The 402,683-nt window shown below is 70.2% G+C and carries 370 protein-coding genes, 5 tRNA genes, 2 other RNA genes and 5 pseudogenes; 191 read left to right on the plus strand and 191 right to left on the minus strand.

Features of this window, described 5'->3' with window-relative positions:
* Positions 1–240 precede the first annotated feature (240 nt).
* Positions 241–672 carry a PIN domain-containing protein gene (locus JMV16_RS16025; protein ID WP_201495310.1) on the minus strand — a complete coding sequence of 144 codons (432 nt, stop codon included), beginning with the start codon at positions 670–672 and terminating at the stop codon, positions 241–243.
* Positions 669–869: a type II toxin-antitoxin system VapB family antitoxin gene (locus tag JMV16_RS16030; protein ID WP_201495311.1), complete on the minus strand. Its 201-nt coding sequence runs from the start codon at positions 867–869 to the stop codon at positions 669–671. Before JMV16_RS16030 ends, JMV16_RS16025 begins: the two co-directional genes overlap by 4 nt.
* A gap of 170 nt (positions 870–1,039) precedes the next feature.
* Between JMV16_RS16030 and JMV16_RS16035 the strand changes: the two genes are divergently transcribed.
* The 3 genes and pseudogenes from JMV16_RS16035 to JMV16_RS16045 all read left to right on the plus strand — a co-directional run bounded on the left by JMV16_RS16035 (position 1,040) and on the right by JMV16_RS16045 (position 6,867).
* The gene (locus JMV16_RS16035; RefSeq protein WP_201495643.1) at positions 1,040–2,056 is read left to right on the plus strand and encodes an IS5 family transposase; all 1,017 of its coding nucleotides are present in this window, start codon (positions 1,040–1,042) and stop codon (positions 2,054–2,056) included.
* 345 nt (positions 2,057–2,401) lie between these two features.
* Positions 2,402–3,400, plus strand: a pseudogene (locus JMV16_RS16040) (integron integrase); the annotation flags it as partial.
* 173 nt (positions 3,401–3,573) lie between these two features.
* Positions 3,574–6,867, plus strand: coding sequence for an error-prone DNA polymerase (locus JMV16_RS16045; RefSeq protein WP_236580549.1), 3,294 nt, complete (start codon positions 3,574–3,576; stop codon positions 6,865–6,867).
* 25 nt (positions 6,868–6,892) lie between these two features.
* On the opposite strand, the gene JMV16_RS16050 is transcribed toward JMV16_RS16045, so the two are convergent.
* Positions 6,893–7,126 (minus strand): ribbon-helix-helix protein, CopG family, encoded by a 234-nt coding sequence (locus JMV16_RS16050; protein WP_201495313.1) that lies wholly within the window; start codon positions 7,124–7,126, stop codon positions 6,893–6,895.
* 92 nt (positions 7,127–7,218) lie between these two features.
* Here JMV16_RS16050 and ypfH point away from each other — a divergent pair, with 92 nt between their 5' ends.
* The 3 genes from ypfH to JMV16_RS16065 all read left to right on the plus strand — a co-directional run bounded on the left by ypfH (position 7,219) and on the right by JMV16_RS16065 (position 9,665).
* On the plus strand, positions 7,219–7,941 hold the full coding sequence (gene ypfH, locus JMV16_RS16055) for an esterase (protein ID WP_201495314.1): 723 nt from the start codon (positions 7,219–7,221) through the stop codon (positions 7,939–7,941).
* Between the two features lie 15 nt (positions 7,942–7,956).
* Positions 7,957–8,745, plus strand: a complete 789-nt coding sequence (yaaA, locus tag JMV16_RS16060; protein ID WP_201495315.1) for a peroxide stress protein YaaA — start codon at positions 7,957–7,959, stop codon at positions 8,743–8,745.
* Between the two features lie 62 nt (positions 8,746–8,807).
* Positions 8,808–9,665 carry a 2OG-Fe(II) oxygenase gene (locus tag JMV16_RS16065; RefSeq protein ID WP_201495316.1) on the plus strand — a complete coding sequence of 286 codons (858 nt, stop codon included), beginning with the start codon at positions 8,808–8,810 and terminating at the stop codon, positions 9,663–9,665.
* On the opposite strand, the gene JMV16_RS16070 is transcribed toward JMV16_RS16065, so the two are convergent.
* The 15 genes and pseudogenes from JMV16_RS16070 to fliF form a co-directional block, all read right to left on the minus strand.
* On the minus strand, positions 9,658–10,932 hold the full coding sequence (locus tag JMV16_RS16070) for a DUF4010 domain-containing protein (RefSeq protein WP_201495317.1): 1,275 nt from the start codon (positions 10,930–10,932) through the stop codon (positions 9,658–9,660). The genes JMV16_RS16065 and JMV16_RS16070 overlap by 8 nt on opposite strands.
* A gap of 7 nt (positions 10,933–10,939) precedes the next feature.
* Positions 10,940–12,301 carry an MBL fold metallo-hydrolase RNA specificity domain-containing protein gene (locus JMV16_RS16075; RefSeq protein ID WP_201495318.1) on the minus strand — a complete coding sequence of 454 codons (1,362 nt, stop codon included), beginning with the start codon at positions 12,299–12,301 and terminating at the stop codon, positions 10,940–10,942.
* 203 nt (positions 12,302–12,504) lie between these two features.
* Positions 12,505–13,266, minus strand: a complete 762-nt coding sequence (gene fliR, locus JMV16_RS16080) for a flagellar biosynthetic protein FliR (RefSeq protein ID WP_201495319.1) — start codon at positions 13,264–13,266, stop codon at positions 12,505–12,507.
* 2 nt (positions 13,267–13,268) lie between these two features.
* Positions 13,269–13,538, minus strand: coding sequence for a flagellar biosynthesis protein FliQ (gene fliQ, locus JMV16_RS16085; RefSeq protein WP_201495320.1), 270 nt, complete (start codon positions 13,536–13,538; stop codon positions 13,269–13,271).
* Between the two features lie 13 nt (positions 13,539–13,551).
* Entirely contained in the window at positions 13,552–14,295 is a 744-nt protein-coding gene (fliP, locus tag JMV16_RS16090) for a flagellar type III secretion system pore protein FliP (protein ID WP_201495321.1), read from the minus strand.
* Positions 14,285–14,641, minus strand: coding sequence for a FliO/MopB family protein (locus JMV16_RS16095; RefSeq protein ID WP_201495322.1), 357 nt, complete (start codon positions 14,639–14,641; stop codon positions 14,285–14,287). Before JMV16_RS16095 ends, fliP begins: the two co-directional genes overlap by 11 nt.
* A gap of 5 nt (positions 14,642–14,646) precedes the next feature.
* Positions 14,647–15,078 (minus strand): flagellar motor switch protein FliN, encoded by a 432-nt coding sequence (fliN, locus tag JMV16_RS16100; protein ID WP_201495323.1) that lies wholly within the window; start codon positions 15,076–15,078, stop codon positions 14,647–14,649.
* A 13-nt stretch (positions 15,079–15,091) separates the two neighbouring features.
* Positions 15,092–16,099 carry a flagellar motor switch protein FliM gene (gene fliM / locus JMV16_RS16105; RefSeq protein WP_201495324.1) on the minus strand — a complete coding sequence of 336 codons (1,008 nt, stop codon included), beginning with the start codon at positions 16,097–16,099 and terminating at the stop codon, positions 15,092–15,094.
* Between the two features lie 13 nt (positions 16,100–16,112).
* Positions 16,113–16,736 carry a flagellar basal body-associated protein FliL gene (gene fliL, locus JMV16_RS16110; RefSeq protein ID WP_201495325.1) on the minus strand — a complete coding sequence of 208 codons (624 nt, stop codon included), beginning with the start codon at positions 16,734–16,736 and terminating at the stop codon, positions 16,113–16,115.
* Positions 16,737–16,868: 132 nt separating this feature from the next.
* The gene (locus tag JMV16_RS16115) at positions 16,869–18,716 is read right to left on the minus strand and encodes a flagellar hook-length control protein FliK (protein WP_201495326.1); all 1,848 of its coding nucleotides are present in this window, start codon (positions 18,714–18,716) and stop codon (positions 16,869–16,871) included.
* 11 nt (positions 18,717–18,727) lie between these two features.
* Positions 18,728–19,186, minus strand: a complete 459-nt coding sequence (gene fliJ / locus JMV16_RS16120) for a flagellar export protein FliJ (RefSeq protein ID WP_201495327.1) — start codon at positions 19,184–19,186, stop codon at positions 18,728–18,730.
* 13 nt (positions 19,187–19,199) lie between these two features.
* Positions 19,200–20,630: pseudogene (gene fliI / locus JMV16_RS16125) on the minus strand (flagellar protein export ATPase FliI).
* A 7-nt stretch (positions 20,631–20,637) separates the two neighbouring features.
* The gene (locus tag JMV16_RS16130) at positions 20,638–21,372 is read right to left on the minus strand and encodes a flagellar assembly protein FliH (RefSeq protein ID WP_201495328.1); all 735 of its coding nucleotides are present in this window, start codon (positions 21,370–21,372) and stop codon (positions 20,638–20,640) included.
* A complete protein-coding gene (fliG, locus tag JMV16_RS16135; protein ID WP_201495329.1) occupies positions 21,356–22,363 on the minus strand; it encodes a flagellar motor switch protein FliG in 1,008 nt (335 codons plus the stop codon). Before fliG ends, JMV16_RS16130 begins: the two co-directional genes overlap by 17 nt.
* A gap of 30 nt (positions 22,364–22,393) precedes the next feature.
* On the minus strand, positions 22,394–24,058 hold the full coding sequence (gene fliF, locus JMV16_RS16140; protein WP_201495330.1) for a flagellar basal-body MS-ring/collar protein FliF: 1,665 nt from the start codon (positions 24,056–24,058) through the stop codon (positions 22,394–22,396).
* A gap of 173 nt (positions 24,059–24,231) precedes the next feature.
* Here fliF and fliE point away from each other — a divergent pair, with 173 nt between their 5' ends.
* A complete protein-coding gene (gene fliE / locus JMV16_RS16145; protein WP_201495331.1) occupies positions 24,232–24,561 on the plus strand; it encodes a flagellar hook-basal body complex protein FliE in 330 nt (109 codons plus the stop codon).
* 47 nt (positions 24,562–24,608) lie between these two features.
* Here the strand turns inward: fliE and JMV16_RS16150 are convergent, their stop codons facing one another.
* The 8 genes from JMV16_RS16150 to JMV16_RS16185 form a co-directional block, all read right to left on the minus strand.
* Positions 24,609–25,112: a GspH/FimT family protein gene (locus JMV16_RS16150; protein ID WP_201495332.1), complete on the minus strand. Its 504-nt coding sequence runs from the start codon at positions 25,110–25,112 to the stop codon at positions 24,609–24,611.
* A complete protein-coding gene (locus JMV16_RS16155) occupies positions 25,109–25,522 on the minus strand; it encodes a type IV pilin protein (RefSeq protein ID WP_236580550.1) in 414 nt (137 codons plus the stop codon). Before JMV16_RS16155 ends, JMV16_RS16150 begins: the two co-directional genes overlap by 4 nt.
* The gene (locus tag JMV16_RS16160; protein WP_201495333.1) at positions 25,519–26,286 is read right to left on the minus strand and encodes a flagellar brake protein; all 768 of its coding nucleotides are present in this window, start codon (positions 26,284–26,286) and stop codon (positions 25,519–25,521) included. The genes JMV16_RS16155 and JMV16_RS16160 overlap by 4 nt, the downstream gene beginning before the upstream one ends.
* Positions 26,287–26,303: 17 nt before the next feature.
* On the minus strand, positions 26,304–26,642 hold the full coding sequence (locus JMV16_RS16165; RefSeq protein WP_201495334.1) for a flagellar protein FliT: 339 nt from the start codon (positions 26,640–26,642) through the stop codon (positions 26,304–26,306).
* 41 nt (positions 26,643–26,683) lie between these two features.
* The gene (gene fliS / locus JMV16_RS16170) at positions 26,684–27,109 is read right to left on the minus strand and encodes a flagellar export chaperone FliS (protein WP_201495335.1); all 426 of its coding nucleotides are present in this window, start codon (positions 27,107–27,109) and stop codon (positions 26,684–26,686) included.
* Positions 27,110–27,204: 95 nt separating this feature from the next.
* Positions 27,205–28,659: a flagellar filament capping protein FliD gene (fliD, locus tag JMV16_RS16175; protein ID WP_201495336.1), complete on the minus strand. Its 1,455-nt coding sequence runs from the start codon at positions 28,657–28,659 to the stop codon at positions 27,205–27,207.
* 165 nt (positions 28,660–28,824) lie between these two features.
* Entirely contained in the window at positions 28,825–29,739 is a 915-nt protein-coding gene (locus tag JMV16_RS16180) for a flagellin (RefSeq protein ID WP_201495337.1), read from the minus strand.
* Positions 29,740–30,040: 301 nt separating this feature from the next.
* The gene (locus JMV16_RS16185) at positions 30,041–30,952 is read right to left on the minus strand and encodes a flagellin (protein ID WP_201495338.1); all 912 of its coding nucleotides are present in this window, start codon (positions 30,950–30,952) and stop codon (positions 30,041–30,043) included.
* 477 nt (positions 30,953–31,429) lie between these two features.
* On the opposite strand from JMV16_RS16185, the gene JMV16_RS16190 reads away from it, so the two are divergent.
* Both JMV16_RS16190 and JMV16_RS16195 read left to right on the plus strand, forming a co-directional pair.
* Positions 31,430–33,370 carry a hypothetical protein gene (locus JMV16_RS16190; RefSeq protein WP_201495339.1) on the plus strand — a complete coding sequence of 647 codons (1,941 nt, stop codon included), beginning with the start codon at positions 31,430–31,432 and terminating at the stop codon, positions 33,368–33,370.
* A gap of 55 nt (positions 33,371–33,425) precedes the next feature.
* The gene (locus tag JMV16_RS16195; RefSeq protein ID WP_201495340.1) at positions 33,426–35,777 is read left to right on the plus strand and encodes an FkbM family methyltransferase; all 2,352 of its coding nucleotides are present in this window, start codon (positions 33,426–33,428) and stop codon (positions 35,775–35,777) included.
* 12 nt (positions 35,778–35,789) lie between these two features.
* On the opposite strand, the gene JMV16_RS16200 is transcribed toward JMV16_RS16195, so the two are convergent.
* From JMV16_RS16200 to JMV16_RS16225, 6 genes are all read right to left on the minus strand, one after another.
* Positions 35,790–37,013, minus strand: a complete 1,224-nt coding sequence (locus JMV16_RS16200) for a hypothetical protein (protein WP_201495341.1) — start codon at positions 37,011–37,013, stop codon at positions 35,790–35,792.
* A 15-nt stretch (positions 37,014–37,028) separates the two neighbouring features.
* Positions 37,029–37,475 (minus strand): hypothetical protein, encoded by a 447-nt coding sequence (locus tag JMV16_RS16205; protein WP_201495342.1) that lies wholly within the window; start codon positions 37,473–37,475, stop codon positions 37,029–37,031.
* Positions 37,476–37,752: 277 nt separating this feature from the next.
* On the minus strand, positions 37,753–38,133 hold the full coding sequence (locus JMV16_RS16210) for a DUF4150 domain-containing protein (RefSeq protein ID WP_201495343.1): 381 nt from the start codon (positions 38,131–38,133) through the stop codon (positions 37,753–37,755).
* Positions 38,134–38,159: 26 nt separating this feature from the next.
* Positions 38,160–39,251: a beta-ketoacyl synthase N-terminal-like domain-containing protein gene (locus JMV16_RS16215; protein WP_201495344.1), complete on the minus strand. Its 1,092-nt coding sequence runs from the start codon at positions 39,249–39,251 to the stop codon at positions 38,160–38,162.
* A 4-nt stretch (positions 39,252–39,255) separates the two neighbouring features.
* On the minus strand, positions 39,256–40,314 hold the full coding sequence (locus JMV16_RS16220; protein ID WP_201495345.1) for a DUF2169 domain-containing protein: 1,059 nt from the start codon (positions 40,312–40,314) through the stop codon (positions 39,256–39,258).
* A gap of 4 nt (positions 40,315–40,318) precedes the next feature.
* Complete coding sequence (locus JMV16_RS16225) at positions 40,319–42,418, minus strand: type VI secretion system Vgr family protein (RefSeq protein WP_236580551.1); 2,100 nt, start codon at positions 42,416–42,418, stop codon at positions 40,319–40,321.
* Positions 42,419–42,536: 118 nt separating this feature from the next.
* Between JMV16_RS16225 and egtD the strand changes: the two genes are divergently transcribed.
* Entirely contained in the window at positions 42,537–43,499 is a 963-nt protein-coding gene (gene egtD / locus JMV16_RS16230) for an L-histidine N(alpha)-methyltransferase (RefSeq protein WP_201495346.1), read from the plus strand.
* 1 nt (position 43,500) lies between these two features.
* On the opposite strand, the gene senA is transcribed toward egtD, so the two are convergent.
* Entirely contained in the window at positions 43,501–44,709 is a 1,209-nt protein-coding gene (gene senA / locus JMV16_RS16235) for a selenoneine synthase SenA (protein WP_201495347.1), read from the minus strand.
* An 18-nt stretch (positions 44,710–44,727) separates the two neighbouring features.
* On the opposite strand from senA, the gene senB reads away from it, so the two are divergent.
* Positions 44,728–45,726, plus strand: a complete 999-nt coding sequence (senB, locus tag JMV16_RS16240) for a selenoneine biosynthesis selenosugar synthase SenB (RefSeq protein ID WP_201495348.1) — start codon at positions 44,728–44,730, stop codon at positions 45,724–45,726.
* Positions 45,723–46,787, plus strand: a complete 1,065-nt coding sequence (selD, locus tag JMV16_RS16245; protein ID WP_201495349.1) for a selenide, water dikinase SelD — start codon at positions 45,723–45,725, stop codon at positions 46,785–46,787. Before senB ends, selD begins: the two co-directional genes overlap by 4 nt.
* Here the strand turns inward: selD and JMV16_RS16250 are convergent.
* Entirely contained in the window at positions 46,750–47,733 is a 984-nt protein-coding gene (locus JMV16_RS16250) for an alpha/beta fold hydrolase (protein WP_201495350.1), read from the minus strand. The genes selD and JMV16_RS16250 overlap by 38 nt on opposite strands.
* 35 nt (positions 47,734–47,768) lie before the next feature.
* Here JMV16_RS16250 and dnaE point away from each other — a divergent pair, with 35 nt between their 5' ends.
* The 3 genes from dnaE to JMV16_RS16265 all read left to right on the plus strand — a co-directional run bounded on the left by dnaE (position 47,769) and on the right by JMV16_RS16265 (position 53,127).
* Positions 47,769–51,332 (plus strand): DNA polymerase III subunit alpha, encoded by a 3,564-nt coding sequence (gene dnaE, locus JMV16_RS16255; RefSeq protein ID WP_201495351.1) that lies wholly within the window; start codon positions 47,769–47,771, stop codon positions 51,330–51,332.
* Between the two features lie 74 nt (positions 51,333–51,406).
* Positions 51,407–51,877 carry a hypothetical protein gene (locus tag JMV16_RS16260; protein WP_236580552.1) on the plus strand — a complete coding sequence of 157 codons (471 nt, stop codon included), beginning with the start codon at positions 51,407–51,409 and terminating at the stop codon, positions 51,875–51,877.
* Positions 51,878–51,909: 32 nt separating this feature from the next.
* Entirely contained in the window at positions 51,910–53,127 is a 1,218-nt protein-coding gene (locus JMV16_RS16265) for a patatin-like phospholipase family protein (RefSeq protein WP_201495352.1), read from the plus strand.
* A 19-nt stretch (positions 53,128–53,146) separates the two neighbouring features.
* Here the strand turns inward: JMV16_RS16265 and JMV16_RS16270 are convergent, their stop codons facing one another.
* The 6 genes from JMV16_RS16270 to JMV16_RS16295 all read right to left on the minus strand — a co-directional run bounded on the left by JMV16_RS16270 (position 53,147) and on the right by JMV16_RS16295 (position 57,253).
* Positions 53,147–53,521: a ComEA family DNA-binding protein gene (locus JMV16_RS16270; protein ID WP_201495353.1), complete on the minus strand. Its 375-nt coding sequence runs from the start codon at positions 53,519–53,521 to the stop codon at positions 53,147–53,149.
* 148 nt (positions 53,522–53,669) lie between these two features.
* The gene (locus tag JMV16_RS16275; RefSeq protein WP_201495354.1) at positions 53,670–54,671 is read right to left on the minus strand and encodes a glycosyltransferase family 9 protein; all 1,002 of its coding nucleotides are present in this window, start codon (positions 54,669–54,671) and stop codon (positions 53,670–53,672) included.
* A complete protein-coding gene (locus tag JMV16_RS16280) occupies positions 54,668–55,234 on the minus strand; it encodes a D-glycero-alpha-D-manno-heptose-1,7-bisphosphate 7-phosphatase (RefSeq protein WP_236580553.1) in 567 nt (188 codons plus the stop codon). The genes JMV16_RS16275 and JMV16_RS16280 overlap by 4 nt, the downstream gene beginning before the upstream one ends.
* Positions 55,231–55,737: an adenylyltransferase/cytidyltransferase family protein gene (locus JMV16_RS16285; protein ID WP_201495355.1), complete on the minus strand. Its 507-nt coding sequence runs from the start codon at positions 55,735–55,737 to the stop codon at positions 55,231–55,233. Before JMV16_RS16285 ends, JMV16_RS16280 begins: the two co-directional genes overlap by 4 nt.
* Complete coding sequence (gene rfaE1 / locus JMV16_RS16290) at positions 55,737–56,678, minus strand: D-glycero-beta-D-manno-heptose-7-phosphate kinase (protein WP_201495356.1); 942 nt, start codon at positions 56,676–56,678, stop codon at positions 55,737–55,739. The genes JMV16_RS16285 and rfaE1 overlap by 1 nt, the downstream gene beginning before the upstream one ends.
* Positions 56,675–57,253, minus strand: a complete 579-nt coding sequence (locus tag JMV16_RS16295; protein WP_201495357.1) for an SIS domain-containing protein — start codon at positions 57,251–57,253, stop codon at positions 56,675–56,677. Before JMV16_RS16295 ends, rfaE1 begins: the two co-directional genes overlap by 4 nt.
* Positions 57,254–57,347: 94 nt before the next feature.
* On the opposite strand from JMV16_RS16295, the gene JMV16_RS16300 reads away from it, so the two are divergent.
* Positions 57,348–57,998 (plus strand): DUF4254 domain-containing protein, encoded by a 651-nt coding sequence (locus tag JMV16_RS16300; protein ID WP_201495358.1) that lies wholly within the window; start codon positions 57,348–57,350, stop codon positions 57,996–57,998.
* Complete coding sequence (gene waaC, locus JMV16_RS16305; protein ID WP_201495359.1) at positions 57,998–58,969, plus strand: lipopolysaccharide heptosyltransferase I; 972 nt, start codon at positions 57,998–58,000, stop codon at positions 58,967–58,969. The genes JMV16_RS16300 and waaC overlap by 1 nt, the downstream gene beginning before the upstream one ends.
* Before the next feature lie 7 nt (positions 58,970–58,976).
* Here the strand turns inward: waaC and lapB are convergent, their stop codons facing one another.
* The 9 genes from lapB to gyrA all read right to left on the minus strand — a co-directional run bounded on the left by lapB (position 58,977) and on the right by gyrA (position 70,137).
* On the minus strand, positions 58,977–60,149 hold the full coding sequence (gene lapB, locus JMV16_RS16310; protein WP_201495360.1) for a lipopolysaccharide assembly protein LapB: 1,173 nt from the start codon (positions 60,147–60,149) through the stop codon (positions 58,977–58,979).
* Positions 60,150–60,467: a lipopolysaccharide assembly LapA domain-containing protein gene (locus tag JMV16_RS16315; RefSeq protein ID WP_201495361.1), complete on the minus strand. Its 318-nt coding sequence runs from the start codon at positions 60,465–60,467 to the stop codon at positions 60,150–60,152.
* A 34-nt stretch (positions 60,468–60,501) separates the two neighbouring features.
* Positions 60,502–60,798, minus strand: a complete 297-nt coding sequence (locus tag JMV16_RS16320; RefSeq protein WP_201495362.1) for an integration host factor subunit beta — start codon at positions 60,796–60,798, stop codon at positions 60,502–60,504.
* A 102-nt stretch (positions 60,799–60,900) separates the two neighbouring features.
* Positions 60,901–62,619, minus strand: coding sequence for a 30S ribosomal protein S1 (rpsA, locus tag JMV16_RS16325; RefSeq protein WP_411565039.1), 1,719 nt, complete (start codon positions 62,617–62,619; stop codon positions 60,901–60,903).
* Between the two features lie 195 nt (positions 62,620–62,814).
* Complete coding sequence (locus tag JMV16_RS16330) at positions 62,815–64,848, minus strand: bifunctional 3-phosphoshikimate 1-carboxyvinyltransferase/cytidylate kinase (RefSeq protein WP_201495363.1); 2,034 nt, start codon at positions 64,846–64,848, stop codon at positions 62,815–62,817.
* A 43-nt stretch (positions 64,849–64,891) separates the two neighbouring features.
* A complete protein-coding gene (locus JMV16_RS16335) occupies positions 64,892–65,788 on the minus strand; it encodes a prephenate dehydrogenase (protein WP_201495364.1) in 897 nt (298 codons plus the stop codon).
* 15 nt (positions 65,789–65,803) lie between these two features.
* Complete coding sequence (pheA, locus tag JMV16_RS16340; protein WP_201495365.1) at positions 65,804–66,910, minus strand: prephenate dehydratase; 1,107 nt, start codon at positions 66,908–66,910, stop codon at positions 65,804–65,806.
* A 24-nt stretch (positions 66,911–66,934) separates the two neighbouring features.
* Positions 66,935–67,504: a hypothetical protein gene (locus JMV16_RS16345; RefSeq protein ID WP_201495366.1), complete on the minus strand. Its 570-nt coding sequence runs from the start codon at positions 67,502–67,504 to the stop codon at positions 66,935–66,937.
* An 8-nt stretch (positions 67,505–67,512) separates the two neighbouring features.
* A complete protein-coding gene (gene gyrA / locus JMV16_RS16350; protein WP_201495367.1) occupies positions 67,513–70,137 on the minus strand; it encodes a DNA gyrase subunit A in 2,625 nt (874 codons plus the stop codon).
* Positions 70,138–70,413: 276 nt separating this feature from the next.
* Between gyrA and ompA the strand changes: the two genes are divergently transcribed.
* From ompA to ssrA, 4 genes are all read left to right on the plus strand, one after another.
* Positions 70,414–71,133 (plus strand): outer membrane protein OmpA, encoded by a 720-nt coding sequence (ompA, locus tag JMV16_RS16355; RefSeq protein ID WP_201495368.1) that lies wholly within the window; start codon positions 70,414–70,416, stop codon positions 71,131–71,133.
* 141 nt (positions 71,134–71,274) lie between these two features.
* A complete protein-coding gene (gene ubiG, locus JMV16_RS16360; RefSeq protein ID WP_201495369.1) occupies positions 71,275–71,976 on the plus strand; it encodes a bifunctional 2-polyprenyl-6-hydroxyphenol methylase/3-demethylubiquinol 3-O-methyltransferase UbiG in 702 nt (233 codons plus the stop codon).
* On the plus strand, positions 71,976–72,638 hold the full coding sequence (locus JMV16_RS16365; protein ID WP_201495370.1) for an HAD-IA family hydrolase: 663 nt from the start codon (positions 71,976–71,978) through the stop codon (positions 72,636–72,638). Before ubiG ends, JMV16_RS16365 begins: the two co-directional genes overlap by 1 nt.
* Positions 72,639–72,650: 12 nt before the next feature.
* Positions 72,651–73,024, plus strand: a transfer-messenger RNA (tmRNA) gene (gene ssrA / locus JMV16_RS16370).
* 95 nt (positions 73,025–73,119) lie between these two features.
* On the opposite strand, the gene JMV16_RS16375 is transcribed toward ssrA, so the two are convergent.
* Positions 73,120–74,736, minus strand: a complete 1,617-nt coding sequence (locus JMV16_RS16375) for a transglycosylase SLT domain-containing protein (protein WP_201495371.1) — start codon at positions 74,734–74,736, stop codon at positions 73,120–73,122.
* Positions 74,733–75,503: a hydroxyacylglutathione hydrolase gene (gene gloB / locus JMV16_RS16380; protein WP_201495372.1), complete on the minus strand. Its 771-nt coding sequence runs from the start codon at positions 75,501–75,503 to the stop codon at positions 74,733–74,735. Before gloB ends, JMV16_RS16375 begins: the two co-directional genes overlap by 4 nt.
* Between gloB and JMV16_RS16385 the strand changes: the two genes are divergently transcribed.
* From JMV16_RS16385 to JMV16_RS16400, 4 genes are all read left to right on the plus strand, one after another.
* A complete protein-coding gene (locus JMV16_RS16385; protein WP_201495373.1) occupies positions 75,502–76,344 on the plus strand; it encodes a class I SAM-dependent methyltransferase in 843 nt (280 codons plus the stop codon). The genes gloB and JMV16_RS16385 overlap by 2 nt on opposite strands.
* The gene (rnhA, locus tag JMV16_RS16390; RefSeq protein ID WP_201495374.1) at positions 76,344–76,784 is read left to right on the plus strand and encodes a ribonuclease HI; all 441 of its coding nucleotides are present in this window, start codon (positions 76,344–76,346) and stop codon (positions 76,782–76,784) included. Before JMV16_RS16385 ends, rnhA begins: the two co-directional genes overlap by 1 nt.
* A gap of 65 nt (positions 76,785–76,849) precedes the next feature.
* The gene (locus JMV16_RS16395) at positions 76,850–78,061 is read left to right on the plus strand and encodes an efflux RND transporter periplasmic adaptor subunit (protein WP_236580555.1); all 1,212 of its coding nucleotides are present in this window, start codon (positions 76,850–76,852) and stop codon (positions 78,059–78,061) included.
* A 22-nt stretch (positions 78,062–78,083) separates the two neighbouring features.
* Positions 78,084–81,179 carry an efflux RND transporter permease subunit gene (locus JMV16_RS16400; protein ID WP_201495375.1) on the plus strand — a complete coding sequence of 1,032 codons (3,096 nt, stop codon included), beginning with the start codon at positions 78,084–78,086 and terminating at the stop codon, positions 81,177–81,179.
* Between the two features lie 18 nt (positions 81,180–81,197).
* Here JMV16_RS16400 and JMV16_RS16405 read toward each other — a convergent pair whose 3' ends face one another.
* The 7 genes from JMV16_RS16405 to JMV16_RS16435 all read right to left on the minus strand — a co-directional run bounded on the left by JMV16_RS16405 (position 81,198) and on the right by JMV16_RS16435 (position 88,700).
* Entirely contained in the window at positions 81,198–82,205 is a 1,008-nt protein-coding gene (locus JMV16_RS16405) for a 2-dehydropantoate 2-reductase (RefSeq protein WP_201495376.1), read from the minus strand.
* Positions 82,202–83,722 (minus strand): tripartite tricarboxylate transporter permease, encoded by a 1,521-nt coding sequence (locus JMV16_RS16410; RefSeq protein ID WP_201495377.1) that lies wholly within the window; start codon positions 83,720–83,722, stop codon positions 82,202–82,204. Before JMV16_RS16410 ends, JMV16_RS16405 begins: the two co-directional genes overlap by 4 nt.
* A gap of 4 nt (positions 83,723–83,726) precedes the next feature.
* On the minus strand, positions 83,727–84,236 hold the full coding sequence (locus JMV16_RS16415) for a tripartite tricarboxylate transporter TctB family protein (protein ID WP_201495378.1): 510 nt from the start codon (positions 84,234–84,236) through the stop codon (positions 83,727–83,729).
* Between the two features lie 9 nt (positions 84,237–84,245).
* Positions 84,246–85,247, minus strand: coding sequence for a Bug family tripartite tricarboxylate transporter substrate binding protein (locus JMV16_RS16420; RefSeq protein ID WP_201495379.1), 1,002 nt, complete (start codon positions 85,245–85,247; stop codon positions 84,246–84,248).
* Positions 85,248–85,353: 106 nt separating this feature from the next.
* Positions 85,354–86,868, minus strand: coding sequence for an acyl--CoA ligase (locus JMV16_RS16425; protein ID WP_201495380.1), 1,515 nt, complete (start codon positions 86,866–86,868; stop codon positions 85,354–85,356).
* Positions 86,869–86,897: 29 nt separating this feature from the next.
* Positions 86,898–88,040: a GTP 3',8-cyclase MoaA gene (gene moaA / locus JMV16_RS16430; RefSeq protein ID WP_201495381.1), complete on the minus strand. Its 1,143-nt coding sequence runs from the start codon at positions 88,038–88,040 to the stop codon at positions 86,898–86,900.
* A gap of 33 nt (positions 88,041–88,073) precedes the next feature.
* Positions 88,074–88,700, minus strand: a complete 627-nt coding sequence (locus JMV16_RS16435; RefSeq protein WP_201495382.1) for a C40 family peptidase — start codon at positions 88,698–88,700, stop codon at positions 88,074–88,076.
* An 87-nt stretch (positions 88,701–88,787) separates the two neighbouring features.
* Here JMV16_RS16435 and JMV16_RS16440 point away from each other — a divergent pair, with 87 nt between their 5' ends.
* From JMV16_RS16440 to JMV16_RS16470, 8 genes and pseudogenes are all read left to right on the plus strand, one after another.
* Complete coding sequence (locus JMV16_RS16440; RefSeq protein WP_201495383.1) at positions 88,788–89,765, plus strand: MDR family oxidoreductase; 978 nt, start codon at positions 88,788–88,790, stop codon at positions 89,763–89,765.
* A 163-nt stretch (positions 89,766–89,928) separates the two neighbouring features.
* The gene (locus tag JMV16_RS16445) at positions 89,929–90,369 is read left to right on the plus strand and encodes a group I truncated hemoglobin (RefSeq protein WP_201495384.1); all 441 of its coding nucleotides are present in this window, start codon (positions 89,929–89,931) and stop codon (positions 90,367–90,369) included.
* Positions 90,370–90,519: 150 nt separating this feature from the next.
* Positions 90,520–92,418 (plus strand): propionate--CoA ligase, encoded by a 1,899-nt coding sequence (locus tag JMV16_RS16450; protein WP_201495385.1) that lies wholly within the window; start codon positions 90,520–90,522, stop codon positions 92,416–92,418.
* A gap of 186 nt (positions 92,419–92,604) precedes the next feature.
* Positions 92,605–93,420, plus strand: a pseudogene (locus JMV16_RS24285) (NF038132 family protein); the annotation flags it as partial.
* A gap of 27 nt (positions 93,421–93,447) precedes the next feature.
* Positions 93,448–93,561: pseudogene (locus tag JMV16_RS24615) on the plus strand (PEP-CTERM sorting domain-containing protein); the annotation flags it as partial.
* 43 nt (positions 93,562–93,604) lie between these two features.
* Entirely contained in the window at positions 93,605–93,874 is a 270-nt protein-coding gene (locus JMV16_RS16460) for an acyl carrier protein (RefSeq protein WP_201495386.1), read from the plus strand.
* A 19-nt stretch (positions 93,875–93,893) separates the two neighbouring features.
* Positions 93,894–95,105: a beta-ketoacyl-[acyl-carrier-protein] synthase family protein gene (locus JMV16_RS16465; protein WP_201495387.1), complete on the plus strand. Its 1,212-nt coding sequence runs from the start codon at positions 93,894–93,896 to the stop codon at positions 95,103–95,105.
* 122 nt (positions 95,106–95,227) lie between these two features.
* Positions 95,228–96,094: a DNA ligase gene (locus tag JMV16_RS16470; RefSeq protein WP_201495388.1), complete on the plus strand. Its 867-nt coding sequence runs from the start codon at positions 95,228–95,230 to the stop codon at positions 96,092–96,094.
* 22 nt (positions 96,095–96,116) lie between these two features.
* On the opposite strand, the gene JMV16_RS16475 is transcribed toward JMV16_RS16470, so the two are convergent.
* From JMV16_RS16475 to JMV16_RS16490, 4 genes are all read right to left on the minus strand, one after another.
* Positions 96,117–96,605: a hypothetical protein gene (locus tag JMV16_RS16475; protein ID WP_201495389.1), complete on the minus strand. Its 489-nt coding sequence runs from the start codon at positions 96,603–96,605 to the stop codon at positions 96,117–96,119.
* Between the two features lie 12 nt (positions 96,606–96,617).
* The gene (locus tag JMV16_RS16480; protein ID WP_201495390.1) at positions 96,618–98,351 is read right to left on the minus strand and encodes a PhoH family protein; all 1,734 of its coding nucleotides are present in this window, start codon (positions 98,349–98,351) and stop codon (positions 96,618–96,620) included.
* A 108-nt stretch (positions 98,352–98,459) separates the two neighbouring features.
* Complete coding sequence (locus tag JMV16_RS16485) at positions 98,460–98,936, minus strand: peroxiredoxin (protein WP_201495391.1); 477 nt, start codon at positions 98,934–98,936, stop codon at positions 98,460–98,462.
* 78 nt (positions 98,937–99,014) lie between these two features.
* Positions 99,015–99,404, minus strand: a complete 390-nt coding sequence (locus JMV16_RS16490; protein ID WP_201495392.1) for an Mth938-like domain-containing protein — start codon at positions 99,402–99,404, stop codon at positions 99,015–99,017.
* Positions 99,405–99,442: 38 nt separating this feature from the next.
* Here JMV16_RS16490 and JMV16_RS16495 point away from each other — a divergent pair, with 38 nt between their 5' ends.
* The 9 genes from JMV16_RS16495 (at position 99,443) to JMV16_RS16535 (ending at position 109,351) form a co-directional block, all read left to right on the plus strand.
* Positions 99,443–100,681, plus strand: coding sequence for a pyridoxal phosphate-dependent aminotransferase (locus JMV16_RS16495; RefSeq protein WP_201495393.1), 1,239 nt, complete (start codon positions 99,443–99,445; stop codon positions 100,679–100,681).
* A complete protein-coding gene (locus JMV16_RS16500) occupies positions 100,678–101,991 on the plus strand; it encodes a homoserine dehydrogenase (protein WP_201495394.1) in 1,314 nt (437 codons plus the stop codon). Before JMV16_RS16495 ends, JMV16_RS16500 begins: the two co-directional genes overlap by 4 nt.
* Positions 101,988–103,397, plus strand: a complete 1,410-nt coding sequence (thrC, locus tag JMV16_RS16505; protein ID WP_201495395.1) for a threonine synthase — start codon at positions 101,988–101,990, stop codon at positions 103,395–103,397. Before JMV16_RS16500 ends, thrC begins: the two co-directional genes overlap by 4 nt.
* Positions 103,398–103,408: 11 nt before the next feature.
* The gene (gene glp, locus JMV16_RS16510; RefSeq protein ID WP_201495396.1) at positions 103,409–104,638 is read left to right on the plus strand and encodes a gephyrin-like molybdotransferase Glp; all 1,230 of its coding nucleotides are present in this window, start codon (positions 103,409–103,411) and stop codon (positions 104,636–104,638) included.
* A complete protein-coding gene (locus tag JMV16_RS16515) occupies positions 104,635–104,886 on the plus strand; it encodes a MoaD/ThiS family protein (protein WP_201495652.1) in 252 nt (83 codons plus the stop codon). The genes glp (JMV16_RS16510) and JMV16_RS16515 overlap by 4 nt, the downstream gene beginning before the upstream one ends.
* A gap of 5 nt (positions 104,887–104,891) precedes the next feature.
* Entirely contained in the window at positions 104,892–105,401 is a 510-nt protein-coding gene (locus tag JMV16_RS16520) for a molybdenum cofactor biosynthesis protein MoaE (protein ID WP_201495397.1), read from the plus strand.
* Entirely contained in the window at positions 105,401–105,877 is a 477-nt protein-coding gene (locus JMV16_RS16525; protein WP_201495398.1) for a flavin reductase family protein, read from the plus strand. Before JMV16_RS16520 ends, JMV16_RS16525 begins: the two co-directional genes overlap by 1 nt.
* 100 nt (positions 105,878–105,977) lie before the next feature.
* Entirely contained in the window at positions 105,978–108,578 is a 2,601-nt protein-coding gene (clpB, locus tag JMV16_RS16530) for an ATP-dependent chaperone ClpB (protein WP_201495399.1), read from the plus strand.
* 119 nt (positions 108,579–108,697) lie between these two features.
* Complete coding sequence (locus JMV16_RS16535) at positions 108,698–109,351, plus strand: hypothetical protein (RefSeq protein ID WP_201495400.1); 654 nt, start codon at positions 108,698–108,700, stop codon at positions 109,349–109,351.
* A 118-nt stretch (positions 109,352–109,469) separates the two neighbouring features.
* Here the strand turns inward: JMV16_RS16535 and JMV16_RS16540 are convergent, their stop codons facing one another.
* Positions 109,470–110,744 (minus strand): hypothetical protein, encoded by a 1,275-nt coding sequence (locus JMV16_RS16540; RefSeq protein WP_201495401.1) that lies wholly within the window; start codon positions 110,742–110,744, stop codon positions 109,470–109,472.
* Positions 110,745–110,899: 155 nt separating this feature from the next.
* On the opposite strand from JMV16_RS16540, the gene nadB reads away from it, so the two are divergent.
* A complete protein-coding gene (nadB, locus tag JMV16_RS16545; protein ID WP_201495402.1) occupies positions 110,900–112,525 on the plus strand; it encodes an L-aspartate oxidase in 1,626 nt (541 codons plus the stop codon).
* A gap of 3 nt (positions 112,526–112,528) precedes the next feature.
* Here the strand turns inward: nadB and JMV16_RS16550 are convergent, their stop codons facing one another.
* From JMV16_RS16550 to JMV16_RS16565, 4 genes are all read right to left on the minus strand, one after another.
* Positions 112,529–114,319, minus strand: coding sequence for a sensor domain-containing diguanylate cyclase (locus tag JMV16_RS16550; protein ID WP_201495403.1), 1,791 nt, complete (start codon positions 114,317–114,319; stop codon positions 112,529–112,531).
* Entirely contained in the window at positions 114,312–114,602 is a 291-nt protein-coding gene (locus tag JMV16_RS16555; RefSeq protein WP_201495404.1) for a late competence development ComFB family protein, read from the minus strand. The genes JMV16_RS16550 and JMV16_RS16555 overlap by 8 nt, the downstream gene beginning before the upstream one ends.
* A gap of 76 nt (positions 114,603–114,678) precedes the next feature.
* A complete protein-coding gene (gene nadA, locus JMV16_RS16560) occupies positions 114,679–115,791 on the minus strand; it encodes a quinolinate synthase NadA (protein WP_201495405.1) in 1,113 nt (370 codons plus the stop codon).
* A gap of 23 nt (positions 115,792–115,814) precedes the next feature.
* Positions 115,815–116,699, minus strand: a complete 885-nt coding sequence (locus JMV16_RS16565) for an AraC family transcriptional regulator (protein WP_201495406.1) — start codon at positions 116,697–116,699, stop codon at positions 115,815–115,817.
* 65 nt (positions 116,700–116,764) lie between these two features.
* Between JMV16_RS16565 and JMV16_RS16570 the strand changes: the two genes are divergently transcribed.
* Both JMV16_RS16570 and JMV16_RS16575 read left to right on the plus strand, forming a co-directional pair.
* Positions 116,765–118,006: an MFS transporter gene (locus JMV16_RS16570; RefSeq protein ID WP_201495407.1), complete on the plus strand. Its 1,242-nt coding sequence runs from the start codon at positions 116,765–116,767 to the stop codon at positions 118,004–118,006.
* Positions 118,007–118,011: 5 nt separating this feature from the next.
* On the plus strand, positions 118,012–119,721 hold the full coding sequence (locus JMV16_RS16575) for a thiamine pyrophosphate-binding protein (RefSeq protein ID WP_201495408.1): 1,710 nt from the start codon (positions 118,012–118,014) through the stop codon (positions 119,719–119,721).
* Here JMV16_RS16575 and JMV16_RS16580 read toward each other — a convergent pair.
* Positions 119,718–120,638, minus strand: coding sequence for an EamA family transporter (locus JMV16_RS16580; RefSeq protein ID WP_201495409.1), 921 nt, complete (start codon positions 120,636–120,638; stop codon positions 119,718–119,720). The two genes, JMV16_RS16575 and JMV16_RS16580, sit on opposite strands and share 4 nt — an antisense overlap.
* A gap of 105 nt (positions 120,639–120,743) precedes the next feature.
* Between JMV16_RS16580 and JMV16_RS16585 the strand changes: the two genes are divergently transcribed.
* The 5 genes from JMV16_RS16585 (at position 120,744) to JMV16_RS16605 (ending at position 123,518) form a co-directional block, all read left to right on the plus strand.
* Positions 120,744–121,208 carry an Lrp/AsnC family transcriptional regulator gene (locus tag JMV16_RS16585; protein ID WP_201495410.1) on the plus strand — a complete coding sequence of 155 codons (465 nt, stop codon included), beginning with the start codon at positions 120,744–120,746 and terminating at the stop codon, positions 121,206–121,208.
* A complete protein-coding gene (locus tag JMV16_RS16590; protein ID WP_236580557.1) occupies positions 121,205–121,729 on the plus strand; it encodes a hypothetical protein in 525 nt (174 codons plus the stop codon). The genes JMV16_RS16585 and JMV16_RS16590 overlap by 4 nt, the downstream gene beginning before the upstream one ends.
* Positions 121,730–121,762: 33 nt before the next feature.
* Positions 121,763–121,839: transfer RNA gene (locus JMV16_RS16595), tRNA-Pro, on the plus strand.
* A 57-nt stretch (positions 121,840–121,896) separates the two neighbouring features.
* Positions 121,897–122,199: a c-type cytochrome gene (locus JMV16_RS16600; protein WP_201495411.1), complete on the plus strand. Its 303-nt coding sequence runs from the start codon at positions 121,897–121,899 to the stop codon at positions 122,197–122,199.
* Between the two features lie 8 nt (positions 122,200–122,207).
* A complete protein-coding gene (locus JMV16_RS16605; protein WP_201495412.1) occupies positions 122,208–123,518 on the plus strand; it encodes an NAD(P)/FAD-dependent oxidoreductase in 1,311 nt (436 codons plus the stop codon).
* A gap of 92 nt (positions 123,519–123,610) precedes the next feature.
* On the opposite strand, the gene JMV16_RS16610 is transcribed toward JMV16_RS16605, so the two are convergent.
* Genes JMV16_RS16610 through JMV16_RS16635 form a run of 6 tightly spaced genes read right to left on the minus strand, consistent with a single transcriptional unit; the run spans position 123,611 to position 128,839 of the window.
* Positions 123,611–124,237: a Rieske 2Fe-2S domain-containing protein gene (locus JMV16_RS16610; RefSeq protein WP_201495413.1), complete on the minus strand. Its 627-nt coding sequence runs from the start codon at positions 124,235–124,237 to the stop codon at positions 123,611–123,613.
* Entirely contained in the window at positions 124,234–125,073 is an 840-nt protein-coding gene (locus tag JMV16_RS16615; protein WP_201495414.1) for a universal stress protein, read from the minus strand. Before JMV16_RS16615 ends, JMV16_RS16610 begins: the two co-directional genes overlap by 4 nt.
* Before the next feature lie 10 nt (positions 125,074–125,083).
* Positions 125,084–125,512, minus strand: a complete 429-nt coding sequence (locus tag JMV16_RS16620) for a hypothetical protein (protein WP_201495415.1) — start codon at positions 125,510–125,512, stop codon at positions 125,084–125,086.
* Complete coding sequence (locus JMV16_RS16625; RefSeq protein ID WP_201495416.1) at positions 125,503–126,444, minus strand: TSUP family transporter; 942 nt, start codon at positions 126,442–126,444, stop codon at positions 125,503–125,505. Before JMV16_RS16625 ends, JMV16_RS16620 begins: the two co-directional genes overlap by 10 nt.
* Entirely contained in the window at positions 126,441–127,640 is a 1,200-nt protein-coding gene (locus JMV16_RS16630) for an MFS transporter (protein WP_236580558.1), read from the minus strand. Before JMV16_RS16630 ends, JMV16_RS16625 begins: the two co-directional genes overlap by 4 nt.
* Before the next feature lie 17 nt (positions 127,641–127,657).
* The gene (locus JMV16_RS16635; RefSeq protein ID WP_201495417.1) at positions 127,658–128,839 is read right to left on the minus strand and encodes an acyl-CoA dehydrogenase; all 1,182 of its coding nucleotides are present in this window, start codon (positions 128,837–128,839) and stop codon (positions 127,658–127,660) included.
* Between the two features lie 84 nt (positions 128,840–128,923).
* On the opposite strand from JMV16_RS16635, the gene JMV16_RS16640 reads away from it, so the two are divergent.
* Complete coding sequence (locus JMV16_RS16640; RefSeq protein WP_201495418.1) at positions 128,924–129,601, plus strand: DUF4197 domain-containing protein; 678 nt, start codon at positions 128,924–128,926, stop codon at positions 129,599–129,601.
* Between the two features lie 6 nt (positions 129,602–129,607).
* Here the strand turns inward: JMV16_RS16640 and JMV16_RS16645 are convergent, their stop codons facing one another.
* A complete protein-coding gene (locus tag JMV16_RS16645; RefSeq protein WP_236580559.1) occupies positions 129,608–129,859 on the minus strand; it encodes a hypothetical protein in 252 nt (83 codons plus the stop codon).
* Between the two features lie 57 nt (positions 129,860–129,916).
* Between JMV16_RS16645 and JMV16_RS16650 the strand changes: the two genes are divergently transcribed.
* Genes JMV16_RS16650 through JMV16_RS16670 form a run of 5 tightly spaced genes read left to right on the plus strand, consistent with a single transcriptional unit; the run spans position 129,917 to position 135,985 of the window.
* A complete protein-coding gene (locus tag JMV16_RS16650; protein WP_201495419.1) occupies positions 129,917–130,939 on the plus strand; it encodes an SPFH domain-containing protein in 1,023 nt (340 codons plus the stop codon).
* A 10-nt stretch (positions 130,940–130,949) separates the two neighbouring features.
* A complete protein-coding gene (locus JMV16_RS16655) occupies positions 130,950–132,542 on the plus strand; it encodes a DUF4178 domain-containing protein (RefSeq protein WP_201495420.1) in 1,593 nt (530 codons plus the stop codon).
* A 40-nt stretch (positions 132,543–132,582) separates the two neighbouring features.
* The gene (locus JMV16_RS16660; protein ID WP_201495421.1) at positions 132,583–132,804 is read left to right on the plus strand and encodes a DUF350 domain-containing protein; all 222 of its coding nucleotides are present in this window, start codon (positions 132,583–132,585) and stop codon (positions 132,802–132,804) included.
* Positions 132,801–134,378: a polyamine aminopropyltransferase gene (locus tag JMV16_RS16665; protein ID WP_201495422.1), complete on the plus strand. Its 1,578-nt coding sequence runs from the start codon at positions 132,801–132,803 to the stop codon at positions 134,376–134,378. The genes JMV16_RS16660 and JMV16_RS16665 overlap by 4 nt, the downstream gene beginning before the upstream one ends.
* Positions 134,375–135,985, plus strand: coding sequence for an FAD-dependent oxidoreductase (locus JMV16_RS16670; protein ID WP_236580560.1), 1,611 nt, complete (start codon positions 134,375–134,377; stop codon positions 135,983–135,985). Before JMV16_RS16665 ends, JMV16_RS16670 begins: the two co-directional genes overlap by 4 nt.
* A 5-nt stretch (positions 135,986–135,990) precedes the next feature.
* Here the strand turns inward: JMV16_RS16670 and speD are convergent, their stop codons facing one another.
* Both speD and JMV16_RS16680 read right to left on the minus strand, forming a co-directional pair.
* Positions 135,991–136,374, minus strand: coding sequence for an adenosylmethionine decarboxylase (gene speD, locus JMV16_RS16675; protein WP_201495424.1), 384 nt, complete (start codon positions 136,372–136,374; stop codon positions 135,991–135,993).
* Between the two features lie 17 nt (positions 136,375–136,391).
* A complete protein-coding gene (locus tag JMV16_RS16680) occupies positions 136,392–137,405 on the minus strand; it encodes an XdhC family protein (protein WP_201495425.1) in 1,014 nt (337 codons plus the stop codon).
* 744 nt (positions 137,406–138,149) lie between these two features.
* Between JMV16_RS16680 and JMV16_RS16685 the strand changes: the two genes are divergently transcribed.
* Genes JMV16_RS16685 through JMV16_RS16695 form a run of 3 tightly spaced genes read left to right on the plus strand, consistent with a single transcriptional unit; the run spans position 138,150 to position 141,092 of the window.
* A complete protein-coding gene (locus JMV16_RS16685; protein WP_201495426.1) occupies positions 138,150–139,124 on the plus strand; it encodes an alpha/beta fold hydrolase in 975 nt (324 codons plus the stop codon).
* Between the two features lie 18 nt (positions 139,125–139,142).
* A complete protein-coding gene (locus tag JMV16_RS16690; RefSeq protein WP_201495427.1) occupies positions 139,143–140,153 on the plus strand; it encodes a hypothetical protein in 1,011 nt (336 codons plus the stop codon).
* A gap of 12 nt (positions 140,154–140,165) precedes the next feature.
* Positions 140,166–141,092 (plus strand): alpha/beta hydrolase, encoded by a 927-nt coding sequence (locus tag JMV16_RS16695; RefSeq protein WP_201495428.1) that lies wholly within the window; start codon positions 140,166–140,168, stop codon positions 141,090–141,092.
* 83 nt (positions 141,093–141,175) lie between these two features.
* Here the strand turns inward: JMV16_RS16695 and JMV16_RS16700 are convergent.
* Together JMV16_RS16700 and JMV16_RS16705 are read right to left on the minus strand one after the other, a co-directional pair.
* Positions 141,176–141,252 (minus strand) — tRNA-Arg (locus JMV16_RS16700).
* Between the two features lie 34 nt (positions 141,253–141,286).
* Entirely contained in the window at positions 141,287–141,979 is a 693-nt protein-coding gene (locus tag JMV16_RS16705; RefSeq protein ID WP_201495429.1) for a glutathione S-transferase N-terminal domain-containing protein, read from the minus strand.
* 56 nt (positions 141,980–142,035) lie between these two features.
* On the opposite strand from JMV16_RS16705, the gene JMV16_RS16710 reads away from it, so the two are divergent.
* The gene (locus tag JMV16_RS16710) at positions 142,036–142,773 is read left to right on the plus strand and encodes a hypothetical protein (RefSeq protein ID WP_201495430.1); all 738 of its coding nucleotides are present in this window, start codon (positions 142,036–142,038) and stop codon (positions 142,771–142,773) included.
* A 91-nt stretch (positions 142,774–142,864) separates the two neighbouring features.
* Here JMV16_RS16710 and JMV16_RS16715 read toward each other — a convergent pair whose 3' ends face one another.
* From JMV16_RS16715 to JMV16_RS16725, 3 genes are read right to left on the minus strand one after another with little or no spacing between them, the layout of a single operon-like run.
* Positions 142,865–144,076, minus strand: a complete 1,212-nt coding sequence (locus tag JMV16_RS16715) for an acyl-CoA dehydrogenase family protein (protein WP_201495431.1) — start codon at positions 144,074–144,076, stop codon at positions 142,865–142,867.
* Between the two features lie 37 nt (positions 144,077–144,113).
* Complete coding sequence (locus tag JMV16_RS16720; protein WP_201495432.1) at positions 144,114–145,202, minus strand: phosphotransferase; 1,089 nt, start codon at positions 145,200–145,202, stop codon at positions 144,114–144,116.
* Positions 145,203–145,218: 16 nt separating this feature from the next.
* A complete protein-coding gene (locus tag JMV16_RS16725; protein ID WP_201495433.1) occupies positions 145,219–145,923 on the minus strand; it encodes a Crp/Fnr family transcriptional regulator in 705 nt (234 codons plus the stop codon).
* Positions 145,924–146,082: 159 nt separating this feature from the next.
* On the opposite strand from JMV16_RS16725, the gene JMV16_RS16730 reads away from it, so the two are divergent.
* Positions 146,083–148,110 (plus strand): hypothetical protein, encoded by a 2,028-nt coding sequence (locus tag JMV16_RS16730; protein WP_201495434.1) that lies wholly within the window; start codon positions 146,083–146,085, stop codon positions 148,108–148,110.
* Between the two features lie 18 nt (positions 148,111–148,128).
* Here JMV16_RS16730 and JMV16_RS16735 read toward each other — a convergent pair whose 3' ends face one another.
* The 5 genes from JMV16_RS16735 to lptF are packed head-to-tail and all read right to left on the minus strand — an operon-like array spanning position 148,129 to position 152,846.
* On the minus strand, positions 148,129–149,283 hold the full coding sequence (locus JMV16_RS16735; protein ID WP_201495435.1) for a pyridoxal phosphate-dependent aminotransferase: 1,155 nt from the start codon (positions 149,281–149,283) through the stop codon (positions 148,129–148,131).
* A 12-nt stretch (positions 149,284–149,295) separates the two neighbouring features.
* Complete coding sequence (locus JMV16_RS16740; RefSeq protein ID WP_201495436.1) at positions 149,296–150,240, minus strand: CysB family HTH-type transcriptional regulator; 945 nt, start codon at positions 150,238–150,240, stop codon at positions 149,296–149,298.
* Entirely contained in the window at positions 150,237–150,641 is a 405-nt protein-coding gene (locus JMV16_RS16745) for a sirohydrochlorin chelatase (RefSeq protein WP_201495437.1), read from the minus strand. The genes JMV16_RS16740 and JMV16_RS16745 overlap by 4 nt, the downstream gene beginning before the upstream one ends.
* A 4-nt stretch (positions 150,642–150,645) precedes the next feature.
* A complete protein-coding gene (lptG, locus tag JMV16_RS16750; protein WP_201495438.1) occupies positions 150,646–151,758 on the minus strand; it encodes an LPS export ABC transporter permease LptG in 1,113 nt (370 codons plus the stop codon).
* Complete coding sequence (gene lptF, locus JMV16_RS16755) at positions 151,755–152,846, minus strand: LPS export ABC transporter permease LptF (RefSeq protein ID WP_201495439.1); 1,092 nt, start codon at positions 152,844–152,846, stop codon at positions 151,755–151,757. Before lptF ends, lptG begins: the two co-directional genes overlap by 4 nt.
* A gap of 28 nt (positions 152,847–152,874) precedes the next feature.
* On the opposite strand from lptF, the gene JMV16_RS16760 reads away from it, so the two are divergent.
* The 4 genes and pseudogenes from JMV16_RS16760 to JMV16_RS16775 all read left to right on the plus strand — a co-directional run bounded on the left by JMV16_RS16760 (position 152,875) and on the right by JMV16_RS16775 (position 156,581).
* Positions 152,875–154,338, plus strand: coding sequence for a leucyl aminopeptidase (locus JMV16_RS16760; protein ID WP_201495440.1), 1,464 nt, complete (start codon positions 152,875–152,877; stop codon positions 154,336–154,338).
* Between the two features lie 40 nt (positions 154,339–154,378).
* On the plus strand, positions 154,379–154,831 hold the full coding sequence (locus tag JMV16_RS16765; RefSeq protein WP_236580561.1) for a DNA polymerase III subunit chi: 453 nt from the start codon (positions 154,379–154,381) through the stop codon (positions 154,829–154,831).
* Positions 154,809–155,294, plus strand: coding sequence for a hypothetical protein (locus JMV16_RS16770; protein ID WP_201495441.1), 486 nt, complete (start codon positions 154,809–154,811; stop codon positions 155,292–155,294). The genes JMV16_RS16765 and JMV16_RS16770 overlap by 23 nt, the downstream gene beginning before the upstream one ends.
* A gap of 145 nt (positions 155,295–155,439) precedes the next feature.
* Positions 155,440–156,581, plus strand: a pseudogene (locus JMV16_RS16775) (branched-chain amino acid ABC transporter substrate-binding protein).
* 137 nt (positions 156,582–156,718) lie between these two features.
* On the opposite strand, the gene rpmG reads toward JMV16_RS16775, so the two are convergent.
* The 3 genes from rpmG to trxB form a co-directional block, all read right to left on the minus strand.
* Positions 156,719–156,889: a 50S ribosomal protein L33 gene (gene rpmG / locus JMV16_RS16780; RefSeq protein WP_201495442.1), complete on the minus strand. Its 171-nt coding sequence runs from the start codon at positions 156,887–156,889 to the stop codon at positions 156,719–156,721.
* Between the two features lie 17 nt (positions 156,890–156,906).
* Complete coding sequence (gene rpmB, locus JMV16_RS16785; protein WP_201495443.1) at positions 156,907–157,140, minus strand: 50S ribosomal protein L28; 234 nt, start codon at positions 157,138–157,140, stop codon at positions 156,907–156,909.
* A gap of 138 nt (positions 157,141–157,278) precedes the next feature.
* Positions 157,279–158,238, minus strand: a complete 960-nt coding sequence (trxB, locus tag JMV16_RS16790; RefSeq protein ID WP_201495444.1) for a thioredoxin-disulfide reductase — start codon at positions 158,236–158,238, stop codon at positions 157,279–157,281.
* A 170-nt stretch (positions 158,239–158,408) separates the two neighbouring features.
* Here trxB and JMV16_RS16795 point away from each other — a divergent pair, with 170 nt between their 5' ends.
* The 3 genes from JMV16_RS16795 to lolA all read left to right on the plus strand — a co-directional run bounded on the left by JMV16_RS16795 (position 158,409) and on the right by lolA (position 162,083).
* A complete protein-coding gene (locus tag JMV16_RS16795; RefSeq protein ID WP_201495445.1) occupies positions 158,409–159,077 on the plus strand; it encodes a Crp/Fnr family transcriptional regulator in 669 nt (222 codons plus the stop codon).
* A gap of 67 nt (positions 159,078–159,144) precedes the next feature.
* Positions 159,145–161,466: a DNA translocase FtsK gene (locus JMV16_RS16800; RefSeq protein ID WP_201495446.1), complete on the plus strand. Its 2,322-nt coding sequence runs from the start codon at positions 159,145–159,147 to the stop codon at positions 161,464–161,466.
* The gene (lolA, locus tag JMV16_RS16805; RefSeq protein ID WP_201495447.1) at positions 161,466–162,083 is read left to right on the plus strand and encodes an outer membrane lipoprotein chaperone LolA; all 618 of its coding nucleotides are present in this window, start codon (positions 161,466–161,468) and stop codon (positions 162,081–162,083) included. Before JMV16_RS16800 ends, lolA begins: the two co-directional genes overlap by 1 nt.
* Before the next feature lie 34 nt (positions 162,084–162,117).
* On the opposite strand, the gene JMV16_RS16810 is transcribed toward lolA, so the two are convergent.
* Entirely contained in the window at positions 162,118–162,810 is a 693-nt protein-coding gene (locus tag JMV16_RS16810; RefSeq protein ID WP_201495448.1) for a hypothetical protein, read from the minus strand.
* A 160-nt stretch (positions 162,811–162,970) separates the two neighbouring features.
* Here JMV16_RS16810 and JMV16_RS16815 point away from each other — a divergent pair, with 160 nt between their 5' ends.
* The 5 genes from JMV16_RS16815 (at position 162,971) to JMV16_RS16835 (ending at position 168,043) form a co-directional block, all read left to right on the plus strand.
* On the plus strand, positions 162,971–164,320 hold the full coding sequence (locus tag JMV16_RS16815; RefSeq protein WP_201495449.1) for a replication-associated recombination protein A: 1,350 nt from the start codon (positions 162,971–162,973) through the stop codon (positions 164,318–164,320).
* A gap of 184 nt (positions 164,321–164,504) precedes the next feature.
* A complete protein-coding gene (locus tag JMV16_RS16820) occupies positions 164,505–165,428 on the plus strand; it encodes a branched-chain amino acid ABC transporter permease (RefSeq protein ID WP_201495450.1) in 924 nt (307 codons plus the stop codon).
* A 15-nt stretch (positions 165,429–165,443) separates the two neighbouring features.
* Positions 165,444–166,532, plus strand: coding sequence for a branched-chain amino acid ABC transporter permease (locus tag JMV16_RS16825; protein WP_201495451.1), 1,089 nt, complete (start codon positions 165,444–165,446; stop codon positions 166,530–166,532).
* A gap of 10 nt (positions 166,533–166,542) precedes the next feature.
* Positions 166,543–167,313 carry an ABC transporter ATP-binding protein gene (locus tag JMV16_RS16830; RefSeq protein WP_201495452.1) on the plus strand — a complete coding sequence of 257 codons (771 nt, stop codon included), beginning with the start codon at positions 166,543–166,545 and terminating at the stop codon, positions 167,311–167,313.
* Positions 167,314–167,338: 25 nt separating this feature from the next.
* Entirely contained in the window at positions 167,339–168,043 is a 705-nt protein-coding gene (locus JMV16_RS16835; RefSeq protein WP_201495453.1) for an ABC transporter ATP-binding protein, read from the plus strand.
* Positions 168,044–168,072: 29 nt separating this feature from the next.
* On the opposite strand, the gene JMV16_RS16840 is transcribed toward JMV16_RS16835, so the two are convergent.
* Positions 168,073–169,074, minus strand: coding sequence for a Bug family tripartite tricarboxylate transporter substrate binding protein (locus tag JMV16_RS16840; protein ID WP_201495454.1), 1,002 nt, complete (start codon positions 169,072–169,074; stop codon positions 168,073–168,075).
* A complete protein-coding gene (locus JMV16_RS24290; protein ID WP_236580562.1) occupies positions 169,061–170,101 on the minus strand; it encodes a CDP-6-deoxy-delta-3,4-glucoseen reductase in 1,041 nt (346 codons plus the stop codon). Before JMV16_RS24290 ends, JMV16_RS16840 begins: the two co-directional genes overlap by 14 nt.
* Positions 170,102–170,182: 81 nt before the next feature.
* Between JMV16_RS24290 and JMV16_RS24295 the strand changes: the two genes are divergently transcribed.
* The gene (locus JMV16_RS24295; protein WP_236580563.1) at positions 170,183–171,073 is read left to right on the plus strand and encodes an SDR family oxidoreductase; all 891 of its coding nucleotides are present in this window, start codon (positions 170,183–170,185) and stop codon (positions 171,071–171,073) included.
* A gap of 10 nt (positions 171,074–171,083) precedes the next feature.
* Here the strand turns inward: JMV16_RS24295 and JMV16_RS16855 are convergent, their stop codons facing one another.
* Together JMV16_RS16855 and JMV16_RS16860 are read right to left on the minus strand one after the other, a co-directional pair.
* Positions 171,084–171,680, minus strand: a complete 597-nt coding sequence (locus JMV16_RS16855; RefSeq protein WP_201495457.1) for a rhomboid family intramembrane serine protease — start codon at positions 171,678–171,680, stop codon at positions 171,084–171,086.
* A 42-nt stretch (positions 171,681–171,722) separates the two neighbouring features.
* Positions 171,723–171,807: transfer RNA gene (locus JMV16_RS16860), tRNA-Leu, on the minus strand.
* A gap of 119 nt (positions 171,808–171,926) precedes the next feature.
* On the opposite strand from JMV16_RS16860, the gene cysM reads away from it, so the two are divergent.
* Genes cysM through JMV16_RS16875 form a run of 3 tightly spaced genes read left to right on the plus strand, consistent with a single transcriptional unit; the run spans position 171,927 to position 173,618 of the window.
* Positions 171,927–172,841 (plus strand): cysteine synthase CysM, encoded by a 915-nt coding sequence (cysM, locus tag JMV16_RS16865; RefSeq protein ID WP_201495458.1) that lies wholly within the window; start codon positions 171,927–171,929, stop codon positions 172,839–172,841.
* The gene (locus JMV16_RS16870) at positions 172,838–173,377 is read left to right on the plus strand and encodes an NUDIX hydrolase (protein ID WP_201495459.1); all 540 of its coding nucleotides are present in this window, start codon (positions 172,838–172,840) and stop codon (positions 173,375–173,377) included. The genes cysM and JMV16_RS16870 overlap by 4 nt, the downstream gene beginning before the upstream one ends.
* Before the next feature lie 10 nt (positions 173,378–173,387).
* Positions 173,388–173,618, plus strand: a complete 231-nt coding sequence (locus JMV16_RS16875) for a sulfurtransferase TusA family protein (RefSeq protein ID WP_201495460.1) — start codon at positions 173,388–173,390, stop codon at positions 173,616–173,618.
* Between the two features lie 34 nt (positions 173,619–173,652).
* Here the strand turns inward: JMV16_RS16875 and galU are convergent, their stop codons facing one another.
* Entirely contained in the window at positions 173,653–174,519 is an 867-nt protein-coding gene (gene galU / locus JMV16_RS16880) for a UTP--glucose-1-phosphate uridylyltransferase GalU (RefSeq protein ID WP_201495461.1), read from the minus strand.
* Between the two features lie 84 nt (positions 174,520–174,603).
* Here galU and JMV16_RS16885 point away from each other — a divergent pair, with 84 nt between their 5' ends.
* On the plus strand, positions 174,604–175,575 hold the full coding sequence (locus JMV16_RS16885; RefSeq protein ID WP_201495462.1) for an NAD(P)-dependent oxidoreductase: 972 nt from the start codon (positions 174,604–174,606) through the stop codon (positions 175,573–175,575).
* Here JMV16_RS16885 and JMV16_RS16890 read toward each other — a convergent pair.
* On the minus strand, positions 175,517–178,366 hold the full coding sequence (locus JMV16_RS16890; RefSeq protein WP_201495463.1) for a valine--tRNA ligase: 2,850 nt from the start codon (positions 178,364–178,366) through the stop codon (positions 175,517–175,519). The genes JMV16_RS16885 and JMV16_RS16890 overlap by 59 nt on opposite strands.
* Positions 178,367–178,544: 178 nt before the next feature.
* Between JMV16_RS16890 and JMV16_RS16895 the strand changes: the two genes are divergently transcribed.
* On the plus strand, positions 178,545–179,912 hold the full coding sequence (locus JMV16_RS16895) for a S41 family peptidase (RefSeq protein WP_201495464.1): 1,368 nt from the start codon (positions 178,545–178,547) through the stop codon (positions 179,910–179,912).
* A gap of 21 nt (positions 179,913–179,933) precedes the next feature.
* Here the strand turns inward: JMV16_RS16895 and JMV16_RS16900 are convergent, their stop codons facing one another.
* Positions 179,934–180,911: a GMP reductase gene (locus JMV16_RS16900; RefSeq protein ID WP_201495465.1), complete on the minus strand. Its 978-nt coding sequence runs from the start codon at positions 180,909–180,911 to the stop codon at positions 179,934–179,936.
* Positions 180,912–181,003: 92 nt separating this feature from the next.
* Between JMV16_RS16900 and JMV16_RS16905 the strand changes: the two genes are divergently transcribed.
* Complete coding sequence (locus JMV16_RS16905; RefSeq protein WP_201495466.1) at positions 181,004–183,352, plus strand: UvrD-helicase domain-containing protein; 2,349 nt, start codon at positions 181,004–181,006, stop codon at positions 183,350–183,352.
* On the opposite strand, the gene JMV16_RS16910 is transcribed toward JMV16_RS16905, so the two are convergent.
* From JMV16_RS16910 to JMV16_RS16920, 3 genes are read right to left on the minus strand one after another with little or no spacing between them, the layout of a single operon-like run.
* On the minus strand, positions 183,336–184,160 hold the full coding sequence (locus JMV16_RS16910) for a BPSS1780 family membrane protein (protein ID WP_201495467.1): 825 nt from the start codon (positions 184,158–184,160) through the stop codon (positions 183,336–183,338). The two genes, JMV16_RS16905 and JMV16_RS16910, sit on opposite strands and share 17 nt — an antisense overlap.
* Before the next feature lies 1 nt (position 184,161).
* A complete protein-coding gene (locus JMV16_RS16915; RefSeq protein ID WP_201495468.1) occupies positions 184,162–185,130 on the minus strand; it encodes a homoserine kinase in 969 nt (322 codons plus the stop codon).
* Between the two features lie 8 nt (positions 185,131–185,138).
* Complete coding sequence (locus JMV16_RS16920) at positions 185,139–185,456, minus strand: hypothetical protein (protein WP_201495469.1); 318 nt, start codon at positions 185,454–185,456, stop codon at positions 185,139–185,141.
* 53 nt (positions 185,457–185,509) lie between these two features.
* Between JMV16_RS16920 and polA the strand changes: the two genes are divergently transcribed.
* Positions 185,510–188,272, plus strand: coding sequence for a DNA polymerase I (gene polA, locus JMV16_RS16925; protein WP_201495470.1), 2,763 nt, complete (start codon positions 185,510–185,512; stop codon positions 188,270–188,272).
* A gap of 24 nt (positions 188,273–188,296) precedes the next feature.
* On the opposite strand, the gene JMV16_RS24545 is transcribed toward polA, so the two are convergent.
* Positions 188,297–188,980, minus strand: coding sequence for a glycine zipper 2TM domain-containing protein (locus JMV16_RS24545; RefSeq protein ID WP_310737106.1), 684 nt, complete (start codon positions 188,978–188,980; stop codon positions 188,297–188,299).
* 239 nt (positions 188,981–189,219) lie between these two features.
* Here JMV16_RS24545 and JMV16_RS16935 point away from each other — a divergent pair, with 239 nt between their 5' ends.
* From JMV16_RS16935 to JMV16_RS16950, 4 genes are all read left to right on the plus strand, one after another.
* Positions 189,220–189,789, plus strand: coding sequence for a hypothetical protein (locus tag JMV16_RS16935; protein ID WP_201495472.1), 570 nt, complete (start codon positions 189,220–189,222; stop codon positions 189,787–189,789).
* Positions 189,790–189,939: 150 nt separating this feature from the next.
* Positions 189,940–192,561 carry a C25 family cysteine peptidase gene (locus tag JMV16_RS16940; RefSeq protein WP_201495473.1) on the plus strand — a complete coding sequence of 874 codons (2,622 nt, stop codon included), beginning with the start codon at positions 189,940–189,942 and terminating at the stop codon, positions 192,559–192,561.
* 47 nt (positions 192,562–192,608) lie between these two features.
* Positions 192,609–193,169: a PEP-CTERM sorting domain-containing protein gene (locus JMV16_RS16945; RefSeq protein ID WP_201495474.1), complete on the plus strand. Its 561-nt coding sequence runs from the start codon at positions 192,609–192,611 to the stop codon at positions 193,167–193,169.
* A gap of 63 nt (positions 193,170–193,232) precedes the next feature.
* On the plus strand, positions 193,233–193,613 hold the full coding sequence (locus tag JMV16_RS16950) for a hypothetical protein (RefSeq protein ID WP_236580564.1): 381 nt from the start codon (positions 193,233–193,235) through the stop codon (positions 193,611–193,613).
* 22 nt (positions 193,614–193,635) lie between these two features.
* Here JMV16_RS16950 and JMV16_RS16955 read toward each other — a convergent pair whose 3' ends face one another.
* From JMV16_RS16955 to JMV16_RS16965, 3 genes are all read right to left on the minus strand, one after another.
* Entirely contained in the window at positions 193,636–194,640 is a 1,005-nt protein-coding gene (locus JMV16_RS16955; protein WP_201495657.1) for a recombination-associated protein RdgC, read from the minus strand.
* A gap of 67 nt (positions 194,641–194,707) precedes the next feature.
* Entirely contained in the window at positions 194,708–195,538 is an 831-nt protein-coding gene (locus tag JMV16_RS16960) for a segregation and condensation protein A (protein ID WP_411565042.1), read from the minus strand.
* A 23-nt stretch (positions 195,539–195,561) separates the two neighbouring features.
* The gene (locus tag JMV16_RS16965) at positions 195,562–195,768 is read right to left on the minus strand and encodes a DUF3460 family protein (protein ID WP_201495475.1); all 207 of its coding nucleotides are present in this window, start codon (positions 195,766–195,768) and stop codon (positions 195,562–195,564) included.
* Between the two features lie 130 nt (positions 195,769–195,898).
* Here JMV16_RS16965 and JMV16_RS16970 point away from each other — a divergent pair, with 130 nt between their 5' ends.
* A complete protein-coding gene (locus JMV16_RS16970; protein WP_201495476.1) occupies positions 195,899–197,383 on the plus strand; it encodes a CHAD domain-containing protein in 1,485 nt (494 codons plus the stop codon).
* Positions 197,384–197,432: 49 nt separating this feature from the next.
* On the opposite strand, the gene JMV16_RS16975 is transcribed toward JMV16_RS16970, so the two are convergent.
* Together JMV16_RS16975 and metG are read right to left on the minus strand one after the other, a co-directional pair.
* Positions 197,433–199,127 carry a SulP family inorganic anion transporter gene (locus JMV16_RS16975; protein ID WP_201495477.1) on the minus strand — a complete coding sequence of 565 codons (1,695 nt, stop codon included), beginning with the start codon at positions 199,125–199,127 and terminating at the stop codon, positions 197,433–197,435.
* Positions 199,128–199,133: 6 nt separating this feature from the next.
* On the minus strand, positions 199,134–201,185 hold the full coding sequence (metG, locus tag JMV16_RS16980; protein WP_201495478.1) for a methionine--tRNA ligase: 2,052 nt from the start codon (positions 201,183–201,185) through the stop codon (positions 199,134–199,136).
* Between the two features lie 141 nt (positions 201,186–201,326).
* Here metG and apbC point away from each other — a divergent pair, with 141 nt between their 5' ends.
* From apbC to JMV16_RS17015, 7 genes are all read left to right on the plus strand, one after another.
* Positions 201,327–202,424 carry an iron-sulfur cluster carrier protein ApbC gene (gene apbC, locus JMV16_RS16985; protein ID WP_201495479.1) on the plus strand — a complete coding sequence of 366 codons (1,098 nt, stop codon included), beginning with the start codon at positions 201,327–201,329 and terminating at the stop codon, positions 202,422–202,424.
* Positions 202,425–202,526: 102 nt separating this feature from the next.
* Positions 202,527–204,230: an NADH-ubiquinone oxidoreductase-F iron-sulfur binding region domain-containing protein gene (locus JMV16_RS16990; protein WP_201495480.1), complete on the plus strand. Its 1,704-nt coding sequence runs from the start codon at positions 202,527–202,529 to the stop codon at positions 204,228–204,230.
* A complete protein-coding gene (gene fdhF / locus JMV16_RS16995) occupies positions 204,227–207,076 on the plus strand; it encodes a formate dehydrogenase subunit alpha (RefSeq protein ID WP_201495481.1) in 2,850 nt (949 codons plus the stop codon). Before JMV16_RS16990 ends, fdhF begins: the two co-directional genes overlap by 4 nt.
* Before the next feature lie 71 nt (positions 207,077–207,147).
* Positions 207,148–208,089 (plus strand): hypothetical protein, encoded by a 942-nt coding sequence (locus JMV16_RS17000; RefSeq protein ID WP_201495482.1) that lies wholly within the window; start codon positions 207,148–207,150, stop codon positions 208,087–208,089.
* Between the two features lie 164 nt (positions 208,090–208,253).
* Entirely contained in the window at positions 208,254–209,705 is a 1,452-nt protein-coding gene (gene selA, locus JMV16_RS17005; protein ID WP_201495659.1) for an L-seryl-tRNA(Sec) selenium transferase, read from the plus strand.
* Positions 209,702–210,250 (plus strand): TlpA family protein disulfide reductase, encoded by a 549-nt coding sequence (locus JMV16_RS17010; protein ID WP_201495483.1) that lies wholly within the window; start codon positions 209,702–209,704, stop codon positions 210,248–210,250. The genes selA and JMV16_RS17010 overlap by 4 nt, the downstream gene beginning before the upstream one ends.
* Before the next feature lie 35 nt (positions 210,251–210,285).
* Positions 210,286–211,398, plus strand: coding sequence for a transglutaminase-like domain-containing protein (locus JMV16_RS17015; RefSeq protein WP_201495484.1), 1,113 nt, complete (start codon positions 210,286–210,288; stop codon positions 211,396–211,398).
* A 21-nt stretch (positions 211,399–211,419) separates the two neighbouring features.
* On the opposite strand, the gene mobA is transcribed toward JMV16_RS17015, so the two are convergent.
* From mobA to JMV16_RS17030, 3 genes are read right to left on the minus strand one after another with little or no spacing between them, the layout of a single operon-like run.
* On the minus strand, positions 211,420–212,025 hold the full coding sequence (gene mobA, locus JMV16_RS17020) for a molybdenum cofactor guanylyltransferase MobA (RefSeq protein ID WP_201495485.1): 606 nt from the start codon (positions 212,023–212,025) through the stop codon (positions 211,420–211,422).
* Positions 212,022–212,645: a molecular chaperone gene (locus JMV16_RS17025; RefSeq protein WP_201495486.1), complete on the minus strand. Its 624-nt coding sequence runs from the start codon at positions 212,643–212,645 to the stop codon at positions 212,022–212,024. The genes mobA and JMV16_RS17025 overlap by 4 nt, the downstream gene beginning before the upstream one ends.
* A complete protein-coding gene (locus tag JMV16_RS17030; protein ID WP_201495487.1) occupies positions 212,642–214,834 on the minus strand; it encodes a 4Fe-4S binding protein in 2,193 nt (730 codons plus the stop codon). Before JMV16_RS17030 ends, JMV16_RS17025 begins: the two co-directional genes overlap by 4 nt.
* Before the next feature lie 115 nt (positions 214,835–214,949).
* On the opposite strand from JMV16_RS17030, the gene JMV16_RS17035 reads away from it, so the two are divergent.
* Both JMV16_RS17035 and JMV16_RS17040 read left to right on the plus strand, forming a co-directional pair.
* Positions 214,950–215,504 (plus strand): DUF3305 domain-containing protein, encoded by a 555-nt coding sequence (locus JMV16_RS17035; RefSeq protein ID WP_201495488.1) that lies wholly within the window; start codon positions 214,950–214,952, stop codon positions 215,502–215,504.
* Positions 215,501–216,184, plus strand: coding sequence for a DUF3306 domain-containing protein (locus JMV16_RS17040; protein ID WP_201495489.1), 684 nt, complete (start codon positions 215,501–215,503; stop codon positions 216,182–216,184). The genes JMV16_RS17035 and JMV16_RS17040 overlap by 4 nt, the downstream gene beginning before the upstream one ends.
* A 36-nt stretch (positions 216,185–216,220) precedes the next feature.
* Here the strand turns inward: JMV16_RS17040 and JMV16_RS17045 are convergent.
* Together JMV16_RS17045 and selB are read right to left on the minus strand one after the other, a co-directional pair.
* Positions 216,221–216,317, minus strand: a tRNA-OTHER gene (locus JMV16_RS17045).
* Positions 216,318–216,324: 7 nt separating this feature from the next.
* Complete coding sequence (selB, locus tag JMV16_RS17050; RefSeq protein ID WP_201495490.1) at positions 216,325–218,265, minus strand: selenocysteine-specific translation elongation factor; 1,941 nt, start codon at positions 218,263–218,265, stop codon at positions 216,325–216,327.
* A gap of 521 nt (positions 218,266–218,786) precedes the next feature.
* Here selB and JMV16_RS17060 point away from each other — a divergent pair.
* The 6 genes from JMV16_RS17060 to JMV16_RS17085 are packed head-to-tail and all read left to right on the plus strand — an operon-like array spanning position 218,787 to position 225,111.
* Positions 218,787–221,741: a formate dehydrogenase subunit alpha gene (locus tag JMV16_RS17060; RefSeq protein ID WP_201495492.1), complete on the plus strand. Its 2,955-nt coding sequence runs from the start codon at positions 218,787–218,789 to the stop codon at positions 221,739–221,741.
* A gap of 10 nt (positions 221,742–221,751) precedes the next feature.
* Positions 221,752–222,384, plus strand: a complete 633-nt coding sequence (gene fdh3B / locus JMV16_RS17065) for a formate dehydrogenase FDH3 subunit beta (protein WP_201495493.1) — start codon at positions 221,752–221,754, stop codon at positions 222,382–222,384.
* Positions 222,381–222,614, plus strand: a complete 234-nt coding sequence (locus JMV16_RS17070) for a hypothetical protein (protein ID WP_201495494.1) — start codon at positions 222,381–222,383, stop codon at positions 222,612–222,614. The genes fdh3B and JMV16_RS17070 overlap by 4 nt, the downstream gene beginning before the upstream one ends.
* A 32-nt stretch (positions 222,615–222,646) precedes the next feature.
* Positions 222,647–223,801: a formate dehydrogenase subunit gamma gene (locus JMV16_RS17075; protein WP_201495495.1), complete on the plus strand. Its 1,155-nt coding sequence runs from the start codon at positions 222,647–222,649 to the stop codon at positions 223,799–223,801.
* A gap of 21 nt (positions 223,802–223,822) precedes the next feature.
* Positions 223,823–224,185 carry a hypothetical protein gene (locus JMV16_RS17080; RefSeq protein ID WP_201495496.1) on the plus strand — a complete coding sequence of 121 codons (363 nt, stop codon included), beginning with the start codon at positions 223,823–223,825 and terminating at the stop codon, positions 224,183–224,185.
* A 17-nt stretch (positions 224,186–224,202) separates the two neighbouring features.
* Positions 224,203–225,111 (plus strand): formate dehydrogenase accessory sulfurtransferase FdhD, encoded by a 909-nt coding sequence (locus JMV16_RS17085; protein ID WP_201495497.1) that lies wholly within the window; start codon positions 224,203–224,205, stop codon positions 225,109–225,111.
* A gap of 22 nt (positions 225,112–225,133) precedes the next feature.
* Here the strand turns inward: JMV16_RS17085 and glp (JMV16_RS17090) are convergent, their stop codons facing one another.
* Complete coding sequence (glp, locus tag JMV16_RS17090; protein WP_201495498.1) at positions 225,134–226,408, minus strand: gephyrin-like molybdotransferase Glp; 1,275 nt, start codon at positions 226,406–226,408, stop codon at positions 225,134–225,136.
* Positions 226,409–226,535: 127 nt separating this feature from the next.
* Here glp (JMV16_RS17090) and JMV16_RS17095 point away from each other — a divergent pair, with 127 nt between their 5' ends.
* The gene (locus JMV16_RS17095) at positions 226,536–227,567 is read left to right on the plus strand and encodes a threonine aldolase family protein (RefSeq protein ID WP_201495499.1); all 1,032 of its coding nucleotides are present in this window, start codon (positions 226,536–226,538) and stop codon (positions 227,565–227,567) included.
* A 9-nt stretch (positions 227,568–227,576) separates the two neighbouring features.
* On the opposite strand, the gene JMV16_RS17100 is transcribed toward JMV16_RS17095, so the two are convergent.
* A complete protein-coding gene (locus JMV16_RS17100) occupies positions 227,577–228,131 on the minus strand; it encodes a DUF962 domain-containing protein (protein WP_201495500.1) in 555 nt (184 codons plus the stop codon).
* A 69-nt stretch (positions 228,132–228,200) separates the two neighbouring features.
* Between JMV16_RS17100 and dcd the strand changes: the two genes are divergently transcribed.
* From dcd to JMV16_RS17120, 4 genes are all read left to right on the plus strand, one after another.
* The gene (gene dcd / locus JMV16_RS17105) at positions 228,201–228,770 is read left to right on the plus strand and encodes a dCTP deaminase (RefSeq protein ID WP_201495501.1); all 570 of its coding nucleotides are present in this window, start codon (positions 228,201–228,203) and stop codon (positions 228,768–228,770) included.
* A gap of 13 nt (positions 228,771–228,783) precedes the next feature.
* Entirely contained in the window at positions 228,784–229,671 is an 888-nt protein-coding gene (locus JMV16_RS17110) for a neutral zinc metallopeptidase (protein ID WP_201495502.1), read from the plus strand.
* A gap of 113 nt (positions 229,672–229,784) precedes the next feature.
* The gene (locus JMV16_RS17115; RefSeq protein WP_201495503.1) at positions 229,785–231,155 is read left to right on the plus strand and encodes a toll/interleukin-1 receptor domain-containing protein; all 1,371 of its coding nucleotides are present in this window, start codon (positions 229,785–229,787) and stop codon (positions 231,153–231,155) included.
* Positions 231,155–234,670 (plus strand): PD40 domain-containing protein, encoded by a 3,516-nt coding sequence (locus JMV16_RS17120; protein ID WP_201495504.1) that lies wholly within the window; start codon positions 231,155–231,157, stop codon positions 234,668–234,670. Before JMV16_RS17115 ends, JMV16_RS17120 begins: the two co-directional genes overlap by 1 nt.
* 39 nt (positions 234,671–234,709) lie before the next feature.
* On the opposite strand, the gene JMV16_RS17125 is transcribed toward JMV16_RS17120, so the two are convergent.
* The 4 genes from JMV16_RS17125 to JMV16_RS17140 all read right to left on the minus strand — a co-directional run bounded on the left by JMV16_RS17125 (position 234,710) and on the right by JMV16_RS17140 (position 239,688).
* Positions 234,710–235,861: a porin gene (locus JMV16_RS17125; protein ID WP_201495505.1), complete on the minus strand. Its 1,152-nt coding sequence runs from the start codon at positions 235,859–235,861 to the stop codon at positions 234,710–234,712.
* Positions 235,862–236,255: 394 nt separating this feature from the next.
* Entirely contained in the window at positions 236,256–237,119 is an 864-nt protein-coding gene (locus tag JMV16_RS17130; protein WP_201495506.1) for a fumarylacetoacetate hydrolase family protein, read from the minus strand.
* 39 nt (positions 237,120–237,158) lie between these two features.
* Entirely contained in the window at positions 237,159–237,920 is a 762-nt protein-coding gene (locus JMV16_RS17135; protein WP_201495507.1) for an SDR family oxidoreductase, read from the minus strand.
* A 31-nt stretch (positions 237,921–237,951) separates the two neighbouring features.
* On the minus strand, positions 237,952–239,688 hold the full coding sequence (locus tag JMV16_RS17140) for an IlvD/Edd family dehydratase (protein ID WP_201495508.1): 1,737 nt from the start codon (positions 239,686–239,688) through the stop codon (positions 237,952–237,954).
* Positions 239,689–239,842: 154 nt separating this feature from the next.
* Here JMV16_RS17140 and JMV16_RS17145 point away from each other — a divergent pair, with 154 nt between their 5' ends.
* From JMV16_RS17145 to JMV16_RS17155, 3 genes are read left to right on the plus strand one after another with little or no spacing between them, the layout of a single operon-like run.
* Positions 239,843–240,325 (plus strand): shikimate kinase, encoded by a 483-nt coding sequence (locus JMV16_RS17145; protein ID WP_201495509.1) that lies wholly within the window; start codon positions 239,843–239,845, stop codon positions 240,323–240,325.
* Positions 240,326–240,362: 37 nt separating this feature from the next.
* Positions 240,363–240,743, plus strand: coding sequence for a hypothetical protein (locus JMV16_RS17150; RefSeq protein ID WP_201495510.1), 381 nt, complete (start codon positions 240,363–240,365; stop codon positions 240,741–240,743).
* Positions 240,740–241,513: a FadR/GntR family transcriptional regulator gene (locus tag JMV16_RS17155; RefSeq protein ID WP_201495511.1), complete on the plus strand. Its 774-nt coding sequence runs from the start codon at positions 240,740–240,742 to the stop codon at positions 241,511–241,513. Before JMV16_RS17150 ends, JMV16_RS17155 begins: the two co-directional genes overlap by 4 nt.
* Here JMV16_RS17155 and JMV16_RS17160 read toward each other — a convergent pair.
* From JMV16_RS17160 to JMV16_RS17195, 8 genes are all read right to left on the minus strand, one after another.
* Positions 241,488–241,994, minus strand: coding sequence for a hypothetical protein (locus tag JMV16_RS17160; protein ID WP_201495512.1), 507 nt, complete (start codon positions 241,992–241,994; stop codon positions 241,488–241,490). The two genes, JMV16_RS17155 and JMV16_RS17160, sit on opposite strands and share 26 nt — an antisense overlap.
* Positions 241,975–243,243 carry a sialidase family protein gene (locus JMV16_RS17165; RefSeq protein WP_236580566.1) on the minus strand — a complete coding sequence of 423 codons (1,269 nt, stop codon included), beginning with the start codon at positions 243,241–243,243 and terminating at the stop codon, positions 241,975–241,977. The genes JMV16_RS17160 and JMV16_RS17165 overlap by 20 nt, the downstream gene beginning before the upstream one ends.
* 14 nt (positions 243,244–243,257) lie before the next feature.
* Positions 243,258–245,651 (minus strand): TonB-dependent receptor, encoded by a 2,394-nt coding sequence (locus tag JMV16_RS17170; protein ID WP_201495513.1) that lies wholly within the window; start codon positions 245,649–245,651, stop codon positions 243,258–243,260.
* A 121-nt stretch (positions 245,652–245,772) separates the two neighbouring features.
* On the minus strand, positions 245,773–246,153 hold the full coding sequence (locus JMV16_RS17175) for a DUF2946 domain-containing protein (RefSeq protein WP_201495514.1): 381 nt from the start codon (positions 246,151–246,153) through the stop codon (positions 245,773–245,775).
* 106 nt (positions 246,154–246,259) lie between these two features.
* Positions 246,260–247,144, minus strand: a complete 885-nt coding sequence (locus JMV16_RS17180) for a carbohydrate ABC transporter permease (RefSeq protein WP_236580567.1) — start codon at positions 247,142–247,144, stop codon at positions 246,260–246,262.
* Positions 247,141–248,043, minus strand: a complete 903-nt coding sequence (locus tag JMV16_RS17185; RefSeq protein WP_201495515.1) for a carbohydrate ABC transporter permease — start codon at positions 248,041–248,043, stop codon at positions 247,141–247,143. Before JMV16_RS17185 ends, JMV16_RS17180 begins: the two co-directional genes overlap by 4 nt.
* A 71-nt stretch (positions 248,044–248,114) precedes the next feature.
* Positions 248,115–249,443 carry an ABC transporter substrate-binding protein gene (locus tag JMV16_RS17190; protein ID WP_201495516.1) on the minus strand — a complete coding sequence of 443 codons (1,329 nt, stop codon included), beginning with the start codon at positions 249,441–249,443 and terminating at the stop codon, positions 248,115–248,117.
* Between the two features lie 29 nt (positions 249,444–249,472).
* A complete protein-coding gene (locus JMV16_RS17195; protein ID WP_201495517.1) occupies positions 249,473–250,546 on the minus strand; it encodes an ABC transporter ATP-binding protein in 1,074 nt (357 codons plus the stop codon).
* A 117-nt stretch (positions 250,547–250,663) separates the two neighbouring features.
* Between JMV16_RS17195 and JMV16_RS17200 the strand changes: the two genes are divergently transcribed.
* The 3 genes from JMV16_RS17200 to JMV16_RS17210 are packed head-to-tail and all read left to right on the plus strand — an operon-like array spanning position 250,664 to position 253,252.
* Positions 250,664–251,431: a FadR/GntR family transcriptional regulator gene (locus JMV16_RS17200; protein WP_201495518.1), complete on the plus strand. Its 768-nt coding sequence runs from the start codon at positions 250,664–250,666 to the stop codon at positions 251,429–251,431.
* 37 nt (positions 251,432–251,468) lie between these two features.
* Complete coding sequence (denD, locus tag JMV16_RS17205; RefSeq protein ID WP_201495519.1) at positions 251,469–252,503, plus strand: D-erythronate dehydrogenase; 1,035 nt, start codon at positions 251,469–251,471, stop codon at positions 252,501–252,503.
* The gene (locus JMV16_RS17210; RefSeq protein ID WP_201495520.1) at positions 252,500–253,252 is read left to right on the plus strand and encodes an SDR family oxidoreductase; all 753 of its coding nucleotides are present in this window, start codon (positions 252,500–252,502) and stop codon (positions 253,250–253,252) included. Before denD ends, JMV16_RS17210 begins: the two co-directional genes overlap by 4 nt.
* An 18-nt stretch (positions 253,253–253,270) precedes the next feature.
* On the opposite strand, the gene JMV16_RS17215 is transcribed toward JMV16_RS17210, so the two are convergent.
* The 3 genes from JMV16_RS17215 to JMV16_RS17225 all read right to left on the minus strand — a co-directional run bounded on the left by JMV16_RS17215 (position 253,271) and on the right by JMV16_RS17225 (position 256,209).
* Positions 253,271–253,957 carry an SDR family oxidoreductase gene (locus tag JMV16_RS17215; protein ID WP_201495521.1) on the minus strand — a complete coding sequence of 229 codons (687 nt, stop codon included), beginning with the start codon at positions 253,955–253,957 and terminating at the stop codon, positions 253,271–253,273.
* Between the two features lie 114 nt (positions 253,958–254,071).
* Positions 254,072–255,034, minus strand: coding sequence for an ornithine carbamoyltransferase (argF, locus tag JMV16_RS17220; protein ID WP_201495522.1), 963 nt, complete (start codon positions 255,032–255,034; stop codon positions 254,072–254,074).
* The gene (locus tag JMV16_RS17225) at positions 255,031–256,209 is read right to left on the minus strand and encodes an aspartate aminotransferase family protein (protein WP_201495662.1); all 1,179 of its coding nucleotides are present in this window, start codon (positions 256,207–256,209) and stop codon (positions 255,031–255,033) included. Before JMV16_RS17225 ends, argF begins: the two co-directional genes overlap by 4 nt.
* 317 nt (positions 256,210–256,526) lie before the next feature.
* On the opposite strand from JMV16_RS17225, the gene JMV16_RS17230 reads away from it, so the two are divergent.
* On the plus strand, positions 256,527–256,847 hold the full coding sequence (locus JMV16_RS17230) for a DUF3579 domain-containing protein (RefSeq protein ID WP_201495523.1): 321 nt from the start codon (positions 256,527–256,529) through the stop codon (positions 256,845–256,847).
* Positions 256,848–256,917: 70 nt separating this feature from the next.
* On the opposite strand, the gene rpsT is transcribed toward JMV16_RS17230, so the two are convergent.
* On the minus strand, positions 256,918–257,220 hold the full coding sequence (rpsT, locus tag JMV16_RS17235) for a 30S ribosomal protein S20 (RefSeq protein ID WP_201495524.1): 303 nt from the start codon (positions 257,218–257,220) through the stop codon (positions 256,918–256,920).
* Positions 257,221–257,376: 156 nt separating this feature from the next.
* On the opposite strand from rpsT, the gene murJ reads away from it, so the two are divergent.
* The 9 genes from murJ (at position 257,377) to JMV16_RS17280 (ending at position 265,505) form a co-directional block, all read left to right on the plus strand.
* Complete coding sequence (gene murJ / locus JMV16_RS17240) at positions 257,377–258,933, plus strand: murein biosynthesis integral membrane protein MurJ (RefSeq protein ID WP_201495525.1); 1,557 nt, start codon at positions 257,377–257,379, stop codon at positions 258,931–258,933.
* Between the two features lie 15 nt (positions 258,934–258,948).
* The gene (locus JMV16_RS17245; protein WP_201495526.1) at positions 258,949–259,803 is read left to right on the plus strand and encodes a SirB1 family protein; all 855 of its coding nucleotides are present in this window, start codon (positions 258,949–258,951) and stop codon (positions 259,801–259,803) included.
* A gap of 26 nt (positions 259,804–259,829) precedes the next feature.
* Complete coding sequence (gene hda, locus JMV16_RS17250) at positions 259,830–260,516, plus strand: DnaA regulatory inactivator Hda (RefSeq protein ID WP_201495527.1); 687 nt, start codon at positions 259,830–259,832, stop codon at positions 260,514–260,516.
* 5 nt (positions 260,517–260,521) lie between these two features.
* Positions 260,522–261,193, plus strand: coding sequence for an HAD family hydrolase (locus tag JMV16_RS17255; protein ID WP_201495528.1), 672 nt, complete (start codon positions 260,522–260,524; stop codon positions 261,191–261,193).
* On the plus strand, positions 261,190–262,794 hold the full coding sequence (gene pcnB, locus JMV16_RS17260; RefSeq protein ID WP_201495529.1) for a polynucleotide adenylyltransferase PcnB: 1,605 nt from the start codon (positions 261,190–261,192) through the stop codon (positions 262,792–262,794). Before JMV16_RS17255 ends, pcnB begins: the two co-directional genes overlap by 4 nt.
* Entirely contained in the window at positions 262,794–263,267 is a 474-nt protein-coding gene (gene folK, locus JMV16_RS17265) for a 2-amino-4-hydroxy-6-hydroxymethyldihydropteridine diphosphokinase (RefSeq protein WP_201495530.1), read from the plus strand. Before pcnB ends, folK begins: the two co-directional genes overlap by 1 nt.
* Positions 263,264–263,623, plus strand: coding sequence for a DMT family protein (locus JMV16_RS17270; protein ID WP_201495531.1), 360 nt, complete (start codon positions 263,264–263,266; stop codon positions 263,621–263,623). Before folK ends, JMV16_RS17270 begins: the two co-directional genes overlap by 4 nt.
* A 66-nt stretch (positions 263,624–263,689) precedes the next feature.
* Positions 263,690–264,337 carry a DUF47 domain-containing protein gene (locus JMV16_RS17275; RefSeq protein WP_201495532.1) on the plus strand — a complete coding sequence of 216 codons (648 nt, stop codon included), beginning with the start codon at positions 263,690–263,692 and terminating at the stop codon, positions 264,335–264,337.
* Between the two features lie 193 nt (positions 264,338–264,530).
* Positions 264,531–265,505, plus strand: a complete 975-nt coding sequence (locus tag JMV16_RS17280) for an anion permease (RefSeq protein WP_411565043.1) — start codon at positions 264,531–264,533, stop codon at positions 265,503–265,505.
* Between the two features lie 6 nt (positions 265,506–265,511).
* Here the strand turns inward: JMV16_RS17280 and JMV16_RS17285 are convergent, their stop codons facing one another.
* The gene (locus JMV16_RS17285; RefSeq protein ID WP_201495534.1) at positions 265,512–265,988 is read right to left on the minus strand and encodes an NINE protein; all 477 of its coding nucleotides are present in this window, start codon (positions 265,986–265,988) and stop codon (positions 265,512–265,514) included.
* A gap of 214 nt (positions 265,989–266,202) precedes the next feature.
* Here JMV16_RS17285 and rpsP point away from each other — a divergent pair, with 214 nt between their 5' ends.
* The 6 genes from rpsP to JMV16_RS17315 all read left to right on the plus strand — a co-directional run bounded on the left by rpsP (position 266,203) and on the right by JMV16_RS17315 (position 270,258).
* Positions 266,203–266,451: a 30S ribosomal protein S16 gene (gene rpsP, locus JMV16_RS17290; RefSeq protein WP_201495535.1), complete on the plus strand. Its 249-nt coding sequence runs from the start codon at positions 266,203–266,205 to the stop codon at positions 266,449–266,451.
* 19 nt (positions 266,452–266,470) lie between these two features.
* Positions 266,471–267,061, plus strand: coding sequence for a ribosome maturation factor RimM (rimM, locus tag JMV16_RS17295; RefSeq protein ID WP_411565044.1), 591 nt, complete (start codon positions 266,471–266,473; stop codon positions 267,059–267,061).
* A gap of 14 nt (positions 267,062–267,075) precedes the next feature.
* Positions 267,076–267,843 (plus strand): tRNA (guanosine(37)-N1)-methyltransferase TrmD, encoded by a 768-nt coding sequence (gene trmD / locus JMV16_RS17300; RefSeq protein ID WP_201495536.1) that lies wholly within the window; start codon positions 267,076–267,078, stop codon positions 267,841–267,843.
* Positions 267,844–267,946: 103 nt separating this feature from the next.
* Positions 267,947–268,300 (plus strand): 50S ribosomal protein L19, encoded by a 354-nt coding sequence (gene rplS / locus JMV16_RS17305; protein ID WP_201495537.1) that lies wholly within the window; start codon positions 267,947–267,949, stop codon positions 268,298–268,300.
* Between the two features lie 191 nt (positions 268,301–268,491).
* Positions 268,492–269,187 carry a CoA pyrophosphatase gene (locus JMV16_RS17310; RefSeq protein ID WP_201495538.1) on the plus strand — a complete coding sequence of 232 codons (696 nt, stop codon included), beginning with the start codon at positions 268,492–268,494 and terminating at the stop codon, positions 269,185–269,187.
* A gap of 81 nt (positions 269,188–269,268) precedes the next feature.
* A complete protein-coding gene (locus JMV16_RS17315; protein WP_201495539.1) occupies positions 269,269–270,258 on the plus strand; it encodes a CobD/CbiB family protein in 990 nt (329 codons plus the stop codon).
* A gap of 18 nt (positions 270,259–270,276) precedes the next feature.
* Here the strand turns inward: JMV16_RS17315 and rsgA are convergent, their stop codons facing one another.
* Together rsgA and JMV16_RS17325 are read right to left on the minus strand one after the other, a co-directional pair.
* Positions 270,277–271,227, minus strand: a complete 951-nt coding sequence (gene rsgA, locus JMV16_RS17320) for a ribosome small subunit-dependent GTPase A (RefSeq protein ID WP_411565040.1) — start codon at positions 271,225–271,227, stop codon at positions 270,277–270,279.
* Complete coding sequence (locus JMV16_RS17325) at positions 271,224–272,510, minus strand: M48 family metallopeptidase (RefSeq protein WP_201495540.1); 1,287 nt, start codon at positions 272,508–272,510, stop codon at positions 271,224–271,226. The genes rsgA and JMV16_RS17325 overlap by 4 nt, the downstream gene beginning before the upstream one ends.
* Positions 272,511–272,576: 66 nt before the next feature.
* Between JMV16_RS17325 and orn the strand changes: the two genes are divergently transcribed.
* From orn to sixA, 3 genes are all read left to right on the plus strand, one after another.
* Positions 272,577–273,137, plus strand: a complete 561-nt coding sequence (gene orn / locus JMV16_RS17330) for an oligoribonuclease (RefSeq protein ID WP_201495541.1) — start codon at positions 272,577–272,579, stop codon at positions 273,135–273,137.
* Positions 273,138–273,191: 54 nt separating this feature from the next.
* Positions 273,192–275,276: a polyphosphate kinase 1 gene (gene ppk1, locus JMV16_RS17335; RefSeq protein WP_201495542.1), complete on the plus strand. Its 2,085-nt coding sequence runs from the start codon at positions 273,192–273,194 to the stop codon at positions 275,274–275,276.
* A 78-nt stretch (positions 275,277–275,354) separates the two neighbouring features.
* A complete protein-coding gene (sixA, locus tag JMV16_RS17340) occupies positions 275,355–275,816 on the plus strand; it encodes a phosphohistidine phosphatase SixA (RefSeq protein WP_201495543.1) in 462 nt (153 codons plus the stop codon).
* Positions 275,817–275,843: 27 nt separating this feature from the next.
* Here the strand turns inward: sixA and ppx are convergent, their stop codons facing one another.
* Positions 275,844–277,352, minus strand: coding sequence for an exopolyphosphatase (gene ppx, locus JMV16_RS17345; RefSeq protein ID WP_201495544.1), 1,509 nt, complete (start codon positions 277,350–277,352; stop codon positions 275,844–275,846).
* Positions 277,353–277,451: 99 nt separating this feature from the next.
* On the opposite strand from ppx, the gene JMV16_RS17350 reads away from it, so the two are divergent.
* Complete coding sequence (locus JMV16_RS17350; RefSeq protein ID WP_201495545.1) at positions 277,452–278,237, plus strand: ZIP family metal transporter; 786 nt, start codon at positions 277,452–277,454, stop codon at positions 278,235–278,237.
* Between the two features lie 108 nt (positions 278,238–278,345).
* Here the strand turns inward: JMV16_RS17350 and JMV16_RS17355 are convergent, their stop codons facing one another.
* The 4 genes from JMV16_RS17355 to JMV16_RS17370 all read right to left on the minus strand — a co-directional run bounded on the left by JMV16_RS17355 (position 278,346) and on the right by JMV16_RS17370 (position 281,825).
* Positions 278,346–278,780 (minus strand): universal stress protein, encoded by a 435-nt coding sequence (locus tag JMV16_RS17355; protein WP_201495546.1) that lies wholly within the window; start codon positions 278,778–278,780, stop codon positions 278,346–278,348.
* A 146-nt stretch (positions 278,781–278,926) separates the two neighbouring features.
* Positions 278,927–279,766: a sulfurtransferase gene (locus tag JMV16_RS17360; protein WP_201495547.1), complete on the minus strand. Its 840-nt coding sequence runs from the start codon at positions 279,764–279,766 to the stop codon at positions 278,927–278,929.
* Positions 279,767–279,779: 13 nt separating this feature from the next.
* The gene (locus tag JMV16_RS17365; protein WP_236580569.1) at positions 279,780–280,688 is read right to left on the minus strand and encodes a DMT family transporter; all 909 of its coding nucleotides are present in this window, start codon (positions 280,686–280,688) and stop codon (positions 279,780–279,782) included.
* Between the two features lie 15 nt (positions 280,689–280,703).
* The gene (locus tag JMV16_RS17370) at positions 280,704–281,825 is read right to left on the minus strand and encodes an aromatic ring-hydroxylating oxygenase subunit alpha (protein WP_201495548.1); all 1,122 of its coding nucleotides are present in this window, start codon (positions 281,823–281,825) and stop codon (positions 280,704–280,706) included.
* A 255-nt stretch (positions 281,826–282,080) separates the two neighbouring features.
* Here JMV16_RS17370 and xseB point away from each other — a divergent pair, with 255 nt between their 5' ends.
* The 7 genes from xseB to JMV16_RS17405 all read left to right on the plus strand — a co-directional run bounded on the left by xseB (position 282,081) and on the right by JMV16_RS17405 (position 287,824).
* A complete protein-coding gene (gene xseB, locus JMV16_RS17375) occupies positions 282,081–282,317 on the plus strand; it encodes an exodeoxyribonuclease VII small subunit (RefSeq protein WP_201495666.1) in 237 nt (78 codons plus the stop codon).
* On the plus strand, positions 282,317–283,210 hold the full coding sequence (locus JMV16_RS17380; RefSeq protein WP_201495549.1) for a polyprenyl synthetase family protein: 894 nt from the start codon (positions 282,317–282,319) through the stop codon (positions 283,208–283,210). The genes xseB and JMV16_RS17380 overlap by 1 nt, the downstream gene beginning before the upstream one ends.
* 4 nt (positions 283,211–283,214) lie before the next feature.
* Complete coding sequence (gene dxs / locus JMV16_RS17385) at positions 283,215–285,095, plus strand: 1-deoxy-D-xylulose-5-phosphate synthase (RefSeq protein WP_201495550.1); 1,881 nt, start codon at positions 283,215–283,217, stop codon at positions 285,093–285,095.
* Between the two features lie 119 nt (positions 285,096–285,214).
* Positions 285,215–286,006, plus strand: coding sequence for a GTP cyclohydrolase FolE2 (gene folE2 / locus JMV16_RS17390; protein WP_201495551.1), 792 nt, complete (start codon positions 285,215–285,217; stop codon positions 286,004–286,006).
* Positions 286,007–286,261: 255 nt separating this feature from the next.
* Positions 286,262–286,585 carry a flagellar transcriptional regulator FlhD gene (gene flhD / locus JMV16_RS17395; protein WP_201495552.1) on the plus strand — a complete coding sequence of 108 codons (324 nt, stop codon included), beginning with the start codon at positions 286,262–286,264 and terminating at the stop codon, positions 286,583–286,585.
* Between the two features lie 40 nt (positions 286,586–286,625).
* Entirely contained in the window at positions 286,626–287,219 is a 594-nt protein-coding gene (flhC, locus tag JMV16_RS17400) for a flagellar transcriptional regulator FlhC (RefSeq protein ID WP_236580570.1), read from the plus strand.
* 179 nt (positions 287,220–287,398) lie between these two features.
* Complete coding sequence (locus JMV16_RS17405) at positions 287,399–287,824, plus strand: hypothetical protein (protein WP_201495553.1); 426 nt, start codon at positions 287,399–287,401, stop codon at positions 287,822–287,824.
* Here JMV16_RS17405 and JMV16_RS17410 read toward each other — a convergent pair.
* Genes JMV16_RS17410 through JMV16_RS17470 form a run of 13 tightly spaced genes read right to left on the minus strand, consistent with a single transcriptional unit; the run spans position 287,788 to position 299,669 of the window.
* Entirely contained in the window at positions 287,788–288,666 is an 879-nt protein-coding gene (locus JMV16_RS17410; protein WP_201495554.1) for a Rossmann-like domain-containing protein, read from the minus strand. The genes JMV16_RS17405 and JMV16_RS17410 overlap by 37 nt on opposite strands.
* Positions 288,663–290,156 (minus strand): vWA domain-containing protein, encoded by a 1,494-nt coding sequence (locus JMV16_RS17415; protein ID WP_201495555.1) that lies wholly within the window; start codon positions 290,154–290,156, stop codon positions 288,663–288,665. Before JMV16_RS17415 ends, JMV16_RS17410 begins: the two co-directional genes overlap by 4 nt.
* Positions 290,157–290,170: 14 nt before the next feature.
* On the minus strand, positions 290,171–291,568 hold the full coding sequence (locus JMV16_RS17420; RefSeq protein WP_201495556.1) for an AAA family ATPase: 1,398 nt from the start codon (positions 291,566–291,568) through the stop codon (positions 290,171–290,173).
* Between the two features lie 19 nt (positions 291,569–291,587).
* Positions 291,588–292,604, minus strand: a complete 1,017-nt coding sequence (locus JMV16_RS17425; RefSeq protein ID WP_236580571.1) for a tripartite tricarboxylate transporter substrate binding protein — start codon at positions 292,602–292,604, stop codon at positions 291,588–291,590.
* On the minus strand, positions 292,595–293,302 hold the full coding sequence (locus JMV16_RS17430; RefSeq protein ID WP_236580572.1) for a hypothetical protein: 708 nt from the start codon (positions 293,300–293,302) through the stop codon (positions 292,595–292,597). Before JMV16_RS17430 ends, JMV16_RS17425 begins: the two co-directional genes overlap by 10 nt.
* 4 nt (positions 293,303–293,306) lie before the next feature.
* Positions 293,307–293,801, minus strand: a complete 495-nt coding sequence (locus JMV16_RS17435) for a hypothetical protein (protein ID WP_201495557.1) — start codon at positions 293,799–293,801, stop codon at positions 293,307–293,309.
* A complete protein-coding gene (locus tag JMV16_RS17440) occupies positions 293,798–294,403 on the minus strand; it encodes a hypothetical protein (RefSeq protein ID WP_201495558.1) in 606 nt (201 codons plus the stop codon). Before JMV16_RS17440 ends, JMV16_RS17435 begins: the two co-directional genes overlap by 4 nt.
* 6 nt (positions 294,404–294,409) lie before the next feature.
* Positions 294,410–295,078 carry a MotA/TolQ/ExbB proton channel family protein gene (locus JMV16_RS17445; protein ID WP_201495559.1) on the minus strand — a complete coding sequence of 223 codons (669 nt, stop codon included), beginning with the start codon at positions 295,076–295,078 and terminating at the stop codon, positions 294,410–294,412.
* Positions 295,078–295,932 (minus strand): ABC transporter permease, encoded by an 855-nt coding sequence (locus tag JMV16_RS17450; protein ID WP_236580573.1) that lies wholly within the window; start codon positions 295,930–295,932, stop codon positions 295,078–295,080. The genes JMV16_RS17445 and JMV16_RS17450 overlap by 1 nt, the downstream gene beginning before the upstream one ends.
* Complete coding sequence (locus JMV16_RS17455; protein ID WP_236580574.1) at positions 295,929–297,110, minus strand: branched-chain amino acid ABC transporter substrate-binding protein; 1,182 nt, start codon at positions 297,108–297,110, stop codon at positions 295,929–295,931. Before JMV16_RS17455 ends, JMV16_RS17450 begins: the two co-directional genes overlap by 4 nt.
* Position 297,111: 1 nt before the next feature.
* Complete coding sequence (locus JMV16_RS17460) at positions 297,112–298,107, minus strand: PQQ-dependent catabolism-associated beta-propeller protein (RefSeq protein WP_201495560.1); 996 nt, start codon at positions 298,105–298,107, stop codon at positions 297,112–297,114.
* Positions 298,108–298,131: 24 nt separating this feature from the next.
* Entirely contained in the window at positions 298,132–298,878 is a 747-nt protein-coding gene (locus JMV16_RS17465) for an ABC transporter ATP-binding protein (protein WP_411565045.1), read from the minus strand.
* A gap of 2 nt (positions 298,879–298,880) precedes the next feature.
* A complete protein-coding gene (locus JMV16_RS17470; RefSeq protein ID WP_201495562.1) occupies positions 298,881–299,669 on the minus strand; it encodes an MBL fold metallo-hydrolase in 789 nt (262 codons plus the stop codon).
* 308 nt (positions 299,670–299,977) lie between these two features.
* Between JMV16_RS17470 and JMV16_RS17475 the strand changes: the two genes are divergently transcribed.
* Positions 299,978–300,880 (plus strand): hypothetical protein, encoded by a 903-nt coding sequence (locus JMV16_RS17475; RefSeq protein WP_201495563.1) that lies wholly within the window; start codon positions 299,978–299,980, stop codon positions 300,878–300,880.
* An 18-nt stretch (positions 300,881–300,898) separates the two neighbouring features.
* Here JMV16_RS17475 and JMV16_RS17480 read toward each other — a convergent pair whose 3' ends face one another.
* Positions 300,899–302,992 carry a sigma-54-dependent Fis family transcriptional regulator gene (locus JMV16_RS17480; protein WP_236580576.1) on the minus strand — a complete coding sequence of 698 codons (2,094 nt, stop codon included), beginning with the start codon at positions 302,990–302,992 and terminating at the stop codon, positions 300,899–300,901.
* A gap of 310 nt (positions 302,993–303,302) precedes the next feature.
* Between JMV16_RS17480 and pedF the strand changes: the two genes are divergently transcribed.
* Together pedF and JMV16_RS17490 are read left to right on the plus strand one after the other, a co-directional pair.
* A complete protein-coding gene (gene pedF, locus JMV16_RS17485; RefSeq protein WP_201495564.1) occupies positions 303,303–303,782 on the plus strand; it encodes a cytochrome c-550 PedF in 480 nt (159 codons plus the stop codon).
* Positions 303,779–304,627, plus strand: coding sequence for a substrate-binding periplasmic protein (locus JMV16_RS17490; protein WP_236580577.1), 849 nt, complete (start codon positions 303,779–303,781; stop codon positions 304,625–304,627). Before pedF ends, JMV16_RS17490 begins: the two co-directional genes overlap by 4 nt.
* Positions 304,628–304,636: 9 nt before the next feature.
* On the opposite strand, the gene JMV16_RS17495 is transcribed toward JMV16_RS17490, so the two are convergent.
* The 3 genes from JMV16_RS17495 to JMV16_RS17505 form a co-directional block, all read right to left on the minus strand.
* Entirely contained in the window at positions 304,637–305,563 is a 927-nt protein-coding gene (locus JMV16_RS17495) for a tRNA dihydrouridine synthase (protein WP_201495566.1), read from the minus strand.
* 271 nt (positions 305,564–305,834) lie between these two features.
* Entirely contained in the window at positions 305,835–306,845 is a 1,011-nt protein-coding gene (locus JMV16_RS17500) for a hypothetical protein (RefSeq protein ID WP_201495567.1), read from the minus strand.
* A gap of 84 nt (positions 306,846–306,929) precedes the next feature.
* A complete protein-coding gene (locus JMV16_RS17505; RefSeq protein ID WP_236580578.1) occupies positions 306,930–307,310 on the minus strand; it encodes a VanZ family protein in 381 nt (126 codons plus the stop codon).
* Between the two features lie 84 nt (positions 307,311–307,394).
* Here JMV16_RS17505 and JMV16_RS17510 point away from each other — a divergent pair.
* The 5 genes from JMV16_RS17510 to JMV16_RS17530 all read left to right on the plus strand — a co-directional run bounded on the left by JMV16_RS17510 (position 307,395) and on the right by JMV16_RS17530 (position 312,304).
* A tRNA-Thr gene (locus JMV16_RS17510) sits at positions 307,395–307,470 on the plus strand.
* A gap of 208 nt (positions 307,471–307,678) precedes the next feature.
* The gene (locus JMV16_RS17515; protein WP_201495568.1) at positions 307,679–309,058 is read left to right on the plus strand and encodes a rhodanese-like domain-containing protein; all 1,380 of its coding nucleotides are present in this window, start codon (positions 307,679–307,681) and stop codon (positions 309,056–309,058) included.
* Positions 309,059–309,137: 79 nt separating this feature from the next.
* Positions 309,138–310,283: an efflux RND transporter periplasmic adaptor subunit gene (locus tag JMV16_RS17520; RefSeq protein WP_201495569.1), complete on the plus strand. Its 1,146-nt coding sequence runs from the start codon at positions 309,138–309,140 to the stop codon at positions 310,281–310,283.
* 27 nt (positions 310,284–310,310) lie between these two features.
* Positions 310,311–311,504 carry an ABC transporter permease gene (locus JMV16_RS17525; RefSeq protein WP_201495570.1) on the plus strand — a complete coding sequence of 398 codons (1,194 nt, stop codon included), beginning with the start codon at positions 310,311–310,313 and terminating at the stop codon, positions 311,502–311,504.
* 80 nt (positions 311,505–311,584) lie between these two features.
* Positions 311,585–312,304, plus strand: a complete 720-nt coding sequence (locus tag JMV16_RS17530) for an ABC transporter ATP-binding protein (RefSeq protein WP_236580579.1) — start codon at positions 311,585–311,587, stop codon at positions 312,302–312,304.
* On the opposite strand, the gene JMV16_RS17535 is transcribed toward JMV16_RS17530, so the two are convergent.
* Positions 312,279–312,875 carry a DUF6691 family protein gene (locus JMV16_RS17535; protein ID WP_201495571.1) on the minus strand — a complete coding sequence of 199 codons (597 nt, stop codon included), beginning with the start codon at positions 312,873–312,875 and terminating at the stop codon, positions 312,279–312,281. The genes JMV16_RS17530 and JMV16_RS17535 overlap by 26 nt on opposite strands.
* The gene (locus JMV16_RS17540) at positions 312,875–313,423 is read right to left on the minus strand and encodes a YeeE/YedE thiosulfate transporter family protein (protein ID WP_201495572.1); all 549 of its coding nucleotides are present in this window, start codon (positions 313,421–313,423) and stop codon (positions 312,875–312,877) included. Before JMV16_RS17540 ends, JMV16_RS17535 begins: the two co-directional genes overlap by 1 nt.
* A 96-nt stretch (positions 313,424–313,519) precedes the next feature.
* Between JMV16_RS17540 and JMV16_RS17545 the strand changes: the two genes are divergently transcribed.
* Positions 313,520–313,693, plus strand: a complete 174-nt coding sequence (locus tag JMV16_RS17545; RefSeq protein WP_201495573.1) for a hypothetical protein — start codon at positions 313,520–313,522, stop codon at positions 313,691–313,693.
* A gap of 25 nt (positions 313,694–313,718) precedes the next feature.
* Here JMV16_RS17545 and nrfD read toward each other — a convergent pair whose 3' ends face one another.
* The 6 genes from nrfD to JMV16_RS17575 form a co-directional block, all read right to left on the minus strand.
* Positions 313,719–314,771, minus strand: a complete 1,053-nt coding sequence (gene nrfD / locus JMV16_RS17550; protein ID WP_201495574.1) for an NrfD/PsrC family molybdoenzyme membrane anchor subunit — start codon at positions 314,769–314,771, stop codon at positions 313,719–313,721.
* An 11-nt stretch (positions 314,772–314,782) separates the two neighbouring features.
* Entirely contained in the window at positions 314,783–315,322 is a 540-nt protein-coding gene (locus tag JMV16_RS17555; RefSeq protein WP_201495575.1) for a 4Fe-4S dicluster domain-containing protein, read from the minus strand.
* 1 nt (position 315,323) lies between these two features.
* Positions 315,324–317,531 (minus strand): molybdopterin-dependent oxidoreductase, encoded by a 2,208-nt coding sequence (locus tag JMV16_RS17560; RefSeq protein WP_201495576.1) that lies wholly within the window; start codon positions 317,529–317,531, stop codon positions 315,324–315,326.
* Between the two features lie 149 nt (positions 317,532–317,680).
* Positions 317,681–319,384: a hypothetical protein gene (locus JMV16_RS17565; RefSeq protein WP_201495577.1), complete on the minus strand. Its 1,704-nt coding sequence runs from the start codon at positions 319,382–319,384 to the stop codon at positions 317,681–317,683.
* A 67-nt stretch (positions 319,385–319,451) separates the two neighbouring features.
* On the minus strand, positions 319,452–319,784 hold the full coding sequence (locus tag JMV16_RS17570) for a methyltransferase family protein (protein ID WP_236580580.1): 333 nt from the start codon (positions 319,782–319,784) through the stop codon (positions 319,452–319,454).
* 186 nt (positions 319,785–319,970) lie between these two features.
* Positions 319,971–320,681: a class I SAM-dependent methyltransferase gene (locus JMV16_RS17575; RefSeq protein WP_201495579.1), complete on the minus strand. Its 711-nt coding sequence runs from the start codon at positions 320,679–320,681 to the stop codon at positions 319,971–319,973.
* A gap of 296 nt (positions 320,682–320,977) precedes the next feature.
* Here JMV16_RS17575 and JMV16_RS17580 point away from each other — a divergent pair, with 296 nt between their 5' ends.
* From JMV16_RS17580 to JMV16_RS17640, 13 genes are all read left to right on the plus strand, one after another.
* Positions 320,978–321,469 (plus strand): cytochrome P460 family protein, encoded by a 492-nt coding sequence (locus tag JMV16_RS17580; protein WP_236580581.1) that lies wholly within the window; start codon positions 320,978–320,980, stop codon positions 321,467–321,469.
* A gap of 381 nt (positions 321,470–321,850) precedes the next feature.
* Positions 321,851–323,218 (plus strand): glycosyltransferase family protein, encoded by a 1,368-nt coding sequence (locus JMV16_RS17585; RefSeq protein ID WP_201495580.1) that lies wholly within the window; start codon positions 321,851–321,853, stop codon positions 323,216–323,218.
* Complete coding sequence (locus JMV16_RS17590; RefSeq protein ID WP_201495581.1) at positions 323,179–324,468, plus strand: glycosyltransferase; 1,290 nt, start codon at positions 323,179–323,181, stop codon at positions 324,466–324,468. The genes JMV16_RS17585 and JMV16_RS17590 overlap by 40 nt, the downstream gene beginning before the upstream one ends.
* Positions 324,465–325,847: a glycosyltransferase family 4 protein gene (locus JMV16_RS17595; RefSeq protein ID WP_201495582.1), complete on the plus strand. Its 1,383-nt coding sequence runs from the start codon at positions 324,465–324,467 to the stop codon at positions 325,845–325,847. The genes JMV16_RS17590 and JMV16_RS17595 overlap by 4 nt, the downstream gene beginning before the upstream one ends.
* Positions 325,844–327,886, plus strand: coding sequence for an alginate lyase family protein (locus JMV16_RS17600; RefSeq protein ID WP_201495583.1), 2,043 nt, complete (start codon positions 325,844–325,846; stop codon positions 327,884–327,886). Before JMV16_RS17595 ends, JMV16_RS17600 begins: the two co-directional genes overlap by 4 nt.
* Positions 327,883–329,286, plus strand: coding sequence for an aminoglycoside phosphotransferase family protein (locus JMV16_RS17605; RefSeq protein WP_201495584.1), 1,404 nt, complete (start codon positions 327,883–327,885; stop codon positions 329,284–329,286). Before JMV16_RS17600 ends, JMV16_RS17605 begins: the two co-directional genes overlap by 4 nt.
* Positions 329,283–330,653, plus strand: coding sequence for an aminoglycoside phosphotransferase family protein (locus JMV16_RS17610; protein ID WP_201495585.1), 1,371 nt, complete (start codon positions 329,283–329,285; stop codon positions 330,651–330,653). Before JMV16_RS17605 ends, JMV16_RS17610 begins: the two co-directional genes overlap by 4 nt.
* Positions 330,650–332,437, plus strand: coding sequence for an ABC transporter ATP-binding protein (locus JMV16_RS17615; protein WP_201495586.1), 1,788 nt, complete (start codon positions 330,650–330,652; stop codon positions 332,435–332,437). Before JMV16_RS17610 ends, JMV16_RS17615 begins: the two co-directional genes overlap by 4 nt.
* On the plus strand, positions 332,427–333,590 hold the full coding sequence (locus tag JMV16_RS17620; protein ID WP_201495587.1) for a glycosyltransferase family protein: 1,164 nt from the start codon (positions 332,427–332,429) through the stop codon (positions 333,588–333,590). The genes JMV16_RS17615 and JMV16_RS17620 overlap by 11 nt, the downstream gene beginning before the upstream one ends.
* On the plus strand, positions 333,587–334,375 hold the full coding sequence (locus tag JMV16_RS17625; RefSeq protein ID WP_201495588.1) for a hypothetical protein: 789 nt from the start codon (positions 333,587–333,589) through the stop codon (positions 334,373–334,375). The genes JMV16_RS17620 and JMV16_RS17625 overlap by 4 nt, the downstream gene beginning before the upstream one ends.
* Positions 334,375–335,826 carry an alginate export family protein gene (locus JMV16_RS17630; RefSeq protein WP_201495589.1) on the plus strand — a complete coding sequence of 484 codons (1,452 nt, stop codon included), beginning with the start codon at positions 334,375–334,377 and terminating at the stop codon, positions 335,824–335,826. The genes JMV16_RS17625 and JMV16_RS17630 overlap by 1 nt, the downstream gene beginning before the upstream one ends.
* A gap of 199 nt (positions 335,827–336,025) precedes the next feature.
* Positions 336,026–337,213, plus strand: a complete 1,188-nt coding sequence (locus JMV16_RS17635; protein ID WP_201495590.1) for a glycosyltransferase family protein — start codon at positions 336,026–336,028, stop codon at positions 337,211–337,213.
* Entirely contained in the window at positions 337,213–338,667 is a 1,455-nt protein-coding gene (locus JMV16_RS17640; RefSeq protein WP_201495591.1) for a N,N-dimethylformamidase beta subunit family domain-containing protein, read from the plus strand. Before JMV16_RS17635 ends, JMV16_RS17640 begins: the two co-directional genes overlap by 1 nt.
* On the opposite strand, the gene JMV16_RS17645 is transcribed toward JMV16_RS17640, so the two are convergent.
* The gene (locus JMV16_RS17645; RefSeq protein WP_201495592.1) at positions 338,660–339,310 is read right to left on the minus strand and encodes a histidine phosphatase family protein; all 651 of its coding nucleotides are present in this window, start codon (positions 339,308–339,310) and stop codon (positions 338,660–338,662) included. The two genes, JMV16_RS17640 and JMV16_RS17645, sit on opposite strands and share 8 nt — an antisense overlap.
* Positions 339,311–339,444: 134 nt before the next feature.
* Here JMV16_RS17645 and surE point away from each other — a divergent pair, with 134 nt between their 5' ends.
* Genes surE through rlmD form a run of 5 tightly spaced genes read left to right on the plus strand, consistent with a single transcriptional unit; the run spans position 339,445 to position 344,432 of the window.
* The gene (surE, locus tag JMV16_RS17650) at positions 339,445–340,215 is read left to right on the plus strand and encodes a 5'/3'-nucleotidase SurE (RefSeq protein WP_201495593.1); all 771 of its coding nucleotides are present in this window, start codon (positions 339,445–339,447) and stop codon (positions 340,213–340,215) included.
* Complete coding sequence (gene pcm / locus JMV16_RS17655) at positions 340,212–341,039, plus strand: protein-L-isoaspartate O-methyltransferase (protein ID WP_201495594.1); 828 nt, start codon at positions 340,212–340,214, stop codon at positions 341,037–341,039. Before surE ends, pcm begins: the two co-directional genes overlap by 4 nt.
* Positions 341,036–342,001 (plus strand): peptidoglycan DD-metalloendopeptidase family protein, encoded by a 966-nt coding sequence (locus JMV16_RS17660; protein ID WP_236580582.1) that lies wholly within the window; start codon positions 341,036–341,038, stop codon positions 341,999–342,001. The genes pcm and JMV16_RS17660 overlap by 4 nt, the downstream gene beginning before the upstream one ends.
* An 11-nt stretch (positions 342,002–342,012) precedes the next feature.
* Complete coding sequence (gene rpoS, locus JMV16_RS17665) at positions 342,013–342,996, plus strand: RNA polymerase sigma factor RpoS (protein WP_411565041.1); 984 nt, start codon at positions 342,013–342,015, stop codon at positions 342,994–342,996.
* 41 nt (positions 342,997–343,037) lie between these two features.
* Positions 343,038–344,432, plus strand: coding sequence for a 23S rRNA (uracil(1939)-C(5))-methyltransferase RlmD (gene rlmD, locus JMV16_RS17670; RefSeq protein ID WP_201495595.1), 1,395 nt, complete (start codon positions 343,038–343,040; stop codon positions 344,430–344,432).
* Here the strand turns inward: rlmD and JMV16_RS17675 are convergent, their stop codons facing one another.
* The 3 genes from JMV16_RS17675 to JMV16_RS17685 form a co-directional block, all read right to left on the minus strand.
* Positions 344,433–347,096 carry an ATP-binding protein gene (locus JMV16_RS17675; protein WP_201495596.1) on the minus strand — a complete coding sequence of 888 codons (2,664 nt, stop codon included), beginning with the start codon at positions 347,094–347,096 and terminating at the stop codon, positions 344,433–344,435. It lies immediately after the preceding gene.
* Positions 347,096–348,277 (minus strand): ABC transporter substrate-binding protein, encoded by a 1,182-nt coding sequence (locus JMV16_RS17680; protein WP_201495597.1) that lies wholly within the window; start codon positions 348,275–348,277, stop codon positions 347,096–347,098. Before JMV16_RS17680 ends, JMV16_RS17675 begins: the two co-directional genes overlap by 1 nt.
* A gap of 95 nt (positions 348,278–348,372) precedes the next feature.
* Positions 348,373–349,068 (minus strand): Bax inhibitor-1/YccA family protein, encoded by a 696-nt coding sequence (locus tag JMV16_RS17685; protein ID WP_201495598.1) that lies wholly within the window; start codon positions 349,066–349,068, stop codon positions 348,373–348,375.
* Between the two features lie 123 nt (positions 349,069–349,191).
* On the opposite strand from JMV16_RS17685, the gene JMV16_RS17690 reads away from it, so the two are divergent.
* From JMV16_RS17690 to JMV16_RS17710, 5 genes are all read left to right on the plus strand, one after another.
* Positions 349,192–349,599 (plus strand): GlcG/HbpS family heme-binding protein, encoded by a 408-nt coding sequence (locus tag JMV16_RS17690; protein ID WP_201495599.1) that lies wholly within the window; start codon positions 349,192–349,194, stop codon positions 349,597–349,599.
* Between the two features lie 142 nt (positions 349,600–349,741).
* On the plus strand, positions 349,742–350,893 hold the full coding sequence (gene carA, locus JMV16_RS17695; RefSeq protein ID WP_201495600.1) for a glutamine-hydrolyzing carbamoyl-phosphate synthase small subunit: 1,152 nt from the start codon (positions 349,742–349,744) through the stop codon (positions 350,891–350,893).
* Positions 350,894–354,166: a carbamoyl-phosphate synthase large subunit gene (gene carB / locus JMV16_RS17700; RefSeq protein ID WP_201495601.1), complete on the plus strand. Its 3,273-nt coding sequence runs from the start codon at positions 350,894–350,896 to the stop codon at positions 354,164–354,166.
* A 72-nt stretch (positions 354,167–354,238) separates the two neighbouring features.
* Entirely contained in the window at positions 354,239–354,715 is a 477-nt protein-coding gene (gene greA, locus JMV16_RS17705; protein WP_201495602.1) for a transcription elongation factor GreA, read from the plus strand.
* Positions 354,715–355,182, plus strand: a complete 468-nt coding sequence (locus JMV16_RS17710; RefSeq protein WP_201495603.1) for a DUF4149 domain-containing protein — start codon at positions 354,715–354,717, stop codon at positions 355,180–355,182. Before greA ends, JMV16_RS17710 begins: the two co-directional genes overlap by 1 nt.
* On the opposite strand, the gene JMV16_RS17715 is transcribed toward JMV16_RS17710, so the two are convergent.
* The gene (locus JMV16_RS17715; RefSeq protein WP_201495604.1) at positions 355,160–355,636 is read right to left on the minus strand and encodes a YhbY family RNA-binding protein; all 477 of its coding nucleotides are present in this window, start codon (positions 355,634–355,636) and stop codon (positions 355,160–355,162) included. The genes JMV16_RS17710 and JMV16_RS17715 overlap by 23 nt on opposite strands.
* Positions 355,637–355,656: 20 nt before the next feature.
* On the opposite strand from JMV16_RS17715, the gene JMV16_RS17720 reads away from it, so the two are divergent.
* The 4 genes from JMV16_RS17720 to glmM all read left to right on the plus strand — a co-directional run bounded on the left by JMV16_RS17720 (position 355,657) and on the right by glmM (position 360,829).
* Entirely contained in the window at positions 355,657–356,337 is a 681-nt protein-coding gene (locus JMV16_RS17720) for an RlmE family RNA methyltransferase (protein WP_201495605.1), read from the plus strand.
* Positions 356,338–356,520: 183 nt separating this feature from the next.
* Positions 356,521–358,425: an ATP-dependent zinc metalloprotease FtsH gene (gene ftsH, locus JMV16_RS17725; RefSeq protein WP_201495606.1), complete on the plus strand. Its 1,905-nt coding sequence runs from the start codon at positions 356,521–356,523 to the stop codon at positions 358,423–358,425.
* Between the two features lie 126 nt (positions 358,426–358,551).
* Positions 358,552–359,394 carry a dihydropteroate synthase gene (gene folP / locus JMV16_RS17730; protein ID WP_201495607.1) on the plus strand — a complete coding sequence of 281 codons (843 nt, stop codon included), beginning with the start codon at positions 358,552–358,554 and terminating at the stop codon, positions 359,392–359,394.
* A gap of 100 nt (positions 359,395–359,494) precedes the next feature.
* A complete protein-coding gene (gene glmM, locus JMV16_RS17735; protein ID WP_201495608.1) occupies positions 359,495–360,829 on the plus strand; it encodes a phosphoglucosamine mutase in 1,335 nt (444 codons plus the stop codon).
* 34 nt (positions 360,830–360,863) lie between these two features.
* Here glmM and JMV16_RS17740 read toward each other — a convergent pair whose 3' ends face one another.
* Positions 360,864–361,364, minus strand: a complete 501-nt coding sequence (locus JMV16_RS17740) for a fasciclin domain-containing protein (RefSeq protein WP_201495609.1) — start codon at positions 361,362–361,364, stop codon at positions 360,864–360,866.
* Between the two features lie 178 nt (positions 361,365–361,542).
* On the opposite strand from JMV16_RS17740, the gene pstS reads away from it, so the two are divergent.
* The 7 genes from pstS (at position 361,543) to phoR (ending at position 368,161) form a co-directional block, all read left to right on the plus strand.
* Complete coding sequence (gene pstS / locus JMV16_RS17745) at positions 361,543–362,577, plus strand: phosphate ABC transporter substrate-binding protein PstS (RefSeq protein ID WP_201495610.1); 1,035 nt, start codon at positions 361,543–361,545, stop codon at positions 362,575–362,577.
* A gap of 127 nt (positions 362,578–362,704) precedes the next feature.
* A complete protein-coding gene (gene pstC / locus JMV16_RS17750; RefSeq protein ID WP_201495677.1) occupies positions 362,705–363,682 on the plus strand; it encodes a phosphate ABC transporter permease PstC in 978 nt (325 codons plus the stop codon).
* Positions 363,679–364,545: a phosphate ABC transporter permease PstA gene (gene pstA, locus JMV16_RS17755; protein WP_201495611.1), complete on the plus strand. Its 867-nt coding sequence runs from the start codon at positions 363,679–363,681 to the stop codon at positions 364,543–364,545. The genes pstC and pstA overlap by 4 nt, the downstream gene beginning before the upstream one ends.
* Before the next feature lie 16 nt (positions 364,546–364,561).
* The gene (pstB, locus tag JMV16_RS17760) at positions 364,562–365,347 is read left to right on the plus strand and encodes a phosphate ABC transporter ATP-binding protein PstB (RefSeq protein ID WP_201495612.1); all 786 of its coding nucleotides are present in this window, start codon (positions 364,562–364,564) and stop codon (positions 365,345–365,347) included.
* Between the two features lie 19 nt (positions 365,348–365,366).
* Entirely contained in the window at positions 365,367–366,074 is a 708-nt protein-coding gene (gene phoU, locus JMV16_RS17765) for a phosphate signaling complex protein PhoU (RefSeq protein WP_201495613.1), read from the plus strand.
* 16 nt (positions 366,075–366,090) lie between these two features.
* Positions 366,091–366,804, plus strand: coding sequence for a phosphate regulon transcriptional regulator PhoB (phoB, locus tag JMV16_RS17770; protein WP_201495614.1), 714 nt, complete (start codon positions 366,091–366,093; stop codon positions 366,802–366,804).
* A gap of 13 nt (positions 366,805–366,817) precedes the next feature.
* Positions 366,818–368,161, plus strand: a complete 1,344-nt coding sequence (gene phoR, locus JMV16_RS17775) for a phosphate regulon sensor histidine kinase PhoR (protein WP_201495615.1) — start codon at positions 366,818–366,820, stop codon at positions 368,159–368,161.
* Here phoR and JMV16_RS17780 read toward each other — a convergent pair.
* From JMV16_RS17780 to trxA, 4 genes are all read right to left on the minus strand, one after another.
* Complete coding sequence (locus JMV16_RS17780) at positions 368,158–369,837, minus strand: hypothetical protein (RefSeq protein ID WP_201495616.1); 1,680 nt, start codon at positions 369,835–369,837, stop codon at positions 368,158–368,160. The genes phoR and JMV16_RS17780 overlap by 4 nt on opposite strands.
* 78 nt (positions 369,838–369,915) lie before the next feature.
* Positions 369,916–370,176 carry a type B 50S ribosomal protein L31 gene (locus JMV16_RS17785; RefSeq protein WP_201495617.1) on the minus strand — a complete coding sequence of 87 codons (261 nt, stop codon included), beginning with the start codon at positions 370,174–370,176 and terminating at the stop codon, positions 369,916–369,918.
* A 98-nt stretch (positions 370,177–370,274) separates the two neighbouring features.
* Positions 370,275–371,537, minus strand: a complete 1,263-nt coding sequence (rho, locus tag JMV16_RS17790) for a transcription termination factor Rho (RefSeq protein WP_201495618.1) — start codon at positions 371,535–371,537, stop codon at positions 370,275–370,277.
* A gap of 204 nt (positions 371,538–371,741) precedes the next feature.
* A complete protein-coding gene (trxA, locus tag JMV16_RS17795; RefSeq protein WP_201495619.1) occupies positions 371,742–372,071 on the minus strand; it encodes a thioredoxin TrxA in 330 nt (109 codons plus the stop codon).
* Positions 372,072–372,287: 216 nt separating this feature from the next.
* Here trxA and JMV16_RS17800 point away from each other — a divergent pair, with 216 nt between their 5' ends.
* Positions 372,288–374,108, plus strand: a complete 1,821-nt coding sequence (locus JMV16_RS17800) for an HDOD domain-containing protein (protein WP_236580583.1) — start codon at positions 372,288–372,290, stop codon at positions 374,106–374,108.
* Between the two features lie 2 nt (positions 374,109–374,110).
* On the plus strand, positions 374,111–376,450 hold the full coding sequence (locus tag JMV16_RS17805; protein WP_201495679.1) for a protein kinase domain-containing protein: 2,340 nt from the start codon (positions 374,111–374,113) through the stop codon (positions 376,448–376,450).
* 54 nt (positions 376,451–376,504) lie between these two features.
* Here JMV16_RS17805 and ffs read toward each other — a convergent pair.
* Both ffs and JMV16_RS17815 read right to left on the minus strand, forming a co-directional pair.
* Positions 376,505–376,602, minus strand: an RNA gene (gene ffs, locus JMV16_RS17810) — signal recognition particle sRNA small type.
* A 35-nt stretch (positions 376,603–376,637) separates the two neighbouring features.
* Entirely contained in the window at positions 376,638–377,765 is a 1,128-nt protein-coding gene (locus JMV16_RS17815) for an AIR synthase related protein (protein ID WP_201495620.1), read from the minus strand.
* Positions 377,766–377,802: 37 nt separating this feature from the next.
* On the opposite strand from JMV16_RS17815, the gene dnaX reads away from it, so the two are divergent.
* The 3 genes from dnaX to recR are packed head-to-tail and all read left to right on the plus strand — an operon-like array spanning position 377,803 to position 380,547.
* Positions 377,803–379,602: a DNA polymerase III subunit gamma/tau gene (gene dnaX, locus JMV16_RS17820; protein WP_201495621.1), complete on the plus strand. Its 1,800-nt coding sequence runs from the start codon at positions 377,803–377,805 to the stop codon at positions 379,600–379,602.
* A 17-nt stretch (positions 379,603–379,619) separates the two neighbouring features.
* A complete protein-coding gene (locus JMV16_RS17825; protein WP_201495622.1) occupies positions 379,620–379,946 on the plus strand; it encodes a YbaB/EbfC family nucleoid-associated protein in 327 nt (108 codons plus the stop codon).
* 13 nt (positions 379,947–379,959) lie between these two features.
* Positions 379,960–380,547 (plus strand): recombination mediator RecR, encoded by a 588-nt coding sequence (gene recR, locus JMV16_RS17830; RefSeq protein ID WP_201495623.1) that lies wholly within the window; start codon positions 379,960–379,962, stop codon positions 380,545–380,547.
* A 7-nt stretch (positions 380,548–380,554) separates the two neighbouring features.
* Here recR and JMV16_RS17835 read toward each other — a convergent pair whose 3' ends face one another.
* The 5 genes from JMV16_RS17835 to JMV16_RS17855 all read right to left on the minus strand — a co-directional run bounded on the left by JMV16_RS17835 (position 380,555) and on the right by JMV16_RS17855 (position 387,207).
* Positions 380,555–381,328, minus strand: a complete 774-nt coding sequence (locus JMV16_RS17835) for a DUF2189 domain-containing protein (RefSeq protein ID WP_201495624.1) — start codon at positions 381,326–381,328, stop codon at positions 380,555–380,557.
* Between the two features lie 14 nt (positions 381,329–381,342).
* Positions 381,343–381,873 carry a signal peptidase II gene (gene lspA, locus JMV16_RS17840; protein ID WP_236580593.1) on the minus strand — a complete coding sequence of 177 codons (531 nt, stop codon included), beginning with the start codon at positions 381,871–381,873 and terminating at the stop codon, positions 381,343–381,345.
* A complete protein-coding gene (gene ileS / locus JMV16_RS17845) occupies positions 381,870–384,731 on the minus strand; it encodes an isoleucine--tRNA ligase (RefSeq protein WP_201495625.1) in 2,862 nt (953 codons plus the stop codon). Before ileS ends, lspA begins: the two co-directional genes overlap by 4 nt.
* Positions 384,732–384,974: 243 nt before the next feature.
* A complete protein-coding gene (locus JMV16_RS17850; RefSeq protein WP_201495626.1) occupies positions 384,975–385,940 on the minus strand; it encodes a bifunctional riboflavin kinase/FAD synthetase in 966 nt (321 codons plus the stop codon).
* A 7-nt stretch (positions 385,941–385,947) separates the two neighbouring features.
* On the minus strand, positions 385,948–387,207 hold the full coding sequence (locus JMV16_RS17855; RefSeq protein WP_201495627.1) for a glycosyltransferase family 4 protein: 1,260 nt from the start codon (positions 387,205–387,207) through the stop codon (positions 385,948–385,950).
* A 50-nt stretch (positions 387,208–387,257) separates the two neighbouring features.
* Here JMV16_RS17855 and JMV16_RS17860 point away from each other — a divergent pair, with 50 nt between their 5' ends.
* Positions 387,258–388,079 (plus strand): methyltransferase domain-containing protein, encoded by an 822-nt coding sequence (locus JMV16_RS17860; protein ID WP_201495628.1) that lies wholly within the window; start codon positions 387,258–387,260, stop codon positions 388,077–388,079.
* Here JMV16_RS17860 and JMV16_RS17865 read toward each other — a convergent pair.
* The 4 genes from JMV16_RS17865 to JMV16_RS17880 are packed head-to-tail and all read right to left on the minus strand — an operon-like array spanning position 388,015 to position 392,284.
* Positions 388,015–389,013: a GDP-mannose 4,6-dehydratase gene (locus JMV16_RS17865; protein ID WP_201495629.1), complete on the minus strand. Its 999-nt coding sequence runs from the start codon at positions 389,011–389,013 to the stop codon at positions 388,015–388,017. The two genes, JMV16_RS17860 and JMV16_RS17865, sit on opposite strands and share 65 nt — an antisense overlap.
* Positions 389,006–390,112, minus strand: a complete 1,107-nt coding sequence (locus JMV16_RS17870) for a glycosyltransferase family 4 protein (protein ID WP_201495630.1) — start codon at positions 390,110–390,112, stop codon at positions 389,006–389,008. The genes JMV16_RS17865 and JMV16_RS17870 overlap by 8 nt, the downstream gene beginning before the upstream one ends.
* A gap of 59 nt (positions 390,113–390,171) precedes the next feature.
* The gene (locus tag JMV16_RS17875; RefSeq protein ID WP_201495631.1) at positions 390,172–391,176 is read right to left on the minus strand and encodes a glycosyltransferase; all 1,005 of its coding nucleotides are present in this window, start codon (positions 391,174–391,176) and stop codon (positions 390,172–390,174) included.
* Complete coding sequence (locus JMV16_RS17880) at positions 391,166–392,284, minus strand: glycosyltransferase (RefSeq protein WP_201495632.1); 1,119 nt, start codon at positions 392,282–392,284, stop codon at positions 391,166–391,168. Before JMV16_RS17880 ends, JMV16_RS17875 begins: the two co-directional genes overlap by 11 nt.
* Before the next feature lie 52 nt (positions 392,285–392,336).
* On the opposite strand from JMV16_RS17880, the gene JMV16_RS17885 reads away from it, so the two are divergent.
* The gene (locus JMV16_RS17885; protein ID WP_201495633.1) at positions 392,337–393,176 is read left to right on the plus strand and encodes a DUF5672 family protein; all 840 of its coding nucleotides are present in this window, start codon (positions 392,337–392,339) and stop codon (positions 393,174–393,176) included.
* A gap of 35 nt (positions 393,177–393,211) precedes the next feature.
* On the opposite strand, the gene JMV16_RS17890 is transcribed toward JMV16_RS17885, so the two are convergent.
* The 7 genes from JMV16_RS17890 to JMV16_RS17920 form a co-directional block, all read right to left on the minus strand.
* Positions 393,212–394,273, minus strand: a complete 1,062-nt coding sequence (locus tag JMV16_RS17890; RefSeq protein WP_201495634.1) for a sulfate/molybdate ABC transporter ATP-binding protein — start codon at positions 394,271–394,273, stop codon at positions 393,212–393,214.
* Positions 394,274–394,291: 18 nt separating this feature from the next.
* Complete coding sequence (cysW, locus tag JMV16_RS17895) at positions 394,292–395,197, minus strand: sulfate ABC transporter permease subunit CysW (RefSeq protein WP_201495635.1); 906 nt, start codon at positions 395,195–395,197, stop codon at positions 394,292–394,294.
* Positions 395,194–396,033, minus strand: coding sequence for a sulfate ABC transporter permease subunit CysT (cysT, locus tag JMV16_RS17900; protein ID WP_201495636.1), 840 nt, complete (start codon positions 396,031–396,033; stop codon positions 395,194–395,196). Before cysT ends, cysW begins: the two co-directional genes overlap by 4 nt.
* An 11-nt stretch (positions 396,034–396,044) precedes the next feature.
* Entirely contained in the window at positions 396,045–397,067 is a 1,023-nt protein-coding gene (locus JMV16_RS17905) for a sulfate ABC transporter substrate-binding protein (RefSeq protein ID WP_236580584.1), read from the minus strand.
* Between the two features lie 158 nt (positions 397,068–397,225).
* A complete protein-coding gene (locus JMV16_RS17910; RefSeq protein ID WP_201495638.1) occupies positions 397,226–398,278 on the minus strand; it encodes a sulfate ABC transporter substrate-binding protein in 1,053 nt (350 codons plus the stop codon).
* 114 nt (positions 398,279–398,392) lie between these two features.
* On the minus strand, positions 398,393–400,012 hold the full coding sequence (gene garD, locus JMV16_RS17915) for a galactarate dehydratase (protein ID WP_201495639.1): 1,620 nt from the start codon (positions 400,010–400,012) through the stop codon (positions 398,393–398,395).
* 100 nt (positions 400,013–400,112) lie between these two features.
* The gene (locus JMV16_RS17920; RefSeq protein ID WP_201495640.1) at positions 400,113–400,829 is read right to left on the minus strand and encodes a FadR/GntR family transcriptional regulator; all 717 of its coding nucleotides are present in this window, start codon (positions 400,827–400,829) and stop codon (positions 400,113–400,115) included.
* 226 nt (positions 400,830–401,055) lie between these two features.
* On the opposite strand from JMV16_RS17920, the gene JMV16_RS17925 reads away from it, so the two are divergent.
* Positions 401,056–402,039 (plus strand): TRAP transporter substrate-binding protein, encoded by a 984-nt coding sequence (locus tag JMV16_RS17925; RefSeq protein ID WP_201495641.1) that lies wholly within the window; start codon positions 401,056–401,058, stop codon positions 402,037–402,039.
* A gap of 166 nt (positions 402,040–402,205) precedes the next feature.
* Positions 402,206–402,655 (plus strand): TRAP transporter small permease, encoded by a 450-nt coding sequence (locus JMV16_RS17930; RefSeq protein ID WP_236580594.1) that lies wholly within the window; start codon positions 402,206–402,208, stop codon positions 402,653–402,655.
* Positions 402,656–402,683 lie beyond the last annotated feature (28 nt).

Consider the following 402,683-nt stretch of genomic DNA (forward strand, 5'->3'; position numbering starts at 1 on the left):
CGCACATCCATTACGGGTGGCAACCTCAGGCTCCGTCGCGTTCCCCGTCCGGCAACGGGAATCATGAGATCTGCAATTGCAGAGGGCTGACTTTTGCCTCTTGACAGAAAGAAGCCATATCAACGTTCGAGCTAAGCGGCCTGCGGAGGCAAGCGCCGTAAGCCCGGGCTGAGATGATGCATCATGTGCCTCAGCCCGGGCTTACGGCGCTTGCCGGAGCGGGTCCGGTTGAGCGAGTGGTTAGGCGTCGCCGCGCCGCCGCGGGGCTGGGACCGACCAAAGTTTGAGCTTCGTGTGCTTGGCCGCGTGCGCAAAGTCTTGGTCTGTAGTCAGTAGCGTGAGGCCATGGCGGATGCATAGCTGGGCGATCAGTGCGTCTACTGTGCCAACTTGGACGCCAGACCGACGACAGGTGTTTCGGAGTTCAGCTGCGCCGATGTGGTCGTCCCGGTCGGGTTGAATGAGTGCCAGAGCTGCAAAGGTGCCGACGATCTGATCTCTAGCCTTTGCGCCGTTGAAGCCTTGGAGCAGTTCCTGAAGCACCAGCCCAGTCGTGACCACGACATCAGTACCGGAAAGTGCGTCCTTCAGTGCCCCAACTTCAGGATCTGAGGAGGTTGTATCGCGGCGCAGAGCGAGCGACCAAACGCTCGTATCGACAAGGAGCGTCATTTTCGCGTCCGCTCAGCCTTGTAGTCGTACGACTGATCCCACTCGAGCTTGCCCATCAGTTCGAGGACCTTTCGCTGCTGACGCCTGGCGATGAACTCCTGCAAGGCCATGGTCACTGCAGCCTTCTTGGTCTTCTCTCCGCTGACTTCAAGTGCGCGGTCAAGCAGATCCGGATCGATTGCGAGATTGGTTGCCATGTGCGACTCCTTACACAGAAGTCTACACCAGCGATGACCGTTGCGGTTTCTACACGCCGTGAGCCGCAGCCGAGAGTGTGACTGCGGCCTAACGTTCGAGCTAAGGAACCACTGATTTGTCCGGGCAGTCCTCGATGGCAGCCGAGGCCGCAGCCTGCGACGCTGGTGCCATGAAGCAGACAAGCTTTGCCAGTGCTGAGTACGCCGGCAAGAAGCGCCAGACGCGGCGGGAGCGGTTTCTTGCCGAGATGAACACGGTGGTGCCGTGGTCGCGGCTGGAGGCGCTGATCGAGCCGCACTACCCCAAGAGCGGCAAGGTGGGTCGGCCGCCCATCGGTGTGCCGCGCATGCTGCGCATGTACTTTCTGCAACAGTGGTACACGCTGGCTGACGAGGCACTGGAGGATGCGCTGTACGACAGCCAGGCCATGCGCGAGTTCATCGGCATCGACCTGGGACAGGAGAGCGTTCCCGACGCCACCACGCTGCTGAAGTTCCGCCGGTTGCTCGAGCAACACGACTTGACGGCCGCGATCCTGGCGGAGGTCAACGCGCACCTGAGCGAGCGCGGGTTGCTGATGCGACAAGGCACGGTGGTGGACGCCACCATCATCGCTGCCCCCAGTTCGACGAAGAACGAGGACGGCATGCGCGACCCCGAGATGCACCAGACCAAGAAGGGCCAGCAATGGCACTTCGGTATGAAGATGCACTCGGGAGTGGACGCCGAGTCGGGTCTGATCCACAGCGTTGTCTGCACGGCGGCGCATGAGGCCGACGTGGTGCACGTGCACGAACTGCGCCACGGCGGCCAGGAGAGCCAGGTCCACGGCGACAGCGGCTACACCGGGCTGGACAAGCGCGAGGAGGTCACGGCTGCGCAGGCCGAAGGCCGGCTGCGCAAGGACATCGACTCGCACATCGCCATGAAGCGAGGCCAGATCCAGGCCATGCCCGAAAGTCCGGCCAAGGCCTTGTTCGAGTGGTTCGAGCGGCGCAAGGCGCAGGTCCGGGCCATCGTCGAGCACCCGTTCCTCACCATTAAGAACCTGTTCGGCTACCGCAAGGTGAGCTACCGCGGCATTGCCAAGAACGAGGTCCGGGCCAAGGCGCAAGCGGCACTGGTAAACCTGTACATCGCCAGGCGGCGATTGATGGCCCAAGGGGTCAGTGCGCGCGCAGCATGAACAAGGGTCGCAAAGCCTCCTCCAATGCCTGCGAAACAGCCTCCCAGGTGCTTCGCCCGTGTTCACACCACAGCATCAGCGCTAACCGCCAGCCATGCGGCGCCCGCAAGGCGCGTAAATCAGCGCTTCCCTAGCCGCAGTTGCGGCGACCGGCAACGAAGTGCCACGATGGCAGCGCCAGATGCCATGGACTGCAGATGCAGCCGCCGCCAATTGAACAGCAACTCAGATAGCTTTTCTTGCAATCCAGCCTGGACTGGTTTCCCGTCATTTGGGGGTGGCAAAGGGTGCCGAATGCTGATACTGTACAAATATACAGTATCCTGACAAGCAGAGATCGCCACCATGCCGGATCCAGTCCCCGCTACGCCGCTGCTCGATCTCGTTCGGCAGCACGCCCGCTTGCGGCACTACAGCTTGCGCACCGAGGAGGCCTATGTGCGCTGGGTGCGTTCATTCGTCCAGTTTCACCGCATGCGGCATCCGGCGGAAATGTCTCGGCCCGAGGTGGAGGCCTTTCTCACCTGGCTGGCGGTCGAGCGTGAAGTTGCGCCAGCCACGCACCGGCAGGCCCTGTCGGCGTTGCTGTTTCTCTATCAGAAGGTGCTGGGGCAGTCACTGCCTTGGATGACCGAGATTGGCCGTCCGCGGGGCGAGCGTCGCTTGCCCGTCGTTTTCAGTCTTGCCGAAGTGCAGGCCGTGCTGGTCGAACTCGATGCCCGGCCTCAGGGCCTGGCGCACGCGCCGCTTGGCCTCATTGGCCGCCTTCTCTACGGCACCGGCATGCGCCTGCTCGAAGGTTTGCGCCTGCGTGTCAAGGACGTCGACTTCGATCGTCGCGCCCTGGTCGTGCGCGAAGGCAAGGGGTTCAAGGATCGCGTCGTCATGCTGCCCGCCGTGCTCGAGCAAGCGCTGCACGAGCAATTGGCGCGGGCGCACGCCGTCTGGCTCGATGACCGCGCCGCCGGGCTGGCCGGCGTACACCTGCCTGCGGCCTTGGCACGCAAGTACCCGCGTGCCGCCCAATCCTGGGCCTGGCACTGGGTATTCCCGCACGCCGAGCCTGCCGAAGACCCGCGACTGGCGGGCACATGGCGGCGTCATCATGTGCTCGACTCCAGCTTCCAGCGCGGCTTCAAAGTCGCGCTCGAGGCTTCGGGCGTCGCCAAGGCCGCCAGCCCGCACACGCTGCGCCATTCCTTCGCCACCCACCTGCTGCAGTCCGGTTACGACATCCGCACCGTGCAGGAACTGCTGGGCCATGCCGACGTGAGCACGACCATGATCTACACCCATGTGCTGCGCCTGGGTGGTGGGGCCGTGCGCAGCCCGCTGGACAATCTGGCCGCTGCGCCACCTGCTGCCGCCCCTTCTTCATCACCCTTCGGTTCATCCTCTTCTTCGCCTTCGTCACCGCCTTCTCCGCCAGTCGCCACGGCCTTCCTCCCACCCTCGCGCCATCCCCGTCCGCCCCGCGCCCGCGAGCCCCTGCCGGCCTATCGCTCGTCCCTGCTGCCGTGCGCCGCTCCGCCGTCCTGCCGCTTCCCGGCTACGCCGAACTGCACTGCCGCAGCAATTTCAGCTTCCTGAGCGGGGCCTCCCACCCCGAGGAACTGGTGGCGCGTGCGCAGGCTCTGGGCTATGCGGCGCTGGCCCTGGCCGACGAGTGTTCGCTCTCGGGCGTGGTGCGTGCCCACGCCGAGGCCGAACGGCTGCGCTTCCGCCTCATCGTCGGTGCCGAGATGCGGCTTTCGCCGCCGCCGGCGATGGCCGCTGCTGCGGCGCCCTCGGCGCGAGCGGCTGTCCCAGCCGCGCCCACCGAGCCCCGCCTCGTGCTGCTGGCCCAGTCGCGCCGCGGCTACGGCAATCTGTCGCAGTGGATCACGGTGGCGCGGCGGCGTGCGGCCAAGGGCAGCTACCTCGCCTGGCGCAGCGATCTCGAGGGCCGCGTGCCCACCGCCCCCACACTCACCGGGCTGCCGGGCTGCCTGGCGCTGCTGGTGGCCGATGCGGCGCAGTCCTTCGAGACGGTGTTCGGACATGCGATGTGGCTCAAGACCTGGTTCGGCGCCGAGCGTGCCGCCCTTGGCGTCGTGCTGCAGCACCGCGCGCTCGATGCCCTGCTGGTCGATACGCTGGAACGGGTCGCCGCCGTCACCGGCCTGCGTCTGGTGGCCCTGGGCGGCGTGCGCATGCATGCGCGCTCGCGCAAGCCCCTGCTCGACGTGCTGATGGCCACCCAGGCGCGCTGCACGGTGGCCGAAGCCGGCCATGCGCTGCAGACCAATGCCGAGGCCCATCTGCGCTCGCGCCTGCGCCTGGCCACGCTTTACCGGCCCGAATGGCTGGCCGCCACGCTTGATCTCGCCGGCAGCTGCGCCTTTTCGCTGGCCGAGCTGAAGTACGAATACCCGCGCGAGATCGTGCCCGCAGGACACACGCCGGCCAGCTGGTTGCGCCAGCTCACCGAAGACGGCGTGCGTACGCGTTTTCCGGGCGGCGAGCCGACCCCGGTGCGCGCCATGATCGAGCACGAGCTGGCCCTCATCGCCCAGCTGCGCTACGAGCCCTATTTCCTCACCGTCGCCGATCTCGTGCATTGGGCCCGCAGCCAGGGCATCCTGTGCCAGGGCCGCGGCAGCGCCGCCAATTCGGCCGTCTGCTACTGCCTGGGCGTGACCGCGGTCGACCCGGCCAAGACCACGCTGCTGTTCGAGCGCTTCATCAGCGCCGAACGCAACGAGCCGCCCGACATCGACATCGATTTCGAACACCAGCGCCGCGAAGAGGTCATCCAGTACGTCTACCGCAAATACGGCCGCCACCGCGCCGCGCTCACCGGGGTGATGATCTGCTACCGGCCACGTTCGGCGCTGCGCGATGTCGGGCGGGCGTTGGGCATAGACCTCGAACGCATCACTGCCGTGGCCAAGGGCCAGCAAGGGTGGTGGGATGACGACCCCCAGGCTCCTTCGTCGCCACCCCCCGAGGGGGCTGCGCCCGCCTTGGGGCGGCCCGGCGGCGGGCGCGGCCGCACCGCCCAGGCCGCGCACCTGCGCGAGCACGGCTTCGACCCCGAAGCGCCGCTGTGCCGGCTGTGGATGGAGCTGACGGCCACGCTGATCAGCTTTCCGCGCCATTTGTCGCAGCACCCGGGGGGCTTCGTCATCGCCCGCGACGATCTGGCCCAGCTGGTGCCGGTGGAAAACGCCGCGATGGAGGGGCGCAGCGTGATCCAGTGGGACAAGGACGATCTCGACGCCCTGGGCCTGCTCAAGGTCGATCTGCTCGCCCTGGGCATGCTCAGCGCGATACGCCGCGCGCTTGATTTCGTCGGCGCCAAGCTCGGCCGCCGGCTTGAGATGCACGAGCTGCCGCACGAGGATGCCGCCAGCTACGAGATGCTGTGTCGGGGCGACTGCGTGGGCACTTTCCAAGTCGAGAGCCGGGCCCAGATGAGCATGCTGCCGCGGCTGCAGCCGCGCCGGTTTTACGACCTCGTGATCGAGGTTGCCATCGTGCGCCCCGGGCCCATACAAGGTGGCATGGTCCACCCCTACCTGCGCCGGCGCAGCGGCGAGGAGCCAGCTGACTACCCCAGCGACGAGGTGCGGCGCGCGCTCGAGCGCACCCTGGGCGTGCCCATCTTCCAGGAGCAGGTGATGCAGCTCGCCATCCTGGCCGCCGACTTCACGCCCGGCGAGGCCGACCAGCTGCGCCGCGCGATGGCGGCCTGGAAGCGCAAGGGCGGCCTCGGGCCCTTTCACGAGCGTTTGGTCGGCCGCATGGTGGCCAAGGGTTACGCGCTGGACTATGCCGAGCGCATCTTCAAGCAGATCCAGGGCTTCGGCGAATACGGCTTCCCCGAGAGCCATGCCGCCAGCTTTGCGCTGCTGGTCTATGTCAGCGCCTGGCTCAAATGCCACCATCCCGATGCCTTTCTGGCCGCCCTGCTCAACAGCCAGCCCATGGGCTTCTACGCGCCGGCCCAGCTGGTGCGCGATGCGCGCGAGCACGGCGTGCGCGTGCTGCCGGTGGAGGTCAACCTCAGCGTCTGGGACAGTGAACTCGAAGGCGCGGGCTCACCGCTGCGTGACGTGCGCCTGGGCTTCAGCCGCATCACCGGCCTGCCGCGGGATGCCGCCGAGCGCATCGTCGCGGCGCGCGCCCAGGCGCCCTTCGAAAGTGCAGAAGACCTGACCCGCCGCGCCCGGCTCGATGCCCACGCGCTGCAGCTGCTGGCCCGCGCCGATGCGCTGCGGCCACTCAGTGGCCACCGCCACCAGGCCGCCTGGGCCGTGGCCGGCGTTGACACCCGTGCCACGGCCCTGTTGCGCAGCACGCGCACGCACGAGGCCATCGCCGCGCTGGCAGCGCCCGGCGCCGCCGCCACCGTGCTGGCCGACTACCGCGCCACCGGGCTCAGCCTGGGCCAGCACCCGCTGGCGCTGCTGCGCAGCCAGCTGGCCGCCTTCAAGGTGCAGCCGGCGGCGGTGCTGCGCCACTACCCCGACGGCCGCCTGGCGCGCGCCAGCGGCCTTGTCACCCACCGCCAGCGCCCGCAGACGGCCAAGGGCGTGGTCTTCGTGACGCTGGAAGACGAGACCGGCGCCGTCAACGTCATCATCTGGCCCGCGGTGGCCGCGGCGCAGCGCCGCGCCCTGCTGGCCAGCACCCTGCTCACGGTCTATGGCATCTGGCAGCGCCAGGGCGAAGGCGAGCACAGCGTGCGCCATCTGGTGGCGCGCCAGCTGGTCGACCACAGCGCGCTGCTGCAGGGCTTGGCCACGCACAGCCGCGATTTCCGCTGAAGTGGGATGAGCTTGGGCCGTCCGTTCAGGCGTCGCTGGTTTCCGGCGCCGCAAAGCGCCGCGTGATGTCGGCCTCGAACAGCGTCAGCGTCGCCATCTCCTCGAACAGGCTGTCCAGGCTCACGCCGCGCTGTTGCGCCACTTCCGCGAGCCGGCGCACCGTGTCCTCGGGCAGGCTCAGCGTCAGCCGGGCTTGGCCAGCCGCTGCGGCCCGCGGGGCGCGCTTCGGTGTCGATGACGGCAGGGGCTTGACGGCCATGCCTCAGTTTCGGCTGCGGCGGCCATCTTGGCGATATGAAGCGGTTTGCATACAGGGCCAACACCGTGCCGGCCGCGCCACAATGCGCGCCCATGCAAGCACCCCTCGAATGGCTGCCCGCGGCCGGCGCTCCTGAACAGCTGATCCTGCTGCTGCACGGCTGGGGCGAAGACGGCCGCGCGATGGCGCCGCTGGCCCAAGCCCTGCGCGCCCAGTTTCCCCAAGCCGCCGTGCTGGCGCCCGATGCGCCCGAGCCCTGCAGCGGCGATGGCGGCGGCATCCAGACGGAAGGCCGCCAGTGGTATGCCACGGACGACCTCACCCCCGCGCTGTGGGCCGAGCGCGTGGCCGCCGCCCTGCCGGCGCTGGAGGCCTGGATCAAGGCCGGGCAGCAGCGCCTGGGCGTGGGGCCTGCAGCCACGGCGCTGGGCGGTTTCTCGCAGGGCGCCGTGCTGGCGCTCGCGCTGGCGGTGGGGCACGACGGCCTGGCCGGCCGCGTGCTGGCCTTCGGCGGTTGCTTCGTCAGCCCGCCAGCCGCGGCGCCGCGCCTCACCACGGTGCATCTCTTCCACGGCGCCGACGACGCCGTGATCCCGGCCGACGGCTCGCGCCAGGCCCTGCAATGGCTGGCCGACCTGAACGGCGACGCCACGCTGGACATCGCCCGCGGCGTCGGCCACGCGCTGCACCCGGCGCTGGTCGAGTGCTGCCTGCACCGCCTTACCCACCACATTCCGCAGCGCACCTGGCAGGCCGCGCTGGGCGCGGTGCCGGCGCGGCAGGAAGGCGCTGACCCTTCCGCCCCCGACGACTGACGACGAGCCAAACCCATGCTGCTGCTGCTGTCCCCCGCCAAGACGCTGGACTACGAGAGCCCGTTGCCAGCGCCCGTGTTCGCCGCGGCCACCGAGCCGCTGTTTGCTGACCAGGCGTCGGCGCTGATTGCCGTGCTGCGCCGCAAGTCGGTGCGCCAGGTGGCGGCGCTGATGGACTTGTCGCCGGCACTGGCCGAACTCAATGTCGCGCGCTATGCCGCCTGGCAGTTGCAGGCCGATGCCACGAACAGCCGCCCGGCGCTGCTGGCCTTTGCCGGCGATGTCTACGACGGCCTCCAGGCCGCCACCCTGGGCGCCGACGACCTGGCCTGGGCGCAGCAGCACCTGGTCATGCTGTCCGGCCTCTACGGCGCGCTGCGCCCGCTGGACCTTTTGCAGCCCTACCGCCTGGAAATGGGCACGGCGCTGAAGACGCGGCGCGGCAAGGATCTCTACGCCTGGTGGGGCGACCGCATCGCCGCCCACCTGAACGAGCGCCAGGCGAAAGAGGTGTCGCCGGTGGTTCTCAACCTGGCCTCCATCGAATACGCCCGCGCGGCCCGCCGCAAGGCCTTGCGCGCCCGCGTTGTCGACTGCGTGTTCGAGGAGGTGCGGCCCGATGGCAGCGCCAGGATCATCAGCTTCTTCGCCAAGAAGGCGCGCGGCATGATGGCCCGCCACGCCATTGCGCGCCGCGCCACCCGGCCCGAGGACGTGCTGGACTTTGCGGCTGCCGGCTACGCCTTCGACGCCGCTGCCTCGGCACCCGAACGACTCGTCTTCCGCCGCCGCGCCGAGACTTAGTCGGGCCTGATTTGCAGCGGCGGCCCGCGCCGGCCTGCCAGAATGCGCCCATGGTGGCGACGATGACGACCCAGGCGATCACGCCGGAGCTCCGGCAATGGATACTCGACCAAGCCCTGGCCGGCTGCCAGCCCGCCGATGTGCTGGCGGCCATGCGCAACAGCGGTTGGGACGAGGACACGGCGGTGGCGGCGATGGAGCAGACGCTGCGCGAGCGCCTGCAGCAGGTCGGCCACACGGTCACCGCGGCGCCGGCCTCCGGCGCGCCCGTGCCCGAGCCGGCGCTGGAGGCCGCGCCGACGCGCCTCAGCGCCGAGGGCCATGAGGTGCGCGTGCTGACCACCTTGAAGCGGCCGCGCGTGGTGGTCTTCGGCGGCCTGCTCAGCGACGAGGAATGCACGGCCCTGATGGCGCTGGCGGGGCCGCGCCTGCTGCGTTCGGAGACGGTGGACAACGCCACCGGCGGCAGCGAGGTCAACGCCGCGCGCACCAGCGACGGCATGTTTTTCTCGCGTGGCGAGACGCCGCTGATCGACGGCATCGAGCGCCGCATTGCCGCGCTGCTGTGCTGGCCGCTGGAAAACGGCGAGGGCCTGCAGGTGCTGCGCTACCGGCCTGGCGCCGAATACCGCCCCCACCACGATTACTTCGACCCCGCCCAGGCCGGCACGGCGCGCATCCTGCAGCGCGGCGGCCAGCGCGTCGGCACCTTGGTGATGTACCTCAACACGCCCGAGGGCGGCGGCGCCACCACCTTCCCCGATGTCGGCCTGGAGGTCGCGCCGGTGCGCGGCAATGCGGTCTTCTTCAGCTACGACCGGCCCGACCCCTCCACGCGCACGCTGCACGGCGGCGCGCCAGTGACGGCGGGCGAGAAGTGGGTGGCCACCAAGTGGTTGCGCGAGGGCGTCTTCATCTGAAGACCAGCATCGCGCCCAGCGCGCCCGCGGTCGACAGCAGCAGCGAACCCGCCACGCGCAGGCCGTAGCCGCGCCCGCCCGCCACCCAGGCGGTGATGCTGCGTGTCACGGCGTTGGTGGCCACCGCCACCAGCGCGGCGTCGCGCACCAGGCCCGGCTCGACCAGGCCGGCGGCGGCGCGTGCGCCGAGCGCCGCCACCGGCGCATGGGCATCGGCCAGCGCCGCCAATGCGCTGCCGGCCAGCACGCCACCGACGCCGAAGTGCGTCTGCGCCCAGGCCACGCCCAGCGCCACCACGGCCAGCAGCAGGGCCACCAGCACGGCCTCGCGGGGGCGCAGCGGGCCCTGGCCGGGCGCTGCCACCGCCTCCGGCGGCAGCGCGGGCGCGGCGCGCAGGCGCAACAAGCCGCTGGTCAGGGCCAGGGTGGCGCCGGCCGCCGCCGCCGGCAGCAGGGCCAGCGCCGAGGGCGGCGACAGTGCCGCCAGCATCAGCAGGGCCAGCAGCCAGGTGGCGGCCGTCGACATCATGGCGCCGGCCTCGCAGGCGGCGGCGGCAGCCGGGGTGGCGCGGCTGCGCGCCCCCATCGCGGCGATGGTGGCCGTGCTGGACACCAGGCCCGACATCAGCCCGGCCAGCGCCAGCCCGGCGCGCGGCCCGAACAGGCGCAGCGCGACATGGCCGGCGGCCTGCAGCGCCAGGATCAGCAGCGTCAGCATCAGCAGGGTGCGCGGCGCCAGCCCGCCCAGCCAGGCCAGGGGCTGGGCCGGCGCCAGCGGCAACAGCACCAGGGCCAGGGCGGCGAGCAGCAGGGCGTCGTGCAGCTCGGCCTCGCTCAGCATCTGGGTCGCGAAGCGGTGCAGGCGCTCGCGCGCCGCCAGCAGGCCGGCGACGATGGCCGCAGCGGCTGCGCCCAGGGCCGGCTGCTGCACCGCGAGCACGCCCACCAGGTAGGTGACGAAGAGGGCCAGCTCGGTGGTGAGGCCGGGGTCGGCATCGGGCGTCTTGTGCTGCTGGCTGCGCCAGTAGGCGGCGCTGGCCAGCAGGGCCACGGCCAGCGCGCCCAGGGCCACCAGCAGCGGCTGCCGCGTCAGCTGGGCCAGGCCGCCGCAGAAGCCGGCCAGCGCGAAGCTGCGGATGCCGGCCGCCTTGCGCTCGGGGCCGCGGCGCTTGCGGCGCTCGCGCTCCAGGCCGATCAGCAGCGCCCCGCCCAGGGCCGCGGCCAGGCCCAGCAGATCGCCGCCGGCGAGGGTCGGGCCCGCGTCCATGGGGGCGCTAGACCTCTGCCGCCTCGCCGTGCTGGGGCACGCGCACGGCCCAGCCCAGTTGCTGCTGGATGGCCCCGCGCAGCGCATCGGCGGCGTCGGGCTCGCCATGGACGACGAAGGTCGCACGCGGCGCCGGGTGCAGCGCGCCCAGCCAGGCCAGCAGCTCGCCGCGGTCGGCGTGGCCCGAGAGGCCTTCGAGCCGGCTCACTTCGGCGCGCACCGGCACCATCTCGCCGTGGATGCGCAGCTCGCGCTCGCCGGCCAGCAGGCGGGCGCCGCGGCTGCCGCCGACCTGGAAGCCGGCCAGCACGATGCTGTGGCGGTGCTCGGGCGCCATCGCCTTGAGGTGGTGCAGCACGCGCCCGCCGGTGGCCATGCCGCTGGCCGAGATGATGATGGCCGGGAAGCGCGCCGCCGCCAGCCGCATCGACTGCTGCGCCGTCTCGACCATGCGCACGCCGTCGCACAGGCCGCGCAGCTCGCGCGCCGGCACGCGCAGCAGCCGGCCCTGGCCGCGGTAGAGCGCGGTGGCGGCCTGGGCCATGGGGCTGTCGAGGAAGATCGGGATCTCGGCCGCGATGGCGCCGCTGCGGCGCAGGCGCTGCAACAGCAGCAGCAGGGCCTGGGCGCGGCCCACGGCAAAGGCCGGCAGCAGCACCGAGCCGCCGCGCTGCACCGTGCGCTTGACGATGTCGGCCAGCAACGGCGCCGGGTCGGCCTCGGGGTGGAGGCGGTTGCCATAGGTCGATTCGACGATCATCACGTCGGCCGCCGGCGCCGGCTGCGGCGGCGGCATCAGCAGGTCGTGCTGGCGCCCGAGATCGCCCGAAAACACCAGGCGCAGGCCTTCGCGGCCGGGCTCGCTGAGGCTCACGCTGCAGGCGCCCAGCAGATGGCCGGCGCGGCTGAGCGCCAGCTTGTGGCGGCCGAGCAAGATTTCGCGCCCGGGCGGCAGCGGCTTCATCAGCGCCAATGCCCGTTCGGCATCGGCGCGCGTGTACAGCGGCAGCGCCTTGGCATGGCGGCTGTAGCCGTGGCGGTTGGCGCGGCGCGCGTCTTCTTCCTGCAGGTGGGCGCTGTCGAGCAGCAGCACGCGCGCCAGCGCACAGGTGGCGGGGCTGGCGTAGACCGGGCCCTTGTAGCCGTGGCGCACCAGGGCCGGCAGCCAGCCGCTGTGGTCGAGGTGGGCGTGGCTGATGACCACCGCGTCCAGCTCGCGCAGCGCCTCGGGCAGGGACCAGTTGCGCTCGCGGTGCAGCTTCCAGCCCTGGAACATGCCGCAGTCGAGCAGGATGCGCGAACCCGCTGATTCGACGAGGTGGCGCGAGCCGGTCACGCCGTCGGCGGCACCGAGGAAGTGGATCTTCATGGCCGCTCGCTCCTGGCGCTAGTGTCCTGAGTTGGAGGTTCGTTGATGAAGCGTGGACGAAGCATCAAGCGCTGGCGCATCCTGTCGAAAACGGCCGCAGCCTGGGCGCGGCGCGCAGCCGGGGTAGACCCCCGGCGAGCACCGCAACGACGGATGCGGTCGTTTCTCGGCAGGATGCTTCAATGAACTTCCAACTCAGGACACTAACCGAACTGCTCCAGCAGGCGCATCAAGGTCATCGTGAAGGGCTGTTCCAGCATCGGCAGGGTCAGCATCAGGCCCAGCAGGCCCACCCCCAGTGTGACCGGGAAACCGATGGCGAAGATGTTGATCTGCGGCGCCACGCGCGAGATGGCGCCCAGCACCAGGTTGACGAAGAGCAGCATGGTCACCAGCGGCAGCGCGATCCACAGCCCGGTGGCAAAGATTTCAGCGCCCCAGCGCTGCGGCTGGGCGTCGCGCAGAAAGGCAAAGGGTTCGGGGGCTATGGGGAATGCGACGAAGCTCTGCGCCAGCGCCGCAATCACCAGCAGGTGACCGTTGACGACGATGAACAGCCACGACACGGTGGTGCCGAAAAAGCGGCTGCTGGCGGTGGCGGTAGACGCCGAGATGGGGTCGAAGAAGCCGGCGAAGTTCAGGCCCATCTGCAGGCCGACGATCTCGCCCGCGTATTCCACCGCGGCAAACACCAGCCGCACCGAGAAGCCCAGCGCCAGGCCGATGACCGCCTGCTGCGCCACCAGCAGCAGGGCCGGCGGCGAAGCCAGCGCCACCGGCGCGAAGGCCGGCAGATTGCCTTGCAGCGCCAGCGCGATGAAGGCGGCGAGGCCGATGCGAACGCGCGCCGGCACCATGCGCGTGCCCAGCACCGGCAGCGCCGCGAACAGCGCCAGCGCGCGCAAGAAGGGCCACAGCAGCGGCGTGACCCAATCCAGGATCTGCGCCTCGCTGAGCGTGATCATGGCTAGCCGACGGCGGCCGGTATGGCCTGCAGCGTGCGCTGCAGGTATTCGACCAACGTCGCCAGCATCCAGGGCCCGGCCACGGCCAGCACGACGGCGGCGCCGACGATCTTGGGCACGAAGCTCAGCGTGGCCTCGTTGATCTGCGTGGCGGCCTGGAAGATGCTGACCACCAGGCCCACCACCAGCACCACCAGCAGCACCGGGGCGGCCACCATCAGCAGCACAAGCAGGCCTTGCTGGCCGGCGCTGAGAACTTGTTGCGCTTCCATGATTGCAGGCCTTCTAGGTGACGAAGCTGGCCGCGAGTGAGCCCAGCAGCAGGTTCCAGCCATCGGCCAGCACGAAGAGCATGAGCTTGAAGGGCAGGGCCACCAGCACCGGGCTCAGCATCATCATGCCCAAGCTCATCAGCACGCTGGCGACGATCATGTCGATGACGAGGAAGGGGATGAAGATCATGAAGCCGATCTGGAAGGCGCTCTTCAATTCGCTCGTCACGAAGGCCGGCACCAGCACCTTCAGCGGCACCTCCTCGCCCTTCACTTCGGGCGGCAGCTTGGCCAGGCGCGCGAACAACTGCACGTCGCTCTGGCGCGTCTGCTTGAGCATGAACTCGCGCAGCGGCTTGATGCCGGCGTCCAGCGCCTGCTCGGCGGCCAGGGTGCCGGCGGCATAGGGCGCATAGGCCTGCTCGTAGACCTTGTCGAAGGTGGTCGACATGACGAAGAAGGTGAGGAAGAGCGAGAGCCCGACGATGACCTGGTTGGGCGGCGCCGCCTGCGTGCCCATGGCCTGGCGCAGCAGGCTCAGCACGATGACGATGCGCGTGAAGGCCGTCATCAGCAGCAGCACCGCGGGCAGGAAGCTCAGGGCGGTGAAGAAGAGCAGGGTCTGGATGGGCACCGAATAGCTGGTGCCGCCCGGCCCCTGGGCGGTGAGCAGCGGCAGGGTGCCGGCCTGCTGGGCCCAGGCGCTGCCGGCTGCCAGTGCGGCGGCGGCCAGGACGGCGAGGCTTCTAGCCCGCATTGCGGTCACCGGCGCGGGTGGCGTTCAGGCGTGACATCAGCTGCGCAAAGGGCGCGGCCGGCTCGGGCGGCGGCTCGAAGCCGGCCTCGGGCTTCATCGTGTGCAGCAGGTGGATGGCCTGGGGCGAGACGCCCAGCACCAGCCAGCGGCGTTCGTCACCCTGGCCCACTTCCACCGTCACCAGGCGCTGCTGCGCCGCCAGCGGCAGCACGGCCAGTGCCCGCGGCGTGCCGGCCGGGCCGCTGCCGCCGCCGGCCAGCGGCGAGCGCTTGAGCAGCCACAGCGCCAGCGGGATGAGGGCGATGATGGCCAGGAACCACAGCAGCGACGTGAGCGGCGCGGGCATGGCCATCAGGTCCGGCTGAGCCTCTTCATGCGCTCGCTGGGCGTCACGATGTCGGTGAGGCGAACGCCGAACTTGTCGTTCACCACCACCACCTCGCCCTGGGCGATGAGATAGCCGTTGACGAGCACGTCCATCGGTTCGCCGGCCACGTTCTCGAGCTCGATCACCGAGCCCTGGGCCATCTGCAGGATGTCCCTGAGGGGTTTGCGCGAGCGTCCGAGTTCCACCGTCAACTGGACCGGGATGTCCAGGATCTGGTTCAGGTCGTGGCCCGCGGCATTGACCGGCGTGGCAGCGTTGGAGAAGTTGGTGAAAGCTGCCGGCGCCACCGATTCGGCGGCCGTGGTCACTTCACTGGCGACTTCGTTGCCGCTGGCGGGCTGGCTTTCGGCCAGCGCAGCCGCCCATTCGGCGGCCATCTTGTCTTCTTCGGACATGGGGGTGTCGTTCTCAGCGGCCATTCGATGCCTCTCCGATCCAGCTCAGGTTGGCGCTGGTGATGAGTTTGTCGACCTTGATCGAGTATTTGTTGTTGGACGTGCCGTAGTGGCAGTCGAAGACCGGCACGCCGTCGACCTTGGCCTGGATCATGGGCTTGAGGTCGAGCTCGATGAAGTCGCCCGGCTTGAACGACAGCAACTGCTCGACGGTGGCGCGTGCTTGCGCCAGTTCGGCCACCAGTTCGACCTCGGCCGCCGTGATTTGCTGCTTGAGCAGGTTGACCCAGCGCCGGTCGGGCTCGGCCGAATCGCCCTGGATGGTGGAGTACAGCACGTCGCGAATGGGCTCGAGCGTGCTGTAGGGGATGCAGAAGTGAATCGAGCCGGTGGTCTCGCCGATCTCCAGCGTGAAGTTGGTCGCCACCACGATCTCGCTGGGCGTGGCGATGCTGGCGAACTGCGGCTGCATCTCGCTGCGCTGGTATTCCAGGTCTATCGGGTAGACGCCGATCCAGGCCTTGCGGTACTCGTTGGTGATGGTCTCGACCAGGCGGGTGATCACGCGCTGCTCGGTGGGCGAGAAATCGCGCCCCTCGATGCGGGTGTGGAACTTGCCCATGCCGCCGAAGAGGGCGTCGATGACGGCGAACACCACGCTGGGGTCGCACACGATGAGGCCATTGCCGCGCAGCGGCTTGACGCTCACGATGTTGAAGTTGGTCGGCACCACGATGTCGCGCAGGAAGGCGCTGAACTTCTGCACCTTGATGCCGCCGATGCTCACCTCGGGGCTCTTGCGGATGAAGTTGAAGATGCCGAGGCGGATGTTGCGCGCGAAGCGCTCGTTGATGACCTCCATCGTCGGCATGCGGCCGCGGACGATGCGTTCCTGGCTTGCGATGTCGTAGTTGCGCAGCCCCCCCTGGGGCTTTTCTTCTTCCTCGAGCTTCTGGCTCTCGCCGGTGATGCCCTGCAGCAGTGCATCGACTTCGTCTTGCGAGAGGATTTGCTGGCTCATGGCGCGCCCGGGTTCACTGGATGATGAAGTTGGAGAAATGCACCGCCTTCACCGGCAGCGCCGCTGCGCGCTTCTTGGCCTTGCGCGCCGGCTTGGTGGCGGCCTCGGCCTCTTCGGCGGCGATGGTCTCTTCGTCCTCAACGTCGGCACCCAGCGCACGCGAGGTCTCGCGGCGCACGCGCTCGGCCAGCTTGGACTTGCCCTCGCGGCCCATCAGCTCGCCCGCCGTGCGGTCGGCGATGGCGAGCAGGATGTTGTTGCGGATGGCGGGCATCATGGTCTTGATCTGGTCGCTCAGGTGGGCGTCTTCGATCTCCAGCGTGATGCCGATCTGCGCATAGCGCTCGGCGTCGCGGTCGGCCAGGTTGACCGTGAAGGGGTCCAGCGGCACGAAGACCGGTGCGCTCTTGGGGTCGTGCTTGGCGGCCGCCTTGGCCGGCGCATGGGCCGCGGCCTCGCCGCCTTCGCTCTCGGCGGCAGCGGCCGCGGCGTCGGCCGCGTTCTTCTTCATCATGAAGACCGCCGCGCCACCGCCGCCCAGCAGCAGCACCGCCACCGCGGCGATGATGATGATGAGCTTTTTCTTGCTCTTGGGCGGCGCTGCGGCAGCTTGTGCGGGGGCAGGGGCGGTGGCCATCGGGTCTCCTGGGGGCGGGCGCCTGTCGACGCCTTTGGACCATTATTGAGACCGACCCGGCGGGCGGATGCCCCGAAAAGCGCGGCGAAAGCCGGGCATCAACGGGGCGGCAAGGCCGCCCCGGCCTGGCGTTCAGGCGACGAGATCGACGACGCCGCGGCGGCGTGCCGGCAGGGCCGCGGCCGGCATGGCGGCCAGTGTGGCCGCGTCGCTGTCGCGGCCGTTTCGTGACGGCGAGCCCGCACTGCCGCCCTCGCTGCCCGGCGCCTCGCGGCCCTGGCGCGGCTGTTCGAAGACGCCGCCGCCGCTGAGCGTGAGCCCGGCCTCGCGCAACTGGCTGGCCAGCTGCGGCATCGCCTGCTCGAGCGCCTGTCGCGTGGGTGCCTGTTCGGCCGAGAGGTGGATCTGGGCATGGCTGCCCTCGAGCTGGATCTGCACCGTCACCGGGCCCAGCTCGGCCGGGTTGAGGCTGAGCCGCGCGTGCTCGACGCCGTTGCGCACGAAGTGCGTGAGCTGGGCGCCCAGCTCGGGTGCGAAGGCCGCGCTCTGCGGATGGGCGGCCAGCGCCGCCTGGGCCTCGGCGGGCGCCGATGGCAATGCTGCAGCAGCGCCGGCAACGGCGTTGGCCGGCAGCATCTCGGCCCAGCGCGGGGCCGCGGCCAGGGCCTGCGGGGCCTCGGCGCGCCTTTCCTGATCGGGCCGGCTGGCCTCGGCACGGGGCGGGATGGCCTGTGATGGAGGCTGCGGCGTGACGGGCGCGGGCGCCGCGGCGGCGGGCTGGGCCTGGCTGGTGGAGTTGGCGCTGGCTGCCGATGGGGCCGGCTCGCGCGCACGCGGGGCGGCGCCGGTTGCTGCGGCATGCAGGGCTTCACCCCGGGCAGGGACGGTCGTTGTGGTGGCCGGCGTCTGCGGCGCGGCAGGGGCAGGCGCTGCCGGCGCACTGGCGCCTTCGACGGCGGCCCGGCCCTCGGCGGCCGGCCGGGTGGCCATGCCGTCGGCATTCGGCCCCCGGCTCGCCCGCAGCTCGCTGCGAACCGTGGGCAGGGCTGCGTCGGCGCTGGCCGGGTCCGCGGCACCCGTGGCCGGTGCAGGCACGGCCTTGGCCGCTTCGTCTTCGGCTTGCCGGGCTGCGGCCCGGCCGGCGGTCGGTGAACGCGGGGCTGCCGGGTCTCCGGTCTCGGCGGCAGGGGCTCGAGCCTGGATTCGGGCCTCGGCCTGCGGGCCGGGGCGCGCAGCCGTGGGCAGTGTCGCGGCGGCGCCCAGGGCGGAAGTCGTCCGCGGCGCCGTGGACGGCTTGTCGCCTGCGGCGGGGCCCGGGGCTGGCGTGGCGGACAGTGCCGGCAGCAGGGCTCCGCTCGCCGCGGCCGCGGCATCGGCGCTGTTGAGCGAGCCATTGGCGAGGGCCTCGGGCGCGGGCACGGCAGTGCCGATGTCACTGGCAGCCGTGGCCTGCAGGCGCGGGTCTTCGGCCTGGGCCTGGACCGCGGCGAGGGCGGCCTCGAGCTCAGGCCGGCCGGGCAGCGATACGCCGGGGTCGGCCTGGGGCGGATCGGTTGCCCTGCCCTGGGCAGCGGCCTCGGACTGGGCGCGTGCCAGGGCTGCAGCGGCGGCCTTGGCCGTCACCAACGTGGCGCGGCTGCCCGCGGGCGTTGCCGCATCCATCCCAGCGGCCTGATCGGTGTGCGGGGCGCTCTGGTCCTGCCGGCCCTGGCCCCAGCGCGCGGCCCGCGCGGCGGCCGCCCGGGCTGCCTTCCCGGCCTGCGCCGCATCGGCGGGCCCTGCCGATGCTGCCTTGGCGGCTGGCTCTGCGGCGGGTTCGGCTGCCTGCCTGTCGCCGGCCTCGCCCAGCAGGCGGGCAAAGCGGTTCGGCTCCATCGCCTCGGTGTCGCTGGCGGTGCCGATGCCGTTGGCATGGGCGCCCGCATCGGCCGCGCCGAAGGTGACACGCGGGCTGCCGGTCTGGGGCAGGAAGTTGATCATGGCGGCACTCCTCAGCCGGCGAGCGGCAGGGCCTGGGCGCTCAGCCGCCAGGCGCGCTGCTGACTGGCCTCGTCGGCGTGGCGTTGGTCGCGGCGGTCGTCCTGGGCCTGGCGAGCCTCGCTGCGGCGCTCGATCAGCTTGCGCACCGAGGCCACGCGCGTCTCGCGCTCGATCAAGGCCTGGCGCAGCATCACGGCCCGTCCTTCGGCGGCCTCGGCCTGCTGCTGCTGCTGGGCCAGCGCCTGCTCGAGCCGCTGCATGAAATCGATGTGGCAGCGCAGCAGCGCGATGGGCGCGCTGCGGCCACCGCGCGCCGGGCTGCGTGCCGCGTACTCGCCGCGGTAGGTGCGCAACTGCTCGGTCTGGGCCAGCATGCGCCGCGCCAGATCCTCGGCCTGCATCAGCACGAGCTGGGCCTCGTCGCGCTGGCGCTGGGCGTGTTCGAGCAGGGTGGCAAGGGCCTGGGTCATGGCGTGTGCCTTTCTAGGTCTGGTTCATCAGGTGGACAAGCTGGGCGCGGCTGGTGTCCAGCGCTGCGGCGTCGTGCATGTCCTGCTGCAGCAGGGCGTTCATCTGCGGCTGCATGCGCACCGCGACATCGAGCTCGGCGTCGTGGCCGGGCTGGTAGGCGCCGATCTGGATCAGGTCGCGCGCCTTGTTCACCTTGGCCAGCAGCTGGCGCATGCGCCGCGCCGCCACCAGGTGTTCACGCGCAGCCACTGCCGTCATCACGCGCGAGACCGAGCGTTCGACGTCGATGGCCGGATAGTGGCCGCCCTCGGCCAGCTCGCGGCTGAGCACGATGTGGCCGTCGAGGATGCCGCGCGCCGCGTCGGCTATCGGGTCCTGCGGGTCGTCGCCCTCGCTCAGCACGGTGTAGAAGGCGGTGATGGAGCCGACGCCGTTGAGGCCGTTGCCGCTGCGTTCCACCAGCTGCGGCAGCTTGGCAAAGCAGCTCGGCGGATAGCCCTTGGTGGCCGGCGGCTCGCCGATCGCCAGCGCGATCTCGCGCTGCGCCATCGCGTAGCGCGTCAGGCTGTCCATCAGCAGCAGCACATGCAGGCCGCGGTCGCGGAAGTGCTCGGCGATGGCGGTGGCATAGGTGGCGCCCTGCATGCGCATCAGCGGTGGCGCGTCGGCCGGCGCGGCGACGACGACGCTGCGTGCCCGGCCTTCCTCGCCCAGGATGTCCTCGATGAATTCCTTGACCTCGCGGCCGCGCTCGCCGATGAGGCCGACCACGATGACGTCGGCCCGCGTGTAGCGCGCCATCATGCCCAGCAGCACGCTCTTGCCCACGCCGGTGCCGGCGAACAGGCCCAGGCGCTGGCCGCGTCCCACCGTGAGCAGGGCGTTGATGGCGCGCACGCCGGTGTCCAGCGGCGTGCGTATGGGGTCGCGATCCATCGCGTTGATGGGGCGGCGCACCATGGGTTCTTCGCGCGTGTGCTGCAGCGGGCCCAGGCGGTCCAGCGGCTGGCCGTGCGAATCGATGACGCGGCCGAGCAGGCCGTCGCCCATGGGCAGGTGCAGGCCGCGGTCTTCGCTGCGCCGCCAGGGGTGGTTCTCGACGCCCCAGCGCGGCGGCAGCAGCGGCGCCGGGCGCGGCACCACGCGGGCGCCGCTCGAGAGGCCGTGCAGCTCGCCGGTGGGCATGAGGAAGGCGCGGTCGCCATTGAAGCCCACCACCTCGGCCAGCACCGGGCTCTAGCCCGAAGACAGCACCTCGCACACCGAGCCCACCGGCACGCGGATGCCGGCCGCCTCGAGCACGAGGCCGGTGACGCGCAGCAGCGTGCCCACCGATTCCAGCGGCTGGGGCAGGGCGGCATAGGCCGAGAGATCGCCCAGCCAGCGCTGCCAGCGCTGGCTGCGCGCCTGCAGGCGGTCTTCGAGGCGGCTGTAGACCCTCATGCGGCCCTCATGCCGACGGTTCTTCGCCGTCGTCGTCCAGCGGCAGCCTGGAGCCCAGCGCGGCCGCGGCCTGGGCCCAGCGCGCGGCGATGCGGGCGTCGATGGCGCCGACATCGCTTTGCACCATCACGCCGCCACGCGCCACCGTGGGGTCGGCCTGCAGGCGCGCGCCGCGCGCCGTCAGCACCTCTTCGGCGCCCTCGGCCACCAGCGGCAGGTCCAGCGGATGCACATGCACATTGATGTGGCGCGCGCTCATCATCACCGCCTGCACGGCCTCGCCGGCGATGGTGGCCACGAGTTCGGGTCGCTGTTCCAACTCGGTGCGCAGCACCTGGCGCGCCAGCTGCACGGCGCATTGCGCCAGCGCCTGGGCGGCGATGCCGTCGAGATCCTCGAACTGGCGGTCGAAGGATTCAAGCAGGGCGCCGATCTGCGAGGTGGCCTGCTGGGCGAAGCTCTGCTTGAAGCCTTCAAGCGCGGCCATGCCGTCGCGGTAGCCTTCCTGGTAGCCCGACTGGCGCGCGCCGTGGACGCGCTCGCGCCATTCCTCGGACGTGGGTTCGCTGGGCGCGGGCGGGGCGGCGGGCGTGGGCTTGGCGCCGGCGAAGCTGCCCGGCTTCCAGCTCGCGAAGTCGCCCAGCTCCTCGCGCGGGATGAAGCGGGTGTAGGCGCTGCCGGCCTTGGAGCCCGGCGGCGGCGGCACGTTGCGGAAACCCGTGGGCTTAGACGAACTCGTCATCGCCGCCACTCGTCAGCATGATCTGCCCCTCGTCCACCAGGCGGCGGATGATCTTCAGCATTTCCTTCTGCTCGGCCTCGACCTCGGACAGCCGCACCGGGCCGCGCGATTCGAGGTCTTCGCGCAGCGTCTCGGCGGCGCGCGACGACATGTTCTTGAAGACCTTCTCGCGCAGGGCCGGCGTGGCGCCCTTGAGCGCGATCACCAGCGACTCGCTCTGCACTTCCTTCATCAAGGCCTGGATGCCCTTGTCGTCGATCTTCTCGACGTCGTCGAAGGTGAACATGTTGTCCATGATCTTCTGCGCGAGGTCGTTGTCGGTCTCGCGCACGAAGTCCAGCACCGAGGTCTCGATGGCATTGCCCAGCATGTTGAGGATCTCGGCCGCGGCCTTGACGCCGCCCAGCGAGCTCTTCTTGGTGCGGTCGCCGCCGGCCAGCACCTTGCTCATCACCTCGTTGAGATCGCGCAACGCGGTCGGCTGGATGCCGTCCAGCGTGGCAATGCGCACCATCACCTCGTTGCGCTGGCGCTCGGTGAAGTGCTTGAGCACCTCGCTGGCCTGGTCGAACTCAAGGTGTACCAGGATGGCAGCGGCAATCTGCGGATGCTCGTTGCGCAGCAGCTCGGCCACGCTCTGCGCGTCCATCCACTTCAGGCTCTCGATGCCGGTGACGTCGCTGCCCTGCAGGATGCGGTCGATCAGCAGGTTGGCCTTGTCCTCGCCCAGGGCCTTGCGCAGCACGGCCTTGACGTATTCGTTGCTGTCGGACACCAGCAGGCTCTCGCTGGACGACAGTCGTTCGAAGTCGTCGAACACGGCCTCGACGCGCTCGCGCGAAACCGCCTTCATGCGCGCGATGGTCTCGCCCAGGCGCTGCACTTCCTTGGGGCTCAGGTGCTTGAAGACCTCGGCCGCCTCGTGCTCGCCCAGCGACATCAGCAGGATGGCGGCGTTCTCCAGGCCTTCTTCTTCGGTGGCGGCGGGCACGGTCTCGGTCTCCTCGTCGTGCGTCTGCGGCTAGGCGGTTTCGCCGTTCACCCAGCCGCGAACGATGTTTGCCACGGCGGCCGGGTTGTCCAGGGCCAGCTGGCGGGCCGCCGCGAGCTTCTCGGTATGGCGGGGTGCTGCCAGCGCGGGCGGATGGGGCGGGGCCTCGAGCAAGTCGTCGCCCACCACTTCATCGACCTGGCTGCCGGCCTCGGGCTCGGGCTTGGCCAGCATGGCCAGCAGGGCCGGGCGGATGAGCTTGAGGATGATGACCAGCGCCACCAGCGCCAATGCCAACGGGGCTGCCGCGCTCTTGAGCAGGTCCAGCAGCCAGGGCTGCTTCCACAGCGGCAGTTCCTCGGCCGCCGGGCCGGCGTCGACGCGGAAGGGTGCGTTGACGACCTTGACCTGATCGCCGCGCTCGGCGTTGAAGCCGATGCCCTGCTGCACGAGGGCGGTGAGCTGCTCGATTTCCTTGTCGGTGAGCGGCACGCTGCTGGCCTTGCCGCGCGGGTCGGTGCTGGCGCGATGGTTGACGACCACGGCGGCACTGAGCCGGCGCACGCTGCCCACGGCATTGCGGGTCACGGTGGTGGTCTTGTCGACCTCGAAGCGCGTGGCGGCCTCGCGCCGCGACGATCCGGCGCTGTTGCCCCCGGTGGCCTGCAGCGGCGCCGGGGCGCCATTGATGGGCGCGGTGGCCGGCACCGGCGGCTGGTTGCTGGTGGCGCCGGGCACGCCGGCCGGTGTGGCACTGCCGGCCTGGCTGGATTCTTCGCTGCGCAGCTCGCGCACCGCCGGCTTGCCGTCGGCACCCTGGTTGGGGCGGTAGCTCTCGGCCGTCTGCATGACCTGCGAGAAGTCGATCTCGGCGCTCACGCTGGCACGCACGTTGTCGCGCCCGACCACCGGCTCGAGCAGGGCGATCACGCGCTTCAGGTGGCTGGCCTCGACCTCGCGGCGAAACTGCAGCTGCTGGCTGTCCAGGCCCTGGGCGCTGTCGTCGTCGGAGCCCGACAACAGGGTGCCGGTGCTGTCGACCACGCTCACCGCCTTGGCCGTCAGTTCGGGCACGCTGCCCGAGACCACGCGCACGATGCCGGCGATCTGGCTGCGCTCCAGCGTGCGGCCGGGGTGCAGGGTCAACACCACTGAGGCCGAGGGCTTCTGCTGCTCGCGGAAGAAGCCGTTCTGGTTGGGCAGGGCGAGGTGGACGCGCGCTGACTTCACCGATTCGAGCGACTGGATGGTGGTGGTCAGCTCGCCCTCGATGGCGCGCTGGATGCGCATGCGCTCCTGGCCCTGGGTCTGGCCGAAGCTGTTCTTGTCCATCAGCTCGTAGCCGGCGCTGGCGGCGCTGGGCAGGCCGGCAGCGGCCAGCTTCATGCGCAACTCGGGCACACGAGCGGCCGGCACCATGATGGTTCCGCCCTCGGTGAACTTGTAGGGCACGTTGAGCTGGACCAGGCGGTCGATGACCTGTCCGCCGTCCTTCTCGGACAGGTTGGGGAAGAGGATTCGGTAGTCGGAGTCCCGCGCGCCGATCCACATGAAGACCAGCACCGCCAGCAGCGCCGCGACGCCAATCACGGCCAGCGCCTGGGTGCGGCCGGGCAGGGCCTGCCAGCGTTCGCCCACGCTGGGGGTGGCGGGCACCAGGGGGGTGGCAGGAGCAGGCTGGATGGCGTTGGCCATGGCGGGTGGGGGCAGGGGTCGGCAGGTTGAAGGCCATTGTTCGACGCTGGGGCCGCTGGCGGTGGTGCGAGAAGCCCGGCAAAGACGCGCCTGATCGCGCCTTGCCGGCCCGGGCTGCTGCCTACAGTGGCAACCATGTCATGGGCGGGTTTGCGCCCGCCGCGGAAGCCGCCATGAACGATCTGCGCATCAAGCCCTTCGATTTCCAGGCCGCGGTGGCGCGCGCCGGCCTGCGCCCCGACGGCATGCCCATCGGGACTGCCGTGGGCGGCGCCGAGGCTGGCGGCTTTCGCAGCGCCATGGCCGACGCGCTTCAGTCGGTAAGCCAGACCCAGAACGAGGCGACGAGGTTGCAGCGCGAGCTGACGCTGGGCAACCCCCGCGTGAGCCTCGAGGAAACCATGATGGCGATGCAGAAGGCGCAGATCGGCTTCCAGGCCACGCTGCAGGTGAGAAACCGGCTCGCCCAGGCCTATACCGACGTCATGAACATGCAGGTCTGAAGGCGCCGCGGCGCTGGCGCTGCGCTCGCCTTCGGGGGCGCTGCGGCTCAGCAATGCGGATAGCGCGTGTCGCTGCCTGCAAGCGTGCAGATGCGCACGCGACCCAAGGCCTGGAGGTCGACGCGCAGGCGCTCGCCGTGGCGCGATTCGAAGACGGCGCTGGCCTGCGTCTCGGCCGTGCCATCGGGATCCAGGCGCACCGCGTGCGGCTCGATCAGCTTGATGCCCTTGTAGCTGCTGGATTGCACGGCGCGCAGCTGGCAGGGTTGGGCCTGGTCGCAGGTGCAGCCGCTTTGCGTGCTGACGGCCCAGCACCAGGCGCCGCCCTGCTCGGCGGGTTCGACGTAGGCGGCCTGGCCGCGGCGCACGGCCTCGAAGCGGGCCTCGGCCAGATCGGTGGCCAGGGCCTCGGCTGCGGCGGCCAGGCGCTGGCGGTCCAGCCGTGCCTGGAAGGCGGGCAGGGCCAGGGTGGCCAGCAGCACCAGCACGGCGATGGCGATCACCATCTCGATCAGCGTGACGCCGCGCGCCGGAGGGTGAGCCTGCTTCATCGCCGCCAGCACTCGGGCGCCGGGCCCTCGGTGGGAAAGCCCTGGCGCACGCTCAGCGTGAGCTCGCGGCAGGCGGTGTCGGCGGCCTGGGCGCCGCGGGCCGTGGCGCGGGCGAGATAGGCCTCGGGGCCGGTGAGTTCGAGGCTCACCCCGTACTGCCCCTGCAGACTGGCCGTCGACACGCCCCGCAGGGCCGACAGATCGCTGGCATACAGGCCGTGCAGCGAGCGGTGCTGCTCCTGCGCCGCCTGCAGCTTCATCAGCGCCTGCACGCCGTCGAGACGGCCGCTGCGCAAATGGCTCGACTGCCAGGACGGCAGCGCTACGGCGCCCAGCACCACCGCGATGGCCGCCACCACCATCAGCTCGATGAGGGAGAAGCCGCGGGCGTCCATGGGGGCAGGGCTCAACGCAGGGACAGCAGGCGGCGGCGCTTTTGCGCCTGGTCGATCCAGCGCTGCAGCACGCGCTCGGCCTGGCCGGCCAGCGGGCTCCATTGGCAGCCCATGCGCATGCCGCGCTCGGGGTGGTTCTCGCCCGGCGAGGCGGCGTGCTGCAGCACGGCGGCGGCGCTGAAGCGGGTGTCGGCGTCGAGGTCTACACGCACCTCGCCCAGGCGCGTGCCGGGCTGCAGCGGGGGTACATCGGCCGGCAGCCAGAGTGCGCAGCCGCCGATGCTGAGGTCGAGCACGCGCAGCGTGAGCTGCATCTCGGGGATGGCCGGATGGCGCAGCCGCGCCACCGGCTCGCCGCGGCCGGCGGTGCGCACGCGGTAGGCGCCGCGGCGCTGGAAGCGGTAGATCTCCTGCGGCATCCGGCACTGCAGCACGCTGGCGTGGGCGGTGCGCAGCAGCACCAGGCCCTGGAGGTCGAACTGGAGCTTGACGCTTTCGAGATAGGCCACGGCCACGGCCTCGTTGGCGTCGACCATGCTGGCCAGCGCCGGCGCCAGCGCGTCGGCATTGAACGACAGCCGGCCCTGGGCGTCGTCGATGGCCCACAGTGTGGTGCTGAAGCTGGCGCCGCCAGGCCCGTTAAGGATGACGGGCACGCCGCCGTCGCGCAGTTCGCGCAACAGGCGCAGGCGTTCCTGCGGATGATCGACGCGGAACTCGGCCCAGGGATTGGGGCCGCCATCGGCGTCCAGCGGGGCCGGCCGGGTGTCCTGGAACATCTTGACTCCCGTTGCCTTCAGTGCAGGGTCTTGCGGCGTCCGGAAAGGGTGTCGTCCAGATCCTGCAGCCAGGGCTCGGCCAGATGCCGTATCTCGGCGTCGTTGACGAGGATGCGCTGCATGATGCGTGACTTGGCGCGCGCCGCATTGAAGGCCTGGGTATCGACACCGGCGTGGGCCGTGGTGCAGGCCTCGCGCGGCCTTTCCTGGGCGGCGTTCTTGAGCTGACTGATGAGCAGCACGCAGGCGCCCTCGAGCTTGACGACTTCGTCCCAGTTGCCGGCCCGCGCGGCGGCGAGCATGTCGGCGCTGGCGCGTTCTATGGCCTCGTAGTAGTTCAGCAATTGGGCGTCCATCGGGGATCTCGGTTGGCTCAGCCGGCGGGGCTTGCCGGTGCTCAGCGCGGCGCCTTGTCGGCGATCGACAGCCAGGCCTCGCGCAGCGGCTCGATCAGGCGCTGGCATTCCTCGAGCGCCTTTTCGTCGTTGCGCAGATTGGCCATCGTCAGGCGCATCGAGAGATAGCCGTAGAGGTCGTGCAGGTCGCGCGCCAGGCTGCCGCCGGCGCGCAGGTCGAGGCCGGCGCGCAGGCCTTCCTCGATGATGCGCACGGCGCGGCCGATGGCTGCGCCCTTGATCTCGGGCCGGCCGGCGCGGATGCCGCCGCGGGCCTGGTGGATGCAGTCGACGAAGCCGTCGAAGAGCATGGCCACCAACTGGTGCGGCGTGGCGCCCGACAGCCGGGTCTCGACCCCGACCTGCTGGTACAGGTCGCTGGACATCTGGCGCACGGGGCTTCGGCTGGGGTAGGTGCTGGCAAACATCGGTGGGCGGCGCGGTTGGTGTGGGGGATGTTCCATTTATCGGCCGGGCACCCGTTCACTTGAGCCGGCCGCTCCGGCGGGTCGGCTCACCTGGCTCAACTGCTGCTGCCGGTGCTGCTCTTGGCCAGCATGGCCAGCTGTTGCGTGACGAGGTTGGTGAGCGCGTTGAGCTTGGACATGTTGGCGTCCATGGCCGTGTACTGCGCCACCAGGCGCTGCTGGTAGAGCGCGATGTGGTCGCTGTACCGCGACTGCGCTTCGCTGTTCTGGGTCAGGCGCTGCTGCAGGCCTTCGGTGCGCGTGGTCATGCTGCCGTCCACGCCCAGCACCTGGCGCGCGAGCGTGGCGTAGCGCTGCGCGAAGCCGTCGTTGGCCGGAGTGGCGGCGTCGGTGTTGGCAAAGGCCTTCCTCAGCTCGGCCAGGTCGGCCGTGGCGGTGTCGAGCTTGACGGCGTCGATGGTCAGCGTGCCGTCGCGTTGCGCCTGCAGGCCGAGGTTGGACAGGCGCGGAAAGCTGGCCGATGCCCCCGAGGGCGTGTTGAGCACGGCGCGCAGCTGGCGCTGCAGGCCGACCGCGGCGCTGTCACCTTGCAGCGGCCCCCCGGTCTTGGTGGCTGGGTCGTACTTGGTCTGATCGCCGATCTGCGTCGCGAGCGCGTTGTAGGCGTCGACGAAGGCCTTGATGGCGGTCTTCACCGCGTCGCGGTCGCTGGCCACGGAGACGTCGATGGTGGTCGCGCTGGCCTTGCGCAGTTGCAGCGTGAGGCCCTCGACGACGCCGCTGAGCTCGTTGGAGGCAGAGCTGACGGCAATGCCGTTGACGGTGGCCAAGGCATTGGAGGCCGCCTGCTTGCGCTCCATCGAGGCCGTGCCAGCGGGCGGATCGAAGGCAAATCGCGACAGCCCCGTGGCATCGGTGTCGCGGGCATCGTCGTCGAGGGTGGTGATGCGAAAGCCGTTCTCGGCGCCCGAGGCGCTGGAGCGCAGCGACAGGCGCACGCCGCTGGTGTCGGTCACCAGCGAGGCGGTCACGCCCATGCCCAGGCTGTTGATCTTGTCGCGCAGCGTCTGCAAGGTGTCGGTGGCGGCGATGGTCAGGGTTGCGGGCGTGCTGCCGTCCTTGGGCGTGAAGCCCGTCTGGCCCGCGTTCCAGGCGCCCACCTCCAGCGTCATGATGCCGCTGCCCACGAGGTCGGTGGCAGCCGCCAGCGGCGTGGCCGAGGCCAGGGTCTGGCTGGCGGCCAGCGATTGCACGGTGACGGCGTAGTTGCCCGTCGCGGCGCCGCTGCCGCCGACCACGCCGACGGCCGCGGTGTCGCTGCTGCTCACGGTGGATTGCGACCACAGGCTGCGGCCATTGAGCTTGCCGGCCGCGGTCTGCAGCGTGGCCAGCAGGCTGCTGATCTTGCCGTAGGACGAGACCTGGGTCTTCAGTTCGTCGGCGGCGGTCTTCATCTGCGACAGCGGCCGGCTTTCGACCGCCACCAGCTGCGAGACGATGCTGTTGATGTCCAGCCCGCTGCCGACGCCCAGGGATGTGATCGTGGCCATTCGGCTCTCCTGCCGCGCGCCTGGCGAGCGGCCCTGCAAAAACGAAGGGCTCCGGCGGCGATGCCGGCCTGTCTGCCGGCGTCGCCCTCCTGAGCCCCATATCGGCCGCGACCGGCCGCACTTGAGCGTGTGGCGCGGGCGCGGTGCCCGCCTTGCCCCGCGCCGTCAACCCTTGAGCAGCTGCAGCACCTGCTGCGGCAGTTGGTTGGCCTGGGCCACCATCGCGTTGCCGGCCTGCTGCAGGATCTGGGCGCGCGACAGGTTGGCCGTCTCGGCCGCGTAGTCGGCGTCCATGATGCGGCTGCGCGCCGCGTTCTGGTTCTCGCTCGACACCTGCAGCGTGGCGACCACGTTCTCGAAGCGGTTCTGCACCGCACCGAAGGTGGCGCGCTGGGAATTGATCGCGTTCATCGCGTTGTCGATGAACGAGATCGCGGTCAGCGCATCGGCGGTCGCGGTGATCAGTGCTGTCGGCGCGTCGGTGCCAGTGGTAAAGGTGCTGGTGGCGCTGTCGTAGGAGCCGATCAACGTGCCGGCCAGCACTGCGGTGCCGAGCACATCCGAGATGCCACCGGTGGCCGTCCAGGCAAAGGCCGAGACCTTGATCTGATCCAGCGTGGTGTTGTTGTTGGCACCGATCTGGAACGCCGAATCGGCGGTGGTCGCCAGGATGTTGATGCCGTTGAACTTGGTGCCGCCCAGCGTGCGCGAGGCTTCCTGCGCCAGCTGCACGTATTCCTGGTTCAGGCTCACGCGGTCTTCGGCGCTGTTGGTGCCGTTGGCCGACTGCACGGCCAGTTCGCGCATGCGCTGGAACAGTTCACTCACCTTGCCCAGCGCACCCTCGCCGACCTGCGCCAGCGAGATCGCGTCGTTGGCATTGCGCATCGCGACGTTCATGCCGCGCACCTGGGCGTTCATGCGCTCGGCAATGGACAGGCCGGCGGCGTCGTCCTTGGCGCTGTTGACGCGCAGGCCCGAGGACAGACGCTGCATCGAGGTGGTCAGCGAGATCTGGCTGGAACTCAGGTTGCGCTGCGCGTTCAGCGAAACGAGGTTGGTATTGATGGTTGCGGGCACGGCGGTTCTCCTGGGTGAGTCGGCAGTCGGTTCGTCTTGCGTTTCGAACCGACGAGGGTGCCGAAGCGCTGTGACATAGATTACGGCTGGGGCTGCGGAACCTTAGACCCGAAAAGCGGCGTGAAAGTGGTGTATTCACGGCCACCGCGAGAAGCGCCCGAAAGGGCGAGCCCGCACGCGAAAAGGCCCGCCAGGGCGGGCCTTGAAGGGGACAGGCCCGCGGGGCGGGCCTTGAAGCGGACAGGCTCGCGGGGCGGGCCTGGTGCCAGCGTGGCGGCCGTCGTGACGGCCGCGCCAGCTTTCAGCGCAGCAGCGCAAGCACTTGCTGCGGCAGCTGGTTGGCCTGGGCCACCATCGCATTGCCGGCCTGTTGCAGGATATTGGCGCGCGAGAGGTTGGAGGTCTCCACTGCGTAGTCGGCATCCATGATGCGGCTGCGTGCCGCGCTCTGGTTCTCGGCCGCGACCTGCAGGGTGGCCACCACGTTCTCGAAGCGGTTCTGCACCGCGCCGAAGGTGGCGCGCTGCGCGTTGATGGAGTTGATCGCGGCGTCGATATTGGTGACTGTGGTAAGGGCATCGGCTGCCGTCGTGATCAACTGGGTCGGCGCGTCGGTGCCGGTGGTGAAGGTGCTGGTGGCGCTGTCGTAAGAGCCGACCAACGTGCCGGCCAGCACGGCGGTGCCGAGTACGCTGGCGACCCCGGCGTCGGCCGTCCAGGCGAAGGCGGCGACCTTGATCTGGTCCAGCGTGGTGTTGTTGTTGGCACCGATCTGGAAGGCCGAGTCGGCGGTGGTGGCCAGGATGTTGGCGCCGTTGAACTTGGTGCCGCCCAGCGTGCGGGTGGCTTCCTGCGCGAGCTGGACGTACTCCTGGTTCAGGCTCACGCGGTCGTCGGCGCTGTTGGTGCCGTTGGCCGACTGCACGGCCAGTTCGCGCATGCGCTGGAACAGGTCACCGACCTTGGCCAGAGCGCCTTCGCCGGTCTGCGCCATCGAGATCGCGTCGTTGGCATTGCGCATCGCCACCGTCATGCCGCGCACCTGGGCGTTCATGCGTTCGGCGATGGACAGGCCGGCGGCGTCGTCCTTGGCGCTGTTGACGCGCAGACCCGAGGACAGGCGCTGCATCGCGGTGTTGAGGGAAGACTGGCTCGAGCTCAGATTGCGCTGCGCATTCAGCGAGACCAGGTTGGTGTTGATGGATTGCGACATTTAATTCTCCAGTCGATAAAAGACCACAGGCATATGCCCAGCAGGTGCCGCACTCGTGCCTTTCCTGAACACGGCGCCTGCCTGCAACTCCGCTTGCCGCAGCCCCTTTTCGGAGCCTAGGTTCGCGAAACTCGCCCGGGCCGCGTTCCGCCGGTACACCCCAGTTTTGCCTGTGGTGACCGGACGACCCGTGTGGTCCGGACCCCGCACCCATCTTGATGAGAGCGTTGAGCCCTTTTTCGACCAGTGGCTGGAAAGCTTTAGGCCACTGCGTGTTCACGACCGCGCTGTCAAACGGAACAGAGGGGCTCTCGCCACCCATTTCCTGTCCTTGATAGGGGGTGTCCCGGAGCAAGATTCCCGGGCCAGCCTCATGCTCGGGAGGCCGGTCTGTGCCAGAGCGAGCGACGGAGACGAGGCCATGCCCAGCAGGACGCGCAGCCAGGTGCCGGGGGCCGGCACGGCCGGGAGCCCGCGATGAATGCGGCCAGCCCTCGCGAGCAGCGCGCGCTGCATGGGGCCGACACCGCCGCCGCCGCCGCCCGGCTGTGGCGGGCCGGGCTGAAGCAGGGCGAGGCCGGCCGCTGGCGCGAGGCCGCGCTGGCCTTTGCGCGGGCGGCGCGCCTGGCTCCGGGCGACGCGCTGTACTGGACCAACCTGGCCCATGCCCAGCGCCACCGCGGTGCGCTGACCCGCGCGGTGGCTTCGGCGCGGCGCGCGCTGGCCATCGATGCCGTCGACCCCACGGCGCTGCGCATCGCCGGCGACTGCCTGCAGCGCCTGCGCCGGTATGAAGCCGCCGCGGCCTGCTTCGGCGCGCTCGAGGCCGCGGGCATCCAGGACGCCGAGATGATGGTGCAGCACGGTGCCGTGCTGCTGTCGCTGCTGCGGCCGGGCGAGGCTGCCGAGGTGCTGCTGCGCGCGCTGCCGCTCAAGCCCGATGCGCCCATGGGCCATGCGCTGCTGTCCGATGCCTGCCGCGACCAGGGCCGCAAGCGCGAGGCCGTCGAATGCATGCGCACCGTGCTGGCGCTGCGCCCCGGTGACCTGCAGACGCTGGCGCGCATGTCCTTCGAGAAGCGCAACCTGCTCGACTGGCAGGAGCTGGACGCCGACCTGGCGCAGCTGCGCGAGCTGCTGCGCGGGCCCCAGCCCGAGCCGGGCCGCATCGGCGCCGTCTTCGCGATGCTGTCGCTGCCGCTCGAGCCCGAGCTGCTGCTGACGGCCGCGCGCAGCGAGGCGCGCTTCATGGGCAGCGGCAGCCAGCCTTTGCCGGCCGTGCCGGTGCCGGTGCCGCCGCCGCAGCGCCGCACGCGCCTGGGCTGGCTGTCGTATGACTTCCGCGACCACGCGGTGTCGCAGTTGCTGGTGGAGGTGCTGGAGCACATCGACCGAGAGCGCTTCGAGCTCTTCCTCTATTCCACCGGCCCCGACGACGGCAGCACGCTGCGCGCACGGCTGGAGGCCTGCGAGCACTTCGTCGACCTGCGCGGCACCTCGGACGAGCAGGCCGCGGCCCGCATCCGCGCCGACGGCGTCGACGTCCTCGTCGACCTGATGGGCCACACGCGCGGCAACCGCATGGCCATCCTGGCCCAGCGCCCGGCGCCGGTGCAGGTGGGTTTTCTCGGCTACCCCGGCAGCAGCGGGGCCGACTACATCGACTACTTCATCGGTGACCCGCTGACCACGCCCCTCGAGCTGGCGCCGCATTTCAGCGAGAAGCTGGCGCAGATGCCGCTGTGCTTCCAGCCCAATGGCCGCTGGCGCCCGCTGCCGCAGCCCATGAGCCGGGCCGCGGCCGGCTTGCCCGAAGACGCCTTCGTGATGTGCGCCTTCAACCACACCTACAAGATCTTGCCGCCGGCCTTCGACATCTGGTGCGCGGTGATGCGCGAAGTGCCGCGGGCCGTGCTGTGGCTCAAGGAGACCAACGACCAGCTGCGTGACACCGTGCTGGCCGCGGCCCGGGCGCGCGGCGTGGAGCCGGCGCGCATCGTCTTCGCGCGCAATGTGCGCTACGACGAGCACTTCTCGCGCCTGGCCCAGGCCGATGTTTTCGTCGACACCTGGCCCTACAACGCCCACACCACGGCCGCCGATGCACTGTGGGCCGGCGTGCCGGTGATCACCGTCTATGGCAACGGCTTTGCCTCGCGCGTGGCCGCCAGCGCGCTGAACGCCGTGGGTCTGGCCGAGCTGGCCTTTGCCGACCCCGAGGACTACCACCGCGCCATCCTGGCGCTGGCGCTTGAGCCCGCACTGCTGGCCGCCTACCGCCAGCACCTGGACGGCCAGCGCATGGCGCTGCCGCTGTTCGACCCTGCCCGCCATGCAGGCGATCTGCAGGCGCTGCTGCAGCGCATGGTCGAGCGCTGGCGCGCCGGCCAGGAACCCGACCATCTGCTGGCCGATTGATCCGGCCAGGCCCTGCGAGCGCTACCACCCCAGACCTACCCCAAAGAAGGCCGCGATGACCCCCTCCACCGAAGCAAGACCCCTGGACGCCTGGCTGCTGCACACCCGCGCCGACCAGTTCATCTATGTCCCGGGCCGCGTCTCCAGCCTCACCACCTATGTGCTGCTGGAGCAGGAGCAATGGTTCGAAACCGAGATCGGCTTTGTCGGCCGCCTGCTCGAGCCGGGCTGCGATGCGCTGGACATCGGTGCCAACCACGGCGTCTACACGCTGGCCCTGGCCCAGGGCAGCGGCAGCGGCCATGTCTGGTCCTTCGAGCCCACGGCCGACCCGCGCGCCCGTCTGCGGGCAACGGTACAGGCCAATGGCCTGGAAGACCGCGTCACCGTCGTGCCCTGTGCGCTGTCCGACCACGCCGGCCGCGCCACGTTCCACACCTCGGGCCAGAGCGAGCTCAATTCGCTTTATGCCAATGGCGGCGAGGGCAGCGAGGAGGTCGAGCTCGAGACGCTGGATGCCTATGCCGCGCGCCATCTGCAGCAGCGCCGGGTCGGCTTCGTCAAGATCGACGCCGAGGGCGAGGAACTGCGCGTGCTCGCCGGCGGGCGCGAGTGGTTCGCCGGCAGCGAAGCCATCGTGATGTTCGAGTTGATGCACGGCCGCGCCGTCCACCTGGAACTGCTGCAGGCCTTCCGCGCCATGGGCTATGGCGTCTTCCGCCACCTGCCGGGGCTGGACCTGCTGGTCGAGTTCACGCCCGGCAGTGCCGAGGAGAACGCCTGGGTGCTCAACCTCTTCGCCATCAAGCCGGCCCAGCAACAGCGGCTGGCGGGCCTGGGCCTGCTGGTGGGTGCCGCCGATCTGCAGGCCGCCACCGCGCCGCTGCTCCCCCATGAAGCGGCGTTGATGCGCCTGGCCGCCAGCCCGCCGATGCGCGGCCTGGCCCTGCCGCTGGGCGACGACGAAAGCCCCGCCTACGCCGTGGCGCTGGCCCATGCGGCGACGGCCCAGCTCGGGCTGGCGGCCGATGCCGGCAGCCGCCTGCGCCACCTGATGGCGGCGCGCGCCGGCGTCGAGCAGGCTCTGGGCAGCGGGCAGGTCGGCCACATTGCCGCCTGGACCCTGCTTGTCCATTGCCTCTATGCGCTGGGCGAACGCGCCGCCGCGCTGGGCGTGGCGCGCGAGCTGATGCAGCACTGGCCGGGGGAGGCGCTGCAGGGCACGGCCTTCATGCCGGCGCTGGCGGCCGATCTGCAGCGCCCGCGCGGCAGCGATGCCGCGAGCTGGATGCAGCAGACCCTGGCCGAGTTCATCGAGCTGCGCAGCCGCCACTCGTCGTTCTTCGCCCAGGATGCCGCCGGCGGCCGCCTGGCGCCCATGCTGGCCCATCCCGACCACAGCCTGGAGATCGAGCGCCGCTACTTCCTGGACGAAGTGCGCCACAACCGCGTGCCCGAGCCTGACCATGTGCGCCTGCTCGCCGACGGCGCTTCCACGCGCAACACCGCGATCTGGAAGGCCTGGCTCGAGCAGATGCGCAGCGAGCTGACTGCCAGCGAGGCGCCGCTGGAGGTGCTGCTGCCCCTGCTCGACCGGCCGCTGGCCATCGTCGACGTCGGTGCCAGCACCCACGGCAGCGGCAGCGAGCCCTATGCCAACCTGCTGGCGACCGGCCACGCCCATGTCACCGGCTTCGAGCCCGATGCCAAGGCGCTGGACGAACTCAAGCGCACCTACCCCGAGGACGGCAGCCACCGCTTCCTGCCGCACTTCGTGGGCGACGGCGGAGCGGCCAACTTCCACAGCACGACCTGGTTCATGACCGGCTCGCTGCTGGCGCCCGACCCGCGCGTGATGGAGGCCTACCAGAACCTGGGCGAGATCACGCGCGAGACCGGCCGCAGCCCGGTGCAGACGGTGCGGCTGGACGATGTCATCGCCCCCGGCGGCATGGACCTGCTGAAGATCGACGTCCAGGGCGCCGAGGCCATGGTCTTCGACGGCGCCGCCGCGCGCCTGCGCGACTGCCTGGCGGTGTGGACCGAAGTCGAGTTCGTGCCCCTGTACAAGGACCAGCCGCTGTTCGGCGACATCGACCGGCGCCTCGCGGCCCACGGCCTGCGCTTCTTCTGCTTTGTCGGCTTCGGTGCGCGCCAGCTGGCGAGCTGGCAGGCCACGGCGCCGCGGCCGGGCCAGCGCCTGCAGCAGCTGTGGGCCGATGCGCTCTACCTGCCCACGCCCGAGCGCATGGCGCGCATGGACCGCGGCAGCCTGGCCCGTCTGGCCCTGCTGTGCCACGAGGTGCTGGGCGCGCCCGATGTCTGCCACGCGGCGCTCAACCTGCTGGCGGCGCGCACCGGCACCGATGCCGCCGAGCGTTACGCCCGCGCCATGCAGGCCGGCTGAGCCCGCTGTCCTCTAGAGCACGCGCGGCGGCGGAGCGAAGGGCTGGCGCGCCAGCGCAGCGCGTGCGGCGGCGTCCCAGCGCGCGGGCAGGTCGATGCGCGCCAGCACTGCGGCGCCGGGCAGGCCGTCGAGCGCGCAGCCGCGGTTGTGGCGCGCACCGGCCCGCAAGGCTTGGCCATGCTGGTCGAGATGGGCCTGGACGCGCACCAGATCGGGCAGCCAGACCGACGGCGCCATCTCGCGCTCGAAGTCGTCGGCGTCGGCCTTGGGCGACGGTGTCACGCGGTCGCCGCGGAAGTCTTCACCGCTGATGCGCGTGAAGGCGTCGCGCGCCGCGGCGGCCAGGGCGGCGTCGCTGCCGCGCATCCAGCCCGCCAGCAAGTTCACCGCTGGCGCGCCGGCCCAGCGGCCGGCCAACGCGGCCTGCTGCAGCGGCGGCAGCACGGCGGGCAGGGCCTGGGCGATGAGGGCGTCGTCCTCGGGCGTGCCGACGGCGGCCAGCCAGCCCAGTGCAGCCGCATCGCCTTCCTGCACCAGGAAGCGCAGCCCGCGCAGGACGCCGGCCTGGCCGCTCCAGATTGCGCAGCCCAGCACCGCCTCGCGCAACGCCGGGCGTGCCAGCGCCGCCTGGTAGGGGCGCGTCGGGGCGCCCTCGGGCGTGGCGGCAAGACGGCCATCGACCAGGGTGGCGACGCGCCACGCCGCGTCGGCCACCGCGTCATCGTCGTCCAGCAGCAAGGCGGCCAGGCGGCTGTCCTGGGGCGCCAGCTGGCCTTGGTGGGCCAGCACGGCGGCCGCGGCCACGGCGCGCGCCGGCTCAGCCCGGGCCAGCAAGGCCTGCACCGACGCGGCCGCGGCGCTGTTCAGCGGCGACATCCCCAGCGCGTCGCGCATGCCCGTGAGCTGCGGACCCTGGGCGGTGGCAAACAGCCCCACCACGCGCGCCGTGATGGCCGGGTTGGAAAGGCGGAGCAGGCCGTAGGCGGCGGCAAAGGCTTCGTCGCGGTCGGCCGCGGCCATCAGGCGCTTGCCGAGCAGGCCCGGCAAGGCATCGGGCACGACCAGCAGGCCGCCGACGTGGGCCTCGACACGCTCGTTCAGTTCGAGAAAGGATGCCAGTGTGTAGCGCGCATCGACGACCGCGGCACGGCGCTGCCCCCACAGATAGGCCAGCTCGTCGGCGTGGGTCTCGAGCAGCTCGGGAATGTGGTGCAGGCGCGGCGCCGGCGCGTTCATGCGGGCGGCGGGGCTTCAGTTGATGGCGACGTTACCGGCGCGAATGCGCTGCGTGCCCTTGGCGCGCAGCAGTACGTCCTCGCCCTTGACCATGGCACGGCCGTCGGCGCGGAGTTCGACGCTGGCTTCGCCACACTTGAGCGTGAGGGATTCGGTGGCTTCGAGGTTGAGGGTGGGCGTGCTGGCCTCGGCGATGTAGGCCCTGACGCGGCCCAGCACGATGCCCGGCCTGTCTGTATCGGGCCGCAAGGTCAGCACCTGGTCGCCGGGCTGCAAGGGACGGGTCTGCAATCCAAGTCCGTCCAGCCAGAGGCAGGCGAACTGGCAACTGTCCGCGGTGCGGACGACCAGCCAGCCGTCGGGTCGAACCTCGACCAGGCTTGCAAGGCAACTGCCTGTGAGCGGACCCGCCGCAACCGGGTCGGACAAGCGTGCGAGCTTTTCGATAGGCTGGATTTCCATGAATTTTCCCGTTGTGGATTCAATGTGACCGTGGGTCGAGGGGCATGAAGTGCAGCGTGTGCCGTCCAGCAGCCTGACAGTCGCGCCTGACCGACTCGGACCCGACCACGGGCCACAGGTGCTCGGCCAAGCGGAACCTCGTCGAGCCCGCGGGCAGGCGTTCTGACGCGATCAGAGGCTCCATCAGACCGGCCCCGCGGAGAGGGTCGGCGAAGGCGTCTGCATCATTGCCATGGAACGGCCGCGGAACCGGCGGGTGCATGTTTCGGTCATCACTTCAGCCCATGATGTTCTTGCTGTTGTGCCACAGCGGATCGCCCATCCGGCACACGTTCTTGCCTTCCAGCATCACGTCGAACGAGTACATCATGTACTCGCAGACATCCTGCACCGTGTTGCTGATGACGCCCTTCATCTGCCCGGGTTCGTCGCAGGTGCTGCGCGAATACTTGGCGCCCTTGACCATCACCATCGCGCCGTCGGCCTCGACCGTGGTCGTGCCCTGCGAGGTGTCGGACGACTTGCCCAGGTTGGGGTAGGGGATGGGGATGGGCCCCGCGGGCGGGCCGCCGGTCTTGCAGACATCGGGGAAGACCAGGCTCATGCCGCCGCTCTTCTTGTGCGCGAAGCCGCGGATGTTGTGGACGGTGCAGGCCATGTCGAGGGTGCTCCTGGTCTCAGAGTTCAGGCCGCCTGCTGCGTGATCAGCGCGGCGGCGCGGTCGGCGTGGTCGCTGGAGGCGAACACCAGGCAGGGTGAGCGGCGGTAGCCGGCAGCCACGCCCTGGGCGGCCAGGGCCAGCAGCACGGCGCCGTGGGCCGCGCCCAGGTCGCCAAAGCATTCGGCCGGGTGCTCGACCGCGTGCTCGGGGTCGAATGCAGCGGCGTTGCGCAGCCGGGCCACGCCGTACTCGCGCGCCCAGTAGCGTTCGCCATTGAAGCTGGCGTAGACGCAGCCTATGGGCGCTTTGGGGGGCGCCTCGGCCAACAGGGCGGCGAAGGCGCCGGCCAGGCCTTCGCCGAGGTATTCGTCTTCGGCATACAGGTGCCCGGCCTCCTGGCCGGCCGCGGCGCCCTGCAGCCAGGCCAGAGGCTGCAGGCCGCGCTGCTGCGCTGTCTGCGCCGTACACAGCAGCACGAAGCCTGCGCCCTCGCCCGGGCTCAGGCCGTCGCTGTTGGCTTCGTTGCGAACGCGGCCTTCCCGGTCCAGCGTGCCCAGTACATAGAGATCGACCAGGCTGTCGACGCCGCCCACCAGCACATAGGGGCAGTCGCCGCGCTGCAGCCGCGCGCTGGCGGTGCGCAGGGCCATCAGGGCCGCGGCGCGGCCGCGTGGCGCCGCGGTGCTCTGGCGCAGTTCGAGCGGCAGATTGGCCTGCAGCGCCAGCCGCTGGAGGAAACGCGCCGCGTCGATGGGTTGCGTGGTGTGGTGCTCGGGCAGGCCCAGCAGCAGGGGCAGCGGGTGCTCGGCGTCCACGCCCAGGGCGGCGCGCTCTTCCGGCGTACCCAGCGTGTCCTCGATGGCCAGCTGGGCCAGGCGCAGCATGCGGGCTTCGCGGTAGCTCAGGGCGCGCGCCTGCAGCGCCTCGGCCAGCGGCGGCAGGCCGTCTTCGGGCACGCTGCCGACAATGAAGGGCTCGAAGCGGCGGTCGCGCCATTCGATCTCTCGCAGCCTCACCAGGCGGGCACGCGCCGAGGCCGCGGTCTCGGCCAGCGACAGGCCAACGGCGGTGACGGCACCGGCGGCGGCGATGGCGATCGGCGAGCTCTCGCTCATGGACTCAGGCAACCCTGCGCATCTGCGTGCCCAGGTACTCGTCGCGCGGGTACTCGTCGCAGTCGACGCGCACCTCGGCCAGCTTGAGCAGATGCTTGTCGACCGCGAAGCCGGCACGCCAGATCATCTGCACGCGCATCGCGTCGGGCTCGAGGATGACGCTGTCCAGCCGTGGTTCGACCTCGTGCTCGCCGCCGCGGAAACGGAACAGCGCGCCCAACGTGCAGCGCGGCAGCTCGAAGGCGAGGGTCCGGCCGGCGGGCTGGCAGCCGAGCAACTGCACCGGCTCGCCGCCTTGCAGCGGGGAAGGGGACACCAGGGCAGGGGGGGCGGTCTGCAGGTGGCGCGGGTCGAAATCCTTGGGCAGGAAGGGCGAGCGCGTCTTCTGCCAGGCCTCGTCATAGGTGCCGGCGTAGTGGCGGCGCGGTGCCCAGGCCGGTGCGATGGGCGCCCAGCCCACCGGCGCGCAGCGCTGGCCCGGGTCTTCGAGGAGGTCTTCGGGGTGTTCGATCTGGGGCAGGGGGCGGTCTTCGAAGCCACTTTCGCGGCGGCCGATGAAGCCGCGGCCGACCGGATTGCGCACCTCGAATTCCTTGGCTTCGCCGCCCTCGGGCACGCGCTCGAAGCCGCCGAAGGCAAGCTCCCATCGCAGCGGCACGCGCTCGAAGGGCTCGGGTTCCGAGGGCTTCCATTGGCCGAGGCCGCGGCGCTGCCAGCGGCGCAGGCCCCAGACCCGCAGCGTGCTTGCCACCGGGCCCAGGCGCAGGCTGGCCTGCATGGCGCGCTGCCCGGCCTGGGGCGCAATGGCGTGGCCCAGCACCACGATGTCGGTGGAGGGCTTGCACAACGTCAGCTCGCCGGCGGCGCGCAGGCCGGTGGTGGCAGGGTCGCCCCAGTAAACGTCGCCGGGCAGCAGCGGCACCGGGCGCGCGGTCGGGCGCAGGCCCTCGGGGGCGATGTCGAAGGCGGCCTTGACGGCCAGATAGGCGGTCTCGACGCCGCGCGGATCGGCGAACACCGCCAGCGCGGCCTTGAAGGGGGTGCGGTTGTCGACCTGCAGCATGGGATCAGTTTTCGGCGATCTTGCTGCCCTTGATCACCACGTCGCTGCTGGCCTTGATGCCGATCTTTCCGCTACCGCTGATGGTGATGTCCTTGCCCTTGATCTGGATCGTGCCGTCCTTTTTCATCGTGATGCTGGCGCTGCCGGTGACGAAGGAGATCTCGTCGCCGGCCTGCACCACCCACTTCTTGCCGACCTGCAGCTTGTCGTCCTTGCCCACCTGGGTGCTGCGGTTGTCGCCCACCGTGAGCTTCTCTTCCTTGCCGATGCTGTGCTCTCGGTTCTTGCCGACATTGACGTTCTCGTTGTCGCCCACGGTCTCGTCGCGGTTCTTGCCGATGCTGATGCTCTCGTTCTTGCCGACGCTCTCGCTGCGGTTGTCGCCAATGGTGATGTCTTCGTTCTTGGCCACGCTTTCGGTGCGGTTGGCGCCGATGGTGATGGACTCGTTGTTGTCCACGGTCTCGGTGCGGTCGTGCTTGACGTGGGTGGTCTCGTCGTGATCCACCGTCTTGCTGCGGTCATGGCCGACCCAGTGGGTCTCGTCGTTCTCGACCTCGATGTCCTGGTTCTTCTCGGCGTGCAACCAGACCTGCTCGGCGCCCTTCTTGTCCTCGAAGCGCAACGCGTTGGACTGGGCATAGCTGCCGCCCTTGGACGAGCGCGTCAGCAGGCCTGATTGCGTCATGTTGGCCGGCAGTTCCCAGGGCGGCATGTGGGTGGCGTTGTAGACGCTGCCGGTGATGAGCGGTCGGTCGGGGTCGCCCTCGATGAAGTCGACGATGACCTCGTCGCCGATGCGCGGCACCGAAACCCAGCCGCGGTTGGCGCCGGCCCAGGGCGAGGCCACGCGCACGAAGCAGGAGCTGTTCTGGTCGGCCTTGCCCAGGCGGTCCCAGGTGAAGTGAACCTTTACGCGGCCGTACTTGTCGGTGTAGATCTCCTCGCCGGCGGGCCCGACCACGCGCGCCGTCTGCGGGCCCGGAACGCGCGTGCGCGCCGCCGTGCGCTCGCTGCGCCAGGGCTGCTTGGAGGGGATGGCGGTGAAGCGGCATTCGACCCGGGTGTCGCCGTCGGCTGCGGCATAGCCACCCAGCGTCATCGTGTACTGCGTGCCGGTGATGAGGTACTCACCGTTCTCGGCCGGCTGCGGGTGCTCGGCCAGCGTGAAGCGGTGGCCCACGGCCAGCGAACGCAGCTCGCCGCCGCCGCCCACCTGGCGGCCTCGTGCGCCTTGTTCCTGCAGGCGCAGGCCGGCATAGCGCTCTCCTTCGCCGGCCTCGGTGTAGTGGAAGGGCTGGTCGTAGACCTCGAGCGAGCCCGGGCGATCCTTGCCGTCGGCCTTGGCCGATTTCAGCAGCGAGGTCGTGGGCTTGACCCAGTCGTAGTCGGTCAGCGTGACCTGGCCGGTTTCGATGCGCCGGCGTGCCTTCCATTGCGTGATGGTGTCCAGCGTGTCCTGGCGCGCCAAGGTCTCGGTGTAGCGGTACTTGGCCTGCCCCGGGCACACGGAATGGCTGCCGGCGGCGTCGACCAGCACCATCACATGGCGGTTCTTCTCGTGCCGGAAGAAGTAGTAGATGCCTTCGTCTTCCATCAACCGGCTGGCAAAGTTGAAGTCGCTCTCGCGGTACTGCACGCAGTATTCGCGCGGCGCATAACTGCCCTGGAGCTTGAAGTCGACCTCGAGGTGAAAGGGCTCGAAGACCTGCTTGAGGATATCGGGCACCGCGAGCGACTGGAAGATGCGCGTATCGGCGCGCCGCGTCAGCAGCCACAGTGCCGGGCGCAGCACCAGGCGATAGCGGAACCACTGCTCGGTGGCCGCGCCTTCGGGGCCCATCTCGCTGACGATGCCGTGGAACTGGCGCTGGCTGCCGTCGCCCTGCAGCAGTGCCACGCTGGCTGGCGTGCCCAGCAGGTCGAGCGCGTCCAGTCCGTTGGAGGTGGACAGGGCGTCGACCTCGAACTCGTAGAGGCGGCCCAGTTCCTCGGTCGCGCGCATGGCGGCGAACAGCAGCTTGGGTCCGAGCTGGGTCGAGAGCGCAATCTCTTTGCGGGCCTGCGGGATCATGCGGTCTCCAAAGGCGGTGATTCTGAACATGTTGCCAGTGCGGTGCAGCGGCGGCCATCCTCAAATGGGATGGGTCGGCCCATCCCTGGCTTCAGGATGTGCCGGGCTGCTACATTGCCGGCCCCACCCGATAGACAGGCAGGCCTGCATGCGCGAGCCGCGTTTGATCCGTTTGCACCAGCATGATGCCGCATCGCTGGGGGACGAGGCCAAAGCCGGCCTGCTGCAGGTGCCGGCAAGGGTCTCGCCCAAGTTCTTCTACGACGCGCTGGGCTCGTGCCTGTTCGACGCCATCACCGAACTCGACGAGTACTACCCCACGCGCACCGAGGCTGCCATCCTGGCCCACCATGGCGCGGCCATTGCCGCCGCGGCGCGCTCGCGGCTGGGCAGCGGGGCCACGCTGGTGGACCTGGGCGCCGGCGATGGCGCCAAGGCGGCGCGCCTGTTTCCGCTGCTGCAGCCGGCGCGCTACCTCGCCGTCGACATCTCGGCCGCCTTCCTGGGCGCGGCGTTGCAGGCGCTGCAGCTGCGCCATCCGGCGCTCGAGATCATCGGCGTCGGCCTCGATTTCTCGGCCCGCCTGGCCCTGCCCGAGGGCCTGCTGGACGGCCCGGCGCTGGTCTTCTACCCCGGTTCGAGCATCGGCAACTTCGCCCCCGCCGAGGCCCTGCGCCTGCTGCGCGAGGCCCGTGCCCTGGCCAGCGGCGGTGCGCTGCTGATCGGTGTGGACCTGCTCAAGCCAGTGGCGGTGCTGGAAGCCGCCTACGACGACGCCCTGGGCGTCACCGCGGCCTTCAACCTCAACCTGCTGCGCCACTTGAACCGCCTGCTGGGTGCCGACTTCGCGCTGCGGCAATGGCGCCATCGTGCGTTCTTCAACGTCCAACGCGCGTGCATCGAGATGCATCTGCATGCGCGTGAAGCGCTCACGGTGAGCTGGCCCGGGGGCCGCCGTGACTTCGCCGCCGGCGAGGCCGTCCATACCGAGGACTCGTTCAAGTGGGCGCGGGCCGACTTTGAGGCCCTGCTGCGCGAGGCCGGCTTTGCCCGCGTCCACAGCTGGACCGACGAGCGCGACTGGTTTGCCGTCATGCTGGCCGAAGCCTGAACTAGCGCGCGCAGCTGCGAAAGCCGGCGTAGATGTCGTTGCGCTCGGGCGGAAAGAAGTTGCGGTAACAGGCGTGGCGCAGGCGCGGCTGGGTGGCGAAGCTGGCGCCGCGCAGCACGCGGCGGCTGCCGAACCAGGGCGCCGAATAGTCGGCGTAGGGATGGGGGCGGAAGCCTGGGTAGGGCGCAAAGGGGCTGGCCGTCCATTCCCAGACGGCGCCCCAGGCGAAGGCGGCGCCGCCCTGCGCGGCGGCGCGCTCCCATTCGGCCTCGGTCGGCAGGCGGCGCCCGGCCCAGCTACACCAGGCCTCGGCCTCGAAGGCCGTCAGGTGGCAGGCCGGCGCCGCCGGGTCCAGTGCCTGCCAGCGGCTGCCGCGCCGCTGCTGCCAGGCGCCGCCTTCACGGCGCAGATGGCGCGGTGAGCCCGCAGCCTGGGCCGCGCGCCAGCGGCCGGCCGCGCCGGGCCACCAGCGCGCATCGGCATAGCCGCCGGCCTCGACGAAGGGCAGGAACTCGCCCCAGCAGACGGCGCGGCTGTCGATGCGGCAGGCCGGCAAGGCCACCTCGTGCGCGCCGAGCTCGTTGTCGAAGGCGAAGCCGGGTTCGCGGCTGCCCAGCCACCCGGGGCCGGCGTCGAAGTGGAGTTCGCGCTGCGCCTGGGCCTGCGGCGGCGGGCCGGCGGCGGCCAGCGGGTGGTCGATGGCCAGGGTCTGCGCCATGTAGACCGCGGCCTCGCCGTGCATGTCCTCGTGGAACAGCGCCAGGCGGTGGAAGTAGAGGCCGCTGTCGCTGTCGTCCTCGGCCTCGTCCAGGAGGTCCAGCGTCTCGTCCAGGCCGCTGGACAGGTCGGCGCGGGTGGCGTCGGCATCCGGCAGGGGCAGCTGCCAGCGGCTGCCGTGGGGCACGAGGCTGGAGTTGTAGAGATCGTCGGCCCCGGCACGCGCCGCAGGCCTGCGCGCGGCCTGGGCTTCGGCTGCAGGGCCGCGCTCGCGCTGGCTGTTGCGGGCCACGAACCAGCTCTGGAACCAGCCGACATGGCCCAGCTCCCACAGCGGTGGGTTCAGCTCGGGCGTACACGCCACGGTCAGGCCGGCGTGCAGGGCCTGCTCGAAGACGGCAAAGGCGGCCAGCGTGTCGCGGCGGCTGTCGCGCAGCGCCTGGGCCAGCGCCTGGCGGCCGGCACCGCGCATCATGCGGCCCTCTGCGTTCATAGGCCTTACCCTTTCGTGATGTCGCGCCCACGCCTGGTCATCGTCACTCCCGCCCTGCGCGGCGCCAACAATGGCAACTGGCAGACGGCGCAGCGCTGGGCGCGCATGCTGGCGGCCGATTATCGGGTGGCACTCACCGAGCACTGGGAGGGCGGCGACGAGGCGCTGATGATCGCGCTGCATGCGCGGCGCTCGGCGGCGTCAATGCGGGCCTGGCGAGAGGCCGATCCGGCCCATGCGGCGCGTCCGCTGCTGCTGGTGCTGACCGGCACCGATCTGTACCAGGACATCCTGGTCGACGACCAGGCGCGGCAGTCGCTGGCGCTGGCCGACCGCCTGGTGCTGCTCAACGAATGCGCGCCGCAGGCCCTGCCCGAGGCGCTGCGCGCCAAGGCCCGCGTCTGCCTGCAGTCGGCGCCGGCCCTGGCGGCGGGGCCCAGACCCAAGACCGGGCGCCATCTGCGCGCGTTGATGGTCGGCCACCTGCGCGCGGTGAAGTCGCCCGCCACCTATTTCGAGGCCGCCCGCCTGCTGGCCGACCGTCCCGACATCCGCCTCGACCACATCGGCGGCGCGCTTGAAGGCGAGTGGGCGCTTCAGGCCCAGGCGCTGATGGCCGCGCAGCCCGGCTACCGCTGGCTTGGCGCCTTGACCCATGCCGCCACGCGCCGTCGCATCCGGGCCGCCCACCTGCTGGTCCACCCCAGCCTGCTCGAGGGCGGCGCCCATGTCGTGATCGAGGCGGTGCGCAGCGGCACGCCGGTGCTGGCCTCGCGCATAGACGGTAATCTGGGCCTGCTGGGGGCCGGCTACCCCGGCGTCTTCGAACCTGGCGACGCTGCCGAGCTGGCGGCCCTGCTGCGTCGCGCCCGCGACGATGCGACTATGCTGCCGGCCCTGCAGCGGCATTGCGCCCGGCGCGCGCCGCTGTTCGCGCCCGAGCGCGAGCGGCAGGTGCTGCGCGGCCTGGTGGCCGAACTGCTGCATCCCGATTTCCCAGCTGGAGACCCCCGATGAATGCGCCCGCCTGCCCCGCTGTCGAACCCCGATTGACCTCGCTGTCCCACGGTGGCGGCTGCGGCTGCAAGATCGCCCCCGGCGTGCTGAGCGAAATTCTCAAGGGCACGGTGGCGCTGCCGGTGCCGGCCGAGTTGCTGGTCGGCATCGAGACCAGCGACGATGCCGCCGTCTACCGCCTCAACGACGAACAGGCGTTGATTGCAACCACCGATTTCTTCATGCCCATCGTCGATGACCCGCATGATTTCGGCCGCATCGCCGCCACCAATGCCATCAGCGATGTCTATGCCATGGGCGGGCGGCCCATCCTGGCGCTGGCGCTGGTGGGCATGCCCATCAACGTGCTGTCCACCGCCACCATTGGCCGCATCCTCGAAGGCGGCGCCTCGGTCTGCCGCGCCGCCGGCATTCCCATCGCCGGCGGCCACACCATCGATTCGGTGGAGCCCATCTACGGCCTCGTCGCGCTGGGCCTGGTTCACCCCAGCCGCGTCAAGCGCAATGCCGATGCGCGTGCCGGCGATGTGCTGGTGCTGGGCAAGCCGCTGGGCGTGGGCGTGATGTCGGCGGCGCTCAAGAAGGGCCGGCTCGACGCCGCAGGCTACGACTTGATGATCGCCAGCACGACCCAGCTCAACACGGCCGGCCCCGACCTGGCCGAACTGCCCGGCGTGCATGCGCTCACCGATGTCACCGGCTTCGGCCTCGCCGGCCACGCGCTGGAACTGGCGCGCGGCTCGCGCCACGAGGTGGTGATCGACTGGGCGAGCGTGCCGCTGCACGAGGGCGTGCGCGATCTGGCCGCCCAAGGACTGGTCACCGGCGCCTCGGGCCGCAACTGGGCCGGCTACCACGCCGACGTGGTGTTGCCCGAAGGCTTTGCCGATGTCGATACCGCGCTGCTGTGCGACCCCCAGACCAGCGGCGGCCTGCTCGTCTCCTGCGCGCCGCAGAGCCTGGGCGCGGTGATGGACATCTTCCAGCGCCACGGCTTTGCACGCGCTGCGGTGGTGGGCGAGGTCAGGGCGGCGCCGACGCCGCGGCTGCGGGTGCGATAGCCGCGGCGGCCAGGAAGTCCTGCAGCGGCTTCACGCTGGCGGCTGGGTCTTCCTGCTGCGGCAGGTGGCCGAGGCCGTCGAGCACGACCAGGTGGCTGCCAGCGATGCGTTCCTGGAATTGCCGCCCCACGGCGGGTGGGATCAGGCGGTCACGCTCGCCCCAGAGGATGAGGGTGGGCTGCTTCAGCGTCGGCAGGCGTTCGGCGTCGGCGCCCGGCGCGGCGGCGCGCAGGCGCCGGATCAGGGCGCCGCGGTTGCCGTCGCGCAGCGTCAGCTGGAAATAGCGCTCCACCAATTCCGGTGTCACCTTGGCCGGGTCGCCATAGGCCTCGGCCAGGCTGGCCTCGACCAGGCCGCGAGGCAGTATCCATTCGAGCGCATGGCCCAGCACCGGCAGGCGCGCCAGCTTCAGGCCCGCGGGTTCATGATCGCCGGCCAGGCCGGAGGCGTCGACCAGCACCAGGGCGGCCACGCGTTGCGGCGCGAAAAGAGCGGTGCGCCAGGCAACCTCGCCGCCCAGCGAATGGCCCACCAGCACCGCGCGCTGGATGTTCAGTGCGTCAAGCAGGTTGACCAGAAAGCGCGCATAGGCGTCGCCGCTGTAGTCTCCCGCGGCGTACTGGCCGGTGTAGGGCCCGGTGAGGCCGAAGCCGGGCAGGTCCAGGCGGATGACGCGGCGCCGGCCCTTGAGTGCGCGCACCCAGCCTTCCCAGGTGTGCAGGCTGTCGGCCGTGCCGTGCAGCAGCACCAGGGGCAACGGGTCTTCGCGCGGGCCTTCGTCGCGCAGGTGGACGAGTTGGCCGCGCAGATCGATGAAGTCCGACGGCGGCAGGCCCCAGCGTGTGACGAGGCCGTGTACAGGCAGATCGGGTGCCTGCGAAAGCGCCAGCATCGCGGCGCCCACCATCATCAACACGCCCACCAGGCGCAGCAGGCGTTCACCCATGCAAGGCATTGTAGGCAGCGCTCGATAATGGAACGATGAGCTTTGTCCACCTGCGTACCCACACCGAATACTCCGTCGTCGACGGCTCCCTGCGCATCGATGACGCCGTGAAGGCGGCGCGTGCCGACGGCCAGCCGGCGCTGGCCATCAGCGATCTCAACAACCTCTTCGGCGCCGTCAAGTTCTACAAGGCCTGCCGCGGCGCCGGTGTCAAGCCACTGATCGCGGTCGACCTGCTGATGGAGCCCGCGGCCGGTGCTGCCGGCGCCGAGCGCCAGGCCAGCCGCCTGCTGGTGCTGGTGCAGAGCAGCCAGGGCTATCTCAACCTCAACGAGCTGCTGGCGCGGGCCTGGGTGGGCAATGCCCAGCGCGCCCAGGCCTGGGTCAAGTGGGAGTGGCTGGACGAGCTGGGCGGCGGCCTCATCGCGCTCTCGGGTGCTGACCTGGGCGCGGTGGGGATGGCCCTGCTGGCTGGCGACGCCGAGCGCGCGCAGGCCCAGGCGCAGCGGCTGGCGGCGCTGTTTCCGGGCCGCTTCTACCTGGAGCTGCAGCGCGCCGGCCAGCCCGGCAACGAGGCCCATGTGCGTGCCGCTGTGGCGTTGGCTGCCAGGTTGGGCCTGCCGGTGGTGGCGACGCATCCCGTCCAGTTTCTCGAGCGCGACGATTTCGAGGCCCACGAGGCGCGCGTCTGCATCGCCGAGGGCGAGACCCTGGCCAACCCGCGGCGCAGCAAGAAGTTCACGCCCGAACAGCACTTCAAGACCCAGGCTCAGATGGCGGCGCTGTTCGCCGATGTGCCCTCGGCGCTGGCCAATGCGGTGGAGATCGCGCGCCGCTGCAATCTGCGCCTGGTGCTGGGCAAGCCGCAGCTGCCGGACTTCCCGACGCCGCTTGTCGACGGGGTCCGCATTCCCATCGACGCCTATTTTCGCCAGGCCTCGCACGAGGGGCTGGAGCGTCGCCTGGCCGCGCTCTTCCCCGATGCGGCCAAGCGCGAGGCCGAGCGCCCGCGCTATGTCGAGCGGCTGGAGTTCGAGCTGAACACCATCGTCAAGATGGGCTTCCCGGGCTACTTCCTCATCGTCTCGGACTTCATCGTCTGGGCCAAGGAAAACGGCTGCCCGGTGGGGCCGGGCCGGGGCTCGGGCGCGGGCTCGCTGGTGGCCTATGCGCTCTTCATCACCGACCTCGACCCGCTGTACTACAAGCTGCTGTTCGAGCGCTTCCTCAACCCCGAGCGGGTGTCGATGCCCGACTTCGACATCGACTTCTGCCAGGGCAACCGCGACCGCGTCATCGAGTACGTCAAGGACAAGTACGGCCGCGAGGCGGTGAGCCAGATCGCCACCTTCGGCACCATGGCCAGCAAGGCGGCGCTGCGTGACGTGGGCCGCGTGCTGGGCATGGGCTATGGCCATGTCGACAGCGTCGCCAAGCTGGTGCCCGGCCTGCCCGGCAAGACCTACACGCTGGCCAAGGTGCCGGAAGATCCGGATCCGGGCCTGATCTACGTGCGCAAGGAAGTGCCCGAGCTCGAGCAGCGCGAGGCCGCCGAGGAAGAGGTGGCCGAACTGCTGACGCTGGCGATGCGGCTCGAGGGCCTGGTGCGCAACGTCGGCATGCATGCCGGCGGCGTGCTCATCGCGCCGGGCAAGATCACCGACTTCTGCCCGCTCTACCAGCAGCCCGGCAGCGACAGCGCGGTGAGCCAGTACGACAAGGACGATGTCGAGGCCATAGGCCTGGTCAAGTTCGACTTCCTGGGCCTGGCCACGCTGACCATCCTGGAACTGGCCAAGGACTACATCCGCGCCCGCCGCCCGGGGCGCGAGAACTTCGCCTACGAGAACCTGCCGCTCGACGACGCCCGCGTCTACAAGCTCTTCAGCGATGGCCGCACCGAGGCCGTGTTCCAGTTTGAAAGCCGCGGCATGCAGGGCATGCTGCGCGAGGCGCGGCCGACGCGGCTGGAAGACCTGATCGCGCTCAACGCCATGTTCCGGCCGGGGCCGATGGAGAACATCCCCAGCTTCTGCGCGCGCAAGAACGGCAAGGAAGACATCGTCTACCCGCACCCGCTGCTGGCGCCGGTGCTGGAAGAGACCTATGGCATCTTCGTCTACCAGGAGCAGGTGATGCAGTCGGCCCAGGTGCTGGGCGGCTACAGCCTGGGCGGCGCCGACCTGCTGCGCCGCGCCATGGGCAAGAAGAAGGCCGAGGAGATGGCGCAGCAGCGCGCCATCTTCCGCGAGGGCGCGGCGGCCAAGGGCATCGCGGCCGAGAAGGCCGACGAGGTCTTCGACCTGATGGAGAAGTTCGCCGGCTACGGCTTCAACAAGAGCCATGCCGCCGCCTATTCGCTGCTGGCCTACCACACGGCCTGGATCAAGGTGCACTGCACGGCGGAGTTCTTTGCCGCCAACATGACGATTGAAGCCGACAACACCGACAAGCTCAAGGTGCTGCTGGCTGACGCCAAGACCTTCGGCATCGCCTTCCTGCCGCCCGACATCAACCACGGCACCCACCGCTTCGAGCCCATCGATGGCAAGACTGTTCGCTATGGCCTGGGCGCCGTGAAGGGCACGGGCCAGAGCGCCATCGAGGCCATCGTCGCGGCGCGCGAGGGCCGCGGCAGTCACGAGGGCGAGGGCGGCGGGCCCTTCCGCAGCCTGTTCGACTTCTGTGCCCGCGTCGACCGCAAGGCCGTCAACAAGCGCGCCGTCGAGGCCCTGGTCAAGGCCGGCGCCTTCGACACCCTGCATCCCGACCGCGCCGCCTTGCTGGCCAGCGTGGGCCTGGCCTTCGACTGGGCCGAGACCCAGCAGGCCAATGCGCTGCAGGTGGGGCTGTTCGATTTCGGCCAGGGCGATGATGGCGGTGGCGATGCCCACGGCAGCAGCAGCCAGGAACCGGCCCTGGTGCATGTGCCGCCCTGGGACGTGCGCGAGCGCCTGGTGCAGGAGAAGACGGCGCTGGGCTTCTACCTCTCGGGCCATCTGTTCGATGCCTGGCGCGACGAGGTGCGGCGCATCGCGCGCCAGCCGCTGGCCGACCTGGTGGACAGCCGCGAGCCGCAACTGCTGGCCGGCATCGTGACCGGCGCGCGCACCGTCAGCGGCCAGCGCGGCCGCGTCGTCATCTTCCAGATCGACGACGGCAGCGAAGCCATCGAGGCGGTGGCCAACGAGGACATCTTCGAGAGCCAGCGCGAGCTGATGCAGGAGGACGCCCTCGTCTTCGCCCAGGGCCGGCTGCAGCCCGACCGCTTCAGCGGCGGCCTGCGCCTGAACGTGGCCCAGATCTGGGATCTGGCGGCGGCGCGCGCCCGCTTCGGCAGATACCTGGCAGTGGACCACAGCCATGGCGCCACGCCGCCGGTGGCCGATGTGCTCAAGCTGTGGCCGGCACGCCGCGTCGAGAGCGAGGAGGGCGAACTGGTGCAGGGCCTGCCAGTGCGCCTGCGCCTGCGCCGGCCCGGCGCCACCGCCGAGCTGGAACTGGGCGACGAGGCCCGCTTCTGGCCCTGCGACGAGGCGCTGGGTCGCTGGCGCAGCATCGCAGGCCCCGGCGGGGTTGCGCAAATCATCTACGAATGAAAGTCTTTGTTGCCTGTGCCATCCTGGGCTCGCTTTCGCGCGTTCAATCGAGGATGAAGAAGAACGGAGCCTCCATGAAGCACACCCTGAAGAATCTCGGCGCCGCCGTCCTGCTGGCCGCTGCCGCCATGCCCGCCCTGGCCGCCGAAGTCGGCGTCTCGGTGCAGATCAACCAGCCCGGCGTCTACGGCCGCATCGACATCGGCCAGTTCCCGCAGCCGCAGGTGGTGGTGGCCCAGCCGGTGATCATCCAGCGCCCGGCGGTGGTGCGGCACCAGGAGCCGGTCTACCTGTACGTGCCGCAGGGCCACCGCAAGAACTGGGGCCGCCATTGCCGCGATTACGACGCCTGCGGCGTGCCGGTGTACTTTGTGCAGCACCAGTGGTACGACCGCCATGTGCATCGCCGCGATGACCGCCGCGACTACCGTGACGATCGCAGGGATGACCGCCGCGATGACCGCCGCGATGACCGCCGCGATGACCGCCGCGATGACCGCGACGACCGCCGCGGCCACGGCAAGGGCCACGGTAAACACGACTGACCCCGCCGCCGCCCCGGCCTTAGAGTCGGGGCATGCACGAGACGCCTCTCACCGCCCTGGTGCTCAGCGGCGGTGGTGCGCGCGCCGCCTACCAGGTGGGCGTGCTGCGCGCGCTGGCCCATCTGCGGCGTGAGGCGCTGGGGCCGCGGGCGCGGCTGCGCAACCCCTTCGGCATCATCGTCGGCACTTCGGCCGGCGCCATCAACGCGCTGGCCCTGGCCGCCAATGCCGACCGCTTCGAAGCCACGGTCGAGCTCATCGCCAAGGTCTGGCAGAACTTCAGCGCCGAGCAGGTCTACCGCGCCGATTCGCTGGGTGTGATCCGCTCAGGCGCGCGCTGGCTCACCATGCTCTCGGTGGGCTGGGCCATCGCGCGCTGGCGCCGCGCCCGGCCGCAATCGCTGCTCGACAACGCGCCGTTGGCGCGGCTGTTGCAACGCCTGGTGCCGGTGGAGCGCCTGCCGCTGATGCTGGCCCAGGGCCATCTGCACGCGGTGGCCGTGACGGCCTCGAGCTACACCAGCGGCGAGCACTACACCTTCTACGACAGCGGCCCGGCGCTCGAACCCTGGCAGCGCTCGCAGCGCCGCGCCGTGCGCACGCGGCTGACGCAGGCGCACCTGCTGGCTTCGTCGGCCATCCCCTTCGTGTTTCCGGCCCGGCTGATGGACGCCGGCGGCCACTCGGCCTGGTTCGGCGACGGCTCGATGCGCCAGACCGCGCCGCTGTCGCCGGCCGTACACCTGGGCGCCGAGCGCCTGCTCATCATCGGCGCCGGCCGCATGCAGGAGCCGGGAGGTCGCGCCGTGGCCACGCACGGCCATCCCAGCCTGGCCCAGATCGCCGGCCACGCGATGTCGAGCATCTTCCTCGATGCGCTGGCGGTGGACATCGAGCGCATGCGGCGCATCAACCGCACGCTGGCGCTGCTGCCCGAGCCGGTGATCGCCGAATCGGAATGGCGTCCGCTCGAGGCCCTGGTGATCGCGCCCACGCAGCGCCTGGACGACATCGCCGCCCGCCACCTGGGCGACCTGCCGGCGCCGGTGCGTGCACTGCTGCGCGGCGTGGGCGTCGGCGGCCAGGGCGAGCAGGCCAGCGGTGCCGCGCTGGCCAGCTACCTGCTGTTCGAGGCGCCGTTCACGCGCGCCCTCGTCGCGCTGGGCGAGGCCGACACACGGGCGCGGCGCGACGAGGTGCTGCAGTTCTTCGGCTGGGACCGCGCCGCGCCCGACATCCAGCTTCCTTGATGGGCGCCCACGCGGTGGCTCAGGCGTCGGGCTTCTTCGCCGCAGGCTTGGCGCCCGCCTTTTCGGACTTGCCCGTCTTGGCGGCGCCCTCGGCCGCCGCCTTGCCGTCGTAGGGCGCACCCGCGACGGTGAGGCCGGCCTGCGAAAACTTGGCGGCGTTGCCGGGGCCGATGCCGCCGACGCGCTCGACCAGATCGGCCCAGTTCTTGAACGCGCCGGTCTTGCGCGCCTCGATGATCTTGGCCGACAGGCCCGGGCCTATGCCCTTGACCGTTTCCAGTTCGGCGCGCGTGGCCTGGTTGGCATCGGCGGCGGCCTGGGCGGCGAGGGCGCCGAAGGCCAGCAGGGCGGCGACGAGGCCGCGGCGGAAGATGGTGAAGAAGGAAGTGCTCATGGTGCGGGTCTCCAGAAGGTTGCGGTAGGGCCCTTTCGCCGACGGTGCCGGCTTGATCGGGCTGGGCAAATTCTGGGCAGAGCGGCGGCGCGGCACACTCCCTCCGCGGGGCGGCTCGAGGAGGGCCCCCGGGCGGGGGGTGGGCCGCTCAGCCGTTGCGGCCGAGCAGGCTTTGCGCCAGCGCCAGGCCTTCGTCGGCGCTGGGCCAGGCCACCGGCGTGCCGGGGCTCTGCGGCCTTTGCAGCACCGTTACGCCGGATCCCCAGGGTGCCCATCGCGCCGCCTCGGTGGGGCCGAGCACGCTGATCACTTTGCGGCCCAGCGCCGCGGCCATGTGGGCCGGGCCGGTGTCGTTGGCCACCACCAGCGCGGCGCGCTGCAGCAGGGCCAGGTAGACCGCGAGGTCGGAGCCCTCGATCATGCGCGCCGTCGGGTACAGCTCGCGTGCCGCGGCGTGTTCGCCTGGGCCGGGGTAGACCACCAGCGGCAATTCCATCTGCGCTGCCGCCAGGCGCACGAAGTCGGCAAAGGCGGGCCATTTCTTCTCGGCCTTGTCGGCGGTGGCGGCACGGCCGGCGGCAAAGGGGCAGATCATCACGAAGCCGCCGGCTATGCCGTGGGCCGCCAGCAAGCCGGCCGCGGCAGCGGCGCGGTCGGGCGCCACCTGCATCGCGATGTCGGCCGGAGGCGCCTGCTGCAGGCGCAGAAAGCGGCAGGCCACGTCCCAGTAGCGCTCGAGCTCGTGGCCTTCGCGCGCCCAGGGCAGGGCGCGCGCCAGCAGCGGCGAGCGGCCTTCCTTGGCCACACCCACGGTGCGCAGGCCGGCCAGGCGCGTCTCAAGCGCGCTCGACAGCGAGACCGGCAGCAGCAGCGCGTTCTCGCGGCGCTCGAAGCCGGGGTCCAAGCTGCGGCAGTGTCGGCGCAGCTCGCGCAGCTGGGCGATCTTGGCGGCCGCCTTGGCCGGCTGCACATGCACCGGCCAGGGGTAGCCGGCCAGCAGCGCCGGCGCCCATTTGCCGCGGGCGACGATCTGCGGCGCGTAGCCATGGGTCTCGAGCAGGCGCAGCGCCGGCAGGCCCAGCACGACATCGCCGACCCAGTTGCGGATGCGAACGATCAGCGGGCGTGCGCTGGCTGGCTGCTTGTTCACGGGTGCGCCACTTCCAGCAGTGCCACCACCGCTTCGTCCAGGCTGGCGCGCACACCGTCGGCGCCCGCATCCGCGGCCTCGGATTCGGCAATCAGCCAGCAGCGGGCTACGCCGGCGGCGCGGCCGGCGGCGATGTCGCTGGTCTTGTCCCCGAAGAGGCAGGAGGCGGCGAGGTCGATCCCGAGTTCGGCCGCGGCGCGCAGGATCAGGCCCGGCCGCGGCTTGCGGCAGTCGCACTCGCGCGCATAGGCCGCCACCACGGCCTGCGGCAGGTGGGGGCAGGCGTAGACGCCGTCCAGCAGCACGCCCTCGCGTGCCAGTTCGGCACGCATGTGCGCCGTGAGGTCGTCGAAATCAGCCTCGGTGTAGAAGCCGCGCGCAATGCCCGACTGATTGGTGACGACCACCAGCGCCAGGCCGGCCTGCTGCAGTCGCCGCAGCGCCGCCACGGCGCCGGGCAACCAGTGGAAATCGGCGGCGCGGCTCACGTAGCCCAGGTCCCGGTTGAGCACACCGTCGCGGTCGATGAAGGCGCCCGGGCGCAGGCCGTTCGTCCGCCTCACCGTCCGGCCTCTGCGGTCTGCAGCGCACGGATGCGCGTCACCATCGCCGTCGTGGAATAGCCGCTGACGAAGGGCAGGGCGAGCGCGCGCCCGCCCCAGCTGCGCACCAGGGTGGTCTCGGCCAGGGTCTCGATGTCGTAGTCGCCGCCCTTGACGTAGAGGTCGGGGCGCAACTCGGCGATCAGGGCCACCGGCGTCGGCTCGTTGAAGAGCACCAGCGCGTCGACCGCCTCCAGCGCGCCCAGCACGGCGGCGCGGTCGAGTTCGCCATTGAGCGGCCGGCCTGCGCCCTTGCCCAGGCCGCGCGCCGAGGCATCGCTGTTCAGGCCCAGCACCAGGCTGGCGCCCAGCGCGCGCGCCGCCACCAGGTAGCTGACATGGCCGCGGTGCAGGATGTCAAAGACGCCGTTGGTGAAGACCAGCGGACGCGGCAGCCGCGCCAGCGCCGCGCCATCGTCGCGCCGCAGCAGCTTGCGCAGCAGATCGCCGGTATCGGCTTGCATCAGGCTGAAAGTTCGGCCAGGGTGACGGCCGCGGTGCCGAAGCGCGAGACCACGATGCCGGCGGCGCGGTTGGCCTGGGCCGCGGCGTCGCGCAGGCTCATGCCGCAGGCCATCAGCGCTGCCAACACGCCGATCACGGTGTCGCCGGCGCCGGTGACGTCGAAGACCTCGCGCGCCTGGGTCGGCAGGCGCAGATGGCCCGCGCCATCGAAGAGGCTGATGCCTTCCTCGCTGCGCGTGAGCAGCAGGCCTTGCAGGTCCAGGCGCTGGCGCAGGGCCTGGGCGCGCTGCACCAGGTCGGCCTCGCCGGCCCAGGCGCCGGCCACCAGGGCCAGTTCGGCGCGGTTGGGGGTGATGGCGGTGGCGCCGGCATAGCGGCTGAAATCGCTGCCCTTGGGGTCGACCAACACCGGCAGCCCGGCGGCGCGGGCGAGCTCGATCATCTGGCCGACATGGGTCAGGCCGCCCTTGCCGTAGTCCGACAGCAGCACCAGATCGTGCGCCGGCAGCAGGCGCTGGTAGTCGGCCAGCATGGCCTGCAGCACCTCGTGGTCGGGCGCGTTCTCGAAGTCGATGCGCAGCAGTTGCTGCGAGCGCCCGATGACGCGCAGCTTGACCACCGTCTGCAACTGACCATCGGTGCCCAGCACGGCGGTGACGCCCTGGTTTTCGAGCAGCTCGCGCAGGCGCCGCCCGGGGGCGTCGTCGCCGACCACGGTGAGCAGGGTGCAGGCGGCGCCCAGCACCTTGACGTTCATCGCCACGTTGGCGGCGCCGCCCAGGCGTTCTTCCTCGCGCGTGACGCGCACCACCGGCACCGGGGCCTCGGGCGAGATGCGCTCGACGCTGCCGAACCAGTAGCGGTCCAGCATGGCGTCGCCGACCACCAGTACGCGCTTCCCAGCCAGGGCTGCGGCGTTGGGCAGCGGGGCAGCCGTCATGCCGGCGCCAGGCCCAGCGCGCGCTCGGCCAGCGCGCACCAGCAGTGGCCGATGAAGATGTGCGCCTCCTGGATGCGCGCCGTGGTGTTGCTGGGCACGACGACGGCGTCGTCGCACAACGCCAGCAGGAGGCCGCCGTCGCGCCCCAACAGGCCGAGGGTGGCGATGCCGAGTTCGCGCGCCGCGGTGGCCGCGCGCAACAGATTGGCTGAGTTGCCCGAGGTCGAGATCAGCACCAGGCTGTCGCCGGCGCGGCCCAGCGCGCGCACCTGACGCTCGAAGATGGCGTCGAAGCCGTAGTCGTTGCCGATGCAGGTGAGTGCCGAGCTGTCGGTGGACAGCGCCAGGCCGGCCAGCGGGCGCCGGTCGTCGACCAGGCGCCCGGTAAGCTCGGCGGCCAGGTGCTGGCTGTCGGCGGCCGAGCCGCCATTGCCGCAGAACATCAGCTTGCCGCCGCCGGCCAGCGTCTGTGCAAGGCGCGCAGCGATGCGCTCGACGTCGGGCTGCAATTTGTGCAGGCCTTCGAACAGGCTGCGATGCTCTTCGATCGCGCTGTGAAATAGGCCTTTATTCATCGACAAGGGCAGACCCGGATATGGCGAATAATGCGGACTATTCTGCCATCGCTCCCCGCCCGCCCCGGGCACCCTGGAGCTGCCCCATCTGCCCATGTCCGCTGCCCTTGCGCTGTCTGCGAGCGAGATCGTCGCCTTCCATGATGCCCTGATCGCCGCGCCCGGCTGGCCGCGGCAGGTGCCGCCACCGCGCGACGCTGCACTGTGGCTGTGGCTGCAGACCAACCACGTCAACAACAGCCTGCTGTGGGCCGAGGAAGACCTGGCGCGCCGCACCACCGTGGCCGACGCCGAGATCGCCGCCAACAAGCGCGCCATCGACGGCTACAACCAGGCCCGCAACGATGCCACCGAGCGCGTCGATGAACTGCTGCTGATTGCGCTGGGCCTGGTCGACGAGGCCTCGGCGCGCACCGACACGCCGCGCTCGCGCGTGCCGGCCGGCGCACGGCTCAACAGCGAGACCGCCGGCAGCATGATCGACCGCCTGTCGATCATGGCCTTGAAGATCCACGCCATGCGCCTGCAGGCCGGGCGCAGCGACGTCGACGAGGCTCACCGCGCTGCCAGTGCCGGACGGCTCGAACGCCTGCAGCAGCAGCGCCAGGATCTGGCCGGCTGCCTGGACGACTTGCTGGCCGACGCCGCGGCAGGCCGCGCTTACTTCAAGGTCTACCGCCAGTTCAAGATGTACAACGACCCGCGCTTCAACCCGGCCCTGGTGGCTGAAGCCAGGAAGGCCTGATGCCGGTGCGCCTGCTGATCGTCAAGACCTCGTCGATGGGCGACGTCGTACACGCGATGCCGGTGGTCAACGACATCCTGCGCCAACGCGCTGACGTGGCCATAGACTGGCTGGTCGAGGCGCCATTTGCCGCGATCCCGCAGATGCACGCCGGCATACGCCAGGTGCTGCCGATGTCCTGGCGCAAGTGGCGCGGGCAATTGCTCAAGGCCGAGACCTGGGCCCAGATGCGGACGCTGCGCACGCGCCTGCGCGAGGGCCGCTACGACCTCGTGCTCGACCTGCAAGGCCTGCTCAAGAGCGTGCTGTGGGCGCGTGCGGCGCGTGCGCCAGTGGCCGGCTACGACCAGGCCAGCATCCGCGAACCCCTGGCGGCGCGCTTCTACCAGCACACCCAGGCCGTGCCGCGCGAACTGCACGCTGTGCAGCGCTGCCGCCAGCTGGTGGCGCAGCAGCTGGGCTATGCGTTGCCGGCGAGCGCGCCCGATTTCGGCCTCGCGCCGCCCAAGCCGGTGTGGAAGCCGCGCAGCCGCTACGCGGTCATCATCCCCAACGCCAGCCGGGCCGAGAAGCTCTGGCCCGAGCGCCATTGGGTGGCCGTGGGCCGGCGCATGCTCGAGCTGGGCTGGCTGCCGGTGGTGCTGTGGGGACGCGATTCAGAACAAACCCTGGCCGAGCGCATCGCCGCCGGTTGCGAGGGCGATGTACCGCCCTACCTGAAGGTGGGCGAGATGGCCTCGGTGCTGGCCGGTGCCCAGCACATCGTCGGCCTCGACACCGGCTTCACCCACCTGGCCGCCGCCTTCGGGCGGCCAACCCTGGGCATCTACTGCGACCACGAGCCGGGCCTGGCCGGCATCACCGGGCCCGGGCCGGTGGCCAGCATCGGTGGCCGTGGCCAGGTGCCGAGCCGCCAGGACGTGCTGGCGCTGTTCGAGCGCCAGACCGCGGCACTGCGCGTGGCGGTCTAGCCGCCGGCTACAGCGCGTCGACGCGCTGGGTCGGGTAGCTGTCCCAGCTCAGGCAGCCCGGGCACTGCCAGAAATAGTGCTGGGCCTCGAAGCCGCAGGCGGCGCAGCGGTAGCGCTGCAGCGGCCGCGCCGCCTGGGCCACGGCATCGCGAAGGGCACTGCTGGCGGCCTCGGATGCGTACCAGTGCGGCAGCGCCAGCAACATCTGCACGGCACTCAGCGAGGGCTGCTGGCCCAGCAAGGCCAGCAGGCGCTGCAAGCGTTCCTCGCCGTGGCCCTCCGCGGTGCTTTCGTCGCGCGCTTCGAGTTCGTCCAGCGCTTGCACCAGTTCCACGGCCGGCAGCGTGGCCAGTGCCTCGAGGAGGGCGGCGCGCGCCGACGCCACCTGGCCGGCGTCGCAGGCCGCGCGTGCGTACTCGGCGGCAGCCAGCAAAAAGGCAGTGGGCTGGATGCGCCGCAGGCGGTCCCAGGCTGCCATCGCCTCGGCCGGCCTGCCCTGGCGGCGAGCGCGCCAGCCGGCCAGCAGATGCGGCCTTGCAGCCTGGGGCGCGGCCTGCAAGGCGCGCGCCAGCGCAGCCTCGGCATCTTCCGGGCGCTGCTGCGCGTCGGCAGCCTCGGCCAGCTCGCATTCATAGTGGGCGATGCGGGCGGCGAACGAGGCGCCGCCGGCCTGCTCGAGCCGGCGCGCCACTTCGGCGGCGCGCCCCCACTCGCGCGAGCGCTCGAACAGCGAGAGCAGGGCCAGCTGGGCCTGGCCGTCGTAGGGCGTGCCGGCCAGCGCACGCCAGGCGGCCTCGGCGCGGTCGAAGAGGCCGGCCTTCATGAAGTCCTGCGCCAGCGCCAGCTGGGCCCGATGGCGGCCGTCGGGGCCGAGATCGGAGCGGCCCAGCAGATGCTCGTGTACGCGCACGGCGCGCTCGAACTCGCCGCGGCGGCGGAACAGGTTGCCAAGCGCGAAATGCAGCTCGGTGGTGTCGGGGTCGTGCTGTACCGCCTCGATGAAGGCGTCGATGGCCTTGTCCTGCTGTTCGTTGAGCAGCAGGTTCAGGCCTTCGAAGTAGGCGCGCGGCGCGTCGTTGCGGGCGTGGCGCAGTTGGCGCAGATCGATGCGCGAGGCCATCCAGCCGAGGGCAAAGGCCACCGGCAGGCCGATCAGCAGCCACTGGAAATCGAATTCCATCTAGACGCCGATGCGCGGCGGATGCTCGCTGGCGAACTCCGAGGGCGGGGCGGTCTGCGGCGCCGCGGCCGGTGCCGCCGGGGCGGCCTCGCGCCGCGCCTGGCGCGTGGAGCGCCAGTGGCGCCACCAGTTGGGCAGCATCGCCGCCACGCCCAGGGCGCAGCCGGCGGCAAAGGCCACCAGCACGATGATGACCATGGGCGCATGCCATTCGACGCCGAAGAACCAGCGCACGGTGGCCGCCTGCTGGTTGTTCAGCGCGAAGGCGAAGAGCGTGAAGAAGATGAAGGCCCGAAGCGGCCAGACGATGAAGCGCATGCCGCCGCCATTCTAGGGCGGCGCGGGCCGGCTTTCAGGGCTCGACCGGCACCTGCTCGTCGACGGCTTCGCGCAGCGCCTTGCCGGGCTTGAAGTGGGGCACCAGCTTCTCGGGAATCACCACCTGCTCGCCGCTGCGCGGATTGCGGCCCACGCGCGGCGGGCGGCGGTTGATGCTGAAGCTGCCGAAGCCGCGGATCTCGATGCGGTGGCCACGCGCCAGCGCGTCGGACATGGCGTCGAGGATGGTCTTGACCGCGAACTCGGTGTCGCGCTGCGTGAGCTGGGCAAAACGCTCGGCGAGGCGGGTGACGAGGTCTGAGCGGGTCATCGGCGGGTCGGTGCGGCGGCGGGGTTCGGGGAGCGCCCGCACCGGGCTGGCGCGGGTTGAGCCGCGGCCCCGCCGTGAGGCGGGGCCGCGGCGCGGGCGGGCTTACTCGCCGCGGTTGTCGAGCTTGGCGCGCAGCAGGGCGCCCAGGCTCGTGGTGCCGGCGTTCTCACGCTCGTTCACCTGCGTCAGGCGCTGCATGGCCTGCTGCTCGTCGGCGTTGTCCTTGGCCTTGATGGACAACTGGATCGAGCGCATCTTGCGGTCGACGTTGATCACCATCACGCTGACATCGTCGCCTTCCTTGAGCACATTGCGCGCATCTTCGACGCGGTCGCGGCTGATCTCGGAGGCGCGCAGGTAGCCGGTGACGTCGTCGTTGAGCTGGATCTCGGCGCCACGCGGGTCGACGCTCTTGACCTTGCCGTTGACGACCGCACCGCGGTCATTGAGCGTGGTGAAGCTGGTGAACGGATCGACGTCGAGCTGCTTGATGCCCAGGCTGATGCGCTCGCGTTCCACGTCCACGGCCAGCACGATGGCCTCGACTTCCTGGCCCTTCTTGTAGTTGCGCACCGCGGTCTCGCCCGGCTCGTGCCAGGAGAGGTCGGACAGATGCACCAGGCCGTCGATGCCGGCCGAAAGGCCGACGAAGACGCCGAAGTCGGTGATCGACTTGACGGGGCCCTTGACCTTGTCGCCGCGCTTGACGTTGGAAGAGAACTCTTCCCACGGATTGGCCTTGCACTGCTTCATGCCCAGGCTGATGCGGCGCTTGTCCTCGTCGATCTCGAGGACCATGACTTCGACTTCCTCGCCCAGGGTGACGACCTTGGCCGGTGCAACGTTCTTGTTGGTCCAGTCCATCTCGGAGACATGCACCAGGCCTTCGATGCCCGGCTCGATCTCGACGAAGGCACCGTAGTCGGCGATGTTGGTGATCTTGCCGAACAGGCGCGTGCCGTTCGGGTAGCGGCGGCTGACGCCGTGCCAGGGGTCGTCGCCCAGCTGCTTGAGGCCCAGGCTGACGCGGTTCTTCTCGGCGTCGAACTTCAGCACCTTGGCGGTGAGTTCCTGGCCGACCGTGACCACCTCGCTCGGGTGGCGCACGCGGCGCCAGGCCATGTCGGTGATGTGCAGCAGGCCGTCGATGCCGCCCAGATCCACGAAGGCACCGTATTCGGTGATGTTCTTGACCACGCCGTGGACGATGGCGCCTTCGGTCAGCGTCTCAAGCAGCTTGGCGCGTTCCTCGCCCATCGAAGCCTCGACGACGGCGCGGCGCGACAACACGACGTTGTTGCGCTTGCGGTCGAGCTTGATGACCTTGAACTCCATCGTCTTGCCCTCGAAGGGCGTCATGTCCTTCACCGGGCGCGTGTCGAGCAGACTGCCGGGCAGGAAGGCGCGGATGCCGTTGACCAGCACCGTGAGGCCGCCCTTGACCTTGCCGCTGACGGTGCCGGTGACGAATTCGCCCGACTCCAGCGCGTTTTCGAGGCTCATCCACGAGGCCAGGCGCTTGGCCTTGTCGCGGCTCAGGATGGTATCGCCGTAGCCGTTTTCGACGGCGTCGATGGCGACCGAGACGAAATCGCCGACCTGGACTTCGAGCTCGCCCTGGTCGTTCTTGAATTCCTCGATCGCGACGTAGCTTTCGCTCTTCAGGCCGGCGTTGACGACGACGTGGTTGAAGTCGATGCGCACGACCTCGGCGGAGATGACCTCGCCGACGCGCATGTCGTTCTGCTGCAACGACTCTTCAAACAGGGCGGCAAAGGCGGACATGCCACCGGTGGCGGTGACGGTAGTAGTGACGGACATGGATTTCCTGTGGGCCCGGAGGAGTTGAGAGCAGAGCCGGACGTGCTTGCGGCAGGTGCCGCGGTTTGCGGGTTGAACATCCATCGCGCCTGAGCCTTTCGGCTCGGGGCCTGGCGGCCACTGCGGGCCGATGTGGACTGGTGCGACGGGGCTGGGCTTCTCGCCGCGCGAGACGCCGCCCGGGCCTGGAGAGGTTCAGGGCGGCGAGCCGAACGGCCCGCTCTGCTGCCACCAAGCCAGCACCTGCTGCACCGATTCTTCGATGCCCAGGGCCGAGTTGTCGAGCAGCCTCGCGTCCTCGGCCGGCTTCAAGGGCGCTGTTGCCCGGGACGTGTCCCGCGCATCGCGCGCCTCAAGGTCGGCACGAAGGTCGATCATGTTAGCCGGAATTCCCTTTGCCATCAATTGCTTATGGCGTCGCGCGGCCCTCTCGGCAGCACTCGCGGTGAGAAAGACCTTGAGCGGCGCGCCGGGGAAGATGACGGTGCCCATGTCGCGCCCGTCGGCCACCAGGCCGGGGGCGCGGCGGAAGGCCAGCTGCAGCGCGTGCAAGGCCTGGCGCACGGCCGGCAGCGAGGCCACGCGCGAGGCCAGCGCGCCGGTGGCTTCCAGGCGCAGATCGTCGGTCACCTCGCGCCCGCGCAGCCAGACGCGGCCGGCCTCGCTGCCCTGGCCGAAGCGCAGTTCCAGCGCTGCGGCCAGGCGGGCCACTGCAGCCTCGTCGTCGGGGGCGACACCGTCCCACTGCGCCGCCAGGCCGGTGGCGCGGTAGAGCGCGCCCGAGTCCAGCAACTGCCAGCCCAGCGCCGCCGCCAGCGCCGCCGCCAGCGTGCCCTTGCCCGAGGCCGTGGGGCCGTCGACCGTGATCACCGGAACCGCGCCGTCGGCCGCGCCGACGAGGCCGAAGAAGGCCTCGAAGTAGTCGGGGAAGGTCTTGGCCACGCACTTGGGGTCAAGGATGCGCACCGGGCAGTTGCCGCCCGCCAGCGGGTTGAAGGCGGCCAGCGACAGGCACATCGCCATGCGGTGGTCGTCGTAGGTGTGGATCACGCCCGGCTGCCACTGCAGCGGCGGGCTGACCTCGATGAAATCCGGCCCCTCGACGACCGCGGCGCCCACCTTGCGCAGCTCGGCGGCCATCGCCGCGATGCGGTCGGTTTCCTTGACGCGCCAGCTGGCGATGCCGGTCAGCCGCGTCGGGCCGTCGGCGTAGAGCGCCATCACGGCCAGTGTCATCGCGGCGTCGGGAATCTGCTTGCAGTCGAGATGGATGCCGGCCAGCGGCCAGCGCCCGCGCTTCACCTCCAGCCAGCCGGGGCCGCCGTAGACCTGGGCGCCCATGGCCTGGGCGGCGTCGACGAAGCGGATGTCGCCCTGGATGGAGTCGAGACCCACGCCCTCGATCCTCACCACGTCATCGCCCTGGGCCGCGAGGGCGCCGAGGGCGACGAAGTAGGAGGCCGACGAGGCATCACCCTCGACGTGGATGGCGCCCGGCGACGCATAGCGGCTGCCCCGCGGGATGGTGAAGCGTTGCCAGCCCTCGCGCCGCACGGCGATGCCGAAGCGTGCCAGCAGGTTGAGCGTGATCTCGATATAGGGCGTGGAAATCAGCTCGCCATCGACCTCGATCACGATGTCGCGCTCGTCGGCCACCAGCGGCAGGGCCAGAAGCAGTGCGGTGAGGAACTGGCTCGAGACATCGCCGCGCACGCGGATGGGCAACTCGGTGGCCAGGCGCCCGCCGGCCTGGCCGGAAAGGCGCAGCGGCGGGTAGCCCGGATTGCCGAGATCGTCAACCGTGCAGCCCAGCGGGCGCAGCGCGGCTACGAGATCGCCGATGGGGCGCTCGTGCATGCGCGGCACGCCGGAAAGCTCGAAGCGCCCGCCCTGGGTGGCGGCCAGCACTGCCAGCGCCGCCGCCAGCGGCCGCATCGCGGTGCCGGCATTGCCCAGGAAGAGCCGCGCCTCATGCACCGCCAGGCGCCCGCCCAGGCCGGTGACGCGCAGCACCGCGCCGTCGCGCTCCAGCGTGCAGCCCAGGGCGCGCAGCGCGTCCAGCATGACGCGGGTGTCGTCGCTGGCGAGCAAGTCGTGGACCGCCGTGGTACCGGCGGCCAGGCCGGCCAGCAACAACACACGGTTGGAGATGCTCTTGGAGCCCGGCAGCCGCACCGTGCCGGCGGCGCTGTTCAGGGGCGGAAGGTCGAGATGGGGGAGGTCGTACATGCGGGTGAGCCGGGGAAGGGCGGGCGGTGGGCCGCCGGCCCGGTCAGGCCTTGCCGACCGAAGTGCCGGCGGGGCGCGGCGCGCTCATCTGCCAGTTTGCGCGGCCTTCAGCGGGGGTGCGGATCAGGCCTTCGAGCGCGTCGGCATTGCCTTCGCGGATGACGTGCTCCAGCGCATCGAGCGCCTGGCGGAAACGCGTCGACTGCTTGAGCAGCTCTTCGCGGTTGGCGACCAGGATGTCGCGCCAGGTCTCGGGATTGCTGGCAGCGATGCGCGTGAAGTCGCGGAAGCCGGGGCCGGCGAGCGAGAGGAAGTCGCGCCCGGCGGGCTGGTTGACGACCGAGCTGAAATAGGCAAAGGCCAGCAGATGCGGCAGGTGGCTCACGGCGGCGAAGGCGGCGTCGTGGTTCTCGGGCGTCATCTTGAGCACCTGCGAGCCTATGGCCGACCAGACATCGGTGGCCTTCTGCACCAGTTCGGGCAGGGTCTGCGCGAGCGGCGTGATGATGACCTGGCGGTTGGCATAGAGCGAGGCGTCGGCGTTCTGAATGCCCGAGACCTCCTTGCCGGCGATGGGGTGGGCGGGCACGAAGGAGCTGATGCGCTCGCGCAGCACGCGGCGGGCGGCGTCGACGACATCGCGCTTGGTGCTGCCGACGTCCATCACCAGCACGCCCGGCTCCACGAGGTGGCGGATGGCCTTGAGCGTGGTCTCGGTGGCCGCCACCGGCACGGCGAGGAGCACGATGTCCGAGCCCGACACGGCCAGCAGCGCCGATTCGGCGATGACGTCGATGACGCCCAGTTTCTTGGCGCGCTCGGTGGTCGAGGGCGACTTGCTGTAGCCGACGACGCGCTTGACGAGGCCGGCACGCTTGAGCGCGAGGGCGAAGCTGCCGCCCATGAGGCCGCAGCCGATGACGCCGAGTTGGGTGAACATGTTCGTCGGGCCGGCTCAGTGCACGTCGATGGGGTAGGTGCCCAGGATCTTGAAGAAGGCGCAGGCGTCGTGCAGTTCGCGCAGGGCCGTGGCGACGCGCGGCTCGTCGGGGTGGCCCTGGATGTCGATGTAGAAGAAGTACTCCCACTGGCCCGAGCGCGCCGGGCGGCTCTCGATGCGCGTCATCGAGACGCCGTGGTTCTTCAGCGGCGTGAGCAGGTCGTGCATCGCGCCGGGCCGGTTGGGAACCGAGACCACCAGGCTGGTGCAGTCGTGGCCCGAGGGCTTGGGCGCGGGGTGGCTCCCGCGATCGGCCACGACGGCGAAGCGGGTGCGGTTGTTGGGTTCGTCCTGGATCGCCGGCTCCACCACATGCAGGCCGAACTCGCTGCCGGCGCGCTCGCTGGCGATGGCGGCCAGCGATGGATCGAGGCCCGCCAGGCGCGCGCCCTCGGCATTGCTGGCCACCGGGCGCCGCTCGACATCAGGCAGGTGGGTGTTGAGCCAGCCCTGGCATTGCGCCAGCGCCTGCGGATGGGCGCACACGGCCTTGATGCCGGCCGGCGTGTTGTCCTTGCGCAGCAGGTTGTGGCGCACCAGCAGGCTGGTCTCGCCGATGATGAACAGCGGCGTGGTGAGGAAGATGTCCAGCGAGCGGCCGATCATGCCTTCGGTGGAGTTCTCCACCGGCACGACGCCGAAATCGGCCGCGCCGGCGGTGGTGGTGCGGAAGACCTCGTCGATGCTGGAGCAGGGCAGCTTGACGATGGAGGCACCGAAGTAGCCCAGCGCCGCCAGTTCGCTGAAGGTGCCGGCCGGGCCCAGGTAGGCCACGCGCGTCGGCGTCTCCAGCGCGCGGCAGGCCGACATGATCTCGCGCCAGATCGGTGCCACGCTGGCGGTGGCCAGCGGGCCCTGGTTGACGGCCTTGAGGCCGTCGATCACCTGGGCCTCGCGCTCGGGGCGGAAGACCACTGAGCCCTGGTGCTTCTTGATCTCGCCCACCGTCAGCGCCAGGGTGGCGCGGCGGTTGAGCAATTCCAGCATCTCGCGGTCGACCGCGTCGATGCGCTGGCGCAGGGCCAGCAGTTCGGGGTCGACGGTCGGGTCGGACGAACTCATCGCCAGCGGGCCGCGATTGCCTGCTTACTTCTTGGCAGCCGATGCGCCCGCGGCCGGCGGCGCAATGCCCAGGCGCTTGCCCACGGTCTGCTCGAGCGCGCGCATCTTGGCCTCCACCGGTGCGCGCACTTCGGCGCCCAGCTTTTCGCCCAGGGCGCGTTGCATGTCGCCGCCCATCTGCTGGTACTTGCGGTTCACGGGCGACTCGAGCAGCGCGATGACCTGCTTGAGCTCATCTTCGGTGAAGCGCTCTTCCAGCAGCGGGCCGATGGCGCCCGGCGCCAGCCGGGTGGCCGCAGCCTTCACCAGCGGCGTGGCTTCTTCGGCGTACTTGCGCACGTCGGCCTCGATGTCCCGCGCCAGCGCCTCGCGCTTGTCGGCCGGCACGCGCTGCAGGGCCTGTCCGGCCTGCGCCAGCATCTGGCGCGCGGGCTGCTCGGCGATCTGGGTGGCCATCGCGTCGATGCCGGGTTGCTGCAGTTGCAGCACCTTGGCCACGAGGGCCTTCTTGGCGGCGCTGGTGGCGGGGGCGGTCTGCGCCGAGGCCAGCGTAGCAAACGCCAGCAGCGTCGCCAGGGCGGCGGTCTTGATCATCGGTTTCCTCATTGGCCGGGTTCGCCGGCGGGGTTGTCCTCGCCTTCGGACGGCGCGTCGTTCTCGACGATGCGCTGCAGGCCCGAAAGTTTGGTGCCATTGTCCAGTGCGATCAGCGTCACACCCTGGGTAGCGCGGCCCAGTTCGCGGATTTCGGCCACGCGTGTGCGAACCAGCACACCCTTGTCGGTGATGAGCATGATCTCGTCAGCCGGCCGCACCAGCGTGGCGGCGACGACGGGGCCGTTGCGCTCGCTTTGCACGATGGCGATCATGCCTTTGCCGCCGCGGCCGTGGCGGGTGTATTCGGTGATGCTGGTGCGCTTGCCGTAGCCGTTCTCGGTGGCGGTGAGCACGCTCTGCGTCTCATCCTCGGCCACCAGCATGGCAATCACGCTCTGGCCGTCTTCGAGCGTCATGCCCTTGACGCCACGCGATTGGCGGCCATGGGCCGTGACGTCGCCCTCGTCGAAGCGCACTGCCTTGCCGCCATCGCTGAACAGCATCACGTCGTGGTGGCCGTCGGTGAGCGATGCGCCGATCAGCACGTCGCCCTCGTCCAGCGTGACGGCGATGATGCCGGCCTTGCGCGGGTTGCTGAATTCGTCCAGCGGCGTCTTCTTGACCACGCCCTGGGCCGTGGCCATGAACACGTAGTGATCGGCGGGGAAGCTGCGGAACTCGCCCGTCAGCGGCAGCACGACGTTGATCTTCTCGCCCGGCTGCAGCGGGAACATGTTGACGATGGGCTTGCCGCGGCTGGCGCGGCCGCCTTGCGGCACTTCCCAGACCTTGACCCAGTAGACGCGGCCGCGGTCGCTAAAGCACAGGATCCAGTCGTGCGTGTTGGCGATGAAGAGCTGGTCGATCCAGTCGTCTTCCTTGGTCTGCGTGGCCTGCTTGCCGCGGCCGCCGCGCTTCTGGGCGCGGTATTCGGCCAGCGGCTGGCTTTTGATGTAGCCGGTGTGGCTGAGCGTGACCACCATGTCGGCCGGGGTGATCAGGTCTTCGGTGCCGAGCTCGAGCGCGTTGCGCTCGATCACGCTGCGGCGTGCGCCCAGCTTGGTCTGGCCGAACTCCTGGCGCAGCGCGCCGAGCTCGCCACTGATGATGGCGCTCACGCGCTCGGGCTTGGCCAGGATGTCCAGCAGGTCGGCGATCTCGGTCATCACCTCGCGGTACTCGCCGATGATCTTGTCCTGCTCCAGCCCGGTCAGGCGCTGCAGCCGCATCTGCAGGATTTCCTGCGCCTGCTCGTCGCTCAGCCGGTACAGGCCGTCGGGCTGCAGGCCGTAGGTGCCGGGCAGGCCCTCGGGCCGGTAGGCGGCGCGGCCGCCGGGCGTGCTTTCCTCGGCGCGCGCCAGCATCTCGCGCACCATGGACGAATCCCAGGCCTTGGCCATCAGCGCCGTCTTGGCCACTGGTGGCGTCGGGCTGGTCTTGATGGTCTCGATGAACTCGTCGATGTTGGCCAGCGCCACCGCCAGGCCTTCGAGCACATGGCCGCGTTCGCGCGCCTTGCGCAGCTCGTACACCGTGCGCCGCGTCACGACCTCGCGCCGGTGGTCGAGGAAGACCTCGATCAGCTGCTTCAGGTTGCACAGCCGGGGCTGGCCGTCGATCAGCGCCACCATGTTGACGCCGAAGGTGTCCTGCAGCTGGGTCTGCTTGTAGAGGTTGTTGAGCACCACCTCGGGCACTTCGCCGCGCTTGAGCTCGATGACGACACGCATGCCGTCCTTGTCGCTCTCGTCCTGGATGTGGCTGATGCCCTCGATCTTCTTCTCGTGGACGAGCTCGGCGATGCGCTCGAGCAGCGTCTTCTTGTTCACCTGGTAGGGAATCTCGTCGACGATGATGGCCTGGCGTGCCCCCTTGTCGATGTCCTCGAAATGGCACTTGGCGCGCATGATCACCTTGCCGCGCCCGGTGCGGTAACCCTCGCGCACGCCGTTCAGGCCATAGATGATGCCGGCGGTGGGGAAGTCGGGCGCCGGCACGATCTCCATCAGCTCGTCGATGGTGGCGTCGGGGTTCTTCAGCAGGTGCAGGCAGGCGTCGACGACCTCGTTGAGGTTGTGCGGCGGGATGTTGGTGGCCATGCCCACCGCAATGCCGGCGCTGCCGTTGACCAGCAGGTTCGGCAGCCGCGTCGGCAGCACCGTCGGCTCTTTCTCGCTACCGTCGTAGTTGGGCGCGAAGTCGACCGTTTCCTTGTCGATGTCCTCGAGCATCTCGTGCGCGATCTTCGACAGGCGGATTTCGGTGTAGCGCATGGCCGCGGCGTTGTCGCCGTCGACGCTGCCGAAATTGCCCTGGCCGTCGACCAGCATGTGGCGCAGGCTGAAGTCCTGCGCCATGCGCACGATGGTGTCGTAGACCGCGGTGTCGCCGTGCGGGTGGTATTTACCGATCACGTCGCCGACGATGCGCGCGCTCTTCTTGTAGGGCCGGTTCCAGTGGTTGGACAACTCGTGCATCGCGAACAGCACGCGCCGATGGACCGGCTTCAAGCCGTCGCGCGCATCGGGCAGGGCACGGCCGACGATGACGCTCATCGCGTAATCGAGGTAGGAACGGCGCATCTCCTCTTCGAGGCTGACGGCGAGTGTTTCCTTGGCGAACGATGTCATGCGGATGGGCTGGGTAGGCGGGCTGTGGGCGGTCGAAGATGCCGCACGAAACCGCGCATTCTACGGGCCGAGCCATGTCGCGGCAGCGCAACAGCGGCACAGGGCTGCCTAAGCGCAGGGCCCAAAATGCAGGCCAATCGGCGCCCTATGGCACAATCGTCCGACGATGGCAAATGCCGCGAAGGCGAGCATTTGCCCTCTTGATACATCGAGTTTCCCGCTTGTCGTTTTGGACGTTTCGCAGGCTCGTCTGCGGCTTTCCTCGAGAGGAGAATCATGAAGAAATTGAACAAGGTGGCGATGCTCTTCGCAGCATCCGCCGCCCTTGCCGCCCCGATCGCCGCGTTCGCGCAGGCTGGCTCGGTGGACAATTGGCGCGCCACCGATGGCACCGTCTGGAAGAACGGCACCAACGAATTGTGCTGGCGTGATGCCGGCTGGACCCCGGCGACCGCGGCTCCTGATTGCGACGGCGCCATCAAGCCCGCACCAGCTCCCGCGCCGGCTGCGGCCCCGGCCGCCCCGCGCGCTGCCCCGCCGGCTCCGGCCCCCGCCCCCGCCCCCGCCCCGGCTCCTGTCGTTGTCCCGGCCCCGGTCAAGCCTGCTGCTCCCCCGGCCGCACCGCCCGCCCCGGTGAGCGAGAAGGTCTCCTTCGCCGCCGACGCCTTCTTCGACTTCGCCAAGTCCAACCTCAAGCCCGAGGCCGCCGCCAAGCTGGGCGACCTGGTCGACAAGACCAAGGGTGTCAACCTCGAAGTCATCATCGCCGTCGGCCACACCGACTCGGTGGGCAACGACGCGCTCAACAACAAGCTTTCCATCTCGCGCGCCGAAGCCGTCAAGGGCTTCCTGGTCAGCAAGGGCATCGAGAAGAACCGCGTCTACACCGAAGGCAAGGGCTCCAAGCAGCCCGTGGCCGACAACAAGACCTCCGAAGGCCGGGCCAAGAATCGCCGCGTCGAGGTCGAGGTTGTTGGTACCCGCACCAAGAAGTGATGCCGAGGGCCCTTACCGGGCCCGTCCCAGCGTCCAGACCCCGCCTCGGCGGGGTTTTTTATTGCCCTCTCGCTGCCGCCCCTGGGGGCGCGCGAGCCACGGAGCCCGCGGCGGCCTGCCGTGTGCCATTACCATCGCACCATGAGCAATGTCGACGCACAGGAACTCGCCAAGTTCAGCGAACTCGCCCATCACTGGTGGGATCCGGAAAGCGAATTCCGCCCGCTGCACCAAATCAACCCGCTGCGGCTGGAATGGATAGACCAGTTGGCCAGCCTGCGCGGCAAGCAGGTGCTCGATGTCGGCTGCGGCGGCGGCATCCTGTCGGAATCGATGGCGGCACGAGCCTCTCATGTCACTGGCATCGATCTCGCATCGCGGCCGCTGAGCGTGGCGCGGCTGCATGCGCTCGAGGGCGGGGTCGAAAACCTCGCCTACCGCGAGATCGCCACCGAGGCGCTGGCTGAAGAAAAGCCGGCGGCCTTCGATGTTGTCACCTGCATGGAGATGCTGGAGCATGTGCCCGACCCGGCGGCGGTGGTGGCGGCCTGCGCTCACCTTGTCAAGCCGGGGGGCTGGGTCTTCTTCTCCACCCTCAACCGCAGCCCAAAGTCCTTTCTCTTTGCCATCGTCGGCGCCGAGTACCTGCTGCGCCTGCTGCCGCGTGGCACCCATGAGTACGCGCGCTTCGTGCGTCCCAGTGAACTGGCGCGCTGGTGCCGCGACGCCGGTCTGGCGCTGCAGGCCAACCGCGGCATGCAGTACAACCCGCTGACGCGGCGCTACTGGCTGTCGGGCGACACCAGCGTCAACTACCTGGTCGGCTGCCGCAAGCCCGGCTGATGGCGCGTCCGCGCGCACTGCTCTTCGACCTGGACGGCACGCTGCTCGACAGCGCGCCCGATCTTGCCGGCACCGCCAACGACATGCGCGCCGCACGCGGCCAGGCGCCGCTGCCTTATGCGGCGCTGCGACCGCATGCCGGCTCGGGCGCTCGCGGCATGTTGGGCGCCGCCTTCGGCCTCGCGCCGGGGCAGACCGCCTATGAGGCGCTGCGCGACGAGTTCCATGACCGCTACGAGCAACGCATGACGCGCGAGAGCGCGCTTTTCGGCACCGTCGCCGGGCTGCTGGCCACGCTGGACGCCGCCGCCATACCCTGGGCCATCGTCACCAACAAGGCGCTGCGCTTCGCCGCCCCGCTGGCGCAGGCCCTGCCGCCGCTGGCGCGCGCCGCAGCCCTGGTGGCGGGAGACAGCACACCCCATACCAAACCTCACCCAGCGCCCTTGCTCGAGGCCGCGCGCCGCCTGGGCCTGGTAGCGGCCGACTGCGTCTACATCGGCGACGACGAGCGCGACATGCTGGCAGCTCGCGCCGCCGCCATGGGCGCCTGGGCCGCCGCCTGGGGCTACCTGGGTCCGGGGCAAGAGGCCGCCGACTGGGGCGCCGATTTCGTGCTGGCTGAGCCCAATGAGATCTTGAAACGCCTCGAACTGGCCTAAACTCCAAGGTCTGGGTCCGACCTGGCTTCGACGTGGGTGCGGAGTCGGCGCGGGGCATGCCGAGCACCAGTACGCTCGTAAATCCACTGGAAACAAAGTAACTGCGAACGATACTTCGTACGCCCTCGCCGCTTAAAACCGGTGAGCCTCGCAACAGTTGGCCGATGGGCTGGGTCTGAAGTCGCAAGACGGCAGGCTGCGAGGTCATACACATTGGCTCGTCCCGCAGCGCGTCATTCGTTGCGGGCCTAAAACCAAGTGACTCGGGGAACCGGTAGCGTGCTGCTGCGCGATCGGGGCCCTCAAACTCAAATCAGACAGCTACGCATGTAGAACCGTCCGGCGATGGCTTGCGGACGGGGGTTCGATTCCCCCCGGATCCACCATCTAGCGACGCCTCGACCGCCGACCGTGGTCGGGGCGTTCTTCTTTGTGCGACCCTCCAACGCGCTGCGCCGATCAGCGCAGCCAACTACCGACCTCAGCGCTGTATCGGCCGACCCGGCTGGCTGCTGGCGGCGACGCGCGTGCGTGCCGGCGGCGCGGCCTTGCGCTTGCGTGCCGCGGGTTGGCCGCCTTTTGTCGACTCCGCCAGCGCACGGACCTGGCCGGCGCGGCGCTCGGGCACGAAGGCGACGATGCTCTGGCCGGGCTTGAAGCGGGCCTGGGAGCCGACGCCATTCCAGCGCGCCAGGTCGGCGGCGGGCAGGCGCAGGCGTGCAGCCGCGGCGGCCACCGTCTCGCCCTGGCGGCCGGCCTTGAAATGCACCTGGCGCGGCGGCCGGGCCTCGGGGGTGAGCGAGATGCTGGCGTGCTCAGCCAGCAGTTCGGAGACATCGGCCGTGGCATGGGCGGCGCGCGGCACCAGCAGGGTGGAGCCGGACTTGATCAGCATGCGCGGCGGGATGGCGTTGAACTCGCGCAGGCGGACTTCGTCCATGCCGGTGAGGCGGGCCGCCTCGGCCGGCTTGAGGGTGCGCGGCGCAACCCAGGCGGTCCAGCTGGCCAGGGCGCCGCGGTGCGTGGCCAGCTCGCGCACGAACAGGTTGGCGTTGTCGTAGGGCAGCAGGATCTGCGGCGTGCCGGCGGCCAGGATGACCGGCTTGTTCATTTGCGGGTTGAGCTGCTGGAACTCGTCCAGCGTCAGCCCGGCCAAGCGCGCCGCCAGGGAGACGTCGATGTCGCGCTCGACCGCCACGCTCTGGAAGAAGGGGTGGTTCAGCAGCGGCGGCAGCGCCAGCGCATAGGCTTCGGGGCGCAGCACGATGTTCTTGATGGCCTGCAGCTTGGGCACGTAGTTGCGTGTCTCGTCGGGCATGCGCAGGCTGGCGTAGTCGGTCGCCAGGCCGGCCTTGCGATTGCGCGCCTGCGCCTTGAGCACGCTGCCCTGGCCCCAGTTGTAGGCGGCCAGCGCCAGCGGCCAGTCGCCGAACTGCACATAGAGCTGCTGCAGATAGTCCAGCGCAGCGCGGGTGGAGGCCAGCACGTCGCGGCGGTCGTCGCGGAAGATGTTCTGGCGCAGGTCGAAATCGCGCCCGGTGGCCGGCATGAACTGCCACATGCCCGAGGCGCGCGCACGCGACATGGCCTGCGGGTTGAAGGCGCTTTCGATGAAGGGCAGCAGGGCCAGTTCGGACGGCAGCTCGCGCTTCTCGACCTCATCGAGCACATGGTAGAGGTAGCGGCTGGCGCGCGCCGTCATGCGCTCGACGTATTCCGGCTGGTCGGCATAGAACTGTTCCCACTTGCGAACCAGCGGGCCATCGAGATCGTTGATCGTGAAGCCGCCGCGCAGCCGCAGCCAAAGGTCTCCGCGGGCCGCGGCTTCGTCGGCGTCCAGGCGGGCGCGTGCGGCGGGCGACCAGGACGGGGCTTCTTCGGTTTCAGCTGTCGCCACCGGGGCGGGTTCGCTTGCGGCGACGGCAGGCTGCACCAGGGGCGGGGCATCGGCCATGGGCTGGCTGTCGGTCAACTGGGCTTGCGTGGCGGCGGCAGCGGGCACGGCCTGCACGACGCTGGCGCAGCCGCCAGCCAGCGCCAGCATCAGCACCGCGGCCACTTTGCCGGCGGCGTGCCAGCGCTGGGTGAGGCTTGTCATCGGAAGCGGTTCTTCCATTCGCGCAGGGCGGTGAACACCGACAGCGCATCGTTGTCGGTGGCGCCCTCGGCTCGGGCGGACGCCGCCACCTCGGGCTCGCTGCAGCGCAGGAAAGGGTTGATCTCGAGTTCCATCCCCAGCATTGCGGGCAGGGTGGGCACGCCCGCGGCACGCCGGCCCTGGCATTGCGCCTCATAGGCGGCGCGGCGTGCATTGCCGGGCTCGACGGCGGCGGCAAAGCGCAGGTTGGACAGCGTGTACTCGTGGGTGCAGCACACCTGGGTGTCCGGCGGCAGTGCGGCGAGCTTGGAAAGCGACGCGAGCATCTGCGCCGGCGTGCCTTCGAAGAGGCGGCCGCAGCCGGCCGAGAAGAGCGTGTCGCCGCAAAAAAGGAAGGGCGCCGCACCGGCACCCGCCTGCAAATAAGCGATGTGGCCGGCGGTATGGCCGGGCACGTCGAGGATGTCGAAGACCTGGCCGAGAACTTCGATGCGCTCGCCTTCGATGAGGCGATGCACCGGCTCGGGCAGGGCCTCGCTGGCGGGGCCGTAGACGGGGCCTTGCAGGCGCGGCCTCAAGGCATCGACGCCGCCGACATGGTCGGCATGGTGGTGCGTCACTAGAATCGCGCGCAGTTCCAGCCCGAGGCGGTCAAGCGCTTGGATCACCGGGCCTGCATCGCCCGGATCGACCACCGCGGCGCTGGTGCCGTCGTGCAGCATCCAGATGTAGTTGTCGGCGAAGGCGGGCAGCGCTAGGAGATTCATGACGCGTGAAGAGTCGATTATAGAGTTGGGGGATTGGCTGAGGACCCCTCCTGGCCAGTACCTGCTGGGCTGGGAACAGCAAGGTCTGGATCAGGCGGTGACAGATGCCTTCGGCTTCCATGCCCTGCAGCTGGGCCTGCCCGAACTGGACGGCTTGCGCGCCAACCGCATGCCGCACCGCTGGGTGGCCAGCGACATCCTGCAGGTGCCCGAGTCGCTGGCACTGCCGCCGCCCATGGACGCGTTGATCAGTACGCTGCCGTCGCCTGAGGCGGTGAGCCTTCACTGCGAGTTCGACGCCTTGCCCTTTCCCGATGCCAGCATCGATCTCGCCGTGCTGCCGCACGCGCTGGAGTTGGCGCGCGACCCGCATCACACCCTGCGCGAGGTCGAGCGCGTGCTGGTGCCCGAGGGCCGTGTCGTCATCGCCGGCTTCAACCCGGCCAGCCTGTGGGGCCTGCGCCAGAATGCCGGCCGCCTGCGTCGCAGCCTGGGCCAGGGGCGCGAGCGCGACCTCTTCCTGCCGCAGGCGGGCGATTTCATCGGCTACTGGCGGCTGCGCGACTGGCTGCGCCTGCTCGGCTTCGAGGTCGAGCTGGGCCGTTTTGGCTGCTGGAGGCCGCCCTTGAACAGCGCGGCATGGCTGGAGCGCTTTGCCTGGATGGAACCCATAGGCGAGCGCTGGTGGCCGGTGCTGGGGGCCCTGTATTTCGTGGTCGCCGTCAAGCGCGTGCGGGGCATGCGCCTGGTGGGCCTGGTGCGCAAGGAGCGCCGCAAGCCCATGGCGGCACCGGCCGTGGTGGCCAACCGCCGCCGCAATGCCATCGAACTGGAGCATTGATGTCCGAAGTGGTGATTTATGCCGACGGCGCGTGTCGCGGCAATCCGGGGCCCGGAGGCTGGGGCGCCTGGTTGAAGAGCGGCGAGCACGAGCGCGAGATGTTCGGCGGCGAGACGCTCACCACCAACAACCGCATGGAGCTGACCGCGGTGATCGAGGCCCTGGCCTCGCTCAAGCGGCGCTGCGCGGTGACCATCTACACCGACAGCGAGTACGTCAAGAACGGCATCACGACCTGGATCCACGGCTGGAAGAAACGCGGCTGGCTCACGGCCGACAAGAAGCCGGTGAAGAACATGGAGCTGTGGCAGCGCCTGGATACGCTCAATGCTGCGCATGCGGTGCAGTGGCGCTGGGTCAAGGGCCATGCCGGTGACCCCGGCAACGAGCGCGCCGACCGCCTGGCCAACCGCGGCGTCGATTCGGTGCTCGGCGCCTAGCCGCCAGCCCGGCAGGCAATGGAACGGGCCGTTACAGTGCGGGCTTCGCATATCCGGCGCGAGCCTTGAACTTGAAGAAGATCCACACCCTCGTCGCCGTGATCGGCATCGCGGCCGCCGGCGCCGCCGCCTGGTGGTGGCAGAACGGTGCGGGTGCCGCTCGTGGCGGCCTGGTCGACGCTGCCGCCGTGGCCGCCAGCGGCGCGGCCACGCGCACAGGGCCGGGTGCGCCGGTGCCGGCCCAGGGCGGCGGACCGGCCCCGGTGGAAGTGGCGCGGGCCGAACGCGCCCGCCTGGTCGATGACGTGATGGCGGTGGGCTCGCTCAAGGCCGGCCAGGGCGTGATGCTGCGTCCCGAGGTCTCGGGCCGCATCGCCAGCCTGGGCTTTGCCGATGGCGCGCGGGTCAAGCGCGGGCAGTTGCTGGTGCAACTGGACGACACGCTGCAGCAGGCCCAGCTCAAGCAGGCCGAGGCCCAGGCCGGCATCGCCCGCACCAACCTGCAACGCAGCCGCGAATTGCTGGGCCAGGGTTTCGTCAGCGCCAGCGCGGTCGACCAGAACCTGGCCGCGCTGGACGTCGCCGAGGCCCAGGTGGCGCTGGCGCGCGCCCAGCTCGGCCGCATGAAGGTGCTGGCGCCCTTCGATGGCACTGCCGGGCTGCGTGCGGTGAACGTGGGCGACTACGTGAAGGACGGCGCCGACCTCGTCAACATCGAGGACCTGAGCTCGCTCACGGTGCAGTTCGCCGTGCCCGAGCGCGTGCTCAACCGCCTGCGCGCTGGCCTGCCGGTGGAGGTGACGCTGGACGCGCTGCCCGGCCGCACTTTCAAGGGCCGCGTGCTGGCCATCGACGCGGCGGTGGATGCCAACGGTCGCGCGCTGCAGGTCTCGGCCCATGTCGAGAACCCCGGGGCCCTGCTGCGCCCGGGCATGTTCGCGCGCCCGCGCGTCGTCTTCGCGGTGCGCGACAACGCGGTACTGGTGCCCGAAGAAGCGGTGGTGCCGCTGGGCGGCAAGCAGATGGTGTTCAAGGTGGTCGAGGGTGCCGGCGGCAAGAAGCAGACGCAGCGGCTGGAGGCGCGCCTGGGCTTGCGCCTGCCGGGCAAGGTGGAGATCCTCGAAGGCCTGAAGCCGGGTGACGCCGTCGTCACCGCCGGCCATGGGCGGCTGCTGCGCGGCGACGGTGTGCCAGTACGCACCATCGATCTTGACCGGCTCGCGGCGCCGGCCCTGGCCGCTTCGGCGCCTGCCTCGGCGCCCGCGCGCCTGCCCTGAGCCTGACGGACCGGATCCCACGATGCGACTGTCGGAGACCTCCATACGCCGTCCGGTGCTGGCCACCGTGATGTCGCTGCTGCTGGTGCTGATCGGCCTGGTCTCGTTCAAGCAGCTCAGCCTGCGCGAGTACCCGCGCATCGACGAGCCGCTGGTCAACGTCAGCACGCGGCTGCTCGGTGCTTCGTCGGAGGTGATCGAGTCGCAGGTGACCAAGCCGCTGGAAGACTCCATCGCCGGCATCGACGGCGTCGACATCATGACCTCGGTGTCGCGCACCGAGAGCAGCCAGATCACGGTGCGCTTCCGCCTCAGCAAGGACCCCGACACCGCCGCGGCCGAGGTGCGCGACCGTGTGGCGCGCGTGCGAGGCCGCCTGCCCGAGGCCGCCGACGAGCCGGTGATCGCGAAGGTCGAGGCCGATGCCACGCCCACCATCTGGCTGGCCTTTGCCAGCGAGACCATGGGCCCGCTGGAGCTGACCGACCTGATCAACCGCGTCGTCAAGCCGCGCCTGCAGACCATACCCGGCGTGGCCGATGTGCAGATCGGTGGCGATCGCAAGTTCGCGATGCGCATCTGGGTCGACGCCGAGAAGCTGGCCGGCTACCGCCTGGCGGTGCAGGACGTCGAAGATGCGTTGCGCAAGCAGAACCTCGAGGTGCCGGCCGGCCGCATCGAGAGCCGGCAGCGCGAGTTCAGCGTCACCGCGCGCACCGATCTCAACACGGTGGCGCAGTTCGCGCAGATCGCGCTCAAGACCGTGGGCGGCTACACCGTGCGCCTGGCCGACGTGGCACGCATCGAGGAGGCGGCGGCCAGCGAGCGCAGCCGCGTGCGCCTGAACGGCGTGCCCAGCATCAGCACCGGCGTCATCCGCAATGCCACGGCCAATCCGCTGGAGGTGGCCGACGGCGTGCGCGCCGCGATGCCGCTGATCCAGCGCGACCTGCCGGCCAGCGTCAAGGTGATACAGGCCAACGACCTCTCGGTCTTCATCGACCGCTCGATCAAGGCCGTCTACAAGACCGTCATCGAGGCGGTGGTGTTGGTGGCTCTGGTGGTGTTCGTCTTCCTGCGCACGCTGCGCGCCTCCATCATTCCGCTGGTGACGATTCCGGTCAGCCTGGTCGGCGCCTTTGCCCTCATCGCGCTGGCCGGCTTCACCGTCAACACGCTCACGCTGCTGGCCCTGGTGCTGGCCATAGGCCTGGTGGTGGACGACGCCATCGTCGTGCTCGAGAACATCTTCCGCCACATCGAGGAAGGCCTGCCGCCCTTCCAGGCCGCCATCAAGGGCGTGCATGAGATCAGCTTCGCGGTGGTGGCGATGACGCTCACGCTGGCGGCGGTGTTCGCGCCGCTGGCCTTTACGCCCGGCCGCACCGGGCGCTTGTTCGGCGAGTTTGCGCTCACGCTGGCCGGCGCGGTGCTGGTCTCGGGCTTCGTGGCGCTGACGCTGACGCCGATGATGTGCAGCAAGCTGCTGCGCCACAACGCGCGCCCGACCTGGTTCGACCGCACCGGCGAGGCCTCGCTGGTGTGGTTGGCCCACGTCTACGGCCGCTTGCTGCGCTGGACGCTGGCGCGGCGCTGGCTGATGGTGGGCGTGATGCTGGCCAGCGGCGCCGGCAGCGGGTGGTTGTTCAGCCACGCCAAGAGCGAGCTGTCGCCGCTGGAAGACCGAGGCGTGATCGCCATGCCCATACGCGCGCCCGACGGCGCCACGCTGGAATACACGGCGCGCTACCTCGATGCGCTGGAAGGCATCGCCTCGCAATACCCCGAGTTCGACCGCCGCTTCCTCTTCATGGGCGGCGGCCAGGTGTCCAGCGCCTTTGGCGTGCTGCGCACCGTCGACTGGAGCGAGCGCACGCGCACCACGCCCCAGCTGGCCCAGCTGCTGCTGCCGCAGGTGATGGCCTTGCCGGGCATCAGCGTGTTTCCGGTGACGCCGCCCAGCCTGGGCCAGGGCTTCCGCGAGCGCTCGATCAACTTCGTGCTCGTCAGCGGCGACAGCTACCCCAACATGGCACGCACGGCCCAGGCCATGCTGGCCGAGATGCAGAAGAACCCCGGCATCGTGCAGCCCGACAGCGACCTGCAGCTCAACAAGCCCGAGATCTTCATTGACGTCGACCGCGCCCGCGCCGCCGACATGGGGGTCTCGGTGGAGGCGGTGGCGCGCACCGTCGAGACCATGCTGGGAGGCCGCGTCGTCACGCGCTACAAGCGCGATGCCGAGCAGTACGACGTGCTGGTGCAGACCAATGCCGAGGGCCGCGCCACGCCCGAGGACATTGATCGCATCTTCGTGCGCGGCCGCAACGACGTGATGGTGCCGCTGTCGGCCCTGGTCAGGGTGCGCGAATCGGTGAGCCCGCGCGAGCTGAACCACTTCAACCAGCGCCGCAGCGTCACCCTCACCGCCAACCTGGCGCCGGGCTATGCGCTGGGCGAGGCGCTGGAGTACATGAACGAGGCCGCGGCGCGCGTGCTGCCGCCGGGCTATGCCACCGAGCTGAACGGCGTCAGCCGCGAGTTCCGCTCATCGTCGGGCTCGCTGGGGCTGGTCTTCGTGCTGGCACTGCTCTTCATCTTCCTCGTGCTCTCGGCGCAGTTCGAGAGCTTCGTCGACCCCTTCGTGATCCTGCTCTCGGTGCCGCTGTCCATGGTGGGCGCGCTAGGGGCTTTGCAGCTCTCGGGCGGCACGCTCAATGTCTTCTCGCAGATCGGCCTCATCACGCTGGTGGGCCTGATCACCAAGCACGGCATCCTGATCGTCGAATTCAGCAACCAGCTGCGCCGCCAGGGCCGCCCGGTGATGGACGCCGTGGCCGAGGCCGCGACGCTGCGCCTGCGCCCCATCATGATGACCACCGGCGCCATGGTGCTGGGCGCGCTGCCATTGGCGCTGGCCACCGGCGCCGGTGCCGAGAGCCGGCAGCAGATCGGGTGGGTCATCGTCGGCGGCATGCTGGTGGGCACGGCGCTGACCATCTTCGTCGTGCCCACGGTCTACACGTTGTTCGCACGCCGCGCCGTGCCCGGCGAAATCACGACGCCGTCTGACGAGAGCGGCCCCGCTGCCGAGCCGGCGGCCGTGGCGCACGGCTGAGGCCGGCGCCGCGCTTTCTCAGCCGGCCTGCACTGCCAGCCGCCCACCCTGGGCGGCCAGCGTCTGCGCCAGCAGGCTGGTGGCGGCGTGGATGGCCTCGATGGTGGGCGTGGCCACGCCGGCGATGCGGCCGAGCTCGATCACCGCGCCCACCAGGGCCTCGAGCTCGAGGGCGCGGCCGTGTTCCACGTCCTGCAGCATCGAGGTCTTGTGCGCGCCCACGGCCTCGGCGCCGGCGATGCGCTGCTCAAGGCTGATCTTGAACACCACGCCCAGGGCCTCGGCCACGGCCCTGGCCTCGACCATCATGCGCGCGGCCAGCTCGCGCGTGGGCGGGTGGCGGCAGATGTCCTGCAGCGTGGCATGGGTCAGCGCCGAGATCGGGTTGAAGCTGAGATTGCCCCAGAGCTTGACCCAGATCTCGCCGCGGATGTCGCGGCTCACCGGGCTCTTGAAGCCGGCCTTCATCATGGCCTTGGACAGCGCTTCGACGCGCTCGCTGCGGCTGCCGTCGAGCTCGCCCAGGCTGAAGCGGTTGCCCTCGATCACGCGCACCACGCCCGGCGCCACCAGCTCGCTGGCCGGGTAGACCACGCTGCCGATGATGCGCGCGGGCTCGATGGCGGCGGCGATGGCGCCGTCGGGGTCGAGGCTGGCCAGGCTGCGCCCCTCGTGCGGGCCAGCGAGCCGGTGGAAATACCACCAGGGCACGCCGTTGATCATGGTCACCACCACCGTCTGCGGGCCGAACAGGCCGCGCAGCCCGGGCAGCAGGTCGCGCACCTGGTGGGCCTTCACGGTGAGCAGCACGGCGTCCTGCGGCCCGGCCTCGGCCGGCTCCTGCACCGCGCGCACGGCGGCGGCATGCAGCTCGCTGCCGTCCTCTTGCAGGAGGCGGAAGCCGTTCGCGTTGATGGCCGCGAGGTTGCGGTTGCGCGCGATGAAGGTGACTTCCTCGCCCGCCAACGACAGGCGGGCGCCGAGATAGCCGCCGATGGCACCGGCGCCGACGATGGCGATCTTCATGCGGCCCTCCCGAAAGAGCGGCGTTCGTGGGCCCGGGCCAGCTTCTTGGCAAAGCCCCACAACGGCCACAGCAGCAGCGCCAGCGCCAATGCGGTGATGCCGCCGACGAGGCCGTTGGACCAGAAGATGGAGAGGCTGCCCTGGCTGGACAGCATGGCCTGGCGGAAGCTGCTTTCGGCCATGTCGCCCAGCACCAGGGCCAGCACCATGGGCGCCATCGGGTAGCGCAGCTTCTTGAACAGGTAGCCGACGACGCCGAACACCACCATCAGGTAGACGTCGAACATCGAGCTGTGCACGGTGTAGGCGCCGATGGCGCAGATGACGATGATCACCGGCCCGATGATCGAGAACGGCACACGCAGGATGGCGGCCCACCACGGCACCGTGGTCAGCACGACGATGAGGCCGACGATGTTGCCGATGTACATGCTGGCGATCAGGCCCCAGACGAATTCCTTCTGCTCGATGAAGAGCATGGGCCCGGGCTGGAGGCCCCAGATCAGCAGGCCGCCCAGCAGCACGGCGGCGGTGGGCGAACCGGGAATGCCCAGCGTCAGCATGGGCAGCAGGGCCGATGTGCCGGCCGCGTGCGCGGCGGTCTCGGGCGCAACCACGCCCTCGATGCGGCCCTTGCCGAAGGACTCGGGATCCTTGGACAGGCGCCGCGCCATGCCATAGCTCATGAAGGAGGCTGGCGTGGCGCCGCCGGGCGTGATGCCCATCCAGCAGCCCACGGCCACGCTGCGCAGGAAGAGCTTCCAATGCTTGATCAACTCGCCCCAGGTCTGCCAGACGACCTTGAAATCGATCTTCGCGCTCTTGCCCTTGAAGGCCAGGCCCTCTTCCATCGTGAGCAGGATCTCGCCGATGCCGAAGAGGCCGATCACCGCGATCAGGAAGTCGAAGCCCTTGAGCAGCTCGGGCACGCCATAGGTCATGCGCAGCTGGCCGGTGACGTTGTCCATGCCGACGGCGGCGAGCGCAAAGCCCAGCATCATGGCAGCGATGGTCTTGGCCGGTGGCTCCTTGCTCATGCCGACGAAGCTGCAGAAGGTGAGCAACTGCACCGCGAAGAACTCGGCAGGGCCGAACTTGAGCGCGAACTTGGCCAGGAGCGGCGCCGTGAAAGTGATCAAGAGCACGGCGAACATGGCGCCGACGAAGCTGGACGTGAAGGCCGCCGTCAGTGCCTGCGCCGCGCGGCCCTGCTGGGCCATGGGGTAGCCGTCGAAGGTTGTGGCCACGCTCCAGGGTTCGCCCGGGATGTTGAACAGGATGGAGGTGATAGCGCCGCCGAACAGCGCGCCCCAGTAGATGCAGCTCAGCATGATGATGGCCGAGACCGGGTTCATGCTGAAGGTGAGCGGCAGCAGGATGGCCACGCCGTTGGCGCCACCCAGGCCCGGCAGCACGCCGATCAGCACGCCCAGCGTGATGCCGACCAGCATGAAGCCCAGGTTGGGCAGGGTCAGCGCGACGCCGAAGCCGTGGAAGAGGTTTTGAAGCTCGTCCATCGTGCTACAGCCCCAGCAGGGCGGCCAACGGTCCCTTGGGCAGGGGCACGAGGAACCAGCGCTCGAAGACGGCGAACACCGCCAGCGGCACGCCCAGGGCTACGCCGGCGGTCAGCGCGAGGCCATGGCGGCCGTGGCGGCGCATGAAATAGCCGATCAGCAGCGCCGAGGCAATGTAGATGCCGCTGACGCGGATGAGCGCCACATAGACCACCATGGGCAGCAGCACCGCCATCACCATGCGCAGCTGCGCGCGCTCGGCAAAGGGCTGGAGCTTGCGCCATTGCCACAGTTGCACGCCGGCGGTCCACAGGCTGGCGCCGAGCAGGGCGAGGCCGATGTAGAAGGGGAAATAGCCCGAGCGCGGGCCGTCGTCGGCCCAGCCCGTGCCCACGCGCAGGCTGTCGGTGATGACAGTCAGCGCCAGCGCCGCCAGGCCCAGGGCGGTCAGCAGCTCGGGCCAGCGCGTGGCCACCGCCGGCTCGGCGCCGGCGTTCTCTGCGGGGTCGCTCATGGCCCCGGATCAGTTGGCCAGGAAGCCGGCGTCGCGCATCAGCGTGCGGTGCATCTGCTCGGCCTTGGCCAGCCAGTCGAAGTATTCCTGGCCGCTCATCACCGTCTGCTTGAAGGCGCCCTTGGCCATGAAGTCCTTCCACTCGGGCAGCGCGCGCACCTTGGCCAGCAGGTCAACGTAGAACTTCGTCTGCTCGGGCGTGACTCCCGGCGGCATGAAGATGCCGCGCAGCATCAGGTATTCGATGGGAATGCCGGCGCTGGCGCAGGTGGGCAGGTCGGCCCAGCTTTGCGCCGTGGTGACCTTGCCGGCATAGGGCAGCTTCTGCGCGTCCATCACGCACAGCGCGCGCAGCTTGCCGGCGCGCCAGTGGCTTTCGGCCTCGATGGGGTTGTTGACGGTGGCGTCCACATGCTTGCCCACCAGCTGGGTGGCGACCTGGCCGCCGCCGCCATAGGGGATGTAGATGAGCTTCTTGCCGGCGGCCTTCTCAAGCATCACCGTGATGATCTGGTCTTCCTGCTTGCTGCCGGTGCCGCCCACCTTGAGGGCGCGGTCGGAGCCGCCTTTGACGGCGTCGAAGAAGGCCTTGGGCGTCTGCCAGGGCGATTCGGCATTCACCCACAACACGAACTGGTCGAGCGCCAGCATGCTCACCGGGGTCAGGTCGCGCCAGTTGAAGGGCACGGCCGTGCCCAGCGGCGTGGTGAACAGGTTGGACAACGTAATGACGATCTTATGGGGATTGCCCTTGTCGCCCTTGACGTCGAGAAAGCCCTCCGCGCCGGCGCCGCCGCCCTTGTTGACGACGATGATGGGCTGCTTCATCAACTGGTTCTTGGCCACCACGCCCTGGATGAAGCGCGCCATCTGGTCGGCACCACCGCCGGTGCCGGCCGGCACCACGAACTCGACCGGCTTGGCCGGCTCCCAGGCAAGCGCAGGCAATGCAGAAAAGGCGAGCGAAAGGGCGATCAAAGGGGCCGCGATGCGGGGGCCGGACAACTTCATCTGCTACTCCATGAACACAGGGATGCGGCCGACTCTAGACGGCCTGTGTGTGTCAGGCTATTAAGACTTTACCGATGTGGTGCATCAGCAAAGCCTTAATGCGGGTTCACCCCAGGCCGAGCTTGGCCGCCAGGCCTATGCGCTGCAGCTTGCCGGTGGCGCCCTTGGGAATCTCGTCCATGAAGAGGATCTTCTTGGGCACCTTGAAGTCGGCGGCGCGCTTGGCCACGAAGTCCTGCAACTCGCGCTCGCTCGCGGCCTGGCCCTCGCGCAGCACCACCACCGCGGCCACTTCCTCGCCCAGCTTGGGGTGGGGCATGCCGAAGCAAACGACCTGGGCTACGGCCGCATGGTCCATCAGGATCTCGTCGACCTCGCGCGGGCTGATCTTCTCGCCGCCGCGGTTGATGATTTCCTTCAGGCGGCCGGTGAGGCTGAGGTAGCCGTCGGCGTCCATCTGGCCCTGGTCGCCGGTGCGGAACCAGCCGTTGATGAAGGCCTCGGCATTGGCCTTGGGGTTGCTCTCGTAGCCGGCCGTGACATTGGCGCCGCGGATCACGATCTCGCCGATACCGCCGCGCGGCAGCAGGCTGCCGTCCTCGCCCATGATGGCGATCTCGGGCCCGGCCGGCAGACCCACGGCGCCGGGCTTGCGCACGGCCGGCGGCAGCGGGTTGCTGGCCATCTGGTGCGTGGCCTCGGTCATGCCGTAGGCCTCGATCAGCGGTGCGCCGAAGACCTCTTCGAGTTCGCGTATCACCTGTGGCGGCATCGAGCTGCTGCTGCTGCGCATGAATCGCAGCGGGTGGCGCTTGATGATCTCGGTGTTCTTGCCGGCGCGGCCGACGATGGCCTGGTGCATGGTCGGCACGGCCGTGTACCAGGTGGGGCGGGCCTCGTCCATCCAGGCGAAGAACTTGAGCGCGTTGAAGCCCGGCGTGCAGAAGACCTTGGAGCCAGCCGCCAGCGGCGCCAGCACGCCGGCGATGAGGCCGTGGATGTGGAACAGCGGCATGATGTTGAGGCCGCAGTCACCGGGCCTGAACTGCAGCGTGGCCGCGATATTGCGCGCCGAAGCGCAGAGATTGGCCTGGCTCAGCGGCACGATCTTGGGCCGCGAGGTCGTGCCCGAGGTGTGCAGCACCATCGATTCGTCCTGCGGCGTGGCCGGCCCTCCTGTGCTGGAGGGCGTGCCGCCGCCGCCATCGCGCGGGCGCAGCGTGAAGTCGCCCGCGGCCTCGCCAGCCACCAGGTCGATCAGGCGCACGCCCAGTTTCTGCGCCACGGCGATGGCCGGCGAGGCGCTGTCGTGCTCGACGATCAAGGCCTTGGCGTGCAGGTCGGAGAGGTAGAACTCGAACTCGTCGGCGCGGTAGGCCGGGTTCAGCGGCGCGGTGGCCACGCCGCAGGCGGCGCCCAGGAAGCAGGTCGCCATCTCGGGGCCGTTGGCGAGCACGATGGCGACACGGTCGTTGCGGCCTATGCCCAGGCCGTTCAGCGTGGCCAGCGTGCGCGCGATGAGTTCACGCAGGCCGGCGTAGCTGAGGGCAGGGCGGCCGGGGGCGGCAATGGCAGGGGCATCGGCGGCGGCCGCGCCCAGCATCTCGAGCAGGGTTTGCATCGGGTTCAACTTCCTTGGGATGGGGCGGCTCAGCCGCCGATGTAATGCATTTCAACGCGGCGCTCGCCGCTGCCGGCATCGGCCTGGTTCGCGCCGCGCAGCTCGGAGTAGCGGTCTTCGCGCTCGCCCCAGACCAGGCCGATGGCGGCCGCGATCTGGGCATCGTTCCAGGCCTGGCCATCGGGCGAGCGGCCGCGCAACAGGGCGCGCAGGTCGTGGCCGCGGCTGGCGAAAAGGCACAGGAAGAGCTTGCCCTCGGTGGACAGGCGGGCGCGGTTGCAGTCGCTGCAGAAGGCCTGGGTGACGCTGCTGATGACGCCGATCTCGCCGCGGCCGTCGGTGTAGCGCCAGCGCGAGGCGGTCTCGCCGGGGGCCGAGGCCGCCAGTGGCACGATGCCGAACGCCTCGTCCAGGCGCGCCAGCACCTCCTGCGAAGGCAGCACCTCGTCCATGCGCCAGCCATTGCTGCTGCCGACGTCCATGTACTCGATGAAGCGCAGCACGACGCGCGGGCCGTAGTGCTCGCGCACATGGCGGGCCAGCGGCAGGATCTGGTCGTCGTTGGTACCGCGCTTGACGACCATGTTCACCTTCACCGGCGCCAGCCCCACGCGCAGCGCCGCGTCGATGCCGGCCAGCACGTCGGCGACGGGGAAGTCGACGTCGTTCATGCGCTTGAACACGGCGTCATCCAGGCCGTCCAGGCTGACGGTGACGCGCTCCAGCCCGGCATCGCGCAGCGCCTGCGCCTTGCGCGCCAGCAGCGAGCCATTGGTGGTGAGCGTGATGTCCAGCGGCCGGCCCTCGGGCGTGCGCAGCGCCGCCAGCTGGGCCACCAGCACCTCGAGGTTCTTGCGCAGCAGCGGTTCGCCGCCGGTCAGGCGCAGCTTGACCACGCCGTGGGCGACGAAGAGGCGGGCCAGGCGCGCGATCTCCTCGAAGCTCAGCAGCGAGGCTTGGGGCAGGAAGCGGTAGTCGCGGTCGAACACTTCCTTGGGCATGCAGTAGCCGCAGCGGAAGTTGCAGCGGTCGGTGACCGAGATGCGCAGGTCGCGCAGCGGCCGGCCGCGGCGGTCGGACAGCAGCCCGTTGGGAACCAGCGGCGCCTCGGGCACGCGCGGCAACTCGGCGGCATAGCGAAGATCGGCCAGCGGTATGAAGGTCTCACCCATGGCGAGATTGTGCCGCCGGCACCGCTGCAAGCCTCATCGCGGCGAGTCAACCCCTGCCGCGGTATCGGCCGCCGCCGAGCCCGAGGCGGCCGCCGCCGGTGCCTCGGCGCGGCGCGCGCCGTTGAAGCGCTTGACCCAGTAGGCCTGTCGCATGTCTTCGATGCGCACCTCGCCGCCGGCACGCGGCGCGTGGATGAAGCGGCCTTCGCCGACATAGATGCCGACGTGGGAGAAGGCGCGCCTCAAGGTGTTGAAGAAGACCAGGTCGCCCGGCTTCAGGTCTTCGCGCGCCACCTGCAGCAGGCCGGCTTCGCGCGCCTGTTGGTCGGCGCGGCGCGGCAGCACCAGGCCGACGCTGCGCTCGAAGACGTGGCGGGTAAAGCCGCTGCAGTCGAAGCCCTGCTCGGCGCTGTTGCCGCCGCGGCGGTAGCGCACGCCGAGGAAGTTCATCGCCGACATCACGAGATCGGAAGCCGCGTCGCGCACCTGCTGCACCAGCGGGCTGGACTCGATCTGGCCGGCGCTGGGCAGCAGGCCCTTGTCCTGAAGCATCTGCAGCACGGCGTCGCCCGGTGCTGGCTCGGCATGCAGCGGCGCGGCGCTGCACAGCAGGCAGGCGGCGAAGGCAAGGTTCAGGAAGAGAGCGGCGGGCTGTCGCATCGGCCGGGCAGGATAGCAGCCGAGGGGGGGCCGTCAACACGGCAAACCCGTGGCAGCATGGCGGCCCCTGGTAACAGAGATCGCACCATGTTCAAGGCCCTGCTGCTCGCAAAAGACGAGGCCGGTTTCCGCGCCGGCGTGACCCAGGTCGACGAGGCCCGCCTGCCGCCCGGCGAGGTGCTGGTGGAGCCGGCCTTTTCCACGCTCAACTTCAAGGATGGCCTGGCGCTCACCAACAAGTCGCCGGTGGTGCGCGTCTGGCCGATGGTGCCGGGCATCGACGGCGCCGGCACCGTGCTGGAAAGCAGCCACCCCGACTGGAAGCCGGGCGACCGCTTCGTCCACAACGGCTGGGGTGTGGGCGAAACCCACTGGGGCTGCCTGGCCCAGCGTGCGCGGCTCGAGGGCGACTGGCTGGTCAGGCTGCCGGCGGCCTTCACGCCGCGCCAGGCCATGGCCATCGGCACGGCCGGTTACACCGCGATGCTGTGCGTGCTGGCGCTGGAACGCCACGGCCTGGCGCCCGGCGCCGGCGAGGTGCTGGTGACCGGCGCCAGCGGCGGCGTCGGCAGCGTCGCCATCGCGCTGCTGGCGCGCCTGGGCCACCGCGTCGTCGCGGCCAGCGGCAAGCCGCAATCGGCCGACTACCTCAAGGCGCTGGGCGCGTCGGCCGTGATTGATCGCGCCGAACTCGCCGCCGCCGGCAAGCCGCTGCAGAAGGAGCGCTGGGCCGCGGTGGTGGACGCTGTCGGCAGCCACACCCTGGCCAATGCGCTGGCGCAGACCCGCTACGGCGGCGTCGTCGCCGCCTGCGGCCTGGCCCAGGGCATGGACCTGCCGGCGAGTGTGGCGCCCTTCATCCTGCGCGGCGTCACGCTGGCCGGCATCGACAGCGTGATGGCGCCGCGACCGTTGCGCGGCGAGGCCTGGTCGCGGCTGGCGCGCGATCTCGATCCGGCCCTGCTCGAGACCATGGTCGAGGAGATCCCCCTCGAGGACGCCGTGACGGCTGCCGCGCGCCTGATGGCCGGCCAGGTGCAGGGGCGCATCGTCGTGCGTATCTGAGCCGGCACGGGCAGGGCCGGGCCTGGGTGACCCAGGTCACCGAGCCTGGGTGGGGGCGTCGATACATTGCGCAGCGTCATGCCGGCGGCCCGTTCCGCTGCATGGCCGCAGCGGGCCGCAGGCGCCGCGGCGACCTCCCAACCTGCCCGAGAAAGCCCCATCGATGAACACCCTGAACCGCGTTGCCCTGCGCCTGGCCGCCGCCGGCCTCGTTTCCCTGGCCCTGAGCGGCGTCGCCAGCGCCGCCGACAAGAGCCTCTACGAGCGCCTGGGCGGCAAGCCCGCGCTCACCGCCGTCGTCGGCGAGGTCTGGAACAACGTCGCCGCCGATGCGCGCATCAACAAGTACTTCGCCAAGACCAAGCCCGAGGTCTTCGGCGGCCAGCTGGTTGACTTCCTGTGCCAGGCCAGCGGCGGCCCTTGCCAGTACAAGGGCAAGGACATGCAGGCCGCGCACACCGGCATGAAGCTCAGCGACGGCGACTTCAACGCGCTGGCCGAGGACGTGGCCAAGGCCCTCGACAAGTTCAAGGTGCCGGCCAAGGAAAAGAGCGAGGTCATGAACATGCTCGGCGGTCTCAGGGGCGCCGTCGTCAATCACTGATCGCAGCCGCATCCCCACGGCCCCGGGCCGGCCTTGCGCCGCCCGGGGCTGCGGCGCTAAGTCAGCGGCTCGTCAGACCCTGGCCGCCCAATCCTTGGATGGCGTGCAGCGATCGCGCCACAGCCCCATACGCCTTATCCAGGAGACCGCATGACGACCTACGCCGACTTCCACCAGCGTTCGATCACCGAGCGCGACGCGTTCTGGGGCGAGCAAGCCGCCCTCATCGACTGGAAGACGCCGCCGCAGCAGATCTGCGACTACAGCAATCCGCCTTTCGCGCGCTGGTTCGTCGGCGGCACCACCAATCTCTGCCACAACGCGGTCGACCGTCATCTGGCCACGCGCGCCGACCAGAACGCGCTGATCTTCGTCTCCACCGAGACCGGCATCGAGCACGCCTACAGCTTCCGCGAACTGCACACCGAGGTGCAGCGCATGGCGGCCACGCTGCAAAGCCTGGGCGTCAAGAAGGGTGACCGCGTCCTCATCTACATGCCGATGATTCCCGAGGCCGCCTTCGCAATGCTGGCCTGTACGCGCATCGGCGCGCTGCATTCGGTGGTCTTCGGCGGCTTCGCCTCGGTCAGCCTGGCCACGCGCATCGACAACGCCGAGCCGGTCGTGATCGTCAGCGCCGACGCCGGCAGCCGCGGCGGCAAGGTCGTGCCCTACAAGCCCCTGCTCGACGAGGCCATCAACCTGGCCGCCTACAAGCCGTCCAAGGTGCTGATGGTCAATCGCGGTCTCACCGCCTTCCCCCGCGTCGAGGGCCGCGACGAGGATTACGCCACCTGGCGCGAAAAGCATGCCAACGCCAGCGTGCCCTGCGAGTGGGTGGACGCCACCCACCCCAGCTACACGCTCTACACCAGCGGCACTACCGGCACGCCCAAGGGCGTGCAGCGCGACACCGGCGGCTATGCCGTGGCCCTGGCCGCGAGCATGAAGCACATCTATTGCGGCAATGCCGGCGAAACCTACTTCAGCACCAGCGACATCGGCTGGGTGGTGGGCCACAGCTACATCATCTACGGCCCGTTGATCGCCGGCATGGCCACCATCATGTACGAGGGCTTGCCCACCCGCCCCGACGCCGCCGTCTGGTGGAGCCTGGTCGAGAAGTACAAGGTCACGGTGATGTTCTCGGCGCCCACCGCGGTGCGCGTGCTCAAGAAGCAGGACCCCGAGTGCCTGAAGCGCCACGACCTGTCGAGCCTGCGCGCCCTGTTCCTGGCCGGCGAGCCGCTGGACGAGCCCACCGCCAAGTGGATCGCCGAGGCCCTGGGCAAGCCCATCGTCGACAACTACTGGCAGACCGAGACCGGCTGGCCCATCCTGAGCATCTGCAAGGGCGTCGACAACGCCAACACCAAGTTCGGCTCGCCCGGCAAGGCCGTCTACGGCTATGACGTGAAGCTGCTCGACGAGGCCACCGGCGAGATCCTCACCGGCGCCAACCAGAAGGGCGTGGTCGTGGTCGAGGGCCCGCTGCCCCCGGGCTGCATGCAGACCGTGTGGCGCGACGACGAGCGCTTCGTCAAGACCTACTGGCAAAGCGTGCCGGGCAAGATGGTCTACAGCACCTTCGACTGGGGCATCCGCGACGAGGACGGCTACTTCTTCATCCTCGGCCGCACCGACGACGTCATCAACGTCGCCGGCCATCGCCTGGGCACGCGCGAGATTGAGGAAAGCATCTCCAGCCACCCGGCCGTGGCCGAAGTGGCGGTGGTCGGTGTGGCCGACCAGCTCAAGGGCCAGGTGGCCATGGCCTTTGCCGTGCTCAAGGACGTGGCGCGCGCCGCCACGCCCGAGGGCGCGCTCAAGCTCGAAGGCGAGATCATGAAGCTCGTCGACGAGCAACTGGGCGCCGTCGCGCGGCCGGCCCGCGTGCGCTTCGTCACCGTGCTGCCCAAGACGCGCTCCGGCAAGACGCTGCGCCGTGCCATCCAGGCCGTGTGCGAGCAGCGCGACCCCGGCGACCTGACCACCATTGAAGACCCGACGGCGCTGCAGCAGATCAAGGATCTGGTCTCGCCCGCCTGACCCGGGGGGGTGACGCGCCACGCCATGCAGAGCCTGGCGCGTCACAATCGAGACGGCCCGAAAGGTATCCGGGTCGGCGTCTGAATCTCTTTCAAGGATTGGCGTGCGCCTTGCTGCGGCAGGCGCGCCCCAGCCCCACGGTTCGGCGGTGGTGGCCCTTCTTTCCTTGATGTCCGAGGTTCCGACATGTCGAGTTCCGCAGTTTCCTTTCTGGCGCTTGCTGCCCTCACCTTGCTCGCCGCGCCGCTGGCCCAGGCGGCCGACATTTCCATTGGCGGCACCAGCTGGACCGCCACCGGCAGCGCCGGGCTGATCGCCCGCGACTACGACTCGCAGCGCACCAACCAGGTCTTCGAGTTCGCCGACGCCCAGCTGGACGCCTCGCCCACCGGCAACACCCTCTTCGGTTACCTCGGCACCGCCGGCAGCACTGCTACCGGGGTCTCGCCCCTGCAGTTGCTGGACACGGTGGACATCCCGGGCTTGAACCAGACCAATGGTTCGAAGATCGTCTCCAGCGCCTTCACGGCGGCGGCCAACGACCGTCTCACGCTGTACTTCAATTACATCTCCACCGACGGCCGCAACTACGAGGACTACGCCTGGGCGCGCCTGGTATCGGCCGCCACCGGCCGCACGGCGGCCTGGCTGTACACCGCGCGCAGCGGCAACAAGCCCGACGCGGACGGCACCAGCGACTACGTGCCCGGCAAGGTGCTGCAAGACCAGGTCGGCTTCCGCGACCTGGACAACCGGGACCCCAACCGCCAGATCGCCGCTACGCTCAATAACGGCCTGCCGGTCATCGGCGTGGCCGACACCAACACGCAGTGGGCACCGCTGGGGGCCTCGTCCGGCATCTGCTGGGACGTGGGTACCAGCTGCGGCTATACCGGCTGGGTCAAGTCCGATTACGTGGTGGCCACCACCGGCAGCTACTTCCTCGAGTTCGGCGTCACCAACTGGGGCGACGACATCTACGACACCGCACTGGCCTACGACTTTGCCCACCTGTCACAGGCCCAGTTCAATGGCTTGACCGTGCTCGAGAACGTGGCCGTCGTGCCCGAGCCGCAGGCTGCGGCCTTGATGCTGGGCGGGCTGGGCCTGCTGGGCTGGCTGGGGCGCCGGCGCGCTGGATAATGTGGTCGATGCGCGCGTCTGTGCCACCGGGAGGAGGCTGCGCGTGCCTGGCACCTGTATGAGCAATACGCAGCAAACCATCATCGACATCATCGCCAAGACCTGCTCGATAGAGCCGGCGCGCATCTCGCTCGACGCCACGCTGAAGGAATTGGACGTGCATTCGCTCGATGCGGTGCAGGTGCTGTTCGAGATCGAAGACCGCTTCGACATCACCGTGCCCGAGCGCCAGGACCAGTACGCCGCCGGCACCGTGCGCGACCTCGTCGCCGGTGTCGAACAGCTGCTGGCGGCCAAGGCCCAGGCGGCCTGATCCCGTGAGGTCGGGCGCGATGCGACGCGTCGTCGTCACCGGCATGGGCTGCGTCAGCGCCCTGGGCCTGAGCGCCACCGCCACCTGGCAGGCGATGGCCGAGGGCCGGGCCGGCATCGGCCCGCTCAGCGGGCTCTCGGGCCATGAGCTGCGCACTTCGGTGGCGGCCCAGTTGCGCGGCTACGAGCCGCTGGCCTACTTCGACGAGAAGCGCCTGGTCCTGCTCGACCCGGTGTCGCAGTACGCGCTGATCGCGGCGCGCGAAGCGGTGGGCCAGGCCGGCATCGATTTCGCGGGTGCGGCAGGTGATGAGGTCGCGGTCATCATCGGCACCGGCATCGGCGGCGCCAGCACCCAGGACGGCATGGCGCGCCGGCTCTATGGCGAGGGCAATCCCCGCGTCCACCCGATGGCCATCGTGCGCGTGATGCCCAACGCGCCGGCGGCGCAGCTCTCGCTCGAATTCGGCCTGCGCGGACCTGCCTTCGCGGTGGCCAGCGCCTGTGCCTCGTCCAACCACGCCCTGGCCCAGGCGCTGATGCTGCTGAAGAGCGGCGGCGCCGAGGTGGCCCTGGCCGGCGGTGCCGAGGCCTGCATCACCGTGGGCACGGTCAAGGCCTGGGAGGCGATGCGCGTGCTCGCCGACGACACCTGCCGCCCCTTCAGCAAGGGCCGGCGCGGGCTGGTGCTGGGCGAGGGTGCCGGCGTCTTCGTGCTCGAGACGCTGGAGCACGCCCAGGCCCGCGGCGCCACCATCCTGGCCGAGCTGGCCGGCGCCGGCATGACGGCCGATGCCGCCGACATCGTGATGCCCGACGCCAGCGGTGCCGCGCGTGCCATGCGCGCCGCCCTGGCCCAGGCGGGGCTGGCGACCGACGAGATCGGCTACATCAACGCCCACGGCACCGGCACGCCGGCCAACGACGCCACCGAGACGCGCGCCATCAAGGCCGTCTTCGGCGAGCACGCGCGGCAATTGGCGGTGTCTTCCACCAAGTCCATGCACGGCCACGCGCTGGGTGCCGGCGGCGCCATTGAACTGGTGGCGGTGATCGGCGCGCTGCGCGATGGCGTGCTGCCGCCCACCATCAACCACCTCGGGGCCGACCCCGAATGCGACCTCGACGTCGTGCCGAATGTGGCGCGCGAGCGCACCGTCGGTGCGGCGCTGTCCAACAGCTTCGCCTTCGGCGGGCTCAACGCGGTGCTGGCGCTGCGGCGCTGGGGCTGACGGCTGCGGCGAAGGCCGCAACCCCTCTTGCGGGGGCCCCCGCCGGGCCCGCCGGCGGGTGATTTCCGCGAGGGCGGCGCGGCCAGAGACTGGTGGCTCCTTGCACTGCACCGGAGCCCCGCATGAAGCCAGACCGCCGCCGCTTTCTCGCTGCCCTATCCGCGCTCTCTACCTTGCCGGCCTGGCCAGCCTGGGCGCGGCCCGCGTCGGACGATGCGTCGCCACCGCGCCTGCTGCTGGCCCTGGAGGCCGCGCCCGACGTCGACCCCGCCGGCTGGCTGGTGAGCGAGAAGTACGACGGCGTGCGTGCGTTCTGGGACGGCCGCGCTCTCCGCTTGCGCAGCGGCACGCCCGTCGCCGCGCCGGCCTGGTTCACCGCGCGGTTGCCGGCCACGCCGCTGGACGGCGAACTGTGGCTGGGCCCAGGCCGCTTCGACGCGCTTTCGGCCGCAGTGCGCCGCGCCCGCCCCGTCGACGCGGAATGGCGGGCGCTGCGCTACATGGTCTTCGAGCTGCCCGATGCCGCGGGCGACTTTGCCAGCCGCGCCGCGCGCATCGCGAGCCTGCTTCAGGCCACCGGCAACCCTCAACTGGTGGCCGTACACCAGGCCGCGCTGGTCGACCGCGCGGCGCTGCAGGCGCGGCTGGCCCAGGTGGTGGGCACCGGCGGCGAGGGGCTGATGCTGCATCGCGCCGATGCCCCGTACTCAAGCGGGCGCAGCCCGCTGCTGCTCAAGCTCAAGCCAGTGCAGGACGAGGAGGCCACGGTGGTGGGCCATGTCGCCGGCCGAGGCCGCCACGAAGGTCGCCTCGGCGCGCTGCGCGTGCGCATGGCTGACGGGGCGGAATTCCTCATCGGCACCGGTTTCAGCGATGCCCAGCGAGAAAGCCCGCCGCCGCTGGGGGCGCTGGTGAGCTACCGCTACCGCGGACGCACGGCGGGCGGCCTGCCGCGCTTTGCCAGCTTTCTGCGGCTGCGTGATCTTTGAGGCGCCCGCCCTCGCTGGCCGTTCAGGGCGTGTGGTCGGCCATGCCGTCGCAACGCGGATCGATGCCGTAGGCGGCGCTGCTGACCAAGCCGTCGTCGGTGACCGAGGCCTGGAACCAGAGGCAGTCGTTCGTCGGGTAGCGCCACGACCAGACCTCGCCACCCGGTCGCCCGCCGTGGCGGCGCTCGCCCGGTCTGCCTATCCAGCGCAGCAGGGCCTCGCGCGTGAGCCCGGGCGCCGACTGCACGGCCAGGAACTCTGCCTCGCTCAGCACCTGGCGCGCGCCGGTGACGCGGCCGGCGGCATCGAGGTCGATCATCCAGGTCGTGCGGCCATAGGGGCCTGTCGCGTATTCCAGCCTTTCGCCGCCGCCCGGCAGGGCATAGCGGGCGCTGGGCTGGCCGCGAGCTCGCAGCACCTCGTCGCGGCCGCTGCCTAGCGGTGGCGGCGCGACGGCACAGGCGCCCAGCAACAGCGTCAGCATGAGACAGGAAGCCAGGCTGCGCGGCATGGGCTCACTCCTTCAAAGCACCTCGCTGGCGTAGTCGGCCAGGCGCGAACGTTCGCCGCGCGCCAGCGTCAGGTGGCCGCCATGGGGCCAGCCCTTGAAGCGGTCGACAGCATAGGTGAGGCCGGAACTGCCCTCGGTGAGGTAGGGCGTGTCGATCTGCGCCAGGTTGCCCAGGCAGACGATCTTGGTGCCGGGACCGGCGCGCGTGATCAGGGTCTTCATCTGCTTGGGCGTGAGGTTCTGGGCCTCGTCGATGAGGACGAACTTGTTCAGAAATGTCCGCCCGCGCATGAAATTCAGGCTCTTGATCTTGATCTTGCTGCGCACGAGGTCATTCGTCGCCGCGCGGCCCCATTCGCCGGCGCTGGCGTCGCTGCGCGCCAGCACCTCGAGGTTGTCGTCCAGCGCGCCCATCCAGGGGCCCATCTTTTCTTCCTCGTTGCCGGGCAGGAAGCCGATGTCGTCGCCCACCGGCACGGTGACGCGGGTGACGATGATTTCGGTATAGCGCCGCTCGTCCAGCACCTGGGCCAGGCCGGCGGCCAGGCTCATCAGCGTCTTGCCGGTGCCGGCGGTGCCGGCCAGCGTGACGAAATCGCACTCCGGGTCCATCAGCAGGTTGAGGGCGAAGTTCTGCTCGCGGTTGCGCGCCGTCACGCCCCAGACCGCGTTCTTGGCGTGGCTGTAGTCGCGCAAGGTCTTGAGCACCGCGGTCTTGCCGGTGATCTCGGTGACGCGGGCGTAGAGCGCGGCGGCACCCGCCACCTCGAGGTAGACGAACTGGTTGATCAGCAGGCCCGGCACCAGCGGCCCGCTGATGCGGTAGAAGGTGGCACCTCCCTGCTGCCAGCTTTCCATGGTCTTGCCATGGCGGTCCCAGAAGTCGGCCGGCAGCGCCAGCACGCCGGTGTAGAGCAGGTCGCCGTCTTCCAGCGTCTTGTCGTTGAAGTAATCCTCGGCCGGCAGGCCCAGGGCGCGTGCCTTGACGCGCATGTTGATGTCCTTGGACACCAGCACCACTTCGCGCCCCGGATGCTGCTCGCGCAGGCTTTGCACCACGCCCAGGATCTGGTTGTCGGCCTTGCCATGGGGCAGGCCGGCGGGCAGCTTGAAGTCGAGCAGCAGGGTCTGGAAGAAGAGTTTGCCGCCGGCCTCGCGGTGGCCGGTGCGCGACAGCTCGATGCCGGCATGGCTGTCGAACAGGCCGTCCTGGGCCGACAGACTGGCCAGCGCGTCGAGTTCGCGGCTGACCTGGCGCACGCTGCGCGCGACCTCGCTCATGCCCTTCTTGTGGCCGTCGAGTTCTTCCAGCGTGATCATGGGCAGGAAGACGTCGTGTTCCTCGAAGCGGAACAGGCTCATCGGGTCGTGCATCAGCACATTGGTGTCGAGCACGAAGAGCTTGGCCGGGCCGCCGGACTTGGGCTTGCGCGGCTTGGGGGCCGGGGCGGCGGGCGGCCTGGCAGCGGGCCTTGCCGCGGCGGCGGGCCTGGTGGGCGCGGCCGGAGCGGCTGTCGCGGCGGGCAGGGTGCGTGCGTTGGCCACCGCGGCCGAGGCGGTGCTTGCCGCACTGGCCGCCAGGGCCGCGGCCGCTGTGCCGTCGTCGAGCGCCAGCGTGGTCTGGGCCGGCGCCTCGGCGGCGCGGGTCTTGAGCGAGCGCTTCTCGGGACGCGGCGCGGCCTGGGCCTCGTAGGCGGCGCTGGCGATCAGATCACCCTTCTTGGACGGCGGTTTGGGCAGCGGCATGTCGAAAAACTGTCATGGAGAAGAAAAAAAGCCGCGCAGCGGGTGCTGTGCGGCTTGCGGATGTGCTTTCGGCGCCCTGGCGCCGGCGGCCTGGCGTGGGCTGGGTGTTCAAGCGGCCTTCTTCAGCGCCTTCACAGCCTTCAAGACCTCGTCGACATGGCCGGCGACCTTGATGCCGCGCCACTCGGCGCGCATCACGCCCTCGGCGTCCATCAGGAAGGTGCTGCGCTCGATGCCCTTGACCTTCTTGCCGTACATGATCTTGTTCTTGACCACGCCGAACATGTGGCAGAGCTTTTCTTCGGTGTCGGCGATCAGCTCGAAGGGCAGCTCAAGGTTCTGCTTGAACTTTTCGTGGCTGGCCATGTTGTCGCGCGAGACGCCGAAGACCACCGCGCCGGCCTGGAGGAAATCCTTGTGCTGGTCGCGGAACTGCATCGCCTCGGTGGTGCAGCCGGGGGTGTTGTCCTTGGGGTAGAAGTACAGTACAACGGCCTTCCCGAGATGGGACTGCGGCGTGAATTTCACGCCGCCGGTGGCCATTGCTTCGAATTCGGGTAGAGTTTTGTTGATGACTGGCGTCATGGATGGTGTTTCTCGGACTGCGCAGATGCCGAAGCCGGCCTAAGGGCGAATTATAAGTTCAACGCCGGAGCCGCCCCCTCAAGCCGCTGCCGGCGGGCCTTCGAGCAGCAGTGCGGCGACCACCGAACGTTGCTCGTTCACCAGCACGTTGTAGGTGCGGCAGGCCGCCGCCGTGTCCATGGTCTCGATGCCGATGCGGCGCTCCATGAGGGCCCGCATCAGGGCCGGCGGCGCGAAGCGGATGCGCGCGCCGCTGCCGAAGATCACCAGCTCAGGCTGAAGCGCCACGATGGCTTCGAAGGCCGCGGCGTCCAACTGCCCGAAATCCTGCGGTGCCCATGCCCGCACCTCGCCCACCCAGGGCACGAGCACGCTGCGGACGTAGGGCGTGGCACCCACCCAGACGCGCCCGCTGTCGTGGCGCGTGATGCTGTTGACGCCGGCTAGCGTGTCGGGCTGGAACTTCATGAGTGGATAATTCTAGGTTCGCTGCAGGAGCACCCTTCTTGAGACCCACCTTCAAGCCCCTGACCAAGTCGGCCAAGCTGGCCAACGTGGCCTACGACATCCGCGGCCCCGTGCTCGACAAGGCACGCCAGATGGAGGACGAAGGCCAGAAGATCATCAAGCTGAACATCGGCAACGTCGCCGCCTTCGGCCTCGAGCCGCCCGACGAGATCGTGCAGGACATGATCCGCAACCTGCCGCACTCGGCCGGCTACACCGACAGCAAGGGCCTTTTTGCGCCGCGCAAGGCGGTGGTGCATTACACGCAGGAGAAGGGCGTGAAGGGCGTCACGGTGGACGATGTCTACCTCGGCAATGGCGCCTCCGAGCTGATCCAGATGAGCATCAGCGCCCTGCTCAACGACGGCGACGAGGTGCTGATCCCGGCGCCCGACTTCCCGCTCTACACCGCGGTGGTGGGGCTATCGGGCGGGGTGCCGGTGCACTACGTCTGCGACGAGCAGGCCGGCTGGCTGCCCGACATCGCCGACATCCGCGCCAAGATCGGCCCGCGCACGCGCGGCATCATCGTCTGCAACCCGAACAACCCCACTGGCGCGCTCTACCCCGACAACCTGCTGCTCGAGATCATCGAGCTGGCGCGCCAGCACCAGTTGGTGGTGTTTGCCGACGAGATCTACGACAAGACGCTCTACGACGGCAACACCCACACCGCGATGGCCAGCCTGGCCGACGACGTGCTGTTCGTCAGCTTCAACGGCCTTTCCAAGAACTACCGCAGCTGCGGCTACCGCGCCGGCTGGATGGTGGTTTCGGGTGAGAAGCGCCATGCGCGCGACTACATCGAGGGCCTGAACATGCTGGCCAGCCTGCGCCTGTGCAGCAACACGCCGGGCCAGCTGGCGATCCAGACCGCCCTGGGCGGCTACCAGAGCATCAAGGATCTGGTGGCGCCCACCGGGCGCCTGTGCCGCCAGCGCGACCTGGCGCACGAACTGCTGTCGCAGATCCCCGGCGTCAGCGTCGTCAAGCCGCGCGCCGCGCTCTACATGTTCCCGCGCCTTGACCCCGCGGTCTACCCCATCGCCGACGACCAGCAGTTCGCCTACGAGCTGCTGGCCGAGGAGAAGGTGCTGATCGTCCAGGGCACGGGCTTCAACTGGATTGCGCACGACCACTTCCGCCTCGTCTTCCTGCCCAACGTCGACGACCTGACCGAAGCCATCAAGCGCATCGAGCGCTTCCTGTCCCAATACCGCAAACGGCACTTCACATGAGCTCTCCCATCCAAGTCGGCCTGCTCGGCATCGGCACCGTCGGCAGCGGCACCTTCAAGGTGCTGCAGCGCAACCAGGAAGAAATCCGCCGCCGCGCCGGCCGCGGCATCGCCATCACCATGGTGGCCGACCTCGATGTCGAGCGCGCCCGCGCCATCGTCGGCGACGCTGCCCAGGTGGTGGCCGACGCACGCCAGGTCATCGCCAACCCGGCCATCGACATCGTGGTCGAGCTGATCGGCGGCTATGGCATCGCGCGCACCCTGGTGCTCGAGGCCATTGCGGCCGGCAAGCACGTCGTCACCGCCAACAAGGCGCTGCTGGCCGTGCATGGCACCGAGATCTTCCAGGCCGCCAGCGCCAAGGGCGTGGTCGTCGCCTTCGAGGCCGCGGTGGCCGGCGGCATCCCCATCATCAAGGCGCTGCGCGAAGGCCTCACGGCCAACCGCATCGAGTGGGTGGCCGGCATCATCAACGGCACCACCAACTTCATCCTCTCGGAGATGCGGGCCAAGGGCCTGGACTTCGGCGTCGTGCTCAAGCAGGCGCAGGAGCTGGGCTATGCCGAGGCCGACCCCACCTTCGACATCGAAGGCGTGGACGCGGCCCACAAGGCCACCATCATGAGCGCCATCGCCTTCGGCGTGCCGGTGCAGTTCGACCGTGCCCACGTCGAGGGCATCACCGGGCTGCAGGCGGCCGACATCCGCTATGCCGAGCAGCTGGGCTACCGCATCAAGCTGCTGGGCATCACGCGCCGCCGGGAGCACGGGATCGAACTGCGCGTCCACCCCACGCTGATCCCCAGCCAGCGCCTGATCGCCAATGTCGAGGGCGCGATGAACGCGGTGGTGGTGCAGGGCGACGCCGTCGGCACCACGCTCTACTACGGCAAGGGCGCCGGCAGCGAGCCCACCGCCAGCGCGGTGATCGCCGACCTGGTGGACATCACCCGCCTGCATGCCGCCGACCCCGAGCACCGCGTGCCCCACCTGGCCTTCCGCCCGGGCTCGATGGCGGCCACCCCCATCCTGCCCATCGCCGAGGTCATCACCGCCTTCTACCTGCGCCTGGTGGTGGCCGACAAGGCCGGCGTGCTGGCCCGCATCACCGGCATCCTGGCCGAGCATGCGATCTCCATCGACGCCGTGCTGCAGCGCGAGAGTGCCGAGGGCGAGAAGCAGACCGACCTCATCATCCTGACCCACGACACGGTCGAGGGCCGCATGGTGGCGGCGCTGGCCCAGATGCAGGCCCTGCCCACGGTGCTGGCGCCCATCGTGCGGATACGCAAGGAAGAGCTGGCGTGAACTACATCAGCACCCGTGGCGACACCACCCCCCGCGGCTTCTGCGACATCCTGCTCGAGGGCCTGGCGCCCGATGGCGGGCTCTACCTGCCCGAGCGCTACCCCAAGGTCGACGCCGCCACGCTGGGCCGCTGGCGCAGCCTGCCCTATGCCGAGCTGGCCTTCGAGATCCTCTCGCTCTACATCGCCGACATTCCGCCGGCCGACCTGAGGCGCCTGGGCGAGGCCACCTACACCGAGGCCGTCTTCGGCACGCCGCAGATCACGCCGCTGACCCGGCTCGATGAGGGCCTCTACCTGCAAGGCCTGTCCAACGGCCCCACGCTGGCCTTCAAGGACATGGCGATGCAGCTGCTGGGCAACCTGTTCGAGTACGAGCTGGCGCGGCGCGGCGAGCAGCTCAACATCCTGGGCGCCACCAGCGGCGACACCGGCAGCGCGGCCGAGTACGCGATGCGCGGCAAGCAGGGCGTGCGCGTCTTCATGCTCAGCCCCCACGGCCGCATGAGCCCCTTCCAGCAGGCGCAGATGTTCAGCCTGCAGGACGCCAACATCCACAACATCGCCGTCGAGGGCGTGTTCGACGACTGCCAGGACATCGTCAAGGCGGTCAGCAACGACCTCGACTTCAAGCGCCGCTACAGCATTGGCACGGTCAACTCGATCAACTGGGCGCGCCTGCTGGCCCAGGTGGTTTATTACTTCGCCGGGTACTTTCAGGCCACCCGTTCCGACCATGAAGTGGTGAGCTTCGCCGTGCCCAGCGGCAACTTCGGCAACATCTGCGCCGGCCACGTGGCGCGCATGATGGGCCTGCCCATCCGTCGCCTGGTGCTGGCCACCAACGAGAACGACGTGCTCGACGAGTTCTTCCGCACCGGCACCTACCGCGTGCGTGCCACGGCCGAGACGCACGAGACCTCGAGCCCGAGCATGGACATCAGCAAGGCCAGCAATTTCGAGCGTTTCGTGTTCGATCTGCTGGGCCGCAATGCGGCGCGCACCGCCGAGCTCTTCGGCCCGGCGCTGGCGCGCGACGGCGGCTTCACGCTGGCTGCCGCCGAGTTCGCGCCGGCCGCCAGCTACGGCTTCGTCTCGGGCCGCAGCAGCCATGCCGACCGCCTGGCGACTATCCGGGACACCTGGCAGCGCCACGGCGTGATGATCGATACCCACACGGCCGACGGCCTCAAGGTGGCGCTCGCCCACCGCGCGCCTGGCGAGACCATGATCGTGCTCGAGACCGCGCTGCCGGCCAAGTTTGCCGCCACCATCATCGAGGCCACGGGCGTGGCGCCCAAACCGCCGGCCGCGCTGGAGGGCATCGAGAACCTGCCGCGCCGCTACACCGTGATGGCGCCCGAGGTCGACACGGTCAAGCGCTTCGTCGCCATGCACTGCGCCTGAAGAAGATTGCAATGCAGGACCGCAACCTGATTACCCTGGACGAGGCGCTGGCGCGCCTGGTGGCTGGCGCGGCGCGTCTGCGCATTCTCGAGGCCGAGACCGTCTCCAGCTTCGAGGCCCTGGGTCGCGTGCTGGCGGCCGACCTGCATTCGCAGATCGACGTGCCGCCGCGCGACAACACGGCGATGGACGGCTATGCCCTGCGTGCAGCCGACGTGCCGGCGGCGGGTACGCGGCTGCCGGTGTCGCAGCGCATCCCGGCCGGCGTCGTGGGTGAGCCGCTGGTGCCCGGCAGCGCGGCGCGCATCTTCACCGGCGGCCAGCTGCCCGAGGGCGCCGACGCGGTGGTGATGCAGGAGCAGTGCGAGGCCGTTCCTGGCGATGGTCTGGGCGAGGTCGTCGTCAACCAGGTGCCGGCCGCCGGCCAATGGGTGCGCCGCCGCGGTGAAGATGTGCTGCGCGGCCACACCGTGCTGCGCCTGGGCACGCGGCTGACACCCCAGGCCCTGGGCATGGCAGCCACCGTGGGCGCCGAGACCCTGGCCGTGTGGCGGCGCCCGCGCGTGGCGCTGTTCTCCACCGGCGATGAACTCGTGCTGCCCGGCCAGCCGCTGCCGCCGGGGGCCATCTACAACTCCAATCGCCACACGCTGCGCGCGCTGCTGCAGGCCGCCGGCTGCGAAGTGCAGGACCTGGGCATCGTGCCCGACCGGCTGGACGCCACGCGCGCCGCGCTGCGCCAAGCCGCCGAGGCCAGCGATTTGATCCTCACCTCGGGCGGGGTTTCGGTGGGCGAGGAAGACCACCTCAAGCCCGCCGTGCAGGCCGAGGGCGAGTTGCAGTCCTGGCAGGTGGCGATGAAGCCGGGCAAGCCGCTGGCCTTCGGGCGCGTCGGCAAGTCCCTGGTGATGGGGCTGCCGGGCAACCCGGTCTCGAGCTACATCACCTTTCTGCTCACGGTGGCGCCGGTGTTGCGCACGCTGCAGGGCATGGATGCCACGCCGCCCCGGCCGCTGCTGCTGCGCGCCGATTTCGACTGGCCGCGGCCCGACCGCCGGCGCGAGTTCATGCGCGCCCGCCTCAATGAGCAGGGCGGGCTGGAACTTTTTCCCAACCAGAGCTCGGGCGTGCTGACCTCCACTGTCTGGGCCGACGGACTGATTGACAACCCCGCCGGCCAGGCGGTGAAGCGCGGCGACATGGTGCGCTTCCTGCCACTGGATACGCTGGTGTGGCGATGAAGGTTTCGGTGCGCTATTTCGCGGCGCTGCGCGAGGCCTTGGGGCCCGGCGAGCAGGTCGAGCTGGCCGCCGGCAGCACGCTGGGCGCGCTGCGCGACCAGCTGCTGGCGCGCGGTGGCCGCCATGCCGAGGTGCTCTCGCGCCAGCGCGCCGTGCGCTGCGCGCTCAATCAGGTGCTGGCCGACGAGGCGGCCGTGGTGGGCGAGGGCGCCGAGGTGGCCTTCTTCCCGCCGGTGACCGGAGGCTGATAGCCATGTCTCCCCGCGTCAGCATCCAGTCCGCAGACTTCGACCTCAGCGCCGAGGTCGCGGCGCTGCGCGCGGGTGACGGCGGCGTCGGCGCCATCGCCACATTCACCGGCACCGTGCGCGAACGCAGCGGGGATGCCGCCATCAGCGCGATGGAGCTGGAACACTACCCTGGCATGACCGAGGCCGCCATTGAGGCCATGATCGATGCCGCAAGTGCGCGCTTCGACATCCGCGGTGCGCGCGTCATCCACCGCGTTGGCCTGCTGCAGCCGCGCGAGCAGATCGTGCTGGTGGCCGTCACCTCGGCCCACCGCGGCCAGGCCTTCCAGGCCTGCGAGTTCCTGATGGACTACCTCAAGACCCAGGCGCCGTTCTGGAAGAAGGAAACCACGCCGGCCGGCGCGCAGTGGGTGGATGCCCGCGTCGCCGACGACGAGGCGCTGGCGCGCTGGGGCATCGCTGCCGGCAATGCGGGTGGCGGTGCTGTCGCCGCGCCAGACGCGGTCGCCTGATGGACAAGCGCCGCCTGCGCACGGCCCTGGGCCGCTTTGCCACCGGCGTGACCATCGTCAGCTGCGTCGACGAAGGCGGGCGCTGGGTGGGCCTCACCGTCAGCTCCTTCTCGTCGCTGTCGCTCGAGCCGCCACTGGTGCTGTGGTCGCTGCGCCAGGAAAGCCCCAACCTGGCCGCCTTCGAGGCTGCGCCGCGCTTTGCGGTCAACGTGCTGGCCGAGGCGCAGATCGGCCTCTCGCGCCGCTTTGCCAGCAGCCATGACCACCGCTTCGGCGAAGGCGAGTGGGCGTTGGGTGCCCATGGCCAGCCGGTGCTCAAGGACGCGGTGGCGGTGTTCGAGTGCGAGACCGTCACGCGCCAGGATGCCGGCGACCACCGCCTCTACATCGGCCGTGTGCTGGCCTTTGCCGAGCACGCGCACGCGCCGCTGCTCTACCGCTCGGGCCACTACCACAGCCTCGGCGAGACCCTGTAGTGCGCCGCCCGCGCGGCGGGGGGCGCCGGTCCCTGCCCGCAGCAGGGTCTTGATTCGTTGACGGCCGGCCCCACGTTCCTTGCAACCGAGGAGCCCCGCCATGCGTTTCGACAAGCTCACCACCGCCTTTCAGCAAGCCCTGGCCGATGCCCAGAGTGCTGCCGTGGCGCGCGACAACCCCTACATCGAGCCTGAACACCTGCTGGCGGCCATGCTGGCCCAGCCCGACGGCCCCAAGGCCTTGCTCGACCGTGCTGGCGCCAACACGGCAGCGCTGGCCGTGGCCATGGAAACCGCCATCCGCAACCTGCCGCAGGTGCAGGGCCAGACAGGGCAGACGCCCCAGGTGCAGCCCGGGCGCGACCTGATGCAGTTGCTGCAGGCCGCCGACAAGGAGGCCGGCAAGGCCGGTGACCAGTTCATCGCCAGCGAGATGTTCTTGCTTGCGCTGGCCGACGCCAGGACCGACCTGGGTGGCGTCGTGCGCGGCCATGGCCTCACGCGCAAGGCGCTGGAAGCAGCGGTGACGGCGGTGCGCGGCGGCCAGAAGGTCGACAGCGCCGAGGCCGAGGGCCAGCGCGAGGCGCTCAAGAAGTACACGCTGGACCTCACCGAGCGCGCCCGCCAGGGCAAGCTCGACCCGGTGATCGGCCGCGACGACGAGATCCGCCGCGCCATCCAGGTGCTGCAGCGGCGCAGCAAGAACAACCCGGTGCTGATTGGCGAGCCCGGCGTCGGCAAGACCGCCATCGTCGAGGGCCTGGCCCAGCGCATCGTCCACGGCGAGGTGCCCGACACCCTGAAGGACAAGCGCGTGCTGGTGCTGGACATGGCAGGGCTTCTCGCCGGCGCCAAGTACCGTGGCGAGTTCGAGGAAAGGCTCAAGGCCGTGCTCAAGGAAGTGGCTGCCGACGAGGGTCGCATCATCCTGTTCATCGACGAGCTGCACACCATGGTGGGCGCCGGCAAGGCCGAGGGCGCCATCGACGCCGGCAACATGCTCAAGCCCGCGCTGGCGCGTGGCGAACTGCACTGCATAGGCGCCACCACGCTGGCCGAGTACCGCAAGTACGTGGAGAAGGACGCCGCGCTGGAGCGCCGCTTCCAGAAGGTGCTGGTCGACGAGCCGAGTGTGGAGGCCACGGTGGCCATCCTGCGCGGTCTGCAAGAGAAGTACGAAGTCCACCACGGCGTCGAGATCACCGACCCGGCCATCGTTGCCGCGGCCGAGCTGAGCCACCGCTACATCACCGACCGTTTCCTGCCCGACAAGGCCATCGACCTCATCGACGAGGCGGCGGCCAAGATCAAGATCGAGCTCGACTCCAAGCCCGAGGCGATGGACAAGCTCGACCGCCGTCTCATCCAGCTCAAGATCGAGCGCGAGGCGGTGCGCAAGGAGACCGATGAGGGCTCGATCAAGCGCTTCGGCCTGATCGAGGACGAGATGCTGAAGCTTCAGCGCGAGCTCAACGACCTGGACGAGATCTGGAAGTCCGAAAAGGCGGCGTCCCAGGGCTCGGAAGAGCTGATCAAGGAGCGTGACGCGGTCAAGGCCCAGATCGACGCTTTGACGCGCCAGCAAAGGTACGACGAAGTGGCCCGCCTGCAGTACGAACGCCTGCCCCAGATCGAGAAGCGCCTGAAGGAAGTGCAGGACAAGGAAGCCGGCAAGAAAGGCACGGGCCGGCCGCAGCTGCTGCGCACGATGGTCGGCGCCGAGGAGATCGCCGAGGTCGTGGCGCGCGCCACCGGCATCCCTGTCGCCAAGCTGATGCAGGGCGAGCGCGACAAGCTGCTGCAGATGGAGGAAAAGCTGCACGAGCGCGTGGTGGGCCAGGACGAGGCCATCACGGTGGTGGCCGACGCCATCCGCCGCAGCCGCGCGGGCTTGAGCGACCCGAATCGCCCCCTGGGCAGCTTTCTCTTCCTGGGCCCCACCGGCGTCGGCAAGACCGAGCTGTGCAAGGCGCTGGCCGGCTTCCTGTTCGACAGCGACGACCACATGATCCGCGTCGACATGAGCGAGTACATGGAAAAGCACTCGGTGAGCCGTTTGATCGGCGCGCCGCCGGGCTATGTGGGCTATGACGAGGGCGGGGCGCTGACCGAGGCGGTGCGCCGCAAGCCCTACAGCGTGCTGCTGCTCGACGAAGTCGAGAAGGCGCACCCGGATGTCTTCAATGTGCTCTTGCAGGTGCTGGACGACGGCCGCTTGACCGACGGCCAGGGCCGCACGGTGGACTTCAAGAACACCGTGATCGTGATGACCAGCAACCTGGGCAGCCCCATGATCATGCAGATGGCCGGCCAGCCGGTCGACGCGATCCGCGATGCCGTGTGGGGCGAGGTGAAGGCGCATTTCCGGCCCGAGTTCCTGAACCGCATCGACGAGACCGTGGTCTTCCACGCCCTCGATGCGCAGCACATCGAGAGCATCGCCCGCATCCAGCTCAAGCTGCTCGAAAGCCGGCTGGAGAAGCTGGAGATGAAACTCGAGGTGTCGGCGGCGGCGCTGGCCGAACTGGCCAAGGTCGGCTTCGATCCGCTGTTCGGCGCGAGGCCGCTCAAGCGGGCCATCCAGCAGCGCATCGAGAACCCGGTGAGCAAGCTCATCCTGCAGGGCCGCTTCGGGCCCAAGGACGTGATCCCGGTGGACGTCGACGAAGGTGCCTTCTCGTTTTCGCGCGTGGTGCATTGAGGGCGGCGTGACATCCGGGCGTCTGCTTGCGAAGGCTTGCGAAAGTTTTCAGCGGGGCGGCCGATGATGGGAGGTGGCGCGGCGCGCCGCCTCGCCTTCATCCCATCAAGGACCGCCCCATGATCCAGGACTTCCGCTTTCCGCTTTCGCTGGTGCTTGCTGCGCTGGCTTTTCAGGCCCAGGCCGGCGAGGTCTACGCGCCCATCGGCATACCGGGCATCGGCATTGGCTATGCCCAGCCGGTGAACAGCATGTTCACGCTGCGCGCCGACTTCATGACCCTGGGCTCGCGCAGCAAGGACACCACCGAGGACGGCATCACCTACCAGGGCCGCTACAAGCTGCAGCGCACCGCGCTGCTGGTCGACTTGTTCCCGATGGCGGGCTCGTTCCGCTTCACTGCGGGCGCCGTGCTCAGCACCTACAAGGGCACGCTCGACGCCTCGGGAGCGAGCGGCACCATCACCATAGGCGACACCACCTACACAGGCCTTTCCGCGGCCGATGGCATGAACGTGGAAATCAAGTTTCCCAGCACCACGCCTTATCTGGGTATCGGTTGGGGCCACCAGGCCGGCAGCGGCCTGCGCTTCAGCTTCGACATCGGCGCCGCCATCGGCCGCGCCAAGCTCACGGCCTCGCCGCGCGGCCAGCTGGCCAGCGAGCCCACCATACAGGCCGACATCGACAAGGAACTGGCCGAGTTGCGCGACGGCGTCGGCAAGGTGCGCGCGATACCGCAGCTCAGCTTCGGCATCGGCTACAGCTTCTGAGGCGGATTCGCCTTCAACCGCCTGGCGGCGTTGGGGCGCCTCGCTGTGCCGAAGCACGGTCTTCGGCACCCCGCCCGGCGATACGGTCGAATGCGAACCCCTAAAGAGCCTAAAGAGGTCAGCGCGGCGCTTCGATGCGCTCCAGCTGCATGCGTGCCAGCGTCAGGTTGCCGGTGCTGGCCTGGATCACCAGGTGCACGGCCACGCCGGGGTGGCCCGGCACCGGGCGCAGCAGCAGGTGGTGGGCCTGGGTGCTGACGCTGGCCTCCGAGCGCGCCGGGCCCAGGCCGAGGGCGCGCGAGGCATCGTTCATGGCCGCCAGCAGGGCCGTGCCCTGCTGCGCCAGGCGTTCGGCCGACGGCGGCCCGCCGGCCATGGCCATGGGCTGCATCGAATGGGTGTCGAAGACGCAGCAGGCCACCGCGCCCTTGATCACCGCGCAGCGCTCGGCATAGGCCTGCCAACGCGTGCTGCCGGGCACCGGCATCGGGGTCGGCGGCGTCGTCGATGCAGCCGTGCGCGCAGGCGCGGCCTGGGTGGCGGCCTGGGCCAGCGGCATGGGCTGGGTATCGGCCTCGGGCATGGGCACGCGCGGCTTGGGCACGGCGCGCGTCATGTCGGTGGGCAGGGCGCGCTTGCCGCCGGTGCGGTCGTGGACGCGGTTCCAGGCGCCGCCGATGAAGGTCCACACGTCCTTGGGTTGGGCGGCATGCGGCGTCACCTGCACCGCCACGGTGTTCTGGCGCGCCAGCTGGGCGCCCTGGGCGGCGAGTGCCGCGCCCGAACCCAGCGGCACCAGCAGCAGGTCGCGGTTGGACCAGGCCCCGCTGGCGATGGCATCCTGCAGCGGCGCCAGCTGGGTGGCCAGCAACTTGGCCGGTACCTCGCCCACCAGCAACACGCCCAGCTGGCTGTGGCTCAGCAGCAGGAGGGCGAGTTCGGCGCGCTGGGCGAGATCGGCGGTCACGTCGGTGGAATACACGCGCACCGGCGTGCCGTCGGCCAGCGGCACTTCGACAAACTGCAGCACCGCCAGCGGCACGCCCTGGCCCGCCTTGCGCACCAGCAGGCGCTGCACGCGGGCGCCGGCGGCGCCGGCCAGGCCGGTGAGCAGGCGCAGCGAGGCGCTGGTGCCGACATCGTGCAGCGCAATGAATTCGGGCCGGTGCTGCTTGAACTCGAGTTCGAGCGAGGCGATGAGCCCGCTGGCGACGAAGAGCTCGACCTGGTCGTCGGCGATGCGGCGGCCTATGTCCTGGCTGCCCTGTCCCAGGTAGGCGTCGCGGTCGGCGATGAATTGCGTGCTCGGCTCCAGCAACTCGGCGCGCTTGTCGGTGGCGCGGTGGTCGAAGCGCTGGGTGTCGGGCCAGGTCGGATCGTCACGGCCTTGCATGGTGGGCTCTGCTTATGGGTGGCGGAACCAGTCATCATAGGGTGGTCCTCCAGCCGCCGCATCGCCATTGCGGGGGGTGATCCTTAGAATCCAAGCAGGCGTTCACGTCTGGCCTCGCGTTCGCGACGCCGCTGCGCCTTCAACCGCCCCACCGCATGACACCCAGCCCAAACCCAAACCCGCCCAATGCCCGCATGGTCGTCATCGGCGCCGGTCTCGGCGGTCTCACGGTGGCGCTGGAACTGGCCCGCTACCACCCGGTGCTGGTGCTGGCCAAGCGCGAGCTGGGCGAGAGCGCCACGGCCTGGGCCCAGGGCGGCATCGTCGGCGTGCTGGGCGACGACGACAGCGTCGAATCGCATGTGCGCGACACCCAGGATGCTGGCGCCGGCATCGTCGACGAGGTCACGGCGCGCTTCATCGCCGAGCGCAGCGCGCAGGCCGTGCAGTGGCTGGTCGACGCCGGCGTGCCCTTCTCGCCCGATCCCGCGGGCCCGCTGGGCCTGCACCTCACGCGCGAGGGCGGCCACGCGGTGCGGCGCATCGCGCATGCCGCCGATGCCACCGGCAAGGCCATCCACGACGCCCTGCTCGAGCGAGCGCGCGCCCATCCCAACATCGATCTGCGCGAGCGCTGGATGGCGGTCGACCTCATCACCTCGCGCCATCTCAAGCGGCGCGAGAGCCCGCGCTGCTACGGCGTCTACGCCCTCGACATGGACCGCGGCCGCGTCGAGACGCTGCCGGCGCGCGCCGTGGTGCTGGCCACCGGCGGCGCCGGCAAGGTCTACCGCTACACCACCAACCCCGAGACCGCCACCGGCGACGGCACGGCGATGGCCTGGCGTGCCGGCTGCCGGGTGGCGAACATGGAGTTCATCCAGTTCCACCCGACCTGCCTGTACCACCCGCAGGAGCGCAGCTTTCTCATTACCGAGGCGCTGCGCGGCGAGGGCGGCCATCTCACGCTTCCCGACGGCACGCGCTTCATGGCCGCGCACGACGCGCGCATGGAACTGGCGCCGCGCGACATCGTCGCCCGCGCCATCGACTTCGAGATGAAGCGCCACGGCCTCGATCACGTCTGGCTCGACGCCCGCCATCTCGGCGAGGCCTTCCTGAAAGAGCACTTTCCCACCATCCACGCGCGCTGCCTGGAACTTGGCATCGACATCGCGCGGGCCCCTATCCCCGTGGTGCCGGCGGCGCACTACACCTGCGGCGGCGTGGTTACCGATCTCGACGGCCGCACCGACCTGCCCGGCCTCTACGCGGTGGGCGAGACCACCTACACCGGCCTGCACGGCGCCAACCGCCTGGCCAGCAATTCGCTGCTCGAATGCGTGGTGGTCGGCTGCACCTGCGCCGTCGCCATCCAGAACCAGAAGGAGATGGCCGAGCCGCCGCTGCCGCCCTGGGACGAGAGCCAGGTTGAGGACGCCGACGAGCAAGTGGTGATCGCCCACAACTGGGACGAGTTGCGCCTCTTGATGTGGAACTACGTCGGCATCGTGCGCACCACCAAGCGGCTGGAGCGGGCACTGCACCGCATCAAGCTGTTGCGCGACGAGATCGACGACTACTACGCCAATTTCCGCGTCAACCGCGACCTGCTGGAGTTGCGCAACCTGGTCGTCTGCGCCGAGTTGATCGTGCGTTCGGCACTGCGCCGCCACGAAAGCCGCGGCCTGCACTACAGCCGCGATTTCCCCGACACGCTGCCGATCAGCTTTCCCACCGTGCTGACGCGGCCGGCCACCAGCGGAACGAAGCGACGCTGAGCTTCAGGTCAGCGTGCCGAAGCCGGTGCGCGGCGCCACCTCGACGCGGGCGCGGCCGTGGTGCTTGGCGGCATAGAGGGCGCGGTCGGCGCGCGACAGCAACTGCTCCAGCGTGCTGCCGTGGCGCGGAAAGAGCGCGATGCCGGCCGAGAACGAGACGCTGGGCAGGCGGCGCCGGCCTATGGTGTTGCGTTGCAGCTGGAAGGCCTCGAGCAGACGGTCGAGCATGTTCTGCGCGCCTTCGCCGTCGATCTCGGGCATCACGGCGACGAATTCCTCGCCGCCGTGGCGGGTGATGACGTCGCTGCGGCGCAACGACTGCTGCAGCAGCGCCGAAAACTGCTTGAGCACCAGGTCGCCGGCCTGGTGGCCGTAGGTGTCGTTGATGAGCTTGAAGTGGTCCAGGTCGAGCAGCACCACGCACAGCGGGCGGCCGTTGCGGCGCGCCAGCTCGAGCATCGCCGGCGCGGTCTCGAAGAGGTAGCGGCGGTTGTGCAGGCCTGTCAGCGGATCGTGCAGTGCCTGCTCGCGCAACTGGGCCTGCAGCATGTCGGTTTCGGCGATGCGGGCCTGCAGCGCGGCGTTGAGATCTTCGAGCCGGCGGCGGTCGTCCTCGGCCGAGCGGTGTGAATCGACCGCGCAGTCACGCTCGCGCCGCGCATTGCCCAGCTGGTGGGCGATTTCCAGCGCGATGTAGCGGGCGCGTGCGCTGCGCCCCACCAACTGCTCGTGCAGCTCATGCACCTGGCGCATGCAGCGCAGCGCCGCCGCCACGTCGCCGGCGGCCTCGCAGGCGTCGGCCAGCACCAGGTGCAGCTGCAATGTGTCATAGGGATCGTCGCCCAGGCGTGCGCCGTCAAGGCGGTCCAGTGCGGCTTCGGCCAGGGTGCGCGCGGCGGCGGCGTTGCCGCGCAGCAGGCGGCAGCGCGCGCCGACCCAGGCGCGCAGCACAGCGCCTTCCTCGTCGCCAGTGGATGTGGCGCCGGGCGCACCTTCGGCGGCCTCGAGATGGCGCAGCGCCGCCTCGATCTCGCCGCTGCCCAGGCAGGCCAGGGCCAGCGAGCCGACATGACGCTGGGCCGCGTCGGGCATCAACTCGGCGGCATTGCGCTCCATGAAGGAGGCCATGGTCTGGGCGCGCTCGAAATCGCCGGCCGCGTGGTAGATGCGCACCAGGTGGGATGCGGCACTGCCCACCACCGGGCGCGCGCCGGCCTGGCGTGCCGCCAGCAGGGCCTGCTCGCACAGCGTGCGGGCGTCTTCCAGGTTGAACAGCGTGTGGTGGTAGCCGCCCAGGGCGTCGGCGGCGGTGATGCGTGGGCCTGCCCAGCCGGTTTCGTCGGCCGCGTCGCGTGCGGCGTAGAAGTGGCGCAGCGCGGCGTCGGCCTGGCCCAGGGCCTTGCAGGTGGCGGCACGCGCGCTGTGGGCGATGTAGCGCTGCATGGGGCCGGGCTGCAGGCCGTCGCGGCGGGCTATGCCGGCCTGCAGGCCGGCGGCCTCGGTGTGCCGGCCGCTGCGGTGCAGGGCCAGGGCCTGGATCTCGTCGCACAGCGCCAGGCCGGTGCCGTCCGGGCCCAGCACCAGCAGCTGGCCGGCCTCGTGCAGCGCGGCCTGGGCGGCCGCCTGATCGCCCTGGCGCGCCTCGACCCAGGCCGTGATGAGCCAGCCCTGGGCCGCATCGGCGCCACCCGCCCGGGTGAGCGCCTGGCCGCAGTCGCGTGCGGCGGCCGGGTCCAGCGTACACAGCTCCCAGCCGCGCGCCACGGCCTCGCTCAGCGGCGGGGCATCAGACACGGGACCTCAACGCCACCCGCGTCTTGACGAAGCCAAAGGCGTACTCCACCGCTTCCTGCAGCGCATGCTCGTGCTCGGTGCGCTCATGGTTGCTGAGGTAAAAAACGTAGTCGACCTGGTGACGGATGTAGCGCGGCGCCAGCTTGTTGAGCGCGACGCAGGCGACATCGGCCAGCAGTTCGGGGTTGTCGCCGACGCCGGGGTGGCGCGCCGCTTCGGCGAGCACGAGGTCGAAGACGGCGTTCTCGTTGTGGTTGTGGACGGTGGTGAAATCGACGGTCATGCTCGAAGCTCCGCGCTTGCAAGGGCTGCTGTCGGTTATCGGCGCTTGCGGGTTACAACTTAGTGTCTTCCGGCGATCAAGCGGCGCCGATGTTCTTCACCAGGCCGCCGCGCGCCGGCGCCAGGGCGGCGGGATGGCGGGTGACGAAGTCGAGCATGCGTTCGATGCAGCCCAGGGCGCGGCCACGCACCGGCTCGGCCACCGTGATCTCGCCGCTGCCATGCTCCAGGCAGGCGACCACGCCTTGCAGGCCGTTCATCGCCATCCAGGGGCAGTGGGCGCAGCTCTTGCAGGTTGCGCTGTTGCCGGCCGTGGGCGCCTCGATCAGCGTCTTGCCGGGCGCCAGTTGGCGCATGCGGTGGAGGATGCCGTTGTCGGTGGCCACGATGTAGGCGCTGGCGCTGCCCTGCACCACGGCGGCCAGCAATTGCGAGGTGCTACCCACCACGTCGGCCTGCTCGACCACGCTGCGCGGCGATTCCGGATGCACCAGGATCCGCGCGCCCGGGTGCTCGCGCTTCAGCAATTCGAGCTCGAGGCCCTTGAACTCGTCATGCACGATGCAGGCGCCGTCCCACATCAGCATGTCGGCGCCGGTCTGCTCCTGGATGTAGCGGCCGAGGTGGCGGTCGGGCGCCCACAGCACCTTCCTGCCCTGGGCGTGCAGGTGCGAGACGATGGCCAGCGCGCAGGAACTGGTCACCATCCAGTCGGCGCGCGCCTTCACGGCGGCGCTGGTGTTGGCGTAGACCACCACCTCGCGCTCGGGATGGGCATCGCAGAAGGCGGCGAATTGATCGGGCGGGCAGCCGAGGTCGAGCGAGCAGGTGGCGTCGAGATCGGGCATCAGCACGCGCTTGTCGGGGCTCAGGATCTTGGCGCTCTCGCCCATGAAGCGCACGCCGGCCACCACCAGCGTCTGCGCCGCGTGGTCGCGACCGAAGCGCGCCATCTCCAGCGAATCGGCCACCAGGCCGCCCGTGGCCAGGGCCAGGTCCTGCAGGTCGCCGTCGACGTAGTAGTGCGCCACCAGAACCGCGCCGCGCGCCGCCAGCAGCGCGGCGGCGCGTTCGCGCAGGCCCTGGCGCTGGGCCGGGGTGAGAGGTGCCGGCACCTTGGCCCAGGCCTGGGCGGTGCAGGTGGCGCCGCTGGCGTCGGGGCGGGCGTAGTCGTAGGCGATGTCGTTCATGGGTTTTCCTGGGCGGGCAGGGGCTAACCAGTGGTGAAGAAACGGCTGGGTGGCACGCCCACCGAGCGCCGCACCATGGCGGTAAAGGCGCTGGCGCTGGCATAGCCGAGTTCGGCGGCGATGTGGGCCATGGGCCGCTTGCGCGCCGCCATCGACAGCGCCTTGGCCAGCAGCACCTGCTGGCGCCATTCGGCGAAGGTGGTGCCCAGTTCCTGGCGGAACAGCCGCGCCACCGTGCGCACGCTGGCGCCCGATTCGCGCGCCCAGCCGGGCAGGGTGGGGTGGCGGCAGGGGTCGTCCAGCACCGCCTCGCACAGCGCGCGCAGGCGCTTGTCGGCCGGCAGGCCCACGCCCAGCGGCAGCGGGCGGGCGCGGCGCAGCTCGTCTTGCGCCAGTGCCACCAGGCAGCGCTCGCGCGCCAGTGGCGGCGGGTCGGGCAGGGCGTTGATCTGCTCGACCACCTCGCGCAGCAGCGGCGAGACCTCGAGCACGCGGCAGCGCTGCCAGGCCGCCGGCGTGTCGTCCAGGCTCGCAGCCGCGCCCAGCTGGGCCGGCAGGCTCTGGCCGGGCGGCAGGTGCAGGTAGAGGGTGCGCAGCTCGGCGTCTTCCACCACCGTCACCGCGTGCTCGCAGCCGGGCGGTATCCACACCGCACGCGACGGCGGCACGATGTAGGTGTGGTCGCCGGCGGTCACGCGCAGCACGCCGGTGGCCGAAAACACCACCTGGGCCCAGGCATGGCGGTGGGGCACGATGCGGGTGTCGGCCGCCAGGTGGCGGGCACGCACGCGCAGCGGACGCTCGGCGTCCGGCCCGTAGCGCACGGGGTCGGAGGGCAGGGCTGGTGAGGGCGCGGGGCGGGCAGGGCGGGCGGAACCCACGCGGGAGGCGGCGAGCGTGTCTGGCATGAAATCGACAGAACTTGTCTTGCTATCGTAACCCGGCCGGGCGGGGCCCGCTTAGGCTCGTGGCCATGGCTTCCACCCTCACGGCAAGTACACCGGCAGCGACAGCGCGCGGCGACTACGCGGTGATCTCGCTCATAGGCCTGGCACACGGCACCTCGCATTTCTTCCACATGCTGCTGCCGCCGTTGTTCCCGGCCTTCATCCGCGATTTCGGCCTCAGCTATTCGCAGCTGGGCCTGCTGGTGACGCTGTTCTTCGTGATCTCGGGCGTGGGCCAGGCGGCGGGCGGCTTTGTCGTCGACCGCATCGGCGCGCGGCCGGTGCTGTTTGCAGCCCTGGCCTGCTTCATCACCGCCGGCCTGGCGGCCTCGGTGGCCAGCGGCTACCCGGGCCTGCTGCTGGCGGCGGCGCTGGCGGGCCTGGGCAACTCGCCCTTCCACCCGGCCGATTTCACCATCCTCAACAAGCGCGTCTCGGCGCCGCGCCTGGGCCATGCCTTTTCGGTACACGGCATCTCGGGCAATCTGGGCTGGGCGGCGGCGCCGGTGTTCCTGATCGGCATCAGCCAGGCCAGTGGCAGTTGGCGCCTGGCCTGCGCCTGTGCCGCCGGGGTGGCGGCATTGGTGCTATTGCTCCTGGTGACCCAGCGCGAGCGCGTCGACGACAGCCGCGGCCAATGGGCCCACCAGGCGGCCGGCGCGGCGGCGGTGGCGGCCGAGCACCCGATGGCCTTCCTCAAGCTGCCCTCGGTGTGGCTGTGCTTCTCCTTCTTCTTCTGGACCACGGCGGCGCTTTCGGCCATCCAGAGCTTCGCCGCGCCGGCGCTTTCGCGGCTCTACGGCCTGCCGCTGTCGACCACGGCCTTCGTTGTCACCGGCTACATGCTGTGCGGCGCCGCCGGCATGCTGGCCGGCGGCTTCGTGGTGGCGCGCGTGCAGCAGCTGGAACGCACCATCGCGCTGGCCATGGCTGCGGCGGCGGCGCTGCTGCTGCTGGTAGCCAGCGGCTGGTTGCCGCCGCTGGTGGCCGCCGCGGCCGCGGCGCTGGCCGGCGCCGGCACCGGCCTGGCCGGACCTTCGCGCGACATGCTGATCAAGCGTGCGGCACCGCCCGGCGCCACCGGGCGCGTCTATGGCACGGTGTATTCGGGGCTGGACGTCGGCTTCGCGCTGTCGGCGCCGGTCTTCGGCGCCCTGCTCGACGGCGGCCACACCCAGGCCATCTTTGCCGGTGCCGCCGCAACGCTGATGCTGGGTATAGGCTCGGCCGCGCTGGTGGGTGCCAGCGTGCGGCAGCGGCTAAAGTGAGCGCGATGAACACCGCCCCCATGACGCCCCGGCCCGCCGGCCACGCCCTCGTCGAGGCCCTGGTCGCCCAGGGCGTGGACACCTGCTTCGGCGTGCCCGGCGAGAGCTATCTCGCCGTGCTCGACGGGATGCACGAGCACCGCGGGCGCATCCGCTTCATCGCCTGCCGCCAGGAGGGCGGCGCCGCCTTCATGGCCGAGGCCCAGGGCAAGCTCAGCGGCCGGCCCGGCATCTGCTTCGTCACGCGCGGCCCCGGCGCCACCAATGCCGCCATCGGCGTGCATACGGCCTTCCAGGATTCGACGCCGCTGATCCTGTTCGTCGGCCAGGTGGCCAGCGACCAGCGCGACCGCGAGGCCTTCCAGGAGATCGACTACCGCCAGATGTTCGGCCCCGGCACCCTGGGCCTGGCCAAGTGGGTGGCCGAGGTGCAGCACGCCGACCGCCTGCCGGAGTACGTGGCGCGCGCCTTCCACACCGCGATGCAGGGCCGCCCCGGGCCGGTGGTGCTGGCCCTGCCCGAGGACATGCTGACCACGCTGACCGCCGCGCCGGTGCTGCCGCGTGCCGAGCCGGCCCGCGCCTGGCCGGCCCCGGGGGGTCTGCGCGAGTTGCGCACGATGCTGCTGGCGGCCGAGCGCCCGCTGGTCATCGCCGGCGGACCGGGCTGGGACGCCGAGGCGGCCGCGGCGCTGCAGCGCTTTGCCGAGAACTGGCAGCTGCCGGTGGCCTGCGGCTTCCGCTTCCAGGACACGTTCGACAACCGCCATCCGCTCTACGCCGGCGATGTCGGCATCGCCATCAACCCGCGGCTGGCCGCGCGCATCCGCGACGCCGACCTGATCATCGCGCTGGGCGTGCGCCTGGGCGAGATGACGACCGGCGGCTACACCCTGCTGCAGGCGCCGCGGCCGGCGCAAAAGCTGGTCCACATCCACGCCGGAGCCGAGGAACTGGGCCGCGTCTACGCCGCCGACCTGATGCTGCAGGCTGCCGCCGCGCCCGCGGCCAAGGCGCTGGAGGCGCTGGCCGCGCCGACTACCCTGCCCTGGCAGAGCCAGGCCGAGGCCGCCCATGCCGACTATGAGGCCAACCTCGTGGCGCCCGCAGTGGCGCCGCTGGACATGGCGGTGGTGGTCAAGACGCTGCAGCGCCTGCTCCCCGCGGACACGGTCTACACCAATGGCGCCGGCAACTACTCGGGCTGGCTGCACCGCTACTGCCGCTACACCGGCCTGCAGCACCACGGCCGCACCCAGCTGGCACCGACCTCGGGCGCGATGGGCTACGGCCTGCCGGCGGCGGTGGGCGCGGCCCTGCTGCAGCCCGGGCGCTGGATCGTCAACATCGCGGGTGACGGCGATTTCCTGATGAACGGCCAGGAACTCGCCACCGCCACCGGCTATGGCGCGAAGAATCTGATCAGCATCGTGGTCGACAACGGCAGCTACGGCACCATCCGCATGCACCAGGAGCGCGAGTACCCCGGCCGCGTCAGCGGCAGCGAGCTCTTCAATCCCGATTTCGCGGCGCTGGCGCTGGCCTATGGCTGGCGCGGCGAGCGCGTGGACGAGACGGCGGCCTTCGAGCCGGCGCTGGCACGCGCCATCGCCGCCGGTGTGCCGACGCTGCTGCACCTCAAGCTCGACCCCGAAGTGAGCACCACGCGCAGCACGCTAAGCGCGATACGGGCTGCCGGCACCAAGAAGGCCTAGCGCCGCCCGCCCATCAACAGCAGCACGACGCCGCCGGAGACGATGGCGGCGGCCGTCCATTCGAGGCTGCTCACCGCCTCGCCGCCCACCACCACGCCCAGCACCAGGCCGATGACCGGGTTGACGAAGGTGTAGGTCGAGGCCAGCGTCGGCGTGGTCTGCTGCAGCAGCACCATATAGGCCGAGAAGCCGATCAGCGAGCCGGCCACCACCAGGTAGAACCAGCAGGCCAGCGACAGCGCATCGGGCGGCAGCGTCGGCTGTTCACCGGCCAGCCACGAGGCGCCCAGCAGCATCAGCCCGCCCACCAGCATCTGGCTGGCATAGCCGGCGGCGCCCGGGGCCAGCGTCAGCGGCCGGCCGCCGGGCAGGCCGCGCAGCGCCCACACGCTGCCCAGCGACCAGGTCAGGCAGGCGGTGGCGATGGCCAGCAGGCCGGGCAGCGAGCCGGCAAAGCCCTGGCCGCGCGTGAGCAGCAGCACGCCGGCCAGGCCCAGCAGGATGCCGGCGGCCTCCCAGCCCGAGGGGCGCTGGCCGTAGAAGCACTGGATCAGCGCCACCAGGGCCGGCACGACGGCGATGAAGGCGACCACGAGGCCGGAGTTGACGCTGGTCTGGGCCAGCGCGGTGGCGCCATAGCCGCCGCCCAGCATCAGCGCGCCCAGCACGGCGGCGTTGACCCATTGCGCCTTCGTCGGCCAGCGCGCGCCGCGCCAGGCGGCCCAGGCGCCCAGCAGCAGGCCGGCGGCGACGAAGCGCGTGCCCATCTGGAAGAAGGGTGGAAAGCTCACCAGGGCCCATTTGATGGCCAGGTAGGTCGAGCCCCAGACGATCCAGGTGGCGGCCAGGCAGGCGACGATGAGACCCGACAGGCGCGGCGCGGAGGGCATCGGGAGGGACAAGATGGCGTTGCTCATGGGCCGGCATCTTATGAAGGCCGCCTCCTTCCTTCCATGGGAATATCAAGGTCGAAAATCGGCTTTGCCTTGTGTTTGAAGGAAATCGCGCGCAAAGTCCTGGATATGGCAGCCATCACCCCCCTCGACAGCTACGACACCCGCATCCTGGCCGAGTTGCAGGCCGATGCGCGCCTGACCCTGGCCGAGCTGGGCCGGCGCGTCCACCTCAGCCAGCCGGCCGCGGCCGAGCGGGTGCGCAAGCTCGAGGCTGCCGGCGTCATCACCGGCTACCGCGCCACCGTCAACCTGGGCGCGCTGGGCTACGGCATCCGCGCCCTGGTGCGCGTGGGGCGGGCCGATCATGTGCGACTGGTCCAGCTCATCGTCACCATGCCCGAGGTCTTGACCGCCTGGAGCGTGACCGGCGAGGACAGCTCCATGCTCGAGATCGCCGTCACCGACGTGGCCCATCTCGACGCCGTCGTCACCCAGCTGTCGGCGCTGGCCGAGACCTCGACCTCCATCATCCTCAAGACCTTGCGCCAGCACCAGGTGATGCTGCCGGCGCCGGCCGGGGTGGCGGCATGAACCCCGCCGCCCCTGCCTCGGCACCCGAGGCCGCGGTGTGGGAGGTCGCGCCCGACGAGGGTGGCGACATCCAGGCCGTCGCGCGCCGCTGCCGCCGCCTCGTCGCCCAGCGCGCGCTGCTGGCCGCGGGCGTGGCGATGGTGCCGATTCCCGGCCTGGACTGGGCCGTCGACGTGGGCCTGTTGATGCGCCTGCTGCCCAGGATCAGCGCCGAGTTCGGGCTCACGCCGGAGCAGGTGGAGCGCCTGGCGCCCGAGCGCCGCGTCGTCGTCTACAAGGTCATCAGCGCCACGGGCGGCGTGCTGGTGGGGCGTATCGTCACGCGCGAGCTGGTGCTGCAGCTGGTGCGCCTGGTGGGGGTGCGCCTCAGTGCCCAGCAGGCGGCCAAGTTCGTGCCGCTGGCCGGCCAGGCGGTGTCGGCGGCGCTCACCTATGGCGCGCTGCGCTATGTCTGCGAGCAGCACATCCGCCAGTGCATGGCGGTGGCGCGCCAGCTGCAGCTGCCCATGCCGGCGGCCTAGCCATGGCCGCGGCCCCTACAATCGCGCCCTCGTCGGGGTGTAGCGCAGCCTGGTAGCGCAACTGGTTTGGGACCAGTGGGTCGAAGGTTCGAATCCTTTCACCCCGACCACAGCAAGAGCTTGTGCCCTGGCCTGCCGGCCTTCGACCAGCCCACGGAGACGCCTTCATGAAACCCCTGTTGACGGCCGTGCTGCTGGCCGCCATTGCCATGCCTGCCTCGGCGCAGGACGCCCTGCTCGGGCGCAACCTCGCCGCCAGCTGCGCCAACTGCCATGGCACCAACGGCCACGCCATCGGCGAAATGAAGCCGCTGGCCGGCGTCTCGGCCGGCCGCATCTTCGCGATGCTCACCGACTTCAAGAGCGGCGCCCAGCCCGGAACCATCATGCCGCAGATCGCCAAGGGCTACAGCGACGAGCAGATCAAGGCGCTGGCCGCGCATTTCGCGGCCCAGCAGTCGCGGAGGTGAGCGTGGCGATGGGCAAAGAATCTACCCGCGGCCTGAACCGCCGTTCCTTGCTGCTGGCCGGCGGCGGCCTGGCCCTGGCCGGCTGCGCCCCGATGGCGCCGACGTCGACCCCGGCGCCTGCCGCAACGCCGGCGCGCACCTCCATCGGCCGCGTCGTCGTCGTCGGGGGCGGCTTCGGCGGCGCCACCGCGGCGCGCTACCTGAGGCTGTGGGGCGGCGACATCGAGGTCACCCTGGTCGAGCGCCAGGCGGCCTTCGTCTCCTGCCCCATCTCCAACCTCGTGCTGGCCGGCCACCGCCAGATGGCCGACATCACGCGCGGCTATGGTGGACTGGTGTCGTTGGGCGTGCGCGTCATCCAGGGCGAGGTCATCGCCATCGATGCGGCGCGACGCCTCGTGCGCCTGGCCGAGGGCGCCGAGCTGCCCTATGACCGCCTCATCGTCGCGCCCGGCATCGACTTCATGCTCGACGGCATAGGCGGCCTGGGCGCAGCGCTGGACAGTGGCCGCGTGCTGCACGCCTGGAAGGCCGGGCCGCAGACACTGGCGCTGCGCCGCCAGTTGCAGGATCTGCGCGACGGCGGCGTGGTGGCGCTGACCATCCCGAGGTCGCCCTACCGCTGCCCGCCCGGGCCCTATGAACGCGCCTGCATGCTGGCCAGCTACCTGAAGGCGGCCAAGCCGCGCAGCAAGCTGCTGGTGCTGGACGCCAACCCCGAGATCCAGAGCAAGAAGGGCCTGTTCGATCGCGCCTTCGCCCAGCACTACAAGGGCGTGCTCGAGTACCGCCCCAATGCCGAGCTGAAGGAGGTGGGTGCCGACGGCCTGGCCCGCTTCGAGTTCGAAGACCTGAAGCCCGACCTGCTCAATGTCGTGCCGCCGCAGCGCGCCGCCAACCTGGCGCGCGACGCCGGCCTCATCAACGTCAACGGGCGCTGGGCCGGCGTGAACTGGCTGACCATGGAATCGACTGCCGTGCCCGGCATCCATGTGCTGGGCGACGCCACCTTTGCCGCACCGCAGATGCCCAAGTCGGGCCATCTGGCCAACCAGCACGCCAAGGTGGCGGCGGCGGCGGTGATCCAGCTGCTCAAGGGCGAGCCGGTGAATGCCACGCCGGTGGTGATGAACACCTGCTACAGCTTCGTCACCGCCAAGGAGGCCATGCATGTGGCCGCCGTCTACCAGTACGACGCCACCGAGAAGACCTTCAAGGCCGTGACCGGCGCCGGCGGCGTCTCGTCTGCGTCCAGCGAGAAGGAAGGCCGCTTCGCCCAGGCCTGGGCCGAGAACGTCTGGGCCGATTCTCTGGGCTGAGGCCCGACGTGAGCCCCCGGAAGGAGGCGAACGCTGGGCCCAGGACCGCGGGCGATTTCACGGCCGCGGGCTGATGCGCTTGCCGGGCTGGCCTACCAGTTGGCCAGCAGCCGCCCCTTGACCACCTTGCTCGGCCAGCGCCGCAATGGCGCATCGCCTTGCGCCGTGCACTCGCCGCTGCGGATGTCGAAGACCCAGCCGTGCTTGGGGCAGGTGAGGCTGTGGCCATCGAGGGCCAGGTGCGGGATGTCGGTGGTCTGGTGCGGGCAGCGGCTGTCGTAGACCCGCCATTCCTTGCCGGCGCGGTGGACGAAGAGGCTGCGGCCGTCGCAATCCAGGCGCACCGTCAGGCCGTCCTTGTGACCCTTGGTGGGCATCAGGTCGTGCCAGGTGCCGGCCGCGCCCAGGGCTCCGGGCTCGAACTCCGGCAGGCCCATGGCGAGGATGATGTCCACGGCCCAGACGATCCTGGTCAGCCCCAGCATCGGGAAGGCCATCAGGAGCGCGTCCAGCACCTCGGCCGGCGTACAGCCTTCGCGCAGCGCCCGCCCCAGGTACTGGCGAAAGCCGCGTTCGGTCTGCGCGTGGACCTTGCTGATGACCGAGATCAGGTTGCGCGTCTTGGGGTCGAGCTGGGTGCCGCAGGCCTTGAGGAAGGCGAAATAGTGGCCGACGGCGTCGGGCCGCGCCTTGACGAGATAGCTCAGCGCATCGCTCATGGCGGGCTCGCTCCTTGTTTGTTGACATGGACCAGCACCGGGCACAGCGCATGCCCGATCACTTCTTCGGCCACGCCGCCCAGGCGGCCGCGCTTAGGCCTGCCGCGCTCGCGCGCCAGCACCATCAGGTCGGCGCCGCAGGCCTGGGCCGCGGCCAGCAGCTGCTCGTGCGGGCGGCCGATGCGCAGCTCGCCTTCGGCCTGGCCGCACAGCGCTTGCGCCTGCGCGACGGCGGCATCCAGCGCCACCTGAGCCGCCGCCCGGGTGGATTCGGCGGCGGCCACGCACACCGCGCGCAGCGGCAGCCGGCAGGCGTCGGCCAGGGCCGCGGCCTGACGCAGCAGGGCGGCGTCGGGGGCGGTCGGGTCCAAGCCCAGCAGCACGCGCCGCGACCACATCGTCGAACCTTGCGGCGTGACCAGCACGCTGCAGGGCGCATGGGCGACGACCTGGCTCACCATCTCGCCCACCAGCAGCTGGGCCAGCAGGCCGCGACGGCCGCGGCGGCGGATGACCAGCAGATCGGCCCCGCGCTCGCGCGCCTCGGCCACGATCTCCTGGAAGAGGCGTGCGCCGCGGCGCAGGCGCAGATCCAGCGCCACGCCGGCCTGGCTGGCGCGCGCCGCCAGGCTCTGGATGCGCGCCGCGGCCTCGGCCTCGGCCTGGCGGGCGCGCTGCGGCGCCACCATCTCGAACTCGGGGTTGCTCAAGAGCGGCAGCACGCCGGCCAGTGGCAGCTGACAGTGGCTGGCCAGCGCAAAGGCCAGGGTCTCGGCGCCGCGGTCATGTTCGCTGTGCTCGGTGGCCAGCAGCAATCTCGAGTAGGGGGTGGTCAAGGGGTGTCCTTCAGCCTGCCAGGCTTGCCAGCCAGCCCGAGGCGGCCAGCGCGATCAGCGCCACCTGGGCCAGGCAGAGCGCGGCATAGAGGCGCTCGCCGCGCCGCAGGTACAGCGGCAGCACGGCCAGCAGGGCGGCCAGCGAGCAACCGGCCAGCAGGGCGATGCCGGCCAGGCCGGCGCTGTCGCCGTGGGCCAGGTCACGAAGCCAGCCCCAGCCGGCCGTGGCGTGGGTCTGGCGCAGGTAGTCGGCCACCGGCAGGCCCCACAGCTCGGGCAGGCGCTGCAGCGCCACCTGGGGCGGCAGCAGGCCCGTGGCCAGGGCGGCAAAGCTGGCCACCAGCAGCACGAGGCCGGCGCGTGCGCCGGCCTCCAGCCAGCGTGCGTAGCGCAGTTGTTCGGGCGGCTGCGCAGCGCCGTCGGGCTGCGTCATGGCCATGCCGTCACCGCCTGTTGCAGCGCGCGCAGCCCGGCCAGCAGCAGCAGCGCGATCACCAGCCGCCGCACCACCGTGCCGTCCAGCACGCCCAGCAGCCGCGCGCCAAGGCGTGCTCCCAGCATCATGCCCACCACCGAGGGCACGGCGATGACCGCCAGCACCGCGCCCTGGTCGAGGTAGACCCAGGCGGCGCTGGACGAGGCCAGCGACAACACCAGGCCCGAGGTGCCGGCTGCCACCTTGAGCGGTGCGCCCAGCAGCAGATTGAGCGCCGGCACATTGGCCCAACCCGCGCCTATGCCCAGGATGCCGCCCAGCAGTCCGATGACGCCGAAGGCCGCCAGCCCGGGCAGCGTGCGATGTACCTGCCAGCGTACGCTGCGGCCGGTGGCGCCGTCGACAAAGACGCCGTGCAGGCCCAGCGCCCGCGCCAGCGCGTCGGGCGCGGCGACCTGCGGAAACTCGGACTTGGCGGACACCAGCATCAGGCCCACGATACACAGGACGGCGCCGGCCAGCAGCAGCTGCACGCCGTGGGCCGGCAGCGCCAGCCCGATCAGCGCGCCGGCCGTTGACGCCACCGAGGCCAGCAGGGCCAGTGGCAGCGCCAGGCGCAGGCTGGCCAGGCCGCCGCGCAGCAAGGTCGGCGCCGCGGCCAGTGCGCTGGCCAGCGCCACCAGCAGGCCGGCGCCGCGCACGAAATCGAGGTGGAAGGGAAAGAAGCTGCCAACGATGGGCACGAAGAGCACGCCGCCGCCGATGCCGGCCGGCACGGTGACGATGCCGATCAGGAAACAGACGACGAAGAGCGCCAGCGGCCAGATCCACCAGGGCAGGGCGGTGCCGCCACCGGCGGCGGCCTGGGCCGAGACGGCGGCGAGCCCCAGCCCCAGGCCCACGGCCGCGACCCTGAAGCCGCCCGCATGGCTCATGGCGCGGTCCGCACCGCCGGCGCGGCCGTGTGCGGGAGGACAGCCAGTGCCGCCAGCGCCAGCAGGGCCAGGGCGGCACCGGCGACGAAGGTCCAGCGCGCGCCCGCCAGATCCCAGATCAGGCCGGCCGCGGCGCTGGCCAGCAGCAGGGCCGCGCCGCTGGCGAGATTGAAGAAGCCATAGGCCGTGCCCAGCAGTGCGGGCGGCGCGGCGTCGGCCACCTGGGCCGCCAACAGGCCCTGGGTGAGGCCCAGGTGCAGGCCCCAGAGGGCGACGCCGGCCCACAGCCAGGGCCCCGCCTCGGCGCCCGCCAGCGCCAGGTCGGCCGCCACCAGCACCAACAGCCCGAGGGCCAGCAGCGTGCGCCGGTCCATGCGGTCGGCCAGGCGCCCGGCCGGGTAGGCGCTGGCGGCGTAGACCCCGTTGAGCGCGATCAGCACCAGCGGTACCCAGGCCAGGCCCAGCCCGCCCTGCTGCGCCCGCAGCAGCAGAAAGGCCTCGCTGAAGCGCGCCAGCGCGAAGAGGCTGCCCACCGCCACCAGCCGCCAATAGGCAGCCGGCAGTCGCGCCAGGCTGACGCGCGACAGCGGATTGACGGCCGGCGCCGTGGCGGCGCGCGGCGCCTCGCGCACGCCCAGCGCCAGCAGCAGCACCGCCAGCGCGCCGGGGATGGCGGCGACCCAGAACACGGCGCGCACGTCGTCAGACCAGGCCAGCATCAGCGCCACCGCCAGCAGCGGGCCCAGGAAGGCGCCCACGGTGTCCAGCGCCTGCCGCAGGCCGAAGGCCTCGCCGCGCCGGCCGGCCGGCGCGTGCTCGGCCACGAGGGCGTCGCGCGGTGCGCCGCGCAGGCCCTTGCCGAAGCGGTCGAGCAGGCGCGCGCCCAGCACCAGGCCGGGCCCGCCGGCCAGTGCGAACAGCGGCTTGGAGGCCGCGCCGAGGCCGTAGCCCAGCAGGGCCAGCGGCTTGCGCCGGCCCCACCAGTCGGACAGCAGGCCCGAGAACACCCGCGTGGCCAGCGCCGTGGCCTCGGCCGCGCCGTCGATCAGGCCCACCATCAGCGCGCTCACGCCCAGGGTGCCGACCAGGTACACCGGCAGCAGCGCGTGGACCATCTCCGAGGACAGGTCCATCAGCAGGCTCACGCAGCCCAGCACCCAGATCGTCGCCGGCAGCGGGGGCGCGGCGCTTTTCACGGCTGGGGCGGCTGGGGCTAGAAGGCGGCGATGCCGGTGATGGCGCGGCCCAGGATCAGCGCGTGGATGTCGTGCGTGCCCTCGTAGGTGTTGACGACCTCGAGGTTGACGAGGTGGCGGGCGACGCCGTACTCATCGCTGATGCCGTTGCCACCCATCATGTCGCGCGCCAGGCGGGCGATGTCCAGCGCCTTGCCGCAGCTGTTGCGCTTCATGATGCTGGTGAGTTCGACCGCGGCCGTGCCCTCGTCCTTCATGCGGCCCAGGCGCAGGCAGCCCTGCAGGCCCAGGCTGATCTCGGTGACCATGTCCGACAGCTTCTTCTGGATCAGCTGGTTGGCGGCCAGCGGCTTGCCGAACTGCTTGCGGTCGAGCACGTACTGGCGGGCCCGGCTGTAGCAGTCCTCGGCCGCGCCCATCGCGCCCCAGGCAATGCCGTAGCGGGCGCTGTTGAGGCAGGTGAAGGGGCCCTTCAGGCCGCGCACCTCTGGGAAGGCGTTTTCCTCGGGGCAAAACACGTCGTCCATCACGATCTCGCCGGTGATGCTGGCGCGCAGGCCCACCTTGCCGTGTACCGCAGGCGCCGAGAGGCCCTTCCAGCCCTTCTCGAGCACGAAGCCGCGGATGGCGCCTTCATCGTCCTTGGCCCAGACGACGAAGACATCGGCGATGGGGCTGTTGCTGATCCACATCTTGGCGCCGCTCAGGCTGTAGCCTCCCGGCACCTTGCGCGCCCTCGTCACCATGCTGCCGGGGTCGGAGCCGTGGTCGGGCTCGGTCAGGCCGAAGCAACCTATCCACTCGCCGGTGGCAAGCCGGGGCAGGTACTTCTGCTTCGTGGCCTCGTTGCCGAACTCATTGATCGGCACCATCACCAGCGACGACTGCACGCTCATCATCGAGCGGTAGCCCGAGTCGACGCGCTCGACCTCGCGTGCGATCAGGCCGTAGCAGACGTAGTTGAGGTCGCTGCCGCCGTAGGCCTCGGGGATGGTGGGGCCCAGCAGGCCCAACTCGCCCATCTCGCGGAAGATGGCGGCATCGGTCTGCTCGTGGCGAAAGGCCTGCTGCACGCGCGGCAGCAGCTTGTCCTGGCAGTAGGCGCGCGCCGCGTCGGCGACGGCGCGCTCGTCGGCGCTCAGTTGCTGTTCCAGCTGCAGCGGATCGGCCCAGTCGAAAGAGGCACGGGTTGTGGCCATGAAGTAGCTCCTTGGATGCGGGTGCGGAGGATGGCTGGATTCTGCAATGCCTCAAGATCGCGGCTTGTTCACAAGGAGGCCCGCATGCAAAGACGTTCGTTCAATCACGCCCTGGGCGCCACCCTGGCCGGCTCGGCCCTCTGGAGCCCGGCCTGGGCGCTGAGCGAGGGTGACGCCGCCCAGGGCATACGCCAGGCCCTGCAGCGCGGTGCCGAGGCGGCGCTGGCGCTGCTGGGCCGCAAGGACGGCTTTCTCGGCAACCCCAACGTCAAGATTCCGCTGCCCGACCACCTGGAAGATGCCGCGAAGCTGCTGCGCTCGCTGGGCCAGGGCCGGCGCATCGACGAGCTGGTGACGGCGATGAACCGCGCCGCCGAGGCCGCCGTGCCCGAGGCGCGCAGCCTGCTCGTCGCCGCGGTGCGCGGCATCAGCGTGCAGGACGGGCTCAGGCTCGTGCGCGGCGGCGACAGCGCCGTCACCGACTTCTTCGTCGACAAGACACGCGCGCCGCTGGGCGAAAAGTTCCTGCCCATCATCAGCACCGCCACCGAGCGCGTCGCGCTCGCCAAGAAGTACAACGGCGTCGCCGGCAAGGCCGCCGGACTGGGCCTGGTCAAGCCCGAGGACGCCACCATCGAGAAATACGTGACGCGCAAGTCGCTCGACGGCCTCTACTACGTGATTGGCGAGGAGGAGCGCAAGATTCGCCGCGACCCGGTGGCCACCGGCAGCGCCCTGCTGCGGCGCGTCTTCGGCGGCTGAGGCCGCTCAGCGCTTCAGCGCCGCGCGGATGCGCGCGATGGTCTCGTCGACGCGGGCGTGCCTGGACACCTCCAGGCCCAGCCGGCGCGCGATGTCGTTGACGCGCGCCGGGTTGAGCGGTATGCCGCCGGCATCGACGGCGCGTATGAGGTCTTGCGCGCGCTGGCGGTCGGAAACCGGGACGGCCGGGCGGGCCGGCGGCGGCTGCCACCAGCGCATCAACCAGGTCCAGGGCTTGATCTCGGGGCGCTTGGTCACGGGGGGCCTATGATGCCGCCGCATCGCGTGTGCGATGGGCGTGAGGAGGAGTCTGCCATGGGCCTGATGGACTTCATCAAGAAGCAGTTCATCGATGTTCTCGAATGGACCGAATCCGGCGACGGCGTGCTCGCCTGGCGCTTTCCGATGGCGGGCAACGAGATCCAGTACGGCGCTTCGTTGACGGTGCGCGAATCGCAGGCCGCGCTCTTCGTCAACGAGGGCCAGGTGGCCGACCAGTTCGGCCCCGGCATGCACAAGCTGGTGACGCAGACCATTCCGGTGCTCACCTACCTGAAGAACTGGGACAAGCTGTTCGAGAGCCCGTTCAAGAGCGACCTCTACTTCTTCTCGACCCGCCTGCAGGTGGATCAGCGCTGGGGCACGCAGCAGCCGGTGACGCTGCGCGACAAGGATTTCGGCGCCGTGCGCCTGCGCGCCTTCGGCAACTACGCCTACCGCGTGGCCGACCCGAAGAAGTTCCACACCGAGATCTCGGGCACGCGCGACACCTACACCGTGGCCGATCTCGACGGCCAGCTGCGCGGGCTGATGCTGCAGCACATCAGCGACGCGGTGGCGGCCAGCGGCATCGCCTTTCTCGACCTCGCGGCCAACCAGATCGAGTTCGCGCACCAGCTCCAGCTGGCCACCGCGCCCAGCTTCGAGGCCCTGGGCCTCAAGCTCGAGAGCGTGACGCTGCAGAACATCTCGCTGCCCGACGAGTTGCAGAAGATCCTCGACCAGAAGATCGGCATGGGCATGGTCGGCAACGACATGGGCCGCTTCATGCAGTACCAGACCGCCCAGGCCCTGCCCGAGATGGCCAAGGGCGCGGCCGGTGGTGGCGGCGGCGGCATCGCCGGCGATGCCATGGGCTTGGGCGCCGGCATGGCGCTGGGCCAGGTGCTGGCGCAGAACCTGGCCCAGGGCCTGCAGCCGGCGGGGGCAGCCGCAGCAGCGGCCAAGCCCGACGAGATCATGGCCATGCTCGAGAAGCTGGGCGATCTCAAGGCCAAGGGCATCCTCACCGACGAGGAATTCAGCGCCAAGAAGGCCGAGTTGCTGAAGAAGCTTTGACGCGGCCGCGGTGGCGCCGCCCGCAACATCCCCCCAGCGCGCCTGGCGCGCCGCCTGCCCCAATTGCGGCGCGCCGGTCGAATTCGCCTCGGCCGCGTCGGCCAGCGCCGTCTGCGGCTATTGCCGCAGCACGCTGCTGCGCGATGGCGAGGCGCTGTCGCGCATCGGCGTCAGCGCCGAACTCTTCGACGACCACTCGCCGCTGCAGCTGGGTGCCAGCGGGCGCTGGCAGGGGCTGGATTTCACCCTCGTCGGGCGCCTGCAATACCGCTTTGATGGCGGCAGCTGGAACGAGTGGCACGCTCTCTTCGGCAATGGCCGCAGCGGCTGGCTGTCCGAGGACAACGGCGCCTATGTGCTGGCCTTCGACGCGCCGCTGCCGGCCGCGGCGCCGGCGCTGGATGAACTGGCTGCCGGCGAGCAAAGGCTGATCGCCGACCAGTCCTGGAGCGTGGCCTCGGTGCTGCGTGCCAGGCTGGCTGCGGCCCAGGGCGAGCTGCCGCGGCCACCGGCCCTGGGCGAGCGCGAGTTCATCGTCGCCGACCTGCGCAATGCCCAGGACGAAGTGGCCACGCTGGACGGCGCCGACCCGGCGCGCCCGGCCTGGGCCGTGGGCCGCGCCGTGCGCCTGGACGAGTTGGCGATGCAAGGCCTGCGCGAGGCCGTGGCCAAGACCCTGTCCGGCCGCGCCCTGGCCTGCCCGAGCTGCGGCGCGGCGTTGGCGCCGACCTTGCAGACCACGCAGTCCATCGTCTGCGGCCAGTGCATGGCGGTGGTCGATGTCTCGCAGGGCGTGGGCGCCGAACTCGCCCACCACGCGCAGGCCAATGCCGGCCACGACGGCGCCATGCCGCGCATTCCGCTGGGCGCCAGCGGCCCGCTGGCGCTGGGCGGGCCGCTGCGGCCCTGGCAGGTGGTGGGCTATGTCGAGCGCTGCGACATTCCGGCCGCGGGCGACGACGAGGAGACGGTCTACTGGCGCGAATACCTGCTTTACCACCGCACGGACGGCTTCGCCTTCCTGGTCGACGCCGAGGACGGCTGGAGCTGGATGCGCCCGCTCACCGGCGCGCCCCAGGCCAAGGGCGACCGCGTGCAGTGGCAGGGCCGCCGTTACCGTGCCAAATACAGCTATGCCGCGCGGGCGAGCTGGGTGTTGGGCGAGTTCTACTGGCGACTGGCGCTGGACGACCGCGCCCAGGTCACCGACTACATCGGCGAGGGCAAGGACAGCGACCGCCGCCTGGCGCGCGAAGCCGTGGCCGGCGAGGTGACCTGGAGCGAGGGTGCGGCGTTGAAGGCGCAGGTCGTCGAAGCGGCCTTCGGCCTTGCCGCCGGCCGCCTGGCCGAGGCCAGGCCGACGCTGGGCACGCTGAACGCCGAGGCCGCCGGGCCGCTGGCCAAGGTGGCGCTGGTGGTGGTGGTGATCGCCTTGCTGTTCTTCATGTCCTGGCTGGAAAGCCGCGACGACTGCAGCGCGCTGCGCGACACCTACGGCGCCAGCAGCGCCGAATACCGGCAATGCACGGCTTCCTCGGGCAGCAGCGGCCGCATCGGCGGCGGCTCCTGGGGTGGCTATTCCAGCGGCGGCGGCCACAAGTAGCGCCGCGCTGCCGACTGAAACCCAACTGGAGGACGCCCTCATGGACCTGGACTGGCTCAAACCCGCCATCGTGCTGGGATCGGTGCTGTACGCGGTGATCGGCGTTGCCGTGCTGTGGCTCAGCTTCGTCGTCATCGACAAGCTCACGCCCTACAAGCTGTGGGAGGAGATCTGCGACCGCAAGAACGTCGCGCTGGCCATCGTGGTGGGCGCCATGTTCATCGCCATCGGGCAGATCGTCGCCGCCGCCATCCACGGGTGAGCGCGCCGCCCCTTGCCGAGGCGCCGCCAGCCGCCGCGCGGGTGGCGCCGGCCGAACTGGCGCTGCTGGTCTCGGTCTTCGTCATCGCCGCCTGCGGCCTGGTCTACGAGCTGGCCGCGGGCGCGCTGGCCAGCTATCTGCTGGGCGATTCGGTGCTGCAGTTCTCTACCGTGATCGGCGTCTACCTGTTCGCGATGGGCGTCGGCTCCTGGCTCAGCCGCTACATCGAGCGCGAGCTGCCGGCGCAATTCCTGCGCATCGAGCTGGCGGTGGGCCTGGTCGGCGGCCTCACGCCGGCCTTGCTGTTCACCGCCCACGGCCTGCTGCCGGCCAGCGGCGAGGCCGCCTTTCGCACCCTGCTGTACGCGCTGGTGCTGGCGGTGGGCGTGCTGGTGGGGCTGGAGATTCCGCTGGTGATGCGCATCCTCAAGCGCCAGTTCAGCGCCCGCTATGCGCTCAAGGATCTGGTGTCGCAGGTGCTGACCTTCGACTACCTGGGCGCGCTGGCGGTGTCGCTGGCCTTCCCGCTGCTGCTGGTGCCGCAGCTGGGCCTGGTGCGCACCGGCCTCTTCTTCGGCCTGCTGAACGCCACGGTGGCGCTGTGGGCCTGGTGGCTGTTCCGCGCCGAACTGCGCGCACGCCGGGCCCAGGGCTGGGCCTGCGTGGGGGTGATCGTGGCGCTTTCGGCGGCCCTGATGGGCGCCGAGCGCCTCAGCAGCTGGGCCGAAGACCGCTTCTACGGCGACCGCATCGTGCTGCGCGAATCCAGTCCCTACCAGCGCGTCGTCGTCACCGCCGGGCCAGCCGGCACGCGGCTCTTCTTGAACGGCAATCTGCAGTTCCACACCCGCGACGAATACCGCTACCACGAGGCCCTGGTACACCCGGCGCTGGCCGCCCACGGCGCGGCGAAGCGCGTGCTGGTGCTGGGCGGCGGCGACGGCATGGCGGTGCGCGAAATCCTCAAGTACCCGGGCGTCGAGCAGGTCACGCTGGTGGAGCTGGACCCGCACATGCTGCGCCTCTTCGGCGGCCTGCCCCTGCTGCGCGCGCTCAACGGCGACGCGCTCAACTCGCCGCGCGTGCGCCAGGTGCAGGCCGACGCCTACACCTGGCTGGAGAGCCACGACGAGGTCTTCGACGTCATCGTGGTCGACTTCCCCGACCCCAGCAACTTCGCCCTCGGCAAGCTCTACACCACCAGCTTCTACGAGCGCCTGGACCGCCACCTCTCGGCCGGTGGCTATGCGGTGGTGCAGGCCACCTCGCCGCTGGTGGCGCGGCGCAGCTTCTGGACCGTGGTGGCCACGCTGGAGGCCGTGGGTCTGGCTACCCAGCCCTACCACGCCCATGTGCCCAGCTTCGGCGAATGGGGCTTCGTGATCGCCTCGCGCCGGCCCTGGCGTCGCCCCACGGCCTTGCCTGCCGGCCTGCGCTTCCTGACGCTGGAGGGCCTGCCGGCACTGATGCAGTTCCCGCCCGACATGGCGCGAGTGGCGGCCGAGCCCAACCGGCTTTCGAACCAGGTGCTGGTGCAGACCTTCGAAGAGGAATGGGGCGCGGTGCAGCGATGAGGCCAGCCCGGCGCCAGGCCCTGCTGGCCACGGCCGCGCTGGCGCTGGCGGGCTGCGCGCGGCCGGGCCCGCCGCTGCAGGGCGGCTGGGTGGGCAGCGACCCTGCGCGCGGCCATGGCCTGCGCGCTGTGCCCCGCGACAAGCTGGCCACCGGCCCGGTGCAGCGCGCCGCGGCCCTGGTGGTCGGCGCCGGCGTCGCCGGGCTGGCCGCGGCGCGGGCGCTGATGCAGGCCGGCGTCGACGACATCCGCGTCTTCGAGCTCGAAGACCAGGCCGGTGGCAACAGCCGCGGCCATGTGGTGGACGGCATCGCCTGCCCGCTGGGCGCTCACTACCTTCCACTCCCGGGGCCCCAGGCGCATGAGGTGGCGGACTGGTTGCACGAGATCGGCCTGCTGCACACGGTGGCCGGCCGCACGGTGGCCGACGAGCGCCACCTGTGCCACAGCCCGCAGGAGAGGCTGTTCATCGATGGCGCCTGGCATGAAGGACTGCTGCCGCCGGCCGCATCGGGCTCGGCCACCCGGGCCGAGTACCAGCGTTTCGCCGCGGCCGTGGCACGGGCCCAGCGCGAAGCCGGCTTTGCCATCCCCAGCCGCCGCGCGCCCTGGACCGACGCCCACCGCCGCCTGGACGCCCAGACCTTTGCGCAGTGGCTGGATGGCCTGGGCCTGCGCGACGAGCGCCTGCGCTGGTATCTCGACTACGCCTGCCGCGACGACTACGGTGCGCCGGCGGCCGAGGTTTCGGCCTGGGCCGGTCTGCATTACTTCGGCAGCCGCCACGGCTTTCACGCCCCCGGCGCCGAAGACGGCGAGCGCGAGGCGGTGCTGACCTGGCCCGAGGGCAATGCCTGGCTGGTGCGCCACCTGGCCGCGCCGTTGGGCGAGCGCCTGCTGGCGGCGCGCAGCGCGCGCCGGGTCAGCGTCGGCCGCCATGGCGTGGAGTTGACGGTGTGGAACGAAGGCCGTGGCACGGCCGAGACCTGGGCCGCGCCGGCCGTGATCCTGGCCGTGCCGATGCATGTGGCGGCACGAATCGTCGACGCGCCGCCGCCGGCGCTGGTGGTCGCCGCAGCGCTGATCACGCATGCTCCCTGGCTGGTGGCCCACCTGCGCCTGGACGCGCCGCTGCTGGACCGCGGCGTCGGCGCGTCGGCGGCCTGGGACAACGTCTACTACGGCGGCGCCTCGCTGGGCTATGTCGACGCCGGCCACCAGCGCATGGACCCCACGCCCCGGCCCACCGTGCTGAGCGCCTACTGGGCGTTGGCGGCAGCCCAGCGCGCGGCGCTGGCCGCACCCGATTGGCGGCCCTGGGCGCAGCAGGTCATCGCCGAACTGCTGCCCTTGCACCCCGACCTGCCGCAGCGCCTGCAGCGCCTGGACCTGGCCCGCCACGGCCACGCGATGGCGGTGCCGCGGCCGGGCGTGCGCGGCCATGCGGCGCTGGTCGCACTGGCCGATGCGGGGCCGGCGACAAGGCTGCACTTCGCTCACGCCGATCTCTCGGGCTATTCCGTCTTCGAGGAGGCCTTCGGCCACGGCCACCGCGCCGGAATGGCGCTGGCGCGGCAGTGGCAGCGCGGCCTGTTTCGCCGCGCCTGAAGAGCCTACGGCGCGGCGCCGCGGCGCAGCCGGTTGCGCGTCACCGAGCGCGGCGCAAAGCCGCGCAGCAGGGCTTGCAGCAGCGCATCGGCGCGTTGCGAGTTGTCGGCGCCGAAATTGCAGACGTAGACATCCAGCGTCACCGCGCCCAGTTCGGGCCAGGTGTGGACGGCCAGGTGCGATTCGGCCAGCAGCACGACGCCGGTGACGCCACCCCCGCCACCGGCAGGGGCCGCGTCGCCGAAGCCGTGGAAAAGATCGCCCACCGCCTGCAGCCCGGCCGCGGCCACGGCCTGTACGCACAGTGCGCGCAGCGCGCTGGCGTCGCGCATCGCCGGCAGCGCCTCGTCGCAGCCGCGCAGATCGGCCGTGAGCTGCAGGCCTTCCAAGCCGGCCCCTTGACCGATCAGCCCGTGGCGCAGGCCGAGCCTGCCGCCACCGCTGCTGCCGGCAGGGCCGAGCCGGCCTTTTTCTGCGCCAGCGTGACGCCGTTGCGAACGGCCACGATCTCGGCCGCGATGGACACCGCGATCTCGGCCGGCGTGCGCGCGCCCAGGTCCAGGCCCACCGGGCCGTGCAGGCGGGCGATTTCGTCGGCGCTGAGGTCGAAGAGCTTGAGCCTGTCCTTGCGCCGGGCGGTGTTGGCGCGCGAACCCAGGGCGCCCACGTAGAAGGCGGGCGACTTCAGCGCCTCGAGCAAGGCCAGGTCGTCGAGTTTGGGGTCGTGGGTCAACGCCACCACGGCGCTGTGCGGGTCGAGCTGCAGCTCCTGCACCAGGTCGTCGGGCATGGACTTGCTGAAGCGCGTGCCGGGCACGTCCCAGGTCAGGTGGTACTCCTCGCGCGGGTCGCAGCAGATCAGCTCGAAATCCAGCGCCAGCGCCATGGGCGCCAGGGCGCGGCTGAGCTGGCCGGCGCCGATCACGACCAGACGCCAACGTGGGCCGTAGAGCGCGCGCAGCGTGTGGCCGTCGAAGACGAAGGCCTCGCCGCGCACGGCCGCCTCCACCGTGACGGCGCCGCTGGCAAGATCTAGCCGCCGCGCCACCAGTTCATGGCGCGCGGTGCGGGCCAACACGTCGTCGATCCAGGCGGCGTCGGCCAGCGGCTCTTGCACCAGCCGCAGCGTGCCACCGCAGGGCAGGCCGAAGCGGGCCGCCTCTTCCTTGCTGACGCCGTAGTTCACCAGCGCCGGTGCGCTGACGCGCTCGCCCTCGCGCACACGGGCGATGAGATCGTCCTCCACGCAGCCGCCGCTCACCGAGCCCACCACCAGGCCGTCATCGCGCAGCGCGAGCAGGGCGCCGGGCGGGCGCGGCGCCGAGCCCCAGGTCTCGATCACCGTCACCAGCCACACGCCGCGGCCGGCGCGTTGCCATTCGCGCGCCTGTTGCAGCACCTGCAGGTCCAGGCTGTCCATCACTATGCCCTCCGGAGGAAGGGCGAAGTATGCGGCCCGCCCGCGGCCGGCGCTGAGCGCGGGTGACGATCCCGCCCGCGTCTCAGGCCGGGATCACCAGCACCGCGATAGACGCCACCGCCAGCACCGCAATGGCCGCCGTGCCCCAGGCCGAGCCCCAGATCCGTGCATCGAAGAAGTTGCGCCGCATGAAAACTCCCTTGGCATGCGGCTTTTGGCCGCCATGCGCAAAGGCCAGCACGCGGCGTGCCGGATCGAGGATGCCCCCCAGGATCGAGGGGGCCTTGCGCTGATGTCGGGCTGCATACACACCTGCATCGGCGTCCGCTCAGGCATGCTGTGATCTGTGTCGAGGTGCATGTCAAAGGCAAGATGGCCAGAGGCCATGAAGACGGCGCGCCGCTTCAACGGCAAGACAAGGAACTTACGGGGGAGCGCGCCGCCGTGCTTGAGGCTTCGAGGTCCGAGCGGGTCATCAACGGTAGTGATTTGCGGCCAGGGGGCGGCACCCAGAATGACTGCGTTTGATGGGCTCGCGGCCGTTCCATGGCCGCAGCTCCGATCAGATCAGGCCGGTCGGGAGGAAACATGGGCGTGGCAAGACATTCAGCAGGGGTTGGGAGTCGCTTGTGGTGCAGGGCGACCGCGGTAGTCGCGGCCCTGGCGCTGACTGGCGGTGGCGGGCGGACGCTTGCGAACGAGGAGAATGCACCGCTGCCCTACGGCCTCATCCCTGAGTCCCGGTTGGCCGCCCGCTTCTCCGAGGAGATTGAGCCGCTCTGGTCCCAGCAGGTCCAGCGGGGGGAATTCACGGGCCTGGCCGGCGTCAAGTTGGCCTATGCCGCCGCGCTGGTCCCCGATGCGCGGGCCGCCGTCGTCATCGTCACCGGCCGGACCGAGAACCTCTTGAAGTACCAGGAGGTGGTGGCCGACCTGGTGCGGCTGAAGTACTCCGTCTACGTCTACGATCACCGGGGCCAGGGCTTCTCCGGCCGGCTCCTGCCCGACGAGCCGCAGAAGGGCCACGTCGTGCAATTCGACGACTATGTCGAGGATCTGCAGGCCTTCATCCAGCAGGTGGTGGGGCAGAAGCCGCACAGGAAGCTGCTGCTCCTGGCTCACTCCATGGGTGGCGGGGTGGCCAGCCGCCACCTGCAGAAGTACCCCGGTGTCTTTGCGGCCGCGGCCCTGTCGTCGCCGATGCACGAACCTAACGCGAAGATCCTGATCTCCACAGATTCCAGCTGCTGGTACTTCAGGGCCACCGGATGGTTCCGCAGCGAGACCTGGGCCGGCTGGCTGCCGAAACCCTATGCCCACGGGCCCTATGACGAGAAGTCCAACGACTACACGCATTCGCCCGCCCGCTGGGCGCAGGTATTGCGGGTCGAGATGCGTTACCCCGAGGTTCGCCTGGGTGGGCCGACCCGGGGCTGGGCCGCCGAAGCCTGCGCGGCATCGAGCACCCTGTTGTCCAACACTGCCCAGATCGTCACGCCCGTGCTGGTGCTTCAGGCCGGCGAAGACACGGCGGTCATGCCGGAAGGCCAGAACGAATTTTGTGCCGCGCTGTCCAGGAACACAGGCCGCGCATGCGACGGTGGCGGGCCGCAAAAGATCGAAGGTGCGCGGCACGAGTTGCTGATCGAGGCGGACCGCTACCGCGTCCCCGCAATGGCCAAGATTCTTGACTTCTTCGACCGCAGCCAAGCCCGCTGAAAACTTAGGGAGCGACAAATGCGCAAGTTTCAACTCACAGCGGCCCTGGTGCTGGCCTTGTTCTCGGCAACCGCCATGGCGGAAACCCAGGAGCCGGGCTCGGCCGCGCAGGCCCTGAAGAACATCACGGAAGCCCTTGGCACCTATGTGGCCGTTCTGGCCGGCACAGGCGGTCTCGTCGTGGCGCTGCTGGAGGCCTACAAGAAACTGTTCTCCATCCGCGGCAAATACCACCGGACTGCGGTCATACGCTGGCTTTCGCAGGACTCGGCAAAGATCCCCGCAGCGCTGATGCTTGCCAAGCCCGGACTCTTGTCGTCGTTGGCGCTGGGCGGCGGAAGCCACTATGACGTGCCAGGCAACCGCGCGGCCACCGCAGCGGGTGCCCAAGGCACCGCTTATGACGCCGCACAGGCCTATGCCGAGTTCTTTCATCTGACCTCGGGTCAGGCTCAGCCTCCTCAAGCCCATCCTTCGCACGCGGTACTCAGGTGGCGAGGCGTCGACCGCGCCGTCTTCGAGCTCGAGACGGCGCGGATGATGTCTCAAATACAGGACGCGGCAGACGCGGTGCTGAACAACCCGGATCTCTATCCGCACTTCTACGCCTTCCTGACCCGTGGCTCGGGTGCCGACGCGACACTGTGGAGAAGCTACCTGGCAGCGCCGCCGGCCGCGGGTCCGACCAAGCAGGACTCGGATCGCTATGGCCGCGTGCGAATGCTGGTGCGCAGGCAGCTCGACGCGTTTCAGACGGTGACCACCCGCCGCTGGGAGGATCTGAACCAGTGGTGGGCGATGCTGCTGGGCGCGCTGATCCTGTTCGTCGCCTTCGTGATGGCCGCCGATCCAGGCTTTGCCGGCGAGGCTTTCGACCCATGGCGGTCCTGGACGAAGGGCTGGGGTGCGCTGGGCAAGGAGCCCGGCACATACCTTGGAGTCCTCCTGAAGGCCGCGCTGGGGGGGGCACTGGCACCGATCGCCAAGGATCTTCTGAGCAGCCTGTCGTCCATCAAGTTCACGAAGTGAGCCGGGGCCAACGTGTCGCGCCACGACGAGGATTTCCCCGGCTACGTTGCGGGCCTGCAATTGGACATGCGCGAGCAGCCCGAGGGTGGGAGCGTCCACGTCCCGTGCCAGCCAATATGGGCCTTCGGGCAGGTGCGCTCGCAACAGGATCTCCTGGTGCTGGTCCATGGCTTCAACAACAACCGGCGCGAGGCCCAGGAGGCCTATGCGGCTTTCCGCAAGCGGCAGGCGGGCCTGCTCGAGGCGCGCCACTTGGGGGCGTTCGAGGACATGCTCGGCGACGCGTTCTGGCCGGGCGACGCCAACTTCGCCGGCCCGCTGGACATGCTCGATTTTCTCGTCTACCCCGCCACCATTGCGACCGCCAAGCTGGCGGCGGCACAGCTGAGCACCTATCTGCTGAGTCGCCGCGACGTGCTGAACCTGTACTTCGTTGGTCACTCCATGGGCTGCAGGGTGATCCTGGAGACCCTGCGGCTGCTCAAGGCGAACCCGAGCTTTCGGACGCCAGTCCGCAAGGTCTGTCTTCTGGCCGCTGCGGTGCGTACCTCGGCCGTCTTCCCCGGCGGAGCCCTCGAAGAGGCCTTCCGGGCTGCCGAGCAGGTGGAGGTGCTGCACTCCAGTGCAGACACCGTGCTGTCCCTGGCCTTTCCCATCGGGCAGACAGCGGCGGGCGATGGATTCTTCCCCACGGCCATAGGGCGACACGGCGATGTGCCGCGCAACCCGGGACAGGTGGAAATCAGGCCGGTGGACGGCGCCGGCCACGGCGACTACTGGGGCTGGAGGCCGACCGATCAGAGCGCCGTCGCCGCCGAGCACATCAGCCGTTTTCTCGGCCTCGGCCAAGCGAACCGCGACCTACCGACAGCCACCATCCCCCAGTGCCTCGGCCCTCAGCCCAGGGAGGACATCAAGTGCCGACAGTTCGGAGACTGAGCGGCCTGGCCATGGCACGATCCAGGTAAGTGATTGATTTTCCTGGGACTGGGGCTTTTGTGGGTCGAGGCGATGCGTTCAACTGGCCTGCCCGGCAGGACTCGAACCTGCGACCCCCAGCTTAGAAGGCTGGTGCTCTATCCAGTTGAGCTACGGGCAGCGTGGCGCGGATTCTAGGAGGCGGGCGGCTCCGCTCAGCGCGCCGTGTACTGCGTCTTGCCGAACAGCACCTCGCGCGCCTGGTCATCCACCAGGGGCTTGCGGCGGTCGGCCAGCACCTCGACGCCGCGCCGCACCGCCGGGCGCGCCGCGATCTCGTCGAACCAGCCCTTGAGGTGGGGGTGATCCGCCCAGTCTATGCCCTGGTTCTTCCAACTGCGCAGCCAGGGAAAGGTGGCGATGTCGGCAATGCCGTAGTCGGCACCGCCCAGGTAGCGGCTTTTGGCCAGGCGCTTGTTCATCACGCCGTAGAGGCGATGGGCCTCGTTGGTGTAGCGCTCGACCGCGTACGGGATCTTCTCGGGCGCGTAGATTCGGAAATGGTGAGCCTGGCCCAGCATGGGGCCGATGCCGCCCATCTGGAACATCAGCCATTGCAGGGCCTCGAAGCGCCCGCGCAGGTCTTCGGGCAGGAAGCGGCCGGTCTTGCCGGCCAGGTAGACCAGGATGGCGCCCGATTCGAACAGCGAGATCGCCTTTCCGTCGGGGCCGTCGGGGTCGACGATGGCCGGGATCTTGTTGTTGGGGCTGATGGCCAGGAATTCGGGCCTGAACTGGTCGCCGGCGCCGATGTCCACCGCATGCACGCGGTACGGAATACCGCATTCCTCGAGCATGATGTGAACCTTGTGGCCGTTGGGCGTAGCCCACGAATACACTTCGATCATCGGTGTTCTCCGCGGCCCTGGCGGCGCGGCCCGGCCCATCCAACGGACTCTAAACCATGCTCGACGGATTGAAGCGTTTGTTCGCGGGGCCGGTGGCCGGTGCTGCCAAGGACTGGGACGGCGTGCTGCCCTGGTCCGACGCCAAGAGCTACACCTTCCGCGAAGTGGGCGACGCCGGCTTCGTCATCGACGGCAACACCGCTGGTGCGGCCTGGCGGCTGGAATGGGGCCCTTCGCAGCGGCCTTACATCAAGGGCCATGAGTTGCGCCTGCGTGCCGAACTGGGCTTGCATGCCGAACTGCAGTTGGTGCTGCTCAACCGGCAGTTGCAGGAGCAGATGGAGAAGACAGTCTTCGACCAGTACGTCGAGGGCGTGCAGACCCGCATCGATAACCAGACTCCGCCCGAGATGCGCTGGCTGGTGATGTTCCCCAAGCTGGGTGCTCCCGAGATGGGCGCGCTGAAGGACCGTTATGTGGCGCTGGGCAGCGTCAAGACCTGGCTGGCCAAGTGGCTGGAGGGACCGCTGGCGCAGTCGCTGCTGGCGCTGCGCGTGGCCGATGACACGCCGGTCGTGCTGATGATCGGCCGCGGCCGCCTGATGCTGCGCACCGCCATGCCCGACCCGGTGGTGGCGCAGTTGCAGGCCTGGCTGCGTGTCTTCGAGACCGCCATCCGCGAGGCCCGGCGCATGGCCAACGAGAGCACCGACACCGTTTCGCCCAGCACCCACGGCAGCAGCCTGTGGTCGGCCAGCGCGCTGCCCGGCGACGAGCGCGACGGCACGAAGTAGGCCAAGCCCGCCGCGCTCATGCCTGCGCACGCAAGTGCGCAGTCTTTCGCCAGGCACACGACAGTCCGCGGGGACTGTCGTGCATCCGGGCTCAGTGCTTGCCGAGCTCGATCTTGGCAATCGCGTTGCGATGCACCTCGTCAGGGCCGTCGGCAAAGCGCAGCGTGCGCGCGTGGGTGTAGAAGTAGGCGAGCGGAAAGTCCTGGCTCATGCCGGCGCCGCCGTGTACCTGTATCGCCCAGTCGATCACCTGGCAGGCCATGCTCGGGGCCACCACCTTGATCATCGCGATCTCGGCCTTGGCGCTCTTGTTGCCGGCCCTATCCATCATCCAGGCCGCCTTCAGCGTGAGCAGGCGCGATTGCTCGATCATGCAGCGCGCCTCGGCGATGCGCTCCTGTGTCACCGTCTGCTGCGCCACCGTCTTGCCGAAGGCGGTGCGGCTGCTGGCGCGCTGGCACATCAGCTTGAGCGCGCGCTCGGCCAGGCCGATCAGGCGCATGCAGTGGTGGATGCGGCCGGGGCCGAGGCGGCCCTGGGCGATCTCGAAGCCGCGGCCCTCGCCGAGCAGGATGTTGGAGGCCGGCACGCGCACGTTCTTGAACGCCACTTCCATGTGGCCGTGGGGCGCATCGTCGTAGCCGAACACCGACAGCGGCCGAATCACGTTGACGCCCGGCGCGCTGGCCGGCACCAGGATCATCGACTGCTGGGCGTGGCGGGCCGCCGTCGGGTCGGTCTTGCCCATCACGATGTAGATGGCGCAGCGCGGGTCGCCGGCGCCGCTGGTCCACCACTTGACGCCGTTGACGACGTAGTCATCACCCTGGCGCTCGATGCGGGCCTCGATGTTGGTGGCGTCCGACGAGGCCACGGCCGGCTCGGTCATCGCGAAGGCGCTGCGGATCTCACCGGCCAGCAGCGGCTCGAGCCACTGCTTCTTGTGCTCGGCGCTGCCGTAGCGCACCAGGGTTTCCATGTTGCCGGTGTCGGGTGCCGAGCAGTTGAAGACCTCGCTGGCCCAGGGCACGGCGCCCATCAGCTCGGCCAGCGGCGCGTATTCCTGGTTCTTCAGGCCGGCGCCGTATTCGCTTTCCGGCAGCCACAGGTTCCACAGCCCGGCCGCACGCGCCTTGACCTTCAGCTCCTCGATCAGCGGCAGCGGCGTCCAGCGGCGGCCGGCGCGGGTATTGGCCTCGATTTCCTCGAAGTAACGCGGTTCGGCCGGGTAGACGTGCTCGGCCATGAAGGCCGAGATGCGGGCCTGCAACTCCTGGGTGCGGGGCGAGTAGCCGAAATCCATGGCGGTCTCCTGTTTGGATGGGGTTGGATGGCCGTGTTCAGCGCGCGGCGTGGGCCTGGGCGAAGCGCCACGCCAGCTCGGCCAGCTGCCGCGTCGCGGCGCCGGTGGCACGGGCCTGGGCGCTGGCGGCCGTGCCGTCGACCACGCGCTTGGCGATGCCCTGGGTGATGGCGGCGATGCGGAACAGGTTGTAGGCGAGGTAGAAGTTCCAGTCGGCGCGCAGCGCCTCGGCGTCGGCGCGGCCGGTGCGCTCGCAATAGCGGCGCAGGTAGTCCTGCTCGGCGGGAATGCCCAGCGTCGCCAGGTCGAGCCCGCCTATGCCGCGGAAGACGCCGGGCGGGATGTGCCAGGCCATGCCGTGGTAGCTGAAATCGGCCAGCGGATGGCCCAGCGTGCTCAGCTCCCAGTCGAGCACGGCAATGACGCGCGGCTCGTCGCGGTGGAACACCAGGTTGTCCATACGAAAGTCGCCATGCACCACCGCCACCTGGCTCGGGTCCTGCGCCGCCGCAGGCAGGTGGCCCGGCAGCCAGGCGATGAGCCTGTCCATTTCGGCGATGGGCTCGGTGATCGAGGCCTGGTACTGCTTGCTCCAGCGCGCGATCTGGCGCTCGAAGTAATTGCCCGGGCGGCCGAAGTCGGCCAGGCCCGCGGCCACCGCATCGACCTTGTGCAGCGCCGCGATGACGCGGTTCATCTCGTCGTAGATGGCGCCGCGCCCGGCCGGCGTCATGCCGGGCAGCGACTGGTCCCACAGCACGCGGCCGTCCATGAATTCCATCAGGTAGAAGGCGCGGCCGATGACGGCCTCGTCCTCGCACAGCAGGTGCATCTTCGCCACCGGCACCTCGCTGTCGGCCAGACCGCGCATGACGCGGAACTCGCGCTCGATGGCGTGGGCCGAGGGCAGCAGCCGGGCGGCCGGGCCGGGCTTGCTGCGCATCACATAGGCGCAGCCCGGCGTCACCAGCTTGTAGGTCGGGTTGCTCTGGCCGCCCTTGAACTGCTCCACCGTCAGCGGGCCGGCAAAGCCCGCCAATTCGCGCTCGAGATAGGCCTGCAGCGCGGCGGTGTCGAAGGCGTGGCTGGCCGCCATGGCCCGCGTGCCGACGTAGGCGTCGTTCATCGTGTGGATTCCCGGTTCAACGTTCGGCGGCGGCCATCAGCTTGTCGCGCGACAGCACCACCAGGCGCGTCGGCTCGACGCGCACCGCGCCGTCGCGCTCGAAAGCCTTGAGTTCCTGGTTGACGCGTTGGCGCGAGGCGCCCAGCAGCTGGGCCAGGTCTTCCTGGGCCAGCGCCAGGCCGATGCGCACCTCGGTGCCCTCGGCCACGCCATAGCTGCGCGCCAGCAGCAGGATTTGCCGCGCCAGGCGCGCCTGCAGAGGCCGCGTGGCCAGGTCTTCGATCTGGTCGAACATCAGCCGCAGGCGGCGGCAGTTCAGGCGCAGCAGCGCGTCGTAGAGCTCCACATGCGCCGCCAGCAAGGCCTTGAAGTCGGGCTTGCGCACCACCAGCAGCGTGGTCTCGCCGTGGGCGTCGGCATCGTGGGTGCGCGGCAGGCCATCGAAGAGTGCGATGTCGCCGAACCAGGTGCCGGGCTCGGCGTAGGTGAGCGTGACCTGCTTGCCCGCCAGCGACACCGTGCCTATGCGCACCGCGCCGCGCGCCACGCCGCACCACTCCTGCGCCGGTGTGCCGCGCGTCGCGAGCGCCGCGCCATCGGCCAGCCGGCGCACCACGCCGCGTGACAGGATCGCGCCCTGCAGCGCGGGTGAGAGCTTGCTGAACCACGCGCCCGTCTCGATGTTCTGGAGTTCGTCGATTGTAAGAACCGGGCTGCTCATGGCTTGTCTCGGGCGTGACAGGGGCGGGCCGGCATTGTGGTCCCGCGTGTGATGGGCCACATCTGCACCCCAGCTCGGGCGTTTGAGCCGCGATGCTTCGTGCTAGAGTGGTTTTCACCGGTCCATCGCGGCGTTATCGCCGCATTTCTCCTGTATCGCATGCACACGTTGCGGCCCTGGCTGTCGTCCATCGTCATCGGCGCGGCCTCCACCACTGCCGCGGCGACCGGCTTGGGTGCAGGTGGCGCATCAGCCGTGCTGGGCCAGCCGCTGGATTTCGTCGTGCAGGTGCGGCTCGATGCCGCCGACGAGCAAGCCCTGAACTGCATCAACGCCGAAGTCACGGTCGGTGACCGCAGATTGCCTGCACCCTGGGTGCGGGCCACGGTCGAGGGACGGAGCCCGGATGCCGCGCGCATCCGCGTCAGCACCACGGTGAGCATCGACGAGCCGGTGGTTACCATCGGGCTCAGCGCCGGCTGCGCCTCGCGCGTGGCGCGCCGCTATGTCGTGCTGGCCGATCCGCCGGCGCTGCCGCCGCCCGTGCCGGCTGCCTTGCCGCTGGCCGAGGCGGTGGCCCCTGCGCCAGCCAGTCCTTCACCCCCCGCCATGGTGGGTGTGCCGGCACCGGTGCAGCAGCCGGTGGTGCTGGCCGAGCGCGAGGCCTCGCCGGCCGCGGCGCCGCCCGGCCGCGCCGAGCGCAGCACCGCGAAGCGGGCCGAGCGCACTTCCGAACGCAAGGCCGAGCGCCAGCGTCCTGCGCCCCGCAAGGCGGTGGCAAAGGCGGCGCGCCGCGCCGCCGAGGCGGGGCCGCGGCTGCAGCTCGAAGCCCTGGCGCCGGCTCCGGTGCCCACGCCTGCGGCCAGCGCCGAGCGCGCCACGGTCGAGGAAGCCCTGGTCGCTGTCGCTGATGCGGCCAGCGCCACGCGCGCCGCTCAGGCGGCGGCCTCGGCCCAGGCCGAGCGGCTTGCCAGCATGGAGCGCGTGGTCGAGCAGTTGCGCACCGAGGCGCGCTCCAACCGCGAGCTCGCGGCCCAGTTGCGCGAGAAGCTGCAGGAATCCGACCAGACCGGCCACTGGACACTGCCGCTCCTGGTGCTGGCCCTGATGATGGGTGCGCTGGCCGCCTGGCTGGCCTGGCGCCTGTCGGTGGTGCAGCGCGTGCGCCAGCAGGACTGGCAGGCCGCCGCCGTGGCGCCGCCCGACCCGGCGGCAGGGCAGGGCGCAGATCCGGCAGGCCCGGGCCAGCCCCAGTTGACGGCGCCGGCGCCCTTCGTCACCTCCACCCAGGTCATGCCCGCGCCCATGACCCCGCGCCCACGTCCGCGTCCTGGCCCGGCCTGGCCGCCGCCGGCACCGGCCGAGAACTGGGCGCCGGTGTCGACCCAGGCGCCGCCGCTGGCGACGGTGCAGATGCCACCCCGGGCCAAGCCGCTGCCGCCGCCGGACGAGCCCGAACTCCTGACCCAGCGCACCGAGGTGCTGGCGCCGGTGGCCCAGGATTCGACGTTGCGCGATGTCTCGATCGAGGAACTGATCGATCTCGAGCAGCAGGCCGAGTTCTTCGTCGTGCTGGGCCAGGACGGTGCCGCGGTCGATCTGCTCAATGAGCATCTGCGCAGCAGCGGCGGCATCAGCCCGCTGCCCTATCTGAAGCTGCTTGAGATCCATCACCGGCGCGGCGAGCGCAAGGCCTACGAGGCCATACGCACGCGCTTCAACCAGCAGTTCAATGCCTATGCGCCCGAGTGGGGTGCAGACCCGGCCCATGGCCGCACGTTGGCCGACTACAGCGGCGTGCTGCCGCGTCTGCAGCAGGTGTGGCCGAGGCCGCTGGACGCGATGGCCGAACTCGAGGCGCTGCTGTTCCGCAAGTCGCGCGGCGATCTCTTCGAACTGCCGGCCTACCGCGAGGTGCTGTTCCTGTATGCGCTGGCGCGCGACCTGATGGACCGCGAGGCCGCCACCACGGGCGAGGTCGACCTGCTGCTGCCGATGTCGGACGGCGGCGAGTTCGGCAGCACGGCGCCGACGCCCTTCCTGGGCCTGGAGCCGCGCCATGGCCGCGAAGAGGCCGATCCGCACCCGACGCTGCCGCTGGACTTCGACCTCACCGCGGCCGACCGCCCGGCCAGCCTTTTTGCCCCACTGAGCGACCCGCTGACCGAGCCGCCGCTGCGCCGCTGAAGGTGCGGCTTGCCGTGGCTACAGCCGCGCCAAGCGTGCCAGCGCGGCCTGCAGCGTCTCGTCCTTCTTGGCAAAGCACAGCCGCGCCAGGCCCTGCTCGAAGCCACCTTCGTAGAACACCGCGAGCGGGATCGCCGCGACACCGATCTCGCGTGTCAGCCACTGGCAGAACTCGGCCTCGGGCAGGCTGCTCACCGCGCTGTAGTCGACGAGCTGGAAATAGCTGCCCTCGCTGGGCAGCAGGCGCAGGCGGGTGGCCGCCAGGCCGGTGCGGAAGAGATCGCGCTTGCGCTGGTAGAAGGCGGGCAGGCCGAGATAGGGCGCCGGGTCGGCCATGTGGCGGGCCAGCGCGTGCTGCACCGGGGTGTTGACGGTGAAGACATTGAACTGGTGAACCTTGCGGAACTCGGCCGTCAGCGCCGCCGGCGCCGCCACGGTACCCACCTTCCAGCCGGTGACGTGGTAGGTCTTGCCAAAGCTGGAGACGACGAAGGCGCGCGAGGCCAGTGCCGGAATCGACGACGCACTGACGTGGGCCGCGCCGTCGAACACCATGTGCTCGTAGACCTCGTCCGACAACAGCAGCACGTCGGTGGGCGCCAGCAACCCGGCCAGGCGCTGCATCTCGGCCGCGGTCCAGACGGTGGCGCTGGGGTTGTGCGGACTGTTGATCATCAAGAGCCGCGTGCGCGAAGTGATGGCCGCGGCGATGCGTTCGAAATCGGGCCGGAAGCGGCCCGGCGTCAGCGGCACGCGGACGACTTTGCCGCCCGCCAGCTCGATGGCCGGGCCATAGCTGTCGTAGCAGGGCTCGAGCACGATGACCTCGTCGCCTGGGTGTACGCAGCACAGCACGGCGGTCAGGATGGCCTGGGTGGCGCCGGCGGTGATGGTGATCTCGCTGGTGGCGTCGTAGCGACGGCCGTAGAGAGCCTCGATCTTGGCCGCATAGCGCTCGCGCAGCTGCGGCACGCCGGTCATGGGCGGGTACTGGTTCAGGCCCTCGCGCATGGCGGCGCTCACATGGTCCACCAGGGCCGGGTCGCAGTTGAAATCCGGGAAGCCCTGGCCCAGGTTGACGGCGCCGCATTCCTGCGCCAGCGCCGACATCACGGTGAAGATGGTGGTGCCGACCTGGGGCAGGCGGCTCTGGATCGCGGGGGTCGTGCTCATCGTTTGCGGTGCTCAGAGTTCATAGTCGCTGCCCTGGCCGGCCATCGCCTGCGCGATCAGCGCCGGCGTCAGATGGGGCGAGAGCAGCTCGGCAAAGGCGGTGACGAACTGGCGCAGGTAGGCGCCGCGCTTGAAGGCCACGCGCGTGACGTTGGCGCCGAAGAGATGGCCCAGCGGCCGCCAGGCGAGATCGGCTTCGGCCGGCTCGGTGCGCATGGCCAGCTCGGTGACGATGCCCACGCCCAGGCCCAGGCGCACATAGGTCTTGATGACGTCGGAGTCGATGGCCTCGAGTGCCACCATGGGCTTGAGGCGGGCGCGCGCAAAGGCCTGGTCGATGCGCGTGCGGCCGGTCACGGTGGGCTGGTACATCACCAGCGGATGGGCCGCCAGCTGCTCCAGCGTCGGCCGTTCGACCGTGGCCAGCGGGTGGCTCACCGGCACCACCAGCACATGCTGCCATTCGTGGCAGGGCAGGGTGATCAGCTCATCGTGGGCCGACAGCGCCTCGGTGGCGAGGCCGATCTCGGCCACGTCGTCCCTCAGCATGCGTGCCACGTCCTCGGGCATGCCCTGGTGCAGCACCACCTGCACCTTGGGGTAGCGGCGGCGCAGCTCGGCAATGGGCACGGGCAGGAAATAGCGTGCCTGGGTGTGGGTGGTGGCGATGGACAGCGTGCCGGCGTCCTGCTTCGAATATTCCTCGCCGATGCGCTTGAGATTGGCCACCTCGCGCATCACGATCTCGATCGAGCGCAGCACCTGCTGGCCCGGCTCGGTGACGCGCTTCAGCCGCTTGCCATGGCGGGCGAAGATGTCGACGCCCAGCTCTTCCTCCAGTTCGAGGATGGCCTTGCTGATGCCGGGCTGCGAGGTGAACAGCGCCTTGGCGGTCTCGGTGAGGTTGAGGTTGCGGCGCACGGCCTCCTGCACGAAGCGGAACTGGTGCAGATTCATGCGCCCGGGCCCTCGATCTCTTGCTCGGGCTCCAGTGTGGCCAGCGCCGCGGCGGCCATCGCGGTGACGACGCCGGCTATCTCGCCCACCGCCGGGTGCAGCCGCAGCTGCAGCGCCGGGTGGGCCGCCTGCAGCGCCGCCAGCAGCAGCGGCAGGTCGCGCCGCACATGGCCGCCGGCGCCCAGGAACAGGGGCAGGATCTCGATGCGGCCACAGCCGGCGCGCGCCAGCTCGGCGCCGGCCTCGGGCAGGCTGGGTGACATGATCTCCAGGAAGGCCAGGCGCACCGCCACGCCGGGGCGCAGCGCACGCACACGCTCGGCCACGGCCTCGAAGGGCGCGGCCCAGCGCGGATCGCGTGCGCCGTGGGCGAAGAGGATGAGGCCGCTGCTCGTCGTCATGGCCTCAACGGTAACGCACGAGCCAGGCAAAGGCCGCCATCGACAACAGCAGGTACAGGCCGCTGGGCGCCGCCGCCGCGATCCAGGGCGTCCAGGCGCGCAGCGTGGCGATATGGCCCGAGAGGTTGTTGAGCAGCACGAAGCTGATGCCGAGCAGGATGCCGCCGAAGACCTTGAGGCTGACGCTGCCGCCGCGTGCGTGCAGGTAGGCGAAGGGCAGGGCCAGCGCCACCATCACCAGGCAGGCCAGCGGGTACAGCGCCTTGCGCCAGAAGCGCACCAGATGGCTCTGCGCCGCCTGCTCCTGGTCACTCAGGTGGGCGCTGTAGCGCCACAGCTCCAGCGTCGTCATGCTGCCCACCGGCAGCACCGCGGCGGCCACGACATCGGCGTCCAGCGTGCTAGGCCAGTGCAGCAGCGGCACGCGCTCGATCAACACCCGTGTTTCGCCGGCGGCGCGTGGCAGCGGCCAGCGCGCCACCAGGGCGTCGATCAGGGTCCAGGTGCCGTCCTTGTCGACGCGGCCCTCGACGGCGTCGATGCGCGTGAGCAGGCGGCCGTCGCCGTCGAACTCGAACACGCGGATGCCGGCCAGGGCGCCGGTGGCGGTGGCGCCAGCGACATTTACCGAGATGCTGCGCTCGCCGCCCGGCGCGCCGCGCCGCTCCTTCAGCCAGGCGCCGTTGGCGCCCAGGCGGATGCCGCCGCTGGCGCGCGCCTGCAGCAGCGCCGCCTGGCGCTCGGCTGCCGGCGCCACATAGTCGCCGACGACGAAGGTCAGCACGCCGAAGGCCAGGCCCAGGGTGGCGAGCAGGCGCAGCGCACGCCCGGGGCCGAGACCGCCGGTGCGCAGGATGGTGAATTCCGAGGACTGCGCCATGCGCGCCAGCGAGAAGATGGTGCCTATCAGCACGGCAATGGGAAACAGCTCGTAGAAGTGCCCAGGCAGTTGCAGCGCCGCCGTCTGCAGCGCCAGGCTCACGTCGCGGCCGCTGCGGCCCACGCTGTCCAGCGCCTCGACCAGGTCGATGAAGAAGAACAGCGACAGGAAGGCCAGGGCGACGAACATCACCGAAGCGACGATGTCGCGGTAGAGCAGGCGGCGTATGGTCTTCATGCGCGGCTGCTCCCCAGCCGCCAGCGCAGCACCGCAGCGTGGTCGCGCCACCACAGCAGGGCCAGCGCCAGCGCGAAGGCGGCGCCGTGTACGCCGCTCAGCGCCAAGCCCATGCCCAGCCGCCCGCTGCCCACCCAGGCCTGGCTGAGATTGACGATGTTGTAGTAGACGATGAAGGCCAGCAGCGCGAACAGCAGGTTCCAGTTGCTGGCGCGGCGCGGATTGGCCGCCGACAACGCAATGCCCAGCAGCAGCAGGTTGGCCGGCGCCAGCACCAGGCCCAGGCGCCAGGTGAGCTCGCCCTGGTGGCGTGCCGTGGGGTCGCCGATCAGTTCCAGCGTGGGCACCGTCTTGGGCGGCCGTTTCGCGTCGGCGCCCGAGGCCCGCTCGCCGGCCAACACGCGGTAGCCCTCGAAGCTGGCCAGCGTGCGCTCCCCGCCCTTGAACTCGACCTCGTTGCGCTGGCCGCGTTCGAGCACCAGGAAGCGCTGGTCACCCTCGGTCTCCAGCCGGCCGGCGCGCGCTGAAGTGACCGACTCCGTCAACTCCTCGCGTGCCAGGATGAAGACATTGCGCGCGTTGATGCCGTCAGCACTTTCGCGCTCGACGAAGAAGACACGGTGGCCGTTGGCCGAGGCCTGGAAGACGCCGGGGGTGACGCGGGCCAGATCCGAGCGCTGCTGGTAGCGATCGCGCAGATCCTGGCTGCTGCCGTTGCCCCAGGGCCAGGCGAAGAGCGCGAGTACCGCCACCACGATGAGCACCGGCCAGCAGGTGCGCAGCACCGGGCGCACGAAGCGCGCCAGGCTCACGCCGCTGGCGAACCAGATCACCATCTCGCTGTCGCGGTACATGCGGCCCAGGCCGATGACGATGGCCACGAACATCGACAGCGAGAGCATGGTCGGCAGCTGGCCCAGCGCCACATAGCCCAGCAGCAGCACCACGTCCTGCGCCGCGACGGCACCGCTGGCGGCCTGGCCAATGGTGCGGATCAGCAGCATCGTCAGCATGATGGTCAGGATCACCACCAGGGTCGCGCCGAAGCCTCGGGCCAGCTCACGGCGCACAGTTGAATCGAATAACATCCGCCGCTTTCCCAGGTTGGAACGAATTATGGACTTCAAGACCCTGGCGACCCCGGCCGGCGGGCTGGCCGGCGTCAATGCCGACGCCCTGCTCGTGGTGCTGGCCGGCGGCTCGGCGGCGGCCGGGCTCGATGCCCCGCTGGCCACAGCGGTGGAGGCCGCCATCAAGTCCGGAGACTTCGACGCCAAGGCCGGCGCCACCCTCTATCTGCATGGCCTGGCCGGCATCAAGGCGCTGCGCGTCGTGCTGGCCGCTGCCGGCGACGGCTCGATCAAGGCCATCAGGAAGGCTGTGGCCGCGGGCCTGGGCGCCGTCAAGGCCGGTGGCAGCCAGCACCTGGCGGTGGCTGTGGTCGGCGCCGAACTGACGGCCGACCACGCTGCGGCCCTGGTGGCGGCGGTGGCCGAGAGTCTTTACGTCTACCGCCAGACCAAGCCCAGCGCGCCGGCCGCATCCAGGCTGCAGAAGATCAGCCTGGTCTGCGCCAAAGACGGTGCCGCGGCGCTGGCTGAGGGCTTGCGCCTGGGCGAGCACCTGGCCGCCGGCACAGAGCTGGCGCGCGAGCTGGCCAATCTGCCGGCCAACCACTGCACGCCGCGCCACCTGGCCGACACCGCCCGCCGGTTGGGCAAGGAGCACGGCCTCAAGGTCGAGATCCTCGAGCGCGCCGACTGCGAAAAGCTCGGCATGGGCTCCTTCCTCGCCGTCGCCCAGGGCTCGGCCGAGGCGCCGAAATTCATCGTCGCGCGCTACCAGGGCGCGGGCAAGGCCGAGGCGCCGGTGGTGCTAGTGGGCAAGGGCATCACCTTCGACACCGGCGGCATCTCCATCAAGCCGTCGGCCGAGATGGACGAGATGAAGTTCGACATGGGTGGGGCCGCCAGCGTGCTGGGCACGCTGCGCGCCGTGGCCGGGCTCAAGGCCAAGGTCAACCTTGTCGGCATCATCCCGGCGTGCGAGAACATGCCCAGCAGCCGCGCGGTGAAGCCGGGTGACGTCGTCACCAGCCTGTCGGGCCAGACGATAGAAATCCTCAACACCGATGCCGAAGGCCGCCTCATCCTGTGCGACGCGCTGAGCTATGCCGAGCGCCTGAAGCCGGCGGTGGTGGTCGACATCGCCACCCTCACCGGCGCCTGCGTGATCGCGCTCGGCCACCACCGCAGCGGCCTGTTCAGCGGCGACGACCCGCTGGCGGCCGAACTGCTGGCCGCCGGCGAGCAGGCGCTGGACCCGGCCTGGCGCATGCCGCTGGACGAGGAGTACGACGAGGCGCTGAAGAGCAATTTCGCCGACATGGGCAACGTCGGCCCGCGCGCCGGCGGCGCCATCACGGCGGCGATGTTCCTCAAGCGCTTCACCGCCAAGCTGCGTTGGGCGCACCTGGACATCGCTGGCACGGCCTGGAAGTCGGGCGCGGCCAAGGGCGCGACCGGGCGGCCCGTGCCCCTGCTCACCCATTTCGTGCTGGCACGCGCCAAGCGCAAGTGAGAGCGGGCCGGCGCGGCGCCGTGGCGCAAAATGCCGGCCGATGAGCGTCATGCCCGAGGTCGAGTTCCACACCGGCGTGCAGGATCCGCTGGGGTTTGCGTGCCGCCTGCTGCGCAAGGCCTGCCGCCAGGGCGCACGCGTGCTGGTCACGGCGCCGTCGGACACGCTGACCGCCCTCGACCGCAGCCTGTGGACCTTCGAGGAGTGCGACTTCCTGCCCCATGTGCGCCTGCCTGGCGCGGCGCCGGCGACGGCCGCGCTGACGCCAATCTGGCTGGCCGCCAGCGCCACCGTCGCGCAGGCTCTGGCGCCGCGCCCCGGCGTGCTGGTCAATCTGGGCGCGGCCGCCCCGCCCGAGCCGGCGCAGTGGCCGCGCCTGATCGAGATCGTCGGCGCCGAGGCCGATGCGGCGGCCGGCGGCCGCGAACGCTGGCGCGCCTACAAGGCCGCCGGCCTCAGCATCGTCCACCATGCAGCCAGCGCCCGTGATTGACGAGTCGCTGCCGGCGCCAGGCCCCGTCGCCGTGGACGGGTTGCAGGCGCCGGTCGACCTGGTGGCAATGCCGTCGGGATCCGAGCCGCAACAGGACGAGCCCCTCCAGGTCGAGCCGTCCAGGCCCGGCCGCCCTCCGCCCGGCGCCGACCGCCTGCCCACGCTGACCGAGGTGATCGAGTTCGGCCCCGACGCCGTCGCCCTGCCCACGGCCCACGAGTTGCTGTCTTCCGCGGTGGCCGTGCCGGCCGTCGACGAGGCCGCGCTGGTGCAGCGCGTGCTGGCAGAACTGGGGCCCCGCATCGATGCCATGCTCGAGGCGCGCCTGCGTGAAGCCCTGGCGCCGGCGCTGGCGCGCGCCGCCGATGGCCTGATCCGCGATGCGCGCGCTGAACTGCTGCCGGCCCTGGGCGAGATCGTCGGCGAGGCGGTCTCACGCGCGCTCGAGGTGCCGCCGCGCTGAGGCCACCCACGGCCGCCCTGCGCCCCTTTCAACGGAGCATGCCTCTGTCGGAATGTGACAGTTTTGCGCTATCGTCGCGGCCTTGCTCTCTCATTCGATGTCTGCCGATCAACGGCAGCTGTCATCCACAACCGGAGGTATTTGCATGCAAGTCAAGCTGAACCTGATCATCGGCGCCGTCGCCGTCCTGCTGACCGGCCCGTCGTTCGCTCAGGACGTCGTCAAGATCGGCCATGTCGGCCCCACCAGCGGGCAGATCGCCCACCTGGGCAAGGACAACGAGAACGGCGCCCGCATGGCCATCGACGAGCTCAACGCCAAGGGCGTGACCATCGGCGGCAAGAAGGTCAAGTTCGAACTGCTGGCCGAAGACGACGCAGCCGATCCCAAGCAGGGCACGGCGGCGGCGCAGAAGCTGGTCGACAGCAAGGTCCAGGGCATCGTCGGCCACCTGAACTCGGGCACCACCATCCCGGCCTCCAAGATCTACAGCGACGCCGGCATCCCCCAGATCAGCCCCTCGGCCACCAACCCCAAGTACACCCGCCAGGGCTACAAGACCACCTTCCGCGTCGTCGCCGATGACGTACACCTGGGTGGCACTCTGGGCCGCTACGCGGTGAAGGAACTCAAGGGCAAGAGCATCGCCGTCATCGACGACCGCACCGCTTACGGCCAGGGTGTCGCCGACGAGTTCGAGAAGGGCGTCAAGGGCGCGGGCGGCAAGACCGTGGGCCGCGAGTTCACCAACGACAAGGCCACCGACTTCACCGCCATCCTGACCAGCCTGAAGGCCAAGAAGCCTGACGTGGTGTTCTTCGGCGGCATGGACGCGGTGGCCGGCCCGATGATGCGCCAGATGAAGCAGCTGGGCATCGAGGCCAAGTTCGTCGGTGGTGACGGCATCTGCTCGAGCGAGCTGCCCAAGCTGGCGGCCGGCACGATGGGCGACGGCCAGGTCGTGTGTGCCGAGGCCGGTGGCGTCGAGGGCGCGGCCAAGAAGTCGATGGACGACTTCAACGCCGCCTTCAAGAAGAAGTTCAACGCCGACGTGCAGGTCTATGCCCCCTACGTCTACGACGCCGTCAATGTGATGGTGGCGGCGATGGTCAAGGCCGGCTCGTCCGACCCCGCCAAGTACCTGCCGGTGCTGGCCAAGACCGACGGCTACAAGGGCGTCACCGGCACCATCGGCTTCGATGCCAAGGGCGATATCAAGAACGGCGCCCTCACGCGCTCTACACCTACAAGGGCGGCAAGCGCGAGCAGATCGCGGTGGTTCGCTGATCGAGAACCGCTTTCGCGGTCTCATCGAAAGGGGCTCTTCGGAGCCCCTTTTTCTTGGGCGCAGTCGGCGCCAGACAACAAAAAAACCCGCCTCGGCGGGTTTTTTGTCGGGCAAGGCCAGGGTGGCCTTGCGGGCCTTACTTGAGCTTGATCTCTTTGTAGAGCACGTGCTTGCGTGCCTTGGGATCGAACTTCAGGAATTCGAGCTTTTCGGGCGTCGTCTTCTTGTTCTTGCTCGTGGTGTAGAAGTGCCCGGTGCCCGCCGTGGACTCCAGCTTGATCTTCTCGCGTCCGCCTTTGCTGGCCATGCTGCTCTCCTAGGGGTTCAGATTTCGCCGCGGGCGCGCAGGTCGGTGACGACCTGTTCGATGCCCACCTTGTCGATCAGGCGCAGGGCGGCGTTGCTCACGCGCAGGCGCACCCAGCGGTTCTCGCTCTCGACCCAGAAGCGCCGGTACTGCAGGTTGGGCAGGAAGCGGCGCTTGGTCTTGTTGTTCGCGTGCGAAACATTGTTGCCCACCATCGGGCGCTTGCCGGTGACTTGACAGACGCGTGCCATGACGCTCTCCAGGATGTTCCCGAATCCGGTGTGCCGGATACGGTGTGTTGTGACCGCTGCCGCTCGGTATCGCCCGGGATTGCTCCCAACCAAGGCATACCACGCTCAGCAAAGCCCGCTATTGTAGCGTGAATTCAATCAGCCCTGCAGTTGCTCCAGGTAGCGCTGTGCGTCCAGCGCGGCCATGCAGCCGGTGCCGGCGCTGGTGATCGCCTGGCGGTAGACATGGTCCTGCACGTCGCCGGCGGCAAACACGCCGGGCACGCTGGTCTGGGTGGCCATGCCGTCCAGGCCGGTGCGGGTGACGATGTAGCCGTCCTTCATCTCAAGCTGGCCCCTGAAGAGGTCGGTGTTGGGCTGGTGGCCGATGGCAATGAAGCAGCCCTTGACCGGGATGTCGGTCGTGCCGCCGCCCTGGGTGCTGCGCAGGCGCACGCCGGTCACGCCGCTGGCATCGCCCAGCACCTCGTCCAGCGTCTGCCACAGGTGCAGCTTCATCTTGCCGGCCGCCACTTTGGCGTGCAGCTTGTCGATCAGGATGGCCTCGGCGCGGAACTTGTCGCGCCGATGCACCAGATGCACGGTGCTGGCGATGTTGGACAGGTAGAGCGCTTCCTCGACCGCGGTGTTGCCGCCACCGACCACCGCCACCTCGTCGCCGCGGTAGAAGAAGCCGTCACAGGTGGCGCAGCCGCTCACGCCACGGCCCATGAAGGCGGTCTCGCTCGCCAGGCCCAGGTACTTGGCGCTGGCGCCGGTGGCGATGACCAGGGCGTCGCAGCTGTAGTTGCCCGAATCGCCCTTCAGGATGAACGGCCGCGTGCCGAAATCCACGCCATGGATGTGGTCGAACACGATCTTGGTATTGAAGCGCTCGGCGTGCTGCAGGAAGCGCTGCATCAGCTCGGGGCCCTGCACGCCGGCCACGTCGGCCGGCCAGTTGTCGACCTCGGTCGTCGTCATCAGCTGGCCGCCCTGAGCGATGCCGGTGATGAGCATGGGTTCGAGATTGGCACGCGCGGCGTAGATGGCCGCGGTATAGCCGGCAGGGCCGGAGCCGAGGATGAGGACGCGGGCGTGCTGGGTGGCGGTGGTCATGCGGTAAAGCTCCCGATGGGGCCGGCTGCGGATGGCCGCCGGTGCTGGAACATGTCGTGGCGGGCCCCGGCGGTTGCAAGTCCGTCCGTGGGCACAATAGGGGGATTCTTGCAGACCGGGCGTCGTGGCCGCCGCACGCCGAATCGAAGCACAACAACTGGAGCCTGCTGATGTCAATGCTGTCCAATCTCGATCTGATCCGGCGCGTGCCGCTGTTTTCCATGCTCACGGTGGACCAGGCGCAGGCCATCGCCGACAGCGTGGTCAAACGGCGCTTCCGCCGCGGTGAACTGGTGGTGGAGCAGGGGCGCAAGAGCAATGCGCTGTTCATCCTGCTCAATGGCCGTGCCCGGGTGCTGACCTCCGACACGCGCGGGCGCGAGGTCATCCTGGCCGTGCTCGAATCGGGCGACTACGTTGGCGAGATGAGCCTGATCGACAACGAGGCGCACTCGGCCACCGTGCGCGCCGAGATCCAGACCGACATGCTGGTGCTGGCGCGCGCCGATTTCGCGCGCTGCCTGCCCGAGAACAGCACGCTGTCCTACGGCATCATGCGCGGCCTCGTGCGGCGCCTGCGCAACGCCGACCGCCAGATCGAATCGCTGGCCCTGCTCGATGTCTACGGCCGCGTCGCGCGCACCCTGCTCGAGATGGCCGAGGAGGTCGACGGCCAGAAGGTCATCCGCCACAAGGTCAGCCGCCAGGACATGGCCAAGGTGGTGGGCGCCTCGCGCGAGATGGTCAGCCGCGTGATGAAGGATCTCGAGGAGCGCGGCGTCATCGAGACGCTGGAAAGCGGCTCCGTCGTCATCAAGGAACGCCTGCAGAACGATTGAGCCCGGCGCCGGGCCGGGGCCGCGCCGCCGCCAGGGCGGCGCAGGCCCTTGGTCCACAATGCCGGCCATGAGTTTCCCCCTCGGATCGATGGGCGGCGAGGCAGTGCCCGGCGCCACCGCCAATGCGGCCTCCGGCGCGCCGCTGTGGCGCCGCCAGGCCCTGGTGCTCGCCGGAGGCCTGGCCTGGCTGCTCTTCCTGCTGGCCATGCTCACGCACAGCGCGGCCGACCCGGCCTTCAGCACCTCGGGCACGGGCGAGGCCTTGCGCAACCGCGCCGGCATGCTGGGCGCGCGGGTCTCCGACCTGGCGCTCTTCCTGTTCGGTTACTCCGCCTGGTGGCTGGTGCCGGTGGCGCTGCGCGCCTGGCTGTCGGCACTGGCCGGCGTGCTGCGCAACCAGCCCGCGCAGGCGCAGCCGCCGCGCTGGATGTTCTGGGCCGGGCTGGCGCTGCTGCTGGCGGCCAGCTGCGCCCTCGAATGGACGCGCCTGTACCGCTGGGAAGCGCTGCTGCCCGGCCACGCCGGCGGCGTGCTGGGCTGGCTGCTGGGGCCGCTGTCGATGCGCTGGTTGGGCTTTGCCGGCTCGGGCGTGTTGTGGATCGCGCTCTTCGTCACCGGCCTGGCGCTGGCGCTGCGCTTCTCGTGGCTGCGCCTGGCCGAGGCCATTGGCGAGCGCTTCGACGCGCTGCGCGAGCGCCGCATGGGCCGGCGCGAACTGCAGGAAGACCTGCGCCTGGGCGAGCTGGCGGCGCAGGAGCGCGAGCAGGTGGTCGAGGTGCAGCGGCAGGAGGAGCAGGTCCACCAGCCGCTGGTCATCGTGCCCACGGCGCCCGAGATCGCGCCTTCTCAGCGCGTGGCCAAGGAAAGGCAGAAGCCGCTCTTCGCCGAGCTGGCCGATACGCGCCTGCCGCAGGTGGACCTGCTCGATGGCGTCGGCAGTTCGCGGCTGGAGGCGGCCACACCCGAATCGCTGGAGATGACCAGCCGCCTGATCGAGAAAAAGCTCAAGGACTTCGGCGTCGAGGTGCAGGTGGTGGCGGCATCGCCCGGCCCGGTGATCACGCGCTACGAGATCGAGCCGGCCACCGGCGTCAAGGGCGCGCAGATCGTGGGCCTGGCGCGCGACCTGGCGCGCTCGCTGTCGCTGGTGAGCATCCGCGTCGTCGAGGTTATCGCCGGGCGCAACACGATGGCGCTGGAGCTGCCCAATGCACGCCGTCAGACCATCAAGCTGTCGGAGATCCTGGGCTCCGAGGTCTACAACAGCTCGGCCTCGCTGCTGACCCTGGGCCTGGGCAAGGACATCGTCGGCAAGCCCGTGGTGGCCGACCTGGCCAAGATGCCGCACTGCCTGGTGGCCGGCACCACCGGCTCGGGCAAGAGCGTGGGCATCAACGCCATGATCCTGAGCCTGCTCTACAAGGCCGAGGCGCGCGATGTGCGGCTGATCCTGATCGATCCCAAGATGCTCGAGATGAGCGTCTACGAGGGCATTCCTCACCTGCTGGCGCCGGTGGTCACCGACATGAAGCAGGCTGCCAACGCGCTCAACTGGTGCGTGGGCGAGATGGAGCGGCGCTACAAGCTGCTCAGCAAGCTGGGCGTGCGCAATCTTGCCGGCTACAACAAGAAGATCGCCGAGGCGGCTGCAGCTGGGCAGAAGCTGCCCAACCCCTTCAGCCTCACGCCGGAGGCGCCCGAGCCGCTGGAGCGCCTGCCGCATGTGGTGGTGGTGATCGACGAGCTCGCCGACCTGATGATGGTGGTGGGCAAGAAGATCGAGGAGCTGATCGCCCGCCTGGCGCAAAAGGCGCGCGCTGCCGGCATCCACCTCATCCTGGCGACGCAGCGGCCCAGCGTCGACGTCATCACCGGCCTCATCAAGGCCAATATCCCGACGCGCCTGAGCTTCCAGGTCAGCAGCAAGATCGACAGCCGCACCATCCTCGACCAGATGGGCGCCGAAGCCTTGCTGGGCCAGGGCGACATGCTCTACCTCACGCCCGGCGGCGGCCTGCCGGTGCGCGTACACGGCGCCTTCGTCAGCGATGACGAGGTGCATCGCGTCGTCACCTACCTCAAGACCCAGGGCGAGCCGGACTACGTGGAGGGCATCCTCGAAGGTGGCGTGCTCGAGGGCGAGGGCGGCGAGGGCGGGCCCGGTGGTGCGGCCGGCGGCGCCAGCGGCGAGGCCGACCCGATGTACGACCAGGCCGTGGCCGTGGTGCTGCAGCAGCGCCGCGCCTCGATCTCGCTGGTGCAGCGCCACCTGCGCATCGGCTACAACCGCGCCGCCCGCCTGCTCGAGCAGATGGAGCAGGCCGGCATCGTCTCGGCCATGGGGCATGCGGGCAACCGCGACCTCCTCGTTCCGAAAAGGGAAGAGTGATGCGCAACGCCTTGCTGACCTGCGTCCTGGGCCTTGTGGCCGCGCTGCCGCTGGCGGTGCGTGCCGACGCCGTCGACACGCTGCGCGACTTCGTGCGCGAGGTGAAATCGGGCCGTGCCAGCTTCACCCAGACCGTCACCGCGGCCGAGGGCTCGCGCAGCAAGACCAGCAGCGGCGAGTTCGAGTTCACGCGGCCCAACCGCTTCCGCTTCGCCTACAGCAAGCCCTACCAGCAGCTCATCGTGGCCGATGGCCAGAAGGTCTGGCTCTACGACCCCGAGTTGAACCAGGCCAGTTCGCGCCGCATCGACCAGGCCCTGGGCGCCACGCCGGCGGCGCTGCTGGCGGGCGCCAGCCTGGAGCCCGAGTTCACGCTGTCGCCGCTGCCTTCGAAGGACGGCGTCGACTGGGCCCAGGCCGTGCCGCGCGCCAAGGACGGTGCCTTCCAGTCGCTGCGCGTGGGCTTTCGTGGCCGTGCCCTGGTGGCGGTGGAGGTGACCGACGCCTTCGGCCAGCGCTCGCGGCTCGACTTCGGCGCCTTCGCGCCCAATGCCGCGGTGGCGGCCGAGCGTTTCCGCTTCACGCCGCCAGCGGGCGCCGACGTGATCGAGCAGTAGCGGCGCCGGCGTTCGCAGCGCGCACTGCGCGCCTTCAGAACACCAGCTTCAGCCCCAGGCCCAGGGCCTTGACGCGGGGTCGTTCGAGTTCGACCGCATAGCTCAGGTTGGCGCTGACGCCGCCGCCGAAGGTCCAGCCCGCGCCGGCCGAGACCGTGGGCCTGCCGCGGTCTTCGCCGTAAATGTCGGCGGCCAGCACCAGGTCGCCAGCGGTCTCCAGGCCCAGCGACCACTGTGCGCGCGTCTTGCGGTCGACGCGGTTGTAGGTCAGGCCCAGGTTGGCGTGGCCCAGCAGGCCCGGGGCCAGCTCGCGCGTGGCCAGGGCCGCCAGACCCAGCGTCTCCAGGCGCAGGCTGCGGCCCGGCGCCTCGGCGGCATCCAGTCCGTAGGCGACGCCCCAGCCGGTGCGGCCGTCCTCTGGTGCCACCAGATTGGTCTTGCCGCCCAGGCTCAGCGCCTGCAGCGTCTGGCCTTCGCTGCGTGCGCGGGCGTAGCCAGCGCCAAGCTGGGTGTCGTGGCCTATGCCGCAGGCCACCACCGTTTCCCACAGGCGCAGCGAGGGTGCGTCGCGCTCGCTCACGCGGGTGAGCGAGGTCTCGGCGTCGCAGGCGCCGGCGGCATTGGCGTCGGCAGTCTCGGTCACCAGGGGGCGGCCGGCCTGGGCGGCGCCAGTGGCGAGCAGCGCGCACAGCGCCAGCGTGGTCGACAGCAAGGTGAGGTTTCTCATGGGGCTCCTGTGCAGCGTGGTTCAGCCCGGCGGGGGCACTCCCACCCCCTATCGACCGCCTGAGAGCCGGCTCAAGCATTCTGCCGGCCCATCCGTGACAAAGCCGGCAAGGTCGGTGCCTCGCGCCGGGCCTTTGACGGCGCGGCGACAATCGCCGGCCATGCCTGCCCAGGATCCGCTCTTCGCCGACCCGCCCGCGGCCGCCGCGCCGGGCGCGCCGCTGGCCGAGCGCCTGCGGCCGGCGACGCTGGACGAGGTCGTCGGCCAGCGCCACCTGCTGGCTGCCGGCAGGCCGTTGCGCGTGGCCTTCGAGGCCGGGCGGCTGCCCTCGATGATCCTCTGGGGCCCGCCTGGCGTGGGCAAGACGACGCTGGCGCGCTTGCTGGCGGCGGCCACGGGCGCCCATTTCATCGTGCTTTCGGCGGTGCTGGCCGGCGTCAAGGACATCCGCGAGGCGGTCGAGCAGGCCGAGGCGCTGCGGCGCGCCGGCCGCGCCACCGTGCTCTTCGTCGACGAGGTGCACCGCTTCAACAAGGCGCAGCAGGACGCCTTCCTGCCCCATGTCGAGGCGGGGCTGTTCAGCTTCATCGGCGCCACCACCGAGAACCCTTCGTTCGAGGTCAATGCGGCGTTGCTTTCGCGCGCCACCGTGCATGTGCTGCAGCCGCTGGACGATGGCGACCTGGCGGCGCTGCTGGCGCGCGCCCAGGCGGCGCTGCCGGGGCCGCCGGTGGAGCCAGCGGCGCAGGAGCGCCTGATCGCCTTTGCCGACGGCGATGGCCGCCGCCTCATCAATGCCTGGGAAAGCGTGGTCGCTTCGCACCGGCGCGCCGAGTCCATCACGCCCGAGCGGCTGGAATCGGCGCTGGGCCGCCTGCTGCGCCGCGGCGACAAGGGCGGCGATGTCTTCTACGACACCATCTCGGCGCTGCACAAATCGGTGCGCGGCTCCAACCCCGATGCGGCGCTGTACTGGCTGGCCCGCCTGCTCGACGCCGGCATGGACCCGCGCTACGCGGCACGGCGCATCGTGCGCATGGCCAGCGAGGAAGTGGGCCTGGCCGACCCGCGAGCGTTGCGCCTGGCGCTGGACGCGGCCGAGGTCTACGAGCGCCTGGGTTCGCCCGAGGGCGAGCTGGCGCTGGCCGAGGCCGTGACCTTCCTCGCCATGGCGCCCAAGTCGAACGCGGTCTACAAGGCCTGGGGCGAGGTCCAGGCCCTGGTGCGCCAAGAGGGCACCCGGCCGGTGCCACTGCACCTGCGCAATGCGCCGACGCGCCTGATGAAGGACATCGGCCACGGGGCCGGCTACCGCTACGCCCACGACGAGGCCGACGCCTACGCCGCCGGCGAGCACTACCTGCCCGAGGGCCTGCAGGACCGGCGCTTCTACCACCCGGTGCCGCGCGGGCTCGAGTTGCGCATTGGCGAGAGGCTGGACGAACTGCGGCGGCTCGACCTCCAGGCCCGCCAGCAGGCGAGGGATGAAGGGGCGAAGAAGAATCGGTGAATCGCCGGATCAATGGTGAATCCTCCGGGGTGCCAGGGGGAAAGCCCCGCCCATTTCTCGGCGGCAGGCCACCTAGAATCCTGGCGCACTGCGGGGCCTCGGGCTTCGGCAAGCCACGCAAGGCCGGTTTCTTGCATGCGCTGGGCCGGGCCGCGCGCCGCGCGGCAACCGGAGCTCCCCCTCGATGGAAACCTTCATCCAGCAGATCATCAACGGCCTCGTGCTCGGCAGCATGTATGCGCTGGTGGCCCTGGGCTACACGATGGTCTACGGCATCATCAACCTCATCAACTTCGCCCACGGCGAGGTGCTGATGTTCGGCGCCCTCACCAGCTGGACCGTGGTCACGGCACTGGCCGACAGCGGCCTGCCGGGCTGGGCGCTGATGCTGATCTCGCTGCTGTGCGCCATCGTGGTCTGCGCCGGGCTCAACTTCAGCATCGAGAAGCTCGCCTACCGGCCGCTGCGCACGGCGCCGCGGCTGGCGCCGCTGATCACCGCCATGGGCATGAGCCTGCTGCTGCAGACGGTGGCGATGATCCTGTGGAAGCCCAACCCCAAGCCCTATCCGGCGCTGCTGCCGGCCGACCCCATCAACCTGGGCGGGCCGGTCATCAGCGTGACCCAGATCCTGATCCTGGGCCTCACGGCGGTGATCCTGGCCGGGCTGATGTACCTGGTCAACAAGACCAAGCTCGGCCGCGCCATGCGCGCCACGGCCGAGAACCCGCGCGTGGCGGCACTGATGGGCGTCAAGCCCGACATGGTGATCTCGGCCACCTTCATCATCGGCGCCGTGCTCGCGGCCGTGGCCGGCGTGATGTGGGCCGCCAACTACGGCACCGTGCAGCACACGATGGGCTTCCTCCCCGGCCTCAAGGCCTTTACCGCGGCGGTGCTGGGCGGCATCGGCAACCTCAGCGGCGCGGTGGTCGGCGGCATCCTGCTCGGCCTGGTCGAGGCGCTGGGAGCCGGCTACCTGGGCGAGCTCACCGGCGGCGTGCTGGGCAGCCAGTACGCCGACATCTTCGCCTTCCTGGCGCTGATCCTGGTACTGACCATGAGGCCCCAGGGCCTGCTGGGCGAGCGCGTTGCCGACCGGGCCTGATCGAGAGGGGACCGCATGAACAAGAAGATCGTCACCTTCATCGCCTGCGCGCTGCTGCTCGTGGCCCTGCCGCTGTTCGCGCAGCAGTTCGGCCAGGGCTGGGTGCGCATCATGGCGTTGGCCCTGCTCTATGTGCTGCTGGCGCTGGGCCTGAACATCGTGGTCGGCTACGCCGGCCTGCTGGACCTGGGCTATGTCGCCTTCTACGCCGTCGGCGCCTACATGTACGCGCTGCTGGCCAGCCCGCACCTGATGGAGAACTTTCCCTGGATCGCCGAGAACTTCCCGGGCGGCATGCACACGCCGGTGTGGGCGGTGATACCGCTGGCGGCCGGCTTGGCAGCGCTGGCCGGCGTGCTGCTGGGCACGCCGGTGCTCAAGCTGCGCGGTGACTACCTGGCCATCGTGACGCTGGGCTTCGGCGAGATCATCCGCGTCTTCATGAACAACCTTGAGCAGCCCATCAACATCACCAACGGGCCGCGCGGACTTGACCGCATCGACTCGATGAACTTCCTCGGCCTCGATTTCGGCAAGAAGCTCATGATCGGCGACTTCATGGTGCCCTCGGTGACGCTGTACTACTACCTGTTCCTGATCCTGGTGGTGGGCAGCGTGGTGATCTGCCACCGCCTCGAAAATTCACGCATAGGCCGGGCCTGGATGGCCATCCGCGAAGACGAGATCGCGGCCAAGGCCATGGGCATCAACACCCGCAACATGAAGCTGCTGGCCTTCGGCATGGGCGCCACCTTCGGCGGCGTCTCGGGCTCGATGTTCGCGGCCTTCCAGGGCTTCGTGTCGCCCGAGTCCTTCAGCCTGATGGAGAGCGTGATGATCGTCGCCATGGTGGTGCTGGGCGGCATGGGCCATCTTCCCGGCGTCATCCTGGGCGCGGTGATGCTGGCCGCGCTGCCCGAGGTGTTGCGCTACGTGGCCGGGCCGCTGCAGCAGATGACCGGCGGGCGGCTCGATGCCTCCATCCTGCGCCAGCTGCTCATCGCGCTGGCCATGATCATCATCATGCTGCTGCGCCCGCGCGGGCTGTGGCCCTCGTCCGAACACGGCAAGGGTGCGCCGGTGCCGGTCACCCCTGTGGCCTGAGGGGGCGGACATGGCAGAAACCGTTCTCCAGGTACAGGGTGTCAGCAAGCGCTTCGGCGGCCTGCAGGCGCTGTCCGACGTGGGCATCACCATCCAGCGCGGCCAGGTCTACGGGCTCATAGGCCCCAACGGCGCCGGCAAGACCACCTTCTTCAACGTCATCACCGGCCTCTACACGCCCGACAGCGGCAGCTTCGAGCTCGGCGGCGCGCCCTACAAGCCCAGCGCGGTGCATGAGGTGGCCAAGCAGGGCATCGCGCGCACCTTCCAGAACATCCGTCTCTTTCCCGAGATGACGGCGCTCGAGAACGTGATGGTCGGCCGCCATGTGCGCACCCATTCGGGCCTCATCGGCGCCGTCTTTCGCACCGCCAGCTTCAAGGCCGAGGAGGCCGCCATCGCCCAGCGCGCGCAGGAACTGCTCGACTACGTGGGCATCGGCCGCTACGCCGAGTTCCGCGCCCGCACGCTGAGCTACGGTGACCAGCGCCGGCTCGAGATCGCACGCGCGCTGGCCACCGATCCCAAGCTGATCGCGCTCGACGAGCCGGCCGCCGGCATGAACGCCACCGAGAAGGTGGTGCTGCGCGAGTTGATCGACCGCATCCGCAAGGACGGCCGCACCATCCTGCTCATCGAGCACGACGTGAAGCTGGTGATGGGCCTGTGCGACCGCGTCACCGTGCTCGACTACGGCAAGCAGATCGCCGAAGGCAATCCGGCCGAGGTGCAGAAGAACGAGAAGGTGATCGAGGCCTACCTCGGCGCCGGACACAAGTGAGGGCGGCACCGCGATGAGCACGACAATGCTGAAAGTCAGCGGCCTCAAGGTCGCCTACGGCGGCATCCAGGCCGTCAAGGGCGTGAGCTTCGAGGTCCAGCAGGGCGAACTCGTCAGCCTGATCGGCGCCAACGGCGCCGGCAAGACGACCACGCTCAAGGCCATCACCGGCACCCAGGCGGTGGCCGAGGGCCAGATCGAGTTCATGGGCCGGCCCATCAAGGGGCAGGGCGCCTGGAATCTGGTCAAGCAGGGCCTGGTGATGGTGCCCGAGGGTCGCGGCACCTTCACGCGCATGACCATCACCGAAAACCTGCAGATGGGCGCCTTCGTGCGCGACGACAAGCCCGAGATCGAAGCCGACATCGAGAAGGTCTTCGCCATCTTCCCGCGCCTGAAGGAGCGCGCCAACCAGCTGGCCGGCACCATGAGCGGTGGCGAGCAGCAGATGCTGGCCATGGGCCGCGCGCTGATGGCCCGGCCCAAGGTGCTGCTGCTCGACGAGCCCAGCATGGGCCTGAGCCCCATCATGGTCGACAAGATCTTCGAGGTCGTGGCCGACATCCACAGCCGTGGCACGACGGTGCTGCTGGTCGAGCAGAACGCCAGCCGTGCGCTGGGCCTGGCCAACCGCGGCTATGTGATGGACTCGGGCGAGATCACCATGAGCGGCGAGGCCAAGGCCTTGCTCGACGACCCCAAGGTGCGCGCCGCCTACCTGGGCGAGTAGGTCGACCCTCTCGCTCTATTTCGCTCGCTTCAGTCGGCCTTCGCGCCCGAGTTCTCCACCAGCGGCTTGTACTTCAGCCGCTCGGCCTGGCCGAAGGCCGAGAACTCGGCCGGCGTCAGAGGCGCCGGCTCGGCCATCAGCGTCGCCATCCGGGCCTTGAAGTCGGCCGAGGCCAGTGCCTCGGCAAAGCCGCGGTGCAGCCGGGCCGTGGTCTCGGCCGGCAGGCCGGCCGGGCCGTAGAGGCCGAACCAGGTGGAAATATCGAAGCTCGCCAGGCCCAGCCGGGCGCCGGCCTCCGCCACCGTGGGCAGGTCGGGCAGGGCGCTGGCCCGCGTGGAGGTGGTCACGGCCAGGGCCTTGAGCCTGCCGCCGCGGATATTGGCCGAGGCCGCGGCCAGGTTGTCGAAATTGAAGTCGACCTGGCCGCTGACCAGGGCCAACTGGGCGGGCGGTGCGCCGGCATAGGGAATGTGTACCGCGAAAATGCCGGCCTGGGCCTTGAACAGCTCGCCCGCCAGGTGTCCGGCGCTGCCGTTGCCGCCGCTGCCGTAGTTCAGCCGCCCCGGGTTGCGCTTGGCATGGGCCACGAGATCGGCCAGCGTGGCGATGTTCAGCCGCGCCGCCACCTCGGCATTCATCACCAGCACATTGGGCACCACGGCCACGCGCGTGATGGGCGTGAAGTCGCGCTGGGCGTCGTAGGGCATGCGGCTGTAGAGCCAGGGGTTGATGGCGTGGGTGGCCACCGCGCCCATCACCAGGGTGAGGCCGTCGGGCGCGGCCTTGGCAACAAGATCGGCGCCCAGGTTGCCGCCGGCGCCCGGCCTGTTCTCGACCACCACCGCGCCCAGGCTGTCCTTTACGCGCTCCGCCAGCGCGCGAGCCGCGATGTCCAGCGGACCGCCGGGCGGGTAGGGCACGATCAAGCGTATCGGCGCCTTGCCCTGGGCGACGGCAGGCCCCGCCAAAGCGGTGGTGGCCAGGGCGATGAGGGCCTTGCGACGGCTGCACACAGGCTCAGAGCGGGCCATGCTTGTCGGCCTCGGAGGTGAAGGCATCGGCGTGGAACTCCTCGGCCGGCAGGCCGCATTGAGCCGTGAAATCGGTGCGCGCCGCATCCACCATCACCGGCACGCCGCAGGCATAGACCTGGTGGCCCGAGAGATCGGGAAAATCGGCCATCACGGCGCGGTGGACGAAGCCGCTGCGGCCGCTCCAGCCATCGTCGGGCGCCGCTTCCGAGAGCACCGGCACATAGCGCAGCCAGGGCGTGGCCGCGGCCTGGGCCTCGCACCACGCGTGCTGGTAGAGATCGGCCCGGCGGCGGCCACCCCAGTAGAGCGTGGCCGGCCGCGTGCTGCCCAGGTGCTGCAACTGCTCGATCAAGGCCTTGATGGGGGCGAAGCCGGTGCCGCTGGCCAGCAGCACGATGGGCTTGGTGGAGGCCTCGTCGAGGAAGAAGCTGCCGAAGGGCCCTTCCATGCGCAGGATGTCCTTCTCTTTCAGCGCCGTGAACACATGGTCGGTGAACTTGCCGCCCGGCATGTGGCGCAGGTGCAGTTCGATCGCCGGCGGGCTGCCGATGAGGTGCGGTGCATTGGCCATGCTGTAGCTGCGCCGCGCGCCGTCGCGCAGGATGAATTCGACATACTGGCCGGCGCGGTAGCGCAGGTTCTGGTTGGCCGGCAGCTGCAGGCGCAGCACGGCCACGTCGGGCGAGGGGCGCTCGATGGCGAGCACGCGGCTCGGCAGCTTCAGCACCGGGTACTGGCCGGCGCCGGGCACGCTGCGCGCCTCGACCGTGCAATCGGTCTGCGGCACGGCGCAGCAGGTGAGGATCAGGCCGGCCGCTTCTTCCTCGGCCGACAGCGCCTTGGCCTGGTGCGGCCCGTGTACCACGCGGCCTTCGAGCAGGCGGCTCTTGCAGGAGCCGCAGGCGCCGTCGCGGCAGCCATAGGGCAGGCCTATGCCCTGGCGGATGGCCGCGGGCAGCAGGGCCTCGTCGGCGTCGACCTCGAAGCGGATGTCGGCAGGCTGGATGTGGACGCTGAAGCTCATGGAGTGGGGCGGGCACTTAAACTCGTCCGCGATTGTGCCCGGCACCTGCTGTGGCCTGTCGTCCCTTGCCGCAGCCCATCGATGACGATTTCACCGCCGCCTCGTTCGCGCCGCAGCCGCCTGCTCATCATCGGCTGCGGTGACGTTGGCCTGCGCGTGCTGCGCCTGCTGGCCGGGCGCTGGCAGCTCACGGCACTGACCTCCGACCCGGCGCGCGTGCCGGCCCTGCGCGCCGCCGGTGCAAGGCCGCTGCTGGGCGATCTCGACGATGCCGCCACGCTGGGCCGGTTGGGCGGCCTGGCCGAGGCCGTGCTGCACCTGGCGCCGCCGCCGGGCGAGGGCGCGCAGGACTCGCGCTCGCGTGCCTTGATCGAGGCCCTGGCGCGCGGCGGCTGCGTGCGGCGCCTGGTCTACGCCAGCACCAGCGGCGTCTATGGCGACTGCGCCGGCGCCCGTTTCGATGAGACACGCGCCGTCGCACCCACCACCGACCGCGCCCGCCGCCGCGTCGATGCCGAGAGGCAACTGCGCCGCTTCGGCTGCCGCGCCGGCGTGGCGGTGTCCATCCTGCGCATCCCCGGCATTTATGCCGCCGACCGCGCGGGCGGCCATCCGCGCGAACGCCTGGCGCGCGGCACGCCGGTGCTGCGCGACGAGGACGATGTCTACACCAACCACATCCACGCCGACGACCTGGCTCGCGCCTGCGTGGCGGCCCTGCTGCGCGGCGCGCCGCAGCGCATTTACCACGCCAGCGACGACAGCGAGCTGAAGATGGGCGCCTACTTCGACCTCGCGGCCGACCTGGCCGGCCTGCCACGGCCGCCGCGCGTCGCACGCGCCGAGGCGGCTGCGCGCCTGGGGCCGATGCTGATGAGCTTCATGAGCGAATCTCGCCGGCTGGACAACCGGCGCCTCAAGGCCGAGCTGCGGCTGGCCTTGCGCTACCCGACGGTGGCCGAGGGCCTCTAGCGGTATCCGATCAGCGCCGACGGCGGCCGAAGGGCGGCATGCGGCGCCAGTAGCGGATCATGATCCAGCCCCCCACCATGCCGCCCAGGTGGGCGAAGTGGGCCACGCCGCCGCTCGGGCCGGTGATGCCCAGGGCCAGCTCGATGGCGCCGAACACCATCACGAAGGTGCGGGCCTTCATCGGGATGGGCGGGAACAGCGGCATGATGACGCGGTCGGGGAACCACATGCCGAAGGCCAGCAGCAGCGCGAACAGCCCGCCCGAGGCGCCCACGGTGGGCGTGTAGGAGCCGGTCAGCGCCGTCACCAGCAGCTGTGCCACGGCCGCAGCCAGCACGCCGGCGAGCAGGAACTGGGCGTAGCGCTTCTGGCCCCACAGGCGTTCGAGCTCGGAGCCGAACATCCACAGGCCCAGCATGTTGAAGAACAGATGGGTCATGCCGCCGTGCAGGAAGGCATAGCTCACCAGCTGCCAGGGCAGGAAGGCACCGCTGGCCAGCGGCCACAGCGCCAGGAAGCGCTCGAGGAAAGGAAGCACCTGCTGCAGGCAGAACACGGCCGTGCAGGCCAGCATCAGGTACTTTGTATAGGGCGGGATGGGCGGCATGAAGTTGTCGCGGAGGCGGTAGCGGCCCGGCAGATGTCCCCTTGGTGCCCCCGGCCAGACTCGAACTGGCACGCCTTGCGGCGGCGGATTTTGAATCCGCTACGTCTACCGATTTCGTCACGGGGGCGAGGGTGCTCCAGGGCAGGGCGGAGCGCGGCGGATTATCACACGCGGCTACTCGATCCTTGCCGCCGGCGGCTGCAGGCGCGGACTGCGACAATCCGCAGCCTGCAAGAGGAGTGAACAATGCCCCAGGCCCCCGCCTACAAGACCCTCGAGGATGTGATCGGCAGCACCCCCCTGGTGCGCCTGCAGCGCGTGCCCGGCGATGCCGGCGCGCTGCGCGGCAATGTCATCCTCGGCAAGCTCGAAGGCAACAACCCGGCCGGCAGCGTGAAGGACCGCCCGGCCATCAGCATGATCGCGCGGGCCGAGCAGCGCGGCGAGATCCGCCCCGGCGACACCCTGATCGAGGCCACCTCGGGCAATACCGGCATCGCGCTGGCGATGGCCGCAGCGATCCGCGGCTACCGCATGCTGCTGATCATGCCGGAGGACTTGTCGATAGAGCGTGCGCAGACGATGAAGGCCTTCGGCGCCGAACTCGTGCTGACGCCGCGTTCGGGCGGCATGGAGTACGCACGCGACCTGGCCGAGCAGATGCAGCGCGACGGCAAGGGCCGCGTGCTCGACCAGTTTGCCAATGCCGACAACCCGCGCGTCCACGAAGAGACCACCGGGCCCGAGATCTGGGCCGACACCGGCGGCCGCATCACCCACTTCGTCAGCGCCATGGGCACGACCGGCACCATCACCGGCGTCTCGCGCTACCTCAAGCGCCAGAATCCGGCCGTGCGCATCGTGGGCGCCCAGCCCAAGGACGGCTCGCGCATCCCCGGCATCCGCAAGTGGCCCGAGGCCTATCTGCCCAAGATTTACGAACCGGCTGGTGTCGACGAACTGGTGCTGGTGGGCCAGCCCGAGGCCGAGGACATGGCGCGGCGCCTGGCGCGCGAAGAGGGCCTCTTTGCCGGCATCTCGGCCGCCGGCGCCTGCTGGGTGGCGCTGCAGATCGCCAGGCAGGTCGAGAACGCGACCATCGTCTTCGTCGTCTGCGACCGCGGCGACCGCTACCTCTCCACCGGGGTGTTTCCGGCGTGACCGAGGGCGCGCGTTTCTGCCTGCAATGCGGCGGCGCGCTGGCGCTGCTGGCGCTGCAGGAAGACGGTGGCGAGCGCACGCGGCTGCGCTGCCCGGCCTGCGGCTGGACGCACTGGAACAACCCCACGCCGGTGCTGGCCGCGGTGATCGAATGCAGCGACCAGGGAGGCCGCGTGCTGCTGGCGCGCAACGCCGCCTGGACCGGCCGCATGTTCGCCCTCATCACCGGCTTCATGGAGGCGGGCGAGACGCCGCAAGAGGGCATTGCGCGCGAGATCGCCGAGGAGACTGCGCTCGAGGTCGAGAGCCTGGATCTGATCGGCGTCTATGACTTCCAGCGCATGAACCAGGTCATCATTGCCTACCACGCGGTGGCGCATGGCGAGGTGCGGTTGTCGCCCGAGTTGGTGGAGCACCGGATGTTCGACCTGCCTGATCTGCGCTGCTGGCGGGCCGGCACCGGCTATGCGCTGGCTGACTGGCTGAAGAGCCGCGGGTACGAGCCGCAGTTCATCGAACTGCCGCCACGGCCCTAGAATCGCGGCCATGTCGACGAGCACCAAGGAACTGGATACGCGCGGGCTCAACTGCCCGTTGCCCATCCTCAAGGCCAAGAAGGCCCTGGCCGAGATGGCCAGCGGCGAGCTGCTGCGGGTGGTTTCCACCGACCCCGGCTCGATGCGCGACTTCCAGGCCTTCGCGCGTCAGACCGGCAACGAGCTGGTCGAGCAGAGCAGCGCCGGCGCCGACTTCGTGCACGTGCTGCGGCGGCGTTAGCCGCACGCAGTCGGGTGCAGCCGGGTGCAGCCGTCTAGAGCTTCAGCCCGGTGAGGAACTGCCGGAAGCCCGGCCCGAGTTGCGGGTGGGCCAGCGCCAGCTCGACATTGGCCTCGAGAAAGCCTTCCTTGCTGCCGCAGTCGTAGCGCTTGCCTTCGTAGCGGAAGGCAAAGACCTTCTCGCGCCGCAGCAGCGAGGCGATGCCGTCGGTGAGCTGGATCTCGCCGCCCACGCCGCGTGGCTGGGTCTCGATCTCATGGAAGACGCCGGGCGTCAGGATGTAGCGGCCGGCCACGCCCAGGCGCGATGGCGCGACCTCGGGCGCCGGCTTCTCGACGATGCGGGAGACGTCGATCACGCGGTCATTGACTTCAGTGCCGGCGACGATGCCGTAGCGCCGGGTCTGCTCGGCCGGCACTTCCTGCACCGCCAGGATGGAGGCGCGCCACTCGCGGAACTGCTCGACCATCTGGGCCAGCACCGGCGGCTTGCCGACCATCAGGTCGTCGGCCAGCAGCACGGCGAAGGGCTGGTTGCCCACCAGGCGCTTGCCGCACAGCACGGCGTGCCCCAGGCCCAGGGCCTGGGCCTGGCGCACGTAGATGCACTCCATGTCGTCGGGCTTGACGCTGCGCACCACCGACAGCAGTTCTTCCTTGCCGGCCTGCTCGAGCGCGACCTCGAGCTCGAAGGTCATGTCGAAGTGGTCTTCGATGGGGCGCTTGTGGCGGCCGGTGACAAAGATCATCTCGCGCACGCCGGCGGCATAGGCCTCCTCCACCGCGTACTGGATCAGCGGCTTGTCCACCACCGGCAGCATCTCCTTGGGCTGGGCCTTGGTGGCCGGCAGGAAGCGGGTGCCGAGGCCGGCGACCGGGAATATTGCCTTCTGAACAAGCATTTGAGCGGTGCGTGGGAGTGAGCGTCGGTTGATTGTGTCATCTGGACTTGGCGCTCCCCCTGGCAGCGCCGAGACTTCTTCCCCATGGACGTCCTGATCGTTGACACGGTCGATGCCGACGTGCTGGGCTGGCTGGGTTCCCGCCATGAACTGCATGTGGCGCCGCAACTCGCTGCCGATGCGTTCGCGCTGCGCGCGGCGCTGGAGACCGTGCGCGCGCTCGTGATTCCGCCCGGCGTGGCGCTGGATGCGGCCACGCTGCGCGACGCGCCGCGGCTGAAGGTGGTCGGGCGCGTCAATGCGGCAGCCGAGAACATCGACCTCGACGCCTGCGTGCGCGCCGGCATCGAGGTCGTGCGCCCGGCCGCGGCCCACGCGGCGGCCGAAGCCGAGTTCGTTGTCGGTGCGCTGCTGCAACTGCTGCGCCGCGTGCCCATCATCAATGCCGAGGGCCTGCATGTGGGGCGCGAACTGGGCGGCGCGGTGGTCGGCCTGGTCGGCATCACGCCCAGCTTCAAGCCGCTGGCGCGCCTGCTCACCGCCTTCGGCGCCACCGTGAAGGGCTACGACCCCGGCGTACACGCCAGCGACGGGCTGTGGTCGCGCGTCGATGTCGAACCTTCGGGCCTGCAGGCCCTGGTGCGCGGCAGCGACGCGCTGTGCCTGCTGCTGACCTGCCACACGCGCTACCACGGGCTGTTCGGCGAACGCCTGCTGACCGAGGCCAAGATGAACCAGGTCGTCGTGAGCCTGTCGCACGCCCGCCTCTTCGACGAGGTGGCGCTGGCCCACGCCCTCACCGAGGGGCCGCTGGCCGCGGCCTGGCTGGACGCCGTGGAGCCCGATCTGCTGGCTCCGGGCCGGCCCTTGCATGGCGTGACCACGCTGCAGACCACGCCTCGCGTGGCCGCAAGCACCCACGAGTCGCGCATACGCGGCGCCTGGGCCGTGGCGCGGCGCATCGACGAGGTGCTGCTCGCCGCGCCGCGCGGCGATTTCAGGACGACACGGCCAGCCGCGCTTGCTGGTCTTGCAATCGGCCCAACGCCTGCCTGAAATCGGCCATTCGCGCACGCTCCTGCTCGACCACCGCGGCCGGCGCACGCGCGACGAAGCTCTCATTGCCCAGCTTGGCCTCGGCCTTGGTGATCTCGCCCTGCAGGCGGGCAATCTCCTTGGCCAGTCGCGCCTGCTCGGCCACAAGGTCGATCTGCACATGCAGGGCCAGGCGCAAGGTGCCGGCCAGGGCCACCGGCGCGTTCTGCGTCGCGGCGGCGAAGGCGGCCTCGTCGGCCAGCGGGCGCACCTCGGCCAGGCGGGCCAGGGCCTGCAGCAGCGGCGCGGCGCTGGTGACGAAGTCCTCGTCGCCCAGGGTCAAGAGCGGCACGCGCTCGCCCGGTGAGAGCGACATCTCGCTGCGCAGGCGCCGGCACTCGGCCGCCACCTGCTTGAGCCGCGCCACCCACTGGTCGGCCACCGGGTCGATCTTCTCCAGCTGCGCCTGCGGGTAGGCGGCGGTGACGATGCTCGCGGTCTTCTTCATGCCGGCCACCGGGGCCACGGCTTCCCACAGCTCGGCGGTGATGAAGGGCGCCAGCGGGTGCAGCAGGCGCAGCACGGTCTCGAGCACGCGGATCAGGGTGCGGCGCGTGGCGCGCTGCTCGGCCTCGCTGCCTGATTTCGTGGCTTCGGCGATCTGCACCTTGGCGATCTCGAGGTACCAGTCGCAGTACTCATCCCAGACGAAGGCGTAGATGGCGTTGGCGACGTTGTCGAGCCGGTAGTCGGCAAAGCCCTGGGCCACCGCGGCCTCGACGCGCTGCAGTTCGCCGGCGATCCAGCGGTCGGCCATGGAAAAGCGCATATAGCCGTGGAAGGCGCCGCCGGGCTCGCAGTCGGCCTTGGTGTGTTCCTTGAGGCCGCAGTCCTGGCCCTCGCAATTCATCAGCACAAAGCGGGTCGCGTTCCAGAGCTTGTTGCAGAAGTTGCGGTAGCCCTCGCAGCGCTTGCTGTCGAAATTGATGTTGCGCCCCAGCGTGGCATAGCTGGCCATCGTGAAGCGCAGTGCGTCGGCGCCGAAGGCCGGAATGCCCTGGGGGAATTCCTTCTCGGTCTGCTTGCGCACGCGCGGCGCGGTCTCGGGCTTGCGCAGGCCGGTGGTGCGCTTGTCGAGCAGGGGGGCTAGCTCGATGCCGTCGATGAGGTCGACCGGGTCGAGCACATTGCCCTCGCTCTTGCTCATCTTCTGGCCCTGGGCGTCGCGCACCAGGCCGTGGATGTAGACGTCGCGGAAGGGCACGCGGCCGGTGAAGTGGGTCGTCATCATGATCATCCGGGCGACCCAGAAGAAGATGATGTCGAAGCCGGTGACGAGCACGGTGCTGGGCAGGAAGAGTTCCTGCTCGACGGTCTTGTCGGGCCAGCCCAGTGTCGAGAAGGGCACGAGGGCCGAGGAATACCAGGTGTCGAGCACGTCCTCGTCGCGCGTGAGCGCACCCTGGTAGCCGGCCGCCACGGCGCGCTGGCGGGCTTCACTCTCGTTGCGCGCGACGAAGAGTTCGCCGCCCGTGCCATACCAGGCCGGAATCTGGTGGCCCCACCAGAGCTGGCGGCTGATGCACCAGTCCTGCAGGTTGTCCATCCAGTGGTTGTAGGTGTTGACCCACTGCTCGGGCACGAAGCGCACCTGGCCGCTGGACACGGCCTGGCGCGCTTTCTCGGCGATGCTGCTGCCATCCTGGCCGGCCTTGTTGACGGCGACGAACCACTGGTCGGTGAGCATGGGTTCGACGACCTGGCCGGTGCGCGCGCAGCGCGGCACGGTGAGGCGGTGCTTCTTGGTCTCGACCAGCAGGCCCAGCGCATCCAGATCGGCGACGACCTTCTTGCGCGCAACAAAACGGTCCAGCCCGCGGTAGGCGGCCGGCGCCTGGTCGTTGATCTTGGCGTCGAGGTCGAGCACGCCGATCATCGGCAGGCCGTGGCGCTGGCCCACGGCATAGTCGTTGGCGTCGTGGGCCGGCGTCACCTTGACGACGCCGGTGCCGAACTCGCGGTCGACATAGGCATCGGCGATCACCGGAATCTCGCGCCCGGCCAGCGGCAGCAGCACCGTCTTGCCCACCAGCGCGGTGTAGCGCTCGTCCTCCGGGTGCACCATCACCGCGGTGTCGCCCAGCATGGTCTCGGGCCGCGTCGTCGCCACCACGAGCGAGCCCGAACCATCGGCGAGCGGGTAGCGGATGTGCCAGAGGAAGCCGTCTTCCTCTTCGCTCTCGACCTCGAGGTCGGACACCGCGCTCTTGAGCGCCGGGTCCCAGCTCACCAGGCGCTTGCCGCGGTAGATCAGGCCCTCGTCGAAGAGGCGCACAAAGGTCTCGGTGACGATGGTCGAGAGCTTCTCGTCCATCGTGAAGTACTCGCGCGACCAGTCCACGCTGTCGCCCAGGCGGCGCATCTGGTTGGTGATGGTGGCGCCGGAGCTGGCCTTCCAGTCCCAGACCTGGGCGACGAAGTTCTTGCGCCCGAGGTCGTGGCGCGAGACGCCGCGGTCCTGCAGCTGGCGCTCGACGACGATCTGCGTGGCGATGCCGGCGTGGTCGGTGCCCGGCAGCCACAGCGTGTTGTGGCCGCGCATGCGGTGGAAGCGCGTCAGCGCGTCCATGATGGTCTGGTTGAACGCATGCCCCATGTGCAGCGTGCCGGTGACATTGGGCGGCGGCAGCTGGATGGCGAAGCTGGCGCGCGCCGGGTCCAGCGTGGGCTGGTGGGCCTCGGCCGCGGCCCAGCGCGGGCCCCACAGGGCTTCGATGGCGGCAGGTTCGAACGACTTGGCGAGTTCGGTCATGATGGGGGCAAGCGGCCGTCGCCGCGGGCCCGGTGCCCGCTGCCGCACGGCAGGACAAAGCGACACAAAACGGCCGCCCTGGCCTGTCAACGAAAGCCGGGCGGGAAGAGTTTCGATTGTAGGTGGCGGCCTGTGCGGCGCCGTGGGCCCGGCCGCGGGCGCGAAGACGGAGGCTCCCATGTTCGAAATCCCCTTGTTCAGGCGCTGGCGCGCACCGCTGGCCGCCAGCCTGGCGCTGCTGCTGGCGGCCTGCGGTGGCGGTGGCGACGATGCCGGCGGCGGCTCGCAACCGGCGAGCTGCAACCTGGTCGACCAGAAGGACTGGCTGGGCAGCTACATGAACGACGCCTACTTCTGGTACCGCCTGTCACCGCAGCCCGATCCCAGGCCCTATGCCAGCACAGCCACCTATTTCGACGCGCTGCTCTACACCGGCACCGACCCGGTCTTTCCGGCCGACCGCTGGAGCCGCATCGAATCGACCGAGAGCTTCAACCTCTTCTTCGGCAACGGCGCCACGCTGGGCTATGGGGTTTCGGTGGCCGGCAGCGAGCTCGATGGCGATGGCACGCGACCCCTGTACGTGCGCTATGTCGAGCCCAACTCGCCCGCCGCCCTGGCCGGTGTCTCGCGCGGCGACCAGGTGCTCACGGCCAACGGCCAGAACCCGGCGCAGCTGATCGCCAACGGCTTCTCGGCGCTCTCGGCCAGCCAGCGTGGCGAGACCCTGAGCTTGCGGCTGCGCCGCGCCGGCGTCGACCGCACGGTGACGCTGACCGCCGCGGACTTCAATCTCAGCCCGGTGACCGGCGCCACCTGGTTGCTCACCACGGGCGGGCGCCTGATCGGCTATCTCAACGTCAAGGACATGATCAGCCAGGCCGGCGCGCCGCTGGAGACCGCCTTCGCGCAGTTCAAGGCTGCCCGCATCGACGACCTCGCGCTCGACCTGCGCTACAACGGCGGCGGCCTGGTCTCCACCGGCGGTGTGCTGGCGTCCTACATCGCCGGCCTGCGCGGCACCGGCCGCAGTTACGCCAAGCTGCTCTACAACGACAAGAACGCGGCGCGCAACACGGCCTTCGCCTTCAGCAACCCGACGTCGTCGCTGGGCCTGCCGCGAGTCTTTGTGCTGATGGGCCGGCGCACCTGCTCTGCCAGCGAACAGGTGATCAACGGCCTGCGGGGACTCCGTGACCAGGGCTTTGAGGTCATCGCCATCGGCGAGACGAGCTGCGGCAAGCCGGTCGGCTTCAACCCCGTCAGCGCGTGCGGCAACACCTTCAACGTGGTCAACTTCGAGAGTGTCAACGACCGCAATGAGGGCCGCTATTTCGACGGCTTCGGGCCCACCTGCCCGGTGGCCGAGGACTTCACCGTGGTGCAGGGCAGCTGGGACGATCCGCTGATGGACGCCGCCGGCCGCTATGCCGACAACGGCGCCTGCCCGGTGGCTTCAACGCGTGCCCAGCCACTGGCCGTGCGCGCGGCGCGTCGCAGCGCGATCCTGGAGCCCGGCGAGCGCCAGGGCATGTTGGGTCGCTGAGGCCCGGCCGCGGCCGGGCACCTACATGAACAGGTGCTCGCCCGCGTTCTCGCCGCCCAGCACGACGTAGTTGACCTTCTTCAGGTCCATCAGCACGCGGCCACCGGCATAGCTGATGCTGCTCTGCAGGTCTTCGCGCATCTCGCGCAGCGTGTCGGCCAGGCGGCCCTTCACCGGCTCGAGGATGCGCTTGCCCTCGACGTGCTTGTACTCGCCCTTGTTGAAGTCGCTGGCGCTGCCGTAGTACTCCTTGTAGAGCCGGCCATCGACCTCGACGGTGGCGCCGGGCGATTCCTCGTGACCGGCAAAGAGCGAGCCCACCATCACCATCGCGGCGCCGAAGCGCACGCTCTTGGCGATGTCGCCATGGTGGCGGATGCCCCCGTCGGCGATGGTGGGCTTGGTGGCCACGCGGGCACACCACTTCAGCGCGCTGAGCTGCCAGCCGCCGGTGCCGAAGCCGGTCTTGAGCTTGGTGATGCACACCTTGCCCGGGCCCACGCCCACCTTGGTGGCATCGGCGCCCCAGTTCTCGAGGTCGATCACCGCCTCGGGCGTGGCCACGTTGCCGGCGATCACGAAGGCGGCCGGCAGGCGCGCCTTGATGTGCTCGATGGCCTTGCGCACGCTGTCGGCATGGCCGTGGGCGATGTCGATGGTGATGTAGTCGGCGCCCACGCCCTCGGCGGCCAGGCGGTCGACGACCTCGAAGTCGGCCGCCTTCACGCCCAGGCTCAGGCTCACATAGAGGCCGCGCTCGCGCATGCGCTTGGCATAGGCCACGCTGTCGAGATCGAAGCGGTGCATCACGTAGAAGTGGCCGCCGGTGGCCAGCAGCACGCTGATGGGCTCGTCGACCACGGTCTTCATGTTGGACGGCACCACCGGCAGCGCGAAGCGGCGGCCGCCGAACTCCACCGAGGCATCGCATTCGCTGCGGCTCTCGACGCGGCACTTGCGCGGCAGCAGCAGGATGTTGTCGTAGTCGAAAATTTCCATGCTCGTGGTCCGCGGTGGCGACGGCGTCTGCGCTGTCCGGCGGATGTTAGCGCGCGCCCTTGCGCGCTTCCTCCGTGCCCGACAATGCCGCCATGTCCATGGCCTCCACTCCAGACGCCGGCGCGCCGGCACTGCTGCGCAACCTCAATCCCGAGCAACTGGCCGCGGTGACGCTGCCGGCCGTGCCGGCGCTGATTCTGGCCGGCGCCGGCTCGGGCAAGACGCGTGTGCTCACCACGCGCATCGCCTGGCTGCTGCAGACCGGCCAGGTCTCGCCCGGCGGCGTGCTGGGCGTGACCTTCACCAACAAGGCCGCCAAGGAGATGCTCACAAGGCTCTCGGCGATGCTGCCGGTGGCCGTGCGCGGCATGTGGATAGGCACCTTCCACGGCCTGTGCAATCGCTTCCTGCGCGCGCACTGGAAGCTGGCCGGCCTGGCCCAGGGCTTCCAGATCCTCGACAGCAGCGACCAGCTGAGCGCCGTCAAGCGCGTCATCAAGGCCATGAACCTGGACGAAGAGCGCTTCGTGCCCAAGCAGGTGACCTGGTTCATCGCCGGCAACAAGGAGGAAGGCCGGCGCCCGCGCGACGTGGAAGTGCGCGACGAGCAGACGCGCAAGCTGGTCGAGATCTACCAGGCCTATGAAGAGCAGTGCCAGCGCGAGGGCGTGGTCGACTTCGCCGAGCTGATGCTGCGCAGCTACGAGCTGCTGCGCGACAACGACCCGCTGCGCGCGCATTACCAGCGCCGCTTCGGTCATGTGCTGGTGGACGAGTTCCAGGACACCAACCGGCTGCAGTACGCCTGGCTGAAGATGTTCGCGCCGCCGGGCAATCAGGTGGAAGGGCCTGGTGGCCCCGGTGGCCAGGGCGTGTTCGCGGTCGGCGACGACGACCAGAGCATCTACGCCTTCCGTGGCGCGCGGGTCGGCAACATGGCCGATTTCGAGCGCGAATTCCGGGTTGACCGTGTCATCAAGCTGGAGCAGAACTACCGCAGCTGCGGCCACATCCTGGACGCCGCCAACGACCTCATCAGCCACAACACGCAGCGCCTGGGCAAGAACCTGCGCACCGACCTGGGCGCCGGTGAGCCGCTGCGTGTGTTCGAGGCCAGCAGCGATTTCGCCGAGGCGCAGTGGCTGCTGGAAGAGGCCAAGGCGCTGCACCGCGCCGGCATGCCGCGCAGCGAGATCGCGCTGCTCTACCGCAGCAACGCGCAGAGCCGGGTGCTGGAAAGCGCGCTCTTCAACGCCGGCATGCCCTACCGCGTCTACGGCGGCCTGCGCTTCTTCGAGCGCGCCGAGGTCAAGCATGCCCTGGCCTATCTGCGCCTGCTGGAAAACGTCAGCGACGACACCAGCTTCCTGCGCGTCGTCAACTTCCCGGCGCGCGGCATCGGCGCACGCAGCATCGAGCAGTTGCAGGACGCCGCCCGCGCCAGTGGACGCAGCCTGGCCCAGGCCGTGGGCGCGGTGGCGGGCAAGGCGGGCGGCAACCTGCAGGCCTTTGTGGCGCTGGTCGACCGCATGCGCGAGGCCACCCACGGCCTGACGCTGCGCGAGATCATCGAACATGTGCTGCACGCCAGCGGCCTGCTCGATTTCTACAAGACCGACAAGGAGGGCCAGGACCGCATCGAGAACCTTGAGGAACTCGTCAATGCGGCCGAGAGCTTTGTCACGCAGGAGGGCTTTGGCAAGGACGCGGTGGCGCTGCCGGTGGACGAGCAGGGCGGTGAGGCCGCGCCCGACGCCGAGACCGGCGAGATCATGAGCCCGCTGGCCGCCTTCTTGACCCATGCCAGCCTGGAGGCCGGCGACAACCAGGCCCAGGCCGGCGCTGACGCCATCCAGCTGATGACGGTGCATTCGGCCAAGGGCCTGGAGTTCGACGCCGTCTTCATCACCGGCATCGAGGAGGGCCTGTTCCCGCACGAGAACGCGCTGTCCGATGCCGACGGCCTGGAGGAAGAGCGGCGCCTGATGTACGTGGCCATCACACGGGCGCGCAAGCGGCTGTACCTGAGCTTCAGCCAGACGCGCATGCTGCACGGCCAGACGCGCTACAACGTCAAGAGCCGCTTCATCGAGGAGTTGCCCGAGGGCGCGCTGAAGTGGATCACGCCGCGCCAGCCGGGCTTCGGCTCGGGCTATGCGCGTGAATACCAGCAGGCCTGGCAGCGCGGCAGCGGTCTGAGTGGCATCGTCGGCGCCGGGCGCGTGGCGCCGGCCCCGCCGCCGCCCATCAAGACCGCGGCGCAGCCCGAGGGCCAGCAGGGGCTGCGTGTCGGCCAGACGGTGTTCCACACCAAGTTTGGCGAAGGCGTGATCACGGTGCTGGAAGGCCGCGGCGCCGATGCCCGCGCCCAGGTGCATTTCGGCCGCCACGGCAGCAAGTGGCTGGCGCTGGCCATCGCCAAGCTCACGCCGGTCGATTGATCTCGGGGTCGGCGGCGGCCGTCGCGCCGCCGAAGCTGTCATTGAAGGTGAAGAGCAGCGAGATGTAGAACACGGCCGAGAACACCAGCCCGCCTGGCACGCCCAGGATGCCGGCCAGTTGCGGCAGGCCCAGAAGGCCGAAGACGAACGCGGTGACGAAGCCGAAGACCAGCACCACGCCCACCCAGCCCAGCATGTAGCCGAAGAAGGCGCCGCGTGCGCGCCACACCGCCAGCGTGCTGGAAAACAGGGCCTGGCCCGCGCTCTGGCCGCCCCAGTACACCAGGGCTGGCGCATGCCAGTAGGGCACGGAGAGCGCCGTGCCCAGCGTGCCGGCCAGCAGCAGCGCCGCGCTGACGCCGGGCTCGGCGAGCAGGGCGTCGATCTCGGCCTGGGCTTCCTGGCCGCGTGCCATCAGCGTCTGCAGCCGGCCCCAGGCGCTGTTGGACACCGCATCGGCCAGCAGCAGGATGAACAGGGCTGCCACGCCGTAGCCCACGCACAGCAGCAGCAGCGCGCGCCGCCGCGCCGGGTCGGCCTGCAGCGGTTCGATGAACTGGCGCGGGCTTACAGGGCCGCCCTCGAGCGCCGAACGTGCGGCGACCATGAAGCCCAGCGAAAGCAGCGGCAGCGCCATCATCTGGACCAGGGCGCCCAGCACCGGCACCAGGCTGACCAGCAACGCCGCGCCCAGGAAGACCGCGAACAGCGAGGTGAAGGCCATGGGCCGGCGCGCGAACAGACGGAAGGCATCGCCTATCCAGCGCGGGCCGCGTGCGGCGGCAACGGTCTTGAGCAGCAGCGCCATGTCAGTGCGGCGGGTGCCAGGGGTTGGCGATGCGTGAGCGCAGCACGCGCTCGAAATGCGTCGGATCTTTGGGCTGCAGCAGGGCCGCGTCGCGCGGCAGATGCCAGTCCCACAGGCGCGAGATCCAGAAGCGCAGCGCTGCTGCGCGCAGCAGGGCCGGCAACGCGCGCACCTCGCCGTGGCTGAGCGGACGCTGCCGACCGTAGGCGGCCATGAAGGCGCCTGCCAGGGTCTCGTCGAGGGCGCCGCTGGTGGCGTCGCTGCACCAGTCGTTGAGGCAGACCGCGACGTCGAAGAGCAGGGTGTCGGTGCCGGCGAAGTAGAAATCGAAGAAGCCGCACAGGCGGTCGTCGCCGGCGGTGTCGTCGAACATCACGTTGTCGCGGAAGAGGTCGGCGTGGATGGGCCCGCGCGGCAGGGCCTGGCCGGCCGGCGAAGCCGCCAGGTGTTGCTGGTAGGCGATCTCGTCGCGCAGCAGCGCCGCTTGCCCGGCGTCCAGGTGCGGCAGCACCAGGGGCGCGGTTTCCACCCACCAATCCAGGCCGCGCAGATGCGGCTGCTGCGGCGTGAAATCGACGCCTGCCAGGTGCATCTTGGCCAGCATCGCGCCCACTTGGGTGACGTGGACGAGCGCCGGCCGCAGGCGGTGGCTGCCGGGCAGGCGGGTCACCACCGCGGCCGGCTTGCCGCCGGCGCTGTGTACCAGCCGGCCCTGGGCGTCGGGCTGGGGCGCGGGCACCGGCACGCCATGGGCCGACAGATGCTGCATCAGCTCCAGGTAATAGGGCAGTTGCTCGGCCGGCAGGCGCTCGAACAGCGTCAGCACCCATTGGCCGCGCGTGGTGGTGGCGTAGTAGTTGGTGTTTTCTATGCCCGAGCGTATGCCCTGCAGATCGGTCAGCCCGCCCAGGCCCAGGGCGCCGAGCAGGGCCTCGGCCTCGGCAAAGCCGACTTCGGTATAGACCGCCATCGCGGCCGTCAGAAGCTCAGCACCGACCAGGCGGTCTGGCCGGTGGCGCCGCGCTGCTGCGCCGCGTCGCGTCCGTTGGGGCCCACGATGATTTCGTAGGGCGCCACGGGCAGCAGCTTGCTCTGCACGACGATGCGCTGCGGCGCGCCGCGCAGGCGCGTTTCCTCGATGCGCGCGCCCTCATCCTCGATCACGGTGCGGCGGGCCACGGCCTCGGCGGGGGCGGAGGCCGCGCGTGGCGCCGGCGCGGGCGGCTCGGCGGCCATGGCGGCCAGCACCGGCAGCAGGAAAAGGGGGCCGGCAGCAAGGCGGGCGATCAGGCTCATGGGGCGATTCTACGCAGCGGGCTCGGGCCACCGGGGCGCGTCACAATGACCGCATGAGCGAAAGAATCATGCTGCTGGTCGACGGTTCGAGCTATCTCTACCGCGCCTTCCATGCCATGCCCGACCTGCGCGCCGGCGACGGCTTTCCCACCGGCGCGGTACACGGCATGGTGGCAATGATGAAGCGGCTGCGCGAGCAGATTCCGGCCGAGCACGCGGTCTGCGTCTTCGACGCCAAGGGCCCGACCTTCCGCGACGGCTGGTACCCCGAGTACAAGGCCAACCGCGCGCCCATGCCCGAGGCCCTGGTGCAGCAGATCGCGCCCATCCACGAGGTCGTGCGCCTGCTCGGCTGGCCGGTGCTGGAAGTGCCCGGCATCGAGGCCGACGATGCCATCGGCACCCTGGCCCGCGTGGCCGCGGCCAGCGGCCACCAGGTCATCGTCTCCACCGGCGACAAGGACCTGGCGCAACTGGTGACGGAGCAGGTGACACTGATCAACACCATGAGCAACGAGCGCCTGGACATCGCGGGCGTACAGGCCAAGTTCGGCGTGTCGCCCGAGCGCATCGTCGACTACCTCACCCTGGTAGGCGACACCGTGGACAACGTGCCCGGGGTCGAGAAGGTGGGCCCCAAGACGGCTGTGAAGTGGATCGCCGACCACGGCAGCCTGGACGGCGTGATCGCCGCTGCCGACAGCATCAAGGGCGTGGCCGGCGACAACCTGCGCAAGGCGCTGGATTGGCTGCCGATGGGGCGCAAGCTGGTGACGGTGGTGACCGACTGCGACCTTGCCGGCCACATCGAGGGCTGGCCGGCGCTGGAGGCGCTGGCGCTGCGCCCGGTGGACCAGGCCGGCTTGCTGTCTTTTTATGAGCGCTACGACTTCCGCAGCTTCCGCAAGGAGCTCGAAGCGGCGCTGGGCAGCACGCCGAGCACTGCGGGCGCGGTCCTGGAAGCCGACGCGCCGCCGCGCACGGCCGCCGCCGATCTGGCGCGCGACTACGAGACCATCACGAACTGGGAGCGCCTGGAGCACTGGATGGCCCTGCTGCAGGCGGCCGAGCTGGTGGCGCTGGACACCGAGACCGATTCGCTGGACGCGATGCGCGCCCGCATCGTCGGCATCAGCTTTGCCGTCGAGCCCGGGCGCGCCGCCTATGTGCCGCTGGCCCACAACTACCCCGACGCGCCCGAACAGCTGCCCATCGACGAGGTGCTGGCGCGCCTCAAGCCCTGGCTGGAAGACGCATCGCGCGCCAAGCTGGGCCAGAACATCAAGTACGACCTGCATGTCTTCGCCAATGCCGGCATCGCGGTGCGCGGCTACGCGCACGACACCCTGCTGCAGAGCTATGTGCTTGAGGCCCACAAGACCCACGGACTGGAGGCGCTGGCCGAGCGCCACCTCGGCCGCAAGGGCCTGAGCTACGAAGACCTGTGCGGCAAGGGTGCGAACCAGATTTCCTTTGCCCAGGTCGACGTGGCCCGCGCCGCGCAGTACAGCGGCGAGGACAGCGAGATGACGTTGCAGGTGCACCAGACGCTGTGGCCTCTCGTTGCCGCAGACGGGGATGAAGAGCGCGGCCTGCGGCTGGTCTACGAGCGCATCGAGATGCCGGTGGCGCAGCTGCTGTGCCGCATCGAGCGCCACGGCGTGCTCATCGACGCCGCGGTACTGGCGCGCCAGAGCCAGGAGCTGGCCGAGCGCATGGTGGCGCTGGAGCAGGAGGCCTATGCCATCGCCGGCCAGCCCTTCAACCTGGGCAGCCCCAAGCAGATCGGCGAGATCCTGTTCGTCAAGCTGGGCCTGCCGGTGAAGAAGAAGACCGCCAGCGGCGCGCCGTCCACGGATGAAGAGGTGCTGCAGGAATTGGCTGCCGACTACCCGCTGCCGGCGCGCATCCTCGATCACCGGGGCCTGGCCAAGCTCAAGGGCACCTACACCGACAAGCTGCCGCTGATGGTGAACCCGGCCACCGGCCGCGTACACACCAACTACGCGCAGGCGGTGGCGGTGACGGGGCGGCTGTCGAGCAACGACCCCAACCTGCAGAACATCCCCATCCGCACGCCCGAGGGCCGGCGCGTGCGCGAGGCCTTCATTGCGCCGCCAGGCCATGTGCTGATGAGCGCCGACTACAGCCAGATCGAGCTGCGCATCATGGCCCACATCAGCCAGGACCCGGCCCTGCTGCGCGCGTTTGCCGAGGGCGTGGACGTACACCGCGCCACCGCCAGCGAGGTCTTCGGCGTGCCGGTGGCCGATGTCAGCAGCGAGCAGCGCCGCTACGCCAAGGTCATCAACTTCGGCCTCATCTACGGCATGGGCGCCTTCGGCCTGGCTTCCAACCTGGGCATCGAGCAGAAGGCGGCCAAGGACTACATCGACCGCTATTTCGCGCGATTTGCCGGCGTCAAGCGCTACATGGACGAAACGCGGCTGGAAGCCAAGGCCCGGGGCTATGTGCAGACCGTCTTCGGCCGCCGCCTCTGGCTGCCCGAAATCAACAGCGGCAACGGCCCGCGCAAGGCCGGCGCCGAGCGCCAGGCCATCAACGCGCCCATGCAGGGCACGGCGGCCGATCTCATCAAGCTGGCGATGATCGCGGTGCAGCAGGCCCTGGACGACGAGGGCCGCGCCACCCGCATGGTGATGCAGGTGCACGACGAATTGGTGCTCGAGGTGCCCCTGGAAGAGCTGGCATGGGCGCGCGAGGCGGTGCCGCGGCTGATGGCCGGCGTGGCGAAGCTGGCGGTGCCGCTGCTGGCCGAGGTAGGTGTGGGCGAGAACTGGGACCAGGCTCACTGAGGAGCCTGCCCCTGCCGCGGCGGATCAGCCCGCGGTGCGTGTGACGCGCGGCGCGCCGTTGCCTTCGCTGCGGTTCACGACCTGGAAGCCCTTGTCGCTGACCGTCACCGGCGCGCCCGGGGTCGGCGCGGTGTCGCTGGTAAAGGTGCGCAGCGTGCCGTCGTCCATGCGCACCTTGACCTCGTAGACGGTGGTCGTCTTGGTGCGCTTCTCGACCTCGTTGCCGGCAAAGCCGCCGCCCACCGCACCCAGCACCGTCATCGCGGTCTTGCCGCTGCCGGCGCCCATCTGGTTGCCGACCACGGCGCCAAGCACGCCGCCGGCCACCGCCCCCACGCCCGAGCCTTCGCCCTTGCGCTGCACCGGGCGCACGCCCTCGATGACGCCGCAATGCGCACACAGCGCGGCGGACTGGGTGTCCAGCGGCGGGCGTTCGGCGGCGCGTTGCGCGCCGTTGCCGGCCGCGGCCTGCTTGCCCTGGGCTTTGTTGCCGCTGTTGCCGGTGGCGGCCTTGGCCGTGTTGCTGCCGCTGTTGCCAGCCTGGGCCGTGGCGGCCGGGCTGTCGGCCACGGCCTCGGGTGCCGCAGCGGGCGCGCGCAGCATCAGGCCGGCGGCCAGGCCGATGCCGGCCAGTCCCAGGCCGCCGACGACGAGCCAGAGGTTGCGTTGCGAGGCGACGGTGGTGGTCGGTGTGAGGGTTTCGGACATGCTGTTCTCCTGATGGCGGCGCCACACGCCGCGGGCCTGCACTTGGGTGGCAGGCGATGGCTTGAGCATCGCCGTTGTGGCGCCGGCCGTGTTACCGGATGATGCTGCAGCGCCGCAATGGCAACCGTCGGATGCGTTTGCAAGACTTCGCGGCCTCAACGGTGGCGCCTTTGCGGCCATCCTGCCGACAGGGGAGGGGCTGGTTGGCTGTCCTGCGCCTGCCGTCCATACTGCGCGCCGTGCAACGCCGACGCTATCCCCCGCGCTTCAACCCTGCTCGCTGGATGGCCGGCGGGCTGGCGCTGGCCATGGCCGGCCTGGCAATGTGGTGGGCGCCGCCGGCGCCACCCGCCGCGGCGGCCCTGGCGCCACCGGCCCCTGCCGACAACGGCCCCTGGCTGTCGCCGGCCTTGGGCACCGCGTCAGCCGAACTGACGACGCCTGCAGGCGCCGCACCTTTGCCGGTGGTGCAGCCGGCACCAGGCCTCCCCGCCGCGCCCGTGCTGCCCGGCCACGCGCTGCCCACCCTGGATGCCGCCGAGCGCGCGGCCTTGCGCGAGGCGATGTCGCCCGCCGTGCCGATGGACGGGGCCAGCCGGCGCGAGTTCGAGGCGCTGCTCTTCCACGATGGCTTGCTGCGTTTGCAGGCCTTGCGCGAGGCCGGCGACCTGGGCGCCGAGCACGGGGCCCTGGTGCAGGAACTGCGCGCGGCGCTGCCGGCGCGCGAGGCGGCAGCCGATCTGGCGCCGCCCCTGCTGCAGCAGGCCCGCAGGGCGCTCGATCTGCCGGCAGCCGGGCCGCGACGCTGACCCCCTAACTGGAAGTTTCGCGGGGCGCGGCGTGATCCTCTGGACAGCGGGTGCAGCGTCGGGGTCGCCTGCCTAAGCTCTGGACACGATCGATGCACGGCTCGGGTCAGGGAGGCCCGGCTGCAGCACCCGGCGTCACGGAGGTCCAACATGACAGTCATTTCCCGAATCAAGGCCCGCCTGCCGCGCTTGCCGCGCATGCTGGCGGCCCTGGCACTGGCGGCCACGGCCACCGGGGCCGCAGCGGCCGTGCAGGTCACGGTGCTCGAGCAGACCGGCGCCGGCACGGTGCTGCGCATCACCGTCGATCCCCCGCTGCTCGACAAGGTCGAGACGCCGGCCGGCAGCTTCGACCGCTTCTCTCAACGCCTGGGCGCCGGCATGGTGCTCGGCGGCGCTGACCGCGTGGGCCAGCCCGAGATGCCGGTGGCCGGCTTTCCGCTGGCGCTGCCGGTCGACCTGAAGGAAGGCGAGACCGCTACCGTGGTGGTCGAGCCCGAGGGGCCGCCGCACGAGATGCCGGCGCTGCTCTACCCGGTGCAGCCGCCCGAGCGCACCTCGTCCGAGGTGGCCGAGCCGCCCGCCTTCAAGTTCAACCCCGACACCTATGCGCGCAGCCTCTTCCTGCCTGGTCAGGCGCTGGAGCGGCGCGCGCTGTTCAAGGGCAATGCCAACATCGAATCGTTCCGTTTCTCGCCCTATGGCTTCGATCCCAACCGCCGTTTCATCACCTGGCACGACAGCTACATCATCCGCGTGATCCATTCGCCCAGCGAGTGCTTCCGCATCGACGCGCGGCTGGACCGACGTTCCAAGGACGCCTTTGACCCTGTGGACAACCGCATCGAGGCGCGGCCCATGCCGGTGCTGAAATACGCCCTCAATGGCGAGTCGCTGGTGCGCGTGTGCGGACCGCTGGTGCCACCGATCCAGTTGCTGGGCGCGCGCTTCATCATCATTGCCCACCCCAACCTGGTGGCCGCCGCCAACACGCTGAAGGCGCACAAGGATGCGCTGGGCATCAGCACGATGGTGGTGAGCACCTCAGACCCGGCGCTCACGGGCGGGGTGTCGTTCATCGCCAACGCGGCCCAGATCCGCAACTGGCTGGCCAGCCACTGGAACAGCCACCTCGTCAAGCCGCAATGGGTGCTGCTGATGGGCGACGCCGAACATGTGCCCACCCACTACGACCAGCCCAACTGGTGGGATTCGGCGCGCAATGCCGGCGACATGTGGTACGGCCAGTTCCTGCCCGGCGCCACGGCCGAGACCGTGCCACCCTTCGGCATCGGCCGCTTCCCGGTCGACACGCTGGCCCAGGCCCAGACCATGGTCAGCAAGGTCATCGCCTTCGAGAACCATCCGCCGCCGGACTCACTTTTCCAGCAGGATTTCTACAGCCGCCTGACCTTTGCTTCCTTCTTCGAAGGCTTCACCCTCGACACGCGCTGGTTCGTGCAGGTGACCGAGCAGATCCGTGACCACGTCGTGGCCCAGGGCTACAACGTCCAGCGCATCTATGTCGCGCCCAACGGCGCCAACCCGACCACCTACCGCAACGGCAACCCGGTGCCGGCGGCCCTGCGCAAGCCCGGCTTTGCCTGGAACGGCAGCCAGGCCGACATCGTGAATGCGTTCAACCAGGGCACGGCCTTGTTCTACCACCGCGACCACGGCTGGTGGACCGGCTTCGGCGACCCCTCCTTCCAGACCGCCAACCTGGGCGCGGTGTCGGTCACGAACAACCAGTTCCCGGTGCTGTTCAGCATCAACTGCGCCAGCGGCATCTTCGACAACGAGACGGTGGACCTGCCGGCCAACATCATCGGCGGCGGCTACGGGCCCGCCTTTTCGACGGCCTATTTCGCCGAGGCCTTCGTGCGCAAGACCGACGGCGCGCTGGCGGTCATCGGTGACACCCGTTCGAGCAGCACGCGTGACAACGGCCACCTGGCCATAGGCCTGTTCGACGCGCTCTTCCCCGGACTCGCGCCCTTCGGCGGTGCCCTCCCGGTGCGCCGCCTGGGCGACCTGCTCAATCACGGCAAGGCCTTCCTGGCTGCGGTCGACGCCGGCGCCACGCCCAATATGCACCCCACCGATGCCGGTGGCGTGGCCGTGCCGGTGGAAGGCCTGCGCCAGGAGATGAACATCTACAACCTGCTCGGCGACCCCACGGTGGTGCTGCGCACCGCGCCGCCGCTGCGCTTTCCGGTGCTCAACCTGTCGCAGGAGCTGGGCGTGCTGGTCATCAAGGCGCCGCCCGTGTGCCTGAGCTGCCCGCGCGGCATGGTCATCGACCCCGAACTGCTCACCGCCGTCGCGATCGACCCGCAAAGCGGCCGCGTCGTGGGACGCACGCTTCTCAACGCGCTGGGTGACGGCCGCATCGACCTGGGCGGCTTCACCGGCAATGTGCTGCTGCGCGTGGGCTCCGGCGAAGGCGCCAGCGCCCAGGCCGCGCTGGTGGAGAGCGATGGCGACGGCGACGGCGTGCCCGACAGCCGCGACAACTGCATCAATGTGGCCAATGCCAACCAGCGCGACAGCGATCTCGACGGCTATGGCGACGCCTGCGACGCCGACGCCAACAACGACGGCATCGTCAACAGCCTGGACTTCGCCCTCGTGCGCAACAGCTTCGGCCAGCGCGCGCCCAACCGCGCCGATCTCAACGGCGACGGATTCATCAACGCCCTGGACCTGGCGCTGGCGCGCCGTCTGTTCGCCACCCGGCCCGGGCCGTCGGCCTGGCACCTGGCGCGCTGATCCCCCAACCCTGCTTCCGTTCTCGTTCAACCCCACAGGAGCTACCCATGAACTTCGTCTCCCACCTTCGACCCGTGGCCCTGGCCGCACTCGTCGTCATCGCGCATTCGGCGCAGTCGGCCACGCTGGACCTTGTGCCGTCCACGGTGCTGGCACCCCTCGGCGCCAGCTTCTCGCTCGACGTCAATGGCAATGACTTCGCCGGCAACATCATCGGCGGCGGCTTCAACTTCAGCTACGACCCGCTGCGCCTGCAGTACGACGGCCTCGTGATCGACACCACCGTCTGGCCCGATCCGGCGCGCTCGGCAGGCCTGCACGACCCGGCCAGCGGCACCGTGACCGGGGTCTTCTTCAACAACATCTCGGCCATCCTGCCCACCGGCAGCTTCCACGTCGCGCGGCTCAGCTTCACCTCGCTGTCCAGCCTGCCCAGCACGGTGCAACTGGCCGGCAATCCGGGTCTGGTCTGGGGCAATGAACTGGCCGAGGAAGTGGCCGTCAACTACGGCCTGGCCCAGATCAACCCGGTGCCCGAACCCGGCACCTGGGCCTTGATGGTGGCCGGCATGGCGATGGTCGGGGCGCGCCGCCTGCGCAAGTCCTGAGCGGCTGCGGCGGCCGGGCCTCGCCGCGGGTGACAATGCGGTTTTCGACAGCGAGGCTTGGCCGTGGATCTGAAGGTACCCATCGTGATCTCCGACGAATTGACCGACGAGGTCATCACGTCCACCGCGCTGCTCAATCTCGCCAGCGGCGAGATCACGCGCATCGAGTACCAGGACTACGACGCCGATGCCCGCGGCCTGCCGCCGCACAGCGACGACTACGAGTTCACCAGCGGCACCCTGTCCAACGACGGCAAGGATGTCGAGTTCGGCGTCGTCGTCAACCGCACCACCGGCCAGTACTCGGTGAGTGCGAGCGAGCTGCTCGAGATCAAGGTGCGCGCTGCCGCGCTGTTTGCCGGCGTCAGCGGCAAGGCCTTGCTCGAGAAGGCCGAAAGCCAGCAGGCCGCCGCGCCCAGCGGCGGCCGTCGCAAGCTGCACTGAAGGCCCCGAGGGGCATTCTTCCTCAGGCCGGCACTTCGTCCCAGGGCGCGGTGCTGTCGCCCGTGGTGGCGGCCGGGGCCGCGTCGGCCTGACGCAACGCGGCCGTGGCGGCGCTGGCGCCGGGCTGCTGCAGGCCGCCCAGCGCCGCGATCAGGTCGGGGATGAGCTGGCGCAGTTCGCCGGTGGCGATGGCCACGTCGGTGTCGAAGCCGCCGTCGTCGGCGTTCGCCGTGCTGCCCGCGCCTTCGAGCACGATGTCCAGCAGCTTGATCTTCTTGATCACCAGTGCCTCGGTCAGCACGAAGGAGACGCGGCCGGCCCAGGTCATCGCCACCTGGGTCGGCAGCTTGCCCTGCTTGATGTGCTCGCCGACCTCGGCGATGTCCAGCGTGTGGCGCGCATAGCGAACGGTGGCCTTCTCGCTGTCGGGTTGCTTGAGTTCGCAATCGCGATCCAGCGTGAAGCCGGCCGGCGCCTCCTGCTCGACAAGCCAGGCGGCCATCGCGGTGGCCGGGGACAGCGCCGTTTGAATGGGCGCAAGGCGCAGGCCGCCGCCCAGCAACTCGACCAGGCGCGTGACCACGCCGTCAGCCTTCTTGAGGCTGGCGGCATCGATGAGCACCAGGCCTTCCTGCGGCGCCAGCCAGACCCGCGTGCTGCCACGCTTGGGAAAGGCCCTCGGCATCAGCGTGTGGACGATCTCTTCCTTCAACTGGCGCGCTGCCTTGCCCTTGGGGCGGCGGCCGGTCTCGGCCTCGATGCGGTCGCACTGGGCCTCGAGCTCGGTCTTGATCACGCCGCCCGGCACCGCCTTGGTCTCGGTACACAGCTCAAGAATGATCTGCCCGCCCACGCTCTCGGCCAGCACGCCGTGCTTGCGCCCGCGCGGCGCCACCCAGCCGGCGGATTCGGGCTGGGTCGCGCCGCAGGGCGCGAAGCGCGCGCCGTCCAGGCGGGCCTCGATCTCGGACAGGGCGGGCTTGCTTTCCCAGTTTTCGATGCGGAAGACGAGGGCGTTCTTGAACATGGTGAGGGCTTCCATGGGCCGCGCGCCGCGCCCGGGCGGGGCGCGCAGCGGCGGCATTGAGGGGGGATCAGGACGGCGAGTAGGCCAGGCGCACGTAGATCGGTGCGAAGGCCTCGGCCTGGGTGACTTCGAGCAACTGCTCGCGCGCCAGCTCGAGCATGGCGATGAAGGTCACGACCAGCACCGGCGCGCCGCGCTCGACATCGAAGAGTTCGTGGAACTCGACGAAGCGCCGGCCCTGCAGGCGGCGCAGCACGATGCTCATGTGCTCGCGCACGCTCAGCTGCTCGCGGCTGATCATGTGGTGCTGGTTGAGCTTGGCGCGCTGCAGGATCTCGCGCCAGGCCTGGCGCAGGTCTTCGCTGTTCACCTCGGGCCAGTGCGTCTGCAGGCTTTGCTCGACGTGGATCTGCACGCGCAGGAAATCGCGCCCCAAGAGCGGCAGCGCGTCGATGCGGGCGGCGCCCAGCTTGATCTGCTCGTACTCGACCAGGCGGCGCACGAGTTCGGCTCGCGGGTCTTCGGGTTCGCTGCCGTCGGCGCTCTTCTTGGGCGGCAGCAGCATGCGGCTCTTGATCTCGATGAGCATCGCCGCCATCAAGAGGTATTCGCTCGCGAGCTCGAGGTTGTGGCGGCGGATCTGGTCGACGTAGTCCAGGTACTGGCGCGTCACGCTGGCCAGCGGGATGTCGAGGATGTTGAAGTTCTGGCGCCGGATCAGGTAGAGCAGCAGGTCCAGCGGGCCTTCGAAGGCCTCGAGGAAGATCTCCAGTGCATCCGGCGGGATGTAGAGATCCTGCGGCATGCGAAACAGCGGCTCGCCATAGAGGCGCGCCACCGCGATCTGGTCCACCACCTCGGGCACCGGGGCTTCGCTGGCGTCGGCCAGTTCCTGCACGCCGCCGGCCCGTGAAGCCGAGTTCAAGCGCCGGGCTTGGTCTGGTAGACGTAGGGCTGTTGTGCCACCTTGGCGTCGGCCCAGTCGGCCTGCTGGCTGCGGTCGAGCGCGCGGTCCCACAGCAGGGCGCGGCCGGCGCGCTGCTCGTCCTCGAGCGTGGGCTTCTTGGCCTTCAGCGCTTCGATGAAGTTCGTGACGTCGGACTTGTAGGGCTTCCAGAACAGGGGCATGGCGGCGGCCGGTGGCGGGTTGAGGCGCGATTTTATGCGGGCGCGGGTGACACCGGGCTGTCGGCGGGCTGGGGGATTGGGCGATGATCCCGGTCTTGCCCCGTCGCGCGCCGCTGGCGCCCCCATTCGCTTGGAAACCGAACTCAAGTTTCAGGTGCCCGCCCGGCGCAGTGCCGCGTTGCACCAGGCCGTTGCCACCGCCACGGCCCGCACCACGCGCCTGCAGGCCGTCTACTGCGACACCCCCGACCGCCGCCTGGCGGCAGCCGGCCTCGCGCTGCGCCTGCGCAAGGAGGGCCGGGTCTGGATGCAGACGCTCAAGGGCCGCGGCGACGGCCTGGCCGTGCGGCTGGAGCACGAGGTGCGCGTCGGCGTCCGGGCGGCGCAACCGCCGCTGGACCCGCAGCGCCACGCCGGCACGCCGGTGGGCGAGGCCTTGCTGGCCGTGCTGGCCGAGGCGCCGCCGCTGGAGGCCGTCTACCGCACCGACATCCGCCGCCTGCACCGCCTGGTGCGCAGTGGCGGCGCGCTGATCGAGATTGCCCACGACCGCGGCGAGATCATCGCCGGCGAGCGGCGGCTGGCGGTGGACGAAATCGAGTTCGAGCTGGTCAGCGGCGATTCGGCGACGCTGCCGGCGCTGGCGGCGCGCTGGGCGGCTCGTTTCGGCCTGTGGTGGGACGTGCGCACCAAGTCCGAGCAGGGCCACCGCCTGGCCGCCGGCGTGGCCCAGGTGCCGCCGGTGAAGGCGGTACCGCCGCTGTTGCAAGCCGGCATCACGCGCGACGAGGCCTGGCGCAGCATGCTGCAGGCGGCGCTGGCCCAGGCCCTGCCCAATGCGGCCGAAATCGCCGGCGGCACGGGTGCGCCCGAGCACCTGCACCAGCTGCGCGTGGCGCTGCGGCGGCTGCGCAGTGTGCTGCGCGTCTATGCCAGCTGGGGCGGCGATGCCGAAGCGGCGCTGGCGCTGGAGGCCGCCTGGCGCGCGCCCTTCGCCGAGCTGGGTGCGGCGCGCGATGGCGATGTGCTGGCGCAATCGCTGCGCGATACCCTGGCCGCGGCCGGGGCGCCGCCCTTCGACTGGCCGGCCCCGGCCGCGGCCCGGCCGGCCGACGAGGTGGTGCGCGACCCCGCCTTCACCGCACTGCTGTTGCGCACGCTGGCCCTTCCTTCGGCCTCGGTGCCTGTGGTTGCGACCGCCATGGCAGAACCCGCCGAGCCTTCGCTGGCCGAAGCCGCCCGCGCCTGCCTGCAGCCGCTGTGGCGGCGCGTGAAGCGCGATGCGCTCGCCTTTGCCCAGGCCGACGCCGAGCAGCAGCACCGCTTGCGCAAGCGGCTCAAGCGCATGCGCTATGCGCTCGAACCCATGATGCCGCTGCTCAAGGCCAAGGCGGTGGCGGCGCTGCGGCCGGCGTTGACGGCGGCGCTCGATGCCCTGGGCGACCTCAACGACATGCATGTGGCCGAGGCCACCTTTCGCCGCCAGGCTGAAGTCGACGCCTCGGCCTGGTTCGCGGTGGGCTATGCGGTGTCGCGGCGCGAAACCGCCCATGCCCGCGCGGTGGCACGGCTGGCCACGCTGGCGCAGTTGCCGCTGGCCTGGCGCAAGGGCTGATCAGGGCGCCGGCTGATCCGGCGCCGGTCCACCGCGGGTCAGGCGCGAATCAGACGGGTGGGGCCTCGTCGCTCTGCAGCGCCTCGGCCATGCTGGGCACGATGTTCTCGGGCCCCAGCACAGCTTCGAAGCCCGAGCGCTGAACCAGCGACAGCGGTTGCGCGTTGACGTTGGCCAGCACCAGCGCCACCTGCTGGCGCTTGAGCGTGCGGTGCAACTGCTCCAGCGCGTCCAGCCCCGAGGTGTCCATGGAAACCAGGCGCTGCATGTCCAGCACCACGGCACGCGTGGCCGGCGGCAGCTGTTCGGGCAGGGCCTCGATCTTGCCGACGGCGCCGAAGAACAGCGAGCCGTAGAGCTCAAAGGCCTGCACGCCGGGCGGCAGGTCGGCTGCAGCGTGCGGCTTGACGCTGAACAGCGTGCTCATGCGCCAGATGAAGAAGACGCAGGCCAGCACCAGGCCAACCTCGACCGCCACCGTGAGGTCGAAGACGATGGTCAGCACGAAGGTGCCCACCATCAGCGTGCGGTACTGGGCCGAGAAGTGGCGCAGGCGCAGGAACTGGTGGCCCTCGAACATGTTCCAGGCCACGAACATCAGGATGCCGGCCAGGGCCGCCAGCGGCACATGGCCGGCCAGCGGTGCCGCCGCCAGCAGGATGAAGAGCAGCGTGATGGCGTGGACGATGCCGGCGATGGGGCTGGCGGCGCCGGCACGCACGTTGGTGACGGTGCGCGCGATGGTGCCGGTGGCCGGAATGCCGCCGAAGAAGGGCACGACGATATTGGCCACGCCCTGGGCCATCAGCTCCTGGTTGGGGTCGTGGCGGCGGTGGTCGGCCATGTTGTCGGCCACGCGTGCGCACAGCAGCGATTCGATGGCACCCAGCAGCGCGATGGTGACGATGGGGATGGTGAGCTGGCGCAGGCTGTCCCAGCTCAGCGGCGGCAGGTCCAGCCGCGGCAGGCCGCGCGGCAACTCGCCGAAGCGGCTGCCTATGGTCTCGACCGGCAGCTTCAGCAGCCAGGCCGCCAGCGTGAGCGTGACCAGCGCGACGATGGGCGCCGGCAGCTTGGACAGCAGGCGCCGCGCCGCCTTCAGCGCGCCCGGTGCCGGCTCGCTGCCGGGCTCGGCCTTGTCGGACTTGAACAGCCGCGGCCACAGCACCAGGCCGGCCACGCAGATGGCGCCGATGGCAAAGGCATGGCCATTGAAGCTGCCGATGTGGGCGGAGAGCGTGGCCAGCTGCGAGAAAAAGTCGCCCGGCATCTTGGCGATGTCCAGGCCCATCAGGTCGCGCAACTGCGACAGCGCGATCAGCACCGCAATGCCATTGGTGAAACCGATCACGATGGACACCGGGATGTAGCGGATCAACACGCCCAGCCTGAACAGGCCGAGCACGAACATCAGCGCCCCGGCGGCGACGGTGGACACCAGCAGGTTGGTGAAGCCGTAGCGGTCGATGATGCCGTAGACGATGACGATGAAGGCGCCGGCCGGGCCGCCGATCTGCACCTGCGAGCCGCCCAGGGCGGAGATCAAAAAGCCGGCGACGATGGCGGTGATCAGCCCCTGCTCGGGCTTGACGCCCGACGCGATGCCGAAGGCCAGCGCCAGCGGCAAGGCCACGATGCCCACCGTGATGCCGGCACCCAGGTCGGCCATGAAGCGCTGGCGGTCGTAGCCGTCCAGGCTGTCCAGCAAGCGCGGGCGGAAGGGGTGGAAGCGACCGGGCTCCATAGAGGCTTAGCGCACCCGCATGCCGGGCCTGGCACCGGGCCAGGGCTCGAGCACATAGACGCCCGGCTCGGCGCCCTCGTCGGCGTGGCTGGCGGCCAGCACCATGCCTTGCGAGATGCCGAACTTCATCTTGCGCGGCGCCAGGTTGGCCACCAGCACCGTGAGCTTGCCCGCCAGTTGCTCGGGCGCGTAGGCGCTGGCGATGCCGCTGAAGACCTGGCGCGTTTGCGCTTCGCCGGCGTCCAGCGTCAGGCGCAGCAACTTGGTGCTGCCTTCCACCCGCTCGGCGGCCACGATGCGCGCGATGCGCAGGTCGACCTTGGCGAAGTCATTGATGCCGATTTCCTCGGCGATGGCCTCGCCGCCGGGCAGGGCAGGGGCTGGCGCAGCGGTGGGTGCCGGGGCGTCGAACAGCGCCTGCAGCCCCTTGGCATCGACGCGCTGCATCAGGTGCTTGTACTCGCCGATGGCGTGGTGGCCCAGCGCGCGCTGGGCATCGGCCCATTGCAGTGCCGGAATGTTCAGGAAGGCTTCGACCTTGGCTGCCAGCGCCGGCAGCACCGGCTTGAGGTACAGCGTCAGCAGGCGGAAGGCTTCGATGCAGACGCTGCAAACGTCCTGCAGCGCCGCGTCCATGCCGGTCTGCTTGGCCAGTTCCCAGGGCTTGTGGCGGTCGACGTATTCGTTGACGCGGTCGGCCAGCAGCATCACCTCGCGCAGCGCCTTGCCGAACTCGCGCTCCTCGTAGGCCTCGCGCACGATGCCGCCGTGGGCGCGCAGCGCGTCGAGCAGGGCGCGGCCCTCGACGCCGAGGTCGGCCGAGAGCCGGCCGCCGAAGCGCTTGCTCAAGAAGCCCGCCGCACGGCTGGCGATGTTGATGTACTTGCCGATCAGATCGCTGTTGACGCGGGCGACGAAGTCGTCGGGGTTGAAGTCCAGGTCTTCGACGCGGCCGTTGAGCTTGGCGGCGATGTAGTAGCGCAGCCACTCGGCGTCGAAGCCGAGTTCAAGATAGCGCAGCGGGCTGATGCCGGTGCCGCGGCTCTTGCTCATCTTCTCGCCGCTGACGGTGAGGTGGCCGTGGACGTAAACGCGATCAGGAGTCTTGCGGCCGCTGAACTTCAGCATCGACGGCCAGAACAGTGTGTGGAAGGTGACGATGTCCTTGCCGATGAAGTGGATCTGCTCCAACTCGGGGTCGGCCATGTAGGCCTCGTAATCGAGGCCCAGCTTGCCCAGCCAGTTCTTCAGCGAGGCCAGGTAGCCCACCGGCGCATCGAGCCAGACATAGAAGTACTTGCCCGGCGCATCGGGAATCTCGATGCCGAAATAGGGCGCGTCGCGGCTGATGTCCCAGTCGCCCAGGCCGACGCGGCCGTCTTCGTCACGCGCGAACCATTCGCGCACCTTGTTGGCCACCTCGGGCTGCAGGCGGCCGTCCTGCGTCCAGGCCTCGAGGAATTCGACGCAGCGCGGGTCTGACAGCTTGAAGAAGAAGTGCTCGCTCGAGCGCAGCACCGGCTTGGCGCCCGAGAGCGCCGAATACGGATCCTTCAGGTCGGTGGGCGCGTAGACGGCACCGCAGACCTCGCAGTTGTCGCCGTACTGGTCTTGCGCGCCGCACTTGGGGCAGCCGCCCTTGATGAAGCGGTCGGGCAGGAACATGCCCTTGGCGGGGTCGAAGAACTGCTCGACCACGCGCACCTCGATCAACTCGTTCTTGCGCAGCGCGGTGTAGATGGCGCGGGCCAGCTCGTGGTTCTCGGGCGCGTCGGTGCTGTGCCAGTTGTCGAAGGCGATGTGGAAGCCTTCCAGGTACGGCTTGCGCCCGGCCGCGACCCCGGCCACGAACTGCTGCGGCGTCTGGCCGGCCTTCTCGGCCGCGATCATGATGGGCGCACCGTGGGCGTCATCGGCGCAGACGAAATGCACCTCGTGGCCCAGCATGCGCTGCAGGCGCACCCAGGTGTCGGCCTGGATGTACTCCATGATGTGCCCGATGTGGAACGGGCCGTTGGCGTAGGGCAGGGCGGTGGTGACGAAGAGCTTGCGCGGCATGGGGCGATTCTAGGAGCCTGCGCGCGGCCCACCCCCGGGCGTCACCCTTGCATTGCCCGTTTGCCACCCCTGCGCCCACACGGCCGCTGCCCTGCCGCTAGACTCCGCCGCTTCCCATATCCCTGCTGCTGCACCCGCGACATGTCCCAAGCCGTCACCGAAGCCGCGCTGCTCAAGGCGCTAGAAACCGTCGTCGACCCCAATACCGGACGCGACTTCGTCAGCAGCCGCGCCGTCAAGAACGTGCGCATCGACGGCGGCGACATCGCCTTCCAGATCGAGCTGGGCTACCCGGGCAAGAGCCAGCACGCGGCGCTGCGCAAGGCGCTGATCGCCGCCGCGCGCAGCCTGCCGGGGGTGGACAACGTCAGCGCCGAAATCGCCACCCGCGTCGTCGCCCACGCGGTGCAGCGCGGCGTGCAGTTGCTGCCGCGAGTCAAGAACATCATCGCCATTGCCTCGGGCAAGGGCGGCGTCGGCAAGAGCACGACCACCGTCAACCTGGCGCTGGCCCTGGCCGCCGAGGGCGCCAGCGTGGGCATCCTCGACGCCGACATCTACGGCCCCAGCCAGCCCATGATGATGGGCATCAGCGGCCGCCCCGAAAGCGCCGACGGCAAGAGCATCGAGCCGATGGAGAACCACGGCGTGCAGGTCATGAGCATCGGCTTCCTGATCGAGCCTGACCAGGCCATGATCTGGCGCGGCCCCATGGCCACCCAGGCGCTCGACCAGTTGCTCAACCAGACCGCCTGGCGCGATCTCGACTACCTGCTGGTCGACATGCCGCCCGGCACCGGCGACATCGCGCTCACGCTCAGCCAGCGCGTGCCGCTCACCGGCGTGGTCATCGTCACCACGCCGCAGGACATCGCCCTGCTCGACGCTCGCAAGGGCCTGAACATGTTCGAGAAGGTCGGCGTGCCCATCCTCGGCATCGTCGAGAACATGGCCGTCTACTGCTGCCCGAACTGCGGCCACACCGAGCACATCTTCGGCGCCGATGGCGGCAAGCGCATGTCGGCCGAGTACAAAGTTGACTACCTCGGCGGCCTGCCCCTGACGATGGCCATCCGCGAGCAGGCCGACAGCGGCCGCCCCACCGTGGTGGCCGATCCCGACGGCGATATCGCCGCCATCTACAAGGCGGTGGCGCGCCAGGTGGCCGTCAAGATCGCGCTCAAGGCCAAGGACTTCTCGGCCAAGTTCCCGACCATCAGCGTCTCCAAGGCGACCTGAGCCGGCGGCCCGCGCGGCCCGGCCTGGGACGGCGGTTCACACTCTGTCATCCCGGGAAGCCCCCCAGGGTCGCGGCGGGGGCGGTGCGCTACGCTAGGGAATGTGAGCAAGCCCATCATTCCCATCGTCCCTGCCGAAGCACCCGCTGAGGCCCGCCTGCGCCGCCGCCGCGCCCCCAAGGGCCGCCAGGTCGACCCCGCCGCTGCGCAGGAGTTGGCCGTCTGGCTGGGTGACGCGCCGCCGCGGCGCGAGTTGCTGATCGAATACCTGCACCTCATCAACGACCGCCTGCACGGGCTGCCGGCGGCGCATCTGGCGGCGCTGGCGCAGTGGCTCAAGCTGTCGGCGGCCGAGGTCTACGAGGTGGCGAGCTTCTACCACCACTTCGAGATCATCAAGGAGGGCGAGGCGGCGGCGCCGGCCCTCACGGTGCGCGTCTGCGACGGCCTCTCGTGCGCGATGTCGGGCGCGGCCGGGCTGCTGCACAAGCTGCCGGCCCTGCTGGGACCGGGCGTGCGCGTCGTGGCCGCGCCCTGCGTCGGCCGCTGCGAGACGGCGCCGGTGGTGGTGGTACACCAGCATCCGGTGCTGCAGGCCAGCGCGGGTTCCGTGCAGGCCGCGGTGCAACAAGGCGAGCACCGCGACGAGGTGCGAGGCCAGATCGGCTTTGATGCTTACCGTGCCGGTGGCGGCTATGCGCTGCTGCTGGACTGCCTGCAAGGTCGCCGCGACGCCGATGCGATGATCGCCCTGCTCGACGATGCCGGCCTGCGCGGCCTGGGCGGGGCGGGCTTTCCGGCCGGGCGCAAGTGGCGCATCGTGCGCGGCCAGCCGGCGCCGCGCCACATGGCGGTGAACATCGACGAGGGCGAGCCGGGCACCTTCAAGGACCGCTGGCTGCTCGAACGCGACCCCCACCGCTTCCTCGAAGGCATGCTGATTGCGGCCTGGGCCGTGGGCATCGCCGGCATCTGGATCTACCTGCGCGACGAATACCACGGCTGCCGCGCGATGCTGGAGGCCGAACTCGCCGCGCTGCGCGCCGCCATCCCCGGCCTGCCGCCCATCGAGTTGCGGCGCGGCGCCGGCGCCTACATCTGCGGCGAAGAGTCGGCCATGATCGAATCGATAGAAGGCAAGCGCGGCATGCCGCGCCTGCGCCCGCCCTATGTGGCCGAGGTCGGCCTCTTCGGCCGCCCGACGCTGGAGCACAACCTCGAGACGCTTTTCTGGGTGCGCGAGCTGGTCGAGCGGGGCCCGGCCTGGTTTGCCGAGCAGGGCCGCCACGGCCGCAAGGGCCTGCGCCGCTTCAGCGTCAGTGGCCGCGTGCGCGAGCCTGGCGTCAAGCTGGCGCCGGCCGGCATCACGCTGCGCGAACTGGTCGACGAGTTCTGCGGCGGCATGCATGACGGCCACACGCTCTACGCCTACCTGCCGGGCGGCGCCTCGGGCGGCATCCTGCCCGAGCGCCTGGCCGATGTGCCGCTGGACTTCGACACCCTGCAGCCGCACGGCTGCTTCATAGGCTCGGCCGCCGTCATCGTGCTCTCGCAGCAAGACCGCGCGGTTGACGCGGCGCGCAATGTGATGCGCTTCTTCGCCGACGAATCCTGCGGCCAGTGCACGCCCTGTCGCGCCGGCACGGCCAAGGCCGGCGCACTGATCGCCAGCGAGCGCTGGGATCAGCCGCTGCTGGCCGAGCTGTCGCAGCTGATGCGCGACGCCAGCATCTGCGGCCTGGGCCAGGCGGCGCCCAACGCCACCGACTGCGTGATGCGCTACTTTGCGCAGGAGCTGCAAGCATGAATGCCCTCACCCGCGCCGAGCGCGCCGGGCTCGAAGCGCCCACCGTCAACTTCACGCTCGACGGCCGCGAGGTCGCGGCGCGCGCCGACGAATCCATCCTGCAGGCGGCCCAGCGCGTCGGTGTCGAAATTCCCCACCTGTGCTGGAACGAAGGTCTGGAGCCGGCCGGCAACTGCCGCGCCTGCATGGTGGAGGTCAAGGGCGAGCGCACGTTGGCCGCCAGTTGCTGCCGCCGCCCGACGGCGGGCATGGAGGTCAAGAGCACGAGCGAGCGCGCCCGCAGTGCGCAGAAGCTGGTGCTCGAATTGCTGCAGAGCGACCTGCCCGAGCAGGCCCACACGCGCGACAACGAGGTCGACGCCTGGGCCGCCAAGCTGGGCGTGGGCAAGCCGCGCTTTGCGCCGCGTGCGGCGGTGGCGGCCGATCTCAGCCACCCGGCCATTGCCGTCAACCTCGACGCCTGCATCCAGTGCACGCGCTGCCTGCGCGCCTGCCGCGACGAACAGGCCAACGACGTCATCGGCCTGGCCTTCCGTGGCGAGCACGCCAAGATCGTGTTCGATTTCGACGACGCCATGGGTGCCAGCAGCTGCGTGGCCTGTGGCGAATGCGTGCAGGCCTGTCCCACCGGCGCGCTGTCGCCGGCGCGCGGCGCGGCCCTGGCCGTGCCCGACCAATCGGTGGATTCGGTCTGCCCCTATTGCGGCGTCGGCTGCCAGCTCACCTACCACGTCAAGGACGACCAGATCATCTATGTCGAAGGCCGCGACGGCCCGGCCAACCGCGGTCGGCTCTGCGTAAAGGGCCGCTACGGCTTCGACTACGCCCGCCACCCGCACCGCCTGACGGTGCCACTGGTCCGCCGCGCCGATGCACCCAAGCGCGCCGACGCCATCAGCGACCCGGCGGTGGCGCGCGGCTATTTCCGCGAGGCCACCTGGGAAGAAGCCCTGGCCCATGCCGGCGGCGCGCTGCGCCGCATCCGTGATGACCATGGCGCGCGGGCACTCGCCGGCTTTGGCTCGGCCAAGGGCAGCAACGAAGAGGCCTACCTGTTCCAGAAGCTGGTGCGCCTGGGCTTCGGCAGCAACAACGTCGACCACTGCACGCGGCTGTGCCACGCCAGCAGCGTGGCCGCGCTGCTGGAAGGCATAGGCTCGGGCGCGGTGAGCAACCCGGTGCTCGATGTCGCGGCGGCCGAGGTCGTCATCGTCATTGGCGCCAACCCGGTGGTCAACCACCCGGTGGCCGCGAGCTGGATCAAGAACGCGGTGCGCCGCGGCACCCAGCTCATCCTGATGGACCCGCGCCGCAGCGAGCTGGCCCGCCACGCCCACCGCTACCTGCCCTTCAAGCCCGACAGCGACGTGGCCCTGCTCAATTCGATGATGCACGTCATCGTCGAGGAAGGCCTGGTCGCGCCCGAGTTCATCGCCAGCCGCACCGAGGGCTACGAGGCCCTGGCCGCCAATGTGCGCGGCTACAGCCCCGAGGCCATGGCGCCGGTGACCGGCATCGATGCCGACACCCTGCGCGAAGTGGCCCGCCTCTACGCCAGCAGCCGCGCCAGCATGATCTTGTGGGGCATGGGCGTCAGCCAGCACGTACACGGCACCGACAACGCACGCTGCCTGATTGCGCTGGCGCTGATGACCGGGCAGATCGGCCGTCCCGGCACCGGCCTGCACCCGCTGCGCGGGCAGAACAATGTGCAGGGCGCGTCCGACGCCGGGCTGATCCCGATGATGTACCCGGATTACCAGCGCGTCGGCGAACCGGCGGCGCGCGAGCGCATCGCCGCCGCCTGGGGCGTGCCGGTGCAGCAGCTGGACCAGAACCCCGGCCTCACGGTGGTGGAGGTGATGAACGCCATCCTCGCCGGCAGCGTCAAGGGCATGGTGGTGATGGGCGAGAACCCGGCCATGAGCGACCCCGACGCCGGCCATGCGCGCGAGGCGCTGGCCGCGCTGGAGATGCTGGTGGTGCAGGACATCTTCCTCACCGAGACCGCCTGCCTGGCCGACGTGGTGCTGCCGGCCTCGGTCTTCGTCGAGAAGACCGGCAGCTTCACCAACACCGACCGCCTGGTGCAGCTGGGCCGCCGCGCCCTCGGCCTGCCCGGCCAGGCGCGCCAGGATCTGTGGATACTCACGGCCCTGGCCGAACAGCTGGGCCTGGACTGGAGCGCCTACGGCGCCACCCCGGCCGACTGCGACGCCGCCGCCGGCCGCGTGTTCGAAGAAATGCGCGGCGTCATGCCCAGCATCGCCGGCATCAGCTGGGCGCGGTTGCAGCGCGAAGGCAGCGTCACCTATCCCTGCGAGCACGAGGGCGACCCGGGCCAGCCGGTGGTCTTCACCGAGCGCTTCCCCACCACCAGCGGGCGGGCGCGCTTCGTTCCAGCCGACATCGTGCCGGCCGACGAGCGCCCCGATACCGACTACCCGCTGGTGCTGATCACCGGCCGCCAGCTCGAGCACTGGCACACGGGCAGCATGACGCGGCGTTCGGGCGTGCTCGACGCGCTCGAGCCCGATCCGGTGGTGCTGCTGCACCCGCTGCAGCTGGCCCGCCTGGGTGTGGCGCCGGGCGCGCTGGTGACGCTGGAGTCGCGCCGCGGCACCGTGAGCCTTTATGCGCGTGCCGACGAAGGCATGCCGCAGGACGCGGTCTTCGTCGCCTTCTGCTGGTTCGAGGCGGCGGTGAACAAGCTCACCAATCCGGCGCTGGACCCGGTGGCCAAGATCCCCGAGTTCAAGTACTGCGCCGTGCGCTTGCGCGCCGGGGGCGAGCTGCCGGCGGCGGCCACCTTCGGCGGCGGCCAGCTGCTGCCGGCCCACGGGTGAAGGCGCCGGCGCCGCCATCCCCCGCTTGAGCATTGCACCGGGCCCCGTGCCCGGCTCAAAATGCGCGCCCCATGATCATCAACCTCTGCCTCGCCTGCCGCAAGGTCAACGCCCCCGAGGCCTTGGCCTGCGAGGCCTGTGGCGCGCGGCTCGACGACTTCGTCACCCAGCCCATGCCCTTGCAGCCGCGCCGGCAGCCGCCCAACCACGGCTCGATCTGGCTCGAGGACCTGGCCGCTCCGCGCCCGCGCGAGGCTGGGGCATCCGAGCTGCACATCACGCTGCGCAACGTCAAGGTGCCCGAGCCGGTGCCGCCCGAGCAACGCGGCGTCGACGGTCCCCTGGTGACCGATGTCGATCTGCCGATGCGTTTCGCGTCGGCGCCGGTCGCCACGCTGGCCGTGCCGGTGGCCGTGGTGGCCGTGGCGGCCGAGGTCCCGGCCGCCAAGCCCCCACTTCCGCCGGCCGCGCCGCCGTCCGAACTGTCTTTCGACTTCATCACCGACCTCGCCGCGCGGCGCGCACGCAAGGTCGAGCGCCGCGCCAGCGTCAGGCGGGCCCGCCTGGCGAGCCTGAGCCAGGACCAGGGCCATCGCGACGGGCCGTCGGCGGTCGAGGTGCTGGTGATGGATGCCGACGAGCAGGCACGCCTGCTGCTGGGCGTGCTGCTGCAGCGCTTCGGCTTCGTCGTGCGCGTTACCGGCGACCCGGCGCTGGCCAGCGGGCTGGCGCGCAGCCGCCCCATCGTCGCTGCCTTCGTCGGCATCGCGCCCGAGGATGGCAACGACCCCGGCCTGGGCGTGTGCCGCGAGCTGCACGAGATCGCCCGCGCCCGCACCGGCAGCCGCCTGCTGCTGACCGGCGTGGCCAGCCACGCGCGGCCCATAGACCGCGTCCATGCCGACCTGGCCGGCTGCGACGAGATGATCGTCAAGCCGGTGACGCGCGGCGCCGTGGCCCGCGTGCTCGACGAGCACGGCATCGCGCTGCCCACCGACGCACGCAGGGCCTGAGTCGCAATCAGGGCCGCGACCCCTGGCCGCAGCAGGCTGGCCGGCGATTGGGCCAGAATGCGCGCTCCGCTGTGCAACGTGAGATGACGCAAGGCAGCCGCGCTCGCGGCCGGGGCCGGTCGCCGCGAGGTGCCCGCTTTCTCGATGGGGAGTTGTTCTTGAGCATGCGTTCCAGTGCTACCGCGCACGCGCTGCCGCCGCCAGGGGTCAAGGCCGAGGTCAAGGATCTGCCTGCCGTCGACCGCCTGCTTCGCGACGCGGCCGTGGCTGCACTCGTTGTCGAGCACGGCCACACCCTGGTGGCTTGGCAGGCGCGAACGCTGCTCGAAGGTCTACGAACGCGGGCCCTCACCGGCCTCCTGGCGCGCGCCGAGATCGAACCCGGCGCACTGGCTGCGGCGCTGGCGCGCGCCGTGGCCGTGCGCCTGGCGCCGCGGCTGCGCACCGTGCTCAATCTCAGCGGCACGGTGATCCACACCAACCTCGGCCGGGCGCTGCTGGCCGAGGGCGCGCTGGCCCATGTGCTGTCGGCGATGGCCGGCCCCAACAACCTCGAGTACGACCTGCAAAGCGGTGGCCGCGGCGACCGCGACAGCATCGTCGAGGAGCTGCTGTGTACGCTCACCGGCGCCGAGGCGGCGACGGTGGTCAACAACAACGCCGCCGCCGTGGTGCTGACCATCGCCGCGCTGGCACGCCGGCGCGAGGTCATCGTCTCGCGCGGTGAACTGGTCGAGATCGGCGGCGCCTTTCGCATGCCCGATGTGATGGCCGCCGCCGGCGCACGCATGGTCGAAGTCGGCACCACCAACCGCACCCATGCGCGCGACTATGCCGACGCCATCGGCCCGCGCACGGCGCTGCTGATGAAGGTCCACACCAGCAACTACGCGGTGCAGGGATTCACGGCCGTGGTCGATGAGGCCGAGCTGGCCGCCATCGCCCACGCCCGCGGCCTGCCGCTGGCCAGCGACCTGGGCGCCGGCTCGCTGGTCGACCTGGCGGCCTACGGCCTGCCGCACGAGCCCACGCCGCGCGAGAAGCTGGCAGCCGGCTGCGATGTGGTCAGCTTCAGCGGCGACAAGCTGCTGGGCGGGCCGCAGGCTGGCCTCATCGTCGGCAGCCGCGCTGCCATAGGCCGCATCCGCAAGTTTCCGCTCAAGCGCGCGCTGCGCATGAGCAAGCTGCCGCTGGCCGCGCTCGAGGCCACGCTGATGCTCTACCTGCGCCCCGAGCGCCTGGCGCGCGACCTGCCCACGCTGCGCCTGCTGACGCGGCCGGCGGCCGAGATCCGCGCGCTGGCCACGCAATTGCAGCCGGCCGTGGCGGCGGCCGTGGCGCCGCGCTTAGTGGTCAGCGTGGTCGAACTGCTGGGGCAGATCGGCTCGGGTTCGCTGCCGGTCGACCGCCTGCCCTCGGCCGGGCTGGCGCTGGCGCCGCTGCAGAAGAAGGGTGCGGGCCGCGCTCTCGACGCGCTGGCCACGGCGCTGCGTGCGCTGCCGCTGCCGGTGATAGGCCGCATCGCCGAAGACCGCCTGCTGCTCGACCTGCGCTGCCTGGAAGACGCGGCGCCGTTCCTGGCCCAGCTGCCGATGCTGCAGGAGGCCCTGGCATGAAGACTGGCGGCCTCACGCGACGCGGCTTTGCCGTCCTGACTGCGGGCGCAGCGGCCGCAGCCGCGCTGCCGGCCGTGGGGCAGGGCGCCGAGGGCGAGGTCCAGCCCCGGCCCTGGCCCAAGGGCAGGGCGACGCCGGCGCTCGCCCTGCCCAGCCATGAAGGCCCGCCCTGGAGCCTGGCCGGCGCCCGGGGCAGCCCGGTGCTGCTGAATTTCTGGGCCAGCTGGTGCGAGCCCTGCCGCAGCGAGATGCCCTCGCTCGAACTGCTGGCCCAGCGCCACGAGGCGCGCGGCCTGCAGGTCATGGCCATCAACTTCCGCGAGACCGATGCCGCGGTGCGGCGCTACCTGGCGCAGTGGCCCATCACGCTGCCCATACTGCGCGATGCCGACGGCACCGCCGCCCGCGCCTTCGGTGTGCGCATCTTTCCCACCACCATCGCTGTCGCCCGCGACGGGCGGGCGGTGTTCTCCGTGGTCGGCGAAGCCGACTGGACCGGCAGCGAGGCGCAGCGCTGGATCGCGCCCCTGCTGTCGTCAACCTGATCCCGACCCCAAACTTCACCAAGCTGGAGCAAGCCATGAACCCCACCATCACGCGTCGTCAGGCCCTCACCCGCGGCGGCGCCCTGGCCGCGCTGCCGCTGCTGCCCGGCCTCGCCCGCGCGCAGGATCGGCGTTTCGAGCCCCGGCTCGAGGGCTGGCGCACGTTCGAAGTGACGACCACCGTCAACGTCGCCGATGCCCAGGGCGGCACGCGCGTCTGGCTGCCGGTGCCGGGCCTGGACACCGGCTTCCAGCGCACGCTGGACAACGGCTGGAGCGGCAACGCCGGCAGCGCCCGCCTGGTGAGTGATGCTGCCCGTGGCGTGCGCATGCTGTACGCCGAATTCCCGGCCGCGGTGGCGGCGCCCATGCTGCAGCTGGTGAGCCGGGTGCAGACGCGCAACCGCGTCGTCGACTGGTCGCGGCCCACGCCCGCCAAGGAAGACCCTGCGGTGCTGAGGGAAGCGCTGCAGCCGGCCGAACTGCTGCCGCTGGACGGCATCGTGCGCAAGACCGCGCTCGAGGCCACGCGCGGCGCGCGCACTGACGTCGACAAGGCGCGCGCCCTCTACGACTGGGTCGTCGCCCATGCCCACCGCGAGCCCAAGGTGCGCGGCTGCGGCACCGGCGACATCAAGACCATGCTCGAGACCGAGAACCTGGGCGGCAAGTGCGCCGACCTCAACGCCCTCTTCGTCGGCATGTGCCGCAGCGTCGGCGTGCCGGCGCGCGATCTCTACGGCCTGCGCCTGGTGCCCTCGGCCTTCGGCTACCGCGAGCTGAGCGGCAACCCGGCCAACCTGAAGGGTGCCCAGCACTGCCGCGCCGAGGTCTATCTGCGCCAGCATGGCTGGGTGGCGATGGACCCGGCCGACGTGCTCAAGGTGATGCGCCAGGAAACGCCGGAGTGGATCAAGGACACCAGGCACCCGCTGGTGGCGCCGGTGGCCAAGGGCCTGTTCGGCAACTGGGAAGGCAACTGGCTGGCCTACAACACCGCCCACGACGTGACGCTGCCGGGTGGCAGCGGCAAGGGCACGCTGCCCTTCCTGATGTATCCCCAGGGCGAGAACGGCAGCGGTCGCTTCGACGAGCTGGCGCCGGACAACTTCCGCTACACGATCTCGGCGCGCGAGATCACGGCCTGAGCCTGGCGGGCGCGGCGCGGCCTACGCCGGGCCGCCTTCCAGCGCCTGCAGCTCGCTGGCCGTGTTGACATTGACGAAGGCCACGGCGTCGTCGAACAGCACCTGGGCGCAACGGTGGCGCGCCGTCCAGAGGTCGATCTTGCGTTCTCCGCTCTTCAGGTAGCCGGCCAGGCTCTCCAGCAGGCCAGCCTCGACAAGGCTGAATACCGGCTGCACCTGCACCCGCCCCTGTTCGCGCGTGGCGGCCATCGCGATCTCGGCGCCTTCACGCACCATCATCCCGGCAAGGCGCTGCACCAGGTCGACCGGGAACAAGGGCGAGTCGCAGGGTACGACGGCCATGTAGCGTGTCTCGCAGCGCTCCAGGCCGGCCAGCCAGCCGGCCAGCGGGCCCGGGAAGTCGGGCAGGGGGTCGGGCCACACCGGCACGCCCATCGATTCATAGGCCGCGAGGTTACGGTTGGCATTGATCATCACCGTGCCCACTTGCGGCGACAGGCGCAGCAGCGCGTGCATGGCCAAGGGCAGGCCCTGATAGGGCTGCAGACCCTTGTCACTGCCGCCCATGCGGCTGCCGCGGCCACCACAGAGGATGAGCCCGGTGATGTCGTCGCGGGTGATGCTCATGATTCCACCATGTCGAAGGCCTGGGCCTCGACCTGCATGAAGGCCGCGGTGAGCGCGGCCACGGCGCACCAGGTGGCGGCACGAGGATGCACGGCCACGCTTTCGCACAGCTTCTCGACCCAGGTTTGCAGGTGCTTGCGGAAGAACAGGCGCTGCTGCTCGAGGTTGCACACCGCCGCGTCGTCGCCGGCTATCAGGTAGCGCATGACCTCGAAGCCGTAGCTGACGTGGTCTTCGGTCTCCAGCGCATCGGCGCTGCGTGTCAGTCCCAACTGGGCCAGATCGCCGCGCAGCAGCGCCAAAGGGCGCTCGTTGAGAAAGCCGCTGAGGTAGTAGGAGCCGTAGGCAAAGACCTCGGGCTTGCCCACGCCCATGAAAAGCGCCGTGTGTTCAGCCGCAGCGGCTTCGGGCGTGGTGGCGCGCATCGCCGCCACCAGCGCCTGCCAGGGCGCTTCGAGGTGGCCGCCCTGCGGTGCCTGCGTCACGGCGACGCGGAATTGCTCCATCAGCGCCGCGTCGGGCGGCGCCAGCCACAGGCGGGCCAGCAGGCCGTAAAGCTCGGCGCGGGCCAGTTCCTCGCCCTCGTCGCTGCTGGCAAAGCCGATAGGTGCCGTGCTCATAGGTCGGTGATGCGCTGTTCGTTCGGGTTGCTGTGGATGTCGACCACGCGGCAGTCGCCGCACATCTTCAGGCGCTCGGCGGCGGTGCCCTGGAAGGCACTGTGGCCGGCCAGCTTGGTGAGCATGTTCTCGATGGCGCGCAGCGTGCCGAAGGGCTTGGCGCAGCGCACGCAGCGGTAGGGCTCCATCTCGGCCAGCACGCGCGGCTCGCGCCGTGCGCGGCCACCGTCGGCCAGCCACAGGCGCGGCGCCAGCGTGATGGCGTCTTCGGGGCAGGTGAGGGCGCACAGGCCACATTGCACGCAGTTCTTCTCGATGAAGCGCAACTGCGGCTTCTCGGGGTTGTCGGCCAGCGCCGCGGCCGGGCAGGCGCTGACGCAGCTCAGGCACAGCGTGCATTTGGCGGTGTCGACCACCAGGTTGCCCAGCGGCGCGCCGGCGGTCGGCAGCGGCAGCGCCTCGGGCAGGGGCAAGGCCTGCGCCTGGGCCAGCAGGTGGGCCAGCGCCAGCTCCAGCGTGCCGCGCTTGTCGGCCTGCACCGCGAAGCTGGCGGCGCTGGCGACGCCCTGGGCCGGCGGCGCGCGCAGCGTGGCGTCCAGCGCCGGCAGGTCGCGCGCATCGCGGGCCTCGATCAGGCGCAGGTGCTCGCCGCCATAGCCAAGGCCGCTGAGGATGGCCTGGGCCACTGCCATCTGCTCGCGCAAGGCGGCGCGGTACTCGGGCGCTTCTTCGGCGCTGAGCAGCACCCAGACCTGGCTCGCGCCCTGGGCGATGGCCGAGAGCCACAGCTCAAGGCCGATGCTGGCCGTGTGCCACACGGCCAGCGGCAGCACGCGTGCCGGCACGCCGTGCAGGCTGCGGTCGACGCGGGCACCGCGGCCGAGATCGTCGATCAGCCGCTGGCCGGCCTGCTCGCTGTGGATCAGCAGCGCGGCGTCGCGGCCACCGGCGCGGGCGTAGGCCGTGAGCATCGTGCGCAGGCGCCGGCCCTGGTCCGCCGCGCCGGGGTAGGCAAAGCTCATCGCACCACTGGGGCAGACCGTGCTGCAGGCGCCGCAGCCCACGCACAGATGCGGCTCGACGATCACGCCGCCGGCCTGTTCGCCGCGCGTGCGGCCCTTGCGCGAGGCATCGCTGCGGATGGCGCGCGTGCTGCAGACATCGATGCAGGCGCTGCAGCCTATCTTCTCATTGCGGCTGTGCGCGCACAGCTTGGGCTGGTAGGCAAAGAAGCGCGGCTTGTCGAACTCGCCGGTCAGTTCGCGCAGGGCGCGCAGCGCGGCTTGGCGCTGGCGCTCGTCGGCGCCCGGGTGGAAATAGCCCTGGGGCGGCTGGTGCATGGTGAACGCGGACTCCGCGCGCAGGTCCAGCACGAGGTCGAAGCGTTCCTGCTGCCGCAGCGGCGCGCGGGTGAAGTCGATGGCGCCAGCGGCATCGCAGACGCGCACGCAGTCGCGGTGGCGCTTGCAGGCGTCCAGGTCGACCTGGTAGTCCAGGCCGATGGCGCCCTCGGGGCAGGCGGCGACGCAGGCATTGCAGCGCGTACACAGGTCCAGGTCGATGGGGTTGGTGCTTTCCCACTCGGCCTCGAACTGGCCCAGCCAGCCACTCAGGCGCAGCAGGCGGCCGTGGTGGGTGGCGCGCGCATGGGCCTGCGCCAGCGCCCCACCTGCACCACCACCGCCGGGGCTGACCAGCACGCTCACGTCGAGCTTGTCGCCCAGCAGCTCGGCCGCCTGCTCGGCCATCTCGGCCGGCCCTATCACCAGGCAGCGGCCGCCCGAGCGGTAGCTGACCGTGGCCACCGGCTCAGGCGCCGGCAACTGGGCCGCGGCGATGAGGGCGGCGATCTTGGCCGTGGCCGCCTTGCCGTCGCGTGACCAGCCTGCGGTTTCGCGGATGTTGACGAAGCGTATCGGCCGCTCGAGCACGCTGGCCGCGCCCTCGGTCTCTTCATTCAGCTCCAGGAACAAACGGCTTTCCTGAGTGCAGGTCACCAGCAGTTCGTCGCCGCTGGCCGTGCTGTCCTTGGCCGCGCGCTGGAAGGCCGGGGCCTCGCGCCGGCACAGCAGCGTGTGGGTGGTGGTCAGGCCGTCGACGCTGGCCCCGGGCGTCTGCTCCAGCGCCTTTCTGATCGCCGGCGCATCCAGGGGCAGGGTCTGGTTGCAGTTGCAGATCAGGGTCTTCATCGGTACTCGGGAGTCCTGGCAAGGCGGGCGCGAACGAGGCTGTCGCGCAGAGCGGCGCATTATGGTCTTGGCTGCGATGGCGTCCTGGGTGCATGGGCTCGGCATAGACTGCGCCATGGTCACTGCCAGCCTCGACATCCCGCCGTCCGGCGCGCCGCGCCCCGAGCGCCCCGGCATCAACGTGGCCGTGGTCATGGAGCGCGTGGTGCAGCCCAACCAGTGGGAAGACTACGCCTTCCGCGTCGCCGAAGTCATCCCCGACGAGGGCGCCTACGGCAGCGAGCCGCGCAAGCTCTTCGACGACGGGCGCCATTCGCGCTGGCTCCACCCCGGTTACCGCATCGAGCTTTTTGCCGACGAGTGCAAGGGTTATTTCCTCAACCTCACCTCGGGACGCCCTGTCTGGTTCGTGGTCTGGCGCGTGGACGAGATCGACGCCTCGCTGGCCCGGCCGCAGACGGTGAGCCTGTCCTACATCGAATGCGACCGCTGGATGGCCGCCGAAGAGCGCGTGGACAACGTGCCGCTGGCCGACGAGCTGTGCGAGTGGTTGCGCCTCTTCACCAACGAGCACTTCAAGCCCGACGGGCCGCGCAAGCAGCGCGCCAGTTCCTTCCTGAGCCCGGAAGAGCGTGCGCGACGGGTCGCCGGCGACTGGGAACAGCGATGAGCGAGCGCGGCGACGATTCCTTCCTCTCGCGCTGGTCGCGGCGCAAGCTGCTGGTGCGCCAGGGCGAGGCGGTGGCGCCTGCGCCGGTCAAGGCCGAGGTCGTGGCTCCGGTGGTCGACCAGCCGCCGGCCGCGTCCGCGGCCGGCGCACCTGCCGTCACTGCAACCACGGAAGCCGAAGCTCCGACCCGCGTGCCGCCTCCTGCGCAGCCGCCGCCGCCGACCTTGGCCGATGTCGAGTCCTTGACGCCGGCCTCGGATTTCGCCCGCTTCGTCGCGCCGGGCGTGGACGCCGAAGTGAAGAACTCGGCCATGAAGAAGCTTTTCGCCGACCCGCACTACAACGTGATGGACGGGCTGGACACCTACATCGACGACTACGGCCGCGCTGACCCGATCCCTCGATCCATGCTGCGCCAGATGGTGCAGGCCCGCCTCATGGGCCTGCTCGACGACGAGCTGGAAGAGCAGCGGCCGGCGGAGGAACCAGCGCCCGTGGCACCCATTGCGCTGCCCGCGGCGGAGACCGTCGAGCTCGCGCCGATGCAGCCCGCCGCACCGACGGACGCATCCACGGGCGCCGAAGCCAGTCTTGCCGCGCCACCCGCTCAAGCCGGGATACCGCCCGATGCAGGGGCCGCTGCCGACGGCGCCGAGCCAGGCCCGAGCCGGGGCGCCTGAAGCCGGCCGGCCCGGTCAGGCCGCGCCAGACAAGGCTGGCGGAAGAGCGTGGGAGTCGAACCCACCTGGAACCGCTGAGCGGCCCCACCCGGTTTTGCAGACCGGACGCCCCACCGGGGAACGATCCTCTTCCATGGGATTCATGCCTGCGATGCGCCGCCGAACATCTCGGTGGCGTCGCGCCGCACGCGGCGGCCTTCGGGGTCGCGCTTGGTGAAGCCGACCTGATCGAAGAACTCTACCAGCGGCAATGACAGATGCCGGCTCAGGCCCAGTGACTCGCGCAGGTCTTTCACATTGAGTCGCCGGTGGGGCTCGGCTGCGGCCAGACGCTGCGACTCCAGCGCGAGGGCGTGCAGGTGCCTGGGTTGAATGAAGTACTCGTCGCTGACGGCGTAGAGCTTGCCGAACTGCGCCAGCTTGCGCAGCAGGCGCAGCACCTGGTCGCGGTGCAGGCTGCGGTCGCGCGCCAGCATGTCGCTCAGCTTGGGAGCGTGCAGGCCCCCTTCGTCCAGCCAGGGCCGCAGGCGTTCCCACAGCTTCTGCTCGTTGGCCAGCAGAGCCACATCCTGGCCCGCCAGGCGCAGATAGGGGCCGGCGCGCTGTACACGGCCGGTGGCGATCAGCTCGCGCAGCAGCTGGGAAAACACCCAGGCGCGCGGCTTGCTGGTGGACTGACGCTGCAGTACTTCGGGCGTGAGGCCGGGGCTGTCAGGCTGCTTTCGGTGGTGGGTGGCAAGGGCCTCGGTGAGCCCGGTTGACAAGCTTTCCAGCTGGCCGGCAGCGAACAGGCGCGTCACGGGCCCGTCGGCGAGCGCGCGGTGCGGCACGGCCTGCAGCAGGCCGGTACGTGCGGCCGGCTGCAGCTTGCGCGCCACCGTGTACGCCTCTTGCTCGACACCGGCAGCCGGCTGCAGCGCCAGGAGGTCGGCCAGCGCCGCGGCCGGGTCAGCCTGCTCCAGCGCTGCCAGCGCGGCCAGGCGCTGCGGCTTGCGCCGGTTGGTCGCAGTGGCGAAGGGGTCGATGACGCTGCCGCCGCCCAGCGTGCGCGTGGCCGACTGATCGCGCAGGATGAATCGATCACCATGCCAGGCGGCGATGTCGCGGTCCAGTTCCAACTGCACCAACGCATCAGCGCCAGGCGCCAGCGCCGTGGATTCCAGCAGCACCACGCGCGCACCGACATCGCAGGCGCCCAGGTGCAAATGTACCGGCGTCCAGTGCGCCAACTCGCGCGGCTCACCGGGCAGCAGGCGCAGGCGTGCGTCGATGCGGCGCGTGGCCACCTGCGCCGCATCGGCGACGATCCAGTCGCCGCGCGAAATGTCGCTCTTCTCCAGGCCGGTGGCGGCCAGGTTGAGTGCCAGGCGCTGGCCGGCTACACCCTGCTGGGCCTCGCGGTTCTGCGCGTGCAGGCCGCGCACGCGCACCGCCAGCTTGCGCGGCGAGACGAGCACGCGGTCGCCCACGGCCACTCGGCCCGAGACCGCCGTACCGGTGACCACGGTGCCGATGCCGGCGAGCGAGAAACAGCGATCCACCGCCAGGCGGAACAGGTCATCGTCAGCGCGCGAAGCCTGGCACAGCCGGGCTTGCAGCAGGTGTTGCTCGAGCGCGGCCAGGCCCGCGCCGCTGAAGTTGGAGACCGGAAAGATCGCGGCGCCCGCCAGCGCGGTGGGCTGCAGCAGTTCTTCGATCTCGGTGCTGACCTCGGCCAGGCGGGCGGGCGAGACCAGGTCGCACTTGGTCAGCACCACGGCACCGCGGTCCAGGCCCAGCAGGTCGAGGATGGCCAGGTGCTCGCGCGTCTGCGGCATGGGTCCGTCGTCGGCTGCCACGACCAGCAGCACATGGTCGATCCCGGTGGCGCCGGCCAGCATGTTGCGAACCAGGCGCTCATGACCGGGCACATCGACGAAGCCCATCATCCCGCCGTCGGGCAGGGGCTTGTAGGCGAAGCCCAGGTCAATGGTGATGCCGCGCGCCTTTTCTTCCTTCAGGCGGTCGGCATCGAACCCGGTCAGCGATTTGACCAGCGAGGTCTTGCCATGGTCGATATGACCTGCGGTACCGACGATCAAGGCTTGGGCGGTGGTTGGTGGATGGCTCGCGCATGTTAGCGGCCCTGTGCCCTTTCGCACCTTTGATCGACCCATTGCGGCCCTTTGGCCCGTGGCTCACGTCCGTATCGGGCCGAAGGCCTGCCTTCCTCGGTACATCCCCTAGCAAGCGAGCACTGAAATACCCATGGGCGTTGTGCACAATGCATTGGTGACATGCTCCGCTGTACCCATGTTTGAGGACAGCGCACAGCCGATGTCCGCACCCGCCCGGTCGTACCTCATGTAAGGGGAATCGCGATGAAGCCTGATCACCAACCACCCGTGGCGCGCCGCGCCCTCCTGGTGGGCGCAGGGACAGCGGGGGCTCTAGTGGCCACTGCCACCCTGGTCCCCTTGCGTGAACCCGCCAAGGCCGTTCCCAGTGCGGCCGCCCAGCCGGCACCGGATGCGGCTGCCGGCTACCGCCTGAGCGAGCACGTGCAGCAGTACTACCGCACAGCCCGCGTCTGAATCCCAGCCGCTTGCAGCAGGAGGCAATCATGTTATTGACCAAACGGTCAGCGGGAAGCGGGGGGCCATCGCCCAGCGCGCTCGTTGGCAGCCTGGCGCGCGGCGTAGCCCGCGCCATTCCCACGATGGATCGGCGCGCCTTTTTGCGCCGCTCCGGTCTGGGTGTCGGCGCCGGCCTCGCGGCCAGCCAGCTGACCCTGGTGCGCAAGGCCGAGGCCGCCGCGCCGGGCGCCACGGCCGTCGGCAGCGGCAAGGTCGAAGTCAAGCGCACGGTGTGCGGCCACTGCTCAGTGGGCTGCGCCATCGACGCCTACGTCGAGAACGGCGTCTGGGTGCGGCAAGAGCCGGTGTTCGACTCGCCCATCAACCTGGGCGCGCATTGCGCCAAGGGTGCGGCGGTGCGCGAGAACGGCCACGGCGAGTTCCGCCTGAAGTACCCGATGAAGCTCGTCAATGGCAAGTACCAGCGCATCAGCTGGGACGTGGCGCTCGACGAGATCAGCAAGAAGATGCTTGAGTTGCGCGGCCAGAGCGGCCCCGACTCGATCTTCGTCGTGGGCTCATCCAAGCAGAACAACGAACAGGCCTACCTGCTCAGAAAGTGGGTGACCCTCTGGGGGAGTAACAACTGCGATCACCAGGCACGAATATGCCACTCCACGACAGTCGCCGGTGTGGCGAATACGTGGGGCTACGGTGCGATGACGAATTCGTACAACGACATGCAGAACTCCAAGGCTGCGTTGTACATAGGCTCGAATGCAGCTGAGGCCCACCCGGTCTCCATGCTTCACATGCTGCATGCGAAGGAAAAGGGCTCGAAGATGATCGTGGTCGACCCACGGTTCACGCGCACGGCGGCCAAGGCCGACGAGTACGTGCGCATCCGCTCGGGCTCGGACATTCCCTTCCTGTTTGGCGTGCTCTACCACGTCTTCAAGAACGGCTGGGAAGACAAGAAGTACATCGAGGACCGTGTCTGGGGCATGGACAAGGTGCGCGATGACGTGATGGCCAAGTGGACGCCCGACAAGGTGCTTGAGGCCTGCGGCGTCGACGAGGCCACCTGCCTCAAGGTGGCCCGCCTGATGGCCGAGAACCGGCCCAGCACCATCGTCTGGTGCCAGGGCCAGACCCAGCACACCATCGGCAACGCCATGGTGCGTGCCTCCTGCCTGCTGCAGTTGGCACTGGGCAATGTGGGCGTGTCCGGTGGCGGCGCCAACATCTTCCGCGGCCATGACAACGTGCAGGGCGCCACCGACATCGGGCCCAACCCCGATTCGCTGCCAGGCTACTACGGCCTGGCCGATGGTTCCTTCAAGCACTTCGCCGCCGTCTGGGGCGTTGACTTCGAGTGGATCAAGAAGCAGTACGCGCCCGGCATGATGGGCAAGCCCGGCATGACGGTGTCGCGCTGGTTCGACGGTGTGCTCGAGAAGAACGAACTGATCGACCAGCCCAGCAACCTGCGCGGGCTGTTCTACTGGGGCCACGCGCCCAACTCGCAGTCGCGCGGGCTGGACGTGAAGCGCGCGATGGACAAGCTCGACCTGCTGGTGGTGGTCGACCCTTTCCCGTCGGCCACCGCGGCCATGGCGGCGATGCCGGGCAAGGACGAAGACCGCAATCCCAACCGCGCGGTCTACCTGCTGCCGGCCTGCACGCAGTTCGAGACCTCGGGCTCGGTGACGGCCAGCAACCGCTCCATCCAGTGGCGCGAGCGCGTCATCGAACCTCTGTTCGAGTCACGCTCCGACCACATGATCATGCTGCAGCTGGCCGAGAAGCTGGGCTTCGGCAAGGAACTGGTCAAGAACGTCAAACTGCAGAAAGTCAAGGGCATGGACGAGCCCGTGCCGGAGGACGTGCTGCGCGAGATCAACCGCGGCGTCTGGACCATCGGCTACACCGGCCAGAGCCCCGAGCGTCTGAAGGCGCACATGCGCAATATGCATGTGTTCGATGTGAACACGCTGCGCGCCAAGGGTGGCATCGACAAGGAAACCGGCTACAAGCTCGACGGCGACCATTTCGGCCTGCCCTGGCCCTGCTACGGCACGCCCGAGCTCAAGCACCCGGGTTCGCCCAACCTGTATGACACCTCCAAGCACGTCATGGACGGTGGCGGCAACTTCCGCGCCAATTTCGGCGTCGAGCGCGACGGCTCCAGCCTGCTGGCCGGCGACGGCTCGCACAGCAAGGGCGCCGAGATCACCACCGGTTACCCCGAGTTCGACCATGTGCTGCTCAAGAAGCTGGGCTGGTGGGCCGACCTGACCGAGGCCGAGCAGAAGGCGGCCGAGGGCAAGAACTGGAAGACCGACCTTTCGGGCGGCATCCAGCGCGTGACCATGGCGCATGGTTGCCACCCGTTCGGCAATGCCAAGGCGCGGGCCGTGGTCTGGAACTTCCCGGATCCGATCCCGCAGCACCGCGAGCCGATCTACTCCAACCGGCCCGAGCTGGTGGCCAAGTATCCGACCCACGACGACAAGAAGGCCTTCTGGCGCCTGCCCACGCTGTACAAGTCGGTGCAGGAGAAGAACGTCGACATCGGCAAACAGTTCCCGCTCATCATGACCAGCGGTCGCCTGACCGAGTACGAGGGTGGCGGCGACGAGACGCGCTCCAACCGCTACCTGGCCGAGCTGCAGCAGGACATGTTCGTCGAGATCAACCCGGCGGCGGCCAACGACCGTGGCATCCGCAATGGCGAGCAGGTCTGGGTCAAGACGCCTTCGGGCGCCCGCATCAAGGTCAAGGCCATGCTTACCGAGCGCGTGGACCGCGAGACCGTCTTCCTGCCATTCCACTTTGCCGGCAAATGGCAGGGCGAGGACATCTCCAGCTACTACCCCGAGGGCGCCCGGCCCGTGGTCGTCGGTGAGGCGGTCAACACCTCCACCACGTATGGCTACGACCCGGTGACCATGATGCAGGAAACCAAGACGACGCTGTGCCAGATCGAGAAGGCAGCATGAGGAGCGTGCGATGGCCCGAATGAAATTCATCTGTGACGCCGAGCGTTGCATCGAGTGCAACGGCTGCGTCACGGCCTGCAAGGCCGAACACGACATCCCCTGGGGCGTCAACCGCCGGCGCGTCGTCACCCTCAACGACGGCGTGCCCGGCGAGCGCAGCATCTCGGTGGCCTGCATGCACTGCAGCGATGCGCCCTGCATGGCCGTGTGCCCAGTCGATTGCTTCTACCGCACCGACGAGGGCGTGGTGCTGCACGACAAGGACGTCTGCATAGGCTGCGGCTACTGCAGCTATGCCTGCCCCTTCGGCGCGCCGCAATTCCCGAGCAACGGCACCTTCGGCCTGCGCGGCAAGATGGACAAATGCACCTTCTGCGCCGGAGGCCCCGAGGCCAATGGCTCGGTGGCTGAAAACGAGAAGTACGGCCGCAACCGCCTGTCCGAGGGCAAGCTGCCGGCTTGCGCCGAGATGTGCGCCACCAAGGCTTTGCTGGGCGGTGACGGCGACGTCGTGGCCGACATCTTCCGCACCCGCGTGGTGACACGCGGCAAGGGCAGCGAGGTCTGGGGCTGGGGCACGGCCTACGGCAAGCCCTCCACTGGCGGCGCGCCCGCCGCCAAGCCCGAAGGAACCCGTTCGTGAAGCAAACTCTGTATGCCGCCGGCCTCGCCCTGCTGTTCGGGGCGGGCCTGTCGGCCTGCACCGAGGCGCCGCAGACGGCCGGACCCAAGTCCGATGCGCGCGCCTCCGCCGGCCCCGGCACGGCCTACTCTGCCGCCGGCTGGAAGCCGGGTGATGCGGCCAGCTGGGACCAGCAGTTGCGGGTGCGCTCGCAGAGCCAGAACGAGTACACGCGCACCGGCGCCCATTGACGGGCCTCGCTGCCGCACTACCAGGAGATGGCATGACCGGCTCGATCCGTAACCTGCTGATGGCGGCCACGGCCTCGCTGGCGCTTTGCGGCGCGGTAGCGGCGCAGACTGCTGCGCCTACTGCCGCGCCGGCCGAAGCGGCCTCGCCCAAGAAGGCTCCGGCGGGCTTCGCTGCGCCGGCCGAGCCCAAGCCCGACGAGAGCAATGCGCAGCGCGCCAAGTCCCAGCCGGGCAACAACGCGCCCTTGTGGCGTGCAGTGCGCGAATCGGGCAACCAGGCGGGTACCACCTCGCTGCCCGGCGTAGAGAAAGGTGTGCTGATCCAGCCCTTCGTCAGCTACCCGGGTTCGCGCTTCACGACCGCCGGCGAGGCCTGGCGCGAGGTACGCAACCGCTGGATCATTCCCTACGGCGGCTCGCTGCTGCTGCTGATCGCGCTGTCAATCGCGCTCTTCTACTGGAAGCGCGGACCGCTGGGAGGCCACCATCCTGACACCGGCCGCAAGATCGAGCGCTTCACCTATTTCGAGCGTGCCGCGCACTGGTCAGTGGCCATCACCTTCGTCGCGCTGGCCGTCTCGGGCCTGGTCATGGCCTTCGGCAAGTTCTTCCTGCTGCCGGTCATCGGCGCCACGCTGTTCGGCTGGCTGACCTGGGCGCTAAAGACGCTGCACAACTTTGCCGGGCCGATGTTCGCCGTCGCGTTGGTGGTCTTCATCGTCGGCTACATCCGCGACAACATCCCGCGTGCCCACGATCTCGGCTGGCTGGCCAAGGGCGGTGGCATGCTGGGCGGCCACGAAGTTCCGTCGGGGCGCTACAACGCCGGCGAGAAGGTTCAGTTCTGGATCGCCGTGGTGTTCTTGGGCCTGGCCGTCGTCGGCTCTGGGCTGGTGCTGGACATGCTGTTGCCCAGCCTGAGCTACACCCGGGGCCAGATGCAGATCGCCCACATCATCCACGCCGCAGCCTCGGTGCTGATGATGGCCTTGATCGGCGGCCACATCTACCTGGGGTCGGTGGGCGTGAAGGGTGCCTACCAGGGCATGGTCACGGGCCAGGTCGATGAGGCCTGGGCGCGTGAGCACCACGAGCTCTGGTACGACGACATCAAGGCCGGCAAGATTCCGGCACAGCGCACGGGTGCGGCCGACGCCGGCCTGGGCCGCGCTTCGCACCAGACCTGAAGACCTGCAAGGATGACCTCGATGAGCAAGATCCTCACCGTCTGCGCCGGCTTGGCCGCCGCCACTCTGAGCCTGTCCGCCTGGGCCAAGCTGCCGCCGCAGAGCGACGAAGCCAAGGCCAAGGCGGCCGAGGCCGCGGCCAAGACAGCGCATGGAGGCAAGGTGGCCAACTTCCAGCTCTGCAAGAGCATGGACAAGGTGGCCGCGGCCTACTTTGCGCAGGCCAAGAAGGAAGGCAAGGCGGTCAAGCCGGCCGCCGCCACCGAGCCCTGCGCCGATCCTGGCCCCTTCGTCTACACGCCGCCACCGCCCGCCGGCGCCGCCTCGGCGGCGCCGGCCGCCCCGGCAGCGGCGGTGGCCAAGGCACCGGCGCCCAAGAAATAGGGCGCATGACGCAAGCGATGTCTGCATCCCCCGAGGCCTGCTGCGGTGCTGGCGATTGCACCTCGCCGTTGCTGCCCGGCGCGCCGCGCCTGACGCAGGCGCGCTGCGAGTTGCTGCGCGAGATCCGCATCGTCGACGAGTACGGTGATCAGCGCAGCATCTCCATCCCGGCCGAGCGTCCACTGACGATCTTTGTCGACAAGCGCGAACTGGTCACGCTGATGACCCTGGGCCAGAGACCAGAAATGTTGGTGCTGGGCTATCTGCTCAACCAGCGCCTGATCGACCGCGTGCAAGAGGTCGAGTCGGTCACGGTCGACTGGGACGTGGGCGCCGCCGCCGTGCGCACCCATGCCGGCCTGCCCGATCTGGCGGCGCGCACCGCCCACCGCGTGGTCACTACCGGCTGCGGCCAGGGCACGGTGTTTGGCGACGCAATGACGCAACTGGACTGCATCCGCCTGCCCGATTCGCGTGTGGCACGCATCCGCCAAGGCACGCTGCACCGCATGCTCGAGACCATGCGCCAGCAGGACAGCATCCACCGCCGCGCCGGCTCGGTGCATGGCTGCGCGCTGTTCCGTGGCGCAGAAATGCTGAGCTTCGTCGAGGACGTGGGCCGCCACAATGCCATCGACACCATCGCCGGCTGGATGGCCCTGCATGGCATCGAGGGTGGCGACAAGGCCTTCTACACCACGGGCCGCCTGACCAGCGAGATGGTCATGAAGTCGGCGCAACTGGGCGTGCCCATCATCGTCTCGCGCAACGGCGTCACCGCCATGGGTCACGAACTGGCTTCGCGCCTGGGCATGACGCTGTTCGGCCGCGCCGCCAACCGCCACTTCCTCTGCTATACCGGGATGGAGCGCTTCGACTCCGAGCCCGAGCCACAGCGCACGCCGGTGCGCGTGGTTGCCGGCTGAAGCCAGGTTCGAGGCGCTGGCCTCAGACCAGGCCGTCGAACAACCACACGTCGACGAAATCGCCGGCCGCCACCGAGGCCTGGTCGTGGCGCAGCACCAGCAGTGCATTGGCCTCGCTCATGCTGCGCAGCACGCCGGCGCCCTGCGATCCGGTCAGGCGCACCTGCCAACCGCCCGCCGGTGCCGGCTCGACCACGGCGCGCTGGAATTCGGTGCGGCCCGGGCGCTTGCGGATGGCGGCCGTGCAGGGGGCCTGCAGCGTGGGCAGCGGCTCGGGCCGGGCGCCGGCCAGGCGCAGCAGGGCCTCGCGGGCGAAGGCGTAGAAGGTGACCAGGGCCGCCACCGGGTTGCCGGGCAGGGCGAACAGCCACGACGGCGGCTGGCCGCCCGGCCGCTGCAGCGGCCCGAAAGCGAAAGGGCGGCCGGGGCGCATCGCCACCTTCCAGAAGGCAACCTCGCCCATCGCCGCCAGCACCTCGCGCGTGTAGTCGGCGTCGCCCATGCTGACGCCACCGCTGGTGAGCACCACGTCGGCCTGGGCCACCGCGGCTTGCAGCGTGGCCTGCAGCGCGGCGCGGTCGTCGGGTACGAGGCCCAGATCGATGACCTCCATGCCCAGGCGCTGCAGCGCGCCCATCAGGCTGTAGCGGTTGCTGTCGTAGACACAACCCGGCTCCAACGCCTGGCCCAGGGTGCGCAGCTCGTCGCCGGTGGAAAACAGCGCCACGCGCAGCGGGCGCAGCACCGGCAGCTCGGCCAGGCCCAGCGAGGCCGCCAGGCCCAGGTCGGCCGGGCGCAGCACGCGGCCGGCCTGCAGGGCAGGGCGGCCGAGGGCCAGGTCCTCGCCGCGGCGGCGGCGGTTCTCGCCGGGGGTGATGACGCCCGGCTCTATCGCCACCTGCTCGCCGGCCACGCTGCACAGCTCCAGCGGCACGACGGTGTCCAGGCCTTCGGGCATCACCGCGCCGGTCATGATGCGCAGGCACTCGCCGGCCCTCACCTCGCCGGCATAGGGGGCGCCAGCGTAGAGCGTGCCCACTGAGCGCAGGCGGGTCACGCCGCCGGCGGCGAGCGCGGCGCCGGCGAAGGCATAGCCGTCCATGGCCGAGTTGTCGTGCGCCGGCACGTCGATGGGCGAGATCACATCCGACCCCAGAACCCGGCCCAGGGCACGCGCCAGCGGCACGGTTTCGCCCTCGGTGATGGGGCGCAGCGCGGCGGCGATGGCGGCCCGTGCTTCGTCCACGCTCAGGTGGCGGTCGCCCTTGGTGAGGGGGGAAATGCCGAGTTCGGACATGGTTCAAGACTCCTGGCACCGACACGGAGCCGGTCGCCGCCATTCTGCAACGGCATGCACCGGCAAAATGGGCTCAGGCGGCGCCGCTCCTGTGCGCCGTGACCCCGTCCAACCCTAGGAAGCCGCCATGACCGTCATCGATCTGCGCTCCGACACCGTCACCCGCCCCACCGCGGCCATGCGCGCGGCCATCGCCGCAGCTGCTGTTGGCGACGAGCAGTACGGTGAAGACCCCAGCACCAATGAACTGCAGGCGCGCTGCGCCGAGCTGCTGGGCAAGGAGGCGGCACTGTGGCTGCCCAGCGGCACCATGGCCAACCAGGTGGCGCTGCGCGTGCTGTGCCGGCCGGGAGACGAGGTCATCACCGGCCGCGAGGCCCATGCCGGCTGGCACGAGACCGGCGGCGCCGCGGCCAACGCCGGGGTGCAGATCGTCGAGGTCGGCAGCGGCGGCGTCTACACCTGCGAAGACTTTGTCGCCGCCATCAAGCCCGCCGGCCTGCCGGTGTTTCCGCCGACCACGCTGGTGCAGATCGAGAACACCCACAACCGCGGCGGCGGGCTGGTGTTCGATCAGGCCGAGGTCGAGCGCATCTGTGCCGCGGCGCGCGAGCGCGGCATCGCCCGCTTCCTGGACGGCGCGCGGCTGTGGAACGCCGCCGTCGCCAGCGGCCGCAGCGAGGCCGAATTGGCGGCGCCCTTCGACCTGGTGGCGGTGGCCTTCAGCAAGGGCCTGGGCGCGCCGGGGGGCTCGCTGCTGGCCGGGTCGAAGGCCTTGATCGCGCTGGCCAACCGCCACCGCCGCATGCTCGGCGGTGCGATGCGCCAGACCGGCCTTTATGCAGCCGCCGCGCTGCACGGCATAGACCACCACCGCACCCGCCTGGCCGAAGACCACGCCAACGCCCGCGCCCTGGCCGAAGCCCTGGCCGGCAGCGCCGCGGTGCAGATCGATCTGGCCACGGTGCAGACCAACATCGTTGTCTTCCGCCTTTCCCCGGGCGCGCCCGATGCGGCCACGCTGGTGGCGCGGGCGCGCGAACGCGGCGTGCTGCTCAACGCCTTTGCCGCGCGCACGGTGCGCGCGGTGACGCATCTGGACGTCTCGGCGGCCGAAGTGGCCGCGGCTGGCGCGGTGCTGCGCGAGCTGCTGGGTTGAAGCGGCCGGTCAGCGCGTGGCCGGCGCCGGCTCGGCGAGGTCGCGCAGCATGGTGGGGCCGGCGCGGCGCTCGATCTCGGCGATCAGGCCCTTGAAGCAGCCGGCGCGGGCCAGCATCTCCATCATCACGAACATCGGCGCCACCAGGGCGCCGACGCCATCGTCGGCAAAGGCCGGCTTGCGGCCCTCGTAGTAGTGGCCGATGAGCTGGACCACGCTGCCGCAAAAGAAGAGGCCGAGGCCGCAGCCCAGCCAGAAGCCCACCGTGGCGCCGCGGCCCAGTTGGTGGGCCAGGGCCACAAGGGCGCCCATGGCCAGCACGGTGGCCGCGCCTATGCCCAGGCGGCCGCGCGTCAGGTACCAGGCGGCCACCAGCGCGAAGGCGATCCAGGCCGGGGTGAGTGCCAGGCCGCCCAGGGCCAGCGCCGGCCGCGACAGCAGCACGCCCAGGCCCAGCACGATGAGCGGCACGCCCACCAGGTGGGTGACGATGTTGCGACGGTCGCGGTGGTGCCCCGCGTAGTGCGCCAGCAGGTCGACGGCGGGGCGGAACGGCGAAGCCATGGCAGATCTCTCCTTGCTGGCACACTCTAGCGCGTCCGGGCAATCCCCGCAGCATGAACTGGGCCTGAAATGAGCATCAAGAGCGACAAGTGGATACGGCGCATGGCGCAGCAGCACGGCATGATCGAGCCGTTCGAGCCCGGCCAGGTGCGCCAGTCGGCCGACGGCCAGCGCATCGTCAGCTACGGCACCAGCAGCTACGGCTACGACATCCGCTGCGCGCCGGAATTCAAGGTCTTCACCAACATCTACAGCACGGTGGTGGACCCCAAGAACTTCGACGAGAAGAGCTTCGTCGACATCGAGGCCGATGTCTGCATCATCCCGCCCAACAGCTTCGCGCTGGCGCGCACGCTCGAATACTTCCGCATCCCGCGCAATGTGCTGACCATCTGCCTGGGCAAGAGCACCTATGCGCGCTGCGGCATCATCGTCAACGTCACCCCATTCGAGCCCGAATGGGAGGGCTATGTGACGCTGGAATTCAGCAACACCACGCCGCTGCCGGCCAAGATCTACGCCGGTGAGGGCTGCGCCCAGGTGCTGTTCTTCGAGAGCGACGAGGTCTGCGAGACCAGCTACAAGGACCGCGGCGGCAAGTACCAGGGCCAGCGTGGCGTGACCCTGCCCAAGACCTGAGCCAGAGCCGGCCATGAAGTGGGAAGGCCAGGAGCAGAGCGACAACGTCGAGGACCGCCGCGGCGATGGCGGCGGTGGCCGGCGTGGCGGCATTCCGGTGATGGGCGGCCGTGGCCTGGGCCTGGGCAGCGTCGCCATCGCGCTGGTGGCCGGCTGGATCTTCGGCATCAACCCGCTCACCGTGCTGGGCCTGCTCGAGGGCGGCGGCGCGCCGCCCGCCGCCCAGGCGCCGGCGCGGCCGGCGCACAAGCCGCCGGCCGAGGACAAGGCCGCGGCCTTCGTCTCGGTGGTGCTGCGCGACACCGAGCAGGTCTGGGGCCGCGTCTTCCAGGCCGCCGGTGGCCGCTATGACCAGCCGCGCCTGGTGCTGTTCCGCGGCGCCACGCCCACGGCCTGCGGTACGGGTGAGTCGGCCATGGGCCCCTTCTACTGCCCGGGCGACAGCAAGGTCTACATCGACCTCGACTTCTTCGACACCTTGAGCCGCCGCCTCGGCGCGCCGGGCGATTTCGCCCAGGCCTACGTCATCGCGCACGAGGTCGGCCACCACGTCCAGCACCTGATGGGTGTCACCGACAAGGTCGACCAGGCGCGCTCGCGCATGAGCAAGGCGCAGGCGAATGCGGCCTCGGTGCGGGTCGAACTGCAGGCCGATTGCCTGGCCGGCGTCTGGGCCCATCACAGCCAGCAGGGCAAGGGCTGGCTGGAGCGTGGTGACATCGAGGAGGCGCTCAACGCCGCCTCGCGCATCGGCGACGACACGCTGCAGCGCCAGAGCCAGGGCCGCGTCGTGCCCGAGAGCTTCACCCACGGCAGCAGCGAGCAGCGCATGCGCTGGTTCAAGCGTGGCATGGATGGCGGCGTGGTGGCGCAGTGCAACACCTTCGAGGCCAAGCTCTAGGCGCACTGCCGACCGCACTGCCAATCTAGGGGTGGCCGCCGCGCCAGCCTCCCCTCGGCGCCTACACTCGCGCCGACCGCAAGCTGGCGGGGGCTCGTGGGCCGAATCGACGCATGGCCGTGGCATCAGAACGATTCTGGGAGGACTTGCTGCTCTTCATCGAAGACGGCAAGGTGATCCCCGTGGTGGGGCCTGAACTCGTCACCGTCGCCGATGGCGAGCAGCAGATTCCGCTCTACCGCTGGCTGGCGCGGCGCCTGGCCGACCGCATCGAGGTGCCCGAGGCGGCGCTGCCGCCCGACTACCAGCTCAACGACGTGGTCTCGCACTACCTGCGCGACGGCGGCGAGCGCGAAGGCCTGTACTCGCGCATCCTCAAGTTGCTGCGCGACGGCAAGCCCCAGCCCTCGCAGCCGCTGCGCGACCTGGCCTCGATCCCGGCCTTCGACCTCTTCGTCACGCTCACCTTCGATTCGCTGCTGGCCGAGGCCCTGACGCAGGCCCGCCACGGCGCCGCGCCGCGCCAGATGGCCTATTCGACGCAGACGGTGGCTGATCTCGCTGGCGGCGAGCGCAGCGTGCCGGTGGTCTACCACCTGCTGGGCCTGGCCTCGTCGTCGCCCGAGTACGCCATCTGCGACGAAGACCTGCTCGAGTTCCTGCACGCGCTGCAAGACCGCCAGCGCCAGCCGCTCAAGCTCTTCGACGAGCTGCGCAGCCACCACCTGCTCTTCCTGGGCTGCGGCTTCGGCGACTGGCTCACGCGCTTCTTCCTGCGCACGGCACGCGGGCTCGAGCTGTCGCAGAAGCGCAAGCGCTGGGACGTGCTGGTCGACGCGCGCAGCGGGCAAGAACCGGCGCTGGCGGCTTTTCTGTCCAGCTTCAGCATCGACACCAAGGTCTTGCCCATGCCGGCGGCCGAGTTCGTGGCCGAACTGGCGCGGCGCTGGCGCGAGGCCCACCCCGAGGCCGCCGGCAGCGCTGCCGCCGCTGCAGACGCGGGCAGCAGCAGCGGCGACACCGCGCCGCGCGAGGGCGCCGTGTTCGTCAGTTATGCAGCCGAAGACCTGCAGGCCGCCAGCGTGCTGGCCGAGGGCCTGCGCGCGGCCGGGCTCGAGGTCTGGTTCGACAAGAAGTCGCTCGAGGTCGCCGGCGACTGGGCCCTGGCCATCGAGCGCGGCATCGAGCGCTGCTCGCTCTTCCTGCCCGTCATCTCGCAGGCGGCGCTGGCCGAGGAAAACCGGCGCCGCTACTTCTGGCGCGAGTGGAACGCCGCTTCCGAGCGAGCCCGCGGCATGGCGCCCGACGAAGAATTCATCGTTCCGGTGGTGGTCGACGAAACGCGGCTGGACCGCACAAACTTGCCCGACACCTTCACGCGCAAGCAGGGCCCCAGCCTGCCCGGGGGCCGGCTCACGCCCGAAGTCGGCCAGCGCCTGACCGAGATCGTGCGCAACTTCCACCGCCGCCAGCGGAGGGCCTGATGAACGCCGCCACGCTGCCCCGGCTCGACCCCCAGCATCCCTGGCCCGGCCTCGACTCCTTCGACGAGAACGACAGCGCCTATTTCCACGGCCGCGAGGGCGAGGCCGCCGAGCTGCTGCGCCTGGTCGAGCGCGAACCGCTGACGGTGCTGTTCGGCCGCTCGGGCCTGGGCAAGAGCTCGCTGCTCAAGGCCGGTGTCTTTCCGGCGCTGCGCGAACGCGACCTGCTTCCGGTCTACCTGCGCCTGGGCCATGGCGACGGCCTGCCGCCGCTGCGCGAGCAGGTCTATGCCGAACTCGACCGCGCCTGTGCCGCGGCCGGCGTGCAGCCGGCGCGGCGCGAGGGCGACGAGGCCCTGTGGTCGGTCTTCCACCGCCGCGATGCCGAGTTCTGGAGCGCCCGCCACCGCCTCGTGACGCCGGTGCTGGTGTTCGACCAGTTCGAGGAAATCTTCACCCTGGGCCAGCGCAGCGAGGTGGCGCGCGCCCAGGCCGAGGCCTTCATCGCCGAGCTGGCCGACCTGGTGGAGAACCGCCCGCCAGCCGACGTCAAGCGCCTGCTCGAGGACGACCCGGCGGCGGCGCGGCGCTACGAGTTCCGCCGCGCCACCGTGAAGCTGGTGCTGAGCTTCCGCGAGGACTTCCTGGCCGCTTTCGAGGGCCTCAAGACCCTCATGCCCTCGCTCATGTACAACCGCCTGCGCCTGCTGCCCATGGCCGGCGCGCAGGCCTATGCGGTGGTCACGCGGGCCGGCGGCGCCTTGGTCGATGACGAGGTGGCGCGGCGCATCCTGCGCCTGGCCTGGAAGAACGACGCCGCCACGCCGGCCCTGCAGGCCGAGTTTGAGCGCATCGAGATCGACCCGGCGCTCTTGAGCGTGGTCTGCAGCGAGCTCAACCACAAGCGCCTGCAGGCGAGTCCGCCGCTGGCGGCCATCACGCCGGCGCTGCTGGCCGGCGCCGACCGCGAAATCCTGAGCGGCTTCTACGAGCGCGCGATGGCCGGGCTGGACGAGCGCGTGCGCCGCTTCGTCGAGGACGAGCTGATCACCGACCGGGGCTTCCGCGACAGCCACGACTGGGACGACGCCCTGGCCTTGCCCGGCGTCACGCGCGAGGCGCTCGAGGTGCTCGTCGCGCGGCGGCTGCTGCGCGTGGACGAGCGCCTGGGCCAGCGGCGGCTGGAGCTGACCCACGACGTGCTGACCCGCGTCGTGCGCGACAGCCGCGACAGCCGCCGCACGCGCGAGGCCGAGGCCGCGGCGGCGGCACGCGAGGCCGCGGCCCAGCTGCAGCAGCGGCGCAACCGCCGCAACGCGGCCCTGGTGCTGGCCGGCGTGCTGCTCACTGCGGTGCTGGGCGCCCACACCTATTGGCAGGGTGGCGTGGTGCGCGAGGCGCGCCGCCTGGCCGACCAGAAGGCCCAGGAGGCGAAGCTGCTGCTGGCCGAGGCGCGCAGTGCGCGCCTGATGGCCAGCGCCGACACCTTGCAGGCGCGCCAGCTCGACGCCGCGCTGCTGGTCAATCTCGAGGCGCTGCGCGAGGCCCCCACGCTGGATGCGCGCGCCGGCCTGCAGCGCCGCTTCGACAGCCGGCCCGGCCTGGCAGCCTATCTCAGCGCCCACGCCCGCGAGGTCACCGCGGTGGCCTTCAGTGCCGACGGCCGGCAGCTGGCCTCGGCCGGCGAGGACGGCACCCTGATCCTGTGGGATCTGGCCACCCGTGCGCCGCTGGCCACGCTGGCGGGCCCCAAGACGCCGATCAGTGTGCTGGCCTTCAGCGCCGACGGCAAGCGCCTGGCCGCGGGCAGCCGCAGCCTGCCGGCGGTGACGCTGTGGGACGTGGCCGCGCGCAAGCTGGAGGCCACGCTGGAAGGCCACCGCTCCAACGTCTGGGCCCTGGCCTTCAGCGCCGACGGCAGCACGCTGGCCAGCGCCGGCACCGACAAGCAGCTCATCTTGTGGGACGTGGCCGCCCATCAACGCAAGGCCAGCCTGGCCGGCCACGAGCGCACCGTGCTGGCCCTGGCCTTCAGCCCCGACGGCCGCCGCCTGGCCTCGGCCGGCGGCGATGCCGCGATCCTGCTGTGGGACTTGCCCGCCGGCCGCGTTGCTGCGCGCCTGGCCGGCCACGCCGGCGAGGTCAACGGCCTGGCCTTCAGCGCCGACGGCAGCCGCCTGGCTTCGGCCGGCAGCGACCAGGCGGTGATGGTCTGGAGCCTGGCCGGCGCCGCCGCGCCCAGCGCGCTGAAGGGCCACAAGAGTGCGGTTGCGCGTGTGGCCTTCGCGGCCGACGGCAAGCGCCTGGTCTCGGCCGGGGTCGACCAGACGGTGATCCAGTGGGGCCTGTCCGACGGCAAGCCGCTCGCCACCGTCGATGGCGTCAAGGGCCTGATCGCGCCGCGCATGGCGCTCAGCGCCGACGGCAGCCAGATGGCCTCGACCAATGGCGAGCAAAGCGTGCTGCTGTGGGATCTGGCGCGGCGTGCGGCGCGCACCGCCCTGGCCGGCCACGCCAAGGAGGTCTACAGCACGGCCTTCAGCGCCGACGGGAAACGCGTGGCCACCGGCGGCAGCGATGCGCTCGTCCTGATCTGGGATGCGGCGCAGGCCAAGCTGCTGCACAGCCTGCGCGGCCACGAGGGCGGTGTCTGGGGCCTAGCCTTCACGCCCGACGGTGCCGTGCTGGCCTCGGCCGGCGAAGACGGCACGCTGCGCCTGTGGGATGTGGCCAAGGGACTGGCCCTGGGCAAGCTGGAAGGCGACAAGGGGCACAAGGGCCGCGTCCTGGCCCTGGCCCTCAGCGCCGATGGCAAGCGCCTGGCCTCGGCCGGTGAAGACCACCAGGTGATGCTGTGGGATGTGGCCTCGCGCAAGCAGATTGCGGTGCTGGCAGGCCACACGGCCGAGGTCACGGCGGTCGCCTTCAGCCCCGATGGCACGCGGCTGGTATCCGCCAGCAACGACCGCAGCGCCATCCTGTGGGACCTGGACAAGAAGCAACCGGGGGCGCGACTGGATGCCCAGCGCGGTGCGCTCTTCGGCCTGGCCTTCGCGCCCGACGGCCAGACACTGGCGACGGCCAACGAAGAAGGCTCGGTCACGCTTTGGGGCCTGGCCGGCAACAGCCTGGTGGCCACGCTCACCGGCCATGCTGATCGCGTGAGCAGCGTCGCCATCAGCGCTGACGGCCTCTGGCTCGCCACCTCCAGCGCCGACCGCACGGTGGCGCTGTGGGATCTGGGCCGGCGCCAGCTGCTGGCCAGCCTGGGCGGCCCCGGCGGCGAGGTCAATGCCGTGGCCTTCAGCCCCGATGGCAGGCGCCTGGCCGCGGTGTCCGACCGCGGGCCGGCGGCCGAACTCTTGGACCTGGACGCCGAGGTGCTGGCCCAAGCCGCCTGCCGCAGCGCCAACCGCAACCTCAGCTGCCAGGAGTGGCGCCAGCATGTCGGTCTCGACATCGCCTGGCGCAAGAGCTGCCCGGCGCTGCCGGGACCGGCGCAGGCCTGCCGCTGAGATCGCGGCAGGCCGGCTTGTCAACCGGCTGGTTGGCGATCAGAAGAACAGGATGCCGCCCAGCGCCACGCCGTTCATGTCGGCCTTGGCGCCGGCTGCGCTCTTGGAGTCGGTGCGGCTGATCTCGGCCACCAGCGTCACGCTCTTGGTCAGCGCGTAGTAGGCGCCGGCCGTGGTGTTGGTGTTGCTCTTGAGTGCGCTGCCGACGCTGTCCTTCAGGCGCGTGCTGCCGTAGCTCAGGCCCATCTTGAGCTTGGGCGCCACCGCGTAGGTGGCCTGCAGCAGGTAGGCGGTCTGCTTCTGGTCGCCGTTGTCGCCGTCGGCCAGCACGCCCAGGCCATTGCCGCTCTGGAAATTGCCCAGCAGCGACAGGCCGCCCACCGCGTAGCTGCCGCCGATCTCGACGCCTTTCATCGTGAAGTCGGCCGCCGGTGCCGTGCCCTTGAACGGCTGGCTCTTCATCGCCACCCAGGCCTTGCCGGCGCCGAGGTCCAGCGTCGCCTTGAGCTGGATCTGCGGCTGGCGGCCGGCCGTGTAGGCGGCAGTGGCGAAGGCGTTGACCGGGCTCATGACCGCGGCCGTGAAACCGAAGGCCCCGGCCGCCGGCATGCTGTAGGCCAGCTGGCCATAGTGGCCAAGGTAGCTGTAGCCGGCACCGATGTGGCCCAGCGTCACGCGGTTGGCCTGGGTGCCGTTGACCGGCGCGCCGGCGCCCAGCAGCGTCATGTCGGAGAGGATGGCGCTGGCGCCGAAGAGGCCGTAGTCGCGGCCGATCTTGAGCGTGCCGGCGGCGGCCGTGCCTATCGTGAAGAAGCCCTGGCGCACGTCGACGTTGTTGTTGTTGCTGATCGAATCCGACGACGACACGGCGGCGCCGATCATCAGCGTGGCGCCGATGTCCACGCCATCCTGCTTGCCCTTGACGCTGGTGATCAGCGCGTTGGGCAGCAGGCCATTGCCCACCACGGTGCGGCCCGAGGCGCTGCCGCAGCCCAGGGACTGGCTCGCCAGCGCCAGCCCGGTGACGGCCTGGCTGCCGCCGCAGCTGGTGCTGGTGTAGTAGGCGTTGATGATGCCGCCGACCGAGAGATCCCAGTCGCCGGCCTTGAAGTCGGCGGCTTGGGCCGCACCGCCGCCCAGGGCGGTGGCGCAGAAGAGGGGGGCGAGCAGGGCACGCTTGGCTGCGGTCATGGAAGGTCTCCGTCGTGTGGGTTTGTAGGGGGCGACTGCGCCGGCCTGGGCCGTCGCAGCCGGGGCCCCTATCGCAATGGACATGCCACTAGGGGCCACAGGGGAATATTCGTGCGACGGCGGCACAGCGCTGCGCCGCCGCGGCGCAAGCAGTGCGGGGCGGCGGCGGCGGATCAGGGTGGATGCCGAGGGGAAAGCCCGAGTAGGGACGGCGAGCGTTGGGCGAGGGCGTCACAGCCGCCGCGACTGCGTTGCGCCGCGCCGGAGCGCCCGTGGCGCAGGCGGCGCAGCACCACCGCGGCGCCGCCGCGGGTCTACCCTTGGAGGCGTCGGCGCGAGGTCAATCGCCGACGAGCGGCAGCGGCGCCAATGCTTCGGCAGGGCGCGTGGGCGCCTACTCGTCGATCAAGGCCGGATCCCATGCGTGGACGATCTGCCGCTGCTGGCCCAGTTTCTCGATGCCCAGGCTCATCACATCGCCCGGCTTCAGGAACACCGGCGCCGGCTTGATGCCCATGCCCACGCCGGGGGGCGTGCCGGTGGTGATGAGGTCGCCCGGCTCCAGCGTCATGAAGCGGCTGAGGTAGCTCACGATCTGAGCCACGCCGAAGATCATCGTGCGCGTGCTGCCCGATTGGTAGCGCACGCCGTTCACCTCCAGCCAAAGGGCCAGATCCTGCGGGTCGCCCACCTCGTCGGCCGTCACCAGCCAGGGCCCGGTGGGGCCGAAGGTGTCGCAGCCCTTGCCCTTGTCCCACTGCCCGCCACGTTCGAGCTGGAATTCGCGCTCCGACACATCGTTGACGACGCAGTAGCCCGCCACATGGGCCAGCGCATCCGCCTCGCTGACATAGCGGGCGCGGCTGCCGATGACGAAGCCGAGCTCGACCTCCCAGTCGCTCTTGACCGAGCCCTGGGGCAGCACCACCGCGTGGTTGGCGCCCACGGCGCAGCCCGGCGTCTTCATGAAGACGATGGGCTCCTTGGGGATGGGCATGTTGGCCTCGGCCGCGTGGTCGGCGTAGTTCAGGCCGATGGCGATGAACTTGCCCAGGCCCGTCCAGGGCACCTGCAGCGCGTCCTGGCGCACCAGCGGCAGCGCCTGCACGTCCAGCGCGCGCAGCGCGGCCAGGCCGGCCGGCGACAGCGTCGAGGCGCTGATGTCCTCGAGCAACGGCGAGAGATCGCGCACCTGGCCGCTGCCGTCGAGCAGGCCGGGCTTGATGCGGCCCCGGGGGCCGTGGCGGAGCAGCTTCATGGGAAGAACCTTTGCTGGGAGAAGGTCGGTCGGCTGACTTCAGCCACGCCCGACGAAGGGCATGCGGGTCGCCATCACCGTCATGAACAGCACGTTGGCAGAGAGCGGCAGGCGGGCCATGGCCATGAAGGTGTCGACCACGGCCTGCATGTCCATGCGTGCCTCGGGCCGCACGCTGCCGTCGGCCTGGGGCACGCCCCGCGCCATCTTCTCGGTCATGTCGCTGGCGACATTGCCGATGTCGATCTGGCCCACCGCGATGTCAAAGGGCCGGCCGTCCAGCGCGGCGGCGCGCGTGAGGCCGGTGATGGCGTGCTTGGTGGCGGTATAGGCCATCGAGCCCGGCCGCGGTGCATGGGCCGAGATCGAGCCGTTATTGATGATGCGGCCGCCGCCGGGCTGCTGGGCGCGCATCAGGCGGAACGCACCGGACAGACAGAAAAAGGCGCCGTTGAGGTTGATGTCGACGGCCTGGCGCCAGGCGGCGGCACTGTACTCGTCGGGCAGGGTATTGGGCAGCGAGACGCCGGCGTTGTTGAACAGCAGGTCGAGCCGGCCGCAGCGCTCGCGCACGTTCTCGAACAGCGCCGCCACCGCGTGCTCGTCGGAGACGTCGCAGGGCAGGGCGATGCCGCGTGCGCCGTCGGCGCCTGCTGCGGCGATGGCCTCTTTCAGCGCCTGGGCGCGGCGGCCGACGAAGACGACCTGCCAGCCCTCTTTCAGCAGGGCGGTGGCACAGGCGCGGCCGATGCCGCTGCCGGCGCCGGTGACGAGGGCGGTTCGGAGTGTGGAGGTGCTCATGCAGATATTGTGGCGCTGGCCCGCGTCTTCTTCAGTGGTTGTCCTTGGGCACGGTAGACCCGCGCTTGCCGCGCAGGAAGTCGAGGTCGGCGCCCTCGTCGGCCTGCAGCACATGGTCGATGTAGAGCTTCCAGTAGCCGCTCGTCATGGCCGGCGGCGGCGCCTGCCAGGCGGCGCGGCGGCGCTCGAGTTCGGCCTCGTCCACATGCAGGTGCAGGCGGCGGCCGGCCACGTCCAGCGTGATCAGGTCGCCGTTCTGCACCAGGGCCAGCGGGCCGCCGGCCGCAGCCTCGGGTGCGGTGTGCAGCACCACGGTGCCGTAGGCCGTGCCGCTCATGCGGGCATCGCTGATGCGCACCATGTCGGTCACGCCCTGGCGCAGCACCTTGGGCGGCAGCGGCATGTTGCCGACCTCGGCCATGCCAGGGTAGCCCTTGGGACCGCAGTTCTTGAGCACCAGCACGCAAGTCGCATCGACATCCAGGTTCTCGTCGTCGATGCGGCGGTGGAAGTCGTCGCTGTCCTCGAAGACGACGGCGCGGCCCGTGTGCTGCATCAGCGCCGGTGTCGCCGCGCTGGGCTTGATGACGGCGCCGCGCGGCGCCAGGTTGCCGCGCAGCACGGCGATGCCGGCCCGGGCCTTGAAGGGCTCGGCCATCGTCTTGATGACGCGCGGATCGAAGTTCTCGGCCGCGGCGACGTTCTCGCCGACGGTGCGGCCATTGGCCGTGACCGCGCCCAGGTGCAGCACCGGGGCGATGGCCTTCATCACCGCGGGCAGGCCACCGGCGTAGCAGAAGTCTTCCATCAGGTGCTCGCCGCTGGGCTGCAGGTTGACCAGGCAGGGCAGCTCACTCGCCAGGCGATCAAAGTCGTCGATGGAAAGTGGCAGGCCCAGGCGGCCGGCGATGGCAATCAGGTGAATGACGGCATTGGTGCTGCCGCCGATGGCCGCCAGCGTGCGGATGGCGTTCTCGAAGGCCTCGCGCGTGAGGATGGACGAGAGCTTCTGGTCGGTATGCACCATCTCCACCGCACGGCGGCCGGCCTGGCGCGCGATGACGTTGCGGCGGCCATCCACCGCCGGGTAGGCGGCATTGCCGGGCAGGCCCACGCCCAACGCTTCGACCATGCAGGCCATGGTGCTGGCCGTGCCCATGGTCATGCAGTGGCCGTGGCTGCGGTGCATGCAGCTCTCGGCCTCGAAGAAATCGGCCAGCTTGAGCGTGCCGGCGCGCACCTGCTCGCTCATCTGCCACAGGCCCGTGCCCGAGCCCAGTTCCTGGCCACGCCACTTGCCGTTGAGCATGGGGCCGCCGCTCACGCCGATGGTGGGCAGGTCGACACTGGCCGCACCCATCAGCAGCGAGGGCGTGGTCTTGTCGCAGCCCATGAGCAGCACCACGCCGTCGATGGGGTTGCCGCGAATGCTTTCCTCGACGTCCATGCTGGCGAGGTTGCGGTAGAGCATGGCGGTCGGGCGCAGCAGGGTCTCGCCCAGGCTCATCACCGGAAACTCGAGCGGAAATCCGCCGGCCTCGAGCACGCCCATCTTCACCTGCTCGGCCAAGGTGCGGAAATGGCTGTTGCAGGGTGTGAGTTCGCTGTAGGTGTTGCAGATGCCGATCACCGGGCGGCCGTCGAACTGGTCGTGCGGCACGCCCTTGCCCTTGACCCAGCTGCGGTAGGCGAAGCCGTCGCGGTCTTGCCGGCCGAACCATTGCTGGCTGCGCAGATCCTGCGGCTTCTTGCGGGGCGTGTCGGTCATGGGGCGAGCCTGGGAGGATGAAGGATTTCCCGGTGGCGCCGCCGGGTCGGCCGCGCATAGTATGGTATGACGATTGAGACCCGCAGCCGTGCAAGCCCTAAGGAGCCAGCGCCTTGGTCCACCCGCTTCCGAGTTCGAGTACGAGGCTGCAGCCATGGGCCTGAATGGCCACGCCACGCCAGCGCTGCCGCTGCACATCGTCGTGATGGGCCCCAGCGGCAGCGGCAAGAGCACCATAGGCCGGCTGCTTGCCATCCGCCTGGGCCTGCGCTTCGTCGACTGCGACGACATGCCGCCCGCCACCGATGGTGCCGCCCGCCTCGAGGCCCTGGCGGCCGAGCTCGATGGGGGCGGTGCCGTGCTCGGCTGCACGGCCCTGAAGCGCCGCGACCGCGACCGCCTGCGCCGCGCCGCGCCAGGGCTGCGCCTGGTACACCTGCATGGCGACGCCGCCTGCCTGGCCGAGCGTGCGCGCCACCGCGACAGCCCCGGCCTGGCGGCGGCCGAGCTGCCGCGCCAGCTCGAGGCCTTCGAGCTGCCGCAGGCCGACGAGCACGCGCTGGTGGTGCAGGTGGCGCGCACGCCCGAGCTCATCGTGGGCGAGGTGCTGCGCCGTCTGGGCGTGTTCGATACTTGAGGCGGGCGCATCTGCGCCCTCAGCACAGGACGAGCCCATGGAGTTCACCAAGGTCGTGCTCTATACCGCCGACGACGGCCGCGCGAGCTTTCGCGAAGAGTGCGTGCCGCTCACCGAGGGCAAGCCGCAGGCCCGTTTGTCCCCGCTGGCCGCGAGCGGCGGCTACCAGCTCCGCATGAGCCCGGTGGGCTTTCGCAGCGAATTCCATTGCACCGAGGTGCCGCAATGGGTGTTCATCCTGGGCGGCCAGATGGAGATCGGCCTGCAGGGCGGTGGCTCGCGCGTTTTCGGCGCCGGCCAGCACTTCTACTCGGCCGATCTGCTGCCGGCCGGCGCCGCCTTCGACCCCGCGGTACACGGCCACTGGAGCCGGCAGGTGGGCGATGAGCCCCTGATCACGCTCTTCGTGCGCGGATGACGGCCAGGAACGTCCTCGGCCAGACGCTGGACCGGCTGGGCGAGGCCATCGTCGACGGCCGCTATCCCGCCGGCCTGGCGATACCGCCCGAGCCGCTGCTGGGCGGGGAACTGGGCGTGAGCCGCACCGTGGTGCGCGAGGCCGTCAAGTCGCTGGCGGCCAAGGGCCTGCTCGTCACCGGCCCCAAACTGGGCACGCGCGTGCTGCCCGAGGCGCACTGGAACTGGTTCGACGCCGACGTGGTGCGCTGGAAATCGCGCAAGGGCTTGTCGCGCGAGTTCCTGCGCGACCTGCAGGAGCTGCGCCGCGTCGTCGAGCCGGCCGGCGCGCGCCTGGCGGCCGAGCGCGCCACGCCGGCCGACCTGGCCGAGATCGAGGCCGCCTGGGACGGCATGCGCCAGGCCATCACGCAGGGCGGCGACTATGTCGCCCACGACCTGCGCTTCCACCAGGGCCTGCTGCGAGCCAGCCACAACCGCATGCTGGTGCAGATGGGCCAGGCTCTGGGCGCGCTGCTGCGCACCAGCTTCGAGATCTCGACCCGGCGCGCCGATGCGCCGGCCTCGTCGCTGCCACTGCACCGCGCCGTGCTCGATGCGGTGCGGGCCGGCAAGCCGGCGGCGGCCGAACGCGCCTGCCTGGTGCTGATCGCCGGTGCCCAGGCCGACATCGAGGCCGTGCTGGCCTCGCCGCGGCGCCGCCTGCCTTCGCTGCAGGCGCCGGCGGCGCGGCTGAAGGCACGGCCTAAGGCGAGGATCGAGCGGGCTTGAAGCCCTTGGCCCAGGCGTCCACCGCCTTGGCGTCGGGCGTGCCGGTCACCACGATGGGCGGCGCGCCGGTGGCCGAGAGAAAGACGACGTAGGGCACGACGCCGCGCCAGCTGGGGTCGACGCCGTGGCGCAGCGCCGGCGCCTGGCCGTCGAAGGCGAAAAGGCGGCTCACGTTCTGGTAGTGCTTGTCGTGCAACAAGGCCTCGTCCTGCTCGCCCGGCGCGACGTCGGTGACCACCGCCATCAGCGTGGCGTCGAGCTTGCGCTGGCGCAGCTGCGCGGCGAGATCGTTGATGACGCCCGGGCAGTTGGGGCACCAGGTGGCCGAGAACACCACCACCGCCGGCTTGGCGAGCCCGGACTTCAAGCCACGCCAGGTGTCGCGGTCGAAGGCCTCGACGCTGCGGCCGCCCGCGGCCAGGGCCGCTGTGCAGGCGAGGGTGGCAATCAAGGCCGTGAACTTACGGGACCAGGCGTTCAACGCGGACTCCTTGTGTGGTGCGCCAGAGCGCGAGGATCTGCGGGCCGCGCCGGGCTAGCAGCGGGTGGTCGTTGTCGTCGCTGCTGCGGCCCAGCTCGCGCAGCGCAAAGCTGCGGCCGTCGTCCTGCGAAACCCAGGCGCGCCAGCGCGTGGCCTGGCCGTCGAAGCTGCGCCAGCTGATGGCCACCACATTGCCGGCACTGGCCACCGCCGCGTGCTCGGCGCTCTCGTCGGGCAGCGGCCTCACCTCGCCGCGCGGCGTGCCGTCGCCCGCCAGCTGGCCGTAGCGCACGGCTGCCTGGCCGTCGCGGATGCCGAACCACACGGCGTGGTAGCCGCCGCCAGCGGCCGGGGTGAGGCCGGGGCCATGGTGGGGGCAGGCGTCGATGGCCCAGTGGTCCAGCGTGGCGCGCACCGGCTCGGCCCGCGGCGGTGCGCTGAGGACGGCAAAGCCGTGGTCACGCTCGTTGGGGGCGTAGACGTGGCGCCAAAGGGCAGCCAACGAGCCCTCGGGCGTGGGCGCCAGCGCGATGCGGCAGCACTCGCAGCTGTGGTCGGCGAGCTTGATGTCGGGGCCGAAGGTCTGGCCGCCATCGCGCGATTCATTGCGGTAGATGGCGGCGCCGCGGTAGTCGACCTTGGGCTTGTGGCGATGGCCGGCGCCGGAGGCCGCCGAGGCCGCCGGGGCGGCGGGCGCTGCCCTTGCCGCGGCCTCGATGCGCGCCTCGAGGTCGCGCTTGTCTATCCACACCGTGTGCAGCGTGCCCTGGGCGTCGAAGCCCACCGACTCGAAGCGGTGGGTAATGATCTGCGGGTCGCGGTGCACCGTGAACGGCGCCGAGAAGCTGCGTCCGCCGTCGTCGGAGCGCAGCATTCGGATGCGCCCGGTGTACGGTTTGGCCAGCGGCTCGGTGTAGGCGATGACGACGCGGCCCTGCGGCCCGAAGGCCAGCTTGGGCCGGTTCTCGCCGTCGGCGACGATGGTGTCGCTGCCAGTGTCCAGCCGCCGCGGGGGGGACCAACTGCGGCCCTCGTCGGCGCTGGTCTGGACGAAGAGGTGCTTGTGCTCGTCCAGCGCCGCGATCCAGAGTTCGCCGCCGGGGGCGAAGGCGGCTCCCATGGCCAGCGGGGGCGGGCGCTTTTTCGCCGCGCCGGGCGCCTGGTGCTGGGCCTGTGCAACTGGCAGGGCCAGCGCCAGGGAGCAGGCTGCGAACAGAGCGCCGAACTGCCTTCGCGAGAGGGTCTTCATGGCGGGCCTTCCGTTCACAGGTCGTACTTCAGTCCCGCGAACCAGGTGCGCTGCGGGTAGGGGTTGGGGTTGACGTAGTAGCGGTAGTTGCCGATGTTGTTGATGCCCAGCGAGGCGCTCCATTGCGGCGTGATGCGGTACAGCGCCTTGGCGTCGAAGACGCGGTAGCTGCTGACGGCGCCATAGACATTGGGGTTGGGGTCGTTGTACCGCCCGGTGGTGGTGTTGAGCAACTGCGCGTGCTGGCGGCCGCTGTAGCGGAAGCTGGCGCTCAGGCTGAGGGCTTCGCTGGCGTGCCAGGTGCCGACCAGGGTGGCGCGCCAGTCGGGAATGCGCGGCTGCCGGCTGCCTTCGAGCGCCGGGTTGCGGCTGTCGCGCACGATCTGGGAGTGCGTGTAGGTGACGCTGCCATCGAGGTCGAAGCCGCGCCGCACCACATCGCGCAGGTTCCAGGCCAGTTCGATGCCGTCGGTGCGCACCTTGTCGACGTTCTGGATGCTGCTGATGTTGGGCGTGACCGTGGTGTCGGTCTGCGAGATCAGTGCGTCGCGCTTGTCCTCGTGGAACAGCGAGGCGCGCAGCAGGCTGCGCCCCAACTCCTGCTTGGCCACCAGTTCCCAGGACACCACCTGCTCGGGTTTGAGATGGGGGTCGTTGGTGCGGATGCCGCCGGGGCCGTTGAAGGTCTGGAACATCTCGTTCACGGTCGGGTAGCGCACGCCCTTGCCCACCGAGGCGGTCAGCGCCAGACCTTCCTGCGCCTGCCATCCCAGGTGCAGTTTGGGCGAGAAATCGCTCTGCTCGCGATCGCCGTAGACCAGGTTCTTGGGGTTGGGCGCGGCGTTGGCGGCATTGAAGTTGCTGCCGCCGAAGGCCTTCCAGGATTCGAAGCGTCCGCCCGCCACCAGGGTCCAGTCGGGGGCGAACTTCCACTCGTCCTGCAGGTACAGCGCCTGGGTCTGCGTCTTGCCGTAGGAGTTGGTGTTGAGTGTGCCGCCGTCGCCTGCCAGCCAGTCGCTCACGACCGTGGTCACCGAGGCCAGCTCGTAGCGGTCGTGGTGCAGGCCGAAGCTGATGCGGTGCGCACCGGCGATGCCGCCTTCGCTGCCCTGCCACTGGCCGCGCAGGTCGAGGTTGCTCCAGCCCGTGCCATCGGCCAGGGTCAGCTGGCCGCCGGGGTGCAACTCGGCCAGTCCGGTGTCATAGCCGTTGGCGGGCGTGGCGCTGCGCGTGACGTCCTTCTTCTGGTCGTAGAGGCTTGCGATCAGGTCCCAGTCCCAGGCGCCGTGCTTGGCCCTGAGCGAAAGGCCGTGCATCCAGTGCTCGCTCTCGCTGCGGCTGGGTGCGGCGGCCGAGACGGTGTAGTCCTGGCCATCGATGCGCACGAACTTGAAGGGATTGGCCAGGCTGGCGCCAGCGTTGAAAACCGTGCGCCCGCTGGCGTCGCGCAGATAGCTGTCGACCGTGGTGTCGGACTTGTTCTGCCACAGGCCCAGCGTGTAGCTGGCGCTGAGACCTGGCCTGGGGCGCCAGGCCAGCTTGAGCTTGGTCAGGTCCTGCGCCGTGTGGTCGATGCCGGTTGAACTGACCATGATGCGCGGCCGGCCTGCGGTGTCGATGTCGCGGTAGACCTGCGAGCCGCTGACGTCGGTGAACGTGCCTGCGGCGGCCGGGGCGCCGGTCTTGGCCGTGGTGTTGCCGAAGGTCTGCGGATGACCGCGGTTGTCCAGGTGGTCCAGCGAGACCCAGTAGGCGAAATCTCCCACCGCATCGCCCAGCGAGGCGCTGGCGTGGTTGCCCTCGAAGCTGGCGTTGCTGCCGTACTCCTGGAAGCGCTGGCCGAAGGCGTCCAGGCGCACATGGGCCTCGAACTTTTGCGGCAGGCGCGTGGTCATGTAGACCACGCCGCCGGCCGAATTGCCGGGGTAGAGCGCCGAGAAGGGGCCGTAGATGGTGTCGATCCGCTCGATCTCCTCGGGCGCCACCAGGCCCCAGCGCGGCGCGGTGCTGAAGCTGTTGGCGAGGAAGTTGGACAGCAGCAGGCCATCGGCATAGACCGTGGTCTGAGCGCTGGCGATGGAACTGTTGACGCGCATCACCAGCACGCCGTTGCGGTCGCCGATGTAGCGCTCGCGCACATGCATGCTGGGCAGGTACTGCAGCGCACCGGCCGTGGTGACGGTGTTGATGCTTTTCTCGATCTGGGTGGCGGTCAGCGATTCGACCGTGGCCGCCACGGGCGCCAGTGCGGCGGGCAGGCGGCTCTCGCGCTGGCCGGTGACGACGACGACGCCGTCGATGGCCTGGATGTCGGCATCGGCCTCGGCGGCCAGGAGGGCGGGGCTGGCGCCTGCACACAGGCAGGCCAGGGCCACGGCGCTGAGCCGGGCAGGAATGGGGGCGGACATGAGTGAACTTCCTTCGATGACGGCACGCGCTATCGCGTGCCGCCGCCCCTTTTGCGCGGAGCAAGGGGCGGCACTGACCAGGGCGGGGCCGCAGGCACTGGGCCGGCGGCGACGGGCGGGGTCAGGTCAAGGCAGGAGGGGCGCGCGGCTGGGCGCCGCGCCAGGCAAGGACGAAGCGGGGCGTGAGCGCCACCGTGGCCGGTGCCGCTTGCGTGAGGCCCTGGCCGTCGGGCAGGAGCAGGGCCGTGGGCGGGGGCGCGGGGCTGTCGCCGCGCACCATGCACAAGGGGCAGTGATCGAGCACGCCGGCGGCGGTCTGGGCGGGCGTGGCCTGCCCGTCGCCCATGGCCTCGGGTGCCATCAGGCAGTGCAGGCCTGCCATGCCCCCATCGCCGCCCGCAAAGGCGATTGCGCGCGAGAGGCCCGGCGCCAACGTCGCCAGCACCAGGATGACCAGGGTCAACCAGGTGGTGGGGATTCGATGGCGCCGCAGCCCGTGCATGGCGGCGATTCTAGGGAGCGAGGATGGACCGCCGCGCACCGCCAGCGTGAATTACTCGCCTACTGCGGGCGCGCTGTCCGGGCACCCCGCAGGCAGGGTGGGTGCGCTATTCCTTGACCGAACCGGTGAGGCCCGACACGTAGTACTCGACGAAGAACGAGTAGACGAAGGCCACCGGCAGCGAGCCCAGCAGCGCGCCGGCCATCAGCGGCCCCCAGTGGTAGACGTCGCCTTCGACCAGTTCGGTCACCACGCCCACCGGCACCGTCTTGTTCTCCGACGAGGAGATGAAGGTGAGGGCGTAGATGAACTCGTTCCAGCTCAGCGTGAAGGCGAAGATGCCGGCGGAGATGAGCCCCGGCACGGCCAGCGGCAGCACGATCTTGACCAGGATCTGCCAGCGCGTGGCGCCATCGATCAGCGCGCATTCCTCCAGCTCGAAGGGGATGGAGCGGAAGTAGCCCATCAGCAGCCAGGTGCTGAAGGGAATGAGGAAGGTCGGGTAGGTGAGGATCAGCGCCCAGCGCGTGTCGGCCAGGCCCAGGTTGGTGACGATGGCGGCCAGCGGGATGAAGAGGATGGACGGCGGCACCAGGTAGGCCAGGAAGATGGCCAGGCCGGTCTGCTTGGCGCCGCGAAAGCGCAGCCGCTCGATGGCGTAGGCGGCCAGCACGCTGGCCACCAGCGAGGCGAAGGTGGACACCACCGACACCAGCACGGTGTTCCACAGCCATTCGGGGTAGGCGGTGTCGAAGAGCAGCTTCTTGAAGTGGGCCAGCGTCGGCTCGATCACCCAGAAGGGATTGCCGTCGCGCGACAGCAGTTCCTTGTCGGGCTTCACCGAGGTGATGACCATCCAGTAGAAGGGGAAGAGCAGCACGAACAGGAAGACGGCCAGCGGCACATAGGTGGTGACGATCTTGCGCCGCCGCGTCTCCAGGAAGCCCATGCCCTGGCTGCCGTCGTCCTTGCTGGAGGCGCTGGCGCTCATTCGTCCTTGCCTCCCTGTTGCCAGGCGCGGCGCTGCAGGCCGAAGAAGCTGAACATGATGGCCGCCAGCAGGAAGGGCACCATGGCGATGGCGATGGCCGCGCCCTCGCCGAGCGCGCCGCCGTTGATGGCGCGCTGGAAGCTCAGCGTGGCCATCAAGTGCGTGGCATTGAGCGGCCCGCCGCGCGTGAGCACGTAGATGAGCTGGAAATCGGTGAAGGTGAAGAGCACCGAGAACGTCATCACCACCGCGATGATGGGCGTCAGCAGCGGCAGGGTGACGTGGCGGAACTGCTGCCAGGGCGTGGCGCCGTCGATGGCCGAGGCCTCGTAGAACGAGGGCGAGATGGTCTGCAGCCCGGCCAGCAGCGTGATGGCGACGAAAGGCACGCCGCGCCAGACATTGGCGAAGATGGTGGCCAGGCGGGCGTTCCAGGGGTCGCCCAGGAAATCGATGTAGGTGTCGATGAGGCCCATTTTCACCAGCATCCAGGAGACGATGGAGAACTGCGAGTCGTAGATCCACCAGAAGGCAATGGCCGAGAGCGCCGTCGGCACGATGTAGGGCAGCAGGATGACGGCGCGGAAGAAGGTCTTGAAGCGCAGGTTGCGGTTGAGCAGCAGGGCCAGCCAGAGGCCGAGGCCGAACTTCAGCACGCTCGCCACCGTGGTGTAGAAAAGCGTGTTGAACAGCGCCAACCGCGTGACGCTGTCGCCCATCAGGAAGGCGTAGTTGTCCAGCCCCACCCATTCGCCGGCGCGGCCCAGGCGCGCATCGGTGAAGCCCAGCCAGGTGCCCAGGCCCAGCGGGTAGGTCAGGAAGAGCAGCAGGAAGGCCGCCGCCGGCAGCATGAAGAGCAGCCCGAGCGCGTTCTTGTTGTTCTGCAGCTTTTCAAGCATGGGGTTGGCGGCTGTTCATCGAAGGGGCGCCGCGGCACCGGCTTGCACCGGGCCGGCAGCGCCGCGGGGGCTCAGACCTTGTAGTAGCGCTCGGCCCGCTTCTGCGCGCGTTCCATCGCTTCCTTGGGCGACTTGGAACCGCTCACCGCCTCGGCCACCATGTTGACCATGATGAAGTCGGCCGCCGCGCCCGCCGAGGCATAGCCCAGCTTGCCGGCATAGCCGGCCGGCCGCATGCTCTTGACGCCGTCGCGGTAGGGCGTGTGCTTGGGGTCGACGGTCCAGATCGGCGCGCTCTCGTAGGCGCGCAGCGGCTGGGCGATGTAGCCGCCGGCGCCGGTGAGCCAGGGCTCGAACTGTTCCTTCTCCATCATGAAGCGCAGGAACTCTTTCGCCGCCTGCGGGTACTTGGTGTACTTCATCACCATCTGGTTGAAGAACAGGTGCGATTCGGTCGGCGCGCCCACCGGCCCCACCGGGAAGGCGGCGTGGCCGATGTCAGCAGCCAGCGCATTGACCTTCTCGTCCTTGGAGTTCTTGGCCGCGTAGTAGATGCTGATGCCGTTGTTGGTGACGCTCACCTGGCCGTCGAGGAAGGCCTTGTTGTTGTTCGGGTCCAGCCAGCTCAGCGTGCCGGGCACGAAGTTGGCGTAGAGCTCGCGGCCGTATTCCAGCGCCCGCAGCGTCTCGATGCTGTCGATGACGACGCGGTTGTTGCGGTCGACCAGCATGCCGCCGTGCGACCACACCAGCCAGTTGCACCACAGGCCGTCGCCGGTGGCGTTGCCCAACGCCATGCCGCCGGGCGTGCCCTTGTCCTTGAGCGCCTTCATCAGGGCGAGGAAGCCGGTCGTGTCTTTCGGGAAGGCGTCGAAGCCAGCGGCCTTGATGTGGCTCTGGCGGTAGACCATGTAGGAGCCGGCGGCGCCCAGGCCCAGGCCCAGCCACTTCTTGCCGTCAGGCTTGAGGTAGGCCTCCACCGCCGGGTACCAGCCGCCGTACTTCTTGCCCAGGTACTCGGCCAGGTCGGTGACGTCGAGCAGCTTCTCGGGGTAGAGGTTGGCGTCGTCGTTGGTCGACAGGATGATGTCGGGCCCGGTGCCGGTGTTGGCCGCCACCGCGGCCTTGGGGCGCACGTCTTCCCAGCCTTCGCTGTCCACGCGCACCTCGATGCCGGTTTTCTCGGTGAACTTCTTGACGTTCACCAGGTAGGCATCGATGTCGCCCTGCACGAAGCGGCTCCAGCGCAGCACGCGCAGCTTGGCGCCCTTCTCGGGCTTGAAGGCCAGGCCCTGGGCATGGACGGCCGGGGCCCAGATGGCGCCGGCCGTGCCCAGCGCCGAAGTGGCGGCCAGGCCAGCGCTGCCTTCGAGGAAGCGGCGGCGGTTGATCTCGTTCATCGATGTCTCCTTGGGTCTTCTGGTGCGGCTCACGCCGCGAGCCGCCGGCCGCTGCCGGCATCGAAAAGATGGGCCCGGCGCAGATCGGGCTGCAGCCTGATGGTGCTGCCGGGCGCGAAGGACTGGCGGTCGCGGAAGACCACGGCCAGTTCGCGGCCGGCGTGACGGCAGGCCACGAAGGTGTCGGCGCCAGTGGGCTCGACCACCGCCACCTCGGTGGCGATGCCGCCCTCGGCCGTCAGCGCCAGATGCTCGGGCCGGGTGCCGAAGACCACAGGTTGGCCGTCGGCGCCCAGGCTGTCGTGCGGCGCCGGCAGGCGCGTGCCGTCGGCGAGCTCGACCTCGGTCGCGCCGCCACGGCGGCGCAGCGTGCCGGGCAGGAAGTTCATCGCCGGCGAGCCGATGAAGCCGGCCACGAACATATTGGCCGGCGTGTCGTACAACTCGAGCGGGCTGCCTTTCTGCTCGATGCGGCCATCCTTCATGACGACGATCTGGTCGCCCATGGTCATGGCTTCGATCTGGTCGTGCGTGACGTAGATCGAGGTCGTCTTCAGGCGCTGGTGCAGCTCTTTCAGCTCGGTGCGCATGGCCACGCGCAGTTTGGCGTCGAGGTTGGACAGCGGCTCGTCGTAGAGAAAGACCTGCGGATCGCGCACGATGGCGCGGCCCATCGCGACGCGCTGGCGCTGGCCGCCCGAGAGCTGGCGCGGGTAGCGCTGCAGCAGCTCGTTCAGGCCCAGGATGGCGGCGGCGCGGCCCACCTTGGCCTCGATGGCGGCGGGGTCGAGCTTGGCCAGCATCAGCGAGAAGGCCATGTTGTCGCGCACCGTCATGTGCGGGTAGAGCGCGTAGTTCTGGAACACCATCGCGATGTCGCGCTGCTTGGGTGCCAGCTCGTTGACGCGGCGCGCGCCGATGCGCACTTCGCCGTCGCTGATCTGCTCGAGCCCGGCAATCATGCGCAGCAGCGTGCTCTTGCCGCAGCCGCTGGGGCCCACGAGCACGGTGAAGGAGCCGTCGGCGATCTCGATGTCCACGCCGTGCAGGATCTCGACCATGCCGAAGCGCTTCTTGACCTGCTGAATCGACACGCTGGCCATGCGGCTGGGCTCCCGACAGACTGGACTTGACCGGCGGGACGATACCCGCGCGGCGGGCGCCCGCACCACCGGGCTAACCCCTTGTCGACCCAAAAACTTGTCTGATAACCTGATGACATGAGCCCTTCCACGCCCGCCGCCCCGGTGCGCGCCGGCGGCCGTCTCGGCCGCGAGACGCTGGCCGACCGGCTGGCCGCGCTGCTGTCGGCGCAGATCGCCGATGGCGCACTGGCGCCGGGCGACCGCCTGCCCACCGAGGCCCAGCTTGCGGCCGCGCACGGCGTCTCGCGCAGCGTGGTGCGCGAGGCGGTACACCGCATCAAGTCGCGCGGCCTGCTGTTGTCGCGCCAGGGCTCGGGCGTCTACGTCGCCCAGCCGCCGCCGCACCGGCCACTGGAGTTCGATCCCACGGTGCTCGACTCGGTCGACGCCGTGGTACATGTGGTGGAAGTGCGCCAGGTGCTCGAAGGCGCGATGGCCGGCCTGGCCGCGGCGCGCGCCACCAAGACCCAGGTCACCGGGCTCAAGCGCGCGCTGGCGGCATTGGACGTGGCGGTGGCCGCCGGCCGCGACGGCGTGGAGGAAGACATGGCCTTCCACCGCGCCATTGCCTCGGCCACCGGCAACCCGCAGTTCAGCCTGCTGCTGGGCTTTCTGGAGCAATACCTGCGCGAGGGCATGCGCATCACGCGCGGCAATGAGGCGCGTCGGCTCGACTTCATGGAGGCCGTGCGCAAGGAGCACCACCTCATCGTCGACGCCATCGCCGCCGGTGACGCCGCCGCCGCCCGCCGCGCCGCCGCCCGCCACCTGCTGCACGGCCGTCGCCGGCTCGAGCGCGGCGGCGTGCTCGAGGCGCCAGCGCCGGCGCGGCGCCGCGCCTGACACCACCTCTATCCATCCCCTGCAAGGACATCCCCGCATGAAGATTCTCATCACCGGCGGTGCCGGCTTTGTCGGCGCCCGGCTGGCGCGCACGCTGCTGGCGCGCGGGCAGCTGGCCGGCCGCGAGATCGCGCAGATCGTGCTGGCCGACCAGTTCGCGCCGCCTGCCGATCTCGCCGCCGAGGCCCGCGTGCAGGCCCGTACCGGCCCGCTGCTGGCCCAGTGCGCGGCGCTGCGCGAGGAAGGGGAAGGGGGGGGCTTCGACGGCGTCTTCCACCTCGCCTCGGCGGTGTCGGGCGAGTGCGAGGCCGATTTCGAGCTGGGCCTGCGCTCCAACCTCGACAGCACGCGGGCGCTGCTCGATGCGCTGCGCGCCCGCGCTGATGCCGGCACTCATGCCGGCGCGGCGCCGACCCGCCTGGTCTTCTCCAGCTCGGTGGCGGTGTTCGGCCCCGACCCGGCCGTGCCGTTGCCGGCGGTGGTGGCCGACGACACGTTGCCGGCGCCGCAGACCTCCTACGGCACGCACAAGCTGATCTGCGAGCACCTGGTGGCCGACTACACGCGCAAGGGCTACATCGACGGCCGCTCGGCGCGGCTGATGACGGTGACAGTGAGGCCGGGCCGGCCCAATGGTGCCGCCAGCAGCTTCTTCAGCGGCATCATCCGCGAGCCGCTGGCCGGCGAGGAGGCCATCCTGCCGGTGGCACCCGATGTCTCGCACCCGGTGTCGTCGCCGCGGCGCACGGTCGAGGGCCTGATCGCCGTCTTTGAAGCCAGCCGCGAGGCCTATGGCGGCCGGCTGGCGCTCAACCTGCCGGCGCTGAACGTCACGGTGCAGCAGATGCTGGATGCGCTGCAGGCCGTGGCCGGCTCCGCGGTTCGTGCGCGCGTGAAGCCGCAGCCCGATGCGCGCATTGCCGGCATCGTCGCCAACTGGCCGCGCGGCGCCAGCGCGGCGCGTGCCGCCGGCCTGGGCCTGCAGCCCGAGGCCAGCTTCGAGGACATCATCCGCCAGTACATCGCAGACTGCGCCGCCAGCAATCCGGCGGCATTGAGGGGCATGGCATGAACCAGATCGACCTGAACGGCCGCGTCGCGGTTGTCACCGGCGGCGCCCAGGGCATAGGCCTGGCCATCGGCCAGCGCCTGCTGGCCTCGGGCGCGCGGCTGCTGATCTGGGACATCGACGCCGCGCGCCTGCAGGCGGCCTGTGACGCTTTGTCAGCGCTGGGCCCGGTGCGCGGCGAGGCCGTCGAACTCACCGACGATGCCGCCGTCGCCGCCGCCACGGCCAACGCGCTGCGCATCGACGGGCAGATCGACATCCTCGTCAACAACGCCGGCATCACCGGCGGCAATGCGCCCACCTGGGAACTCGACCCCGTGGTGTGGCGGCGCGTGATCGAGGTCAATCTGATCGCGCCCTACCTGACCTGCCGCCATGTCGCGCCTGCGATGGTGGCGCGCAGTTACGGCCGCATCGTCAACATCGCCTCGGTGGCCGGCAAAGAGGGCAATCCCAATGCCAGCCACTACAGCGCCAGCAAGGCCGGCCTGATTGCGCTGACCAAGAGCCTGGCCAAGGAAACCGCGACCAAGGGCGTGCTCGTCAACGCCATCACCCCGGCGGTGGCGCGCACCGCGATGTTCGAGCAGATGACCGAGGCCCACATCGCCTACATGCTGGGCAAGATACCGATGGGCCGCTTGCTCGAGGTCGAGGAGATCGCGGCCATGGCGGCGTGGCTGTGCAGCGCGGATTGCTCGTTTTCGACCGGGGCGGTTTTTGATATCACGGGGGGGAGAGCGACGTACTGAACGGTTGGCGATCCCGCCTCAACGGTTGGCCCAGCCGCCACTGATTGGAAAGATCTGGCCGACGAAGCAGGAGGCCGCGTCGCTGCACAGGTAGGCGGCGAACTGGGCGTCCTCCTCGGCGCTCACCAGCCTGCCCAGCGGCACCTCCCGCTTCAGCCGTTCCTGGAACCGCGGGTTGGCCTGGACCTCCGCGCCGTAGTAGGTGGGGTTGGCGACGAAGTTCTGTGCAATGGCATTGATCTGGATGCCGTGCTGCACCAACTCCAGCGCGACCGACTGCACATAGGCCAGTTGTGCGCCCCGTGCGGCGCTGTAGCTGCCGGTGCGCTTCTGGCCCCGGAGTGCCGCGGCGCTGCCCATCACGAGAATGCGGCCACTGCGGCGCTCGATCATCTGCGGCAGCACCGCAGCCACCAGCCTTGGCATCGGGTCGACCAGATGCGCGAACACGGTGCGCCACTCGGCATCGCTGATCTCGCCGGCCGGCGTGCTCGGCGCGGGGAGTGCGAGGTGGATCAACAGCACATCGATCCGCCCGGCCGCGCCAACAACGGCGGCAGGCAAGGCCGGATCATCGTCCAGGGCGCGCGGATCGGCGATCACCTCCGCCCCTAGTTGCGAGAAGACTTCATTGAGGGCCGGCCCCATGAAGTCGCCCGACTGGGTGAGCAGCACCCGCTTGCCGTCGAGTCTGGTGGAAATCATCGCTGACTCCGTCTGATCGATTTCATCGTCTGGTGGTCAGTTGGCCCGCGAGCGGCGGGGCGCTGACCGCGGCGCAGCCCCTATTTCCGCGGGCGCAGCTGGCGCGTGGCCACTTCAGCCTATCCGCCCCAGCAGCAAATACTCCATCAGCGCCTTCTGCACATGCATGCGGTTCTCGGCCTCGTCCCAGACCACCGATTGCGGCCCGTCGATGACCTCGGCCGTGACTTCCTCGCCGCGGTGGGCGGGCAGGCAGTGCATGAAGAGGGCGTCGGGCTGGGCCACGGCCATCATCTCGGCGTCCACGCACCAGTCGACGAAGGCCTTGCGGCGCTCTTCGTTCTCGGCCTCGTAGCCCATGCTGGTCCAGACGTCAGTGGTGACGAGGTGGGCGCCGGCGCAGGCCTCGAGCGGGTGGTTGAAGACTTCAAAGCAGCGGCTGTCGCGGATGCCGGCGGCTTCGGGGTCGACCTCGTAGCCGCTGGGCGTGCTGACGTGGACCTTGAAGCCCAGGATCTCGGCCGCCTGCAGCCAGGTGTTGGCCATGTTGTTGCCGTCGCCCACCCAGGCCACGACCTTGCCCTGCAGGCATTGCAGCGGGTCGTGGCCGCCGCCGCGCGGGCCGCGGTGCTCGATGTAGGTGAAGAGGTCGGCCAGGATCTGGCAGGGGTGGTACTCGTTGGTCAGGCCGTTGATCACCGGCACGCGCGAATGCGCCGCAAAGGCCTCGAGCTTGGCCTGCTCGAAGGTGCGGATCATCACGATGTCGACCATGCGGCTGACCACGCGTGCCGTGTCCTCGGCCGGTTCGGCGCGACCGAGCTGGCTGTCGCCGGCGGTGAGGTTCACCACCGAGCCGCCCATCTGGTACATGCCGGCCTCGAAGCTCACGCGCGTGCGCGTGCTGGCCTTCTCGAAGATCATCGCCAGCGTGCGGTCCACCAGAGGCTGGTAGCGCTCGTAGTTCTTGAAGCGCGACTTGATGACGCGGGTGCGCTCGAAGAGGTAGGCGTACTCCTCGGCGCGCAGATCCTTGAACTGGAGGAAGTGCTTCATCAGGCTGGGGCCCGGCTTCATGCGGTCTCTAGGAGAAAGGTCTTGATCAGCGGGCACAGGATGGCGACGATCTGTGCCGCCTCGTCGGCGCTCAGGATGAGCGGCGGCACGAGCCGGATCACGCTGTCGGCGGTGACGCTGAGCATCAACCCGGCTTCGGCCGCGCGGCCCAGCAGCACGCCGCAGGGGCGGGCCAGTTCGATGCCCAGCATCAGGCCGGCGCCGCGGATCTCGGTCACGCCGGCCACGCCTGCCAGTTCGCGTTCGAGCCCGGCGCGCAGGGCCGCGCCCACGGTGGCGGCATTGGCGAGCAGGCCGTCTTCTTCCATGATTCGCAACGTCTCGACGCCGGCGCGCATGGCCAGCGGGTTGCCGCCGAAGGTGGTGCCGTGGTTGCCCGGGCCCAGCACGTCGACGGCGCGCTCGCCCACGACGATGGCGCCTATCGGCACGCCCGAGCCCAGGCCCTTGGCCAGCGGCATCACGTCGGGGCGGATGCCGGCCCACTGGTGGGCAAACCACTTGCCGGTGCGGCCGATGCCGCACTGCACCTCGTCCAGCATCAGCAGCCAGCCGTGCTCGTCGCAGAGGCGGCGCAGGCCCTGCAGATAGTCCCAGCGCGAGGCGTTGATGCCGCCCTCGCCCTGTATGGTTTCGAGGAAGACCGCCACCACGTCGGGGTTGCTGCGCGCCACCTCTTCGACCGCGGCGAGATCGTTGAGCGGCACGCGCACGAAACCCTCGACCAGGGGCTCGAAACCCTTTTGCACCTTGGGGTTGCCGGTGGCCGACAGCGTGGCGATGGAGCGGCCGTGAAAGGCCTTCTCGTAGACGATGACCTGGGGCCGCGCGATGCCGCGGTCATGGCCGTACTTGCGCGCGATCTTCAGCGCCCCCTCGTTGGCTTCCAGCCCCGAATTGCAGAAGAAGGCCGCCTTCAGGCCCGAGATCTCGCACAGCTTGGCCGCCAGCTGCTCCTGCAGCGGCACCTCGTAGTAGTTGGAGCTGTGGATGAGGCGGGCGACCTGATCCTGCAGCGCGGGCACCAGGCGCGGATGGGCGTGGCCCAGGGTGTTGACGGCGATGCCGCCGAGGCCATCGAGATAGCGTCGGCCCTCGGTGTCCCAGACCCAGCAGCCGCGGCCGTGCGACAGCGCGATGGGCAGGCGGCCATAGGTGTTCATCACATGCGGCATGGGCCGCTGAATCGGCAGAGACGGGGGCTGGGCCGCTTGCTGGGCCAGGGCGGGCTCGGGTGCGTTCATCGGCTATCGTCCTCGAATTCCGGGTCCAAAGACAGGAATGCCGGTCGGCAACCCCAAGGTCACCGCCCGGCGGACCGCGATTCTAAGGTCGGGCCGCGCACGCCAGCCTGACGCGAGACCTACTTGGCGCCGGCATGCAACATGCATGCTGCAACGCAACACATGCGAGGCACAATCCAGCCCGTGCGCCCCCTTCGGCGGCCACCGACCCCACCCCTCGGCCAGGCGGCAGCGCCCGACCGTCCGCGATGAGTAAAACCAAGGCGCGTCAGTTCCATATCCACGGGGTTACCCGGGAGGGCAAGACCTTCAGGCCCAGCGATTGGTCCGAGCGCCTGGCCGGCGCGATGTCGAGCTTCCGTCCCAGCGGCGGCGCCGGTGGCATCGGCGCCTTCATCGGCTACTCGCCCTACTGCGTGCCCCAGGTTGTCGACGGCGTGCGCTGCGTGCTTGTCAACGAGGCGCTCAAGGGCATCGAGCCCATGGCCTGGGATTTCGTGATGAGCTTCGCCCGCGACAACAACCTGCCGGTGATCGAAGTCTTCGAACCCGGTGCGGGCGAGGCCTGATCACAAGGGCGCAGCGCTTCCAGACGCAAAAAAGCCCGCATCAGCGGGCTTTTCTTTGAGGCGAGGAGCCTCAGGCGGCCAGAGCCAGCGCCTTGACCTTGGCGGACAGGCGGCTCTTCAGGCGCGCGGCCTTGTTCTTGTGGAAGATGCCCTTGTCGGCCACCGAGTCGATCACGCTTTGCGCCGACTTGAAGACCTCGGTCGCCTTGGCCTTGTCGCCGCCAGTCACGGCCTTCTGCACGTTCTTGACGACGGTGCGGAAGCGCGAGCGCAGCGAGGTGTTGGCGGCGTTCAGGGCCACGTCCTGGCGCGCACGCTTGCGGCCCGAGGCGAGGCGAACGGTCTTCTTCTTGGCTTTGGACGAGGTGGCCATGCTGGTTGAGTTGGTGGGAACCGTGGATACAAAGACCGTCGAGTATAGCACCCATATTGCAGCCAGGCCAGGGGCAGGGCGGTCGTGGCGAGGGTGCCACCTATAATTGGCGCTACGCGGCAACGCGCCGGCCCGGTGTCCGGCCCTATTTCTCCTGTGAATCTGCTCAAGGCCGCATCCACCGTTTCCCTGCTCACGCTGGCTTCGCGCGTCACCGGCTTGGTGCGCGAGCAGATCATCGCGGCCGCCTTTGGTGCCAGCGCCGCCACCGACGCCTTCAACGTCGCCTTCCGCATCCCCAATCTATTCCGGCGCTTGTTTGCCGAGGGCGCCTTTTCGCAGGCCTTTGTGCCCTTGCTGGCGGCCACCCGGGCGCGCGAGGGCGACGAGGTCACGCGGGCGCTGATCGACGCGGTGGCCACCGTGCTGGCCTGGGCGCTGCTGCTCAGCTGCGTGCTGGGCGTGGCGGCAGCGCCGATCCTCGTGTGGGCGATGGGCTCCGGGCTGGCGCAGTTCGACACGGCGGTGGCGCTCACCAGGCTGATGTTTCCCTACATCGGATTCATGTCGATGGTGGCGCTGGCGGCCGGCATCCTCAACACCTGGAAGCGCTTCGCGGTGCCGGCACTGACGCCGGTGCTGCTGAACCTGAGCGTGATCGCCGCCGCCTGGTGGGGCGGGCCGTGGCTGGCGGCGGCCGGCATCGCGCCCATCCATGCGCTGGCCGCCGGCGTGATGCTGGGCGGCCTGCTGCAGCTGGCGGTGCAAATCCCGGCGCTGGCGCGCCTGGGCCTGCTGCCGCGCATCGGCCTCGTGCCCTCGGCCATTGCCGCGGCCTGGCGCCATCCGGGCGTGGCGCGCGTGCTGCAGCAGATGGCACCGGCCCTGCTGGGGGTGTCGGTAGCCCAGATCTCGCTGCTCATCAACACCCAGATCGCCTCGCATGTGGCGGTGGGTGCGGTGTCCTGGCTGACCTATGCCGACCGGTTGATGGAGTTTCCGACCGCGCTGCTGGGCGTGGCGCTGGGCGTGGTGCTGCTGCCCCAGCTCTCGGCGGCGCAGGCGCGCCAGGACGATGCGGCCTATTCCGGCATGCTGGACTGGGGCCTGCGCCTGGTGCTGCTGCTGGCGCTGCCCTGCGCGCTGGCGCTGCTGCTGTTTCCGCAGGGCCTGGTGACGGTGCTCTTCCACCGCGGCGCCTTCCGTGCCGAGGACGTGGCGATGACGGTGCTGGCGCTGCGCGGCTATGGCGTGGGCCTGCTCGGCCTGGTGGCCATCAAGGTGCTGGCGCCGGCCTTCTTCGCACGCCAGGACACGCGCACGCCGGTCAAGATCGCCATTGGCGTGCTGGTCGCCACCCAGCTGATGAACCTGGCCTTCGTGCCCTGGCTGGGCCACGCCGGGCTGGCGCTCTCGATCGGTCTGGCGGCCCTGGTGAATGCCGGCCTGCTGCTCGCCGGCCTGTTGCGACGCGGCGTCTACCGGCCGCTGGCGGGCTGGGCCGGCTTTCTGGCGCGCGTGCTGCTGGCCAATGGGGTGCTGGGCGCGCTGCTGGCCTGGGCCGCCACCGCCATCGACTGGATCGCGCTGCAGACCCACGAGGGCCGGCGCGCCGCCGCCGTGGCCGCGGTGCTGGCGGTCGTGGCCTTGCTCTACTTCGGCGTGCTCGCCCTGGCCGGGCTGCGCCCGCGCGATCTGGTGCGCCGGGCCTGACCTACACTGACACGGATGGCCGGACTCCTTCCCTTCGCAACGCCGACCGCACTGGATTACTTCGCCGCGCTGGTGGCCGATGACAGCAGCCTGCCGCTGCTCGAAGCCGCCTTCGCGCTGGCGCTGGACGACGATCCCGGGCTCGATGTGCAGGGCGAGCTGGCGCGCATCGACGCCCTGGCCGAGAACCTGCGCAGCCGCATCCCCGCTGACACCGCGCCGCTGCCGCGGTTGCGCCTGCTCAACCGCTATTTCTTCGACGAGCTCGGCTTCGCTGGCAACGTCAATCACTATTACGACCCCTGCAACAGCCTGCTGCCGGCGGTGCTGCAGACGCGGCGCGGCATCCCCATCACGCTGGCCCTGCTCTACATCGAGTTCGCGGCCCAGATCGGCCTGAGTGCCCAGGGCGTGTCGTTCCCGGGGCATTTCCTGGTCAAGATCCACCTGCCCCGCGGCGAGGTCGTGATCGATCCCTTCAGCGGCCAGTCGCTGTCACGCGACGAACTCGACGAGCGCCTGGCGCCCTATCTGCGCCAGGAGGGCCTGGTGGGCGACAACGAGGTGCCGTTGGGCCTCTTCCTGCAGCCGGCGCCGGCGCGCGACGTGCTGGCGCGCATGCTGCGCAACCTGAAGGAAATCCACCGCCAGGCAGGCGACGCGCGCCGCCTGGTGGGCGTGCTCGAACGCCTGGTGGTGCTGCTGCCGCAAGACTGGGACGAGCGGCGCGATCTGGCCCTGGCCCTGGCCGACGTCGGCCGCCATGCCGGCGCGGCGCACGAGCTGTCGGCCTATCTGCTCAACCGCCCCCAGGCCGACGACGCCCCGGCGCTGCGCCATCGCCTGCAGGCCTGGCGCCGCCTGGGCTGAATGGCCGAACTGGATCACCGCGCCGCATGAAGCAGATTCCCCTGGCCATGCAGCCTGAGCCGGACGCGAGCTTCGACAGCTTCGTGCCCGGCGCCAACGCCGCCGCGCTGGCCCATCTGCGCACGCTGGCGGCATCAACCTCAGCAGCGGCGCCGGTCTATCTGTGGGGCGCCGCCGGCACCGGCAAGACGCACCTGCTGCGCGCGCTGGCCGGCCAGCAGCGCGCCCAGGGCCTGCGGGTGGGCTGGTTCGATGCCGCCGACCGCCTGCCGTGGGAGCTGTCACCGGAATGGTCGCTGGTGGTGGTGGACCGTTGCGAGGCGCTGGACCCAGCCGCCCAGCACGCCGCCTTCGCGCTCTTTGTCGACGCCATGACGCACCTGGTGCAGTTCGCAGCCGCCGGCCGCCTGCCGCCGGTGGACCTGGCGCTGCGCGACGACCTGCGCACACGCCTGGCCTGGGGCCATGTCCATGCGCTGCGGCCGCTGGCCGAGTCCGAAACCCGCGCCGCGCTGCGCCGCGACGCCGACCGCCGCGGCATCTTTCTCTCCGACGAGGTGATGGACTACCTGCTGACGCGCTTTCCGCGCGACCTGGCCCATTTGCTGGCCCTGCTGGACCGCCTCGATGGCTACGGCCTGGCGCTGGGCCGGCGCGTCACCGTGCCGCTGCTGCGCCAGATGCTGGCCGAGGCCGAACCCGTGGACCATTGACTGCGATGAACCTGACGCTCTTCGACCTCGACGGCACCCTGCTGCCCGGCGATTCCGACCACGCCTGGGGCGAGTTGATGCAGGCCCTGGGCTGGGCCGACCGTGGCGACTTCAAGCGCCGCAACGACGCCTTCTTTGCCGACTACCAGGCAGGGACGCTGGACATCCACGCCTACGTCGAGTTCGCCACCTCGGCTTGGCGCGGACGCTGCGCGGCCGAGTTGCAAGCGGCCCAGCACCGCTTCCTGGCCGAGTGGATCAGTCCCATGCTGCACGAGCCGGCGCGCGCTCTGCTGCAATGCCATCGCGAGCAGGGCGACCTGATCGCCATCGTCACCGCCACCAATGATTTCGTGACGCGGCCGGTGGCCACGCTGCTGGGCGTGGACGAACTGATCGCCACCGAACTGGCGCGCGACGCCGCGGGCCGGGTCCTCGGCACCATTGAAGGCGTGCCCAGCTTCCGCGAAGGCAAGATCGCGCGTGTCGAGGCCTGGCTGGCGCGGCGCGGCCTGGGCTGGGGCGACTTCGGGCGCAGCACCTTCTACAGCGATTCCACCAATGACCTGCCGCTGCTCGAGCGCGTCAGCCATCCCGTGGCCACCAACCCCGGCGCGGCGCTCGAGCGCATCGCGCAAGAGCGCGGCTGGCCCGTCCTGAGACTGTTCCAAGCATGATCAAGAAATTCATCAACCGCCTGCTCGGCAAGGCGCCCGCAGAACCGCCGCCCCCCGCCGTGCCGGTGATCCCGCTCGGCCAGCGCGTCGAGATCCCGGCCGCCGCCCACGGCATAGACCCGGCCCTGCTCGACGCCAACGCGGTGCGCGTGGTCAAGACGCTCAAGGACGCCGGCCACGAGGCCTACATCGTGGGCGGCGCGGTGCGCGACCTGCTGGTGGGCCTGCGCCCCAAGGATTTCGACGTCGCCACCGACGCCACGCCCGAGCAGGTCAAGGCGCTGTTCCGGCGCGCCTTCATCATCGGCCGGCGCTTTCGCATCGTGCATGTGGTGTTCGGGCGCGGGCGCGAGCACGAGACCATCGAGGTGAGCACCTTCCGCGCCTACATGGACGCAGCGGCCGCCGAGCAGGTGCCGGGCGACGAGCGCCACAGCCAGCGCGAGATGGCCGACAAGAAACATGTCGTCGACGCCGCCGGGCGCGTGCTGCGCGACAACGTCTGGGGTCCGCAGATCGAGGACGCGGCGCGGCGCGATTTCACCATCAACGCGATGTACTACGACCCGGTGACGCAGACCGTGGTCGACTACCACCAGGGCATCGCCGACGTGCGCGCCAAGCTGCTGCGCATGATCGGCGACCCCGACACGCGCTACCGTGAAGACCCGGTGCGCATCATCCGCGTCGTGCGCTTCGCGGCCAAGCTGGGCTTTGCGCTGGAGCCGGCCACCGAGCGCCCGCTGCGTGCGATGAGCGCGCTGCTGCCCAATGTGCCGCCCTCGCGCCTGTTCGACGAGATGGTCAAGCTGCTGCAGACCGGCCACGCCATCGCCAGCGTGGCCCAGCTGCGCCGCCAGGGCCTGTTGGGGGGCGGCATCTTCCCGGTGCTCGACGCGGCGCTGGCGCCGGCCCAGGCCAACCCGGCGCGCGAGACCTTTGTGCGCCTGGCGCTGGAGGACACCGACCGCCGCGTCGGCGAGGGCAGGGCGGTGGCGCCCAGCTTCATGCTGGCCTGCCTGCTGTGGCACGACGTGCTGGATCGCTGGAGCGCGCTGCGCGCCGGCGGCGAGCCGGCCTACCCGGCGCTGCAACAGGCGGTGGACGCCGTCTTCGACGCCCGCATCGGCGACATCTCGGGCCGCGGCAAGCTGGCCGCCGACATGCGCGAGATCTGGCTCATGCAGCCGCGCTTCGAGCGCCGCACCGTGGCCTCGGCCATCGCTCTGGTCAACCAGGTGCGCTTCCGTGCCGGCTATGACTTCCTGCGCCTGCGCGCCGACGGCGGCGAGATCAGCCCCGAACTGGCCGACTGGTGGGAGGATTTCCACCTCGGCAGCGACGACGACCGCGAGGCCATGCTGGCCGATCTGCGTGCCAAGGCCGGGCCGCGCACGCGCCGGCCGGCGGCGGCCGCGGTGGGGGAGGGCGCCACTGTCACGCCCGCCGCAGCGGCGCGCGACGACGACGAGCCCGGCGAGGGTGGGACGGAGGGCGGCGCCGAGCCCGGCACCGCGCCGCGCAAGCGCCGCCGCCGCCGCCGCCGGCCCGGCGGCGGTGGCGGTGGCGGCGGCGCGGAAGGGGCGCCACCCGCGGCGTGATGGCCGAGCGCGTCTTCATCGGCCTGGGTGCCAATCTGGGCGATGCCCGCGCCACGCTGGAGGCCGCGATCACGCAGCTGGCTGCGCTGCCGGCCACGGAGTTGGTGGCCGCCAGTGCCTGCTACCGCAGCACCCCGGTCGACGCCCAGGGGCCCGACTTCGTCAACGCCGTGGCTGAGTTGCACACCGCGCTCGAGCCGCTGGCGCTGCTGGCTGCGTTGCAGGCCATCGAGGCGGCGCATGGCCGCGAGCGACCGTACCGCAACGCACCGCGCACGTTGGATCTAGACCTGCTGCTCTACGGCCAGCGCCTCGTCGACGAGCCCAGCCTCACCGTGCCCCATCCGCGCCTGCATGAGCGCGCCTTCGCGCTCGTGCCGTTGATCGAGCTGGCGCCGGGCTTCGTCCACCCCCGCCTGGGGCCGCTGGCGGCGCTGCCGCGGCCGGACCAGGCCCTGGAACGCCTGCCATGAACCCCTCGCAATGGCCGCTGGGCCTGCAGACCTTCGGCTTGCTGGCGCTGGCCAATGTCTTCATGACCTTTGCCTGGTACGGCCATCTTCGCCACCTGGCGGGCAGCCCCTGGCTGGTGGCGGCGCTGCTGAGCTGGGGCATCGCCCTGATTGAGTATCTGCTGCAGGTGCCCGCCAACCGCATCGGCTTTGCCGGCGGCTACAGCCTGGCCCAGCTCAAGATCGCGCAGGAGGTGATCACGCTCTGTGTGTTCGTCCCCTTTGCCGTGCTCTACATGGGCCAGCCGCTGAAGTGGGATTACCTCTGGGCCGGCCTGTGCCTGTTGGGCGCCGTCTACTTCATCTTCCGCGGCTGAGGGTCGGGCGAGCCTCTATACAATCTTGGTGTGACAAACCGATGACGCATCGGTGACAGGGGCACCATGGTTTTCGGCAGACTCCTCCCGCGCGAGGGCAATTTCTTCGAGCTGTTCAACCAGCACGGGCAGCACATTGCCGAGGGCGCGCTCGCCTTCCTGGCGATGGTGCAGAACTACGACAACGTGCCCGAGCGCGAGCGCCATGCCGCCGCGGTGGGCGACGCCGAACGCGCCGCCGACAAGATCACCGCCGAGGTACACCGGCTGTTGCACCGCACCTTCGTCACGCCGCTGGACCGCGACCAGATCCATCGCCTGATCAACGCGATGGACGACGTGCTTGACCTGCTGCAGGACACCAGCGAGGTGATGTCGCTGTACGACCTGCAGCGCGTCTCCGAAGACGTGATGCGGCTGTCCGAAATCTCGGTGCGCTGTTGCGACCGCGTGCGCCATGTGCTGACCCTGCTGCCGCGCCTGAAGGACGCCGCGGTGGCCGAATCGGTGCTCAAGCACTGCGAAGAGATCGATCAGCTCGAATCCGACGCCGACCGCGTGATGCGCGCCGCCATGTCCAGCCTCTTCCGCGACGAGCCCGACACGCGCGAGCTGATCAAGCTCAAGGCCGTCTACGAGCACCTCGAATCGATCTCCGACCGCTGCGAAGACGTGGCGAACCTGGTCGAAGGCATCGTGCTCGAGAACTCCTGAAATGATGCGACCCCCACGCTCACTGCGTTCGCTGCCAGGCAGCTTGCAAGCTGCCTGGCGTTCGCCGGCCACTCGCGAGCGCGCAGGCGCTCGCTCGGTGCGGGCTCACCCCCCCGAGGAGGCGCTCACAGTCTTCGGAACGGCCGGGCGGTACTGAGTGGATGCCGCCCCGATCGCCCTCTGGGGCGTGGTGATGCTCGTCGTGCTGGCGCTGCTGTTCGATTTCATGAACGGCTTCCACGACGCCGCCAACTCCATCGCCACGGTGGTTTCCACCGGCGTGCTCAAGCCGCAGCAGGCGGTGGCCTTCGCCGCGGTGTTCAACGTCATCGCGATCTTCGTCTTCCAGCTCAAGGTGGCGGCCACCATCGGCAAGGGCATCGTCGACCCGGCGGTGGTCGATCAGCATGTGATCTTCGGCGCCCTGGTGGGCGGTATTGCCTGGAACGCCATCACCTGGTGGTATGGCATCCCGTCGAGCAGTTCGCACGCCCTCATCGGCGGCATCGTCGGGGCCACGTTGGCCAAGGCTGGTACCGCACCGCTGGTGGCCGCCGGCGTCATCAAGACGGTGGCCTTCATCTTCGTCTCGCCGATGCTGGGCTTTCTGCTGGGTTCGCTGCTGATGGTGGGCGTGGCCTGGATCTGCCGGCGCAGCTCGCCGCTGCGCGTGGACAACATCTTCCGCCGCCTGCAACTCGTCTCGGCCGGGCTTTATTCGTTGGGCCACGGCGGCAACGACGCGCAGAAGACCATCGGCATCATCTGGCTGCTGCTCATTGCCGCCGGCATGAGCGACGCGCACGACAAGATGCCGCCCGCCTGGGTGATCTGGAGCTGCTACCTGGCCATCGGCGCGGGCACGCTGTTCGGCGGCTGGCGCATCGTCAAGACCATGGGCCAGCGCATCACCAAGCTCAAGCCGGTGGGCGGCTTCTGCGCCGAGACCGGCGGCGCCGCCACGCTCTTCCTGGCCACCGCCCTGGGCGTGCCGGTGTCCACCACCCACACCATCACCGGCGCCATCTTCGGCGTCGGCTCGGTGCGCAATGCCTCGGCCGTGCGCTGGGGCCTGGCGGGCCACATCGTCTCGGCCTGGGTGCTGACGATACCGGCCACTGCGCTGGTGGCGGCCCTCTTCTACTGGATCAGCCTGGCGCTGTTCTGATCGCTGTCAGGGGCGGGCCTCGGCCGGCGCCGCCAGCTGCCACTCGAAGAACTTCTGGCCACTGAAGGCGATGGTGCCCATCAGCACCGCGCCTCCCACCATCAGCGCCGCAATGGCCGCCAGCACCGCGCCCCAGGCGGTGGGCACGACGGCATGGCCGGGGTTGTGGCGGGCGTCCCATTTCTCGTCGGGGGTCAGGGCATAGACGATGGCCGCCAGCATGGCCGCCGAGATCATCAGGCCCAGCAGCGGAATCAGGAGCCAGGCCAGGCGGTCGTCCTGGCCCAGGGTGCGCATGCGCCACACGCCCAACAGGCCCAGGGCCGTGGGCAGCGGGTGCAGCCAGGCCAGGGCGTCGCCGCGGCCGTGCAGATAAAGCCGGTGCAGGCCCAGGCTGCCCAGGGCCAGCGCCAGCCAGGCGGCCAGGGTCTTGGAGCGGTAGCGCGCGGGCCCGGTGCCGGCGCCGGGGTTGGCTGGATTCATCTGTAGCTGCGATCTGATCTGCTTGCGAGAAGCCAGTTTATAATGCGCGGTTTTCGGCGCTGGCCTGGGTCTGAATGATCCTGGCGTATCTACGGCGCCGGCAGCGGCTGGCGGCTTGAATGGTTTCAAGATTGCCGGCCACCAGGATGGTCAGCCACGGTGTGTCTCCCGGGGTGCGGCGATCGAGAGTTCTCTATCCAAGGAAAAGCACGCCATGGTCGTGATCCGTCTGTCCCGCGGCGGCGCCAAGAAGCGCCCCTTCTACAACATCGTCGTTGCCGACTCGCGCGAGCGCCGCGACGGCCGCTTCATCGAGCGCGTGGGTTTCTACAACCCCGTGGCCTCTGGCGCCGAGCAGCCACTGCGCGTGGCGCTGGACCGCGTCGCCCATTGGGCCGGCGTTGGCGCCCAGCTGTCGCCCACCGTGGCGCGCCTGGTCGACCAGGCCAAGAAGGCGGTCTGAAGACCGTCTCGTGAGCGAAATCCCGGCACGGCCTGTGGCCGGCGATGACACGCCGGCCCTGCCGCCCGATGCCGTGGAAGTGGCCCGCGTGCTCGGCGCCTGGGGCGTGAAGGGCGGCATACGGCTCAAGCCCTTTGCCGCCGACCCGCAGGCGCTGTTTTCCACCAAGCGCTGGTTCCTGCAGCCGCCCGAGGACGCCAGCCCGCGACCGCCCGGTGCCAAGGCCGCGCTTCCCTTGCCGCCGCTGCTGCGCGTGATGCAGGCCAAGGAACACGGCGACGGCATCGTCGCCACCGTACACGACATCGTCGAGCGCGATGCTGCCGAGGCCCTCAAGGGCGCCCGCGTCTTCGTCTCGCGCGCCAGCTTTCCCACCCCCGACGAGGGCGAGTTCTACTGGGTCGACCTGATCGGCCTCGACGTCGTCAACCGAGGCGCGCAGGCACTGGGCCGCGTCGTGGGCCTGCTTGAGACCGGCCCTCATTGCGTGTTGCGCCTGCAGGCCGAAGGCGCCGAGGCCGAGACCTTGATCCCCTTCGTCGATGCCTATGTCGACCGCGTCGACCTTGGCGCGCGGCGCATCCACGTCGACTGGGAAGCCGAATACTGACGGCGGCGCCGGCCATGCGCTTCGACGTCGTCACGTTGTTTCCCGAGCTTTTCGAACCCCATCTGCGCCAGGGCATCACGCGGCGCGCCTTCCAGCCGGGCGGCGACGGTGGGCCAGCGCCGGTCGAGGTGAGGTTGTGGCCGCTGCGCGACTTTGCCGACGACGCCTACCGCCGCGTCGATGACCGCCCCTACGGCGGCGGCCCCGGCATGGTGATGCTGGCCGAGCCGCTGCTGCGCGCGCTGGCCGCGATCACGGGCGAGCGCGGCGGCACGCCCGCCATCGTCCACTTCACGCCTACCGGCCGCCGCATCGACCAGTCCGTTGTCGAGCAGTTCGCCGCCGGGCCTGGCGCGGTGCTGCTGTGCGGGCGCTACGAGGGCATAGACCAGCGCTTCATCGATGCCCATGTGACGCTGGAACTGAGCCTGGGCGATTTCGTGCTCTCCGGCGGTGAACTGCCGGCCCTGGCCCTGCTCGACGCGGTGGCGCGGCTGCAGGAGGGCGTGCTGCATGCGCCCTCGCACCAGCAGGACAGCTTCTCCGACGGCCTGCTCGAAGGGCCGCAGTACAGCCGGCCGGAAAGGCTGACGATTGCCGGCGCGGAACAGGCGGTGCCGGCCGTGCTGATGTCCGGCCACCATGGCGAGATCGCGCGCTGGAAGCGCGAGCGCTCGCTCGAGCTGACAGCGCGGCGCCGCCCAGACCTCATCGCCGCGGCGCGCGCCGCCGGGCGGCTGAGCAGCGCCGACGAGAAGTGCCTGGCCCGCCTCGGGCTATAATCAAAGGCTTTTCGATCCTCTGCCGGGCACCAAGGCCTTCCCAGGCCAAACCAGAATCTGCCCGCCAACCAGCCCGCGCCATGATCGAATCCGGAGAGTTTCCTTGAACCTGATTGCCACCCTTGAGCAGGAAGAGATTACCCGTCTCAACCGCACCCACCCGTCGTTTGCCCCCGGCGACACGGTCATCGTCAGCGTCAACGTGGTCGAAGGCACGCGCAAGCGCGTGCAGGCCTACGAAGGCGTGGTCATCGCCAAGCGCAACCGCGGCCTCAATAGCAGCTTCATCGTGCGCAAGATCTCCAATGGCGAAGGCGTCGAGCGCACCTTCCAGACCTACAGCCCGCTGATCGCCACCATCGAGGTCAAGCGCCGCGGCGACGTGCGTCGCGCCAAGCTGTACTACCTGCGCAACCGCAGCGGCAAGTCGGCGCGCATCAAAGAGAAGCTCGCCTGACGAAGTCAGGCCCGCCGCGCAGCGGCGGCTTGCGCGCAGCGCAAGCAGGAGCGAACGGCGCGAAAACGCCAGAAGCTCGCCTGACGAAGTCAGGCCCGCCGCGCAGCGGCGGCTTGCGCGCAGCGCAAGCAGGAGCGTTCCAAGCAAGCCGCCTTCGGGCGGCTTGCGCGTTTGTGCGTCAAGATCGCGCCATGACCCTGCCGCGCATCACCGATCCCCGCGCCATCCCCGTCGTCGGCGACGACGCCCACCTGCCGCCGGTCGCCGATGAGCGGCTCAGCGTTCCCGCCCTGCGCCAGCGCTTCGCCGACGCGGCCCCCTGGGTGCCGCCCATCGCCGGCGACGGCCGCCTGCACCACGACCGCGAGCCCTCGCCGGCGGCCGTGCTGGTGGCCCTGGTGGCCCGCGACGACGGCCTGCGCGTGCTGCTGACGCGCCGCACCGACCATTTGCGCGACCACGCCGGCCAGATCAGCTTTCCCGGCGGCCGCACCGAGCCCGAAGACGGCGGCCCGGCCGCCACCGCGCTGCGCGAGGCGCAGGAGGAAGTCGGCCTCGCGCCGACGCGGGTCGACGTGATCGGCCAGCTGCCGGTCTACACCACCATCACCCGCTATGTCGTGACGCCGGTGGTGGCGCTGGTGCAGCCGCCGCTGGCGCTGCAGCTCGATGCCTTCGAGGTGGCCGAGGCCTTCGAGGTGCCGCTGGCTTTTCTGATGAACCCGGCCCACCACCGGCGCCACCACTTCCATTACGAAGGCGGGCAGCGCCAGTTCCTCTCGATGCCCTGGCAGGGGCCAGGCGCCGACGGCGTGGAGCGCGAGTACTTCATCTGGGGCGCAACGGCGGCGATGCTGCGCAACCTCTACCACTTCCTGGCCGATTGACGGCTGCGTGAGCCCGCCGTCGGGCGGCCCCTGGCGAGCCCCTAAGGGCGCGGGCCGGGTTCGCCTCTATCATGCGCGGCGATGAGCTTCTTCGCTGTCCTGTTTGCCCTGCTGGTTGAGCAGCTCAAGCCGTTGCCGCGCGACAACTGGTTCCATGAGATGCTGACCTCGTGGGTGCGTTGGACCGGGCGCAATTTCGACGCCGGCGAGAAGCATCACGCCTGGGTGGTCTGGGGCGTCTCGGTGCTGGCGCCGGCCCTGCTGTCGGGCCTGGTCTACCTGCTCGTCGTGCGCTACAGCCTGCTGCTGGCGCTGGCCTTCGACGTCGCGCTGCTTTACCTGACGCTCGGCTTCCGGCAGTTCAGCCACTACTACACCGACATCCGCGATGCGCTGGAGCGCGCCGACGAGGACGAGGCGCGCCGCCTGCTCGCCGAATGGCGCCACCTTGACGCCAGCGAACTGCCGCGCACCGAGGTGCTGCGCCACGTCATTGAGCACTCGCTGCTGGCAGCCCACCGCCATGTCTTCGGCGTCTTCTTCTGGTTCGTCGTGCTCTCGGCGGTCGGCCTCGGGCCCATGGGCGCCGTGCTCTACCGCATGGCCGAGTACATGAGCCGCTACTGGGGCTACCGCCAGCGTGCGCTGGAGGCACCGGCCAACGACAGCCTGCTGGCGCTGTCGCGTCAGATGTTCGGCATCATCGACCATGTACCGGCCCGCCTCACGGCCTTCGGTTTTGCCGTCGTTGGCAATTTCGAAGAGGCGGTGGCCGGCTGGCGGCGCGATGCCGGGCTCTGGCTCCATCCCAACGAGGGCATCATCCTCGCCGCCGCTGCCGGCGCGGTGGGCGTGCAACTTGGCGGTGCGGCGGCGCCCAGCGTCACGCCCGACCGCTCCAAGACCTTCAGCGCCGGCGGCGAGCCCGATCTCTCGCAGGCCCAGGGCTCGACGCCCGGGGCGCCGGCCCAGCCCGGCCACCTGCAGAGCGCGGTCGGCCTGGTCTGGCGCTCGGTCGTGCTGTGGATGCTGCTGGTGGCACTGCTGACCCTGGCCAATGTGCTTGGCTGAGATCGGTCTCAGGCCTGATCACCAGCGCTTCTGCGACAACTCCTCGAACAGCGCCTCGTAAATGCGCTGGCGGCTGGGGGTGATGTCGCCGCGGGCAATGGCCTCGCGCACGCCGCAGCCGGGTTCGTGGCGGTGGCTGCAGTTGTGGAAGCGGCAGCTGCCCAGCGCCGCGGCGTAATCGGGCATCAGTGCCGCCAGCTGCTCGGGGGCAATCTGGCGCAGGCCGAATTCCTGGAAGCCGGGTGAATCGATGAGGGCGCCGCGCCTGGCCTCGTCCAGCCAGTACCAGCTGGTGGTGGTCGTCGTGTGGCGGCCGGCGCCCAGGGCCTGCGAGATCTCGCCCACCTGGGCCGCGGCGCGTGGCACCAGCAGGTTGATGAGGGTGCTCTTGCCCATGCCGCTGGGGCCCAGCACCAGGGTCACGCGGCCGGCCAGCTGCTCGGCCAGGCGTGCCGACGCGGCCGCGGGCTCGGCCTTGAGCGCCAACTCGATCACCGCCACGCCCATCGCGACATAGGGTGCCAGGCGCGCTCGCGCGGCGGCGGCCGAGGGCAGGTCGGTCTTGTTGAGGCCGATCAGCGCCGGTATGCCGGCGGCCTGGGCGGCGATGAGGGCGCGCGTGAGCTGCGATTCGCTGAACACCGGCTCGCCGGCCACCAGCACCAGCAGCTGGTCGAGGTTGGCAGCGAAGGACTTGGTGCGCCACTCGTCCTGCCGGAACAGCAGGTTGCGGCGCTCCTCCAGGTGCTCGATGACGCCACCGTCGCCGGTGGTCTGCCAGCGCACGCGGTCGCCGACGACGATGTCGCCGTCCTTGCGCCGGCCCTTGCCGCGCGGATGGCACATCACGCGCTCGCCCTCGGGCGTCTCGACGACGACATGGCGGCCGTGGGCCGCCACCACCAGGGCCAGATCGAGGGCGGCGGCGCGCTCGCGGCCGGCCGCCGGGTCGCCGCCGGTCGGCCTCAAGCGGCGGGCGCCGGCTTTGCCACCGCGGACAGGGCGGCCAGGCGCTCCGAGGCCGGCGGGTGCGAGTAGTAGAAGCGCACGTAGAGCGGGTCGGGCGTCAGCGTCGCTGCGTTGTCCTCGTGCAGCTTGAGCAGGGCATTGGCGAGGTCGCGTCCGCTGGCCTGCTGGCAGGCGTAGGCATCGGCCTCGAACTCCTGGCGGCGCGAGAGCTGGGCCAGCAGCGGCGCGATGAAGAAGGTGAATACCGGCATCGCCAGCATGAAGAGCAGCAGCGCCAGCGCGTCATTGGGTGCGGCCAGATTGGGCAGCACGCCCAGGCCGGTGTAGAAGGCGCCGTTGCCGGCCAGCCAGCCCAGCAGCGCCAGCCCGGCCAGGCTGAAGGCGAAGATGCCGATCATGCGCTTTTGCACGTGGCGGTGCCTGAAATGTCCCAGCTCGTGGGCCAGCACCGCCTCCACCTCGGCCGACGACAGGCGTTGCAGCAAGGTGTCGAAGAAGACCACGCGCTTGGACGAGCCCAGGCCGGTGAAATAGGCGTTGGCGTGCGCCGAGCGGCGGCTGCCATCCATCACGAACAGGCCCTTGGCGGCGAAGCCGCAGCGCTGCATCAGCGCCTGCACGCGTGCGCGCAGCGATTCGTCGGCCAGCGGCTCGAACTTGTTGAACAGCGGCGCGATCACGGTCGGGTAGAGCAGCAGCAGCACGAGATTGAAGCCCACCCAGGCGAACCAGGCCCACAGCCACCACAGCCCGCCCGAGGCGGCCATGATCCAGAGGATGAGGGCGGCCAGCGGCAGGCCGATGAGGGCGCCGACGGCCGCGCCCTTGAGCATGTCCAGCAGCCACAAGCGCAGCGACATGCGGTTGAAGCCGAAGCGCTGCTCGATGCGGAAGGTGCCGTACCAATCGAGCGGCAGTTCGAGCAGGCCGCCAATGAGGGCGAAGGCCCCGAGCAGCGCCAGCTGGTAGGCCATCGCGCCCCACTGGGGCAGCAGGGCGTCGCGCAGCGTGGCGTTCAGGAGATCGAGGCCGCCCAGCAGCGTCCAGCCCAGCAGCACGGCGGCGCCGACGGCGGCGCCGACGAGGCCGAAGCGGGCATGGGCCAGGGTGTAGTCGGCCGCCTTCTGGTGTACCTCCAGGCTCACGGTGCTGGCAAAGGCCGGCGGCACGCTGCCGCGGTGGGCCGCCACATGGCGCATCTGCCGCGTTGCCAGCCACAGCCGCGTCAGGTAGGACAGCAGCAAGGCGGCGACGAAAGCGGCTGTGAAAAGCGAACTCTGCATGGTGCGCGAGTGTAGGCGTGGGTGAGAATGGATTCCCCTTCCAGCCCCCTTGCCCGCCTCATCACCATGACCGACACCACCCTCGCCGCGGGCGAGAACAACCTGATCTGGATCGACCTCGAGATGACCGGCCTGCTGCCCGACAGCGACCGCATCATCGAGATCGCCGTCGTCGTCACCGATCCGCTTCTGGCCCAGCGCGTCGAGGGCCCGGTGTTCGCGGTACACCAGAGCGACGCCGTGCTCGACGGCATGGACGCCTGGAACAAGGGCACGCACGGGCGCAGCGGTCTCATAGATCGCGTGCGCGCCTCCACCGTCGACGAGGCCCAGGCCGAGGCCGAGGTGATCGCCTTCCTCAAGCGCTATGTACACAAGGGCAAGAGCCCGATGTGCGGCAACAGCATCTGCCAGGACCGCCGTTTCCTGGCGCGCACCATGCCTGCGCTCGAGGCCTTCTTCCACTACCGCAACCTCGACGTGAGCACGCTCAAGGAACTGGCGCGGCGCTGGAAGCCGGCGGCGCTGGACGGCTTCAAGAAGGCCCAGGCCCACACGGCGTTGGCCGACATCCACGAATCGATCGACGAGCTGATCCACTACCGCACCCACCTGCTGGCGCTCTAGCAGATGCGGTGCCGTTGTCATCGCGCTGTCGCATGCCGTTCATAAACTGAGGCGATGATCGAAATCCGTCCGTCCGCCGCGGCCGAGCCCGCGGTGGCAGCGGCCCCCGCCGGGCCTCTGAAGCTGCTGAACCGCGAACGCTCCATCCTCCAGTTCAACCGCCGCGTGCTGGCCCAGGCACAGCGCGACGACGTGCCGCTGCTCGAGCGGCTGCGCTACCTCACCATCGTCTCGTCCAACCTCGACGAATTCTTCGAGGTGCGCGTGGCCGACATCATCGAGGCCACGCGCCAGCCCGACTCCGGCGTCTCTCGCCACGATCTCGCCGCGGTGGCCGGCGCGGCTCATGAGCTGATCGACGAGCAGTACGCGCTCTTCAACGACGTGCTGATGCCGGCGCTGCAACGCCAGGGGCTGGTCGTGCTCAACCACGCCGACCGCAATGCCGAGCAGCGCAAGTGGGTGGCGCGCTTTTTCGAGACCCAGGTGCGCCCGCTGCTGGTGCCCGTGAGCCTGGACCCCAGCCACCCGTTTCCGCTGGTGGCCAACAAGTCGCTCAACTTCATCGCCCGGCTGAGCGGGCGCGACGCCTTCGGGCGCGCCAACCAGATTGCCATCGTCAAGGTGCCGCGCGTGCTGCCGCGCGTGATCCGCCTGCCCGACGCGCTGACGCCGGGCCAGCAGGGCTTCGTGCTGCTGACGAGCGTGATCCGCGCCCACCTGGCCGAGTTGTTCCCGGGGCGCGAGGTCGAATCGTTCTCGCAGTTCCGCGTCACGCGCGACTCCGACCTCGAGGTCGACGAGGACGACGTGACCAATCTGCGCCAGGCGCTGCGCAGCGGCCTCACCACGCGCCACTTCGGGCTCGCCATCCGGCTCGAGGTGGTCAACACCTGCCCGCCCGAGCTTTACAGCTTCCTGCTCGAGCAGTTCTCGCTGCCTGAGCTGGCGCTGTACCGCGTCAACGGGCCGGTCAACCTGGTGCGGCTGAACCAGCTCATCGACCAGGCCGACGCCGACGGGCTGCGCTTCCCGCATTTCGAGGCGCACTGGCCGGCCGACCGCCTGCCGCGCGGGCAGAGCATCTTCGAGCGCCTGCGTGCCGGTGACGTGCTGCTGCACCATCCCTTCGAAAGCTTCGAGCCGGTGGTGCAGTTCCTGCGCGAGGCAGTGGAAGACCCCGATGTGCTGGCCATCAAGCAGACCATCTACCGCACCGGCGCGCAAAGCGTGCTGATGGACCTGCTGATCGAGGCCGTGCGCCGCGGCAAGGAAGTGCTGGCGGTGGTGGAGCTGAAGGCACGCTTCGACGAAGAGGCCAACATCAACTGGGCCGAGCGGCTGGAGGCCGTGGGTGCCCAGGTCGTGTACGGCATCGTCGGCCTCAAGACCCACGCCAAGATGCTGCTGGTGACGCGGCGCGAGGGGGCCCGGTTGCGCCGCTACGTCCATCTCAGCACCGGCAACTACAACCCACGCACGGCGCGGCTGTACACCGACCTGGGCTTCCTCTCTGCCGATGCCGCCGTTGCCGCCGATGCCGACGCCGTTTTCCTGCAACTGGCCAGCCAGACCAAGGTGCGCCCCCCGCATCAACTGGTGACCGCGCCCTTCGCGCTGCACAAGCGCATGCTCAGGCACATCAACCAGGTGGCGGCGGCGGCCCGCGCTGGCGGCGTCGCCCGCATCGTGGTCAAGATCAATGCCCTTACCGACCCGGCGCTGATTGCGGCCCTGGTCGAGGCCGGCCAGGCCGGCGCGAGCATCGACCTCATCGTGCGCGGCGCCTGCATGCTGCCGCCCGGCTTGCCGGGCCTTACTGACAACATCCGCGTGCGTTCGGTGGTGGGCCGCTTCCTCGAGCATTCGCGCATCGCCTACTTCGCCTGGGGCGAGGGCGACGACGACGAGGCGCTCTACCTCAGCAGCGCCGACTGGATGAGCCGCAACATGTTCCGCCGCATCGAGCTGGCCTGGCCGCTGCGCGACAAGGCGCTGCGCCAACGCGTCATCGACGAAGGCCTGGTGCCCTACCTGCACGACGAGCGTGAGGCCTGGACGCTGGACGGCGAGGGCCGCTACCGCCGTGTCGCCGAGGGCGGTCTCAGCGCCCAGCAGGCCTTGATGCGGCGGTATTGATGATGCCCCCACGCTCTCTACGTTCGCTGCCCCCCGAGGGGGCGCTCAGTACCTTCGGAACGGCCGGGCGGTACTGAGATGGACCTCATCCTCTGGCGCCACGCCGAGGCCCTGGAGCTGCGCGACGGCCTGGCCGACGCCGACCGGCCGCTCACGCCCAAGGGCGAACGCCAGGCGGCGCGCGTGGCGGCCTGGCTCAACCGCCAGCTGCCCGCTGGCGCGCGTGTGCTGGTCAGCCCCTGCCTGCGCGCCCAGCAGACCGCGGCGGCGCTCGACCGCAAGCTGCGCACCGTGGCCGCCCTGGCCCCGGGCGAGACGGTGGAGGCCCTGTTGCACGCGGCGCGCTGGCCCGATGCGCGCGAGCCGGTGCTGGTGGTCGGCCACCAACCCACACTGGGGCTGGCGGCGGCCTATTTGCTGTCGGGCCAGGCCCAGCCCTGGTCGGTGCGCAAGGCCGGCCTGTGGTGGCTGCGCGGGCGCGAGCGCGACGGCCTGCTGCAGGTGGTGCTGCACGCCGCGGTGTCGCCCGAACTGGTCTGACGCGCGGCCCGCGCCGCGGCCGGGCGTTCAGGCTGCCGCGGCAGTGAGCAGGCGCAGCGGCCCGCTGCGCAACCAGGCAGCGGCTTCTTCCTGCAGCAGGTAGAGCGTGCGCGGGTTGCGTTCGGCCCAGGCTGGGCGCCAGGCCAGCTGCGCCTCGCGGCCGCGGCAGCGCAGGCTGATCGCACCGGCATCGGCCTCGCCGCGCGCATGGCACTTGATGGCCGCCAGGCGCAGGCACAGCACCTGCCAGGCAAAGGTCTCGCTGGACAACTGCGGCTCGATCTTGCGCAGCCCGCCGCGCTGGCCCAGCACCAGCTCGCCAATGCGCCGCTGCTGGCTTTGCGAGAAGCCCGGCGCATCGACGTGCGTGAGCAGATAGGCGCTGTGGCGGTGGTGGTCGTGGTGCGACACCATCTGGCCGATCTCGTGCAGCGCGCAGGCCCAGGCCAGCTCGCGCCGGTTGTCGGCCTCGGCGTCGGGCAGGGCGCTGTCGAAAAGGGCCAGCGCCACCGTGGCGACGCGTTCGGCCTGGGCCGTGTCGACGGCAAAGCGGCGCTGCAGCTCGGCCACCGAGGTGTCGCGCATGTCGCCGGGGCGGCGGTGCTGCAGCGCCAGCCGGCGCTCGTGCAGGTCGATGATGACGCCCTGGCGCAGCGCGCCCTTGGCCGGCCACAGCTCGGCGATGTCGAAGTGCGCGGCCAGCGTGTAGAGGATGGCCAGGCCGCCGGGCAGCACGGCGCGCCGCTCGGGCTTGAGGCCGGGCAGGGCGATGCGCTCGGTCTGGCCGGCTTCCAGGCAGCGCTGCATGGCCCAGCGCAGGCCCTGGGGCGTGATGCGGCCATCGCTGACGCCCGAAGCCTGCAGCAGCTGCGACACCGCCCCGGCCGTGCCGGATGAGCCCAGCGCCAGCCGCCAGTGCTCGCGGCCAAAAGACTGCAGGCCTTCCTCGAACTCGGCGCCGGCCGCCACCTGGGCGGCGCGAAAGCCGGCCTCGGTGATGGCGCCGCCCTCGAAGAAGCGCAGCGACAGGCTGACGCAGCCGACGCCGAAGGACTCGGCCACGCGCGGCAGCTTGCCCTGGCCCAGGATCAGCTCGGTCGAGCGGCCGCCGATGTCGACCACCAGGCGCTCTTCGCTGCCGGGCTGCATGTGGGCCACGCCGGCATAGATCAGGCGCGCTTCCTCGCGGCCCGAGATCACCTCGATGGGAAAGCCCAGGGCCTCCTGCGCGCGCAGCAGGAAGGCATTGCGGTTGCGCGCCTCGCGCAGCGTCTGCGTCGCCACCGCGCGCACCTGGCCGGGCTCGAAGCCGGCCAGGCGGGCCGAGAACTGGCGCAGGCAGGCCAGGCCGCGCTGCGCCGCCTCTTCGGTGAGCATGCCGTTGGCATCGAGGCCTGCGCCCAGGCGCACCGTCTCCTTGAGGTAGTCGACGCGGCGGTAGCGGTCCTGGTGGACCTGGCCGATCTCGAGCCGGAAGCTGTTGGACCCCATGTCGATGGCGGCCAGCGCCCGCGGCGGGTTGCTGCGTGGATTCATGGGCTGATCGTACCCGGCAGCCATGACGGCACGACCGGGCTTGACAGCCTCTGTAGGATGGCTTCAGCGCCCCTGGCCTTCTGCCGCGGCGCCCATTGAATGACCCTTTTCTACATCGTCCTGGCCACCGCGGCCGGGGGCGTGCTGTCCGTCTTCATCGCCGCCAGCCTGACCGTGGCCGTGCTCGGCCGCCTCGTCAAGAGCCTGGTCAGCCTGTCGGCCGGCGTGCTGCTGGGCACGGCGCTGCTGCATCTGCTGCCCGAGGCCTTCGAGTCCGGGCCCGAGCCGCAGGCGCTGTTTGCCACGTTGCTGGCCGGGCTGCTGTTCTTCTGGCTGCTCGAGAAGGCCGAGCTCTACCGCCATGACCACCACCACGAGGGCGACGGCCACGACCATCACCACCCCTTTGACGCCCAGCAGGCCGGGCGCGGCGGCTTGAGCGTGCTGGTGGGCGACACGGTCCACAACTTCTGCGACGGCGTCATCATTGCCACCGCCTTCCTGGCCGACGCCGGCCTCGGCGTGGTGACGGCGCTGGCCATCATGGCGCACGAGATCCCGCAGGAGGTGGGCGACTACATCGTGCTGCTCAATGCCGGCTTCACGCGCCAGCGCGCACTGATGTTCAACGCCCTCTCGGGCCTGGCCGCGGTGGCGGGCGGCGTGGCCGCCTACTACCTGATAGGCCCCTGGGCCTCGCTGCTGCCCTATCTGCTGGTGGTGGCCTCGAGCAGTTTCATCTATGTGGCCGTGGCCGACCTGCTGCCGCAGCTGCAGCAGCGCCTGTCATGGCGCGACACCCTGGCCCAGGTGGCCTGGCTCGGCGGCGGCCTGCTGCTGGTGCTGCTGGCCACTGACAGCCTGCACGCAGGCCATGGGCATTGAAGCGGATTCGCCTTCGACCGCCTGGCGTCGTTGGGGCGCCTCGCCGTGCCTGAGCACAGTCTTTGGCGCCCCGCCTAGCCATGCGGCCGAATGCGAACCCGCAAGGGCTCAGCGCACCACCAGCACCGGCAACGTGCCGTGCGTGAGCACCTTCTGCGTCTCGCTGCCCAGCAGCAGTGCGCTGACGCCGCGGCGGCCGTGCGAGGCCATCACGATGAGATCGCAGCCCTGGGCCTTGCCGTGGTCGAGGATGGCCTCCCAGGGGTGGCTGGCTTCCACCGTGTGGCTCTGGCAGGGCACGCCGGCCGCTGCCGCGGCATCGGCCACGCGCTGCACGCGTGCCGCGGCCACGCGCTGCTGGGCATCGAAGTACTCCTGCGGCGGCATGGGCTGGATCTCGGAGATCGCGCTGTAGGGGAAGGGCTCCTTCACCGCCAGCGCGAACAGCTCGGCGCCGTTGAGCTTGGCCATGGCGACGGCCGTGGCAATGGCCTTGGCGGTGATCTCGGAGCCGTCGGTCGGGAACAGGATGCGCGTGTACATGGAATCTCCTTGCAAGGCCGGGGGTATCGGGTGGATGCCCGGCCGGTGCCCAGTGTTCCTCGACCGCGGGCGCCGCGCTTGATGCGGATCAACGGTGCGGGGCTATTGGAGAACTGACTCGGGCTTAGGGGCTTGATCCGCGCCGTTCACCCGCGTTCGACCGGCCGCGCCGGGTCGCTGCACCACTCGCTCCAGGAGCCGGGGTAGAGCAGGCCCGGCTGCAGCCCGGCATGGGCCATGGCGAGCAGGTTGTGGCAGGCGGTGACGCCCGAGCCGCACTGGTGTACGACCGTCGCGTCCAGCCCGCCCAGCGCGGTGAATTCCTCGCGCAGTCGCGTCGCCGGCTTGAAGCGGCCGTCGGCCTCGAGGTTGTCCTTGAAGAAGCGCAGCGTGGCGCCCGGGATGTGGCCTGCCACTGGGTCCAGAGGCTCGACCTCGCCGCGGTAGCGCTCGCCGGCGCGGGCGTCGAAGAGGCGCACCTGGCCCAGCCGCGCCAGCAGCGCACCGGCCTCTATCGCCGGCATGGCGGCGGCGCCGGCCGGGTAGGGCGGCGCGGCGGCTGGCGCTGCGGTGGTGGTTTCGAACGCGCCGCCGGCGGCGCGCCAGGCGGCCTTGCCGCCGTCGAGCACGGCCACCTCGGCGTGGCCCAGCCAGCGCAGCAGCCACCAGGCGCGCGCCGCATAGGGGCCGCCCTGGTCGTCGTAGGCCACCACCGGCAGGCCCGGCCGCAGGCCCCAGCGGCCCGCGCTGGCGGCCAGCGCCTCGCGCGCCGGCAGCGGATGGCGGCCGTTGCGGCCGTTGCGCGGGCCGGCGAGGTCGCGGTCGAGGTGGGCGTAGACCGCGCCCGGCAGATGGCCGGCCGCGCAGGCGCGCTCGCCGGCGGCGGTGTCGGCCAGGTCGAAGCCGCAGTCCAGCAACAGCAGCGGCTGGCCGCTTGCCATCAAGGCCTGCAGTTGCGCGGCGGAGATCAGGGTGTCCAGGCTCATCGTGTCTTGCCCTTCAGGTCTCGGTGGGGGGATTGTCCGGACGGCGCACCGGGGCGCGCCCGCGCAGCAGCGTGGCGGCCACGCCAGCGGCCACGATCAGCAGCATGCCGGCCACCGACATTGCCGTCACCGGGTCGTCGAAGATCAGCACGCCGAAGCCGAAGCTGAACAGGATGCCCAGGTACTGCAGTGCCGCCACGCCCAGCGCGGCACCGCGCGCATAGGCCGCCGTCATCATCCATTGCGCCACCGTTGCCAGCGCACCGATGGCCAGGAGCAATGCGAGCCCGCCGGCCGTGTGTGCATGGCCCCCGCCTGTAGCGACGACGATGGCCGTGCCGGCGACGGTGCCGCTGGCCGAGAAGTAGAGCACCACGCGCTCGGTGGGCTCGCCCGCGCGGCCCAGAGCCGAGACCTGCAGATAGGCCACCGCCGCCAGCATGCCCGAGAGCAGCCCCACGAGGCCGAACCAGAGCTGGTCCTGCGCCAGCGTCGGCCGCAGGATCAGCGCCACGCCGGCAAAGCCCGCCAACACCGCACTGACGAGGCGGCCGTCGACGCCGCCCTGGCCCAGCAGCGTGGCGCCGCCGATCAGGAACAGCGCGATCCACACCGGCGAGAGGTAGTTGAGCGTCATCGCCGTCGCCAGTGGCAGGCCGCCGATGGCGTAGAACCACAGGCACAGCGCCGTCGTGCCGCTGGCGGCGCGCCAGAAGTGCATCGCCGGCACGGGGGTGCGCCAGGCGATGCCGCGCCAGCGCAGCAGCGCCAGCATCAGCACGAGGCCGATGAGCGAGCGGTAGAGCACGATCTCGCCGGCGCCGTAGCGCGACGAGGCGAGCTTGACGCACACCCCCATCAGCGCGAACAGCAGCGAGGCGCCCACCATCAGCAGCGGGGCCGGCAGCGGCCGCATCGCCATGCGTGCGCGCCCCGGTCAGGCGAGCGTGGCCGCGCTGCCGATTTCGCGCCGGTACCACTCGTGGAAGTGCTGCATGCCGTCTTCCATCGGACTCTGGTAGGGGCCGACCTCGTTGTCGCCGCGCGCCATCAGCGCCTGGCGGCCGGCGTCCATGCGCAGCGCGATCTCGTCGTCCTCGATGCAGGTCTCCATGTAGGCGGCCTGCTGGGCGTCGACGAGCTCGCGCTCGAAGGCGGCGACTTCCTCGGGGTAGAAGAACTCGACCATGTTGAGCGTCTTGCGCGGGCTCTGGGGGATCAGCGTCGAGACCACCAGCACATGCGGATACCACTCGACCATCACGCCCGGGTAGTAGGTGAGCCAGATCGCACCCTGCTCGGGCGGCCGGCCGCCGCGGAAGGCCAGCACCGCGTCCTGCCAGCGCCGGTAGGCCGGCGAGCCCGCCTTGGCCAGCGCCTTGTTGATGCCCACCGTCTGCACCGAGTGGTGGCGGCCGAATTCCCAGCGCAGGTCGTCGCAGGTCACGAACTGGCCCAGGCCGGGGTGGAAGGGGCCGACGTGGTAGTCCTCGAGGTAGACCTCGATGAAGGTCTTCCAGTTGTAGTCGCACTGATGCAGGTGGCGGCGGTCGAAGACGTAGCCGTCGAAAGCCAGGGCCGGTGCGCAGCCCAGCCCGGCCAGATCATCGGCAACCTCGCGCCCGTTGCGCTCGAACAACAACCCCTGCCAGTTCTGCAGCGGGTAGTTGCGCAGGTTGAGGCAGGGATCGTGGTCGAAATGCGGCGCGCCGACGAGCTGGCCGCCGAGGTCGTAGGTCCAGCGGTGCAGCGGGCACACCACATGGCCGCTCGTCGTGCCGCGGCCCTTGAGCATCACCGCCTGGCGGTGGCGACAGACGTTGGAGATCAGCTCGACGCCGGCGGCATGGCGCACCAGGGCCCGGCCGTCGCCTTCCTGCTCCAGCGCCAGATAGTCGCCGACCCCTGGCACGGCCAGTTCGTGCCCGAGGTAGCGCGGGTATTGCTGGAAGATGAGTGCCTGTTCGCGCTGGAACAGATCCTCGTCGAAGTAGCTGGAAACCGGGAGTTGGGAGCGGCTGCGCTCGAGTGCTTCAAGAGAGATGCTCAGGTCCGACATGATCCGACCGGATCCTCCTATGGGACTGCACGACGGCCCCATCGGCTGGGATGGGGGCCTGGCCCGGACGAGCCGCCTGGCATGCGGCCTGTCGTTGCGCAATGCGCGCGTCGGGGGCCGGGATTCTAGCCCTGGGGCATGGCCAGGGTTCAGCCGGGCGCGGCGGCAGGCGGGCTTCGTCGCCTGGCATGCCAGGCCATGGCGGCGGCGCGACAGCGATTGTCTAGAATCGCCGTCTTGATTTCATCTCCCGAAATGCCGCGCAGCGCCCCGACCGCCCCCAAGGAGCCCGCCAGCTACGAGCTGGCCCTGGCCGAGCTGGACAGGCTTGTCCAGCAGATGGAAGGCGGCCAGCTGCCGCTGGACCAACTGCTCGAAGGCTATCGCCGCGGCGCTGACCTGCTGGCCTTTTGCCGCACGCGGCTGCAGGCCGTGGAAGAGCAGGTGAGGCTGCTCGACGACGGCAAGCTCAAGCCCTGGAGCGGCGCCTGATGGTCACGCCGGCCGATGCCGACGCCTGGACGCGCGAGCAGCTCGCCACGGTGGAGCGCGCGCTGCAGGACTGGGTGCCCGAGGACGCCCCCGCCGGGCTGGGCCTGGCCATGCGCTATGGCGTGCTCGACGGCGGCAAGCGGCTGCGGCCGCTGCTCGTGCTGGCCAGTTGCCGGGCAGTGGCGGGCGATTGCGCCGCCGCGCTGCGCGCCGCGGTGGCAGTGGAACTCATCCACGCCTATTCGCTGGTCCACGACGACATGCCCTGCATGGACAACGACGTGCTGCGCCGCGGCAAGCCCACGGTACATGTGCAGTTCGGCCAGGCCCAGGCCATGCTGGCAGGCGACGCGATGCAGGCCCTGGCCTTCGAGGTGCTGACGCCCGACGAGGGCGTGGCGCCGGCGCTGCAGGCACGCCTGGTGGGCCTGCTGGCGCGCTCGGCCGGCCACGCCGGCATGGCCGGCGGCCAGGCCATCGACCTGGCCAGCATAGGCCGTGACCTCAGCGAGGCCCAGCTGCGCGACATGCACCAGCGCAAGACCGGCGCCCTGCTGCAGGCCAGCGTGCTGATGGGCGCCGCCTGCGGCGCCACCACGGCGGCGCAATGGCAGGCCCTGTCGGAATACGGCGCCGCCATCGGCTTCGCCTTCCAGGTGGTCGACGACATCCTCGACGTCACCCAGGCCTCCGAGACGCTGGGCAAGACTGCCGGCAAGGACCTGGACCACAACAAACCCACCTATGTGTCGGTGCTGGGCCTCGAGGCCGCGCGCCGCACCGCCGAGGCGCTGCGCCTGGAGGCCCACCGGGCCCTCACGGCCAGCGGCCTGGGCGCTGCCGCCTGCCTGCTGGCCATGCTGGCCGACAAGGTCGTCGAGCGGGACAACTGAAGCCATGCTGCTGAACAAGATCAACACGCCGGCCGATCTGCGCAAGCTGCCGCGCAGCGAGCTCGGCGCCCTCGCCGCCGAGCTGCGCAATTTCGTGCTCGACACCGTCAGCCAGACCGGCGGCCACCTGGGCAGCAACCTGGGCACGGTCGAGCTCACGGTGGCGCTGCACTACGTCTACAACACGCCCTACGACCGCATCGTCTGGGACGTCGGCCACCAGACCTATCCGCACAAGGTGCTCACCGGCCGCCGCGACCGCATGCACACGCTGCGGCAGCTGGGCGGCATCGGCGGCTTTCCGCGCCGCGACGAGAGCGAGTACGACACCTTCGGCACGGCGCACAGCAGCACCAGCATCAGCGCCGCGCTGGGCATGGCCCTGGCCGCCAAGCTCAAGAACGAAGACCGCAAGGCCGTGGCCGTGATCGGCGACGGCGCCATGACGGCCGGCATGGCCTTCGAGGCGCTCAACAATGCCGGTGTCAGCCATGCCGGCATCAATGCCGACATCCTGGTCGTGCTCAACGACAACGACATGTCGATCAGCCCGCCGGTGGGCGCGCTCAACAAATACCTGGCTCGGCTGATGAGCGGCCAGTTCTATGCCGCGGCGCGCGAGGGTGTGAAGGGCGTGCTGAAGGCGGCGCCGCCGCTGTTCGAGCTGGCGCGGCGCTTCGAAGAACACGCCAAGGGCATGGTCGTGCCCGGCACCATCTTCGAGGAATTCGGCTTCAACTACGTCGGCCCCATCGACGGCCACGACCTCGAGTCGCTGATCCCCACGCTCGAGAACCTGCGCAGCAAGCGCGGCCCGCAGTTCCTGCACGTCGTCACCAAGAAGGGCTATGGCTACAAGCTGGCCGAGGCCGACCCGGTGAAGTACCACGCCGCCAGCGGCAAGTTCGATCCGGCCCTGGGCTTCCCCAAGAGCGCGCCCAGCAAGCCCAGCTTCACCCAGGTGTTCGGCCAGTGGCTGTGCGACATGGCCGAGGCCGACGAGCGCCTGGTGGCCATCACGCCGGCCATGCGCGAAGGCTCGGGCATGGTCGAGTTCCACAAGCGCTTTCCGCGCCGCTACCACGATGTCGGCATCGCCGAGCAGCATGCCGTCACCTTTGCCGCGGGCCTGGCCTGCGAAGGGCTCAAGCCGGTGGTGGCCATCTACAGCACCTTCCTGCAGCGCGGCTACGACCAGCTCATCCACGACGTGGCGCTGCAGAACCTGCCGGTGGTGTTCGCGCTCGACCGTGCCGGCATCGTCGGCGCCGACGGCCCCACCCACGCTGGCGCCTACGACATCGCTTACCTGCGCTGCATCCCCAACTGCAGCCTGCTCGCGCCCAGCGACGAGAACGAGTGCCGCCAGGCACTGACCACCGCCTTCCGCCACGACCACCCGGTGGCGGTGCGCTACCCGCGCGGCGCCGGTGCCGGCGTCACCATCGAAGCGGCGCTCACGGCCTGGCCCTGGGGTCGTGGCCTGCTGCGCCGGCGCGGCCAGCGCATCGCCATCCTGGCCTTCGGCACCCTGCTGCACCCGGCGCTGCAGGCGGCCGAGCGCCTGGGCGCCACGGTGGCCGACATGCGCTTCATCAAGCCGCTGGACGAGGCCCTGGTGCTCGAGCTGGCGCGCGGCCACGAGGGCCTGGTCACGGTGGAAGAGGGTTGCGTGATGGGCGGTGCCGGCAGTGCGGTGCTCGAATGCCTGGCCGCCGCCGGCGTCTCGGTGCCGGTGCTGCAGCTGGGACTGCCCGACCGCTACGTCGAGCACGGCGAGCCGGCCCGGCTGCTGTCGTTGTGCGGGCTGGACGCCGCCGGCATCGAGGCCTCGGTGCTCAAGCGCTTCGGCGCCCGTCCGACGCTGGCAGCGGCCAACGAATAGCCGCGTTCAGTGCCTTTGAGCGCTGCGATGTAATCCGCGCGGGCCTGTAGTTGCCGGATCGCTGGCATGCTGTACAGCTGACATGAACCCCGGCCCGACCAAGGGCCGCGGCTGACTAGATGACCAAGCCCACCGACGCCCTCCACATCCCCGACACCCAGAGCGCACGCGACGAGCGCCATCTGGCCATACAGCGCGTGGGCATTCGCGACATCCGCTACCCGCTGCAGCTGCGCGTGGCCGGCGCGACGCAGTCGACGGCGGCACTGTGGTCGCTGGACGTGGCGCTGCCGGCCGAGAAGAAGGGCACGCACATGTCGCGCTTCGTGGCCTGGCTGGACGCGCTGGACCTGCCGCTGGACGCCGCCACGCTGCGCCTGCGCCATGCCCAGATGCTGGACAAGCTGGGCGCGCAGGACGGCCGCATCGAGGCCGCCTTCAGCTTCTTCCTGCGCAAGCGCGCCCCGGTGTCGGGCCTGGCCAGCCTGCTCGACTACCAGGGCCGCTGGATCGCCGAGACGCGCGGCGGCGTCACCGCCATCTGGGCCGAGGTGGCGGTGCCGGTGAAGAGCCTGTGCCCCTGCTCGAAGGAGATCTCCGAGTACGGCGCGCACAACCAGCGCTCGCAGGTCACGCTGCGCGTCGAGGTGCTGCAGCCCATCGAGTGGCACGAGTTGGTGCGCTTCGCCGAGAACGCCGCTTCCAGCGAGCTGTGGCCCATGCTCAAGCGCGCCGACGAGAAGTGGGTCACCGAGCACGCCTACGAGAACCCCAAGTTCGTCGAGGATCTGGTGCGCGACGTGGCACTGGCGCTCAATGGCGACGCCCGCATCGGGCGTTACACGGTGGACGTCGAGAACTTCGAGTCGATCCACAACCACAGCGCCTACGCGCGCATCGAGCGCCTGTAGGGCCTGCGCCTACACGCGGTGCCACGGCCCGCGTGCCATCCGTGACCGAAATCACACATGCCCACCGGGCTTGGCCCCAGCGTGGCAGCTTGCGCCTGCGCGGCCGGGCTGGTGGGCGTCGCCTGTAGGAATTTGCCTTACACGGGCGTTGGAAGTTCCGGGACTCAAGCGACGGAACTGGCCTGATGTCGCCATCCATTTCCGGTCACTACAGTTCGTTTCATCCCATCCCGCAGACGTAACAGGACAGCGACCATGAACTCCGAACAGATCCTTGCCGAAATCCGCGAAGCCAACCTGTCCTACCTGATGCTGGCCCAGAGCCTGATTCGCACCGACCGCGAGCAGGCCCTGTTCCGCCTGGGTGTCAGCGAAGAGACCGCGACGCTGATCGGCACGCTGACGCCGGCGCAGATGATGAAGGTGGCCACCGGCAACACGCTGCTGTGCCGCTTCCGCATGGACGACGACATCGTCTGGAACCTGCTCACCAGCCACGGCAAGGGTGCCGCCAACGACGGCCTGTCGCGCCTGCACGCCTCCATCCTGATGGCCGGCCGCCACGACGAAGCCGCCTGAACGCGCCGCCACCATCCTCCGGTAGTCACGAAAGCCCATCATGAGCCGCAACAAGAGCATCCTGACCGAGGCCCGCCAGATCGAGCGCGCTGTCACGCTGATCAAGCTCGGTGCCCGCCTGCAGGTGCTCGAGAGCGAGACCGACCTCAGCTACGAGCGCCTGCTGCGCCTGTACAAGGAAGTCGCCGGCAAGAGCCCGAGCAAGGGCCAGCTGCCGTTCTCGACCGATTGGTTCATGACCTGGCAGCCCAATATCCACGCCAGCCTCTTTCTCAACACCCACGAATACCTCAACAAGGTGGCCGCGCTCGACGAGATCGACACCGTCATCAAGGCCTACCAGCTCTATGTCGAGCAGATGGCCTCGCAGGGCCTGGAGCCGCTCTTGAGCGTGACGCGTGCCTGGCGCCTGGTGAAGTTCGTTGACAACGGCATGCTCACGATGACCGCCTGCAGCAAGTGCGGCGGCCATTTCGTGACCCATCCGCACGAGATTGCACGCCACTATGTCTGCGGCCTGTGCAGCCCGCCGGCGCGCGCTGGCAAGGGCAAGCTGGCCGGTGCGCTGGGCAGCGAATCCGCTCGCGGCGCAGCGGCGCTGGCCGCTCGTTCGGCAGTGCGTTCCGGTGATTGATCACGGCGGCCTGGTTCAAGCTTTCCGCCGCCGCGGTCGATAAGCAGGAAGATTGTTTCGGTTCCTTGTTCGTCTCCTCCTGGCACAGTACCCTGTGCTTTCAAGCGGGCTCCTCGTGAGCCCGCTTTTTTCATGGCGGCGCGAGATGCGACACTGCGGCGCCTGATCCCGCTGCCGCCATGAACGCCACCGCCGACTCCAAGCCTCGCCAGCCGCATCGCGGCCCTGCTTGGGAGCGCGCGCTCTCGCTCTTGCTGCGCACCGGCCACCTGATGGCGGTGATCGCCCTTGGCGCGGCGCTGCTGGGCGCGCCGGTTGCGCGTGGCCATGTCGGCCCCTTCGTGCTGGCCAGCGGCGCGGCTTTGCTGGGGCTGGACCTGTGGGCGCGGCGGCTGAGCCTGCTCGACCTGGCCGGTGTTGTGGTGCTGCTCAAGCTGGCCGCCAGCGCCTGGATGGCCTGGGGCCATGCCGGCGCGCTGCCGCTGTTCTGGGCCGTGGTGGCGTTGTCGTCGCTGTCGGCCCACGCGCCCAAGGCGCTGCGCCACTGGCGGCCGGGGCGCGCCGCGCCTCAGAGCCGCGCCAGCAGGGCCGGCAGGCCGGGGTAGCTGCCGGCCCGCAGCGCGACCTTGCGCGCGGCGCCGCTGCGCTTGTCGCCGCTGGCCAGGGCCTCGATGTAGGCCGGGCCGTCCTCGACCCAGCTGCCGCCCAGGGCGCTGATGCGGCGTGCGAACAACGGGTCGGGCAGGCTCCCGGCGCTGGGCCCGACGAGGGCGAAGCGTTCGGCCTGGGGTGCCGCCGCCCGCATGCGGGCCAGCGTGCCGTTGAGCAGCAGGGTGCCGGTGGCCAGCACCTTGTTGCAGCTGGCCAGCGCTGCGGCGTCGGCGGTGACGGTAACGCCCTCGCGCTCGCCGATCAGGTCTTCGCGCAGCTCGATCACCACCAGCGCCGCGCCAGCGGCCGTGATGCGCGGCACCAGGGGCGGGAACCAGCCGATCATGCCGATGCGGTCACCCGGCCGGGGATCGATGGCGGCCAGCGAATCGCCGGCGTCCGGCGGCATGTAGCCGGCACGCATGAAGAGCCAGGCCGTGAGCGCATTGACGGCGGCCAGGCCCAGCGTGCGCGGCGTGCCCCGATCCTGGGCCGGCGGCGCGGCATAGCCGGCAGCCAGTTGCAGGGCGTCGGCGCCGGCGCAGGCCGGCGCGGCCTCGCGCAGCGCCGCCAGCGTGTCGCCGAAGAGCACATAGCTCAGGCCCAGCGCACCGCCTTCAAGCTCGACGGCGCAGGATTCGCCCGCCATCGCCGAGGGCGGCCGGCGCGGCGGCAGGTGCAAGGCCTTGACGCGTGGCAGGCGGCCGGCCAGGGCGGTGCCGGCAAAGGCCGCCCGCAGCAGGGCCAGGGTGTCGGCTTCGACGCCGCCGAAATCGGGCACCGCGCTCGCGTTCATCCAGCCTCTCCACCGCCCAGGCGCTGGCGAGCCGCGGGCGAGAGCGCATTGGGAAAGTACAGCGCGGTCAGGCTCTTGCTGTGTACCGGGCTGGCGCCACGGCGGTCGGCGCGCAACTCGGCGTCGGCGCTGTCGGCGTGGCGGCGCCAGTCGCGCACCCAGTGGATGTCGTCGCACACCTCCAGCAGGCCCAGGGTCTCGCGGTCGCCGATCAGCACGCCTTGCACATGCAGTCCCAGCTCCTGCCGCGCCGCGTCCAACTTTTGCAGCGTGGCCGGCACGCAGCCGAACTCACCGTCGCTGACGATCAGCAGGTCGGCACCGGCCCAGCCGGCTTCGTGGATGCGGGCGATGGCGCGTTCTATCGGTGTCTGGATGTCGGTGCCGCCGTCGAAGGCCTGGCCCATCAGGCGCAGCATCGCGGCCAGGCCACCCTCGGCGATGTCTTGTTCTATCACTTCGTCGGGGCCACCAAAGGCCAACAGCCGGCAGCCGCGCCCGGTCTGGCGGGCCAGGCGCAGGGCGGCCAGGGCCACGGCCTTGGCGACGTTCTCGGGCGCGCCGCGCATCGAGCCCGAGGTGTCCAGGCACAGCACGATGGGGCCGCGCTCGCGCGCCAGCTGCTCGGGTGCGCGGCCGGTGTCGCGGGCGCGGCCGTCGGGATCGGGCCGCCAGTCGAATACCAGGGCCGCGGTGTCGTGGGCGAGCAGCCGGCCCTCGGCCTGGCGCGCACGCCACAGGCGGCGCAGCAGCGGGTGGCGCAGGCCCAGGGCCTCGCTGGGCAGCATGTGCTCGATGCGGCTGTCGAGCCGGATGCCGGTGATCTCGCCCGGGGCGCCGGCCAGCAGCGTGGCCACGGCGCGCAGCGGCACGCGGGCCTGGGGCCGGGGACGCTCGGGCGCCGGCTGTGGCGTGCGACGGGCGCTGAACTCGCGCCGTCCCAGGCGCTTCAGCAAGGCCTGCAGCTCGGGCAGTTCGGCCAGGCGCTCGGCGGCGCGGCGCGCGGCCTGCCATTCGCGCGTGCGCAGGCGGCCGCGCAGCTGGTCCCATTGCAGCAGGCTGCCGCTGGCCAGCTCGCGCAGCAGGGCCAGTTCGGACTCGAGGCCGGCGGTCTCGATCTGCCAGCTGGCGCGGAATTCCTCGGTGATGGCGGCGATGGCCTGAGCGCGCGTCCGGCGCGGCTGCAGCGCGTTGATGCGGTCGAGGTGCCAGAAGGCGCTGCGCAGGATTTGCTCGGCCAGCGCCGTCAGCCCTTGGGCCAGGGCCGGCAGGCCCAGCTCGCCCGCCACCCGGCGCAGCGGTGCGCTGGCCGCGGCGTCGCCGAAGTCGGCCGTGGCGGCGGGGAGCTTGCCGCCCCCCAGCGCGTCCAGCCAGGCCGCGGCATGGTCCAGCCGCGCCTCGCGCGTGCCCACGGCCGCCGTCAGCGTGGGCAGCCAGGTGGGGCGCGGCAGCGGCTGCAGTTGGTCGTAGGGGGTGTCGAGGGCGTGCATGGCGACGGCCGCTGTCAGGCCGTTTGCAACTCGATCTCGACCGCCGCCGGCGCCGTTGCGGGCGCCGCGCCATCGTCCACCGGCAGCGCGGCAAAGCCCTGCTGCACCGCGGCCAGGCGCGCGGCGCAGCCGGCCAGCATCTGCAGCGCCGTGGCGTGGGCGCCGAGCAGGCGTTCGCGCAGGGGCTGCGGCATCCAGACACGCAATTCCAGCGCTGCCGCCAGTGCCTGGGCGCGTGCGGCCAGCGCCTGCTGCGCCTCGTCGACCTGGGCCTGGATCTGCGCCACCTGGGCGCAGCGGGCGGCGATGTGCACCGGGCTCCAGCGCCTGGCGAGCTTGGCTTCGAGCTGGCGCGAGACGATGCGCTGCATGCCGCCGCCTTCGTCATCGTCGCCGCCGCGGCCGATGGCGCGGGCCAGCGCCAGCTTGCCGGCGACGTCGTCGCCTTCTTCGGCCGGCATGCGCTGCTCGATTTCGAACTGCTTCTCGAAGGCCTGGATGGCGCGCGCCAGCCAGGGCGCCTCGGCCGCCGGCAACTGCAGCCAATCGGCCTCGAACCACTGCACCAGCGGCGGCACCGCCTGCGGGCCGGCGCTGGCGACGAACGGCGCGAGCCAGAGGTCGAGCGCATCCAGCTCGCCGCGGCGCTCGCTCGCCGCCATCGTGCGCGCCAGGCCCACGATCTGGCGCCAGCGGCGGTCGGACAGCGGCGCGTTCTGGGCCGCCAGCCAGGCGCGCAGCGCAACGCAGCCATCGACAAAGGCTGCGCCCAGCGCCACCTGGCCGGCCGCCGCGGCGATGGCAGCGCGTTCTGCGGGCGTGATGGGCTCGGGCGGCGCCTCCAGCACGGGCTCCAGCGCCAGCAACTCGCGGAAGGCGTGGTCGCTGACCGGCAGCACCGGGATGCGCACGAGGAAGCGGTCGAAGAAAGCCTGCAGCGACTCATCGGCCGGCATCTCGTTGCTGGCCGCCACCACCGCCACCAGCGGCGTGCGCAGGCGTTCGCTGCCGTTGTCGAACTCACGCTCGTTGAGCAGGGTCAGCAGCGCATTCAGGATGGCCGAATTGGCCTTGAAGACCTCGTCGAGGAAGGCGATGCCGGCAGTAGGCAGGAAGCCGTCGACCTGGCGCTCGTAGCGGTCCTGCTCCAGCGCCGCCAGCGAGAGTGGGCCAAACAGCTCCTCGGGTGTGGAAAAGCGCGTCAGCAGGCGCTCGAAGTAGCGGGTGCCGGCAAAGGCGCCGTGCAGGCGGCGCGCCAGCGCGCTCTTGGCCGTGCCGGGCGGGCCGATCAGCAGCACATGCTCGCCGGCCAGCGCTGCCAGCAGGGCCAGATGGACGGCATCGCCGCGCTCCAGCAGGCCCCGGCTCAGGGCCTGGAGCAGGCGGCGCAGGCGCTCGGGACTGGGCGTCATGGCAGGACTGCCGCGGGACTCAGCTGCCCTGGCGCGCCAGGCCCAGGCGCTCGACCGTGCGGCGCTCGGTGGCATAGGCCTCGCGCATGGCGCGGCCGTAGTCCTCGGGCCCCAGGTAGGCCAGTTCCTGGTCGTACTTGGCCAGCTCGGCGAGGTGGATGGGGTCCTGCATCGCGGCGCGGAAGGCGTCGTGCAGGGTCTGCACCACCTCCTTGGGCAGGCCGCGCGGGCCGGCCAGGCCATAGGGCGAGGCGGCGACGATGCCGTGGCCCAGCTCGCGCAGTGTCGGCACCTGGGGCCAGCGGCGCGTTCGGTGTTCGCCGAAGGTGACCAGCAGACGCAGCTGGCCGCCGTCGACGAAGGGCGCGAAGCCATTGCTGTTGACGCCGATCTGCACCTGGCCGTTGGCCACCGCCAGCATCTGCTCGGCCGTTCCCTTGTAAGGCACATGGATGAACTCGAGGCCGCGGCGCGCGAACAGCTCGTCCATCACCACATGCGGCGTGGTGCCGACGCCGTTGGTGGCCACCGTCAGCGTGCCGGGACGTTCGCGCGCCAGGGCAAAGATGTCGTCCAGGCTGCGCAGCGGGCTGTTGGCGGCGACGACGATGCCGAAGGTGACGCCGCTGACCTGCACGATGGGCGTGGTGTCACGGATCGGATCCCACTGCACCTTCTGGATCCAGGGTGCGCGGAACACCGGCTGCGGTAGCTGGGCGATGACATAGCCGTCAGGCGCGGCCTGTTGAAGCACCGGCATCACCAGGGTGCCACCGGCACCGCCCCGGTTCTCGATGATGACCTTCTGGCCCAGGCGGCGGCCGGCCAGCTCGGCCAGCAGGCGCATCGTCAGGTCGGTGGCGCCGCCAGCCGGCCACGGCACCCACAGCGTGATGTGGCGCGACGGAAACTGCTCCGGCGGGCTGGCCAGGGCGCGGCCGAAGGCCGGGCCCATGGCGGTGGCGGCCAGGGCGCCGGCGATGCGCCGGCGGCGCAGGTCCGGCGCGCCCGCGGGCCGCTCGGGATTCATTGCCATGTCATCAACTCCATCGTGAGCACGCCGCCGACCAGAAAGGTCGACTGTGCCGGTTCGCGTCGCTCCAGCCTGGCCAGGCCGACGCCCTTGCAATACCACTCGGTGGTGGACAGCGGCATGTCGCGCCAGCCCGTCACCGGGTCGGCGAAGACGCGCATGCGCGCCTCGCCGCGCACGCGCAGGCAGTCGTCGAAGCGGCCTGCCGGCGTGGCCAGCTTTTCGCCCAGCGCCTCTATCGTGTAGCTCATCGCCACCGGCGGATGGCTGTGGCGGATCTCGCGCGGAAACTCCTGGCGCCGTTGCAGCAGGTAGGCCGTGGTCGGCGCGGCCCAGCTGGTGCCGGCCACCAGCGGTGCCTTGAGTACGTAGCGCGGTGCCGGGTCGGGCTTGGGATCGGCATCGAGATCGCTCTTGCTGGCGACGCGGTAGATGCCGCTGGCGTCGGCGCGCAGCCAGTAGTCAACGCCGGTTTCGCTGCGCCGCCGCCAGGCAGCGCCGCCTTCTATCGTTTCGCGGCCCAGGGTCAGCAGGGTCAGCTGCTCGTGCTCTACCGTGTTGTTCTCGCGCTCGGTCTTCATGTCGTAGACCCAGCGGTGGCCGCTTTCGAGCGGGAAATAGCCGCTGTCCGGTGCCGGCCCGCAGCCGGCCAGGGCCAGCGGCAGGGCGGCAATGAGGAAAACGGCGGCTCGCGTGCTCACGGCTTCACTTCTCGGGCAACTGCGGCGTGGGCAGGTCGCGGATCTTGACCTTCTGCTCGTCGTTGCCCGGGCGCAGCCACGAGACGCCGCGGCTGCCGCTGCGGGGCTCGGCCGTGCCCATCTGGCTCACGCCCTGGCGCACCTTCTTCATGCCGTCGTCGAGCAGGTTGTGCAGGTCCTTGGCATAGGGCAGGCGGTAGGCGCGCGGCTCGCGCGCCGGCTTGCCGTTCTCGAGCGCGTTGAGCCAGACGTAGAGCGCGCCCTTGCTGCGCGCCGTGGGCTCCTCGATCACCGCAGCCAGCAGCACGAAGCGCTCGGGCAGGGCGTCGGTGGAAGGCCAGCCCCACATCTGGTGTACGCGCTCGTCGGCGACGAAGTACAGGCCGCTGGCGAAGACCACCAGCATCAGCTTGGCCCAGGCCGGCCAGGGCGACCACAGCAGGGCCAGCACCAGCAGCAGCAGCAGCAGCGAAAAGCCGATCACGAGTTCTAAGGTCACAGTCTTTGCACCAGGGTCTTGGCCAGCGTGTTGACGTTGCCCACCGAGCCGTCGGGCAGCACCGTGAAGCGCACGGCCGTGCCCTCGTCGCCCTTGCGCGCCAGTGTCAGCTGGCCGTAGAAGACGACCTCGGCGCGCGGGTTCACCTTGATCACCGACACCGTCACCTCGACCGGCTTGCCGTCCTTGCTCTCGAAATAGTGGGCGTTGACGGTGTACTCGCCGGCGGCGATGCCGCGCAGTGTCACCACCTCCTGGTTGAGCGGGTTCACGATCTCGCGGCCGTTGACGACGATGACGTCCTGGGCCAGGCCGCGGTCGTCGCGGTCCAGGTGCATCAGCCCGGCCTCGCGCGAGCGGTACCAGACGACATTGCCGGCCGGATCCTGCACCCAGGTGTCGATATCGTCGGGGTTGAGGTCGGGCCAGGACAGGTTGACGATGAACTCGGCCTTGGACGGGATGTCGCCGGTCTTCAGCGCCTTCGGGTTCATCGCCAGCAGCGCGATGATGAAGCAGAAGACGAAGGCGATCAGCATGTTGAACAACATGTCGTAGAAGGGATCGACCTCCTGCTCGCGCGTGTGGCGGCCGCGGCGCATGGCGGTTCAGCGGCCCCGTTCCAAGCCCCGTTGCTGGGCGGCGGCGACGAACTGGTCGGCGCTGCGGTCCAGCCGCGTCAGCTGCAGGCCGAGCAGGATGTTGGCCACCAGGCCCACCATGGTGGTGAGCAGGGCCACGCCCAGCCCCGCGGTGAGGTTGCGCAGCAGATCCTGCGACTGCGCCGGGTCGAAGCTGTCGAGCTGGCCGATCTGGATCGCCAACATCGAAAAGCCGATGACCTTGCCCAACAGGCCCAGCTTGAGCTGGATGCCGTTGACCCACCAGGCCGTGTGGTGGGGGCCGTGGCTGCGTTCGAGCAGCAGGTCCAGCGGCGCGGCGGCGTCGCGCGGCGTGCTTTCCAACGCCTGCCAGTAGGCCGCCGCCCAGCCCGCGCCGCCGGCCTCGAGCGCCTGGCGCTCGCGTTGCAGCTCGCGCGCACGGGTGCCGCACCACAGCGTGGCGGCGACGAAGACGACGATGATGACCAGGGTGATGCCGGTGGGGTCGGACTGCAGCAGCAGCCGCCAGACGCCGCGCCCGCCCAGCAGCCAGGCGGCAAAGCCCAGCATGCCGGCCAGGGCCAGCCACTCCAGCCACAGCGGCTCGATCAGGGGCTGGCCGCGCGCCGGCGCGGCGCCCAACCGTGGCAGCGGTGGCAATCGCAGCAAGGTCATCAGCCCGGTCCCCCGGCGCGCTTGGTCAGCTGGCCGAAGCCGCGCTGCGGGTCATAGCCCCAGGCGGCGAGGCCGAAGCACAGTGCCAGCGTGCCCAGCACGACCCAGGGCGAGAGGCCGGCGTCCTTGCCCAGCATGGCGAAGCGCATCCACTCCACCGCATGCGTGAAGGGGTTGAACTGCGCCAGCCGCCAGACCCAGGTGGCGCCCGATTCCTCGAGCTTCCACAGCGGATAGAGCGCGGTGGAGATGAAGTACATCGGGAAGATCACGAAGTTCATCGTGCCGGCGAAGTTCTCGAGCTGGCGGATGTGGACCGACAGCAGCAGGCCCAGGGCCCCCAGCATCAGCGCCGCGGCGCTGGCAGCCGCCAGCAGCGCCGGCGTCTGCGGCCCCCACAGCGGCAGCTCGGTGCCCAGCAGCACCGCCACCGCCACAAAGGCGACGGCCTGCACCAGCGAGAGCACGGCGGTGGCGCAGAGCTTGGCCAGCAGCACCCAGGCACGCGGCAATGGTGCCGTGAGCAGCAGGCGCATCACGCCCATCTCGCGGTCGTAGACCATGGCCAGGCTGCTCTGCATGCCGTTGAACAGCAGCACCATGCCCACCAGCCCCGGCACGATGTACTGGTCGTAGGTGACGTAGGTCTCGTAGGGCTCGGTGATGGCGATGCCGAAGACATTGCGGAAACCCGCCGCGAACACCGCCAGCCACAGCAGGGGCCGCACCAGGGCCGAGGCCAGGCGGCCGTACTGGCGCGAGAACTTGAACAGCTCCCGGGCCACGATGGCCACCAGTGCCTGCAGCGCGTGCGGGATGCCGCGGCGGCGGCCGTCGCCGCCTGCCGTGCTCAAGAGCGCACCTTGCACAGCTTCTCGGGCGCGTCGGCGCCCAGGGTGTCGAGGTTGTTCTTCGGATGCAGCATGCCGTCGATGGGTGCCAGCGCCGCCGTGCTGTAGCCGTCGCTCAGCAGCAACGGCTGGCGCAGCTGGCCGTCCCAGGGGCGGAAGCTCATCGCCACGCCCTTGCTGCCATCGAGCTCGCCCTCGGCCAGTGCCTTGGCGAAGGCCGGGCCCGGCCCCTTGGGCGCGGCCACCGCGGCCGCCACCAGGGCCTTGCCGGCCATCCAGGCCGGCCAGTCGTGGGCGCCCATGGGACGGCCCACGGCCTTGGTCAGGCGCCGCGTCACCTGGGGTGCGCCATAGCGCTCGAAGCGCGGCGACCAGGCCAGCGCCGCCAGTCCGGCATCGCCTACGACCGGCCGCGGCAGCCCGGTGCGGTAAGGCAGGGAGGTGGCGAACTCGCCATCGCTGTCGACCACCCAGACCACGTCGTAGGCGCCCACTGAGGGCCCGGTCAGCAGGGCCGGATTGGCGAGGTCGCGCTCGCGCGGATCGGCCGAGAGCTTGAAGGGCCGCGTGGCCACCAGCTTGAGGCCCATGCGCTTGATGGACGCCTGGGCGGTGGCAATGCGGGCGCGGTCCTCGTCGGCCGGGCCGGTGAGCAGCAACACCTGCTGCCAACGCCGCGCCACCAGGAACTGCGCCACCGCGTCGGCGCGCATGCGCTCGCTGGGCAGCAGATGCCAGAGCTGGCGGCGGCAATCGGCCTGGCGCAGCGCGTCGTCGGTCGCGCCGACATTGAGCACCGGCGCCTTGACGGCATCGGCCGCGGCCAGCAGCCAGGGCGCCGGCAGGTCGGCCACCAGGGCCGCCGTGCCGGCTGCCTCGGCCTTGGCGGCGGCGGCGCGTGCGCCCGCGGCATCGGCGACTTCGGTGATCTCGAGATCGATGCGCGCGCCCACCGATTCGAGCTCGGGCTTGCCCTCGGCCAGCGCGATCTTCAGCGCGTCGGCCAGCGGCCCGCCGCGCTGGCCCAGGTAGCCACGCTCAAGCCGGTTGCGCTCCAGGCGCGGGTCGTTGGCCATCACCAGCAGCGTCACCTTGAAGGGGGCGGCAGCGGCCAGGCCGCTGGCCAGGGCCAGGCCGGTGGCCAGGCTGCCGACCTGCGCGTACAGGGAGGTGCGGCCCACTTTATTCGACGAGAAGAACGGCATAGGGCACGCGGCCGACCTTGACCGTCTTCAGCGGCTTGGCGGCGGCCACGTCGATCACCGTCATGTCGTCCGAGAGGCCGTTGACGACGTAGAGGGTCTGCTCGGCCTTGTCCAGGCTCAGGCCCCAGGCGCGCTTGCCCACCAGCACCAGGTTGGTCACCTTGCGCGCGGCCACGTCGACGAAGGCGACATGGTTGGCGCGGCCCAGGCTGACGAAGGCTCGCTTGCCATCGCGCGACATCGCCAGGCCCACCGGCGTGATGTCGGCCTTGCGCACGCCGGGCACGGCGAAGTCCAGCGTCGCCGTGACCTTGTTCGTCGCGGTGTCGATGATGCTGACGCTGGCGCCGAGTTCGTTGCTCACCCAGAGCTGGCCGCCGTCGGGCGTGAGCGCGAAGCGGCGCGGTCGCTTGCCGACCTTGATGATGTGGGCCACCTTGGCCGCGGCGGCGTCGACGACGTAGACGGCGCTCGCCACTTCCGAGGCGACATAGACCCACTTGCCATCGGGCGACACCTTCACGCCCTCGGGCTCACCGCCGACCTTGACGCCACCCGTGCGCTTGCCGCTGGCAAGGTCGTAGTAGCCCAGTTCGTGGTCTTCCTCGTCGGAGATATAGGCGGTCTTGCCGTCGGGCGAAAGATCGAAGGCCTCGGGGCCCTCGCCGAGGGCGAACTGGCGCAACGCCTTGCGGGTGGCAAGGTCGATGATCTCGATCTGGCGCGAATCGCCGCAGGCCACCATCAGTTGCTTGCCGCCGGCCAGCAGCGCCATGTGGCGCGGACGCTTGCAGGTGGCGATGCTGCCGGTGACGGCGTGGGTCTTGGTGTCCAGCACGGTGAGGGCGTGGTCCTTCTCGCTCGACACCAGGGCCAGGCCTTGAGCCTGGGCGGTGGCGGCCAGGCTCAGCAGGGCAAGGCCGGCGAAGACGCTGCGGGGCAGGCGCCGCGGCGCCGATTGCATGGGTTCCATGTTGACTCCTGGTTCAGCTTTGTTTTATGCCGCCGCCGCTGCAGGGCGGACGGCCGCGGTGGCGCGCAAAAAGGCTTGCTCCAGCGTGCCGCCGCCCAGCGCAGTGGCCACCTCGGCCGGGCTGCCGTCGGCCAGCAGCTTGCCGCGGTAGAGCACCAGCACGCGGTCGGCGCGCTCGGCCTCTTCAACCAGGTGGGTGGCCCAGAGCACGGCCGTGCCCTGCTGGCGCACGCGCTCGGCGGTGGCGTCCAGCAGTTCGTGGCGCGAGCGCGGGTCCAGGCCCACGGTGGGCTCGTCCATCAGCAGCAGGGCCGGGTCGTGCAGCAGGGCGCGCGCCAGTTCCACCTTGCGTCGGTTGCCGCCGGAGAGTTCGCGCACGGCGCGTTGGCGGTCGGCCGCGATGCCGTGTCGCTGCAGCGCGGCGTCCATGCGCTCGCGCGCCAGCGGCCCCGGCATGCCATGCAGCGCGGCGTGGAAGCGCAGGTTGCGTTCGACCGAAAGATCGAGGTCAAGCGCGCTCTGCTGGTAGACCACGCCCAATTCGCGCAGTGCCAGCGCCGGGTGGCGTCTCATGTCGTGGCCGGCCACCTGGACGCTGCCGGCGTCGGCGGCGAACAGGCCGGTCAGCACCGCAAACAGCGTGCTCTTGCCGGCGCCATTGGGCCCCAGCAAGGCCACCCATTGACCGCGTGGCAGGGTCAGGCTGACGCCGTCGAGGGCTGCGCGCTGGCCGTAGCGCTTGACGATGCCCTCGGCCACCAGGCTGGCCACGCTCAAAGCTCGATCTCCATGCCGTCGCGGGCCAGCGCGATGCCGCGGCCGGCCAGCCACGGCGCCTCGGCGTCGCGCGCCAGCACGACCTTGTGCCGTGCCGGCAGCTGGTCCAGCCATTCCCCCCAGCCCAGGCGCGCCGCGGTGGCCGGGTCGGGCTCGTCGAGCAGCACGCAATCGCTGTTGCGCAGCCAGGCCTGCTCATCCGGGCCCGGCATGGTGAGACCGGGGGCGCAGAACACGCTGCGGCCGGTGGCGTGGTCGTGTACGGCCAGTGCGATGCTCTCGCCGACCACCGGCGCGCGCTGCTCCAGCGCGTGCGGCCAGGGCGGGTTGAGGGTGGCGATGGCGGTGAACTCCAGCGTCGGCAGGCCCTCGACCTGGAAGCTGCCCACGCGCTGGTCACCCGAGACCGGGATCACCCGCCAATGCACGCCGCAGTAGTGCTGCAGCGCGGGCAGGATGGGCAAATGGGTGCTCAGGTCCTCGAACACCGCCGGCGTGGCGTAGAGATCGATGGGGGCGCCGCGGCGCAGGCCGAGCAGGCCGCCGGCGTGTTCGAGCTGGGCGTCGGTGAGCACAATGGCTCGCACCTTGGCGTCGCTGAGCCCGGGCCAGCCGGCACTGGGGTCGGCGCAGGCCAGGCTGTGGGCGACCGCGGCCGACACGTTGATCAGCACCCATTGGTCGCCCACGCCAACGGCGCAGACGCCGCTGTCGGCAGTGTCTGCACGCGTCAGGCCACCGGCGCGGCGTTGCACGGCGCCGCCGCGGAGGATGACGACCTTCATGGCCGGCATGGCGGTCGCAGGACCGGCACGTTTGCTGCAAGGGGGAGGCGGTGTGGATGCATAGTCAATCAGGGCCGGCCGCGTCCCGCGGCCAGGGCTGGGCCGCGGGGGGTGAGGTCGAGCCTCGCAAGTCGTGTGCCGCCAGCGTGGCCGCTGTCCTCAGGGCCGCTGGGAGGGGTGCAACCCCACTCCCAGTCGGATTGCGACGGTGGCCGCGTGCCATTCCGGAGACAGCGCGTCACAGCATGGCACAGGGAATACCCGCGATATGCCGGCGCTGGATGCTTCTTCTGGCCATGGCGCTTGGTGTGGCGGCTGATGTAGATGCCGCCCCAGGTACCGAATGTCCCGGCCCGGCGCTGGACTTCGTGGCGCTGGCACCTGCGCTGTGGCTGATACCGGCACGCGGCGACAAGGCCGATGGCGACAACCGCGGCCAGGTCGTCAACCTGCTGCTTGCCCGCCAAGGCGGGCGGCTCTGGCTGCTCGGCGCCGGCCCCAGCCCCGCCTTCGGCCGCGCGCTCGCCTGCCAGGCGCACCTGCGTCTGGGCCTGGCGGTGAGTGAGGTGGCCATTCCGCGCGCCCGCGCCGAGCTGGCTCTTGGCGCCGCCGGCCTGCCCGCGGCTCGCCTGTACGCCACGGCAGCGGTGCGCGCCGCGATGCGGCGGCAGTGCGCCGTCTGCGAACAGCGCCTGCGCGATCAGCTGGGTGAGGCCGCCGCGGATCTGGGCGCGGCGCCGGTGCGCATGCCCGAGCGCCTGCTGACCGGCACCCAGGGCCGTTGGGGGCCGTTTGCCTGGCGCCAGATTGCGCTCGGTGGCAGCGTCACCACGGTGTGGCGTCATCAGGGCGCCGATGTCGTGGCCGCCTGGGGCTTGATGTGGCCGGGCCAGCCGCCCGACGGCCGCGACAGCGGGATCGTTCGCCTGGTTGCCGTCGGCCCGCTGTGGCTGCACGGTGCCGGGTCGGCGACGCGATTCATCGGCGAACAAGGCCCGCCCGCCGGCCTGGACGAGGCCCGGCGCCAAGCCGCCTACTGGGCCTGGATGTGGCAGGAGGCGCAGGCCGCTGTCGCCCGCGGAGAAAACCCCGGCGCGGCGCCACCCCCGCCCGTGGCCGCCTGGGGCCTGCACGAGCGTCACGCACTGAACTGGCAGCGCGCCTGGCGCCAGGCCGAGGACGAATTCCTGGCCGGCGCGCCGCGCCGCTGACCTGCCGCCCCACTGCATTCAGCCGGCCTGGCCCTGGTTCCAGCGCAGCTTGCGGTAGATGGTGTTGCGGCTGATGCCCAGGCGCTTGGAGGCCTCGGAGATATTGCCGCCCACCGCTTCCAGCGTGCGCTTGATGGCCTGCAGTTCCATGTCGTCCAGCGTTCCGGCGGGGCCGGCCGCAGGTGCTGCGGCCGTCGTGCTCGAGGCGGCCACCGCCACCGCTGCCGCGGCCTCGGGCACGGCGGCGCTGGCTGCGCGCGCCACGGCCAGGCGGGCCTGGGCGGCCTCGGCTTCCTCAAGAAAGTCGTCGGGCAGGTGCAGCCGCGTGATCGCCGCCTCGGGCCCGGCCATCACGCAGGCGGTGCGCAGCACATGGAAGAGCTGGCGCACATTGCCCGGCCAGGGATAGCCCTCGAACAGGGTCGCCACGTCAGCCGCCAGGTGGTGTTGGCGGCCGCCGCTCTCGCGGTCGAGGATGCGCCGCACCAGCGGCATCAGGTCGCTGCGCTCGCGCAGCGGCGGCAGGCGCACGGCCAGCCCGTTGAGGCGGTAGTAGAGGTCTTCGCGGAAGGTGCCGCGCTCCATCATCTCGCGCAGGTTGCGGTGGGTGGCGCAGATGATGGCCACGTCCACCGCCACCGAGCGCGCGCTGCCCAGCGGCGTGACCTGGCGCTCCTGCAGCACGCGCAGCAGGTGGGCCTGCAGCGGCAGCGGCATGTCGCCGATCTCGTCGAGGAAGACGGTGCCGCCGTTGGCCTGCACGATCTTGCCCGGCGCGCCCTTGCGCCGCGCGCCCGTGAAGGCGCCTTCCTCGTAGCCGAAGAGCTCGGCCTCGATCAGGCTGTCGGGGATGGAGGCGCAGTTGACGGCCACGAAGGGTTGCTTGCCGCGCGCCGAATCGGTGTGGATGGCGCGCGCCAGCAATTCCTTGCCGGTGCCGGTCTCGCCCAGCACGAGGATGGGGATGTCGCGGTCGAGCACGCGGCGGATCTTCTCGATCACGGTGTCGACCTGGGTGTCGCCGGTGCGCAACTGGGCCAGGGCGGCGCCGGGCGCGGCGCGGGGCTCGCTGCGTTCGGCGGCCTTCTCGGCCCTCTCAGCGCGCGCCTCGCCACGGTCGGCCGGCGCCGGTGCGGGCGCCGCGTTGCTTTCGCCACTCTCGCCCGGGGCCGACCACATCGGCCAGTTGCAACGCGCGAAACCGGCGAACTGGCGCCCGCTGGGCAGGGTCAGCGCCATCGGCGTGGCCAGACGGGCGCGGCAGTGGTCCATCAGGTTGGACAGCGTCGTGCCGAAGAGCGAGGGCAGGGTCTGCATGCGCAGCGCGGCGCCGCTCATGCCCAGTTGTTCGAGTGCGCCGCGGTTGGCGCCGATGATGCGGCCATCCTCGCCCACCGCGACGATGCCTTCCATGAGCGTGCCGATGAACTCGGCGCGGCTGTGGAAGTGCAGGCGCAGCGCATGGCTGAAGTCTTCGCTGAGCCAGCGGTTCTCGATCATGCGCGCCGACATGCGCACCAGCGCCAGCGTGTGCTTGTGGTAGCTGCGGAAATCGCCCGAGACGTCCAGCACGCCCAGCATGTTGCCGCGCGGGTCGAGGATGGGCGCGGCCGAACAGGTGAGAAAGTGATTGGCGTGCAGGAAGTGCTCGTCGGCGTGTACGAGCATCGGCCGCTCGTCGACCAGGGCCGTGCCAATGGCATTTGTGCCCTTGGCGCTTTCGCTCCAGTTGGCACCCGGGCGCAGCGCCACCTTGTTGGCGCGATCCAGGAATTCGTCGTCGCCGACGGCGTGGATGATGGTGCCCACGGTGTCGGTGAGCAGCACCATGCTCTCGGTGCGCGCAATCTGTTCGCGCAGCATCTCCATCACCGGCGCCGCGTGCTCATGCAGGCGGCGGTTGCGCTCGAGGCTGATCACCAGGTCGGCGCGGCCGATGGGCGAGTGGTCGGGGCGGTCGATGCGCGAGACCCCCAGTGCGGCGCTGCGTTCGTGCGACTGCACGATGGCGTCGGTGTGCGCCGGGTCGCCGGGCGACGACGGCGCGGCCGCACCGGCGGCCGGGCGCTCGGCGCCGGGCTGGGGTGGCCTGGCGTAGGCAGGCATGCGCATGCTGGGGTCTCCTGGGGAATCGTTTAAGCCCGCTCTGCGGCGGGCTGCAGCGTCAACTTATAGCGCTAACTTATCTTGTCCCTGGCCAACTTGCTACTTCTTGGTTACCCGATGCGCCCGCGAATTGCTCCAAATCACAACAGTCAGGCCCAGCGGCGGCGCGAATGCTAAGCGAAGTTGCTAGTCCCGAACCGTCCCCGGCGGCCGGTTCGGGGCCTGGGGCGATTGGCACGCGGCTTGCGGTAAGGGGAGTATCGCCCGCTTCCAAAAGCCGGCACCAGGATTTCAACCCCGGTCCCAGGAGACAAACATGTTGGCCCCCACCTCCCGTCTTGCCCGCCACGCCCTCGCCGGGCTGCTCACGGCCCTGCTGGCCGGTGCTGCCTGCGCCCATGGCGATGTCACGCCCCAGGCTGTCGACACCAAGGATTTGCCGACGCTGGGCGCCGACTGGCGCGGCGAGAACCCCTACCGCGCCCACCAGGGAGCGGTGAAGGTGGGCACCTCGGCCTACAACCAGAACTGCGCGCGCTGCCACGGCCTGGAAGCGGTGTCGGGCGGCATTGCCCCCGACCTGCGGCGCCTGGACAACGATTGCGCGACCCAGAAGGACGAGAAGAAGAAGGCGGCCTGCGTGAAAGAGATGGACGAATTCTTTGCCACCACCGTGCGGCGCGGGCGCACGCGCAATGGCGCCGTCTACATGCCGCCGTTTGAGGCCGTGCTCAACCAGGAAGCGGTGTGGGCCATCAAGGCCTATCTCGAAACGCGGCGCGAGAAGCCGCTGTGAGCCGCGCCTGCGACGGTTCACGGCGCCGCTGGCTGGCCGCCGCGGCCCTGGGCTGTGCCGGGGTCGGCGCGGCCTCGGCGCAGGAGGAGTTGTCGGCGCTGGCCAGGGTGAAGCGGCGCGGGCGCCTGAGCGTGGGTCTCTACCAGGCCATGCCGCCCTTCCATGCCGACGGCAAGGGCATCGACGTCGAGCTGGCCCGCGCGCTGGCCGCCAAGCTGGGGGTCGAGTTCTCGCCGCTGGCCTTTCCGGCCGGCGAGAACATGGACGACGACCTGCGCAACATGGTCTGGCGCGGCCACTACCTGGGCTACGGCCCGGCCGACGTGCTGCTGCATGTTCCGGTGGACCGTCCGCTGATGGCGGCCAATCCGCGCGTGCAGATCTTTGGCCCCTATTACCGCGAACAGGTGATGCTGGCGCGCGACCGCAGCAAGTTGCCCGATCTGCCCTCGCTCGAGGCGCTGGGCCAGGGCGCGGTGGCCGTGCCCGGACTTTCGCTGGCCGGCTGGCTGCTGCTGGGCGCCGATGGTGGCCGTTACCGCGACCAGCTCAAGACCCGCTGGAAGGATGGCGCCGAGGCCGCGGCCGCGCTGCAGCGTGGCGAGGTCGTCGCCGCCGCGGGCCAGGGTTCGGAGCTGGAATCGGTGCTGGGCCGCGACGAGCGCTTCGTGATCGAGCCGCTGCCGCTGCCGCAGGCTCGCAATGGCTGGGTGGTGGGCATGGCGGTCAAGAAAGACGCCACCGATCTGGCCCATGCGCTGCAGGGCGCGCTCAACGAACTGGCCGCCGCCGGCAGCCTCAAGGAGATGTTCGCCAAGGGCGGCGTGCGCTGGCGTACACCCTGAACGGCAGGCTCAGCTGCCGAAAAGCAGCGCGCCCACCGCTCGCGGATCGTTGACGGTGCGAACCATGTCGTAGGCCGCCTGGGCCTCGGGGTGGCGGCGGCGCAGCAGATTGAGCCATTGCTTCAGGCGCCCGGCACGGTGGCGCGGCGCCACATGGCCGGCGATGCGCTGCCAGAAGTGCGCCAGCACCGGCAGCAGTTCGCTCCATGACGGCACCGCGGCGCCCCGCAGCGCCAGCGCCAGGCCGGGGTCGGCCACGATGCCGCGGCCCAGCATCAGCGCGTCACAGCCGCTCTCGGCACGGCAGCGGCGGGCGTCGCCGGCGGTCCAGATCTCGCCGTTGGCCACCACCGGCATCGCCACTGCGGCGCGGATGGCGGCGATGCGGTCCCAGTAAGCTGGCGGCCGGTAGCCCTGGACCTTGGTGCGCGCATGGACCACCAACTCGGCCGCGCCGGCGCTCTCGATGGCCCGCGCGCAGTCCAGCATGCGCGATTCGTCGCGATTGCCGATGCGCATCTTGGCCGTCACCGGCTGCGCCGGCGGCACCGCGCGGCGCACGGCGACGACGATGGCGTGTACCAGTTCCGGCTCGTCAAGCAGCACGGCACCGCCGCGGTGGCGATTGACGATGGCTGCCGGGCAGCCGAAATTGAGGTCGACCCCGCCCGTTCCCAGCGAGGCCAGCCGCGCCGCGTTGTCGGCCAGGCAAGCCGGGTCGCTGCCCAGCAACTGCCCGCGCACCGGCGTGCCGGCGGCGGTGCGACCGCCGTTCAGCAGCTCGGGCACGATGCGCGTGAACACGCGCTCGGGCAGCAACTGGTCGGTGACGCGGATGAACTCCGAGACGCAGTGATCGATGCCGCCCACCCGCGTGAGGGCGTCGCGCAGGCTGTGGTCGAGAAGGCCCTCCATCGGGGCGAGCAGGATGCGCATGGCGCCATGATGCCCGAGCCCCGGCGTATGAATCGGCGTATGAACCGGGCTGCGAATTGGCATGCAAGCGCCGCCCTTTTCGGCGCGACGCGCCGCCGCCACGCTGGCACAGTACATCCCACGACAGGCGAGAACCGACCGCAACACTGGGCGGAATACCGGAACCCGTGCCCGGCGCCTGAAGTACCCCCCGCCACCCGCCCCGGCCCAAACCGCGGCGGGTGTGCCTTTTGGGGCTTCCGCAAGGCCTGGCCCGGTCTTGCGCCGCCGATCAGGCCGCCAAAAGCTCAGGTTGGCTGATCCTGAGCGCGGCCGGGCGACGCAGCGGCGCCGGCGTGGCGGCTCGCCCCTGATCGGCCATTTCCTGCAGCAGTGCCGCGCAGCGCACCTCGCCCAGGCTGAGCACGAAGTGCTGCCAGCGCCGCTGGACGCGCTCGAGCAGCCAGGCGTCTTCGAGAGCCTGGCCCAACGTGTGCGGGTCGCTGCCGGCCTCGAGCACGCGAGGCGTCAGCGCGCCGACGAAGAAGAGGAAGTCGTGGCGCAGCGCCTGCTCGGGCAGGCGCTCGGCCAGGCCGCGGCAGCGCGCCGCCCAGCCGGGCTTCAGGAACAGGGAGGTCACCCTCAGCTGCAGGCGCTGCACCGGGTTGCACAGCTCAACCCCGGGCGGCGGCAGCAAGGCCAGCGGCAGGCGCGTGGCGGTGGCAAAGTGCAGCGGCGTGGCGAAGGCGCGCAGCGCGGTGAGGCGCCACCAGGCGCCGGCATCGAGCCCGTCCACCTCGGTGCAGCCCAGCTGTGCGGCGCGTGCGCGGCGCCACAGCGCATCGACATCGAGCCCGTCCCAAGCCTTGGCGGCACGCCGGCTGAGCGTGGCCAGGCGGCCCGCTGCCCAGGCCGCGGCCGGCGCCAGCGGCTCGATCACCGCGGCATCGGGCTGGTTCGCGGCGCCCCCCAGTGGCAGGCGCAGCACCGGGCAATGCGTGGCCTGCAGCCGCGCCACGACCTCGGGCGTGACCTCGTCGGCGTCGAGCGTCGCGGCTTCTTGCCAGGCGCGCAGGCGCAGCTGCAGCCACTGCCTCGTGGCGCGCGACGAGGCCGGCACGCGGCGGCCGAACACGGCCTTGCCGGCCATCCAGCCCTGGCAGACCGCGCCGCCCTGCTGCAGCAGCCCGGCCGCAGGCACGAGGCCAAGGTGGGCGTGGTCCCAGCCGATGTCGAAGCCGGCACGGTCGGCGACCACGGGGGCAGGGTGGGGCAGCGGCAAGGGCAGGGCAACCTGGTTCATCGTCGTCTCCGGTGCGCCCCGGGCGGCATGCCCGGCGTCGTGGAGACAGTCTCGCGCCCCGGTGGCTCAGAAGATGAGCCAGTATCAGGGCCGCTTCAAATGCCGCAACGCCGCCGCCGCGGCCAGCCCGAGCGCGATGCCGGCGCCATCAGCCAGCAGGTCGGGCCATTCGCCGCTGCGTCCGGGCAGTTGTGTCTGCACCAGTTCGATGAAGCCGCCATAGGCCAGCAAGCCCGCTGCCGCGGCGACTGCCTGCCTGCGCGCCGGCGTCAATCCCAGGCAGGCGACGGCCGCCAGCGTGGCAAAGGCCAGCAAGTGGTTGATCTTGTCCCCCTGCGGCAACTGGTTGTCGGGCGGATGGGGCATGAAGGCCAGCCAGGAGACGGCCATCAGCAAGGCCAGCAGCAGCACCCGCCAGGGCCTGCGCCAGGCCGGATCGTGCAATAAGACTTGCAATGTCGGCATGGGCCAATTTTGGCGCAGTCGCATCTCTGTGTAGAATCTTGGGCTGTTCTGACCTCAGGTGCTGGCAAGCGCCGCGGGTCTTGCGCCGGTGTAGCTCAGTTGGTAGAGCAGCGCATTCGTAATGCGAAGGTCGCCAGTTCGATTCCGGCCACCGGCACCAGAAAATAGCAGTAAAAACAAGGGCTTGGCTTCGGCTAGGCCCTTTGTTTTTTGGGGCCGCGTAACAGCGTCCCAGTCGGGCTGTCTTGGCAAGACTTGTTGCAGGTCAAGTCATACCCTTGGGGGTAATGATCCACTGGAGGCCTGCGTCACCGAGCGAGGGCTCGATCCTGAGCCCGCCCGCCCGGCACGCCTGACCGGGAGTCGTCATGAAACGCAAGATTCGAGTGGCCCTTGGCGCCCTCACCACTGCCCTGGTGCTGCTGCCGGCGGCAAGAGCACAGGCGCCAGCCGCCAAGCCGGCAATGCCGGCTGTCTGCACCTCTTGCCACAAGGCCCAGGCCGACGTGATACGGGGCTACTTTGACAACGTGGCCTTCAAGTCGCAGTCCATCCAGCTCGGCCTGGTCACGGCCACCGAGATCGTGCGCTTCGACCCCAAGACGATCAAGGTCGTCGATGCCGGCGTGGCCAAGACGGCCGAGCACCTGCGCGAGGTCAAGAAGGGCCACGAGGCGCGCATCGAGTACACCGAGAAGGATGGCGTCAAGACCGCGAGCCTGATCGAGTTCAAGGGCCCCATCGACATCGCCCAGGACAAGCTGGTGTTCTACCCCGAGATCGAGCGCCTGGTGGCTGCCGGGCCGGCTGCCGGCGGCTACACCCTGGTCGATTCGCGCCCGCTGCCGCGCTTCCAGGAAGGCACCATCCCCGGCTCCATCAACCTGCCCTATCCGGCCTTTGACAAGTTCCTCGACCGCCTGCCCAAGGACAAGGACAAGCTGCTGATCTTCTTCTGCCAGGGTGTCACCTGCATGATGAGCCCGAGCTCGCTGCGGCGCGCCGAAAAGATGGGCTACACCAAGGTGCGCGTCTACCGCGAGGGCTGGCCCGAGTGGACCGAGAAGAACGTCGGCAGCCTCGCACCACAGTTCCTGAAGGAAGCCTGGATCGACAAGGGCATTCCGCATGTGCTGATCGACGCCCGCCCCGCGCTCGAGATGGCACGCGGCCACATCCCCGGCGCAGTGGCCATCACGCCGGAGCAGATCAAGGCGGCGCTGAAGCAGTTCCCGGCCAAGGCGCTGAAGCCGCCCTTCATGGTCTATGACGGTGGCGATGGCAAGGCGGCGCAGGCGCTGGCACGCCAGATCACGGCCGCCGGCTATCCGCTGGTCAACGTCGTGCCGGGCGGCCTGGAGGCCTGGACCCGCCTGGGCTACACCACCGTGGCCGGCGTGCCCGTCACGACGGTGGCCTACGTGCCCAAGCCGCGCCCCGGCGAGATCGCGGTGGAGGAGTTCAAGAAGCTCGCCGCCGCCACGCCCGCCAACGTGCTGATCCTCGACGTGCGCAACACTGACGAGGCCAATGCCGGCATGATCAACGGCGCGATGCTCATCCCCGACGAGGAAATTGCCGCGCGCATGGCCGAAATCCCCAAGGGCAAGCGCATCATCACCCATTGCTCGACCGGCGTGCGCGCCGAGATGGCGTACCACAAGCTCAAGGCCGCCGGCTATGACGTGGGCTTCGTCAAGGCCGACCTGTCCATCGACAAGAAGGGCGTGCTGAAGCTCAAGAGCTGAGCGCCAGTCACCCCTCCATCATGCCCAAGCCGCCCTGCCGTCCCGAGCCCGCGCCGCCCGCCCCCAGGGTGGCGGCCTGATGCGGCGGCGCCTGCTGTGGACGGCGGCGGCCGGCCTGGTGGTCCTTGCTGCCGCCGGTGCCGCGGCCTGGCGCCATGGCCGCGCCATCGAAAGGCCGCTGGCCACGGTGGCCGAGGGCACGGTGGCGGTGCGCGTGACGGGCCCGGGCACGGTGCAGGCGCGCGTCGCGGTGACGCTGGGTGCCCGCATCGCTGCCAGCGTGACGCAGATGAATGCCGACGTGGGCGACGCCGTGCGTCAGGGCCAGCTGTTGGTGCTGCTGGACGACCGCGACCTTGAAGCCCGCCGCGGCGTCGTCAGCGGCCAACAGGAGGCGCTGCAGCGCAACACCGAGGCCGCCGCCGCAGCGCTGGCCAAGGCCGAGGCCGAACGGGAGCTGGCGCGCAGCCGGCACGGACGCGATGCCGATCTGCTGGCGCGCGGCTTCGTCTCGGCCGCGGCGCTGGACGCTTCCCATGCCGGCTTGGCCGCCGCCGCCGCCGGCGTCGACGCGGCGCGCGCCGCCCTGGCCGCGCGCACGGCCGATGCGCGCTCGCTGGCGCAGGAGGCGCGCCTGGCCGACACCGTGCGCTCGCATGCGCGCGTGCTCGCGCCCATGGATGCCATCGTCGTGCAGCGCACGGCCGAGCCCGGCAGCACTGTGGTGCCGGGCTCGCCGCTGCTGAAGCTGGTTGTCCCGCGCTCGCTGTGGGTGGCCACGCGCATCGACGAGGCCGTGGTCGGCCGCGTCCAGCCCGGCCAGCCGGCCACCATCCGCCTGCGCAGCGGCGAGACTCTGGCCGGCCGCGTGGCGCGCATCGCCCGTCAGTCCGACGCCGCCACGCGCGAGCTCGAGGTCGACGTCGCCTTCGACAACCCGCCGCAGCGCTTTGCCATCGACCAGGAAGCCGAGGTCGGCATCGAGGTCGGCCAGGACCGCGGCCTGCGCGTGCCGCTGGCGGCGCTGGCGCGCGACCGCGCGGGCCACCAGGGTGTGTGGCTGGTGCTGGACGGGGCCGCCCGTTTCCAGGCGGTCGAGACCGGCGCCGCCGACGCGCAGCATGTACTCGTGCGCCAGGGCCTGAGGGCGGGCCAGACGGTCGTCGCCGTGGCCGCCGGCGTGGCCGAAGGCCAGCGTGTGCAGGCCGCAGCGCCCCAGCGCTGAAGCACGCGGCGCAGCGGCACGGCAGCCATGGAACTCGCGCTCAAGGACATCCGGCGCCACCTGGGCAAGTTCCTGTCCACCATCGTCGGCGTGGCCCTGCTGCTGGCCATCGTGCTGGTGATGAACGGCATCTACCAGGGCAATATCCAGGACGGAGTCTGGCTCATCGAGAACACGGCCACCGACCTGTGGGTGGTGGAGCGCGGGCGCGGCGGCCCCTTCAACGAACCCTCGCGCCTGCCGCAGGACAGTTGGAAGAGTGTGGCCGCCACGCCCGGCGTGGCGCGCGCCAGCCCGCTGGCCCTGTACACGGCGCAGCGCCCCATCGCCGGCCGCGAGCAGCAGTTCACCCTCGTCGGCTACGACATCTTCGGCGGCCAGGGCGGCCCCGGCCGCCTGGCCCAGGGCCGCGCCATCGCCGCACCGCACTATGAGCTGGTGGCCGACGCCAAGCTCGGTCTGCGCCTGGGCGAGCGTGTCGACCTGGGCAGTGACGCCTACACCGTGGTCGGGCTCACGCAGGGCGCGGTCGATGCGGGCGGCAACCCGCTGGTCTATCTCGCGCTGGCCGATGCGCAGAAGGTGCAGTTCGAGCAGGACCCGCGCGCCCTTCAGACCGCCACCGCGGCCAATCTGCAGCGGCTGGAGCGCGCCGGCTCCAATGCCGAGCAGGCCGCCCGCCTGTTGCCGCTGCTGGCCACCAGCGGCAACAGCATCAATGCCGTGCTGGTGCGCCTGGCCCCGGGCGCCGATGGCGCGGCCGTGGCGCGCCACATCCGCGACTGGCTCTACCTCGACGTCTACACCAGCGCCGAGGAACGTGCCCTCATGCTGGACGGCAAGCTGGCGCGGATGTCGGCCGTGCTGGGCTTGTTCCGCACGTTGCTGGTGCTGGTCTCCATCGTCATCATCGCCCTCATCGTTTATGTGCTGACGATCGAAAAGATACGGTCCATCGCCACGCTCAAGCTGATCGGTGCGCCCAACGGGCTCATCGTGCGGCTGATCATGACGCAGTCGTTGTTGCTCACGCTGGCCAGCTTCGCCCTCGCTTATGCCCTGCGCGAGCTGATCGCGCCGGGCTTCCCGCGCACCCTGGCCTTCGTCGCGCCCGAGACCGCCATCACTTTCGCGGTGATGCTGGCCGGCGGCGTGCTGGCCAGCCTGATGGCGGTGTGGCACGCGCTGCGCACGCCGGCCCAGCTGGCACTGGGCGGCTGAAATGAAGCCCCCACGCTTCACTTCGTTCGCTGCCCCGTGGGGGGCTCTCGGTACCTTCGGAACGGCCGGGCGGAACTGAGGTGGCCGTCGTCGAGATCCACGCGGTGTCGCAGACCTTCGGCGAGGGCGAGCTGGCCGTGCAGGCGCTCAAGCCCGCCAGCCTGGCCATAGCCGCCGGCGAGCTGGTGGCCCTGCTGGGCCCCAGTGGGTCGGGCAAGAGCACGCTGCTGCTGGCCATCAGCCTGATCCAGCCGCCCACGCGCGGGCGCATCGTCATCGCCGGCCAGACGCTCTACGACGATGGCCCGACCGCCATCGACGTGCGCGCCTTTCGCCGCCGCCACATCGGCTTCGTTTTCCAGCAGCACAACCTCATCCCCTTTCTCACCGCGCAGGAGAACGTGGCGCTGATGCTGCAGATCAATGGCGTGAGCCGGCGCGAGGCCCGGCGGCGCGCGCTGGACCTGCTCGGCTACCTGGAGATCGCCCACCGCGCCGACGCGCTGCCGGCGCGCCTGTCGGGTGGCGAGCAGCAGCGCGTGGCCATTGGCCGAGCGCTGGCCAACGAGCCGGCGCTGATCCTGGCCGACGAGCCCACTGCGGCGCTGGACACCGAGCGCGGCAGCAAGGTCATGGCGATGCTGCGCAAGATCGCCCGCGAACGCCGCTCGGCGGTGATCGCGGTGACCCACGACCACCGGATGATCGAGGGCTTCGACACCGTCTACCACCTCGACGACGGGCGGCTGGGCCAGGCCGAACGCCGTGCCGCCGCTAATCCCGCGGCCGCCAGCCCCTGAAGCGAGCCTCCAGCCGCGCCATGCCCCAGGCGCCGAAGGCGAGCAGGGCCATGAAGGCCAGCGTCCACCAGCCCATGGCGATGCCGCTGACGTCCGGCAGGGTCAGCTCGCCGGTGGCGCCGGCCTTGACCCAGGCGTCGAGGCCGGGCGTGAACTGGGCATAAGCCCAGACCCCGGCCAGCATGCCTGCCGCGAAGGCCAGCGCGTCCTTGCGGCCGGTGGCGATGGCAGCAACCGCCGTGCCCGGGCAATAGCCGCCAACCACGAAGCCGGCGCCGAAGAGCAGGCCGCCGATCAGCTGGGCCGCGTAGTTCGTCGGTTCCAGGTAGAGCTGGGACAGGTCCAGCGCACCGGCCGCGGCCAGCAGGGTCAGGCCCGTCAGCGCCGTCACCACGGCCGAGAACATCACCTTCACGACCGCCATGTCGTAGAGGTAGAACACGGCCGTGAGCTTGCGCGCGCTGCCGAAGCCGGCGCGTTCGAGTGCGGCGCCGAAGCCCAGGCCCAGCAGCAGGGCGATGGCCAGTTCGGCCACCGGCGAGAACTCCATGGTCGAACTCAGCGGCAACATCACAGCCACGCTTTCCGCACGAAATACGCGAGGCCGAAGGCGGCCGCGAAGACCGCGGCCATGAAGACCAGGCTGCCGACATTGAGCATGGCGCCGCCCGTCAGCGCCTGGCCGCTGGTACAGCCTTTGGCCAGTTTGGCGCCCCAGGCGGCGACGAAGCCGCCGACCAAGGCCAGGGCCAGGCGCTGGCCGTCGGCTATGCGCGGCCCGCGCTCGATGCAGAGCTTGAAGCGCCGCGCCTGCCAGCCCGAGAGCGCGGCGCCCGCCAGCGCGCCCAGCAGCAGGAACAGCGTCCAGTTCAGCAGCGGCTCGCCCTCGTTCCAGTACTTCAGGTGTACCGCGCTGGCCTGCACCTCGGCCGGCGCCACCCAGCCCGTGAGCGCCGTCGCCAGCGCCGCGAAGCCGGCGCTGGCGCCGAGGCCGCGGCCGGTGAGCAGATAGCTCGCCAGCAGCACCAAGCCGAGCAGAAAGCCAGCCAGATAGGGGTTGAGAAAGGCGGCAGGCGCAGCACGCGGCGCGACCGTGGACCTGTAAGCCAAGGTGTTCATGACCGTCCTTTCATGCCTGCTTTGCTATCCTCGCGCCGCACTTGCAGCCGCCGCCCACGGGACGCCGGCACGCCAAACCCCAACCAGGAGTGACCCATGATCCGTTTCGCGACCGCTCTCACCGTGACCCTGTTCGCGCTGGCCGGCACTGCCGCCCATGCCGCCGATGCGCCCGCCAAGCCCGCCGAGAAGGCCGCCAAGTCGGCCAAGGCCGCCTCGGCCCCCGCCTCGGCGGCGATGAAGAAGAAGGAAAAGAAGGGCGGTTGCTGACCCGCCCGCCGCAGCCCCGTGGCCATCACGGGGCCAGGCTCAGCACCGGCAGGATCTCGCTCGCCTGCCCGGCACCCACCATCACCCAGCGCAGGGTGTAGCCGCCGGCCATCACCAGCAGGGCCGGCACCACGGTGTGTGGCAGCTTGTGCGCCAGTTCCAGCGCCTGCCAGGCGATGGGCAGCACGATGCCCAGGCCGACCACGCCACCCCAGAAGGGCAGCGCATAGGCGCCGCTCATGATGAGCCCGGCTGCCGCCGCGTGCGAGGCCGAGCTGGTGTGAAGGTTGACCACCAGCAGGCCTATGAGCAGCAGCTCGATGGCCAGGAACAGGATGTCGGCGCGGATCAGCGCGTCGGCCTGCTGCCGCTCCGGCCGCACGGCGGCCACCGGCTGCAGCAGCGAGGCCAGCGCGCCGCCCACCAGGCCCGTTGACGCCGGTCGCCCCAGCATCAGCACCGCCAGCAGATGCACCATCGCCGCCCCCGCCGAAAGCCCAGAGAACAGGAACAAGGGCCCGAGGATGGCGCTGTTCCACAGCGGCCTGGCCACCAGGGTGTCGAGCAGGATGCCGGTGTAGATGCCCAGGCCCACGCCGAGGCCGATATTGGCCAGGGCCAGCGCGCGCAGCGCCGCCGGGCTGTCAACCAGGGCCTGCGACCCGCGCCGCACGGCCGGCACGCGATCGGCCAGCCAGGGCCAGGTCTCGGGCAGGCGCACCAGGGCCGAGGCCAGCAGCACGCCATAGACCAGGATCAGCACCCAGGAGCCCCAGGACATCGGCGAGGTCGGCTGGAAGCTGGTGTAGATGCGCCAGACCTGCATCCGGTGCGCCAGGTCCAGCAGCAGGGCCAGCATGCCGACGTTCATCAGCACAAAGCCCAACAGCGGCGTGTGCATCGAGAAGAAGCTGCGGCCGTCGTCGCCGCGCGCCGCGCGCAGCAGGGCCACACCGCCCAGCACCATCATGCCGGCGACGGCGCCGCCCAGAAAGAGGTAGATCGGGATCTCCCAGCTCCAGATCGCGAGCTGCGGATCGATGAGCGGGTTGTGCCTGGAGCTTGTGATTTCGAGCATGGCCGTTCTCCTCAACCCAGGTAGAAGATGCGCGGCCGCGTGCCGGCCTCGGGCAGCAGGGTGCGGTGGCGCCGCGTTCGCAGCAATTCACTCACGGCGCTGCGTGGATCGTCGAGATCGCCGAAGTGCAGGGCCCGCGTCGGGCACACCGACACGCAGGCCGGGTCCACGCCGTCCTTTGTCCGGTGGTGGCAGAAGCTGCACTTGTCGACGTAGCCCTCGGGGTGGACGTAGCGCGCGCCATAGGGGCAGGCGGCGATGCAGGCCTTGCAGCCTATGCACTTCTCGGGCGTCACCAGCACCACGCGGCCGGGCTCGGCGACATGGCTGGCGCCGGTGGGGCAGCAGGCCACGCAGGGCGGGTTGTCGCAGTGGTTGCAGCGCTCGGAGCGGATCTCCATGCTCAGCGTCGGAAAGCTGCCGCGCAGCTCGCTGACGATCCAGTCGCGGCAATAGCCCTGGGGCACGTCGTTCTCGGTCTGACAGGCCACCACGCAGTCCATGCAGCCCACGCACTGGCGGGTGTCGATCACCATTCCGAAGCGAGCCATCTCAGGCCTCCTGCACGAAGCTGACGAAATTGCCGTGGATGCTGGTGCTGCCCATCAGCGGGTCGGTGGCATAGCGCGTATTGAGGGCGCCGGCACTGGCGCCCTTGAGGTAGGCGCTGGCCAGCATGGGGTTGGTGTTGCCGAAGCCGTAGACCATGTAGACGCAGTCCTCGCGGATGCGCTGCGTGGCCTTGACGCGCACGCGGTTGCTGACCACGCCATCCTGGTTCTTCAGCCGCACGTAGGCGCGGTGCGTCAGGCCCAGCCGCGCCGCGGTGGCCGTGTTGACCCAGACCTCGTTCTCGGGCATCAGGTCCTGCAGCAGCGGGTTGCTCTGCGTGCGGCTGAAGGTGTGCACTGGCGCGCGCCCGGTGATGAGGCGCAGATGGCCCGCCGGCGCCGCCGCTTGCGGCTTGTACTTGGGCACCGGGTCGAAGCCCTTGGCCGCCAGCTGATCGGACCAGAACTCGACCTTGCCGCTGGGCGTGTCGAAGCTGAGCGTCAGGCCTTCCTCGACCGTGATGGGCTGGTGCTCGCCCATGATCACGCCCTCGCGCTTGAACTTGTCCCAGCTGTGGCCCGATTTCTCGATGCGCCAGGCCAGGTATTCCTCCATGTCCTTGAAGGGCATGGAGGCACCGATGCCCAGCTTTTCGGCCAGCTGCTTGGCAATCCACCAGGCCGGCTTCTGCTCGTGCGGCGGCGCCACCACGGGCTGGCGCAGCGAGGTCCAGCCGGTGCGGCCGAAGCCCACCAGCAGCTCATCGTGGCGCTCCAGGAAGGTGGTGTCGGGCAGGATCACGTCGGCATAGCCGGCGATCTCGCTGGGCACGGTGTCGCACACCACCAGCAGGTCGAGCTTCTGGATCGCATCCAGCGTCTCCTGCCGGTTGGGCAGGGCCTGCAGCAGGTTGGTCGAGTAGACGACCCAGCCCTTGATCGGGTAGGGCTGGCCGCTGATGGTGGCGTCGCGGATGCTGGTGGTGATGCCTTCGTCGGCAAAGGGGTAGCGCGCGCCGTCGCCGCCGTCGGCGCGCGGCTTGCCGGTGTCGGCGATCTTGGGCAGCGGATAGGGCGCGATCTTCATGCCCGAGGCCAGGAAGAGCCCGCCCTTGCGCCCCCAGTTGCCGAGCAGGGCGTTGAGCAGCGCGACGGCACGGCTCCTCTGGCTGTCGTCGCCATACCAGTTGACGCGGCGGCCGGGGTGGATGATGGAAGCCGGCCGGTGGCTGGCGAATTCACGCCCGGCAGCGACGATGAGCTCGGCCGCCACGCCGGTCTGCTCGGCCGCCCAGGCCGTGGTGTAACCGGCGATCTCGGCCTTGAACTGCTCGAAGCCGTGGCCGTGGCGGGCCACGAAGTCCTTGTCGTAGAGGCCCTCGGTGACGAGCAGGTTCATCCAGGCCAGCAGCAGCGCGATGTCGGTGCCGGGCTTCACCGGCAGCCAGTACTTGGCCTTGCTCGCCGCCACCGAGTAGCGCGGATCGACCACGATGATGGGCACCTGGCGCGCGATGGCCTGGGCAAACTCCTGCACCTGCGAGTTGTGCATGTTTTCGCCCAGGTGCGAGCCGATCAGCACCAGGCAGTCGGTGTTCTTGATGTCGGTGGGCTCGGGCGAGCCGACGCCGGCACCGAAGGTGAGCTGGAAGCCCACGTCGCGGGCGCCGCGGCACTGCGCGTACGAGGCCCCGGCGTAGTTGATGACGCCCCAACTGCGCAGCACATGCTGGAAGAAGCGCTGGCCGAAGACGTGATTGAAGAGGGCCACCGATTCGGCGCCGTGGGCGGCCTTGATGCGGCCCATGCGCTCGGCCACGAAGCCCAGGGCCTCGTCCCAACTCACCGCCTTCCACTGCTCCTTGCCGCGCTCGCCCACGCGCAGCAGCGGCTGGCGCAGGCGGTCGGGGTCGTAGTAGGCGCCCACGGCGCCGGTGCCACGCGGGCACAGGCGGCCCATGCTCTGCGGGTCCAGCGGGTTGCCCTCGAACTTCCACAGCTTGCCGTCGCGCAGGTGGGCGATGCCGCCGCAGCGCCAGAAGCACATCTCGCAGAAGGTGGGGATGGTGGTGACGCCGCCGGACGTGGCGGCCGGGCCTGCTGCAGCGCTGGCCGGGCCGGTCATGGGCTGCCAGGGCGCCGAGGCGGCCGTGGCCCCCAGGGTGGCGGCCGTGATCTGCAGAAAGCGTCGGCGGGAGGGCTGTACCATGATGGACCTCGAACTTCCGCCGGGGCCGCCGGCGGGCGCTGCTGAGATCGGTTTGCACCCGGTCTCGCATACCCCATAGGGTACATGCGGCGCACGATCTTGCACTGATCCATCTCAAGGCCGCGCCCCACCGCGAGGCGGGGCCGCAATCAGAAGCGCGCGCCCGCCGGCCGCTGCTCGGCGGCGTGGAAGGCGGCACCGGCCGCAGCCTCGGCTCGCCGGGCCTCGGCCTGGCGGCCCTGGGCCGCCAGCGCCTGCGCCAGCCCGCCCAGGGCCCAGCCGTTGGCCGGGTAGCGGGCCAGATCCTCGCGGCAGGCCCGCTCCGCCTCGGCCGGGCGGCCGGCGGCCAGCAGGGCGTCGGCCAGGGCATGGCGGGTGGGCGCCAGCCACAGGTGGGGCTCGTCGTAGGTGAGGCCGTCCTCGACCTCGGTGGCCTGCTGCAGCGCCCGCACCGCCGCATGCTGATCGCTGCGGGCATGCGCAATCTCGGCGGCCAGGCTGAGGCTGGCGATGCGCAGCAACTGCGCCGCCGGGTTGAGGTTCTTGATCTTCAGCGCCGCCAGGGCAGGGTCGGCGGCCACCGCCTGCAGGCCTTCGAACTCGCGCCGCGCCGGCTCGATCTGGCCGCCGCGCGCCAGGGCCGCGCCACGGGCGTAGCGCCACATCGCCAGCGGGTAGGGCGCGCTGCCGTCGGGCGGCGGGGTGTCGTGCAGCAGGGCCTGCCAGAGGCCGAAGCGCAGCCGCGTGAAGAAGGGCAGCACCGCATAGTGCTGCACGATGGCCGACCCCGGATCGCGTCCGCCCGGCCCGCAGGCCACGGGCCGGGCGGCGTCGGCGGCCTGCAGCGCGAGTTGGCGCCGACCCGCCATCGCCGCCGCCGCCCACAGGAAGTGCTGGTTGTGCGCCACATAGCCTACGCGGTAGGCGCTCTGGGCGTCGGTGCCGGCGTCCACCCGGGCCAGGTAGCGCGCGTCGGCGGCGGTCGCGCGCTGGTTGGCGAGGATGGCGTCGTCGTAGCGCCCCACCCGCATGTAGATGTGCGAGGGCATGTGCAGCAGATGGCCCGATCCGGGCACGGCGTGGGCCAGGTAGTCGGCGCTGGGCAGGGCCTTGTGGGGATGGGGCGACGCCTCTTGCAGGTGAATCCAGTAATGGTGGGCGCCGGGGTGGCGCGGATCGAGGCGCAGCGCACGCGCCAGCAGGGCTTCGATGCCGGCGGTCCAGGGCTGGGCGCCGCCGCCGGGCAGCCACCAGTCATAAGGGTGGAGGTTGAGGCGGGCTTCGGCGGCCAGGAAGGCGAGTTCGGCGCTGGCCGGATGGCGCCGCACCTGGCGGTCCATGGCCGCGGCATAGGCCTCCTCGTCCAGCACGTCCGGCGTCGGGTGGCGCAAGCTCAGGGCCTGGATCGCGGCCTGGCGCACGGCCGGGGCCCGCCCGGCGTGGCGGCGGGCCTTGGTCAGCGCCTCGGACACGCGGGCGGCGGCGCCGGCGTCCATGTCGGCATTGATGGTGGGCCCCAGGGCCCAGGCCAGGGCCCACCAGGCGCTGGCGCAGCGGGGGTCGAGGGCCAAGGCGGCCTCGAAGGCGCGCACCGCCTCGGCGCCGTTGAAGCCGTGGGCCAGCAGCAGGCCCTGGGCAAACCAGCGCCGCAGCCGTGGATCGGCCGACTCGACCTCGAAGCGGTGGCTGTCCAGGCCGGCCAGAAGCGGTGCCGCAGCCTCTACGGCCGCGCGGGCCGGCAGGGCCGGGGCCAACAGGCCGCTGCAGGCCAGCGCCAGGGCCTGGCGGCGGGGCCGCACTGTCTCGCCCTCGACCTCATCCTCGCGCCGCGCCGGGGTGGCCGTCCGATCCATGGCATGGCCTTCAGCGGGTATGCAGCCCTGCGTGGCGGTCATCGTTGCTGCCTGTCCAGCCGGCCTGTCAGAACAAGCCGGGCAGGAAGCGGTGGGTCCGCTCGCGGTAGGCGGCGTAGCCGGCATGCTGTTCGAGCATCCACCGTTCCTCGAGGGCTGCCTTGGCGACGAGCACGGCAAGCAGGGCGGTCAGGCACACCCATCCCCAGGGCGCACCGGCGGCCCAGGCGCAGGCCAGGCCGAAGGCGAGCACCGCGGTGTACATCGGATGGCGTATCCAGCGGTAGGGGCCGCGCTGCACCAACTGCCCGCCTTCGCGCGGCGAAGGGTGGATATTGAAGTTTCCCGGCCGGTTGCTGGCCAGCGCCCACAGCCCCAGCAGCGTGCTGCCCGCTGCCATTGCCCAGGCTGTTGCAGGCGCACGACCACCCGTGACGGCGGGCCCCGCAAGCACGGCCAGCGCCGCGAGCAGGGCAAACTGGCAAGCGACCAGCGCCGAGCCCCAGTGCCGATGGCGCGCGTCAGCCCGGATCATGGGTGGCCACCACCGGACCTGGCTGCCCGTGTCGTTCGCCGCCGCCCCACATCAGCCCGCCTTCTTCATCAGCAGGCGCACATGCATGGGGCGCATGAAGCAAGTGCCGTCGGGGCCGCGATGGGGATCGAACACGGCGCGCGTGGCGGCGAGCTTGGCCTCGTCGATGCGGTGGTCGGCAAAGCTGGGCCGCATCATGCGCTGCTCGAACTCGGCAAAGTCGCGAAAGCGCACCGGCATCTCGAAGCGCTGCTCGCCCACCTGGGTCCAGGCGCCGCCCTGCAGCGCCGTGTCCACCGCCGCCTGAGCCGCGGCGCGCACCACGCCTTCGTCGTTGAAGACCCGGATCACGTCGTTGAACGGCCCGCCATAGACCGGCTCCGACACATACAGGTGACCACCCGGGCGCAGCACCCGTGCCACTTCGCGCAAGGCCTGTGCCATCAGGTCGATGGGGACGTGGTGCAACGACTTCAGCATCAGCGCGAGGTCGAATCCTGAGTCGGCACAGGGGATGGCCTGGGCCCCCGCCATCACGAATGCGAGGCCTTCCTGGGGCGCGGCCAGGTTCTTGGCATGCTGAAGCGTGTCGACCTCCAGGGCCGTCACCCTGCTGCCCGGGTGGCGCGCGACCAGGGCTCGCGACAACTGAGCGGCGCCACAGCCGAGTTCGATGATGTGCTGCCCGGCCAGCGGCAGCAGGCCGGCCAGGACATCGAGTTCGTCGTCGATCACGGGCGGGGTCCGGGCGCTGGCATTCATGCGGTCTTCCTCTTCAGGCAAGGCAGGGGCGTGGCGGATGGTGCGCCCACGAGCGGCGGGGTCGGACTTCCGCCCCTGCCCATGCGGCCCGCGGACAGGGCGGCAGGGTAACGCAATGGCGCCCATGATCGAGGGCGGCGGGCAAGCGGGCGGATCCTTGGGGCCTCGATGGAATATTCCGGGGCCTTGCGGGGTCTACCGTCTGGCCCTGGCCCGCAAGGGCCGCCAGCCACTGCCTCACTGGATGCCTGGCCGCATCCCTTGTCTGTTCCCTGATCTTCCCCTGGAGTCCCACGTTGAATCGAAACCTGATCATCCTCGCGCTGGCCTGTGGCAGCGCCGTTTCGGCCCTGGCCGCCGAGCCGGCACCCAATGGCATCACCTTGCCCGAGGGCTACAAGGACTGGCGCCTGTTGAGCACGCACTTCCGCACCGACAACAACACCATTCGCGCGGTGCTGGGCAACGATGTCGCCATCAAGGCCGCACGCGAGGGCAAGACCAATCCCTGGCCCGATGGCAGCGTGCTGGCCAAACTGGTCTGGAAGGCCGCCAAGCACGAGAAGTGGGAAACCGCGATGGAGCCCGGGGCCTTCGTGCATGCCGAGTTCATGACCAAGAACACGGCGCGCTTCGCCGCCACCGGCGGCTGGGGCTACGCGCGCTGGCTGGGCCAGGACCAGAAGCCCTATGGCAAGGATGCGAATTTCGTCCAGGAGTGCGTGGGCTGCCACACCCCGGTGAAGGACAGCGACTGGGTGTTCACCCACCCGGTGAAGCTGCCCTGACCCGGCCGGCGCGCCCGTGGCCGGGTTGTCGGCCCCTCCAAGGCCGCAAATTGCTGCCGGCAGCCGCCGCGGCGGGTGACAGGAAGCAATTCGACACACCTGTTCCGCCCCCCTGGATAGGGGGGTGGGGGGAAGGCGCGATGGCGGCCGCAAACCCCAGGGTCGGGTCTTCCGCCCCCAATGACTTGGGCTGCCGTCACCAGAGCGGTGCAAGTTGCCGCACTTGTGGCGCAGTGCTGGGGGATATGCCCCATATGCTTGAAATTCGGGTCGCTCGGCGAAATGTGCATTCGTAACATTTCGCCCTGCCGGTCGTATTTGGATGGACCGCGAGGCTTCTGTGGGACGTGTCAGTTCAATGACAAAGCGTCCGAGAAAACCATGAAGCGCGTTCTGATCTATTCGCACGACACCTTCGGCCTGGGCAACATCCGGCGCATGCTGGAAGTGGCCCGTCACCTCGTGCAGTCGTCGCCCGAGGTTTCGGTGCTGGTGGTCACGGGCAGCCCCATGCTGCATGCCTTCCGCATTCCGCAGCGGGTGGATTACGTGAAGCTGCCTTGCCTGTCGCGCAACGTCGAGGGCCGCTACGGCGCGCGCTACCTTGACCTGACGCTGGACGCCACGGTGCGGCTGCGCGCCAACATCATCCGCAGCACGATTGCCGACTTCGAGCCCGACCTGATCCTGGTCGACAAGAAGCCCTTCGGCGTCGAGGACGAACTGGCCGGCGCGTTGAGCGAGTTGCCGGTGGGCGCCGCCCGTCCCAAGCTGGTGCTGCTGCTGCGCGACATCCTCGACAGCCCCGAGGCCACGACCCGGGTCTGGAAGAAGAACGGCTGCTTCGAGGCCATCGAGGCCTATTACGACGAAGTGCTGGTGGTGGGCTCGCCCGAGGTCTTCGACCTGCGCCACGAGTACCAGTTTCCGCCGTTCGCCGCGGCCAAGGTCAACTTCTGCGGCTACATCGCCCGCGAGCCGGGCCGCCGCACGCGCGCCGAGGCGCGCCAGGATCTGGGCGTGGCCCCGGGCCAGCCGCTGGTGGTGGTCACCGCCGGCGGCGGCGAGGACGGCCATGCGCTGCTCAGCAACTACCTCGAAGGCCTGCGCCTTCTGCCCGCGGCCGAGCGTCCGCGCAGCCACATCGTCTGCGGCCCCGAAATGGGCGACGCTCCGCGCGCTGCGCTGCACCGTGCCGCCGCCGCGCTGCCGCAGGTCAGCCTGCAGGACTTCAGCGACGACATGATGTCGGTGATGTCCGCCGGTGACGTGGTGGTGGCGATGGGCGGTTACAACACGGTGTGCGAGCTGCTCACGCTGCACAAGCGCGCCGTCATCGTGCCGCGCTGCAAGCCGGGCCTGGAGCAAACCATTCGCGCCGAGCGCATGTCGCGCCTGGGCCTGCTGAGCATGGTCCACCCGGAAGAAATCACGCCCGAAGGCCTGCTGGAGACGGTGGCGGCCGAATTGCTTCACGCCACGGGCCCGGCCAGTCATGCCAAACTGAAGAACCTCGACGGCCTGGCTCATTGCACGGCTGCGATCTTCGAACAGATCGGTCTCGATACCCACGAAAAGCTGCCCGCAAGGACGCCCGCCAAGCAACCGGCCAAGGCCCCCGCCCGGCCCAAGCCCGCCCCTGCGTACACCCACGGCCTCGCGCAAGTTCCCGCGCTCCAAACTGATCTCGCCCTGCACCGGGGCACGCCATGGAATCAAGCCTCGTTCAACGTCAGCAGCGCCCGCTAGGAATCCTGGTCAAGATCTATCCCAAGCTGTCGGAAACCTTCATCCTCGAAGAGATCCTGGGACTCGAAAGACTGGGCCTGCCGCTGCGCCTGTATGCGCTGGCCCCCGCCACCGACGCCATCACCCACCCGGCCGTCGCCGATGTCTTGGCCCCGCTGGTCACCGTGCCGGCGCCCGCCGGTGGCCAGCTCTGGAGCTTTGCCGCGCGCCACGCGCGGCAGTTCCTGGCCTCGCCGCTGCGCTACCTGGGCGCGCTGGCCTACGCCGCCGGCCGTGGCCGGCTGAAAGACTTCTTGCGCGCCGGCTGGCTGGCGCAGCAACTGGCGCGCGATGGCGTGCAGCATCTGCACACGCACTTCATTTCTTCGCCGGCCGATGTGGCCGAGCTGGTGAAGCGCATCGCCGGGCTGCCGTTCTCGATCTCGGCCCATGCCAAGGACATCTACCTGTCCGACCCGGCCGATCTGGCGCGCAAGATGCACGCCGCGCAGTTCACCGTCACCTGCACCGAGGCCAACCGCCAGACGCTGGCGCAGATTGCGCCGCAGGCGCCGCTGCAGCGCATGTACCACGGCGTCGACCACGAGCTCTTCCACCCCCGACGGCGCCTGCTGGCCACCGAGCTGCCGCTGATCGTCAGCGTCGGCCGGCTGCGCGCCAAGAAGGGCCTGGACACGCTGATCGCGGCCTGTGCCAGCCTGCGCGAGCGCGGCGAGCCCTTCCGCTGCGAAATCGTCGGCTATGGCGAAGAGCAGGACAAGCTGAAGGCGCAGATCGCCCAGCTGGACCTGGGCGATCAGGTCGTGCTGGTGGGCAAGCTGGCGCGCGAGCAGGTCATCGAGCGCTATGCGCGTGCCGCTGTCTATGTGCAGCCCTCGCGCATCGCCGCTGACGGCGACCGCGATGGCATCCCCAATGTGCTGCTCGAGGCCATGGCCATGGGCGTGCCGGTGGTGGCCTCGCGCGTCTCGGGCATTCCCGAACTGGTTGAGCACGGCGTCAACGGCGTGCTGGTCGAGCCCGACGACCCGGTGGCACTGGCCGATGCGATGGCGGCGCTGATCCACCAGCCGGCGCGCTGCGCCGACCTCGGTTGCCGGGCGCGCCAGACGGTGACCGAGAACTTCGACAACGACCACAACCTGCGCCTTCTCTGCAAGTTGCTGCAGCGCCAGCCGCAGACCGCGGAAGCGCCGGTTGCGCAAGCCCCGGTCGCGCTGGCGGCCAACCCCCTGCGGAGCACGAAATGAGCACGCCCAGCCACCCGGCGCTGGCCGCCGCCTTGCCCTCGACGCCCACCGACCTGCCGCCAGGCAGCAGCGTGGCCTATGTGATGAACGGCTTTCCGCGCCTGTCGGAGACCTTCATCGCGCACGAAATCCACCAGCTCGAGCAGGCCGGCCTGCGCCTGCGCCTCTTCGTCGTCAAGCGCGAGAACGAGCCCATGGTGCATCCGGTGGTGAGCGCCATCCACGCGCCGCTGGCCTACCTGTCCAAGGCGACGTCGCTATCGGGCACCACGCTCACCGGCTGGCTGCGTCGCAACCTGCCCACCTTCGGCGCGGCCCAGCTGCGCGTGCTGGCACGCCACCCGCTGCGCTACCTGGCCACGCTGGCCTCGGCGGCAGCGCTGACCTGGCGCCACTGGCCGCGCAAGGTCTTCGTGAAGGAGTTTTTGCAGGCCGGCGAGATCGCCGCCGCGGTGCTGGCCGATGGCAGCGTGCAGCATCTGCATGGCCATTTCTGCCACGGCGTGGCCACCATCACCTGGTTTGCCAGCCGCATGACCGGCATTCCCTTCAGCTTCACGGCCCACGCGAAGGACATCTACCAGGCCGAGCTCAACCCCGGCCGATTGCTCGAGCGCAAGCTGGGCGCGGCGCGCTTTGTCGCCACCTGCACCTGCGCCAACGCCCTGGTGCTGCAGGCGCGGCACGAGCGCCCGCACGAGGTACACACCATCTACCACGGTCTGGACACCGACTACTTCTCGCCCGCCGAGAACCCGGTCAAGCCGGCCGTGCCCACGGTGCTGGCGGTGGGCCGCCTGGTCGAGAAGAAGGGCTTCGACCAGCTCATCGCCGCCTGCGGCCTGTTGCGCCAGCAGGGCGTGGCCTTCCGCTGCCTCATCGTCGGCGAAGACGGCAGCGCCGGCCCCGCGCTGCGGGCGCAGATCGCCTCACTGGGCCTGGACGACACGGTGCAGCTGCACGGTGCCGTGACGCAGGAAAAGCTGCGCGAGATTTACCGCGCGGCCCAGACTTTTGCGCTGCCCTGCCAGATCATGGAAGACGGCGACCGCGACGGGTTCCCCAATGTGCTGGCCGAGGCCATGGCGATGGGCGTGCCGGTGGTCTCCACCGCCATCTCGGGCATCCCCGAGATGATCGACGACGGCGTCCACGGCCTGCTGGTGCAGCCGCGCGACCCGGCGGCGCTGGCCGGCGCGCTGCAGCGCGTGCTCACCGACGCCGCTCTGCACGCGGCGCTGGCACGCGCCGGCCGCGAGCGCATCTGCGAGCGCTTCGATTCGCGCCGCACCACCTTGGCGCTGCGCGACCTTTTTCTGGCCCAGCTGCAGCTGCGCCAGCGCCGGCGCGAGAGTCAAGCCGAGAAAGCGGCGGCATGAACCCGGGCACCGAAGAGACGGTCTTCCTCGAACCCTGGAACGCCCTCGACGACGCGGCGCTGCTGGCCCACTTCCGCGGCCCGCGCGGGGTGTCCTACTACCCGGTGGCCGACGCCGAGGAGACGCGGCCCGAGAAGATTGCCGCCATCGTCGACGGCCGCTTCGAGTTCAACGGCGAGACGCACGCGCTGGCCGAGCCCATCGCCTGGCTGAGCAACCCCAGTGCCGATGTCGAGTGGCACATCCTGCTGCACAAGTTCTATTACGCCGTGGGCCTGGGCCTGGCCTTCGAGCGCAGCGGCGACGCCATCTACGTGCGGCGCTGGGTGGGCTTGATCGACAGCTGGATGAAGACCACGCCGGTGGGCTTCATCGCTGCCGACGTGACCGGCCGCCGGGTGCAGAACTGGATCTACAGCCTGCACCTGCTGGTGGGCCACGCGGCGCACGATGTCTCGTCGCTGATCCCGGCGGACTTCCATCGCCGCCTGCTCGAGTCCTTGCACACCCAGGTCGAGTTTCTCTGCGCCAACCTCACGCCCAAGCGCAACCACCGCACGCTGGAGCTGTACGCCATCTTCCTGGCTGGCGTGGTTTTCCCCGAGATGCGGCGCGCGGCGCACTGGCGCGACTTTGCGCTGGAGCAGACGGTGGCCAACCTGGGCGCCGACCTGTTGCCCGACGGCGTGCATTGCGAGCTGTCCACCGACTACCACCACCTGGTGCTGAAGAACGGCCTCAATTTCCGCCGCCTGGCCGCGCTCAATGGCGTGGCCGTGCCCGCGGCCTTTGACCGCCTGCTTGAGCGCGGGCTCGAGTTCAGCCTGCACGTGCACAAGCCCGATGGCGTCGTGCCCAGCCTGTCCGACGGCGACGCGCGTGGCTTTCTCGACCTGCTGGCGCAGGGTGCCGAGTTGTTCGGCCGCGATGACATGCGGTACGTCGCCACGCGCGGCGCGCAGGGCAGGGCGCCGGCACGGCGCGTGGCGCATTTCGACGACAGCGGCTACAGTGTGCTGCGCAGCGGCTGGGGCGCGGGCGCCACGCCCTATGCCGACGAACACTACCTGGTGTTCGACCACGGCCCGCTGGGCGAGGGCAACCACGGCCACTTCGACTGCCTGAGCTTCGAGCTGGCGGCGCACGGCCGCTCGCTCATCGTCGACCCCGGCCGCTACACCTACAGCGAAGCACCCGATCCGGCCGACGGCACGAACTGGCGCCTGCGCTTCCGCGGTACCGCGGTACACAACACGGTCTGCGTGGATGATCGCCAGCAGACCAGCTACCTGCCCAAGGCCATCAAGCCGGGCACGCGCCACGCGCCGGGCACGGTGCGCCACAAGATCAGCGGCCCGGCGCCCGAGGCGGCGCTGCTCGAGCGCCACGAATCCGCGCTGCTGGACCTGCTGCACGGCCGCGCCGCCAGCCATGAATACGACGCGGTACACGAGCGCTGCATCGTCTTCGTGGACCGCCGCTACTGGATCGTCAGCGACTGGCTGCGAGCCGAAGCCGAACACGACTACCGGCTCAACTTCCAGCTCGGCGCCCAGGCCCAGGACCGGGCGGTGCTCGATCAAGCCGGCGCCTGGCGCCTGTCCAGCCCCGGGCTGCTGGTGCTGCAGCCGCTGCGTGCTGGCGTGCAGACGCGGCTGGCGGCGAGCTGGGTCTCGGCGCGCTATGGCGACAAGCTGGCCGCGCCGGCGCTGCAGTCTACGCGGCGCGCCCGCAATGCCGATTTCGACACCGTGCTCATGCCCTGGCAGGGCAGCGAGCCGGCGCTGCGCCTGGACGAGGTGGCGGTGGTCGGCGCACCGGCGGCGCTGCGCATCGCGCTGCAGGTGGACGGCGAGGCAGTCACCGACCACTGGTTCCATGCCCGCGGTGCGCAGGCGGCGCAGTGGCAGATTGCAGGCTTTGCGTTCAGCGGCCGCTGGGCCTGGTGGCGCGTGGGCGCCGATGGCCGCCTGCTGGCTGCGCAGTCGCACGAGGGCGCAACGCTGCCGCAGCTGCCGGCCGCGCTGGAGCCGGTGTGAACGCGTCGCTGCCCCAGGACCCGCTGCTGCCGCAGCTGGCCACGGCGCTGGATGGCGCGGCGATGGCGCAAGTCTTTGCCGCCGCGCTGCAGGGGCCGGCGCTGCTGGCCTGCGAGGTCGACCGCGTCAAGTACCGGCCCGGGCGCAGTTGCAGCGTCAGCTACCGGCTGCGGCTGTGTGAGGCGCCGCGCGGCGAATTCGAGCAGCGCGTCTCGGCCCGCTTCCTGATGGGCGGCGAGGCCAGGCGCCGCTTTGAACAGGCCGGTGCGCGAGGCGGCTCGAAGCCGTCGCCCGCCGGTCCCGCGCTGCAGCACGAGGCGGCGCTGGACATGCTGGCCTGGTGGCTGCCCAACGACCCCAAGCTGGCCGCGCTGGCCCTGCTGTGCGACGACGCCGAGCTGCGCCGGCGCTGCCTGGGCGAAGTCGTGGCCCTGCTCACCGGCGGCCGTGGCCGCCTGGTCGAGCACCGCACGACCCTGGTCCAGGTAGTGCCCGAGTTGCGTGTGTGTGCGCGCGTCGATCTCACGCTGCAGGACGAGGCCGGTGCGCCGACGCAGCAGCGCACGCTGTACGTGAAGGCCGACGCCGAGCGCAGCGGCGCCCACACGCGCGCCGTGATGCAGGCGCTGAGCGACAGCCCGGCGCAGAGTTCCGGCCTCCTGTGTACGCCGCGCTCGCTGCTGTGGCAGGCCGAGGCCGGCCTGCACTGGATCTCGGCGCTGCCGGGGCAGCCATTGCTGGAGGTTGACCCGCAGATTCGCGCCGCATCCTCCATGCGCGTGGCGCGCCAACTGGCGCTGCTGCACGCCACGCCGGTGCCGGCCGGCCCGCGCCTGCTGGACCTGGCCGCGCTGCGCGCCCAGCGCGAGCGCGCGGCGGCCCTGCTGGCCCAGGTGCAACCGGCCTGGCAGCCGCTGCTGGAGCGCCTGTGCGCCGCCCTGCAGGCCGGCGAAGGCCTGCTGGCCGGCCTGCCGCCGTCCACGCTGCACGGCGACCTCCACCCCAACAACATCCTCGTCGACGCGCGCCACGGCAGTTGCCGCCAGGCCTTCATCGACCTGGACGACGTGCAGCAAGGCCCGGCCGTGCTGGAAGTGGGCGGCTGGATCGCCGACGCCCACTACCGCGCCATCGTCGACGGCCACGCGCCGGCGGCAGCCTCGGCCGCGGCCGATCTCTTTCTGGCCGCCTATGTCCAGACTGCCGGGCAGGCGCTGGAGCCGGCCGCGCTGGCCTGGGCCGCGGCCCACCACCTGCTGTGCCGCCGCGCCTGCGGTGGCGTGGCCAACCTCAAGCCGGGCCGCTATGCCGCTGTGCCGGCGCTGCTGGAGGTGGCCGCCGCCATTGCCTGCGCCGGCTCGGTGGACGCGGCGCTGGACACCGCGGGCGAGGCCGCATGATGGCCCGGCAACACGATCATGCCCCCGCCCTGGCTGGCGGCAGCGCACCCCCGCTGGACCTGTACAGCGACGGCGCGGCCATGTTGCCGCTGCTGCAGGCGCAACTGCCCGGCTTTGGCGAGGTCGGGTTGCGCATCACCGGCATTCGCGTCCATGCCGCGCGGCGCAGCACCTCGGTGGCGCGCAACCCCATCCCGCTGAGCCTGTGCTATGACCTGGAGGTCAGCGACACGCAGCAGGGCCGCAGCGGCACGCAAACCTGCTTCGCCCAGGTCTACCGCCCCGGCCTGGCCGAGGCGGCCCAGGGTCGCGTCAACACCCGCCAACTGGTGCGCCCGGCCTTCGGCGAGCCCCTGGTGCTGCTGCCGGCGCTGAACCTGCTGCTGTGGGCCTTGCCCAACGACCCCGACATGCCGCATCTGCCGGCGCTGCTGGATCCGGCGCTTGCGCTGCAGGCCCTGCCGCCGGGCTGCGGGGCCGAGCCTGGAGACGAACTGGGCGTTGAGTTGCTGCGCTACGCGCCGCAACGCCGCGCCACGCTGCGCTACACAGTGGCCGCACGCGCCGGCCGGCCCGAGCGCGCGATCTACGCCAAGACCTTCTTCGACCAGCGAGCGCGCGACATCCACCGGCGCTTCGAGCACTTCTGGCAGCTGTCGCAGCGCGACCCGCTGGCGCCGCTGGTGGCCGAGCCCCTGGGCCACGACGCCGCCACGCGCAGCGTCTGGCAGGCCAGCGCGCTGGGCTTGCCGCTGCTGCAGGCCTTGGCGTCTCCGCAGGCGCCGCAGCTGATGGAGCGCGTCGCGCAGGCCCTGGTGCTGCTCCATGAATCCGGGCTGCAGCCCACGGCCGGCGCCGCGCCGCATTCGGTGCCGCACTGGCTGGCCGAGGTCAGCCGGCGGCGCAACAAGCTCGACCGCATCAAGCCCGAGCTGGCCGAGCGCACGGCGCGAATTGCAGCCACGCTCACGGCCCACGCGGCGCGCCCGGCCCAGCGGCCGCTGAGCCTGATCCATGGCGATTGCCACCCCGACCAGATGTGGGTACACGAGGGCCGCATCGTGCTGTTCGACTTCGACGAGTTCACGCTGGGCGACCCCATGGAAGACCTGGCCAGCTTCGTGCTGAAGCTCGAACAGGCCGAGCAGCCCGAGGCCCTGGGCCGCGCGCTGGTGCGCGCCTATGCCGCCGCTGCGCCGCGGCGCTTCGACGCCCAGGCCCTGGCCTGGCACCTGGCCATCCAGAGCCTGCTGCAGGTCAGCCGCACCTTCATCTACCAGCGCCCGGGCTGGGCCGAGGAACTCGACAGCCGGCTCGCCGCCGCCGAGACCCGCATCCTGGCGCTGCAGCTCTCCCACCCCGCATGAAGACACTCGCTGCCTCCCCCCTGGGCCTCGTGATCCGCGATTGCCTCAAGGCCCAGCGCGGCGGCGTGCTGCTGGCCTGCCTGTGCCTGCTGGGCGTGATCGCGATGGACCTGATCGCGCCCTGGCCGCTGAAGGTGGTGTTCGACCACCTGCTGCTGCCGCACCCGCTGCCGCCGGCGCTGTCGCCGCTGCAGGGCCTGCTCAACTTGGGCACCTGGCCGGCGCTGCTGGCCATGGCCGGCGCCATCGCGGCCATCGCGCTGCTGGCGGGGGTGTTTTCCTACCTGCAGCTGTTCACCACGGCCAAGATCGGCTACCAGATCACCTACCGGCTGCGCAGCCTGCTGTTCGCCCATCTGCAACGGCTGTCGCTGGCCTACCACCGCGGCCACCGCAGCGGCGAGCTGCTGACCAAGGTGGCCAGCGACACCAACCAGCTGCGCGACATGTTCGCCGACTGGGCCTTGAGCTTCGTGGCCCAGTTCCTGACCCTGGTCACGATGCTGGGCGTGATGTTCTGGCTCAACTGGCAGCTGGCGGCCGTGGTCACGGCCACGCTGCTGCCGCTGATGGGCGTGATCTACGCGCTCAACAAGCGCGTCAAGGAATCGATGCGCGACCAGCGCAAGTACGAAGGCCGCATGACCTCACGCCTGAACGAGGTGCTGTCGTCCATCGCCCTGGTGCAGGCCTTCGGCCGCCAGAGCTACGAAGAGGGCCGCTTCGAGGCCGAGATCAAGGCCCATTACGAGAGCGGCATGCGCAGCACGCGCACCGCCGGCGCCGTGACCAAGGCCATCGCCGTGGTCTGCGCCAGCGGCACCGCGGCCACCGTGCTGCTGGGCGCGCAGCAGGTGCTGGCCGGCCGGCTGACGCCAGGCGAGTTGCTCATCTTCCTGGCTTACGTGGGCAGCCTGTTCAAGCCGGTGCGCGACCTCGGCAAGCTCTCGGCCAAGTTCACGCGCGCCGCGGTCAGCGCCCAGCGCGTCAACCAGATCCTCGAGACCGCGCCCGAGATCGCCGATGCACCCGACGCCATCGACATCGGCCGCCCAGCCGGCGAGATCGTGTTCGAGGACGTCTCCTTCGGCTATGCCGACGGCCGCCCGGTGCTGGACCGCGTGTCGCTGCGCATCGCCGCCGGCGAGCGCGTGGCCCTGGTCGGGCCCTCGGGCTCGGGCAAGTCGACGCTGCTGTCGCTGCTGCTGCGCCTGTACGAGCCCAGCGGCGGCCGCATCCTCATCGACGGCATCGACATCCGCCGCTTCACGCGCGAGAGCCTGCGCGCCGCCATCGGCATCGTGCCGCAGGAGAACATGCTGTTCGCGGTGTCGGTGCGCGAGAACATCGCCTACGGCAACCCGCTGGCCACGGCCGAGCAGATCGAGGAGGCTGCACGCCATGCGCGCGCCCACGAATTCGTCGTCGACCTGCCCGAGGGCTATGACACCGAGGTCGGCGAGCGCGGCGGCAACCTGTCCGGTGGTCAGCGCCAGCGCCTGTGCCTGGCGCGTGCGCTGGTCAAGGCGCCGTCCATCCTGGTCATGGACGAGCCCACGGCCTCGGTCGACGCGGTCTCGGCCCGCCTCATGACCGAGGCCGTGGCGCGCGTGCACCGCAACCGCACCCTCATCACCATCTCGCACGAGTACAACGACATGGCCGCCTACGACCGCATCCTGGTTCTGCAAGACGGCCGCCTGGTCGAATCGGGCGCGCACGAGGCCCTGATGCAGGCCCGCGGCCCCTACCTCGCCCTGGTGGAGCGCCGCCATGCCGTCTGAACGCCCGCGCCTGCTGTTCTACTGCCAGCACTCGCTGGGCATCGGCCATCTGACGCGCTCCTTCGCGCTGGCCACGGCGCTGTCCGAGGCCTTCCACGTCGTTTTCCTCAACGGCGGCCGCCTGCCGCCGGGCCTGCCGGTGCCCGGCGGCATCGAGATCGTCGACCTGCCGCCCCTGGGCATGGACGACGGCCACACCCTGGTCAGCCGCGATGCCAAGCAGGGCGTCAAGGAGGCCATGGTGAGACGGCGCGCACTGATCGAGGGCGCGGTGCAGCAGCACGGGCCGGCCGTGGTGCTGATCGAGCTGTTTCCCTTCGGGCGCAAGAAGTTTGCCGGCGAGATCCTGGCGCTGATGCGCGGCGCGCGGCGCCAGGCCGGCGGCCCGGCGCGCGTGGTCTGCAGCCTGCGTGACATCCTGGTGGATGCGCGCCCCGACCAGCAACGCCACGACGACCGCGCCCGCGGCCTCACCGACCGCTATTTTGACGCCGTGCTGGTACACGCCGACCCGGCGCTGGCGCGGCTGGAAGACAGCTTCAAGCCCAGCCGGCCCCTGCGCACGCCCGTCTACTACACCGGCTACGTGGTGCCGGCACGCGCCAGCGTCGCGCCGCCGCCGCGCGGCGAGCATCTGCTGGTATCGGCCGGTGGCGGCATCGTCGGCGACGCGTTGTTCCGCACCGTGCTGGAGGCCCGCGCGCTGCTGGCCAGCCCGCCGCCGCTGCGCCTCATCGCCGGCCCCTTCCTGCCCGAGCCGCAATGGCGTGCGCTGCAAGACTTGGTGCAGGGCCAGGCCGGCATCGAGCTGCTGCGCCAGGTGCCCGACATGGTGGCCGAGATGCGCCGGGCGCGTGCCTCCATCAGCCAGTGCGGCTACAACACCGCGCTCGACATCATCGTGGCGCAGGTGCCGGCCCTGGTCGTGCCCTATGCCACGGTGACCGAGAACGAGCAGAGCGAGCGCGCCACCCGCCTGGCCGAGCTGGGCGCGCTGCAGCAGCTCGATCCGGGCCTGCTCACCCCGCCGCAGCTGGCGGCGGCGATGCAAGCGCTGCTGCAGTTCAGCCCGCGCGCTGCGGCGCTGGCGCTGGACGGCGCGGGGGAGAGCGCACGCCTCATCCACGGCCTGCACCTGGAGCGCCAGCCATGACGGCCGCTTTTGTCACCCTGGCCGCGGCGCTGGACGCGGCCCCGGCGCCGCTGGACTTCTTCCTGCGCGACGACGACACCGGCTGGGACGACGCCGCGCTGTTCGCGCTGCTCGACTGCACCGGCGAGGCCGGCGTGCCCATCGATCTGGCGGTGATTCCCCAGGCTACGGGCGCGGCGCTGGCTGCCCGGCTGCTGGGGCGCAAGGCCGCTGCGCCGCGCCTGATCGGCCTGCACCAGCACGGCTTTGCGCACCAGAACCACGAGACCACCGAGCGCAAGTGCGAGTTCGGCCCTTCGCGCACGCCGGAAGCGCAGCGCGCCGACCTGGCCGCCGGCCGCGCCCTGCTGCTCGAACGCTTCGGCGACCAGCTCGACCCCATCTTCACCCCGCCCTGGAACCGCTGCAGCCCCGGCACGCCGGCGCTGCTGGCCGAGCTGGGTTTTGGCGCGCTGTCGCGCAGCCGCGGCGCCCCGGCGCAGCAGGCCCTGCCCGAGCTCCCGGTGGACGTCGACTGGTGCAAGCACCAGCGCCTGGCGCGCGAGCAGGGCGAGGCCGAGGGCCCGCGCGTGGCCCACGAGCTGGCCGGGCGCGTCGCCAGCGGCGGCCCGCTGGGCCTGATGCTGCACCATGCCGCGATGGACGCGGCCGATCTGGCACTGCTGTCCCGCCTGCTGCACCTGATCGCCGGCCACTCCCGCGTGCGCTGCTGGCCCATGCGCGAACTGCTCGCCCGTCCCCCCACCTTGCCGCCTTCCACCGCCCCCGCCGAAAGCCTTTCGTGATGCTGCGCCGCTGCCTCCTCCTCACCCTGTCCGTTCTTGCTGCCTCCGCGCTGGCGCAGACGCCACCGCCCGAGCCGGAACTGGGCACGCCGGCGCCGCGCACCGTGTCGCAGCGCCCCGACGAGAGGCGGGCCGAGCAGCCTTCGACGGTGCAGCTCTTCGGCGTTCCGGTCGAGCTGGGCATGAGCTACGAGGGCTCGGTCGAGGGCCGGCGCAATTACGACCTCAACCGCGCCCGCAACCGCGACCGCGATGTCGCCAGCCATGAGCTCAAGCTCGACGCGCGCTGGAAGACCGATGCCGACACGACCTGGTTCGTGCAGGGCGTGGGCCTCTCGGACCGCCGGCGCTCGCGCAGCGACCGCAGCGTCACCAAGCAGGAATCGGCCGAGCGTGGCCAGACCTGGGTGATGTGGGAACGGCTGGGCGAATACCCGCTGTCTATACAGATGGGCCGCATCGCGCTGGTCGACCGTCGATCCTGGTGGTGGGACGACGATCTGGACGCGATACGCCTGGTCTATGCGCCCGACAACTGGCGGCTGGAGACCGGCGTGGCGCGCGAACTGGCGCGCGTGTCGTCGGCCAGCCACGACATGGATGCCGACAAGAAGGCCGTCAAGCGCTGGTTCGGCAACTTCAACCTGCGCTGGGCGCCGCGCCACAGCGTCGAGGCCTTCTGGCTCTTCACCGACGACGACTCGGGCCCGCCCAAGCCGGGCTCCTTGTTCGCCGAGGACGAGGAAGATGCTTCCGACGGCCGGCTGCGCTGGCTGGGCCTGCGCAGCAGCGGCGAGGTGCGCTTCGAGTCGAAGAACCGCTGGACCTACCGTGCCGACGCGGCCATGCTGCGCGGCCGCGAGTTCGTCACGGCCTTCAGCACCACGCCCGAGGGCCTGCTGAGCCCCGGCGCCACCAGTCGCCGCAATGTGCGGGGCTACGCCTGGGACATCGGCACCCAGTGGGTGTTGCCCAGCGCGGCCCGCCCCACCTTCAGCCTGGGCCTGGCCCAGGGCTCGGGCGCGCCGGGCACGGCCACGCTGGAGCGCGGCTTCCGCCAGACCGGCCTGCACGAGAACAAAGGCCGCGTCGGCGGCGTCAAGCGGCTGCGCTTCTACGGCGAGTTGCTGGACCCCGAGCTGTCCAATCTGCGCGTGGCCAGCGCCGGCTTCGGCTTCCGCTTCCTGTCCAGCACCTCGGCCGAGGTCATCGTCCACCGCTACCGCCAGATGTTTGCCGACACGCGGATCGCCAATTCGCGCCTGTCGCAAGACCCGCAGGGCCTCAGCCGCGACATCGGGCGCGAGATCGATGTGTTGTTCGCGATGCGCGAATGGCGCCAGTTCGAAGTGACCCTGCTGCTGACGCGCTTCTACCCCGGCCAGGCCTTTGCCGAGAACCGGCGCGACCCCGCGCATGGCATCGAGCTGGGCGTGGCGCTGAACTTCTGATCGTGCGCCGTGGGGGCCGGATCGTGAAGCTGTTCACAGTGCACCACCGCGGCGGCCGTATCCGCGGCCGCCATGGCCGCTCTGTCGGGTGTCGCGCACCCCAGGGTTGCCTCTGCATGCGGCCAGCCAGCGACTCAGCTCCCGAGATGGTGCATCGCGGAGCGCCAAACCCCGGCGTCCGGCACGGCGCGTCCGCAGCATGAGCGCCGGCCCCGCCTTGCCGCCGGCCGCAGCCGTTCAAACCACGGTGAGCCGGCCCCGCATCCTCTACTACTGCCAGAGCCTGGTCGGCATCGGCCACCTGACCTGCAGCCTGCGCATCATCGAAGCCCTGCTGCCGCAGGCCGAGGTCGACCTCGTCTATGGCGGCCTCGACGCCGGCCCCATGGCGCCGCGCCCGGGATTCCGCGGCCTGCGCCTGGCCACCTTGCTGCACGACGAGGACAGCGGCGAGTTCTTCGCCCCCGCCGACGAGCGCCCCATAGACGCCATCTGGGCCGACCGCGCCCAGGCCATTGCCGGCTTTCTGCGCCCGTCCTACCAGGCCGTGGTGCTCGAGTTCTATCCCTTCGGCCGGCGCCGTTTCAAGACCGAGATCCAGGCCCTGCTGGCGGCGGTGCGCGCCGGCAGCGGGCCGGTGCCGGTGTTCTGCTCGGTGCGCGAGGTGCTGGTGCCGCGCGCCCAGGCCAACGAACGGCGCATGGTTGAATCGGTGAAGAAGCTGATCCACACCGTCTTCGTGCGCGGCGACCCGGCGGTGATCCGCTTCGACGAGACCTTCAGCCTCGCGCCCGAGATCGCCGACCGCCTTTGCTACAGCGGCTACATCAGCCCGCCGCCGCCGACCGAGCGGCCGGTGCGCAAGCCCCAGGTGCTGGTCAGCCAGGGCGGCGGCAACGTCGGGCGCGAACTGCTGGTCGCCGCCATCGGTGCGGCGGCGCTGTTGCCTCAGCTGCGCTTCGTGCTGGCCTGCGGCTCGCGCACGCCGGCCGAGGAGATCGAGTCGCTGCGCCGCCTGGTGAGCAGCGCCAACGTCGAGATTCACCCCTTTCTGGCCGAGTTTCCGCGTCACCTGATGGAATCGGTGGCATCCATCAGCATGGGCGGCGACAACACCTTGATGGACGTGCTGGGTGCTCGCACCCCGGGCCTGGCCTATCCCTACCAGGACAACCCGGAGCAGGGCATACGCATTCGCAAGTTCGCCGAGAAGGGCCTGCTGCACGAGCTGGGCCCCGCCGACCTGCTGCCCGAGCGGCTGGCCGCGCGCATCCTGGAGGCCCTGGCCGCGCCCTATCCGGCGCACCAGGTGGCCATGGACGGCGCCCGTGTCACCGCCGAACGCATCCTGGCCGTGCTGGCGGAGCGCGCCGTCGAGCCGGCGTGATGAACCCGATCCAGGCCGAGAACGCCCGCCCCGGCTGCGCCGACTGGACGCTGCGGCGTCCGGCGCTGGCGCGCGAGATCGAAGGCTATGCCGCGGCCACCAGCGTGGCGCGCGGCGGCGTCATCGGCCTGCACGTGCACACGCGGGCGCCGCAGTGGGTGCTGGAGGTCTTCCGCATCGGCTGGTACCAGGGCCTGGGCGCGCGCCGCGTGCTGGGGCCGCTCACGCTGCCGGGCCGCGCCCAGCCCATGCCGGCGATGGACCCCGACAGCGGCCTCGTCGACTGCGCCTGGGAGCAGTCCCATGCCCTGCGCACCGCCAGCGCCGATGAGCCCGGCGGCTGGACCAGCGGCGTCTTCCTGGCCCGATTGACGGCCGCCGACAGCGGCGCCCAGAGCTACATCTTCTTCGTCGTGCGCGACGACGAGCGCGACGCGGCGCTGCACGTGCAACTGGGCCTGACCACCTACCAGGCCTACAACGCCTGGGGCGGCAAGTCGCTCTACCACTGGGGCAGCAGCGAAGGCCGGCGCGCCAGCAAGGTCTCGTTCAACCGTCCCTTCGCGGCCAATGCCCAGAACCCGGCCGCGGCCTATGGCATGGGCGCGGGCGAGTTCCTGTGCAATCTGCAGCCCCATCCCGAGCGTTACGGGCCCAGCAACGCGGCCTGGGACTGCAATCTGCTGCGCTGGCTCGAGCGCGAGGGCTGGGACGTCGCCTACGGCACCAACCTCGACACACACGCGGCGCCACCACGCCGCTGCCGCGGCTGGATCTCGAGCGGCCACGACGAGTACTGGACGCGCGCGATGCGCGACCACGTCGAGGCGGCGCGCGACGCCGGCATCCACCTGGGTTTCTTCTCGGCCAACAGCGCCTACTGGCAGGTGAGGCTGGAGCCCAGCCCGGCCTCGGGCACGGCCGACCGCATCATGGTCTGCCACAAGAAGGCCAAGGCCGACCCGCTGTACAGCCGCGCGAACACCAGCCTGGCCACCGACAAGTGGCGCAGCGCCGCCGTCGGCCGCCCCGAGGAGCAGCTGATCGGCGTGATGTATGTGGCCGATCCGGTGGACGGCGACATCGTCGTCACGCGGCCGGAGCACTGGGTCTTCGCCGGCACCGGCCTGGCGGCCGGCGACCGCCTGCCCGGCCTGCTGGGCTACGAGGTCGACGCCGCCCAGGGCCAGGGCCCGGCCGGGCTGGAAATCCTGGCCAGTTCGCCCTGGACCACGCTGACCGAGCCGGTGCAGCAGGGGCTGTCGAACATGAGCGTCTATACCGCGCCCAGCGGCGCCCTGGTCTTTGCCACCGGCAGCATCCAGTGGGCCTGGGGCCTGGACGATTTCAACGCCCCGGCGCTGCGCAGCTCGCGCCTGAACCCGGCGGCGCAGCAGATCACGCGCAATGTGCTGCGCCGCCTGGCCGGCGTGCGTTCAGACACTTTCACATGACGAAGCCTTCGATCCAGCTGCCGGTCTTGCTGCCGCTGAGCGTGCAGGTGGCGATGCGGGCCGGCGCGCCATCTGCGCCCGGCTCGATGCGGTAGAAAAACTTGTTGCGCAGCCTGATCTCGGGCCAGCGCTCCTGGGGCCAGCCCATCAAACGGCCCATCAGCACGCGGTTGGTGGCGCGGTGGCCCACCACCAGCACGCGCTGGCCGCGGTGGCGTTGCAGCAGATCCTGCAGCACCGCGTCCACCCGCTGCGTCAGCTCGGCCAGGCTTTCGCCGCCGGGCACGCCGGGGCCCCAGGGCGCGGCCTGCCACTGCTGCCACAGGGCCTGGGCCTCGGGGTCGGTGTCGTCGCGCTGGCGGCCCTGCAGCACGCCCATGTGGATCTCGTTGAGCGCCGCCAGCTGCGTGATGCCCAGGCCCAGCCGCGTGGCCGTGGGCTGGGCGGTGGCCGTGGTGCGCTGCAGCGCGCTGGCGTAGATGGCCGCCAGCGTCTCGCCATGAAGGCATTGGGCCAGGGCCTCGCTCTGCTGCAGGCCCTTGGCCGAGAGGCCGGGGTCGAGCTGCCCGGTCACCAGGCCCTGGTTGTTCCATTCGCTCTGGCCATGGCGCGCCAGGTAGAGCACGGTGGGTGCGGCTTGCATGCTTGCTTCGATCCTCTGCGTTGCGCGTCCAGGCGCGCACGCTGCCGATCTTGCCAGCATCGCCGCATCAACCCTGGCCCCTGCGCCGACATTGCCGGCGCGGTGTGCCAGCGGGGCCTCCCTACAATGTCCGCATGCGCATCCTCATCGCCAATGACGACGGTTACCTCGCCCCCGGGCTGGCCGCGCTGGTGCGCGCCTGTGCTGGCCTGGGCAGCATCGACGTCATCGCGCCCGAGCAGAACGCCAGCGGCACCTCCAATTCGCTCACGCTGACGCGACCGCTGTCGGTGTTCCAGGCCCGCGGCGGCCATGCCGAGGGCTACCGCGTCGTCAACGGCACGCCGTCCGACTGCGTCCATGTGGCCCTCACCGGCCTGCTCGGCTACCGGCCCGACCTGGTGCTCTCGGGCATCAACAACGGCGCCAACATGGGCGATGACACGCTCTATTCAGGCACGGTGGCGGCGGCGATGGAGGGTTTCCTCTTCGGCGTGCCGGCCATCGCCTTCTCGCAGGCCGAAAAGGGCTGGGGCGATCTCGAGGCCGCGGCTGCCACCGCCCGCGCCGTGGTCGAGCAGGTGCTGGCCAGCGCGCCCCTGGGCGGCGCGCCCTGGCTGCTCAACGTCAACATCCCCAACCGCGCCGATGCCGCCACGCTGCCGCGCCGCATCACGCGCCTGGGCCGGCGCCATGCCAGCGAGCCGGTGATACGCCAGACCAGCCCGCGCGGCGAGACCATCTACTGGATAGGCCCGGCCGGCGACGCCCGTGAGGCCGGCGAGGGCACGGATTTCCACGCCATTGCCCACAGCTGCGTCTCGATCACGCCGCTGCAGGTGGACCTCACCGACCACGCGGCCAGCCCGGCCTGGGCCGCGCGCCTGGCCGGCCGCGGCGCATGACTGCGCGCTCGCCGCGCACGCCCCGGTTTCCGCTGGCGCTGGATCGCCTGCAGGCACCGGCGCGTTCGCGCGTCGGCGCCGCCGCCGACGAACTGCTGCGTCCGCAACGCCCGCTGCAGCATGCAGCCCAGGCTGCGGCGCAGAGCAGCACCCCCAGCGGCCTGGGCCTGGATTCGGCCGCCGTGCGCCAGCGCATGGTGGCGCGCCTGCGCGAGCAGGGCCTGCGCTGCGAGCCGGTGCTGGCGGCCCTGGGCCAGGTGGAGCGCCACCGCTTCGTCGACAGCGCCCTGGCCACCCAGGCCTATGAAGACACCAGCTTGCCCATAGGCCTGTCGCAGACCATCTCCAAGCCGTCGGTGGTGGGCCACATGCTGGCGCTGCTGTTCGAGGGTGCCCATGCCCGCGCCCACGGCGACCTGGGCCGCGTGCTCGAGATCGGCACCGGCTGCGGCTACCAGGCGGCGCTGCTGGCGCTGCTGGCGCGCAGCGTGGTCTCCATCGAGCGCTTGCGCGGCCTGCACGACAAGGCACGCGCCAATCTGGCCCACGCGCGGCGCGGCGACCTGCGCCTGGTCTTTGGCGACGGCCGCGACGGCCACACGCTGCGCGCGCCCTACCAGAGCATCATTGCCGCGGCGGGCGGCGAGGAACTGCCGCCGGCCTGGATCGATCAGCTCGATGTCGGCGGCCGTCTGGTGGCCCCGCTGCAGGACGCCACCAGCGGCGGCCAGGTGCTGCTGGTGGTCGACCGCGAGCCGGGCGGCCTGGTCAGCCGCCGCCTCGATGCGGTGAACTTCGTCCCTCTAAAATCCGGCACCGCATGACACCCAAAGCCTCCACTTTCTCCACCTCGCGAATGCGGCTGGCCACGGCCCTGGCCGCGCTGGCCCTGGCCTTGCTGGCCGCCTGCGCGTCGCCCGCCCACCGCGCCCCGGTCGAAGACCGCAAGGCCTCGGGCAAGCCCGCGCCATCCACCCCCGCTGTCGCCACGGCACCTGCACCGTCCACGCCCGCCGCCGCGGCAACGGCAGCCTCGGCGCCCGGCGCCGAGCCGGCCAAGCCCTTGCCGGGTGCAGAGAACGTCGGCAAGCCGGGTTATTACAGCGTTAGGCCGGGCGACACGCTGATCCGCATCGGCCTCGATTTCGGCCAGCCCTGGCGCGACATCGCGCGCTGGAACAACCTTGAGAACGCCAACCTCATCGAGGTCGGCCAGGTGCTGCGCGTGGTGCCGCCCACGGCCGACAGCAATGGCGTCGTGACACGGCCTGTGGCGGGCGTGGGCGCGGTCGATAGCCGCCCGCTCGAAGGCAGGCCGGCGGCAGCCCCTGCCTCGGCCGCCGCCACGCCAGCCCCGGCGCCCGCGGCGCCTGCCGCCAGCGGGGCCAAGCCAGCCCCGGCAGCCCGCGAAGGCGACGATGACGTGGCCTGGGCCTGGCCGGCATCCGGCGTGGTGGCCGCGCCCTTCGAAGAGGGCAAGACCAAAGGGCTGGTGATCGCGGGCAAGGCCGGCGATGCGGTGCTGGCCGCCGCCGACGGCCGCGTCGTGTATGCCGGCTCTGGCCTGCGCGGCTATGGCAACCTGGTCATCATCAAGCACAACGCCACTTTCCTGTCGGCCTATGCCCACAACCAGGCCCTGCTGGTGAAGGAAGACCAGGCGGTGCGCCGCGGCCAGAAGATCGCCGAGATGGGCGCCAGCGACGCCGAGAAGGTGCAGTTGCACTTCGAGGTGCGCCGCATGGGCAAGCCGGTCGATCCGGCCCGCCTGCTGCCGGCGCGCTAGGCGGGCCCTGCGTGAGCGCCCGGTCGCCCTCGTTGACACCTTCGGCCGAACCCGATGGGGCCGAGGGCGGCGAAGGGCAGGAGGCCGGCGCTGGAGAAGGCGTCGATGGCGCCGATGGCGCTGCCGCCCTGATTCCGGCCGCAACCGGCGACGGCGAGTCCGCCGACGCGCTCAAGAGCTATCTGCGCGACATCCGCCGCGCCCCGCTCTTGAGCGCCGAGCAAGAGCGCGAACTGGCCCGGCGTGCCCGCACCGGCGACTTTGCGGCGCGGCAGAAGATGATCGAGCACAACCTGCGCCTGGTGGTCAGCGTGGCCAAGCACTACACCGGCCGCGGCCTGCCCATGGTCGACCTCATCGAGGAGGGCAATCTCGGGCTGATGCATGCCATCTCCAAATTCGAGCCCGAGCGCGGCTTTCGCTTCTCGACCTATGCGCTGTGGTGGATCCGCCAGAGCGTCGAGCGCGCCATCGTGCAGCAGGCGCGGCTGATCCGCCTGCCGGTGCATGTGCTGCGCGAGCTGAGCCAGGTGCTGCGCGCCCGCCGCGCGCTCGAGGCCACCAGCGACGGCGAGCACCACATCGGCAGCGAGCAGGTGGCGCAGGCCCTGGGCCGCACGGTGCAGGAGATCGACGAACTGCTGCACCTGGCCGAGCAGCCCAGTTCGCTGGACGTGCCGCTCGAGCGCGGCGAGGCCGGCGATTCGCCCTTCGACCTGCTGGCTGACGAGCAGGCCGCCGATCCCCTGGGCCAGCGCCTGGACGCCGAGGTTCACGAACTGCTGGGTGGCCGCATGGCCGAGCTGAGCGCACGCGAGCGCGAGGTGCTCACCGGCCGCTATGGCCTGCATGGCCGCGAGCCACAGACGCTGGACGAACTGGCCGGCCAGCTGAAGCTGACGCGCGAGCGCGTGCGCCAGATCCAGCAGGACGCGCTGGGCAAGCTCAAGCGCGCTATGGCCCGCCGGGGCGTGGGCCGCGACGCCATCTTCTAGGCTGTTCCGGCCGCGCCGCGTGGCGCCCGGATAATCGCGCGATGGCAAACGGAACGGATTGGCTGACGGTCGAATCGCTCGACCTCGAGGCCCAGGGCGTGGCGCACCGCGCCGACGGCAAGGTGGTCTTCATCGAGGGCGCCTTGCCCGGCGAGCGCGTGCAGGTGCAGGTCTCGCGCAAGAAGAACCAGTGGGAGCAGGGCCAGATGACGTCGTTGGCGCGCGAGAGCGCGCAACGCGTGCGCCCGGGCTGCCCGCACTTCGGCCTGCACGCGGGCGCCTGCGGCGGCTGCAAGATGCAGCATCTGCACCCGGCCGCCCAGGTGGCTGTAAAGCAGCGCGTGCTGGAAGACAACCTCTGGCACCTGGCCAAGGTGAGGCCGGAGTGCCTGTTGCGCCCCATCGAAGGGCCGGCCTGGGGCTACCGCGACCGGGCGCGTCTCTCGGTGCGCCATGTCGCCAAGAAGGGCACGGTGCTGATCGGCTTCCACGAGCGCAAGTCGCGCTATGTCGCCGACATGTCGGTGTGTGCCGTGCTGCCGCCCGCCGTCAGCGCCATGCTGCTGCCGCTGCGCGAGCTGATCGGCGCGATGGAGCAACGCGACCGCCTGCCGCAGATCGAACTCGCCGCCGGCCACGGCGCCGACGGCCCCGTGACGGCCCTGGTGCTGCGCCATCTGGAGCCCCTGAGCGAGAGCGACCGCAGCCGCCTGCGCGCCTTTGCCGCCGTGCATGGCGTGCAGTGGTGGCTGCAGCCCAAGGGCCCCGAGACGGTGCAACTGCTCGACGAGGGCGGGCCGGTGCTGGCCTACCGGCTGCCCGAGTTCGGCATCACCATGCCCTTCAAGCCCACCGATTTCACCCAGGTCAACCCGCACATCAACCGCGTGCTGGTCGAGCGCGCGCTGCGCCTGCTGGCACCACAGGCCGACGAGCGCGTGATCGACTGGTTCTGCGGCCTGGGCAACTTCACGCTGCCGCTGGCCACGCGAGCGCGCAGCGTGCTGGGCATCGAGGGCAGCGAGACCCTGGTGGCGCGCGCCCGCGCCAATGCCGCTACCAACGGCCTGGCCGCCAACACCGAGTTCGCCGCGCGCAACCTCTTCGAGCTGACGCCCGCGGATTTGCGCGCCCTGGGCACGGCCCAGCGCTGGCTGGTTGACCCGCCGCGCGAGGGTGCTTTCGCACTCGCCAAGGCCGTGGCCGACCTGCACCGGGCGCCGGGCTGGACGCCGCCGCAGCGCATCGTCTACGTCAGCTGCAACCCGTCTACGCTGGCGCGCGACGCCGGCCTGCTGGTACACCAGGCCGGCTACCGCTGCACGCAGGCCGGCGTGGTGAACATGTTCCCCCACACGGCCCACGTCGAGAGCATGGCGGTGTTCGAGTTCGACCCGCAGGCCAGGACCGTTGCGGTCGAGCCGCCGGCCGCCTGATCAGCCCGAAGGTGACGCCACGCCGAGCGCGGCGTCGATGGCGGCCAGCGCCTCGGGCACGCGCAGCGGCTTGGTGAGGTAGCTGCGTGCGCCGCGGGCCAGCATGGTATTCACCTGCTGGCGCGTGGCGTCGGCCGAGACGACGATGACCACCGTGCCGGCCAGGCTGGCATCGGCGCGTATCGCGTCCAGCGCCACGCTGCCGTGGGCGTCGGGCAGGTGCATGTCCAGCAGCACCAGCTGCGGCCGGTGGCGGCGCACCAGCTCCAGGCCCTCGGCCACGGTGGCCGCCAGGTCCAGTTGCACCCGCGGGCGCAGGCGCAGGATCTCACGCATCAGCAAGGCGTTGACCTCGTTGTCCTCGATGTAGAGCACGCGACCACTGAGACCGCCTGTGCCGGCATCCGGCAGGGCGGGCGTGGCGGCCGGCACCGCCAGCGCCTCGGCCTGGGGCAGCGTCACGGTGAAGCGGCTGCCCTCGCCGGCCTGGCTTTGCACCGCCAGGCTGCCGTGCATCAGTTCGACCAGGTGGCGCGTGATGACCAGGCCGATGCCTGTGCCCTCGATGCCGCTGGATTCGAGGCCCAGGCGGTTGAAAGGCTGGAAGAGCTGGCCCAGCTGCTCGGGCGTCATGCCGCGGCCGGGGTCGATGACGCGCAGCGCCAGCTGCCGCCCCGGCAGCGCCTCCCACTCCAGCCTCACGGTGCTGCCTGGAGGGCTGTACTTGGCGGCATTGCCCAGCAGGTTGACAAGGACCTGGGTCAACCGCGTGGCATCGGCCAGCACCGGCGCAGCCGCCTCGGGTGCGGTGGCGCCCACCCAATCGGTACGCATCAGCACGCGATGGCGCTGGAATTGCGGCGCTGCCAGCTCGGCCGCCCGCGCCAGCACGCCGCGGGCGTCGACGGCCTCGATGGAGACGCGCAACTGGCCGGATTCGATGCGCGAGAGGTCGAGCACGTCGTCGATCAGCTGCACCAGGTGCCAGCCGGCGCGCTGGATTTGCCGCGAGCGCTCGCGCTGGCCGGGGCCGGGCGGCTCCTGCGTGTCGATCTCGATCAGCTGCGCATAGCCCAGCATGGCGTTGAGCGGGCTGCGCAGCTCGTGGCTCATGCGCGAGAGAAATTCGGTCTTGGCCTGGTTGGCGGCCTCGGCGCTGCGCCGGGCCAGTTCCAGCGCCTCGGCGCGGCGGCGGTCGGTGATGTCGATGGCGACGCCCAGGAAGCCTTCGAGTGCGCCGTCGGGGTCGCGCAGCGAGGTCATGGCCAGGGAGACCTGCAGTCGCTGGCCGTCGGCGCGCGCCAGGGTCCAGTCGCGCACCTCGCTGCCGGATTCGCGCGCCAGCGCCACCAGCACGTCGAAGCCGGCCACCGGGCGGCCGAGTCGGGCCGTCAGCTCGGCGCCGCGCGCATCCAGTTCGTCCGCGTCGTGCCAGATGATCGCGGTACACAGGCCCACCACCTCGGCTGGCTCGCGCTGCAGCATCTTGCGCGCGCCGGCGCTGAACATCGTCACCCGGCCGGCGGTGTCAGTGGTGACGATGGCCACCTCGGTGGCGGCGTCCAGCACGGCCTGCAGCCGGGCGCGGGCGGCGCGCGTCTGCTGGTCGCGGCCGTGCAGTTCGTCGAAAAGCTTGCGCAGCCGCGTCCAGACCTCGGCGAACTCGGCGGTGTCGAAGCCCGGGCTCACGGCCGCCAACTCACCATAGGCGGCGGCACGGGCCGATTCGGCCAGGCGCTCGACTTCGTCGCCCCCGCGCCGCGACAACCCCCAGGCCGCCGCCGCGGCCACCGCCAGCGTGGCCGCGACGATGAGGGCCAGCACCCAGGCCAGGCGCAGCAGCGGCTTGAGCACCGAGGCCGTGGCCTGCGAAACCAGGATGGTCCAGCCGACGGGCTTCACCGGCAGCGCATAGGCCAGCTGCTCGCTGCCATCGAGCATGATGCGGCCGGCCTCGGCGTGGCCGGCGATGGCGCGCAGCACGAGCGGAATTTCGCGCAGGCTGTCCTGGCGCAGCGCGCGACGCGCATCGGCGTGGCCGATGATGCGGCCGGCACCATCGAGCACCACGGTGTGGGTCTGGCCCACCATGTCGAGCTCGGCCAGGGACTGCGAGAGCCCCGCCAGCGAGAACTCCACCATCAGCTGGCCGCTGCCGGCGGGCACGGCCAGCACCACGGTGATCTGGCCCGAGATCGTCGAAAGGAAGGCCTGCGACCAGGTGGCCAGCCGCGAACTCGCGGCCTGCTGGAAATGCGGCTTGGCCGATTCGTCCAGACCCAGCAGGTCGGCTACGTGCTGGGGGCTCGCGGGCTGCAGCGCGACATGGGTGACCGTGCCGCGGGCGTCGGTGAGGTAGGCGGCGAAGAGAAAGCGGTCGGCCGTGACCAGGGTCTGCAGCGCATCGGTGATGGCGGGCTCGGCGAGGCTGCCCTGGCGGATTTCGGCCGCCAGTTGCTCGGCCGCGCGCTGGCGCGCGAACAGCTCCAGCCTGACCTGCTCGCGCACCGAGGTGGCCAGCTCACGGTTGCGCTCCTCGCCATGGGCCACCAGGGCCGGCACCAGCAGCAGCACCGCCAGCGCTGCCAGCGCCACCACCGGCAACAGGCCCAGCAGCAGGAACTGCCGCAGCAGGCGTCGGCGCAGGCCGAGCGAGCCGCCCATCAGCCGGCCGCAGCGACGAAGCGGCCGTCGCGCACTTCGGTCAGGAACATCGGTGCCTGCGCATCGCCGTGAGCGTCGAGGGCGATCGTCTGCTGCAGGCAGTCATGGTGGCGCAGTTTCCCCAGGCTGATTGCCAGGCTGCTGCCACCGCGCTGGCGCAATCCCTCCATGCCCAGCCGCAGGGCATCGTAGGCATTGACGGCGGGGTAGCCGGGGTTTTCGCCGAAGCGGGCACGGTAGCGCTCGATGAACTGCAGATAGGCCGGTGCGCGGCTGGCGCGGTCAAAGTACTGCGCCACCAACGCGCCCTCTACGGCACGCCCGCCCATCTGCGGGAACTGCTCGGTACCGGCCCAGGGCGAGACGGCGAAGGCCGGCTTGCCGTCCAGACGGCGCACCTGCTGGCAGATCACCGCGGTGTCCGAGGCGTTGGCGGCGACGATCACGACATCGCCGCTTGATGCCGCGATCTGCTGCGCCAGCTCGGTGAAGCGCAGGCCCGGCGCCGAGCGGAAGCCGAGTTCGTGGGGCACGGCAGCGCCCCGCTCGCGAAAGCGCGCCGCCGCGGCCTGGGTCCAGCTCTCAGCGAAGGATCGGTTGTTGAGATCGGCCACCGTCACCAGGCGGCGCAGGCCGCGCGCCAGCAGCGCATCGGCCTGTTGACGAGCACCGCTGGGGGCGTCGGGCACGACGCGGAAGAAGGCATCGGCGCGGCCGCTGAGTTCGTGCGTCGTCACCGTCGGGCTGATCAGCACGATGCCGCGTTGCGTGGCCAGCGGCGCCATCGCCACGGCCATCGAACTGGTCATGGGCCCGACGACGAAGGCCACGCCGGCATCGAAGAGTTCGGCGAGACGAGATTGCGCCTTCGCTTCGTCGTGCTCGTCGTCGCGCACCAGCAGCTCGACGGCGCGGCCATCGGGGCCGCTGGCAGCATTGAGGTCGTCGACGGCGAGCTGGGCGCCGTTGCGGCCGGCGATGCCGAGATCGGCAACGCGACCCGACATGCCGCCGATGAAGCCGATGCGCAGCGGGCCGCGATCAGTGCAGGCCGTCAGGCCGGCGAGGGCGGGCAGGGCGAACGCCAGCGCCAGGCCGCCTTTGAGCGCGAGGCGGCGGGTGGGTTCAGAAGGGGCGGCGGTATCGATGGCGGTTGGCCACGTTGTGGCAACGGCAGCCATTCTGGCCCGATACGCGCCGCGGGGGTGGCGGCAACATGGGGAGCGGCAAATCGCCGCAGGCCGCCCGGCGGGCACCGGGCGGGCGGGGCTGTGGCTCAGTCGCGTTCGCCGCCGAAGATGCCGAACAGCGCCAGCAGGTTGCTGAACACGTTGTACAGGCTCAGGTAGACACCCAGGGTGGCGGTGATGTAGTTGGTTTCCTCGCCGTCCTGCACTCGCTTGAGGTCGTGCAGGATGAAGGCCGAGAAGATGCCTATGGCCAGCACCGACAGCGTGATCATCAGCGCGCTGCTCTGGATGAAGATGTTGGCGATGCCTGCCACCAGCAGCATGATCATGCCGATGAACAGGAACTTGCCCATGCTCGACAGGTCGCGCTTGATGATGGTGCTGAGCGAGGCCATGCCGAAGAAGATGGCGCCGGTGCCGGCAAAGGCCATCATGATCAGGCTGCTGCCGTTCTTGAGGCCCAGCACCACGCCCAGCAGGCGCGCCAGCATCAGGCCCATGAAGAAGGTGAAGGCCAGCAGCAGGGGCACGCCGGCGGCCGAGTTCTTGGTCTTCTCGATCGCGTACATGAAGCCAAAGGCACCGACCATGAAGACGATGAGGCCGATGCCAGGCGACATCAGGCGCATCAGGCCGGTCTCGATGCCGACCCAGGCCCCCAGCACCGTGGGCACCATCGACAAGGCCAGCAGCCAGTAGGTGTTGCGCAGGACGCGGTTGCGTTCGGCGGCGAGCGCGCCGGCTCCGGCGACACCGGGGAAAGTCTGCACGCGTGATTCCATGAAAGCTCCTTTGGGTAAGGCGGGTTGGACGCCAACGTGCATTCTAGGTTCCCCGCCTTGCACCCCATATGGCCCCAGTCCCCGTGCAGACAAGGGCCTGCGCCCCGGGTTATCGTTGCCGCCATGAACACCAAGCCCACCCTGACCCTGTCCGACCTGCGCGCCATCGCTGCTGCTGCCGAAGCCGAGGCCACCAAGAACGGTTGGGCGGTCACCTTCGCCATCGTCGACGACGGCGGCCACCTGCTGTGGTTGCAGCGCCTGGACGGCGCGGCGCCGATCTCGGCCGAGATCGCTCCGGCCAAGGCCCGTACCTCGGCGCTGGGCCGGCGTGAGAGTCGCATCTACGAAGAGATGATCAACCAGGGCCGCACCTCCTTCCTGAGCGCGCCGGCGCTGCAAGGCATGCTCGAAGGCGGGGTGCCCATCATGGTTGGCGGGCAGTGCGTCGGTGCGGTTGGCGTGAGCGGTGTCAAGTCGGCCGAAGACGCCCAGATCGCCCGTGCGGGCATCGCTGCCCTGGGCGGCTGAGCAGCAACCGCCGGCTATAATCCGGTGGTTTACCCGCAATCCACGCCGCCCTCGCGAAACTCCGTCGCCGGTTGACCCTCGCTGCCCAGGCGATCAAGCCGATCGCCGGGAATTCCGGGCGCGCGAACCCGGAGTCTCCTACTTGCTGCCCGTCCTGCCCCCCGCACTGCTCGCCCTCGCGGACGGCACCACCTTCATCGGCACATCGGCAGGCGCCCCCGGCAGCGCGGTGGGCGAGGTGGTGTTCAACACCGCGCTCACCGGCTACCAGGAAATCCTTACCGATCCGAGCTATTGCCGGCAGATCGTCACGCTGACGTATCCGCACATCGGCAATGTCGGCATCAATGCCGAAGACGTGGAAGCCGCACGCGTCCACGCCGCCGGGCTGATCGTGAAGGACGTGTCGCTGCGTGTCTCGAACTTCCGCTCGACGATGACGTTGTCCGAGTACCTGCAACGCGAAGGCACGGTGGCCATCGCCGGGATCGATACGCGCCGCCTCACCCGCGTGCTGCGCAGCCGCGGTGCCCAGAACGGCAGCATCGTCGCCTACCCTGCCGGTCATGCGGTCAGCGAGGCCGACATTGCTGCAGCCGTGGCAATGGCACACGGTGCGCCCTCGATGTCGGGGCTGGACCTGGCGCGTGTGGTCTCGGCCACCGAAGCCTACGAATGGACCGAGACCGAGTGGACACTCGGCGCCGGCTACGGCCTGCAGCAGACCCCGCGCCACCATGTGGTGGCCTACGACTTCGGCGTCAAGCGCAACATCCTGCGCATGCTGGCCAGCCGCGGCTGCCGCGTCACCGTGGTGCCGGCGCAGACGAGCGCGGCCGCGGTGATGAAACTGCGCCCCGACGGCATCTTCCTCAGCAACGGCCCGGGCGACCCCGAGCCCTGCGACTACGCGATCGCCGCCGCACGCGAATTGATCGGCAGCGGCACGCCGGTCTTCGGCATTTGCCTGGGCCACCAGATCATGGCCCTGGCATCGGGTGCGCGCACCTTCAAGATGAAGTTCGGCCACCACGGCGCCAACCACCCAGTGAAGGATCTCGACAGCGGCCGGGTCAGCATCACGAGCCAGAACCACGGCTTCGCGGTCGACGAGAAAACCTTGCCGGCCAACCTGCGCCCCACCCACATCAGCCTGTTCGACGGCACCCTGCAAGGCCTGGCGCGCACCGACCGCCCGGCCTTCTGCTTCCAGGGCCACCCCGAGGCCAGCCCCGGGCCGCAGGACATCGGCTATCTCTTCGACCGCTTCGTCGCCCTGATGGAGCAAAAGTAAATGGCCAAGCGCACCGACCTCCACAGCATCCTGATCATCGGCGCCGGCCCCATCGTCATCGGCCAGGCCTGTGAATTCGACTACTCCGGCGCCCAGGCCTGCAAGGCGCTGCGCGAGGAGGGCTACCGCGTCGTCCTCGTCAACAGCAACCCGGCGACCATCATGACCGACCCGGGTATGGCCGACGCGACCTACATCGAGCCCATCACCTGGCAGGTGCTCGAGAAGATCATCGCCAAGGAGCGCGCCGCGCGCCCGCACGAGAAGATGGCGCTGCTGCCGACGATGGGCGGCCAGACGGCGCTGAACTGCGCCCTCGACCTGCACCGCCACGGCGTGCTGGCCAAGCATGGCGTCGAGATGATCGGCGCCAACGAGACGGCCATCGAGAAGGCCGAAGACCGCATGAAGTTCAAGGACGCGATGACGTCCATCGGCCTCGATTCGGCCAAGAGCGGCATTGCGCACAGCATGGAAGAGGCGCTGGCGGTGCAGAAGAGCATCCAGGCGCAGATCGGCGGCACCGGCTTCCCGATGGTCATCCGCCCCAGCTTCACGATGGGTGGCACCGGCGGCGGCATCGCCTACAACCCCGAGGAATTCGACGAGATCTGCAAGCGCGGCCTCGACCTGTCGCCCACCAAGGAACTGCTCATCGAGGAGAGCCTGATCGGCTGGAAGGAGTTTGAGATGGAAGTCGTGCGCGACCGCGCCGACAACTGCATCATCGTGTGCAGCATCGAGAACCTCGACCCCATGGGCATCCACACCGGCGACAGCATCACGGTGGCCCCGGCGCAGACGCTCACCGACAAGGAATACCAGGTGATGCGCAACGCCAGCATCGCCATCCTGCGCGAGATCGGCGTCGACACCGGCGGCTCGAACGTGCAGTTCTCGGTCAATCCGGTCAACGGCCGGCTCATCGTGATCGAGATGAATCCGCGCGTCTCGCGCTCTTCGGCGCTGGCCTCCAAGGCCACCGGTTTCCCCATCGCCAAGGTGGCGGCCAAGCTGGCCGTGGGCTACACGCTGGACGAGTTGCGCAACGACATCACCGGCGGCGCCACGCCGGCCAGCTTCGAGCCCAGCATCGACTACGTCGTCACCAAGATCCCGCGCTTCGCCTTCGAGAAATTCCCCGCCGCCGACCCGCACCTGACGACGCAGATGAAGAGCGTGGGTGAGGTCATGGCCATCGGCCGCACCTTCCAGGAAAGCTTCCAGAAAGCGCTGCGCGGCCTGGAGACCGGCATCGACGGCCTGAGTGAGCGCAGCACGGACCGCGACGAGATCGTCGACGAGATCGGCAACGCCGGCCCCGAGCGCATCCTCTACCTGGCCGACGCCTTCCGCATCGGCATGAGCCTGGACGAGATCTTCGACGAGACCGCGGTCGACCCCTGGTTCCTGGCCCAGATCGAGGAACTGGTGGCGCTCGAACGGCAGCTGGCCGGCCGCGAACTGGCCAGCCTGAGCAAGGCCGAGCTGCAATTCCTCAAGGCCAAGGGCTTCTCAGACCGCCGCCTGGCCAAGCTACTGGGTACGCACCAGCACGCGGTGCGCGAGCGCCGCCATGCGCTGCAGGTGCGTCCGGTCTACAAGCGGGTGGACACCTGCGCCGCCGAGTTCGCCACCCAGACCGCCTACCTCTACTCGACCTACGAAGAGGAATGCGAGGCCGAGCCGAGCACGCGCAAGAAGATCATGGTGCTGGGCGGCGGGCCCAACCGCATCGGCCAGGGCATCGAGTTCGACTACTGCTGCGTACACGCGGCGCTGGCGATGCGCGAGGACGGCTACGAGACCATCATGGTCAACTGCAACCCCGAGACCGTGTCGACCGACTACGACACCAGCGACCGCCTCTACTTCGAGCCGGTGACGCTGGAAGACGTGCTCGAGATCGTCGCGAAAGAGCAGCCCACCGGCGTCATCGTGCAGTTCGGCGGCCAGACACCGCTGAAGCTGGCGCTCGACCTCGAGCGCGCCGGCGTGCCCATCATCGGCACCAGCCCTGATTCCATCGACATCGCCGAGGACCGCGAGCGCTTCCAGAAGCTGCTGCACGAACTGGGCCTCAGGCAGCCGCCCAACCGCACCGCGCGCACCGAAGAGGCTGCGCTGGCGCTGGCCCAGGAGATCGGCTACCCGCTGGTGGTGCGCCCCAGCTATGTGCTGGGCGGGCGCGCGATGGAGATCGTGCACGGCGACAAGGATCTCGAGCGCTACATGCGCGAGGCCGTCAAGGTGAGCGAGAAGTCGCCCGTGCTCCTGGACCGCTTTCTCGACGACGCCATCGAGGTTGACGTCGACTGCATCAGCGACGGCCGCGAGGTGCTGATCGGCGGCATCATGGAACACGTCGAGGCCGCCGGCATCCACAGCGGCGACTCGGCCTGCTCGCTGCCGCCCTACACGCTGAGCAAGGCGCTGCAGGACGAGATGCGCCGCCAGGCCGCGGCCATGGCGCGCGCACTGGGCGTGGTGGGGCTGATGAACACGCAGTTCGCGATCCAGGGGGAGGGCGAGAACGCCGTCGTCTATGTGCTCGAGGTCAATCCGCGCGCCTCGCGCACCGTGCCCTATGTCAGCAAGGCCACCGGCCTGCCGCTGGCCAAGATCGCGGCGCGCTGCATGGCCGGCCAGAGCCTGGCCAGCCAGCGCGGCCCCGCCGGCCTGGCGCTGGCCGAGGTGATACCGCCTTACTTCAGCATCAAGGAAGCGGTCTTCCCCTTCAACAAGTTCCCCGGCGTCGACCCGGTGCTGGGCCCCGAGATGCGCTCCACCGGCGAGGTCATGGGCGTGGGCCGCACCTTCGGCGAGGCCATGCTCAAGAGCCAGCTCGGTGCCGGCTCCAAGCTGCCCGGCCGCGGCACCGTGGTCATCACCGTCAAGGACGCCGACAAGCAGCGCGCCGTGGCGGTGGCGCGCGACCTGGTGGCGCTGGGCTTCCAGGTCGTCGCCACGCGCGGCACGGCGGCGGCCATCACCGCCGCCGGCATCGCGGTGCGCGTGGTCAACAAGGTCAAGGACGGCCGGCCCCATATCGCCGACATGGTCAAGGCGGGCGAGATCCAGCTCGTCTACACCACCGTCGACGAAACGCGCACGGCGATTGCCGACTCGCGCTACATCCGCACCGCGGCGCTGGCCCACCGCGTCACCTACTACACGACGATGGCCGGGGCCGAGGCGGCCACCGAGGCGCTCAAGCACCGCGACGACATTGCCGTGCTGTCGCTGCAGGAAATGCACGCCGAACTGCACTAACATCGGCGCTTTCCCCATCCGCCGCAGGCTGCGCAGGCCTGCGGCGGATTCACTTTGATCGAGCGGATTCCCATGGTCACCATCCCCCTCACGCGGCGCGGCGCCGAGATGCTGAAGAGCGAGCTGCAGCGGCTCAAGTCGGTCGAGCGCCATGCCGTCATCCAGGCCATCGCCGAGGCCCGCGCCCAGGGCGACCTGTCGGAGAATGCCGAGTACGAGGCGGCCAAGGACAAGCAGGGCTTCATCGAGGGCCGCATCAAGGAACTCGAGTCCAAGCTCGCCGCGGCCCAGGTGATCGATCCCAGCGGCCTGGACGCTGGCGGCAAGGTGGTGTTCGGCGCCACCGTCGACCTCGAGGACGAAGGCAGCGGCACCAAGGTCACGTACCAGATCGTCGGCGACGACGAGGCTGACCTCAAGCTCGGCCTCATCTCCATCAGCAGCCCCATCGCGCGTGCCCTCATCGGCAAGGAAGCCGGCGACGTGGCCGAAGTCCAGGCACCCGGCGGTGTGCGCCACTGGGAGATCGTGGACGTGCGCTACGCCTGATGGTCTTTGCCGAGCGCTTGCGCCGCCTGCTGCCGGCGCTGTGGGCCGGCTGGCTGCTCTGCCTGGCCCTGCTGGCCACGCCGGCGCCCTTTGCCACGCTGGACGGCCCGATGGCCGGCCGCGTCGTCGGCCGCATGCTGGCCCAGGATGCCTATACCGGCATCGCGCTGGGCGTGCTGGTGCTTGTTCTCGAACGTGTGGCCGCGCGGCGCCGCGCCGCGGGCGGGCAGGGCAGCCAGTTCAGCACCGGCATGGCGCTGGCACTGGGCGCCCTCTTCTGCACTGTGGCCGGCTATTTTGGCCTGCAGCCGATGATGGTGGCGGCGCGGGCGGGGCAGGGCGCTTTGAGCTTCGGCCAATTGCATGCCATCAGCGCCGGCTTCTTCGTCGTCAAGCTCGCCCTCGTGCTGGCACTGGCCTGGCGCGGTGCCGCCGGGCCGGTTCTCAGTCGGCCTGCTTCTTCTTGATGCTGGTGACGCGCTTCTTGGCGCGCTTGATCTGGCCACCGGCGGCCACGCGCTCGTTGCCGAACACCTTGACCTTCTTGATCGTCGCGCGGTGGTTGCCGCTCTTGGAAAAGCTCACCAGCTTGACGACGCGCGGGCCCGCCATGCGATCGTCGTCGCGCTCGGCCTTTTCCTTGGGCGGGATCGGGCGCCACAGCACCAGCAGCTTGCCGATGTGCTGGATCGGGGCGGCGCCCAGCTCGTCGGCCAGCGTCGCCAGCATGGCTTCGCGCGCAGACCGGTCGTCGCTGAAGACGCGCACCTTGATAAGGCCGTGGGCCTTGAGTGCGAGGTCGACTTCTTTGCTCACGGCCGCGGTCAGGCCTTCGCCGCCAATCATGACCACGGGGTCCAGGTGATGGGCGCCGGAGCGATGCTCCTTGCGTTGTGCGGGGGTCAGCTGAATGGCAGTCATGCCCGTATTATCGACCGCCCATGAAAATCAAGTCCAAGAGCAAGAAGATCAACAAGGCGTGGCTCAACGACCACCTCAACGATCCCTATGTCAAGCTGGCCCAGAAAGAGGGCTACCGCGCCCGCGCCGCCTACAAGCTGTCCGAGATCGACGAGACGCTCAAGCTGATCCGGCCCGGCCAGGTGGTGGTCGACCTCGGCGCCGCGCCCGGTGCCTGGAGCCAGTACCTGCGGCGCCGCTTCGCCCCTGCCGGGGCTGCGGCCGGTGAACTCAACGGCACCGTGATCGCGCTCGACCTGCTCGAGTTCGAGCCCATCGAGGGCATCGTCTTCATCCAGGGTGACTTTCGCGAAGATTCGGTGGCGCAGCAGCTCGTCGACGCGCTCGCCGGCCGGCCGGTCGACGTGGTGCTGTCGGACATGGCGCCCAATCTCTCGGGCATCGAGTCGTCGGACGCGGCGCGCGTGGCGCACCTGGTCGAGCTGGCGGTCGAGTTCGCCGGCCTGCACCTCAAGCCCGAGGGCGCGCTGGTGTGCAAGATGTTCCACGGCAGCGGCTACAGCCAGCTCGTCAAGCTCTTCAAGGAGCGCTTCCGCGTCGTCAAGCCGATCAAGCCCAAGGCCTCGCGAGACAAGTCATCTGAAACCTTTCTGGTCGGCCTGGGTCTCAAGGCCCGTGCCCAGGCAGTGGCGCCGGCCTGATGCCGGTAGTCGACGGGCGCGCCGGCCCGGTGCGTGCAGTCGGACCCGGTTTGCGGCTCTTGACAGAGGCCTCAAAAAGGCCTTGCAAACCCTTGTCTGCCTTAGAATCAACCCCATCTGCCGTGGAATCCGGCGCGGCGGTCTTCGCTGCGCGGAACCGCTGAATTGGAAGAAGGAGCCGCGGTGAACAATCAATGGTTCTCGAAAGTAGCTGTCTGGCTGGTGATCGCCCTCGTGCTGTTCACTGTGTTCAAGCAGTTCGATCGGGGCACGGCGTCGGGCAATCAGATCGGTTACTCCGATTTCCTGGAAGAGGTCCGCGGCAAGCGCATCAAGACCGTCACGCTGCAGGAAAGCCCGGGTGGCGGCACCGAGATCATCGCCACCACCAGCGACGACAAGCGCCTGCGCTCCACCGCCACCTACCTTGACCGTGGCCTGGTCGGCGACCTCATCGCCAACGGCGTCAAGTTCGACGTGAAGCCGCGCGAAGAGCCGTCCATCCTGATGAGCATCCTCGTCAGCTGGGGCCCGATGCTGCTGCTCATCGGCGTCTGGATCTACTTCATGCGCCAGATGCAGGGCGGCGGCAAGGGCGGCGCCTTCAGCTTCGGCAAGAGCAAGGCGCGCATGCTCGACGAGGCCAACAACTCCACCACCTTTGCCGACGTGGCCGGCTGCGACGAGGCCAAGGAAGAGGTCAAGGAACTGGTCGACTTCCTGAAAGACCCGCAGAAGTTCCAGAAGCTGGGCGGCCGCATCCCGCGCGGCGTGCTGCTGGTCGGCCCCCCGGGCACCGGCAAGACCTTGCTGGCCAAGGCCATCGCCGGCGAGGCCAAGGTGCCGTTCTTCAGCATCAGCGGCTCCGACTTCGTCGAGATGTTCGTCGGCGTCGGCGCGGCGCGCGTGCGCGACATGTTCGAGCAGGCCAAGAAGAGCGCGCCCTGCATCATCTTCATCGACGAAATCGACGCGGTGGGCCGCCACCGCGGTGCCGGCCTGGGCGGCGGCAACGACGAGCGCGAGCAGACGCTCAACCAGATGCTGGTTGAGATGGACGGCTTCGAGACCAACCTCGGCGTCATCGTGATGGCCGCCACCAACCGGCCCGACATCCTCGACCCCGCGCTGCTGCGCCCGGGCCGCTTCGACCGCCAGGTCTATGTCACGCTGCCCGATGTGCGAGGCCGCGAGCAGATCCTCAACGTCCACATGCGCAAGGTGCCGGTGGGGCAGGATATCCGCGCCGACATCCTGGCGCGCGGCACACCGGGCTTCAGCGGTGCCGATCTCGCCAACCTGGTCAACGAAGCCGCCTTGTTCGCCGCCCGCCGCAATGGCCGCGTCGTCGAGATGAACGACTTCGAGAAGGCCAAGGACAAGATCATGATGGGCCCCGAGCGCAAGAGCATGGTGATGCCCGAGGAAGAGCGCCGCAACACGGCCTACCACGAGTCGGGCCATGCCCTGGTGGCACGGCTGATGCCCAAGACCGATCCGGTCCACAAGGTCACCGTGATTCCGCGCGGGCGCGCCCTGGGCGTGACGATGCAGCTTCCCGAAGGCGACCGCTACAGCATGGACAAGCAGCGCATGCTGTCCACCATCAGCGTGCTGTTCGGCGGGCGCATCGCCGAAGAGGTGTTCATGAACCAGATGACCACCGGCGCCAGCAATGACTTCGAACGCGCCACGGCCATCGCCCGCGACATGGTCACGCGCTACGGCATGACCGACGAGTTGGGCCCCATGGTCTACGCCGAGAACGAGGGCGAGGTCTTCCTCGGCCGCTCGGTCACCAAGACGACGACGATGTCGGAAGAGACGATGCGCAAGGTCGACTCGGTGATCCGCCGCATCATCGACGAGCAGTACACCATCGCGCGCAAGCTGATCGAAGACAACCAGGACAAGATGCATGTGATGGCCAAGGCCTTGCTCGAATGGGAAACCATCGACGCCGACCAGATCGACGACATCATGGCCGGCAAGCCTCCGCGCGCCCCCAAGGACAGCAACCCCTCTTCGAGCAAGCACAGCGGCCCGTCGGCTCCAGTGGGCTCCGACAGCGCGCCGGCCGCGGCCTGAGCGGATTCGCCCGGTTCCGATCGCGAGGCGGGGCAGCGGCCCCGCTTTGCCTTTGCTGCCCGGCAGTTTTTGCATCTCCCAGCCTGTCTCGCCTTGCGCGCCACGCCCGACTGTCGCCCCGACCCGATGCGCTGGCTGACCACCCGCCACGCCATCGACCTCACGCGCCCGCGCGTGATGGCCATCGTCAATGTCACGCCCGATTCCTTTTCCGATGGGGGCCGGCATGACGAGGCCTCTGCCGCCATAGCCCACTGTGAGCGCCTGCTGGCCGACGGCGCCGACATCCTGGACATCGGCGGCGAATCGACGCGGCCCGGTGCGGCATTGATCGACGATGCCACCGAATGCGCCCGCGTGCTGCCGGTGCTGCGCGCCGCACTCACGCTGGGTGTGCCAGTCTCGGTGGACACCAGCTCGCCGGCGCTGATGCGCCAGGCGCTGGATCTGGGCGCCGACATCATCAACGATGTGCGCTCGCTGCGCCGGCCCGGAGCGCTGGCCTGCCTGGCGGCCCACGGCCGCGCCGGCATCTGCCTGATGCACATGCGTGGCGAGCCCGCCACCATGGCCGCCGACACCGTCTATGGCGATGTCGTCGGCGAGGTTGGCGCCTTCCTCGCGCAGCGCCTGGCCGAGGTGAGGGCGGCCGGCATAGACCCCGAGCGCATCGTGCTCGACCCCGGCATCGGCTTCGCCAAGCGCTCCGCGCACAACCTGCAGCTGCTGGCGCGCCAGGCAGAACTGCTGGCGCTGGGACGGCCGTTGCTGGTGGGCTGGTCGCGCAAGGGCACGCTGGGCCGCATCACCGGGCGTGTAGCGGGTGAGCTGCAGGCGGCCAGCGCCGCTGCCGCGCTGATCGCGGTGGTGCGTGGCGCGGCCATCGTGCGCGTCCACGATGTGCGTGCCACGGTCGACGCGCTGCGTGTGCTGCACGCGGTGCAGCTCGGCCGCATCGAGGCCGGCTGAGCCGGCACAAATCCTCACGCGGCGATGCCGGCCCGGCCCGAGCATCGCCACCCGGAAACAGAATCGGCAAAAGCAGAAGCGGGCAAGGGGGCCTGACGACATGAGCAGACAGTATTTCGGTACCGATGGCATACGCGGCACGGTCGGCAGGCCGCCGATCACGCCGGATTTCATGCTGCGCCTGGGCCACGCCGTCGGCCGTGTGCTCCGCCGCAGCACCGCGCGCCCGACGGTGCTGATCGGCAAGGACACGCGCATCTCGGGCTACATGCTCGAATCCTCGCTCGAAGCCGGCTTCGCCTCGGCCGGCGTCGACGTGCTGCTCAGCGGCCCCCTGCCCACGCCCGGCGTCGCCTACCTCACACGCGCGCTGCGGCTGGATCTGGGCGTGGTCATCAGCGCCTCGCACAACCCTTTCGACGACAACGGCGTCAAGTTCTTCTCCTCGGGCGGCGAGAAGCTGTCCGACGATTGGGAGGTCGATGTCGAGGTCGTGCTGGCGCAGGCGCCGCAGTGGGTGGATTCGGCCGGCCTGGGCAAGGCGCGGCGGCTGGAAGACGCCCGCGGACGCTACATCGAGTTCTGCAAGGGCACGGTGCCGCACAGCCTGTCACTGCGCGGCATGAAGATCGTCGTCGACGCGGCCCATGGCGCGGCCTACCACGTCGCGCCCGATGTCTTCCACGAACTCGGCGCCACGGTGGTGACCATAGGCTGCGCCCCCGACGGCCTCAACATCAACCAGGGCGTGGGCGCGACCGCGCCGCAGGCCCTGGTGCAGGCCGTGGCCGAGCACCGCGCCGACTACGGTATCGCGCTCGACGGCGATGCCGACCGCCTGCAGCTGGTCGACGCCCAGGGTCGGCTCTACAACGGCGACGAACTGCTGTACGTGATGGCCGCCGACCGCCTGGCGCAGAAGCAGGCGGTGCCGGGCGTGGTGGGCACGCTGATGACCAACATCGCCATCGAGCAGGCGCTGGCGCGCCAGGCCGTGCCCCTGGTGCGTGCCAAGGTCGGCGACCGCTATGTGCTCGAGGAACTGGCGGCGCGCGGCTGGCAATTGGGCGGCGAAAGCTCCGGCCACCTGCTGGCGCTGGACCGCCACACCACCGGCGACGGCATCGTCAGCTCGCTGCAGATCCTGCAGGCGGTGCGGCGCAGCGGGCGCACGCTGGACGCGCTGCTGGAAGGCGTCACGCTCTATCCGCAGACCATGATCAATGTGCGCCTGCCCGAGGGCAGCGACTGGAAGAGCAATGTGCGCCTCACCGACGCCCGCGAAACCGCCGAGCGAGCGTTGGGCGACAGTGGCCGCGTGCTCATCCGCGCCTCGGGCACCGAGCCGGTGCTGCGCGTGATGGTCGAGGCGCGCGACGCGGCGCTGGGCCGCCGCTGCGCCCAGCAGATGGCCGACGCCGCCGCCCGCGGCTGAAGCGCGCGGCGCCTCAGCCGCTGCCGCCCGGGATTTATTTCTTGGGCGGCATCAGCACGCGGTCGACGAGGTGTACGACGCCGTTGCTGGCCTTGATGTCGGCCTGCTCGACGACGGCGTCTTCCACGGTGATGAAGCCGCCCGACTTGGCCAGCGCCAGGTTGGCGCCGTTGACGGTCTTCACATTGCCCTGCTTGATCGCGGCCGCCGGCGAGTTGCCCGCGACGACGTGGTAGCTCAGCACGGCCTTGAGCTGTTCCTTGTTGGCCGCGAGTTCGGCCAGCGTCTTGGCCGGCACGGCCTTGAAGGCGGCATCGCTGGGCGCGAACACCGTATAGGGGCCGGCGCTGGCCAGGGTCTCGCCCAGGCCGGCGTCCTTGACGAGGCGGGCCAGCGTCTGGGTCGAGGCATTGCGGCCCAAGGTCTCGGTGAGCGTGGCCGGGGCCGGTGTGGTGGCGCAGCCGGCGGTAGCCGCCAGGGTTGCCAGGGCGGCCAGGGAAGCGATGAGGGTAAGGGCTTGGCGACGGGCGTACATGCGGTGGGCACTCCTGCGGGATGAAAATGCGGGCAGGCTATGCCGGACAAGTGACGCTTTCGTGACGGTTTCGCGGCGGCATGTGTCAACGCCCCGGGGTCGCCGGATTGGTCAAACGCCTGTCACAAAAGGCTTCTAGAGTGCGTCACACTGCGTCAACATCCGAAAGACCATCCTCATGACCGTGATCCGCCTCCTGGCCCTGTCGTCCACCTTTCTGCTCGCAAACTCGGCCGTGCTGGCCCAGGACGTGACCGGTGCCGGCGCCACCTTCCCGGCGCCGATCTATGCCAAGTGGGCCGATGCCTACAACAAGGCCTCGGGTGCCCGTATCAACTACCAGTCGGTGGGCTCGGGTGCCGGCATCCGCCAGATTCGCGGCAAGACGGTTGATTTCGGTGCCTCCGACATGCCGTTGACCGATGCCGAACTGGCCAAGGACGGCATGGTCCAGTTCCCCACCGTCATCGGCGGTGTGGTGCCGGTGGTCAACATCAAGGGCATCGCCCCGGGCCAGATCCGCCTCACGGGCCAGGTGCTGGGCGACATCTACCTGGGCAAGATCACGAAGTGGAACGACGCCGCGCTCACGGCGCTGAACCCCGGCGTGCCGCTGCCCGATGCCGACATCGCCCCGGTGCGCCGCGCCGACGGCTCGGGCACGACCTTTATCTTCACCAACTACCTGTCCAAGGTGAATGCCGAGTGGAAGACCAAGGTCGGTGAAGGCACGGCCGTCAACTGGCCGGCCGGCGCCGGCGGCAAGGGCAACGAGGGCGTGGCCGCCTTCGTGCAGCGCCTGCCCAACTCGATCGGCTATGTCGAGTACGCCTACGTCAAGCAGAACAAGATGACGTACACGCTGATGCGCAACAAGGACGGCCAGTTCGTGGCGCCCAGCGACAGCGCCTTCAAGGCCGCCGCGGCCGGTGCCGACTGGAACAAGACCTTCTTCCAGATCACCACCGAACAGCCGGGCAAGGAAGCCTGGCCGCTGACCAACCCGACCTACATCCTGATGTACAAGCAGCAGGACAAGCCGGTCAACGCCAGCAATGCGCTCAAGTTCTTCGAATGGGCCTACAACAACGGCGACAAGCTGGCCGACGATCTCGACTACGTGCCGCTGCCGGCCACCGTGAAAGATCTGGTACGCAAGCAGTGGGCCGAGCAGATCAAGGACGGCGCCGGCAAGCCCATCGCCTTCAAGTGACGTGACGGACCATCCCCGCGCGACTGAACCCCTGCGCGGGGACGGCACCATCCTTTCCGAACCCTCGACGAGCGGAGGCAATTTGGCCGCAACGCTACCTGCCAGTCCCTACGCAGAGGACGGCCAAATCGAACGCACCCAGCCGCGCGGCAACCCGCCGCCGCGGCGGCGCGTGTGGCCCTGGGCCGACCTGGCCTTCTCGGCGCTGGCGCACGGCGCGGCCTGGGTCACGCTGCTGCTGCTGGCCGGCATCATCGCCTCGCTCATGGTCGGCGCCTGGCCGGCCATCCAGGGCTTCGGCCTGGGCTTCCTGGTTTCCACCGAATGGGATCCAGTGCAGCTCAAGTTCGGCGGCCTGGTGATGATCTATGGCACGCTGATGACCTCGATCATCGCCCTCGTCATCGCGGTGCCGGTGAGCTTCGGCATCGCCGTCTTCCTGACCGAGCTGTCGCCCAAGTGGCTCAAGCGTCCGCTGGGCGTGGCCATCGAGTTGCTGGCGGCCGTGCCGTCCATCGTCTACGGCATGTGGGGCCTGCTCGTCTTCGGCCCCATCCTGGCCACCTATGTGCAGCAGCCGCTGCAGAAGATTTTTGCCGGCGTGCCCATGCTGGGCACGCTGTTCTCGGGCCCGCCGGTGGGCATCGGCATCCTGTCGGCCGGCATCATCCTGGCCATCATGGTGATTCCCTACATCGCCTCGGTGATGCGCGATGTCTTCGAGACCACGCCGCCCATGCTCAAGGAATCGGCCTATGGCCTGGGCTCGACGACCTGGGAAGTGGTCTCGCGCGTGGTGCTTCCCTACACCAAGACCGGTGTCGTCGGCGCCATCATGCTGGGCCTGGGGCGGGCGCTGGGCGAGACGATGGCGGTCACCTTCGTCATCGGCAACTTCAACCAGCTCGATTCGCTCTCGCTGTTCCAGGCGGCCAACAGCATCACCTCGGCACTGGCCAACGAGTTCGCCGAGGCCGGCGAGGGCCTGCACCAGGCTTCGCTGATCTATCTCGGTCTGGTGCTGTTCTTCATCACCTTCGTCGTGCTCGCCCTGTCCAAGCTGCTGCTGTCCAAGCTGCGCCAGGGTGAAGGGAGCCGCACATGAGCTTCGCCTCCCTCGACACCGGCCGCCTGGCCCTGTACCGCAAGCGCAAGCTCGTCAACGCGCTGGCGCTGACGCTGGCGCTGTCGGCGATGGCCTTCGGCGTCTTCTGGCTGGTCTGGATCCTCGTCGAGACCGTGCGCCTGGGCCTGGGCGGCCTGGCCTGGTCGGTGTTCACCGAGTCGACACCGCCGCCGCAGGCCGAAACCGGCGGCCTGGCCAATGCCATCGTCGGCTCGGCCATCATGGTCTCGCTGGCCACGCTGGTGGGCACGCCCATCGGCGTGATGGCCGGCATCTACCTGGCCGAATATGGCAAGAAGACCTGGCTGGGTGCGGCCACCGGCTTCATCAACGACATCCTGTTGTCGGCGCCGTCCATCGTGATCGGCCTCTTCATCTACTCGGCCGTGGTGGCGACGACCAAGACCTTCTCCGCCTTTGCCGGCGTGCTGGCGCTGGCGCTGATCGTGATTCCGGTGGTGGTGCGCACCACCGAGAACATGCTGAGCCTGATTCCCAACGCGCTGCGCGAGGCCGCCTATGCGCTGGGCACGCCCAAGTGGAAGGTGATCGGCTCGGTCACTCTCAAGGCGGCGCGCGCCGGTGTCGTCACCGGCATCCTGCTGGCGCTGGCGCGCATCGCCGGCGAGACGGCGCCGCTGCTCTTCACCGCGCTGTCCAACCAGTTCTTCACCACCAGCCTGGGCGAGCCCATGGCCAGCCTGCCGGTGACCATCTTCAAGTTCGCCATGAGCCCCTACGAGAACTGGCAGAAGCTCGCCTGGGCCGGCGTTTTCCTGATCACCGTGGGGGTGCTCGCGCTCAACATCCTGGCGCGCGTGTTCTTCCGCAACAAGCATTGAAGGGCCCACGGCAACCATGGACACCCGTACCGACACCGCCGCCGGCGAGCGCATCAAGCTCTCGGTGCGCGACCTGAACTTCTATTACGGCAGCTTCCACGCGCTCAAGCACATCAACCTCGACATCCCCGAGCGCAAGGTCACGGCCTTCATCGGGCCCTCGGGTTGCGGCAAGAGTACGCTGCTGCGCACCTTCAACCGCATGTTCGAGCTCTACCCCGAGCAGCGCGCCGAGGGCAGCATCGCCATCGACGGCGAGAACATCCTCAACTCCAAGATCGACGTCACGCTGATCCGCGCCAAGATCGGCATGGTGTTCCAGAAGCCGACGCCGTTCCCGATGTCGATCTACGACAACATCGCCTTCGGCGTGCGGCTGTTCGAGAGCCTGCCGCGCGTGGAGATGGACGAACGCGTCGAGTGGGCGCTCAAGAAGGCAGCGCTGTGGAACGAGGTCAAGGACAAGCTGGCGCAAAGCGGCTCCAGCCTCTCGGGCGGCCAGCAGCAGCGCCTGTGCATTGCCCGCGGCATCGCCATCAAGCCCGAGGTGCTGCTGCTTGACGAGCCCTGTTCGGCTCTGGATCCCATCAGCACTGGCAAGATCGAGGAGCTGATCCACGAGCTCAAGACCGACTACACGGTGCTCATCGTCACCCACAACATGCAGCAGGCCGCGCGCTGCAGCGACTACACCGCCTACATGTACCTCGGCGACCTGGTCGAGTTCGGTCCTACCGGCGAGCTGTTCATGAAGCCGAAGAAGAAGGACACCGAGGACTACATCACCGGCCGCTTCGGCTGACCGACCAGGAGTTCCCAGCATGACGGACAAGCATCTCTCGACGCAGTTCGACTCCGAGCTCAGCGGCATCTCCAACCGCGTGCTCGAGATGGGCGGCCTGGTCGAATCCCAGGTCGCGCAGGCGCTCTACGCGCTCACCCACTTCAGCGACGAGACCGCCGCCCAGGTGCTGACGCAGGAAGAGCGCGTCAACCAGATGGAGGTCGAGATCGACCGCGATCTCTCGGCCATCATCGCGCGGCGCCAGCCCACGGCGCGTGACCTGCGCCTCCTGATCGCCGTCAGCAAGGCCATCGCCAACCTCGAGCGCGTGGGCGACGAGGCGGCGCGCATCGCGCGCACGGTGCAGCGCCTGATCGCCACCGGCGTCTCATCAAGGCTGCGCCTGCCGGTGGCCGACCTCGCCTTCGAGGCCGACCTCGCCATCGCCCAGCTGCGCAAATCGCTCGACGCCTTCGCCCGCCTGGACACGGCGCGCGCACTCGAGGTGCTCAAGCAGGACGACCAGATCGACCAGGAGTTCGACGGCCTGCTGCGCAAGCTCATCACCTACATGATGGAAGACCCGCGCACCATCTCCTCCAGCATCGACCTCGTCTTCGTGGCCAAGGCCATCGAGCGCGTGGGCGACCACGCCAAGAACCTGGCCGAGGCCATCATCTACGTCGTCAAGGGCACGGACGTGAGGCATTCCTCGATGGCCGAGGTCGAGAACGCCATCCGCTGAGCGCCCAGGAACCCCCATGAGTCTCGTGCTCGTCGTCGAAGACGAATCGGCCATCGCCGAACTGATTGCCATCAACCTGCGCCACGCCGGCTTCGAGGTTGCCATCGCGGCCGACGCCGACGCCGCCCAGGCCGCAGTCGACCGCGTGCTGCCCGACCTGGTGGTGCTGGACTGGATGCTGCCGTCGCAGTCGGGCGTGCAGCTGGCGCGGCGCTGGCGTGCCGATGCGCGCACGCGCGAGCTGCCGCTGATCATGCTGACGGCGCGCGCCGAGGAGGCCGACAAGATCACCGGCCTGGACGCCGGCGCCGACGACTACCTCACCAAGCCCTTCTCGACCAAGGAGCTGATGGCGCGCATCCGCGCCGTGCTGCGCCGCAAGGCGCCCGAGGCGCTGGACGCCGCGGTCGAGGTGCTGGGACTGCGCCTCGATCCGGCCACCCGCCGTGTCACGCGGCGCCAGGGCGAGGAGATGCGCGAGGTCAAGGTCGGGCCGACGGAGTTTCGCCTGCTGCACTTCCTCATGACCCACCCCGAGCGTGTACACAGCCGCGCCCAACTGCTCGACCGCGTCTGGGGCGACCACGTCTTCATCGAGGAACGCACCGTCGACGTCCACGTCAAGCGCCTGCGCGAGGCGCTGGCGCCGGTCAACTGCTCGGGCCTGATCGAGACCGTGCGCGGCGCCGGCTACCGATTGACGCAGCAGCTCGGCACGGTTCCGGCCTGAATCGGGCGGCAGCATGGGCTGGGTGATCGCGCGCTTCCTGGCGGCGGCGCTGACCGTCGCCACCGGGGTCTTTCTCGGCTTTCTCATCGGCGGCCTGGCGCACGCGGCGCTCGTCGGCATGGCGCTGGGCGGCCTGCTCGGCGTGTTCGGTGCCGTCTTCGTCGATTCGCGCCAGGGCCGCCACCTGCTGGAATGGCTGCGTGGCGCGCAGGGCCAGACCGCGCCGCGCGATACCGGCTACTGGGGCGAGCTGGCCTACCGCATCGAGCGCGCGATGCGCCTGCGCGACAGCGCGGTGCGCGCCGAGCGCGAACGGCTGCAGCAGTTCCTCAGCGCCATCGACGCCTCGCCCAATGGCGTGATGATGCTGGACCACGAGGGTGCCATCGAGTGGTGCAACGCGGTCGCGGCCGTGCATTTCGGGCTCGATCCTGTGCGCGACCGCCGCCAGCGCATCACCAACCTCGTGCGCGCGCCGGCCTTCGTGGCCTACATGCAGGCCGGGCAATTCGACGAAGCCGTGGTCTTCCCCGGGCCCCAGGGCGGCAGCACGCTGTCGGTGCTGGCGCGGCCCTACGGCGATGGCATGCGCCTAGTGCTGACCCAGGACATCACCGAGCGCGAACGCAACGATGCCATGCGGCGCGACTTCGTCGCCAACGTTTCGCACGAGATCCGCACGCCGCTGACCGTGCTGTCGGGCTTTCTCGAAACCATGGCCAGCCTGCCGCTGAGCGAGGCCGAGCGGCAGCGCGTGCTGGCCTTGATGCAGCAGCAGACGCAGCGCATGCAGGCCCTGGTGGGCGACCTGCTGACGCTGGCCCAGCTCGAAGGCAGCCCGCGCCCGGGCGCCGACCGCTGGCTGCCGGTGGCGCCGCTGCTGCGCCGTGCCCAGGCCGATGCCACCGCGCTTTCGGGCGGCCGCCACCAGATCGAGCGCAGCGGCGGCGACGATGCCGAGCTGGCCGGCAGCGACACCGAACTGCTCAGCGCCATCGGCAACCTGCTCAACAACGCGGTGCGCTACACGCCAGAGGGAGGCCGCATTGCGCTGCACTGGCTGTGGCGCGAAGACGGCAGCGCCGAGGTGGATGTCAGTGACAGCGGCCCGGGCATCGCGCGTGAGCACATCCCGCGCCTGACTGAGCGCTTCTACCGCGTCGATGGCAGCCGTTCGCGCGACACCGGCGGCACCGGCCTCGGCCTGTCCATCGTCAAGCACGTCATCCAGCGCCACGGCGGCGAGATCGACATCACCAGCGAGCCCGGCCAGGGCTCGACCTTCCGCCTCGTCTTTCCCACCTTTCGGGCGCGGCGCCGGCAGGTGGTGGCCGAGGCCGGACTCGAACGCGTCTAGGGGCGTTGCGGGGCGCGTGCGGTGGCACGCTCATAGACGAGCGTGACCTCGGCGCGGTCGGTCGGGCGCTTGACCTCAGCGACTTGCTGCCAGCCCGCGGGCGGCGATGGCAGCGGCCGTCCGCGCGCCACGCGCAACAGCACGTTGCAAGGGCCGGCGGCGGCGTCGGGGCTGGCGTCCACCCGCCAGCGGCCGAAGTGCTCGAGCGCCGCCACCGTGGCCATGGCCAGGCCAGGGGCGGCGATGCAGGCACCGGCCGGCACATGGGGCGTCAGCCGTGCCACGAAGGGCCGCGGGCTGCGCCAGTAGTCCAGCAGCGGCAGCCACAGCGTCATCAGCAGCAGCCAGCACAGCGCCACGCCGCCGGCCGGCAGCACCAGACTTTTCCACAGTGCCTCGCGATGGCGGCCGGTGCGCCAGCGCACCAGCCAGATCCAGGCCGCCGTCCCGGCCAGCGCCAGCAGCAGCTCCAGCGCCGAGAAGGGCTGGACGAAGCCGGGCGCAAGGCGGCCGACGTTGATGGCCGGCTGCGCCGGCAGGCCGGTCTGCATCGAGGTGTAGATGACCCAGATGGTGATGGCGCACAGGCTGAAGAAGCACATCGAGAACCAGTCGATGGCCGCCGACGTGCCGCGCTTGAGCGTGGGCAGGGCGAAGGCGGCGAGCACGGCCCAGCCAGGCAGCGAGAGCATCAGCGCGCGGTCGTTGCCCGCCATCGCCAGATTGGCCAGGCTGCCGGCGCCGGCCACCACCAGCGGCACCGAGAGATGGCGGAACGAGAGCTGGCGCCGCCAGCGCCACAGTGTCCACAGCGCCATCGGCAGCGACGGCCACAGGAACCACAGCCACTGCCGGGCGATGCCGGCGCCGGCGTCGCCCGACCAGGCAGTGACGCGCCAGCGCCAGGTACCCAGCCACCAGGCCAGGGCCACGGCCGCCACCGTGCCGCCCAGCACCCAGGTGGCAAAGGCGCGCACCTGGGCATAGCGCGAGGCGCGGCAAACCGCGGCGCCGGCCAGGCCGGCGGCGAGCGCGATGGCCGGCGCGCCGCTGCCGGCCAGCAAGGGCAGGGCGGCGGCAGCGGCCAGGCGGGCGCGCCAGGTCTGGCTGGGCGCGGCGGCCAGGCCGTAGAGCAGCAGGCTGATGGCGCACAGCTGCGCCAGCTCGGGCGTGGTCTCGTGGCCCAGCTGCAGCAGGCCCAGCGTGGCCATCAGGGCCAGCACGGCGCCGTCGGCGATCGCGCGTGCATAGTCCACCGGCTGGGCCTCGCCGCCGAAGGCGAAGGGCACGGGTTGGGCGGCTTCGGTGCGCGCGAGGTGGAAGGTGGTGTACCAGACCAGGGCCAGCGTCAGCGCCAGCAGGGCCACGAAGGGCAGCCGTGCCGCCAGTTCGGGGGCCATCCAGGGCGAGCCGGCGGCGATGAAGACGGCGCCCAGCCAGTGCGGCAGCAGCGCACTGTCGGCCGGCATGCCTCCCAGCGTGGGCGCCAGCCAGTCGGTGCGGCCCTGGGCGATGGCCACCATCTGGCCGAATGCGGCGAGGTCGGCATTGCGCCAGGGGTCGCGGCCGAAGAGGCCCGGCAGCAGGTAGGCGGCGCACAGCAGCAGCAACGGCACGCGCGGCAGGCGGCGGGCGCTGCGTGCGGTGACGAGGGCGGGTTTGGGTGGCTTGCTCACGCGTCGATGATGCCGCAGGGCAGGAACGAAAAAGGCAGCCGAAGCTGCCTTTGTCGGGGTTCGGTACGCCTGCCTGGATTACTTCTTGAGGCCGACGCGGGCGAACTTGTTGCGGAACTTCTCGACGCGGCCGCCCAGGTTGTCCACGCTCTTCTGCGTGCCGGTGTAGAACGGGTGCGTCTCGCTGGTGGTTTCCAGCTTGATCAGCGGCAGTTCACGGCCGTCCTCGAGCTTGATCGACTCCTTCGTGGTGGCGCAGGAGCGCGTCACGAACTTGAAGCCGTTGGACAGGTCCTGGAAGCAGACCTCGCGATAACTGGGATGGATGCCGTTCTTCATGCAAAAGCCTCTGCGGGGTTGGGAGCCACGCCGCCCGTCTAAAACGCGGGCGAGCGCACTTTCCTGGTTGGAGGAAACCCGGAATTCTATACCGACGATCAGCCGCCGCGGCGCATCATGTCGAAGAAGTCGAAGTTGTTCTTGGTGGCCTTCATCTTCTCGAGGATGAACTCCATCGCCTCGATCTCGTCCATCGGGTACAGCAGCTTGCGCAGGATCCAGCTCTTTTGCAGGATTTCCGGCTTCAGCAGCAGCTCTTCGCGCCGTGTGCCGCTCTTGTTGATCAGGATGGACGGGTAGACGCGCTTCTCGGCCATGCGGCGGTCGAGGTGGATCTCGCAGTTGCCCGTGCCCTTGAACTCTTCGTAGATCACCTCGTCCATCTTGGAGCCGGTGTCCACCAGCGCGGTGCCGATGATGGTCAGCGTGCCGCCTTCCTCGGTGTTGCGCGCGGCGCCGAAGAAGCGCTTGGGCCGCTGCAGCGCGTTGGCATCGACGCCGCCCGACAGCACCTTGCCGCTGGAGGGCAGCACGTTGTTGTAGGCGCGTGCCAGGCGGGTGATGCTGTCGAGCAGGATGACCACGTCCTTCTTCAACTCGACCAGGCGCTTGGCGCGCTCGATCACCATCTCGGCCACCTGAACGTGGCGCGCGGCGGGTTCGTCGAAGGTGGAACTGATGACCTCGCCGCGCACGGTGCGCAGCATCTCGGTCACTTCCTCGGGCCGCTCGTCGACCAGCAGCACGATGAGGTGGATCTCGGGGTGGTTGGCCACCAGCGCGTGGGCGATGTGCTGCATCATCACCGTCTTGCCGGTCTTGGGCTGGGCCACCAGCAGCGCGCGCTGGCCTTTGCCGATGGGCGCGATGAGATCGATGATGCGGCTGGTGATGTTCTCTTCGGCCTTGACATCGCGTTCGAGCCTGAACTGTTCCTTCGGGAACAGCGCGGTCAGGTTCTCGAACATGATCTTGTGCTTGCTCTCCTCGGGCGTGAGGCCGTTCACACGGTCGACCTTGACCAGCGCGAAGTAGCGCTCGCCGTCCTTGGGCACGCGCACCTCGCCCTCGACCATGTCGCCGGTGTGCAGGTTGAAGCGGCGGATCTGGCTCGGGCTGAGGTAGATGTCGTCCGTGGACGCCATGTAGCTGGCCTCGATGCTGCGCAGGAAGCCGAAGCCATCGGGCAGCACCTCGAGCACGCCGTCGCCGAAGACCTGTTCGCCGGCCTTGGCGCGCTTCTTCATGATCGCGAACATCAGCTCCTGCTTGCGCAGGCGGGCGACGTTCTCGATCTCCAGCGCCTCGCCCATCGTGATGAGCGCCGCGATGGGCAGGGCCTTGAGTTCAGACAGATGCATGGGGGCACCCTGGTGCAGATGCTAAGCGGCTCGCGCGCCGCAAGGCGCGGGCCTGTCGGGGACGACAGGCGGGCCGCTGGTGGAGGGTCGCCGGATCCACGAGGTTTGCCGTCAGGAGCCGGCCTGTTCGTGACAGGCGGGCGAGGGCGGAGCGTGGTGGCGGGTCAGACGGCGGGCGCTCTTGGCGCCCGCCGTTGACGGAGATTATAGATGACCGTCAAGGAAGGCCGTGAGCTGTGCCTTGGACAGCGCGCCAACTTTGGTGGCGGCCAGTTCGCCACCCTTGAACAGCATCAGCGTCGGGATGCCGCGGATGCCGAATTTCTCGGGAACGGCGCGGTTCTCGTCGACGTTCATCTTGGCGATCTGCAGGCGCCCGTCGTAGCTCTTGGCCACTTCGTCGAGGATGGGGGCAATCATCTTGCAGGGTCCGCACCATTCGGCCCAGTAGTCCACCAGCACCGGTTTGTCGGCCTGCAGGACATCGCTGCCGAACGAATCGTCGGTGACGTGCTTGATCAATTCGCTGCTCATTGCTTTCTCTCCACGTGCCGGACTGCACGGCCTTTGCGTTAGGCTCACAGATTCTGACACAAAGGCCTTATTCGGCAGCCCTTGGCGGGCCCACCTTGCCACCATGGCCGTGATAGCGCAAATTGACTTGACGCCACCGGCCGCGCGAAAACTGCTCGTTCATTTGCCCGCTGTTCCAGGCACCGCGCCGGCAGCGCTAGGGTGCAATCCTCAGACATGAGTGCCATCGGTTCCGGCGCCGCCGCGTCCCCGCCTGCCAGCCCCGTGCGATGGTTCGGGCGTCGCCAACTGCTGCGCCTGCTCGGGAAGAGCGACCGCAGCATGTGCTGGCTGGTGATCGAGCCCCGCTCGGGCCAGGAACTCATGCTGGTGTTGCCGCGCGTGCAGCCGGCCGGTGCCGAAGGGCTTGAGCGCTGGCAGCAGGCGGTGCGCAAGGCCTCGCGCCTGAACCATCCCAACCTGGCCGCGGTGATCGAGGTCGGTGTGCAGGACGGCTGGCCCTTCGCCGCCTACGACCCGCTGGGCGAGGCCACCCTCGCCGACCACATCACCAAAGAGGGCCTGGCGGGCGCCGAGGTCGCGGCGTTGGGCCTGCAACTGATGCAGGGCCTGGCCTTCGCCCACGATGCGGGCGCCGCCCACCACGATATCCAGCCCTTTCTGGCGCTGGTGGGAGAGGGCGGCGGGCTGCGCCTGGTGGGTCTGGGTGTCGCCTCCGAGGCGGCGGCCTCCGAACCGTTGTCCGGCTTGGTAGCGGCCGAGCCGGGCGCGCGGCGCGAACAGCGCGACGCCGCCCAGCGCGACGTGCTGGCCGCCGGCGTGCTGCTGCACATGATGATCACCGGCCAGGGCGCCATCGAGGAGCGCGATGTCGCCCGCGTCGTCCTGCGCCTGCCGCCGCTGGGGCGCGAGATCGTGCGCCTGCCCTGGACCACGGCGCGGCCAGTGGCCGAGCCGCTGCGCGCCATCGTCAACCGGGCGACTGACCGCCAGGAACGTCAGCGTTATCACAGTGCGCGCACACTGGCTTCCGCCCTTGAAGGCTGGCTGCAGACCGAGACCGGCGGCGCCGGTGCGCTGGCCCTGCTGGCCGAACGTCTGCGCAACGCGGGCGTGCTGCCGGCCACGGCGGGTGGAGCGCGGCGGGTGGCGCGCCTGGTCGCGATGGAGCGCGAGCGCACCAACGAGCTCGCCGAGGTGGTGCTGGAAGATCTGGCGCTGTCCTTCGAGATGCTGCGCCTGGTCAATTCGGCCCAGGTGCGCGGCGCCCAGGTCTCGGGCAGCGGGCCGGTGTTGACGGTGCGCCGCGCCATCGCGATGCTGGGCCTGGAAGGCGTGCGGCGCGCCGCGACCGCGCTGCGTGACTGGCCGGGGCCGCTGTCGGACGTGGGCGCGGCCGACCTGCAGCGCCAGCTTGATCGCGTCAAGCGTGCCGGTCGCCTGGCCTTGGCGCTGCGTCCGGCCGGTTATGACAGCGAGGTTGTCTACCTCGTCACCCTGTTGCAGAACCTGGGCCGGCTGGTCGTGCATTACCACTTCCCGGACGAGGCGCAGCAGATCCACCGCCTGATGCTGCCGGCACCGGCCACGCGCGAGGGCGAGGCCGAGGAACCCGGCATGAGCGAGCAGGGCGCTGCCTATGCCGTGCTGGGCATTGACATCGAATCCCTGGGCTCCGCCGTGGCCCGCCACTGGGGGCTGGACGACGCGGTGCTGGCCCTCATCCGCCGCCTGCCGCCCACGACCCCGGTACACACGCCCGAGAGCGACGACGAGACGCTGCGCCTGGTGGCCAGCTGCGCCAACGAGACCATGGATGCCATGTCCCTGGCGCCGCACCGGGTGGCGACAGCGATGCAGCGCGTGGCGCAACGCTATGGCCGCGCGCTCGAGATCGGCCTGCGCGACCTGCAGGCGGCCCTGGCCGGCAAGCCGCCCGACCACATCGCTCCCACCGAGCAGGCGCCGTTGGATGAAGCACCCCAGGCGCCGGCGCCTGTCGCCGCACTGCGGCGCCCGGCCGGATCGCCGCCGTGACCATGCCCGCCAGCGCGACGCGCCGGCTGGGCCGCTTCGAGCTGCTGCGTGAGCTTGGCCGCGGCGCGCAGGCCACGGTCTGGCTGGCGCATGACCCGCGCCTGGAGCGCGAAGTTGCGCTCAAGCTGCTCAATCCGGGCGCCGATGCCGACGCCGTGAGCCAGTGGCTGGACGAGGCGCGTGCCGTGAGCCGCCTCAACCACCCCAACATCGTGCCGGTCTTCGAGGCTGACGAGCACGAAGGCCAGCCCTATCTGGTGTTCGAGTATGTCGAGGGCCCGACGCTGTCCGAGGCCCGCCGCAGCCGCCCGGCGATGCCGGCCAAGGAGGCCGTGGCGCTGCTGCTGGGCGTGCTGGACGCTCTCTCTGTGGCCCACGACCACGGCATCGTCCACCGCGATCTCAAGCCCTCCAACATCCTTCTCGGGCGCGACGGCCGAGCGCGTGTGATGGACTTCGGCATCGCCGCGCGCACCGACCGCACCGACGGCCGCATCGTCGGCTCGCCCGGCTACATCTCGCCCGAGGCGGCGCGCGGCCAGGCGCCGCTGCCGGCCATGGACGTCTTCTCGGCCGGTGTGCTGCTGGGCGAACTGCTGGCCGGTACACCGCTGATGCAGGAGCACGACCCGTACCGTGCCGTGCAGCGCGTGCAGACCGAGGACATGGTGCTGCCGGCCCACGCCAAGGTCGACCAGGTGCTGCGCGGCATCGTGCAGCGCGCACTGGCGCGCGACGCCGCCGCCCGCTACGACAGCGCGCGCAGCATGCACCGGGCGCTCTCGGCGTGGCTCAACCCTGAGCAGGGCGCCCTGCCCGACGCCGGCAACAACGACGCCACGCTGCAGTTCCTGCTGCGCCGCATGCGCCACAAGACCGACTTCCCGGCGCTTTCGGCCTCGGTGTTGCGCATCCAGCGCATCGCCTCGTCCGACCGCGAGAGCCTGCGCACGCTGACCGACGAGATCCTGCGCGATGTGGCACTCACCAACAAGCTGCTGCGCATGGTCAACACGGTTCACTTCACCGCGGCGGCCGGCGGCGGCGTGAGCACGGTATCGCGCGCCGTGGCCCTGGTGGGTTTTGCCGGCATCCGCAACATGGCGCTGTCGGTGCTGCTGCTCGAGCACATGAGCGACAAGGCCCATGTCGCGGTACTCAAGGAAGAGTTCCTGCGCGCGCTGATGGCCGGCATGCTGGCCGACACGCTGTCGCCGATCCAGCGCGAGGGCGAGGAGGCGTTTCTCGGCGCGATGTTCCAGAACCTCGGGCGCCTTCTCACCGAGTACTACTTTCCCGAGGAGGCGGTGCAGATCCGCACCCACCTGGGCGATCACACGCCAGGCCATTTCGAGCGCGAAGCGGCTGCGCGCCGCGTGCTCGGCCTGGGCTTCGAAGATCTGGGCAGCGGTGTCGCCAAGGCCTGGGGCCTGCCCGACAGCCTGCAGCAGGCGCTGCGCGCGCCCCAGGGCGAGATTCCGTCGCGGCCGCTGGGCCGCGGGCCCGACCAGGCCGTCGAGCGCCTGCGCTGGCTGGGCCGCGGCGCCAATGCGGTGGCCGATGTGCTGCTGGCGCATGACGGAGAAGAGCAGGGCAAGCAACTGGCGCTGGTGGCCGACCAGTACGCGCCGCTGTTCGGCGTCAATGCGCGAGAGATCGTCGGCGCCGCCCACACATCGCGCCAGGAGCTCTCGCAGCTGGCCCAGGCCATGGGCTTGAACGTGGCGCGCCACGCGCCGGCGCGGCGGCTGATCGCCGAAACCAGCGCCGGCCTTGACCTGTCGATGGCCAAGACCCTGATCCTGCCGTCGGGGCAGTCCGGCGGCGCCCAGCACCGGCTGAACCATGCGCTGGACGAGGTGCGCGGTGCCATCGCCGGCCAGCGCCTGAGCCTCAACGAGGTGCTCAAGCTGGTGCTCGATGGCATGCTGCACGCGCTCGACCTGCATCGCGTGGTCTTCTGCATGCGTGAGCCGCGCGGCGGCCGCCTGCTCGGCCGCGTCGGCGTGGGTGCCGACGCGATGGAGCTGAGCGCCGCCTTCCGCATCGAGCCCGAGGCCGCGGGCGAGGGCGATCTCTTTGCGGCACTGTGTACCCGCGGCGCCGACCTGCTCATCAGCGACGCCGCCGCCGTGGCCGGCAAGCTGCCGCTGTGGTACCGCGAGCGCGTCAATGCGCCGACTTTCCTGCTGATGCCGCTGATGATCAGGCGCGTGCCCATCGGCCTCATCTACGCCGACAAGCTGCATGCCGGCAGCCTGGTGCTGGGTGACGCCGAATTGACACTGCTGCGCTCATTGCGCGACCAGGTGGCGGCAGCCTTCGCGCGGGCGACGGCCTGACGCCGGCGCCGAGGGCGCGGCCCGGGAGAGGGCGAGGACGGGCGAGGCGGAGAGGGTGACGAGCCTTACCCCCGGCACTGGTTGCAACGCTAAGGGCTGCTTGGTTCCCCACCTGACCCGGTTGGGCGCGCTTCCATGCGGGGAGGCCCGTCGCGTTCGATTGTAGGCGAGGCGGCCCTGCCCGGCTTCAGCGCAGCTTCAGATCCTCGCCGCTGAAGCGAATGCCCAGTGGTTCGATCAGCACTTCGCGCGGGCCGTCCTCCACCACGCCGGCCACCCAGGCCGCCACGCCGCAATGGCGCGCCACCTCGACGGCGGCCTCGGCGGCCTCGGCGGGCATGAAGAGCGCAAAGCCGGCGCCCATGTTGAAGGTGCCGTAAGCCTCGGCGTCGTCCATGGCGGCCTGCTGCTGGATGTAGCGCAGCACGGCCGGCACCGGCGGCAGCTTGTGCATGCGGTAGCGGAAGGCGCCCGGGTGACGCAGCAGCTTGCGCCAGCCGTGGCCGGTGATGTTGGCGGCATAGTGCACGCGCAGCCCGGCTTGCCACAGCGCCTCGGTCACCGGCGAATACAGCGTCGTCGGCGCCAGCAGGGCCGCGCCATAGCTCAGACCGGGTTCGATCTCGGTCAGATAGCCCTGGGGCAGGCGCTCGGCCAGCTTGCGCGCCAGGCTCAGGCCGTTGGCGTGGATGCCGCTGCTGGCCAGCAGCACGATGGCGTCGCCGGTGGCGAGATCGTCGCCCAGGCTCAACCTTTCCTTGGGCTTGACGAGGCCGGTACACGAGGCCGCCAGGTCAATGCGGCCGGCCTCCACCACGCCGGCCAGGGCCGGGGTCTCGCCGCCGCCCCAGGCCACGCCGCAGCGGTCGCAGGCGTCCTTCCAGCCGCGCACCAGGGCGCGCGCACGCTGCTCGTCGGTGAACCACTCGCTGCCGCCGGCGGCCCAGTAGGCCTGCACCACCAGGGGCGTGGCGCCCACGGTGATGAGGTCGTTGATGGCCATCGCCAGCGTGTCCTGGGCGATGTCGGCGTAATGGTGGGGCCCGCCCTCGTGGCCCTGCAGGCGCTGCATCTCGTCGGCCACCAGGGTCTTGGTGCCCAGGCATTCGACGATGCTGGCCAGGTAGAAGGGCCCGACATCGACGACATAGGCCGATTCGCCGCGCGAGGCAGTGACTTCGGCGTAGCCGTGGGCCCCCAGGTGGGCGCCGGTGGCCGCGGCGGCGCGCTGGGCGGCCACCTTTAGCGGGTCGATGAGGTCGTACTGGACGCCCGCCTGCTCGTAGCTCAGCGGGGTTTGCGGGGTCTGCGTCATGGCGACCGATTATCCCTGGCCCCATAGAATGCCCCGCATGACTTATGTCGTCCTGGCCCGCAAATACCGCCCGCGCACCTTTGCGCAGATGGTGGGGCAGGAGCACGTCGTGCAGGCGCTGGGCCATGCGCTGCAGCAGGGGCGGCTGCACCACGCCTACCTCTTTACCGGCACGCGCGGCATCGGCAAGACCACGGTCAGCCGCATCCTGGCCAAGAGCCTGAACTGCACCGGCCCCGACGGCCGCGGCGGCATCACCGACCAGCCCTGCGGCGTCTGCCAGGCCTGCACCGAGATCGACGCCGACCGCTATCTCGACTACACCGAGATGGACGCTGCCAGCAATGGCGGCAAGGACGAGATCCGCGATCTCATCGAGCGTGCCGCCTACAAGCCGGGCGTGGGCCGCTTCAAGGTCTTCATGATCGACGAGGCGCACCAACTCTCCAAGGACGCCTTCAACGCCCTGCTCAAGACGCTGGAGGAGCCGCCCGAGTACCTGAAGTTCGTGCTCGCCACCACCGACCCCGAAAAGGTGCTTCCGACGGTGCTGAGCCGCTGCCTGCAATTCAACCTGCGGCCGATGGCGCCGGCCACCGTGCGCGACCATCTTCAGCGCGTGCTGGCCGCCGAGAACGTGCCCTTCGACGAGGGCGCCTTGCGCCTGCTGGCGCGCGCCGCGCGTGGATCGATGCGCGACGGGCTCTCGCTTACCGACCAGGCCATCGCCTACGGCGGCGGCCAACTCGAGGAAGCCGGCGTGCGCGCCATGCTGGGCAGCGTCGACCGCGGCCATGCCCAGGCCCTGGTGCAGGCCTTGTCGGCGCGCGATGGCCAGGCCGTGCTGGCCACGGTGGACGGGCTGCGCGGCCTCGGCCTCTCGGCCGCGGCCACGCTGGAAGAACTGGCGATGCTGCTGCAGCAGATGGCCATCGAGCAGAGCGTGCCCGGCGCGCTGGACGCGCTGGACCCCGACAGCGAATCGGCGCGCCAGCTCGCGCCGCTGCTGGCCCCCGACGAGACCCAGCTGCTCTACAGCATGGCCCTGAACGGCCGCGCCGAGCTGGGCCTGATGAGCGACGAGTACGCGGCGCTGACCATGGTGCTGCTGCGCTTCCTGGCCTTTGCGCCCCAGGGCGCCGAAGCACCGCCGCGGCCGCCGCGCGAGCCGCGGGCCGCGCCGCTGCGCGCGCCGGCACCGCCCGCGGTGCGCACGGTCTCGCCCGCGGTGCGCACGGTTCCGCCGGCTGCGCGCACGGTGCCGCTGCCGCAGACGGCCGAGGTGCAGCTGCCCGTGGCGGCGCCCGCTTCAGCGCCCACATCGGCGGCCACTTCGACACCCAGCTTTGTCGAACCGGCCATGGCGATTGCAGCGCCGGTTGCAGCGGCACCGGCCGCCGTGTACCAGGTCACCACGGCCGCGCCGGAGGTCGACACCGGCCTCGGCGACCGCTGGGACCAACTCGTCAAGAAGCTCAGCGCCGAGGGCACGCTGGCCGCCTTGCTGCGCGAGTTGGCCGTGCAGGCCGGCCTGCGTGCCATCGACGCCAGCCAGCAGCCGTCGGCCTGGGTGCTGGTGGTGGAGCGCGAGCCGCTGCGCAACCCGGTGCTGGCCGACAAGCTGGCGGCCGTGCTGGCGCAGGAACTCGGCCAGCCGCTGCAGATCGTGCTGGAAGCCGGCATACCGGCCGATTCGCCGGCGCGTCGTGATGCCGCCGAGCGCCAGCGTCGCCAGGCCGCAGCCGAGGCCCGGATCCACGCCGACCCGGTCGTGCGCGAACTGCTGGCCCAGTTCAAGGGCGCGCGCATCGTGCCGGGCTCGATCAAACCCGTTTGAACAAAGGAAGCACCACCATGATGAAGGGCCAACTCGCCGGCTTGATGAAGCAGGCCCAGGCGATGCAGGACAACATGAAGAAGGCGCAGGACGAGCTGGCGCTGCTCGAGGTCGAGGGCCAGTCGGGCGCCGGCCTGGTGAAGGTGACCATGACCTGCAAGCACGACGTCAAGCGGGTCGCCATCGATCCCAGCCTGCTGGCCGACGACAAGGACATGCTGGAAGACCTGGTCGCCGCCGCCTTCAACGACGCCGTGCGCCGCGCAGAAGCGGTATCGACCGAGAAGATGGGCAAGCTCACCGCCGGCCTGCCGCTGCCTCCGGGCATGAAGTTCCCGTTCTGAGTTCGCGCCAGCCTTGGCCGACAACGCGCTCGAAGGCCTGATCGAGGCGCTGCGCCGCCTGCCCGGCGTGGGCATCAAGTCGGCCCAGCGCATGGCCTTCCACCTGCTGCAGCACGACCGCGACGGCGCGCGCCGCATCGCCGCGGCCCTGGGCGCGGCGCTGGAGCGCGTGCGCGTCTGCGCGCGCTGTCACACCTACACCGAGGCCGAGGTCTGCGCCACCTGCCTGGACCCGCGGCGCGACACGCGCCAGCTCTGCGTGGTGGAGACGCCGGCCGACCAGGCGGCGCTGGAGCGCAGCGGCAGCTACCGCGGCCTGTACTTCGTGCTGATGGGGCGGCTGAGCCCGCTCGATGGCGTGGGCCCGGCCGAGATTGGCGCCGAGCGCCTGCTGGAGCGTGCCACCGATGGCATCGTCGAGGAGGTGATCCTGGCCACCAGCTTCAGCGCCGAGGGCGAGGTCACGGCCCATGCGCTGGCCGGCGCGCTGCGTGCGCGCGGCATCAAGGTGACGCGGCTGGCGCGTGGCGTGCCGGCAGGCAGCGAGCTGGAGTACGTGGACCTGGGCACCATCGCCCATGCGATGGGCGACCGGCGCTAGGTCAGCGTCAATCTGCGACGGTGGCGCGGTAGGCGTGCCAGGAAGCGTGCCCCAGCACCGGCCCCACCACCAGCAGGCCGGCAAACCAGGGCAACATCGCCAGCACCACCAGGCCCGAGATGATGAAGGCCCAGACCATCATCACCAAGGTCTGGCTCAGCACCAGGCGCATGCTGGTCAGGCCGGCGCTGATGGCGTCGGTGCGGCGGTGCAGGATCATCGTCATCGAGACCACGCTGACGGCGTAGATCAGGGTCGCGAAGACCGCGCCCAGGGCCAGCCAGGTGACCAGGAAGGGCAGGTTCTCGCCCGCCACCAGGGCCAGCAGCGAGCCCTTGAAATCGGGCATGCCGTCGAAGCTGATCGCAAACACCACCAGCGTGGCGCGCGCCCACAGCATCTCCAGCACCAGCAGCACGACGGCGAAGATGGCAAGCTGGCCGGTGCGCGCCTGCCAGGCGAACAGCGAATCGGCGAATTCCGGCGTCTGGCCGTTCTCCAGCCGCTGGCTGACGCGGTACATGCCCAGGCACAGGAACGGCCCCATCAGCAGAAAGCCGCCCGAGAGCGCCAGCACATAGGCCGGCGAGCTTTCGAACACCCACAGCAGGGCCCAGCCCATCAGCATGAAGCAGCCGCCGTAGAACAAGCCGATGGCCGGCGCGCGGAGAAAGTCGCGCCAACCCAGGTGCAGCCAGCGCAGCGGGTCGGTCAGGCCCACCGTGCGCAGCACGACCGGGGGTGTGGCCGTGCGGCCGCCTTCTTCGGGGGTTTCTTCCATGGGCCTTGTTCGGGTTAGCTGCCGCGCCTCACGCGCCTGAACTCGTCGAGCACGAGGCCGATGGCGCCCAGGGTGATGGCGCTGTCGGCCACGTTGAAGGCGGGAAAGTAGCCGCCGCGGAAGAGGGGTTCGAGCAGGGCGAAGCGGAACTGCAAAAAGTCGATCACATGGCCGTGCAGCACGCGGTCGATGACATTGCCGAGCGCCCCTCCCATGATGAGGCTGACCGAGAAGCAGAACAGGCGCTGCGTCGGGTGGCTGCGCATCATCCAGACGATCAGCGCCGAGGCCGCCAGCCCCAGCGCAGTGAAGAACCAGCGCTGCCAGCCCTGGGCATCGGCCAGGAAGGAAAAGGCGGCGCCGGCATTGTGGGCGCGCACGAGGTTGAACCAGGCCGTCACCGGGCGCACGTCGCCAAGCTGGAACCAGCCGGCAATGAGCGTCTTGGTGAGCTGGTCGACCACGATGACGATGGCCGCCAGCGCCAGCCACAGCATCAGGCCGCCGCCGCCAGCGGCGCTGGCTTTGGACCGCGCCACGCTCAGGCCACCGTGCGCGCTTCGCCGGCGCCGTGCAGGTTGCTGGTGCAGCGCCCGCACAGCGCCGGGTGGGCGGCGTCGTGGCCGACATCGTTGCGCCAGTGCCAGCAGCGCTCGCACTTCTTGTCGCCGCTGGCGGCCACCGCGATCAGCAGCGTGTCGCCGGCGCGCAGTTCCACCGCCGAGGTGATGAGCACGAAGCGCAGGTCGTCGCCCAGCGAGGCCAGCAGCGCGTGGTCTTCAGGTGCCGCCGTCAGCGTGACGTTGGCCTGCAGCGACGAACCAAGGCCACCGGCGGCGCGCAGCGCCTCGATCTCCTTGTTCACCGCATCCCGGATGGCGCGGATGCGCGCCCACTTGACGAGCAGGGCCTCGTCGGGCGTGGCGAGCTTCCAGTAAGTCTCGGTGAAGATGGTGGTCGGGCCGCCATTGGCCGCCGGGCCGGCGTACTTCCAGGCCTCCTCGGCCGTGAAGCTGAGGAAGGGCGCCATCCAGCGCAGCATGGCCTGGGTGATGTGCCAGATTGCGGTCTGGGCGCTGCGCCGCGCCAGCGAGCCGGGGGCGGTGGTGTAGAGGCGGTCCTTCAGCACGTCGAGGTAGAACGCACCCAGGTCCTCGGCGCAGAAAACCTGCAGCTTGGACACCACCGGGTGGAACTCGTAGACCTCGTAGTGAGCCAGGATGTCGGCCTGCAGTGCGGCGATGCGGGCGAGCGCCCAGCGGTCGATTTCCAGCATCTGCTCCGGCGCCACGGCGTCTTTGGCGGCGTCGAAATCGGCCGTGTTGGCGAGCAGGAAGCGCAGCGTGTTGCGGATGCGGCGGTAGCTGTCGACCACGCGCGCCAGCACCTTGTCGTCGATGCTGAGATCGCCCGAGTAGTCGGTGGCGGCGCACCACAGGCGGATGATCTCGGCGCCGAGCTGGCTGGTCACCGTGCGCATCTCGACGAAGTTGCCCAGGCTCTTGCTCATCTTGCGGCCCTGGCTGTCCACCGTGAAGCCGTGGGTGAGCAGGCCGCGGTAGGGCGCGCGCCCGGCGATGGCACAGCCGATCAGCAGCGAGCTGTGGAACCAGCCGCGGTGCTGGTCATGGCCTTCGAGGTACAGATCGGCCTCGGGGCCGCTGTCGTGGTGGCCCGGATCGTCAGCCGATCCCTGGTGGGAGCCGCGCAGCACATGGCTGAAGGTGGAGCCGCTGTCGAACCAGACATCGAGGATGTCGTTGCTCTTGGCATAGTCCTCCGCTTCGGTGCCCAGCAATTCGGCAGGGTCGAGCTGGCTCCAGGCTTCGACGCCGCCCTTCTCCACCAGCTGCGCCGCGCGTTCGATGAAGGCCAGCGTGTTGGGATGCGGCTCGCCCGTCACCTTGTGCAGGAACAGCGGCAGCGGCACGCCCCAGCTGCGCTGGCGGCTGATGCACCAGTCGGGCCGGTTGGCGATCATGTCGCGCAGGCGGGCGCGGCCGTTCTCGGGGTAGAAGCCGGTCTGCTCGATGGCGGCCAGCGCGGTGGCGCGCAGCGTGCCCGGGGCCTTGTCGACCGTGAACACGCCTTCGCCCTCGTCCATGCGCACGAACCACTGCGCCGCGGCGCGGTAGATCACGGGCGACTTGTGGCGCCAGCAGTGCGGGTAGCTGTGCATCAGCTTGTCGGTGGCGAGCAGGCGGTCGCTCTGCGACAGCACCTCGACGACGCGCGGGTTGGCCTTCCAGATGTTGAGTCCGCCGAACAGCGGCAGCTCGGCCTCATAACGGCCGTCGCCCTGCACCGGGTTGAGGATGTCCTCGTGCGACAGGCCGTGCGCGACGCAGGAGTTGAAGTCTTCCACGCCATAGGCCGGCGCCGAATGGACGACGCCGGTGCCGTCGTCGGCGGTGGCGTAGTCGGCCAGGTAGACCGGCGACGTGCGGCGATAGCCCTCGTGGGCATCGGCCAGCGGGTGCCAGAAGGCCAGGCCGCCGAGCTTGGCGCCCAGCGTGGTGGCGACCACACGGCCTTCCAGGCCCCAGCGCGCCAGGCACTTCTCCACCAGCGCCTCGGCCACCAGCATCAGGCCGCGCCGGGTGTCCACCAGCGCATAGCTCAGCGCCGGGTTGAGGTTGAGCGCCTGGTTGGCCGGCAGCGTCCAGGGCGTGGTGGTCCAGATCACGGCATAGGCCGGCTGGCTCAGTGCGTCCAGGCCGAAGGCCGCGGCCAGCGCCGCCGGGTCGGCGGCCTTGAAGGCCACGTCGACGGTGGGCGAGGCCTTGTCGGCGTACTCGATCTCGAACTCGGCCAGCGAGGAGCCGCAGTCGAAGCACCAGTACACCGGCTTGGCGCCGCGGTAGACATAGCCGCGCTCGAACAGGCGCTTGAGCACGCGGATCTCGCCGGCCTCGTTGCCGGGGTCCATCGTGCGGTAGGGGTGTTCCCAGTCGCCCAGCACGCCCAGGCGCTGGAAGTCGACCATCTGCTGCGCGATCTGTTCGGTGGCATAGGCGCGGCTCAGCGCCTGCACCTTGTCGCGTGGCAGGCCGCGGCCGTGGTCCTTCTCGATCTGGTTCTCGATCGGCAGGCCGTGGCAATCCCAGCCCGGCACGTAGCGCGCGTCGAAGCCGGCCAGCTGGCGGCTCTTGACGATCATGTCCTTGAGGATCTTGTTGCTGCCGTGGCCGATGTGCAGCTTGCCATTGGCATAGGGCGGGCCGTCGTGCAGCACGAACAGCGGCGCGCCGTGGCGGGCGACGCGCAGGCGCTGGTAGAGGCCGTTGTCCAGCCATTCCTTGATCCAGCCCGGCTCGCGCTTGGGCAGGTCGCCGCGCATCGGGAAGGGGGTGTCGGGCAGGTTGAGGGTGCGGCGGTAGTCGGTGGGGGCGTCGTTGCTCATCTCGGGCGGGCCGCGGGCGCGGCGCTTTCTTGTCGGCTTTCAGGCGGGGACCGGGCGGGCCGCACGCCGGGGCTGGCGGCGGCGCGAGCGGGGCAGGCGCGCACGGGGCGCGCGGCGCTTCAGCGCAGGGGCCGAGTAATTCGGTCGCGCCGGCCTTGCCTTTGCGTGGCGGCTTGCCAGCGGGGCTGGAGGTGCGGCTGCGAGTACGGCTGCAGGAGCAGGGTCACGGGCATGGCCGCGATTCTATGCGCGGGGGTGGGCGTGCCAGGCCAGGGCCTCGGCGGTGTCGGCCGCGATGCCCTCGCGCAGCGCCTCGACCGAGGCGTACTTGCGCTCGTCGTGCAGCTTGTGCAGCAGGTCCACGCGCAGCAGCCGGCCATAGCCGGCCTCGGCGCCCAGGCCCTCGGGCCAGTCCAGGCAGTGCACTTCCAGCAGCACGCGGCCGGCGTCTTCCACCGTCGGCCGCACGCCCAGGCTGGCGACGCCGGGAAGGGGCGCGGGTCCAAGGCCGTACACGCGCACGACGAAGATGCCACCGGCCGCCGGCCGCGCGTGGGCGAAGCGCAGGTTGAGGGTGCGAAAACCCAGCTCGCGCCCCAGCTTGCGCCCGTGTACGACGTGGCCGCTGATGCTGTAGGGGCGGCCCAGCAGGGATTCGGCGCGCGCCATGTCGCCGGCCGCCAGCGCCTCGCGAACCGCCGAGCTGGAGACACGCAGGCCGTGGACTTCGTAGCTCATCATGCGGGCGACGTCGAAGCCCCGTGCGCCGCCTGCGGCATCCAGCATCGCGTAGTTGCCGGCCCGGCGTGCGCCGAAGTGGAAATCATCGCCGACGAGCACGTAGCGCGCGCCCAACCCGCCCAGCACCACGTCGTCGATGAAGGCCTGTGCCGTCTGCGCGGCGAAGCGCTCGTCGAAGCGCGCCACGACGACGTGGCCGACGCCGCAGCGCTCGAGTTCGGCGAGCTTGTCGCGCAGCGTCGCGATGCGTGCCGGCGCCAGCTCGGGCTTGCCGGCGCGGCGGGCGAAGAAGTCACGCGGGTTGGGCTCGAAGGTCAGCACGCAACTCGGCAGGCCGCGGTGGCGGGCCTCGCTGGTGAGCAGGGCCAGCATGGCCTGGTGGCCGCGGTGGACGCCGTCGAAATTGCCGATGGTGAGCGCGCAGCGCTGCGGCAGCGTGCGGTGGTGGAAACCTCTGAAGACCCTCATGGCGCAATTATCGGCGGGCCACCCGCTCCAGCGCGCCCAGCCACTCGGCCTGCACGCGGCTCCAGGCGTAGTGGCGGCGCACATAGTCCTGGCCGGCCTGGCCCAGCGCCTGCAGCCTTTCGGGCGTGCAGGCGGCGGCCTGCTGCAGCGCCCGCCACAGTGGCGCCGTCGGCCCGTAGACCCAGCCGGCGCCGCTGTCGTCCACATGCGCGCGCAGCACCTCGGAGCGGCCATTGACGATCACCGGTGAGCCCAGGGCCAGGCTTTCCAGCGTCACCAGCGACAGGCTCTCGTGGCGCGAGGTGACGATGCCGGCCAGCGCGCCGGCCATCAGCGCGTCGCGCTCGGCGTCGGGCACGAAGCCGGCGTAGACCAGGCGCGGGTGCTGCGGCAGCCTTTCCATGAAGCCCTGGCCCAGCACCACGAGGCGGACGCCGCGGCGGTCGAGCGCGGCGAACAGGCGAAAGGCGCGCGCCAGCGTCGAGAAGCCCTTGGAGCGCGTGATGCGCCCCACCCACACGAAGTAGGGCGTGTGCTCGCCCAGGCCCAGCCGCAAGCGCGCTGCGGCCAGCACCGCCGGGTCGGGCGCCGGCGGCGCGATGCCGACGCCGGCAATGCTGCCCGGCGCCACCTGCGCGCCGTACAGCCGCAGCGCGAGGTCGCGCTCGCTGGCGCAGTTCCACAGGATCCAGCCGGGGCGCTCGAACACCTCGCGCATCAGCGGGTGGTACATGCTGCGCTCGTTGTGCAGCGTGGGCACCAGGACCGTGGGCACCGGCGTCGCCGGCAGGCCGGCGGCCGTGGGGTGGTACAGCGCGGTGAAGAAGACGACGACGTCGTAGTGGCCCTCGGCCTGCGCCAGGTGGGCCATCAGTTCCAGGCTGTAGGGGCCCTGGCGCTCGAGGTAGGTCTCGCCGTCGGTGGCGGGGTCACCGCGGCGCTGTGCCACGGCTTGCAGGCCCAGCGCCGACAGCAGCCGGTTCGTGCGGTAGCGCAGCAGGTGGCGGCGCGGCACGCGAGCGCGCCCGCTGTGGCCGCGCTGCGGGTGGTCGAAGCGGATCACCGGCGTGCCGTCGACCTCGCCGGCGCCGGCCGGATAGTGGCGGTCCCAGCTCGTGTAGTCGCGGGCGCGGGTGGTGAGCACGGTCACGTCGTGCCAGGGCCGAATGTGCTCGACGAACAGGCGCGCATGGGCCTCGGCGCCGCCGTTGATCTCGAGGCCGTAGCGCTGCACGACCACGGCCACGCGCAGGCGTCGCGCCGTCATGCGCGCGACCCGGCGAGAATCGGGGTCGTCCGCCGACCCAAGGCCCTGCGATGACCCTGCCCCCATGCCCCGTCTGCGGCGCTGTCGAGCGCGAAGCGGTGTTCCGCCAGACCCTGCTCGGCCGCCACGACGTGGGTTACCACCTCTGCCGCGCCTGCGGCCTGCTGCAGACCGATATGCCGCACTGGCTGGATGAGGCCTACGCCCAGGCCATCGCCGACACCGACACCGGCCTGCTGCAGCGCAATCTCGACCACGCCCGCTTCCTGAACCTGCTGCTGCAGGTGGCCTTCGACCCCGCCGGACGCTTCGTCGACGTGGCCGGCGGCTGGGGTGTGCTGGCCCGCCTGCTGCGCGACCGCGGCTTCGACGCCTACCGCAGCGACAAGTACTGCGCCAACCTCTTCGCCGACGGCCACGAGCCCTTCGACGGCCTGCAGGCCGAGGCGCTTTTCGCGTTCGAGGTGCTGGAACATGTGAGCGACCCGGTGGCCTTCGTCGAGGCCGAGTTCGCGCGCTACGGCTGCCGCTCCATCGTGCTGTCGACCCTCAGCTTCAGCGGTGCGCCGCCTGCGCCCGGTTGGTGGTACTACTCGCCAGAGACCGGGCAGCACATCTCGTTCTACCAGCCGCGCACGCTGGCCCGGTTGGCTGAGCGCCTGGGCTGCGAGTACACGCGCATCCACGACGGGCTGCACCTGCTGCTGGCGCGCCCGCTGTCGCCACTGCTGCGGCGCGCACTGCGCAGCCGCCGTGTGCGCGGCTGGCTCGAGGCCTGGTACTGGGCGCGTCACCGCCGCGCCGCGCTCACCTGGGCCGACCATGAGCAGGCGAAGCGGCGTCTGCCAGGCGCTGCGCCCGCAGCTCGCTGACCATTGCCGCGGCCACCGCGGGCATCGTCTTTTGCGCGCGCCAGCCGAGCAGGCGCGCCGCCTTGTCGGCATTGCCGCGGCTGTATTCCAGGTCGGTGCGGCGCATCAGCGCCGGGTCGCTGAGCACATGGTCCTGCCAGTCGAGGCCGAGTTCGGCAAAGACCGCGGCGACGAAATCTCGCAGCGAATGCGAGACGCCGGTGGCGATCACGAAGTCCTCGCCGCAGTCGGCCTGCAGCATGGCCCACATCGCCTCCACGTACTCGGGGCTCCAGCCCCAGTCGCGCCAGACCTCGAGGTTGCCCAGCGCGAGCTTGTGCCCGTCGCCATCGGCGATGTCCAGCGCCGCTTCGACGATCTTGCGCGTGACGAAACGGCGCGGGCGCAGCGGCGACTCGTGGTTGAACAGGATGCCGGTACAGGCCGCCAGACCGTAGGCCGCGCGGTAGTTGTCGACCAGCCAGTGCGCGGTGGACTTGGCCACCGCATAGGGGCTGCGCGGGTGAAAGGGCGTGTGCTCGTCGGCCGCCGTGGTGCCGGTGTTGCCGAAGCATTCGCTGGAGCCTGCGTTGTAGAAGCGGATGGGCCGGTTCAGGAAGCGCAGCGCCTCGAGCAGGTTCAGCGTGCTCGAGGCGATGCTTTCCAGCGCCTCGGCCGGCTGCTCGAACGACAGGCCCACCGAGGTCTGGCCGGCCAGGTTGTAGAGCTCGTCGGGGCGGGCACGGTCTATGGCCTCGAGCACGCTGCGGAAGTCGCGCGGCGCCATCGACACCAGGCGCACGCGCTCGGCGATGGCCAGCCGCTGCAGGTTGCCGACCGGCGCTACCTGGGCATCGCGCGAAGTGCCCCAGACCTCGTAGCCCTTGGCCAGCAGCAACTGGGCAAGGTAGGCGCCATCCTGCCCGGTGACGCCGCAGATCAGCGCCCTAGGCATGGGCCGTACCGCCCGCCACGCGGCGGTAGACGTCCAGGGTCTCGGCGGCACAGCGCTCCCACGAGAACTTCTGGAGCTGCTCGCGGCCGCGTGCGACCAGCTCGGCCTGCCGCGACGGGACGCCGGCCACCGCCTCCAGCGCCTGGCGGATCGAGTCGGTGTCCGCGGGGTCGAAGCCCTGGGCGGCATCGCCCACGACCTCGGGGATGCTGCTGGTGTTGCTGCAGGCCACCGGGCAGTCGCAGCGCATGGCCTCGAGCGGCGGGATGCCGAAGCCCTCGTAGAGCGAGGGGTAGACGAAGACCTCGGCCCCCGCATACAGGCGCGCCAGCGCGGTGTCGTCGCCGTGCTGCTGCACGATGCGCTCGCGTTCGATGCCGGCGCGGTCTATCGCCGCCCACTCCTCGGGCTTGAGGTCGCCGCCGCCGAAGCAGGCCAGGCGCAGGCTGCGCAGCGCGGGTGAAGCCCCCACCGCGGCCACCACGCCGAGGAAATTCTTGTAGCCGCCGCGGTCGCCCACGTAGAGGATGTAGGGCGCGCGGTCGGGCCGCGGCGGCTCGGGCGGCGGCTTCATGTCGGCGCTGAGGTGGGTCACCGAAACCTTGTGCTCGGGCACGTCCAGCAGGGCCATGAGGTCGCGCTTGGTGCAGTGCGAGATGCAGATCACATGATCGGCCTCGGCCACCGCGCGCCGCTTGGCCGCCGCGGTGGGCTCGTCGGGCGCGAAGTGTTGCGGGAAGCGCTCGTGGATCATGTCGTAGACCGTCAGCACGCGGCGGGCGCGCGGGTCGCGCAGTGGCGAGCCCCAGTAATAGGTCTCGTGGACGATGTCCGGCGCCTCGCGCGCCGTGGTCCTGCGTTCGACGACGCGGCCAGCCAAGCGCGCGAGCTTGCCCAGGCGTTTCCAGCGGCCCAGGTGCCAGCCCACGACCACCGGCGCTGGCACGCTGGCGAGGTATTCGTTGCGGTGGTGGGGGGCGACGATGCGCGCGGCCACGCCCGGCATGGCATCCAGCCGTGTCGCCAACTCGCAGAAGTAGCGCGAGATGCCGCCATAGCGCTGCTGGCGGAAGATCTGCGCGTCGAACAGGACTTTCAAGGGGCGGGGCGGGGCTGCAGGGGCGGGCGAGGTTAGCACGCGGGTCGGTCGCGGCGCGCTCAGCGCCCGGTGAGCGCGATCCAGCGCTTGCGCAGGCTGCGCCGCCACTTCTCGCTGCGCGAGAGCTTGCCGGCCGGCCGGTCGTCGGCCGGGTGCTGCAGCACCGCGGCGGCGGCCTGGGCCAGCGCCCGCATCAGCAGGGCGTCACCCTCGTGGCGTTGCGCCAGGGCCTGCAGGAAACGGCCGCGGTGGGGTGGCCGCGAGGCCGCGAAGGCGTCCATGCGCCAGGCCGGCTGGTGGAAGCAGTGCAGCAGGCCCCAGGCCTCTTCTTCGCTCAAGGCGGGCACCGCCTGGCGCAATACCTGTACGCACTCGCGCGTGTGGCGCAGCGTGTCGCCGGACATCCCGCCCAGGCTGTAGTGCACGGTGGGCTGGTCGCTGCGCCGCACGGCCACGCCGGCCCGCACGCCGGCCACCAGCCAGGCGAAGTCGCCGGCGATGCGCAGATCGGTGCGGTAGGGGCCGGTGGCGGCGTAGGCGGCGGGTGTGGCGTAGACGCCGTTGTGGCAGATGTTGGCGCAGGTCAGCAGCGAGGCTGCTGTCAGCGGCTCGGGCAGCCACAGGTGCGGCGCCTGGCCCCGGCTTTCGACCCAGGCCGCGCTGCAGACCAGGAGGGCGGTGTCGCCGCGCGCCTCGCCGGCGGCGGCGGCGGCGTTGGCGGCGGCGTCGGGGGTGAGCCAGTCGTCGGCGTTGAGCACGCACACCAGGTCGCCGGTGGTCCAGCCCAGGGCCTGGTTGAGCGCCTCATAGAGGCCGCCGTCGGGGGCGCTGGCGGCGTGGGCCAGGCGCGCGGCATGGCGCTGCACGAGGGCCCAGGTGCCGTCGGTCGAGGCGCCGTCGAGCACGACGTGCTCGACGTGCGGCCAGGTCTGTGCCTGCACGCTTTGCAGCGTGCGCTCCACGGTGGCGGCAGCGTTGCGCACCACGGTCACGTAGCTCACGCGCAGCGGGCCGCCGGGGGCGGGGCGCTGGCGCTGCCAGCGTGGCCAGGCTTCAGCGGCCATCGTGCGGCGCCCCGCGCAGGTATTCGGCGACGTAGGCGTCGGCGGCGCGGTCCCAGCTGAAGCGCCGGGCGCGTGCCTTCGCCGCCGCCGCCTGGGCCGGGCCGGCGGCGGCGAGGGCGGCCTCGGTGACGCGCCGCATGGCCCGGGGTTCGAAGTCGTGCCAGTAGTGCGCGGCGTCGCCGCCGATCTCGGGCAGGCAGGTGCGGTCGGACATCACCACCGGCTTGCCGAAGTGCAGCGCCTCCACCGGCGGCAGGCCGAAGCCTTCGGTCAGCGAGGGGAACACGAAGGCCCCGCAGTGCGCGTAGAGCCAGGCCTTCTGCGCCTGGTTCACCATGGTCAGGATGCGCACATCGGCCAGGCCCAGGGCATCGGCCCGCGCCTGCAACTCGGCGTTGCGCACCGCCGAGGGCCCGGCCAGCACCAGGCGCTGGCCGGGCCAGGCGGCCATCATCGCGAGCAGCGCCTCGACGTTCTTCGAGCCCGTCATGCGGCTGATGTGGAACAGGTAGCCCGGTTCCATGCCGGGCACGGCCTCCTGCGGCGCGGCGCTCAGGTCGCGCACGCCGTTGTAGACGGTCTGCAGGGGCCGCGCCTCGCCGAGGTGCTGGCGCAGGTCGGCGCCGACGTGGTCGCTGATGGTCACGATGCGGTCGTGCGTGGCCAGGCGCCGGCGCAGGCGGCGCAGGTCGCGCCAGCGGCTGTAGCCGCGCTTGACGTGGACGAAGTTGAGGTCGTGTACCGTGAGCAGGCGCCAGCCGGTGCCGCGCGGCGCCGGGTAGCGGTTGAGCTGGTTGAGCGTGTGCCAGAGGTCCAGGCGCTGCGGTTGCACATGCCACCACTCCTGCGACCGCCGCACTGGCAGGTAGCCGACGTCCTTGCCGAAGCAGCCCACGAGTGCCGGCACGACATGGAAGTGCAGCGCCAGGCCCTGCTGCTCGCGCAACGCCGGCGCGCGGGCGGCCAGCGCCGTGCCCAGCTGCTGCGAGAACTCACCCAGACCGTCGACGAAGCGCTCGATATTGCCCAGGCTGATGCCGACGTGGCGCAGGGGCGGGGTGGGGGCTTTTGCGGGCATCGAGGCCACGGCCCCGGGGGCCGCGTTCAAGGGGGGTGCTGGGGCGCGGTGATTATGGCTGCCGCAGGCACAATGCCGGTGCATGACGCGCTTGCCCCTGGCCCAGGTGACTTTGTGTGCAGTTGAGACCCGGACACCGGCTCTGGCGCTGCAGGCCTTGCTGCGCTCGATGCACCAGGTCGACTTCGGCCGCGTGCTGCTGTTCACCAATGGCTGGACGCCGCGCCGCGTCGTGCCCGGGGTCGAGCTGTACGACATCGACGCCATCGAGACCGAGGCCGCGTACTCGAACTTCCTGTTGCGCAAGCTGCCCTATTACGTGCGCAGCTCGCACGCGCTGGTCACGCGCTGGGACGGCTTCGTCGTCAATGCAGCGGCCTTCTCGCCTGAATTCCTGGTGTACGACTACCTGGCCCCGGTGTGGCCGGGCGAGCCCGAGGGCCGCAATGTCGGCAGTGGCGGCTTCTCGTTGCGCTCGCGCCGCTACCTGCGCGCCGGGCTGGACCCGCGCATCGTCGACGAGCACCCCGAGGACATCGTGATGGGCCGCCAGCAGCGCGCCTTTCTCGAACGCGAGCACGGCATCAGCTTTGCGCCGGCCAAGCTGGCGCGGCTGTTTGCCGCCGGCGGTGAGGATGGCGGTCAAGGCGCCAGCTTCGGCTTCCATGGCGTACACCACCTGCCGCGTGTGGTGGACGAGGCCGAGCTGTCGCGCTGGCTGGTGGAACTGCCCGATGCTTTCTTTCGCGGCAACGATGCGGTCTGCCTGGCGCGGGCGATGCAAAACCAGGGCATGGCCGCGGCTGCAGCCCGCGTGCGCGAGCGCCGCCTGGCCGCTGGCGGCAGCAGCGAAGGGGCGGCTGGTTGCTGCCAGCCTTCGCTGGCGGGGCGTGTGCTGGCCGCGCTGGGCCTGCGCCGCTGATCGGGTCAGGCCGTCTCAGGCCCGCCCCGGCGGCTTCAGGCGCCCGGCGTCAGCTCGAAGCGGGTTACCTTGCGCGGCTTGAGCCAGACGCGGCTGCCGCGCTGCAGCTGCAGGCGGTCGCGCAGCGCGATGTAGTCGCTGCGCAGCAGTTCCACGTCGAGATAGCCCCCGTCTTCGCCGTTCAGGCCGTGGCGCTTGAACTCGATGCGCGTGTGGGCGCCCACCGTGAGGGTCTGGCTCAGCGTCACCGGCCAGGCCTCATGGCCGGGGCCGGGCGCCGCAGCCACGATCTCCAGCTCGTGCGGGCGCACATAGACCACGTCGCCGCCGGCCGTGGCGCCGCCGGGGCCGTGCTCGCTGCGGCCGTGGAAGAGGTTCACGTCGCCCAGGAACTGCAGCACGAAGGGGCTGGCCGGGTGGTCATACACCTGGTCGGGCGTGCCCACCTGCTCGATGCGGCCCTCGTTCATCACCACGATGCGGTCGGCCACTTCCATGGCCTCTTCCTGGTCATGCGTGACGAAGACGCTGGTGACGTGTACCTCGTCGTGCAGGCGGCGCAGCCAGCGGCGCAGTTCCTTGCGCACCTTGGCGTCCAGTGCGCCGAAGGGCTCGTCCAGCAGCAGCACCTTGGGCTCCACGGCCAGTGCGCGCGCCAGGGCGATGCGCTGGCGCTGCCCGCCCGAGAGCTGGTGCGGGTAGCGGTCGGCCAGCCAGTCCAGCTGCACCAGCTTGAGCAGGGCCATCACCTTGCTCTTGATCTCGGCCTCGCTCGGACGCGTCGATTTCGGCCGCACGCGCAGGCCGAAGGCGACGTTCTCGAAGATCGTCATGTGGCCGAAGAGGGCGTAGTGCTGGAACACGAAGCCGACATTGCGGTCGCGCACATCGGTGTCGGTGGCGTCCTCGCCGTGGAACAGCACATTGCCGGAATCGGGCACTTCCAGCCCGGCCATGATGCGCAGCAGCGTGGTCTTGCCCGAGCCCGAAGGCCCCAGCAGCGCCACCAGCTCGCCGGCCGGGATGTCGAGGTTGAGGTTGTCGCAGACGACCGTCTTGCCGAAGGCCTTGTTGAGGTTGCGTACTTCGATGCTCATGGGTCGCGTTCCTTCGGGCTATTCCGCGCGGTCGCCGTCGGCGCGCATCTGCGCCTTGACGCGCTGTTCGACGATGTACTTCAGCACCAGCGTCACCAGCGCCAGCAGGGCCAGCAGCGAGGCCACGGCAAAGGCGGCCGCGAACTGGTATTCGTTGTAGACGATCTCGATGTGCAGCGGCATGGTGTTGGTCTGGCCGCGGATATGGCCCGAGACCACGCTGACCGCGCCGAACTCGCCCATGGCGCGCGCATTGCACAGGATCACGCCATAGAGCAGGGCCCACTTCACGTTGGGCAGCGTCACGCGGCGGAACATCTGCCAGCCGCCCGCGCCCAGCACGCGGGCCGCCTCTTCCTGCTCGATGCCCTGGGCCTGCATCAGCGGGATCAGCTCGCGCGCCACGAAGGGAAAGGTCACGAACACGGTGGCCAGCACGATGCCGGGCACGGCGAAGATGATCTTCATGTCGTGGTCTATGAACCAGCTGCCGGCCCAGCCCTGGAGGCCGAAGACCAGCACATAGATCAGGCCGGCGATCACCGGGCTCACGCTGAAGGGCAGGTCGATCAGCGTCAGCAGCAGGTTCTTGCCGTGGAACTCGAACTTGGCAATGGCCCAGGCCGCGGCGAGGCCGAACACCAGGTTCAGCGGCACGCTGATGACGGCGGCGATCAAGGTGAGCTTGATGGCCGAGAGCGCATCGGCGTCGACGATGGCGGCCAGGTAGACATCCCAGCCTTTTCTCAGCGCCTCGTAGAACACCGTCACCAGCGGCACGAAGAGGAAGAGGCTCATGAAGGCCAGGGCCAGCGTGATCAGCAGCAGGCGCACCCAGGGCGCCTCGGAGGTGGCGGCGCGGATGCGGCGCGGCGCGGTGCCGGCGCGGGCCGGTGCCGCCGCGGGTAGCGTGGCCGTGTTCATGCCAAGCCCCCTTGGCGCCGCCGCGCCCAACTCTGCAGCAGGTTGATCAGCAGCAGCAGGCCGAAGGCCGCCACCAGCATCACCACCGCGATGGCCGTGGCGCCGGCGTAGTCGTACTGCTCGAGCTTGGTGATGATCAGGAGCGGCGTGATCTCGCTGACCATGGGCATGTTGCCGGCGATGAAGATGACGCTGCCGTATTCGCCCAGGGCGCGCGCAAAGGCGAGCGCAAAGCCGGTCAGCAGGGCCGGCATCACGATGGGAAAGACGACGTGGCGGAAGGTCTGGGCGCGGTTGGCACCCAGCGTGGCAGCGGCCTCTTCGAGTTCCCGGTTCACGTCTTCCAGCACCGGCTGCACCGTGCGCACCACGAAGGGCAGGCCGATGAAGACGAGGGCGATCCACACGCCCAGCGGCGTGTAGCTCACCTTGAAGGGCAGGTGCTGGCCCAGGCTGCCGTTGCCGGCCCAGATGGCCGTCAAGGCAATGCCGGCCACGGCCGTGGGCAGGGCGAAGGGCAGGTCGACCAGCGCGTCGATGAGGCGCTTGAACGGAAACTTGTAGCGCACCAGCACCCAGGCCACGATGAGGCCGAACACGGCGTTGATCAGCGCGGCCAGGAAGCTGGCGCCGAAGGTGAGCCGGTAGCTGGCCATCACGCGCGGCGTGGTGGTGGCGTCGAGGAACTGCTGCCAGGTGAGGGTGAAGGTCTTGAGAAAGGCCGCCGACAGCGGAATCAGCACGATCAGGCTGATGTACAGCAGCGCGAAGCCCAGCGCCAGGTCGAAACCGGGCAGCACGCTGTGGCGCTTGAGCAGGGTCTTGCGCAGGAACATGGTCGTCGCGCTCAGCGGGCCTTGGCCGCGGCGATCACCTGGTCGTACAGGGCGCCGTCGTTGAAGTGCTCCTTCTGCGCCTTGCTCCAGCCGCCGAAGACCTCGTCGACGGTGAAGGTGTTGACCTTGGGGAAGGCCTTGGCGTACTTGGCCAGCACCTTGGGGCTGCGCGGGCGCAGGTTGTACCTGGCGGCGATCTCCTGGCCGGCGTCGCTGTAGAGGTATTGCAGATAGGCCTCGGCCAGCTTGCGCGTGCCGCGCTTGTCGGCCACCTTGTCGACCACGCTCACCGGGTTCTCGGCCAGGATGCTGCGGCTGGGGTAGACGACCTCGTAGTGGGCGCCGAACTCGCGCTCGATCAGCGGCACCTCGCTCTCGAAGGTGACCAGCGCATCGCCCAGGTTGCGCTGCGCGAAGGTGGTGGTGGCGCCGCGGCCGCCGCCGTCCAGCACCGGCACGTTGGCGAAGATGCGCGTCACCAGCGCCTTGGCGGCCTCGGGGCTGACGCCGCCTGTGACGGCCGCGCCCCAGGCCGCCAGATAGGTGTAGCGGCCGTTGCCGCTGGTCTTGGGGTTGGGGATGATGACGCTCAAGCCTGGCTTGCCGAGGTCGGACCAGTCGCGGATGTTCTTGGGGTTGCCCTTGCGCACCAGGATCACGCTGATGCTGGTGGTGGGCGAGGCGTTGTGGGGCAGGCGCTTCGCCCAGTCGGCCGGCAGCAGGGCGCCGCGCGTGACCAGCACGTCGATGTCGTTGTGCTGGTTCATCGTGATGACGTCGGCCTCCAGGCCGTCGGCCACGCTGCGCGCCTGGCGGCTGCTGCCGCCGTGGCTCTGGTTCAGCGTCACCTCCTCACCGGTGGTCTTCTTCCAGTGCGCGGCAAAGGCGGAGTTGTAGTCCTTGTAGAACTCGCGGCTCACGTCGTAGCTCACGTTCAGCAGCGTCTGGCCGGCGGCCTGGACGGGGGCGGCGCCGAACAGGGCGGCAATGCTCAGTACGGCAGGCAGGAGGACATGGCGGCGGTTCAGGGACACGGGCAACTCCGGGGATGCAGATTCAGCCGGCCACTCTAGGAGGCCGGACAAGGCGTAACAACGAAGCAAATCGCGGTTGCTTATGCAAAAAGCAAATGACGAAGGGCTGGCAAGGCCAGCCCTTCTTCACGCAAGCGCCGCTGGCGCTGCTGAGGGACCTACTTTCTTGTATAGATCTGGTCGAACACCCCGCCGTCGTTGAAGTGGTTCTTCTGTGCCTTGATCCAGCCGCCGAAGACATCGTCGATGGTGAACAGGCTGATCTTGGGGAAGTTCCTGGCGTAGGCCGCGGCGACCTTGGTGTCGATGGGGCGGTAGAAGTTGCGCGCTGCGATCTCCTGCGCCTCGGGCGAGTACAGATAGTCCAGGTAGGCCTGGGCGACGGCGCGCGTGCTCTTGCGGTCGACGTTCTTGTCCACCACGGTGACCGGCGGCTCGGCCAGGATGCTGATGGGCGGGTAGACGATGTCGAACTTGTCGGCGCCGAACTCCTTCAGCGCCAGGTGGGCCTCGTTCTCCCAGGCCAGCAACACGTCGCCCACGCCGCGCTCGGCAAAGGTCACGGTGGAGCCGCGGGCGCCGCTGTCCAGCACCGGCACATTGGAGAACAGCTTGGCGACGAAATCCTTGGCCTTGGTGTCGTTGCCGCCGGGCTGCTTGAGCGCAAAGCCGTAGGCCGCCAGGTAGCCCCAGCGCGCGCCGCCGCTGGTCTTGGGATTGGCGGTGATGACCGAGACGCCGGGCTTGACGAGGTCGTCCCAGTTCTTCACGCCCTTGGGGTTGCCCTTGCGCACCAGGAAGATGTAGGTGCTGGTGTAGGGCGAGCTGTTGTGCGGCAGGCGCTTTTGCCAGTCGGCCGGGATCAGCCTGGCCTTGCTGGCCAGTTCGTCCACGTCATAGGCCAGGGCCAGGGTCACGACATCGGCTTCGAGGCCGTCGATGACCGAGCGCGCCTGCTTGCCCGAGCCACCATGGCTTTGCTTGACGGTGACGATCTCGCCGGTCAACTTCCGCCAATGAGCGGCGAAGGCCTTGTTGTATTCCTGGTAGAGCTCGCGCGTCGGGTCGTAGCTCACATTGAGCAGGCTGACCTGCTTCTGCGCCCAGGCGGCGGGGGCCAGCAGGCCGCTGGCGGCAGTGGCTGCGATGCCGGCCAGCAACAGGGTGCGGCGGGCAAGGCCGGAGGTTCGGCCGCGGGTCGGGTGGTCCATGGGTTCGCTTTGCGAGAAGTCCTGAGAAGCGGCCCATGCTAGGAAGGCGCCTCCTCGCGACCAAGTAATCCTTTCGAATCTGCTGATGCGGCTGGCGCAGCAGGCGAGCCTGTCTCAGGTCACGGGCGCCGGATTGAACAGCACCAGGGCGTTGTGCAGCTTCCAGTGCTCGGCCCAGGTCTTCTGGCGTCCGCTGGCCACAGCCAGCATCAGGCGGAACAGCTCCCAGCCCACGTCCTCGATGCTGGCCGAGCCGTCGGCGATGGTGCCGGCGTTGACGTCCATCAGGTCGTGCCAGCGCCGCGCCAGATCGCTGCGCGTGGCGACCTTGATCACCGGCACGGCGGCCAGGCCATAGGGCGTGCCGCGGCCGGTGGTGAAGACGTGCAGGTTCATGCCCGCGGCCAGTTGCAGCGTGCCGCAGATGAAATCGCTGGCCGGCGTGGCGGCATAGGTCAGGCCCTTGCTGTGGAGCTTCTCGCCCGGCGCCAGCACATTGGAGATGGGCACCGTGCCCGACTTGACGATGGAGCCCATCGCCTTCTCGACGATGTTGGAAAGCCCGCCTTTCTTGTTGCCCGGCGTGGTGTTGGCGCTGCGGTCGGCGCTGCCGCGCTGCAGGTAGGCGTCGTACCAGGCCATCTCGCGGATCATCGCTTCGGCCACCTCGGGCGTGGCGGCGCGCGCCGTGAGTTGAGCTATGCCGTCGCGCACCTCGGTCACTTCCGAGAACATCACGCTGGCGCCGGCGCGCACCAGCAGGTCGGTGCAAAAGCCTACCGCCGGGTTGGCGGTGACGCCCGAGAAGGCATCGCTGCCGCCGCATTGCACGCCGACCACCAACTCGCTGGCCGGCACCGTCTCGCGCCGGCGCGCGTTCAGGCGCTCGAGGTGCCCCTCGGCCTGGCGCATGATGGCCTCGACCATCGACATGAATCCGACATGGCTGTCGTCCTGCAGGCAGATCACGTCAAGCGTCTCTTCGGCGCTGCTGCCGACATCGGCCACGCTGCGCTCGTCGACGATGGCGAAACTGCCCGGCGGCAACAGGCGCTCGGGCTGCAGCTTCTCGCAGCCCAGGCTGACTACCATCAGCTCACCGCCGAAGTTCGGGTTCAGGCTGATGTTGCGCAGCGTGCGTATCGGCACCACGGCATCGGGCGCATCGATGGCAACGCCGCAGCCATAGCCGTGTTCCAGCGCGACCACGTCGTCGACGTTGGGAAATCGCGGCAGCAGTTCGGCCTTGATGCGCTGCACCGCGAAGGCGGTGACGCCGGCCACGCACTGCACCGTCTGCGTGATGGCCAGGATGTTGCGCGTGCCCACGCTGCCGTCGGCATTGCGGTAGCCCTCGAAGCTGTAGCCCTCCAGTGGCGGCAACGGCGCAGGTCGGGCGGTGGCCAGCGGCAGGCCTTGCAGCGAGCGCGCCTCGGGCATGGCCAGCAGCCGCTCGTGTACCCAACTGCCAGCCGGTATGGGCTTGAGCGCGTGGCCGATGGCGATGCCGTAGCGTCGCACCGGCGCATCGGCCGCAATGTCTTCCAGCGCCAGCTTGTGGCCTTGCGGCACGCGGTCCACCAGCACCAGGCCGGATGGCAGCACGGTGCCGGCGGCCAGGCCGCCGTCGTTGGCGACGATGGCGACGTTGTCCGCATCGTTCATGCGGATGGTCAGGGGCGGGGCGGGCGGCGTGACGTTGCCAGGGCTGGGGGTGGACGGTGCGTCCGGCATCGGGGGTCTCCTTCGAGCGGGCCACGCAGCCCTGGGTCTGGAAGGCGAGATTGTCTGATTTAGAGAAAAGTTGTCAAGCAACTTTGAGGAGGGTCAAGGCTCAGGGCAGGCGCGTGCCCTCGAAGATGCGCCGCTTGGCGTTGACGATGTGGAACCGTGTCGCCTCGGCCGCATCGGTCGCCGAGCGGCGCGCGATGGCCTCGACGATGGCCAGATGCTCGGCTTGCACCGTGCGCACGCGCGCCAGGCTTTTCTTGTCGCTGACGCTGCGCGCCAGTTCCATGAACTGCCGTATCGGCGCGACGCTGTTTTCCACCGTGTCGACAAAGAAGGGGTTGTGCGAGCCGTGCGCGATGGCGAGGTGGAAGCGCACGTCTTCCTCGATGCCGGGCTGGCCACCCTCCATCGCGCGGCCCAGGGCCTGGAACTCCGCGCGCATGGTGGCGAGGTCGGCGCCGTCGTGGAACTCGGCCGCCGCCGCCGCCGCGCCGCCCTCGACGCAGCAGCGAAAGGCGTAGTAGCGCTCGATGTCGGCCAGGCTCTTGATCGGCGTTACGGCCGCCGCCGGTGCGCCGGGGCGCCGCACAACATGGCTGCCCGAGCCGCGCCGCGACTCGATCACGCCGTCGGAGCGCAGGCGGGCCAGGGCTTCGCGCACGGTGGGCCGCGAGACGCCGAACTGGCCGGCCAGCACGCCCTCGGTGGGCAGCTTGCCGGTGGCGGCGAAGTCGCCGCGCAGCACCGCTTCGACGATGCGCGCGTAGACGCGGTCGGGCAGGGAGCCCGTCCCTTCGAGTTGCAGCGTGGCTTCGTTCATCGCTTGTTGGTTGGGGCCTGCGGGTGCAGCGCCGTCCTGGTGACGAGGAGACGCTGCGATCTTAGCGGCAAGATCTATTTGCCAGACAACTATAGGTGTTTATCCTAGATTTGGAGATCAAAGGCGGCGATTATAGTTAAGTTGTAAGACAAATACATCAGCCACCAAGCCCGCAAAGTTGCATTGCCGGGCGCCGCTGCCCCCTCAATACCACCACGAGGATTCCATGCTCCATCCCCTGCGCCACCGTCTCGTCGCCCTCGGCGTGGCCCTAGGCCTCGCGACCGCCCTGCCTGCACTCGCCCGCGATTTCCGGTCGTCGGACGTCCACCCCACCGACTACCCGACGGTGGAGGCCGTGCGCGCCATGGGCAAGGCGCTCAAGGAGCAGTCCAAGGACAAGCTCGGCATCAAGGTCTTCCCCTCGGGAGCGCTTGGCGCCGAGCGCGACACCATCGAGCAGCTCAAGATCGGCGGCCTCGACATGATGCGCATCAACGCCGCGCCGCTGAACAACATCGTCCCCGAGACGATTGCCGTCTCGATGCCCTTCGTGTTCCGCTCCATCGACCACATGCGCCGCGTGCTCGACGGCCCCATTGGCGACGAGGTGCTGGCGGCGATGGCCGAGCAGGGCATGGTCGGCCTGGCCTTCTACGACAGCGGCGCGCGCTCGATCTACACGGTCAAGCGCCCGATCAAGACGCTGGCCGATATCAAGGGCCTGAAGATCCGCGTGCAGCAGTCGGATCTCTTCGTCGCGATGATGGAGGCGCTGGGCGCCAATGCCACGCCCATGCCTTATGGCGAGGTCTACACCGGCCTCAAGACCGGCATCGTCGACGGCGCCGAGAACAACTGGCCCTCCTTCGAGTCTTCGCGCCACTTCGAGGCCGCCAAGTTCTACAACACCACCGAGCATTCCATGGTGCCCGAGGTGCTGGTCTTTTCGAAGAAGATCTGGGACACGCTCAGCAAGGAAGATCAGGTGCTGATCCGCAAGACCGCCAAGGAGTCGGTGGCGACGATGCGCAAGCTGTGGGACGAGCGCGAGGCCAAGTCGCGCAAGATCGCCGAGGCCGGCGGCGCCCAGGTGGCGGTCATCGCCGACAAGAAGCCCTTCGTCGATGCAATGGCGCCGGTTTACGCCAAGTTCGCCAGCACGCCCAAGCTGCGCGATCTGGTCAAGCGCATCCAGGACGCCAAGTAGCCGCCGTGGCCACACCACCGCCGGCACCGGCCACCCACTGCGTCACCCACAAGGAGTTCCGATGAAGGAACCTGAACCTGCGGCCAGGCCGCCGCAGCCGGACGTTGCCGAGCCGCCGCTCGATGGCGCCCTGACCCGGCTCAACGCCAGGGTTGCGCGGCTGGGCATGTTTGCCTCGGTGGGCGGCCTCTTCATGATCGTCGCCATCGTCTTCTTCCAGGTCTTCGGCCGTTATGTGCTCAACAGCTCGCCCACCTGGACCGAGAGCCTGGCCCTGGTGCTGGTGCTCTATGTCACGCTGATCGGCGCGGCCGTGGGCGTGCGCGACGCCGGCCACATCGGCATGGAATCGCTGCTGGTGCTGGTGCCCGAGCAGGTGCGCAACCGGGTCGAGCTGCTGATCCACGCGCTGGTGATGCTGTTTGGCGCCGCGATGATCTGGAACGGTGGCGTGCTCGGCCTCTCGGTGGCGTCCTACAAGATCCCCAACCTCGGCCTGCCCGAGGCCATACGCTATGTGCCGCTGGTGCTCTCGGGCGTTCTCATCATCTCGTTCTCCATCGAGCATGTGATCGCGCTCGTGCAGGGCAAACTCGTGGAGCCCTCATGGCACTGACCATCCTCTGCATCAGCTTCTTCGGCTT

Origin of the sequence: Rubrivivax sp. A210 (assembly GCF_904426505.1) — a bacterium.
Lineage (GTDB): Bacteria > Pseudomonadota > Gammaproteobacteria > Burkholderiales > Burkholderiaceae_C > Rubrivivax.

Excerpts from the sequence above, each read along its gene's own strand:
- JMV16_RS17590 (WP_201495581.1), top strand. The coding sequence starts at position 323,179 with ATGGAATCAAGCCTCGTTCAACGTCAGCAGCGCCCGCTAGGAATCCTG.
- JMV16_RS17410 (WP_201495554.1), bottom strand. The coding sequence starts at position 288,666 with ATGAACGCGAGCGCGGTGCCCGATTTCGGCGGCGTCGAAGCCGACACC.
- JMV16_RS17685 (WP_201495598.1), bottom strand. The coding sequence starts at position 349,068 with ATGGAATCACGCGTGCAGACTTTCCCCGGTGTCGCCGGAGCCGGCGCG.
- JMV16_RS17910 (WP_201495638.1), bottom strand. The coding sequence starts at position 398,278 with ATGGACCACCCGACCCGCGGCCGAACCTCCGGCCTTGCCCGCCGCACC.
- JMV16_RS16540 (WP_201495401.1), bottom strand. The coding sequence starts at position 110,744 with ATGCAAGGCCGTGACGATCCGACCTGGCCCGACACCCAGCGCTTCGAC.
- selD (WP_201495349.1), top strand. The coding sequence starts at position 45,723 with ATGAATGCGCCCGCCTGCCCCGCTGTCGAACCCCGATTGACCTCGCTG.
- JMV16_RS16840 (WP_201495454.1), bottom strand. The coding sequence starts at position 169,074 with ATGGCCCGCTCTGAGCCTGTGTGCAGCCGTCGCAAGGCCCTCATCGCC.
- JMV16_RS17800 (WP_236580583.1), top strand. The coding sequence starts at position 372,288 with ATGAGTGCCATCGGTTCCGGCGCCGCCGCGTCCCCGCCTGCCAGCCCC.
- JMV16_RS24290 (WP_236580562.1), bottom strand. The coding sequence starts at position 170,101 with ATGAGCTTCAGCGTCCACATCCAGCCTGCCGACATCCGCTTCGAGGTC.
- JMV16_RS17025 (WP_201495486.1), bottom strand. The coding sequence starts at position 212,645 with ATGAGCACGGCACCTATCGGCTTTGCCAGCAGCGACGAGGGCGAGGAA.
- JMV16_RS16770 (WP_201495441.1), top strand. The coding sequence starts at position 154,809 with ATGCAGCCAGCGCCCGTGATTGACGAGTCGCTGCCGGCGCCAGGCCCC.
- JMV16_RS16650 (WP_201495419.1), top strand. The coding sequence starts at position 129,917 with ATGGGCCTGATGGACTTCATCAAGAAGCAGTTCATCGATGTTCTCGAA.
- JMV16_RS16520 (WP_201495397.1), top strand. The coding sequence starts at position 104,892 with ATGTCTCCCCGCGTCAGCATCCAGTCCGCAGACTTCGACCTCAGCGCC.
- JMV16_RS16875 (WP_201495460.1), top strand. The coding sequence starts at position 173,388 with ATGTCGACGAGCACCAAGGAACTGGATACGCGCGGGCTCAACTGCCCG.
- gyrA (WP_201495367.1), bottom strand. The coding sequence starts at position 70,137 with ATGACATCGTTCGCCAAGGAAACACTCGCCGTCAGCCTCGAAGAGGAG.
- JMV16_RS17355 (WP_201495546.1), bottom strand. The coding sequence starts at position 278,780 with ATGTACACGCGCATCCTGTTCCCGACCGACGGCTCCGAGATCACCGCC.
- lolA (WP_201495447.1), top strand. The coding sequence starts at position 161,466 with ATGCGCAACGCCTTGCTGACCTGCGTCCTGGGCCTTGTGGCCGCGCTG.
- JMV16_RS17215 (WP_201495521.1), bottom strand. The coding sequence starts at position 253,957 with ATGATTTCCACCAGACTCGACGGCAAGCGGGTGCTGCTCACCCAGTCG.
- JMV16_RS16445 (WP_201495384.1), top strand. The coding sequence starts at position 89,929 with ATGAACACCCTGAACCGCGTTGCCCTGCGCCTGGCCGCCGCCGGCCTC.
- JMV16_RS16735 (WP_201495435.1), bottom strand. The coding sequence starts at position 149,283 with ATGAGCACGACCCCCGCGATCCAGAGCCGCCTGCCCCAGGTCGGCACC.
- JMV16_RS17680 (WP_201495597.1), bottom strand. The coding sequence starts at position 348,277 with ATGGCTGCCGTTGCCACAACGTGGCCAACCGCCATCGATACCGCCGCC.
- JMV16_RS16915 (WP_201495468.1), bottom strand. The coding sequence starts at position 185,130 with ATGGCGGTCTATACCGAAGTCGGCTTTGCCGAGGCCGAGGCCCTGCTC.
- JMV16_RS17515 (WP_201495568.1), top strand. The coding sequence starts at position 307,679 with ATGAAACGCAAGATTCGAGTGGCCCTTGGCGCCCTCACCACTGCCCTG.
- JMV16_RS17135 (WP_201495507.1), bottom strand. The coding sequence starts at position 237,920 with ATGAGCACCTCCACACTCCGAACCGCCCTCGTCACCGGCGCCGGCAGC.
- JMV16_RS16485 (WP_201495391.1), bottom strand. The coding sequence starts at position 98,936 with ATGACGCCAGTCATCAACAAAACTCTACCCGAATTCGAAGCAATGGCC.
- cysM (WP_201495458.1), top strand. The coding sequence starts at position 171,927 with ATGCCCCAGGCCCCCGCCTACAAGACCCTCGAGGATGTGATCGGCAGC.
- dnaX (WP_201495621.1), top strand. The coding sequence starts at position 377,803 with ATGACTTATGTCGTCCTGGCCCGCAAATACCGCCCGCGCACCTTTGCG.
- apbC (WP_201495479.1), top strand. The coding sequence starts at position 201,327 with ATGTCCCAAGCCGTCACCGAAGCCGCGCTGCTCAAGGCGCTAGAAACC.
- pedF (WP_201495564.1), top strand. The coding sequence starts at position 303,303 with ATGTTGGCCCCCACCTCCCGTCTTGCCCGCCACGCCCTCGCCGGGCTG.
- JMV16_RS16965 (WP_201495475.1), bottom strand. The coding sequence starts at position 195,768 with ATGCCCCTGTTCTGGAAGCCCTACAAGTCCGACGTCACGAACTTCATC.
- JMV16_RS16425 (WP_201495380.1), bottom strand. The coding sequence starts at position 86,868 with ATGCAAACCCTGCTCGAGATGCTGGGCGCGGCCGCCGCCGATGCCCCT.
- sixA (WP_201495543.1), top strand. The coding sequence starts at position 275,355 with ATGGACCTCATCCTCTGGCGCCACGCCGAGGCCCTGGAGCTGCGCGAC.
- pstS (WP_201495610.1), top strand. The coding sequence starts at position 361,543 with ATGACCGTGATCCGCCTCCTGGCCCTGTCGTCCACCTTTCTGCTCGCA.
- trxB (WP_201495444.1), bottom strand. The coding sequence starts at position 158,238 with ATGACCACCGCCACCCAGCACGCCCGCGTCCTCATCCTCGGCTCCGGC.
- JMV16_RS16480 (WP_201495390.1), bottom strand. The coding sequence starts at position 98,351 with ATGCCGCTGCCCAAACCGCCGTCCAAGAAGGGTGATCTGATCGCCAGC.
- JMV16_RS16825 (WP_201495451.1), top strand. The coding sequence starts at position 165,444 with ATGAACAAGAAGATCGTCACCTTCATCGCCTGCGCGCTGCTGCTCGTG.
- JMV16_RS16205 (WP_201495342.1), bottom strand. The coding sequence starts at position 37,475 with ATGGAAATCCAGCCTATCGAAAAGCTCGCACGCTTGTCCGACCCGGTT.
- JMV16_RS24295 (WP_236580563.1), top strand. The coding sequence starts at position 170,183 with ATGACGATTTCACCGCCGCCTCGTTCGCGCCGCAGCCGCCTGCTCATC.
- JMV16_RS17690 (WP_201495599.1), top strand. The coding sequence starts at position 349,192 with ATGAACACCAAGCCCACCCTGACCCTGTCCGACCTGCGCGCCATCGCT.
- fliN (WP_201495323.1), bottom strand. The coding sequence starts at position 15,078 with ATGTCCGAAGAAGACAAGATGGCCGCCGAATGGGCGGCTGCGCTGGCC.
- waaC (WP_201495359.1), top strand. The coding sequence starts at position 57,998 with ATGCCGGTGCGCCTGCTGATCGTCAAGACCTCGTCGATGGGCGACGTC.
- JMV16_RS17440 (WP_201495558.1), bottom strand. The coding sequence starts at position 294,403 with ATGCGCCGCGGCCGCCACACGCGCGAGCAGGAGGTCGATCCCTTCTAC.
- JMV16_RS17350 (WP_201495545.1), top strand. The coding sequence starts at position 277,452 with ATGACCCTTTTCTACATCGTCCTGGCCACCGCGGCCGGGGGCGTGCTG.
- ypfH (WP_201495314.1), top strand. The coding sequence starts at position 7,219 with ATGCAAGCACCCCTCGAATGGCTGCCCGCGGCCGGCGCTCCTGAACAG.
- JMV16_RS16730 (WP_201495434.1), top strand. The coding sequence starts at position 146,083 with ATGCACACGTTGCGGCCCTGGCTGTCGTCCATCGTCATCGGCGCGGCC.
- JMV16_RS16470 (WP_201495388.1), top strand. The coding sequence starts at position 95,228 with ATGAAGCCAGACCGCCGCCGCTTTCTCGCTGCCCTATCCGCGCTCTCT.
- folP (WP_201495607.1), top strand. The coding sequence starts at position 358,552 with ATGCGCTGGCTGACCACCCGCCACGCCATCGACCTCACGCGCCCGCGC.
- JMV16_RS17085 (WP_201495497.1), top strand. The coding sequence starts at position 224,203 with ATGTCTGCATCCCCCGAGGCCTGCTGCGGTGCTGGCGATTGCACCTCG.
- JMV16_RS16900 (WP_201495465.1), bottom strand. The coding sequence starts at position 180,911 with ATGGAAATTTTCGACTACGACAACATCCTGCTGCTGCCGCGCAAGTGC.
- JMV16_RS16835 (WP_201495453.1), top strand. The coding sequence starts at position 167,339 with ATGCTGAAAGTCAGCGGCCTCAAGGTCGCCTACGGCGGCATCCAGGCC.
- ppx (WP_201495544.1), bottom strand. The coding sequence starts at position 277,352 with ATGAATCCACGCAGCAACCCGCCGCGGGCGCTGGCCGCCATCGACATG.
- JMV16_RS16760 (WP_201495440.1), top strand. The coding sequence starts at position 152,875 with ATGGACTTCAAGACCCTGGCGACCCCGGCCGGCGGGCTGGCCGGCGTC.
- flhC (WP_236580570.1), top strand. The coding sequence starts at position 286,626 with ATGAGCCGCAACAAGAGCATCCTGACCGAGGCCCGCCAGATCGAGCGC.
- JMV16_RS16115 (WP_201495326.1), bottom strand. The coding sequence starts at position 18,716 with ATGATCAACTTCCTGCCCCAGACCGGCAGCCCGCGTGTCACCTTCGGC.
- JMV16_RS17370 (WP_201495548.1), bottom strand. The coding sequence starts at position 281,825 with ATGTCGGACCTGAGCATCTCTCTTGAAGCACTCGAGCGCAGCCGCTCC.
- lptG (WP_201495438.1), bottom strand. The coding sequence starts at position 151,758 with ATGAAGACCATACGCCGCCTGCTCTACCGCGACATCGTCGCTTCGGTG.
- JMV16_RS17585 (WP_201495580.1), top strand. The coding sequence starts at position 321,851 with ATGAAGCGCGTTCTGATCTATTCGCACGACACCTTCGGCCTGGGCAAC.
- JMV16_RS16315 (WP_201495361.1), bottom strand. The coding sequence starts at position 60,467 with ATGCGCTTCATCGTCTGGCCGCTTCGGGCCTTCATCTTCTTCACGCTC.
- JMV16_RS17130 (WP_201495506.1), bottom strand. The coding sequence starts at position 237,119 with ATGAAGCTGCTCCGCCACGGCCCCCGGGGCCGCATCAAGCCCGGCCTG.
- JMV16_RS16680 (WP_201495425.1), bottom strand. The coding sequence starts at position 137,405 with ATGGACAGCCTGGACCTGCAGGTGCTGCAACAGGCGCGCGAATGGCAA.
- hda (WP_201495527.1), top strand. The coding sequence starts at position 259,830 with ATGAAGCAGATTCCCCTGGCCATGCAGCCTGAGCCGGACGCGAGCTTC.
- JMV16_RS16940 (WP_201495473.1), top strand. The coding sequence starts at position 189,940 with ATGACAGTCATTTCCCGAATCAAGGCCCGCCTGCCGCGCTTGCCGCGC.
- JMV16_RS16150 (WP_201495332.1), bottom strand. The coding sequence starts at position 25,112 with ATGAAGCAGGCTCACCCTCCGGCGCGCGGCGTCACGCTGATCGAGATG.
- JMV16_RS17140 (WP_201495508.1), bottom strand. The coding sequence starts at position 239,688 with ATGACCGACACGCCCCGCAAGAAGCCGCAGGATCTGCGCAGCCAGCAA.
- JMV16_RS16855 (WP_201495457.1), bottom strand. The coding sequence starts at position 171,680 with ATGCCGCCCATCCCGCCCTATACAAAGTACCTGATGCTGGCCTGCACG.
- JMV16_RS16740 (WP_201495436.1), bottom strand. The coding sequence starts at position 150,240 with ATGAATCTGCACCAGTTCCGCTTCGTGCAGGAGGCCGTGCGCCGCAAC.
- JMV16_RS16535 (WP_201495400.1), top strand. The coding sequence starts at position 108,698 with ATGATCCAGGACTTCCGCTTTCCGCTTTCGCTGGTGCTTGCTGCGCTG.
- pcnB (WP_201495529.1), top strand. The coding sequence starts at position 261,190 with ATGATCAAGAAATTCATCAACCGCCTGCTCGGCAAGGCGCCCGCAGAA.
- JMV16_RS16210 (WP_201495343.1), bottom strand. The coding sequence starts at position 38,133 with ATGGCCTGCACCGTCCACAACATCCGCGGCTTCGCGCACAAGAAGAGC.
- pstA (WP_201495611.1), top strand. The coding sequence starts at position 363,679 with ATGAGCTTCGCCTCCCTCGACACCGGCCGCCTGGCCCTGTACCGCAAG.
- xseB (WP_201495666.1), top strand. The coding sequence starts at position 282,081 with ATGCCGCGCAGCGCCCCGACCGCCCCCAAGGAGCCCGCCAGCTACGAG.
- JMV16_RS16435 (WP_201495382.1), bottom strand. The coding sequence starts at position 88,700 with ATGCGACAGCCCGCCGCTCTCTTCCTGAACCTTGCCTTCGCCGCCTGC.
- JMV16_RS16705 (WP_201495429.1), bottom strand. The coding sequence starts at position 141,979 with ATGATCGAAGTGTATTCGTGGGCTACGCCCAACGGCCACAAGGTTCAC.
- fliM (WP_201495324.1), bottom strand. The coding sequence starts at position 16,099 with ATGAGCCAGCAAATCCTCTCGCAAGACGAAGTCGATGCACTGCTGCAG.
- dnaE (WP_201495351.1), top strand. The coding sequence starts at position 47,769 with ATGAGCTTTGTCCACCTGCGTACCCACACCGAATACTCCGTCGTCGAC.
- JMV16_RS16450 (WP_201495385.1), top strand. The coding sequence starts at position 90,520 with ATGACGACCTACGCCGACTTCCACCAGCGTTCGATCACCGAGCGCGAC.
- folE2 (WP_201495551.1), top strand. The coding sequence starts at position 285,215 with ATGACCAAGCCCACCGACGCCCTCCACATCCCCGACACCCAGAGCGCA.
- JMV16_RS17420 (WP_201495556.1), bottom strand. The coding sequence starts at position 291,568 with ATGACGCCCAGTCCCGAGCGCCTGCGCCGCCTGCTCCAGGCCCTGAGC.
- moaA (WP_201495381.1), bottom strand. The coding sequence starts at position 88,040 with ATGGGTGAGACCTTCATACCGCTGGCCGATCTTCGCTATGCCGCCGAG.
- JMV16_RS16660 (WP_201495421.1), top strand. The coding sequence starts at position 132,583 with ATGGACCTGGACTGGCTCAAACCCGCCATCGTGCTGGGATCGGTGCTG.
- clpB (WP_201495399.1), top strand. The coding sequence starts at position 105,978 with ATGCGTTTCGACAAGCTCACCACCGCCTTTCAGCAAGCCCTGGCCGAT.
- JMV16_RS16885 (WP_201495462.1), top strand. The coding sequence starts at position 174,604 with ATGGACGTCCTGATCGTTGACACGGTCGATGCCGACGTGCTGGGCTGG.
- pcm (WP_201495594.1), top strand. The coding sequence starts at position 340,212 with ATGACTGCGCGCTCGCCGCGCACGCCCCGGTTTCCGCTGGCGCTGGAT.
- JMV16_RS17095 (WP_201495499.1), top strand. The coding sequence starts at position 226,536 with ATGACCGTCATCGATCTGCGCTCCGACACCGTCACCCGCCCCACCGCG.
- JMV16_RS17630 (WP_201495589.1), top strand. The coding sequence starts at position 334,375 with ATGCTGCGCCGCTGCCTCCTCCTCACCCTGTCCGTTCTTGCTGCCTCC.
- JMV16_RS17225 (WP_201495662.1), bottom strand. The coding sequence starts at position 256,209 with ATGCCGCATGTGATGAACACCTATGGCCGCCTGCCCATCGCGCTGTCG.
- JMV16_RS17200 (WP_201495518.1), top strand. The coding sequence starts at position 250,664 with ATGAGCCCTTCCACGCCCGCCGCCCCGGTGCGCGCCGGCGGCCGTCTC.
- JMV16_RS16605 (WP_201495412.1), top strand. The coding sequence starts at position 122,208 with ATGGGCAAAGAATCTACCCGCGGCCTGAACCGCCGTTCCTTGCTGCTG.
- JMV16_RS16890 (WP_201495463.1), bottom strand. The coding sequence starts at position 178,366 with ATGACCGAACTCGCCAAGTCGTTCGAACCTGCCGCCATCGAAGCCCTG.
- JMV16_RS17930 (WP_236580594.1), top strand. The coding sequence starts at position 402,206 with ATGTTTGCCTCGGTGGGCGGCCTCTTCATGATCGTCGCCATCGTCTTC.
- rpmB (WP_201495443.1), bottom strand. The coding sequence starts at position 157,140 with ATGGCACGCGTCTGTCAAGTCACCGGCAAGCGCCCGATGGTGGGCAAC.
- JMV16_RS17170 (WP_201495513.1), bottom strand. The coding sequence starts at position 245,651 with ATGTCCGCCCCCATTCCTGCCCGGCTCAGCGCCGTGGCCCTGGCCTGC.
- JMV16_RS16715 (WP_201495431.1), bottom strand. The coding sequence starts at position 144,076 with ATGGATTTCGGCTACTCGCCCCGCACCCAGGAGTTGCAGGCCCGCATC.
- JMV16_RS16265 (WP_201495352.1), top strand. The coding sequence starts at position 51,910 with ATGCACGAGACGCCTCTCACCGCCCTGGTGCTCAGCGGCGGTGGTGCG.
- lapB (WP_201495360.1), bottom strand. The coding sequence starts at position 60,149 with ATGGAATTCGATTTCCAGTGGCTGCTGATCGGCCTGCCGGTGGCCTTT.
- JMV16_RS17500 (WP_201495567.1), bottom strand. The coding sequence starts at position 306,845 with ATGAACCAGGTTGCCCTGCCCTTGCCGCTGCCCCACCCTGCCCCCGTG.
- trxA (WP_201495619.1), bottom strand. The coding sequence starts at position 372,071 with ATGAGCAGCGAATTGATCAAGCACGTCACCGACGATTCGTTCGGCAGC.
- fliE (WP_201495331.1), top strand. The coding sequence starts at position 24,232 with ATGAACGATCTGCGCATCAAGCCCTTCGATTTCCAGGCCGCGGTGGCG.
- JMV16_RS16385 (WP_201495373.1), top strand. The coding sequence starts at position 75,502 with ATGACGCGTGAAGAGTCGATTATAGAGTTGGGGGATTGGCTGAGGACC.
- glp (WP_201495498.1), bottom strand. The coding sequence starts at position 226,408 with ATGTCCGAACTCGGCATTTCCCCCCTCACCAAGGGCGACCGCCACCTG.
- fliP (WP_201495321.1), bottom strand. The coding sequence starts at position 14,295 with ATGCGGGCTAGAAGCCTCGCCGTCCTGGCCGCCGCCGCACTGGCAGCC.
- fliD (WP_201495336.1), bottom strand. The coding sequence starts at position 28,659 with ATGGCCACGATCACATCCCTGGGCGTCGGCAGCGGGCTGGACATCAAC.
- fliR (WP_201495319.1), bottom strand. The coding sequence starts at position 13,266 with ATGATCACGCTCAGCGAGGCGCAGATCCTGGATTGGGTCACGCCGCTG.
- JMV16_RS17610 (WP_201495585.1), top strand. The coding sequence starts at position 329,283 with ATGATGGCCCGGCAACACGATCATGCCCCCGCCCTGGCTGGCGGCAGC.
- JMV16_RS16270 (WP_201495353.1), bottom strand. The coding sequence starts at position 53,521 with ATGAGCACTTCCTTCTTCACCATCTTCCGCCGCGGCCTCGTCGCCGCC.
- surE (WP_201495593.1), top strand. The coding sequence starts at position 339,445 with ATGCGCATCCTCATCGCCAATGACGACGGTTACCTCGCCCCCGGGCTG.
- JMV16_RS16640 (WP_201495418.1), top strand. The coding sequence starts at position 128,924 with ATGCAAAGACGTTCGTTCAATCACGCCCTGGGCGCCACCCTGGCCGGC.
- JMV16_RS17875 (WP_201495631.1), bottom strand. The coding sequence starts at position 391,176 with ATGGCCGCTGAAGCCTGGCCACGCTGGCAGCGCCAGCGCCCCGCCCCC.
- JMV16_RS17575 (WP_201495579.1), bottom strand. The coding sequence starts at position 320,681 with ATGAATGCCAGCGCCCGGACCCCGCCCGTGATCGACGACGAACTCGAT.
- JMV16_RS16585 (WP_201495410.1), top strand. The coding sequence starts at position 120,744 with ATGGCAGCCATCACCCCCCTCGACAGCTACGACACCCGCATCCTGGCC.
- JMV16_RS16515 (WP_201495652.1), top strand. The coding sequence starts at position 104,635 with ATGAAGGTTTCGGTGCGCTATTTCGCGGCGCTGCGCGAGGCCTTGGGG.
- JMV16_RS17825 (WP_201495622.1), top strand. The coding sequence starts at position 379,620 with ATGATGAAGGGCCAACTCGCCGGCTTGATGAAGCAGGCCCAGGCGATG.
- dxs (WP_201495550.1), top strand. The coding sequence starts at position 283,215 with ATGCTGCTGAACAAGATCAACACGCCGGCCGATCTGCGCAAGCTGCCG.
- denD (WP_201495519.1), top strand. The coding sequence starts at position 251,469 with ATGAAGATTCTCATCACCGGCGGTGCCGGCTTTGTCGGCGCCCGGCTG.
- JMV16_RS16295 (WP_201495357.1), bottom strand. The coding sequence starts at position 57,253 with ATGAATAAAGGCCTATTTCACAGCGCGATCGAAGAGCATCGCAGCCTG.
- JMV16_RS16895 (WP_201495464.1), top strand. The coding sequence starts at position 178,545 with ATGTTCGAAATCCCCTTGTTCAGGCGCTGGCGCGCACCGCTGGCCGCC.
- JMV16_RS16820 (WP_201495450.1), top strand. The coding sequence starts at position 164,505 with ATGGAAACCTTCATCCAGCAGATCATCAACGGCCTCGTGCTCGGCAGC.
- phoR (WP_201495615.1), top strand. The coding sequence starts at position 366,818 with ATGGGCTGGGTGATCGCGCGCTTCCTGGCGGCGGCGCTGACCGTCGCC.
- JMV16_RS16375 (WP_201495371.1), bottom strand. The coding sequence starts at position 74,736 with ATGACAAGCCTCACCCAGCGCTGGCACGCCGCCGGCAAAGTGGCCGCG.
- cysT (WP_201495636.1), bottom strand. The coding sequence starts at position 396,033 with ATGTTCCTGCGCAAGACCCTGCTCAAGCGCCACAGCGTGCTGCCCGGT.
- JMV16_RS17710 (WP_201495603.1), top strand. The coding sequence starts at position 354,715 with ATGGTCTTTGCCGAGCGCTTGCGCCGCCTGCTGCCGGCGCTGTGGGCC.
- JMV16_RS16250 (WP_201495350.1), bottom strand. The coding sequence starts at position 47,733 with ATGGGTGAACGCCTGCTGCGCCTGGTGGGCGTGTTGATGATGGTGGGC.
- JMV16_RS16565 (WP_201495406.1), bottom strand. The coding sequence starts at position 116,699 with ATGCCAGACACGCTCGCCGCCTCCCGCGTGGGTTCCGCCCGCCCTGCC.
- ompA (WP_201495368.1), top strand. The coding sequence starts at position 70,414 with ATGAAGAAATTGAACAAGGTGGCGATGCTCTTCGCAGCATCCGCCGCC.
- fdh3B (WP_201495493.1), top strand. The coding sequence starts at position 221,752 with ATGGCCCGAATGAAATTCATCTGTGACGCCGAGCGTTGCATCGAGTGC.
- JMV16_RS16500 (WP_201495394.1), top strand. The coding sequence starts at position 100,678 with ATGAGCTCTCCCATCCAAGTCGGCCTGCTCGGCATCGGCACCGTCGGC.
- JMV16_RS16710 (WP_201495430.1), top strand. The coding sequence starts at position 142,036 with ATGCTCGACGGATTGAAGCGTTTGTTCGCGGGGCCGGTGGCCGGTGCT.
- JMV16_RS16745 (WP_201495437.1), bottom strand. The coding sequence starts at position 150,641 with ATGACGACGAGCAGCGGCCTCATCCTCTTCGCCCACGGCGCACGCGAT.
- JMV16_RS17805 (WP_201495679.1), top strand. The coding sequence starts at position 374,111 with ATGCCCGCCAGCGCGACGCGCCGGCTGGGCCGCTTCGAGCTGCTGCGT.
- JMV16_RS16800 (WP_201495446.1), top strand. The coding sequence starts at position 159,145 with ATGAGTTTCCCCCTCGGATCGATGGGCGGCGAGGCAGTGCCCGGCGCC.
- JMV16_RS17635 (WP_201495590.1), top strand. The coding sequence starts at position 336,026 with ATGAGCGCCGGCCCCGCCTTGCCGCCGGCCGCAGCCGTTCAAACCACG.
- JMV16_RS17555 (WP_201495575.1), bottom strand. The coding sequence starts at position 315,322 with ATGGCTCGCTTCGGAATGGTGATCGACACCCGCCAGTGCGTGGGCTGC.
- JMV16_RS17865 (WP_201495629.1), bottom strand. The coding sequence starts at position 389,013 with ATGCCTAGGGCGCTGATCTGCGGCGTCACCGGGCAGGATGGCGCCTAC.
- JMV16_RS17785 (WP_201495617.1), bottom strand. The coding sequence starts at position 370,176 with ATGAAGAACGGCATCCATCCCAGTTATCGCGAGGTCTGCTTCCAGGAC.
- JMV16_RS16365 (WP_201495370.1), top strand. The coding sequence starts at position 71,976 with ATGGCGCGTCCGCGCGCACTGCTCTTCGACCTGGACGGCACGCTGCTC.
- JMV16_RS17595 (WP_201495582.1), top strand. The coding sequence starts at position 324,465 with ATGAGCACGCCCAGCCACCCGGCGCTGGCCGCCGCCTTGCCCTCGACG.
- JMV16_RS17405 (WP_201495553.1), top strand. The coding sequence starts at position 287,399 with ATGAACGCCACCGCCGACTCCAAGCCTCGCCAGCCGCATCGCGGCCCT.
- garD (WP_201495639.1), bottom strand. The coding sequence starts at position 400,012 with ATGCCGGACGCACCGTCCACCCCCAGCCCTGGCAACGTCACGCCGCCC.
- JMV16_RS16215 (WP_201495344.1), bottom strand. The coding sequence starts at position 39,251 with ATGAGCGAGAGCTCGCCGATCGCCATCGCCGCCGCCGGTGCCGTCACC.
- JMV16_RS16690 (WP_201495427.1), top strand. The coding sequence starts at position 139,143 with ATGCGCAAGTTTCAACTCACAGCGGCCCTGGTGCTGGCCTTGTTCTCG.
- JMV16_RS17035 (WP_201495488.1), top strand. The coding sequence starts at position 214,950 with ATGGTCACTGCCAGCCTCGACATCCCGCCGTCCGGCGCGCCGCGCCCC.
- JMV16_RS16400 (WP_201495375.1), top strand. The coding sequence starts at position 78,084 with ATGCGACTGTCGGAGACCTCCATACGCCGTCCGGTGCTGGCCACCGTG.
- JMV16_RS16725 (WP_201495433.1), bottom strand. The coding sequence starts at position 145,923 with ATGAGCAGCCCGGTTCTTACAATCGACGAACTCCAGAACATCGAGACG.
- phoU (WP_201495613.1), top strand. The coding sequence starts at position 365,367 with ATGACGGACAAGCATCTCTCGACGCAGTTCGACTCCGAGCTCAGCGGC.
- JMV16_RS17675 (WP_201495596.1), bottom strand. The coding sequence starts at position 347,096 with ATGGGCGGCTCGCTCGGCCTGCGCCGACGCCTGCTGCGGCAGTTCCTG.
- JMV16_RS16475 (WP_201495389.1), bottom strand. The coding sequence starts at position 96,605 with ATGCCGCGCAGCCTGGCTTCCTGTCTCATGCTGACGCTGTTGCTGGGC.
- JMV16_RS17615 (WP_201495586.1), top strand. The coding sequence starts at position 330,650 with ATGAAGACACTCGCTGCCTCCCCCCTGGGCCTCGTGATCCGCGATTGC.
- JMV16_RS17715 (WP_201495604.1), bottom strand. The coding sequence starts at position 355,636 with ATGACTGCCATTCAGCTGACCCCCGCACAACGCAAGGAGCATCGCTCC.
- JMV16_RS17165 (WP_236580566.1), bottom strand. The coding sequence starts at position 243,243 with ATGAAGACCCTCTCGCGAAGGCAGTTCGGCGCTCTGTTCGCAGCCTGC.
- ppk1 (WP_201495542.1), top strand. The coding sequence starts at position 273,192 with ATGATCGAAATCCGTCCGTCCGCCGCGGCCGAGCCCGCGGTGGCAGCG.
- ubiG (WP_201495369.1), top strand. The coding sequence starts at position 71,275 with ATGAGCAATGTCGACGCACAGGAACTCGCCAAGTTCAGCGAACTCGCC.
- JMV16_RS17925 (WP_201495641.1), top strand. The coding sequence starts at position 401,056 with ATGCTCCATCCCCTGCGCCACCGTCTCGTCGCCCTCGGCGTGGCCCTA.
- JMV16_RS16345 (WP_201495366.1), bottom strand. The coding sequence starts at position 67,504 with ATGATCAAGACCGCCGCCCTGGCGACGCTGCTGGCGTTTGCTACGCTG.
- phoB (WP_201495614.1), top strand. The coding sequence starts at position 366,091 with ATGAGTCTCGTGCTCGTCGTCGAAGACGAATCGGCCATCGCCGAACTG.
- JMV16_RS16025 (WP_201495310.1), bottom strand. The coding sequence starts at position 672 with ATGACGCTCCTTGTCGATACGAGCGTTTGGTCGCTCGCTCTGCGCCGC.
- senB (WP_201495348.1), top strand. The coding sequence starts at position 44,728 with ATGTCGCGCCCACGCCTGGTCATCGTCACTCCCGCCCTGCGCGGCGCC.
- JMV16_RS17155 (WP_201495511.1), top strand. The coding sequence starts at position 240,740 with ATGACGGCCAGGAACGTCCTCGGCCAGACGCTGGACCGGCTGGGCGAG.
- JMV16_RS16555 (WP_201495404.1), bottom strand. The coding sequence starts at position 114,602 with ATGACCGTCGATTTCACCACCGTCCACAACCACAACGAGAACGCCGTC.
- JMV16_RS16335 (WP_201495364.1), bottom strand. The coding sequence starts at position 65,788 with ATGTTCACCCAACTCGGCGTCATCGGCTGCGGCCTCATGGGCGGCAGC.
- JMV16_RS16580 (WP_201495409.1), bottom strand. The coding sequence starts at position 120,638 with ATGAGCAACGCCATCTTGTCCCTCCCGATGCCCTCCGCGCCGCGCCTG.
- metG (WP_201495478.1), bottom strand. The coding sequence starts at position 201,185 with ATGCCGCGCAAGCTCTTCGTCACCACCGCCCTGCCCTACGCCAACGGC.
- JMV16_RS17325 (WP_201495540.1), bottom strand. The coding sequence starts at position 272,510 with ATGCAGAGTTCGCTTTTCACAGCCGCTTTCGTCGCCGCCTTGCTGCTG.
- JMV16_RS16405 (WP_201495376.1), bottom strand. The coding sequence starts at position 82,205 with ATGAAGATCGCCATCGTCGGCGCCGGTGCCATCGGCGGCTATCTCGGC.
- senA (WP_201495347.1), bottom strand. The coding sequence starts at position 44,709 with ATGAACGCAGAGGGCCGCATGATGCGCGGTGCCGGCCGCCAGGCGCTG.
- JMV16_RS17535 (WP_201495571.1), bottom strand. The coding sequence starts at position 312,875 with ATGTTGCCGCTGAGTTCGACCATGGAGTTCTCGCCGGTGGCCGAACTG.
- JMV16_RS16330 (WP_201495363.1), bottom strand. The coding sequence starts at position 64,848 with ATGTACGACCTCCCCCATCTCGACCTTCCGCCCCTGAACAGCGCCGCC.
- JMV16_RS17100 (WP_201495500.1), bottom strand. The coding sequence starts at position 228,131 with ATGGCTTCGCCGTTCCGCCCCGCCGTCGACCTGCTGGCGCACTACGCG.
- JMV16_RS17080 (WP_201495496.1), top strand. The coding sequence starts at position 223,823 with ATGAGCAAGATCCTCACCGTCTGCGCCGGCTTGGCCGCCGCCACTCTG.
- JMV16_RS17075 (WP_201495495.1), top strand. The coding sequence starts at position 222,647 with ATGACCGGCTCGATCCGTAACCTGCTGATGGCGGCCACGGCCTCGCTG.
- JMV16_RS24545 (WP_310737106.1), bottom strand. The coding sequence starts at position 188,980 with ATGTCCGAAACCCTCACACCGACCACCACCGTCGCCTCGCAACGCAAC.
- JMV16_RS16765 (WP_236580561.1), top strand. The coding sequence starts at position 154,379 with ATGAGCGTCATGCCCGAGGTCGAGTTCCACACCGGCGTGCAGGATCCG.
- JMV16_RS16185 (WP_201495338.1), bottom strand. The coding sequence starts at position 30,952 with ATGTCGCAATCCATCAACACCAACCTGGTCTCGCTGAATGCGCAGCGC.
- lptF (WP_201495439.1), bottom strand. The coding sequence starts at position 152,846 with ATGTTATTCGATTCAACTGTGCGCCGTGAGCTGGCCCGAGGCTTCGGC.
- JMV16_RS17040 (WP_201495489.1), top strand. The coding sequence starts at position 215,501 with ATGAGCGAGCGCGGCGACGATTCCTTCCTCTCGCGCTGGTCGCGGCGC.
- gloB (WP_201495372.1), bottom strand. The coding sequence starts at position 75,503 with ATGAATCTCCTAGCGCTGCCCGCCTTCGCCGACAACTACATCTGGATG.
- fliS (WP_201495335.1), bottom strand. The coding sequence starts at position 27,109 with ATGTTTGCCAGCACCTACCCCAGCCGAAGCCCCGTGCGCCAGATGTCC.
- glmM (WP_201495608.1), top strand. The coding sequence starts at position 359,495 with ATGAGCAGACAGTATTTCGGTACCGATGGCATACGCGGCACGGTCGGC.
- nrfD (WP_201495574.1), bottom strand. The coding sequence starts at position 314,771 with ATGCTCGAAATCACAAGCTCCAGGCACAACCCGCTCATCGATCCGCAG.
- polA (WP_201495470.1), top strand. The coding sequence starts at position 185,510 with ATGAGCGAAAGAATCATGCTGCTGGTCGACGGTTCGAGCTATCTCTAC.
- JMV16_RS16490 (WP_201495392.1), bottom strand. The coding sequence starts at position 99,404 with ATGAAGTTCCAGCCCGACACGCTAGCCGGCGTCAACAGCATCACGCGC.
- JMV16_RS17570 (WP_236580580.1), bottom strand. The coding sequence starts at position 319,784 with ATGGCAGCGGGCAGCACGCTGCTGGGGCTGTGGGCGCTGGCCAGCAAC.
- JMV16_RS17030 (WP_201495487.1), bottom strand. The coding sequence starts at position 214,834 with ATGAAGACCCTGATCTGCAACTGCAACCAGACCCTGCCCCTGGATGCG.
- rnhA (WP_201495374.1), top strand. The coding sequence starts at position 76,344 with ATGTCCGAAGTGGTGATTTATGCCGACGGCGCGTGTCGCGGCAATCCG.
- JMV16_RS17000 (WP_201495482.1), top strand. The coding sequence starts at position 207,148 with ATGATCATCAACCTCTGCCTCGCCTGCCGCAAGGTCAACGCCCCCGAG.
- JMV16_RS16160 (WP_201495333.1), bottom strand. The coding sequence starts at position 26,286 with ATGTTCCAGGACACCCGGCCGGCCCCGCTGGACGCCGATGGCGGCCCC.
- JMV16_RS16260 (WP_236580552.1), top strand. The coding sequence starts at position 51,407 with ATGAAGCACACCCTGAAGAATCTCGGCGCCGCCGTCCTGCTGGCCGCT.
- JMV16_RS16670 (WP_236580560.1), top strand. The coding sequence starts at position 134,375 with ATGAGGCCAGCCCGGCGCCAGGCCCTGCTGGCCACGGCCGCGCTGGCG.
- ileS (WP_201495625.1), bottom strand. The coding sequence starts at position 384,731 with ATGAGCAACGACGCCCCCACCGACTACCGCCGCACCCTCAACCTGCCC.
- fliQ (WP_201495320.1), bottom strand. The coding sequence starts at position 13,538 with ATGGAAGCGCAACAAGTTCTCAGCGCCGGCCAGCAAGGCCTGCTTGTG.
- JMV16_RS17850 (WP_201495626.1), bottom strand. The coding sequence starts at position 385,940 with ATGAGGGTCTTCAGAGGTTTCCACCACCGCACGCTGCCGCAGCGCTGC.
- JMV16_RS17815 (WP_201495620.1), bottom strand. The coding sequence starts at position 377,765 with ATGACGCAGACCCCGCAAACCCCGCTGAGCTACGAGCAGGCGGGCGTC.
- JMV16_RS16635 (WP_201495417.1), bottom strand. The coding sequence starts at position 128,839 with ATGGCCACAACCCGTGCCTCTTTCGACTGGGCCGATCCGCTGCAGCTG.
- egtD (WP_201495346.1), top strand. The coding sequence starts at position 42,537 with ATGCGCGAGCCGCGTTTGATCCGTTTGCACCAGCATGATGCCGCATCG.
- JMV16_RS17185 (WP_201495515.1), bottom strand. The coding sequence starts at position 248,043 with ATGCTTGAAAAGCTGCAGAACAACAAGAACGCGCTCGGGCTGCTCTTC.
- rpmG (WP_201495442.1), bottom strand. The coding sequence starts at position 156,889 with ATGGCCAGCAAAGGCGGACGCGAGAAGATCAAGCTGGAGTCCACGGCG.
- JMV16_RS16300 (WP_201495358.1), top strand. The coding sequence starts at position 57,348 with ATGTCCGCTGCCCTTGCGCTGTCTGCGAGCGAGATCGTCGCCTTCCAT.
- greA (WP_201495602.1), top strand. The coding sequence starts at position 354,239 with ATGGTCACCATCCCCCTCACGCGGCGCGGCGCCGAGATGCTGAAGAGC.
- JMV16_RS16285 (WP_201495355.1), bottom strand. The coding sequence starts at position 55,737 with ATGCAAGCCGATACCGGCGATCTGCTGCGCAAGCTGCTGCGGCGCGAC.
- JMV16_RS17145 (WP_201495509.1), top strand. The coding sequence starts at position 239,843 with ATGGGCCTGAATGGCCACGCCACGCCAGCGCTGCCGCTGCACATCGTC.
- JMV16_RS17270 (WP_201495531.1), top strand. The coding sequence starts at position 263,264 with ATGAACCCCTCGCAATGGCCGCTGGGCCTGCAGACCTTCGGCTTGCTG.
- JMV16_RS17190 (WP_201495516.1), bottom strand. The coding sequence starts at position 249,443 with ATGAACGAGATCAACCGCCGCCGCTTCCTCGAAGGCAGCGCTGGCCTG.
- JMV16_RS17890 (WP_201495634.1), bottom strand. The coding sequence starts at position 394,273 with ATGAGCATCGAAGTACGCAACCTCAACAAGGCCTTCGGCAAGACGGTC.
- flhD (WP_201495552.1), top strand. The coding sequence starts at position 286,262 with ATGAACTCCGAACAGATCCTTGCCGAAATCCGCGAAGCCAACCTGTCC.
- JMV16_RS16905 (WP_201495466.1), top strand. The coding sequence starts at position 181,004 with ATGTCCATGGCCTCCACTCCAGACGCCGGCGCGCCGGCACTGCTGCGC.
- fliL (WP_201495325.1), bottom strand. The coding sequence starts at position 16,736 with ATGGCCACCGCCCCTGCCCCCGCACAAGCTGCCGCAGCGCCGCCCAAG.
- JMV16_RS17425 (WP_236580571.1), bottom strand. The coding sequence starts at position 292,604 with ATGGCAATGAATCCCGAGCGGCCCGCGGGCGCGCCGGACCTGCGCCGC.
- JMV16_RS16810 (WP_201495448.1), bottom strand. The coding sequence starts at position 162,810 with ATGAGAAACCTCACCTTGCTGTCGACCACGCTGGCGCTGTGCGCGCTG.
- JMV16_RS16570 (WP_201495407.1), top strand. The coding sequence starts at position 116,765 with ATGGCTTCCACCCTCACGGCAAGTACACCGGCAGCGACAGCGCGCGGC.
- JMV16_RS16600 (WP_201495411.1), top strand. The coding sequence starts at position 121,897 with ATGAAACCCCTGTTGACGGCCGTGCTGCTGGCCGCCATTGCCATGCCT.
- JMV16_RS16200 (WP_201495341.1), bottom strand. The coding sequence starts at position 37,013 with ATGAACGCGCCGGCGCCGCGCCTGCACCACATTCCCGAGCTGCTCGAG.
- JMV16_RS17010 (WP_201495483.1), top strand. The coding sequence starts at position 209,702 with ATGAAGACTGGCGGCCTCACGCGACGCGGCTTTGCCGTCCTGACTGCG.
- folK (WP_201495530.1), top strand. The coding sequence starts at position 262,794 with ATGGCCGAGCGCGTCTTCATCGGCCTGGGTGCCAATCTGGGCGATGCC.
- JMV16_RS17175 (WP_201495514.1), bottom strand. The coding sequence starts at position 246,153 with ATGCACGGGCTGCGGCGCCATCGAATCCCCACCACCTGGTTGACCCTG.
- JMV16_RS16070 (WP_201495317.1), bottom strand. The coding sequence starts at position 10,932 with ATGGACGCGGGCCCGACCCTCGCCGGCGGCGATCTGCTGGGCCTGGCC.
- JMV16_RS16165 (WP_201495334.1), bottom strand. The coding sequence starts at position 26,642 with ATGGACGCCCAATTGCTGAACTACTACGAGGCCATAGAACGCGCCAGC.
- JMV16_RS16075 (WP_201495318.1), bottom strand. The coding sequence starts at position 12,301 with ATGAAGATCCACTTCCTCGGTGCCGCCGACGGCGTGACCGGCTCGCGC.
- JMV16_RS16050 (WP_201495313.1), bottom strand. The coding sequence starts at position 7,126 with ATGGCCGTCAAGCCCCTGCCGTCATCGACACCGAAGCGCGCCCCGCGG.
- JMV16_RS16320 (WP_201495362.1), bottom strand. The coding sequence starts at position 60,798 with ATGACCCGCTCAGACCTCGTCACCCGCCTCGCCGAGCGTTTTGCCCAG.
- JMV16_RS16525 (WP_201495398.1), top strand. The coding sequence starts at position 105,401 with ATGGACAAGCGCCGCCTGCGCACGGCCCTGGGCCGCTTTGCCACCGGC.
- carB (WP_201495601.1), top strand. The coding sequence starts at position 350,894 with ATGGCCAAGCGCACCGACCTCCACAGCATCCTGATCATCGGCGCCGGC.
- JMV16_RS16030 (WP_201495311.1), bottom strand. The coding sequence starts at position 869 with ATGGCAACCAATCTCGCAATCGATCCGGATCTGCTTGACCGCGCACTT.
- JMV16_RS17740 (WP_201495609.1), bottom strand. The coding sequence starts at position 361,364 with ATGTACGCCCGTCGCCAAGCCCTTACCCTCATCGCTTCCCTGGCCGCC.
- pheA (WP_201495365.1), bottom strand. The coding sequence starts at position 66,910 with ATGAGTTCGTCCGACCCGACCGTCGACCCCGAACTGCTGGCCCTGCGC.
- JMV16_RS17720 (WP_201495605.1), top strand. The coding sequence starts at position 355,657 with ATGAAAATCAAGTCCAAGAGCAAGAAGATCAACAAGGCGTGGCTCAAC.
- JMV16_RS16830 (WP_201495452.1), top strand. The coding sequence starts at position 166,543 with ATGGCAGAAACCGTTCTCCAGGTACAGGGTGTCAGCAAGCGCTTCGGC.
- JMV16_RS17230 (WP_201495523.1), top strand. The coding sequence starts at position 256,527 with ATGAGTAAAACCAAGGCGCGTCAGTTCCATATCCACGGGGTTACCCGG.
- JMV16_RS16440 (WP_201495383.1), top strand. The coding sequence starts at position 88,788 with ATGTTCAAGGCCCTGCTGCTCGCAAAAGACGAGGCCGGTTTCCGCGCC.
- JMV16_RS16625 (WP_201495416.1), bottom strand. The coding sequence starts at position 126,444 with ATGAGCCATGCGGGCGGCTTCAGGGTCGCGGCCGTGGGCCTGGGGCTG.
- nadB (WP_201495402.1), top strand. The coding sequence starts at position 110,900 with ATGACACCCAGCCCAAACCCAAACCCGCCCAATGCCCGCATGGTCGTC.
- trmD (WP_201495536.1), top strand. The coding sequence starts at position 267,076 with ATGCGCTTCGACGTCGTCACGTTGTTTCCCGAGCTTTTCGAACCCCAT.
- JMV16_RS17600 (WP_201495583.1), top strand. The coding sequence starts at position 325,844 with ATGAACCCGGGCACCGAAGAGACGGTCTTCCTCGAACCCTGGAACGCC.
- rfaE1 (WP_201495356.1), bottom strand. The coding sequence starts at position 56,678 with ATGACGGCTGCCCCGCTGCCCAACGCCGCAGCCCTGGCTGGGAAGCGC.
- rpsT (WP_201495524.1), bottom strand. The coding sequence starts at position 257,220 with ATGGCCACCTCGTCCAAAGCCAAGAAGAAGACCGTTCGCCTCGCCTCG.
- JMV16_RS16415 (WP_201495378.1), bottom strand. The coding sequence starts at position 84,236 with ATGAGCGACCCCGCAGAGAACGCCGGCGCCGAGCCGGCGGTGGCCACG.
- JMV16_RS16420 (WP_201495379.1), bottom strand. The coding sequence starts at position 85,247 with ATGAAGTTGTCCGGCCCCCGCATCGCGGCCCCTTTGATCGCCCTTTCG.
- JMV16_RS17115 (WP_201495503.1), top strand. The coding sequence starts at position 229,785 with ATGGCCGTGGCATCAGAACGATTCTGGGAGGACTTGCTGCTCTTCATC.
- JMV16_RS17860 (WP_201495628.1), top strand. The coding sequence starts at position 387,258 with ATGACCCTGCCCCCATGCCCCGTCTGCGGCGCTGTCGAGCGCGAAGCG.
- JMV16_RS16195 (WP_201495340.1), top strand. The coding sequence starts at position 33,426 with ATGACCCCCTCCACCGAAGCAAGACCCCTGGACGCCTGGCTGCTGCAC.
- JMV16_RS17565 (WP_201495577.1), bottom strand. The coding sequence starts at position 319,384 with ATGGATCGGACGGCCACCCCGGCGCGGCGCGAGGATGAGGTCGAGGGC.
- JMV16_RS17015 (WP_201495484.1), top strand. The coding sequence starts at position 210,286 with ATGAACCCCACCATCACGCGTCGTCAGGCCCTCACCCGCGGCGGCGCC.
- JMV16_RS16955 (WP_201495657.1), bottom strand. The coding sequence starts at position 194,640 with ATGTTCAAGAACGCCCTCGTCTTCCGCATCGAAAACTGGGAAAGCAAG.
- JMV16_RS16220 (WP_201495345.1), bottom strand. The coding sequence starts at position 40,314 with ATGCTGCAGGTCGACAACCGCACCCCCTTCAAGGCCGCGCTGGCGGTG.
- JMV16_RS17415 (WP_201495555.1), bottom strand. The coding sequence starts at position 290,156 with ATGCACGCCCTCGACACCCCCTACGACCAACTGCAGCCGCTGCCGCGC.
- JMV16_RS16590 (WP_236580557.1), top strand. The coding sequence starts at position 121,205 with ATGAACCCCGCCGCCCCTGCCTCGGCACCCGAGGCCGCGGTGTGGGAG.
- fdhF (WP_201495481.1), top strand. The coding sequence starts at position 204,227 with ATGAATGCCCTCACCCGCGCCGAGCGCGCCGGGCTCGAAGCGCCCACC.
- JMV16_RS17620 (WP_201495587.1), top strand. The coding sequence starts at position 332,427 with ATGCCGTCTGAACGCCCGCGCCTGCTGTTCTACTGCCAGCACTCGCTG.
- fliF (WP_201495330.1), bottom strand. The coding sequence starts at position 24,058 with ATGGCCAACGCCATCCAGCCTGCTCCTGCCACCCCCCTGGTGCCCGCC.
- JMV16_RS17125 (WP_201495505.1), bottom strand. The coding sequence starts at position 235,861 with ATGACCGCAGCCAAGCGTGCCCTGCTCGCCCCCCTCTTCTGCGCCACC.
- JMV16_RS17110 (WP_201495502.1), top strand. The coding sequence starts at position 228,784 with ATGAAGTGGGAAGGCCAGGAGCAGAGCGACAACGTCGAGGACCGCCGC.
- argF (WP_201495522.1), bottom strand. The coding sequence starts at position 255,034 with ATGAAGCCGGGCCCCAGCCTGATGAAGCACTTCCTCCAGTTCAAGGAT.
- JMV16_RS17920 (WP_201495640.1), bottom strand. The coding sequence starts at position 400,829 with ATGAACGAAGCCACGCTGCAACTCGAAGGGACGGGCTCCCTGCCCGAC.
- dcd (WP_201495501.1), top strand. The coding sequence starts at position 228,201 with ATGAGCATCAAGAGCGACAAGTGGATACGGCGCATGGCGCAGCAGCAC.
- JMV16_RS16410 (WP_201495377.1), bottom strand. The coding sequence starts at position 83,722 with ATGGACGAGCTTCAAAACCTCTTCCACGGCTTCGGCGTCGCGCTGACC.
- galU (WP_201495461.1), bottom strand. The coding sequence starts at position 174,519 with ATGCTTGTTCAGAAGGCAATATTCCCGGTCGCCGGCCTCGGCACCCGC.
- JMV16_RS17560 (WP_201495576.1), bottom strand. The coding sequence starts at position 317,531 with ATGGTACAGCCCTCCCGCCGACGCTTTCTGCAGATCACGGCCGCCACC.
- JMV16_RS17540 (WP_201495572.1), bottom strand. The coding sequence starts at position 313,423 with ATGAACACCTTGGCTTACAGGTCCACGGTCGCGCCGCGTGCTGCGCCT.
- JMV16_RS17460 (WP_201495560.1), bottom strand. The coding sequence starts at position 298,107 with ATGGAACCCATGCAATCGGCGCCGCGGCGCCTGCCCCGCAGCGTCTTC.
- JMV16_RS17835 (WP_201495624.1), bottom strand. The coding sequence starts at position 381,328 with ATGGAAGAAACCCCCGAAGAAGGCGGCCGCACGGCCACACCCCCGGTC.
- JMV16_RS17285 (WP_201495534.1), bottom strand. The coding sequence starts at position 265,988 with ATGAATCCAGCCAACCCCGGCGCCGGCACCGGGCCCGCGCGCTACCGC.
- JMV16_RS16815 (WP_201495449.1), top strand. The coding sequence starts at position 162,971 with ATGCCTGCCCAGGATCCGCTCTTCGCCGACCCGCCCGCGGCCGCCGCG.
- JMV16_RS16575 (WP_201495408.1), top strand. The coding sequence starts at position 118,012 with ATGAACACCGCCCCCATGACGCCCCGGCCCGCCGGCCACGCCCTCGTC.
- fliJ (WP_201495327.1), bottom strand. The coding sequence starts at position 19,186 with ATGACCCAGGCCCTTGCCACCCTGCTCGAACACGCCCAGCGCCAGCGC.
- JMV16_RS16035 (WP_201495643.1), top strand. The coding sequence starts at position 1,040 with ATGAAGCAGACAAGCTTTGCCAGTGCTGAGTACGCCGGCAAGAAGCGC.
- JMV16_RS17640 (WP_201495591.1), top strand. The coding sequence starts at position 337,213 with ATGAACCCGATCCAGGCCGAGAACGCCCGCCCCGGCTGCGCCGACTGG.
- JMV16_RS17360 (WP_201495547.1), bottom strand. The coding sequence starts at position 279,766 with ATGAGCCTGGACACCCTGATCTCCGCCGCGCAACTGCAGGCCTTGATG.
- JMV16_RS17380 (WP_201495549.1), top strand. The coding sequence starts at position 282,317 with ATGGTCACGCCGGCCGATGCCGACGCCTGGACGCGCGAGCAGCTCGCC.
- pstB (WP_201495612.1), top strand. The coding sequence starts at position 364,562 with ATGGACACCCGTACCGACACCGCCGCCGGCGAGCGCATCAAGCTCTCG.
- JMV16_RS17445 (WP_201495559.1), bottom strand. The coding sequence starts at position 295,078 with ATGACCTTGCTGCGATTGCCACCGCTGCCACGGTTGGGCGCCGCGCCG.
- JMV16_RS16720 (WP_201495432.1), bottom strand. The coding sequence starts at position 145,202 with ATGAACGACGCCTACGTCGGCACGCGGGCCATGGCGGCCAGCCACGCC.
- JMV16_RS17520 (WP_201495569.1), top strand. The coding sequence starts at position 309,138 with ATGCGGCGGCGCCTGCTGTGGACGGCGGCGGCCGGCCTGGTGGTCCTT.
- JMV16_RS17150 (WP_201495510.1), top strand. The coding sequence starts at position 240,363 with ATGGAGTTCACCAAGGTCGTGCTCTATACCGCCGACGACGGCCGCGCG.
- JMV16_RS17495 (WP_201495566.1), bottom strand. The coding sequence starts at position 305,563 with ATGCGCATCCTGCTCGCCCCGATGGAGGGCCTTCTCGACCACAGCCTG.
- JMV16_RS16190 (WP_201495339.1), top strand. The coding sequence starts at position 31,430 with ATGAATGCGGCCAGCCCTCGCGAGCAGCGCGCGCTGCATGGGGCCGAC.
- JMV16_RS17315 (WP_201495539.1), top strand. The coding sequence starts at position 269,269 with ATGAGCTTCTTCGCTGTCCTGTTTGCCCTGCTGGTTGAGCAGCTCAAG.
- JMV16_RS16910 (WP_201495467.1), bottom strand. The coding sequence starts at position 184,160 with ATGGCGCTGCTGCTCAAGACCGTTGCCGCCGCACGCGGCCCGCGCTGG.
- rlmD (WP_201495595.1), top strand. The coding sequence starts at position 343,038 with ATGGCAAACGGAACGGATTGGCTGACGGTCGAATCGCTCGACCTCGAG.
- JMV16_RS17855 (WP_201495627.1), bottom strand. The coding sequence starts at position 387,207 with ATGACGGCGCGACGCCTGCGCGTGGCCGTGGTCGTGCAGCGCTACGGC.
- rpsP (WP_201495535.1), top strand. The coding sequence starts at position 266,203 with ATGGTCGTGATCCGTCTGTCCCGCGGCGGCGCCAAGAAGCGCCCCTTC.
- JMV16_RS16225 (WP_236580551.1), bottom strand. The coding sequence starts at position 42,418 with ATGTTCAGAATCACCGCCTTTGGAGACCGCATGATCCCGCAGGCCCGC.
- JMV16_RS16130 (WP_201495328.1), bottom strand. The coding sequence starts at position 21,372 with ATGACGAGTTCGTCTAAGCCCACGGGTTTCCGCAACGTGCCGCCGCCG.
- JMV16_RS16945 (WP_201495474.1), top strand. The coding sequence starts at position 192,609 with ATGAACTTCGTCTCCCACCTTCGACCCGTGGCCCTGGCCGCACTCGTC.
- JMV16_RS16975 (WP_201495477.1), bottom strand. The coding sequence starts at position 199,127 with ATGGAGCCCGGTCGCTTCCACCCCTTCCGCCCGCGCTTGCTGGACAGC.
- JMV16_RS17885 (WP_201495633.1), top strand. The coding sequence starts at position 392,337 with ATGACGCGCTTGCCCCTGGCCCAGGTGACTTTGTGTGCAGTTGAGACC.
- JMV16_RS16610 (WP_201495413.1), bottom strand. The coding sequence starts at position 124,237 with ATGAGCGATGCGCTGAGCTATCTCGTCAAGGCGCGGCCCGACGCCGTC.
- JMV16_RS17245 (WP_201495526.1), top strand. The coding sequence starts at position 258,949 with ATGGCCGGACTCCTTCCCTTCGCAACGCCGACCGCACTGGATTACTTC.
- JMV16_RS17505 (WP_236580578.1), bottom strand. The coding sequence starts at position 307,310 with ATGCCGACATTGCAAGTCTTATTGCACGATCCGGCCTGGCGCAGGCCC.
- JMV16_RS17525 (WP_201495570.1), top strand. The coding sequence starts at position 310,311 with ATGGAACTCGCGCTCAAGGACATCCGGCGCCACCTGGGCAAGTTCCTG.
- cysW (WP_201495635.1), bottom strand. The coding sequence starts at position 395,197 with ATGAACACGGCCACGCTACCCGCGGCGGCACCGGCCCGCGCCGGCACC.
- mobA (WP_201495485.1), bottom strand. The coding sequence starts at position 212,025 with ATGAGCATCACCCGCGACGACATCACCGGGCTCATCCTCTGTGGTGGC.
- rho (WP_201495618.1), bottom strand. The coding sequence starts at position 371,537 with ATGCATCTGTCTGAACTCAAGGCCCTGCCCATCGCGGCGCTCATCACG.
- JMV16_RS16065 (WP_201495316.1), top strand. The coding sequence starts at position 8,808 with ATGACGACCCAGGCGATCACGCCGGAGCTCCGGCAATGGATACTCGAC.
- JMV16_RS17480 (WP_236580576.1), bottom strand. The coding sequence starts at position 302,992 with ATGCGCATGCCTGCCTACGCCAGGCCACCCCAGCCCGGCGCCGAGCGC.
- rpsA (WP_411565039.1), bottom strand. The coding sequence starts at position 62,619 with ATGTCCGTCACTACTACCGTCACCGCCACCGGTGGCATGTCCGCCTTT.
- JMV16_RS17310 (WP_201495538.1), top strand. The coding sequence starts at position 268,492 with ATGACCCTGCCGCGCATCACCGATCCCCGCGCCATCCCCGTCGTCGGC.
- JMV16_RS17660 (WP_236580582.1), top strand. The coding sequence starts at position 341,036 with ATGACACCCAAAGCCTCCACTTTCTCCACCTCGCGAATGCGGCTGGCC.
- JMV16_RS16795 (WP_201495445.1), top strand. The coding sequence starts at position 158,409 with ATGTCAATGCTGTCCAATCTCGATCTGATCCGGCGCGTGCCGCTGTTT.
- JMV16_RS17625 (WP_201495588.1), top strand. The coding sequence starts at position 333,587 with ATGACGGCCGCTTTTGTCACCCTGGCCGCGGCGCTGGACGCGGCCCCG.
- glp (WP_201495396.1), top strand. The coding sequence starts at position 103,409 with ATGCAGGACCGCAACCTGATTACCCTGGACGAGGCGCTGGCGCGCCTG.
- JMV16_RS17195 (WP_201495517.1), bottom strand. The coding sequence starts at position 250,546 with ATGGCCAGCGTGTCGATTCAGCAGGTCAAGAAGCGCTTCGGCATGGTC.
- JMV16_RS17060 (WP_201495492.1), top strand. The coding sequence starts at position 218,787 with ATGTTATTGACCAAACGGTCAGCGGGAAGCGGGGGGCCATCGCCCAGC.
- JMV16_RS17470 (WP_201495562.1), bottom strand. The coding sequence starts at position 299,669 with ATGAAGGTCGTCATCCTCCGCGGCGGCGCCGTGCAACGCCGCGCCGGT.
- JMV16_RS17210 (WP_201495520.1), top strand. The coding sequence starts at position 252,500 with ATGAACCAGATCGACCTGAACGGCCGCGTCGCGGTTGTCACCGGCGGC.
- JMV16_RS17280 (WP_411565043.1), top strand. The coding sequence starts at position 264,531 with ATGCTCGTCGTGCTGGCGCTGCTGTTCGATTTCATGAACGGCTTCCAC.
- JMV16_RS16920 (WP_201495469.1), bottom strand. The coding sequence starts at position 185,456 with ATGAGCCTGATCGCCCGCCTTGCTGCCGGCCCCCTTTTCCTGCTGCCG.
- JMV16_RS17275 (WP_201495532.1), top strand. The coding sequence starts at position 263,690 with ATGGTTTTCGGCAGACTCCTCCCGCGCGAGGGCAATTTCTTCGAGCTG.
- JMV16_RS16620 (WP_201495415.1), bottom strand. The coding sequence starts at position 125,512 with ATGGCCATGACGCAGCCCGACGGCGCTGCGCAGCCGCCCGAACAACTG.
- JMV16_RS17180 (WP_236580567.1), bottom strand. The coding sequence starts at position 247,144 with ATGAGCGCCAGCGCCTCCAGCAAGGACGACGGCAGCCAGGGCATGGGC.
- nadA (WP_201495405.1), bottom strand. The coding sequence starts at position 115,791 with ATGAACGACATCGCCTACGACTACGCCCGCCCCGACGCCAGCGGCGCC.
- JMV16_RS17645 (WP_201495592.1), bottom strand. The coding sequence starts at position 339,310 with ATGCAAGCCGCACCCACCGTGCTCTACCTGGCGCGCCATGGCCAGAGC.
- JMV16_RS16095 (WP_201495322.1), bottom strand. The coding sequence starts at position 14,641 with ATGCCCGCGCCGCTCACGTCGCTGCTGTGGTTCCTGGCCATCATCGCC.
- JMV16_RS16465 (WP_201495387.1), top strand. The coding sequence starts at position 93,894 with ATGCGACGCGTCGTCGTCACCGGCATGGGCTGCGTCAGCGCCCTGGGC.
- JMV16_RS17255 (WP_201495528.1), top strand. The coding sequence starts at position 260,522 with ATGAACCTGACGCTCTTCGACCTCGACGGCACCCTGCTGCCCGGCGAT.
- JMV16_RS17120 (WP_201495504.1), top strand. The coding sequence starts at position 231,155 with ATGAACGCCGCCACGCTGCCCCGGCTCGACCCCCAGCATCCCTGGCCC.
- yaaA (WP_201495315.1), top strand. The coding sequence starts at position 7,957 with ATGCTGCTGCTGCTGTCCCCCGCCAAGACGCTGGACTACGAGAGCCCG.
- JMV16_RS17365 (WP_236580569.1), bottom strand. The coding sequence starts at position 280,688 with ATGGCGATGCGGCCGCTGCCGGCCCCGCTGCTGATGGTGGGCGCCTCG.
- JMV16_RS17545 (WP_201495573.1), top strand. The coding sequence starts at position 313,520 with ATGATCCGTTTCGCGACCGCTCTCACCGTGACCCTGTTCGCGCTGGCC.
- orn (WP_201495541.1), top strand. The coding sequence starts at position 272,577 with ATGACCGACACCACCCTCGCCGCGGGCGAGAACAACCTGATCTGGATC.
- selA (WP_201495659.1), top strand. The coding sequence starts at position 208,254 with ATGCGTTCCAGTGCTACCGCGCACGCGCTGCCGCCGCCAGGGGTCAAG.